Genomic DNA, 461,373 nt, shown 5'->3' with positions numbered 1-461,373 from the left:
CGTTGTGACCGAGACGCTTGCCTACCAAATTCATGTATTGGGGGAGGAAGCAGCATATGCTTAAATGGATTCCAGCTGAGCTTCACACCCATACGCTTCACAGCGACGGAAAGCAGACGCTGGAAGAGCTTGTTCAAAGCGCAGTGGATCTGGGGCTTGAATGCATCGCTATGACGGATCACAACACGCAATCGGCACTTGCGGATCAGGAACAGGTTCAGCGGCAGTTCGGTCTCCCGATCATTTCAGGGATGGAGTGGACGACCTTTTACGGGCATATGCTGACGCTTGGGGTTGACCGCTTTATCGACTGGCGTGTGCTGGGACCAGATGACATCCATGAGGGGATTCGACAGGTGCATGAGCAGGGAGGGATTGTAGGGATTGCCCATCCGTTCAGGATCGGAAGTCCGATCTGTACGGGGTGCTTTTGGGAATACACGATTCAGGATTGGCATGAGGTGGATTATATAGAGGTCTGGTCAACGCTTATGCCATCTATTAAGCGGGATAGCCAGCGGGCGTTTGCCATGTGGACCGATTTGTTGAATCAGGGGTATCGCATCACTGCGGTAAGCGGTCGGGACTGGCATGTATCTAAACCAGATGATGTGCTTCCAGCTGTTACGTATCTGGGGATTCATGATGAAGCAGAAGAGCGAGAAGGCTTAGCAGACCGGGCAGTTGAGGCGATTCGCCACGGTTCAGTATCGGTTACGATGGGACCGCTACTAACGATGTGGGCGCAGATTAAGGGCAGAGAACATCGTTATCACATCGGCGAATGTATAGAGCTGACTGTAGAGGATTCATTATCTGTGACGGTTCAATTGGATGTGGAAGCAAGAGCAGCCCATTACAACCTCAAGCCTCAGAATCTTCGCCTTCTGCTGACAAGTAGTCAAGGCATATGCTCGGAGATTCAGATCCCCGCCCAAACAGGAGAATATACGCTGTCATTGCAGAATCCGCTAGGAAAGGGCTGGATACGAGCGGAGCTTTACGGCTGCATGGAAGACTGTGTGATGATGATTGCTTTTACGAATCCAATTTATATGGCTTAACACAATAGAAAGGCTGGGCTTCGGACGGTGTCAACAAAACAAGAGAACATAAAGCGGCGTATAGAAGAATATATGAAGGTTAATCAAATGGGTCCGGGGGATCGGCTGCCGTCGGAAACTGCACTTTCCCAATCGTTTCGTGTCTCGCGTACGACGCTACGGGGAGCTATTCGCCAACTGGAATCGGAAGGTAAGCTACTAGTAAAACACGGGAGGGGCACATTTGCGACTTGCCCGCTGCCGAGTATTCCAAGCTCCCTCGACCGCCTGTACAGCATCGGGGACATGATTCGTTCGGCAGGGTTACGGGAAGACGAGCAGCTGGAATCCATTCAGAGAATTTCGGTTTGTCCTCCTGATATTGCCGAACAGATGAGATTTTCCGAGCATGAGCCGATGATTGTTCTGGAGCGTACACGCACTGCCAACGGAGAGGCTGTAGCCCACTCTATAAACTGGATGCCTGAGAAATTAGCTAGTCCCATTTTGGAAGGTGACTCTTTTTCAGGCTCGCTTTTTCAGAGTCTTGAGTTCAAGGCGGGGGTACGAATCGTCGGAGCGTATTCCGAGCTTACCGTTCCAAACTATGACGACGCACATATGACGCGTCTGTTGAAGCATCCGCAGGCTACGGTATTACTATTGAAGCAGCTTCACTATGATGAAATGAACAGGCAGGTGCTGTATTCTCTGGATTATGTCCGCAGTGACATTTTCCGTTTCTGGGTGCGTCGTACGCGCTGATTCAATCAGAATGTGGCATCTCCTATTGAATTGTGCTAGTTTTACATATTCCATGGGTTAAAAATCGTCATATCTCGTCAATACTGATCTATATGCACTTCATGATGATACACACATGGCAAGATGCGTATAAGGAGGTAACGGGATATGAGGTGGCTTGGATGGCTGCTTAAAAAAGGAATGACGGTCGTGTTGGTTAGCGCACTAACGCTGGCAGTGACAGGTGTAGTCGTTAATGCTTATGTTCAATCGCTGCTGCGGCAGTTTAACATTCAGCTTGATCATCAGCCCATATGGGGGTTGGGTTGGCTAAAAGGCAGTGCTGGCACTGACCAAAGCACAGACACGGGGAAGAACAAGACGACAGGAAGTGGCTCGGGAAGTGTAACACCGCCTGATGATGCGTTGCCTGTCATGGGACAGGGCTTAGAAGAAAGCGGAAGTGAGGCTGGTGGCGCAGCCAATGGCAAGGTATCTCAGGAGGGGGCCACGTCGGCCGGAACATCAGGCAACGAGTCACGGAAGCAGGCAGAAGGTACAACTACACCCGAAACGAGTATTGAAGGCCATGATTTAGTGATTACGCCCGACCATTTGACGGAGAAGAAGAACAACTTACCGGCTGCACAGAAGCAGGAAATTTTTGCGATTCTGATGAATAAGCTGCCGCCAGAGGAGATGCAGAAAATATCAGCTGCGATGGAAGGCGGTCTCACCGAGCAGGAGCTTCAGGATATTCAGCAGGTGCTTGCAAAGTATTTGACCAAAGAGGAATATAACAAGTTGATGTCTATGCTTAAATGAGTATTTTGCAAAATCCTGAATAATAAACGATGAATTCATGGGCAATGTTTATGCTCAAAATAGGACTGTAGAATCCGCGCCATGCGCGGATTTTTTTGCGTGTCAGGAAGTAATTGGGGTGTAGTTGAATTCTTTGTAAAGGCTATGTTAAAGTAAACAGTGTTGTGAAAAGGTTAAATTTTTGAAACCTTTTACGCAACTATGCAATGGTAGATAGCGACTAATATCATAGATACTTGTGAATACAGGCTAGATTCATAGTGTGAAAGACCAATAATGAACGCATTTATATAGAGATAAGATATGCTGAAAAGGAGAGAGTCATGAAGGTTTTGAAGGAGCAGGATTCACCAGACAGCAGGAATGCAGCTTCCAACGTTGCAGATAAGTCTGCTGTGGAAGCGGGGAAAATAGCAAGGTGGTTGAGCGGTCGGAGAAAATGGCTGAGCTGGACGGCAGGTGGTGTGGTGATTGCAGGCAGTCTTATTTTTGCAAGTAATCAGTATGTCGGGGCTAACACAGTTCCTTATTATAAAGTTTATGTAAAAGGCGTCGAGGTCGGAAATATCTTGAATGAGCAACAACTTAAACAGCTATACGCAACGAAGAGCAAACAGTATAAGGATAAGTATCCCGGCGTGGATATGGTGCTCAATACGAGCGCGGTAACGACAGACATTGAGAAGGCATATAAAGCGGATATCGACAGTGCGGCCACGCTGAAGAAATTGGACGGTATGCTGACAGCGTACGCCAAAGGGGTAGAAGTGAAGATCAACGGTCAGACGGTTGGCATTGTAAAGGACAAAGCGACTGCACAGGCGGCTTTAAAGCAAGTACGGAAGAAGTACATACCTGTGGGTGAGGGAACATCTACAGGCATCAAGGGGCTGGTTCGCAAAACATCCGTAGGCAGCAGCCATGCGAGTGCTAGTACTAAAACCCCCAAAGCATGGCTGGAGTCTGCAAGTATCCGTGAGAAAATCGCGTACGAGCCTGTGAAAGCAGACCCGAACAAGGTGCTGACGGAGGCAGAAGCAGTCAAAGTGTTGACTGAGGGGCGTGAGGCTCCTATCACGTATACAGTGCAAGAGGGCGATTCTCTGTCATCGATTGCAACTAAATTTAATATGACCGCTTGGGAGATTAAGCAGAACAATCCCGGCTTGCGTGAACTGTATTTGCAAATTGGGGACGAATTGAAGCTTACTGCTCCAAAGGCTCCGGTTACGGTGCGGACAGTAGAGAAGGTCGTCGAACAGATTGCCATCGAGCCTGAGGTTGAGATTCGTCAGAGCGATGAACTGAAGGCAGGAGTTACCAAAGTGGTCAGACCGGGACAAGCAGGTCTTAAGGAGATGGACTATCGTTTGACCAAGGAGAACGGTGAGGTCGTGCAAGAGGAATGGCTCGGTCAAAAGGTGCTGCAGCCGTCTATTACTGAGGTCGTTCTAAGAGGAACGAAGGTCGTGGGAGAAGGCTCAGGACAGTTCGCTTGGCCGACTGCGGGTGCTGTAATGACGAGCAGTTTCGGTGGGCGCTGGGGACGTATGCATGAAGGTGTTGATTTGGTTGGCGATCATACCATTCAGGCCTCCGATGAAGGTGTCGTCACATTTGCGGGTCAGCAGAATGGCTACGGTAATGTCATTATGATTGATCATCGCAACGGCTATCAAACCGTCTACGGACATTTGAGCAGTATTGGGGTTCATGTGGGACAGGTTGTTCAGCAGGGTGAAGCCATTGGTATTATGGGAAACACAGGACGCTCAACAGGCACGCATGTTCACTTCGAGATCCGTAAAAATAATTCACCACAAGATCCAATGACCTATTTAAGATAGGTTTGTAGTTTATATTGAAATGTACGTGATTCATGAAGATCAAGGGAAAGGCCATGTTTTTCTGCATGCTTAACAGTAGGTGCAGACATGGTTTTTTTCTGCGTAAAGAAAAGGGTCTAGAGAAGTAATGGAATGGCTCACGGGTATGATAGAATAGAATAAACATCTTATAGGTACTGACAAACGAAAGTTAATTATAGATTATGATCCGTGAGAAGAGGTGAACGCTGTATGCAGGGAACGATTCTGGTAGTGGATGATGAACAGCCCATCGCTGATATTTTGAAATTTAATTTGGAAAAAGAGGGCTACCAGGTGATTTGCGCCTTCGATGGAATCAGCGCGGTGGATATTGCGGTCAAGCAGCAGCCTGACCTGATCCTGCTAGACCTGATGCTGCCGGGCATGGACGGCATGGATGTATGCCGCGAGGTGCGCGGGCATCAGCTCCAGACGCCGATTATTATGCTGACCGCTAAGGACGGCGAAATCGACAAAGTGCTGGGGCTGGAGCTGGGCGCGGACGATTATGTGACAAAGCCGTTCAGCACACGGGAATTGCTGGCACGGGTGAAGGCACAGATGCGCAGACAGCAACGCGGCGGGGCAGGCCAGTCGGAAAGCCGGCCGCAGGAGGATAAGCAGGGGCTGCGCGTGGGCGATCTCTTCTTTGATACGGACATGTATACAGCTTACAAAAACGGAACACCGCTTGACCTGACGCACCGCGAATATGAGCTATTGCACTACATGGCGAAGAATGCCGGAAAAGTCATGACGCGGGAGCATTTACTTCAGGCGGTATGGGGCTTCGAATACTACGGGGATGTGCGGACAGTAGATGTGACCATTCGGAGGTTGCGCGAGAAGATTGAGGAGAACCCGAGCAAACCGGAGACCATCCTGACACGCCGTGGTCTTGGATATATCGTGAGCGGGGGCAAAGGTGGCCTGCGGGCATGAGATGGCTGTCTTTCTTTCGCACCATTCATGCAAAGCTGATTATTATCTATGTGCTGCTGATCTTGGTGGCTATGCAGCTGATTGGGGTCTATTTTGTCAGCTCGATGAAGAACTCCCTCACGAGTAATTTTACGCAGGATTTGCAAGCACGAGCGGAGATGCTGTCCGTGCTGGCGGAGCAGGATCTGAGTGGCAGCGACGGCAAAATGGAAGAGGACAGCGTGGAAAGTCTACGTGCACGCGTGAATAATTTGTTCGATTTCAGCGGCGCGGAAATTCAGGTGCTGGATGCCAGTGGTAAGGTACTAATTACTTCTCAAGGCTCACATGCCGATTATGTTGGACGTAAAAATACGCAGACAGTAGTTAGCCGCGCACTCCAAGGAATCCGAGATAACGAGGAGTATATGGTGGACGAGGACAATGTCCGCAAGAAGGTCGTGGCCAAGCCTGTCATCAGCCAAGGTAAGATTGTCGGCGCGGTATACATCGCCGCTTCAATGACCGAGCTGTACGATACGATGAAACGCATTAACAATGTGTTTCTCTCAGGTATGCTCATTGCGCTGGCGCTAACGGCTGTGCTGGGCGTGGTATTGGCCCATACGATTACGCACCCGATCAAGGTGATGACACGCCATGCAACGGAGGTTGCCGAGGGAAAATTCGACCAGCAGATGCCTGTATTTGGTGAAGATGAGATCGGTAGGCTCAGCGTGGCCTTTAACTATATGACAGGCCGTCTGCGTGAGGCACTGTCCCAAAATGAAGAGGAGAAGGAGAAGCTCTCCTCCATCTTGACCAATATGAGCGACGGTGTGGTCGCTACTGATGACAATGGCCGGGTCATTCTGGTCAACCGTCGGGCCAGCGCCATGCTGGGCGTGAACGAGAACGAAATGACCGGCAGGCATATCGCGGTACTGCTGGGGATCGACCCGGAGGAAACCGAGGCCCTGTATAGCGGTTCTTCGGCCTCCACGCTCTTGCAGCTGGAGCCAGCTGGTCAGGATGAACCCATCGTCATCCGTGTGACATTCACGCCGATTCATCGGCGGGAAATTGGCATTACGGGGACGATTGCCGTGCTCCAGGACGTGACGGAGCAGGAGGAGATGGAGACGACACGGCGGGAATTCGTAGCGAATGTATCCCATGAGCTGCGCACTCCGTTGACGACCATCCGCAGCTACGCTGAAGCGCTGGATGACGGCGCGATGGCTGAACCGCAGCTCGCAGAGCGTTTTGTGGGCGTGATCCGCAACGAGACAGAGCGTATGATCCGGTTGGTTACGGATTTGCTGCATCTGTCACGGCTTGATTCCAATGAGGCGCCTTTGCGGATGCAACCAGCGGATGTGATGGAGATGCTGGACGAAGTCGCAGATCGGTTTTCTTTTCAAATGAAGCAAAAACACATTCGCTCAGGGATGTTCGTAGAGCAGGGAATCGGTAAAGTCGTGATCGACCGGGACCAAATTGAGCAGGTGCTGGACAACCTGATGTCCAATGCGCTGAAATATACGCCAGATGGCGGAAGTATTCGGATCGAAGCTCGCCGCAACAGTGAGGGAATGCTGTCCATTTCGGTACAAGACACCGGAATTGGTATTCCCAAAAAAGACTTGGACCGGATTTTTGAACGGTTTTATCGTGTAGACAAGGCGAGATCGCGCAATATGGGCGGCACGGGACTGGGGCTGTCGATTGCCCGGGAAATTGTAAAGGCGCATGGGGGCCAGATTTTTCTGGAGTCGGAATACGGTCAGGGAACCTGTACGACCTTTACGCTACCCATGTCGAGTGAAGGGAGGGAAGCACAGTGAAGGAACGTTTGAAGTCCTGGACGCTTATTTTGCTGGTTGCTTCCAGCCTGGTACAGACTTATTTTTTAATTTACCGCCTTCCAGGCAGTGATTCTGTACTCACTTCAGAAACGAACTATGTCAAAACCGAAAGCATGGGGCAGGAGGAAAAGATTGAGAACCTTGTGTTTCCTGATAAGATGCTAATTCACCAAGGTGAGAAGAAGCATACCGTTTTTTATCCGGGTGTTACTTTTTACGATTTAATTTATACACGGCTGGAAAGCCGAAGCTTTAACAACTTTCAACGTCGAAGTATTCAATCGGCGGACTGGGCGCAGATTCGCAGCGAAAACGAAGGCATCGAATTATCCTTTTCAGGCGGAGTCCCGGTTTCATTACTGGAGCGGGTTATGCGTCTGACGCCGGATTCGGTGTTTCAGGGAGAGACGATTAACCGCATTTGGATCTATATAGACGAAAAGAATGCCAAGCCACACGCGCTCTTTTTCAGTGCCAGAGGCGATGTGGTGTATGAGGCGAACCAGTTCGATATGACAGTAGAGGACATCCGCCAGCATGTGAATTTCGGTAAAAATGCCCCGTTGTACGAGCTGGTAAATAATCAGTACTACATTCCCGTGGATGATCTGGAAACTACGCAGCCTGTAGTGTATGCTGGATTGTTTACGACAGAGCAAATGCAGCGGAATTTGTTTTTCGATCCGGGGATTACGCGTAATATTCAGGAGAAGGACGGCTCCCAAATTTATACGGATAGCAAACGTAGTCTGCAAATCAAGCAGGAGCAACGTTGGATGAGCTATACCGATCCGAGTGCGCCAGGAGCGGGTGGAAGCAGCCCGATTAGGGATGTGCTGGCCGCAGTTGATTTCGTGAATCAGCATGGCGGTTGGGATGCTTCGTATCAGCTGAAATTGAGAAGCAGTGATGAAAATCGTACATCTGTGATGTTTCAGCAGTATTATGGTGCTTATCCAGTGCTCGACACACCATCGTTCCGCTTTGGTACGATTTCGCTGCAAATCCAGCAGGAAACGGCTTCTGTCTATGAACGTTCGTTGCTGTATCTCAAGGGAGGAGAGCAATCCTCGAAGAAGGTTATGCTGCCGGGCGGCGAGCCCTTGAAGAAGCGACTGGAGACTGTAGGCAAAGGGAAGACGATTCGAGATCTGACTCCCGTATATCAACCGGAGCTGACCAATGATGGATTGAAGCTTGCTCCTGAATGGCGCGTTACGTTCGGTGACGGTTCTGTTGCAGAAATTCTTGCTGTTCCTGTAACGACAGCATCCAACACAACACAAACGAAGCCAGACCGGGAGACAAAGAGGTGACAGGAAGGGGGAACGGGAATGGATTGGAGCCGCGCCAAGAACGTATTGATCTGTACATTTTTGCTGCTCAATGTGGTATTGGGTTACCAATTGTGGCATGATGCGCAGGAAACGGCAGGGCCGAGTCTGGATTTTACTTCATTGGATGAAAATACGCAGCGTTTAATGGAAGAGAAAAGTATTCAGGTGCTGGCTCCGATTCCCGGCGATACCCCGCAGCTGCCTAAACTTTCTTACACATACGTTCATAGTGGAGAAAAGGATGATCGTGTGCAGCTGGTGAAGCCAGTGGATAGCAAACTGGTATTCACCCATGATGCGCTAGTGGAGGCATTGGAGCCACAAATCAAGGATATCGATAACTTTCAGTACGATCCGCTGGATGTTCAGGAGGAATTGGCATCCGGACAAGCAGATGCTTTTGTACTTCATCCGCTGGTTCAGGGCAAATGGCCGCTATTTAATGTGAAGCTGGCTCTGTTTTATAGCAATCAAAAGATTACAGGGTATCGCAAAATTAAGGTCGAGCTCCAGCCTTCGGATGAGGCAAAGAAAATGCTGCCTGCGTCCAAAGCACTGGCAAGGCTGATCGACGGCTATTTGCCGCGTGATACGATTGTGAAGGATATCCGGCTCGGTTATTACGGACAGACCTTTAACTCCGATAGTCAGGTGGCTGCCCCCGTGTGGCGGTTTATGCTGGACAACGGAAAAGGTGTGTATTATGTGCAGATGAACGGAGATGTCATTAGTCCAAAGACAGAACATACAGAAGGGTCTTGAACAGATATGGGGATTTCATTTACCGTGCTGTCGAGCGGTTCGACCGGCAACGCTACCGTTGTGCGGAACGAAGACACGACATTGCTCATCGATGCGGGTCTCAGCGCGAAGCGTATTGACGAATTGCTGAAAGAACGCGAGCTGAGCGGAGAAGAGTTGGATGGTATTTTGGTCACGCATGAGCATTCCGATCATGTTAAAGGACTAGGCGCCATGGCGCGTAAATATAATTTACCTATATATGCTAACGAGAAGACATGGTTTGCCATCAGCAATGCTGTTGGGCAAATTGCAGACGATAACCGTAGAATATTGGAGACAGGCGCAACACGAGAATTTGAGTCATTACGCGTGGAGTCTTTTGGTATATCCCATGATGCGGCCGAGCCTGTAGGATATAGCTTTTATGATGGGGCGGAGAAGCTGAGTGTAGCGACCGATCTTGGCTATGTCAGCGACAAAGTGAAACAGGCGATATCAGATGCGGATGTATTGGTGCTGGAGTCTAATCATGATGTGGAAATGCTGCGTATGGGTCGTTATCCGTGGAACATCAAGCGCCGTATTCTCAGCGATATCGGTCATTTATCTAATGAGATGGCGGGCGCGATTCTTAGCGAGCTGCTGACAGGACGGACGAAGCGAACGTATTTGGCACATTTGAGCCGCGACCACAATATGATGGAACTTGCGAAGCTGACTGTGCGTGGGGCGATGGAAGACCGCGGCTGTTTTTACAAGGACAGTGAGTTTCGATTGTGTGATACGTACTATGATCGTCCTACACCTTGGGATAAGGTAAGTGAGCCATAAAGCTGTCCAGCTCGGCGGCTTTGCGTTCTACCTCTTCACGGGTCACTACGCCTTTGTCCACCAGTAGTTCAATCAATGTACTTAGCGCCAGTGTATTGCGGTAATGCTCGTCTTTCAAATCCGCCAGCTTGGCAGCCATGCGAACTTCATCCATAGCCGAACGATGTGAATTCATCATATATTCCTCCTAAAAAATATTTTAGAAATGGCGTGCAATGAGCTTGGTTCTGCCTGTGGTTTTGCTAAGTGCTGTGATACAATAAAGCTAACAACGGAAAGCTTTCTGAAGGAAGGCTCTCATCGAAAGTATAGGCAGCTTTAAGCGGACGGGAACAGGCCAGAACGTCTCTATGAGACGATCATTTTGTAATAGAATAGAAGACTTGTTACTATTGTAGTCCATTGGTTTGGAAATCATTCCTCTTTTTTCCTCTATTCGGAGTCAGATTCGGCGTGTATGCTAATTTATGAGATTCGGTTGCTTAGGAAGGCACCATTTGTGGTGATTAATAAGTAGGCCGGAACGATTGGTTGCTGGATTCCGATGATAAGGGATATTCAATCCATTTGAGATGTTCAACGGAGCAGGTTCTCTGTAGCATAGGTTGGCGCAAGCCCGAATAGCCCTAATTTTTTAGTGAGTGTCGGTGCATGACAACGAAGGGGAGAGGATTAGCATGGGCTTGTTTGAGGACGATTTTTATTCAACGAAGGTATCCACACGTGCGGCTAAAAAAATGGCATTTAAGGCACGCCGTGGAGGACGGGGACGTTGGCCACACAGGAAGCGTGGAGTAAGTCCGGTGCAAGCTGCTGTCATTAGCGGTGCAGTCAGTGCAGTGATTGCCGTGCTTCTGTTCAGTTTTATTACAGGTCTGCCCTCCACTACAGCGGTAAGCGGAGCCAGTCACTATCCCTTGCGGCAAGCAGCGGGTGACCCGTATGACCGGATTGTGCAGGCGGCAGCCAAGGTGCGCCCAGCCGTCGTTAGCATCGTGAATCTGAAAGATGAAGAGGGTAAAAGTACGGAACAATCCGCGCTTGGATCGGGTGTCATTTTCCGAGTGAGTTCGGGCAAAGCCTTCATTATGACGAATAACCATGTGGTCGAAGGATCAGATGATCTGGATATTGTAACGGTAGACGGTGTCAGAAAAGAGGCAAAGTTGATCGGGAAGGATCGCATTAGTGATATCGCGGTACTGGCAGTTGACGATAAAGGCATTAGCACAGTAGCGGATATCGGCGACTCCAGCAAACTTCGTCTGGGTGAAACGGTCATTGCTATTGGCAACCCGCTTGGCTTGGGAGATACGCTTACCTCCGGTATAGTAAGCTATACGAATCGCATCATTCCGATTTCCATTAATCAGGATGGGGTATATGACTGGGAGCAGCATGTCATCCAGACCGATGCGGCGATTAATGAGGGAAACAGCGGCGGCGCGCTGGTCGATCTGGACGGACGTGTGATTGGCATCAATACGATGAAAATCGCTGATACTGGTGTTGAGGGACTTGGTTTCGCTATTCCCGCCAATGAGGTAATGAAAACGGTGAATGAACTGGTTGAGGACGGCAAGATCACCCGCCCTTATCTGGGGGTATACACGGTCGATCTCAATAATGAATATGCACCGCTGGATGAAACTCAGCGCAAGGAGCTCAAGCTGCCGGACAGCGTGAAGAATGGAGCAGTCGTTCTGGAAGCCCACGGTCCTGCCAAGGAGGCTGGCTTGAAGCTGAACGATGTCATTACAGCGTTTGATAGCGAACCGATTAACTCTACGCTTGATTTGCGTCGCTACTTGTACGATAACAAGAAAATTGGCGATGAGCTGAAAGTTACTTTTTACCGGGCAGGCAAGGAAGAAACGATGACGTTAAAATTAACAGATAAGCCGGAAGGCTAAGGTATGATTATAGGCTTAACTATAAAAAGGCGTTCACCGGCTTAGTTCCGGGAACGCCTTTTTCGATCTTCTGCTGCGCCTTAGATTAAGATGTCGTTCCCGTTACACGGGTTCCGCTCTTAGTGATCTTGTATGTCACCACATCGCCGCTCCAGAAGTGGAACTTCAGCGTGACTTCACCATCTTTTACACTATTAAAAAATTCAGGCAATAGCTTGATCCCATTGGCATCATAGGCAGGGGAAAAGGTATTGCCAAATTCTTTATAAGGTGTCCAATCCTGTGGACCGGCATTACCACCATTCGTATACACGGCTTCCATCGTGGCAAGCTGGCTACCACGGAAGTCTGTTGGAATGGTAAAGGCTTGAGTAGTCCCTTCGACAGCACTTAATTTTGGGGTATCATACACGACGACTCTAAAATTCCAGTCTGCCCCCTTGTTAAACTTAGCGGTAATGGCGGCATTCTCCCCATATTTACCGGAAGTGGTCAGGCTGGTGAGCAAGCTGGCTTTGAAGGTTAATATGTCTCCGCTCAGCGTATAGTCGGTGCCCTGTTTCAGTTGCTTGCTGTTAGCACTGAGTGTGTTCAGCTGATTGCCGTTCAGGTTTAAGGTGACTTTGGTGTCCTGAGCAAAGGTGCCTTTCTTCAAGTGAATGAGGTCACGGTCTGCATTGGAGGAGCGTCCTTTTAGGCTGGACTTAATGACATTAAAGAGTTCAGGGTCAGACCATTTGTACGTTGTGCGATTAAAATGCTGGCCGTTATCCCAGAGTATGCCTGTTATTTTCTTCTCCTTCATATAATAGGTCAAAAACTCGAAGAATTTTAGCTTTTCGCCCTGTTCAATCACGCCTGTATGTTTATCGAAGCCGAGCAGGCCATATTCACCGACAATGACCGGAATCCCCTTGGCTACAAAGGTGTTATAGACGTTATCAAAGGTTTGGATAATATCGTTTTTGGTATCTGTATCAAAAGTAGTATGGCCGGCAATATTTACACTGAAAGGCCAGAAGCCATAATAGTGGACGGTTGCAATCAGGTTGGGATCGTTCAGCTTGGTTATCGTATTGTACAGCTCGTTGATTTTGGCCTGAGCAGGTGCGGTATCCAAGCCAGGCAGAACAAGGGGACGAGTGGCATTTTTACCGCCAGAGGCGCGGACAATTTTGTGGAAGGATACATTCAGTTCCTGGAGCATCTGGTTCATTTTCGCTTCATCCGTAGTCCCTCCTTCGGAGAAACGGGGTTCGTTAATGCTTTCGAACATCAGCTTGTCAGGCTGATCTTTAAAGCGCTGGGCAATTTGTGTCCATAATGCGTTATAGCGAGCCAGCACCTCATCATGTTTGGGCTCCATACTGCTTACCCACGTCCATGAATCATGATGGACATTGATCATGACGTACAGATTGGCCTCCAGTGCCCAGCGAACAACCTCTTCTACACGATCCATGTAGGCAGACTCAACGGTATAGTTCGGTGCTGCTCCAATGTGTTTATCCCAGGTGACGGGGATGCGTATGCTTTTGTACCCTTGGGCAGCAATTTGCTGGATCAACGCCTGGGTAATACGCGGATTGCCCCAGGCTGTCTCATCCGCCCCGACAGCATCCAGAGAATTCCCTAAATTCCATCCAGGCTGCATGGCTTCCACATACGATTGCATGCTGCTCGCAGCCGCAGCTTGCGGTGCTTGTCCGTCAGATTCGGCAGCAGCGGCAACGGATGCGAATGTAGATAACAGTAGAGTGATGGCAAGTGTCAACGACAGCAATGAAATGGGTCTTCGTTTTAACATAACAGGCCCCTTTACAAAGTTATTTTTGAAAGCGCTTTCTAATAAACACTACCACACTATTTGAATATGGAATACCTGTATAATTCATGTAAAAATCATGTATTAATTAGATATTTTAAATTTGTAAGCGTTATTATTGAAAAAATATAGAAATGAGTGTAGAATCTATGGCCCTACCAATTCCTCAATTACAAAAGAAAGAAGGAGATGAATATGAATAAGTGGGACACGGAAGAGGCCATTCGACGCTGGGATATGTATGCAGAAAACTTTACCGCCAAGTACACGGAGGAAGGGGATCGATCTCGCGAAGTCCTGCTGAATCCGGCATTGCAAGCCTGTATGGGACCCCTCGGGGGCAAAAAAGTGCTAGATGCCGGCTGTGGCGAAGGCTATCTAAGCCGTAAAATGGCCAGAGCGGGTGCTTTGGTAGAGGCTGTCGATTACTCGACAGAGATGCTGAGGCTAGCCAAAGAGCGAACGCCGTCAGCGTTGGGAATTACATATCACCACGGCAATCTGGAAAAGCTGGAGATGTTCGGGGACCAGAGCTTTGATCTGATCGTGTCCAATATGGTCATTCAGGACTTGGCTCATTATGAGCGGGCGATTGCCGAAATGCGGCGGTTATTAGTTCCGGGAGGTAGCTTTATTTTTTCTATTCTGCATCCGTGCTTTCTGACGCCGCAGAGTGGATGGGTGAAGGATGAGACAGGGAAAAAGCTGTATTGGAAAGTGGATCAATATTTCAACGAAGGCCCATTGGAGCAAGCCATTCCTTATGATCAGGAGGAAAAGCTTTTGTATTTTCACCGTACGCTGGGCAGCTATGTACAGACCATTGTTGAGGCGGGCTTGTTGTTGGATGGGATGATCGAACCGAAGCCGTCTGCTGACATGCTGGAGAAATATCCCCATTTCCGTGAAGACCTGAACGTCAGTAATTTTCTCATTTTTAAGACCAAACGTCAGGGATAGTGGGCAAGCCCTTTCCTTTCCGCGTCAAGTGTGGTAGAACAAAAGAAGGCAGTTTTGACACACCAACAACACGGAGAGCTTCAAACGGAAAGGGATGCAACTGGAATGTACGTGGTATGTAAAGAGCATGTGGAACTGGCAATTGATATGTTCGTCGATGAATACGAGGATGCACCGGATGTCGTCGATCTCAAGGAAACGAAATTTTCGGATTGGGACCCTCCGGTGAAGTGCAAGGAATGTGAGAACAAAGCCGAGTTTTTGGTCGTCTAAAAAACAAGCACGGGCGTTTCGGGCAGAAACGTCCTTTTTGTATACCAGGATTTATTGCAAAAACACCCCATACATAGAGCTATATTTATTCCCACCACGTGCTGAGACAGGAGTGAACGATGGATGGACCCTTTGCTGCATTCACTATTTCGTCCCCTTCAAGTCAATGGAAGTGATCTCTCCACGTATTATATCGAACAAAAGCCGTCTGCTGCGCTGAAAGCTTATGTAGCTTGCTATTGGGAGTCCGGTCCGGCTAATAGGGTAGTAGAAGAGAATCTAGCAGCTTCGTGCGAAGACACTGCTTTGTTAAGCTTGCCGCAGGAAGAAACCATGGAGCGGGTATTACCTGACGGCTGTACGGATATTCTATTAGAATACGATCCGGTGAATAAGCGTCAGGAACTCTCGTACTGCGGGACATTTACGCAACCGTTTGTGTCTGCCAGACAAGCAGGGTCCGAGACTCGTATTTTTGCGGTGCGATTTTTTCCGGGTGGTGCACATTATTTTCACGGGCTGCCGACTCACTTGTTTACAGGCGGTAATTATCGCTTGGAAGATATATGGCCTGAGAGCATTGGGATCCTAGGTGAGCGTATTTTTGAGGCGCAGGACTTTAATGAACGGGTACGCATAATGGATGAGTATCTTAACCAGCTTCTGCTGCGCCAATACACGAACGATTGTGACCTAATGAAAAACCTGCTGCATAGCATCTTTGTGAGCGGTGGGAGTGTGGGGGTTAAGGAGCTGGCGGAGCGTGAGGCGATCAGTGAAAGGCAGCTTAACCGTAAGTTTGGGCAATGGATCGGAATCAGCCCCAAAAAGTTCAGTGAAGTCGTCCGCTTCCAGAGCGTTCTGCACAGCATCCAAAGCGGCGGGGGGCTGGATTGGACGGAGCTGGCATTGAAGCACAGCTTTTTCGATCAGGCACATTTGATCCGCGATTTTCGCAGATTTTATGGCGATTCCCCGCTTACTGCGGCCAAGGATTTTCGGAAGTTGTCCGATTTTTACAATACACGCCCAGAGGCTTCGGCTATACTCAAAATATGAAGGAGAATGGCAAAGGAGAGATGAAGATATGAGTGGAACGCTGCAAGTTCGCGATCATCTGCTGAGTGAGTTGGAAACCGGAGTACGGACGGGGGAAGCCTTGATCCGTAAAATACGTCCAGAGGATTGGGGCTTTCGCCCACAGGACAATTTCCGCTCGTTGCTAGAGTTAGTGCATCACTTTGTGCTTATTCCTGCTTCGGATCTTGCGATTATGCAGGAGAAGTCTGAGGGTGAAGTGGGAAGCATTGAAGGCAGCCTGTCCGGGGTGGAAGATCCCGAGCGCTTAGCTACGACTTTCAGGCAGAATTTTGAGGCTTATAAGGCTTACATTCTATCGCTTAGCGAAGAAGATTATCTGAATCGCTCGACGAAGGCCTTTTATATGGAGCATGGACATCTACAGGTCCAATGGCAGATCGAGACCGTGACGCATGTGTTCCATCACCGTTCGCAGATCTATAATTATTTGAAGCAATTGGGGCATGAAGTGAGCTTTTTTATGTTGTATGCTTAAGTATTTTTATAAAAGGTTTAGAGGGCACCTGTGAGGTGCTCTTTTTTTGTTTTATTCAAGGCTTTTTAGGGTGGGAATGGCTTAGTCGAACGCGCGTGAAACTTCTTTACTAACTCGTCTGAGAATGCCGATTTGTTCTTCATTCAATCTGCTGGTCAACGCAACAAATTCATCTATTGCCTCTTGCCGAATCATTTCGTCTGTAGTCATATGTTCTTTGGAAAACATCAATTCACTGATAGACACGTTTAAGGCAGTTAACACTTTCTCCAAGGTATCAATCGAAAAGTTTCTTTCGCCACGCTCTAATGCACCAATATATCTATAGTCCAAGCTTGCGATGTCAGCTAGTTTTTGCTGTGTAAGTCCCTTTGCATTTCGAACAGCCCGGATTCTTGTACCGATTTGCTTGCGTAATTCAGCCATATTACCACCTCATAACAAGCTTATGGAAGATGAAGTGTAAAAGTCAGGTAGAAGACAATTATTCAATTCTTTTTTGTTGTAACTCAACTAAACCAACAATATTTTTAGTTATAGTAGTAAGAATTTCGAGCTCTGTTGTTTCTCTTGAATTTATGAGTAACATAAGTTCATTTATGATTTCTTTTCGATCCGAAGTTTCATCGAATTGAAAAAGTTCAAAGGCTGGAACTTTTAATGCTAGAATTATTTTTTCCAACGTCTCCAAGGAAATATTTCGATCTCCACGTTCAACTCCGCCAATATAACTGTAATGAAGTCCTGCTGCTTCTGCCAGTTGTTCCTGTGTCCACCCTTTAGCTTTTCTTAGTTCTCGTATTCGGTTTCCGACACTTTCTGGTAAACTCATGTAATCACCTCCACTTAAGGTTAGAAGAGGAGAGAATATGGTTACAGACTATCTTATACAAAATAAATTTATGTAAAACTGTACTTTTAAGTACTTTTTATATTGACCTCTTTTTCCTCTTTCTATACAATTGGCTGTAAATGGAAAAACGAGGAGGACCTATTCTTGCGAACTTCTATCCTGAAATCACTCAAACCGGACATCATTGTTGAAATGTTAGAAATGGCTGTGGCTTTTGAAAATTGGAAAAAGGTGATGGAGACGGCGGATATTTTGTACCAGTGTGTACAGCGTATCTATGAAGAACGGCAGTATCATAAAGCAATGAAATTACCCATTCCGCATGTCAATTTAGAACGTCCGTTGGTATACTATTTTGGCTTCAGCCACCTGATGTGTGGAATGGCTCACCAGAACCAGGGTGCATATGAGCAGGCAAGGGAGTGCATCTATAAGTATGCTGAGCTGGGGTGGATGGAGGATCTAAAGGAAGAAGACATTCAGGTTGTCGAGGAGTTCAGGTTTTTAGCCAAAACTAATTTATATGCAGTAGATATTTTGTCTGGAAATATAGAACTTGTCGAGGAATACGTAGCCTTTTTGCAGGATAATCTAGAGGAAATATTACCGGGACTGAATACCATATTACAGGCAGCGCTTATGTATCATTTGGATGTAGAGGGTATATTACATACGTTTACAGAGCAGATTGATGAATTTGAGAGTTATGAAGACGCAGAGAACATATCTTACTATTATAGCTACTGCTATCACTTGGCTTTGTACTATCGGAAGTGTGGCAGATTACAGGATGCAGTGGGGATTACTGTACGGGCGATACAACTAGCCGATCAGTCGGATAACGATCGTAATTTCAAGAAATGTACAGCATTGTTCGAATCATTGCGGGAGTCAGCGACAGCAGAACAAATCAGCCAATATCGACAGATGCTAATGCAGTGTCTTGATGATACGAAACGGATAGGCATTTCATTGTGAAGAGCGTAAATGAATGATCCGGTATAACCTGAACAGGGGATGGGCTTGTAATGGAGAGGAAATAGATAGGTAAGAGACGTTTCAGATGCTAAAATAACTATATTAAAGGCATCTTTTCATGTTAGGGAACGTAAATACGATTTTACATTATTATTCGACATAGATAGGGGTATGGAATTTGTTTATTCAGCTTATAGGTGTTGGCAAGTTAAAAGAGAAGTATTTGGTCATGGGAATTCAGGAATACGCTAAACGGCTGGGCCCGTACATTAAGTTTCAAATGATCGAAGTAGCCGATGAAAAGGCTCCTGACACACTGAGCGAAGCGGAAGTCCGACAGGTCAAGGAGCGGGAAGGAGAGCGTATCCTTGCTCATGTGAAAAGCGAAGCACACGTCATTGTACTCGCCATCGACGGCAAACTGTGGAGCTCGGAAGAACTCGCAGAGGAACTGGACAAGCTTGGAACCTACGGTACAAGCCATGTTGTCTTCGTCATTGGCGGTAGCCACGGTCTTTCTGACGAAGTACTCCGTCGTGCCCAGCAGAAGCTGAGCTTCGGAAGAATGACTTTGCCACATCAGCTGATGCGGCTGGTGCTGGTGGAACAGATTTATCGGGCGGTGAAGATTAATCGGGGTGAACCGTATCATAAGTAGAGCGAAATTTACTAAGGGAGACCTCCTGAATTTTAATGAGCAGTAAATAGTAGTGAATGATAAGTAATTAAGAAGTAAATATATAATTAATTTAGGGGCATCCGGTAGGGTGCCTTTATTATTAATTAACATTGGCCGAATAAATTTCTTCATGACAGCGAATTGAATGGATCCGCATGAACCACCGATAGAAGATCTTTGATGGCTTATCCGTTCTGTATCCCATGCTTATTCTGTATTTGGTTAAATAATAAATTCAGGAACGAAGAAGATATGCGAAGATTGATGATTTAGTTGCTGATAAAGGCTACCCGTGGAGTCTTTAAGATATTTTGCCCAAAGTTTATACTGCAGGTGAACATGTTGGATATCTCAATGAAGCTGGTGCCCCATTGATAGAGCCATCAGGCAATCTGCAAGCAGGTATTCCCCTATGTCCTTCAGAAGGCGATACCGGAACAGGCATGATCGCCAAGAATAGTGTCAAAAAGCGTACCGGCAACATTTCCGTAGGCACGTCGATTTTTTCCCTGTTTGTGCTGGAGAGAGATTTATCCAAAGTGTAACTTTACATTCCAATTCCTATACTAATAAAGTCCGACATCCAACAGTTAAGGATGCCGGACTTTATTAGTATAATTGACTTTGAATAGTAGTGGTGTGAATTTGGAATGGGTTTGTATCTGATGTGGTACCCATTAAACAAGAACGTACTGTAAATTCGAGTCCCTTTGCCCTTAACTTCACGGGGCGGCTCGCATGGTGTGGGGAAAATTGCATCGAATACCACTTCCGATCTTCATTTAATCCTTTTTGCGAATTGTGACAAGTAAGAGATCATAAAGCCGCCTGGAAAAGGTGGTTTTTACTTTAAAATATAGATATTGAAAGCCGGAAAGGTTTTTTCGTTAAGAAATCTATGCTCGCCTGTTTCATAGCCCGGCTTGGTTGTCTAGCTGCTATATGTCCATAGGATCATTTACTTTTTACGAAACCAAAAATAGGAGATATGCACTACTAATTTGTTTAATTTTTTCACAAAATCCATATTCAAAGATAGATTTTAGAGGTATTTTCAAAAACAATTCATTATAATGAAATAATAAGATACGTTATAGGGATATCGATTTAAATACATTTGATTTTGAAAATCATAAAGGGAGTAAATTTTATGAGTTTAGGAGCATTGACTGATTTATTAGAATCTATATCTCCAGAAGCAGCAAGAGAATTCGGACTAATGAACCAATTATTCTTTCAAGATAAGGGCAGTGCTGCGGTTAAAGCAAGAACCTTCTTAGAGTTAGTTATTAACAAGGTGCTGGAATTGGAGAAGGACAATATTAATATGCCATCCATAGTATATGCAAAACTTGTAGATAAGATTAGTTATCTCGTGGCAGAAGGATTTGTAGGACAAGATATTCAGCTGGCAATGAACTCCGTCAGAAAGATTGGCAATAAGGCAGCACATGATGGTTCAGATATTACCTACCCTGATGTGTTTTCCGCACACAAAAATGCTCACAGTGTTGGTGTATGGTTCTTAGAGCTATATTCGAAACAGTACTTTGAAGCTCCTAAATATGAAGAACCTAAGCCTCAATCTGATTTGAATGCCTCGGAAATAGAATCGATGGTTAAATCGTATCTGAAAGAGAATGGGCTAATACGAGACCAGAAAACCGAAGCTACCGATAAAGAAATAAACCAAGAAGAGATTTCTATTCTAAATAAAGATCTTCCTAAGGGAGAGAGCTATTTAATCCGGGAGTTAAAGCGCCTTCAGGAGTCTTCGAAAGAAGCTGTAGAATCAGCAGGATCCTTCTCTTATTACAAAGACTATCTTCATGTAAAGCGTGGACCACAAGTACAGGTAGAGAAGATGCTAGAGCGAAAACTTGTTCAGCAGGGTTCCAATTTATTATTTATTTGCGGAAGTGTAGGCGATGGCAAATCCCATCTGCTTGCTTACTTGCGCTCGCATCGTCCTGAGCTGATTAAAGAGTATACGATTATCAACGATGCAACCGAAAGTTATTCTCCAGAAATGAATGCGATGGAGACCTTGGTGAAGGCACTTGAAGGATTTAAAGATCAGAATTTGAGCACATCCAATCAAAAAGTGATACTAGCCATTAATATGGGTGTTCTTCATAATTTTGTATATGATCCAAATAATGCTGAGTTTAAAGAACTAGCTTCTTTTATAGAAAACAGTGGATTATTCACACCAGAGTTGACACCTTACTTTACCTCTGAACATTTCGACTTGGTGAGCTTTGGAGACTACCATCCTTATGAGCTGACTGCAGAAGGTCCAACTTCTGATTTTTACAGTGAATTTATGAATAAGATTTTTATGAAGTCTGAGAAGAATCCTTTCTATCTGGCACACCAGGAGGATCTAGAATCAAGTGTTTATACCATCGCTCACTATAATTATGAGCTTTTACAGAATGAACAAATACAGAAATCGATATTAGAGCTGGTTATTGAGATCATCATTAAGTATAAATTAGTCATTTCGGCACGTACTTACTTGAATTTTATAGTTGATATTATTATGCCGGATCATCCGATGAGCATCGTGAAAATGGATGAATATGATGTACTGGACAATATGACACCTAACTTATTATTCAATCGGGAAGATCGTTCGGTTCTATTGAAATGGTTCCATAAGATTAGTCCTCTTAATCGGATCCGTTCTAAGGAGATTGACGAGTTAATTGTGGCACTTCATTCCCTACATAATAAGCAGGAAGTGATTAAAGAATATATCCATGATGATGTTGCTAATCACTGGTTCCTGAAATTTTGGGAAGGAAATGAACAGGTTGATCACCATGCGTTTAATAAAATCTCTGATGCAATTATCCTGACTGCCCATTTACAAAATAAGGACTTCTATGACAAGACTAGAGATCAGGATTATAAGTTATATACTCATAGACTTTACGGGTTTAATGCAAAACATATGGATTCGATTCGTGAAATTTACAATGAAACTAAAAGTGTAATCTATCAGTGGAAAGGAACACCTAAGGAAGAATATATCTATATTAGTCCTGTTCATGAGAAGTACAGATTGGCACAGCGAATGAAATTAAGCCCAAATATTAAACATATAAAAATGCAGAGCGGCGAAAAACTGGAGATCTTTAAGGATCGGATCAATATCGCTTTTGAAATTGGCGGCTCGGTTCATCATTTAGAGATTGACTACACTCTTTTCCATCTGTTCAGAAGAGTGTTGGATGGTTACCGGCCTAATAGACAAGATGAAGAGGAAATGGTTCACTTTATTGAATTTATTGAAAAATTAATGCGTAGCGGAGAAAAGAAAGATCAGCTTCTAATTCACTATATTACTGATAATAAAATTTTCTACTTGAGCAAAGACGAATTTTCTGGATATTCATTTACCGGAGGGAACATGTAATGCCGATCTTAAAAACGGAAGAGATAAATCATAACCTGACCAAAAAGAAACCACCCTCACACAATGAAGGTGAGATAAAAAAAGTACTTCCCTTTGCTACAACTAAGAAATATGTGAAGGGTAGTTTTCAGCCGCTTCTGGGAGATTATGTTCGTAATATTACGAAGATCAAAACAAAAAAACAAAAAACGAGTTCACTTGATGCTCTTGGAGTAGATCCCTTTACTTATAGAATTGTAAAAAGTATTAATCCGGAGGATCACCTTCAGCACGAACTTGAAAACTTTCTGCAATATTATTTATATGGGGAAAAGGGTGATATTAAATTAATACATCCTTATATATATAACTACCTGCAGGGGTCTGATTCTGACAATTTATTTCGTAAAGTAGCAAAATGTGCTTCTGATGTATTAGTTAATAATGATCAGCGGATCGCGAATATATTTAAAGATACAGAAACAGAGGATGTATTATCTGAGCTAATCATTGGGGCTCTAAATCGTTCAACGGATGGAAGTTTTTCAGAAACTATTTATCAATGTAAGTTGGAATTTTTGAATAATTTGTACTGTGAAGATCTTATTTACATAAGCGGTCATCACGAATACTTTATCAAATCACTACCTACTTTGACTCACTTTTATTTATTTACCTATATATGCCAGTTAATGCTGAAGTTTGAGCAGTTCGATAAAGGTGATTACACCGCGTCCACGCCTCTTTACTATGCGCTTGATTGGGAAGGGGTTATTTCTAAACGAAGAAAGGCAGCTAGTGATGTGGATGGATTCAAAAGAATTAAACAGAGATCTCCGTTTTTGTTTCCTCATATTCATACCATGTCGCAGTTAAGTACGTTCCATGGAAATACAAACGATAGTTTTTTTACTTATCCTGAACTCATAGAATATTTCAGTGGCTCTGAAAAAGAGCAGGAGTATTTGAGTGATGTGAACAATTGGATCGAGCAATATAGAGGGATTTTTGGTGAGAGAGTTACTCTTAAAGAGCAGGCAGGAGATCTTAAAACGGCATTTCGTGTACTGTTCGAAAGTATTAAAGAAGGTATGAATGAAGGAGCACGCATCGGTTATGGCAACAGTATTGAGCATTTCGGATCGGAGTTTTTAAGAACAAGAGGAAGCAGCGGAACGATTTTAATGCTAAATCATGAAATGCTGCTCTTGCTGACTGCCGTCTCTGTTAAGGATAAGCGTATACCTATTAATCAACTGTTTAGTGAATATGAGAAAAGAGGCGTAGCCTTAGATCGGCATTCCAAGAAGGTTGTTCTGGAAACGTTAGATAATTTGAACTTCATTGATAAAAAAAGTGATAGCGGGGATGCGCAATATGTCAAACCAATTCTATAACTATGTATCTAATCTATTGATTCGTTTTTTTAGTGGTATAAACATTCAACCCGGGCAGCGATATTTTCTTCAATTAGAAAATGAAGAGGAAGTCCTTACTTTAGCTGAGTCACTCCGTGACCAATCGATCAGTACGCCGTTTGTATATCAACATAACCAAGGTTCAGCTTATCATTCTTTTAGTATAGATATAAATAATGTGAATTTAGTGATTGCTTATACATCCGATGAAGTTAATCCGGACTTTTTGGTAACGCTGCGAAACCAGGTCGGAGAGCAGCAGGGAATCTGGAAAGATACTGCATTACTAAGTATTGTATTTAAACAGTTAGATTCCATTCAAGGGGGAAGTACAGATTTACAAAAAGAAGGTATGCCCTTACACCCCAAAACATTTGAGGCAGGATTGCAGGAGAAGATCGATAGCAGTGTATTAGATAAGGTAGATCAGACCATCCTTTCAGAGAGAAAGGAGCAGATTTCGTCTGAATCCAGCTTTCAGCAAATTACTTTTTTTGATTTCGAAGAAATATTTACGGCTCTCTCCAAAGGGAAAATAGACCCTGGCGAATACAAGGATTTCGGGTTATTCGAAGACCCAGATCTGGGCACACACAGTAAAAAAGAAATGAAAGAAAGAATATCTAAAAACCGTGAACTGTTTGAGTTTGTCCGTCATATTCATGATTTAGGTTTGGAGAGTGAGGAATTAGAGAAGAAGCTCTCGACCAGCGTTGCTCCAAAACTGAGAAATGTAGAGGAATGGACCAATACTCCTTATACGGATGTAAAGAAAGCATATGAAGAAGCTCAGAAGTCAGGAAAACAAACCGTTGAGCTTAAGCAGATTGATCTAAAAGATCAGCTTTATATGTGGAATAAGCCTAACAAGCAGACAGCTGCTGGAGAGAGAAAACGGCATGTGGTTATCTTCAATCCGGATAAAAAAGCAGAAATTAATTTATCTTTATCCTTTTTAGTGGAAGGAGAAAGTAGAAGCCTGCAGGTCAACCAGTTCAAAGTAAGTACAACAGAAGCGGAAGTCAATTCTCAAGTAGCTAGAACAAACGTTAGCCTCCAATGCAGTTTATCGAACCCGACTCAGCCTGCATTTATTAGGATCACTTATAAACATAACGGAAAAGCGAATTTAGGTTGTGAATTACAGATAGTTGTCCTCCCTCTTTCAGTTCAACAGTGCTCGTTTCTGGAGATTGATTATTTCGTCGATACGAAGAACCGGGCGATCAATATTCAGACGGACCAGGAAACCTATCTGCTTGGAACAGAAGGTTATCCGAAAAGGGAAGTAGAGATCAATGCAGTAGGTGAGCAAATTCATATTAATAATGATGATTTACTAGAGATTTCATTAAATAGTGACCTGTTTAATGAGCAGAACCAATTACCGCTGCAGCTTCATTTTGTTTCTCAGGAAGTTACTGTCCCTGTTCAATTTATAATCGAGGACAAGAGCAATGTCCCTATTACTGCATTCCGCCTTTGGAAACGTAAAAGAGAGGAAAAATTAATCTTTCATAGAGAGGGTAGCAAGTTAAGGGTTGGAAGCTCTGTATTTTATGGAAGTAATGAATTTATAAAATATCTTGAATGGGAAGAGCAGTGGAAGGAAAAAGGATTAAAGAGTGCGGTTTTAGAATCCGACCAACTGCATCCAGTAGATCTGGATCTTAATCCAAAATTATTAGATGCCTATAATCGCTTGATCAATTCGTATGTGACACATAAAACGACTCCAAGCTTAAGCTATATGAACGATGAAATTGATGAACGTGCAAGAGAATACATCAATGAATATATCAAGGGAATTAACTCTTTTGAAGAGGGGAGACCGGCAGGCAAAAGAGGAAGGGATCTCTTTAAATTAGGTGTTATCCACCATAATGAAGATGTATTGTTTACCCCATATCACCCATTAAATATTGCTTATCAGCTGCAGTTAGGGCAAGATGTTCAGGATGAACAAGTAGATGATCGTATTCTTGAGAGACTTCGGCCAGAAAGTTTGTTGCCATTTATATATGAGAATAAAAGAGAAGAATGTCTTTATAAATCCGATACTATTACTGACGCTTATGAGTGGGTCATCTATAAAAACATTAATAAAGTCAGTGTAACAGACGCCAATAAATACTTATCAAGCATTGTCATGCATAAACTCAAACAGTTTGAAGAGCATTTCTCTTATCTGTTCAGCGCTCAGATTAAAGCACCATACAAGATTAATCTGATTAACATTGAGAACGACCATGAAGTTGTAAAAGGAATGCTGCAGTGGTTTATGGAGACCATCAAGAAAAAGGGAGTAGACCATCTTCGTCGACTTCACATTAACCTTTACCGGGAGTATAGTTTGGAAACAGAGTTTGATCAGTTATCCGTTTTAAATACGGCAGAAGAAATATTCGCGTACTTCGGTATTACATGGAAGCACGAAGAAATCGATTCAAGCCATATTCTTAGATTGATCCGGAATTCCATTTCGTACTACAAGAAATATATAGAACCTGCGAAAGATTTAGATTACGCACATATAACATTTTATAGAATGAATATGAAAGAAAGTTATGCTGTTCAACCTATGAATGAGATGCCTGCCGGAATCGCGCTCAATGGTATATACTCTTACCTGCCATCATTCAAATATGAAGAGAACTATCGTTCAGGTTTTGGTACGAAATATTATGTGAATAATCAGGATTCCAACTCATTAATTGATCTTAGTATGGGGTTGAATGAACTTGCGGCTAATCTGAAAAATGATGGAAACGATTCTTTCCATAAAGGAGAGGCCATTACTTCAAGAACTACAACGGCAGATGAACAATTCTTACAAAAGATATTTGATGCATCTCATTGGGTTACCTTTGTGGATTCGCATTTAGATCTTAACTATTTCAATCAGTTAGATGAGAATTTATTTGTTATTCACTATAGTGATCAGTACTCTTCTTCCAATGGATATGATGCAATTACAGTGACCAATAAATCTAATCATTATCTTTCCGTCATTAGTGAGTATCTCGGGTCTCATCAACTAAGTGTTGGAGAAGACAAAGCGATCGATATTATAAAAGCCTTTAACACATTTAATGGTGAATGGCTTCTAAGAATTATAGGAAGTAAAGGGCATTATTCCCGTGAGAAATTTAGTATTATATCCGCTATCAAATTTGCTCTTGCTTATTTCGATCATTCGGATATTTGCTGGGTTCCAATTTCGTTAGAAGAAATTCTAAGGGTCGCAGGCAGTTCAAACCTGAGTAAATCAGACGGAACATTTACGGCCAAGAACTTAGGGGTAAAAGGCGTTCATAGTGATGATATGTTATTGATGGGTATTGAAGAGAGAGAGCAGAAGCTGCTTATTCATTTCTATCCTGTAGAAGTCAAAATAGGCATAAACAGTAATGGTGTTATGGATAAAGCCGCTATTCAGGTTCTGAAAACGAAGAAGATCTTCCAAGATGCACTCAGTAATCTGGAGAAACCGTTTACTTCAAAATTCTATCGGTACTTCTTTGCTCAATTATTTATTGTAAATGCAGCAAAACTTCACTCCAGTGATTTCTGGCCTGAAAAGAACTTTGATATGCCTGATCATATTATTGAGAGGCTAATTCATGATCAAATTGAAATAAGCTTCGATATTGATCGTATAATTGGCGCAGGTGCTGTAATTTCGTTTCAGAAAGATGCTTATCATCGTTCTACCGAATTTACAGATCAGGTGACCTATCTTAATTTAACGGAGTCTGATGGGTTGTATGGTTTGGTCAAATCGATGGAGGAAATGTATGAATGGATGCAGCATAGAGACAACGATTTGACTAAAGATAGTTTACTATCACATCGTTATAATATGAAATCTGATGTTCCTAGCGTTCATTATGCTTCTAGTCCATCTGAGCCTAGCTATGCCAGCATTTCTAATGGGTTTATGCAGGAAACTGCAGCTGCTGGGGAAAGTTCAAAGTTGAGTTCAGATTTGATCAGTAGTGAGGCAGAAGGTCTCGTAGCAGGTAGGAAAAAACCGCTTAAGGAAGAGAAAGTGCAAGAAGAGCCAGTAGAAATAAAGAAGTCTCCTGAACCTGTAGAAATTGAGAAGGAAACGGTTAAACAGAATGACACTCCAACTCATATTGAAAAGGATCAAGAAAATAGTGATACTGCAAATGAGAAAGAACGGAATATAAGGGTTCTTCTTGGTACTGCGGAGAATAGCACAAGAAAAATATACTGGGAGTATGATCATTCTGGTCTGGCTAACAGACATTTGCTCATCTCAGGTAAATCCGGGCAGGGTAAAACCTATTTTATGCAGTGTCTGCTGCTGGAGTTATCTAAACAAAGTATCTCGAGTATTGTTATTGATTATACAGAAGGCTTCTTACCAAATCAGCTTGAACCCGAGTTTGTAGGATTTCTCGGCTCCAAGCTTAATCAAAGAGTTGTATACAATCAAAAAGTGCCTATTAATCCGTTTAAAAGAAACATAAGAGATATAGGCGGGATTACACTCCCTGAATCGGATACCGATATTGCTGAGAGAATTAAGAGTGTGTTTGCTTCCGTTTATAAATCACTTGGAATCCAGCAGTTAAATGCTATTTATGAAGCGGTATTGAAAGGGCTTGAACGCTCTCAGGACGGGATGGATCTTAATGTGATGAGGGAGATGCTGGAGGAGGATACTGGAAGTGCCTCAAAAACAGCATTGTCACAAATCAGGACTTTCATCGACCGGCAAGTATTTATAAATGACCAGAACTTTTCCTGGAGTGATATGATTGACAACAATGGTTCGGTCAATATCATTCAATTAACCGGTTATCCAAATGATGTACAGCGTATTATTACCGAATTTATTTTATGGGATTTATGGAATTACCTATTGAGAAACGGAAGTAAAATTAAGCCTGTACCGTTAATTTTGGATGAAGCACAAAATTTGGACCACCGGGAGCAATCTCCGTCTGCTAAAATCTTGACAGAAGGTCGTAAATTTGGCTGGTCAGGCTGGTTTGCAACCCAGTTTTTAAAATCCCAGTTAGATGCTGATGAATTAGCGAGAATGCAAAACTCAGCACAAAAGATATACTTTGCTCAAACGGATCAAGAGGTATCCTTTGTAGCAAGTTCATTAGCTACGGAATCAAGTAAACGTAAGCAGTGGGAAGAAAGATTAAATAACCTCCGTAAAGGTCAATGTATTGTACAGGGACCTCAATTGATGGATCGTGGTGAACTGACCCCTCCGACGGAAACGGTTGTGAATATTACTCCATTGCAGAACAGGCTTTAATATAAAAGGGCAAATCCAAATTTGGATTGCCCTTTTTCTTAATTCATTGTTAATATTGCAAGTCTTAAGTCGTCAAGCGAGTTTTTTTCCTGTTGTATTTGTTCCAATATTCGAAGTCCTTTTTCAATCTGGTTTAAGATTACATTATTGATTTCTTCGGAACTTAATAATTTTCTAGCTTGGTTAATGATAATGTGTGAGTACATGTTATATTCATCCACATTGAAGAAATCAGGGATTTCCCATCTGTTTCCGTCACTTTGTCTGATGATATCAATATTTCGCTGTGAGGAGAGGCCTTTAGCTAATGCGAGTTTCATTATAAATGGCCGGTCGGCGGAAAGGGCATCGGCAAAGTAATCGAGCAGCATTTTTCCTTCATAACTAAGATGCTTTCTTTTAAAACCTGCCATACTTAGACGCCCCCCTTAGCCTGAAAATATCCTGGTATGATTAGAGTATATTTTCTATTCTGATCATAATCTAACGTGAATTGTTTATAGGTACTGTCCTTAATCTGTTTAATATAATCCTCAGTAATTTCTGTATCCGTTGATAAGATAATGACTTGTTCACTTAACTCTTTATAGTAATGATTAATAAGATATGAGCGGTGATAACTATCCAGTCTTCCCAGCGGCGTATCGATAATCATAGGTAGCGCATAACGGGATGACTTTGTAAGAGCCCAGATCAGAGCAGATGAAATAATCTGCATTTCTCCAGCAGAACGATCATGGACACTAATTTCTTGGTTTCGGTCATTGTATAACCGGATCGTAAAAGAACTCATATCGAATTCAATCTTCCCGAATTCATCTTGTTTACGAAATAATTGGTTAAGCATGAGTTTGAATTGCTCATGTATAAAGTTGGCTTTTAATTTAGTTAATTTTTCGATATAGTCATCGAGAAACTGGATAATCAAAGCGATGGCTTCAAATTGTTCTTGATACTGGTTGTTGTTATCTTCTTTCTTCTCAGTTTGCGTTAGTTTTTTGCTAAGACGAGCTCTTTCTTCGCTTAATGTATTGATTTTCCGGGTAGCTGATTTTAATCTCAGTTCTACTTCACCAAGCATTTTGGTTAAATTATCAATTTTCTCGTTTTCTTCCTCTATATCTACCGATTCAGGGGCTTTTCTAATCTCCGACTCATATTGTTGAATCAAAGTTCTTTCTTTCTCCATTTGATTGTAAATGCTCGTTAAATGTTGAGAAGTCTTTATGGGTAAGTTCATTAATTTTCGGTGCTGTTCTTTATTTAAGTCATGGAGCAGCTCGATTTCCTCAGGTTCTGAATTAATTTTATTTAGTTTGGACCAAATTTTTTCCCCTGATAGCAAAAGATTCTCTTTTTGGGTCGATGTAAGAGGAGGATCTAGTTCAACTTCAAATAAGTTTGATATGAAATTTTGATATGGAACTAGTGAAGCTTCTTTAACTAACTTTTGCTGCATATAGCTTTCTTCTTTCTTTAACTCTTTCTGCAACAGCAGGTATTGATCTCTTAACAGTATGTCAAAAGCAGAATCCATAAACTCTTTAGTGAAGTTAGTTTCAAAACTTTGGAGTTTGGTTTCACTAGCTGTCAGCTTTTTGATATAAACTTCTCTTGATGATGCATTGAGTTTAATTTTATTCTCGCGTTCTTTCTTTAAAGCCTGGATTTGATCCAGCAGCTTCGTCTTTCGATTCTCTTCTTTGTCTTTTCTAGCTTTAGATTCATCTAATGATTTATTCGTTTCTGCGAGCTCATACTTAACTTTATCCTGATTGGTTTCAGGAGACTTACTCGCATTAGCTTTAAAAATCTTGGTGCTCAGAAAAGAAAGAGCATCCGTCAAATCTGTTCTTAGTGCTTTATAAGCTTCCAGACCACTTAATTTTTGTATAGCTTCCTTCATCTCATAACTATTTTGTCTTAAAATGATATCTTTAATTTCTTCTCCATCAAATATAAAAAAGGGCGCAACGTGATACGGAATCGTTCGATCAATAAAGCGATTGTAGGTTTCCATATTATTGATGATCTGTGTACGGCCGATTCGCGCTCCTGGTTTACGGATTGTAATTTCTCTTGTCTCATAGACCTGGATCTTACTATGATCAAATATCCACTTTGTTTTTAATTCCCATTCTTCTTTGTTATTAACTTCGACAGTCAGGACTATGTAGCACTCTCTTCCGCTTTCGTTAAAAAAGGTGTTATTAATTACATTTGAAAAAATACGTTTATACTCCTCAGGAGACATTCCGCGTTTGCCGAATAAACTATAGTGTATGGCTTTTAAAATCGAAGTCTTGCCTGAACCGTTAAGACCGCCAATTAATATAATGTTCTTGTTATCTTGACGTGAGTTGTCAGGGATATCTAGATCTAATTCTTGATGTCCATAAAATGTTTTGTAGTTATTGAGAACTAGTTTCTTAATAATCATGAAGATTATACCTTTCCCTTCGTATGATAACCGACCAAATCAATATAATCGGTGCGTTTTTCAGCTAATGATATGTTTTCGTGCATGTTCTTTTCTGCGGTTCTGACTAGGAGATTAATTAAGTCCGGAGTAAGATTATATAGATCACAGAGATCGTTTAATAGTTTTTTTTCTTGTTGTTTTAGTGTTTCCATGAAATCACCTTTCGATTTATATAGTAATTAGTAACTAGTTAAAGTAGATAATATTACCTAATTAACTATAGCATATATATTGAAGTATTAGGATAAAGAAGGGGGGATGATTTTATAAAGAATAAAAAAAGACCAGGTAGATTGAAATCTGCCTGGTCTTAATGCTTCCTACTTAATATTTCTGAAAATATCTAAATCTGATTTGCTGATATTTGGATTTAAGGTGATTCGAATGGTTTGTCTGACTTCCTCAAGAGGTAGTCCTGCTGAAGTAAGGACATGGCTTGGTTTGCTTGAACTGCAAGCTGAGCCCGAAGAAAGTGCTACGAATGGAGATAACTTTTTGAGTAGAAGTTCATTGTTCACTCCTATAAATTGCAAACTAATAAGGCCGGGAATCTTATTCTCGGTGTCACTGTTAAACGTTATTTTATTACCCAAATTTTCCGAAAGTAGTGCAATCAGGTATTCTTCTAATTCTTTCAGTTTGGCAATATTCTCGTTTAAATGTTTATGGGCAATTTCAGCTGCTTTTCCCAATCCTACAATATTATGAACGGCAAGCGTCCCACTTCGGTAATCATTTTCTTGACCGCCTCCGTGTAATAGGGGAGTTAACTTGGTATAAATCTCTTTGGATTGTTTCCGAATTACAGCTACTCCGATTCCTTTGGGACCGCCTATTTTATGGCCAGACATCGATAAGAAACGAATCCCTGGTAAGTCTTTTAGGTAGAATGGAACTTTACCAATGATTTGTGTAGCATCTGTATGGAAGAATAGATTATTCTTCTCAAATCGTTGAGCAAGATCTGGTATAGGATTTAAGGATCCAATTTCATTATTACCCCAAATAATGGATGTAAGAAGTGGTTGGTGCTTCAGTTCTTCGGTAAGTTCGTTCACATTAACCCTTGCAAAAGAATCGACTTCAAGATACTTCACATTCGTTCCACGTTCCTCCAGATATCGGAAAGATTCTAATACAGAAGGGTGCTCCGTTTGAGATGTGATCATGTAATTTGAGTTTTCAGATATTCTTCCGTAATAGTCTTGTACCCCTTTGATGATCATGTTATTACTCTCCGTTGCACCGCTGGTAAATACAATTTCATCATCATCACACCCAAGTAATAGAGCTACTTGTTCGCGCGCAATTTTTACCGCCTTTTTAGCATTCTCAGCTAATAAATAAAATTTGCTTGAAGGGTTTCCGTACTCTTCCTTCAGATAAGGAAGCATGGTCTCAAGAACCTCTGGATGTAATTTAGTTGTAGCGCTGTTATCTAAATAGATCATATGTTATCCCGGCCCTTTGTGTTAGATTAGCAAGGCACGAATGAATTTTTCAGCATTTCCTGCGCCTTTGTACTCTGCGGCTAAGTCACGTATACCTCTTTCAAGATGGGCATTGAAGTATCCGGGGAAGTAATCTTCATCGGTCAGCTCTTTATTCGCAGCCTGTGTAATCATTGCCCGAAAAATATAATCGAATTCCCCAGTAACTGTATTTCGGTTAAGAACTAAGCCTTCACTGAAGTCTTTGCTGAGAGGGAGGACATCCCCTTTTTTTATAGATAGAGCTACAGCATAACGAATCAGAATATTAGGTGTTATCCCTGTGGAAGCTTGGAGCTGTAACAGGGTTTCTTTTGTATATTTAGACGTTTTGAGAGTGAAATTCATTTTGGGCTTATCTCCTTACTCATATTAAAATATCTGCCCCGAACGATTTCAGCTGTTTCCTGGAATGAGTTGTATTCTAATGTATAGCATATTGAAGTTATATCTTTAATCGTTTCGAAATGTTCAGTTCCAATTTCTGAGTCTGTAGTGAACATTAATACCTGATCCCCGCATTTCGGAATGAAATGTTCAATCAGAGACTTTTTATGGTCTTGATCGAGTCGTCCGAACAATGTGTCAAAAACAAATGGCAGTTTCCACTCAGATACTTTAAACATAGCCCAGATTACTGTCAACATTAACATTTCCTTTTCTCCAGCTGATAAACGTTCCTTAGTAATCTCATGTCTTTGTTTATTGTAAAGTGTAATCTGAAAACTTGATGAATCGATATGAATACGGTCAATATAATCCTTTTTTCGGAATAAGATATTAATCATTTTCGTTGCTTCTTTAGCGACATCGTTCAGTTTCTTTTGCCACTGCCGTTCCCTGAAACGCTGACTTACAGTCAATAACTTCTCAGTCATTGCATAAGAGCTTTCAGATTTATAATACTCGCGTATTCTATCATTAAGTTTAATTAATGCGATTTCTTTATGCTTGATTTGTTCATGTATTTCATTGATTTCATCTTCTTGTTTTTCGGATATCATTTTGATTTGTTCTAATCTTCTATTACTTTCCTCAATTCGCTCAAGAAGTTCTTTGAATTCACTTGAATTATCATTAAGATCAATCGCTTTACGTAATTCCTGAGACTTTTCTAACAAAACAGCATTTTCATCAAACAATTCAACATAATGCTGTGACTTGATTGATTGAACCTTTTTATGCATGGAGTAGACTTCATTCTGTTGTTCAAATGAAGATCTATGGAACACTTCGGTAATTGAAGGTTTAATAAGGTCTAATAGACCACTGTGCAAACTTTCAACTTGTTGATCTGAAAGATTCAAATTCGACGATGGTGTAAGGCTGCTTAGTAATTGTGATAAGTGATCCTTTTTCAAGGTTGTATTTATATACTCAAAAGAGTCATAATCCTTCTCTTTGGCAATCTGATCTGTAACTTTTGCTAACGTTTCACGAGCAATATAGAATGGAAGATAAGATATAGTAAATGCTTTAATCTGATCAGAATTTTGTTTTCTGCGTTGCTCAATTTCATTGACTTGTTGGATTAACTGCTGTCTGTTCTCCTGAATAAGTCCACCATGAATTTCAAAATCCTTCTTATCTTGTCTTATTAAATCTGTAAGTTTAGCAGCTTCATCTTGATGATTAAGCAGATCACTTTGGAGATTTTTCAATTGATTTTGTAGATCATGAATTTCTATTTCAAGTGAATTTTTGATTTCAAATTCCCTAGAAGTGTCAGAGTTTTTCTTTGCATGCTGTTGTCTGTAGTTTTGAAGGTCTTTTTCTAGGTTAACAAATAGGTCTAGGTTAAAGAGGATCTTTCCTGCATCCTGTAAATAATCAGGGATTTTCTCTTCAGATACAATTCTGGATATGTCCTCACCATCAAACAGACAAAGTTCAAATAACCTTGGCGGCATTTCTTCTCTGAGTTTATTTTGAAAATCAGAAATCTCCTGGGCATTAAGATGAGCATTGTTTTTTTTAACAGAAAAATATTCTCTAATCTTATTATCTTTAATACTCCAGCTGCGGATTAAAGAGTAGGTAATAGGTTCGAACTCTTCTGTTGATAGATATTCAAGAACAATTTGGTACTTATCCTGATTATTTTCATGAAGAGCTTTTCGATTAAGCAGGGATCGGATTTTCTTGAAATAAGCTTCATTCTCAGTAATATAACCGTAGGCCATAGAACCAAATAAAGCGATTCGAATGGATTCCAGAATGGTAGTTTTCCCAGCTCCGTTTTTCCCACCAATTAATATTACATTATGGTTAGTGGTTGTTTTAAAGTTAAAGTTGTTAAGATCCCCGTGATAAGCACCAATATTACGAAGGACTAGTTTGTTGATCTGCATTAATTATCTAATCCACCTTTATAAATGTAAGAAATCTTGGTTTAAAGTCTTGTCAAAAGCCTGAATCAGCCCTCTTCGAACTTTCACACCGGAGTAATCCTTTTCTACTGCAATTAGCTTTTTAAGCAGATTCAAGTTTACCCCTTCTTCCTGACAGAGTGTCTCTAAATCAGTAATCTGATCTTCTTTAAATACAGGGCGGTCATCTTTATGCCAATCATAGATTTCTCCGGTTTCCTCTTCAACAATTCGAGGGAGGCGATCTTCCCATTGAAGATCGATATGCCAGTATTTACGGATTTCCTTAAGTTCCTCAAAAGTAATGAGCTCGATATTTGGATCATAAAGTTCCCGAACTTTTTTCTGAGTTCTAAGTAGTTCTCTGAGAATCTCTTCTCGAGCATTTAAGGTGAAAGGGCCCACCCCGAAACGCTTGAAATTTCCATCTTCATCTTCAACAAATACATCAAGTTTTTCAATTGTTGCCAAATTTATATTGTTATCTTCTATAAATTGTTTGATCTCGGATTTTTTGATGCTTTTATATTTATTCGCTCTAATGTCTTCTTCATTAACTCCTCCGAGATTCGTTGTCAGATAAACTTCACCATTCATTCTATGTTTTTGACGTTTAGAACGATCTTCACGAATATTCACGAGGTAATTTCTGAACTCATAGAGTGGAGTTAGCCATTCTACACCGCTATTAATAAATCCACTCAGTGCTTTATCTTCGTTTACAACTGTGCAAGTCCAACATCCAAATCGACTGTTTCCGCATGAACCCGCACTTTCCTTAATTTCTTTATCTACAACCAGTGGGCATTCACTACTGGAATCTTGGTACAATTGCAGCAGTTCATTATTATCATCGCCCCAAGGTGAAGGATATTGGAGCAGGAATTCCCAGATGTCGTCTACATGAAATGATCTGATCGGTGCAAATACAAAGGCATTCCGCAGTGTGGAGTGCCGCATTAAATTTTTCCCTTCTATAGTATGTGACTGCATGACAGCGGCTCGAGTAGAGCTTTCGGAATCTCGGACCCCAAGAAGCATTACAACTTCACCAAATTGATCTACTTTTTCAAGAATGAACCTGTTGGCAGGTTCAATTTTTAGCCGGTCAGTGCACCATCTGAATTTTTGACGTGGAGTTGGATACCCTTTGCCAATAATAGAAGCCCAGAATGTTTGCTCGGCTTTTGGTCTTACTTTTTGGGTTTCAATAGGAAGTCCCATTTCAAGAGCTCTAGTCTGAATTCTTCCTAAGGTTCGGGTAATTTTATCAATAATAAGTGGTGTTTCAACCTGAGTATCCGAAGAAATCACATATACTTTTTTATTTAATTGGTTAGGTGGAAGTTCGCTTAATGCCTGAAATACTATTTGAACCAGAGCAGTGGAATCTTTACCTCCGCTAAAGCCAATTACCCAGGGACGATCATCAGATAGATATACTTCTTTCACCAATTCTCTGGATTCATTAAATTTACTGCCAGTGTTAAAAATATTAAGTTCCAAGAGGAAAGACCTCCTTAAATTTATCTTCTATTTTTTGTTCTTGTTCTGTAAGAGGGAGTCCAATTTTATTCTTAATGAGATTGGCTGTTAGTTGAACAGTCTGATTGTTCTTATTAATACGACCAGTATGGCTGTAGGCACGACCTTGCCAATCTTCTTTATTATCCCTGCGCCAGTCAATATGTTTTAATTTCTCAATATATTTCTGCCACTCATCTGGATGATAGAAATAAAGATAGTGACCTATAATACCTATAGCTTCTAAGAAAACACCATGAGCAACTATAGAATTTGCCCGTAAATCTCTAGGTGATGCTTTCTTCATCAGCACCTGCTGCCATTCATTAATAGTAGCACTTAAAAGAATCCAAAATTCATTTAAGAATTCCTTTTCTTGCTCAGAGATCATCTCGCCTTTCCGCTTGCCTAGAAGTCTGCAATTCGTATTGAATATATGGTTTAATGCAAATAATTTAGGAGAATTCTTTGAAAGGTTCACCTTTTCCCGATCGGTGTATCGATCCAGCAAGGGGATCTCTGAAATTAATCCCTTTGTTATGAGAGACATTTGATCGCGGTGATCATAAAGTATACCGATAGAAGAAGTTGTGTTCACCGCATGTCGATTAAGATCGGAGAACATTTGCTGAGAACGCACAAGCCCTAAATCATGAAAAAAGACTACAGAAATGGTCTCATCTCCGAGTTCTGGAGCAATCTTCAAAGCTTCTTCAATTGACGCTCTCCTGTGTTGACCGTCATTAATTAGAAACTTTGAATCAAGTGAGATCGAGAGATATCCTATATCTTTAAGCTCGCTTGAATGCTCCTGAAAGACTAATTTCCCATCTACAGATGCCGTTAACGAAGAAAATATGTAGTCCTTTGGATTCTCAAGAATATAGTTGGTTATATCCGGAATTCTTGATTTATTCATAAGACGCTGAGCCCGGTGTTCAACGGGAATCTCTTCTTCATCAAACAGAAATATCCTAGGGATCAGCCTGAGCGGGCACATCACTGTATAGAATTCTCTCCCTGCTTGAATTCCACGGAGAGCGGGAAAACTATAACTAAAGTTCATATAGAGCATTCTCCTTTATTACGTACGTAATATTAATGAATGTAGTTTGATTTTACTTCAATACGAACGGATGTTCAATATTTATATTAGAAAATTGATGAAAAAGGGAGATAATAATTAAAATTTCTAAAAGATAAAGGTGATAACACTTCCCAATACATAGTGCATTATCTTAAATCACATCTCTGGCCCGTCCTTGTTCAAGCCATGTATAGTAAGTAACGCTTACACCTGCTTCACTGTGTTATCTGCTTTCGCTTTATGGATGATACGGTGAACCTTATCATAAGTAGGGCGAATTTGTGAAAGACAATAAGAAGCAGTTCTTTGTCTGCACGTGGAAATAGTCTCAAAGAGTTCTTGCTTCATCGGGACTATTCCCATCAGCGTGATCAAAGACCATCTCCGGGCAAATCGGCCTGCTGGCCTTGAATGCAGCCATAGAAGCAGCTAGAGCGGGCGAGCAGGGTCGCGGATTTGCCGTAGTCGCAGACGAAGTCCGCAAGCTTGCGGACCAGTCAGAAGCGGCAACGAAGCAGATCGAAACGCTCATTACCGCCATCCAAAGTGAAACCAGCGAGGTGGTGTCTTGGTGGTACCTTCCTAATTTACAGTTCCATACCATTAATAATGAACAATTGCTTTAAAGCTAAAATTGGTACTTCTTTGGGAATTGGCGGTGCACAATTTTTGCACAAATTACAGGTCGATTAATCGAGTCTATCGGTTGGCGACCAACCTATATGGTATTAGGTATTGCCTGTAGCCGTATTAATTTTACCTTTTATCATTCTCGTCATACGTTCAAAACCAGAACAATTTGGTTATGTTATTCACTGGTCTTTTCGGTTTAGCTTCGACAGTAAGCTTCCAGGTACCAAACTTTGTGCAATCCATTGGATTTACAGCTGCAATGGCAGCTACAGGAGTAACTTGTGTAACCATTGGTCAAACAGGCGGTAAATTCATAATAGGCGCGATCAACGATAAATTCGGTGTTAAAGCGGCTCTATTTACTGGTATTGGTGGTGGTATGCTTGGGGTTGTAGTTTCTGATTCATTTGGTATTGCTATGCTTTATGTTGGTGCATTACTACTTGGTATTGGATTCTCAGGCTCTACTTTACTTCCGCCAGTGGCCGATACGATAAATTTTTCTCGGTATTCGTACCGAAGTTTAAACATCCAAGACATAGAGCGCTTACCTGCGGTCCCGATTTTCCTAATGAAAGTTGTCGCATTTTATTTCATCTCGCAATTATGTAGAGTTTCTTTCCTTACTAACTCTAGCAATTCATGATTAACCTTATAATAACACTATAGTTAATAATTGTAACGTTTAGCATAGGCATTATTCGTTATGTGTTAATAAAGCAGCGCAGTAATCCGATAAAGTAATTACAACAAGTTTCCTTGTATATTCGACATCATTAGACAAACTGGGGGCAGTGGTTTTTATGAGGAATAGTAAAGTATCGGGATTATCCGGGAAGTGGGCACAAATGCGGAGCAGGTTGCCGCATCATCGGAAGAGCTGACAGCCAGCGCGGAACAAACGGGACAAGCTACGGAGCATGTTGCGTCCATTACAGAAAAATTAGCCGAAGGAGCGCAGACGCAAGTGAACAGCATCGAAGCCAGCGTTACGCTTGTTCAGAAGATGGATGGGGAGGCTACGCAAAATTGCTGATCGTTCCATTCATGTCAAGGAATCTGTGGATGTAGCATCGGAGCTGGCTCCAAAGGGAGTCAGGCGATTGAATCTGCAATTCATCAAATGTCCGCTGTTTCAAATAATGTAAGTGAGATTTTAATGGAGGGCGTAATAGATATTTATGCTCTTAACTTGGTTTCTAGCAATTATACGATTTCCGCATAACATTGAGGTTTATAAAGTGGCAAACGATGTCGAATATTATTTCGTGTTACCTCGAGAGGGACTAGATGGGAGTGAGGCATAATGAGAGGTAGGAAGTTCACGATGACGATCAGGAACAAGGTAATTCTAACGATCGTCGTTACTGTAATCACTAGCCTTGTGATCGGAGGCGTTGGGATTTACAATCTGAAGCGGGTACAATCCTCGCTTGAGGAGAGCCTTAGTATTAGGGCGGAAGTCATTGATCTTATTCGTACAGCGGATATCGACCTATATCAGATGCTGTTGGCAGAACGATCGCTGTACAGTTATGAACCAGGGTCGGAACAATTTTTAAAACAGCTAGAGGATTACGGAAAACAAAAGGAGTCGGCAAAGAAGAAGTTTAATGAGTATAAGTCAATTGGAACTATTTTTGATAATGAGGAAAAGTCGATTCAAGACTACGAAGCGACGGTTGCAGCGTATGAATTGGTCTCCAAGAAAGTGATTGACGGATTATCGTCAAAGGATTCAACTGTCCGTGAAAGGGCGAATCTCCTTTCTTATCAGGAGGGCAACGAAAAGTTTGACCAGATGGAAGACGCTTTGGATCACATAGGCGATCTGTACTACGATGATAATCAAATCATGTTGGAGAGCACACAAAAACAATACAGCTTCCTGCGATTGATCAGTATCCTCTTAACATTGGCAGGCTTGATCGCTTCATCATTGCTTGGTTATTTGATCATCCGATCCATCCATCATCCGATCCGTTATTTGCGCGGACGTGTCCGAGAGATTGCGGAGGGCAATCTGGCAGTCGATATACGTACCTTCTCCCAGGATGAGCTTGGGGAATTAACCGCTGATTTTAATATAATGGTATCTCGTATGAAAGAACTCATTTCGACAGTAAGCCAATCGATTGGCCATGTAAACACTTCCGCTCATGAACTTACCTTTATTGCGGAACAAACAACGGCAACCGGCGAGGAAATGACGTCAGGCATTAATGAAATTGCAGTGGGTGCTTCTGAGCAAGCGTCCTTGACAGAGGCAACGAGCCGTGAAACGATGGCGCTATCGGACACGATTGAAAAGGTAAATGTAAGGAACAAAAAAATGACCAGCTTGTCTTCAGAGTCAGAAATCGTCTTAAGAGGCGGCATGGATAAAGTAAAGAAATTACAGGACCACAATCACCAAACGACAGAAGCAAACCAACTGGTCGTACAACATATTGAAGGCCTGGCAGAACAGATGCTTACGATTTCTACAATCGTACAAACGATTAATGAAGTATCGGAGCAAACGAAGCTCCTCGCATTAAATGCGAGCATAGAAGCGGCGCGTGCCGGCGATTCCGGAAAAGGATTTGCAGTCGTCGCCACAGAGATTCGCAAGCTGTCGACCATGACTTATGAATCAACAGAGAGAATTAACACAACTATTGCACGCCTCAAGGCAGAAGTTTCTCAAACGTTGCAGGTCATGAATCAGACAGAGGTGATTATCTCCGAACAATCTCTTATTGTTCAGGAGTCGGGAACGGCATTTGAATCGATTATGGATATGCTAAAAGAAATCATTAGCTCGATTCAAGAGATGGATGGGGATATAGGGCAGATGAATGTTAGCAGGGAACAGGTCATCTCATCCATTATCAAGATATCCGATGTAGCTCGAGACGCAGCTTCTGCCACAGAAGAGGTAAGTTCGGCTTCTAACGATCAGAGTCAAGCGTATTCCCATCTGCATAGTGCAGCTGAACAATTGAAACAATCAAGCCAACAAGTGAGCGAAATGATCAGCAGATTTCGAATTGTACAAGAATAATTCATACTGAGAATAAGAAAAGGAGCTATCCGATTACGGATGGCTCCTTAACCGTTTCACAAATAGTGCGAGAGTGAGTTTTTTGATTTCGCCGTTGAATTCGAAAATAATATTATAGAATGGTTTGAAGGTAAAAAAATTTAAAAATACCGTAATCAGCTCTTGCGTAGCCTGAAATTTCAAATCTCTATGTTTGTCTCCAAAAATTCAAGATATTTTGGGTCGTCTTCCATAAAAATCTCAATACCGGCGCCCATGTAAGCCCGGGTTAACTCGTCAGCCGCCTTTTCAAAGTTTTTCTGTTCATAATATAACTGCCCCAGCCGAAGGTGAATATACGGATTACCCAACCCCTTCGGACACTGTACGGCATTAAAAAAGCACTTGAAGGCCTTATCGTAATTCTTCATACGATAGTGGACATCCCCAATAGCTACATATATCCAGGTAGCGGCCTCCCATTCTTGATGATCTTCAGGCAATAAACGGAGGGCGGCAAAATAATTTTGCTTGGCGGCATCAAGATCGCCTGCCTTCACTAAGTCATCGCCTTGTTTACATAGAGTCCTAATTGCGGAATAAGTGGAATCCTGCAAAGCGATCTCTCCTGTTCTATTCGATTGGATTAGGGAATTTTAGCCAATGATCGTTTGTTGGTTTCATCAAAAATGATGGCGTCTGGTATTGCTGATAAATAGCTTATCGCCCAAATGAAATGATTCGTAAATTCTTCTCCATGATCAGGCGGGAATACGAAGCGAATGCGCTCGGGACAGTCTTTGACTTCAGGCATTCATATGAAGAGTCTACCAAATTTTTAAGCCTATTCATAGATTGAAAGCGCATTCTAGTTTATGTGGGTACTATTTTCAAAAGGCCATGTGTGGCATGTAGTGAAGTCGTATAGCTCTTCGATTCCAGCAGGGATATGACCAGCTTGAAGTATGGCTTCAACAGCGGTATGTCTTTCCTCAATAAGATCGTTGAAAGTAGACGATATGTAAAATTAGTTTAAAAAGAATCTATCTACCACTCCCACTCTCTCGCTTTATTTGTCAAAATTGATTGGGGTTCTCAACAGCTCAAGTGAATGCTGAATAGATCCCTCAGATCAAAAATAAGTAGTTGACAGTCTAAAAATGTTTTGTATAATTAAATTGTGCACAATATTAAATAGGGGTTGACCTCACATGCTGCAACTTAACGAACACCTTTGCTTTTCCTTATATGCTTGCTCCCGAGCCGTTTCTCGGTTGTATCGACCGCTATTAGAGGAGATGGGAATTACCTATCCTCAGTATCTCGTGTTGCTATCCCTCTGGGAAAGTGACGGGCGGACGGTGAAAGAACTGGGAGGACAATTAGACCTCGATTCAGGCACCTTGACGCCGCTGCTGAAACGGATGGAGGCGAACGAACTGATTAGGAGAGTACGATCGACGGAAGATGAGAGGGTCGTCTTGGTCCTGCTCACGGAGAAAGGGTTGGCCCTTAAGGGGGAATCCGATTGTATTCCATCCGCACTCCTCTCAGCCAGCGGAATGTCAATCGAAGATGTCTCGGAACTAAACAAAACTATCAAAGTATTAGCGGACAAAGTCATTCAGACCAGCGGCAAATAATTCATTGGAGGTGTGACCATGCCCACAACGACCTTAACTTCAGCGTTAGAGAAGGTCACTGCAGCAAACCCGTTTGAAGTGCAGGCGATACACCAACGTGTCATCCAGCAACTTCAAGAGGAAGGCAAGGCGACAGGACTACCAGTCGGGGCAAAAGCCAAGGACTTTGAATTGCCAGATTCACTTGGAAACCAAATCAATTTGGCCGATGAATTGGCAAAAGGTCCCGTTGTCCTTACCTTTTACAGAGGAGGATGGTGCCCTTACTGCAATCGACAACTAAGAGCATACCAGGAGATTCTCCCCGATATTCAGGCGCTAGGCGCTCAGCTTATCGCAGTCAGTCCGCAATTGCCGGATTATACGCTGTCTGATCAAGAGAAAGCAGAACTGTCCTTTAAGGTTCTTAGCGACCCTAAGGGAATCGTTGCCACCAAATATAACCTGTTGTATGAAGTGCCCGACTATCTGAAGAGCATGTATTTAAGCCATAATATTGATCTTCACGAGTACAATGGGACGGATCATTGGCTGCTTCCGGTGACGGGAACGTTCATGATTGACGAATACTCCGTTATCCGTTCCGCATACGTGAATCCCGACTTTACCAAGAGAATGGAACCGGAGGATATTCTCTGGGAGCTGCGAAAGTTGTAATCTTTTTTTACCCATAATGGTTGTGCAAAATTAAATTTTTTACAACTAGGATTGGGTATAACCACATTGGACGGCAAAGGCCTGCCATTGATGCAATTTATGATTATCAATGAATGGAATAACAAAGGAGAGAACCCGAAAATGAAAAACAAATTCAAAACATCCGTTGTGGCCATGATGGTGCTCGGCATGACAATTACCGGCGCGGCCGGCGTATATGCAGGAAACAATCAAGAGAAGAACACCACCACTTCTAATAATAAAGTCGTGCTTGAACCGGCAGCTCAGAAGTTTGTCGAGGATACTGCCAACCCTCCTTATTTGTTCGATCTCGGCCCAGTAGAGGGAAGGAAAGCCGTGGATCAAGTACAATCAGGTGACGTGGAAATGCCAGACGTTGATCTTCAGCATTTGACGATTCCAGGCGGACCAAAAGGCAGCATGTCACTTACAATTGTTCGTCCGAAGGGAGTAACGAAAGACCTGCCGGTTATATTGTACACCCATGGAGCAGGTTGGGTATTTGGAGACGAGCTGACACATTCGCGTCTCATTCGTGAGCTAGCCGTCGGTTCCAACTCAGCTGTAGTCTTTACGAATTACGATCTCTCTCCGGAAGCAAAATATCCGGTTGCTATCGAGGAGATTTACACAGCGTTATTATGGGTGGCCAAAGATGGAAGTAATAATGGACTGAATTCACAGAAAATCACAGTAGCTGGAGATAGTGTGGGGGGCAATATGACGGCGGCGGTTACATTGATGGCTAAAGATCGTAAAGGCCCGAAAATTAGCAAGCAGCTTCTTTTCTACCCCGTTACCGATGCCAATTTCGACACGGCCTCCTATCAACAGTTCGCTACGGGCTATTTCCTGCGTCGTGATGGTATGCAATGGTTCTGGGATCAGTATACGACAGATCCGAAACAAAGGAACGAAATCTATGCTTCACCGCTTCGTGCAACGATTGATCAGTTAAAGGGATTGCCGGAAACGCTTGTAATCACTGGTGAGGCGGATGTCCTGCGAGATGAAGGCGAAGCCTATGCAAACAAGCTCAGAGAAGCAGGTGTCCCTGTAACGGCCGTACGCTTTCAAGGCATTATTCATGACTTTGTGATGTTGAATGCATTAAAGGATACAAATGCTGCACGCGGAGCAATGCTGTTGGCCAATTCTTGGCTGTCACAATAATAGAATTGAATTCTTTTACCCATAATGATTTTGCAAAATTTAATTGTCTAAAACTAATATGATATGAGGAGAATGATACACATGACTAAAAAGATTATTCTTGAGCCTGCCGCACAACAATTCGTTGAGGATACTGCGAATCCGCCCTACTTATTCCATCTTGAACCTGAGCAGGGGAGAGCTACGGTAGACGAAGTTCAATCGGGAGATATCAAAAAAAAAGATGTAGACATTGAGGATCTCCACATCCCAGGTGGACCAAGCGGTCAAGTGTCCGTTCGGATCCTGCGTCCGAAGAACACGGCTGGCCAACTGCTTAAAACGGTTTTGTACATACATGGTGCAGGATGGGTGTTCGGTAATGCCCATACCCACGACCGGTTGATTCGCGAGCTAGCGGTCAGAAGCGGATCCGCCATCGTATTTCCTAATTACAGCTTGTCTCCCGAAGTCAAATACCCGACAGCTCTTGAAGAGATCTATGCTACGCTGCAATGGATCGCTTCCTCCGGCAAGGCTTATGGCTTGGATTCGAATCATATCTCCATCGGTGGCGATAGCGTTGGCGGCAACATGACTGCGGCAATCACGTTGATTGCTAAGGAAAGAAAGGGACCTGCGATTAAACGACAGCTGCTGTTCTATCCGGTTACGGATGGGGGAATGGATACGGACTCGTATCATGAATTCGCCGAAGGATACTTCCTTCGCCGTGACGGGATGGCTTGGTTCTGGGAACAGTACATCAACAAACCGGAAGAGTTAAATGAAATCTATACTTCTCCTCTGAGAGCTTCCATCGACCAGCTTCGCGATCTTCCCCCAGCTCTCATCATTACGGCGGAAGCCGACGTTCTTCGAGATGAAGGTGAGGCCTATGGGAATAAGCTTCGGGAGGCTGGTGTAGAGGTCACAACGGTGCGTTATCAAGGAATCATTCATGATTTCGTCATGTTGAATGCTTTGGCGGATACGTTGGCCGCCCGCGGTGCGACTGCATTAGCCAGCGCTTGGCTGAAAGATGGATTTCAATAATGGATCAGGGAGAGAAAGATATTCTCTGCTATCTGAGATGATTAACCCAACATAGAATGCCAAAAACCGGGACGCCTCATCTGGCGAATCCCGGTTTTTGAGTTGCTTAAATTGTCATTTAATTAATGGGTACCTTTAAAATTTGCCGTTAGACCCGTTAAGCTGAACCGTATCATAAGTAGGGCGAAGTTCAGGTGCCTTTACATTTTCCAATCCAAATGCTATCATGCAAACATGACGTTAACGTCATATTATATCTTGGAAAGAGTGATACATCATGAACCGCATGCGCATTGGCGATTTGACAGAACGAGCCGGGGTAACCCAGCGCACGGTTCGTTATTACGAGAGCATTGGATTGCTTCCATCTGGCGAGCGCGAAGGCAATGGTCATCATTACTACACGGAAGAAACGGTTGCTCGTCTGCATAAGATCGATCAATTGAAGAAGATTGGCCTAAGTTTGGAGGAAATTCGGGACGTAATCGAGCTTTACTTTACGGATATGAGCGGGGTGCTGCCGAAACGGAAAGTCCTTGGCATACTGCGCCAGCATCTGGCCGACACGGACCAGAAGCTTGAAGCGCTCGGGCAGTTCCGCAGCGATTTGCAGTCGAATATAGAACGTTTCGAGCGATGGCTCGAGGCCAATGAAAGCGATTAATTTTTTTTGCTTAAAACATGACGTTAACGTCATGTTTAGTATTCTATGGAGGTTAAATTCATGAGAGAAAACATTGGATTTATCGGACTCGGACTGCTTGGTATGCCAGTCGCTGCCAATCTGCTCCAAGCAGGATATGCGTTGACCGTATACAACCGCACCCCAGAAAAAGCGGAACCGCTCGTAGCCCAAGGTGCGCTGCAGGCGGTCCGTCCAGCTGACGCCGTGACAACCGGTGGCATCGTCGTCACCTTGGTATGGGACGATGAAGCATTGGAAGACGTCGTCAAAAGCGAAGATTTCTTAGAACGCCTGGGCAAAGGCGGTATTCATGTATCAATGAGTACGGTGTCGCCGGATACGGGTAAGATGCTGGCGGATCTGCACGCGCGGCACGGTTCCGTCTATGTTGAGGCGCCTATCTTTGGACGGCCGGAGGCAGCCGCTGCCAGACAATTGTGGATTCCAATAGCGGGTCCGCAGGAAGCAAAGGAGCGGGTGCGGCCGCTGCTGGAAGCGATGGGAGCTAAAGGGATTTTTGACTTTGGCGAGGAAGCCGGTTCGGCTGTACTCGTCAAACTGATCGGTAACTTCCTAATCGTCTCCGCCGCACGCTCACTGGAAGAAGCACTAGGAATAGCTGAGCGCGGCGGGGTTGATCCCACAGCAGCGGTCCATATGCTTACCAGCACACTGTTTACCGCCCCAATTTATCAAAACTATGGCAAAATGATAGCCGAGAAGTCATCCATATCCGAAAGTAAAATTCCGCAGAAAGATGTCGGCCTCTTGCTGTCGGCGGCGCAAAATGCACAAGTTCCAGCCCCACTTTCCACCCTGCTGCTTGATATGCTGGAGAACGGAGATCGGAGCAGAACATAAGGCTACGGTCGATGTTATTCGTACTCTTGTATAACCGGTCTGCCTGGTTGCGGTTATAAGTGACATTCGGCTCTCAATTCAATACGCTCAAAGGATAGGCGGCCCCAGGGCCGCATTTCGCCGATAGCCCCGTTACGCTGAACGTATCACAAGTAGGGCGAACAATTTTATTGCGATTTCACTAATAGGTTTGGCTCTGCCCAACTTAAAATATCCACGACAGTAGCTCCATCTCTTCTGTACAATGAGGAAGTTAATCTGAAAGAAAAATGCATAGTACCTTTTTTGGCTACAGGGATCATGGTCGCAGGCGTACAACCTTCGTCATGGACATACGAATATAGCACTGCTATAATGGACGTATGAAAACATATGACAAAATATTGGCAGCTGCTCTTAAGGTACTCGAAGAGGATGGGGGAGCCCAATTTTCGACGCGAGCCGTAACTGCGATCGCGCAGGTTACGGCTCCTACACTCTACCACCATTTTGGAAATGCCGATGGACTTCTAAGTGCAGCTATAGTGGAAGCATTCAAACAGTTATTTGAAAGCAAGATTGCCGCAGTGGAGTCCACCATTCCAGAGATGGCTCTTCGTCAAGGATGGGATGACTATGTCCGCTTCGCGGCAACCCGTCCTCGGATTTATGCGGCGATGATGGGGCGGTTGCTCGAGGGCGCCCATATCGAGGCGGCAGATCATTCGCACCAAGCACTAGTGCAAAATGTTCAGAGAGTCGCCGTCGAAGGCAAACTGGCTGTGCCAGCCCAGGCTGCGGCAGATCTGGTCTGGGCTTCCGCCAATACGGCCTCTTGGCTGTATGTGACGGCCCAGATTCGTAAGGCACCCCCACCCCAACCCGACGTCGTTGATCTCATTCGGGAAAGCGTAATGCAGATCATTTTGATCCAAAGGCCGGACGCCGATTCAAAATGAGGGATTCGATGACAGCGCCTAAAGACTTCAGGCAAAGCCCTAATTTAGAAGAGTAAAAGAAAGATCGCCTATCCAACCTGGCCCTCCAGGAGGATGGCGATCTTTTTTATGTTTGGAGGATGCGAGCATTAGTTCTCTTGGATTTGTGTTGTGTGATAAGTGAAATGTGGTAAGCCGAGAGCATCACGCAACACCCGCTAAAACGATGTTCAGACCGCAGGGCAACATTTTAGAAAATGTATAGCACCGATATAGACACTTTTGTATAGCGCTGATATAATGATGGTATAGCAGTGCTATACCGTGATTCATATCTTATCAAACTTAGGAGGATTACGATGTCATTCAAAACTCAAGAACTGGTCGTCGTCACAGGTACGTCCAGCGGTATCGGCAGGGCTACCGCGGAGCAGCTCGCCGCTGAAGGATTTCTCGTTTTGGCGGGGGTTCGTCGTCAGGAAGACGCCGACAAAATCAGACGCAAAAATATCGAGCCGGTGATCGTCGATGTTACCAATATCGACACACTAAAGACGCTGGCCGAACGGGTGGAGAAAGATCCGCTTGGTCGCCCTTTGCGGGCAGTGGTTAACAATGCCGGTATCGCCGTTAATGCGCCTCTCGAGATGGTTCCGCTTGATGAATTGCGCCGCCAGATCGAAGTCAGTGTGATCGGACAGGTCGCGGTTATTCAGGCACTCACCCCGGCGCTATTGAACAGCGGCGGACGCGTGGTCAATATCGGCTCCGTTGGCGGCAAGGTCTCCATGCCCGGATTCGGAATTTACTCGGCTGCGAAGTATGCGATGGAAGCGATCAATGACAGTCTCCGCAGGGAGATGTCCTCGTTTGGCCTCAAGGTAATCATGATCACTCCGGGTGGCGTCAGCACTGGCCTGTCGGAGCACGGGATTACGACAGCGGAGCGGCTGGCCAAGTTGATGACGCCGGACCAGCACCGACGCCATGATCGTCTTTTTGACGCCGTGAAGGCTCAGGCTGAAACGTGGGCAACGGACGGTATCCGCCCTGAGAAAGTGGCAGCAGTGATTTCACGCGCAATCCACGAAAGAAAGCCACGCACCCGCTATACGGTCGGTCGCGATTCGGCACTGCTGACCCGACTGGTCCGCATTCTCCCAGACAAACTCCTCGACCGGATGCTCCGCAGCCAGATGAAGCTGCAGTAACGGGCAGTTTCACGAATCCTCTTGGACAGAAAGCTAAAATGGGGGAATGAAATATGCCACAAAACAAGTTTGAACATGCCATTATTGTAGGTGGATCTTTAGGTGGTCTAATGATGGGGCTCGCGTTATCTCGTTCTGGTTATACAGTTACCATTCTTGAACGTGTAGATTCATCATTAAGAAATGGTGCTTTTATTCGTTTACACACAAAGCCTTATAGTAATAGTGAAATTGAACGAGAATTAAGACACTTGGCATCCAATGGAAACAACAATGTTGAAGCCTGGTCAGCCATTCAAGAACGTTTGCGCAATGCGGTTGCTAAAGAACCTGGTATTACCCTTCAGTACAATACACGAATTGTTAGTGTTGGGCAAAATGAATCATCTGCTTGGGCTACCAGTGATGAGGAGCAGACGTTTAAAGGTGACTTTTTGATTGGCGCAGATGGATATCGGAGTATTGTCCGCCGCTATTTAAACCCTGACAAACCATTTGCAGATTATGCTGGCTATCTGGTTTGGGTAGGGAAGGTGGACGAAGAACTGCTGCCAAAGAAAGACTGGAAAAAACGGAAACTTTCGAGCGCTTATTTCAACAATAGTGCTGCCGGTACACTGACAACTGCGGTGATGCCAGGTATAGAGGGGGGGACCAATCCTGGCCAGCGATGGATAGGTTTTTGCTGGTTTGATCATTCGCATAATCAATTGCTGTCTGAGTTAGGGGTGTTAAAGGACGGGGTTGCCCAGCATTCCTTATACGGTGGAGATATTCCGGATTCGCTACTGGAAGAACTATCACAAACCAGCCAAGCAAATTGGAATAAAGAAGATGATGCAATTTTGCAAATCGCGATTAAGGACCGCAGTTTAATCGGGGCACCTGTTAATGAATACATCCCTAATATATTGTCAAAAGGAAGAATAGCCATGATCGGCGATGCAGCTCATACCATGTCACCAATGACTGGCGCAGGCTTTAATGACTCACTTGATGATACGGTTGCCATTATGGACTCCATTAAACAGTATCCGAATTCGATAACAAAAGCTTTGGGTGAATACCAAACACGTCGTTTAGATGTGGTTCGTCAAGATGTTCTTGGGGGCCAAGGCTTTAATCGTTCTATTGGACGATTATAACAGCATTAAACTAAGCCATTGATACACTGGAATTTCAAGCATAAACGGGGAATTCCCCCATTTGAGAAAACGGTAAAGCAAAAAAATACGAAGTATTTATAAATTAGGAGGAATTAACATGAACAATACAAAGAACCGTTACGTTACTGTACTCTGGGAGGCGAGAGCTAAGGCAGGGAGAGAAGCCGAGATGAAGGCATTCATGACTGCTGCTGTCACCCCGTCGCGCAACGACCTGGGCAACATTGACTACGAGGCTCACGAGGTAGAAGACCAGCCTGGCACATTCATCATCTACGAGCGCTGGGAAAACCGTGATGCCCTCGATCGACACCTGAGCGCCCCCCGGATGCAGGAACTGGTGCCACAGCTCTTAGAACTGATGGAGGGATCCATTGAGGAAGGGATTCGACTCCTGCAGCCGTTCCGCCCAGCGCAGTAAAATGCAACACCGAGCGGAACTCATTAAGTTCTGCTGGAAAGCGTGAGAGATATTTTCGTGAGCGGTTAAAGACTTTTTAGTGGAGGAGGCAAAACGTTGGCAACGATCGATGATTTTGCAGCACTAGATATCCGTGTCGGAACAATTAAGGAAGCGGAGTTTTTTGAAGAAGCAAAGATCCCTGCGATAAAGCTTAAAATTGATTTTGGACCGGAGATCGGGATGAAATCCTCAAGTGCACAAATAACTAAGCGTTACAAGGTTGAGGAAATTGTAGGGAAGCAAATTATAGGAATCGTCAATTTCCCTCCTCGGCGCATTGCGGGATTCAAATCGGAGGTATTAGTTTTGGGAGGAGTCCCGGAAAAAGGAGATGTTATTCTATTAAAGCCGGATACTGAAATACCTAATGGTACTCCTATTGCGTAAAAATAAGACTCTAAAAGCGGCTCAACCTTAAAATCAGTGCTTGACGATTAGAGCAACAGGCAGTGCCGATTGCATTTCCAGAAGAATGCCGTTTTTGTAGCGGTTACGATTGTAGCCCAACAAGGTGCCCAGACGTTTTCTGCTCTCACCATTTAGTGCATCCGCTGGACGATTTAGCAAAAGATGTTGCGATTTCAAACGAGCTTTCCCCCATGATGATAACGTATGATGAACGTTTTTCGCACTGCCTGCAGGCATTCGATCACATACCCGTTGCCCTTTCATGATGGCTAAGTCATCTACGCCGAGCACTCGTTGCTTTTATCCTCTATCTATGAAAAAAGACCCTCACTCAAAACCAACTCCTACCCACTCTCCCGATTTCTATGCTTTAATAAAATGAGTAGTATCAACAAGAAGCGTTGAAAGTGGGATTCTATGAAGCGACTAACGATTGGCCTGTTCGCCCATGTGGATGCAGGTAAGACAACTTTTGCGGAACAGCTGCTGTACCATACGAACAGTATCCGGTCCCGGGGGCGGGTGGATCATCAGGATGCGTTTCTGGACAGCCACGACATCGAGCGGGCAAGGGGTATTACGGTGTTCGCAGATCAGGCGGTAATAGAATATAAGGGAGATAGCTATTACATAATAGACACGCCCGGACACGTCGATTTCTCCCCGGAGATGGAGCGGGCGATTCAGGTCATTGATTATGCCATCCTGATTGTAAGCGCAGTTGAAGGTGTCCAGGGTCATACGGAGACGGTCTGGCAGCTGCTGCGTAAGCATCGGATTCCGACGTTCTTTTTTATCAACAAGACGGATCGGATCGGCGCGGATGCAGGCAGAACCGAGACGGATATCCGTCAGCAGTTGACGGGGGAAGTATGCTGCATTACACAGAGCTTCGCTGACGGCATAGTCGGTGAGCCGCTGCGGGAGGCCATGGCGGAGCGGGACGAAGCCTTGCTGGAAGCATTCCTGGAGGGGAAAGAGGATTCCAGATTTTGGATGGAGGCTTTGCAGAGGATGATAGCGGCGGGTCTTCTCTTCCCCTGTGCTTACGGCTCTGCGCTTCAGGATACAGGCGTCATTGAATTTCTGGATCAGCTGCATCTGCTGACGACGACTACTTATGACGAGAATGCTTCGTTCCAGGGGCGGATTTATAAAATTCGGCACGATGCAGGCGGAGCGAGACTCACGTTCATTAAGGCGCTGGGTGGTCGGCTGAAGGTGAGAGGACAGCTTAGTTACGAGAGCGGCGGCGTTCAATATGACGAAAAAGTTGCGCGGATCTTCTTGTTTAACGGTCTTAAATCGCAGCCAGTGGAACAAGTGGAGGCCGGCGATTTGTTCGCAGTTGCCGGTTTGTCTGCCGCCGAGGCCGGACAAGGCCTGGGGTCGATATCGGACAAGTTAGCTTACGATTCGGAGCCGACGTTACAATCGAAGGTAGTATTTGACAATTCGATACATGTACAGAAGGTGCTCGGTGCTTTTCGCATGCTGGAGGCGGAGGAGCCGTCTCTGAACGTCGTTTGGGATGAGAAATTGCAGGAGATTTCTATCCGCGTCATGGGATTGATTCAGCTGGAAGTGCTGGAGCAGCTTGTTAGAGAGCGGTTTGGCTTGGCTATCTCTTTTGGACAACCGGAAATCTTGTACAAGGAAACGATTCAATCGGCTGTGAAAGGGTACGGCCACTTCGAACCGCTCAGGCATTATGCGGAAGTGCATTTGCTGATTGAACCGGGAGCAAGGGGCAACGGCATCATGTTCGATAGCAGATGTCATGCCGATGATCTGAATATCAGCTATCAGAATCTGATTCGGAATCATCTCTACGAACGGGAGCATCACGGACTGCTGACCGGCATGCCGGTCACCGACGTGAACATTACACTGCTGAGGGGCCGCGCGCACAAAGAACATACCCATGGCGGCGATTTTCGTGAGGCTGCTTTTCGAGCACTACGGCAGGGTCTGGAGAAGGCGGACAACGTGCTGTTGGAGCCCTATTACGATTTCAAAATCAAGGTCGCTATCGATGAAATGGGCAGGGTGCTGTCCGATATTCAGCGTGCTTCAGGTACTTTTAATCCGCCGCAGACAACCGGAATGCAAGCGGTGGTCACGGGCAGGGTGCCCGTGTCGACTTTCATGAACTACAGTGCCGAATTTGCATCCTTTACGCATGGACGAGGCAGTATCCGCTGCGTGTTCAGCGGCTACGACCGCTGTCATAATACGGAGGAAGTCATAGAGCGGATGGGCTACCGCAAAGAGGCAGACCCATTGTATACATCCTCCTCTATCTTTTGCGCCAAGGGGGCGGGTTACTCGGTGCCATGGGATGAGGCGGAAGCCAAGATGCACCTTGAATTAGAACCTTGAATGAGCATTCGAATGGAGATGAAACTCCGGGTAGGAGAACGAGAACCCCTACCTCAAGTGACAGCAAAAATGTTGTAGTGAATACGAAAGAGTTCAAAAGAAGGCGTCTCAAAGCCGAAAAGTAACGGAGAGACACCCTCTTTTATCATGAGGGAGTGAATCGCGCATATTCCAGGATTCAGGCAAAAGGTAGGTAGATTTAGGGTGAACAATCTTTATAATGGAAATAAGATATAAACCTTTATAGGGCTAAGGGGCGATTGTCATGAAACCGATGCAAGAAATAGAGGCACTGGGGGCAGAGATTGCCGGTGTGGCTAGGACGTCCTTTCGTACTCTTTTTGAAAACGGCGAACGTTACTATTACTGCACGCTATTTACTACTGGAGAGGGACATGCGCCAAGCATCTCCGCCTGGTCATGGGAGGCCTTGGAGAGGGAAGCGGCCAGACAAGGAGAAGAAAGCGGCACGCCGGGATCAACGATTGCGGAACTCATCAAATGGTCCTATGCCGATTCACCCTACTGTTGTTTCAGGGATGAGAACTTCGATGATGTTAAACAATTGTTTATGGAGCGTCCTTCCATTGCGGAGCTTGAGGCTGACGATTGGAATCGTGAATTTGATTCGAGGCTGAAGGCCATGGAGCTGGCGATGAAAATGCTCGATGATGAAGGCGTGTTTGCCTTGAATCAACCGCGAGATTCCGTGTGCGTCCTTGTCGAGGTCATGCCGCCGGATGAGATCAATACCGAAATCGCCCTGCGTTTGAATCGGGCGGAGTCTCCGGCAATGCAAGCATGGCTGGCGGAAGCGGCGAGTGAGGGCATTCGCGTTTCTTGAGGGAGATGTTGTAAAATGCCTACGGAAAATCAAATGAATATTTTAGTTGAGAGAACAGATTGTATTCTTTATTATGCGGGATCGCCTCTATCGAACGAACATAGTGCAGGCTGGATCGGCGGGAATGCACCCGAATTTTTTGATGATCAAGAAGACCTCATCCAAGAAGGTAACCCAAAATATGTTTTTTACTTGAGCCTCGTCCATCCCTTTAAACCTGAGAGCATGATTTCGATCTTCATCCCTGAAGACTATGAGGAGTATTTGGAAAATAACATGTATCCTAATTGCCCGATCAAGGTGATTGAGCATCCCATTTCGACTGAAAGCGTCAAAGATATGTTTACTAACCCGGGTCTTATAAAGCATGTAATTTCAAACGGGGAACTAAGCCATGACGAAAAGTCGATGGATCAGCCTTATTTGATCAAAGTAGGCGGAAACCCGAGACTTATTCAAAATGAAGACTATTATTTTGCGAAGCTGAAGGAGGAGTCATTCTCTTTTTTATTTCAGGTAGATGAAGATGGCTACCTCGAAACGTTGCTTCAGGAGGATTACAATTATCCTTTTGGTTTTGGATCACTATATTTTTTTGCCAAAATGGGGACGACTGAGATACAACATCCAGTAGCGGGTTTTTGGCAATTCTCTTGATATAGCGTGGGGACCCTCGGGAGGACTTGAACGGCGGTGAGCCCGCCAAGCGATTTTTGGCGTGCGTATGTCCTATTCGCACAAGCAGGCAGCCCGCCCCTGGCGTAAACTGAATTATAATCAGTGAGCGAGGTGAACTTCCATGGCACAATCGAAGGAGATGCGTGCACGGGCTAAGAAATTTCAAGGCCGTCCGGTCTGTGTCACCCTGCACAGCGGAGAGACCTACGTCGGCTACATCACCGACGTTAATAGCGGCGGGTTGATACTTGCCAGTGCTGGAGCTCCTCCACGCGCTTCTTCCGGGAGGCAAAATTCCCGATCTCTCAAACGCAGAGCCAGTTCGCATGCCTCGGGCGTCCGTCTCGGCAACCGGAAAAGCGGTGCACGTAAACCGTCTGGCCGTTCGCGCTCCCGCAAGCCGGACGCCAAGGTGTCGGCATTCCTGCCGATGATGGGCTCGCTGTTAGGCGGCCTTGGCGGCTCCACTGCAGGCGCAGGAGGGCTTGGCGGTATGCTCGGCGGCGGCTTGCGGCTGTTCGGCATGATCCAGAAATTTGTCCCGGTCGTGAAGATGGGCTACGGCATGATCAAGTCCATTCGCCCGTTTCTCGGCGCCGTTAAAGGCTTGATGCCCTCGGCCAGTCCGGCCACGCCAGATAACGATTAATCGTATGTCTGTGAACTTTAAGCCCCCTTTGAGTGGTCAAAGGGGGCTAGTCCACAAACCATTATCACTACCACTGTCTAATCCAAATCGGTTTGAACTCGGAATAGCCCATTTCCTTCAGTAATCCCAGGCATGATCCAAAACGTGATTCATTCATATGGATTTTTCCTGTGGTACTCTAGATACATATCATTTTAAAGAGGTACGACCGATAGAAAAAATAATAAAATTGCTGGATAAGCAAACAAAGGAAACCTGGCTATGGTTAACAGGAGGGTTCAAATATGTGGTTTAGGAAGAAAGAAACGCAACTGGATCGAATAAAAAACAAACTGAGTCAAGCCATGCGCAAAGACGCGGATTTCTCGGTGTTTGGAGCATCCTCACATCAATATAGGGTTAAAGAGAAGCTTACAGCAAAAGAGCTGGCGAACTGGCAAACCCACAATCAGGTCACACTTCCTGTGTCTTACGCGCAGTTTTTAACGAACATCGGCAACGGAGGCGCCGGACCTTATTATGGAATGTATTCAATTGGAAAGGCAACTTCCTACACCGAGCGTCAGGCACTCCTTGCAAAATCCGTTCTGCATCCCGGGATGAGCAAAGAGGAATGGAACCATCTAATTGAGCCCCTGACTAAGGACGAGGACATTTCTGATGAGGAATATGACGACACCTGTAATAAGGTGCTGGGCGGCATGTTGTGCATAGGCACCCAAGGCTGCGAATATGACATGTATCTCGTACTTGAAGGGAAGTATAGGGGGAGAATTGTGTACACCTCCGATTTTCATCCCGATCATCCTTTTTTCTTTGTCTATGAAGACAGCTTTCTGGACTGGTACGAGCGTTGGCTGGATGAAATTATTCTGGATTATAATATCGGGTGGTTTGGCAGTCGAATGCCGGGTGATGAGAATGCGCTGATCCAGATTTATCAGAACGCTCCAAACGAAGAAATCCAAGCCAAAGCGCTTGATGGAATGTTTAAGTTTAAGAAAGTCTCTCAGCCAACCCTTGATTTTTTGAAAAATATTGCGGAGCAAAGCCCCCAAAATCGGACCACAGCCATTTGGCTCATCTGCAAAGCTTCTTTTGACACGGGTAGAACATATCTTCTGGAGCTGTTGCAATCGGATGAACATGAGGATTTCCTGCAAGCTTTACAGATTCTGCACGCTTCCAGTAAAACTGAGGATTTAACGGAGTTTATTCCAGTATCTTACAAAGGCTTGGCAGGATTCAAGACCCGGAAACGTTGCGTTATGCAGGGTATATCCTGGAGGATTACGGTGCGATTACTCTCAAGAACTTTGAACCCTTCTTGTGTCACGCCGACCCCAAAATGCAAACCACTGCCATCTATGCCGCGCGCAGTTGCGAAAACAAGCTGGGAAGCTGGCAGATCATTGAACAGATGTTGAGGGAGGGCGGCCCGGAGGTTCTGAATAACTTGTTTTTATACTGGGGCATTATTCCACATGAGAAGCTGCTGCCTTACTATAAGGCGGTATGGCCAGAATATAAAAGCAATCCAAATTTCAGAGAAAAATTTATCGGTTGTTTGCGAGAACTACATTTGCCAGATGATTATTTCGACAAAGACGAATCTTAATGAAGGTGTACATGAATTATCCATAAAATGCAAACCAATAAGGTTTAGAGTATCAGCCTCCAGATGATTGGCACCTGCGAGCTCACCTTGGATTTAATTATGACGTGGCAGAGCCTGAATATTCCGAAATCGGATTTACGAGGAAGCCGAAAAAATGCTAAAACGCTACTGACATCCCGTTGTCAGTAGCGTTTTTGTATATTAGGAGTATGCGAATATCGCAGTGCTTTGAGAGGGGCGACCTTTCTCAAAGATCTTATCGTAGAGGTGGAATTTATTCATGAGCAATATCAAGTGGGAAGTGGATCCGGACCACAGCTCCGTCGAGTTTTCGGTGACGCATTTAATGATTAGTAGAATTAAAGGAGTATTCGAGCATTTCCAAGCGATCTTGAGTTTTGACCCCAACGATTTAAAAACCATGGGTATTCAGGCTTCCATAGATGCAAATAGTATCACAACTCGCCAATCGCAACGAGATGAACACCTGAAGAGTGACGACTTCCTTCATGCAGCCAAGTATCCCACCATTACGTTTCAAAGCACCAGCTGCGTCCTTGCTGGCGAAAGGCAATATGAACTTACGGGCAATCTAACTCTGCATGGAGTAACAAAACCCATCACTTTTCATACCTTTTTTGAAGGACTAAACAAAGACCCTCGCGGCCGGGAACGTGTAGGATTTCATTCAACAGCCAGTATCGACCGCAATGAATTTGGCTTGACATTCAACTCGCCTCTGGAAAAAGGCGGGGTTATCGTCGGAAATGAAGTGAGAATCGAGCTTTATATCGAGGCAATTAGTATAGATTAGCAGTCCTAAAGACCATCCTTTTAGCGGGGTGGTCTTTAAACTTGCCGTTACAGGTAGGGTCGTGAACCGTATCACAAATTAGGGCGAAAATTTTGAAGCAAAATTGTACAGCAACGAACCAAGACTAAGAGCTTACTAATAAGAATGTGGACTAAATGCTATTGCTTCGATAGAATAGCATTCTAGATTGTTGTATTCAGGATTTTATTAGGGCAGATTGGAGATGTGAAATGGGAAATACGGATAAGTTTGAAATGATAGCGAATATATATGACACTTCGGAAAGAATTCAAATTGCAAAGGCATCATCTGATGCCATTCGTGAATATGTAGTTGACGCTAATAGTAAGAATGCTATTGATTTTGGGTGTGGAACAGGTCTTGTCGGAATGAGCTTGTTAAATGATTTTAATTCTATGCTTTTTCTGGATACTTCACAAAACATGATTAATCAAATAAAGCAAAAAATTACTGATCTTCACATTCAGAATGCAGATACATTATGTTTTGATTTTGAAAAGGAAGGTCTAACGGATTTACATGCTGACTATATTTTTATGGCTCAGGTTCTGCTCCATATTCATGATGTTGAATTCGTTTTATCCAGATTATTTGATGTTCTAAATGAAGGAGGACATTTACTAATCGTAGATTATAATAAAAATGAAAAAGTAGTTTCAGATATAGTTCATAACGGGTTTAATCAAGAAGAGCTGGCGGACATTATGACTAAAATAGGGTATAGAGATATTCAATCCAAAACTTTTTATAATGGAAGTAAAATATTCATGGGACAAGATGCATCTATGTTTATTCTTGATTCTCAAAAATAAGAAATGTTTCTGTCCAGGACATTTATACGATTTGTTACGTGTGATTGACAAGGGAAAAATAAGGAACTCCGCAAAATGGTATTTCATGAGGAAAATACATATATTCGTTGGATGGCGTATCGTGTAGATGAATTGTTTTTCCTCATTAGGTTTGCAGACCGTTTTCGCCTTGTGTCATATGACATTATGGCACTGGTAGATTTGACATCAAGAGCCGTAGGATACGACTACTACTTGTAAAGGATGTGGGCTCTTTGATGACAAGAACCGTCGTCAGCTTTATTCAAAATGGCTATTTCCTACTGCTTACTTTCGCTACCGGATTGTTTTACTTTTGCTTTTATCTGGTCGCTCTTACATTAGGCTTGAGTCTTTCGTTTACCGTCGCGGGCGTTCCTCTGATTACTCGCATTTTGCGAACTACAAACACCTTCCTGCAATTTGAACGCACACAGACCAAGATCTATACGGATATTACCACAGAGCTTTACGTTAAACCAATAAACACCGATGCCTCTATCTGGCTTCAGGCAAGGAAGGAGCTGCTAAATCGGCGCAACTGGATCGCTATCGGCTGGCTGATGCTGAAGCTCCCGGTGGGGATCTTAAGCCTCATTAGTGCGGCCTTGCTTTATATGACTCCACTCGCGATGATTTCGGCCCCGCTCCTCTTTCCGTTATTTAATTATTATTTTATGGGTGTGCTTATAGATACTGTGACAAAATCCGTATTGGTTTCGGTCTCAGGAGTTGTATTCACTATGGTGAGCTACAGGCTTGCGAACAGCTTGACGCGCATGCTAGGGGGCTACACCCGTCTTATGATCAAGAGTGTGAACCGTTAGCCGGAATGTCCCGGTCTGGATTTAAAAGTACTGTTGGATGATGGTCTGCTCTATAATAGTTACGTAATGTCATACTGAAAGTTTTTAGGGGTTGATGGTTTTGTTCGATATGGTAAGGCAGTGGTTCTGGTACGACTGGTTCATGCTTATGATCCGCCTGATTTGCAGTACTTCTCTCCTGCTCACTATCATAGAGCGGCAAGCTCATTTCACGCTGCCGCTTTGGGTTCTTGTGTTTTGGCAGCTTATTGCTTTTTCCGTTCCCTGGCTGTGCTTGCAGCTCAATTATAGATACTACCTGCTTACCGAGATCGTGATCCCGGGCGGGCTTTGCTTGTATTTAGTTTCGTTCTTTCCAGAGGCCTACCTCACATTCCTGGTATATGCATTTTTAATTGCCTCTAACAGCAAACAAAGAACATATCTTTGGTCAGGTCCTTTATCGATATTGCTCCTACCCGCTATAATTAAGCTGCTTGCAGAGCAGAGTGATTTTTGGGTTATGACCATTCAATTCGGGACGGCTTATGCATTCGGATTTTCCTTCCATTTATTGATGGTCAATCATCGTCAAAGCGAAATTATACGCGAGCAAAATGCGGTGCTGGAGCAGTACTTGTCCCAAATCGAGCGCATCACGCTGGCCGAAGAGCGGAATCGGCTCTCCAAAGAGCTCCATGATACCGTCGGTCATGCGTACACTTCCCTCATTATGGGATTGGAAACCTTGCGCCCTGAGCTAGAGACGGATACAGGAACGAAACGGCTCGATTCCCTATTGAACCTGGCCCGGCAAAATATGGATGAAGTGAGAGGCTATGTGCATCAAATCGAATCGCCGCATGAAGAACTCCCACTGCTTCAGTCTTTGCGGAAGCTGGCAGAGGAGTTTCAGGAGCATGCTAAGGTGTCGGTTCGTTTCCAGGCCTTCGGGGAGGAATACCCTGTAACGAAGCAAGCGAAGATAGCGCTGTATCGCTGCTTGCAAGAATCATTGACGAATGCCGTGCGTCATGGACACTCGACGGAGATTACGGTTCTGGTGCAATTCGAGCCTCAGCAGACGAGGCTGGAAATTCAAGATAACGGCTACGGGATGGAACATGGACGGGATGGCTTCGGCTTGAACGCCATGAAAGAGCGAGCGATGAATTTGCAAGGTCATGTTGGCGTCTATACCCAACCGGGCGAAGGCACCCTCGTTACCTGCACCCTGCCACGACAAACGGAGCTTAAGGATGAAGTCATCCGTCTGTTGGTCGTCGATGACCAGCCTTTTATCCGTGAAAGTCTGCGGACTCTTCTCGAGGAGCAGCAAGATTTGCAAGTCGTAGGGGTGGCAGAAGATGGCGAGCAAGCCATCGAGCTGTGCAGGCAGGCTCAGCCTCAGCTGGTGCTCATGGATTTGGACATGCCGAACCTGGACGGAATCTCCGCATCCCGTATCATAAAACAAACGTGGCCCCATATCCGCATCTTGATTCTCACTACGTTCGAAGATACTGGGCAGGCTTTGGAAGCGCTGCGAAGCGGAGCGGACGGATACTTATTGAAGTCGATGAAGCCGGTAGAGCTTGCCGAAACAATACGCACGGTCTATCGCGGAGGCACGCTGATCGATCAGGAGATGTCGCACAAATTGTTTGCACAGCTGGAAGCCGCCAAGAAGGGGGACGTTCCGTCGACAACCAAAGTAGCCGCGACCTATGATTTAACTCCACGGGAGCTTGAAATTTTACAGTTCGTGTCGAAAGGACTGCGATATAAAACCATTGCCTCCAAATTGTATTTATCCGATGGTACGGTTAGAAACTATGCGTCATCGTTCTATCTGAAGCTGGGGGTTCGCAACCGGGAGGAAGCAGTGCAAAAGGCCCGGGAGGCAGGGGTTTTGGAATAACCTTACGGCTCGATACGGATTTCCGTTGGATATGGAGAAAACTAAAAAACAAGCGGCAGCATCAGCAGCCGCTTGTTTCTTATTGTACAAGAAAACCCCCAGTTTGATCGGGGGTTCAGGAGATCTTATATAAAGTACCATTATATGAATTGGCAATTACAAAAAGGCAGATACCCCCCTTGTGGGGGAAGCCTGAGACCAATCGCGGTTGGCAGACTTTCGATACGCCTCCTTAGGTGCCTACCGTGCCCTTATCGGGCGGCTTTTGCTTGCCCGTAACATCCCCAAATGGGAAAAAGCGCGAGTCACGGGGAAATCCCCCCTGCACTCGCGTTTTTTTCGTTAATCCTGAAGTAAGCACTGTCCCTTACGGTAGAAAATCTATTTAACCTTTTCGATTAGTGACTGATTGGCAACGTATAGTAATTAAATGCTTGATCTAATAAGGCACTGGCTTCTTGACGCTTCAAGAGCTGTTTGGAGCGGAAGTCTATGGAGCCGTCTAAATTGATCTTGGTATTCGGGTCCAGGATACCTTGGGAAACCAGAGCTGTGACTGCTTTAACTGCCCAAGCATCCGTTTCGCCACTCAATTTAACCTTAATTCCAGGCTCAACCTGTTTCAGGTTCTGGATCATTACCGCCGCCATTTGTCTAGTGATAGGAGAATTAGGCTGATAATTACGTAGTCCGGCTATCATCTGCTTCTTATTCGGTTCAATCATGAAAGGTTGTTTATACCACCCGTGGGCGCGCAGCAGCACTTCTGAGAATTCTCCCTGAGTCATCGTTCCTTTCGGATCAAAGAGGTTGGCAGACTTTCCGCTCATGACTTTCAAAGCATTAAGGTTGTTTATATATGGAATATATTTACTATCCGCAGGTACATCAGAAAATGGTGAATCAATGTTTATTTTTTGCGCATAAGCAACGAGGTCTGGGAGCTGCATGTAATACAAATATGCAATATGGCCTGCTTCATTTTTATTAAACGTCAGTTTATTACCTGATTCATCTTCAAATAATAAAGGGTGGATCATTTTTAGTGTATGTTTGCCTGATGTTCCTGTCTCCATTATTAATTTCCCGTCCGAATACGAAACCTTCGTCCTTAAGGCAGCGATACGCGTGTTTTGGTATAATCCCACGTAGTCTTGGGCCTGCTGTTCACTTATTGTCGCGTAGGTTGACTGTGGAACTTCTGCTTTTCTCGGATAATAATGATTCATAAATTCTTCATACACGTCAAGACTCATCATGGAGTCGTTATTGTAAGACATGTACATCGCTGTATTCTTCTCAGGCAGAATAACAATCAAGGAAGAATGGCCTGTAACATTTCCTCCTTTTAGAATCACATGCTGATTATTCATCTTCTCTTTGAAGTAGCCCTCGAATCCAATTGTTGTAACCGGGAACTCCTTGTCGGGGAATAATTGGTATGTGTGCATTTGCTCTATGCTCTTTGGACTCACCACTTCTTTACCTTTGTACTTGCCTTTGTTCAGGTGCATAATGAGGTACTTCGCCATGTCATCTGCTGTTGAAACGATACCGCCTTCAGGTTTTTCCGTTGGTTTAAACCCATCCAAGGGTATCAGTTCACCTGTTGGCCCATAGTGAGCAGCCATTCGGTTTAACAATTGGGGGGTAAACCGCACATTTGTCGAAGTCATGCCTAACGGTTTGAAAATATTCTTTTCCATATATTTGGAGTATGACATGCCCGTTACGTTTGCTACTGCATATCCCGCTAGCATGAAACCAAAATTGTCATAAGTGTACGCTTCTCCTGGAGGCCTGACAACAGTTGGCATATTTGATGCAATGTACTTCTTCATTGGAAAATATTTGTCCGCGTATTCTGGATGCATTTCCATGAGAATATCTGGTTCATCAAATCCACTTGAATATGTAAGTAGATCAAACATCGTCAGTTTTTTTCCTGTTTTATTCGGAACCTTTATTCCTCCTAAATACTCTTGGATATCGTGTTTTAAGTCCATTTTCCCCTTATCGACCAACTGCATAGCTGCCAATGCAGTGAATGACTTTGTAACAGAGCCGATTTGGAAAACAGTATTTTTATCAACAGGAATTTTTTTGCCCTTGTCGGCATAACCGTAACCTTTGCTTAGCATCACTTTCCCACCTGCGACGACCACAAAATTAGAACCAACTGTATTAAACTTCTTCATCTTGTCCGCAAAAACACCATCTACAAAAGCTTCTAGTTCCTTGGGATCTCGCGGTCCCTCCAAGCTAGCCTTTTCAGATGCAACGGGTACGTTAACGGGTGCGGCAACTGACGCGCCGTTGGGTGCCATACATGCGGTAGTTATCGTAGTAGATAATAGTAGAACCGCGAGAATGGTGTAAATCATTTTTTCCATGAATGGTTTCTCCTTGAAATGTATTTTTGCCTTATAGCGTCCGGCAAAACCAAGTATGGCAAAGGACTTGTCATACCAACAAGATACATTTCGTCACCCACTATACCAAGTCACTCCAAAGTGTCATATGACAATTAGGCTTCTTACAAAGAATATTGAACCCCTTTCACTGCAGCCTCTTCTTTACCGTTTCCCCTTCAATTAATACAGGTTGATAATAGGTGTGGTTGCGTAGATCCTTTTTCCCTTGCAGTTTCTTAATAACCCAATCGGCGGCATCACGTCCCATTTGTTCCTGGGGGTGCGTTAATGTCGTTAGTTTGATGTTTGCATTCTTGGAAATATAGGAATTATCTTGACCAATAATGGATAAGTCTTCGGGCACAGATATCCCAAGTTGTCTGCATACATGTACAACTTCTAATCCAACCTCGTCGTTATAGCAAACAATTGCGGTTAACCCGCCTCTTTGTTCGGTTAGGAATTTTTTTAAGTTGGTGGACAGGTCCTGCTTCGTCTCTGTATAGAATGAGAGCACTTGCTCAGGGTGAAACCGTAACTTGGCTTCTCCAAGCGCTTTAATATATCCCTTCATTCGATGCTTTCCTTGTAAATCATCCATTTTGGCAATGATACCAATGTGTGTGTGTCCGTTAGCAATCAACTCTTTGGTTGCCAGATAGCTGGACTGTACGTCATCGAGACAAAAGAAGGGAACTTCCAATTCTTCATAATAAGCATTAATCATGATGAACGGAACATCCTGCTCCTTGAACGTCAGATAGTAAGAGATATTGGGATTATATAGATTGCTCTTCGTAGGCTCAATGATCAAGCCATCCACACCAAAGGACAACATCATCTCCAAAGCTTTCTTTTCCTGTGCGACATCATTATTTGTACTAGCTAATAGCAATGAATAATTATCTTCATTTAATCTGGCTTCAATCCCGCGAATAATAGAGGGAAAGATGTAATCAGAGATGTAGGTCGTGATGACTCCAATGGTTTTATTACTGGAATTCCCACCGGTTTTTGATCGGAATTGGTTGCTGACATAGGTGCCAGATCCTTTTTCACTTCTTAAAAAACCTTCGTTGGATAGTTCTAAAATAGCCTTTCGAACCGTCTGGCGACTAACTTTATACTTATCCTGCAAAGCCAATTCCGTTGGAATTTGTTCTCCTACGCTGTATGCTCCTGAAAGAATGTTGCTTTTTATATCCTCAAGGATGACCTGATACTTTGGTTTCACTTTATTCCTTCTTTCCAAGTTGTTCTAATACTAATTGATGCATCCATAATATTTGTATGTACATATTTTAGCATAATTATGAGTTTATTATAATCTATTGTCCTAGCTGTATAAATACTAAAGATAAAATAGAGAAATACTCGGTTCATCGTATTATTTGTAGGCATAACTATGTTTTAGTGTTGACAAATGTACGCACAAAAAATATACTAAGGCTGTAAACAAAAGAAAGCGCCTTCTTTCAATTATTGCGATTATAACAGTTGTTCAGAGAGAGGAGTAACGTGAGCATGGATCAAGACATTAAACAAGCGATTACTAAGGGAGAAACCTCACTTGGTATCGAATTTGGATCCACACGTATCAAGGCAGTGCTGATTGATCATCATTTTGAAACCATCGCATCTGGAAGCTATGAGTGGGAAAATCTCTTGGTAGACGGTTATTGGACGTACAACTTAGAGAGTATTATTACGGGTCTGCAAGAGGCTTATAGTGAAATGAAGCAAGAGGTTGAACAAAAATATGGGATCATCCTTCGTACCGTTGGTTCTATAGGATTCTCTGCAATGATGCACGGATATATGGCTTTTGACAGCAAGGGTGAGTTGCTTGTTCCGTTCCGGACTTGGCGGAATGCGACAACTGGTACTGCAGCAAAAGTTTTAACTGATAAATTCCAATTCAACATCCCTGAGCGATGGAGTATTGCTCATCTGTATCAAGCTATATTGAACGAAGAGCAACATGTCCCTCAGGTTGATTTTATGACGACGTTAGCTGGATACATTCACTGGTTGTTGACTGGCGATAAGGCGATTGGCGTCGGGGATGCTTCGGGCATATTCCCAATTGATGAGACTACACATGATTATAACGAATCGATGGTTAAGCAGTTCGATGAACTCATTGCGGCCAAAGGTTACGATTGGAACTTAAAAGACATTCTCCCTAAGGTTTATATTTCAGGCGAGCAGGCAGGTGTATTAACCGCCGCGGGAGCCAAAATCTTAGATAAATCCGAAGATTTACAACCAGGTATTCCGCTTTGTCCTCCAGAAGGTGATGCGGGAACAGGGATGGTCGCTACGAATAGTGTAAGAAAACGGACGGGCAACGTCTCTGTGGGAACCTCGGTTTTTGCCATGCTTGTATTAGAGAAGGATCTTTCAGCGGTATATCCGGAAATTGATCTGGTAACTACACCGAATGGTAATCCGGTCGGAATGGTCCATGCCAACAACTGTTCAAGTGATATCAATGCTTGGCTGGGCTTGTTCCGTGAGTTCTATGAGGCAATGGGGCAAAAGGTGGACCCGAATCATTTATTCAGTGTGTTGCTGAACAAGGCTTTGGAAGCAGACCCAGATGGCGGCGGTTTACTCAGCTATGGCTATTTGTCAGGGGAGAATATTACCGGAATAGAGAAAGGCCGGCCATTGTTTGTCCGCTCTCCTGAAAGCCGTTTCAATTTGGCCAATTTCATGCGGACTCATCTTTTCACTGCGTTTGCTGCTTTGAAAATCGGAATGGATATTTTGACAAAGAAAGAAAATGTCGCAATTGACAGCATTCTGGCTCACGGTGGTTTATTTAAAACCCCTATCGTCGGACAAAAAATTGTTGCGGCTGCCATGAATGTCCCGGTATCAGTGATGTCAACAGCTGGAGAAGGCGGGGCGTGGGGTATTGCTATTCTGGCTTCTTACATGATGAACAAGGATCAACAAGAAAGTCTGGAAGACTTCCTCGACCAAAAAGTATTTAGAGATGCTGAGGGGCAAGAAATTTCTCCCGACAGTTCCGACGTTAAGGGATTTGAGACATTCATGGAACGCTACACACAAGGTCTAGCAATTGAGCAGGCTGCTGTAGATAACCTAGTGGAAAACTGGAGGGATTGACGTGTTAGAGCAACTGAAAGAAGAAGTATTTCAAGCCAATCTGGATTTGCCTAAACATGGACTCGTGAAATACACCTGGGGTAACGTAAGCGCTGTTGATCGTGAGAGTCGCTTATTCGTGATCAAACCTAGTGGTGTTAGTTATGACACGATGAAAGCTAGCGATATGGTGGTTGTCGATTTTGATGGCAATGTTGTTGAAGGAGAAATGAGACCTTCATCAGATACACCGACTCACGCTGTACTTTATAAGCATTACGCAGAGATCGGCGGTATTGTACACACGCATTCGACTTGGGCAACGATTTGGGCTCAAGCAGGCCTGGATGTACCTGTAATGGGGACTACTCATGCAGACACCTTCTATGGTTCTGTTCCTTGCGCCCGTTTCTTGACGCAAGAAGAGATTGATCGTGGTTACGAAGCGGAAACCGGTCGTGTCATCATCGAAACTTTTGAGCAGCGCGGGCTGGATATTTTAGCAGTGCCGGGTGTTCTGCTTAAGGGTCACGCTCCCTTCACCTGGGGCAAAGATGCAAAATCGGCAGTCATGAATAGCGTCGTGTTGGAAGAAGTCTCGAAAATGAATTTATTCGCCCGAGAATTAAATCATTTTGCCGAAGAATTGCCGCAGCGTATTCTAGATAAACATTATTTACGCAAACATGGGAAAGACGCCTACTACGGGCAAAAGTAAGACCAACTAAACTAAAAAATGAAGAAAAGAGGATGAATGATGTCAACAGTAGGTACAAAACAGTTCTGGTTTGTCGTAGGTTCACAACATCTGTATGGAGAAGAAGCATTAGCAGAAGTCAAAGCACACGCACAAGAAATGACCGATGCCCTAAATAAGAGCGGCGTTCTGCCTTATCCGCTTGTATTGCAAGATCTGGCGGTTAGTGCAGACAAAATCACCAGCCTTATGAAAGAAGTCAACTATCGTGATGAGGTTGCTGGTGTCATCACTTGGATGCATACTTTCTCACCTGCAAAAATGTGGATTCGCGGTACTAAATTGCTGCAAAAGCCGCTACTTCATTTGGCCACACAGTACAATGAAAGCATTCCTTGGGCTACAATTGACATGGACTTCATGAACCTCAATCAGGCAGCTCATGGTGACCGTGAATATGGGTTTATCAACGCCCGCTTGAAGAAACAGAATAAAGTGGTTGTAGGTTACTGGGAACGTGCAGAAGTGCAAAAACAAATCGCAGAGTGGATGGATGTAGCGGTTGCTTATAACGAAAGCTTCAATATCAAAGTCGCCCGCTTTGGCGACAATATGCGTAATGTTGGCGTTACGGAAGGTGATAAGGTCGAAGCCCAAATTCAATTTGGATGGACTGTTGACTACTTCGGAATTGGCGACCTCGTTCAGTACGTCAATGCTGTGAAAGAAGAAGAGATTGATGCTTTGTTTGCGGAATACTCTGAACTTTATGAATTCGATTATGGTACTTATAGCAAGGAAGCTTGGGAAGCCAGTGTAAGAGTGCAAGCAAGCTATGAAATTGCTATTAAACGATTCCTGGATCATGGCGGCTATACTGCCTTCACTACGAACTTCGAAGACCTCTATGGTATGAAACAGCTCCCTGGTCTTGCCGTTCAACGTTTGATGGCACAAGGATACGGATTTGCTGGTGAAGGAGACTGGAAGACTGCAGCGCTCGATCGCCTGCTTAAAGTCATGAGCCATAACCAATCCACTGGCTTTATGGAAGACTACACCTATGAATTAGCGGCTGGTCAGGAATCGATCCTTCAATCCCATATGCTTGAAGTTGACCCAACGTTGGCGAGCAACAAGCCTAAAGTCATCGTTTCTCCGTTAGGTATCGGCGATCGTGAAGATCCAGCCCGTCTGGTATTTGACGGCAAGGCAGGAGACGGTGTGGTTGTTTCTATGGCTGACTTTGGCACTCATTATAAACTGCTGATCAATGAGGTTACGGCATTTGAACCGACAGTTCCTGCTCCAAATCTTCCGGTAGCCCGTGTACTGTGGAACGTGAAGCCTAACTTCCAGGATGGAGTTAAGGCATGGATTGAGAACGGTGGCGGTCACCATACTGTGGTTTCCTTGAATCTAACCACAGACCAAATTGTGACTTATGCAAAACTGGTTAACCTGGAATACGTAATTATTAAATAACTAGAAGATAGCCATCTATAAAAGCATTGGGTCAGTCCTTAGGATCCAATGCTTTTTATTGGTTTTCTAAGGATGTCGAGATAAAGGAAAGGTTCCTAAGCTATCTGGCGATATAACGAGATAATTGGATTCTCCTTAAGGTAATCATTTAATTCATAAGGATGTGATACTATGGCGAATGTACCAGCTACGAAAACGAAATTGGTTATCGTCGAAGGCATACCTGGCTCTGGCAAATCCACATTATCTAGATACATACATGACATGTTAAATACACATCAAATAGAATCGGAACTATTTTTAGAAGGAAATTTACGGCATCCCGCTGATTATGAATCGGTTGCATGTATGCCGAACGAAGAACTTGATCGGCTCCGATCAATCTATTCCGAGGTGTTTCATTACATTGATCCGTTCGTATCTTTGAATGGCAACGACTCTTTAATCGCATATGCGCTTGCGCAGCAATCAGCCCAAAATAAAATTCCTTCTAGTTTGTATGAGGAAATCCAGCGTTATGAAATCTACGATGGAGTACCCGTGGAAAAGTACTGCGAATTGATGATCCAACGTTGGAAGTCTTTTGTTAAAGATCAGCGAGAAAAGGAAAAGCTAATCATACTCGAATGCTGTTTTTTACAGAACCCAGGGTGTGCATTACTCGCCCGGCATGATGCTGGAAATGATCGATTTGTTCGGCATGTATTACAGATTGCGGAGCAAATTCAGGAGTTAAATCCAATTTTGTTCTATTTGAAGCAACCTGATGTGCGTGAGACGATTGAGCGAGTAAAAACGATGAGATCTCAAGAATGGTTAGATTTCGCGATTTGGTACCATACAGAGCAAGATTATGGAAAGAAGAAGGGGCTTCATGGGTACGAGGGATATATTCAGTTCCTTGAACATCGACGAGAGCTAGAATTACAAATTATTGAGCAACTTCCTTTTCAATCGTTTGTTATGGATAACTCCGATTATGATTGGGTGAATCAACAACAGACTGTTTCGAATATCATGATGAAGTATTTATAAACCATGAAGCTCATTCGAGGAAACGTTAGTGCAATTAGAAAGGGCCTGTCCCGTAAAGATTGGCCCAAAAACTTGCCGTTACAGGCAGCCCTGTGACTCTCATGTTTTAAAAGTTCAGTAGAGAGAAGGTTATAAGCTATGAGTGATTATGGTCCAGATCTATTTAAAGGTACCGCTTGGTACTACTCTAGGTATCGACCTCCTTATCCTTCGTCGCTTATTCGGTTTTTAGTTAACAAGTTTTCTCTGAATGGGGAAGGTCGCTTGCTTGACTTAGGATGTGGAACGGGTCAGCTAGCTCTAAGATTTAGTGATTGGTTTGAAGAAATAGTAGGTGTAGATACTGAATCAGAAATGCTAGATGAAGCAAACCGTTTGTCCAGTGATAAAAGGTTGGACAATGTTAAATGGGTACAAGGAAGGGCGGAAGAGCGCGTATGTGACTGGGGTGTCTTTCGCCTCGTTATAATTGCGAAAGCATTTCATTGGATGGATAGAGAGTCCATTCTTGACATTCTGTATAACAGTTCTGATACTAATGGTGGCGTAGCTATTATTGATAATACTGGGAAGCAGGAACCCTTACTTTGGCAACTCAAGGTCAACGAAGTAGTGAGACGTTGGCTAGGAGACGCAAGAAGAGCTGGTAATAGCACTTACACTCCCCCAAAGGAGAGGTATGAGGATATTGTAAGAAAATCTGGATTCAAAAATGTCCAAAGACATATTTTACCGAGTTATTCATATACATGGACTGTTGATTCGATCATTGGAAATCTGTACTCTACATCATTTGCTTCAAGACGCCTTTTTGGTGATAATTTAGTACGATTTGAAAATGATTTAACATCTGTTCTACTAGATATGGACTCCACGGGTGTGTTTACCGAAGAATTGTCAGTGTCTGTTATTACTGCTAGTAAGTGAAGCCCCAATAATACAGCGTGTTGAGATTCATTCTTATTATTTTGCAAAGAAAATTCTCACTTTTTAGCAGAAATGATTTATAATTATCAGATAATAGACAATATAATTTTTAAAAGATTATATTTTAGTTATAATAGAGACAGAAAAGATATGTTCCTGAGTGGAGCCTTGCTTCTTGTATCACCTAAGCAGGAGGGCCTGCTCTTTTTTGCAAATATAAGAGATAAGGAAGGTTTTTATGAATAGCATTCAGAAAAATACAGACGTTATCTTAATTGGTGCCGGAGTCATGAGCGCGACTCTGGGATCATTGCTGAAAGAGTTAGCACCAGAATGGGAAATTAAAGTGTTTGAGAAACTCGCAAACGCAGGAGAAGAAAGCTCTAACGAATGGAATAATGCAGGTACAGGCCATGCTGCACTGTGCGAACTGAACTATACATCCGAAAAAGCTGATGGATCTATAGATATTCGTAAAGCTGTAGACATTAATGAGCAGTTTCAGCTTTCAAGACAGTTTTGGTCTTTTCTTGTAAACAGCCATTTGATTCGTAATCCTCAGGACTTTATCAAGCCAATACCTCATATGAGTTTGGTAACAGGAGAGAAAAATGTATCTTTTTTGAAAAAAAGGTTTAAAGCGCTTTCAAATATTTCTCTATTTCAAGGCATGGAATTTTCCGACGACCCTGAAAAGCTGAAGGAATGGATTCCGCTAATTATGGAAGGCCGTACATTGAATGAACCAATCGCGGCAACCAAAATCGACTCTGGAACAGATGTCAACTTTGGTGCTTTAACACGCATGTTGTTTGAGCATTTAAAAAGTAAAAACGTTGAGATCAATTACAAGCATAGTGTAAAGGATATTAAACGTGCGAGCGACGGCTCGTGGAAAGTCAAAGTCCATAATCTGGATAACGGTAAAATCGAATACCATACTGCCAAATTTGTCTTTATCGGTGGTGGGGGTGGAAGTCTACCTTTGCTACAAAGAACCGGTATTCCTGAGTCCAAATATATCGGGGGATTCCCGGTAAGTGGACTATTTATGGTATGTAACAATCCTAAGGTTGTCGCCCAGCATCATGCGAAAGTATACGGTAAAGCTAAGGTTGGTGCTCCTCCCATGTCTGTTCCGCATCTGGATACAAGATATATCGGTAACCAAAAAGCACTGCTATTTGGACCGTTTGCCGGCTTCTCACCGAAGTTCTTGAAAACGGGCTCAAATTTGGATTTGATCGGATCTGTAAAACCCAATAATCTCATCACGATGTTGGCGGCAGGCGCAAAAGAGATGGCATTGACCAAATACCTGATTCAGCAAGTGATGTTATCGAATGAAAAGCGTCTGGAAGAATTACGCGAGTTTATTCCGAACGCCAAAATCGAGGACTGGGGGATCGTGGTAGCGGGTCAACGTGTGCAGGTGATCAAAGATACGGAGGGCGGTAAAGGAACACTTCAATTTGGTACAGAAGTGGTTAGTGCTGCTGATGGTTCGATAGCTGCACTGCTCGGCGCCTCTCCGGGTGCTTCTACTGCTGTTCACGTTATGCTGGAAGTATTGGAAAAATGCTTCCCACAACATATGGAAGAGTGGGAACCAAAAATAAAAGAAATGATTCCTTCTTATGGGGTGTCACTAGCGGAAAACCCAGAGCTTTACCAAGAAATTTATGACTCCACAACGGAGGTGCTCGGTCTGGGCGAAAGGGAACCGCTTCATCGTTAATTTTTACATGGCTAGTAACTCGATCATCCAAATATTTTTAATAAAAAGCACAGTAATCTTACGATATATTGTAGAGTCCAATAAGCAACAACACCAAGCGGTGGGAAGAAAATCCCCACCGCTAAAAATGTTTGTTTAACAAAACAAAGTTTTGCAATCCTTCTGCATTTTCGATGTCACATGGATGAACAGCTTCCATGGTAAAGCTTTATGTATGAATAGATAGGGGCGCACTCACAAGAGGAGGTGCCCCTATCTATTTATGTTATATTTGTGCGGTTGGACGGATCACGATTTCGTTCACATCAATGTCAGCCGGTTGTTCAATTGCGAATCCAATTGCGCGGGCTACCGCGTCTGGTGTCATGGCTAGTTTATCCCGGATGACGGCGAGTTGATCTCTTATAGCCGGGTCTGTTAAACTTTCGGTGAAATTTGTCTGCACAATACCTGGCGAAATGATGGTTACGCGCAGTTTATCACCAGCCTCCTGGCGCAACCCCTCTGAGATGGCGCGTACGGCAAACTTCGTACCAGAGTAGACCGACTGGTTCGGAACGGTCTTGTGTCCTGCAGTAGAAGCAGTGTTCACGAAATGTCCGAAACCCTGTTTGCGAAAGACAGGCAACGCTGCAGCAATGCCATACAAAACGCCTTTAATGTTGACGTCAATCATGTGCTCCCAATCTTCCACGCGCAGATCATCGAGAGGGGATATAGGCATAACGCCAGCGTTGCTGACGAGAACATCCAGCTTCCCGTATCGTTCGCAAGCCAAAGTAACGAGGTTGCATAGATCCTCGCGCCGTCTCACGTCAGTGCGTGCATAGACAGCTTCGCCACCCCTATTCGTAATACGTGTCGCCAGTGCTTCAAGGCGGTCCACCCCGCGCGCGCCAAGCACGACTTTTGCTCCACGCTCGGCAAGCAACAGTGCTGTTGCTTCTCCAATTCCGCTGCTTGCACCTGTAATCACGACGACTTTGTTCTCTATTCTTCCTTCCAAACTCATAGCCCCATCCTTCTTTCTTTGATCTATTTGCCTTAGGCCCTTTGTTGGCCTTGCAAGTAAATTTTAAGTAGAATTCAATTGAGACAGGTAGACCGATCAAGTCCAATTCTTGCCTAATCCTATTCGGCGTGCATATAATTAGCACATCAATATTAGCGTTCAACGGAAAGGAAGGTGAAGCATGAATGGTTTCGTCTCCTCCCCCCTCTGATATTTCTACGAATCTACAAGAACTGATTCGTCTGATTGATCAACGCGCGTCTTCGGACGGTACGTTTGTTTCGTCTGTGCCAGGACTTTATTTCAGACGTGCAAGCCATGTGTCCGAGCTGAATCATACGGTCCATATGCCCTCCCTGTACGTGGTTGCGCAAGGCTCAAAGACAGCAATGCTGGCTGGAGAAAACTATGTGTACGATCCAACAACCTACATGGTCACATCAGTTCAACTTCCCGTAACTGGTAAAATAACTCAAGCCTCGTCGGAGCTTCCTTATCTCAGTCTTCAATTATCCATTAGTCCAGACGCCATCCTGGACATTATCAAGAAGAGTCCTCCTCCATGTAACGTTAAGACTGGACGCGGCATACTGGTGAGCCAATTTGACCCTCTGCTGCTTGATGCGCTGCTTCGGCTTGTCAGACTTTCGGATACGCCTGCGGATATTCAGTTTCTTGCGCCGCTTATCACGCACGAGACCCTTTATCGTGTATTACAAGGTGAGCAGGGAGCTTTAATCAGGCAATTTGCCGTAGTTGGCAGCTATGCACATAGCATCTCCAAAGCGATCCATCTGATTACCCGCGATTACTCTAAGCCTCTTGTGATCGAGGAATTGGCGAAGGAAGTAAACATGAGCCCTTCTTCCTTACACAAGCACTTTAAAAAGGTAACGGCTATAAGTCCTCTGCAGTATCAGAAGGCCATTCGACTGCAGGCTGCACGCCGCTTACTGCTCTCGGAGGGATTGGAGGCCGCCACTGTAGGCTTTCGCGTTGGCTATGAGAGTCCTTCGCAGTTCAGCCGAGAATATGGACGCATGTTTGGACGGCCACCGATGAGTGATGTTAAACATTTGCGTAACTCCCTTAGTGTCTCAGTTGATTGAGAAGTTTATCGGGTGATCCGTGGAGGTTAATATGAAAACTTTCATTTACATGGTGAGACATGGCGAATCACCAAAGACGGAAGGAAATGAAAGAACAAGAGGTTTGACTGATAAAGGTAAGTCAGATGCTTTTCAAATAACTGAGTTATTGAGAGGAGAGGGGATCGAGGTTTTCGTTTCAAGTCCATATCAACGGGCAATCCTAACCATTCAAGAATTAGCTCAATGCTCAGGACAAGAAGTTTTAATACTCGAGGATCTTAAAGAAAGAATTTTTTTGAATGAAGACAACCGAATGCCCGATGATGAATTATTCCCTTTGTTAGATAAGTCATTTTCTGATCCCAACTTTGCTTTAACGGGAGGAGAGTCTAATGCAGTTTGTCAGAATCGAAGTATAACAGTCTTAAAGGAATTGCTAATAATCTACCGAGGACGGAAAGTCGCATTAGGCACTCATGGAGCTGTAATGACTTTAATGATGGGGCATTATGACAAGCAGTACGATTTGAATTTTTTACTACACACATCCAAGCCAGACGTATACAGAATGGAATTCAATGATCAGGAATTAGTTGAGGTGAAAAGATTGTGGAACATGCCGTAATAGTTTGTGAGGAAAAGGTATAAGGACTATTCTCCAAAAAGAGACCACCCCTAAAAAAGGATGGTCTCTCTTCAAAGCTTTTCTTTTATAGCTATTGCGGTGAAGCGTTAAGCAGATCCTCGGCTATTTTTACCAGGTCTTCCTTGGTCAGTGGACTGTCCTGGTTATCAGATATGTTGAAGTGTAACCGTCTTTTTTCATCAAGCCAGCCCAGTCGGTTTTTTCCGGCCTCCAAGGGATTGCTTGTTTTGCTTGCCCTGATGTAATAGGCCTTGGTTCCTTTAATTGTCAGTTGCTCAGCCGAATCCTGTTCATTTTGCATGATGGTTGTCTTTGTGACTTCAGAAGTGTATTTGGTGACGGTAATGTTTACATAGTCGTTTCCTCTCGCATACCGGGCAAAGGAGGTGTCTGACTTGTCCCAGCTCAGCTTTTGAATAAACAGATTTTCACCCTCCGGTGCAGCTTGGGCCTGTTGCATCAGTTTATCGGTTAAAGCTCGATATTCCTTTTTATCCATCATCCTAGGATATGCAGCGCTTGGATAGACGTATCCGAATTCAAACTGATAGCCATCTGGTAGATGAGTGGGGTTGCTGAATAATGGAGCCTCAGTTCGCTTGATTTCATCTTGTAAGCTGTTGAAACTTGAAAGTTCAGCTGGCTTGTACGCAAACAGGGCCGGATTAGATAGGTTGTTCTGATTCATAGAATCGTCCTTGACGTAATAGGCAGCATACTCTCCGGGCTGCAAGCGATCTTTCACTTTTTCGTTCCACTGTGCGTAGGTGGAGGTATACGTTTTCGAGGCGTCCGTTTCGGCAGGTGTTTTGGCGGTATTTAATACAACGTCGCCCTTACTGTTGCGGAATTCAAGATATTGCGAAGCGGCGTATCCGGTCACAGAAGCCCCTAACACAAAAAGTAAGATCATAATGGGAGCGGTAATGCGCGGTTGAAGACGCATTTTTACAATGAACCCCTTTTTGGGCGTCACCTTTTGGTAGACCTGTTCCATCACTTTGTCAGAAACGTCAAAAGCTTGGATTTTTAGGACACTTTCTGGTTCTGTCAGCTTGTCCATGTTTTTTAAGTCTTTGTCTTTTGGATCGGTGTATTTCAGATTTTGTTCCTGATTTCTGCCTTGTAATTCACGCATTTCGGGTCCTCCTTTATGGGTTCCATCATTTTTTTGAGCTTTGTTTTTGTTCTGCCGTATTTTTTCTTGATAGCTTCCTCGCTCTTGTTCATAATTTCCCCGATTTCTCCAAACGTTTTTTCTTCAAAAATGCGCAGCACCAATAGGTTTCGTTCTTCTGCATTCAGTTGGTCTAATGCCCGGCTCAGCGGTTCACTGAAAAGCTGACGTTCCAAAACCTGCGCAGCACTGTCTGAAGTCATATTAGTTGAGGTGAACAGGGTAATCTTAAATTTGCGCTGTAGATTCTTCCTGCAAATCAAGTTCAGGCAGTGATGATAGGCCATTTTATACAGCCAGGAGGAGAAGCCCATTGTCAGTTTGTACATGTTAATTTTTTCAAAAGCTTTGACCAAAATATCCTGTACGGCTTCTTCTGCCTCATGCTCACTTCCTAATAGCCGCCAGCAATACACAAATATCTGACGCTGATACTCCTTCACAATGTAGGCGTAATCCTGGATTTCGCCAGCCTGAACTCGTTTGATTTTGTATTCGATTTCCTCATTCAAAAATTTAGGCACCTCCTCTGATCAAAAAGAAAACTATACCTGTATAACAAATGAAGATGACCGAAAGGGACACCTTTTCTAAATTTTTTTAGTATTAAATCTACTCTCTAAGAGAGTACGATAAAGCAGAACAATAATCACTCACGTAGTTAGTTTTATAGAGTTAAAGGTATATTGTGGAAGTGGGGGGTGTTAAAATGAAATTAAGATATTGATAAGAAGGAGGTCTACGGAATTCTTCATAAAAAGCCTTATGAGGACGCTTTGGGGCCATCTCGTAAATAAATAGGAGAGGATACGGTTTCTAATGAATGTAAGTGCTAAGAAATATAATTTTGATAATGTGATGCTTTACCTTCATGATCAAATGAAGCTGCTGCCTAACCTAGAATCAAAATACATTGGATTAACCATGCCATTTCCTCGACAAGTTGCGCTACGGAATAGGGTGGCTGAGAGTATTGAGACATTAATAGCATACGATGAGGATGTTTGTATTGCTGTTCATTTTAATCAATCTGCTGCTGGAGCTATTGAATATGAGAAAATAATTTTTATAGGAATTGATTACTTGCATCTCAAGAGAATCGCTGATTTTATGAAAAGACAAGATATAAACCTGAATATCAAAGACACCTGCATACTTTATAGAGAATGTACTGCTGACTTGAACATAAATTTGAAAGGCAATCATTCCAGAATAACAAGTTTAAATGACTTATTTGCAGGAGTCGAAATTCATATTGGTCATTTAGAGGCTGGGATGGGATATCAATATGAAAATAAACAAGTGAATGAAGATATTATTCATTACTGCTGTCATAAAGATGATGAGGAAGGTAAGGAGCATGGATACCAATTATTCGTAAAATCGTTAGATTACTTTTCCAGGAAATTGTTAGCTGAAGGATTTGTATTAGGGTACCCTGCTGTAGATTCAAAAATTAAAATGATGAAGGCTTCTTGTTCAATGTGTTTTTATCGGGATTATTATTACATTAGTGGAGCACATATATCACTCAGAACCGCTATGCAGCAAGCGGATTGGCAAATATGCGAACCATTGATGCAGATCCAAATGACCTGTAACAAGCTATATTTTGAAGAGAACTCCTTTTTTAGAGGGGTAGAAAATCGATGTATACTCAAGGACGAAGATGACTATAAGTTATCATTTAAATCTAGACTTTCCTCAATTATCGATATCCTAGAAGAGATGTATGACCATAAAAAAGATGTTTCGGACTTCCATATAGAATTAAACAGCTTTGTGCCAATTGAAGATGATACTCAGTTAACAGAAAAATTTAAAGTGATTTATGATATCGATAAATGGAAAGATGAATTAAACGATCAAGAGGTAAACTCGGCAATCCCGCCCGTTAGCTAACGAAAACTATCGGCTGTACGGGCGGGTTGCCTCACCTTCTTTTATGCAGCATACTTCTACTTATTATTCCCTTTGCGTACCTTTAACAGCTTACCCTTTACGGTTGTATTCTTCATAATCTCAAGCACCAATGGACCCTTGCCATTCAGAATCTCGACATCTGTCACATTATCTAGAATCGTAATGATCCCGATATCATCTGCGTTGACTCCGTCAAGCTTAGCGATGGTCCCCACGAAGTCGACAGCTCTAAGTTTTTTCTTCTTACCGCCGTTAAAGTTCAGCTTCATAATCTGTTGGTTTAATTGCTCGCGCTTATCTTTTTTGAGTGCGGTTTTTACATGCAGTTTTTGCTCAAAATCTTCTCTACGGAGGTCAACAGCCTCTTCTGAGGGAGCCTTTACCTGCGGAATCGCGAATCCAATATATGCTTCGATATCAGCTAATCTTCGGCCATCCTTAGGAGTGATGAGGGAAATGGCCTTCCCCGTTTTGCCAGCACGTCCCGTACGTCCTGTGCGGTGAACATAGCTTTCCTTCTCAAGGGGAATATCGTAGTTAATGACATGGGTGATATTCGTGATATCAATTCCTCGTGCGGCAACATCTGTTGCAATCAAGTAACGAAATTGACCCCTTCTGAATGCATTCATTACCTCAAATCGCTCGTCTTGCTCCATGCCACCATGAATGCGATCACATGGATATTCAAGATCAGCCAATGCCCTGAATAATGTATCTACATTCTCCTGCGTACGACAGAAAATAATGCAGCTGTCAGGATTCTCAACAATGAGCAGATCTTGCAGTAGTGCCAGCTTGTCTGACTCCTTCACCTGAATAAGAGAGTGATCAATTGTAGCGGTCGTTATACCAGTCGCTTTAATCTCAATTCTAACAGGATCTTTCATATATTTACGTGACAGTGTGGCTACGTCCTCAGGGAAGGTAGCGGAGAATAACATGGTAACCCGATCACTAGGCAGCGCTTGAATAATCGACTGAACTTGCTCGATAAAGCCCATATTCAGCATCTCATCAGCTTCATCAATCACGAGATAGGCAATCCGATCTAACGGTAACGTCCCTCGTTCAATATGATCCAGTACACGTCCTGGCGTACCTACAGCCACATGCGTCCTTTGTTTTAACTCAGCCTTTTGGATATGAAAAGGATGTTTCCCATAAAGGGGTGTTGCTTTGATCCGCTTAAAGCGTCCAATATTCGTGATGTCTTCGGTGACCTGTAACGCGAGTTCACGGGTTGGCGTCAGGATTAAAGCTTGGGGCTTATTCTCATTCCAATCTACTAGCTCACAGATTGGAATGCCGTATGCTGCTGTTTTGCCGCTACCTGTTTGCGATTTGGCGACAAGATCCTTCTTTTCAAGCGCCACAGGAATGACTTCCGTCTGAATCTCTGTTGGCGTCTCATAGCCCAAGCTATTCAGCGCTCTTACAATTTCTTCACTTAATGCGTAATCTGTAAAATGCTTCTGACTCATTTTCAACCTCTTCTGTGCTGTATTTAAGTACCATTACATATATCATGTCATCGTGTACCGAACTTATACTCATCTAGTATACTCTATATCCAGGTTCACTCTAATACATATCAGCGATTAACTTGCTGTTTTCCAGTAAGGCAACTATACTTTTTCTGAGACGAAAAAACACAGTCTGGTTGGTAGTCCAGACGCATGGACGACTCTATAATAGCAAGAGTGTCATGTCAGTAACCTTCCCCCTCGGGATGTCCATCGTTTCGATTTAAAATGAGGGGGATTCAAATGAAGCTTACGATTTATCATGATGGACAGTATTGGGTTGGAGTCGTGGAGGAGCAGGACCAAGGGAAATTGAAGACAGCCAGGTACATTTTTGGTACAGAGCCTAAAGACGAAGAGATTCTCCATTTTATTCGTGAGGAAATGTGTGAACTTGTTAGTCGGCTTTCACAAGAGGTGGCTGTAAAGGGGTCTGAGACGAAGAAGATCAATCCAAAGCGGCTAGCAAGGCAGGCAGCGTATGAATTAAGGCGAAAGGGAGTCTCTTCCAACGCACAAGAGGCCTTAAAGTTAGAGTATGAGAAGCGTAAGTTGGAGAAACGTACTTACTCTAAACAGCAAAAGGAATCTATGAAGGCACGGATAAGGGAATTAAAGGAGAAAAAGGCGAAAGAAAAACATCGTGGACATTAATAAAACCTCCATCGTTATCCGCAATTGTAACGAATTGTTTTATATCAGCATATGTAAAAATATGTGTTACGCACAAAGGGCACCCGACTGGGTGCCCTTTAAACTGTCATATAGAGATTGGTATCCGCTAAAATGAATGACTCCAAATTACTTAAGCAGTGTAAGTGTCACCTCTATCGTGTTATTAATAAATGATCGTTCTGGACGAGACTTTATCATTACGGTCAGTCCAATTAACGATACGACTAGCGCCTGTGATACAGCCTTCGCATCGAGCCCGACCTCAAGCTCACCTGATTGTATACCTCGTTCAATGGTTTCTTGAAAAATGACTGCTAGGTACATTTGATGTTCCCTTGTAAGAATTTCAAATTTCTCATCATGAGGTGCAAGTTCAACCATTGTGTTGATGCAAAAGCATCCTTTTCTGGGATTTTCCGCATACTCCTCATCGACCACACCTTCAAAAAAAGTTCGAAGTGCTTCTCTTACAGATGAATCGCTTTGAAGTTTGGTTCGGATCATAGAAGCACGGGACATCATGTATTTGCGCAGCGCAACCTCGAACAATTCTTTTTTGCCTCCAAAAGTGGAATATATACTGGGTCGTTGAATCTCCATTCTGGACGTTAAATCACTTAATGAGGTAGCTTCATATCCCTTCTCCCAAAATATTTGCATAGCTGCATCTAATACTTTATCTTCGTCAAATTCGCGGATTCGTCCCATAATCAATACCTCTCATTGTTCGTAATTTTATTCTTAATTCCATGACTCTGATCATAATTGTTAGGGGTCTTTATTTGCGTACCAGTTAGTATGTTATTATCTTATAATTAGCCCGTTATATTGTCAAATGCAGATTGGTTTATCGCACCAAGGAGATATCAGTATGAGGATAAATCAAAGATTTTTACTATATTTATTGACAGTACTCTTTTTAATGAGTTATATTTACTGGGTAAAATATCATACCGATCGGTATGATATTTTACCGGTATTTAATTAACATACAAAGAAAGCTATTAGAATAGGAGAGATGGACGATGGAGATAGGTATTACTTCGTTTGTAGAAACAAAGCCCGACGTTCAGACAGGTGAAGTGATAAGTCACGCACAGCGATTGCGCGAAGTTGTCGAGGAAATTATCCTTGCTGATCAAGTGGGGCTTGATGTGTTTGGTGTAGGTGAGCATCATCGGAAGGATTATTCTGCATCTTCACCAGCAGTTGTGCTGTCAGCGGCTGCAGCGCAGACGAAACGGATTCGGCTGACCAGTGCAGTGACAGTGCTTTCTTCAGCTGATCCCGTTCGCGTTTTTCAGGATTTTGCTACGCTGGATGGTATTTCGAATGGACGTGCGGAGATTATGGCGGGTCGAGGTTCCTTTATTGAATCTTTTCCACTGTTCGGCTATGACTTGGAAGACTATGATGAGCTGTTTGAACAACATTTGGAATTGCTCCTTAAAATACGGGAGTCCGAAAAAGTAACCTGGAAAGGCGGACATCGGCCAGCAATTAACAATTTGGGTGTGTATCCACGGCCGGTTCAGAATCCTTTACCCATATGGGTTGGCAGCGGGGGCAGGCAGGATTCTGCTATCCGGGCAGGTCTGTTAGGACTGCCCTTGATACTCGCGATCATTGGCGGGAATCCGGTAAATTTTGCACCACTTGTCCAGCTTTATAAGAAGGCAGCAGCGCACGCCGGTCATGAGGAATCAAAGCTTAGGGTTGGGTCGCACTCGATAGGATTTGTCGGAGAGAATAATGAGCAAGCTGCAGATACATATTTCCCTTCTACGATGGCAGGTATGAATAGATTGGGCAGGGAGCGGGGCTGGGCACATTATGATCGTTCTAGCTACGATGCCGCGCGCAGCTTTGAAGGTGCGCTGTATGTCGGCGATCCAGAGACTGTTGCCCAGAAGATCATTCACCTTCGCAAACATGTAGGTGTTACTCGCTTTATGTTGTATGTTCCGTTAAGCACGATGCCGCATGCCGAAGTGATGAGAGCCATTGAGCTGCTAGGAACAGAGGTAGCACCCCGAGTTCGGAAGGAAATAGCCAAGTGGGAAGCGGAGACGGAGAAAAGATTGTAAAAACCAAACATAGGAGTGATTTGCATGGATTTTGAAAATCGTTTATTACCAGAATTAAGGGCAGTAATCGCACAATTTCCTGGTTTTCAACTGGAAGAGAATTTAGAGCTGAGCAGAAGCTATTTGTCTAGTCCTCCTATTGAGCAGTCGGAGCACGTACGCACGACAAGCCGGATGATTCCGAGTGTAGCAGGCGAGATATTAGTCAAAATCTACGAACCTGCTCAGCGAACTGACGTTAGGCTTCCGGCCATGCTGTGGATTCACGGGGGAGGCTATGTGATGGGCCATCCTGATATGGACGATGCTTTGTGCGAACGCTTCGTGCAGGCGGCCAAATGCGTCGTCGTATCGGTCGATTACCGACTTGCTCCTGAGCATCCCTACCCGGCTGCCATCGATGACTGTTATGCCGCTTTGACGTGGATGACCGACAAAGCGGAGCTGCTGGGCATTGACTTAGATCGGGTCGCCATTGCAGGAGCAAGTGGGGGCGGCGGGCTGACCGCAGCACTTGCTTTAATGGCTCGTGACAAAGGTGGGCCAGCCCTCATTTTCCAAATGCCGCTGTATCCGATGATCGATGACCGCAGTATTACGGCGTCAAGTCATGAAATTACGGCCGATAACGCACCATGGAACCGGAAGAACAACTTGGCGGCCTGGAACATGTACTTAGGCAATCGTACCGAAGATAGCGAGGTGTCCCCATATGCGGTGCCGTCGAGAGCAGAAAGCTTGGCTGGCCTGCCGCCGGCTTATACGTGCGTAGGCCAGCTCGATCTATTCCGAGATGAGACGATCGAATATGTGGGACGCCTTGCCCAAGCGGGGGTGGACGTCGAATTCCATCTGTATCCCGGCACATTCCACAATTTTGAGGGAATAGTTCCACAAGCAGAAGTAAGCCAACGTGCTAGCCAAAGTTATGTAGACGCAATTGCAAGAGCCCTTAATCCTTAAACTATTAAATAGGCAGTCTCCAAAGTGATATGTTCCCAAAAGAGTAGGCAGGTTAAAACTTGCTACTGTAAGGGGAGCATATCACTTTTTGCATCAACCTTTTTTTGTCATTTCGGAGTTGTTTGGGATAAAGGAGCACCAGGTTTTCAGTCGCCCCGCAATGATGTAAAGTTTTTCGGGTAAAATCTTTACTTTTACATGTAGCAGATAATAACCTTACATTCTTATAATTGGAAATGTAAGCGATTTATTTAAGAGTAGGAATATTAAAAAACTATACGTATGAGGAGGAGATTGTATGTCGAAATTTAAAGTGGGCAAGTTGGTAAGCAGCTTGGCGTTGGCGGGTGTGTTGTTATCATCAGTTCTGATAAACCCGGCTAGTGCCAGTATGGCGAACGGTGGCAAATTCCTGGGGAATGTCATTGCGGGCAGTGTCCCTCCTAGTTACGGGACATACTGGAATCAAGTGACGCCGGAAAACTCGACTAAGTGGGAATCGGTTGAAGGCAACCGTAACAACATGAACTGGTCACAGGCCGATACCGCCTACAATTATGCCCGTAGCAATGGCTTCCCGTTCAAGTTCCATACGTTGGTATGGGGTGCCCAGGAGCCAGGTTGGGTTAGGGGGCTGTCGGCTGCTGATCAGAAAGCGGAAGTGACTCAGTGGATTAAAGCAGCAGGTCAACGCTATCCGAATGCGGAGTTTGTAGATGTGGTGAATGAGCCGCTGCATCAGAAGCCGTCCTATCGCAATGCCATTGGTGGTGACGGGTCGACCGGATGGGATTGGGTCATATGGTCGTTCCAACAGGCCAGACAAGCCTTCCCCAATGCTAAGCTGCTGATCAATGAATATGGAATTATCAATGATCCTTCGTTAACCGACCAATATGTCAATATTATTAATCAGCTCAAGAGCAGAGGCCTGATTGACGGAATTGGTATCCAATGCCACCAGTTTAGCATGGACACTGTTTCAGTTAACACGATGAACACTGTACTGAACAAGCTAGCGGCAACAGGATTGCCAATCTATGTGTCAGAACTGGATATAACTGGCGACGACAACACCCAGCTTGCCAGATACAAGGAGAAATTTCCGGTACTCTGGCAACATTCCTCAGTGAAGGGAGTTACGCTCTGGGGATATATCCAGGAGCAAACTTGGAAGCCGAACACACATCTGCTGAACTCTAACGGCACGGAACGTCCCGCGCTCCAATGGCTGAGACAATATCTGCAGAGATAAGCTATAGGTGGCACTTAAACCCCAACAGATGCGAACTTTTGCCAAATGTCTGGGCTGGGTAGATGTTTATTTGAAGAAGTCTTGGATGAAATGTTATACGCCCAAGGCTTCTTTTTATTTAGCTTAAACGAGGAGTGCCCTAATGAAGGGAAGGAACCACTTCATTAGGGCACTGGAGATTTACTACCACTATCGATCACTGCCAGTTTGTATGAAAGGACCCTGCTGCATCACTTCGTTCATAAGTATGGGCACCAAAATAATCCCTTTGTGCTTGCAAAAGGTTAGCATTTGAAATGCCTGTCCGGTAACTATCGAAATAAGTAAGTGAAGCACCTAAACATGGAAACGAAATAGCAGAATTAATACCCTCACAGACTACTTTTCGCAATCCCAATTGATATTCTTTAACCTTTTCAGCAAAATACGGGGCGATTAAGAGATTAGCCAAATTCGGCTGTTCTTGATATGTTTCGCTTATTACATTTAAGAATTCGGCACGAATGATGCAACCACCACGGAAAATAAGGGCAATATCCTGTAAAGGTAAATTCCATCCGTAAAGCTCAGAAGTCATTTTATATTGTATAAATCCTTGCGCGTAGGCACAAATTTTACCCATATAAAAAGCTTGTCTAATGTACTCAATCCACACATTTTTATCTAAACTTCGCCGATCAATCTCTGGGCCTGTCAGGATATTTTCTGCATAAACTCGTTCCTCTTTTAAAGAGGAGATGTAACGGGCAAACAATGACTCTGTAATAATGGATGATGGGATTCCATGATCAATTGCTTGAATACTTGTCCATTTACCTGTGCCCTTTTGCCCTGTTTTATCCAGAATCACATCGATCAGAGGTAAGCCTGTTATTTCATCTTTTTTTCGTAAAATCTCTGCGGTAATTTCGATTAAATAACTTTTCAGTTCCCCTTGATTCCATGTTTCAAAGATGTCGGCAATTTCATTAACAGATAAACATAGCCTCTTTCTTAAAAATGTATAGACTTCTGCGATTAATTGCATATCTGCGTACTCAATTCCGTTATGTACCATTTTTACAAAGTGACCGGATCCTTTTGGACCCATATAAACACAGCAAGGATCTCCGCCCACTTGGGCTGCTATTTTTGTTAGAATAGGAGCTGCTTTCTCATATACGTCTTTATCTCCACCAGGCATGATCGAAGGTCCATTTAAAGCCCCAACTTCGCCGCCGGAAATACCGATTCCTAAATAACCGATTCCTTTTGACTTCAATTCATCATATCTACGTTCCGTATCTTTGTAATGGGAGTTACCACCGTCCATGATCACATCGCCTGCTTCAAGGAAGGGTACTAATGTACCTATTACCGAATCGACTGGTTTGCCCGCTGTTACCATAAGGAAAATTTTCCTTGGAGTTTTTAAGGCGTAAACAAAATCTTGAATTTCGTAGTAGGGATGGATGGAGTGACCTTCACTTTTTTTAACAAGATCATCTGTTAAATCCCTCGTATAATTATAGACAGCGACTTTTTCACCTTTGCCAGCCATGTTTAAAGCGATATTACGGCCCATTACCCCTAAACCAATAACACCAATGGTATTGAACATTCTTTTCTGCTCCTTTTATGTGAAATGAATAGGCCGTAGATCCTCACTTATAAACTTAGAAGATCCTAAGAAAAATAAGTGGGGGATCTACCGCCCGGGAATCGTGGTTTATACGAATAAACTTAGTACTAAAATAAATCCTAATCCGGCTACCGAAATGATGGTCTCAAGCAATGTCCATGTTGCAAATGTTTCTTTCATGCTTAAACCAAAATACTCTTTAAACATCCAGAAACCAGCATCGTTAACATGTGAAGCTATTAAACTACCCGCTCCCGTGGCGAGCACAACTAAAGCAAGATTAACGTCGGATTGTCCTAACATCGGTATAACTAAACCAGCGGTTGTTAAAGCTGCAACAGTTGCAGAACCTAAGGAAATACGTAAGATTGCAGCGATGATCCAGGCAAGTAAAATGGGTGATAATGTAGTTCCATTGAATAATTCAGCTACATAGTCGCCTACGCCGCCATTAATCAGTACTTGTTTGAAGGCTCCGCCGCCCCCAATGATTAAGAGCATCATCCCAATATGAGTAATAGCCGTTGTACAAGATGCCATTACATCTTTGATTGGAATTTTTCTTGCTATTCCCATGGTGTAGACAGCTACCAGTAAGGAAATTAACATGGAAGTTGATGCATCACCAATGAAACGGATCGCTGCTAGTAAACTATTATCTTCAAATCCCATTGTTTTTTGAAGCAAAGTAATAATCGTAGCAATAGACATTAAAATGACAGGAAGCATTGCAGTAAATACACTGATTCCAAATCCAGGAGTTTCCTCGGACTTAAATACTTTTTGTTCACCTAAAGAGGCAATATTACCAGTTTTCGTAAATGATGCAGGAACGAGTTTTTTGGCAAGCTTCGTAAATACAGGTCCAGCTAAGATAACGGTTGGAATGGCAATAATGAAACCATAAAGTAAAACCTCACCAAGATTCGCGCCATATTCACGGGCAATAACTGTCGGCCCTGGGTGTGGAGGTAAGAAACCGTGTGTTACGGATAAAGCTGCAATCATCGGAATACCGAGATGTAAGATAGAAACCTTTAATTGTTTTGAAATGGCAAATACGATTGGAATTAATAATACTAATCCTACTTCAAAAAATAGCGCTACACCGATAATGAATGAAGCAGCTACGACCGCCCATTGAATATTTTTTTCACCAAATTTGTCTACGAGGGTCATGGCAATTCGTTGAGCACCACCAGAATCAGCGATCAACTTACCTAACATCGCTCCAAGTCCAAAGATTAACGCTAAGTGACCAAGGGTTCCGCCTAATCCGGCTTCGATGGTTTTAACAATTTCTTCTAAAGGCATTCCAAGTGCTAAAGCGACGCCGAACGATACAATGATTAATGAAATAAAGGTGTTCAATTTGAAGGCCATGATTAAAACGAGTAATGCTAAAATTCCAATCGCTACGATAACTAATGGCATTGTAATTACCCCCTGCTTTTTATCTTTTTAGTGTTTAATTAGGCTTCTTTGATAATTGGAAATACGTGTATAATCTTCTTCTAATACTCTGGATAGGTTAATGAAAATCGGCAGCAATTTTCTGTATTCCTTGGTTGCTTCTTCTTTGGGTGTATGTTTGTTGGTACTGCCAACCATTTCAGAGACGACTTCAAAGGATTGAATTTTTCCGGTGGCATACAAGCCTAAAATACAAGCTCCTAGACAAGAACTTTCGTAGCTTTCTGGAACGACGACTTCAGATGCGAATATATCGGACATCATTTGTCGCCAAACATCTGACCTTGCGAAGCCTCCAGTAGCCTGAATTCGGGTCACGGGACCGTCCATGCATTCAGTTAATGCCAAAAATACGGTGTACAAATTGTAAATGACTCCTTCTAGGGCTGCGCGAATCATATGTTCTTTCTTATGTGACATCGTCAAACCGAAGAATGAGCCACGTACATCTGGATTCCATAATGGGGCACGTTCACCAGCCAGGTATGGATGGAATAACAATCCGTCAGATCCTGGTCTTACACGTTCAGCAATCTTGGTTAGTACATCATATGGATCAATTCCTAGTCTTTTCGCTGTTTCTACTTCTGATGAGGCAAGCTCGTCACGGATCCAGCGAAGGACCATCCCGCCATTGTTCACCGGCCCCCCAATAACCCAGTGTTTTTCCGTTAAGGCATAACAAAATATTCTTCCCTTTTCGTCTGTTTGAGGCTTGTCTATAATGGTTCGAATGGCACCGCTTGTCCCGATTGTGACGGCAACCTCGCCTTTTCGTATCGCATTTACACCTAGATTAGAAAGGACTCCATCGCTAGCTCCAATGACAAACGATGTTTGTGGATCGATCCCCATCTTTTTTGCTAAATCTGAATCACAGTTGGTAAATATCTGGATTGTTGGCACGAGCTCAGATAATTGAGAAGGTGTTATACCCGCAATTTTTAATGCTTCTTCATCCCAATCTAATTTTTCTAGATTCATCATGCCCATGGCAGAAGCCAGGGAATAATCCACTACATATTGATCAAAGAACTTTTTGAAAATATATTCTTTAATTCCGATATACTTTTTAACCTTGACAGCGGTTTCAGGAAGATCATTCACAATCCAAGCTATTTTTGTTAAGGGTGACATGGGGTGAATGGGTGTTCCTGTTCGTTTATAGACTTCATGGCCATTCAACTGATCTTTTATTTTATGTGCCCATGCTTCACTTCGATTGTCTGCCCAAGTGATACAAGACGTAAGTGGGAGGTCATTTTCATCCATCGCAATGACACTATGCATGGCACTGCTAAATGAAACAAACGATAGCTTTTTTTGTGAGTGATGTTTCATGATATTCGAAATGGCCTGTAGGACAGCCTGAAAAATCTCTTCTGGGTTTTGTTCAGCTGTCGCTATGTCCGGTGTATAAAGCGGGTATCCAATATTCTCTTGTTGGATGACTTCGCCTTTTTCGCTAAATAGAACGGCTTTCGTACTTGTGGTCCCGATATCTACACCCAACATATAGTTAGTCATTTTGTTGCACGACTCCTTTAGATAGCATTTGTTGTGACATCCATAGGTCTTCTACTTTACCTTGAACATCATCAAAGTTTTCATGTAAAGACTTGATCATGAGGTCTCTATCTTTTGCTTTGATTGCTTCAATATAAAGTTCGTGATTGTTTATAATGCGTGTAAAATCTTCATACTTTTCTTTGAAACGCATACGCATCGACAAAAGAATGAGACTTTCCATAACAGGCTTCAAATTATTCCAAATCATCAGAATTTGAGAATGATTGACTGCACGAATAATCGTTTCATGGAATAAGACATCTTGATATGAAAACTCATCAGCATCACCATATTTGATGGCGACTTTCATCATTTCGAGTATTTTACTAAGTTCCTTCGCCAAATCATTAGTGTCCATCTTTACAAGACGTTCAAATACGAAGGATTCTATGAGCAGACGGACATCATAAATTTCTTCTATTTCTTTTTCTGATAGGCCAATAACAACGGCTCCCATTCTTTCTAATCGAATGATATTTTCGGATGCCAGTATTTTTAACGCTTCACGAATGGGTGAGCGACTTACAGTGAAATCAGCAGCTAGTTTATTTTCAGATAATATGGTACCGCTTTCAATCCCGCCAGAAATAATGCGCATTCTAAGCTCGGAAGTTACGCGATCACCAGCTGAGGCTTTTAAAAGCCATTTGGAGGGATATAGGAATTCTGATTCGACCATCATTTCACCTTCTCAATTAATCAAGTATACTTGTATACAGGTATTATAATCTTAAATTTTAAATTTGCAAGCGTATTCATTAAGTTTGTTTTGTAAGCCTGTTCGGACTTTTTTGTGCAAATGCACAATCAATTTCGTCTGTTCTTCAATATTTTTCACATACAGCAATCGATATAATGAAAGCGTAATCAAAAATTGCCCGGGGGGTTAGACAGATGGAAGGATTGACGATCAGTTGGATAGGGGCTCTGGCAGGGCTGGCTATTGCAATTATTCTGATATTAAGAAAGCTGAATCCGGTTTATGCTTTATTTTTGGGAGCTATTGTAGGCGCTTTATTGGGCGGAGCCAATCTGGAGCAGACGATCAGCGTGTTAATAAGCGGTACGCAAAGTGTGATGGGGACGGTCATTCGTGTGCTTGCCGCAGGTGTATTGGCAGGCGTAATGATGGAATCCGGGGCGGCGGAGACGATTGCGCAGGCTATTGTAAAGAAATTTGGCGGTAGTAAAGCGATACTCGCACTAGCCTTAGCGACGATGATTATTACGGCGGTAGGTGTATTTATTCCCGTTGCCGTGCTGATTGTGGCACCTATTGCATTGTCGGTCGGTAACAAAATGGGGATTTCCAAGCTGGCGCTCCTGTTGGCTTTGTCTGGAGGCGGAAAAGCGGGGAACATCATCTCTCCCAATCCTAATACGATTGCGGCGGCGCGCGGATTTAATCTGGATTTAAGCCACGTGATGTTGGCGGGCGTGGTTCCTGCGATATGCGGTTTAATCATGACTGTATTGGTGGCATCTATGTTGAAAACCAAAGGTGTGAAGGTGTCCGACCAGGATATTATGGACAGTGATGTCGATACATCGAAATATCCAGCGTTGGGACGGGCGATTGTAGCCCCGCTGGTAGCTGTTATTTTGCTGATGATTAACCCGATTGGTTCCATCTCCGGCATTGAAGCACTTTCGAGTTTCAAGGTGGATGCGATGTACATTTTGCCGATCGCCGGGATTGTGGGTATGCTGGCCATGGGACAAGGGCGCAATATCCTGAAGTATTCGGCCTCCGGTTTAAATAAAATGACAGCGACTGTGCTGATTTTGATCGGTGCAGGCGGGATTGCCGGTCTGATCTCTGCCTCCAACTTGTCTGCACAGGTGGTTGGCCTGATTGAAGCTTCGGGAGTTTCCGGTACATTTTTGGCACCGCTTGCAGGTATTCTGATGGCAGCCGCCACGGCGTCCACCTCGACGGGAGTTATTTTGGCGACAGGCTCGTTTGGGGAAGCCATTCTGAACATGGGGACGGCCCCGCTCGCCGCAGCTGTGATGGTGCATACAGGAGCTACAGTCATTGATTCCTTGCCGCAGGGCAACTATTTTCACGTCACGGCAGACAGCATGAAAATGAGCATTAAACAACGGATGGGATTGATTCCTTACGAAGCTATTGTGGGTGGGACGATGGCAATTGTAGCGACACTCATGTATGGATTTTTACTTTAATATTTACAATGGGGTGAGAAGATGAGAGAGAAAACATTTGTGCTGGCACCAGATTCTTTTAAAGAAAGCATGACGGCTAAAGAAGTGTGTATCGCGATGGAGAATGGACTGCGCAAGGTCTATCCAGCAGCGAATTACGTCCACGTACCGATGGCGGACGGCGGTGAAGGAACGGTGCAGTCACTGGTGGATGCGACAGGCGGACAGGTTCGTTATATTGAGGTGACAGGACCACTTGGAGAACCTGTAACTGCTGCATACGGCTTGCTGGGAGACGGCACCACGGCGGCAATCGAGATGGCATCCGCCAGTGGAATCCATCTGGTTAACAAGGATAACAAGAACCCGTTAAAGACAACCACCTACGGTACAGGGGAGTTAATCCGTGAATGTCTGAACCAGGGAATTCGAAAAATTATCATCGGCATTGGCGGAAGCGCGACGAATGATGGCGGTACAGGCATGGCGGAAGCACTGGGCGCCAGATTTCTGGATGCAACAGGCAATACTCTTCCGCGCGGTGGCGGTAGTCTGGGCGAGCTGGCCAGTGTCGATATTTCATCACTGGATGGCCGGTTGCAGCAGGTACAACTGATTGTAGCCTGTGATGTGACAAATCCGCTGTGCGGAGAGCATGGGGCCTCTCAAGTATTCGGGCCACAAAAAGGGGCAACCCCGGAGATGGTGCAGCAATTGGATGCCAATCTTGCCCATTATGCCGATGTGGTGAAGCAGCAACTAGGCAAGGATGTGCGCGATCTCCCAGGCGCAGGCGCAGCAGGTGGATTGGGTGCGGGCTTATTGATTTTCACTCAAGCGGCGCTGCAAAAAGGCATTGAAATTGTGATTGAATACACCGGTTTAAAACAAAAGCTTGCCACGGCCGATATCGTTTTGACGGGGGAAGGCGGTATTGATTTTCAGACTAAATTCGGTAAAACTCCTTATGGAGTAGCTCAGGCGGCCAAACAGTCTGGCAAAAAGGTTATTGCGGTTGCAGGTTATATCGGGGAAGGGATCGACACGTTGTACAAGGAAGGAATAGATGCGGTGTTCGGCATCGTACCGGGAGCCTCGGAGCTCGGTAAGCTGCTGGCCGAAGGGCCGCAAAACGTAGAGCGTACGTGCGAGAATATCGCAAGAGTACTTCAATTCAGCGAGAAGTGAACCGAATAATACGAGCGCTCGCCTGTAATCCCGAGCTTAGCTAAAGCCGGATTGACTGAGAAATTGGGAGTGCGGCGAGCGGATACATGATATTTCTGGCGTATGGTCAGGGGCGTGAAACAGCTGTTCATTGATACAGTGCCAATAAGCCGTGCGTAAGCTCAAAAAGCTGAAGGAGATTCCGGGGATCTTTACCAGTTAAGGTATGGATGCGCTTCAGGCGGTATTGCAGCGTATTTCGGTGAATGTTTAATTCATCTGCCGTAAAGGAGACACTGCCGTTATGGTTAATAAAGCTTCGCAGCGTATCCAGCAAATCCACGGTATCCTCCAGCTTGCTCACCAGATAGATCGTGTTCGTCAGGTTCGTTTGACTCAATTTGACCAGAAATTCGACTTCCGCAAAAGAAATTTTTTGCACAGGCGGGCGCAAAGCCAGTAAAACATTCATAGCTGACTTGGCTTGCATATAAACATCCGCAATGTTGTGCTCTTGTCTGCTGACCGTAATCAGCACATCGGGATGGCTGCGCACAAGTGGCTCTAGCAGTTTGTCTGTCGGTTCCTGATTTTGTATTAGGACGAGATAACAATCTTCCTCCATACGAAAGGATGGATGCTGCATGAATATATTGGACAACTCGGCTAAATGAGCTGGATCAGCAGGCAGATACTTTACATATACAGCCGAAGTTTTTAGAAGCAAATCAATGTGATATTGAGCTGCTTCTTTTTTTATTTTTTGCGTGTAGGCTCCCTGATGATTCAATAACATTTCCAGCACAGATTTTTTGCGATTGGCTTCATAGGCCAGATGCTCCAATGAGATGCGCTGTTCAATCAGGAGAGATACTGTAGTTTTAACAATATTGCAAAAAGGACGCACTTCATCGGGATTGCCTGAAATACCAATCACGCCAACTAACTCATGATGAATGACAATCGGTTCGTTGGTTCCCCTTTTCTCATAGTGGCCGTCCTGCCACACTTCAATCATTTTCCCGGTTTCGAGCGCCTGAACAGCGCCTTGGTGAATGGTTCCGATTCGTTCACTCTCGCCGCTGCCAATGATGATGCCTCGTTCATTCATTATATTGATATTGTATGGAATATCCTTCATCATTTTGTCTACGATGTCTTGGGCTTGTTTTTCGGAGAGCTGAAACAAATCCGGATTCCTCCTTTATCTATCGTGATATAGTGTACCTTAATGTACTACCTTTATGAAAGGGTTTCCAATTTATTGTGCATCTGAACAATATGATAAGGCAGGTCGCCGAGCATGTCAGTCCATTTTATCATAGATGTGAAGAATCGTTGTACGCAAAAAAACAGGGCTCTAAGGAGCACCTGCTTTTTGTGTCTATCCTTTTTATTGCCAGCCACGCTGACTAATGACGAACCTCGCGGAAGCTATAGATAATGTCGTGTAGTTCTTTCTTTAAACGGCCGTCTTTAGACGCTGGGGCATATCCTAGCACCTGGTAGTAATCCTTTTCGGTCTCAATAATCGCTACATGGGTGATATATTTATCCACATCTTTTTTACCTTTAATCGCGAACTCAAGGGCAGGATATCCATGAATAGTTGTATTAGAGACAGGTCCTACACTGGACAGGTTCCACTCTTTGGTTAAGTTATTTTCAGCTTTCTTACCATACTGTTGGAGAGTTATATTGCCCAATTGCTTTTTCGAGTGGGATAGTACCACAACGGACTTTTGAATGTACGGATTAAATATCGCAATCTCTGCTTTTCCTTCACGGTCCGGATCTGTTGACCAGTCCAGTGGGGCTGTGATTTGAAATCGTCCATCTTTACTCACATAGCTTTGCTCTTTCTTGCTCACTGGAGCTTCAGGAGGCACGTAACTATTTGCCAGTATAAAAATAGCATTTACAAACGAGGCTCCCAAGATCACCATGGCGGTAAAAAATATAAACAGCGAACGTTTCATTGTCTTTTTGCTAATCGGCTCTAAATCCCGTACCTTTACAACATATGTACCTGCAGCTAAATCACCAATTCGTTGTCTAGATGCAGTTACTAACACGCTGATACCAGCAGGTATCCCACCCATTAGCAACGGATTGGTATCGATTAGCCTGAGCAGCGTACGAATGAGTGATTTAAGAAAACCAGGAGGCTTACCTTCCCCGTTAACCACCTTAATACGAAAGACGAACTTACCCAGCGTATAGCCTGTGTAACCTTCCAAAAGCAAATAATAGCTGAAGAAAGCAATAAGCAGAATACAACGGGATGCAATCGCTAAAGGCCAAAACCATCTATCCGTTATTTGAATGACAGAAATAAAGAAACAAATATACCCAAGATAAAAAAATATGCAATCAAAAACTGTTGCTCCCCACCGTCTAAACAGAGTAGAGTTCCCGTATGTTTTTGATAACGCCGCCATCCTGTTTGGATCTACCCCATAATTTTGACCATGCCGAATGTACATCTGTCTTGAAGATTCCTGCGGGTTGTGTGGTACGTGCTGTTCGTCCAAAAAATACACCTCTTCTTAATAATTAAAAACACACTCCTTATATTAACGGTCATTTTACAATCCATGTTTAGGAAAACATTCTATAAACAAAGAAATTATTATAAATATCCCTTCCTCTCATTTACTCTATAATTGGAAGAAGAAAGTAACGATAGACTCGGGAGGTATGGGTATGCAAGAAGAGCTGGCAAAAGCGAACAAGGCAGCAAGAGGTGAGAATGTGAAAGGTGAGTTTCCGGTTATAACGACCGAACGTCTCGTATTACGAAAAATGGTAGCGACGGACAGCAAGGACATGTTGGAATACTTTTCAGATGAGCAGGTTATGAAGTTTTATGGACTGAGCCCGTTTGAGTCTGAACAGGATGTACTGGATGAGATCAGTTGGTATGATCGGATTTTTGAGACAGATCAGGGAATACGCTGGGCTCTTCAAACGAATGAAGGTAAAATCATCGGTTCTTGCGGGTTTCATAACTGGGACCAACGTCATCACCGGGCAGAAATGGGCTATGAATTGTCCAGAGACTATTGGGGCCAAGGGTTAATGTTGGAGGTACTTGCAGCTGTAATCGACTATGGGTTTAATACCCTCTCATTGAACCGCATTCAGGCGCTAGTAGAGCCAGAGAATGCACAATCCTTGCGTTTGCTCGAAAAAGCAGGCTTTCGGCAGGAAGGGCTCCTCTCCCAATATGAATTTACGTCCGGGAAATATGATGATCTTTACATGTGCGCGTTGGTCAAATCAGAGTATATCAATCGTTCTCAGTAATGATAGATGTAGGTGAATCAAGCAGGGGAGCATGGATAGGAAGAAGGTTGATCATTGTACAACATGATCGACCTTCTTTTTGGATAAAGCAATAAAAAACCCCTTAAAGAAGGGGATTGGTGCTGGGTGTTGTAGGGTTACAATTCGTGTCGCTAAGATCAGGATTGGTAGAGAGGTCGCGATAATGGCTGAGCTTATATTTAATAATTTTTTGGGTCTCCATAAGTCTGGAGATTTCTTGTTGAATCTTCTGATTATGTTTTTCAAGTAAGGAGTGTCTAATCGGAATGGTGCTGTTGCCTTGCATCGAAAGTTCTCGATAATGCTTCATTTCCTCTATGGTCATTCCAGTGGCTTTTAATCGGGTTAGAAAGATAATCCCCAGAATCTGATCTCTACTGTAGAACCTGTGTCCGTTAGCCTTTCGTTCTGCATAAGGCAGCAAGCCAATTCGCTCGTAATAGCGTATGGTATCCTCTGTTAAACCTGTTAGTTCTGCAGCTTGACGAATAGAGGTTATCGTCTCCGGAATTTCCTGCAAAGTACCCCACTCCTTCACTGTAACGATTACCAAGGCACTTCTCCATTCGAGTCGAAAAATCCTCCTGACGGCCCGTCATTATTTAAAGCGGCTAAACGTACAACGACAGCAGCAGCCTGTTGTACCGAACCCGGTCCTGTAAAGCCGTTTAAGTCAGTGGCGGTAAAGCCAGGGTCAGCCGAATTAATTTTGAGAGGTGAGTCTTTGAATTCTTTGGCAAGGGTGACGGTGAACATATTAACCGCTGCTTTGCTGCTATTGTAGGCAAGCAAATTAAATTGTGCATGCTCATGTTCAGGATCGCTATTATAGGTTAATGAACCGAGGCCACTCGACAAGTTAACGATTCTACCGCATGGAGATTCTTGCAATAAAGGCAGCATGGCTTGCGTCACGGCGACCAAACCGAAAAAGTTTGTTTCATACGTTTCTCTTAAATCGTCCAAAGAAAACTGACTTGGAGGAGTGGCTCCTCCCAAAGATATACCGGCATTGTTGATGAGTACATCAAGGGAACCGAATTCTTGTTTGATCTGTTGGACTGCGGAATCAATCGTACTGTGATTCGTCACGTCTAACAAAATCAATCGGGCTTTTACTCCCTCATTAGCCAACTTAGCCACCGCTTCCCGGCCGCTCTGCTCATTCCGTGAGCCAATCAGGATTGTATAACCCATACCCCCCAATTGTCTGGCTGTTTCATACCCGATGCCTTTGTTGGCCCCAGTAATAAGAACTGTTTTTCCAATGGTCATGAGTGATTCCTCTTTTCATTATTCTTGAATTTGGCGGCCACCATGCTTTAAATGTACTACTTGGAGTATACTTAAAGTCAACACAAAACCAGCAAAAATATAGCTCGAAATGCCGTGGACATTCTTTAACTTGGAAGATGGGAGAATGGAATGAATAAAAGGCAAATGGAAATTTTACGCATGTTGTTAACTGAACCGGACCGGTTGTGGTTAGCGCAGGATCTGGCGGATCTGACCGACTGCTCTGAAAAGACGATCCGCAACGATCTGAAAGTAATTGAAGATTATATCGTCAAGCATTCTGATGCCAATCTGGTGAGAAGGCCGGGACGCGGCATTTATCTGGAGATGGGTGAAGCGGATCAGAATGAATTGTTCCATCGACTGTATGCGGACGAGAGTACGGCCCAACATGAGTCGGATGAGGAAAGGGTACTGCATCTCGCCTATCGGCTCTTGATGAATGCCAAGCCTGTGACCATCCAGGATCTAGCTTCACAGTATTATGTGAACAAGACGGTAATTCGTAGAGATATGGAGAAGATTGATGGCTGGCTACACAGCTTTGATCTGGCCTTAATTACCAAGCAGCGCGTAGGCTTGACCATCCTAGGCTCTGAGAAAAATAAGCGCATCGCTTTGGCGCGGATGAACCAGCTGATTGACAGTCCTGAGTTAACAGGACAGTTGATGCGCAAACAGTTTGAATCGCACGAGATTACAACCATAAATCATGAATTAAAAGCATTGCAAAAACGCAATGAGCTCAGCTTTACTGACGAAGCTTTCGAAGCTCTAATGCTGCATATCCTCTTAATGGTCAAACGAACCAAGATGGGACAACCCATTTCCCTCTCCAAGCAGGACATTGCCTTTTTGCAGGAGAGACGCGAATTTACATGGGCTATGTCTTTTTTGCAGCAGTTGCAAAAGTTGTTTGCCGTGCCTTTTTCCAAGGAAGAGACAGCGTATTTAACTCTGCACCTGCTTAGCGGGAAGTTCCGTTACCAGCAGGAGGAAAGAACAGGAAAACAAGGTGAGCTGGCAGATAGCCACCCGCTTTTGCCTGAGTTGATTGAGCAGTTAGTCCGGCGGATGTCCGAGCTGAATATGATTGCCTTTTCCAAGGACAAGATGTTGCTGAAAGGATTGAATGTCCATTTATATACGACCCTGAACCGTCTTCAATATGGGTTGACCGTGTCCAATCCTATGCTGGCCGAGATCAAGAAGATGTACCCCTACATGTTCGACCGAGTTATTATTACGCTGGAAGAGGTGGGGAGATGGGTCCGGCTATCATTCCCCGAGGAGGAAGCGGCGTATTTAACGCTGCATTTTCAGGCTTCTGTGGAGCGATTGCACCAGAAAGAGAGTCATCCCCAGAGAGCCATCATCGTGTGTCACATGGGCATTGGTATGTCCCAACTGCTGCGCACCAAGGTGGAACGTAAATTTCCGGCTGTACATGTGGAGACAACCCTTTCCAAAGCGGAAGTCCAGGACTATCTGGCAGCTCAGGAGGTGGATCTCGTCATTACCACTGTAGATCTCCCAGAGATAAACATTCCGCACATTCTCGTCTCTCCCTTGCTGGATGCCAAGGACGAACGTCGACTGGAGCAAGTGATCCGACGACTGGATGAGCCGGAACATAGGGCGGCAGACGAATCTGTATTTTTTAAATATACAACACCTTTTTTGGTCTTTCCCCAGCAGGAAGTGCAGCATCCGGAACAATTGATCTCCAAGCTGGCGCAAATACTGGAGGACAAAGGATATGTGGAGCCCGGTTATGTGGACAGCGTACTGGCGCGTGAGAAAATGTCGGCTACGACGATTGGAGGAGGCATAGCCATCCCGCATGGCGGTTCTGAGTGGATAAGGCAGTCCTCTATTGTAATCGCTACCTTGAAGCAGCCGCTTACCTGGGGGACCGAGAAAGTAGAGCTTGTGTTCTTGCTTGCGGTTAAACAGGATGGGCGGGAAGAGATGCGCCAGTTATTCAAGGAATTGTCCCTGATCAGTGAGCAGCCTGCTTTGGTTCATGCCTTATCTAAGGAGACCGATGCGATGAGATTATTAGGGAGAATGAAGGGATAAACTAAAATCAAAAGCTGTACTCTGGAGCAGGACTTATAGATAAGTCCTGCTTTTTGTCGGTATAATTCCGTTTTTCCGAAAGTTCCGGTAAAAAGTTCGTCCGATAACAGCAAGATAGGCGTTTATACTATCAATGTAAGCGGAAACAACAGAGAGAAGGGGAATGACTATGAAGATATTAGCGATTACCTCATGTCCTAACGGAATTGCACATACGTATATGGCAGCTGAGAATCTGCAAAAGGCAGCAGCAAAGCTGGGCATCGAAATGAAGGTCGAGACGCAAGGCTCCATTGGAGTCGAAAATCAACTGACCGAGCAGGATATCCGTGAGGCAGATGGCATTATTATTGCAGCGGATAAAACGGTGGTTAAAGACCGCTTCGTCGGTAAGAAACTGCTGGTCGTTGGCGTACAGGATGGCATTCGCCGTCCAGAAGAATTGATCCAGCGGGTGATGAAGGGGAATGTACCTGTGCACCAAGCAGAGTCACGTACTGCCGAAGGTAGCTCACAGGAGAACAAACCGAAACAAAATCCCATCTACCGACACTTGATGAACGGTGTGTCCTATATGGTACCCTTCATCGTCATTGGGGGATTGCTCATTGCCATTGCGTTGACGATTGGCGGTGAGAAGACACCAGGCGGTCTGGTTATACCGGACGGTTCATTTTGGAAGACGGTTCAGGATATCGGCTCAGCTTCGTTTACCTTTATGATACCGATCCTCGCCGGATTTATCGCAATGAGTATTGCGGATAGACCGGGGCTTGCACCGGGTATGGTTGGCGGATTCATTGCTGCGAACGGCAGTTTTTATGGAAGTGAGGCGGGGGCCGGATTTATCGGCGGGATTATCGCTGGTTTTCTGGCGGGTTATGTTGCACTGGGTATTCGGAAAATGAAGGTTGGGCGAGCGTTACAGCCGATCATGCCTATTATTATTATCCCTGTATTGGCATCGTTAATTGTTGGATTAATCTTTGTCTTTGTGATTGGTGCTCCAGTCGCACAATTGTTTGAAGCTTTAACGGGCTGGCTTGCAGGTATGCAAGGTACAAGTTCAATTCTACTAGCATTGATTCTAGGTGCGATGATCTCCTTTGATATGGGCGGCCCTGTGAACAAAGTTGCTTTCTTATTCGGTTCGGCCATGATCGGCGAAGGGAATTATGAAATTATGGGGCCAATCGCCGTTGCGATTTGTATTCCGCCGATTGGGATGGGACTTGCAGCGATGATCAACAAACGTAAATTTGCACCTGCGGAACGCGAGGCCGGGAAGGCAACATTCACGATGGGGTTGTTCGGGATTACCGAAGGTGCGATTCCATTCGCGGCGCAAGATCCACTGCGTGTTATTCCCAGTATTATGGTAGGGTCCATGGTCGGTTCTGTCATCGCCATGTTGGGAAATGTAGGTGATAAGGTAGCTCACGGTGGACCGATTGTAGCTGTACTTGGTGCAGTGGACCATGTGCTTATGTTCTTCATTGCCGTTATTGTCGGCGTAGCCGTATCGGTTGTCCTGGTGAGCTTGCTGAAAAAAGATATTGCAGCAACTGTAACTCCGGATGCTGCTGGGGAAGCGATGCCTGGACATTCTACCGCAGGAGCTGGGCAATCTGCGATTACTACAACGACTGCTGCGGCGGAGTCATCTGCATCAACAACTGTCACAAATAACGGGCCAGCAGTGTCTTCGCAAGCCATGCACATTGAGAAACTGACGGATATTGTAACGATGGATCTGATTAATTTGGATCTGGAAGGAACGACACGAGATGCTGTGGTTGATGAAATGATCGGAGCACTTGAGAGAACTGGAGCCGTAAGCTCTGCCAGTGATTTCAAACAGGCGATATTAGCCAGAGAGGAAGAAGGCTCCACAGGCATTGGAATGAATATTGCCATTCCTCATGGCAAATCGGAAGCTGTCCTGAAGCCAAGCGTGGTCTTTGGCATCAAGCAAGGCGGTGTTGACTGGAATAGTGCAGACGGAAGTGAAGCAAAACTGATCTTTATGATTGCCGTACCGCGCAACAGCAAGGAAAATGCGCATCTGAAAGTGCTGCAAATGTTATCGCGTAAGCTGATGGACGATCATTTCAGAGAGGCGCTTCTGGCAGTTACTACGAAGGAAGAAGCATATCAATTGCTGGATCAGGTGCATTAATTCAATGCGATAAGAACCTAAAATAAAGAAAAGAGGCTCCCGAAGTTTCAGCCGGGAGCCTTTTTTTTGAGAAGGTCTTTGCGTGAGTCAGCGGCGTTCACCGCGTGATATAAGTATGATGCCGAGAAATACAAAGCCTGCACCAGCCAGATGAGCAAATGAGAAGGATTCACGGAGGATGATATAGGACAGCAGCAGTGTGCTGACGGGAATACAACCCGTGTATACAGCTGCTGTACTAGCCGGTACTCTTGATACACCCCTAAACCATAATACGTAGCCTAATGCGGTGACAAAGATACCATAATATAAGACTAGCCCAATCTCCCCTACACCAACGTGGTTAAAGTTGAACTGTTGGGCCTCCACAAAGGAACAAGCCAGGAACATGAGGAATGAAAAGAGTGTTATATACATGGTTCCAAGCAGGGAAGAGACATGGCTGGATAGCATCTTGCGTAACACTGTCAGTGCCGCTTCTCCGAACACAGCAGACAGAACAAGCAGCAGGCCAATGAACGAGGTTGCGTTAGGAGCATTGAACCAGAGCGCCGATATGTGAGGTGCTTGTAGTGCCAAAACACCGAGCAGTGAACAGGCAATCCCTAGTCCGGGGCGGAGCGTAATCTTTTCTCTCAGCAGCACATACGAAAGAAGTACAACAATAGCTGGGGTTAAGCTAGTTAAAATTCCGCTTTCGGAAGCAGAGGCGTAGGCCAGCCCGTACAGCATTAGGACACGGAAGAGAAACATGCCGACCAGTGCTTGAATGAACAGGATTAAGGCATCCCGTTTGCTGATCCTTAATGAATACTTCTTGATGAATACAATGGGTACCAAGAACAGAAGGGCAACAGCCAGACTGGCAGATTGCGATAAAAAAACAGGCAGCTGCATCACGACCAGTTTGCCGACTACCACAGAACTGCCGACAATGGAAGTGGCGATCACTAATTCCATGTAAGTCGAAAAGGTTGGTTTGTTCATTTTATCTCACCTCTTGTACAGATATTGATATATACTGTAGCAATAGAAACTGGGCACTTGTAGATCCAGTTGAAGAGGTTTTCGACAGTACCGCTTGGGGGGGAGCTATGTGGTTATCTATCGATAAGAATGTGACAGTTCCGATGCTGCGTCAGGTATATCAAGCAATACGGGACCGTATTTTAGCTGGAGAACTGAATGCAGGGTATAAACTTCCTTCGACCCGGGTGCTGGCCTTACAGTTGAACGTTTCCCGGAATGTTATCCTCGAAGCTTATGAAATGCTGCTAGCCGAAGGCTTAGCCATTGCGCGCTCAGGTTCAGGAACCTATGTAGCCGAAGGGGCCGTCCTTCCAGGTTATGTATCCGCACCGCCTATCGAGGCGTCTGCGTCTGCAGTGGAATCTGCATATTCAAATGAGATGTCGGTAATTTCCTTCCGGACAGGCCTTCCTGCATTGGAATTATTTCCGCGCAAATCATGGGCTGACTTGCTTCAGAGCGTATGCAAAGAGGCTCCTGATCTGGCACTAGGTTATGGCGATCCTGCTGGAGAGCCTGAGTTACGCAGGGAGCTAGCCGACTATTTGAGTCACACCAGAGGAGTGAAAGTCAGCCCGGAACATATTGTAATCACTAGCGGAGCAGTACAAGCGATTCAGCTTGTCACCCGTCTGTTACTGTCAGCTGGAGATGAAGGCCCTGGTAGAGGAACCGACAAATGAAGATTTAAAAAGCATTCTGGCGGCCACAGGAGCCACACTGCGGAGTATGACTGTTGATGATTCGGGAGTTATAACAGCCGATCTGCCGCAAAAGAAACACCCCAAACTGGCATATCTGACACCCTCGCACCAGTTCCCGCTGGGGGGTATCTTGCCGATCCAAAGGCGGATCGAGCTAATTCAGTATGCAGCCCGGACAGGATGTCTTCTGCTCGAAGATGATTATGACAGTGAGTTCCGGTATGACGGGGTGCCCGTCCACTCCTTGCAGAGTCTGGACCCAGAACGGGTGCTATATGTCGGGACGTTTAGCAAAATATTATTCCCCGCGCTGAGGATCGGCTATATTGTTCTTCCCTCGTCACGAGTCGCTGATTTTATCCGTTTAAAGCAACTGGCGGATTACCAGACGGCGAGCCTGGAGCAAATTGTGTTGAGTCGGTATATCAGGAAGCGACTCCTTCATAAACATGTACATAAGATGAAGAAAGTGTATGCCAAGCGTCGTCAAGTCCTGATTGATAGCCTTGAGCAGCATTTTACAGGGCAATATCGGGTGTGTGGCCGATCGGCGGGTTTACATTTGGTAGCAGAGTTTCAGTTCCCGTTCCGAGAGGATTTGCCGAAATGTCTCCATAGTCAAAATGTATTTGCGGCACAGCTTGAAGGGAACCGGCTGCTCATGGGCTATGGGCATCTAAAGGAAAATGAAATTCGTGAAGGGGTTCGCAGAATCAGGAACGCACTGCAACGGTAGTAAACGCGAAAGCAGCCTATCCTTAGGTGAGGATAGGCTGCCCTTTTCATAGCAAGATATTGTGTTCCATCATCACTATTCATACGAGGTTTGAGCCACGCGTACTAGCATATGGGCAAGCGCATGCTGCTGCTCCTTGTCCCCCGCTTTCCACAGCTCCTGGAGGAGCTTCTCCTCGCTGTTTCGAGGTTCTTCTTTGGCTGCCAGATATCCAGCTATCTTCTCAGCTGCTTTTGCGATCAATTCTTCATTTAAACCGATTTTTTGAGCCATTTCAATCTTGTCGCTCAAATAACTTTTGAATGAATCAAAGCTGCCCAGAATGTCATCCTTTTTGCTGTCGTCTATCCGATTTAATACGTCATCTACCTTGTTCAAGGCCACTTCGCCTTCCTTATTCACAACATGATTGTGTTCTGCCATTTCTAATGCCTCCTCAAGATCGTTTTCTAGGATAAGGACTGCTTACGGTACGGTAGTACTTACCCCGGCTAACCAAAATGAAACCGATGAGAAGCGGAGTATTGCGGAGGTAATCGCTACATAAAGTCAAAAAAATAACGAATTACGTGGAAAAAGACGGGTGAGGTGTAGGTCAAACTATCCACCCGGCTTAAATAGCTTTTTTTCAAAGCATCGAACTTATCATCATCGCCGATTAATAAATCCCGCTTCAGCACGGAAACCGTTAAGCTGCCGAAGAAACCGCTCAAGCTGATCAGCATGCCGAAAATAATCCCAAATTTCAGGTCAAACGGCGTCAGATAGGGATAGATGAAATAGGAAGCCGCTATAGTTACGGGAAAAGCGAATGCAAAGCCTTCCCAAGTTATATTGGGATTGGATGTCGGGACGATTTTCCGTTTTCCGAAATAGAGTGATGCTAGATAGTGTACGACATCATTGAGCTGCGTCAGTACCACTAGAAAAAGTACAAGTTTCGCTCCGTATTGCGGCGTAGCAAACTGAAAATAGGCCAGATGACTCAACCCGAAAACCATCAGCATGAGTCCCCACTGGGTCGAGCTGACACTGCGCAGAAATCCAACCGTTCCTTTGTTGATCAATCGCGGGAGCGGTAGCAGTAAGAATACATAGATAGGAATAAAAACAATAAACATTCCGTACCACCCGATATAAATCCAATAAAATTGTACGGGAATCGCCAAGTACGCCCATAGAAACAATCTGCGATCAGCTTTTCTGGATCTAATCATGGAAAAGTATTCTTTTAGCGCAAAAAAGGTGAGTGCCATCAGGGAAAGCAGTGAAACAATCGGATTGAAAAGAGTTGCCAAGCAAAAGATAAAGAACATACCCCACCATGTCTTGATGCGAAGCCCAATCCCTGCATAGTCTTTGTCTGGCTGTGTTTTGACTACTACTATGTAAATCAGATGGATGACCAATAAGGCTGTAAAAATAAGGATTAACGTTAATATCGAACTGTCCATTACCACTCACCAACTTATCGCGAAATAGGGTTCCATTAGGGTTCCTATGTTATTATGAAGGAATAATTCCAACTTGATAAGGGGAAATTTCGTAAATGGTAGCAGATCAATCCGTCTTTATCTTGCTTACGAATACGGGAACGTTTCTTACGAGAGTCATTAAAAGCTATACGAGAGCGCCATACAATCACGCCTCCATTTCCTTCAACCGGGAACTTTCGGAGTTATACAGCTTCGGCAGAAAGACCCCTAATAACCCTCTGGATGGTGGTTTCGTGAAAGAGGATATTAAGACAGGTACATACAGCAGATTTCCGAATACAACATGTGTTATCTACCAGCTTCAAGTAACCGACCGTGAAGTTGAAAAAATGAAGCGAGTTTTACATGTATTTATCCGAAGTCGTCAAAAATATATGTATAACTTACTGGGTTTGATTGGTATTGCACTCAAAGAACCAGTCGAGTTCAGCAATTCTTATTTTTGTTCGCAATTCGTCGCGGAAATTTTACAGCGATCCGGCATAAAAATATGGAACAAACTGCCCGCTCTTGTTACGCCAGACGATTTTCGGCAAAGTGATCGATTCCATTTGATCTACGAGGGGAAATTGAGCGAGTATGATCCTCAAGCTTGAGGACCAGCACCGCATGACCTAGACCCCTTCCGGCACAATTACCTCGATATGACGCGGTAAAATACCAAGCTCGATAGGCAAAGACGGCCCTTCCTCACCATCTACATTCGTACTGACCGGTTCTGCGGAGCTGACACTTACATGCTTTGCAGTAAAGTAAACGATATCACTATGATCCTTCAGGTTGCCTAAAAATAAGGATATGCTGGCCGTCACGGTGTTCAATATATTGAGGTTTTTAAAAATAAAGCAGTGAAGCAGACCATCGTCAACAGTCGCATCGGGTGCCAGTTTCTCGAATCCGCCAACTGAATTGGTTAACGTGGCCAAAAAGAGTGGGGACTTTCCTTCCCAGGTCTTGTCATCATAGCGGACGATAAGTGAGTGGGCTGGATGGCTGATAAGCTCTTTCATGCCTTCTTTGAAGTAGGCAAATGTGCCAAACATGGATTTATCGTCTGACGATACAGCTGATAGCGATTCAGCAAGCGAACCTGTAGCAACAACATTGGCAAACATTCGGCCGTTTAAGAGGCCCATATCTACGTTTTTCACGCGGGCAGAAGTCAGTGTACGGATCGCCAGCTCGGGACTTAGCTGAATTTGCAAGGCACGGGCAAAATCATTGACTGTCCCAAGGGGGATAATCCCCAGTCTTGGACGGTGGTCTTGATCCATGAAACCGTTGATGGTTTCGTGAAGTGTGCCATCTCCACCGATGGAAACGACTAGGTCACAAGCTTCCTCACACGCATTAACGCAAAAACGGGTGGCGTCCAGTTCCTTCTCTGTCTCTTTAACCGTAACAACGTATCCTTGATCACGTAGAGTTTCTTCTACGTTTCTGACATGTTGGAGGGATTCCTCTTTGCCGGAAGAGGGATTTACAATGATCATAGCTTTCTTCATATACATGTTCCTTTCTCTAGGGGAAAGTTTGGGTTACCCACTCTTACCCGCAAAGCAGACCTTTAGACTCTAGATTAGACATGTGTTATATTTTTAGTTACTATATAAAAGTAAATAAAATCTGAATGGAGGATTTCATATGAAAATCGCATTAACAGGAGCAACAGGGCAACTGGGTTCCATCGTGGTAGATACGTTGCTTACATCTGTCTCCGCAAACGATCTTATTGTTAGCGTAAGAAATCCAGAAAAAGCAGAGAACTTACGGTCTCGTGGCGTTGACGTTCGTCACGGTGATTTTGATAAACCGGAGACGCTGGATCAAGCGTTTGCTGGAGTAGATCGACTGCTGATTATATCCGCAGACGGGGATAATGATACTAGAATTCGTCAGCATAAAGCGGCTGTTGATGCTGCTGTGCGTGCTGGAGTAGGCTTCATCGCTTATACTAGCGCTGCCAATGCCGCTGACAGCACTCTATTTCTTGCGCCCGTACATCGCATCACGGAGGAGTTCATTCGCGGGTCAGGTATTCCTTATTCCTTCTTGCGTAATAATTGGTATCTGGAGAATGAGGCAGGCACGATCCGATCCGTACTCGCGGGTGCTCCTTGGCTAACCTCGGCAGGGTCCGGTAAAGTAGGTTGGGCTACCCGCGCAGATTATGCGCAAGCAGCTGCAACTGTTTTGTCTGGTGAAGGACATGAGAATACAATATACGAGCTCTCCGGTAAGCCGATTACCCAAGAAGAGTTTGCAGCGGTACTTGCTGAGGTTCTGGGCAAAAACGTTCCTGTCCAGCAGGTGGATGATGCTACGTATGCCGAGGTTATGCTCGGTGCGGGAGTCCCGGAAGGAGCAATCCCTATTGTGGTTGGTATTCAACAAGCGATTCGTGAAGGAGCCTTGGATGTCGTAAGCAGCGATTTTGAGAAGCTGTTGAAACGCCCCCTTACACCGCTTAGCCAAGGAATTAGTGAACTAATCAAGCAAATCCAAGCATAATAAACGTGCCGTAAAGCGGATGCTGCCTACCTAGGCAACATCCGTTTTTAGTTATATGTTCACCTATGGACATTTTCAGCAGACAGAACGCTTACATATGAGGTGCAACAATACTCAGATTAGTTTCATCCATGAGTGGAATCGTGACGGATTATCCAATATACTTGTAGGGAACTCCAAGGAAGACTTGGAGCAAGCTTGGTCTATCAAGGAAGCTTAGCACAGCAGTAGAATTTGAAAATGAATGGAGTACATAATACCATGTCTAATTTACCAAATTGTCCTGAATGTAATTCAGAGTACACTTATGAGGATCGCAGTCTTTTCATTTGTCCGGAATGCGCTCATGAGTGGTCTACCGAGCCAGAAGCAAGTAGTGAAGACGTAAAGGTCGTCAAAGATGCGAATGGTAACATCCTACAGGATGGTGACTCTGTAACTGTCATTAAAGACCTTAAAGTGAAGGGAAGCTCATCCGTCTTAAAAATTGGCACCAAAGTAAAAAACATCCGTCTGGTGGATGGCGATCACGATATTGACTGCAAAATTGATGGTTTTGGAGCAATGAAGCTAAAATCGGAGTTTGTAAAAAAGAATTAAAATGTAAGAAAGGAGAAGCCGAGGGCTTCTCCTTTTTTTGTTTATAAGGGCGCTAACCATACGGTTCCTGTTCCCCTGTACACATTTACCAGCCCTTCGCCGGAAGCAGCCGAGCCCATTTTGGTTTTTCCAGATTTTTCGACGGTGAACTGTAAGGTATTGGACCACATGAGGGCAAAGTTACCATCCACCTTCAGCACATCATTTTGCAATTCTATAACGACCGCTTCCTCGGAAGGGATTGGCGCTTGAAGTGCCAGAACTCCTTTTCCGCGGGCGCTTAAATTAAATAACCCTTCTCCACCCAGTGCGGCAGAGGAAAGATTACTACGTGCAACGACGGATATGTCCAGCGTCGTGTCACAAGCCAAAAACAAGCCGTCTTCGATGGCAATATCATCATTGTCGACATCAATAAGCCAAATATATTGGTAGGTAGGCTCCAGCATAATGGTACCCGTGCCTTTATAGTGCGGTTTAATGGCACCTGTCCCTGTTACAGCGCCGGACACCAAGTTTCGCATTAAGCCTCCCACGCCTTTTACACCGGTAGTCATTTCCATGCTACCCACAGTATATTGCATGGCTCCCGCCTTCATCATAATCTCACTATTGTTGATTTCGATCATGAGTTGCTTGCGGCGCATGTTACTTTTGCTCATATAGTAATTGTCTTGCGCAGCCGCAACCGAGGTGCAGCTCAAATCTGTTATGTATTCCAGTACCGTAAATCCGCCTAATTGGTCAGTGATAGCAACATTGCTGTTATCCTTTAAATTATTAATAACAAAAGCCATAAATGTAAGTGCCTCCTTGTTGTATTCATGGTGTGGGGATGGGAAACTTCTTTGTTCCATACAATATTCGACAAAGAGACTTCTTTTCCTGCGGCGAATCTTGACACTTCCCTTGGCTGATTTTCAGACTCAGAAAAGGAGAGCTTGAAAAAGATGCGAAAAAGGTTCAATATAAAGATATCGGTTTTTAAAATGATTGGCTTCGAAAGCAGCCGAATGAGAATGAAACATGAAAATAGGGGGTAGAGCAAGTGGAGATAGGGATAAGCACGTTTGTAGAAACAACGCCGGATCCCCAAACGGGGGAGGTTATCAGTCACGCACAACGAATACGTGAAGTGGTCGAGGAGATTGTGCTTGCAGATCAGGTAGGGCTGGATGTGTACGGCGTCGGGGAGCATCATCGTAAAGATTATGCGGCATCTGCACCTGCTGTTATCCTCGCTGCTGCTGCTGCACAGACCCAACGGATTCGGTTAACCAGTGCAGTTACGGTACTTTCATCGGATGATCCCGTACGTGTGTTTCAGGATTTTGCTACACTGGACGGCATTTCGAATGGACGAGCTGAGATTATGGCAGGCCGGGGCTCTTTTATCGAATTGTTCCCGTTATTTGGGTATGATTTGGATAACTACGATGAGTTATTTGATGAAAAACTGGAGCTGTTATTGAAAATCCGAGAATCCGAGAAAGTCACCTGGAAGGGCGGACATCGGCCTGCAATTCACAATTTGAGCGTGTATCCGCGTCCAGTTCAAAATCCGTTGCCCGTATGGATTGGGAGTGGGGGGAATCAGGAATCTGTGGTTCGTGCAGGATTGCTCGGTTTGCCATTGGTTCTGGCGATTATCGGGGGTAGCCCTGTACAGTTTGCCCCGTTGGTGGAACTATATAAAAAAGCCGCGAGGCATGCCGGTCATGATGCATCGCTGCTTCCGGTTGCATCACACTCACATGGTTTTATCGCAGAGACTACTGAGCTGGCAGCGGATAAGTTCTTCCCTTCCACTCAGCAGAGCATGAATGTGCTTGGGCGTGAACGCGGTTGGGGCCCTTACACTCGCTCCAGCTTCGATGCCGCACGCAGCTTTGAAGGAGCGTTATATGTAGGCGATTCCGACATGGTTGCCCAAAAAATCATTCATCTGCGTAAACAGGTAGGCATTACACGTTTTTTGTTACACGTACCCGTCGGGACGATGCCGCATGATGATGTCATGAGAGCTATTGAGCTATTGGGAACAGAGGTAGCACCACGGGTTCGTGAAGAGATATCCAAGTGGGAATCCGAGAGTAAATAGGTGGATTGATCTCAGTAGACAAAGGAGAAAGGGGCAGACCATGAGCGATATGGCCGCTCCTTTCTTAACTCTAAAATAATCTATATATGAGCTGATCAGATCATTTTTTATTTTGTCCGTTTTTTATGCGTGATGCGCTTTTGCAACAGGGTTTTACCTTGTTTTAGTCTCTTAGGTTTAGCAGGGACTCTGCGCAGGATAGGTTTCTCTTGGATTGCCTTGGAAGGCAATGTCATGCGGAGTGTAGATGATGCAGGTTTTCTTTGACTGCTGCTTGTTACAAAGTTGATGGTGTAGTCCAAGACGAATGGACTAACTGCGATTCTCCGCAGTCCCACGCTTCTACAAGTGGTACAACCTGTATCCCAGCACCAATTGAAGGCATTCTCAGGAACTTGAGTGAAATATGAACCCCGCCATTCGCGTCCAAAATCATCTTCAGCGTAATAAAAGAACGTATTCCCTCCTGCGAAGCCGCTCCAAACCTGAATAGTCTGTCCAGGGTTAACACGGTACCAGCCTGCTTTAGAATAGTTAACAGGAGTACAGCTGAAGTCCGGATAGGCAAAGACCACAAAGATAGCCGCATTGGTACTGTTGCGAAAATTGAGACCCATTTGTCGTCACTTCTTTCCTCATATAGTAATCCTACAGAGTATTCTATGAGAGTTTTGAAAGAAGGGAACGGACACGAGTCTCTTAATCGCTAAAATTGAACCATTTGCTGATGTCTATTTTGTTATGTTCATTTATAGATCTCCATTCGTTTGATTCTGGTTGATAGGTATAATCTTTTTGCCAGGTCACGATGTTTTCCACGATTGCCCGTATGGAAGAGGCGATATAGGAGACTTCCTGATTCGTCATCATGGGATGGAGCGACAGACGCACCCAGCCCGGTTTTCGAGATAAGTCTCCTGCATCGATCAGGTCTGTCATTTGTTTAGACGTTTGGGGGTCGATGCCCAGCAAATAATGTCCGTAGGGGCCTGCACAAGAGCAGCCGCCCCGGACCTGAATACCAAACCGGTCATTCAATAGTTTTACGATCAGGTTATAGTGAATAGGACCGACAACGAAAGAAACGATTCCCATTCGTTCTTGGCTGCTTCCTCCTAAAATGTGTAGTCCTGGTATGGTACTCAAGCTTTTTAGTAATAATGATGTCAGTTCCTTTTTTCGCTCCAACATGCGGTTGTATCCCATTTGTTCTTTCAGCCGAATGCAGAGCGCCGTTCGAACGGCCTGTAGAAAGGCAGGGGTTCCTCCATCCTCACGGGCTTCAGTATTATCTTTATACTCGTATCCACCCCAAGGATTGGTCCAGCTAACTGTACCCCCTCCGGGCTGATCCGGAGCACAACTAAGGCATAGTCTCGAATCCATAATTAAAACGCCGCTTGTACCGGGACCCCCAAGAAATTTGTGGGGTGAAAATACAATCCCGTCCAGTTTCTCGAGAGGATCTGTGGGGTGCATGTTAATCTCGGCATAAGGTGCGCTTGCTGAAAAATCAATGAAACAAACGCCGCCATGTTCGTGCATTTTGCGAGATAGCTGGTAAATCGGTACTTCGAACCCTGTAACATTAGAGCAGGCGGTAAAGGCGCCGATTTTGATAGGGCGATGCCGGAATTGAAGCAGCAGTCGTTCGAGATGAGTTGGATCGACAATCCCGCCGGGACCCGGAGGAAGACATACAACGTCTCCAACGGTTTCTGCCCAGGAAATATGATTGGAATGATGCTCCATATGTGTAACGAAAATAACGGGGCGCTCTTTTTTGGCGATGGGGTAGAGGGGCTTTAATTTTTCATGTATTTTCAATCCTAATAGCCGCTGAAGCTTATTCACTGCACCTGTCATACCTGACCCGGCGAACAGGATGATATCATGTTCATTGGCATGAACGTGGCCCTTAATGATTTGTTTCGCTTCTTCATAGGCTTGGGTCATCAGAGTTCCTGTCAAATTAGACTCCGTATGCGTATTCGCCACAAAAGGGCCTAATTCATGAGCTATTTTCGACTCGATGGGTCCATACAGACGGCCACTGGCTGCCCAATCCGCATAAATCAGCTTTTTTTGTCCATATGGAGATTCAAAGGTCTGGTGATATCCGATTGTACTTTCACGATACCTTTGGAAATAAGCCTCGTTAGAAGGCTGATACCTACAATTACTGCTTCCAATTCGAGCCATGAGCATACGGCGCCTCCCAAGTCGTTCTGTCTTCTTAGGGTACGTAAGTAGGTCCGAATGGGTTAAAAAAAATAGGCGAGTGTCATCATTTAGTCACAATAAAAGCCTCATCCAACAGCCGGATAAGGCGCAAGTCTATGCTATATAAACAACTGCATATCGGATTCGAGCGCATCTTTTAGATACGTTTTGGCCTCGATAATTTCCAGTTCAGGTATAAATTCTTCCGGTTTAAAACCCATAATATCCACCGATAGCTTACAGGCATAAAATTTGACGTTTTTCTTCCGGGCACCTTTTAGGAAGTGGATCAGCTTTGGGGCTTCATTGTCTTCCAACATTTCCGTTAGCATCAGTTTGCCCAGACCACTAAAATTCATATGGGACAGCGGTAAGGATTCAGGCCCTTTGGGCGTCATCAAGTCCATGAGTTTCTCGTAAATCGTCTTATCCTCAAGCGTCATCTTCTCGGGATCACGAACCAGTGATAATCCCCAGAACGCAAAAAACATCGTCACATCCACATCCAATTCCCGCGCTGTATTTGCCAGAATCAGTCCAGCCATTGCCTTATCATAATCGCCGCTGAACATAAGCAGATTCATCCTTTTATCCACAATTCCCGCCTCCATTACCAACAGATATATTCAGTATGGATTTGGAAATGAAAACTATGCATGGTTCACTGTGTTGTCTGAAGCCGCAAATTTTTCTCACGGCACACTCGACAACTCAGCAAAAGATATCCTGTCTACAATATCAAAACCGTTTCCCTGTCCTCTTGGCTTCACAACTACAGTACCCAAGTTCGGAATCTCGCCCAAACCAATGCCTTGAGGGAAACTGTGAGCAATGATAACTTTGTTGGTCCCAGAAGGTGGAACTTTCTCTAACACAGAAGTCAGTTCGGCTAATGTACTTTCCTTCTCTGCTGCGGTTACATCACCACTTAGATTGTAAATTCTAACCCAGAAGGGATCTACATGAACATTTTCTGCTCCAAAAGCTAATTCTGCCGTTTCCCTTGTTCGACAAAAGGGACTTGCTATAACTGGGGTTTGAATGGGGATTTGTAAGCTCTTTATCCTTTCCCCAAAAAGTAAGGCTTGTCTTTTACCTTCCTCGGAAAGATTCCTTTGGAGTGAGCAATCGCCTAAGACGAGATTAGGTTGATCTTCTCCTAGCGTTGCTTCACCGTGCCTAACGAACAGAATGTATCCACCCTGACGAAGAGAACTTAGTAACTCTGGTTTAACTGGTCTAGCTTCCGCTGTATTTATAGCTGCTCCCACGATTTGTATCGGAGTCATAAGAAGTAAAGAAAGCATGCATGCATAAACTAACCTTTTCATCTTCGCATCTCTCCCCCTAAGAATACAATTTTGAGATATAGTATATGTATTGAGGGAAGAAAAAAACGGGGAATAGTATAAGTTACTGTTTCCATAGGCTAGGCGGTTGTAACCCTCTAACATTGAGTTTTTTACTATTTAACAATATGCTTCCAATCCTTTTCTGCGCTTTTTCTGCAGTTCCCTACCCAAAACATGACGCTACTTATGCAACGGTTCGCCGTTACCAATGTCATATCTACAAACCGTCCCATTCTGTATAATCTCAAGGGGAATTCAAGACACAAGCCTGAGATCGGGAGGATCATGAGAAAGTGAGTATAGAGAACAAATATAAAGCACTTGAACTGGAAAAGCCGGGCATCTACGAGCTGGAGGGACTGGAAGTCGGGGTCACCTCTAATTGCAACTTCAAGTGTGATTACTGCTGCGCATATCAGCGGAACGATGGGCAATGCATTAGCAGCAAAGAGGTCATTGATATTATTGATGACATTCCAACGTTAAAACGTGTGCGACTGTCCGGGGGAGAAGTGACCCTGAAGTATGAGGATTGTCTGGGCATTGTGGCTCACTGTTCGAGCAAAGGAATCGCTACCCAGCTCAACACCAATGCCAGCTTGCTCAGCCCTGAACGAATTGAGAAACTGCGTGATGCAGGTCTTTCCAACATTCATATCTCCTTCAACTTCACGGATGCTGATAAATATGCAGCATATTATCATGTTCATCCTCGCATGTATGAGAAAATTGTTCAAAATATCCGGTTATGTACCGAGGCCAAGCTGGAAACGGTGTTGGAGACGTTGCTGTTTGCGGAGACACAAAACAACATGCCAGCTATTAGCGAAATGGTATATGATCTCGGTGTGCGCATCCATGAAATCCAAAACAGCATTGTGATGGATCATACCAACTGGAACGCTATTTCCACCAAGGAAGCGCTCGTCCGTTCCGTTCATGACCTGATTGCACATAAAAAAGATGATACTGTATTGTATTTCACCTGTATGGACCGTTTCGCAGAAGCACTGGGTTTCAAGGAACAGCCGGGTGTGTATTTTTCCAATTGTGTTGATGGTAAAAAACAGCTCCATCTGCACGGGAACGGGGACATTCTGATCTGTGAGCTATGCCATCCTGTGGTCATCGGCAATATTTATGATGGAACATCCTTAAAGGATATTTACAAAAATAAACCGAAGCAGCTTCAGGAGTTTCTCGACAAACTGCCTTGTCCTGCATATGATGCGCTTTTTCCTGTAGGAAGCAAGTAGACATGATTTGAAATTGTGAAACTAAAGCATCTACCACCCTAACAGTCAGGGTGGTAGATATCCTTCATGTAACTCCATGAATCCTTTATCAATGATTTTAATGAAAGGGTTTACATGTTAAAATATAAAAATATAATTCTCTTATGAAAGAAGGAGTAGATATGAAATATAGAAATGTAGGCAACAGTGGTCTTAAAATTAGTGAAATCGGCTTGGGGAGCTGGTTGACGTACGGTACAGCCGCCGAGCAGGAAGCAACTCATACCTGTATTGCCAAAGCCTTTGAACTCGGGATTAATTTCTTTGATACCGCGAACGCGTATAACCGGGGAGAAGGCGAAAAGGCTATGGGAGCTGCCTTGAAGTCTTATCGAAGAGATAGCTATGTATTATCTACTAAGGTGTACTTCCCTATGGATTCCGGTCCCAATGACAGGGGACTGTCACGCAAGCACATTATGGAGCAATGTGAAGCGAGTCTGAAGCGTCTGGGTACGGATTATATCGACATGTACTTTTGTCATCGTTATGATCCGGACACTCCTTTAGAAGAGACGCTGCGAGCGCTCGATGACCTTCAGGCTCAGGGTAAGATTCTGTACGCTGCTGTCAGCGAATGGAGTGCTGCCCAGCTCATGGATGCTTATGGGATTGGAAAAAGGCTGAATCTGCGCCCGCTGATTGCCAATCAGCCGATCTATAATATGTTCGAACGTTACATCGAGCATGAGGTACTTCCGGTATCCGGGCAGGTAGGCATCGGCCAAATTGTATTTTCGCCTCTGGCCCAAGGGGTCCTCACGGGGAAATACAAGCCTGGACAACCTTTACCGACGGGTAGCCGCGGGGCTGATGCCTCTGTCAATAATGTCATCAGCAGTTACATGAACGATACCGTTCTGAACTGTGTCCAGGAGCTGGATAAGCTGGCGAAGAATTTGGGTGTTACCCTGTCACAGCTCGCGCTTGCTTGGATTCTGAGAGAACCGGGTATCAGCGCTGCACTTATTGGGGCTACTAAACCGGCACAAATTGAGGAAAATGTAAAAGCAGTCGAAGTGACGCTGCAACCGGAGACATGCGCGGAAATTGAGCGGATTCTTAAGCAAGCAGAGAGTTTTGAACCTTTGCGTTAAGCATTCACACGAGCCTCTGTAGAGGCGAACCATTAACTAGCTCCAAGTATGGCATAAATTCCTGAACCCACACTAAATACAATCCCGCTCACTAGAACGAGGATTTGCTTCTTACTGAGATCCAACGGATCAAAAAAGATGGGTAATAGCCATTTTAGGGTGATGACAGACCATAAGCCCTCCAGTAACCCTAGCATCAACACCTTTTGTCCCCAGTGAAACTTCATTTGCGGTGTTAGCGGACCTGCTAGCATCAAATCACCTGAGGCACGGATATTCCAGAAAACGATAACCATGAATACAACAAGGGTTAACAATGTGGACATAATATAGGCGATATCTTTTTTAGCCTTTTTCGTAAGTTTCGGCGATTTTTTAAACTCAGGCAAGCCAATCAGGAAAAAAACGATTCCCATAAAAATAGCTGCGCCTATAAAGGAACCGAGTATGATATTGGCCACGATGCCGATGCCATTGATGATTAATAATAAAATAAGCTCTCCCCCTTTGGGGTTACGATGATAGTTATTTTATTGTACATGTAGGAACGAAAATGCTCAAATATTTGGAAAAGCCCCAGCACTTTCGCCTGGGGCTTTTTTGCTTTTTGCCGATTATAATGCTGATTTAATGACCTTTTTATAATACAGGATGGATAGTATCCCAAAAATGGAATATAAGGCGGTGTACAGCACCATAACGATAATCATAGGCATCCAAATTTCGGTTCCAAACAAGAACCAGCCGGATTGGACGGCGAAATAGCTATGTGATAGGCCAATCACTAATGGAATGCCGAAGTTAAAGAGCTGTTTTATTTTAATGCCTCGAAGCAGGTCACTTTGGGTGAACCCTAACTTTCTTAACACCGTATAATTGGCTTTTTCATCTTCGCTCTCATCCATTTGCTTAAAGTAAAGGATACAGCCTGATGTAATGAGAAAGGTGAGTCCCAAAAAGCCAACTACAAACATGATCACTCCCATGTTCCGCTTCTGATTGCTGCTCATTTCAAGGCGGGATGTTTGTTGATCATTAAAATTCGCAGCTGCAAAGAGACGATTGGCTTCTTCAATCTGTTCTGCATTTATCATATCAATTCCAATATATAAGGATGATTTCTTTTGAATCTCAGGATTTACATCTTTCTTTAACCGCTCAAAGATGGTTTCGTCTACAATGACAGTGGGTACTCCCCCGGCTGCAAAATAGTAGGGAATGACATAATCCTTTTTTAGACCCACATATTGTTGAGGTATGACTTCTGTTTTCCCCTTCAAATCCAAGGGGCCAAAGTCTTTCAAGGACATGAATTTCTGTAACATATCATTATAGCCCGTTAAAACCGTTTGGCCTGGAGTTACATCCGTACCCTCCACAGATTGGTCGCTTACGACAGGCAGTGTCATGGAATCCGTACCATCATTTAATTGTTCCATAGGAGTCTCCATAATTTGCGCTGTCTTCACACTGACTTGAATCACTTCAATTTTCTTTTCACGATACTTTATATCATGCTCATGAAGTAACGCTTTGAATTTCTCCGCATCCGGTACATTCGTCATGGCAAAATGGGAAGGTACATTGTCCTCAGCTGCTTGATCCGCAGAATAATAGGCGATATAGCTTAAGGAAAGTAAACCGATGGCAAGTGCTGATACTGTCGTAATAATGGTCAACAACAAAGCATTGGACTTCATGCGGAACATAATGGATGAGAGAGATAGCACCTCATTAATGTTCAAATAGCCGCCTTTACTCTTTCTGATGATATTGGAAATAAAGCGGATAGATCCTTTATAAAAAAGGAGTGTTCCGATGATGACAGTGCCCAAAATAAACACCATAGCCATAAACAATTCATTTATGGATGTAAAGTCTCCACCAAATAATTTGGAGGAAACATAGTAACCTAAAGCGATGAGAGAGATGCCAATGATCCCGATGATCATCTCAAAGATCGATATTTTCTTGATTTTCCCTTCGGTGGTTGAGGTCACTCTGAACAAGGACAAAATACTTTGTCTTTTGATAAAAGAATAATTCATGAGCATGATCAGCAGGTAGATGACAACAAAAACGATGAGTGTTTGAGTCAGTGCTTGGTTAGAGAAATATAGAGTGGCAATGGCTTCGACGCCCGTCGTCTTAAATAAAATCATAATCACTAATTTGGAAAAGGAGAATCCAACCCCAATCCCAATGAAGAGGGAACTAAAGTATAAAATTAGGTTTTCAGCACTCAGGATGCGAAAAATTTTACTTTTAGTCATTCCGATCAATTGAAATAGGCCAATTTCTTTGCTTCGTCTTTTTATAAAAATATTATTGGCATACATAAGAAAAATGCAGACAATAGCGACCAGTAAAATGGAAGCTGCCCGTATGGAAGCGGCACCTTTAACAGACCCCTTCACTTCGTCCATGGAGGGATCGTACTGTAGTGTGACAAAAGCGAAATAGAGTGCAACACTGAAAATGAGGGCAAAAACATAAAGGTAATAATTTTTCAGGTTTTTTTTCAAATTTTTTAGAATGAGCAGGTTAATGTTCATATTGGACCCCGCCTAAGACCCCTTGGGTTTTCATGATATCCTGGAAGAAGCTTTGTCTTTCCTGCTCGCCTTTGTGAAGCTGCGTATACATTTGCCCATCCTTAATAAAAATAACCCGACTGCAATGGCTGGCAGCGACAGGATCATGCGTGACCATAATAATGGTTGCTTTGCGTTTTTGGTTCAACTGGCCCAGCTTGTTTAATAAATCGGAAGCCGACTTGGAATCCAGTGCACCCGTAGGTTCATCGGCAAAAATAATACTGGGCTCATGAATAAACGCTCTGGCCGCTGATGTACGCTGTTTCTGTCCACCCGAAATTTCATTGGGATACTTATCTTTCAACTCATAAATCCCCAATTCTGTAGCCACTTCCTGAAATCTTCGGTTGGCTTCTTTCTTAGGCGTTTTGGTGATGGATAACGGTAAGAGGATGTTCTCCTTCACCGTTAGCGTATCCAGCAGATTATACTCCTGAAAAATAAAGCCTAAATGCTCTTTTCGAAATTCAGCCAGTTGCTTTTCTTTCATTTTCGTCATTTCGATATCATTGATTCTAATGGAACCTTGGCTCACTTTATCAATAGAGGAAAGAACATTCAGCAATGTGGTTTTACCTGAACCGGAGGCTCCCATAATACTGACAAATTCCCCTTCTTCAATAAGGATATCTATTCCCTTCAAAACCTCCTGCATATTGAACTTATTACCGTAACTTTTACGGATTTTATGAGCTTCTAAAATGTTCACTTCGATGCACTCCTTATTGTTCTTGTAGCCTTATTATAAAAATAGAGCCGATGTTTTTCCTTTGATTGGGCGAACAATACATAAAAGCATGTGACATCTCTGTCACATGCTTACCACACTCACGAAATCATTTCGTTTGGGAAAAATTAAAGTGAAGGTTGTACCTACGTTCGGTTTGGAGTGCACATCTATATGTATGAGCAAGGTTTGTGCTGCCTTTTTCGTTAAATATAACCCCATACCCGTTGAAGTGTGATCAGAATGTTGGGTTGTGGAGGTAAAACCTTTCTCGAAGATACGCGGTATATCCTTCGGATCAATACCGCGTCCAAAGTCTTGAACCTCAAGCTGTATTCGATCCCTTTGTTCATAGCTGTGAATGATAATATCACTGGCATCGCTATATTTGATGGCATTGGTTAAGAGCTGTCTGATGATAAAAGCCAGCCATTTGGCATCACTCAGCACTTCCATGTGCTCAAGTTGGATGTCAAAACCGATCCCCTTTTGGATGCACCATGACTGTAATGCTTTGATCTCTTTAAAAACCAGAGATTTTAAATCCACTTGCTCGACATACAGATCATTTTCAATAAAAGATATTCGTTTGTGATGGAGCTGCTGATCCAGCAGTAAGTGAATTCGTAGCCATTCATAGGTTAACTGAGCTTTTAGGGACTTGTCGTCCAACCGCTCAATCATCAAATGCATGGTGGTCAAAGGTGTTTTTACCTCATGAATCCAGGATAATAGTTCATCTTTTTCATGTTCAAGTGTCAATTGATTTTGCGAGATGATCTGTTGTAACCGTTCGTTCTGGCCCGTGATTTTTTGTTCAATGATTTGCTCAAACGGACTCTCCGGTTCGCCTATACCCGTTAGTTCAAGAGAACTCTCCCATTTTTCTAGTGTGGTATAGAACTTGGTTTCCTTGGGATAACGAATGATTAAAAAAACCAAGAAAATCATCATAGATAAGAAGACGATATAAAGAATCGGCATTAACGGAATTGCTGCATCCACATAAGCAATGAACAGGATCAGGAATTGCTGACACACAAACAGTAGAATCCAGCTCCGCCTCTCTATAAGGTATTTTTTAATCATAGGCAGGTGCCTCTTCTGTAGCCATGTAGCCTTGCCCGACTTTCGTTTCAATGAAACGGCCCAAATCCAGCTCGTCCAATTTTTTGCGCAGGCGGTTCAAGTTGACGGTCAGGGTATTGTCGCTGACAAAACGTTCATCATCCCAGAGGCTTTTAATTAATTCCTCACGTGCAACAATTTTATTTTTTTGTTCGATCAGCAGCTTCAAAATAAAAATCTCGTTCTTGGTTAATTCGATGGAGCCAGTCTCATTGGCTACTACATTTTTTTCATAGTCGACCGTTGCGCCACACCATGTTTTAAGGGAGACAGGTTCTGTATTGTAATTATATACGCGGCGGAGTGTCGCCTGTAATTTGGCAATGAGTACATCAAAATGAAACGGTTTTTGGATAAAATCATCCGCTCCAAGCTGCATCGACATCACCATATCCGTAGGATGATCCCGTGAAGATAAGAAGAGGATGGGGACGTTAGAGTGGGATCGAATCATTCGACACCAATGAAACCCATCAAATTTCGGCAATTGAATATCTATCACGACCAGATCAGGCTTTATCGTTGTGAATTCCTGAATGACTTTATTAAAGTCCTGGATGCCATACACATCATAGTTCCATTGAGTTAACCGATCCTTCATTTCATGGAACAAAGTTTCATCATCTTCAATTAATAAGATTTTGAACAACGAATTCACCACTTTATATTTTTTTCAGGATTTTGCAAATTCCTCTTTTATAAAGTGTATAGCAAAAATTGTGTATATGCTACATGTGTGAATTCCACTTGATATTGCGATAATCTGCTGTTAATAGTTGAGGTTTATAGTGGGATTTAGATTGACTATCTCATATATATATTAAAGGATGGATGCAATGATGGGGATTCACACGTATTTTCGGTCGCTAAATGAGCTGGAAAGAATCATCCGTTGTCCGGGTAAGTTTAAATTCGAGGAACACAGCGTATCGGCACATTCTTGGAAAGTCGTACAATACGCCAAAACGCTGGCTGATATTGAAGAGAGAAATGGTGTCCGTATTGACTGGAAAAAGCTATACGAGATTACGAGCAGTCACGATTACGGGGAGATTTTTATTGGAGACATCAAAACGCCAGTTAAGCACTCCTCTAAGGAACTACGATTATTAATCCAACAGGTCGAAGAGGGTATGATTGAGTATTTTATTGAAGAGAATATTCCCGAGGATTTTAAGGCTATTTTTCGCAAACAGCTAAGGGAAGGTAAAGATGATTCTGTAGAAGGTTTAATCCTTGAAGTTGCGGACAAGATGGATCAGGTATACGAAGCATTTGCAGAACTTCAGCGGGGAAATACGGAAAAAGAATTTATAGTCATGTACCGTAATGCACTTGTAAAAATCAAGAATATTCAATTACACTGCGTTGAGTATTTTTTGGAAAATATCCTGCCCGATATGGTCAAGGAAGAAACGCCTTCATCCATTGATATCAAGAAGATTACGGAAGAGGCTTTAGCTCTGTAAGTGAATCTCCCTACCGTCCAGAAGCTACCGACCGCTTCTGTTCATACATAATAATTCTCGTTTCAAAACGAGACAATGCTTGACTTCAAGTTAACTTTAAGTAGTAACATACGGAATGTGACGTGGTGCTTAGGAAATACGATGACTATTCTGACAATTTAGGAGTGATAGAAATTGAAAAAGAAACAACTGGGTAACAGTGACCTTCAAGTATCTGCACTGGGTCTGGGCTGCATGGGAATGTCCGAATATTACGGTGAGTTGAATGAGCAGGAGTCGATCAAAACACTTCATCGTGCGCTGGAGCTAGGGATAAACTTTTGGGATACTGCCGATGTCTATGGTGTGGGGGAAAATGAAAAACTGATTAGCCAAGTCCTGCGGAGCCGCCGCGACGAAGTCGTATTAGCCACTAAATTTTCCATTATGCGTGGGGAAGATGGCGCATTTATGGGTGTAAGTGGCCGTCCCGAATACGTAAAAGAGGCATGTGATCGCAGCCTGCAAAGACTGGGTGTAGATGTGATTGATCTGTACTACCAGCATCGTGTTGATCCGAATGTGCCTATCGAGGAAACAGTTGGTGCGATGAGTGACTTGGTTCAAGCGGGAAAAGTCCGCTATTTGGGGCTGTCCGAAGCTTCTCCTGGGCTCATTCGACGCGCTCACAAGGTACATCCGATTACAGCGCTGCAAACGGAATACTCCTTATGGAGCCGAGAAGCAGAAGATGAAGTTATACCGGCGTGTAAGGAACTAGGCATCGAGTTTGTGGCCTACAGTCCACTTGGACGCGGCTTTTTGAGCGGACAAATTCAGAAGTTTGATGATTTTGCAGAAGATGATTTCCGTCGCTCTGTGCCACGTTTTCAACCTGAGAATTTCCAGAAAAATCTGGATCTCGTGCAGCATGTTAAGGACCTTGCCGCCCAAAAAGGGGTCAAACCTTCTCAACTGGCGTTGGCATGGCTGCTTGCGCAAGAGGGAATTGTACCGATTCCAGGAACCAAGCGGGTTAGTTATTTAGAGGAAAATGCAGGATCCGTCGATGTTGTTTTATCCGCACAGGAAATGGAAGCTATTAACGCAATTATTCCAAAAGGAATGGCAGCGGGTCTTCGTTATCCTGCAGAACGGATGCCGAATTGGCAAGCCGAATAATTAAGATAACATGTTAATCCCAAAAGCCGCCCTTAACGCGTATCGACGTGAAAGGCGGCTTTGTGGGTTTACATATACTGCTAAGGATGTGCTTTTAAAATTCCCAAGGGACGTCCTACGGTCAGGAATGTACGACCGAAGTGAGCGTCCTATCTTTATAAAACAGGGGCTTGCAATGCAGTATTGATATTTTGTAGATCCATCGTAAGCTGCTCTTTTACGTTCCATGGGTGATACCAGCCACGTTCGATCATGTATGTTGAAATCTGCTCATGCATATCAATAGCCTCATCCAGTTGCTTCGTAAGAATTGCCTTAATTTCTGGAGTTCCCGCTTCTGTTACGGCCATAGCGTAATTTCTCACACCGCTTTTGGCCGCGTTCAGAAAATCGGCTGCAATGACTTGGTCCGTTAAGGTATGCAGTCCGGTCAAATGCTCCAACAGTGTATTCATGGCTTAACCTCCTGTGAGATGGCTTGATCTAAGAGGGTACCGAGTTCTTGTAATTGGCGGGTCGATAAGTCAACATCCTGCTGTAATATAGCTTTGAGAGTTGGATCAGAGATTAATGCTTGCATGGTTTTAGACTTGGTAAGACACACTGTTTTGAACGCTGACAATTCATGGACTTCAAGTGTTTCGTGCAGGCCATACACCATATGACGTTTACCTCCAATGCTCCAATATATAGTTAAGGTTTAAGTACAACTTTGATGCAATTGTCCTGTCTGGTATCAAAAATTTCATATCCACGTTTGGCGTCGCTTAACGGAATGACGTGTGTAACAACGTCTCCTGGGTCCACCTTTCCTGTATCAATCAGCTCATACATATATGGCATATAGTGAATAACGGGAGCCTGTCCCGTACGTAAATTAACATTTCGCTGAAAAATGTCTCCCAAAGGAAAACCGTTATATCGTCCGCCGTAGACTCCGGTAACTTGAATGGTGCCACCTTTGCGCACAGCCTGTGTAGCTATGACTAGTCCTCCTAAAGCTCCGCCGTGAAGCTTGAGACCGGAAGCGAGAGATTCCAGCGGAGACATTTTACCGCTCATGCCGGAGCAGTCAATAACTACGTCTGCGCCTCCTTTGGTTATCTCTTTGAGGTAGTTGCCGACGTTTTCTTGCGATTCTACATTAACAATTTCCACATGATTTGTACGCTTCGCATGTTGCAGACGATAATCCAGGTAGTCTGCCGCAATGACTCGTTTTGCCCCTTTGAACCAGGCGAACTTCTGGGCTAGCAGACCTACCGGTCCACAGCCAATAACAATGACAGTATCCCCCTTCTTTACTCCGGCATTATCGACGCTCCAAAATGCAGTAGTCATGGCATCAGCAATCAGGCAAAGCTTCTCGTCAGGATGTTCACAACTCTCCGGAATTTTGAAGTGAGTGAAGTTGGCAAAAGGCACACGTAAATATTCAGCTTGTCCACCCGGATATCCACCAGTTGTTCCTGAATAGCCGAAAAAACCGCCCATTTCTCCATGCTCATTAGAATGATCACATTGACTTTCCAATTGGTTTTTACAATAAAAGCATTCACCGCACGCTATGTTGAACGGAATGATCACGCGGTCTCCCTTTTTTAAGTTGGTTACGCCGCTGCCAACTTCCTCTACAACCCCCATCGGCTCATGACCAATTACATAATCTTCCTGTAGATTCGGAATCATTCCATGAATGAGATGCAGATCTGAACCACAAATAGCGGTTGTCGTCAGTCTGACAATCGCATCGTCGGCTTTTTGAATACTTGGGTCCGGAACCTCTTTAACCACAACGTTTTTGATACCTTGGTAGGTCACTGCTTTCATGCCTGGTTTCCTCCCATATGTTCGTCCGGCGTGCGATCAAACATACCCTTGCGGGTGGTATCGTCTGGGAACAGTTTCATTTTACTGATGTCCACCGTCTTGTTGGCTGATAGTTGATCCAATTGATACTGCTTTTGCAGATCATAGGGATGAAACCATTTTTTTCGTACCATAAGATCAGTAATTTCCTGATGAAGAGCGATGCCTTGATGCAGTTGATTGCGCAACAGAGTTCTGGCATCTGGAGAGACGGTTTCCGTCAAGGCTACGGCTGTATTTCGAACTCCTTCCTTGACGCGAATCAGAAAATCCATCGCTAAGGTCGTGTCTGCCATTTCTGGCATGTTTAATGAGTTTTTTGGATCCACATAATCCATTTTAGCGGACTGGGTCTGATCTAATGTCACATCATTCACCTCAATTTAAGATTGGTGTTGGTCGGAATTCTGGAACAGGTGCCTGAAACGGTGCTTTAACATACAATGCTTGCAAATCGGCAATAGCTTGTATAGATTGCTGAACATCTTTTTCCATTAAATCCTTTAGCTCTTGATCGAATACCAAGCCCTGCATTAATTTGGACTTGGCTAAGCATAACGTTTTAAAATTAAGCGCTTCGTGGATTTCTAAGGACTCATGCGCCGCTAATGTAGACTGTTGGTTTATCATCGGATCACCTTTCTCTTATGTTTCTCAAAGGTATGTTATCCAGCCTAACTAGGTTTATTCGAAAGGATCGTGCTATTCGGCTTCAACCTTGCCAAGTGCTTTTTTGGCCGGTCCTTCAATGACTTCGCCTTGATATGAAAAGCGAGAGCCATGACAAGGGCAATCCCATGTTCTTTCCGCTTCATTCCACTCGACTTCGCAACCCATATGGGTGCATGTCGTGTCCACTAGGTGCAATGCTCCTTGTGGGTCTCGGTATGCGCCTGCTCTTTTGCCGTTTACCCGGATGACCGACCCTTCGTCGTGTTCCAGTTCTTCGGCTTTTTTGTAGCTGATGTCTAACTTTCCAGCAATCAAATGTTTAGCCACATTTGCATTTTGAGTTACAAATGTTTTAATGTCGGGGTCCATATGAAACCTTGAAGGGGAGAAAAGATCCTGGTAGGGGCTTTCCTCTCTGGTAATCAGATTCGTATTTAATAAGGCTGCCGCTACACTTGTGGTCATCCCCCATTTTCTATAACCCGTAGCAACGAGGATGTTAGAGGTGTTGGATAGTTCCTGCCCAATATAAGGGAGCTTGTCTAGCGTATACAAGTCTTGGGCCGACCAGCGATAAACGATCTCCTTTAATCCAAATGTTTGCTCCGCGAACTTTTGTAAAGCTTCATAGTACTGGAAAGTACAGATTCCTTGTCCTGTTTTGTGACCTTCCCCACCGACGATAACCATTGGTTCTCCGTTTACCATTACGGAGCGAAGTGAACGTTTTGGGGTTTCTGCACTTAGATACATACCACCTGGATAGATTTTATCGGTTTTGACCGCGAGTACATAAGACCGCTCGGCATGCAATCGCGCAAAATAAAGACCGTTGGGATCATTGAATGGAAAATGTGAGGAGGATACGACATGGTTGCAGGTAATTTTCTTTCCGTCGCTGGTTGTAATGATGGCAGGGTTTCCTTTTTCCACATCTACAACGGTGGTTTGCTCATAAATTTCCCCGCCCTGACGGATGACTTGGTTTGCCAAATATCTTAAGAAAGGTACAGGATTAAACTGGGCCTGGTTTTTCATCTTAATAGCTGCTTTAGTTGAAAACGGCAGAGGCGTTTGTTCGACATAACTTCCCGGGATGCCAAGTTGCTCGTAAGCTTTATATTCGTCGTCGATTTTTCCAACGTACGTATCTTCGCATGTATAAACGTAGGCATCTTCTTCTGTAAATTGACAATCAATATTAAATTCTTCTACCGTTTGTTTGATAAATTGAAGAGCGTTGTGGTTGGCTTCGTAATAGAGCCGGGTTTTTTCCTTGCCAAAATGGGAAATAAACTCGCTGTAGATCAAATCATGCTGTGCGGTAATTTTGGCGGTAGTATGACCGGTTGTCCCATGAAGTATCCGCCCTGCGTCGACGACGGCGACGTTTAATCCTTTTTTAGAAAGTAAATAAGCAGTGGTAATACCGGTAATCCCCGCACCTACAATGGCAACATCCACCTGAATATCCTCACTAAGTTTGGGGAAGTTAGGGATGTCAGTGGAAGCTAACCAATACGATTCGGGAAATTGCGGAAATGCGATACGAGATTTGCCTTGTGTCATTTTTACAAAAACCCCTTTGTATACAATTTATGTATATTGTTATCATTGTGGGGTTTTATATTCACTAAACGACTCTCTTTAGTATTTTTTTGATACAGGAGGGAGTGATGGAAAAGAAACAAAGCCGTCCTTAACGCGGATCGGCGCGAAAGGAGGCTTTGTGGGTTTAAATATGCAGCTAAGGACGTGGTTTAAAAATACCGAAAGGACGTCCTACGGGCAGAAATGTTCGGCCAAAATGTGCATTCAGAACGGCAGCTCCTGTACCGTACAGCGAGAGTAGACCAATGCCCATTTCAGCATAAGCGGCGATGGTATGGAACACCTCTGGGGCAACGCCGAATGCATCGAAGCTAAGGCCGAGGAATAGAAAATCAATCAACACAAAAATAAAAAATAGGACCTTGTGCGTCTCCATGGCTCCAATGGTCATGAAGAGCGTGAAGATGAGATAGCCGGCAAAGGCAAAGCCGAGCTGTTTGCCATCTACAGCAGATGCCAGCTCTGAGCCGAATACGCCCATTTTAATCATCCAGCTACTAGCTACGGCTAACCAGAAGAAGGCGTAAGCACCAAATGCCGTCATGCCAAAGGTATTGTTATGCTTTGCATCCTGAATGCAGGCAAACAGCTGTGCAAAGGCACCAAGGAAAATAGCCCAAGGGATAATAAAGCTCAAGCCTTCAGTGAGACCAAGCTTTTGGGATGAAGCTACAAGTGTTACAATAGCCAAGCCAAACAGGCCGATCGCACTCGGATCGGCCGTTATGATTTTTACGTTAGCATGAGATTCATTTTGCATGAAAAAATAGAAGCCTCCAATAATATTCAAATACGCGTCAATCTGCCGATGCCAGAATCACACTGACATATTGTAACGGAAACCGGCGTGCTCGCATAGTAGGGAATTCATAGATTTTCTATCTATTACGGTTGCCTGTATTAACGTTATTACGACCACCCTCGATACTGACTGAGGTAAAAGGAATACTTTCAGCTAGCTTTAATCCTGTTTTCAGCTTGACCGGGTACAATCAAGGCAATTTTCCCGGAGAGGATGCATAACTAATGAAAACGAAAAAGACCGTTTGGATTCCGGCAATCATCGCAGTTACGGTAGCAGCTCTGCTCGTCATCTACTATTACTACATGCCTTCGGTTTCCGGGGGCGGACCTGGCCTGCGACCGCCGGGAGGAGAGGTAAGCAATGTGGCAGGGCACATGGGCGGACGTCCCGGTGAAAAAGGAGGTGAAGGCAACGGGGAATTATTCAAGACTTTGGGTACTATCTCCGTGTTCCTTGGGGCTGCGACCTTCTCTTGGTTCTGGTTTAAGAAGAAGTTGAGATCGCCATCGATGTTGGTTAGAAAGACTGGGAAATTGTTACACTCCATGCATAAACTGCTGGGTTGGGCGACCTTGATCCTGATTGCCGCTCATGGTATTTATTTTTTGATAACCAAGCTTCAAGATAACAAAACCTATACCGGGATTGCGGGATTTGTCATTCTGCTGGCGATCGCCGGGTATGGCTTCTTCATTAACAAAGTTCGTAACAAGTGGATGCGGACCGTACACCGTTCGCTCGGATTGCTTTGGGTTCCCGTGTTGCTGCTACATGCTGGCGGATCGGCGATTATGGCGGTCATCGCCAGCCTTGCAGTGGGGGTACTTGTCTGGGTACTGGAAAGAATCGTTGAGAAAACGACGAAGCCTGTTCCAGGGGACACTCCCTGATTATCTTGAATGGTGTTACCGCAGGATTTGTGATAATATTTACACCTATATAGAATGAGGAAGTGACATAGTGATTAATATAACAATTCCAACTCCGGATATCACGATTACCAAACAGGTTAACCCTGAGCTCAGCCATATTTACGGGTTTACCGACTTTCACCTGATCCCTAGAGATAAGGCTGGCGTCTTTATGTTCTACAATGCGCAGGAGGAATTGCTGTTCGTTGGTAAAGCGAGAAAGTTAAGACCAAGAATCAAAAAGCATTTTGAAGATAACGTATCGCCGATCAAGGACAAGCGGAATGAGGTTGCGATTATCGAGGTTTGTATTGTAGAAGATGCGGTAGAGCGAGAAATTTATGAAACCTACATTATCAATTCACAAAAGGCTAAATATAACGTTGAAAAAGTATTTTTTAAGTAATGGAGTAACTTCCGCATGAAAAAAAGAGCAATAAGTCGCAGTGACTGTACTGCCCTTATTGCTTTTTTGTATTTCTGCATTTTAGATCCTTCCAGAGAGGGGCCATGGTATGAACAAAACAGATCGTTTGCTAGCAATCTTGCTAGAGTTACAGCGTAAGGATATTTTACGAGCCGAGGATTTGGCGGCTATATTCGAAACGAGTGTGAGAACCATCTATCGGGATATTCAGGCTCTAAGCGAATCGGGCGTACCGATTGTAGGAGCACCGGGCATTGGATATTCCTTGATGGAGGGGTATTTCCTGCCCCCAGTGAGCTTTACTGCAGAAGAGGCTGTGGCGTTGCTAATCGGGACGGATTTTATCGAACAAAAATTTGATACAGACTACGGTATCAAGGCGCAAACCTCCCGCAGGAAGATTGAAGCCATTTTACCAGAGAGCGTCCGCAGGGAAGTTTCCCGGGTGCGTACAACCATGAGATTGCTCGCTGTGGGTGAAGGGGCAAACCATAGAGAGAAAACCTACTTGGAAACGCTGCGTCTTGCTGTATTGGAAAAACGAATGGTACGGTTTGGTTACTCCAAAAGAATGCCAGAGGCTGACGGGAATCGTCAAAGTGTGCGTGTGGTCGCTCCCTATGGTCTGGTATTGCTTCGTGGTTCGTGGGTATTAATCGGGCAATGTGAATTGCGGCAGCAGCTTCGCCATTTCCGTCTGTCACGTATGGACGAGCTTATGGTACTGGAGGACAGGTTTCATTTGCCTGTCGATTTTCATTTGCAGGATTATAAGCAAACCGATGACCGTCATGTGACTGTTCGCATACTAGCACGCTCCGATATCGCAGATAAGGTGAAGGAAGCGAACAACTTTTATATGGAGGCTATAGAGGAGCGTGCAGATGGATTGCATATACTTTTCCGCGTTAGACAGCCGGACGAATTACTGCAATGGATACTTGGATGGGGCGCGGATATGGTTGTGCTGGAGCCTGAGTCGCTCCGGGAGCGGATACGTGCGGAAGTGGAAAAAATGTTGAAATGCTACTGACATAATGCTGTCAGTAGCATTTTTGTATAGTAAAGCTACTTTAATAGAGAGGGGCAGTCACTAATATATGAATACAACCGAAACATTGCAGCGTTTTGAAGAAACGGCACAACACTATCTTCTTGAATTGGACAGCTTTAGCTTGGAGCAATTGCAGTACACACCGCAGGAGGACCAATGGTCGCTTGGACAAATGTATCTTCATTTGGTGAACTCTGCTCTGTATATGCACCTGAAGAACATTGATGTTTGTCTACAGCCTAATGGGGAGACAGGGGTTAAAACGGAGGCGGGTACGGCCGTTTTTAATCTAGGAGGGTTTCCGCCCATACGTATCCAAGTTCCACCATCTCCGCAGTATACTCCCCCACAACCGACGAGCAAAGAAGAAATTGTGGAGGGTTTAAATGCTGTGATCCGTAAAATGAGAGAGATTGAGCCGATCGTTGGGAAATCAACAGGGCTTTCTACCGTCTCTCATCCCAGATTCGGCGCGTTGAATGCTGGAGAGTGGTTTTCGCTCATCGAGATGCATTATCGTCATCATCTTTTGCAGAAGGAGCGCTTGAAGCACGCAATAGCCGATTAATCGTCTCCCGGCGTAGCCCGATAAACTGGCCGATTTCCTCCTGCGTCAGCACGTCCGTTAACGTGGCGGGTGCGATGTAGGAGTGGAACCAGCGTTGAAGCTTCCGAAGCTTTTCGGCAGGTGACACCTCGGTGAGCTGGTCAATTCGTTGCTGCATCATGCGCAACTTATCCTGTAGCTGTAAAGCGATAGCCCGACATTGAGTCGGGTCTTGCTCCAGCGCCTGATACCATTCTTTTTGTGACAGAACCTCAACCTCAGAGGTTACCAGCGCGACTGCTGTACCATAATAAGGATTGGGGCTGATCAGGGAGTGGTGCGGGATGATTTCATCGGGCACAATCACATTAACTAAAATTTGCGAGCCGTCTTCATGGACTCGGACAATTTTTAACAAGCCGCTCTTGAGGTGATATAAAGGGCCAGATTCTCCTTGTCGAAATAAGGTCTCACCTTTGTGTAACATCATGAACGTAATAACCTCCATTCCATGTATTCCAGCTTTTTAGATGAACCCGCCATTGACGCGGATTGTCTGCCCGGTAACCCACTGTGATTTGGCGCTGACCAGAAACTCAATCACATCAGCGATATCTTCCGGTTCGCCGAGCCGACCCATAGCATTCATTTTTTTCATGCCTTCGATTTGCTGCTCGGTTTTTCCAGCTTGGAAAAGCTCGGTGTTCACAGGACCGGGAGCCACGGCGTTGATCGTAATTTGTTTGCTTCCGAATTCCTTGGCTAGCTGACGGGTAAATTGCTCCACTGCGCCCTTGGTACCTGCGTATACGCTATAGGTCGGGAACATTTGTCCGATCACGGATGTAGACAGGTTCACGATTCTTCCGTAGTTCTCCATATATTTCATGGCTTGCTGACAGGCAAAGAAGGTGCCCTTTACATTCAGTGCGAATTGTTTGTCAAAATCAGCTTCGGTTACCTCAGCCAGAGGTTGGGTGATCATCAGCCCAGCGTTGTTAACCAGAATATCCACTTTACCGAATTCAGCAATCGTATTTGTAAATAATGCTTCAATATCACTCATTTTGCCCAGATCAGCGTGAAGTGCTATGGCTTTGCCGCCTTTTTGAATAATCCTCTCCACGACTTTTTGAGCTTTGTCCGGACTGCTGGCATAATTGATGACTACATTAGCGCCCAGATCAGCCAGTTGCTCGGCAATGGCACGTCCAATTCCTCTAGAGGACCCGGTGATAATTGCTGTTTTTCCGTCCAAATGCTTCATATGTGTTTGGACCTTCCTTCCATATCTATTTTAAGTGATTCCTTTTTCTAAAAGCATCCACACATCCGAAAACTCCCGATTAATCACGGGATTCTTCCATTCGTAAGCATGAGCGGGATGATGAAAACGGGCTGTGGCATAGAAAAGGGTACGCGCCAGTTGGGCTGGCTGATCCGATGTGATGTCTCCGCGTATAATGATATCAGCGAGCTGATCCACAATGTGGGCGATATGCTGGTCGATTAAATCAGCCGCTTGCTCGGTGACCCTCGTATACATCTCAAACATTTCCTCGTCGTCGCGGGCATAATACTGCTTAAGTTCGACCAAGGTCTGTATATATCGTTTTAAATGTGGCGTTCCCAGTATAGATGAATTCTGACAGACCTCCGTTAATGGGCCGATAATCTTTTCATTCAGCCATTTTTCGGTCACACCTTCAAGAAGCTCGGCTTTACTTTTAAAGTGTCGGTAAATGGTGCCATGACTTACTCCCAATACTTTGGCAACATCGGTCACGGAGGTTTTGGCTATACCAAAACGCCTAAGTGTGTCTTCTGTAGCGATAAGAATCTGTTCCTTGGTTAGCACATCTGAGGATTTTTCCATAGGGACACGGTCAAGTGCCGTGTGAGTCACCTCCTTAAAGTCAGGATAACATAAAGGGTATCAAATGACAAATATACGTTTTTGTCATTTGATACCCTTTTTTTAAAGAATCCAAAGAAGTGAACAGAAATACTACAATAACGAATCGATGACGGGATCAATGGCCCAGGGCTCCGTTGTTACTTCAAATCTCCCTTGCACATGGCCATCGCGATCGACCAAGAATTTAGAAAAATTCCACTTGATACCGTCGCCAGCGTATATATCCGGATACTTATCCCGCAGGAAATCCTCCATCCATTGACCGTCTTTGGTCTGGATATCGAAGCCTTGAAACGGTGCCTGTTGGGTCAGATATTGAAATAAAGGATGAAGAGATAAGCCTCTTACATCCGTCTTCTCAAATAGTGGGAAGGTTACTCCATGGTTAATTTGGCAAATTCCCTGAACCTCCGAATTGCTACCCGGCTCTTTTTTATTGAATTGGTTACAAGGAAATGCAAGGATTTCAAAACCTTGTTCCCTCCGTTTTTCGTAGAGCTTTTGCAGATCAGTGAATTGACTGGAGAAGCTACACATGCTGGCAGTGTTTACAATAAGGAGAATCTTACCTCTATAGTCTGAGAGTTCAATCGGTTCCCCATTAATTGAGGTTGCTTGAAAATCATAAATAGACATGTTAACGTTCCTCCTCACGTTATTTTTTAATACATCATATATCCAGAATTGTTATTGGTCTAATATATTATTGGAATCAACCTTATAGGTATTTGCAATAATCTTGTCATGTAAAGACACATTGTCCATCTCTCTCTTGAAACCAAAGAAGACTCGACTTGAGAAAGTGGGAGATTTGCCTCTTCATAGCAAACTGTGGCATTCGCCGTTACCAAGATAGAATATAGATGCATATTCATGTAGTGTGTGCAAAAACCCAACAGAATCGAGGGATATTCGTGCCCATTGGAAAGATGATTCAATACAAGGAAATGCGACAACATCCCATTTTACGTACTCACTTGCCCGAAACCCGCTGGATCAGTAATGCAAGGACTTTACGGATGCTGGATACCTATCGCACAGTCTTCATCAAGCCTAATTATGGGAGTGGAGGGACTGGCATCATACGTGCGAAAAAGCTGGGGAGGAAATATGAGGTTCGTTGTGGCTCCAGTCGAAGAATCGTTAGATCCCACGCTGTAAGAAGAGCAGTTAGAACCTATCGGAGACCTCATCGCCGTTATTTGGTACAGCAAGGACTTAAGTTAGCTAAGTACAAAGGTTCGATTTTTGATGCCAGAGTGTATATGCAGAAGCCGGAATCGGAATGGGTCATTTCAGGAATAACCGGCCGTGTCGCTGCACCTCGAAAAGTCGTTACCAACTATCGGAAGGGAGGACATGCGGCGCCGTTGTCCAAAGTGCTTTTAAGGGTCTTTAAAAATGACAGAACAAAAATGAAAGAGATTCTGGACCAGGTCACCGAGCTTTCTAGAATCATTGCCGACACGATAGATAAAAATCATCCGGTTCGCGAGTTGGGCATCGATCTTGCTATTGAGAAGAGCGGCCAAATTTGGATTATCGAGGCCAATCCGCATCCCGGACATATGTTGTTCAGGCAGCTCCCCAATCACAAGATGATTCGCAACATCTTGAGAAACAAACGTCGTATACATCATTAGGATAAAGTTTGTGAAATCATTCATGGATAAGAAAAGGAGGAGAACGCCCAAGCCAAGGTGCGGGAGCGTTCTCCGTTTTTTTTGGTAAATGACTGACAGATTTAGGACGAAGCTTTTATGTTAAAATGTGTCCGCCATCCACATGAAGGACTGTTCCGGTCACAAACTGATTTTGAATCAAATAAAGTACGCCTCGTGCAACATCCTCCGCAAGTCCAACTCGCTTCACAGGGAGCTTATGCGCGACCGTATCATAGAATTGATTGCGTGTATTTTCAGGCATTTTGCTACGGGAAGGTGTGTCAATAATGCCGGGTGAGACGACATTCACGCGGATGGGAGCAAGCTCTAACGCCAAGGTTTGACCAAGATTCGCAACGGCTGCATTCACAGCACCGAGCGCAGAGGAGCCGATCATCGGCTTGTAAGCCACCACTCCTGAAAATAAGGTAATGGAACCCTCGGCTGAGAGTTGGGAAGCCCCGTATTTAGCTGCATAATACTGTCCCCAAAATTTGTTTTCGAATAGCTTGCGGGCTTGATCTGTCTCCGACTGAAGGAATGACCCACCTGATGTTTCTGCCGCGCTAACGATAAGATGATCATAGGGGCCGACTTTTTCGAAGAAAGATTTTACCTGCTGCTCATCTGACGTGTCCAGCACATGTATTACAGCACGAGGGCCCAGCATTTCCTTGGCCTTGTGCAATTTATCCTCCGAGCGGCTGGCGATTACCACTTCCGCTCCAAGCGAAATGACTTGCTTAGCTGTTTCTAAACCAATACCTGAGCTTCCACCAATAATGACAATCTTTTGGTTTTGCAAATGGATTCCCTCCTAGTATTCATCTGGATTTGTTAATCATGTAATACGGCTTGTAGATGTGTATCAAGATCAGCAATAAATTTGGGTATATTTGGATTTTTAATAACATCGTAGCATGCAAAGCTTTTCAAGGGCTTCATACCGAGAAATGTATGCGCAGAATGCAAATGACGGAGTGCAGCTTCTAGACTAGCCCCATTAAAAAATTGAGTTGGATCATTAAAGGCTTTTTCCGGAGCATTCCAAGTTGTGGAGAACATATATTTCTTGTCGGTTAATAAACCTCCGCTCCCATATTCATGAGCACCCGTGAAGAATATACCGTAAGCATAGACTTCATCCATATAAGTCTTTAATAATCCAGGAACGCTGAACCAGTAGATGGGGGTTTGGTAAATGACTACATCCGCCCATAAAAATTTTTCTTGTTCTTCGCTGAGGGTATAGCCGTCTTGAACAGACGTTATTTTGATTTTGTTCTCTTCACTTAAGAGACGCACCATATTGTCTATCAATGTTTGGTTCAATTTCCCTTCAGACGAATCATATTTTTGATGACCGTTAATGATTAGTATATTTTTCATCTCTTCACCTCCTTGTATTAGAGAAAACGTTAGTTGCTACAGCGATATTGTATATGTAGTAGGTTTATTTAGGGAAGTAGTGATATTTAATTCATATAGTTTCCCTAAAGAAACTATTGTGATATCATTGGATTTAACAGATAATTTTTGGGGGAGTTCCTATGCACGACCAAGAACCTATTGAATTGACCAAAGGAATACCCGGCAAGCCGTGCCCTATTGCCCAAACACTTGATTTGATCGGAACGAAATGGACTTTTTTAATCATCCGTGACCTGCTTATCGAAGGAACACTGAGATTCAGCCAACTTCAGAAGTCCATGAAGGGGATTAGTCCCAAAACGCTTTCCCTACGCCTGAAAGAGCTTGAAGATAACGGTCTGTTAGAGAGAAAGGTATATGCCGAGGTTCCCCCGCGTGTTGAATATTCGTTAACGGAAAAAGGGAAGCGACTTGAAGGTGTTTTTATTGAGCTGAAGAGATTTGGCTTAGATTTAAAAGCAGATCGTTGAGGGATATGAACTGCAACATTCCAAGGTATCGTTGAGCTGAACGATGCCTATTTCTTATATTCTAAAAAAGAAAACGTTTGCCAAAAAGTTCACAGAAAGTTCACTTATGTGGAGGTTTCGACTATTTATATAATTACCAAGGTACACAGAAGGGATGATGGAATTGCCAACGACGAAGAAAGAAGATTTTTACTTTGGTTTCATGATGTGCTTGGGGATGGTCGTATTCATGACATTTTATAATCTATATACAAATGACTTGATTGGCACAATCTCTCTAAAAGTAATGGTTTTTCAATTTATTTTATGTTTTATCATTGCTTTCGTATTGGAACTATTTATTGTCGGTCCATTAGCAAAGAAAATAGCCTTCTCATTACCATACGATAAATCCAAAAAGGTATTTGTGATTCTGTCCCTTTCATGCTGTATGGTCATTGGAATGGTTCTCTGTATGTCACTTTATGGATTGGGGACAGCTTACTTTTTTAATGGTCTTTCGGGAGATTCATTATTTAAAAATTACTTATCTTTAGTTTTTAATAATTTTATTTTTGCTTTCCCTCTGCAGCTCTTAATTGTAGGGCCGCTTGTTCGGTACTTATTTGCTAAATTCGTGAAAGGTACACGAATTGCGGTATCTTTAAGCTAAAACGTAGTTTAACGACGGTATACGATAGCTCAAAAGCCGCCTTCTGTCTGAGAAGGCGGCTTGTTTTTACTCAGAATTCCCAGTATCTTTACAGCGTTTGTCCGCTGTCTACCGTAATAATCTGGCCTGTCATGGCTTCCTGTTCCAAAGCAGAGCAGATCATGCTGGCGATATCTTCGGGCGTGGAAATGCGCTGTAGGAGTAAATGAGGAGCCAATGTTTTCATTTGCTCTTCCCTGCCTGACCACCATCTTGTCGCTACAGCTCCCGGCACGATGCAATTGACGCGAATATCCGGCGCAAGTGCCCGTGCTAAAGATTTGGTCAGCCCGTGGACGGCCGCTTTGGATACCGCATAGGGAAGCGAAGAACCTAGCCCTGTTTGCCCTGCTATACTTCCCAGATTGACGATAGCTCCTTGTTTACTACGCTTCATAAAAGGAGCTACGGCTCTGGCACAGTAAAACATGCCTTTTACATTTACATCAAATAGATCATCCCATACCTCTTCCGTGGCTGCCTCCAGATCATCCATCGGAATGTGATGTGTAATGCTAGCGTTATTCACGAGTATATTAATCGTACCGAATTGCTGGACAATCTGGTCAACCATAGTTCGAACTTCCTGATCTCGGGAAACATCTGCCTGTAATGCGATAGCACGTCCGCCCTTTTCAAGGATCATACGTACAGTTTCCTCTGCATCGTTTTTAGAGCGGGAATAGTTTACGACTACCGTAGCTTTTCGATCTGCCAAGGCCATACACACGGCTCTCCCAATTCCTGTACCTCCACCTGTAACCAATGCTACTTTTTGATGTAAATCCATGTAAATTCGCTCCTTCTCCATCCAGTTCATTTGCGTCTGAAAAATAATAAGATCTGATATGTATCATTGTAGAGGAGGTATTGTATTCTGTATAATTGAATTAAATGAATTTACAATTCAATAAAATTGAATCAATTGTTTATACAGGAGTCTGATAATGGACATTAAAACACTCAAAACATTTCAAATGATTGTGAATTACGGAAGTTTTATGCGTGCAGCGGAAGAGTTGAATTATGCACAATCTACCGTGACGATGCAAATACAGAAGCTGGAGTCCGATATGGGAATTCAACTGATCGAACGGGGCAAGAAAATAAAGTTAACTGAAGCGGGCAGGATGTTTTACGAGCAAAGTCTACATATTGTAAAGGATATGGAGCAATTGCAGGAAAATATGGACAATCTGCAAAGAGGGACCGCAGGCGACATTCGTATAGGAGTGACCGAACCGACTGCCAGTTATCGACTACCAGGAATTCTAAAGCGTTTCTTAACCCATTATCCGAACATTCGGGTTTCTGTTGAGTTTGGAAATACCCCTACCTTAAGCGAGCGTATTCTCAAGGGGGATATTGACTTAGCGCTGTGTTCCACACCAGATTTGGGCACAGAGCTATATTTTGAGCCTTTATTTAGGGAGAAATTTGTAGTTTTAATGCCTGAAAATCACTCGCTTGCGGAAAAAGAAAACATTGGGCCGGAGGATTTACAGGGGCAGCGGTTGCTTATTACGTCGGCTACCTGTCCCTATCGTCGCAAACTTGAAATGGTCATGAAGGAATATGGAATAACCACGTTAAATACGATGGAAATTGGCAGCATGACGGCTCTGAAATTTTATGTGGAAAGCGATTTAGGGATTGCACTTGTGCCACAAATTCTGGTCAGTTCTGTCCCGGCAGGAACAACGGTGAGGGAATTAAGCGGCAGCCTGATTGATATGACCTTCGGACTTCTCTGCAAAGCAACAGACTATCCGCTAAAGTCGACAGGTTCAAGGCTATATTCTGTGTTGAAGCAGGAGCTTGGGGGATTGCATGCGACCATTAAGCTAGAGTAACGAGTATCAGGGAATTGTGTTTTCTGTCACCATATGATGTAAATGCAGTACAGCAGAAAACCGACTGCTGTGGGCAATCGGTTCATTGGTTTACTTTTTATTAATCGGAACCCATACCTCGCACCGGTAGTCTTCAGCATGTGAATCTCCTATAGTATACACTTCCAGTTCCGGGCCGCCTGAATGCTCATAATTGCTGGCAGGGAACCATTCCTGGAAAATTCTTTGCCATACCTTTTGGATCGAGTGAGGCATAGGGCCGATGGATGTAAACACTGCCCAGGTTGAAGCCGGAATGGTTCTGGATTCCAGCCCATTCGCGGTCGCTACGTCTTCGCTGCCTTCTGCGGCGATTAAGTAGCTAAACGTCTCCTCTCCATGTTTCATGTCCAAACATATACCGAGTATATCATCGCCTGTTCCCAAGGCATGAATCCGATCCGATGTACCATCCGCATTTAGTTCGTTCCAGAATTTTGGGATTTCTCGAAGATTATCGCCGTTCTTAGTGGTGACTTGAATGGACTTGCCAATGACCGTAAAGGCCGCTTTCTCTACAATTTTGTAATCCATTTCCTGATCTCCCTTCAACGATAGATGGAAGGTGATGCGTGGAAAGGCTTTCAGGTTCACCCCAGGGCTTCTGGCCTCAGAGGGAGAAATACCGTGTATCTTTCGGAACGCTTTAGAAAAAGATTCGGGGGAATCATATCCGTATTTGAACGCTACATCCAGCACCTTGGCGGAAGAAAGACTCAATTCCTGAGCAGCCAAGGTCAATCGACGTTTGCGCACATATTCTGCTACCGTGAAGCCAGTTAGCATATGAAACATTCGCTGAAAATGAAAAGGAGACGAATAGGCTGCCTTTGCAATTTCATCGATATCGAGTGGCTGCTGCATTCTCTCTTCCATCAGATCCAGTGCGTTCTTGATCCGAAGCAACCATTCCAACCGCATCACCTCCTTGGTTGTAATCATATCATTAGGAGTATCTGTAATCCTGTCTTTGCGTGCTCTTGTTGAACAGGAAAAACAATGTGCCTGCCCCCTTGTGTTCATAATTAAAATTTGGGACAATGAAAGAGACGTTTAAATAGCGCAGATTGCTTAAACATGCTATGATGCAATGATCGTTGAGACGAGTCGTGATGGCTAGGGTTTATATATAGAAATACGAATTTGATTGTTTTGAAAAGAGGATCGAACATGAAAAAAGAATCCATTTATGGATTAACGCTAGATCAATTGACAGCATGGCTCATCGAGCATGGGCATAAGAAATCCCGGGCATTGCAGGTATGGGACGCATTGTACCGGAAGCGTGTTACTGATTTTGCAGCGATGGCAGAGGTTCATGAGGATTGTACACGCCTGTTGGCAGAGCACTTTTCCATTGAAACACTTGAAGAACACGTGAAGCAACAGTCAGCAGACGGGACGGTCAAGTTCTTGTTCCGGCTTCAGGATGGTAATTTGATTGAGACGGTATTGATGCGGCATAAGTTTGGCTTATCCGTATGTGTGACTACACAGGTAGGATGTAATATTGGATGTAGCTTCTGTGCGAGCGGATTGTTGAAGAAGAGCCGCGACCTATCCAGTGGTGAGATTGTAGAGCAAATTATGAAGGTCCAGCTGTATCTGGATCAGGAACGCCCGGGCGACCAGGTCAGTCATGTTGTTGTGATGGGAATTGGCGAACCGTTTGATAACTTCGTGAACCTGTCCGATTTCATTCGGGTGATTAAGGATCACAAAGGGCTAGCGATTGGGCCGCGGCATATTACCGTTTCCACAAGCGGATTGGCTGATAAAATCATTGAATTTGCAGATTCAGACCTGCATGTCAATCTGGCGATCTCCCTCCACGCCCCGAATAATGAGATTCGTACTCGCATTATGAAGATCAACCGGGCGATTCCGATTGAGAAACTCATGCAGGCGATTGATTATTATTTGGACAAAACAAATCGTCGAATTACGCTGGAGTACATCTTGCTGAAGGATGTTAATGACGGTAAGGAGCATGCGCTCGAACTGGCTGAGCTGGTGGGCCATCGTCGTAATCTGGCCAATGTCAACCTCATTCCGTACAATCCAGTAGATGAGCATAGCCAATACCAGCGGAGTGAGTCGGAGTCGATTACGGGCTTCTATGATGTGCTGAAGAAACAAGGTATTAGCTGTAGTGTTCGGCTGGAGCATGGAGTCGATATTGACGCAGCCTGCGGACAGCTACGCAGCAAACAAATCCGCAAGGATGCCAAGGGTAGCCGCAATGCGGAGCGCGAAGCCATTAGTTAAATACACAAGCGTACTCTCTAACAGGAGTACGCTTTTTTATATCACGAGCCGTAGGGCGAAACGTTACCCAGAAATGTGAAAATAGTCACGTAATAGTTGCTGCTTTTACGTTATAGTGAGTGGTTAGTGGAGGGGTTATATGGCTAACGTAATTTCGAATGTGGCGCTCGTTCCGGGCATTTATGTGATGAAAATAGAGGGAAAGTTTAAAGGGAACATGGGGCAGTTCTACATGCTGCGCAGCGGGACAGGTTACCCACTGCTACCCAGACCCATCAGCATTTATGATATCGGGGAAGAGAGTATTTCCTTTTTGTATCGGGTTGTTGGAGAGGGGACAAATTTGTTTTCCCAATTACAGCCTGGTCAGGAAATTCAGTTAGAAGGACCTTTCGGAAACGGTTTTCCGCAGGTAGAGGGCAGTTTGGCTTTAATCGGCGGTGGCATGGGTACAGCTCCGTTGCTGTTGGCTGCAAAGTATTACCCGCATGCGCATGTTTATCTAGGGTTTGCACAGCAAGCCTTCGGGGTTGAAGCGTTCGAAGCTGTGGCGGCATCTGTACAGGTCAAGGTAGGGGGAAGTATCGTCGAACAGATCGATCCGACGCTCTATGCAAATATGTTTTCCTGCGGGCCAACTCCGATGTTACAAGCACTCGCTATAAAAACGGTGGATACGTCGTCCCGCTTATATATTTCAACTGAAAGACACATGGCCTGTGGTATTGGCGCATGTTTGGGCTGTACGATGCGTACCCGTGGAGGCAATCGGAGGGTATGTAAAGAAGGGCCTGTATTCCCGGTGGAGGAGGTGGAGTTCGATGATCTCCATGGCGTGTAATATTGCGGGTGTACCGTTCAAGAACCCGATCATCATGGCTTCCGGTACGTTTGGATTCGGACGGGAGTATGCGGAATTTTATTCTCCTGAATTATTGGGCGGCATCGTCGGCAAGGGACTAACCCTGCATCCGAAGGCTGGTAATACGGGATCACGAATACATGAGACAGCATCCGGCATGCTCAATAGTGTGGGGCTGGAGAATCCGGGTGTTGCCGCCTTTTTGAAGGATGAACTGGATGACATGACTCACTGGAACACGGCTGTTATTGCCAACGTGGGCGGTTCCAATCTGGAGGAATATGTTCAGGCCGTAGCGATGATTACGGAAAATGCACAAAAGCGTCGCACGATGAACCGCAGAGGCGTTGATATGCTGGAATTGAACATTTCATGTCCCAACGTGAAGCAGGGTGGAATGCAATTTGGTATCCAGACGGAGGTAGCGCGGGAGGTTGTGCGTCAGGTGCGCAATGTGACGGCACTTCCGTTGGTTGTCAAGCTGTCTCCCAACGCAGAGAATATCACGCAGATGGCGGTTATGTGCGAGGAAGAAGGCGCAGACGGAGTATCTCTGATCAATACATTTTCTGCAATGAAAATAGATATACGCCGTCGTCGCAGTGTCTTCGCCAACACGTACGCAGGTCTTTCCGGCCCTGCAATTAAACCGATTGCTTTGCGCATGGTTCACCAGGTGGCACAGGCGGTGTCGATTCCGGTGATCGGGATGGGTGGCATAAGCTCGGTGGAAGATATTATTGAATTCACTATGGCAGGGGCTGCTGCCATTCAGGTAGGAACGTACAATTTTGTCCATTTACATGCAGGGGCCGAGCTGGTACATGGCCTTGAACAATGGATGCAGCGGGAAAAGGTGCAGTCATTGGATGAGATACGGGGAATTTTGTGAATTTGGAACCTTTTTGCATACACTAATTCATATAAAACCGGCTTGTCTTTAAAAGACAAACCGGTTTTGTTTTTTATTTGACCAAACAGCAAACGCCATTAGTGGTTAATATCGCACTTGTTCAAGATGAACGAAATTTGATTTTCCAGCCGATGAATGGCTTCCTCGGACGCCTGGTCGTTTGCACCTTGTTCCTGAAGCGCAGCGAGTTCCTGCTTGAGCTGATGAAGGTCTTGTCCTGCATTAGCGCAGTTGTAATTGCTTTCGAGATTGTCAATCATCCGTGATCCTCCCTTTCGTTAGGTATACGTCCTTATTATGGAGATTTGATCTTTCCTTATTCAGCATAAAGTTTTATTTCAGGTAAAGGATCATGAGGCGCGTAAAGCTTGCGAAATAAGAAGGAAATTGTCAAACGATGTCGAATAACAAGGGATTATAGGGAAAGAAATAGGCTCTTCTTCCCAATGGAGAGCTTGATATAGAAATTGGGTGATGGGGTTGCGGTCAAAAAGTAAGTCGAAACCGAGACGACAATTCAAAGTTTCGCTACAATTCATGATTATTATTTTGGTTGTTTTAGTTATCATTATTTCCTTAATTATATCCTTGCTTCTCATTCGTAATTTCGTGATTAACAAGCATTTTGATAATACGAAGGAAAAACTTTCGGGTGTTGCCAAGATGGTTGCCAGTGACAACGATGTTATTCGTAATGTGGAGCAGGGAATTCCTGTGAAGCAGATCCAAGACTATTCGCTTGGAGTCATGCATAACGTTAATGTGGATTTTGTTGTCATTCTGAACCACGATTTAATTCGGCTATCTCATCCGAATGCAACGATGGTTGGCAAACCGTTCTCTGATTTGAATGATGCCAGAAGAGCGCTATCCGGTCAGGGACATTTTTCTGAGAATATAGGTATTTTGGGCAAAGGTTACCGATATTTTACGCCGATATTTAATCAACAGCATGAGGTCATTGGGATTGTATGTGTAGGGCTGACCATGAGAACCCTAAATCACGATTTGATGCAGGCGCAGTATACCATTTTTGGGGGGCTGATGCTGGGGCTCTTTAGTGGAGTTCTGGGCGCGATCATTCTGGCTCAGAAAATCAAAACCATTTTATTTGGGCTTGAGCCGCAAGAGATAGCAACACGATTGCGCGAAAAAGAAATTATTGAAAATGAGGTCGCTGAAGGAATTATAGCCATTTCGGCTGACAAGAAAATTATGCTCATGAACAAAGAAGCTCAGGCCAAGTATCAACTGGCAAACCAAGAAATGAAAGCCCCGATTGGCGAGCAGCTAGATACCAACTTTTATAACGTGCTTTTCAAGAGAGTGTTCGATGATAAAAAGAAAATCAAGGATCGCTCATTTTATGTGAATGGTATAGAGGTCATTGCGACAGTAACCCCTATATATATTGAAAATGAATTTTTTGGGGCAGTTGCAACGCTGCGCGACCAATCCGAGATGATCCATCTTAGCAACCAGTTGAGTGGTACAAAATATTATATTAACTCCCTTCGCGGACAGACTCATGAATTTATGAACAAAATGCACGTAATATCCGGGCTAATTGAAATGAGGAAATATGCGGAGGTCAGTCAATATATTCAGCAGCTAAATCACCGGTATCAAGATGAGGTAGGCTTTTTGACTGAGAGAATTAAGGTTCCGGCATTAGCAGGTTTTATTATGGGTAAAATCAACGAAGCACGCGAACAGAATATTTCGGTTCTTCTTGCAGAAAGCTCGGATGTCTCTAATGTGGAGATGCAGGATATCGTTCATGATGTCATACACATCCTGGGCAATTTTTTTGACAACGCCATAGATTCCATCTTACAAAAAAAAGAACCCGGCAAAATTGAAATGAAATTGAACTATGAGAGTGAGGGAAATGTATTCATTTTGGAAGTGAAGGATAATGGGTTGGGGATTGATTTTGAGATGCAAAAAAGAATATTCGAGCATGGTTTTTCAACCAAAGGAGAAGACAGAGGCTACGGCTTGAATCTGGTTAAAACCATGGTGGAAAATCATCAAGGAATCATTGAGCTTGATAGCCAACCGGGTCTGGGAACAAGTATATATGTAGAATTGCCCTGTACATTGGAGGTGACAAACGAATGAAAGTTCTAATTGTTGAGGATGATCCGATGGTTGCTGAGCTCAATCAACAGTTTATCGAGCGCATGGACAATTTGGACGTTGTATGTAAGGCAGATACCGTCAAGAAAGCACAGGACTGCCTTCAAAAATGGTCACCGGATCTGGTATTACTGGACGTTTATTTACCTGGAAAAAGCGGATTAACTTTATTATCACATATGCAGGAGCATCAGTATCATGCTTCCGTTATTTTAATTACGGCTGCAAAAGATATTCAGACGGTGAAGGAAGCTGTTTTTTATGGTGTTGCAGACTATTTAATTAAACCCTTTACATTCGAACGCTTTAGACTGGCTGTTGAGAAAATCCAGCGTCTGGCCACGGTGATGGAGGAAGGGAACGGAATTAATCAAGCTGTTATTGACCATTATTTTAATAAAGAAGAGCATGCGGGTGTGGAAAAGAAAAAACCTGTTGAACTTCCATCACATAATCTATCGAAAAACCTGTCTAAAAATTTGTCCAAACTGACCATGACCACGATACTGAAAAGTATTCAAGAGCTGGGCGGACCCTTCTCGGTTGAAACGTTAGCCAGAGAAGTGGACTTGTCCCGTATCACGGTAAAAAAATATATTCAGTTCCTGGTGGACGATGGCTTTCTCGTTGAATCGATAGAATACCACAAGGTTGGCAGGCCGCTGATGCTCTATCAGTTGAATCCTGATATAAAAGAACCGCCATTTCCATTGTAATCTGGAAATAGCGGTTCTTTTTTTGTCAACAAAGGTGCCGAGCTTCCTAATTATTTATTTCATAGAGAGGACAGGAAGTGGGACCAGGTTATCTGAAGAATGAGTTGTAACGATATCATGGAAGTTGTCGTAGCTAGTTTCAATCATGTTGGATAACGCCGTAACGGTATTCGAGCCAGCATGAGGCGTTACCAAAACTCTTGGATACAGCTCCACAAGCTTCTGGATCGTTGGGTCCGGGAGCATTTGCCATGGTTCAAACGCTTTGAAAAATAGTTCTTCCTCTTTAGGGAAGACATCTGTCCCAAATCCCTCCAAATGATTACTGAGTAAAGCGTCCAGAATGGCTTGATTATCTTGTAATTCTCCACGTGAGGTATTGATGAGGATAGATCCCTTTTTCATTTTTGCTAAAAAGCTGGCATTAATCATTTGGTCGTTCTGTCCCGGCAGATAAGGAACATGCACACTAACGACATCGCTCTCTGCCAGTAGTTCATCCAAGGTTGTGAATGGAATGACTTCCTTGGCTGCGTCGGATGGGTACACATCATAGCCGATAACAGAAGCTCCTAATCCTTTAAACAATTTGGCTTCCGTCAGACCAATGCGACCGACCCCGATAATCCCAACTTTACAATTGTGAATCTCTTTGCTGAATGTATGCTCATCCACAATAAAATTTTTGAAAGAGCTTTTGGTAGTCATATAAGCGGTGTGCCGGAACAGCATCATAGCCAAAGTTAAGGAGAGCTCGGCGATGGCATTCGGAGAGTAGGATGGCACGCGTGCCACCTTCATTCCGAATTCGCTGCAGGCATCCAAATCAATGTGGTTGATTCCGACTGTTCTGGTGAAAACATATCGAATGCCGTATTCATTGAATTTTGTGATATTTTCCCGATTGGCAGCACAGTTTCCTCTTAGCAAAACGGCATCGTGATGCTGCGCCAACTCTGCATTGCTGGAAGTCAGCAGTTCTTCGACCAGCGTTAGTTGGAAGTTATATTTATTGAGCTCCTGGAAATAGGGTTTCTCATAAGAACGGACACCATAGCAAATGATTTTTAACATGTTGTTTTCCCCCTGATTTAGAAAATTCCAATTTTATCAATGACATTGAGCGTAACGATCCACACTGGAATCATGACGACAGAAGTAATAGTTGATAGAAGCGATGCATTGGAGGTTAATATGGCTTCCTTATCAAAACTGATGGCATAGGCTGCGGCTACGGTAGCTGTAGGAGTAGCCATCATGATGACAATAGTAGCTAAAGCGACCGAATCGACTGACAGAATATGAGATACAGTCAACAAAGCCAGCAAGACGATGTTAACAATAGGTACAAGCCAAACCTTAACGATGCTGTAATACCAAGAGGTCTTATCCGTAGCAGCCGTCTTGAAGCTGATCTCCCCTAATGTCGAGCCAATCGATAACCAGGCTAACGGAGAAGCTAGTCCAGCAAGGTAGGTCATGGGCTTGAACAGCCAGACAGCGGTTTGATCAATTCTTAGAAAGGCGAACTGCTGGATGGCCCCATCCTCTGTAGCTACACTCATCTGTGGCAAATAACCTTGAAATAACCAAACAAACAGGCCTAGAAACGTGGCGATAACGATTGGATTCATAAACATGGTTTTGAGATTTTTAAGCTCCATTTTTAAGCCGCTCATCTTGATATAGCCGTAGGAGTATAAGAAAATGCGGTACCCTATATTAAAAATGGAACTGTACATCACTCCGGTAGGACCGTAAATGGCCCCGACAATTGGGATTCCGAAGAAAGTAGTGGAACCGAAAATCGTTAATACCCGCAAAACATCCTGTTTATCCTTGTTGTAACTCAGGAAGAACGGTTTTGAAATAAAGATGAGAATAATATAAATTAGAACTCCCCATATTAAAACATTCATACCTTGTTTTAACATTGTAGGATTAATATCCTGCATGAAAGAATTAAAGGCTAGTGCTGGTAGAGCCACGGTTAAAACAACCTTGGATAGCATCTTTCCTACTGCTGCGTTAAAAATCCCCTTTTTACGGCAAAAGAAACCAAGAAGGATAATAAAAACGGTGGAAGCGATAGAGCTGACAATTTTGTTATCTGTTAAGGTCGCGGTAATCATTTCTAGTAAAGACATAGATAAAACCCTCTCTTGTACCTTTTTTCACATATATACCGATGCAAAATGTGACGATGCAATTCCCTGATCTTTTGGCCAAAGTGTTGGTTTGCACTTTTATAGTAAAATGACTTTGTGAAAAAAAGAACAATATCTAATTAATTTAACTTATGAAACTAATTTAAAAAATTTATACATTACATCAGATGGCAAATGAAACGAGAGGGGACGTCTTCACGGAATGATTATTTCTTGGCTTTGTGAGTGCTCATCAACATTCGTGCTATAATGTAAATCATTAAAACCCACTTGATTAGTGGGTTAAATAGAAAAGACGAGCAGGAGGGGCCACATGAATCCGATACAACATATACTGGACGAATTTCAACTGATCGTGCTGGACGGCGCCATGGCGACCGAGCTGGAGCGTCATGGACATGATCTGAACGATAGCTTATGGTCAGCTAAAATCCTCCATGAGCACCCGGAGTCGATCAAGCGTGTACATAGAGATTATTTTGAGGCAGGGGCAGACTGTGCGATTACTGCGAGCTATCAGGCTACCGTGGAAGGCTATGTTAAACGAGGCCTAAGCGAAAATGAGGCGCTGGAGTTGATTCAATCATCGGTGCGGATTGCTGTGCAGGCACGCGATGAGTTTTGGGCTGACGTGACGGCTACTGCAAGTCAGCGGCATCGTCCCAAGCCGCTAGTCGCGGCTTCTGTTGGCCCTTACGGGGCATTTTTGGCAGATGGATCAGAGTATCGCGGCGATTACAAGCTGAGCGAGGAACAGCTAGTGGAGTTTCACAGGCCGCGTATGAAGGCTCTGATTGAGGCGGGTGCAGATATTTTAGCTTGTGAAACGATACCTTGTCTGGTTGAAGCCAAGGCCATCGCCCGATTGCTGAAGGAATTCCCTGGCACGTATGCCTGGATCAGCTTTAGCGCAAAGGATGGGCAGCATATCAGCAATGGTGAGTCTGCCGCTGCATGTGCTGAGTGGCTGAATGGGCATGAGCAAGTGGCTGCTGTAGGAATCAATTGCACTTTGCCGAAATTCGTTCCATCGCTTATTCACGAAATACGCAGCCACACGGATAAGCCTGTGGTGGTATATCCCAATCTGGGAGAGGAATATGACCCGGTCACCAAGACATGGCACGGCAGCACTTGTACAGAGACGTTCGGACAAAGTGCCCGCCAATGGTATGAAGCGGGAGCTCGTCTGATTGGTGGTTGTTGCCGGACTCAGCCGCAGGATATTGAGGAAATAGCATCATGGACGAGAGATGTATAAACGAGGATAAGCGTAGCGTAGGGATAAAGGTTATCTATAAGAGGGTAACTCGATGACCCGAAAAAACAAGCAGGCTGAACCAAGTGGTGCTCCAGCAATGGAGCAGCTTGGTTCAGCCTGCTTCGTTAACTATCTGCGCCGATCCGGTCAGCTTTCTGCCAAACGTTCCAGCAGTGCGTCTCCATTGCGGCTCACCCGAATATGGGCAAAATGTGCGTTCTGTTCTACAGTACGTCCGGTTCCCTCAGGGATGAAATAATTCTCAATACCGTACACAATACGAGAACCATACGACTGTCCATTTAGAATGACCTCATGACTGGCAAGTTTTTCGCCATCTTGATAGAGGCGGTCTGCGACGTATACTCCTTGGTTATCTGGTGTGAGAACGACTTTGACCTTGCCTCGGCTCCATTCTCCCTCCTGAAGAGAGGTCTTGGAAGGAGGGGTAGATATGTCGTAATTCAGTGCCACATAATCGCCTTGTAGCAGGGAGCGCGGGTCTATAGGAGCCAGTTTGAGCTTAATGGAAGCACCTGTGGCGAGCAGGGTTTCACTTCTCGCCGTCTGATAGCCGATGATCCCCAGCTGTAGCACGATGACAATGGCAATGAGTAGCGGGCTTAAGCGCATAAAGCTAAAGCTGCGGTGGTCGGCATCAAATGCTGCTTTGCCGCTATGGGCCATTCGCCGATCCGCCCACCAGGTAATTCCGAGCGCAATGATCCCCAGTAGCGCCAGCGTAAAAGATTTATACAGTAGCGTCCACAATAAATCATAGTATTTGAAACCGATAAAAATAAACCAGAAGACAACGCTCGTGATGGCCTCCGATTTTTGTTTCAGACGGGCAAAGGCAAAGACCATTCCGGTAACGATAACAAAATAAAAAATGTTAATGAACATATAAGAGTGTGGAACGACATCCTCGAAAAACGTCGCCCAAAACAGGAACAGCAAGCTGAAAAATAATGAGCTATTCCGTAGATGTTCTTTTAACTCCGTCTTGGATATAAAGTAACTTACCCCATATAACACGGCATTGACGATGAAAAGAGAGAAGATGATGAACTTATAGGTCCAGTTCCAACCATCCCACTCCTGATACTGCTGAAATAAAATGGTCGCCAGATTCAGGTTTACAAAAGTATAGGCAAAAAACAACTGCCTTTTCCCCTTGGAGCGAAACCATCCAGCGATGGAAACGATCAGAAATAATACCGAAAGAAGCGACTGATCTGACCATAGAATGGCCGCCAAGCCTGTAATGTAGCTGATGGTCAGCAGGGTATAACGTATGACAGAATCCAGCTTGGATTCCGGTATGACAATCATCAAAATCATAAGCAGCAACGACACAACCAACAGTACATATTCGGTGTGGTTTACATTCGTGCTAATCATAATCAATCCGATGAGAGATATACTACCGATCAGCACTCCAACCACTTTGATTACACGGGATACGGTTTTGCTGATCCATTCACTGCCACGTTCCTCGAGAACGGTCGTCTCCGCATCGGATTTTACGATATCCCCGTTTTCCCCATTGAATATCTCCCCTGTTTCCGGCGGTGTTTTCCCCAAACGATTCAAATAACGGAAAAACCACACGTTACCGGTCAGCAGTAGCGCCACAAAAATCAAACCAAAAACAAAAAACAGAGATGAGTAGTAAGCCTCTGCCAGCTCTATAAATTTAAAGACAGCAAAAGCGGAGAGCGCCAATGCATTCAAGGTCAGTAGCGTTTTATTCAGCCGTACCTTGATAAATATATAAAATCCTAAAGCAATCACAGCGATATGCGGTATATTCATGACCAGGCCATACCCATCAAATGCAAAAGAATTGGTCATCGCCAACATCGCTATATGAAAAACAGTAAAGCTCATATATTGTAGTGGAGCAGAATGTATACGATGAAGGAACGCCAATAGGAACAACAACAGATTGACCAGTGCGAACACTCCGGCAATGGACAACGATTCCAGCTCGCTATAAGATGCACTTTGCATCGTAGGGTAAAAATAAAGCCACAAACCGAGGTGAATTAGTACATAAGACAGCATATAAAAAGGATTGTAGCGAGTAATCCAGCTAAGCAGTAGAGCCGGCACCGACCAAATGAAAAACAACCCGTAGCTGTCGGCATGGGAATTGTAAATTTGACCGAGCAATGCCACAGAAACGCCAAAGGCTATACAGCCAGCCACCAAAAACATATTAGACAGAAAAGCTTGTTGACCGGGAACAGCGCGTATCCGTGCAAATATAAAAGACAAGCCATAGAACAGAACAATAAGCGCAGCAGCCAGTACAATTTTGACTGTCCGATCCAGTCCGCCCCAATTGGAGGCGAAAAAATAAATAATTGCGGCCAGTATCAGAGAGATGCCCAGCAGATAGCCCGTACGTATCGCATTGAATCGCAGCATGGATTTCACGTACCTTTCCTGTTGGTTTGATGCCTATTATAGCGTTGAAAGGGCTCAGAACCAAGTGTAAATTAGGATCAGGTCATAAAAAGAGAGCCACCGTATACGGCGGCTCTCTTTAACGTTACTGGATTCCAGCTAAGCGTTGACGGTACGAATCTCTTGCCGGGACTGATGTCGGAAGCGATACTCACGCGGTGGAATCCCTGCTGTTTTCTTAAATGCCTTGGAAAAGGTGGACATATCCGTGTAGCCGATGGACTGGGCAATGATCGATAAATTGTAAGTCGTTTGCTCCAGCAATCTTTTGGCCTCATCAATTTTGAGGTTTTGCAAATACTTGGCGGGGGAAATCAGGAAGGTGGAATGGAATTTGCGTGAAAAATGCGCACGATCCACACCTACATGCTCGGCAATTTGCTCAATCGTAACACGGTCACAATAATGCATTTCAATGTAATCTTTCCCCTGCTGGAGCCAATAATCAGAGCATACAAAGTTGCGCAGCACGTCAGATGTGTTGCGGGATAACTCCTCGAAGATCTGGTGCAGTGTAATCAAGCGGGCCAGATCGCTGCCCTGTCTGCTGTTGTCGTGTACGATGGAAAACAGGTTGGAGATAAGTCCGAGGATTTCCTCGCTCACTGCGTTAGCCATAAATGGCGTAGAGGGATTAATTCCGATCCGCTCCAGCAATGCGAGGGACTTGGGTCCCTCAAAGGCAATCCATACCTTTTGCAACGGGTGCTCGTGATCGGTGTAATATTCATGGGCAAGATGCGGAAAAAAACAGAATAAATCAGACTTTTGGACACGGTACTTTTGTTGCTTATAAATAAACTCAGCCTGACCTTCAAGTACAAAAATCAAATAAAAATAAGGAACAGCCTTGGGACCGACATGGCAGCTTGTTTTCGAAATATCCATACCTAGTCTGACAGGCCAAACGGCGCTGGATTTTTCCAATTCGGTGGCTGTGAAATAATGGTCTTCCACGATGTCGAAGTGATCTTCATTTTTCGCTCTTTTCATAACTTGTCACCTCTCCTTTGGTGGAGATAAGGGAATTTTGATTTTATTGTATATAAAGGAAAGCGCAATTACAAGTTAATTCATTGGAATTAAGGGTTATATAATTAAAACGAGGTATGCCAAAGACTCCATGGTCGGTTTGAGACAATCCAAGGAGCCTTTTAAGTTCTGTATTATGAGATGAAGATTAGCCTATATTTATACGTTCAGGATTCCCTCTTTTGGAGTAACGTTGAAGGCTTTGGCTAAATCGGCTAATTCCTGATCTGTAATCCGTTGCTGGATATCATGGTGAGCAATGAGCATATAGATTTGTGCTGCTTTTTCAATCGTCTCAATGAGACCAAACGCTTCATCAATGGAGCTGCCCGTTCCGAAAATGCCATGATGAGGCCATAATACAGCGTGATGATCCTTCATTTTTTTAGCCGTTTCGCGGCCGATTTCGCTGGAACCCGGTACCATCCAAGGGATTACACCGATACCGTCTGGAAAGACGACAATACATTCGGTACACATTTCCCACAGCGTTTTGGTGAATTGGTTTTCGTCCAGACTATGAATGAAGGTCATGGCAATAACATGGGTGGCATGATTATGAATCACAACACGATGGTTAGGATCGACCTTCAAGCGCTCAATGTGGCTCATAAAATGGGAAGGTAACTCACTGGTAGGCACTGCGCCATGTTTGAGACCCCACAAGACTTCCAATTGCTCGCCATCCTGGGAAACACGAAGGACTCCTAAGTTAGCTTCTGGATCTGCAATTACGTTTTTGAAATATTTTCCCGATCCGGTGACGATAAAATATTTACCAGCCAGTTCATTCACCGGGAAAGCAGGTTTAATCGTCCGAATGACCTGATGAATATCTATATATTTTGCAACCTCAGTTTCATCCAGAATATAGCTTACATTACCTCCATTGCGTTCATCCCAGCCGAATTTCCACATGTTTTGTGTAATTTCCGCCATCTCGCGGACAAATGGGATATCCAGTCCCGATTTTCGTTCTTTTTGATTCCCCAGTACAGTAGTCATGGATAATCTCTCCCTTTGGATGATATGAATATAAGCATTATCAGTACAGTAGTTAACGTTTCAGCAGTACCTGTTGTTCATAGTCTTTTACTTCGGCCAGCCATTCCTCACGAACAGGAACGCCGTTTTGAGCGCAATAGTAATCCCATATGGCACCAAACGGATACGATTTGAACTCTTCGACTAGAGCAAGACGAGTGGTGAAGTCCCGTTCCTCTTCCGCCTGCTTTAATGCTTCAATCGGTTCGAGCATAGCGCGAAGCAGCGCTTTGATCGTGTTGCGTGTTCCGATGACCCATGCTGCCACATGGTTGATACTGCCATCAAAGAAATCAAGACCGATATGGGTGCGGGAAAGCAATTCACCACGAACCAGCTCACGGGCAATGTCTAGCAATTCGTCGTCCATTGTCACGACATGATCACTGTCCCAGCGAACTGGTCTGCTGACATGGAGCAATAATTGATCGGTGAACATCAGCACAGAGGACAGTTTGTTCGAAATGACTTCGGTTGGATGGAAATGACCAGCATCGAGACAGATAGATTTACCCCGTGTCAGGGCGTAACCCATATAGAATTCATGCGAGCCCACGACATAGCTTTCCGAGCCAATGCCAAACAGCTTGCTTTCAACCGCATCGATGTTGTATTCTTCGCTGATTTTCTCGCTAAAAATCTCGTCCAGCGCATCACGCAGACGTTCTCTTGGAGCCAACCGATCAACCGGAGTATCTTTATAGCCATCCGGCATCCAGTGGTTTGTAACACAAGGCTGACCGAGTTCTTTGCCAAAATGCTCTGCAATCCTGCGTGATTTTTTGCAGTGGGTGATCCAAAAATCACGGATTTCCGAATCCTTATGGCTCAGTGTGAAGCCGTCTTCCGCTTTGGGATGGGAGAACAGGGTTGGATTAAAATCAAGCCCAAGCCCTTGCTGTTTAGCCCAGTCTACCCAGTTCTGAAAATGGCGTGGCTCCAGTTGATCCAGATCCACTTGTTCTGTGGTGTCCGCATAGATCGCATGCAGATTAACCTTGTGTTTACCGGGGATGAGCGATAGAGCCTTTTCTAAATCCTGACGCAACTCATGCGGCGTGCCGGCTCTGCCCGGGTAGCTGCCCGTTACCGCAATGCCCCCACTCAGCTGTTTGTCTTTGAATAGAAATCCCTGAACATCATCTCCTTGCCAGCAGTGCAGTGATATTTTGATTTGTGAAAGCTTCCGTAAGATGTCGTCTACTTGAATACCATGGCGGGCATACAGCTTTTTCGCTTCGTTATAACTGGCTTCAATGGCTTCGTTCATGGCTTTACTCCTTTATTGAGATATGTGAATAGTGGACATCGCTTGTCTCTTAAGGTGCTCCCAGCGATCCAGAAGTTCTTGCATGCCTTCCACCGATTGCGGCTCATATAGCCGAGTCGGAAAGGAGCGGGCGATGGTTCGGCCAGCAGCTTTGAGATCCTCAAGAACACCAGAGCTAATTAATTGCACGACAATATTACCGATGGCCGTAGATTCGGAAGGACCTGCCTGAACCTCAATTCCCAAGAGATCGGCTGTTAGCTGACATAGTAATTCGTTGTTAGCGCCTCCGCCGACAATGTGCAATCTGGTAATTATTTCGTCTGTTAAACATTGCAGTTCGTGTAAGGCATCGCGGTAGCTTAAGGCCAGACTATCAAAAATACAGCGGGCGAGTGAACCCGGCGTCGTGGGGCTGGGCTGGCCTGTTTCTTCACAGAATCGCTGGATTTCAAGGGTCATACTATCCGGGTTTAAGAAGGATGAATGGTTACAGAGGACGAGACTGACAAACGGTGCCTCTGCTGAGGCCAGTTGGGCCAATTCGGCAAAGCTATGTGCACAGCCCCCTTCTCTTCTGACCTCCTGAATCATCCACAATCCCATAATATTTTTCAGAAAACGGTACGTACCGTAAGCGCCCCACTCATTGGTGTAGTTCGCCTGCATGGCTGCCTTCGTATTCAAGGCTTCGGATCGTTCCATTCCCAGTAGTGACCACGTGCCGCTGCTAATATAAGCCCAAGATTCTTCCCGCTGTGACGGAACACCTGCAACGGCCGATGCAGTATCGTGAGTAGGCGCAAGAATGATCTGACAGTCCGGAAGATCGTATTTTTGAACAAGCTCCGGCAAAAGAGAACCCAGAACCCGCCCAGGCTCGGCAAGCTCTGAAAACTGATTGCGTCGCAGTTGGAGCAGGGACAGCAGGTCTTCATCAAACTCTCGGGTGTTCACGTTGAGAAGCTGCATCGTGGACGCATTCGTGATTTCATTGATCATGATGCCTGTCAGGCGATAGTACAGATAATCGGGGACCATCAATATTTTATCCGCCTGGGCAAGCTGTTCCCGATCATGGACGAACAGCTGATACAGGGTATTAAAGTTTAGTTCCTGAATGCCTGTTTTCTCATACACAGCCTCTCGACTGATGAGCTGGTGCAGCTTATCGGGGGTATGGAGAGTGCGTGCATCGCGGTATGCGTACACCTCATGGATGCGATGACCTTCCTTATTAAGTAACACGTAATCTACAGCCCATGTATCAATGCCGAGCGTACAGGATTCAATTCCATTTTGCTTAGCCTTTTGCAGTCCTTGAATGATCTCATCAAATAAATTGTCTATGTTCCAGTAATTGTGCCCGTGCCTCTCAGTAAAGGAGTTGTTGAAACGGTGAAGCTCTTGCAAGTGAATTTGTTCACCTTGTAGAGTTGCACTCACGAGTCTTCCGCTTGAAGCTCCAATATCAACAGCAAGATAGTTGTTCATATCTAATCTCCTTGCATGGTGAAGTCCTGGCAGCCCCAAAGTCTGCCTTTTGTTTCTTAACTAATTCCATACTACTTCCGTTTGTCTGTGCAGTCAACATAAACGGAAATATAATTTTTGGTTTTTCTTTTGAATTTAAAAATAAAAATAAAATTAAATGTTGTTTTGTATGGTTTTGCGTTTTTTAACATTTGCTTTCTACTATATATATACCTCGAACAGGAATCGGTGTGTTGCTGCGATATTCAAATTGTGGAAGGTTCTTCAAATGCCGCTGTTTGTATGAAAAATAGTCTTGAAACCGCCCGCCAGAGGGTGTAGTATACAAGATATCAATTTCATATGACTCGTATAATATTGGGGATATGGCCCAAAAGTTTCTACCGGATGACCACTGTAATCGTCCGACTATGAGTGATAGCGCATCGGCTTTGGATGAATGCGGGCATTTATTTGTGCGCTAATCCGTCAGGGATTACAACCCCAAGGACAGGCTTCACTTGAGAAACAACTCAAGGGAGCCTGTCCTTTTTTGGTTTTGGCAGGTTTTACTGTTCAGGATTTTGTAAAATCCTCACTATTTTAAAGTACAGAAGGAGCGATACTCGCATAATGAAAGCTTTGGAAGAACGTATTCGTCAAGAGGGACAAATTTTATCAGACACCGTATTAAAGGTAGATTCATTTTTGAATCATCAGGTAGATACAGCATTAGCATTGGAGATTGGTAAGGAGTTCGCGCGCCTTTTCGGCAGTGCTCCGATCACCAAGGTGCTTACAATTGAAGCTAGTGGTATTCAATTTGCTATGGCTACTGCTATTGCCTTGGGGGTCCCGTTCATTTATGCGAAGAAAAAGAAGGCAATCACGCTGAATGAGCAGGTATACTTTGCAGAGGTTCATTCGTTCACTCGGCAGGAAACCTATCAGGTGAGCATTTCTCAAAAATATCTCGATGCCAGCGACCAGGTGCTGATCGTAGATGATTTTTTGGCTACTGGCGCAGCATTGGTCGGACTTACGGATATTGTGAAGGAAGCAGGAGCGGAGCTGGCAGGGGTTGGTTGCGTAATTGAAAAGAGCTTTCAGGAAGGCCGTGGACTATTGGAGCAAAGAGGCATTGCCGTACGTTCTCTTGCGCGTATCGCTTCCATGGCACCGGGCGAGGTTCATTTTATAGAGGAAGCTGGCACGGTGATTCCTCCCGTTAAGGAGAATGTGGGATGTTAAGTAAACAAAAATTATTTGCACTGGGCTTTCAGCATGTCATGGCGATGTACGCTGGAGCGATTGCTGTTCCTCTGATTGTAGGGGGAGCATTGCACCTGACGCCAGCCCAGATGGCCTATCTGGTGGCTGCTGATCTGTTCACTTGTGGGATTGCTACGTTATTACAGATTATGGGCACACGTTTTTTCGGTAGTAGACTGCCTGTCATTTTAGGCTGTACGTTTACGGCAGTAGGGCCTATCATCGCGATTGCTTCGACCTCAAATTTAGCAACAGCGTATGGTGCTATTATTTTGTCCGGTATATTCGTGGTGTTAGCGGCACCGTTGTATGGCAAGCTGCTACGCTTTTTCCCAACGGTGGTTACAGGTTCGGTCGTTACGATTATCGGTCTATCCCTTATTCCGGTGGCGATGAACAATGTAGCAGGTGGCCAGGGCAGCGCGGATTTTGGACAGCCGCGTAATTTGCTGCTGGCGCTGGTTACATTATTGGTTATTCTGCTTGTGAATCGGTTGGCAAAGGGCTTTATGCGCTCGATTTCCGTGCTCATCGGTCTGTTTGCAGGCACGGTGGTTGCTTATGCGATGGGAATGGTGCATTTTGCTCCCGTGGCAGATGCGTCATGGGTGAGTGTTGCGCAGCCATTTTATTTTGGTAAGCCAGAGTTTAGCATTATGGCAGTTTGTACGATGATTATCGTCAATATTGTCAGCATGGTCGAGTCTACGGGTGTTTATCTGGCAGTAGGCAAGGCGATTGATCAAAAGGTAGAGCAAAAGCAGATCGTCAATGGACTCCGTTCGGAAGGACTTGCGATTATGCTTGGGGGTATTTTTAACGCGTTTCCTTATACAGCCTTCTCGCAAAATGTGGGTCTGATCTCGCTCACACGCGTCAAATCGCGGAACGTTATTTTTGCTGCGGGCGGTATCATGGTTGTTCTCGGTTTGCTGCCTAAGCTGGCTGCTTTAACGACAGTGATTCCTAACGCTGTGCTGGGCGGGGCGATGATCGTCATGTTTGGCTCGGTCGCTGCATCAGGCATGTCTATTTTGTCAGAAGTGGATCTGCGAAAGGAAAGCAATCTGCTGATCGCAGCATGCAGTATTGCTGTGGGCCTAGGTTCTGCCGTTCTGCCACAAATGTTCGACCAGCTGCCGAGCTTTGCCAAAATGTTGTTGCAAAATGGTATTGTTTCGGGCTCGATTACAGCGATTGTCTTGAACATCGTTTTGACGAGAAAACAAGGGGAATCGGTCAAAAGCGTGACGGTTCAGGAGGTTCCACAGGAGGTTTGATGATTAGAAATAAATAAAGATAGCCGGAGAGAGGACGTATGCCTCTTTTCCGGCTGTTTGGCATGGGGTTATCCAGATAGTAGATCCCCTTGCTGTCTGGGGATATATAGATAAACTGCGGAATGAAATGGGTAGCTCTAATTTGGTGCGTTTTCCAGTTTACTTACTAGAAGAATTTGCTAGAGCAGCGGGCGATATCATGGTATAATTTACCTTATGGATTTTGAATAGTGGTGGATGTTTTCGGACCACGGTGCAGCTTCCCGAAAGGGGGTGAAGCCGATGGTCAACCTTGTGTCGTGCTACGATGTGTTGCGTTGGATGGTTACGTTACTAAGCCTGGCGTTTAGTATTCGTAAACTTTATCGCTGGCTACGTCGAAAATTTCGGAACAAGCGAAAACCCACCGCGTAATTAGGTTGGCCCCTAACGGTGGGTTTCGTTTGCATTGACATTTAGTTATGCAGCGCGCCGTGGTGGTGATCCACAGCCTTTCAAGTCCTAAGAGTCTTTGCCGTTGGCGCGGCGAAGACTCTTTTTAGTATACGGACACGGTGGTTTACTCTATACCTAATTTTAACACTTCAATTGCGTGCACGCAATTGGAGGTTATGTCTTGTTTCTACCTTATCGTTCAAATTTAAATTATTGTGCAGCCTTTATTGACAAGCCTGTGACAACAAAATAAGATCGTAATGAAAAGAAATAAAGGAAGAAAACAGGTGTGAGCCGGACAACTCTATGTATGGGGTTTCGTAGAGACGATGTACATAGTTGTTGAGCATGTTCACTTAAAAGGGAAGTTCGGTTGATTCCGACACGGGCCCGCCACTGTATACAGGCATCAGCAGGATACTGCTGGAGCTTTCAGAACAGCCACTGGAATTGTGAAGAACCGGGAAGGCCTGAAAGATACGCCTGGAGTCAGGAGACCTGCCTGTTTTGACATCACTGTCAGACCCACGGGATGCTGGGGAGGTGGTTAGGCGTGCTGCATACGGAATGTCTGAAACCGATCTGATCCCTTCTATGTTTTTGGAGTTGGCTTCGAGGTGAGTTCTGACATTTTATATTGAAGGCATTTCTGACTGCTAATTAAGTGGTCTGGAATGCTTTTTTCGCGTTTTGCGTTAGGTTTATGCGATTTTACAAGATAGAGGGGGATTCATCGAATGATAAGCAGTCGTAGTAGGCGTTCATGGTTGATATGTACAGGGGTGATGCTGCTGCTGGCAGTTATGGCTCTTTCGGGATGTGCCAGCAATAGGACGTCGGATAGCTCCGGCAAGGGTGAAAACGCGTCAGCACAACAAACAGCGACAGATAAAAAGCTGGTAATGGCGTATACATGGAAACCGTCAGGCGTTGACCCGCATGGAGATAATAGCTGGGATGTGATGCGATCCGGTGCAGGTGAGACACTGGTACGTTTGAATGAAAAGCTGGAGCCTGTGGCTTGGCTGGCAAAGGAGTGGAAGCAGGATAGCCCTACAGTTTGGACGTTCAGCTTGCAGGATAAAGTCACTTTTCATAATGGAAAAAGTATGGGTGCAGCAAGTGTAAAAGCGTCTTTGTTACGCTCTATTGAGAAAAGCCATCTGGCGAAGGATTTACTGAATGTGAAGTCCATTGATGTAAGCGGCCCGCTGGCCTTGAAGATCACGACAAACCAGCCGAATGCGGCGTTGGTGTCTAATCTAGCTGATCCATCGACGATTGTACTGGATGTGGCATCGATGAAAGATGAACAGAGTTACCCAGCGATGACAGGCGCCTTTAAAATCAAAGCGTTCAACAAGGACCAATCGTTGGTCGTGGAGCGTTATGACGGATATTGGGGCGAGAAGGCACGACTGGCTGAAGCGACGATGAAGTTCATTACGGACGGGAATTCGCGCCTGATGGCGCTGCAATCCGGCGAGGTGGACGTAGCGACGGATATTCCGGTTGATAACGCAGAGGTACTGAAAAAGAACGGCAAGCTGCAAGTGCTGTCAGCTCCGTCCTTGCGCACCCATATGATCGTGTACAATATGGAATCGCCAGTATTCAAGGATGTGGCGAACCGTAAGGTGGTGGACAGCCTGATTCCACGCGCATCGATTGTGAGCGCCGTCATGAGGGACTTCGGTACGGAGGCAAGCAGCCCGTTCCCGAGCATTCTTCCCTTCGGTAAAGTTGAGCGTAAAGCGCTGGACGGAACGGCAGAGCAACTGTTGACGAAGGATGGCTGGCAGAAGGACGCCCAAGGGACATGGACTAAGCAAGGCAAGCCGTTCGAGGTTACGCTGCTGACTTTCCCTCAGCGTCCGGAGCTCTCTGTTATGGCTGAGGTCATCCAAAGCCAATTGCTGAAAGAGGGAATCCAGGTCAAGATTCGCAAGGTGGAAAATATCGACGAGGCGTTGACCAAAAACGATTGGGATTTTGCTATGTACAGTATGCTTACTGCTCATACAGGAGAGCCGCAATATTTTATGGACATGTTTTATTCTTCGAAAAGCGAAGCCAATGTAAGCCGTTATAGTTCCAAACCGCTAGAGAGTATTCTGAACAGCTTGAAGCTGGCGAAGGATACAGCGCAGCGTAATGCCATGACACTACAAGCGCTGGATATCATCAATACGGATTTGCCACAGTCGTTCATTGTGCATCCTGATAATGTGTTTGGCGTGAAAAAAGGGGTGGGGGGGTTTACACCGCATCCGATCGAGTATTACTACATTACAGCGCAATCCGATATTGCGGAATAACGAGCTGCGTATCCTATGATTCGTTTTATACTGGAACGTGTGGCGCAGCTGCTTATCATTGTATTCGTGGTGTCCACGCTGACTTTTGTACTGATGCGGCTGGCCCCTGGAGACCCTGCTACCATTTTGCTCACCGCGCATAATATCCCTGCCTCTGAGGAGGCGTTGACGACGCTACGAAAGGAACTGGGCTTAAACGAACCGCTTCATATTCAATATGTGAACTGGCTGCGGGATGTGTTCACAGGGCATTGGGGCACTTCGTATGTATCCAAGGAGTCGGTGCTAGCCGAACTGTGGAACAGACTTCCTGCTACTGTGGAGCTAGCTGCTGCGGGCTTCGCCGTCATGACGGTGCTTACGCTGGGGCTGGGGCTAGCTGCCTCGCTAAAAATCAGCGGCCCACTGGATCGTCTGGGCAGGCTGTTCGCCCTGCTGGGATCGTCGATCCCCTCTTTTTGGTTTGGTTTTCTGTTGATCTATCTATTCTCCGTTCGCTTGGGCTGGCTCCCATCCATGGGAAGGGAGGACTGGACACATCTAGTGCTCCCAGCGCTGACTCTTGGCGCAGGTTTGGGAGCTGTGCAAGCACGCGTACTGCGCGCTCAAATGCTGGAGCTGGGTGACCGGAATTTTGTGAAAGCAGCGAAGGCTCGAGGCTTTTCACGTTTGCATATCCTGTTTTTTGAGATATTTAGGCATGCGGTTCTGCCTATAATTACACTGCTAGGTACCAATCTATCATTTATGCTGGCAGGTAATGTGATTGTAGAGACCATTTTTTCATGGCCGGGGTTGGGCAAGTATTTTATAGATGCGATTACACAGCGAGATTATCCGGTGATTCAGGGGTATGTTATTTTCGCCGTATTTTTAATTGTAGGAGTTCAGTGTTTGGTGGATGTGGTCCAGACGGCGATAGATCCGAGGCTACGTTTGCGTTAAGGAGGAAGCTGAAAATGAAAAAGATACGGCTTTCCTTTCAAGGGAGCTTGCTGGCAGGAGGCGTACTGTTTGGTCTGATCGTGCTGCTTGGGTTATTGGCTCCATGGGTCGCTCCTCATGATCCTCTCCAAGTGGACCTTTTGAACCGTCTGGCACCACCCAGCCGGAAATATCCTTTCGGTACGGATCATCTGGGCCGGGATGTGCTATCACGGCTAATTTACGGGATTCGGATGAGCGTGCTAATCGCATGTGCGATTACTGTAGCTACGTTGTGCTTCAGTCTGCCTATAGGGTTGCTTATTGGTTATGTGCGCGGACGCGTGGACCAGCTGGTTATGCGAGGAATCGACGGGGTACTGGCTTTTCCTGATATTATTTTAACAGTGGCAATTGTCGGTATTTTGGGTCCGGGTTTTGTTAACATGACCCTTGCGATTATTGCGGTACGGTGGGCGGGCTATGTCCGATATATCCGTAGTCTGGTTCAAAAAGCTTGTCAGGAGGACTACGTTCGGTATGCCCGTTTATCCGGCAATTCACACGTACGTATACTGAGCCGTTATGTATTGCCACAAGCGTTGCCGCAATTGTTGGTTTATGCGGTATGGGATATCGGACGCGTGGTGCTGATGATCGCTGGGCTGTCCTTTCTTGGACTGGGGGTACAGCCGCCCAAGCCAGAGTGGGGCGTGATGCTGCATGATGCCACCTCATATTTTCAGGTGGCTCCGCATGTCATGATTTTCCCAGGCTTGGCGATTATGCTATTCGTACTTGCCTGCCAGCTTTTGGGCGACCGCTTTTCGGAAAAGGAGGCGGCCAAATAGTGGAGGATCAAACAGCCCTTGGGGGCAAGGATACGATAGAACAAGTGGCAGGTCGAAAACCGTTGTTACACGTGGAACATTTGGAAATCTGCCGCACAGGCGTAGGAGCAAGCAGAAGTGGGAGCAAACCACTGCTGCGTGATGTGAGCTTTTCCATATATTCAGGGGAGATTGTGGTCCTGACTGGACCGAGCGGATGCGGCAAGAGCCTGACCGCTCACGCAATCGCAGGCATGCTGGAGCCAGGTATCGGTGTTACGCATGGGCGTATCTACTATAACGGGGAAGACATTCTCCCGTTCCAGGAACGGCGCTGGCAAAGGCTGCGCCGAGAGGATATTGCCCTGCTCATTCAACAATCGCTGAGCGGGTTAAACCCGATCCGGACTGTCCGCGCCCAGCTGATGGATACGCTTAGACTGCACGGGCGGCGTTGGATGCCGCATGACCAGATGGAGCCGGAGCACGCTGGTGCTGCATTATCCCACAATGCACCGCAGCAAGTCCACCCACTGGGCGTGCTGCCACGGATACGGCAGATGCTGAGCCGTGTCTCGGAGATAGCCAGAGGAGGCGCTAATCCAGTGCGGGAGGCCTATTTGCGCTCTCTGCTCTGCAAGGTAGGGTTTGAAGATCCTGAGCATATTTTGTCGTCGTATCCTTTTGAACTAAGCGGAGGCATGTGTCAAAGGGTGCTGCTGGCTGCCATGCTAAGCTCCGGTCCGAGCCTCTTTATTGCCGACGAGCCGACTACGGCGCTGGATGTGATCAACCGCGACAAGGTCTTGGCATTGCTGCAACAGTTGAGAGAAGACTTTGATCTCACCATATTGTTGATCTCACATGATCGCCAGGGTATGAGTCGCATAGCAGATCGAGTGTTGGAGATGAGCCCGGAAGGAAGGATGCACCAGTGATGCTGGAATTGAAGAATGTGACAAAAGCATACCCTGTCCGCAAACGGAGAAAAGGTTGGTTCAGCACGCAAGATAGCGAACAGGCCGTGAAGAAGGTGAGTCTGGAGCTACGACAAGGAGAATGTCTTGGACTGGTTGGAGAAAGTGGAAGTGGCAAAAGCACGCTGGCACAATGTATTCTGGGGCTGGAGTCGTTGACCTCAGGAGAGATTTGGCTGGATGAACAGCCCATTCACACCGGAAAGATGAAGGATGTTCAGCTGTACAAGCGAATCCAGTTGGTTGCACAGGATTCGTCCTCCTCGCTACATCCCCGTATGACCATTCGAGATATTTTAATGGAGCCAATCCACAACTATTTCCCTGAGCGAAAAGCGCAGGCGCTGGATATTTGTCTGTCTCTATTGGAATCGGTAGGATTAGAGGCTGACAGTCTGGAAAAATACCCAGCTCAGCTGAGTGGCGGACAAAAGCAGCGGGTATGTATTGCCCGAGCTTTGGCGGTGGAGCCAAATATTATCTTGTTCGATGAATCGATCGCCAATCTGGATACGACAACGCAGTCTTCTGTATTGGACATGCTCAAGAGAATGCAGGTGGAACGTCAGTTGTCCTACCTATTTATCACTCACGATCTCCCATCTACTCGTCAGTTTTGTGACCGCGTTGCCGTCATGGTTCAGGGGGAGATTGTGGAAATATTTAAGGAATGGGATGAAGAATTGCTACAGCATGAGTACACGCGTACTCTATTTCAAACGTTGGCGAATTAAGCCATAAGTTTAGGATTTTTCAAAATCCTCATTTCACAAATTTAAAAGAAATAAGAGGGTTGCTTGTCGAATAGTGTTGACAAAATTGAGCGTGATACCTATTCTAAATATGATTATGATAATCATTATCACATATATAGAAAAGGGGAAATACATTGATGTCCGTTCGACACCGCAAGACTGCTACCCTTATGTTGGTGGCGCTCCTCTTATTATCCGTTGTTTTGGGCTGCGCAAAGCAGGAGAACACACCTGCATCCACCTCTACTGACGGAGCTGCCAATGAAAAGTCGATCACGCTATCGTGGCCGCGTGACATTGGCACGATGAATCCTCATGTATACAATCCTTCCCAACTTTTTGCACAATCCATGGTTTATGAGCCGTTAGTCAGCTACAAGCAAGGAGGCAAGCTGGAACCTGCTTTGGCTGAATCCTGGACTATTTCCAAGGACGGTAAGACATATACGTTTAAGCTGCGCAAAGATGTGAAATTTTCGGATGGTACGCTATTTAATGCGGCCATTGTCAAAAAGAACTTTGACGCTATCATGAAAAATGAGAAGACGCACAGCTGGCTTGGTATAGTAGGCGTTCTCGACAAAACTGAAGCCGTAGATGACAGCACCTTCCGAATGACGCTCAAAGAGCCATACTACCCAGTGCTTCAGGATTTGTCTGTCGTTCGCCCGTTCCGTTTTCTGGGTGAAGCCGGGTTCCCGGATGATGGAGATACGTCCAAAGGAATCAAGAAACCTGTAGGTACAGGACCTTGGATGCTGGATGAATACAAGCAAGATGAGTATGCAACCTTTAAGCGTAATCCGAACTATTGGGGTACTGCACCGAAGGTGGATAAAATTACGGTAAAAATCATTCCCGATGGCGAAACCCGTGTGATGGCCTTTGAAAAAGGCGACCTGGATCTGATTTATGGAGAGGGTGTCATTAGTCTGGATGCCTTCAAACAGCTTCGCGACACGAATCAGTATGTTACCACGCTGTCCGAGCCTGTCGGAACAAGAAGTCTGTTGCTCAACTCGTCCAATCCCAAGCTGGCAGACCTTCGGGTACGTCTGGCGCTCCAGCATGGCTTTAACAAGCAGGCAATGGTGGAAGGTGTGACTTCAGGGCTGGAGGAAAAAGCGGATACGGTTTTATCCAAAAACTATCCGTATACGAATGTAAACCTACAGCCTGTTGGCTATGATGTGGAAAAATCCAAAGCGTTGCTGGATGAGGCTGGCTGGAAGCTGCCCGCAGGCGGTACAGTACGGGAAAAAGACGGACAACAGCTGGATTTTGAGCTGATTTTTGATAAAACCGATCCAATCCAAAAGGCGATGGCTGAAACCATTCAGGCTGAATGGGGAGAACTGGGTGTCAAAGTGAACCTGACCGGACTGGAGCTGACGGTTCAAATTAAGCGCCTTAGATCCAACCAGTTTGATCTGTACTTCTGGTATAACTATGGTGCGCCTTATGATCCGCATTCCTTTATTAACGTCATTGCCAAGAAGAGCTTCGGAATTTCCGAGACGCTGAGCGCCCTTCCGATGAAGAAAGATCTGGATCAGCAAGTACACGAGGCGCTCTCATCGACAGATGAAACCAAGCGCCAAGAGCTGTATGCTTCGATTCTGAAGACGCTTCAGGAGCAATCTGCCATTGTGCCTATTTCGTATATTAAGAAAACGGCAGTGTATCAGAAAAAGATTACGAACTTTGTATTCCCGGCCAACCGGGATGAAAATCCGTTTGGTGGGCTTGAAATCGGGAAGTAGTTAAAACCGAAGGGTAACGTTCGTTTACAGGATAGGAGGACAACTCATGATCAGCTATATCGGGAAGCGAATGGTAGCGGTCATTCCTATTGTTCTCTTTGCCACCCTCGTTACCTTTGCACTGATTCATATTTCACCAGTTGATCCGGCCGAGGCCTATTTGACGGCTGCTCATATTTATCCTACTCCAGAGATTCTGGAGCAGAAAAGACATGAGTTCGGGCTGGATCAGCCTTTGCTGACGCAGTATATGCATACACTTCAAAGAATCAGTCAATTGGACTTTGGTACTTCGTATCTGACCAACAAGCCGGTATGGGATGAGGTCAAAGTTCGGCTGCCCGCCACTTTTGAATTGGCTGTGAGCAGTATGGTGCTATCTATTCTAGTGAGTATCCCGTTGGGCGTGCTAGCGGCGATGCGTAAAAATGGCTGGATCGACATGCTTAGTCGAGGAATTTCATATTTTGGGGCGTCTATTCCCCAGTTCTGGCTGGGATATTTGTTAATCTTCTTTTTCTCTGTCCGATTGGATTGGCTCCCTGTAGAGGGGCGAGGAACGTGGCAGCATCTGGTGCTGCCCACGTTAACCCTGTCGCTGGTTCTGATTGCTTTATATACGCGCCTGCTGCGTTCCAGTGTGTTGGAGCAGCTGCAGGAAACGTATGTGCAGTATGCCAGAACTAGAGGACTCCGTGAGCGGGTGATCATGCTCAAGCATGTACTGAAAATTGCCATTGCTCCACTGATTACAAGTATGGGTATGAACCTGGGCAAACTTTTGACCGGAACGATTATTGTGGAGCAGGTGTTTTCATGGCCCGGGTTTGGCCGTTATTTTGTGGAGGCGATTTTTAACCGGGATATTCCCGTCATACAATGCTATGTGTTTTTGGCGGCATGCCTGTTCATCGTATGCAATTTGCTCGTTGATCTGGTGCATTTGTATATGGACCCCCGAATTTCATCGAAGGGACGAGCAGAGCAGTGATGATAAGATTGCGTACAATGTTCAAAGGTCAAAAGGTAATCGTGGTCTGCTCTGTCGTACTGGCTGCTCTTTTTATTATTATGGCGCTAGCTCCTTGGCTGGCTCCCCATGATCCGGTTAAAGTCAGTTTACTGCACAAGCTGGAGGGACCTTCCAAAGAGTACTGGCTGGGAACCGATCATTTGGGTCGGTGCAATTTATCCCGGTTGCTGTATGGCGCACGGATTTCGCTAGGCTTTGCAACCTTAATTTTCCTGTCCTCGCTTAGCATCGGCGTTGTGGTCGGGTCGCTTGCGGGTTATGTGGGCGGCTGGGTCGATAGTGTGCTGATGCGGTTTTGCGAAGGTATTATGGCGTTTCCGAATTTGGTGCTTGTGCTGGGCATTGTCGGTATTTTTGGACCGGGCCTCATGCAGGTGCTGCTTGCATTAATGATGGTGCAGTGGGTGTATTATGCCAGAATGTGCCGCAATATGGTCGTCAGTCTGAAAGAACGGAATTTTATAGCTGCCGCAAGGATCAGCGGGTCCTCCTCAGGAGCCATTATCCGGCGGCATATTATTCCGAATGTGCTGCGGCCGATTGTGGTCATTGGTACGCTGGAAATGGGCTGGGCGATCATGGATATTTCCGCGTTGTCGTTCCTCGGTTTGGGCATCCAACCGCCGACTCCCGAATGGGGAGCGATGATTCATGAGGGAACGGGATACATCCGCAGCCATCCGGAATTAATGATCTATCCGGGGGTCATGATTCTGGTGGTGGTGATGGCCTTCAATATATTGGGGGAGGCGCTGTCCGACCGATACGGAATTGCCAAACGTCAGTAAAACAGGAGTGAGTTACAACGATGGACGACAGGGCGAAGGTGCTGGAGGTCAGCGACTTACAGGTGAAGCTCAGAACCGATGCAGGGACGGTGTCTCTGCTGGAGCCAACTCATTTTGAGCTGAGAAGGGGACAAGTTCTGGGTCTTGTCGGCGAGAGTGGAAGCGGCAAAACGGTGACTTGTAAAGCGTTGCTCCAATTACTGGATCGCCAGACGATGGACGTGGAAGGAAGTGTCCGTCTGAACGGGCGTGAGCTTAACGGAATGGCGGCTGAGGAGATGCGCCGTATTCGGGGCAAGGAAATCGCGTTTATTATGCAAAATCCGATGAGCGCCTTTACGCCAGTGTATACGATCGGAGCTCAGTTTATGGAAACGGTCCGCACGCACACCGGATTAACTAAACGACAGGCCCTTGATCTTGCCATAACGGCTCTGGAAAATATGAATTTGCCCGATCCAGCCAAGCTGATGAAGCGTTATTCGTTTCAGTTGAGCGGAGGGATGCTGCAACGGGTCATGATCGCCATTTCCATGTGCCTGCGGCCAGCAGTGGTTATTGCCGATGAACCAACGACGGCGCTTGATGTGGTCAATCAGCTACAGGTGCTAAGAGAGCTGGATCGCTTGCGTACGGAATACAATACGTCCATTTTGCTGATCTCGCATGATCTGGGCGTCATTTCCCAATTGGCGGATGAAGTGGCTGTCATGCAGCAGGGTCGTATTGTTGAGCAGGCTGAGGTCCATCAGTTGTTCAATCACCCGCAGGATGAATATACGAAAATGCTGCTGCATGTCAGACCCAAGTTGTCCCTTCGGGGCATGAATCAGGTAGGTGGTTAGTCGCCTGTTCGACGGTCACACTTTCAAAAGGGGAGCGAATGCGCATGCTACAAGTGAAGGAAGTAACCCATAGCTATGGAAGGCGCAAATGGCAGGGCCGCTCTGAACCACGTCCCCCTGTGTTGGCTAACGTTTCGCTTACTATAGAGAGTGGATTTTGCCTGGGCTTACTTGGAACCAGTGGAGCTGGTAAAAGCACGCTGGGCAAGGTTATTCTAGGGCTGGAGAAGCCGCAGGAGGGTCAGGTTCTGTTCCAGGGACAGGACATTTATAATGCGAGTCCCCAGGTCCGCAGGGGACTGCGACGGGATATGCAAGTCGTATTTCAGGACTGCTACTCTGCTGTAAACCCCCGAATGACCGCTGGGCAGATTATTGGGGAGCCTTTGGACAATTACGAACGGTTATCGGTGCAGGAACAAAAAAGAACGGTCGAAAGCCTGCTGGAACGGGTTGGCCTCAAGCCAGAGGATCGGATTAAATATCCGCATCAATTCAGCGGCGGACAATTGCAGCGGATCAACATCGCACGGGCGATTGCGCTCAAACCAAAGCTGATCGTGCTGGATGAGTCCGTCAGCAGTCTGGATATGGTTCACCAGATGCACATTTTATCCCTGCTGGGAGAACTGAAATCTTCGTTTGGATTGTCATATCTGTTCATCACGCATGATATTCGGGCAGCTTATGCTGTCTGCGATGGCATTGCTGTGATGGAGCAGGGGAGATTGATCGAGCGCTGTGATGAGAAGGATCAGATTTTTGAATCTGCTCATCCGGCTGTACGACGGTTGATCTCGTCCATTTTGCCGGAACATCCAGCAGAGCGTTTTCCGCTTCATGGATAACAGTGGACCCGCAAGGGTCCTTTTTTGTGCAACATATAGCTAAATAATCAATATGAAATTTACTTGTTGTATTATTTGAATAACCCGTTATAATATAAAATCATAGTAAATTACTTGGATATTAAAAAGGGGATGTCATAATATGAAGAAATCTGCTTTGGTAGCAGCGATTGGCCTATCTCTTGTGTTATTAACGGGTGCCTTGAGTGGATGTTCCTCGAAGGATGCGGCATCGGGGGATAAGGTCATCTATGTCGGCACACAAAATGACTACCCACCGTTTGCCTTTACGAATGATAAAAATGAGCTGACCGGATACGATGTGGAAGTAGTCAAGGAGATCGACAAGAAGCTGGACGGGTATAAGATTGAATTTGTACCTTCGGGTTGGGATGCGATATTCCTTGCCCTGGATTCGAATAAAGTTCAGATGATCGCAGATGAAGTTGCCAAAAATCCTGAACGTGAGAAGAAGTATTTGTTCTCGGATGAGTCCTATTTCTCGGCTCAGTCTGTTATTATTGTGAAAAAGGGGAGAACGGATATTCATTCCCTCAAGGATTTGGAAGGCAAGAAGGTAGCAGCCTCGGTAGGCGACTCCTACACACAGTTGCTGGAACAGTATAATGCGAAGAACGGGAATAAAATTATTTTAAAATACAATGATACAGGCACTTCGTCCGATAACCTTCAAGACGTGCAAAATGGCCGAGTGGACGCTTATGTGAATGATCCGGTTATGGCGGCGGCAACGATCAAGAAGGAAGGTTTGCAGGTGGAAGCTGTGGGCGAGCCGGTGCAAAGTGATAACATCAACCTGGTGTTTAAAAAGGATAAGCAGGGCGAAGAGCTGAAAGCTAAAATCGACCCGATCATTAAAGAGCTGAAAACGGACGGAACACTGAAAAAATTGTCTGAACAGTGGACAGGTGGAGAATTTATTCCTCAGTAATAACAATGTAAAGGGTAAAGTGGGGTTCCTATGGAAAAGCTGTTTGATCTTGATTATATGTTGAAAAGCCTTCCCCAGATCGTCGAGTATCTCCCCGTGACCTTATGGATTGCGTTTGTGTCCATGCTGCTGGGTGGGATCATCGGGTTAGCTACGGCTTTAATCCGGATATACAAGGTGCCTGTCTTGGCGCCATTGTCTACGTTGTATGTCTCGTACATTCGGGGAACACCGCTCATTGTGCAGCTGTTTCTCGTATATTACGGAATACCCAAGTTTCTGTATTATTTCCAGAGCGAATATGGATTCTTACAGCAATTCAATGTCTATGTCATTCCGCCCGAGCTGTTTGCGTTGCTCTCATTTTCATTGAACCTCGGGGGATATTTGTCGGAGACGTTCCGGGCGGCGATTCATTCCGTCGACCGGGGACAATTTGAGGCTGCCAATTCCATTGGTATGAGCCAAACACAGATTATGCTCAAAATTGTACTGCCGCAGGCGTTGACGGTGGCTTTGCCCAATTTGGGAAACACGCTGATCAGTACAGTGAAGGATACGTCTTTTATTTTTATGATTGGTGTCGTCGATATGATGGGACAGGCTAAAATTATGGGCGCGCGGGCGCTGGCTTTTTTTGAGGTGTATGTTGCGGTGTCTCTGATTTACTGGTTGGTGTGCATTATTATTGAGCGCGGACTTGTCGTGCTGGAGAAGCGTATTCGAATTTACGAAAGAAGTGAGTAAGGGTATGATTCAACTTCATCAAATTCATAAGTATTTTGGACAGCATCACGTGTTGAAGGGCATAGACCTGACGGTGGGCAAGGGAGAAGTCGTGGTGATCCTGGGCCCAAGCGGATCGGGGAAGTCCACGCTGCTGCGCAGCATTAATTTTTTGGAACAGCCGACCAGTGGTGTCATTGAAATTGACGGTGTAAAGGTAGACGCGGCCAAGGCGGGAAAAAAGGACATTCTCGGACTACGGATGGCAACGGCCATGGTATTTCAGCAATATCAGTTGTTTAAAAATTTGAATGCACTCCACAATGTGATGATTGGTCTGACCAGTGTGAAAAAGCTGGATCGTAAGCAGGCGAGGGAGATCAGTGAAGGCATTCTGGAAAAGGTCGGGTTAAAGGATCGTATGACTTATTATCCTGCCCAGCTTTCGGGTGGACAGCAGCAGCGAGTTGCGATTGCCCGTGCTTTGGCACTAAATCCGCAGGTGTTGTTGTTCGATGAACCGACATCTTCACTTGATCCTGAACTGGTAGATGAAGTGCTGTCCGTGATTCAAAAGGTGGCGAGTGAAGGCAATACGATGATTATTGTCACGCATGAGCTTGGTTTTGCGAGAGATGTAGCGGATCGGGTTGTGCTGATGGAGCATGGCGTGATCGTGGAGCAGGGACCCGTGGAGCAGTTTTTCACCAATCCGAAGGAAGAACGGACACGGCAGTTTCTGGGCAAAGCGTTGGTACAGAGAGTGCCACAGGAGCAGCCTGTATCCCCATAAGAAGTACGTGGATGGCTTATAGGTATGTGCAGCGGCGCTGTAGACTTATTGCACCTATGTAAAAAGCACGTTAGACAAGTCGCAGGAGGAAGGAAAGCCCGCGCTTGTTTGTCGTGCTTTTTTGGCCCCTCATATCTCCAATTATTTTCCATTGCAAAGTAGCTTATCACACTTATTCATGATAAATTCTAAGAACAATACAGTGAAGATGTAATCGGGAAGGAACATTGGCATATGAAAAAGGTTTTGTTCATTAATACTGGAGGGACCATTTCTTCCTCCTATCAAGAAAACGGCCTGACACCGACCCAATCGGCTGAAAATATTTTGGCGGAAATCCCGGAGCTGAAGGAGATTTGCGAAATTGATGCCCATAATCTGATGAGCATTGATAGCACCAATACACAACCAGAGGATTGGGCTTCCATCGCCCGTATGGTACATCGTTCGCTCGATCAATACGACGGTATTGTCATTGCACACGGCACGGATACGATGGCTTATACGGCTTCAGCCTTGAGCTTCATGCTGGGAACCGTAGACAAACCCGTCGTCGTGACAGGTTCGCAGGTTTCTATTTTGGCGGAGCACAGCGATTCCAAAAAAAATGTAATCGACTCATTCCTGACCGCATGTGGCGAGGTGGCCGGGGTTTTTGTCGTGTTTAACGGCAAAATTATCAACGGTAGCCGTAGCTCGAAAATCAGAACACGTAGCTATAACGCCTTTGAGAGTATTAACTATCCGTACATTGGCCTCGTGGAGAACGGTAAGGTGGTCTATACGGAGGGCGTATTTGCAAATCGCGGCACCGTTCGTCACCCATACAACGACGGGTATGCTTCGGAGGTATTTCTGCTCAGGCTGATTCCGGGTACGAATCCGGCGATTTTCGATGCCATTCAGGGCTTGGGCTATAAAGGTATCGTCATTGAGGGCTTTGGTATGGGCGGTGTCCCTTTTAAAGAAAGAAGCCTGATCAGCAAAATCGAGGAACTGATGAAGGACGGTATGAGTATTGTCGTGACTACTCAATGTCCCTATGAGGGCGGGGATTTGACGATTTACGAAGTGGGGCAAAAGGTACTGGAGAAGGGCGTTATTCCGGGGTATGACATGACAACGGAAGCGCTGGTGACGAAAATGATGTGGGCGTTGGGGCAGACGACCGACCCGGCCGGGGTAGCCAAGATTATGGCAACGAACTACGCGGACGAAGTTTCTTTGCCTGCGGATACAGCTTCCTTATAGGAAGCTGACTTCCGTAGATAAGAACAGGCATAAGAAAAAATACGGGGTTAACGTTGGACTTGCCCCAGTCTGCTTTTAATCTCAGGGCAGGCATAGATCGACGATATCCACGTCTGGATCCAGCAGAATATCCTCTATATTTTGTGTGACTTCTACGTTTAGCTCCTCTTTCAACTTTTGCAGCTTGGTTTCGTTCCTTCCAAATACCATGATTCTGTTTACCTTGGGATGGTTGTTTAACAGTGAGGCATGATGCGCGCCGAATCCCGTCCCCAATATTCCAATATTCATCATCCATTACACCCCTTTACTTCTATGATACACACCTATTACTGCCAACAGGGTGTCAACAATCTTTGAATCATCTTTTCAATTCGGGTTAACCATCTATTGTGGAGGTATGATTGTGAGACTGCATCGTTTAATCGCGATTTTATTATGTATCGAATCTAGAGGGAGAATGAAGGCCAAGGAATTGGCGTTGGCACTGGAAACCTCTGTACGCTCTATTTACAGGGATATCGACCTCCTGGCTGAAGCCGGCGTTCCGATTGTTACCGCATCCGGCCCGAAGGGCGGAATTTATTTAATGGAGGGTTATACGGCGAACCTGAAACAGTTGAATGGCGGGGATGTCATTCAGTTGTATTTAACAGGGATGGGCATTTATACAGGCGGGCCCACGGAATCGGGTTTGAAGTTAAAAAATGCTCTGCTCAAACTGGAACAGACGATGCCAGACCCGTATCAGTCCGATATTAAGAAAGCCAAAGCGCGGTTTTATTTTGATGATACGCCGTGGTGGACGGAACGTATAGCCATTCCTTGTCTTGAGTCCGTAAGAGCTGCGGTGTGGGGGTCCCATAAAATAAACATTCAATATGAAAAAGCTGACGGAATCTGTTCTTCCCGTCATGTGCATCCCTACGGACTTGTGGTGAAAAAAGGAGATTGGTACCTCATTGCCTTCTGTGAAGTTGGGCAGGAGGTTCGGACCTTTAAGTGTGAGCGAATCAAGGAGGTTCAGCCGTCTGCGGAAGTCTTTGAGGTTCCGGTGGATTTTTCGCTGGAACATCATTGGATGAGACAAGAAACCGCGTTTAAGCAGCTTTGTGCAGAGAAAGAATACTATCCCGTTCTGATCCGAACGAATAAGAAGCAAGCGGAAATCATAGCGAAAAAGATGGAAATCATCCAGTCTGTACAGGAAGACACTCATTTCATTCTAACGGTCAACATGTATAGTTATGAAGCGGCCTGCCGCGATGCTATGGATTGGATTGGCAGGGTTGAAGTTGTGGAGCCTGTACCACTCCGACAGTTTGTGAAGGAAGAAATTAACCGAATCCAGAGGATATATGGATAAATCATAAAAAAACACCTGCCTAGGGCAGATGCTTTTGCTTGTTAAGTCCAGGCCCAGAGGAATCCGTCACGATCCCAGGCGATTCTGCCACCATGAAGCTTGCGAAATGCTTTTTTGATTTCTTTTTCCAGAGATACATGACCATGCTCGCTTATAAACACATACTGCTCTCCATACTCAGAGCGTACATATGCAATTGCATCTTCTTGTTTCAGGGTGCCCACTTCACGGATCTGCGCGACCATCCATTGTGCAATTTCTTGTGCTGTTGTAGGGGTGTTGTCCATTTGTTGTATCCTTTCCTGCGTACCGATTAGGTGTAGCTGTTCGGCTCACCTCCCCGTAGTATACGGCAATTCGGAGAATTATTGAATTTTTTGATATAAATTTACTTGAGCGGTTGGCTAAGCGGGCTTTCTTTTGTATAATTAAGGGAATATTCACGGGAATTTTCTTTTTTTGTATTGTAATCATGCAAGTAATCCCTGGGGGTGCCTGATTTGAAGGAAACAACCACAATTCGCGCAGAGCTGGAGCAGTACATCAGACGAGAAGGAATTACGATTAGTAAGTTTGGGGAGAACACAGGTATTAATGCAGGAACGATCAGTGCCATTATTAACGGTAATCGTCCGATTGCGATGCTGCTGTTGGATCGGATTGGTGCAGGCATGGGGCTTGAAGAAGGGAGCCTCTATGAGTTATACATTGATGAATTTATACGGAATACGGCACCGAATTGGCGACGGGTTCGTCCCTTTTTGCATCGCTGTGCAGAGCTGAACAAACTGGATTGTATTAAGCAAGTCGTGGAGTTTATGATGGACTATCTCATATACGCCCCAGCTTTGTTTGAGACAGCAGAAGAATTATTCAGTGAAGGTAAGTTCGAGGCTGCGGCAATTATTTATAAAAATGTTTCGGAAAGTGAGAAGTACCAACATTCAGAGCGTCTGGCGCTCTGCCAATACCGTTTATTTACGATTGCCGTTGGCGATGACCAGGACGAAAATTTATGGGCAGCCACACATTTCGAAAGCTTTGTGGACCGACTGGGTGAAGCGGACCAACTGGATGCCTTAAGAGACCTGGCTAATACCTATGCCTCCTTGCGGCGTTGGGATAAAGTAGAATGGTTTGCTGAAAAAATGGCTCAAAAAGCCAAGGTACAATACGAGCAAAAATACGGGAATACCAGAAGATCAGAGCGTGGCAAGGAACCCAAGGGTCCTTTGTTTATGTATATTGTATACTCTTACGTGCTGCGTGCCGGGGTGTGGGATGAGCGCGGGGATTATCAGAAGGCGCTGGAGTATGTATCCCTATACTCTGATTTGAGCTGGGTGCAAGAGGATACGGAAGAAGCTCGGCGTTTGAAGGCCCTTTGTAGCAACTGGGCTGAGGCCAACGGGTATTTGTATCAGTTGATGTCAGGTAGCCTGGATGTGATTCCACAATATGTGGATTATTTGGAAAAAAACGAAGGCGAAATTCTGGTGGGGTTGCATAAAATTATGGTAGCTGCCAACCGTTATGACTTTAATGTAGATCATGTACTGTTGCACTTTGAAAAACAAATTGAGGCATTTGCAGATCAGCATGTCAAGGTAGGCACCTATACGGAGCAAATGTCAGCAGATCTTTATGCACGATTTTTGGCAGAGATGGCTTGTTATGATCTCAACAAACACCGTTATACCAAAGGCATGAAATTCTTGCTTGAGAGTCTTTCCTATTCTGTAGTGCTGAATGGTAATCCTGTCACCATTAAATGTGTAGGACTATTTGAAAAGTATCGGCATACTGCCACTTCTGAGGACAAAGAGGAATATAAAAACTTACTTGGAGAGGTAGAGTACATCCATGATAAAAAAGATCGTTTTTTCTCTGCTCGCATTTAATGTTTTTGTCCTATTGAATTTTTCACCCGTTACCCCCCCTATGGAAGATCCTAGCGACGTCCACAGTCATGGGTTGGGGGGATGGGCTTTTTCATCCCTTGAACCATCCGCTTAGAGGATCTAGAAAGCGGCATTCAAAAAGGTATTCTCTTATGAAGAAGAGGATACCTTTTTTTGATGTGAAGTGCATTTGAAGGAGCACTTTTTGCCGTCAAGATTGAGGAGTTGGAAGTTGAGCAGGTGGAAACCAGACATGACGCAGGTCTACCCAGCCCTGACTGTTAAAGGATACACCGCGCACAGAAGGGAGATAGGCCGTCTGAACGGGCTTTTCATATAAAATATGCAGCTGGTGCTCATCCATGAGCCGAGTTTCGATATGCTCAAATTGCTGGGCCCTGACGGTATGGTCGGCTTCCCGCGCAATTTCACGCAGCAGTCTTTCGATATCCACACGGCTATGAGGCTCGACATGCCCAGATACATTGAGATACAAGTCAAACAGGCGTAATTCCTCATCACGGTCACGAAAGAGAGAAAAGATGATTAAGTCTGACTCCATACGGATAGATGAGCTTTTAAATTCATTCATAGATGCGGCCACGATGTTACAGGTATACCCATAGGATTCGAGCTGAGCCGCAACCCGGTCTGCGTCCGCTTTATACTCGGGAATGGTAGCAATTTGCAGCGCCGCCAGTGGTTCATAAGAATCGTTAGATGAATCCACTGCTGGAGGAAGGGAACGATGATCCAGACATGCTACAATGCGGGCACGTATTTCTGGGTTGCGCAGCGGTCCATCCTTGTGTGTATTACATGTGATAAATTTGCGTACCGAAGCCGCCGAGTGAATCTGGCTCCATGCGGTATCCGTATCTCCCGCCGATACGGGATTATGGATAATGTGAAAAGAAGAAGCGGTGTCTTCCGTATCCGACGATTCCAGCTTAGTCGCCCACGGGAGTTGGACAATTTCCACTCGGTCCAGATGAGCCCGGCCTTGAAAATAAGGTGCGAAAGCCTCCAGTGTACATAGGCTTTCGTTCATTTCCGTGACTTTGAATGCCCCTGTACCGACAGGGCGAATGCCAAAGGCGGCTTCACCCACCTGATTTAGCTCACGCGGCACAATCGCAGCCCGGCTGGTACACAGGAAGGATAGAAATAGCTCGTTCGGCTCCTTTAGTACGAAGCGTACCATCGTGGGGCTTAACGCCTGGACGTGCTGAATTTGTCGGACGATAAAATGGTAAAGTCTCCTTCCTGGCGCCCGACTCAGTCGCTCAAAGGTATAGACGACGTCTTCAGCGGTCAGTATTTTTCCGTTATGAAACAGTACTTCTTTACGCAGGAAAAAGGTCCACTGTGTACGAGTGGTGTCCACCTCCCAAGCGTGCGCCAATCCCGGCAAAATCTCGCCGCTTTCGTTCGCCCGGCGGGCCAGACCATCAAAGACGTGGCTGGATACGAAGGACTCGGCGAGCCAGTTCAAGTACAACGGGTCCAGCGTATAAAGTTGCTGGCGAATAGGCAGACGCAGCGTGTCGATCTGCTGCTGATCACTGCGTACCTCTGCGTGATGCCCAAAATAATTTAGCAGCCAGCCTTGCAAATGCTCTTGCATGGTGGAGGAGCGCGAATGAACTCGGATTTCATCCAGCGCGCGTTTGATATCATGGCGGTCTATGGCTTGCATCATGGATTGGACGGCAATGTCTTCCGGCTGAATGAGGAAGCGCAGACTGGAGCGGCGACCTCTGCCTCGGCGGGGAGTCCATTGTATCCAGTCATGCTGCTCCATTTTCTGAATGATCATCAAGGCGTTGCGGTGAGTACAGTCAAAAATAGCCGCCAGCTCATCCAGCGTCGTCTCTATGGTATGATTTTCGTCCTTGTCGTCAGCGGCGTGTGAGTGAAGCCGTAAAAATTGGGCATGGAGTTTCATTCAAGGTTGCTCCGTTTCCCCTATATTTGATTAAAAGCGTGGCCACTTTTATAAAATAGGAAATTTTGTTTGAATTAATTTCTCTTTATCTTCTTATTTTATCATCTACAATAAGGGTTATAAAGCATATTTGTGGAGGTATTTACCATGCATGACAAGATGAATGGAACGTCTTTGCCGAAAACGTCGTTTCTGTCCGCTTTTGCTGGCGCAATTGTGTTGGCGCTGGTTCATCAATATCTGTTCTTCGGACATGGGCTGGGCGTGTCTGTGCCAATTTTTGTTATTGGGTTTTACGCCTATATGTATGCCTTTAATCGAGACCGTTTCCAGTTGGGATCATGGATAGGGCGCTTGCTGTTTGTGATCATTTTCATGCTGGCATTGACATACGCGCTGTTCAATAACCCGATCTTCTATGTGTTGAATGCCCTGGCTATACCTGCTCTGATTAGCGTACATATGGTGCTGCTGTTCGGGGAAAAAAGGCATGGCTGGTCGGAAGTCGGTATTATCGGTCAGGCGCTAAGCCATTGGTTTTATCAAAATTTTCGCCATATCGTGACTCCGTTTCGAATGTTTAAGACGGCAGCCTTTCGGAATGTAAAGGATGAGCGTAAGCGTGTATTGGGTAAAGTGATAATCGGTCTACTTATTGCCTTGCCGCTACTGTTCATTATCATATCTTTGCTGGCTTCGGCGGATGGGATGTTCGAAAAGTTGTTAGCTGGGGTACCCGAATGGATCGGAACCCTGTCCTTTGGGAGTGGTTTGCCGCGGCTGATCTGGACCTGCTTTTTTACCTTCTGTTTCTTCTGTTATTTGTGGGGATTTGTACAGCCTGCTCCGCGTAATACGCAGAGAGAAACTCAGTCATCAACAGTACCTTACCACGAGCCGGTGGCGATCAAGTTTGATCCTGTAATTACCGCTACGGTGCTGATTGTCATGAATTTGGTGTATGTTGTGTTCGTCGTGTTGCAGTTCGGATATTTGTTTGGTGCATGGGAAGGTGCTCTGCCCGAAGGAACCTCGTATGCCGAATATGCGAGAAGAGGATTCGGGGAGCTGGTTATGGTAACAGGTATCAACTTTGTGCTGATGATCAGTGTATTGAAGTGGACTGAATTTGGCTCAGGTATAGTGCAAAAAATGAACAGCGGCCTGCTGTACATACTCGTGGGTTGTTCGGGTGTGATGCTGTATTCGGGATATACCCGGCTGGTTATGTACGAAGAAGCATACGGCTATACGTACACCCGCTATTTGGTACACGCGTTTATGATTTTTCTGGGCTTGCTACTGCTTATTGCAGCAATGCGCATTTATTTCCGTCAACTGCCGTTGGCGAAATATTATATTGTACTCGCTCTGGTCGCCTATGTCGTCGTGAACTATGTGGGCATTGATATACGGATTGCTGAAAATAATCTCGAACGGTATCGCACGACATCGGTGATAGATAAGGAATATTTGAGTGAGCTATCGGCGGACGCGATTCCGCTGCTGATTGACTTTAGCCGTAAGGAACATGGAGCGCTGGATGAGTTTTTACAAGCCCGTTTGACGAGCATGACGAGAGAAGAATCGGCTTGGTCTGAATTCAATTGGGCAAAGTATCGAGCGCAACGAGAATTGCACAACTATATTTTGGAATGAGAGGTGTTTGGGAATGATCGGAACAGATACAGTGGAGGGTATGGTATTGGAGCTACAGGATGAGATGTCACAGTATCAGCATCAATTTGGTGTAAGACGAAACCATTTTCTTGCGGAGGCGATGTCCTACGGAATGAGTGAGGAGGAAGCTCGGTCTTATGCTATCCAGAGTATCGGTCCGGTCGTTCCCGTCGCCTATATGCCTACGTTGGCCCCGGGTAAAACCCGACCGCTCAGTCCGATGCTGGCAGCGCGGTACCGATATGCGGGGGATTGGAAGGACATCGACGAGCACCTGCTCCTGCCGGATGAGGTGCTGCGGATCGCAGGTACAGAGCAGTTCCGCAGCTGGATCAGCGATATGCGGAATTACTGGGTGGAATCGGCTCCATACCGATTCGGGGATGATCGTCTTTCACTGCTGTCGGTTGCGAGTGAGGAAGAAGGTCACTTTTCCATGCTCGTTTGGAAGGAGCCCGGCGAAGAGCCAGAAGTATGGACGTATGCTTTGCAGCATGAATACCGATTCAGTCATCTGCTCCATTGGTTCAAGTGGTTGAACGGGCGGAGTGAAGAATGAGAGGTACAGATGATAAAAAAGAATCGTAATTGGATCGTGCTATTTATCGGCATTGCTCTGATGGTGGGGGCAGCAGACTATTTAACACAAGCTAAGCCTGCGACTACTCCTGAGCTTATCGTTCCAACCGTAATCAGTGAAGAAAGCCTTCAGTTAAGTGATGATTAACGAGAAAGGCGTTTTATTTTCTCAACCTAATGGATCAGAAGGCCGTGCCATCACTGTAGATGGAATTTAAATTTAAATAGAAAATAAAAATAAGTTAATTTTCCGTGGTATTGCGTTGTTAAGGTAAGCCGGAAATCACCCTAATAGTTGAGAGGGAATGGAGGCCAACATCAATTGAATGTGGAGCCATTCAGATGTTCAAGCGACTCCGTTCATTTCCTCTACAACTTATATTCAGGGGGAATTTCAATGGCTAGAAGTGCAAGTACTTACGCATCTGTAATTGACGGTTTTAAGGTAGAAACGAACAAGAAGTATTCGCCAGTAGGTGGAACGAAATGTAATATTTTCGCTCAAGACGTGATGTCTGCGATGTCGGCACCCTTGCCAAGCGGCTTAGCCAATCAAATGGCTGATGCTTTACTGAATAAAAAAGCGCCGGGCTGGTACTCTGTAACCTTTCAGGATGCTCAAAAAAGAGCCAATCTCGGGTATCCTACGATCGGGATCAAAAAAGAGGATGGACATGGTCATGTAGTCGTTGTCAGACCGAAGGGTTCATCGATTACGATTTTGAAAGAAGTACAGGTTGCTCAGGCGGGGACCAAGAATTATAACAGTAACACCATTAACTATTCGTGGGTGGCAGCAGATCTGCCTGGAGTGAAATTCTACACACACGACTAATTATATTCGATATATTGGAAATTTAATGACCCCGGAAGCAGATCACTCGATCTGTTTCCGGGGTCGTCTTTTTTATTTTGAAACGGAATGTTTAGATACAATGAAAGCTTTGCCTGGCTTGATAAAAGCAACAGCATAGCCATTGGAGAAGGAGGAGGATTCCGCTCTGTACTCAAGTTTAGTCAGCAGTTGCCCTTGACGATTGATGTAGCCAAATTTGCCGTCTGAGACGGATGATTGTGTTTGTTTACCGACTAAAGCAAAGCCTTCTTTGAACGGAGAGGTAACATCATATTTATGTTGATATTTAATGACCAGCGTTCCGTTTTTATCAATAAATCCGACTTCGTTTTTTACATTTTTCACACTCGCCAGGCCTTCACTAAAGTTCTGAGCATCCGTAAATTTAAAGGGAATCACGACTTTCCCCTGTTTATTAATGAATCCCCATTTCCCCTTGGTATTTTGCACCGGGGCCAATCCCTCCGAGAAGTCTCCGCCAGATTTATATTGAAGAGGAATGACTTCTTTCCCTGCTGTATTGATATACCCGTAGAGCTCTTTGCTATTTTGAACAATAGCCAAGCCATCCGAGAAACCACGGCTGTATTTGTATTTATAAGGAATCGCTAGTTGACCAGAAGCATTCACAAAACCGATCTTGCCAGTGTTGGGGGCGTAGGCAAGAGCCAGACCGTCCGTAAATATATATTCTGAATCCACATTTTCTTTAAAATGAGAAAGGATTTTTCCCGTTCGATCTATAATTGCATTTTCTTTGGTGTCTGCTATGGTAACCTTGGCTTTTCCTTCGGAAAAGAAATTGGCTTCGGTATATTGGCAAGGGATGACCAGTGTCCCTTTGGTGTTAATGTATCCATAGAGATTGGTCTTTGTATTTTTGACTACGGCTCGCTGCTCATGAAAATCACCAATGGGTTTAAGCTCGGCGGGAAGTGAGAAAGCTTTCTCTCCTTTGGTATTGTAATACACGAGGTTTCCAGCAGATGTTTCAGCAGCCAATAAGCCATCATGAAAAGCACCATCGCTCAGCGGGCGAGCAACGTTGTAATCCAGAGCAGTTTTAGAAACTTCAATGGTTGTTGTGCCGGATGCGGCCCAGCCTGTTCCAATAACAGAGAGGCTAGTAACCAGAATCAATGCAGCTAATCCTAACTTTTTTAACATGCATAAGCTCCTTTGTGAGTTGATTTTTTAACTTCGGGCTTCGAAAAATCTTACCTTCATACGTAAGGTATTCCATAATATAGACGATAAAAATGTAGGAATGTTTCTTAATATTCTAAATTTTTCTAATTTCCATCTCGATAACCAGAAAGGGAGCAAGCTAATCGCTTGCCCCCTCTACACCTAAACCTGCCCTATATCTTTCGTATGCTTAACAGAGAGTTGCCGTTACGCATAAACTCATACGGAACCTTGGCCTCTGTCACCCGTAAGCCTTCTGCCTCCAGCCCAAGAATCAAACGATCTAGCAGATCGTAACGAGTTCCCGTTAAATCGGTCAGAGGAAAAATGCGGACTTCCTCTGAAGCCACTCGCAGCAGTTCGTGTACCGTATTCTTATGAAACTCATAGTCGAGTCGATCACTATACATAAACAGAAAATGGGCAGACAGCACGATATTAAACTGTTCATCTTCAAAGGGAAGCTCCGGCAGTACCGCAGCAACGTAGCGTTCTGGGTGCTTCCTCATATCCTGCGTGCAATCCTGCAGTGCTTGATGGCGCTGCTCGCTAAGCCCTTGCACATCTCCATAACAGCTCCAAACATAATTATCTTTTGCACGTTCTAGCGTTTCCATTGCATGCTCAATATCCAATAGGCCTTTGCGTTTCAGATCATCAATCTTGTGGTCGTAGGCGATATCACTTGCGGTGATATCCAGCGAGGCTTTGGTGCCCAGAGCGGTGAAGGAACATGCTCCCGCAGGACAGTCCAAAATCTTTTTGCCTACAAGTTCAGGAATGTGCAAATTGAACATTTGGACGTATTCCTCAAACGTGCGGCCGATGAACACGACCCGGTCTAACTCTTGCTTGGTTTTACTTTGACTCTTCTCATCTCTACTCATCTCTTCTCACCTCAGCTATTCTTTGGCTACGGAGGAGCAACCAAGTTTACTCCGTAAGCTCATGTTAACATTTTACAGAATCGAATAACATATCATTTGGCAGAACCTCTTATTGTGAAAATCGATTCTATTGAGAGATTAAAGATAAGAGATCACGTTCATTTTCAAGAAAAAAAGTGGAGAAGTCGTGTCATTTTAAAAAAAGTCTATACATATAACCTAAATGTATAGACAAATCAAAAGACTGGATTTATAATTACGCTGTAAACGTTTTCTAGTACTTAACATCCAATAATACCTTGAAGGGAAGGAATAATCATGAAAAAAATTTTACTGGCGTGCAGCTCAGGTATGTCTACAAGTTTGCTGGTTACTAAGATGCAGGAATATGCTAAGTCCATTGGGGACGAGGCTGAAATTTGGGCAGTAGGTCAAGATCAGGCGGCAGAAGACATGGCTAAGGCTGACGCGGTATTGATTGGACCACAAATGAGTTTTCTGAAAGGACAACTGGAAAAGGAAGCAGCTCCATATGGTATTCACGTAGAAGTGATCGACATGATGGCCTACGGAATGGTTGACGGTAAGAAAGCCTATGAACAGGCCGTGAAGCTGGTGGAACGCAAAAATGGATAAAGTCAATATAGCTGAACTGACGGAAGAACAGATTAGTTTCCAACTTATTCTTCATAGTGGAAGCGCTCGCAGTAAAGTAATTCAGGCGCTGACCGAATACCGAAATGAGAATGTAGAAGGTGCGGACGAACTGCTCAAACAAGCCAAGCAGGATTTACGTGCTGCACATGATATCCATTTTCAAATGGTTAAGAAGGAAGCGGGAGGTACCCAAACTCCCTTCTCGCTCCTTCTGATGCATGCCGAGGATCATCTGATGTCCACGGTTACCATGAAAGACCTGGTTCTAGAATTGCTGGAGCTGTTCAAATCCAGAAATTTATAACGAAACATATAAGTATGTGAAATTGAGGACATGAAAAGCTTGCAACCCTATTGATGCAAGTCACTTCGCGGGGAGGAATAGGCTTTGTTTGAGAAATTAAGCCGGATACTGATACCTATTGCCGGTAAACTGAACAACAACCGCTATCTTACTGTACTACGTGATGCATTTATGTTGTCATTTCCATTAACAGTTTTTGGCTCCATCATCGTCGTTATTATCAATCTGCCGTTTCTAAAAGGGTGGATGGGCGACGGCAACTATACAACTTTTAACAGTCTGCTGAACATTGCGCCGAGTGCCACACTGAACATCATGACCTTATTCGTGGTTGTCGGGATCGGCTATTATTTATCCCGAAGTTATAAGGTCGAGCCCATATTCGGCGGCATGATCGCGTTGGTCAGCTTCTTGATGCTCACCCCGTTTGTGCTGACACAAGAAAGCGGTGCCACGATTGCTGGTGTCATTCCGTTGGATCGGATTGGGGCCAAAGGCATGTTCCTTGGCATGATCGTTGCTTTTATAGCTGGTGAAATTTACCGAAGAGTGACACAGCGGAACATTATTATCAAAATGCCTCCAGGCGTTCCGCCGGCAGTTGCCAAGTCATTTGCCGCTTTGCTTCCGGCATGTATTACATTGGGCATATTTTTGATCATTAATGTTGTAGTTACACTGACCCTTCATAATAACCTGCATGATCTGATTTATCATGCCGTACAGGCACCGCTGGTACATTTGGGCAGTGGCATTATCCCTACATTGATTGCTATTTTCTTTGTTCAGCTTTTATGGTTCTTTGGTCTTCATGGTCAAATCATTATCAACTCGGTTATGGAGCCGATCTGGAATACGCTGGCACTTGAAAACTATGAAGCATACTCCAAAGGAGCGGAACTGCCGCATATTATCACCAAGCAGTTTGTGGATATTTATACCGTAGGTATCGGTGGTACAGGTATGACACTGGCAGTCGTGCTCACGATTCTGATCTTCCTGAAGAGCAAGCAATTGAAGCAGGTCAGTAAGTTGGCCATTGGACCAGGTCTGTTCAATGTCAATGAACCCGTCATTTTCGGTTTGCCGATTGTGATGAATCCGCTTATTTTTGTCCCATGGGTCATTGCTCCAATGATCGTTACGCTGATTACTTACTTCGCGATGTCCACCGGGCTTGTACCACCGCCTAACGGAATACAGGTCCCTTGGACGATGCCGTTGTTCTTTAGTGGAATGATGGCTACGGGATCTCTAATGGGAGGCGTACTGCAGTTGTTTAATATGGCTGTCGTTTTTGTCATTTGGTTCCCATTCCTGAAATTTATTGATCGGATGAACGTTCGTAAAGAGCAGGAAGAGGAGCTTAACCAAGCAGCCATTGCAGGTAAGGATCAAACTGTTGGAATGTAATGTGAATAAGCTGCTGGATTAGCAGCTTATTCATGCAAAAGAGAGAGGAGTAGAGCTGTGAATCATACCGAAATGAAAGATATCGAGCAGCAAACCATTCAATACCGTTTTCCATCCGACTTCTGGTGGGGCTCATCGGCCTCGGCTACCCAGACAGAAGGAACCATGGAGGGAGACGGCAAAGGACCGAACATTTGGGATTATTGGTTTGAGCAGGAGCCGAACCGTTTTTATGACGGGGTTGGACCTGGCGAAACGTCCCGTTTCTATACCCGTTACAAAGAAGATATTGCACTCATGAAAGAGCTTGGTCACAACTCCTTCCGGTTCTCTATTTCCTGGTCGCGTCTGTTTCCAGCGGGAAGGGGTGCGATGAACCAGAAGGCGGTTGATTTCTATAATGCCGTCATTGCAGAGTTGCATCAGGCGGGGATTGAGCCATTTGTGAGTTTGTATCATTTTGATTTGCCGATGGCTTTACAGGAAAAAGGAGGATGGGTGAACCGGGAGACGGTCGAAGCTTACGTAGATTACGCTAACACTTGCTTTGGGCTATTCGGAGATCGTGTGGCCAAATGGTTTACGCATAATGAGCCGATTGTCCCAGTGGAAGGCGGCTATCTGTACGATTTCCATTATCCGAATGAAGTGGATTTCGGTAAAGCTGTACAGGTGGGATACCATACCCTGTTATCGAGCGCGAGTGCCATTAAGGCATACAAAGAGGGAGGCTACAAGGGCAAAATCGGAATTATTTTGAACCTGACGCCGACCTATCCGCGTAGTCAGCACCCGGCAGACGTGCAGGCTGCTGAAATATGCGATGCGTTCTTTAACCGTTCCTTTTTAGACCCATCTGTGACGGGAGAATTTAACCCTTTGCTCGTGGAACTGTTGCGCCAAGAGGGCTTTGTACCGCTGATGGAAGACGGGGACCGGGAGATTATACGTCAAGGCACGGTGGGCCTGCTGGGGATTAACTATTATCAGCCTCGCAGAGTCAAGGCCCGCGAAAGTCTGCCGAATCCAGATGCGCCTTTTGTGCCGGAACGATTCTTCGATTATTACGCTATGCCTGGCCGTAAGATGAATGAGATGCGGGGCTGGGAGATTTATGAGAAGGGCATTTACGACATTCTGACCAATGTCAGACTGAATTACGGCAACATTGAATGCTTCATTTCAGAAAATGGGATGGGTGTTCAAGGCGAGGAAAAATTCAGGGATGAGCACGGCATGATCCATGATGACTATCGCATTGATTTTATCCGTGAGCATCTCAAATGGGTTCAACGGGCCATCTTGGAGGGCTCCAATGTGAAAGGCTATCACTTATGGACGTTTATGGACAACTGGTCCTGGACGAATGCTTATAAGAATCGCTATGGTTTTGTGTCTGTCGATCTTCAGGACGGCGGCAAAAGATCCGTTAAACAGAGTGGGCACTGGTTCAAACAAGTGATCGAAAATAACGGATTCTAAGGTGGTGGGTGGTCCTCTGGACCGCCTTTTTTTTATCACCGTGCCAAGTTACTCTGTATACTGCTGGTGAGAAAGTATATTGTTCGGTATACTTACTTATACCGTAATACCTCGATGTCCCCGCCTGCAGAACCAAAAGAACCAGCGCTACCGATGTTTTTGGTAAAATGCTGACATAAAACAAATTTTAGTACAGGTGGTAGACAGATGAATAAATACGAACGGATTGCACAAGAGGTCAAGAAGCGTATTATAGATAAGACCTATAGCAGTGATGATCCGATTCCCGATGAAATTTCACTGGCCAGTGAGTTCCGGGTAAGTCGGATGACGATTAAGCGGGCATTGGATACGTTGGTGTCGGAAGGGCTGTTGAATCGTAAAAGAGGACACGGAACCTTTATCGTCAAATCGGTCTACAATGTCCCGGTTAATGTCGTTGTGAATGAAATGCTGGGGCTGACAAACGTACTGCGCGGGAAAGAAATCAAAAGTAAAATCATAGCGTTTGACGTTCAATTTCCATCTGAAGAGGTAGCGGCGCATCTATTTATTGATGCCAATTCTCCTGTGTATCATGTCGTCCGTCTGCGTATTGTAGAGGGCGAGCCCTATGTGATAGAGCGCACATACATGCCTACCAAGCTGATCAGCGGTATTACCGAGCAGGTGTTGCACGGCTCAGTGTACAAACATATTAAGGAGGAGCTGGGCCTTAATATTGTCAGTTCACATCGTACCATCCGCGCGTCCAAGTCGACTGAGCTAGATTGGGAGTATTTGGACTGTGGTGTGGATGATCCGGTTTTAGAAATTGAGCAGGTAGGTTATCTGGATACGGGTATACCGTTTGAATACTCATTCTCACGGCATCGGTATGATAAATTTGTGTTTACCACAGTAAATCGGATACGTTGAGCGAATGAGTACGAAACAGGTGGTAAAGCAAGCATGGCAGAAGAAGCCTATTTGAAATGGGATTCTCCTGTCATGTTCTTTTTAATGAAGCAAGTTAATGGCCAAGCAATCTGACTTCATGCACTGTCGGGGTATACCAGTTGTTCGGATTATTGAATAGCACTGCATTTACAAGGTTGATTCGCACGTAGCGAGCTTGAAAATTGACTTTGTCACTGGTAAAACCATATGTGGTATTACCTGTGCGATCAATCGTGGAGTAGTTGACTCCATCCATGCTGTATTCAATTTTGTATTTATAATACGCTTCAGATCCTTTGTACATAAACCATGAAATACCCACTTCGCGGATGGTCTTGGAACTGCCCAAATCGACCTGCCACCATGCAGGCCAGGATGCGGAAGTAGCCTTCCACGAGGTTTGGGCGTTGCCATCGTTCGCCAGTGAAGCTGGAGAACCGGATGCGGCTGAGCTAGCAGTCGCTGTTTTGCCCTGTGCATGATTCACAAGGGACGGTAGAATTACTGTGCCTGTGGCAGCATCCAGATCCCAGCTACTGTACCAGTTCAGGGTTGCTGTTTTGTTGGCGTCATTCAGAGTTAGTGGCAACCAGATGAATTTGTGGTCGCTCAGATTGAGCGGGTTCCAGCGGTCGCCCATATAGATGTAGCTGGTTCCCGCGCTACCCGTAATCGTGGCGATGGAGTGGATTTGCGATCCATAAGCCGCCGGATCACCGAAGGGCGATAGAGCAGACCAGCTTCCCGTCATGGAACTGGCGGTTGCGTAAGCGCCCTGATTCGGATACCAGCCGGATGCCTGCGAGGTGAACAGGTAGTAGGTGTTGTTCTTTTTCACAACAGCTGGAGCTTCGCGATAGCCATTTTCAAAAATCCAGCCAACAAACGACTGCACGCCTGTATAATCGGCTGTCAGCTTGAAGATCGCCATCGTATCGTTGGCGCCGCCATTTTTACGGGAAGCTGTAATAAGGTAGCCGCTACCGTCAGTATCCGTGAACACCGTCATATCACGAGATTCGTAATTCAGCGGGCGGAAGCTGCCTTGGTAGGCAAAGTTTCCGTCGGGTGTATCGCTGGTAGCGACGGCTACACGACCTAGGGAGTAGTCCGTGCCATTTTCATAGTGCGCCCATAGTACATATTTTCCGGTGGTTTTGTTGTAGATGACTTTGGGACGTTCGATTTTGCTCGAGTTTAGCTCAGGGGCGGAACCTTTGGTGAGAATAGTGCTGCGGAAGGACCAATTTTTCAAATCGGTTGAGGTATACACATTCACTTTTTCAAATTTCCAGTTTTCGGCGTGCTCGCCGTACCAATAATAAGTGGAACCTACTTTTAGGATATTACCGCTGTTCGCCTGAATGGGGTTACCTGCGGTGTCTTTCCAATCCGTTCCGTTCGTAATGGCCGTGCTTGCTGTTGCGCTCAGGGATAGTTCGGCATTGGCGACGTCCAAACCATTCAGCGCCTGGTTCACTTCGGTCCCGTAGGTTGCTTGCGTAACTCCTGTTGTATGGGCATGGGCTGCGTCGGGTTGAAGACCCGCACTGGACACTGCGAACAGGATACAAATCCATGCGGCTAACCATTTGCTGCTGTGGATCCACTTCACGATATCATCTGCCTCCTTTAACACGGATAGGATGGGCCGGAACGGCTTGTCCGGCACCTCATCTTCGATTTTATCCCAATTGGAAGCGTTTACAAGTGGAATAAATTGAAGTCTTTAGAATGGTGAAACTGTTGTTAGGGGAAAGTACGTTCGTTATATCGGAATTGTTTTTAAATGTGCGTTTTGTCATTGACATTTTCGGATAATTCAAATTTAAAGTGACTAGAATCACATAAACGGTTACTTTAGTTGGGTATACTTGCTTTAAATTGAGGATTAACAAATGGGGCATATGTTGATACATCCTTTGTTGATCTAATTTTGGAGAGAAGAGGGATACAAAGATGCTAAGTGAGCAAACCATTGCAACGATCAAATCGACTGTACCTGTTTTGGAGGTACATGGCACTACAATCACCAAGCGTTTTTACCAGATGATGTTTGAGGCCCATCCCGAGCTTCTCAATATATTCAATCACGCGAATCAGAAGCAAGGACGTCAACAAGGGGCGCTGGCCAATGCTGTATACGCAGCTGCACAGCACATTGACCGTCTGGAGGAAATTATTCCGGTGGTACGTCAGATTGCACATAAGCATCGCAGTTTGGGAATTAAGCCCGAGCATTATCCAATTGTCGGAAAATATCTGCTCGCTGCGATCAAAGACGTACTGGGAGATGCGGCTACAGACGAGATCATTGCCGCATGGGCTGAGGCCTATGGTGTGATCGCTAATGTATTTATAGACATGGAAGCTGAAATGTACAAGGAGGCTGGACAGCAGCAGGGAGGCTGGTCAGACTTTAAGAGCTTTGTTGTGCAGAAAAAGGTTAAGGAAAGCGACCAAATTACGTCCTTTTATTTGGTGCCGCAGGATGGACAGGTGCTGCCTGAATTCGAGCCTGGGCAATATATCAGCTTAAAAATGGAAATTCCGGGCGAACATAATACCCATATTCGTCAATACAGCCTTTCGGATGCACCGGGCCAATCCCACTACCGGATATCTGTAAAGCGCGAGGATGCCGTAGAGTCACGTCCGGCAGGTAAAGTATCCGTATATCTGCATGAGCAGGTACAAGAGGGCGATGTGCTTCAGGTATCTGCACCGGCGGGTGATTTTACGCTGGATCGTTCAGATCGCAGACCTGTCGTGCTGATCAGCGGCGGGGTCGGGCTAACCCCAATGGTCAGTATGCTGGCTTCCTTGGTGAAATCTGCTCCGCATCGGCCTGTCACCTTTGTCCACGCAGCAGTCAACGGAGATAACCATGCTCTGCGCAATGAGGTGGAAAAGCTGGTCGCCACACATGCACAGGCTGCAGTTCGTTGGTGTTACAGCAGACCAACGAAGCAAGATCGGCTGGCACAGGCTTTTCACAAGGAAGGTCGTTTGGATCTGGCCTGGTTGCAATCCGTGATACCGGAACGTAACGCACAATATTACTTTTGCGGCCCTGAGGGATTCATGCAATCGGTATACGGCCTGTTGAAGGAGTGGAATATCCCTGCTTCGGATATCCACTATGAATTCTTTGGCCCTGCCAGCGCTTGGGAAGCAGAAGCACAATGACACAATGAAACATCAAAAAGACGAAGGATATTTGTCCTTCGTCTTTTTTGCGATGATACAATGGGAAATCCTGCTCATGGGGTACTACTTTTCAAAGTGCACTCCTGTTTTCATAACAAGGGAGTACGCAAAAATTCCATACCTCGCGGCATATATGGACGTAAAGCCTCCGGAATACGGATCGAACCGTCCTCTTGCTGGTGATGCTCCAGCAACGGAATCAAAATCCGGGGCGAAGCAACCGCTGTGTTGTTGAGCGTGTAACAATATCGCAGCTTGCCGTCCGCATTACGGTAGCGGATGTTGGAACGACGCGCCTGAAAATCAAGCAGTTGCGACGACGAATGTGTCTCGCCGTAAGCTTGACGGCTGGGCATCCATGTCTCAATGTCCACCTGCTTGTAGGTTTTTTGCGCCATGTCGCCTGTACAGACAGCCATCTTACGGTAGGGCAGTTCCAGCAGTTGAAGCAGGTCCTCCGCATTGCGCGTAATCTCCTGAAACATCTGCTCTGAAGCGTCCAGACTGGCTTCACAGATGATGACCTGCTCGACCTTGGCAAACTGGTGCACACGATACAGTCCGTGCACATCCCTTCCGGCCGAGCCGACCTCATTGCGGAAGCATACGGACACGGCTGCCAGCCGAATCGGGTCCGTAACATCCACGATCTCACCGCTGTAATACGAGACCAGCGGCACTTCCGAAGTGCCTACAAGCCACTGATCCTCTCCTGTGATGCGGTACGTCTGATCCAGTCCGAGCGGGAAGAAACCAGTGCTGCGCATCGCCTCTGCACGTACCATCAGTGGAACGTCCAGCAACTGGAATCCGCGTTCAGTCAGCAGATCCACCGCAAGCTGCTGCACAGCCCGATGCAATGCAACCCCTGCTCCCGTCAGATAGTAGTTACGGGTACCGGCTGTTTTGACACCCCGAGGGACGTCGATAAGCTTGTGAAGCTCACCAAGCGCCATATGATCCTTTGGCTCAAATCCGAAGTTCGGAACCGTTCCAACCCTCTCCAGCTCTACATTATCCTCATCTGATCTCCCCCGTGGTGTATCTGGCGATACGATATTAGGCATCAGAAGCAAAAGCTGTTGAAACTGTTCCTCTACTTCCTGTTGCGGGGCTTCCAGAAGATCTAGCTGTCCGTTAATTTCTTTGACCTGATGCTTTGCTCCTTCGGCCTGCTCACTCTTACCAGCATGGATTAGCGCACCAATATCCTGACTACACTGATTTCGCTTCTGGCGAAGCTGTTCCACTTCCTGAAGCAGCTGTTTTCTCCGCTCATCCAGGGTCAACAGCTTCGCAACCGATACCTGTATTCCTTTGCCGTCTGCTGCCGTCTGAACCTGTTCTTGATGCTCTTTGATCCATTTGATATCCAACATGACACCGCACTCCTTTTCGGATAAAAATACAAAAAGCGCCCTCATCCATATGGGACGAGGAGCGCTTTGATCTCGCGGTGCCACCCAAATTGACCGGACAGCATGACAGATGTCATGACTCTCCAATCCACTTTGCTCCGCTGTAACGGGCGGGTCCGGTTTACTTAGGTACATATCGCCATATCCTACGCTAACGTATGGTCCTTGGCGTAAACGCCTCCGAGTTGGATGCTCTTCATAGGCATAATATCGTTTGCTTTTTTGTTAGTATACGGATTTTCGGCAGGGTAATCAAGCTACAACAACTTTTTAAGCTGGGATATACGGCCTTGTGACACGCCAAGCCATTGTGCATATTCACCCTGCTTGGCATGGGGATGTTCATGCAGAAGTTCCCTTAGGCGTTGGATTAATTTTTTTGATGATTGGTGTACTCTCTTTCCTTTCTGCGCAGGTTTCTTAACCATTGGAGCAGGAGTGCGGCTAACGCCTATATTTTCTTTTAACTCTTGTATACAGGTTTTACATAAAAGTGAATCCCTAAAATAGGTCAGACCTTCGTCAGCATTACATAGGTTACAAGCGACTCCGGTATACTTTCGCATACTCAAAAAACCCGTTTCGATATCCATATAAAATTCTATAGGATCGCCAACATCGATCCCCATAGACATCCGCATTTCTTTAGGAATAACGATTCGTTCTAACGAATCTAAAGAGCGAGTCATACCTGTATTTTTCATATGATTTCCTCCTTCTTCATCTGACTTGGCAAAGCTCATTCCTCCAGTTGGGCACTTGTCTGATCGAACACTTGTTGTATAAGCTGGCTTATGCGAGCTTCTGAGATACCCAATATGCCAGCATATTGCTGTTGTGTAGCATGTGGATGGCTTTCATACAAATCTAAAAGAAGTTGGGACATGATCTCTTTGGGTTGAAAGACTTGTACACGCATAAATACGATCTTGAGCATATAGTGGCAATTTTTACATATCAGAAAGCCTTTAAAATCACTTAATTTTTCGGTAGAGAGACAAAAATGACAAGACTGACCGTAGTGTCTTTGTAGTAATAGCGTGCCCGTCTTTTCATCTGCAAAAAATTCAATAGAATGACCGTGAAAAATACCGCACGTATACAGGATTTCCTTGGGAATGACTAAGCGCCCTGTAGGGTCTAAGTTTTTTGTCATTTTTACATGAGGCATTTCCAAAAGACCTCCTATTACCAAGATGAAAAGCAATAAAATAGAAGTATTTATTGTTATTGCAAAAGGTGGTATTATCAGGATAGTCAAAACTTTTATTATATTATAAGTTTCCAAAATATATTTTTTTAAAAAATTTGTATCGTATTATAGTTCACGCTGAAAGGGTGGTTTATTCATGGAAATCACACCTACGATTAGAGCAGAATTAGAAAGATACCTAAAACAAGAAGGCTTGAGTATGACCGAGTTTGGACACATTGCTGGCATGAATCCGGGTACAGTAAGCGGCATTGTAACAGGCAATCGCTCCATTTCGGTGCACCAATTGGATCGCATTACGTTAGGAATGAATTTACCAACAGACCATTTCTATGAAAGATATGTGGAAGAATGCACTATAGATGCGCCGCTAAACTGGCGAAGAATTAGTCCATTCTTGTATCGGTGTGTGCAGTTTCAGCGTGTAGACTGTTTGAAAAAAGTAGTAAGTGTGCTGCTGGATAATCCGGGTTATCTTCCTCACCTTTTTGAGTTAGCCGAGAATTGCTTTGAACAAGGTTATCGGGAAGCGGCGGCTTATCTTTATGAAAACGTCGCCGAGGGCGAAAAACAGCAGCATTCGGAACGACTTGCACTCTGCCACTATCGCTTGTTCACTATTGCGATAGGAAAAGACCAGAATCTCAATTTCGACGCAGCGGCCAAATTTGAATCATTCGTCCATCGTTTGCATGAAGTCGATCAACTGGATGCGCTGAAAGATTTGGCGAATGTATACAGAGCATTGAGCCAGTGGGACAAGGTATATAAGTATGCAAAACAGATGGGACAGCTAGGTGGAATACACTATGACATGGTTCATAACTCTGAGCGCAAGGAAAAAGAACCACAAAAGAAGCTAAGCAGGCCGCTGTTTGTATACATAGCTTACGCCGAATTGATGTGTGCTCATGCCTGTGATGCGAAGGGAAATCATGAGCAGGCATTAGCACATCTTCGGGGCTATGCTGATCTAAGCTGGGTCAAGGAAAATGACCCGGATACGCTCCATTGGTTGGGTCAATTTCAGCGATGGGCGAAAATTAATACTTATGTGAACAAGCTGATGTCGGGAGATGTGAGTGTCCTGCCGGATTACGTAGAATATATAGCTGGTGAGAAACATATTTTTAACGAGCTCTTAAACGTCATTGAAGCAGCCAATCGCTATCATATTGATGTGGATCATATCCTCCAGCGTTTTGAATCTAAAATTTGGGCGTATCAGGAACCATCTTCTGTTGATCCATTTTTATTGCAACAGCGTGCACGGTTTTGGTACAAGATGGCTAAGTACAGTCTAAATAAAGGAAGATATTTATATGGTTTCAAATGTTTATTAGACGCTTTAGAAAAAGCTGGTACAATTAATCATGTACTACTTATTGCCAATTGTGCAGGTTTATTTGACTGCTTCAGGGCATACGCCGCTCCTGAAATATTGGCTCAGTTTCATACTACTTACCAGGAGGTGTGGAAAGAAAATGATCAGAAAGATGGCTTTGCTCTTGGTAGCAGCTAGCTTTGTACTGGTACTCGTACTACCAGTTCAAGCTAAAGATCCTACCCTTGGCACATTCAAACCGCAAGACCACGTTGGCACAGCTTGATCCGAGCACTAATTCATTACTATTGACCAGCCTAGACGCTGGTCTTTTTTTGTTATATTATGCTGACTTTTTGATTGCTAAAATAGCGATCCATATTTCCACATTCCAACCTAAAATGAGATTCATTAGGAGGGAATGCGCTATGAATCCAGATGAAACGTTAAACCAACAGTTGGAAGATGCCCGTCAACGATTGCATGAGCTTTATGAACTATATGGTTTCGGACATGCCTGTGTGCTGGAGCAGTCTATGTTTTTGGATGAACTGATTAATCAGTACAACCGTATGTTCCAGACCAGGAAGCAGACCCAACTGGTGTAACCTGACCACATCATACTTTCAGAGACATTGTATGCAAAACTATTCCTCCTCTCATCTAACTAATATAATCATTCTATATAATGGCTTTTTTAAGAGAAAAATACATTAACATGTCATGAAATGTAATAAATTTTGAGGTATAGGTAAGAATTGATGCATATATTAATTTCAAAAACCAACCAATGACCAGTAAAATCTATCCTTTGACCTAAAGGAAATGGAAATTCCATCTTGTTAAAAGCTTTGGAAGGTTAGCTATCTAGGAGAGGGGACTCATTTATAGGGGATTATTGAATTTTATGGTAGGAAAATAGAAGTTTTGTGATACAATCATTATTGTAAATATTTACTTTAATTAAAATTTATAATAATAATTCAATATTTTTGTATATATGGTTTCTCATGCAAATTTCTTCACTCTACTTTTTGCTCGATTATATAACATTACATACTCACATATTTATTAGCGTTGTTAGTCACTTTTTTTGTAAGTTTCTATGCAAAAAAAGTTTCTATAAAATAATATTATTGGAGGGATTACTTTGAAAAAGAAAAGTATTGCGTTGTTTGCTCTATCATTAGCTCTTATTTCTGTTCCGGTTGTATCTGTTGCAAATGCTGAGGTAACTAATTCTAATATTGCTGTTAGTGAGTCAGCTACTTCACAGCCCGAAGTAGTTAAAGCCTACATAACTACAGAGAATGGTTTGGAAGAAATCTCGTTAAATGAGTATCAAAAGCTCCTTTCTCAAGAACAGCCACAGACAGTCACAGCTCAAGTTTATGATAGCGGAAATAGGATTAGTCCAATGGCTGATACTGGTCTTGACTTTGTTTTTAAGCGTAAATTAATTCAATCCGCATATTATCCTCAACAATTACAAGTAGATCAGAAAACCGATATAACTGACTATATTAAAAATTCAAGTAAAACCACCACATTAACGCAAATGGTAGGTTGGTCAAAAAGTTTTTCGTGGAGTGCGAATATGACCATTTCCGTTAAATGGAATGACGCAGTAACTCAAGTTCTAGGAGGTGGCTGGTCGACTACTGAAACCCATCTTTATAATAGTTCTCTAACTGTTCAGCCTGGATATCAAGCGAAACTACAATTCACCCCTATTTATAAAGTAGTTAGAGGGGACCTGGTTGGTTATAATTATGTGGGCACGGTATTAGAGCGTCTCAAAAATGTTACCATTAAAACCCCTGTTAAACTTGCGGGTGGTAAAGTACAAGGTGTAGTCACAGTAGTAGAAAGAAGGCTCTAGTAATTAAGTTATAATGTAAAAGAAGAAGGCCTAGGCCTTCTTCTTTTTTTTCAAATATCCATATTCACTTATAATTAAGTAAGCTACTCCAATAATCAAAGCCATTACGGCAAAAACTTTTAAAGAACCAAACGGAGCATAAAAAGGATTTAACTGCCCGGCTCCTGTAATTGCTGCACAAAGATAATAAGAAGAATACAACATAGCAGATATAAAACAAAATATTGTTCCTGTCGCAGCCCTATTCATTGTCATCACCCTTTATAATTTTATGTAATAAATCCAAAAAATATAAACATGATTATTATAATCCAAAAGGTTGCGCACATCAACTTTTGGAGATTATCAATATTCATCACTTCTTTTACCCCTCTCAGTCATCCTGACAGAATCAAAACGAAGGATGAATTATTTGTAAAGAAACTTCAGTCAAAATGAAGTGGTTTACAATGTTCCAGAGGCTACAGATAAAACCAAAGTAATTATTGCATATGACGTACTTATGTTAAGGAAGAATAACAATCGTTAAAATTTAAACTCATTACAAAAAATAAGAAAGCTAATTTTAAGTGACATGCAGAAAGCTCTAAAGTCTGTGACGACTTTCATGAAAAAGTATTAATTTTGTGTAAGGAAGAATCCTACGGGGTTCTTCCTTTTTTCATCGTGATCTTTCCAATAAAAATAAATACACAGCGTAATTAAATAAGTGGAAATAAGTAAAAGGCATCATTATAGCCTACAGAGTGGCTGACTCTCAAATCGTATAAAATCCAAAACATGGACATGCTTGCTATCAAAGCTATAGTGCCGCTTATTGAATACATGTATATCTCCTTTCAATTTGGGTTTCATGTTTGCGAAGGGAAAAGGTAGGCTTTATTTCTTATGTATATCCGTCCTGCTTTTTCTGTGATGATGAAACTGGAAGAAAATTTAAGTAAAAGCCCCAATTTAACGCTCAAAATAGGCTATAGTCTCTATAATGCCTTTTTAATTTCATGTAAAATGTAATGATTACCAAAATGGACAGCGATGGAGGAGAACATGGAGGATTTTAAAGATCGTTTACATACGATCCGCCAAGAACAGAACAAGCTGCTCAAGGAGTATCAAACATTAATCGCAGACTATGAAGCCTCAGATATCATTTTGGAGAATGAGGTTCTGCGAAAAAAGTTCGAGGATTATCAGGCTCGCTGCATTCACTTGGAAGAGCGAGTACGACATATTGAGCAGGAAAATGGAAAATTGCGCACTGCGCTGACGGAGCAAATGCTGAGCGAAAAGGCGAATATGATTCGCATTTCGCGTGAAAAGCTGGAGACCTATTTTGCTTCCAGAACCACAGAAGGGGAAAATCGGCTGACATCCTTTGAATATGGGGCTAAAAACCGAGTGGACCAGCTTATTCAGCAAACTACGCATGAGCTTAAAGAAGATCAGGACGAGATCGTCGCCCGATTACGACTGTTCTCAGAGGAGATTCGAGACCGAATCATGGAGCAACGCAGGCGGTTTCAGGAGGCCGAGCGCAAATTGCTTCATCAGACGGCAAGCGAGTTCCAGCAGTTCGGAGAAGAAGAGATCAGCGAAGAAACGATGCAGAAGCGCATGAAGCAAAATCAGTTTGAAATGAAGTTAGGCTTGAACTGGATCAACAAGCTGGGGATTTTGCTCATTATATTGGGTGTGGGAGCCGCATTTAAATACTCATACTCGAACTGGTTTACAGGAAATATGAAGGGCGTTGCCTTCTTTCTGCTAGGAGCGCTGATGCTGGGCGGCGGCGAATGGCTGTACCGCAAGCAGAAGCAGACCTTTGCGCTCGGTATTTTGGGCGGCGGTATTTCTGTACTGTACGGATCGATTTTTTACAGCTACTTTTTGTTAGAAATCATAGGAATGTATACAGGCATAGGCTTGTCCGTACTCGTTACAGTGACCGCTGTGCTACTGTCATTAAGGTATGAATCCCGAACGATATGCTCTTTTGGTTTAGTAGGGGGATATCTTCCGCTCTTTTCCTATATGGCAGCGAACGGGCTGGAAGGGAACGCCGTGTATATCGCCATGGGCTATTTGTTCCTGTTAAACTTGCTGATTCTGCTTGTATCCTTCCGCAAACGGTGGGTCGTCGTGCAATATATCAGCTTTTTGCTTAATACGCCCTTGATGATTGTGCTGGCGTGGTTATCGGAAAGCGCCGTAGCGAGCATGCTGTATGCAGTCATTACATTTGCGATGTACCTCGGGATGACACTGTGGGTGCCGTTCCGTTTAAAAACAAAACTGTCATGGCTGGATTTCTCCCTATTGGCTCTGAATACAGTCGTGAGCTGTTCCGTTCTGTATTCTCTGTTCGGCGATGCAGGCCTGGATGATTATAAAGGCTTGTTGGCTCTCGTCTTTTGCTTGGTGTACGGGGGTCTGGGACAATGGGTCCGTCGATATATTCCAGAGGAGAAACAAACCAAAATATTATTTTATGCGACTTCGTTGACCTTTGCCATCCTTATGATTCCGTTCCAGTTTGGAGTTAGATGGTTATCCATGGGGTGGTTGATCGAAGCGGTTCTTCTTACATTATATGGCCACCGTTACCGGTTGAAGGAATTGGAACGAGCTGGCTGGGGCATTTTATTACTGTGTCTGGGCGCATTCTTTTTCGTCGATTTCCCTATATATCTGTTGTCAGGATTTGAGACGGATTATTTCGGGCTCAAATATACGCTCATTACACTGGGAATGTTGATCGTTACTGTCTTCTATGCGATTGAATTTAGCCGTCCGAATGCTTTCAAAAACAATCGGTTGTACGAAATGCATATCATGCAAGGGTTTAAATATGTAGCTTTGGTGAACGTGTATTTCTACCTTTTGTATGAAGCCGGGCATTGGTATAACATCGTCTTATCCGACGAGTTTGCTCATTACACCTTATACAAAGTATTGTTGTATACCTGCGTATCGCTGGTGTTGGCTTATTTCCTGCCTAAGGTGAGGCTGCTGTATGATCGGGTGATTAAATACTACAGCTTGGCGTTGTACGTCATAGGCTACGCGCTGGCACTGGTGGTCACCGTAACGGTTCCAACTTTGCATGAAAATTATGCGCAAAATACGGCTGCTGATTATGTGGCATTGGTGGTACTCGCAGCCTTTAATGTGCTGGTATTCTTCAGTAGTAGGGATTTCCTGAATGCACTGATGACCCGACATTATAGAAGTAACGAGTTGTATCCGGTCATTATGGGTGTATATTTGCTGGGCATCATAACCGCCTTTCTCGGAGTTCAGTTCCGCCTAGGGGATGCAGGTCTTGTGTTCAGTCTGGTGTATTTGCTGCTGGCCATTTTGTATATTATATACGGCTTCCTCAAGCGAGTGGTCTACATTCGCAGATTTGGATTGGGCTTGACCTTGCTGTCGACAGGTAAGCTGCTGTTGTATGATCTGCACCTGTTAACGACAGGAAGCACGATTGTAGCGTACTTCTCTTTTGGTGTTGTACTGTTGGCGATTTCGTATATTTATCAAAAAGTATCTAATCGCATGGGAGAGACCATAATAAAGAAGGATGTTGAAGAAAATATGTAGTTTTCTGTTGTATTTTGTAGATACCGAACATTATGAAAATAAATCCGGTAATAGTGAAAAATTATGCATGACCTTACATCCTACTTACGCTATAATGAGTAAAAATTATTTATGTACGCATGCTCATGTTTATGCGTAAGTAGAGAGAATGAGGGGGATATAATGAATTTGAGCAAGGGGCAGAACAGCCTGTCTGATAAAAATGAACGCTTCTCGTCTGCTGGATTTATATTGGCGGCGATCGGAAGTGCGGCAGGACTAGGTAATATTTGGAAATTTCCGTATATTACAGGACAATATGGCGGAGCTGCATTTTTCTTATTGTTTATTGTCTGCCTGTTGCTTGTTGGTTTGCCTGTACTTTTAGCAGAGCTTGCGCTTGGTCGTGCAGGTCGAGGAAGTGCTGCTTCTGCAATGGTAAAAGTAGGCGGTCATCCGATTTGGGGCAAGATGAGCATCATGTTTGTTATCGTGCCGTTTGTTATCTTGTCGTTCTATGCCATTGTAGGGGGCTGGACACTGCATTATGCCGTAGAGGCATTTAGCGGAAATCTGTTTTCAAATAATGATTTTGCTGGACAGTTCGCTTCTTTTTCCTCCGGCTATGCGCCGTTGGTTTGGCTGTTAGTTGTTTTTGCATTTACAGCAGTCGTGGTTACTCTTGGGGTATCGAACGGGATTGAAAAGTTCAATAAAATTTTGATTCCTGCCAAGGTCATTCTGCTGCTCGTGTTGATGATTAACGCTCTTATGCTGCCAGGCTCTGGTGCGGGCGTATCCTTCTTTCTGAATCCTGACTTCTCTAAGCTAAGTATAGAGTCTGCATTGGTTGCTTTGGGACATGCCTTCTTCTCACTCTCACTTGGGATGGGGATTATGATCACGTACGGTGCATATGTGGATCGCCGTCAATCCCTGGGTGGAGCCATGCTGGCCGTTGGTGGTGGAGATTTAATCTATGCGTTTATCGCAGGTATGATTATTTTCCCTACAACCTTCTCCTTCGGAATTAATCCAGCTCAAGGACCATCGTTGGTTTTCATTGCTTTACCGGCTGCTTTCTCGGCAATGCCTTTTGGTGCATTCTTCGGCGGTTTGTTCTTCGTACTGCTGGCGGTTGCTGCGTTAGGTTCTATGGTATCCTTGCTGGAAGTTCCAGTAGCCTATGTCATGGAGCGTATGCGTTGGAGCCGGGTTCGCTCGGTTATCGTCGTATCGGTCCTGTGCTTGATGCTGGGTGTCCCTTCTGCATTGTCCATGGGGCTGGTGCCAGAGTTAAAAGTGGGGGATAAATCATTCTTTGATTTCGTAGATTTCACCGCGTCCAACATCTTCTTACCGTTAGGCGGTTTGTTGATTGTTATATTCACAGGTTACTACTGGAAGACTGCGGCTGAGCATGCGAACATCAAACCCTTCTGGTTCAATGTTTGGTTATTCGGTCTTCGGTATGTTGCACCGATCCTGATGTTGTTGGTCTTCCTTCATACCTCAGGTATCATCAAATTTTAAGAGAATAGAATCCGAATAAAGAGGCATTTTCTTCCTAAGGGAAGAGATGCCTTTTTTTGTATATCTATCAGTGGTTACCTAACTGTGGAAAGGAATGATATAATAAAAACATTGTCATTAATTTTAACTTCAATGAAATCATTACGATTATGAAGTTTTATATAATGAATGAAAAGGCTACAAGGCATCGCACAGACGATGTGCAGGAGAGGGAAAGGGCAGAAGAGCATTGAAACAGACAGGGAGCTTGAATTTGCAAGAAGGACGGCGGCTGAAATGAAGTCTAATCGGTTGTCGTCACAACGTCGTTATATGCCAGGTTTGGATGGTTTAAGAGCGCTGGCGGTCATCGCAGTCATTGTGTATCATCTGAATCCGGATTGGTTGCCGGGTGGTTTGTTGGGTGTAGGCGTGTTTTTTACGTTGTCGGGGTATCTGATTACAGATATTTTGGTTAGTCAGTGGGATACATATCATAGTTTTAAAATGAAAGATTTCTGGCTGCGTCGTGCCAGAAGGTTGCTGCCTGCCATGTTGACGGTTGTGGCTGTCATCGTCCTGTGCTCGTTGCTCTTCGATCCGTCACGGCTAACGGCCTTGCGCGGAGATGTTCCTGCAGCATTGGTGTATATGAGTAATTGGTGGTTTATTTTCCATCAGGTTTCGTATTTTGAAAGTTTCGGCCCCCCTTCTCCGCTTGGGCATCTGTGGTCACTGGCGGTGGAGGAGCAGTTTTATATCCTGTGGCCTTTACTGCTGGCGCTCGGGCTAAAATTCATGCCCAAGCGTATTGTGCTCGCAGGCTGGGTGACTTGTCTGGCGTTAATATCTGCGCTCCTGATGGCCGTGATTTACGTACCGGGAAGCGACCCGAGCCGGGTGTATTACGGCACGGATACGCGTGGATTTGCTTTACTAATTGGTGCAGCGTTGGCCTTGGTGTGGCCAAGCGGCAAGCTGAAAGAGCAAGCTTCTGCTAAGGCGCGTATGCTTCTGGACAGCATCGGTGCGATAAGCTTGCTGCTGCTTTGTCACTGGGCGTGGGCCTCGAATGAATACGACCCATCTCTGTACCGGGGCGGCCTGCTGGGCATAGCCTTGGTCACTGCTATTGTGGTCGCAGCGGTGGCTCATCCGGTAAGCCACCTTGGTCGTCTCCTTGGAATCAAGCCGCTACGCTGGATTGGAGCCCGTTCCTACGGTCTGTATCTGTGGCATTTTCCGGTTATTACGCTAACGACGCCTCAAGTAGATACCGATGGCGTACATGTGACGCGTACCATTTTACAATTGCTAGCTACCGTATTGTTGGCGTCTCTCTCGTTTAAATATATCGAGGAGCCGATTCGCCATGGGGGATTCCGCCACTGGATTACAGAAATCCGTTCAGCGGTTCGTAGACAGGCGCGGTGGAGATGGATGCCTACAACTACAGCGGCTGTGCTTTTTGCAGGTATTCTCATGGGTACCGTCCACCTGTACGTGGCTTCTCCTGATGCAACGATTCAGGCGGCATCAAGTGATGAGAAGCCAGTCGCAAAGGCAAAGGCGATGCCGCCACTTCACGGAACGGTATCCGTGGCTTCCAAGGAGCCCCAAGCCACCAAGCTGCAAGGATCCGAGGGCAGCAAGGCGCAGACCCCAGCCCCGTCTCAAGCCCAGACGCCTAAAAACACGGCGGTCCAGGCTGGTACTACGGATGATGTTACGAAACCGTCGGAACCTTCGGACAAACCCAAAGAAGATACGCCTATGACAGGTGATGGGTCGAGTGTGACCGCCATTGGAGACTCTGTCATGTTGGATGTACAGTCGTACCTTCAGGAATCCTTCCCGGGAGCTGTTGTAGATGGGCGGATCGGTCGTCAGATGGCCGAAGCGCCTGCCGTACTGGAGCAGCTAAGACAGAACGGACAGCTAGGTAAGACAGTTATCATTGAGCTGGGCACGAACGGCGCTTTCACCAAGGATCAGTTGGCGAATTTGCTCGCCAGTCTGAAGGATACGAAGCGTATTATACTCGTGAATACCCGTGTGCCTCGGCCATGGGAGAGTATTGTGAACAAGCATCTTGCCGAAGCTGCATCCCAAGACCCACGAATTACAATGATTGACTGGTATGCAGCAAGCTCTGGTAAAAATTCATATTTCGAGCATGACGGAGTACATTTAAAACCTAAAGGTGCTAAAGCTTATGCGTCCTTGTTAGCTCAGGTCCTAACGAAACAATCGTAATAAACTGCAATGATACTCGTAATTATGCAAATGCAAGACAAGAAAGCCACCGGGAGTAGGTTGTCCTCTGGTTGAAGTGCATCCCTAAATTTTCACCGGCTTAAACCTAAGGGTTTTTCCAATGTCCATTCTAAGGTGTGTACATCCACCCTGATCCGGTGGTTTTTCTTATTTTAGTGTGGAGGTACATAAGCTAATGGAAAAGGGCTATTCACATAGTAGAACAAGTGAGCACCGCTTGAAGAGGAACAGAAGAAGGCTGATACTGATTGCTATTATATTATTTGTGGCAGGCTGCATTACTTTCATTGCGATAAAGGTTTCGGATAGTAAGCCACACGCGCCGACCCAGGAGCTTGCTAAAAAAACGGATTCCGGATCATCAAACGTTAAATCCAGCGCAGGGGCAAAGGGTAAAGCGGCCTCTCCAAAAAACGATCCCGATGTAGAAGACGGTGCCTTTGTTGAAAAATATTTAAATCAGCAAATGCTAGGACAAATGCCCGATGGAGCTGATGGTAAAAAAGTGGCCTACTTATCCTTTGATGACGGACCATCCGTGACGGTCACACCTCAGATATTGGATATTCTGAAAAAGCAGAAGGTCAAGGCAACTTTTTTTATTGTAGGTAAAGAAGCCAATGAAAATGAGCATACCAGGAACCTTATCAAAAGAATTGTCAAAGAGGGTCACGCGATAGGAAACCATACGTACTCACATAATTATAAATATTTATATCCGAACAGACGAGTAAATACGGATCATGTTATGCAGGAGATCGAGAAGAACAATCAGGTTCTAAAAAGTATTCTGGGGCCAGAATTCTCCACCAGAATGATCCGCTTCCCTGGGGGGCACATGACATGGAACAGAAGAGATCCACAGGGAATGGCTGCTCTGGATAAGGTTTTAATTCAAAAGGATTACCATCAGGTGGACTGGAATGTATTAACGAAGGATGCAGAGGGAAGATCCAAGAAAGCACCGGCACTAATCAACCAGTTTATAAGGTCAGTCAAAGGTCGAGAAAAAGCAATTATACTCATGCATGACACCTATGGTAAAGAAGAAACAGCCAAAGCATTGCCGCAAATCATAGAATATCTGAAGAAACAGGGATATGAATTTAAAGTTATGAAGTAAGTAAGATAGGCATAAATGAGAAAAGGACGGGGCTGATGGCCACCGTCCTTTTTGCTATTAAGGTATATCGTTCGCGTATTTTAGATGCGTTCTGCTTCACCCATCGCCTGAATGAAAGCTCCGATACCTTTGGGATCGTTGGTTATAATCGGCTCGCTGATATAGTAAGCGAAGGTACCGTCCCGACGATCTTTACCACCCAAACCGCTTACTTGCACCGTTTTGTTCAGATTCACGAGTCCTTCTTCAGTGATCGTGATAAATTCATCGATAATACCCTTACGGATGATTTCTGCCTCTTGACGATATTGCTCTGGCAGATAGCCTTTGCGAACGCCCTTGGCAATAGCATAGAGAATCATGCAGGAAGCTGAAGCCTCCAGATAGTTGCCTTTCACATGGCCCAGGTTGAGCACTTGATAAAAGACTCCACTTTCTTTATCACGCACTTTCAGCAGGGCTTCCAGTGTTTCCGTCAGCATATCGATCAGGACAGGACGGTCTGCATGATCCTCTGGAATATAGTCCAGCACGTCAACGAGTGCCATAACGAACCAACCCATCGAGCGTCCCCAGAAATTTTTGGAACAGCCTGTTTCCGGGTTGCACCAATGCTGCTCACCCTTCTCATCCCAAGCATGGTAGAGCAGACCCGTTTCAGGATCACGCGTATGCTTGTAGCAAAGCTTGAATTGTAGGGTCACATCGTCAAACTCTGACGGATCTCCGAATTCGCGGATAAATTCAGCGTAGAACGGGGCACCCATGTACAAGCCGTCGAGCCAAATTTGATACGGATAAATTTGCTTATGCCAGAATGCGCCCTCGCTTGTGCGTGGGTGTTTTTCCAACTGACTGCGTAATTGGTAGGCTGCCTTTTTGTATCGTTCATCTCCTGTGGCACGATACAGAGAGAAGAGCAGCTTGCCGTTATTCACGTGGTCAATATTGTACTCATCTACTTTATAGCGCTGAATTACGCCATTATCGTCAACAAAATGATCCATATGTTTTTTTATAAATTCCATGTACTTGGGATCGCCTGTCAGTTCGCCAACCCATTCCAGACCTCTGTAAATCACGCCATGGTCATATTCCCATTTTTCGTAAAATTCCGGGCTCCGTTGTAGAACGGAATCGCTCATACGTACAGCCCAAGAATCTGTTTTTGTAGGACTGGTGGTTGGTTGTGATGTTGGATTTGCCATGATACAGTCACCTCTTTAGTAAATGATTAATCTGTAATTGTTATTGTTGTTACATAGATGGAGTGTGTGTCTTAGGGTCAACGGGTTTGTTCTTGAAGCCCACATTATTGTTACCCCAGCACCGATCGTAATGGAAACCTGTCAGCTGCTCGAACACTTTGCGAGCTTCCGGTTTAGCTGATTTCATGGAGCCACCGTTTTTGAGGCGGTCAATTTCGGCGATTAGCTTCTTGTGGCTGTCAATATCCAGCTTCATCACGACAGAAGCAATCATACCGATGATCGCAAGAACGATGGTACCAACCACGAGTACATAAAAGATGGCGTGCTGAGCAGCGACGGGCTGACTATCTGCCCCGGATACAAAGCCAAAATGCTGTAACACCCAGCCGAGAATGAAGACGACAACGGCCCGCACCATTTTTCCGGCAAAAGTCATCATACCTGCATAAATACCTTCCCGGCGACGGCCAGTCAACGCTTCATCCACATCGGCAAGGAACGTGTATTGATTCCATGGGATATAGTAGACGCCACCAGTACCAAGCCCCATGAACAGTGTGATGACATATAGCCATACCATCGTATTAGAGGCTCCCGTCATATAGAGCAGGCCATAACCTGCTACGCTAAAGCAAACGACAACGAGGGCGGCAATGAAAGGCATACGGAACCCTTTACGCACACAGAATTGGATGAAGAAATAGGTAGAAATCAATTGAATGACAGAGTTAAAGCTGTTCAAATTGGATACCATCTCCGAGCTTTGAAACAAGGAGAAGACAATAAAGTACGTAAAAGCAGAAGTAAACAGCCACTCAGCTGAAAAGCCGCCCAGGTACATCCCGAGATGATGTCGGAACGTCTTGACTCGGAAGGTAGAGGAAATATCGACAAACAACTTTTTCATCGAATCGATAAAGGAAAGCGGAGCTTCACCTTCCAGTTCCTTTTGCAGTTCCTCACTTGGACGTTCCCAGGAGTTTTTGTACAAGAATGCCATCGCAATCAGCAAAATAGCTGCAAAAACGAGACCGGTATAAAAGAAAGGCAATGGAGAGTCTTTGCCATACTCAGCAATAAAGCGACCAGGGATAAAGGCAGCGGCAAAATTGGCAATTTTGCCAAACATGGCCTTCCATCCAGTTAATCTGGAGCGTGCGCCGAAGTCGCGGGTCATCTCTGACGCTAGTGCTTCATACGGCACCATGACTGAGGTATACACCAGTTCAAACAGCACGTACGTACTCAGGTAATACCAGAAGCCCAACCCATCTACCCAAAGCATCGGATACACGAGCATCAGCGGGATACCCATCATGATGAAAAAGCGTCGTCTGCCGAATTTACGGCCCAAGCGGGTCCGGTGAAAGTTATCGCTGATAAAGCCCATGACCGGATTGCTGACTGCATCTATGATGCTAGCAACAGAGAAAATGGCCGCGGCCTGAACGGGAGACAGTCCGCAAAAGGTTGTATAAAAGTACATTAACCATGCACCGCTAATCGCAAGTGCGCCACTTCCCAGCATGTTACCGCTTCCATAGGCGAGTGTATGTTTCAGTGTGATTCTTCGTTCCATGATCTGTTCACCTCATATTTTGTCTGGTTATGAGGACAATCACCGGTCGCTATATTATGCAGAATTGTCTAAGTTGGTAGATGGGCCAGGGCGTCCTGATTAAGCGGGGCTTTTAACGTGCCCCTATATTTTTTCCGCTCGGAGTACCCGAGCCGATCAGATCGCTCCCTTTGGCCAGCTTAAGGAAATCACCTAGCTGGATGGAACCGTCTGCACCTCGAGTGATAGAAGGCGTGAGACTAACAAAGTCGTCTGCACTGACTACCAGACCTTTGGCATTCGTCGATTTTTTGTTTTTCCACCAAACGCTAGAGTTGTCTTGATCTGTACCGCTTGTTTTGTCACTGGCGCTTCCCTCAAAGGAAAGATTGTTAATGAACACGTGATCACCCTTGTCAAAAGCAAAATTACTTTGTCCATTGTCCCACGAGGTATTATTGGTCAACGTAATGCTGCCGGGGTTGCTATTGTAGGTGAAGCCGTGTTTTTTGTTCTGGAAAGCAATACTGTTTTTCACAATATGGTTGACTTTGATTTTGTCTCCACCCAGCTTAAAGCCATTGCCGTCGCTGTTCGCGGTAGACGTTCCATCTGCGGTCTGCCCGTTGTGGTGGGCCACACTGTTCAGGATGGTTACCTCACCGATAGGGCCTGTTTCTGTTTTGCTATACAAATCCCAACCATCGTCTACGTTGTACGCAGCCAAGCAGTTATCAAACACATTGCCTGATCCTACAGTCAATTTGGCCGCGAAGCCATCGGCATCCTCACCATTATCGGGATCAGCGTTATCATGAGAGTAAGAATTCAAAATCAAATTATTCGAAGGCCACTCACTAGTGGAAGCGTTAGGAGAGTAACGCCCGAGCTGAAGTCCAGTATCCCGGTTGTGGTGGGTTTCCACGTTTTCGATTCGGTTATTGCTACCGCCGATATAGATACCATTATCTCCGGCACCCTTTACTTCAAGGCCCTTTACCAGCCAAAAGTCTCCGTTAAGCTGAAGTCCACGATTGGCTGAACCAAAGGCTTGAGCAGAGAAATCAAGTACCGGCTTTTCACTACCGTAAGCGACCAACCCTTTGAGTGAGCCGTTATTGCCGCTATTTTCACGCTGAATTGTAATCGTTGAGGAGTAGGTGTAGTTGCCACCGCGCAGGTAAATGGTTTTACCAGGAGCAATTTGTGTAAGAGCTGCTTCGAGTGTGGTAGGACTAGATATGGTGCCCGGATTGGACACGTTACCATTTGGCGCCACATACAAATCTCCTGCCGCTAACGTTGTGGAGACGGTGGTTGAGTCAGTTGTACTAACTGCCTCTTCTGTGAGTGCGGAAGAAGGGGTGTCGTTGGGTAACGTATCTGCGTAAGCGGTTCCAATAATACAAGAAGAGGCGAAAACAAAAGAAACACTGAGTCTTAGAGCGTTAAATCCGTTTTTTGGACGATCATTCCGTTTAAACATGTAAATTCCTCCTCATTTGAGTTCTTATTTTAAAAGAAGATAGCATATATAAAAGTGGCTCATGCTGTCTTACCAGTAAAAACAGGACACCTCCTGGGGTGACAGATTGATCTAACCTATGTCTAATACGCTCTATGAAGTATATGCACAGTGTAATATATGTTAACGTTTGCATCAACAGTTTTTTACTGTTTTTTTAATGTTGTGAAAAAAAGTTCACACTTTTGTTTCAACTAAAAATGCACTTTTGTCAGACTGGGAAAATTTGATTATACTTAAACATTATACATATAATAGGAATGAAGACTGTGGGAAAGGGTGGGTTTAGCGCATGGAGAGTGGAAATCATTTGACAGATTCAACTGTCGAACAATTGCAGGAAAAGCAGCCAAGAGTGAAAAAGGAGATGATCGATTGGCTTAAGGCCATTATTGTAGCCATTGTGCTCGTGTTCATTATACGTTGGCTATTATTTGCGCCATTTATTGTTGAGGGAGCGTCCATGGAACCGAATTTCAAGACAGATGAACGAGTAGTCGTGAACAAGGTGATTTACGATTTTCGTGATCCCAAGCCGAGTGAGGTTGTTGTATTCCATGTGAGAAAGGAACAAAGAGACTTTATTAAGCGTGTTATTGGGGTGGCTGGCGATACGATTCGGTATCAAGGCGACAATCTTTATGTGAACGGTAAGAAAGTAGAGGAGTCATACATTCAGGGAGCTATTCAGGATGCGCACGCCAAGGGAGAACTATATAACAATGTGGACTTTCCAAATGGAACCATAACCGATTCCAAGGTACCTGAGGGGTATATTTTTGTGATGGGCGACCACCGCAATAATAGTAGGGATAGTCGTGCTATTGGCTTTGTTTCTATTAAAGATATTGTTGGCCGTGCGGATGTGATTTTTTGGCCGGTGGATAGCGCGCAATGGGTTAAGCATAAATAAGGCCAGAGTACAGGCATGGACATCACGAAGACAAGAGGACTTGCGTAAAGTTTACGCAAGTCCTCTTTGGGTCATCTGTAAGGGTGTAGTTGAATCAGCCTTTGACGGCTCCGGCAACAACGCCTTTGACAATGTATTTTTGCAGAAAAATAAATACGATAATCGAAGGCAGCACAGCCATTACCATCGCGGTCATGGCGTATTGCCAGTCGGATGTGTACTGTCCGACGAAGGTATAGGCGGCCAGCGTCAGTGTCTTAGTGCTGGGCGAGCCGTTAACCATGAGTAACGGAAGCAGAAAATCGTTCCAAATCCACATCACGTCGATAATGACAATGGTGGCGGTGACTGATTTCAGCAAGGGGAAAATTACGGAAAAGAAAAGCCGGAAGCCCGAGGCCCCATCGATTTTGGCGCTTTCGTCAATCTCGACCGGAATGCCCTTCACAAAGCCGTGATAGATAAACACGGCCAGCGGAGCGCCGAAGCCCCAATACAGCAAGCCAAGTCCCCAAGTGCTGTCTGCCAGATTTAAGTCTTTCGCTAGTCGCAAGACAGTGAGCATGATGGACTGAAACGGGATCAGCATCGGCATAATGCACAGCATGTAAATCACGGAGCTCCATTTGCTCTTGGTTCTTGCCAGCTTGTAGGCCGCGATGGAAGATATCAGTACGATACCTGCCAGTCCGACGACGGTAATAATGGTGTTATTCAGAAATAGGCGTGGATAGTCAATGAATTTCCATACATATACGTAATTATCCAGCGAAAGCTGCTTAGGCAGGGCAATGACGTCGGTCATGACCTCAGCGAAGCTTTTGAACGAATTGTTAATGGCGAGAAACAGCGGGTACAAAAATAACAGTGATAATACAATCATGCCCGCTTCTAGCAAAATACGTCCTGTACGGCTGCGTTGCATCAGGCTTCAACCTCCCTGCGTTTGAAAATAGACAATTGAATAATCGTAATGATCAGGACTGCAACGAATAAAATCAATGCTTTGGCTGTTCCGTAGCCATACAGATTGTTCTGGAACGTGTCCCGGTAAATATCATACGCAATGCTGTATGTCGTACCTCCCGGCCCACCGCCGGTCAGAGATAAAATGACGTCAAACACTTTGATTGAGTTGGTCAGTGCCATGAAGACTGAGATCGTAATGGAAGGTGCAAGCATCGGTAGAATAATACTGAAAAATCTCCGAATCGGCCCCGCGCCATCGACAATGGCAGCTTCTTTTAGATCCTCTGGCACAGATTGCAAGCCTGCAATATAAATGACCATGTAAAAGCCAATGGATTGCCAGATCGATACCGCCAAAATGGAAACAAACGCGAGCCCTTCCTCACCCAGCCAACTGAGCTGGAAGATGCCCCAGCCTGTACTGTGACCCAATGACTCAAAGCCTTGCATGAAGATAAATTTCCATATGAATCCAACAATTACAAGACTGAGGATATAAGGGATAAAGAAGGCCGCTCGCAACCAAGCTGAGCTTTTCAACTTCATATCGAGAACGAGCGCCAGCAAAATGGCCAGCACATTCACCAATACAATGTACAGGATGGCATACTTGACGGTAAACCAGGCTGCATGTGCAAAATTGGCGTCTCCAAGCAAGATTTGCTTGAAGTTATCCAGACCTACAAATTTCGGATGTTTGGATATGCCGTTCCACTTGGTCAGGGAATAGCGTATCGTCATCAAAAACGGAATATAAAATGCAATCGTAATGCACAAGATTACGGGCAGTGTGAATAAACCGAATTCCAGTTTACTGCCCTTGTCGCCCCGGGTTCCCCTTTTTTTCAGCATAACGCACCTCTTTTTCTCAACATTTTCCGCTCTTACGTTCCAAGCTGTTTAAGATATAATGAAAGTATAGGATAGCTCTAGGGCCGGACCAATGGATTTAAGAAAACAGTTGAGGGTAAAAATGTGTACGCTTTCAAAAGGGGCGATTATCATGATGTCAGAGCGTGTAAGAACGTTTCTTCGCTCTATGTGGAGGAGAATCACGCAAAAATTAGTGAACAAGCTCATTCTACTTTTTACCTCGGTGATTATTCTGGTGGTGGGCTCACTCACAATTATTTCCTATCAGATGATTGAAAAGGAGTCGGTTAACCATAGCATCGCCAGCACGACCAATAATCTGCTGCTGGTCAATCAGAATTTGGAGGATTACTTGGAGGGAATGCAGCAGTTGGCTCTTCCGCAGCTACGTTACAACGATATTATGAACGCGATTGCCAATGAGAACTGGGACTATGCTTCGAGAATGGTCATTGAGAATTACTTGCGCAGCATGTTTTATTCGCGTACCGATCTGGAAGCGATCTATCTGTACGTGGCGGACCGACATCAATACTATGTGGTGACCAGGGAGACGTATAACATTACGGTGCGCAAAGGAGTAAATACAGATATTCCCAAGCTTCCTTGGTATAAAGAGGCGATGGCCAGTACCACGAATGAATCATTTCAATCCTTTGTGGGGTCCCGCTCTGATATGGGCTATGTAGCGCCACAAGCCAGCTTTATGGCATACCATCGAGTGCTGAGGTCGATTGCATCCCGTCACCCGCAGGCGGTGCTGTCCTTTTATTACAATACGAGCACCGTGGATGAAATCATGCAGAACATTCCACTGGGCAAAGGGGACCAATTGATGCTAATGAGCCCTAAAGGGGTTCCCTTTTATGTGAACAGCTTTCCGCTATATGAGCGGATGCGTGATTCCGGAGTGTTGGCACAGATTGGCAAGGGAGGAAGCGGGCGAGTAACGTGGTCTGATCGCAGTGGCAATCAGGAGTATTTGGTCGTCTATGATGCTGGCGAAAAGGATGGGTGGCAGCTCATTAAGCCCATCCCATACCGCCAGATTTATGAAGCAGCTACGACAACACGAAACTGGAGCTATGCCATTGGGGCTTTATTTTTAGGTGTGTCTATTATATTAGTAACACTGACCTCGAACGCCATTACCCGACCTTTACATAAGCTGTCCACCCAGATGAAGCGGTTTAGCACCGGAGATTTTGGAGCAACAGCTCCTGTGAAGGGACATGACGAGATTGCATATTTGTCACTGCATTTTAACGAAATGGTTCAAAGAACCGAAGAACTTATTAATGAGCGCTATCGCATGAAGCTGGTCGAAAAGAACGCCATACTCAAGGCGTTGGAGGCTGAAATTAATCCTCATTTTCTGTACAATGCCCTGCAAGCCATATCCACACAGGCATTAAAGCGGGAGATGTTCGATATGGCGGATATGGTGGATGCGTTGGCCCAAACGTTACGGTATTCCATCAACGGCAAGGATATCGTAGCTGCCCGCGAGGAGCTCAAGCATATTGAACGATATATAGGTCTGCAAAAAGCAAGATTCGGGGCGAGACTGCGGGTCGAAGTGGTATGGGAGGAAATGCTGATGGAGCTGCCGATTCCAAGGTTATCTGTGCAGACGTTGGTGGAAAACGCTATCAAGCATGCGTTGGAAAAAGTATCAAGCGATATTCTGATCGTCATTTCAGCCGATTCGAGTTCTACAGATGCAAATGCCACAATTGCAGTCAGGGACAACGGGCCTGGATTTTCAGAGGACAAGCTGAGACTGGTGCTGGATTCATTCCATGAAAAATGGGAAGAACGGGAGAGTGAGCATATTGGTTTGAAAAATCTGAACACACGGTTGAAGCTTTTGTATGGAGATCAGGCAGGATTATTCATCCTTACGGATGAAACGGGAACGGAAATGAGAATGCAAATTCCCCGGGGAGGAAGTAGTCATGTATAACGTATTGATTATTGACGATGAAGAGCCGTTGCGCGAAGCCATTCGTATTATCGGGGACTGGGACCGTCTGGGGATCGAACATATTTATGAAGCGACGAATGGAAGATTGGGACTGGAGCTGCTGTGTCAGCACCCTATAGATGTGGTGATGGTCGATATGAAAATGCCTGAGCTGAACGGTATCGAATTTCTCCGTGCCATCGAGAAGGCATATCCCCATCTGTTGACGATTGTCATTAGCGGCTACAACGACTTTGAATTTACACGGCAGGCGATTCAATCCCGGGTGGTGGATTATCTGCTCAAGCCTATCAATCGTCAGGATCTGAACCAGGCACTGCGCAAAGCAGTGGACATTCTGGAAAGCCGAGAGCAAAGCAAAAACAAGTCCATTAGCCAGAACATTACGCTGAATATGTCACTGCCGAAGCTGAAAGAGAAGCTATATTTGTCCATTTTGGACGGTAGCTTTAAAAGGCAGGCCAATACGGCGTTGCTCCCATTGATCGGAGCGGATCAGCCGGGGAATCGCTTTGGGGTGATCGTGCTGCGGCTGCTGAACAGGGATGAGATTCGCAGGACACGTTTTCATGGCGATGTCGATCTGATGGATTTTGCTGTAACGAATGTATTAGCGCAGACATCAGATGAACGGTTGAGTTGTTTTAGCTTCCCCCATCCGCGACGGGAGCGCGAGGTCATTTCGATCTGTACCCTGGCCCCAGGGCATGAAGAACATATGTCCCTCCTACTGGCACAAGTGGCACAGAAGGCGGTTGTGAACCTGCATGGGCTGTTCTGTATGGTAGTAGCGGCCGGAGTGGGCAAGCTCTGTACAGACGTAGTGGAGCTGGCTTCTGCCTATAGGGATGCCAAAACGCTTATTCACAGCACGGATGTATTGAAGCTGGAAGGGGAATCTATTCTCCATACGGTGCCCCGGCAAATGGCTACGTCAGAGGAAATGTCATGGACGGAGCAACTGTTGGCGATCCAAAAGGATGCTCAGACAGGTCAGGCAAACCGGGCAAAGGTGCTGCTGGGTGATCTGCTGAAACAATTGGCAACAGGTCCTGTTTTCCGTTTACAGGATGCAGATCGATTGATGCGGGAGTTCCATTTTCTACTGAAAGAGGCAGCGATTGAGTTGGGTGCGTCTACGTCAGCGTTGAATCAAGATGGAGCTTTGGAAGAACCGGAGCACGTGGGGGAAAGCGATTTGTCTGCTGATTTTACGAGCTTTGTTCACTACGGTCAGAGATTGAATCGGATGCTGGAGCTTTACATTGCTGGGGTCCAACATGCTCAAGCGGGGAACCAGCCCTTTGATATAACAGACATCAAAAGGCACATCGACCGTTATTATTTTGAGGATATTAAAATTTCGTTCTTTGCTGAAACCTATTTTTTGAGTCGGGAATACTTGATGAAGCTGTTTAAGCAGCAGTTTGGTTACGGTATTCACGAATATGTACAGAAGGTTAGGATGGACAAGGCGAAAGAGCTACTGGGCGATTCTAGCCTGAAAATACAAGAAATCTCGGATATGCTCGGCTACAAAGATAAAAATTATTTCAGTAAGGCTTTTCGTAATTATTATCAGGTATCACCGTCTGAGTATCGTGTGAGCTTGCAATAAACCACTTTTTTACCCTTAATGCTTCACTAATCTGCCTTTTTAAATTGGAGTATATTTTTTAGAATGATCGCATGGACGTTGATCACAAACAAATGGGGGAGTATCCATGTTAAAGAAGATGATGGCGTTATCCGGCAGTTTGCTTTTGACGGTCGGTTTGTTGAGCGGATGTGGAAGCAGCGGCGGCACGGATGCGTCGAAAGAAAGTGCTGGCGGCAAAGAAGATTTGAAAACGGTTACAATAAACATGTTCACAGCCTCACCAGAGTATACCGATGCTTTTAACGCGTATATCGAGGAGTATAAGAAGGTCAAACCTAACGTGAAGATCAATTTGGAGATCATGCAGGCAGACTACAACACGATTCTGAAGTCGAAAATAGCTTCAGGTAGTACACCGGATGTATTCCAAACGACGGCAGGAGGCGACATCGACACGTATGCGGATTATAGCGCCGATCTGACCAATGAGCCGCTAGCAGCAGCCATGACGGATGCTGTTCGAGCGAATATGAGTTCCAGTGACGGCAAAGTGCTCGGACTCCCGGTGAAGGGGAACCTGTTTTCGTTGATTTACAACAAAGATTTGCTTACCAAAGCTGGGATAACCTCCCCGCCAAAGACGATTGCAGAGATGCAGGATGCGGTCACCAAGCTGGAGGCGAAGGGCATTACTCCATTTGCGAACGCATATAAAGAGTGGTGGGTATGGAAGCACATCTTCATGCACTATGTAGATGCTGCTGCACAGGATGCAGGCGTGGAGTCGAAGCAGCTCGTTAGTGATTTTATCGCAGGTAAAGCAAAAATCAAGGACTACCCCGTGCTGTACAACAACTTCTTTAGCTTCATTGATTTGACGGTGAAACATGGCACAGATAAGCCGCTGGAACGGGACAGCAATGCGGGAGTAAGTGATTTTGCATCTGGAAAAGCTGCATTTATGACGGGTAAAGGTGCGTGGGATGAGGAAGCGATCAAGAAAATTAACCCTGATCTCAAGATTGGCATCATGGGGTATCCGGTGAGTGACAAAGCTGATCAATCGGTCATCATTACCGGTGCGGATCAGGCACTGCGTATCAATAAGGATTCCGAAGTATCGAAGGAAACGATTGAATTTTTCAACTGGCTGTACACTTCGGAATACGGTAAGAACTGGTTCTCCCAGGTAGCGAAGGTGATTCCTCCAATTAAGGATGCACCGCTTCCTGATCTGGAAATGCCTAAGGAAATGGAAAGCATTTTGAAAACGTCGAAGTCCGGTGATCTGTCTGTTAACTACTCCTTGGATACATTCCATCAAAAATTTGGCGAGCTGATGCAGGCTTATATCAGTGGTAACATGAACAAGGATCAGGCAGTTGCAGAGATTGAAAAGGCATGGGTCCAATTAGGCTCAGCGCAATAAAACTGGTTTCGCAGGGGCGCCCGTAAGGGCGTCTTTTGTGTTATGGCTAAGAGTTGGGAAAAATGCAGACAAAAAAATATTTAATAATATTTAAATATTTACTTGCAAAAAGTTATTAGGTTGTGGATAATAGATTGTGTGCAATACATCTACAACCTTACGATATACATAATGACTGCACGGTGCAAATACGAGGGATACCCCGGTTGGGGAATCTCTTTATTTCGTTTGGACTGTGCCGATTGTGCTTATAATAGACCGTGTAATTTGAAACGCATTTTTAGTTATGTGGTAGAGATGAAAAAGGAGATGAGCGTTTTGAAGACTTCGTTGTTTACACCGTATACAATCAAAGATTTGGAGTTAAAGAATCGTGTGGTCATGGCACCGATGTGCCAATACTCGGTCACAGCCAAGGATGGGATTCCGAATGATTGGCATCATGTTCACTACCTAAGCCGAGCAATTGGAGGCACGGGGCTGATTATTATAGAAATGACAGACGTGGAACCGGATGGACGGATTACCGATTATGATCTGGGTCTTTGGTCAGATGAACATATTCCGGCTTATAAGAAGCTGGTTGACGGTATTCATGCGCACGGGTCCAAGGTAGGCATTCAGATTGCTCACGCGGGCCGTAAAGCTGAGGATGCAGCAGAGCCGGTCGCTCCCTCGGCCATCGCATACCCGGATGCGAGTTATAAACAGCCGCGCGCACTGACCACAGAGGAAGTCCGTGGCATGGTACAAAAATTCGCAGACGCCGCCCGGCGTGCGGTTCAAGCGGGCGTGGATACGATTGAGCTTCACGGTGCACATGGTTACTTGATTCACCAATTCCATTCGCCGGTTACAAACAAGCGTGATGACGTGTATGGTCAGGAGCTATCCCTTTTCGGCGTTGAAGTCATTCAGGCTGTGCGCAAGGAAATGCCTGCGGGTATGCCGTTAATCTTCCGCATCAGCGCGGTGGAATATGTAGATGGTGGATACGATGTGGATCATGCTATTGAGCTGAGCCGAGCATATCAGGCTGCAGGCGTAGACGTGATCCATGTCAGCTCGGGCGGAGAAGGACCGGCAGGCGCCAGAAAGCCAGGCAGCTATCCGGGCTATCAAGTGCCGTTTGCTCGCCAAATCCGCGAGGCGCTGAACATCCCAGTCATCGCCGTTGGCGCACTGGATGAACCAGCCTTGGCGCAGTCTGTTATCGGCAATGAAGATGCCGATCTGGTCGCTGTGGGACGTGGATTGCTGCGTGATCCATATTGGGCTACTCATGCAGCGGTGGCATTGCGCGGTGAGAAGCCTTCCATACCTGAACAATATCAACGTGGCTACTGAGGCCTAAGTAATCCCACGTTGTTTATATATAAACAAGGCACCTGCAACGAAGTGTACGCTTCGTCAGGTGCCTGTTTTGTTTTTATCGGGATAATGATTGGCAAATGAATAAATGTGATGGTTTTTACATTTTGTGGATGATTCAATCTGTATAATAATTATATTTGGTGTGTATAGGAGGATGAAAGAAATGCAGTATGTTATTGAAACGAAAGGCCTCCGCAAACAGTTCGGGATGTCGGTAGCTGTAGACGATATTTCCTTACACGTGGAGCGTGGCAGTATCTACGGTTTCCTCGGTGAGAATGGGGCTGGCAAAACAACGACCATCCGCATGCTGATGAGGCTGATTGAGCCTACAAGTGGGGAGGTTTTTTTATTTGGCGAGCGGTTGGAGACGAATTATCCATCTATCTTTTCCAAAATTGGAACGATTATTGAAACACCAGGTTTATACGAAAACCTGAGTGCGCGTGATAATCTGAGAATATGCTGTAAGTACATGGGAATGAAGGATGATGGAAGAATAGAACGTACCTTAACCACGGTAGGTTTAGAGCATACCGGTAAAAAGAAGTTCAAAGATTTTTCCCTAGGGATGAAGCAAAGATTGGGGATTGCGAGGGCGCTTGTTCATGACCCTGAGTTGCTCATATTGGATGAGCCAACAAACGGACTGGACCCATCTGGAATTAAGGAAATTCGTCAGCTATTGAAGCGGTTGTGCGAGGAAGACGGGAAAACAATTCTTATTTCCAGTCACATCTTGAGTGAAATTCAGCAGTTAGCTACACACATCGGGATTATACATAATGGAAAACTGTTAGCGGAAGATCGTTTGAGCCGGTTAGAGGAAGGTTTTGAGCAATATACAGATCTTAAGGTAGACGATGCAGGAGCAGTACAAACATTTCTACAAGAGCACATGAAGCAGCTACAATCTCAGGTGCTATCTCCACAACAACTAAGAATTCATAGTCCGATTGAAAATACATCTGCGTTAAATAAACAGTTAATAGATCATCAGTTTTCAGTTTATGAGATACACACCACAAAGCAGACGCTAGAGGAGTACTTTTTGACTCTCATTTCAGGAGAGGGTGGGCGACGTGATTAGAGCAGAGCTCATTAAGCTTAAAGGCTCTAAAGCCTTCTTGTTGAGTTTTATAATATTGCTGGCTGTTGTGTTGCTGGAATTCGTAACAAGCGCCGTTTTTTACCGATATTCAATTGATAAACGGGGTTGGACCTACTATTTTGAAGGCATAGTTCTTTTCGTTAATGTTGCAGCCGGATTTGTCAGTTATTACATTTTAACGGGTCATATTTTTGCGAGAGAGTACCAGGAAAACACGCACCTCTTTATGTTTACTACGCCTGTCACCAAGGCAAAATTTTATTTTAGTAAATTGATCATTATTTATGGATTTATTATTGTGTCGCTATTTATCGTTCTGTTTCTGTCTGCAGTATTAGGCATGCTTATTACAAATCGACCTTTAACGATGGCCATCTGGGTATACCAAATTCAAGTGTTTGCCAAAATGTGTGTGATGCATGCGATGTTAATCCCAATTGCCTCTTTTTTTGCTATACGCTGGAAGAGCATTATGGTGGTTGTACTCGTAGTTTGTACTGTTATATTTTTAAATTTTATGTATAAAAGTGAATGGTATCCGTGGATTGTACCCTATCTTTTGTCGCCCAATGAAGGAAGTGCGACTATACCTACCAATGTTTCAATAGCATGGCTCAGCTTATCCGTGATCTTTCTTCTTGGATTGTTTTTATCCATATGGACATATCAAAGAAGAGCCTAAATGAAGATTTTTTGAAAGGAGGGCTACTATGTTTGACCTGTTTAGAGCAGAGTGCTTGAAGCTGAAAGGAACTAAAATTCTTTTTCTAAGTGTGTTTATTTTAATGGCAACCGTATTTTTGACTTTTAGTACTTACGCCATAAATCCTAAACTTTCCTTGGATCGTGATGGATGGAATGAATACTTTATGGATTTGGTATCCTCCATTAATTTAATAACTGGATATATGAGCTATTACATTTTGACCTGCTATATCTATGCGAGAGAATACCAGGAGAACACTCATATTGCACTGTTTACAAACCCAGTTCGCCGAACTCGGATTTACTTCAGCAAGCTGCTCGTTATCTATATGTACATCGCTGTTAGCCTGCTGTTAGCATTTGTGCTATCTGCGATATTGGGTATGTTTATTACGGCCAGACCGCTAACCTTTGAAATCGTTATATATCAGCTTGGAATCTTCACTAAAATGATTATTATGCACGCTATGCTCATCCCGATCATCACGTTCTTCGCCATTCGCTGGAGAAAATTTGTGCCCGCCATTATGGGGATGTGTACCGTTATGTGTTTAAATTTTGTTTTGGTTAATACACCTGGAAATACCTTTTATCCATGGACCGTGCCGTTATTGTTTTCTCCACATGGCACACTGGGCAGAACATTTACGAATGTTCCTGGAGGGATTATCAGTATTTGCATCATTTTTGTGCTTGGGCTTTTATTGGCGTTAAGAAGCTATACCCATATAGAGACACAGTAGAATGTGTAAGCAGCAAAGGACGATGAGTGTCCATATAAGATTGGCTGGATGAAGCTGTAAAATGTTGTCGCTTAAGGACGGATTTACGTGCTATAATTCCAGTAACAACAGAATGGCTTAGGTGGGCGGTCGGCTAATCTCCCGGAAGGGAGGTGATGCCTGTGGAGGTTAAGGATGCTCTGACATTAATGATGATGTTCGGCACGCTATTAATAGCGTTGATCGGATTAATCGTTACGATTGTTATTGCGTTGAACCAAAACAAAAAGAAATAGACCGCCCTGGAGAGGGGAACACGGTCTATTTCTAATAGCTAGCCCTTTTCAGCCGACCGCTCTTCAAAGCGGCTGTTGCCAAGAGTAGGGATGTTACCAGCATCCTTGCTCTTTTTTAGTATATCCTTCTATCATTTATTTTAGCACATCTGAATAACCAGTGTAACTGAATAACGCTGTTTACTTGGTGAAAATTTTAACTTCCTTTGGAGCGAGAGTCACGGTGATTGAACCATTGTTAATCTGAACGGAGTCGTTGCTTAGCTGGTTGGTCAGGCGGGTTCCGTTGGACAGATTATCGAAGTTGCCAATCGTGCGGGTTTGACTATTCCAGGAGTTGTTGATAAATACGATGGCCTCGTCACCGTTTTTAGAGCGCTGAAAACTGTAAAAGGAGTCGTCCACCCATTTTTCCTTTTGGCTGCCGTTTTGCAGAGCAGGGTGGTTGTTGCGCACATTGTTCAGCTTAGCGATGTACTGATACAGGTCATGGTTGGAGTTGAAAGCCATATTCTCCCGATTGCCGGGATCATCTCCGCCATTAAAGCCTTGCTCAGTACCTTGGTAGATGATTGGAATTCCGCGTGATGTCAGAGTAAAGCCCAAAGCAGTTTTGAGCTGTGGCCATTTGTCATAGTTAGCACCCGGCTTGCCGGAGGCGTCATTCAGGAAACGTTTTACATCATGATTGTCAATAAATACACCGTTGGTCTGGGCATCGCGATAGTAACGATCATCGGAGTAGCGTTCCTTGATTTTTCTCATGGATTGATCGTGTCCGAAGACATCCTTGATTGTATAATACATCGGAAAATCCAATGCGGCATCGAGATACCGGGTGTAATCCCCCACATAAGCAGGGTCGCCATGGAAAATTTCACCCATGGTGAAGGTATTGGCGGCTTGGTCAAAATCCTTTAGAAAACCCTTCGGTACATGCTTGGCGGTATCCAACCGCAGTCCGTCGATGCCTGTCTCATTCAGCAGCCATTTGATCCAGTTTTTAAGCTCATTTGCGGTAGCGGGGTTTTCATGATTTAGGTCATCCAGTCCAGCCACATCACCGTTTTCAATTTTCCATTGGTTGTTAGAGTTGTAGTCCCCACCTGTAATTTCACCATTGTGATGATACCAATCTGTTTTATCAAAAGGAGCCTTGGCGATGCCGTTCCCCGGTTGGAAATCACCTGTGTGATTCACGACGACGTCCAGCATCACAGCGATATTTTTGTCATGTGCCTTACCAACCAGCTCTTTGAACTTGTCCATTGTACCGAGATGCCCGTCTACCGCATAAAAATCATACGTATGATAGCCGTGGTAAGCGTATTCACTCTTTTGCATCGTTACCGGGGTAATCCAGATCGCGGTAAACCCCATATTTTTAATGTAGTCGAGTTTGTTAATAATACCTTGAAAATCGCCACCATGCCACTTGCGTTGATCGCTGTTGTTGGAATTGAAGCCACCGTAGTTATCGTTGGACGGATCTCCGTTGCTAAATCGGTCTGTCATGATAAAATAAATGCTTTGTTCGCTCCAGTCTACGTTGAGGGGAGTGGGCTTGGAAAGGGTACCCGGATCTATAGGAGTGAAGGCGCCTAAAGGCGCCTCCGTTTGAGCAGTTACTTCAACTCCGTTAACATTGGGTGTGTAGGTAGAAGTGCTTACGTTTAAGGTTACACCCGAAAGTTTTTCTGTTGGGATAGGTCCTGCCACTTCGTTGAGGTCGGTTGCGTAGGTAGAAGCCCCTACGCTGAGGACGCCCCCCGAAGGTGCCCCCGTTCGGATAGATCCTGCAGCCCCGTTCAAGCCGGGTGTGTAGGTAGAAGTTCCAGTGCTGAAAAGGTAGTTCTTCGAGTTATTGCTGTCCCAACTGTTATTGCCGTCATTAAAAGCAGCTTCCAATTGGGAGGCAGAACCGATATCAACGGTAATTTTGGCATAGCCGCTAATCTCGGCATCCTGCATTTTCACACCGGGTACGGCAGTCCAGTTTCCGTTAGCTGGGCGGTAGTGAATATAAGGCGAGTTAAAGCCTTTTTTGTAGTATACCGTTACCTTGTTAGTTGTACCGCCGCCATCCCCGGGAATCGTACCCGCTGGAGCGCCAGATGTGATCGTTCCCGCATTGCCGCTGTTACCGGGCGTGTACGTAGAAGTGCCCGTGCTGAAGGAGTAGTTTTTGGTGTTGTTGCTGTCCCAGTTGTTATTGCCGTCATTAAAAGCGGCTTCCAATTGGGAGGCAGAACCGATATCGACGGTAATTTTAGCATAGCCGCTAATTTCGGCATCCTGCATTTTCACACCTGGCGCTGCAGTCCAGCTTCCGCCAGCCGGACGGTAGTGAATGTAAGGTGAGTTAAAGCCTTTTTTGTAGTATATCGTTACTTTGTTGCCTGTACCGCCATTATTGTCAGGCTTGGCTTTGCTGATGATATATTGTTTGAATCCACTCAACTCACCGGTTGGTGAGCCATCATTGTTGACGAGATTGTTGATGCGCAATAACGTAAACCCGTGATAACCGAACTTCGTGATTTTCTCCTCGATTTTTTGGAAGCCGCTGCCGCCTGTCGGAAGTGCATTTTCACCATTCAGGCGAACACCCTTGGCATTCGCGATGGAGGAGACGGTATCAACCAGGGTGGACGGCAACGAATAATTCGGTGCTGAGCCACTGTCAGTCATCTCCAGGCAAGTGAATGTCAGGTCTAGATCGGCATCCTTGAATTTCTGAATGAGACGGTTGTAATCATAATATCCACCCGCTTGTTCTGTGCTGTGCGGCATAGCAGGATTGTTCATTTGCCAGTGCAGACCGGAAACTTTGGCCCCGATCCGGACACCAAACACAGAATCGAAGTTTTTGTGAGCCGCTGCTCCGATGACACCTAGATGCTTCTCAAGTACACTTTGGTACCACGACAGAAAATCCTTTCCATATGTGGAATTATATCCGCCGTTCGTGTAAAATCCGTCCCCATCGGTCGGTGGATTGATTTGGCTAAGGCTGGTAAGTTTGGTGCCCCAAGCAGCATTAATCTTGTCCAATGATCCGTACTTGTCATTCATAGCTGTGCGGAATGCATTTTTGGCTGTTTCAGTATAAGCTTGGAACTTGCCTCGTCCCGGGTAGCTCCACCCTGCTGCTGGATAGTAGGACGGATAGCGCAATTCCCCAGAAGGACCGCCGCTCAAATAAATTTTGGGAATGATACTTTTATATCCGGCAAAGTTTTCAGCGAATGAGGCATACAGCTCGTCATATTGTTTACCGGTTCCGCTCCACAATGGGGAGAGGGCTTCACTATTGGCATAGCCGCTTTCGTCCTTGAACTGCATTTCATCTGCACTGCCCTTGCTCGGCAGCCAGCTTGGCAGTGGGATGTTGCAGTCATCTCCCACATTTCCTCCACACTTATGCGTTGAGATGATAGGAACCCACTTCAGTCCCGCTTCCTTCACGGCGTTTGCATAGGTCTTGTAGTAGCTCCAATCGAACTGGTTATCTCCTGCGCTCTCCACATAGCCCCACCAGACGTCGGTAGTGATGGCATACACGCCATTGTTTTTCAACGTTTGTAGCTGCTTTTTGAAGGCACCCCAGTCATTGATTTTCGCCAGCGGTCCCATAACGGAAGCTTGAAAATCATCTGCAACCGCTGCGCTCGCCGTATTAGAGGGTGAGCCAATGAAGGCGGTCAGAGACAGCACAAGGCTTAGTAGAAGCATACACCCTTTTTTCCATAGACTTCGATACAAGGTCAAACCGATCATCCTCCCCAAAGCATATTCTAATTCGACAACATTTTGTAAACGTCTACAAAAATAGTATAAAGCAAGCGGTTGCATAAAAAGAAGAATTTATTGCGCACTCAAGGTGGACAAATATGACATTTTACGTAAGCAACCGTGTGCTTAAAAGTCTACAGGCAAAAAAATAAGGCATCGGTCTGAGAAAGACGCATGCCTTTTAGTGATGTGCGGATAGCCAAGCCAGTATAGGAGAAAATGAACCTAAGCGTATAAAAGTCTTGTTCCAGTCTGTATGGAAAGTATTGCCGAGACAGCCTGCTTAATAAATAGAGCGATCCTTCTGGTCGGCAATGCCGCTTTTACGGTAGAAATACGTATTGACCCGATCCCGCCATTCTTTGGCATGCTCTGCCTGATGCTCCAGCCGCTCCAGCACCTGCTCATACATGGTATCATTCAGCTGCCCTCGTAGACTAACCCATGTGTCTCGGAGATGGGCCGCACGTTCTGCACCTTCAAAATGGGTATCATAAATGTGCTGTATGACAGTTTGGCCGGAGTGGAGCAAGTGTGTATAAGGGACATGGTGAAAGAATAAGAGCAGCTCATCCGGACAGGTGTCCGTAGATTCGTAGATATCGGCATGGGGAGCAAAATATTGTCCTGCATAGCCGGTCCCGGTTGCGGTCGTGCGATCTACTCCAATCCCTCGGCAATCAGCAAAATGGTAGGTTCCCCACTTGGAATATTCGTACCCGTCTACATCCGGCCCATAGTGGTGATCGGGACTGACCATCCAGCCGACCCCCAGAGGGGCGGTGTAGGATTCGTAGATATTCCATGAATCGAGCAGCATCTGTTTAATGGTAGAGATTAAATCTGTGCCGCCGTCGGTATTCCCTTGTCTGTCAAACGTCAGTCGAACCCACTCATCAGCGATTTCGTCTGCAGACAGCTCCGGGTCCCATGCCAGCCGACCATAGCCATAAAGATTGGACTGGGCGAGCAAATGTCCGGTCCAATTGGTGTCTGCACCAATATTGGATACAGCGGCTATTCCATAGTTGGCATGCTTGGGAGAATGCAGAGCGCCACTCACGATACGCTTGATGGTGGAGCCTTTTCCTAGGGCGTAGGTGTCAAAATCCAATACTTCCTTCCATTGGGGAACAAGGTAACATAGATGCTTCTGTTGGCCGGTGTACTCTTGCGCAATTTGAAATTCCAGCAGTACCTGAGTGGATTCCAGCGCACCGAACAGGGGGGAGACAGGCTCCCGCACCTGAAAATCCATGGGGCCATTTTTGATCTGTAAAATGACATTCTCCCGAAACAGCCCATCCAGTGGTTTAAAATGGTCAAAGGCTGCGCGGGCCCGATCCGTCTTGCGATCGCGCCAGTCCTGCTTGCAATTGTAGACAAAGCAGCGCCAAATCACACGTCCGCCATAGGGCTGCAACGCATCTGCCAGCATATTGGCTCCATCGGCGTGATGGCGCCCGTAGCTGAACGGTCCGGGCCGATTTTCGGAATCGGCTTTGACCACAAAACCACCCAGATCAGGAACGGCGGCGTAAACTTCCTGGGCTTTGGTCTGCCACCATTCAGCTACAGCTGGTTCCAAGGGATCGGCTGTAGTTAACCCGCCGAGCTGAATAGGACTGGCATAGTTAATGCTCAAGTAGATCTGTATGCCATAGGCGCGGAATACCGCAGCTACTTTGGCCACATCCGGTAGGAATTTATCTGTAATCAGCTCGGTTTCTACCTGATGGACATTCACATTGTTAATGGATAGCGCTTGAATGCCTACAGAAGCGAGTAGACGGGCATAGTCTCGCAGGCGCTCCATATTTGCAGTAAAGGCATTATTGTCGTAGAAAATGGACCCACCCGCATACCCGCGTTCAATACTACCATCCATGTTATCCCAGTGGTTGATCATGCGGATGGGATTAGCTGGATTAGACAATAGGTCTAGAAGGGGAGCGTGCAATGATTCCTCGGCGGCGGGTTTCAGTTTGCCGTCTAATCCTCCTTGAAGGTAGCGCAGCAGATGAAAGACTCCATACAATACGCCTTTGGAGGTCTGCCCCGCGACTATAACGTACGGTCCTTTGAACTCATCGTTACCGTGCGAAGCTGAATATGCTGGATCTGGCATCTCTATCCCGCGAATTCGGTAGCCTTCTGCACCCACTTCTGCCTGTTCCTCTGCGCTGAATCGTTCTGCGACCAAAGGATGCGCTGGGAACGTACCCAGCGCAATGAATGGCGCATTCACAGGAACGGCGCTGATCTTCGGCTGCTGTCCAAACATGGAGGTCAATCCGTGCTGAAGCTCACTCGCAGCCGATTGAAGCACTTCATCTGTCTCATGGACCACGATGACCCTGCACCAAGCGGGCAGCTTTTGTACCTTACTATTGCGGCTGTAATGCAGCCAAGCCGCATAGCCGCTTTCTTTTGGCATATCCATAAGCTTGCTCATATTGGAGCCTCCTTTTGGGCAGGTGAAGATGATCCTCAGACATGCTGTTTCTGATCCTGACTCATATGCTCTGGGAGAGTCAGACGGTTGCCGTTGCCTTCATACAGCCACAAAATAGCGGTAACTCCGCGCGGATAATATTTACTGCCATGGGCAATACCGGAGAGTATCTGATCGCTCCAGCACCAATAGGATTCTTCAGGGTGAAGAAGCCATGAGACGTGGGCAGCGTCTGCGGCCTGCCCAGCTTCTTCCCAAGGCAGTTCCAGCAGCTCGCGGGCAATAAACTGTGACAGATAGATTTTGCTCAGCCAGGAGTTGTTACTGGTCGAGGACAGCTTCCAGCCTCCGTCTTCAAACAGACAAACTCCCGGTACCAGTACAGTTTCCAAATGGCGCCGCAGTGCTTGGATATATCCACCGAACCGTCCATCAGGCTTAAGCGCAGCCTCACATCCTGTAAAGTAAGGGAAGATCAGTCCCTCAATGGCAGGAATAATCTGCGAGTCATTACCTTCCTGAATAACTGCTGGAATATAGCCCTTGTCTGTCATATGTGCTGTGATCGCTGCTGCGCATTTGTCTGCCTGTAAGCCAGCCTCCTGTGAAAGGGAGTTAAGCCCTTTTGAGGCAAATATCTTTTCCAGAGCAACATATACAGCCCAGCATTTGCTGCCCAGATAGATGTTGTTGCGGGACTGACCCAGAGATACGTCCAGACTGTCGTAGGTCGTAATTTCCGCGCCTCCCCGGGTTCTAGAGCTGTCCAAGCCCATCAAGCCGTTTCGTTGTGCCGGGTCGGGGTGATCCCGTCGTAGCATGCTTTCGAAGCAGTCACACAAAACAGGTAGCATACGTGTCGTAAATGACTGATCCTGTGTCTGCTCGATATATACCGTGGCGCAGCAAAGCCAGTTCACCAGTTCCTCGTGGCTCATGTAAGAGAAGCAGTCGTCAATCCCTGCCAGCTCATAACAGGAGTATCCCTGCCGGGAGAACACGTTGGCTACGCCCATATCATGGGTAAACGTGATACCACCGGGATAGGTCTGTTCCTCTCCCGGAAAGCGTACCTCATCCCGATAGCTGTACCTTTGGACAAACCACTCCAGCTCGTTGCGTACCGTCCATGGATTCAAAATCAATTCATAATAAAGCTGATCCGCCGTCAGATCGAGGGTATTCATCATCCGATACTCGCCTTCGTTCACAATCCAGATCGGTTCTCCGTCCGCTTGGTGACTCAGCAGTTGAGTACTGCCGTAGTAGCTGTGGATCGCCTGAGCGAGCATAAATTTCTGGTCCGGGCTCAGGTCTGCCGACTCCATCCAGCGATTAGCCTGAACACAGGCTGCAGTCAGGTCTGTAAAATGCTTCAACGCATAGTTTCCCACGTCCTCAATATCCTTGAACAGCTGGGTATAGTAATACGACGCTTCGATGCCTGTTGTCACAATGCCGCCGCGATAGAAGCATATGGCGAAGGCATATGTGCGCTTCTCACCTGCGGGAACGTCCATCAGGAGCGCACCCGTCGTGCCCAGGCCAAAGGATAAATTCTCGGCCATGGTCTCCCCAAGCAGCTTCTCCATTGCAAATCCGCTGGCAGGTACTGCTTCGCTGCTGTTGGTCACAATGGCTGTACTGCGCCCTTGGCCGATGCCTGTGAGTCTTTCCTCCAATGGGGTAGAATCCGTAGTGTCCCTGCGCGGATCTTCTCCTATAATGCGTATGCCGCTATACGGATCACTGCCCTGATAGCCGAAAAAAGCTCTTCGCGCTGCAGTCCCCTGCGTGTTATCGACGGTTAGCTCGGCGAATACCGCCGGAACCAACGCTGCTCGCAGTTCATCCATACCTGCAATTCCCGGCTCGGGTACCGGGCGAACAGGAGAGTACAGCCGGAACGTCAAATCGCCGGCCTGCCATGTATCCGTTCCTACTTTTAGCTCACGGGTAATGTCGGAATCAGCAAAGGCCATAAGCTGCGGTTCCGTTCGTTTACCCTTTTTCTCCACGTCGTAGCGGGCACTTTCATCCTGTGTGGATGCAAAGAAGGGAAGCGCCTCGTATGATTCGCCATCTCTGGATTGCAGCCCGATATATACATTTTCGTCGGCAGGCTTGCCCAGCTCCAAACCAAGTCCGCCGCGATTACCCTTAAACCCAAGTGTAAAGCTGGAAAAAGAACCGATAGGTGCATGCTGTGTGTTATAAAATATATTTTTCGACATATAATGAAACCCCTTTCATGATAAAGTTCAACTTTGATTAACTTCACTTAGAGCCTAGCATGTCATGTGGTGGGGAACCATTGTCAAATCGCTCAACTATTTATCCAAATCGCGCTGAAAGCGATATACTGGGGTATATCCATGTAAGTAAGCCAGGAGGGAAAACATGTCGTCACCACGTTTACCGAAGCGTCCCCATCATCCGGACCTTACAGCTGCCGGAGAGGAATTCTTTTTTCCCGATGTGCGGACCACAGTCAATCTGTTTGCCATTCATACACGAAGTGTGGGAAGAGAGTGGAGCTATCCGCCACACGAGCATCCTCAATATGAAATTAACATCGTGCTTGCGGGAGAACAGATCACGGTTGTGGATGGTCGCAGCTATACCCAGCGACAGGGTGATCTGGTGCTGCTGCGTCCGGGGATTGTTCACTCCAGTCATAGTAACGGAGAGGGATTTACGTATTTTTGTATGCATTTCGACATTGATGATAAGCTGTTTCTCTCGCTGCTGAGTCGTCTGGAGCAGGTGCTGTTTCCAGCTGAAGGCACAGTGGCAGGGCAGATGGGACCAGCGCTGGGCAAGTTGCTCGATCTTTCAACGCCGGAAGACATAGGAATTGGTAGTGATTCGGTGGCAAAGCGAATGCGGATTCAATCTGCTGTGTTTGAACTGTTCGCAACGTTGTGGGAGGCTGTATCCAGCGAAGCCGCTCATCTGCCGGGGCGTGGATATGTGCAGGCAGAGCTTGCCCATCAGATTGCCAGTCGTCTTCAGGGCAGAGTGAATCAGCCCTATGGGCAGGCTGGCTCGGTGGAAAAACAGGATGGGATCGAGGGGATTTCCTCCGAGTTAGGTATTAGCGTATCCCATTGTAATCGTGTATTCCGTAGTGTTTTCGGCGTTTCCCCCCGTGTATATCTATCCGGGCTTGTGCTGCATGAGGCCAAGTTGCTGTTGGCTGATCCGCAATGGTCGGTGCAACAAATTGCCGATATGCTCGGCTATGGGGATATTGCGCATTTTAGCAGACAGTTCAAGCGCTGGTCGGGCCAGTCGCCGACATCCTATCGCAAAAGCTCAGTGCAGGGAAGCCCATCTGAATAAAAATAAGTATTCCTTTAAAATGGTTATGATATAATCCCTATAGGGTAGCTGAGAATAATACGAATTTACATAATCAACGTGCTTAATAATCAAATAGAGGAAGAGGTTTAGGCGTTTTTTGAAAAAGTCGGAGCATTCGACCATCTGTTTACACCGGGGTGGGGTATAATGAGGAAATTGCACATACTGTGTTGTATCTGATGGCGAACAAGCTTACCACCGGAAGCGTGCTGTTCCCGGATGGTGATTATACGTTGATTTAATTCGCAACGAAGTGCATGTTTCATTCTAATCCAATCCGACAGGCAGGAATAAATCATTAAACAAAAACCGGTTCAACATCATACAAAGTGTCGACCGGTTTTTTTTATGATAACAGGCTTGGCCCTCTTGCAACTCTTTAGTTTTGCACATCTAACCTTTTATATTTTCGAAAAATACGTGGATAAATTACTTTAGTCCCGATACATACCATCGCCAGCATGGCGAACAGCAAACCGCTCCACAGCGTCCCCTGGATACCGGCTCTGGCAATAAACCATCCCCCTGCCAGCGAGCCCAGCGAAACCCCCAGGTTAATAAACGAGATGTAAAGACTGTTGGCAAACGCGGGAGCTTCTTTGGCCTCATCAATCACCCAGATCTGGGCGACAATCAGTCCGCTGGTATGAGCGGCCCCCCACACAATAATGATGAAGAGGGTAGGGATGAATGAAGAACTGATCCCGTACAGCAGCAAATAGGTGCCCCCCAAGACTACTGGATGAAAAAGAGCGGTGCGTACCTTATGCAAGCCCATGAGCTTGCCAGCCAATAGATTGCCGAGCATTCCGCCGATGCCGAAAATAATAAGCAGAAAACTGATAACATTGCTGCTCATCCCTGTGTTTTGTCCCAAATATTCGGCAGAATAGCTATACACCGAGAACATGGCTGCAAAAATAAAAGTAGCTGCCCCGATATTGAGCCACAGCGGTATTTTACGCAAAATGCCAAGCTGCTTCCGATAGGAGAACATTTCGGCTTGTGGTGTATCCGGCAGCATGAATAAAATACCAATCCCTGCAATCCCATTCGCTACCGCAGTAAACCAGAAGGAGGCCTCGTATGAAATTTGATTGGCGATATAGGCCGTAATTGGAATACCGAGTACCATTCCCATGCTCGTGCCGAGAAAGGCTTTGGCGGAAGCTTGCGTTGCCTTTTCCGGGGGATACAACGCAGTAGCGGCGACAAAGGCAAGCGAGAAGTACACCGGGTGAAACAGAGCCGGAATGATACGTAAAATCACTAGTAGATAAAAGTTGGATGTATAGGCTGACAGCAAGCTTGTTATGGCAAAAACAAACAACGATATTGTCATGATTCGCTTGCGGTTAAACCTGGACATCAATAGCACCATGAAGGGACCGAACAGCGCGATGATCAATGCAAATGAACTGACAAGAAACCCGGCCTGAGCTGCCGTAATATGAAAACGTTCAATGATGACCGGCAAAATGCCAACCACACCGAACTCAATCGTGTATACACCAAATAGGCCAAGTGCGATGAAAAGCAGAGGCTTACTATATTTCATTAGTTTCATTCCCTCTCCATGTCCTCCTACTTTACGTCCTTGATTTTGCATGCTAATATTTCATTAAATCATAAAATAATAAGTCAATACTCGAAATAACACACAATAATAATTGTATTTTTACAATATTGCCTTGAACTTAAGGAGATGGATTTGATGGACCAAGTGGATCATAAAATTTTGTTGTGTCTACAAAACCAGGCGCGTATCTCCATGACCGAGCTGGGTAAGGAGGTTGGACTTTCCCAGCCTGCCGTAACGGAAAGAGTACGGCGCATGGAGGATAAAGGTATTATCACCGGATATCGTGCCACAGTTTCACATGAGAAAGTTGGAAAACCGATCATGGCTCACGTGCTCGTGCACACGAATCAATGCAATTCATTTGTTGAGTTTTGCCAATCTGCACCTGAAGTCATTGAGTGCCATAGAATCAGCGGCGAGCAAAATTACTTACTGAAAGTCATGGTTGAGTCTATGCTCAAGCTGGAGCAGTTCGGGGATGAGTGTGGAAAGCATGGGCACTCTACCACGTTAATTGTCCTGTCCTCGCCTGTAGACCATAAACATGTAACCCCCACTTTATTAGACCCTATTTGAGCTACCGTAAATGGCTTGGCAAAGCTCAGTTGTAAACGGACCTGACATCCCTTCAAACGCTGTATTGGTAAAGGCGACCACACTGAGTCTTAGTGCGGGATCAACGAACCACGAATGACCATAAGCTCCTCCGAGACGCCACGTTCCGGGTGATTCAGCTGTTCCGCTTTCATCGGGATTTTGGAGTACGGTGAATCCTAATCCAAAACCCCGCCCCGGCCAGCCTGCCAAGGGAAGGTTCCCGGTCTGGATGGTGCCCATTTCGCGGACCCATTCCTCTGAAAGTAACGGATTGCCGCCGTTTCGCAGTGTTTCCAACAGTCGCATGAAATCTTTTGCGCTGCCAATCATACCAGAGCCACCAGAGTGGAAAGCCGTGGGATCAAAGGCTCGCGCGGGCTGAAAACGAAGTCCTGCCGTGCCCTCAAAAACCTGTGCAACCTCAAGCTCACGCATTCGCCGAGGTTCTGATATATCGTTGACATAAGGAGCCGCAAGCCGTCCGGCATCCGCGACCGCGAAACTGGTGTCGTGCATACCGAGAGGTTCGGTAACGAGCTTTTTAACAGCTGCATCAAGGGTTGTGCCACATACACGGCTAATGATAGCGCCGAGCACATCAGTAGCAATCGAATATCCCCATGCTTTACCCGGTGTATATAACAGAGGCACAGAAGCCAAACGTTGCAAGTTCTCCTCCAGCGTAAGATTTGAAAAATCCATGCCATCTGATACGCCTGCACGATGATAGGGACCCCCGCCTTCTTCCTCTAAAAAGCCATAGGTCAACCCGGCAGTATGTGTCAGCAATTGGCGTACTGTAATGGAGGGCTGCTCACCACTGATTAATCGGGGGCGAAAATCGGGCAACCAGCGTTCAATAGATTCATCGAGCTTAATCAATCCTTGGGCTGCCAAAACCAAAGCCGCAGTAGATACAATCGGTTTGGATACAGAAGAAAGCCGAAATAAAGCATCCTCATGCATAGGACGTTGTTCTTCTCGATCAGCCAGCCCCGCCGCTCGGACATACACGGGTGAACCATCCATATATATCATGACGACTGTGCCGATCAGACGCTTTTCGGCAAGGGTTTGATCTATAACTGCATTTACACGTCCGTCCAGACCAGCTTGTATCGCAAAAACTCTATTTTCCAAACTCATAAATATCTCATCCTCTCTATGATCCAGCGGTTACCGCTTGATGGAACTTAGTTTACAGGATGGGAAGACGACATTACATAAGGTAACAAAGGTATTCAGTGAGAATTTACGTTAAAATAAAATTATATTGAAGAGATGGCCTTAGATTTAAATGAATGGGGTTTTACAAGAAGTTATGCTGCGTTTTATAGCATCTTTTTAAGTTGAGATACGTTGAAAATAGGTGGTAAAATTTACAACAAAGGGGGGGGTTATCTATTGAGGATTGTATCGCGTAATAAGTTGGCTTGCTTGGTTGCCCTAGGAGGGGGTTTGACCGTAATTGCTACAGGTTTTGGAGGGGATAAGGAGCCTTATAAACTTCCCGATAAGCCCAAGGAGACTGCTGTCTCGACATTTTCAGAATATATGAACGCTTCTATGAGTCGCGATTACGATAAGATGCTTTCACTGTCTGATTATTATCGCTTTAAAACAGAACGGTCGAGTTTGAGCCTGACAAAGTAGACGACAATTTAGAAGATAATTTCAAGTGATTTTAATTTTTTGATTTTCTAATCAAACGGTCCAAAGCGTATCCAATGAGATACCAGAAAACTAGTGTAGTGAAGTAAACAATGGTTATGGGGATGTCTGCTTCTCGCACAAATCGAAATGATTCATACATCCAAACCAACGGGCTAACGATAGCCAATAGCATATTATAGTCGTCGTTCCCCGTAATATTTACAGTAATAACTAGACACGAGATTAGGACTAGCCAAAAACGAAAAGATTTCATTGCCTATACCTCCAAACCAATATTGTATCAATTTATTACCACGTACCAGCTTAGATTCTGGTCTTTATTAATGTAAGAGGAAAAGAACGCATGCAAAGTCAATTCGATCATTTTTGTTCATCAGGGATATCAAAAAAGAAATTTGTTGGATCAACTGTTTTTTGCCCTGGGTTTATCTCTTTCCCAGTATTGTCAATGAGATTGTAACTGATTTCTCCAACAGCGGCCATGAAATTAAAATGGGTTATTCGCCCTTGAATTGTAGGTTTCTGGCCGTCTTGTTCCACTAATTTATAAGGCAAAAAGGATAGACCACTGCTCTCCCTTTTGGTTGAGTCAAAACGTGCTGTCCATATTAATACACTACAATCGTTGCTGATTTTATAGTATGAAATAACATCCATCTCCTGAATAAAAAACGAATTTGATTTGCCTTCAGGAAAATAATAGTCTGTGTTCAGATTTTCATACCCTTTGGGTGTATATTCTTTTAAATTGCTAACTTTGGGAAGTTTGATTGCTGCTCCTCTGGATACATTAAGCTTATCCGAAGTATATTTGTTTTTTATTTCATTGTTTGCTTTCGCTACATAGGCCGTCTGAGATTTTGGATTCCAGGAGACATACGCATTGGATGAATCAGCAATGAATCGGAGAGGGACCATAATCCGTCCGCTTTTCAATGTAGTGACAACAGGCAAGGTTATATTTTTTGAACCAAGCGTTGCACTTTTCTGCCCAACTTTTAATAGTGTTTTTTCACCGTTACGATCTATTGTGACTGTCTTGGTGCTATTATTCCATGTGATGGATACACCAGGTAAACTTTGAACAGCATTTAATGGGACCATGGTAATCCCATGAGATTGGTAAGTTTCATCAGAGGATACAATTGAATTATTAACGATAATATGTGTCGAAGAAGCTTGTGCTGCTCCCGCACCTAAAGTAAGACCTAAAATAGATATGCAAGCTACTTTTGAGACAGAGCTCATATTCTATACCTCCACAATTTGAGTGACGCTGGATTCTTTCAGACTTTTCGATTTACGATATACTCCCGATATATGATTTGGATGGGATGTTGATGGTTGGATGAATCGTACCCGCAACCTAGGCAAGTTAATTAAAGAGTAGAGTAATGATCAAGTCGAACGAATTAAAGAACAGGATATTTTATCATGAGTGAGCCGTTTGCTACTATGTTTGTATTCGCAGGAAACAACGGAAGTGGTAAGGGAACAATGGGTTAACGTCGTTGATAGTTACTTGCAAACTAAAAATGCTGATCAAGAATAAACCGACAACTGTATGATTCAGTGAATCGGTTTATTCTGTATTTACATCGGATTGTGTCCACAATGTCAATTCGATGTGTATTGCACCTCAAAACGGAACCCGTCAGTAATAAACTGTTATTATTTTTCAACAGACTTTAGCAAGACGATGAACAGCATCCTGATCGTAGCGGCTTCTTCGGATTCTTTTTCTCTACACTTTTTTTACTGGACGTAACACTGCGTATCCGTATCCTTCTGGGAAATGCCGCTGATAATCTTGCTTTGTTTCCTCATCCCATTCATACCCCAGGCTGCTAGGGTCAAAGTTCCAAGCTTTCTCCTCCACCATTCTCATAACGTCTCCATTGTTTTTTAAATAATTGAAGGGTGGGTGGAAAAACACCAGGTAATCTGATTCGGGGATGTCCCGGCACCTCATTCCTGCGGGAATCTCTCCGGCGTAGTCAGCGGCAACCGGTATTCCATAGAGATATCCCTTCTGACCATCCTGATAGAACCAGCCCGCAGTTTGGCCCAATTGTTCGGGAAGCTTGAGATGAGACATGCTTTCCAATGTTCCGCAAATTTCATCACAATTGTGACCGTTTCTCCAGAAATCACCGTAGTTTCGAGAAGAGGTATCCCAGATTCCAATAAATTTGTGTGCTGGTATATGCTCGATTTTGACTTCAGCTTCTTGCAAATGATCCTTAACCATCTTATCCCGCTCCTTCAAATGGTAATGATAAGGAGAGAACACCTCAACGCGAATGGCTAACGGAATAGGTCGGGGCTCCTTCTGGTATACAGCCGGAGTTACCTCGAATGCTTTTACAAATGCCCGTGTAAAAGCCTCCTGTGAAGAAAACCCATACTTTATTGCAACATCGAGGATGCGGACATTGCCATCTCGGAGTTCTAGCGCGGCACGGCTAATCCGGCGCATCCACACATAATCCCTTAACGTTATTCCTGTAAGGGAATGAAACTGTTTTGTACAGTAGTAAGGGGAGTAGCCTAACTGATTGGACATTCTCAACAACGAAGGTGCTGAAGTAAGATTATTATCAATCCAATCGATCATAAGCTGAACCATTTCGTTCCATTCATACACGAGCGTTCCCTCCTTTCGACTCCATCTTAACAGCCGGAATGCAGGAATATTTGACTTGAGTTGCATGTGTTTTTTTCTCTTGTTCTGCTTTACTCCTCTACATAGCGGATATATGGGTGTTGAAAGTACCTTTGATCAGACACGAAATAATATTGTTTGCCTATAACCAGAGGAGGGATCGCGGACTTTGAGGAAATATATAATTCTTTATATCCACCTCCGTTAAAAGTATCTCTCTGTATGACCAAGTAATCATCTGTAGTTTTAACTAGCTTAGCGATTTCTGTCGAGTGATGACCTGAATAATAATAAATCCAGCTGAAAATTAGTGAAAAAAATATAATTTTTAAAATAGTTGCAGCCGTTTTATTTTTTGTAATCAACATTCGCACCAACCTCCCATAATCCATTCTTTCATTTGTAATAAAATATGTATGATTGGTTATTTATCCTGTTTATGTATATTGTAAGGTGTATGATCCGATGTTGAAAGTAACTTTTACACAAAAAGCCTATCTGCCATTCTTCCGGCAGATAGGCTTTTATAACATAAACGTCAACTTACTTTGTGTTTATACGCAGTCTGTGCCTCTTCATAGGATTGCACCGACGGCATAGCTTTATTGTCAATTATTTTTACGTTGGCGTGCGCGAGCCTCGCCGCCTTTGCGGCCTGCTTCTTCCCTACTCATTTTCCCGTCGCTATCACTTTGGTCTGAATTGCCACGGGCTTCGCCGCCCTTGCGTCCGATTTCCTGATAGAATTCCTTGTCATGGTTTTTGGAAGTGGCTTCGCCGCCTTTTTCACCAATTTCCTGGTAGAAGTCCTTGCCATGATTTTTGGAAGTGGCCTCGCCACCTTTTTCGCCAATCTCTTGGTAAAATTCTTTGTCGTGATTTTTAGCAGTAGCTTCTCCACCTAGACGTCCTGCTTCTTCGCGACTCATTTTGCCATTTTGGTTGTTGTTAGCCATGTTCAATCACTCCTCATCGAATTTTAGTAAAGCGGGTACGTGTATCTATTAACCTTTGTGTCAGGAATTAAACATGTCCCTTTTATTTTTCCAAATAGCAGATAACTGGGGATATTCACCTGATTAGTGTTCCCATGCTTCGGTGTGCAGTTGTTGCTGGCGGTTAAATAATGCCGGATAAATGAACAGGCTGAGCAGCACGCTGGTCAAAATAGCAGAGGTCATGGTGGTAAATACGATGAGCAATTGCAAACGCACAGCGGCAATCGGATTGGCACCTGCGATGATTTGTCCGGTCATCATGCCGGGAAGCTGGACAAGCCCCAGTGTTTTCTGCCCCTCAATGGTTGGAATCATACTGGAACGTATGCAATCCTTGAGTATAGGGAAGATGGCTTGTCTAGGCGTGCCGCCTAGTGCCAGAATGAGCATGATTTCAGGCTTGCGCAGCAGGACTTCCGACTTGAGCCGGGATACCAGCAGACTGGACAAAATCATGGAGCTGCCAATGATCATACCGCTAATCGGAATCATATATCGGGCTGTCGCCGGAATAATATGCAGGCCAATGAGGAATGTCTGTGTAACGATTTCCACACACAGCAACGTCAGGAATGACTTCCACATGAGACCGGGGATAAATCGTCCTTTGCGCGCAACATTTTGTGAGGCTACGGTAATCATGAGCAGAATGAATAATACGATAAATCCGTAGCTTTGCATCCCAAAAATCAAATGCAATACATATCCAATCGCCAGCAGTTGAACGGACGCTCTGATCGTGGCGATGATCATGTCTCGGTCCAGACCGAGTTTGAAGGATTTGGACATGACAATGGCGATAAATACAAAACCGAGAGAGAGAATCAAGGCAACAATCGTCATACCCATTCTCCTGCTACAAACTTGCGGGTCTCACTATGCTGCGGAGCATTAAAAAACGTTTCCGTATCCGCTTGTTCTATCAGTCTTCCGTCGATCATCAGCCATGTTTCGTGGCCTATCCGGCGGGCTTGTTCCATATGATGCGTAATCCAGATCATCGTTGTTCCCTCTTCTTTGTTCATTTGTAGCAGCAGTTCCTCAACCTCTTTGACCGAGGCAGGGTCCAGTGCAGAAGTAATCTCATCCAGCAGTAAAATATCCGGGCGGTTCGCAAGCGTCCGCGCCAAGGCCAAGCGTTGTCTTTGTCCGCCAGACAGTTCCTGCGCCTTCTGTTCCAACAGGTCGCGGGTGAGCCCTACGCGTTCCAACAGGCTGGCAGGATCATCCAGCACTGTACCGTGCAGCCGTTCTACGGTTTGGAGATTGTACAGGACAGTTCCCTGAAGCATGGGGGCATCCTGAAAAACCAATGCGACTTTCCGTCTCAGTTCAGGGATCTCCCACTCCGATATAGGTTTGCCGAGGACACGGATTTCCCCTTCATCCGGTGTCATTAGGAGATTACACAGTGAAAGCAACGTGCTTTTACCAGACCCCGATGGACCGACCAACGTGGTGATTTTGCCGGGGGAAACTTTTGCGGTAATCCCGTTCAGAACCGCACGTTGTTGTCCAGACCCGGTGAAATATTTGATGATGTGGTTAAATTCAATAGCTGGAAGTGGTTTGGGTTCCATAGATATAGCTAGCTCCTTTGTAGGGGATCGAGAAAGGTATCAGATCCGTTCTATGATCTTATTTTTTATTATATCAGTAATGACTGCTATGCTCTTCTGTAAAGATTCGATGCAGGTTGGCTGCGGTAAACGGCATTTTCTTTGTATAAACTAACAGGATTAGTTAAAATAGAATCTGGATCGATTCTGTATATGTATAAGGAACCGAATTACATAGAAATTCGATGAAAGGAGGCTGGATGATGTCGCCTAGAAACGGAGTAAAGCTGCAAGATATTCTGCGGGCTGCCGAGGACATTGCCAATGAACAAGGGATGGGGGATGTCACGCTCACCACGCTGGCGCAAAAGTTGCACATTCGCCCTCCGTCCTTGTATAACCACGTGGACGGATTGAACGGACTGCGCCAAGTACTGGCATTGCACAGTCTCGAACAGTTGGAGGAAGCTTTGATGAGCGCAGCAGTTGGTAGAGCGGGCGCAGATGCGCTAACCGCTATGGGGAAGGCGTATATGCGGTATGCTCGCGAGCGACCCGGTTTGTATGAAGCGATGCAGTATGCAACTGATCGAAATGATACCGAAATGAGGCAGGCTGCGGATCGCGTGGCCGAGCTGGTCATTACCGTCCTGTCCAGTGGTTATGGCTTTAAGGAAGAAGATTGCATTCATGCAGCGAGGGGATTCCGTAGCCTGCTTCATGGATTTGCCTCGCTTGAACAAAAGGGCGGGTTTGGTTTGCCTGTGGAGGTGGACCGGAGCATAGAGGTGATGATGGCTACCTTTTTGGCAGGTCTACGTGTGCAGCAAGAACGAGATGGTGAGCTGACCAAAGAAGTCTGATTTCAACCTGATGCAGCTAACATGATTGCGTCGCAGACCCGAAGGGTAAAATACATCTGTATAATGTAGATGAGAGACTCTGAATACAGGGGGGATATGAGTGAACGTACTGGTGATTGGCGCAAATGGAAAAGTAGGCAGACATCTTGTTCGTCTACTGGGGCAAAATAAATCGCATCGTGTAAAGGCGTTGATCCGCCATTCGGATCAGGCTGAAGCGCTTGAACGTTTGGGAGCAGAAACGGTGGTAGCTGACCTCGAAGGGACGGTTGGTGAAATTGCCGAAGCTATAAAAGGTAGCGATGCTATCGTATTCACGGCAGGCTCCGGTGGAAAAACAGGAGCGGATAAAACGCTGCTCATTGACCTGGATGGAGCAGTCAAGGCGATGGAAGCCGCCGAACAAGCAGGTATCCAACGCTTCGTTATGGTCAGCGCCCTACATGCGGAGAAACGGGAGCAGTGGCCCGAATCCATTAAACCGTATTATGTGGCGAAGCATTATGCAGACCGCCTGTTAGAAGCGAGCAACCTAGACTACACGATTCTTCGTCCGGGTGGCCTGACGGATGATGTGGGCACCGGCAAAGTTGCTACTGGTGAGGATCGCACCAGCCACACCATTTCTCGTGAAGATGTGGCGGCAGCGGTCATAGCAGTGCTGGAGGAACAGCAGACGTATCATCGTTCAATTAATTTGGTGTCTGGCAGTACACCTATTGCTGAGGCAATCCGGCTGTAATTACGGTGAAGTTGTTGGATCCATTTCTTTTGGGAATGTTTCTTCAAAAAGCTATGCTTTTTCTCGTATAAGTTATATCAAGGTTCTGCGATGATATCTGGATCTCCTGACATCACGATATCACCATTCCCAAGACTGGGCAAAGGGAGCGTGCAGGAAGATTCGTATCCGAAGTTAATTCTTGCTTTGAGAGGCATCCACGGAGGCAGAGTTCCGGGGATGCTTTTTTGCTGTTTTTCTCAGTGTGATCGTCCCCGTAGTAGTCCCAAGCTCCAACTCCGGCTGAATAGCAGCAAAAACAGTTGCTTAAAACTAATTATATTAATTATAATACTAATATAATTAGTTTGTGATGAAGACAAGGAGATGAGCTGAAATGCGTATTGTTCAGGTACAGCATCTGTATCAATTGACGTTTATGCCCCGGCTGTTCCCGGTGAACTGTTATTTGGTGGAGGAGAAAGAGGGGCTCACCTTAGTAGATGCCGGATTGCCATACAGTACCCGTGGTATAGAGCAGGCTGCGGCGCGGATCGGGCAGCCGATTATTCGAATTGTACTTACCCATGCCCATGGGGATCATGTGGGTGCGTTGGATAAGCTGAAGGCAAGGTATCCTGACGCGCAAGTATTCATTTCAAGGCGTGACGCACCGCTGCTACAGGGCGATGTATCGTTGGAGGCAGGGGAACCGGATACTCTAATTCGGGGCGATGTACCGAAGCATATCCTTACCCAGCCTGACGTTTTACTGGAGGATGGGGATCATGTAGGTTCGCTGTTGGCGATCAGCGCACCAGGACATACGCCGGGTTCGATGGCATTTTTGGATACTCGTACCCGAGCGTTAATTGCAGGCGACGCCATTCAGACCCGAGGAGGTATAGCGGTATCGGGAAGGCTTAAACCGCTGTTTCCTTTTCCGGCACTGGCTACCTGGAACAAGGAAATTTCGCTGAAAAGCGCCAAAAAGCTGGCGAGTTTCGATCCATCTTTATTAGCTGTCGGTCACGGCAACATGCTGAAGCATCCACAATCTCAGCTGGAAAGGGCGATTATGGAGATGGAACGACAATCTTCAGTGTGATGATTCCGTATTCAGCCAACATTCAGCCAGAACTCACAAAGTCCTAAGCTAAGGCAGATACAATATGGGAAAATAGAAACAGAGAGAGGTGCATCGGATTTGAACGTTTGGAAAGCGAACGGTCTGAAATATATACTTCTATTTAGTCTCATATTGTGTGCTGTCGTTAGTGTCGTTTCGTTATGGAGTTATTCAGGTAGCTCCGCGTCCCAGTCTGCGGCTGTTAGACAGGGCCCATCCGGCGGGTTTGGGGGAGGAGGCGGACCTGGCGGAGGTATGAGGGGGCTGGATTCGGTGAATAGCGCTGACAGCAAGGACCAGGGGACGACAGGCCAAACTACCGACTTCTCCACTGAGGGGACATCAACATCGGGTGACCAAGGTACAATGGCTGAAACGGATACGTCTGCATCGGACAGCAGTGGTGCCGCCAGAGACGGTCAGCACAGAGGCCCCGGAGGCATGTCTGGTAATGGATCTGGCATGGGCGGTCCTGGCGGTGGTATGAGTGGTGGAAGAAGTGGGAATTCTTCATTTGCTTATGCTACTCCGCTGGCGATTTTCGCCGCTTTGTTCTTCGGTGCGTTCGTGTTTATCGCGTACCGGTTTCGGGCTCGTGTATGGAAGCTCGGGGAACGTAATCGAGGACTGATGCTGTGGACTGTGCTGGGTGTGGGTTTCTTTTTAAGAATGGCGATCGCCCCATGGATTTCGGGTCACATGGATTTAATGCTATTCCGGAACTGGGCTACGACAGCAGCGGATAGCTTATCGGGCTTTTACACGAACGGATCAAGTGATTATCCGCCGTTCTATATTTATATTTTATATGTGATCGGTCAAATCGGCTCTACGGATGCTTTCAGTCCCTATATGTCCGTGCTGCTGCGGCTTCCAAATATATTAGCCGATATCGTGACAGCGTACATGCTGTACCGGTTGGCAAGCAAACGGGTCGGCTATGGAATAAGCCTTGGATTAGCTATATTTTACGTGTTTAACCCAGCTGTATTTATCAATTCGACCTTCTGGGGGCAGGTAGATTCTTTCTTTACTATGCTGATTGTGGGCATGATTGTGCTGCTTGTGGAAAACCGAGTCGGCTGGTCAGCCGTATTGTTTACGGTAGCCGTATTGATGAAGCCGCAGGGAATTATTTATGGGCCTGTTCTGTTTTTTGAGCTGCTGAGACAACGTAAAATACAGCCTTGGCTGTTGTCCATTGGTGGTGCTGTTGTGACGACCATTCTGGTCATATTGCCATTTTCGTGGGGGCAAGAGCCGTTATGGCTACTTGACCTATACAAGGGAACGGTCGGCGAGTATCCGTATGCTTCGGTGAACGCGTATAATTTCTTTGCACTGATTGGTGGCAATTATACGCAGGACACTACAACGTTGTTCCTGTTCAGTTACCATACGTGGGGGATGATCTGCATTGTGTTGGTGACTCTATTTACGTGGTGGATGTATATCCGCAGTCGCAAACCACAATTTGCAGCGGCAGCTGCACTGGTACTCATTGCAGGTGTATTTACCTTCGCTTCCAGCATGCATGAACGGTACTTGTTCCCTGCGGCGGCGTTAGCTGTACTGGCGTATCTGTATTTGCGAGACCGCAGATTTTTATGGCTTGCAGGTGGATTCAGTCTTACGATTTTCCTGAATACCTTTGATATCTTCTATAGCTCCAATTCTCGGGATCAATACGGTATTATTTTGTGTGTGACATCATTGTTGAATGTGTTGTTGTTTGGGTATTTGGTCAAAGTAGTGTGGGATTGCTCCCAATCGACCACGATTGAGACTGCTCCTTCCACAGACAGAGTTTCGCCAGAAGTTCCTTCAGCGCGGCCTGCATGGGGAGCGTCTTCTCAAGGCGTGAACACGACAATTGATCGTTAGTGGAGTATAAAATACGGTAAAAAAACCGCCTTTTAACGAAATGGAAGTGGTTGATAGATCAACTGCAATCCATAAGTTAAAGAAGCGGTTTTTTTGTTGTCCTCACGTTAGAGTAACATTTGTATCTATGTGTCTCAATCCATATATTCGTTCAGTTTTTGTACATCGCAGATGGTAATCTCTCGTGTACCCTTGCTATGAATAATCCCCAGCTGTTCAAATTTTCCGAATTTACGGCTGATGGTTTCGCGGGTGACACCCACATAATTAGCCATTTCTTCGCGTGAAAGGGGGAGATTTATTTTAATATTGGAGCCATCCGGCTTGCCGTATTTATGTCCAAGCTCAAGAATCATATAGGCGATACGGATTTCCGGGTCTTTGGTAGCTAGGCTTTGAGCCAGATTTTCGGTATGTGCCAAGCGTTTAGTAATGGTTTTGAGCAGCTTCAAAGAGATATCGGGATTGTTGCGAATCAACTGCTCCATATCATCCTTGGTGAGCATACAAATATCAGTATCTTTTAAGGCATACGCACTAAAGTTACTCAGCTCATCGCTGTTAAATATGTTCAACTCGCCAAAAAAATCGCCAGTTGTTAGAATGTGCAGGATTTGCTCCTTACCCTGAGGCGTCATCTTTAGCAGCTTGACATGCCCGCTTTTAATAATGTACAGCGTATCGGATGCTTGTTCCTCGATAATTAGGGCCTCACCCTTCTGATATTTTCGGTGTCGGATCATGGAACTGACCTTACACAAATCTTCGCAGGACAAAGAGGAAAAGATAGGCACTTTGCGGGCACAGGGCTCCTTTTCGCACTGGCAGGGGCAGGATATCTCATTCACATTCATTCACTCCATTCATAAACCGGAAACTACAGGTTATAGCGCATGATTGTTATTCTGTATCATCTATTGGGGCAAAATGGCTTTGGTCCTCACCGCAGACTGGACAAACCCAGTCCTCCGGGAGATCCTCAAACGCTGTACCGGGCATCACGTCTTCATCGGGGTCGCCGATAGCAGGATCATAAATGTATCCACAGGGTTGACATACATATTTTTTCATCTTTAGTTCTCCTTGTCATTCAAAATTTTTGTAAGCTCTGGTGCGTCCGGTTTGAGTCCCTGCATGATAGCTGTTTTGTAGGGTAGTGAAGCAAGAGCATCCCCAAAGCCAATCACGCCGCAGATAGAGCCGTCTTGTATGAACATACGTGTATAAGAAGCTTGATTTTTAGTAATCAGGCTGGTGTCGCAGACTTGTTCATCTACTAGACCGATGGAAAAGAGAGGGGATTCGTAGCAGTTCGAAAGGGTTACAGGGAGGAGACGCTGATAGCTGACGGATGCGCCAGCCATATTGGCGCCTGCTATTTTTCCCTGCTCCATTGCGCTTTCCCATAACCCATCTACTCTACCCTGAAATTCGACTGCATCACCTGCTGCATAGATATTGGTGGAGCTGGTCTCCATCTGCGCGTTCACCAGAATGCCTTGTTCAATATCAAGGCCGATTTGGCGAGCAAGCTCCGTATTAGGTACAATTCCGATAGAGTACACGACATGCTCGCAGGGGATAACAGAGCCGTCCTGTAGTTCCACACCTTCTACGTGATCTGTGCCTTTAATACGCTTTACGCCTTGCCCAAGGTGTACCTGAGTACCCCGTTCGGTTATTCGATCGGTCAAAATAGCGGAGGCCTTTTCATCTAGCTGGCGGGGCATAAGCCGATGCGAAGCTTCCAGTATGATTACAGAATACCCTGCTTGCTGGAAGGACCAGGCGGTTTCCACGCCTTGAATACCGCCGCCGATGATGCATATCCGGTCTCCCTGTCGCAATTCCGCTTTAAGGCTATCTGCATCTTGTCGAAAACGGATATTGTGAACGTTCCTTAGAGAAGCCCCCTCTAGCACAAGCTTACGGTTGTGAGCTCCTGTACACAGTAGCAGCTTGTCATAAGCAACGGTTTGTCCATTTATGGTTTGGATAGTACGATCCTCAGGCTGTATCTCGGTTATCTTGATGCCGGAATACACATGAATTCGTTGATTGGCAAACCATTTTTCCTTTTTGATCAGGATTTTGTCGCTGTGCAAATCAGTGAACAGTCCCTTGGAAAGTTTGACTCTGTTGTACGGAAAGGATGCTTCCTCTCCATAAATAGATATTTCAGCCAGCTCATCATGATCTCTAATCGCCTTTGCTGCGTTGACGGCGGCGACACTGCCTCCGATAATAACGTAATGTGGGTTACCCATTCAGTATCTCTCCTATTCGCTATATGCTACTGTGTTTTAAATAACACTAAGCAGTAGATCTGAGACAAATTCAGCGGCATTTTTAATTTTTTTCACTTTTTCAACATCTGTAGGAGAGAAACGAATACGTACCGGGAATTCCACATGGGTCATACCTGTTGATTTGATTACATCTGAAGTGCTTTGGACCTTCATATTGGTACCGTTCAAGTAATCTTGTACGACTTCAATGGCTTCCCCGCTCCAGCCGTAGGAACCAAACGCAGCAGCCAGCTTGCCTTCCAGATTTATCTTTTGCATTTGTTGCAATAGGTCTTCCAATTTGCCTGTCATATCAGCATATTTGGTAGAGCTACCGACAAAAACAGCATCCGCTGAGGCAATACTATTCAATATCTCCGTTTCATCGGCTTTATCCACGTCCCATAGCTCCACCTTGATTTGGTTCTCCAAAAAGCAGTCTTTCAAGATGTTTGCCATTTTTTTGGTATTATTTTTCAGAGTGGCATAGACTATCGCTACTTTTTTATCCTCCTTGGTTTCGGTACTCATAGAGGCGTACAAATCGATAAACTTGGCAATATCATGCCGGATTGCGAAGCCGTGGGAAGGTGCAATCATCTCAATATCCAGATCGGCAACAGCTTCGATTAATGTGCGCACATATCTGCGATGTGGATGAATAATAGCCTGATAGTATCCGACAAAGTCCTCGGTGATATCAAAACCAGCCTCGTCGGCAAATAGATGCTCTACAGCCACGTGTGTACTGAAAATATCGCAAGGGAACAAGATTTTATCTTCTATGCAGTACGTAATCATGGTTTCTTCCGTATGCAGGTAAGGTGTTTCCTTGAACAGCAGCGTTTTGCCTCCAATGTCCAGTTGATCTCCATCCTTGATGACGAGGAAGTTGCGATGCTGAAGCTTGTACATTTGTTGAATTTCCGGAACGGCAATCTCAGTGCAGACGATCGTAGCGTTTGTTGCCTTGGAGGCGAGTGCCGCCAATCCACCCGAGTGATCTGGTTCCGTGTGATTGACGATAATATATTGAATATCCAATGGATCGATCAATTCGGCAACAGCCTCTGCAAATTCTCTACCGAACGCCATATCTACGGTATCTATAATGGTTGGTTTTCCAGTTTTCAGTAGATATGCATTATAGGTTGTACCCTTTGATAGTAGAAGACGATGAAAGGGTACCTCACGATTATCAATTTTTCCTACCCAATAAATATCCTTTGCCAGTTGGAATCCTGGTTTCATAGGAACAACCTCCTGCTTGTTTTTGTTTGTCTAACACAATTCGATTCTAGTTGGATGTGTCGATGAAAAAGATGATTGAAATCAAATTTTTAAATATTTCAAAAGTATTTTTGACTTTAGGATTTTGCAAAATTCGATTCCAGTCGCCCCAAAGTGCAATATATAGACGAACTAGACCATTTCGATCTATATATTTTGTTCATTGAAAGTCGCTTATTGGATTTTTGCAAAATCCTCCTTAAATTTAGTTTTGTGATTGCAATCACAAGGCGAGCGAAATAATCCAATACAATAAAGGTATAAATCCATCTTAAGCAATTTAATTCCAAACAGGAGCGTGAACCAATATGAAAAAATCAAACCTCATTCAATTTCAGGAATATAAGGAAGCAGCCTTTACAAAACGAATTGTGCATAAGGAAGCCGACAATGTAATTTTTATTCTCAACTTTACTCCTAATGCCGAGCTGCCAACACATAATCACCCGGGAGCGAATGTATATTTGCTTGTTCTTGAAGGCAGCGGCACTGTAACTGTGAACGGCGAAGCAACGGAAGTTGTCCAAGGGGATATCATTCATGTTACGGGCGATGAGCACTTCTCCTATCGTGGCGGTTCAGAGACGAATTCCAGTCTGCATGTAGTGTTGACCCAAACGCCAAGTGAAAGCTATGCACAAAACATATAAAAGAGAACATAGCAGCAAGATGCTCATATAAAAAAAAGAAAATGGTTATTTTTTTTACACTCGTATTGATAATGAATATCATTATCAAATTTTGAGAAGAGGTGTTAATGGCCAATGCAGACAGTAGATTACAATCAGGTGCCAGGGCACTGGGTATTAGCAAGTCTCGGTAAGCGCGTGCTTAGGCCCGGAGGGTTAAAAACGACACGTTGGATGATAGAGGGACTTGACGTAACCGGGCAGGATGAGGTCATTGAGTTTGCCCCCGGATTGGGTATAACTGCCCAAATCACACTACAGCTTAATCCCCGCCGTTATATTGCGATTGAACAGAATGAGAAGGCGGCCTCTATCGTAAAAACGTATGCAAGCGGAGCAAACCGGGAAGTCATTATTGCCGATGCTGAACAAGTTCCGTTGCCGGATGCCTCTGCGACGGTGGTATATGGGGAAGCCATGCTGACGATGCACACAAGGGCCAAGAAAGCGCAGATTATTTCGGAAGCCAGGCGGCTTTTGAAAGTAGGCGGGAAGTTTGCTATCCATGAGATGTGCCTTGCTCCTAGCCATATTGAGCCTGCGCTCAGAAAGCAAATTTACAAGGACTTGGCTGTAGCCATGCGAGTTAACGCGACACCGTTGACGGTGTCAGAGTGGGAACAGTTGCTGAAAGAGGAAGGCTTTAAGGTCGTTAAAATCTATACGGTTCCCATGCACTTATTGCATCTGCCACGTATCATTCAGGACGAGGGCTGGTTGAGACTTGGAAAAATCACCTTTAACCTTATGCGTAACCATGCTGCCCGGACAAGGGTTATGGGTATGCGCAAGCAGTTTGTAAAGTACGCCGACCATCTGCAAGCGGTCAGTATCATCGCTGAGCGATAGCCTGAATTCACGAATAAGAGAATAATAAAGCTTTTTACGCAATAGCAAAAAAAGGAGACGACCCCCCATTCAGGGATTCGTCTCCTTTTTGTATATTTGCTGCTTGGCTTGGCTGCTGGTGTGCGCATGCTTTGCACCCCTCTATTTGTCATATCATAGGTGTGGTGAAAATTTCCAATCCCTGATGTTTTTACATTATCATAGTGACTAAGATCGTTGGAATAGTTAACTAAAATAATAAAATAGGCGTACATCAAAAGGAGGAAGCGTGTTATGAAGCTGCATCGAGCCATTGTGGTAGATGATGAAACCTTTACTCGTAAAGGGCTGCTTCAACTCATGGATTGGCAAGCCTGTGGTTTTGAAATCGTAGGAGAAGCTGATAACGGTGAGGATGCGCTGGAGCTAATCAGCCGTATTCACCCGGACCTGGTCATTACCGATATTCGTATGCCTGTGCTCGACGGATTAGAGCTGATTCGATCTGTGCTCGAACAGAGTACAGAACATCCCGCGTTTATTATCTTAAGCGGCTATAGTGATTTCGCTTATGCGCAGCAGGCAATCCGCTATGGGGTTCATGATTTTATGCTTAAGCCGATTGATGAGGGTGACTTTTCGGCTACATTGCGCAAGCTGAGTGAGAGACTGCATCGTGAACAACAGAATGCGCAACGATATCAGAATCACCATGCAGGTGGGTTGTTAGAGACTGTGATGATGAACCCAGTGGATGATGTAGTGGTGACACAGTGGGAGCAGCAACTACGGCTTGAGGAGGCCACTTCTATGTACTATGTACTCGTCGAGCTGAATGACCAACATCCCTGGCGCTCTGGTGACAATAATATTATGCTATCGCTTTTCCAATTCAGGGAGCTTATAGAGCAAGCACTTCATCGTTTAATGGATGGCAAGTACCCTCTCTATGTCCATGAGCATCGCAACCGGATTGGTCTTATCGTACCGGACTTCTTTTTGAACTATTTTCAAGGCAAGGTCGAAGTCTTTATGAAAGCGCTACAACAGGAGATAGAGGGGATGAAGTCACTAAAAGACCAGCTGGGAAGTCGGGTTTTCATTTATGCAGGAAAGCCTGTGAATCGGTTGCAGGATATCCAGCAGTCCTATGCCTGTGCGAAGGAAGCAGTGCTCCATAAATACATTTATGACCATAGCGGTATTGTTGTATATCTACAGGAGGGAATGCCACCACTCCACTATAAGACCATACATCAGGACGTACTGGATCGCATGACGGAACAAGTCGAGGAACTGCTGTTGGAGGAGCTGCGTGTGGCCGTGGATAATTTATTTAGCAGCTTTCGGGAGGAGTGTTATGCACCTGAGGCTGTGAAAATGAGTTTGCATCAATGCGTACTTAGTATCGTTCGGGTCATTCAAAACATGCAGGGAGATGAGCGCTCACTTCGGTCACTAGAACCGATGATGAACTGGCAGGACATGAACCTGTCCCTGGGTGAACTACAGCGATTGTTTACAGCTTTTGCAGAGGAAAGTGGAAGGTATATTGGGGTTCTGCGCAAGGATTGTCAGCAGGGAGGCATCCAGCACATCCGTGCTTACATTGAGCAGCATGCCGCCGAGAATATAAGCCTGAAAAGTATTGCGGCTCGCTTTTACATGAACCCGGTGTACCTCGGTCAATTGTTCAGAAAAACGTATGGTGTGTACTTTAACGAATTCTTGCTGAAATTGCGCGTTCAGGAGGCAAAACGTTTGTTGCGGCAGACGGATCTGCGGATTTATGAAATTGCGGAGCGCGTGGGCTTTGGCAGTTCAGACTATTTTGTTACCCAGTTTGAAAAGACGGCGCACGCCACGCCTAGTGAATACCGCAACAGCCTGAGTATTGGCGACGAGCCAGAGAGGGCCGGCGAATGAAGATGCTGAGGACGACTCTTGATCATGTGCGATTGCGGGATAAAATGCTGCTGCTTTATTTTCTGTGTGTTTTCGCGCCTGTAGTGTTGACCAATCTGGTTTTTTACCATGTTACCTCACAAAATGTGAAAGAACAGCGTATTCAGGATATTTCGCGTGCACTGGAACAGATTAAAATTGAATTTTACCGTGAATTTGAAGATGCGATGGAAATCTCGTCTATCTTTTATACCGATCATCAGCTCAATGAGGTGTTGGAACAAACATATCCCCACCCTGCTGATTATATTGCTGCCTATGACTCTTATTTACGTCGTATCTTGAACAATAATTACAGTCCTGTATACCATTCCGTAGGTGGAATTACGATCTACACCGATAATTCAACGCTGCTGGATTCCGGGGGAGTCAGTTTTATAGATGAGAGGGTCAGAAGCTTGCCCTGGTATACCAAAATCCCGCCTGGACGCCAGTCCAAGCCTATATTTGTACGTACCGATGACAGTACAGGCGAACAGCTGCACCCTTTCAGCCTGATTCGGCGGATGAACTACTTTTATTCCCAAAATGGTCGTGAAAAAATACTGAAAATAGAACTGCGAATGTCGTCCATTCGTGAGATTTTCAACAACCTGAATTTGCAGGGAAGTCTCTTTCTGCTGAACGAACGAGGGGAAATCGAATATACAACGGATCCCAAAGTTGCTATAAACCACAAAAGTGTGGCCTATAGCACCCTCAAGCTGCCCGAGGACACGATGGAGTTCAAGACGAATTATGTGCTTACGAGCAATCTGAACGGCTGGAGCATTGTGGCAGCGGTATCCAGAGATGAAATGCTGTATGAAATGCAGGAATCCCGCAACTTTGTGCTCTTGTTAACCTGTGTAAATATGCTGTTACCTACATTAATTATTATCTGGATTACACGTTCGCTGAACGTGAGGATTCATCGTATTTTAAAGCACATGAAAAAGGTGAAAAACCAGCATTTTGAGCTGATTCCCGGTACAGAGTCGCGAGATGAAATCGGGCAATTAACAGGTGAGTTTAACCGGATGACGCTGAAAATAAAGCGACTGATTAACGATGTGTATATGGCTGATATTCAACGAAAAAATCTGGAAATTCAGCGCAGACATGCCCAGTTGAATGCACTTCACAGCCAGATCAACCCCCATTTCCTGTTCAATGCGCTGGAGACGATTCGCATGAGGAGCTTGATGAAGCATGAGGATGAGACAGCGCACATTATTCATAACATGGCACGGATATTCCGCAATTCGCTGGTGTGGAACAAGGATCGGGTTACTTTGCGGGAGGAGCTGGAGCTGATCCGTTGTTTTCTGGAAATCCAGCAATATCGCTTTGGTGAGCGAATACAGTACGAAGTGCAGGCGCGCTCTGAAGACTTGGACAATCTGCTTCCCAAAATGGTCGCGCTGACACTGGTTGAAAATGCAAGTATCCACGGCATTGAGCCGCTAAAGCATGGGGGACGCATTGAGATTCATTTTGAGCATGAGGAAGGACAACTGATTCTAACGGTTCGAGATGATGGGGTGGGCATGTCTGAGGAACAGGTACAACGTTTATATGGTTACATGCAAAGGCAGGAAGAAATGGGTGAGCGTATAGGTCTGCAAAATGTCATCTATCGTCTTAAACTTTACTACGGGAGCCGCTTTGAGCTTGCCATACGCAGTGCCCCCGGCGTGGGTACGGAGATACGAATTAGGATTCCTGCGGATCGGGAGTGAGGTGGAGAGCGGTACCTATTTTGCTTTGAAGGACCTTTACCTATAGTTTCCTAAGTAACACCTTTAGATTGGCAGGTGAACGAAATGGACGGCATTTTATAAAATGAAAGTGCTTACAATTTAGGGTGTGCGGGATTCCCAGTGCTTGCGGTACGTCCGCACGATATTCACACACAATCGACAAAAGAGGGCGAAAGGGGAAGGTCTGGCATGACAAGCAAAAGGTTCGGAATCATCGGTCTGGTAATGGTTATGATGGCATCTATGATCACTGCTTGCTCAGGGAGCTCGGGCAAGGAGCCAGCGTCAGGAGATAGCAAGGAGAAAGTCACATTCACGTATTTTAATGCCACTGCGGGCAGGGACATTAATACCAATGAAACGCGGATCGGCAAGATCCTGGAGGATCAGACGGGGGTAAACTGGAAGCTGGAGCATTTGGTGGGTGATTCCAATACGAAGATCGGTACATTTATTGCCAGTAACGATTTCCCGGATGTGATAGTACCGGATGGCACGATCGATAAGCTGCTGGATGCCGGGGCTTTTATTCCCCTGAATGATTTGATCGACAAATACGGACCGAATATTAAGCGTGTATATGGACCGTACTACAACTTGATGAAGGCGGAGGATGGGAACATTTATTTTCTTCCGCTCAGTGCGGTGGTAGGCGATTATTTACCTGCGCCTAACTTGGAGCAAGGAGCCTTTTGGGTGCAACGCAGGGTATTAAAAGAAGCGGGATTTCCAAAAATCAAAACACTTGACGAGTATTTAGCCCTGATTCGTAACTATGCGAAAAAACATGCAGATGAGGGCTTGACTGGGTACCTGGCGTTAACCACGCAGGATAGGTTTTATGCTCTTACGAACGCGCCGATGCATCTGGCAGGCTATCCGAATGATGGCGGCACGATTATTGATATGAAGACACACCGGGCCACGGATTATGGAGATATGGAAATCACAAAGCGGTATCTGAAAGAGCTAAATCAGCTCAATGTAGAGGGCCTATTTGATAAATCGTCCTTTGTGGACAATTACGATCAATATTTGGCGAAGCTGACTTCGGGTAAGGTGCTGGGCTTTTTTGACTACCGCTGGCAGGCGGGGCAGGCCCTGAATAATCTGCAAGAGGCTGCCAAGCAATCGGGCAATGATGATATGGAGTATATAGGGCTGCCTATTGTATACGACCAGAATATAAAGGATCAGTACATTGATCCGTCGTCATTCGTTAATAACCGAGGCATAGGAATTACGGTCAGTGCCAAGGACCCGGTACGTATCATCAAATTTTTTGACAACCTGCTGACGGACGAAAACCAGATATTATCCAACTGGGGAATCAAGGGGGAAACCTATGATGTAGATAAAAAAGGACGCTTTTACCGGACTGAGGAGCAAATTAAGCAGACTGGTCAGGACGCGTTCCGCGAATCATTCGGGTTCAAATATTTTGAATATAGTTGGCCGCGATACGGTAGCGGTTCTACCCTGCCTGACGGTAACTCGGTTGGCCCCGGACGGCAGCCTGAGGTTGCGCGTATGTCCTACACCGAGGGAGATAAAAAGCTACTAAAAGTCTATGGTGTAGAGTCCTTCTCGCAAATGTTTTCCGCACCTGACGAGCGCCCATGGTATCCGGCCTGGAGTATTCCGATTGCTCAAGGCTCAACTGCGCAGCTCTTCCAGCAAAAGAAGGGGGACCTACAGCGCAAATATTTCCCGCGTTTGGTGCTGTCTGCACCGGAACAGTTTGATGCGATTTGGAATGAATACACTACTGAGTTCAACAAGCTGGATGTAAAGGCGTATGAGGAGTTGATCACGAAGGAGGTTGCCAAAAAAATCGAAAATCCCGGTAAAAAATAAAGGAGGAAGCAGCTATGGGCCACTCGTCACCACCACCTGTCACGATCTCCCCGGATCATTTTCCGCCCTCGCGGCGAACCGGCTTTAGGGGATTTATGCACAAGCTGAATCAGCAACGGGCACTAGTATGGATGTCCGTCCCTTTTTTAATCTGGCTGTTCATCTTCAAGTATTTGCCCATCTGGGGCTGGACGATTGCCTTTCAGGATTTTAAGCCTGCCCGCAAGTTGCTCGATCAGCAATGGGTTGGATTAAAGCATTTCCATTTTCTGTTTCAGGATGAACACTTTCTGCGGGTCATGCGCAATACGCTGGCGATGAGCTTTATTAATTTGGTGTTGGGCTTTGTCACCGCTATAACACTAGCAATTTTGCTGAATGAGCTTCGTCAGCTCGTATTTAAGCGGGTGGTACAGACGATCAGCTATCTACCGCATTTTATTTCGTGGGTGGTCGCGGCCAGCATCATTAGTACGGCGCTATCTGCGGATGACGGCATCATCAATGAGGTGCTGATGTGGCTGGGATTGATTAAGGAGCCTATTCTGTGGCTGGGCGAAGGAAGCTATTTCTGGGGCATTCTCGGTGCATCGGAGGTATGGAAAAATGTCGGCTGGAATACCATCATTTATTTGGCCGCGATGACGATGATTGATCCCTCGCAGTATGAAGCGGCTGAGATGGATGGAGCAGGGCGTTTTCAGCGGATTTGGCATGTGACATTACCCGGATTGAAGCCTGTATTTATCATCCTGCTCATTATGAACATCGGCAATCTGCTGGAATCCGGCTTTGAGCCGCAATACTTACTGGGCAACGGTATGAACGTGGATTACTCGGAGAATCTGGATATTTTTGTGCTGAAATATGGTATCCAGATGGGTAATTTCTCGCTTTCCATTGCTGCCGGGATGTTCAAAACGGTGGTCAGCTTCATCTTACTGTTTAGCGCCAATCATATTGCGAAGCGGTTAGGGGAGGAGAGATTGTTCTAAAAAAAGAGTGAGTTTCTGGGGAGGGCTCGTTGTCGCTTCGCGTGCGGATTGTTCTTCCGATCGCTGTTATCCCCGTATTTTCTTATTGGAATAAAGATCATAGGTTAAAATCCGGGGATAAAGGCGAACGCTCCGCTTCTTCAGAACAATTCCGCCCGCTCCGCTGCTACCCGCCGTAAAGTCACTTTTTTGAGAACTGAGGGTAGTGGCAAGGGGGGAGCTTAGGGAAGGCGCGTGACTCGCGCTTCCATGGGTAAATGCGCCATGATGGTTGGCTCAGCTTCGCTTTCGCTTGTTTTTAGGACTGCTAGTGGTGGTGATAACAGAAGGTGCGAGCTCATCCATACTACGGGTGCAGGTCAGTGGATTTTTAACAGGCCGCTTCGCTGACCTCATTAACTGCTTGAAAAATAACTTTTCTAATAACAACTGACATTAACAAAATAATTGACACAAACTACAACTCATATCACAGCACCAACAACGGCTCCAATATCAATGATCCTACCCATCGTATGGATTACATGCCTGGGTGCTTAAGCTATTTTTTAGAAAGGAGCGGAAGTCATGGGTAAAGGAAAGGCCGTACACGGGCGATTTCGGGCCCCCTCGGATCGGATTTTTGATGCGTGCAATATTCTGTTTATGCTCTGCCTGATGGTGTTCACGCTGTATCCGTTCTTGAATACGCTGGCGGTTTCGTTGAATGAAGCGAATGATTCGATACGGGGCGGGATTTATTTGTGGCCACGTGAATTCACGTGGAGTAATTATGAATTTGTGTTCAAGGAAGCAACGATTTTCCATGCTACGCTGATTTCTGTATTACGTACGGTTGCGGGCACGGTGACTTCGGTGTTTTGCTGCGCGATGGTGGCGTACACGATCAGCCGGCCGGAATATGTGCTGCGTAAATTTGTTTCGATTGCTTTTATTTTAACGATGTATTTTAGCGGTGGACTGATTCCGAACTTTCTCCTGATTCGTGAGCTTGGGATGCTGGGGACTTTCTGGGTGTATGTTGTGCCGGGATTGATTGGGGTGTTTAATGTGATTGTTATTCGCTCCTTTATTGAGGGATTGCCGGAAGGGATTTTGGAGTCGGCGCGTATTGACGGGGCTGGGGAGTTTTCCACTTTTATGCGCATCGTTTTACCGCTGTGTGTTCCCGTGCTAGCGACGGTGTCGCTGTTTACAGCAGTCGCGCAATGGAATTCCTGGTTCGATGTGTTTTTGTACAATTCGTCATATGAACAATGGAGCACTCTTCAATATGAGTTGATGAAAATACTGCAAAATTCCAACACGTCTGTTAACACTCAGGACTATGCGAGCCAATTCGCTGGTTCGGAAAATCTAGCGAAGTCGGTCACGCCTACCTCAATTCGGGCCACGATGACGATTGTCGCTTCAGTGCCTATTATTTTAGTTTATCCCTTTTTGCAAAAATACTTTGTGAAGGGTATGACCTTGGGCGGTGTCAAAGGATAGTAAATGAAAACCAATGGTGCCAAATACCAATTCCAAAAAATCGGAGTACGGGAGGGATTGCTTTGCGGTCATGTTGGGTTAAGCCTTTTTGTCTGGTACTGGCTGGAGCGCTGTTGTTATCGCCTGTCGGTTGGTGGGGGGCGTCTGTACTAAAGGCAGCTCCGTCTATAGAACATTCCCCGCCCGTTTCGGATACGGTGCTGTCAGCGGGTAATATCCATAAGACCATTGGAACGTATGGATTTGAGCAAGGAAACAGCGACGGCTGGAAACCCCGGGGAACTTATACCCAAATTGCATCTGTCACGGAAGCAGCATATGGCGGCACGCACAGTCTGAAGGCAACCGCCCGCACAGCGGCTTGGAACGGGGCGGAGCTGGATGTGAAGTCGCTATTGCAGCCGGATGTAGAGTATGAAATTAGTGGCTATGTGAAGCTAGATGGTCATTCTGCGGTTCCGAGCATGGTTAAACTTACAGTGGAGCAGCAGCCGACAGACGGGACTACGACATGGAAGACGGTAGCGCAGACGGAGACGGCGGATACATCGTGGATTAAACTTCAGGGGAAATATACTTTTACCGGGGGGATGGATGCATTGAAGCTGTATGTGGAAAGCTCGAATCCCGCGCAGGCCTACTATGTGGATGAGGTAGAAATAACACAGGTATCGAAGACGCCAACGGAGCCGGCCCATGGTATCGTATCCGGGTTTGAAGAGGGTACGGCTCAAGGATGGGTGTCCCGTATGGGAGCCGAGACCGTGCAGGTTTCGGATGCCGATGCACGAAGCGGCTCATACAGTCTGCTGACAACAGGCAGACAAAAGACATATGCCGGACCGAAGCTGGATGTGACTGCTACGATGCAAAAGGGCAGCCGATATACGGTCAGTGCCTGGGTGAAGCTGGCGCCGGGTGAGCAGCCTGCCAAGGTGAGGCTCAGCGTGCAGCGTGATCACCAAGGGAATAGTTCGTATGAAACTGTTGTAGGCGACACGGCTACTACGACAGGGGGATGGATGCATTTATCTGGTACGTATACGCTCGCGCATGATGCAGACACTGTTTCTATGTATTTGGAAACGGCAGAAGGAACGTCTTCCTTTTATATGGATGATTTCGAACTGTCACTTGTACCACCACTGGCTATTGAAAAGGACATTCCTTCTTTGCATGGATTATATGGGGGACAGTTCAGCATCGGCACGGCGATTGAAGCTTTTCAGACCGAAGGGGCTTACGGAGAGTTGGTACAGAAGCATTTTAACAGCGTCGTTGCAGGGAATGCGATGAAGCCAATCTCCTTACAACCGTCCGAGGGACAGTTCCATTGGGAGGAAGCAGACCAAATTGTGCAGTTTGCTAGACAGCACGGACTAGAGATTCGCTTCCATACCTTGGTGTGGCATAACCAAACTGGGGATTGGATGTTCAAGGATAAGAATGGACAGCCGATGACACCGACTGCTGAAAATAAAAAGCTTTTGCTGGATCGGCTGGAGACGCATATTCGCGCTGTTGCAGCGCGGTATAAAAATGTCATCACCGATTGGGATGTGGTGAATGAGGTCATTGATCCTGATCAGCCGGGTGGCATGCGCCGCAGCAAGTGGTATCAGATTACCGGTACGGATTATATTGAAAAAGCATTCCGTGTCACGAGGGAAGCGGCGGGCCCGAACGCACGACTATTCATTAACGATTACAACACGCATGAGCCGAAGAAACGGGATTTTCTGTACAATTTGGTACGTGATCTGCTCGCTAAAGGTGTACCGATTGACGGGGTAGGCCACCAATCGCATATCCGCCTAGAGTTTCCCGCTATTAGCGAGATTGAGCAGTCCATCGAAAAGTTTGCTTCGCTTGGTCTGGATAATCAGATTACCGAGCTGGATATGGGTCTTTATTCCAATGACACAGATCGCTATGAAACGATTCCAGAATCTATGCTGATCCGGCAGGCTCACCGCTATCGGGCGCTGTTCGATATGTTTTCAAGGCAGCAGGATCATATCAGCAATGTGACGATTTGGGGTACGGATGATGGAAATACGTGGCTCAGCACGTTTCCAATAGCCCGGCTGGATAAGCCGCTATTATTCGACGAACAGTTAAAGGCCAAATATGCCTATTGGGCACTTGCTGATTCGTCCAAAGTCCCGCCGTTGCCAGCAGGGAATAACGAATAAATGGTTTGAATACATGCCGGCCTTTGTTATCTCACCTGAACGCAATGGCGGTTTTACGGAAGTATGGATTGGCATGTATGCTGTATCGAACGTCCGCTTATACAAGCATAAAAGCAGGCTGTCCTTTACATTTCACATGTGAAGGACAGCCTGCTTTGTTATCGTAAAGGAATCGCGGTTTATTCCAAGTTAGCGTGTTGGCCAAACATAGATTCGGAGGTCAGCTTGCGCAGCTCCATCGTTCTGAGTACCAGTGCATCACCGTACAACAGCAGGGTTTGCTCAAACAATGAGCCCATAGGCTGAATCGTCTGGTAATCCTTGTTGGAAGGATCCTTGGGTGCACCGGGCAGCTTGACGATGATATTGGCCAGTTTGCCAATGGTGGAACCGGGGGACGTGGTTAGTAGCGCCAGAGAGGCCCCGAGTTTCTTTGCTTTTTCTGCCATGGAGATCAGGCTTTTGGTTTCACCAGAGCCTGAACCGATAATGAGCAGATCGCCCTCGCCCAAACCGGGAGTTACGGTTTCCCCGACCACGTAGGCTTGAATCCCCATATGCATCAGCCGCATTGCCAGCGAGCGAATCATGAACCCTGAGCGGCCCGCACCTGCCACGAATACCTTATTCGCAGCGGCGATGGAGTGGATCAGCTGTTCCGATTCCGTATCACTGATCAATTGTGGAACCAACTGTAGCTCCTTGAGTACCTCAGATAAATATTGAGAGGTTTCCATTGAGGTTAACCTTGTTTGATGAGCTGTTGCATTTGGGAAGCTACAGCCTTTTTGTCGTCCTCGCCAGTGATACCACCGCCGACGATAACCAGATCTGGTTGAGCCTTCACGACTTCAGCCAATGTGCTCAGCTTAATACCGCCAGCCACAGCAGTTTTGGAGTTTTTCACGACTTTTTTGACGGTTTGCAGTGCTTCGAACGGGCTTTGTCCTTCAGCTTGCAGATCGTAGCCTGTATGCACACAGATGTAGTCAACGCCCAGAGCGTCAATTTCTTTCGCGCGTTGCTCCAGGTTTTTAACACCGATCATATCCACCAGGATTTTTTTGCCGCCTTGTTTTTTCGCTTCTTCTACTGCGCCTTTGATTGTTGCATCTTCAGCTACAGCCAAAATCGTAACGATATCTGCACCAGCCTCGGAAGCTTTTAGCACTTCATAGCCCCCTGCATCCATAACCTTCAGGTCAGCCAGCACTTTCAGATTCGGGAATGCTTCTTTCATTGCTTTTACTGCATGAAGTCCTTCATTGATGACAATCGGCGTACCGATTTCTACGATGTCAATATACGACTCTACTTCTTTTACCAATGCAATCCCTTGCGGGATATCTACTAAGTCTAAAGCCAATTGAAGTTCCATGGTATTAACTTCACTCCTTAAGTGAATTTGTATTTTGATGAACAGGTACATGCTCTGTTGAGTATTACTCTATACTTTAATTTCATGCACAGGTTTGATTGTAAGGCCCAGCTATCCGGTTGAAAAGTACGCACTAATTCGTAACGTAGTTACCCCCACGATACTATAGCATCATAAAAACCATCCATGAGAGAGCCTATACTTTGTCTTTTTTAGTATTATTTCTATAAGGAGAGTCAACTATTCGTAACCGAGGATTTTGCAAAAATCCCATAAGCGACTTCCAATGAACAAGATATAGATCGAAATGGTTTGGTTCGTCTATATCTTGCACTTCGAAGCGACTGGAATCGAATTTTGCAAAATCCATAACCGTACACAGCAATGTAAGGTTGCAAAAAAAAAGAAGATAGCGATGATTGAATTGACTTCAAGTTAGGTTTTGACTATATTTGCAATATACGGTATGCAAAAATGGAGGCTAGCAGCATAACTGCCCTGAAAAATAGCCATTGGGCTAGGGGTAACCGCAATTTTCAGGCTAGGGAGGCGGGGTCTAATGGAAGAGGTCTTGAACCAAAGGGAAGCCATTTATTTGTTGTCGGACAGTCACGAACTCGATAAAGCTTGTGAGTTGTTTAGACTCAGCTACACACATAATGATTGGGATGAAGCGAACAGAGTAGCAGACTTTCTGCATACGTTGGCTGAAAACCTGTATCACACCCAACTGAGAAATGCTGCAGACGGCAAGTATGAGACATTGGACACCAAACACCCGCTAGTGTTTTATTATGCTTACAGTTATCTGGCGAAGTCTATTTACTATCAGAATATGGGCAAGTATGAGGAAGCTAGAAACTATATTATGAAGTATAGCGAAATGGGCTGGTTTATGGGGCTGGATCAGAGCGGTCACGAAGAAGTAGAGAGATTCCGTTTCCTCGCCAAGGCCAATTTATTTACGATTGAGTTACTTTCGGGGAGAAGGGAACTTTTGCCTGAGTACGTTCAATTTCTTCATGACAATGAAGAGGAGTTACTTCCAGGATTGGTTGGTATTGCGGAAGCGGCTAACTTGAATAATTGGAATATAGACGACCTGCTGAACGATTTTGCTGATGATATTAAAATATTTGAAGGTTATGAAGATAGAGCAAACCGCGTATATTATCTAAAACTGGTCAACCAATTGGCCATTTACCATTTCAAGAAGAAGCAGTACTCCGTTGCCTTAAATTATGTTCTTGATTCTCTGCAATTCTCTGCCAATGTAGAAGTGGATGCCAATTTCAGGACATTGGTTGCTCTGTTTGAGACTTATCGAGATTGGGCAACACCATCACAGCAAGAGCAATACCAAACCATTTTATTAAGGGGGCTTCATGCTGAAAAAGGCATTAATCTCGGTAACTATGGCCTTGGCGTCTCTTAGTATTGCTCTTCCGGTGGGAAATATTTGGGAAGGGTTAGACCCTGTGATTCCTTCAAATCATGGTGTTTTTTCTTTTTCTTATCCTGCTTGAGTTTCAGATTTAGATCCTTAAGCCCGATAGGCCTTTTGTACATAAAGGGGAGCACACTTTTACGCATTTTGCGAACCGTGTGCTCTCTTTTTTATGCCAAAATTTATTTTACGACATACGAAGTCAGGCTATTGGCCAGATGTTGCATCGTTTCACTCGCCTTTTGCATACGGTCCATCACTTCAGTGAAAGAGCCTACCAGAGTCGCCTGCTCCTGAGAAGAAGAAACGATTTGCTCAATTTCCTGCTCCATTTGATGAATGGAGTTCTGTACATCCTTAAGGGCCCCTTCAATATCGACCGTCGCCTTTTTGGATTCTACGGATAGCTTGCGCACCTCTTGAGCGACGACACCAAAGCCTGCTCCTGCTTCTCCGACACGCGCGGCCTCAATCGCTGCATTCAATCCAAGCAGGTTGGTTTGATCGGAAATTTCCTTGATGAACACAGCTACCTGATTGATTTTACCCGAGTTTTGCACAGCGATTTGGGTGTTTTTCAAAATTTGTTCACTGGTTGCCTGAAGTTCCTCGGAATGAGCTGCTACATGCTGTACCATATCAATGAGCTGCTCGGTGATGGAGCGGTTCTCGGATACGAATTGATCCAGTTGATTTTTGTTAGTCAAATTATAAGAGGCCGCAAATGCTGCAATGACTTCACCTTTCTCGTCCAATACAGGAATACTGATCATATCCAGAGGAAACCCTAGAATTTCAGCAGGAATGTGGGTCAGGCTGGTCTCACGTCCATTTTTAAGCATGGCAAAATCCTTATAGTCCTCGAGTAGCTCCGAGCCTGTTTCAAAGCCGAGGTCCATACCCTCCGATTGGGTATACATAAGGACATGAGTTCGGTCGAAGAGAGCAAGGGTCACTTTCTCACGCATGATCTGTTGTATGTAGGGAATGGCTGCAATTAATGCATCTATTGTATTCAAATAGATAACCTACCTTTCTTTACTAGGTATATTTTTTATAGTCTCGTATATAGTTGTCGGTCTAAAGATGGATAAAAGTTATAAAGATATTGAATCTTTAAGGAAGTGAAAGCATCAGAAAAAAAGGCATACCGTTTCCATTACGAAACGATATGCCTTCTATTTAATCTGAACGTGTCAGTGCTGCGTATAGGTAGTTCACTTGCCGCGTTGCTCGAACAGTTGTGCGATTTCCACAATAACCTTGGTAGCGAGCACCATGTTGTCCACCGACACATATTCAAACTTACCGTGGTAGTTCTCCCCACCTGTAAAAATATTCGGTGTAGGCAGTCCCATGTAGGATAGCTGTGAACCGTCTGTACCGCCACGGATCGGCTTGATAATGGGTTCGATATTCAGCTTTGTCATTGCTTCATAAGCGACATCGACGATATGCTTGACTGGCTCTATTTTCTCTTTCATGTTGTAATATTGATCTCTCAGCTCCAGCGCAATACGGTTTTCTCCATATGCGGCCTGCAGCTCTTTGACTACATTTGTTAAATAAGCTTTCCGGTTTTCAAAGCTCTCGCGGTCAAAATCACGGATAATATAGTACAGTTTAGCTTGTTCTGCGGTGCCTGTAGAATCCAAGAGATGATAGAAGCCATCATATCCGTCTGTATATTCCGGGGCTTCGTTTGCAGGTAACCGACTGTGCAGCTCCATAGCGATTTTGGCAGCGTGGATCATTTTGTTTTTAGCCGTACCAGGATGCACATTCACACCGTGAATGGTAATATGGGCGGCTGCGGCGTTAAAGCTCTCATACTCCAGTTCTCCGAGCGGTCCGCCGTCTACCGTATAGGCATATTCAGCGCCAAAAGCGGCTACATCAAAGCGTTCCGGTCCTCTCCCAATCTCTTCGTCCGGTGTAAAAGCAACGCGAATTTTGCCATGTTGAATTTCTGGATGGTCAATCAGGTAGTGGATAGCTGTCATGATTTCTGCGATCCCGGCTTTGTTGTCTGCACCGAGCAGGGTGGTACCATCTGTTGTGATCAGGGTGTGGCCTTTATATTGAGTCAGTTCGGGAAACTCACGTGGAGAAAGAACCACACCAAGCGAAGCATTCAGCGTGATATCGCCCCCATCATAGTTTTCCGTCAATTGCGGCTTTACCCCTGCACCAGTCAGTTCGGTAGCCGTATCGAGGTGAGCGAGAAAACCGATGACGGGAACCACTTTATCCGTATTGGAAGGAAGGGTTGCCATCACATAACCATGATCATCAATGGTTACGTCTGTCATACCAATGGCTTTCAATTCGTCCACCAAAAGGTTGCCCAATGTAAGCTGTCCAGGTGTAGTGGGGCAAGTGTGGCTGCTTTCATCAGATTGGGTATCTACCTGAACATAGGTAGTCAGGCGGTCAATCAGTTCCTGTTTCATGTGGATATCCTCCTTGGTGTCATTTCTATTATGGTAGGTATTTTATCATGATTAGGCTTATAATATGAAAAAAATGGTTGAACCTTTTAGGGATAATAGTAAAATAAAAGTAAAAATAGAGTAAAATCTTAAAGGAGTCTGCAATGCCTACGTTAAAAGATATCGCCCAGGAGGCAGAGGTTTCGATATCCACGGTCTCCCGAGTGCTAAATTATGATGAGACACTGTCTGTATCAGAGGAAACGCGGCGCAAAATTTTTGAGGTTGCCGAGCGTATGAAATATACGACTGTTAAACGTAAAAATGGCGGTATTGGTCGTCAGCCCCGCAAGAAGGCGGAGGGACCCATCCGGTTGGGTATGGTGCACTGGTTTAGCGTGTACGAGGAACTGGAAGACCCTTATTATCTGTCTATCCGGTTTGGCGTGGAAAAAGAGTGCCGCCAAAGCGGGGCACAGCTGGAGCGTATTTTCAGAAGAGAGGACCTGACTGCGCTGAAGGCGTCATCCGAAGGGCTGCATGGGCTGATCGTGCTGGGGCATTTTAGCAGCGAAGAGGTAGAACGTATGCTGGAACTGCCCATTCCTTGCGTTTTTCTGGATCATTCGGTAGAGCGCACAGGGGCAGACTATGTGGTCATTGACCTTGCTCGCGCTACAGCTGATGCACTGGATTATTTGATGGGCGCAGGCCATCGTCACATCGGATATGTAGGTATGGGCAAGGATGAGCAGTCCCATGATTTCGAACGAGCGGATCTAGATGCTCGCTATGAGACATTTTTGCGGTATCAGGAACAGCACAGGCTGTGCACGTCGGATGATATTCATGTGTGCGGCGGAACGGCGGCAGACGGCTTCCGTGCGATGGAAGCGGCTATTTTGGCAGGACCAGAAAACCTGCCTACAGCTTTCTTTGTTGCGAGCGATTCGGTGGCTATTGGGGTGTTAAAGGCACTGGAGCGGCATCACCTTGCGGTGCCGGAACGGATCTCCATTGTTGGCTTCAATGATATTCCGACAGCGGAATATTTGACCCCATCTCTGTCAACGGTCAAAACGCATACCGAACTGATGGGAGAAACGGGTGTTCAGTTCTTGCTGCATACGGTACGCAACGGTCCCAACGAGGTAGGGCGCAAGGTCATCATTCCGACCGAGCTAATGATTCGCAACAGCAGTGCGCCGCTACATACCGATGCCCCATAAAATCAACGTTATGGATTTGGACAGCCCTGCCTTCCGGGGCTGTTTTTTTGATTGTAAAAAGATACAAAAATGGATTGACAATTGTCTTGTAAATGCTTACATTTAACATATATTTATTTTACCAAGTTTTACTCGTTATTTTTACTCAAATATTTTACTATGGTATAAGAGTGAAAAATAAAAGGTTGAGGTGACTGCCCATGCGTACCATTTTGCCGTTGAATGACCAATGGTTTTACCTTCCTGAATATGTCGAGAGCGAAGTAAGCGCAGGCATTGATGCGAGTCGGTATGAGCCAGTTCAGCTGCCGCACACGAATGTAGAGCTGCCGTACAATTATTTTGACGACAAGGCATTTCAGTTTATTTCTACGTATAAAAGAGAGCTGGACATTCCGGCAGATGCCAAAGGTAAGCGAGTGTATGTTGATTTTGAAGGAGTCATGACCTATGCCCAGGTATATCTAAACGGGGTAAAGGCGGGGGAGCATAAAGGTGGATATACACCGTTCAGTGTTGAATTGACCGAACTTGCCGAGTATGGTGGCTCCAATGTGCTCACGGTCATTGTCGATTCCACGGAACGGGACGACATCCCTCCCTTTGGGGCAGTCATCGACTATCTGACCTACGGCGGTATTTACCGCGAAGTGCAGCTGCGAATAGTGGAGCCTGTACACCTCGGAACGGTATTCGTTCAGACACCGGAGCCGCTTGCGGCAAATAAGGCGGTGCGCTTAGTCGTGGAGCTGGAGGGCATCGGCGATCAGCAGGACGACTTGACGGTCGCGCTGCAACTGCTGGACGGAGCGAGCGTGAAGGCGGAGACCGAGCTGACAGCGGTGACGGCGGCAGAAGTAACGCTGGAGCTGAAAGAGCTGGGCGACCTGCAGCTTTGGGATATAGATAGTCCCAAGCTATATGAAGCGAAGCTGACGCTGCTACGAGGCGGAGAAGAGTTGGATCAGGTGACCGTGCGCTTTGGCTTCCGCGAGGCCGAATTTCAGCCGGACGGTTTTTACTTGAACGGGCGGAAGATCAAGCTGCTCGGCCTGAACCGTCACCAATCCTATCCGTACGTTGGCTATGCTATGCCCAAAAGAGCGCAGCGTCGTGATGCAGATGTGCTCAAGGAGGAGCTGGGGCTGAATATGGTACGGACATCCCACTACCCTCAGTCCCGTCATTTTCTAGACCGCTGTGATGAGATCGGATTGCTCGTTTTCGAAGAGATTCCGGGTTGGCAGCATATTGGCGGTAAAGCGTGGAAGGACCAGGCGGTGAGGGACGTCGAGGACATGATTATCCGTGATCGTAATCATCCCTCCATCGTCATCTGGGGCGTACGAATTAATGAGTCGCAGGATGATCATGATCTGTACACGCGTACCAATGAGCTGGCACGAAAGCTAGATCCGACCCGTGCTACGGGTGGTGTGCGTTATATTGTAGGCAGTGAGCTGCTGGAAGACGTATATACGATAAATGATTTTGTTCATGATGGTGGGCACAAAAAATATTTGGCGAAGGAAATCCGCAATTTTGATACGTATGACGATACAGAAGGCGTAGATGGCGAAACGACAGGCTTGCGCCAGCCTTCTCTCGTTACAAAGCTGGATCATCCGGTCCCTTATCTGGTAACGGAATATAACGGGCATATGTACCCGACTAAGCGTTTTGACCAGGAGGAACGGGTAATGGAGCATGCACTGCGCCATACGCGGGTCCAAAATGCTTCCTATGCCGATGAGGGCATTGCCGGAGCGATTGGCTGGTGTGCTTTTGACTATAACACGCATGCTGATTTTGGTTCCGGTGATAAAATCTGCTACCACGGTGTCATGGATATGTTCCGCCTGCCTAAATTTGCAGCGAGCGTGTACCGGAGCCAGAAGAACGTCGAACAGGAAGTCGTTATGGAGCCGGTCACTTACTGGTCGCGTGGCGAGCGGAATATCGGAGGCATCGTGCCGCTGGTCGTGTTCACCAATTGCGATGAGGTGGAGTTCATCTACGGTCATGAGCGCAAAGGTGTTTATCGTCCGAACCGAGAGAAGTACCCAGCGCTTCCTCACCCCCCTGTCGTGATCGACGAGTTGACAGGCCACTGGGGCATGAAGTGGGAAGACGCTGTATTCATTGGGTACGTAAATGGGCAAGAAGTAATACGTAGATACTATTCACGTAATCCGGTGCCGACAGAGCTGCGCCTAGCTGCAGATGATACAGTGCTGGAAGCCGGCGATTGGGATGTCACTCGAGTGGTAGTCGATGCTCTGGACGAATACGGCAATGTATTGCCGTTCTATGCAGATCCCGTTTCGGTGGAGGTCGAGGGAGTGGGTGAATTGATCGGTCCTTCGAGCTTATCTCTGATTGGAGGACGTATTGCATTCTGGATTCGGTCGAAGGGGGAGGCTGGACAAATTCGTGTGAAGGTTTCTGCGCCTTCCCGTTTCGGTCCGCAGGAATTGAGCCTTCACGTGCAATAATGAAGCAAAGGCAACATACAATCCTACTAGCCACTTTTTATAACGTTTGAGCCTTCCATTATTTAAAAAAGGAGTTGTCCGCAGATTCTGTAAAGGATCTGAGAGGGCAACTCTTTTTTACATATATAGGGTACGTTAATCTATGAGTCTTTTAAATTGTGTCTTATTACTGAGTCACTTAACGTTACGTTCATAGATTGGAAGCATAGAATACACTATCAAAAGCAAGGGAGGTGAAAACTATGGCGATTCTTTTACCTTCGCAATTCTACAATCTTGCTGCTGGTGTGGGTAAGTCCTTTTTTGAAAACCTGAGAGGCGGTAATAATGCTACAATTACCGTGAATAATACGGGTGCCAATCCGGTTGATCTTGTGGTTACCCGTGTCAATGCTCCTGTGATCACTTATGTTATCCCGGCGGGCAACAGTCTAACGTTAGAAGTTGCTTTGCTGCTGGTAGCTGCTCTTCAGGCGACTCCAGTTGGAGCAGTAACAGGTACAATCCAAATTGCTACATCTGATTTCTAACTTGTAACGACCTGACTCTCTAACTCTAGCTTTGCCGAAAGGCAAGGTTAGAGCTTTTTTTGTTTGAAATTTTCTGAAACTTTTTTCATATTGTGCCGATATATACATATAGCATAGCAAACAACAACATCGAAAAGGAGTACCCTGTATGAGCTTTAGCAATCCGGTTTTACGTGATGACATCTTTTTGCGCGAAGATGAAAGAGAAGCTAGTGAACAACGCATGACCATTGGAGGAACGGTGAACAAAACGTTGCTTCTGCTGGTTCTGCTCATCGTCTCTGGCAGTATTACCTGGTACATGACCTATGAAGGAACTGTAGAGGTGCTATCTTTGCTGACGGCAGGATTTATTGGTATGGCAGGCGTAGCACTTGCGATATCCTTTTTTCCCAAGACGGCTCCGTTACTCTCTCCTGTATATGCGATTCTGAGTGGTTTTGCTTTGGGTGGCGTTTCAGCCTTTATGGAGTATGAGTACCCGGGAATTGTGGCTAATGCCATTTTGCTGACCGTGGGTATTTTGTTCTTGATGCTCTTTATGTATACACAGCGAATCATCAAGGTGACACGCGGCTTTATCTCATTCGTGGTCCTGTGTACGATGGCGATTTTTCTGGTGACGCTGGTTGATTTTATGTTGAACTTTTTCGGTATGAATGTTCCGTATATCCATGAAACAGGTTGGCTGGGCATCGGCATCAGTTTATTTATCGTGATCATTGCGGCTTTAAATCTGCTGGTGGATTTTAATTTCATTGAAGAGCAAGCAGATCAAGGTGCACCCAAATACATGGAGTGGTATGGTGCTTTTGCATTGCTGGTGACTCTAGTATGGCTGTATGTACGGATTTTGGACCTGTTGGCCAAGTTCAGTAAGAGGGACTAAGTGCAGGATGAGAAGAAAGGGATGGCTGAATGCCGTCCTTTTTTGTATTTTAAATAGACGGTTTAAAAATTGCATTTTACGTTAAATACATAGAAGTTGGGTAAAACATTAAGACAGACAGGAGAGGAGTGAGTACATGTATCAAGTAGTGCTGGTTAGGCATGGAGAAAGCGTGTATAACCGACAAAACCTGTTTACGGGCTGGACGGACGTGGACCTGACTGAACAAGGGACTCATGAGGCCATTGAGGCGGGACGTATTCTCAAGGAGGCTGGTTATACGTTTGATTTGGCATTTGCCTCTGTGCTAAAACGATCTATCCGCACGTTGTATCACATCTTGGATGAACTGGATCATCTGTGGATACCTGTGCAGAAGTCATGGAAGCTGAATGAACGCCATTACGGTGCTCTTCAGGGGCTTAGCAAGCTGGATTCTGCCGTTGAATACGGCGAGGAGCAGGTTCATATCTGGCGGCGTAGCCTGACAGTGCGGCCCCCCATGCTGGATGAGAAAGACGAGCGGAGTCCGCATCGGGAAGAGCGTTATCGCAATATTAAGCCAGAAGAGCTGCCGCTTGGGGAAAGTCTGGAGGACACAGTGCATCGGGTCGGCGAGTTTTGGAAGCAGCGGATTGTACCTTTGATTCTCAAAAAGGATCGAGTTATCATTTCTGCACATGGTAACACTTTGCGGGCCTTAATTAAGTATATGGAGAATCTGGACGAAACCGCATTGCTGGATTTGAATATTCCGACAGGCATTCCCCTGGTGTACGAGCTGGATGAGCATATAGATCCCATTCGGCGCTTTTATCTCGGTGATCCGAGTCATGTAGAGGCTAAGAAGCAGGCTGTGGCCAACCAAAGCAAGGTAACGGAGTGATTTTCTATACACAAAGAGGACAGGGCGCCTCCTCGCATCCTGTCCTCTTTGTGTTGGGTATAGATTAAGCGTTCGCTTCTTCTTCTTCTGATTCCTGGCTGTCTTCCTCTGCGGGAAGTGCCCACACCGACACACTGCCGGCACGAACGGGAAATATGCCGTAGCCATCCTGCCCGATCTTTACGATATGATCGTGATGCCCGGTCAAATCTATCCATTCTTCCCCTGCACGTTGTTTACCTACGAACATGCGCTTTTCCCCGTCATTTGCATTGGTGATCACCACAGCACATCCGGAGCCTTCCAGCTCAGGCACGCCTTGACGAACCCATCCAATCGTATGGGGATCATCGAAATAATCTTTTTGCTCACCATAAGCTTTATGGTACCGGGCATATAGTAGCGGGTCTAGCTCAGCTTGCTTGCCTTTCACGGGCGTTTGCCCCTGAATACCGTAGTAATCGCCGTAGAACACGCAGGGATAACCGTCCTTGCGCAGCAAGATAAGTGCATAGGCGCTGGGCTTAAACCAGTCCTCCACCCAGGATTCGAGCGCTTCGTGCGGCTGGGAATCATGATTATCGACAAAAGTAACCGAGTTCAGGGGATGGGTATGAACCAGCGTATCCTCGAAAATGGTGCTTAGATCGAAATCCTTGCCACCCAAGGAAGCGCTATGTAGTTTGTAGTGGAGGGATACGTCAAACAGGTCGATTTTATAATCAATGGTATCCAGGAACTTTTGACATGATTCCAGATCCGGTTTCCAAAACTCGCCTACCATATAAAAATCCTGCCCGCGTTTTTTAATCATTTCTGTAGCAAACTCTCGTACAAATTCATGATTAATATGCTTGATTGCATCCAGACGGAATCCGTTGCATTGCAGAGTGTCCACCAGCCATTTGCCCCAGCGGATCATCTCTTTGCGCACATCCTGATGATTATAGTCAATATTGGCGAACATTAAATAATCATAATTGCCGAATTCATCATCTACATTTTCGCTCCAGCTTTTATTTTTACCTAAAATACGATAGATTCCTGTCCGGTCCTGGCTCGCATCGTAATCGGTTCCGTTAAAATGTTCAAAGTTCCATTGAAATGTGGAATACTTCCCTTGTCGGCCGGGGAATGTAAATTTAGTCCAGCCTTCGATATCAAAGGGCTCGGAAATGACCTCATTGCGGTTATCCGGGTTGACCTCGACGACCTTGAATACTTCGGTTTCATCCGCACCAGCTTTATGGTTCATGACCAGATCGACATAGACGGCCACACCGTGACGAACGCAGGCAGCAACAGCTTCCAGCAGGTCTTCCCTGGTTCCGTATTTGGTGCGCACCGCGCCTTTTTGGTCAAACTCGCCCAGATCGTAAAGGTCATAGACGCCGTATCCCGTATCCTCGGGCGACTGGCCTTTGGTGACAGGTGGAATCCATATCGCGTCAATTCCTTTGGCCTTCAGTTCCGGTGCCAGGCGGGCAAGCTTCTTCCAGTGAGAACCGTCAGCTTCGACATTCCACTCGAAAAATTGCATCATCGTATGGTTCCTTTTCATGTGCGTCCCTCCTTTATATATAACAAGTTACCCACCAAGTGAGGGGGGCTAAACGTCAGACGGTCAATATGATGCTGAATGAAGAACAAGGATCGCTGTATAACGTATGCTAAATCATTAAAATTTGTTATACCTGAGTGTTCATAATGTCTCAATAGCTAGAAAAGGGAACGTGAAAACGGTAAAATGAATCTAACTTAACAATAGTTCGGGTTTTGGGCAAACCGTGGAGCGCGAGCAATAGAAGAAAGGAGGGGTGGACGTGACAGAACCGCAGCAGAATAAGGATGAAACGAGCAAAGCGCTGATAAAAAAATGTACGTATTGTCAGGAGATGAAACCTTTAACGGACTTTCAGCGCAGAACGGGTCGCCGGGCGGGTCCTTATTCCCGGCGTGGTCCTTGCCGTTCCTGCCGGGGGTTGGCCCCGCAAGAACGTGCGGCTACGTCCGCTCCTTACGGCGAGGAAGCGAACCTCTCGGCTGCTCCCGTGACGCAGCATAGCCTTGGAGCAAATACGGCTGTGCACAGCCTGGAGGCGTCACTACCTATGGAGGCACAGCGCCCCCGCAGGAAGCCGGTCACGGATAAAGTGCGTGAGCGCCATCGGCAACGGGTTCGGCATCTGCTTAGTAGGCTGAAGCCTGCGGATACTCGGGCGTTGCGGCTCAATCGTAATGGCATGATTCGGCTAAGAGGTAAAACCGATCAGGGGAGACGCTGGCATCAAGAGATTGAGCTTGATCTAGCCATGACCCTGGTCAGAGAGCGTATGGCGGTGATTGTTAATCCTTACACCGTGCGCAGACTGTATAGCAACAAGGAATTTCGCCAATATGTGCTTAAGCGTGACCGCTATACTTGTTTCTTTTGCGGGGGCTACGGTGACACGATTGATCATTTACTGCCTCGGGCAAAAGGGGGCCACACGACGCCAGTCAATTGTGTATGTGCTTGCAATGAATGCAATCAAGTTAAGGCTGCCCGCGATGTAGATGAGTTCATTGAGTCTGGTGTGCCACAGCCGTCTCCTGATGATTTCGAACCACCTGATATTCCTGATGCTTCTGAAGACACCCTACGTAGGTAGGGCGATTCTGCCAATGCAGCTTGTTCGCCCGACCCACAAGTGGTGATGATCGGGCCTCTGTATGAATATATTTTGGGTTATTTTCATATTATCGAACTGAAACGTACGCTCTCTATTACCCTCCTCTAGTCTAAAATGACCCTTTTTCAAGGGAAACTTGGACAAAAATCGAGCTTATTCTAATTTTTATCTAAAATAACAATAAAAAATTTGCAGTAATTTGTGCAAATTTAAAATTTCTTCGACGATTGTGTTGTGAAAGGTGTAATATAGAGGTATAGGGTTCCGTTTCGGCCTGTTGTAGTCACGAAGGAACGCTTCGTGAGATATTCCGCAGCAGTAACAACAGAATAACGTCTGAGCAATATACAATTGGCATCTGCGATAAATCAGTCTTGCCCTTTAGGGTATAGGCCGGTTTAAGCTGTGCTTCTTGTATGTTTAAGGGCGTGAATTCAATGAACGTTTTATTGCTAGAGTTTATGGATACAGGTTACGAGAGAGGATGGACTTCTATTTTCACAGTAAAGGAGGACGTTCACGCATGTCTGAAAACCAACAAGAGGTGGCAGTAACACAAGAAGCTACCAAAGAGTCTCGGGATGTACTGGACCAATTGATGAAACCGGAGGTTCAGCAATCGCTGACCGTACTGGTAGAGAATCTGCCAAAGTTGACTGAGATGGTTACTTTGATGACCGACGCTTATGATGTAGCTCGCAGTCTGGCAACTGACCCTGTCTTTATCGGAGATATGAAAAACTCCATGGGAGAGTTTGTGAAGCCTGTAACAGAATCGGCTAAAGGATTGGCTTCTGCTGCGATTGAAGCAAATGACCGTGTACAAACTACGGATGGCAGTGTAGGTCTGTTCGGCCTGCTCAAAATGCTTAAAGATCCGAATGTACAAAAAACGCTGCGTTTCAGCCAGGCTTTCCTGGATATTCTGAATGAGCGCCAACGCGAAAGCAAATAATTACCTGATCGAGAACGGAGGATGGACATGTCGAAGCAAATTTTGATCTTGGGCGGCGGATACGGCGGATTGCTGGCCGCTCTTACAGCACGCCAGCATATGGACGCTAGTCAAGCAACCATTACAGTGGTTAACCGCTTTGCGTCGCACCAAATTATTACGGAACTGCACCGTTTAGCGGCAGGTACAATTGCCGAAAAAGCTGTGGCGCTTCCTTTGGGAAAACTGCTGCGTAACAAAGAAATTATCCTGAAAGTGGATACGGTTTCCGAAATTAAGCCTGACGATAAAAAAGTAACCCTGGCCAGTGGTGCTACATTGAGCTATGACGCTCTCGTTATTTCCCTCGGCAGTGAAACGGCTTACTTCGGTATTCCAGGACTGCAAGAGCATAGCTTCACGCTGAAATCCGTGGCAGAAGCCAATCGCATTCGCGCACATGTGGAAGCTCGTCTGGATGCTTACAAGCAATCCGGTAACCAAGCGGACGCTACAATTGTTATCGGTGGTGGCGGTCTGACAGGCGTTGAGCTGGTGGGCGAATATGCTGACAAATTGCCTGCAATTTGTCGCGAAAAAGGTATTAACTACGAAGATATCAACTTGTATTGCGTAGAAGCTGGACCATCTATTTTGGCAGGCTTCCCTCAACCACTGGTTGATCGTGCAGTTACAAGCCTTGAAAAACGTGGCGTTCAAATCGTAGCGGGTGTTCCGATTACAGAAATGAAAGCAGACGAAGTTCTCCTGAAAGATGGACGTTCGATCAAAACGAACACACTGATCTGGACAGGCGGCGTACAAGGTAATGCACTGGTTGGCGCATCCGGTATCGAAGTAAACCGTGGTCGTGCAACTGTGAATGGTGCACTGCAATCGACTTCTCACGAAGACATCTTCCTCGCTGGCGACAGCGCAGTGGTGTTCCCGGCTGAAGGCGAGCGTCCATACCCTCCAACTGCACAGTTGGCTTGGCAAATGGGCGAATTAGTTGGTTACAACATCTTCGCTTATTTCAACGGAGCGAAAATGGAAAGTTTTACACCGGTATTCTCCGGAACACTGGGCAGCTTGGGCAGAACAGACGCGATCGGTACTGTAGGCGCGAATGGCACCCAACTGAAAGGCGCTGTAGCCACCTTGATGAAAGAAGGCAGTAACATCCGTTACTTGTCCCATATCAAAGGACTTTTTGCATTGGCCTATTAATATTTCTTACTTTTATATGCTTTATCCAAAGAGAGTGCAATTCTGTACTCTCTTTTTGTTTTGCAGTTTAATCCATTATAAACCAGTATATGTAAAATGTCATGTTTATTTTTGGATATATGTTGAAAATTATGGTTGATCTGATATTTCTGTGGCAGTACACTAGTAACGAACAATACGAGGAGGGCATTATGAAAATCAGGTTATTAATCAGCCTTATGATTGTATTAAGTTTTGGTGCTACAAACATGAATTTGGTATCTGCTCAAGCTCAAGGACAAACGCCCATACACCTGAAGGTCAATGATCATTACGTTTTATACACCTACCCTGCATCACCTTTTGTGGATAAGAAGGGGAGACTGCTTATACCGCTCCAAGCGGCTGAGGATATACTGGGCGGCAAAGTAAGTTATAATGCAGCGAACAAGACGGCTGCTGTTGATCTGTTGGGGCGTAATGTAACGGCTACGATCGGATCACCCGAAATATCGGTTAACGGCGAACCTATGACAATGGATACAGTCCCCATCATGAAAAGCAACGCGATGTTTTTGCCGGTATCCATTTTGTTGAAGGATACAGATGCGAAGATGGAGTGGGATCCCCAACGTGGCTTATTGAAGCTAAAACATGATAGCTTTACGGAGAGTCCCGTTCTTATGAGGTTTAAGGGACAAGACTTGGCTCAAGTCATTGATGCGAACGCGTTTAATCTTACTTCCTTTGATTGGGATCGAAAAAAAGGCGTATTGGATATTTATGCTACGTACGAGAGCAGCTTATCACCCGACTTCAAGCAAATCGACTTTAATCCCATGATTGTGTACAGCAAAGGGGGCCATAGCGTATATCCTTATTCTAAACCCAGTATGTTTTACAAAGTGAAAACCACCACTCCTGGTAATTTGGTTTATACGAGAAATATCGATACAATCGATGCGGATAAAGACTATATAAAATATATTACTTCTGTAGGCAGATTGATTGAGTAGTGGAATGTATGTTGCTTGTACATCACAAAAAAGCGACAAAGGCTTAAGGGCCTTTGTCGCTTTTTTTATAATTAAAAGTTAGTAATTAGGTTGCGGTTGTCCTTGTTGCGTATAGTTCCATTGATTCTGTCAATGGACTCTCTGTCTTTAAGGAAACTAATGATGCCATCTGTCAGGTTACTTCTTTGCAAACCTGAGAGTTTATTCCAGTCATCCAAACCTACAAACACATCCACGTCAGCTTTACTGCTGTCGCCTCTTACACTGAAATCAAAGCCAACTCCGGCGTAGCTGCTATATCTGTTGAACAAATCACGTTGGATCGTGTTTGCGTCGAAGGATGAAGCTACATCCCTCAGAGTAACATTGCCTCTGCTATTGGTTGTAAAGGTTGCTAATTTATCTCTATTACTGGAGTTCTTAACCGTACCCTCTACCTCGGCATCTTTATACTCTTTCAAAATATCATCCACGATGTCCTCCAGGTAGTCCTCTTTTCTGCTGTCGGATAGGTCAGTCCATCTGGATTTTGTCATTTCGATGGTCACCGTAATATCCTTTTTGTTGCCATCCAGCGTGATATCCGAGTTGGTTTTATAGTCGTCCCTGTGATCATCGTTCAGCTTCTTTTGAAGATCCTTCAAGGAGCTAGAGCTGTTTTTGCTCGCTTCATCTTTCAGCGTTTGATTGTCTTTTTGTAATTGAGCAATGGTAGCGTCCTTCGTCGTGTTTGCTGCTTTTGCTGTGTTGAGCTCTTGAGTCAGCGTCGTAATCTGGTTGTTCAGCGCCGTAACTGTAGATTGATCAATCGGAACGCCGTTATCAGCAATGACTACGCGTTTGTTTGTTCCATCCCATGTTACTTTTTTATCCAAAGCTGTACCTGCCAGTTTCAGCGGGATATACGTCACGCCATCCAGTAGAAATGGTTCTGTTTTAGCATCAGCAGGAACCTCGGTTCCGTTGTAGATAATTTTGATATTGTTATATACTGCTTGGATCGGCTTAGTCACTTGTGCGGCATATGTGGATTGGCTGAAAAGAGCCCCGGATATGGCCAAGGCGGATACGGCAGTGATGATGACAGGTTTTTTGATAGATTTCAGTGATTTCATTCGTTGGTCTACCCCTTTATTTAAGAATTATAGCCTGGTTCATAGACTAGAGTAACATTAATGCCTACAAAATCCAACAGCTTGGAGAGTCATTATGGGTTGTGCTTATATTGGTTAGACGCAACAGCAACCATAAAAGTTGCCCTGTTTGCGCAAAACTTTTTCCAAAAGTATCCGAACAACACAAAACAAGCCCGCTGCACAAGACAGCGAGACTTGTAGGTAAAACAGTGCACCGAAGTTATCCATTCAGGATTATTTGCCGTCCTTCAGTTTGCCTGCTGTTTCCTGAAGATGGCCTTTGGCCTTATCCAGTTTACCTTCGGCTTGAAGGGATTTATTATCGGTAGCGTTTCCGATTTGGTCCTTGATTTCACCTTTGGCTTTGTTCACATTACCTTTGATTTTATCGCTAATTCCGTTATCCTTCATGTTGAAGCCCTCCTTATGTGATCGAACTTTCATTCAGCATGCTGTAGTTAGTCATTACCCGAGCAAGGGTAATACGAAACCAGAGGCTGTATATCACAGACGGGGGTATAATGTTGGATACGGGTTAAATCAGAACGTGAAGTGGGGAGTGAGCGCATGCTCAAAATTTTATTATTTATTCTCGTTATTCAAATTATTTACGTATCGGCGTATACACTGCGCATGATTCTGACGCTGAAAGGACAGAAGTACATTGCTGCGCTCATTAGCACCGTAGAAGTTACGGTCTATGTATTGGGCTTGAATGTTGTGCTTAAGTATCTGGATCAAGTGGCAAGTCTAGCGGTATACGCCATTGGCTATGCATTGGGTATTCTGATTGGAGCATGGATTGAGGAAAAAATAGCGCTTGGTTATGTCACTGTTAAGGTGATCAGCAATGAGATTAATGGAGGAATTGCCAATGCGCTGCGGGACAAAGGATACGGCGTTACAGCCTGGCTGGGCAGTGGGCGTGATGGAGAGCGCCTGGTGATGGAAATTTTGGCTAAACGGAAAAACCAGAATAGGCTGTATCAGTCCATTCTGGAGCTGGACCCTAAGGCTTTTGTCATTACGGTAGAGCCGAAGCAATTTCATGGCGGCTTCTGGACCAAGGCTATCCGTAAATAAACATTTTGGTAAAATGCGCATATTTTTCGGAGCTTGGAGCATATTAATACCCGCACAGGTTGGAATTAACAGTAAGCCGACAGGGGATATTACCCTATAAAAAACCGAGGGGGGATATAGATGTACAGACGCCAGGCCCCGGAAATCATTCCAGAGGAAAATACGGCTATTTGGTCGTGTACAAATGAGGGTTGCAACGGCTGGATGCGAACGGATTTCACCTTTTTGAACGAGCCAGCTTGTCCATTTTGCCAAGCCTCGATGGGGCAGGAAATGCGGATGTTGCCGATTCTCAATCGGGCGGGCAATTCCTTTGTCGCTCAGCGCTCCTAATTCAGGATTGTGCAAAACCCGCAATTAAAAGTGAGTACGATGATCACACTGCAATACTTATTAACGTCAAAAGCCGCTCCAGCGACATGCTGAGCGGCTTTTGGTTGTGGAATATTTGATGATCATGGCCTCTCGATGGGCTGCACGGAGTCACGATATACAATATGACCCTGCACCAGGACCCGACCAAAGCGACTGCCGGGATGGCTTATTTTTTTCATCATCGAATCAATTGCGGTACGTGCCATCTGCTCGATGTCTACTCCGACTGTGGTCAGTTGCGGAACAATAAGAGTGGCGTATACATCATTGTCAAAGCCGACCACAGAGCAGTCTTCAGGTACGCGGTATCCCAGAGCAATGAGCTTGTGCACCAGATTGTGAGCGACCTGATCGCAATTACATACAAAGGCAGTCGGCAGCGGCTGAGGAAGCTCCATTTCAACATAAGAGCCTTCGTCGTCCCGGTCACTGAGCACCCACTCGTTACGGAGAGGCAACCTGTGCTCCAGCAAGGATTTATAGTAGCCGAGGAAACGATCCTGAATACTACTGGTGGAATAGAGGTTGCCCACATATGCAATATCCCGGTGTCCCTGGGCGATCAAATAGTTGGTCAGCTCGTAGGCCCCGTAAAAATTATCCGTCACCACGGAGTCGATATCGGCATGCTCATCATAAAAATCGAGAAACATTTTGGGCAGTTCCATGGTTTGTACAAGCTCAATATATGGCTTGCTCACTTGGCCCAGGAGAATGAAGCCGTCCACCTTACGGTCGTAATAGATACGTGGCAGATTAAGCTGTTCCTCGTCTTCGCGATGGAGGATGTGAAGGATGCCGTAGTAGCCGTATGGCTCCAGTGCCCGTGAAATTTGCTGGTAGATGTGCAGATAAAACGATTGGCCAGGGCCGGTAAAACGTTCGGGAATGACAACACCAATGTTATAGGTGAGGCCCTCCTTCATGGACTTGGCAACGGTATTGAAACGATAACCCATTTCGCCCGCGAGCGTCTTAATACGCTCTTTTAGCTCCTCGCTAACCCCATCCTTGTCATTGAGCGCCTTCGACACGGTCACGCTGCTTACTCCCAGCTTATCTGCAATATCCCGCATCGTTACGTTGCTCTTCATTCCTGTTCCGCCTTCCAATTTTAAAAAGATAAGCATCTTGCCTAAATCCAAAGAATGGATGCAAAATGCTGGGGGAATATATTAGTAGCTTAGCTGCCTGTAAAGATACAAAGACTGGCAGCGTAGCTGCCCATAGAACAACAATTAGCCTGCGGGTAACAGTTGTTCTATGGATAGTATACATGGTTCCGCAAGCAGGATAAAGCCTGCGGCTTATGTCTGCTGAGAAGGACGGGAGTGCGCTTTCAATAGCGCTTCATTGTGATGAATCAGATCACGGCGAACAGCGGCGCTGCTGAGAGAGCGCAGCGGGTCGGATGGTGTATTGAAGGTGTAGTCCTCCAGTCGAGCGATGGTGGTTGTCGCTACGTGGATACGGGTGTCACTGGAAGCGTAGTAGATAAAGACTTCATCTTGCTCGTTAACAACAGCCCCGTTGCAAAAAATAACATTCGAAACGTCGCCCACGCGTTCCTCATCATAAGGAGCTAGAAAGTGCCCACCGGGCTTAGCAATGACGCGCGTAGGGTCTTCCAGACTGGTGGCAAAGGTATACAGCACATACCGCAGCCCGGCGGCCGTATTGCGTACCCCGTGAGCGATATGAATCCAGCCGCGGCTGGTCTTAATCGGGGCAGGCCCCTGTCCGTTCTTGGCTTCGTACACCGTATGATAACGGCGCTCATCAATGACGGTTTCGTGTTCAATCACGGGCTGTGTAATATCTTTGCACAGGCCGAAGGCAATGCCACCGCCCGAGCCGGTGGAAATAAACCCGTCCTGAGGACGAGTATAGAAGGCGTATTGACCGTCCACAAATTCAGGGTGCAGAACAACGTTGCGCTGCTGTGGGGACTGGGTAGTAATGTTGGGAAGCCGGGTCCATGTACGAAGATCACGAGTACGGACCAGTCCGGCCTGAGCGACAGCACTGGAGGTATCGTGAGGTGGCGCGTCAGGATCCTTTTTTTCAGAGCAATAAATACCGTAAATCCAGCCGTCCTCATGCTTCACCAGCCGCATATCGTACATATTTGTTTCTTCTGGGTCGATATCCTCCCATACTAGGGGGGCGTCAATGAATCGAAATTGATCAATGCCGTTATCGCTTTCTGCCAAAGCGAAAAATGATTTTCGATCCAGTCCTTCGGTACGCGAAACAAGAATGTATTTTCCTTCATGATAGATCGCCCCTGGATTCAATGCTGCATTTACACCCAGCCGCTCCATGAAAAAGGGATTAGTTTGCGCATCCAGATCGAACCGCCAGTGAAGTGGAACATGATGGCGTGTGAGCACTGGATAGAGGTAGCGTTCGTAGATACCATTGTAAAAGGTAGTTTTAACCTCATTAGGGCGTGTAATCAGTTCCTCTTGCTGCAATAGTAGCTCATCGTATTTGCTATGAATCATTGGTTTTCCATCCTTTCTAGCATTTCTATGCAAAATCGGCTGTTGTGATAAGGGCACTTCCAGGGTCCTGCAATCTCTCTCGCATCAGGCTTACCATCCGCTTGAACTGACCAGAACCATTCGCCTCCGGGGCGAGGATCTATGATATATTGCCGAGTATAGGCCCACAGATTACGCACAATTTGCAAAAATCGTTCGTCATTTGTACGTTGAAACGCATTGTAAAAACCAACCATCCCCTCGGCCTGCACCCACCAAATACGTGAGGTGTCTACCCGCTCTCCTTCTCGCTCGTTGATGAGCGATCCGTCTGGCTGAACAGCACGCTCTGCTACCGCATTGGCAATATCCATCACCATGTCCAGGTATTCTGACGGGTAATAACCCAGCACATTCATAGCGTCCTCAATCAACCAGCTGGCTTCGATGTCGTGACCATATGAGGTCAGGTCAAGCAGAGAGCGCCATTCACGATCGAAGAATACCCCCAATCGTCGGGCAGAAGCATCGTAAACACGACGATATAAAATATCCAGTACGTTCGTCAGTGCATCTCGAACCTCTTCATTTGGCCAGACGCGCAGCAATTGGGTATACGCTTCCAAAACATGAATATGCGTATTCATGGTGATATGCGCGGTAACTCCATTTTCGCTGAGCAGCTCATTAGGCTGCGTGTTCCACAAGCGGTCATATTGCTCGCCGTATGCCTGCCGGGCGGGATCATATCCTTTTTGCTCCAGCAGGTGGAACAGCTCCATAGCTAGTGGCAATGCATTCGGGTCGTCTGTGGCACGTGCATACTCTGCTAGCGCATAGATCGCGAATGCCTGCGCGTATACATGCTTGCACGTGTCCACGGGTTGCCCGGTGTAGTCCACCATCCAATACATTCCTCCATGTAATGGATCAAGCAGGTGATCTCGCAGGAATGTGAATGCATCTCGTGCGGCTTCTGCATAGGTATCTTCCCCTGTTACACGAGCAGCCGCCGAGAAGGACCAGAGTAGCCGTGCAGTGGCAATCCCGCCTTTGTCGGCTTGGTTATGAGTGTGCAGATCCACATCCACCTCGCCGTAAAACCCACCGTGTGTCTCATCCTTCAGTCCAAGCCAGAATGGGAGTATGTGTTCCTTCCATTCCTGTCTAATTTCGTCCAGTAGTGTTGCCAAGAGACAAAGCCTCCTTCGGGAAAAATATTAGGTTATCGTTAACTTTACAGAATTATCATATCTAGCTGTTTGTAAACTGTCAACCATGCTAAATTGGTGTTTTTTCATAAGATGCGGCCCATTCCATTTCACAAAAAAGAATATTGCAATTGACATAGTAAGCGCTAACATAATAAAATGATTTTGTTACTTTAACGATAACCTTATTAAAAAACAACAGGAGGAGTCGTCTCATGAAGTTGTCCAAGGTTTTGATGTCATTACTATCTGTGGTTTTGTTAGCGGGGCTGTTTACTGGCTGTACCTCAAAGAAGGATGAGCCAGCTGCCAGCTCTGATCCAAAGGCCGTGGAAGGTGAAATTACGGTTATCACACAGCGGACAGATATTGTGGATACGGTATTTCAGGACTACGCCAAGGAATTTAACAAGCTTTATCCGAACGTGAAGGTCAATTTCCAGGCATTGGCCGATTATGATGGTCAAATTAAAATTCGGATGGGGACCAGGGATTACGGGGATGTTTTGCTGATCCCTGGCAGTATTCCAGTTGAAGAGCTGCCCAATTTTTTCGAACCACTGGGTACTTATGAGGAGATGAAAAACAAGTATACCGGCATTGAAGAACGTACGGTGGATCATAACAGCTACGGTATTCCGATTGCGATGGTTTACTCTGGTGTGATTTATAACAAAAAGGTGTTCAAGGACGCAGGAATCACGCAGCTTCCCAAAACACCGGACCAATTCCTGACAGCGTTACAGCAGATTAAGGACAAAACCAAGGCAGTGCCGCTGTTTACGAACTATGCCTCTGGTTGGGCACTGACCCAGTGGGAGTCTAGTCTGGCAACATTGGCGGGTACAAAGGAATACGTGAATGTCACACAACCGAATACAGATGACAATTTCACAAAGGGCCAGCCTCACTATGAACTGTATAAGGTCCTATACGATGCAGCTAAAAAAGGCCTGATTGAAAAAGATCCAACGACTACGGATTGGGAGACCTCCAAGGCAGATCTTGCTCAAGGCAAAATCGGTACGATGGTGCTTGGCTCTTGGGCAATTGACCAGATCAAAAGCACAGCTCCTAACAAGGATGATATCGGTTTTATGCCATTCCCGACGAATGCCTCCAAGGTACTTGTACCGCTAGCTGGTGATTTTAATCTCGGTATTAACGTAAACAGTGAAAATAAACCAGCGGCCCGTGCCTGGGTGGATTGGTTTACCGAAAAGTCCAACTATGCTGTAGAGCAGGCAGGCAGTATTAGTCCGCTGAAGGGTGCTCCAATGCCTAGCATTTTGAAGCAATACGAAGATCAGGGGGTCGTTTTTGAAACACTTACTCCATCTCCAAAAGGACAGGAAGGAATTGTTGATAAAATCGACAAAATGGGCGAAATTGGTTTGTGGCAGCCTGATTTCAAGAAACGCATTATTGAGGCAGCGGTGGGTAACCGCCCGGAATCGTATGACGCCATTATGAAAGATCTGAACGATGCATGGGTGAAGGCGCGTGCTGAAGTGGCTGCTAAGGAAGCAAAATAGCCATCTGAACTGACGAAAAGAAAGGATCGACGTAGCAGTCGATGGACGGATAGCCAGGAGGTGCAGCATGTTAAAATTTTCGAATCTCAGCTACTCCAAACAAAGATTGGCGATTATTGTTGCCTTTTCATTTATTCCGCTAGCGCTGCTGATCACTTTTGCGTACTTGCCAGTGATCAATATGTTTAAGTACAGCTTTTCGGACTGGAACGGCTATAGTAAGCGTCTGGAATATGTGGGTTTTGAAAACTATATCAAAATCTTTACCGATCCCGAGTATTTCTCGGTGTTTAAGGTCAGTCTGTATTACTTTGTAGCCACGTTTGTACAGATGGGTCTAGCCCTTTATTTTGCAAGCATTCTCAGCTTTCAGACATGGTTTAAAAATTTCTTTAAAGGCGTTTTGTTTTTTCCTTCTCTGATGAACGGGGTGGCCATTGGTTTTATTTTTCTATTCTTTTTTAAGCCAGATGGCACGCTCGATACACTGCTTCAGGCAGTAGGGCTGGGTTCGTATGTCAAGCTGTGGCTGGGCAACCCGGAGATTATCAATATTTCACTGGCGGGCACGTCGATCTGGAGATACATGGGCTTTAACTTTATTGTATTTCTAGGTGCGATTTCTTCCATATCCAGTGATCTGTATGAAGCAGCCAATATCGATGGGGCCAACCGCTGGCATCAGTTCCGCTCAATTATTTTGCCGAGCATCAAGCGGATTTTGCAGTTGAACCTCATCTTGGCCATTAGCGGTGCGGTCAGTGCATTCGATATTCCGTATATTATGACCGGTGGCTCCAATGGTAGCGAAACATTCGTCATTCAAACGCTTGATGTGGCATTCAAATACAGCAAGGTCGGTTTGGCCTCGGCGATGGCGGTTATTCTGCTGCTGATCGTAATCGCTGTTACGCTGCTTCAACGGTTGCTAATTCGGGGAGAGGAGGACTAATCATGTATAAGCTGAAAAGAATACTGGCTAGCAGCATCAAGTATGCGGCGCTACTACTAGGTGCGTTCATTGCACTGCTACCGATTGTCGTAATTTTGTTTGCATCTTTGAAGACGAAGACTGAATATGCGGCAACCAGTCCTCTGACTCCCCCCGTGAACTGGCTGAATTGGGCTAACTATACCAAAGCCTTTATTAACGGAAATATGCTGACCGGATTTGTGAACACAGCTTTTATCCTGTTGATTTCGATCATCGGAGCCACGTTAACGGGTTCCATGATCGCGTATATTTTGAACCGTTTTAAATTTAAGGGCAAAAGTCTTATGCTAGGTGCGTTCCTGCTCGCGACCCTCATTCCGGGGGTAACGACACAGGTATCAACATTCCAGATTATTAACAAGCTGGAGCTGTTTAACACGCCTTGGGCGGCGATCTTGCTGTATTTGGGAACGGATATTATTGCGGTGTATATTTTTCTGCAATTTCTGGATTCCATTGCGGTGGCGCTGGATGAATCGGCCATGCTAGATGGGGCCTCCTATCTGACGATCTACTGGCGGATTATCTTGCCCCTGCTGAAGCCTGCCATTGTGACGGTGATCATTATCAAGGGCGTTAATATTTACAACGACTTTTACACCCCGTTCCTGTATATGCCCAAAACAAGCCTTCAGGTCATATCGACGGCGCTGTTCAAGTTTAAAGGCCCCTATGGATCACAATGGGAAGTCATTAGCGCGGGCATTATCATTGCCATTATTCCGACGTTGATTGCCTTTTTATCCTTACAAAAATATATCTATAACGGATTCGCTCAGGGTTCGGTGAAATAGAATAACGACGAAATAAAAAAAGATGAGATCAAGTATCTCGGTGAGAGGAGAATATACGTATGAATAAATTGAATGTGGATTTGGGAGTAAATAGCGTGCGAATCTTGGGAGACAGTCTGCCGGAAATGCCGTGGCAGGATAAGCCAGAGGGCAGTGAGGCTCCGGTATGGAGACATACTGAGAATCCGGTCATTGGGCGGAATCCGGTGCCGGGCATTGCCCGTATTTTCAACAGTGCAGTAGCTCCGTATGAGGGACGGTTTGTAGGGGTATTCCGGGCTGAAACAATTAACGGACGTCCGCATTTGCATCTTGGCTGGAGTGACGACGGGTTGGCTTGGGACATTGAGACAGAACGGTTGCATTTGGTTGATGAGGAAGGGAACGATTACCAACCTAATTATGCTTACGATCCGCGTCTGGTCCGCGTGGAGGATACGTATTATATCATCTGGTGTACAGATTTTTACGGTGCAGCGTTGGGGATAGCCAAAACAAAGGATTTTAAAAGTTTTGTACGATTGGAAAATCCATTCTTGCCGTTTAATCGTAATGGTGTGCTGTTGCCCCGTAAGCTAAACGGAAACTTTATGTTGCTATCCCGTCCGAGTGACAGTGGACATACACCGTTTGGCGACATTTTTCTGAGTGAAAGTCCTGACTTGGTCTACTGGGGCAAGCACCGTCATGTCATGAGTAAGGGCGGACAGGGCTGGTGGCAATCGGTAAAAATTGGCGGCGGACCGGCACCGATTGAGACGACCGAGGGCTGGCTGATGTTCTACCACGGGGTGACAGGCACGTGCAATGGGCTGGTATACAGCATGGGGGTAGCCGTTCTTGATCTGGATGATCCATCTAAGGTTAAATATCGTTCCTCCAACTTCGTGCTGACCCCGGAGGAATGGTATGAGGAGCGGGGCTTTGTGCCGAATGTGGTGTTCCCGTGTGCTACGCTGCATGACGCGGACACTGGAAGAATTGCAATTTATTATGGAGCCGCTGATACGTATGTAGGTATCGCATACACGACAGTATCCGACATTATGAAGTATGTCATCGCAACGGATGAAGTGGTCGGAGACGACCGTGAGTCGGGCCGGATGTAGCATGTAGGAGGGAACGTGAATGCCGGAGGATATGTCTTTACAGCAATTGCAGTCGTACATGGGGAGCAGCCCAAAGCCACCGGATTTTGACGCATACTGGGAACGGGCGCTACTGGAGCTGGAGCAGCAGCCACTGGAATATACACTGGAGCCTGCGGATTTTGTCTCTCCGCTGGTAGAGTGTTACCATCTATATTTTACCGGAGTGGGCGGAGCAAGGGTTCATGGGAAGCTGGCTCGTCCCAAGCACCTTACGGAACAAGGTCCAGCTTTGGCCATGTTTCATGGATATTCCTGCGACAGTGGTGATTGGTTCGACAAGGTAAGCTACGCGGCACACGGATTCACCGTGCTGGCTATGGATTGCCGGGGGCAAGGAGGGCTGTCCGAGGACAATTTGCAGGTTCAAGGAACGACGGTGCGCGGCCATATCATCCGAGGGATTGACGACCCGGACCCGGATCGGTTGTATTACCGCAATGTATTTTTGGATACGGTACAGGCGGTGCGCATTCTGATGTCTATGGAGCAGGTCGACCCTGAACGGATCGGTGCATTTGGCTGTTCCCAGGGAGGGGCCTTAACGGTTGCCTGCGCTGCATTGGAGCCGCGTGTCCGTGTGGCGGTCCCGGTATATCCGTTCCTGTCGGACTATAAAAGAGCTTGGGCGCTGGATGCTACTACATCTGCATATGAAGAACTGGTTTATTATTTTCGTTGGTTTGATCCGAACCATCTGCGCGAGGAGGAACTATTTCACCGACTAGGCTACATCGATATTCAACATTTGGCAGACCGTATTCGTAGTCGTGTGTTGTTTGTGACAGGGCTGTCGGATATCATTTGTCCACCCTCCACGCAGTTTGCGGTGTACAATAAAATCGTATCAGACAAGGAAATACTCCTGTATCACGAATACGGTCATGAGTATCTACCTTATCTGTCGGATCGTGCCATGAGTGAATTTTTGCGGCTGTAGGGGGTTGAACTTAGCCACAGGCTCCTTTATAGTAATAACTATAACCTTCGTGAATGCGTAATAAATGAATGCCCCATTTGTATAACCTCAATAATATGGTTTGAGGGTCTCTACCAGGAACCGATAAATCCTGATTACAAAAAGTGTACGTCTTGTACATTTCTTGTGGTCAGGATTTTTTTGCGTAATACGAGGGAATTTACATGACAGCAAAGGAGCTAATGTAATGAACTTCAAAGTAGTTATTTTAACGATTGCGACCTTTACGGTGGGGTTGGTGGAGCTGATTATCGGTGGCGTGCTGCCCCAAATTGCACAGGATTTGAATGTCTCCGTAAGTACGGCAGGACAGCTTATCATGATCTATGCGCTCGTGTACGCTATTGCTGGGCCAACTTTGTTGGCGTTGACCGCCAAAATCGAACGAAAACGACTGTACCTGTGGTCGATGTTTATCTTTATTCTGGGAAGTCTGCTGGCCTTCTGGAGTCCGAATTATGCAGTCTTGTTTGTATCCCGTATCATTACCGCTGCAAGCGGGTCGCTGATCGTGACATTGTCACTGACCATTGCAGTCAAAGTGGTGTCCAAGGCTTATCAGGCCCGTGTCCTCGGTGTCATCTCCATGGGGGTTAGCTCCTCCATCGTGCTTGGTATTCCAGCCGGGGTGCTGATTGGAAATGCGTTTGGCTGGCGGGTGCTTTTCCTGATTATTGCCTTGTTGACGGTCGTTGCTATGATCGTTATCAACTTGTTTATGGAACGGATTCCGACGGAACATGTTGTGCCTATGCGTGATCAATTGAAATCCTTAAAAAATGTTAAAGTCATCAGTGCTCATCTGGTGACCACGCTGACACTGGCGGGCCACTACACGCTATATGCGTATTTCACTCCGTTTTTAGAAAATATGATGGGTTTAAATGCTTCGTGGGTTAGTGTGGCCTATTTTGTCTTTGGGCTGGCGGCAGTGAGCGGTGGTTTTATTGGCGGTTCTTTGGCAGATAGGTTCGGGACAGCGAAAAGTATTCTAGTCGTCGTAGGCGTGTTTATCGCCGTGATGTTCCTGCTGCCACTCTCAATCCACTCGGTTTATGTATTTGCGCCATTATTGATCATCTGGGGCATACTGAGTTGGGCCTTGTCGCCCCCGATGCAAAGCTATCTTATTGAAAATGCGCCCGAATCGGGTAGTATTCAGCAAAGCTTTAATTTCTCCGCACTCCAGGTCGGGATCGCTCTGGGTTCTGCCCTGGGAGGCGTAGTAATTGAGAATAGTGAATCTGTTGCCACGAACGCTTGGGTGGGTGGGGCATTTGTGATTGTTGCTTTTGTCTGCGGCGTATTTTCGATTACCAGAGTCGGGACATCGCAGGCTGTCAGAGGGCACCACTCTGTTTCATAGTTCGCTGAACCATCGCCCTCTTTTATAATACGAGCAAACATGATATACTACACACAATTATGAAGAAGGAGGTGAGGTAGGTGAATCACGAGATGCTGAACAACCGTATTAGCCAGCTGCCGATTGCTATGGCTGGCATTGTTCATGCTTTTCCATACAACGGGAGAAGTCTGTCCAATTTTAATCATATGGTTGTAAACATCGCGAGAAGACGCCTACCTTAACTCGAACGGATTGCTGTATCTTCCGAAGAGTCGCGGGGTTGCTCCTGCGGCTCTTTTTGTGTTACCCGGGTAAGGGTCTTCCTAAATAAAGGAGAGCCTGAACATGTATATAGTTAACGGTCAACAATTGAAAAAATACCACGCTGCCAATCTGATTTTGGATGGTGCATCGTTTGAAATCCATATGGGAGAAAAGGTGGGACTCATCGGCCGCAACGGAAGCGGTAAAACCACCCTATTACGCCTGATCGCACGTTTGTCCCGCCCGGATGAAGGGCAGCTCGTCATCGCCAAGGATGCGAAAATCGGCTATTTACCGCAAATTCCGGCGGAGTTTGAGAGCTTCACCGTGTACGAAACGCTGGCTTACGCCTATCGTGAGCTGAAGGATTGCCGCAATCAGATGAGCACACTGGAACGGGAAATGTCAGATCCGATTGTGGTAGCGGATACGGGTCTTCTGGAGAAGCTGCTGCAATCGTATGCTTCCCTACAGGAACGGTTTGAGCGCAACGGCGGCTATGAAATGGATGCAAATATTGATCAGGTAGCGGATGGTCTGCGTATTCCCAAAGGAATGTATACGCGCAGCTTCGGCTCGCTGTCTGGTGGAGAGAAAACAAAAATAGCGCTGGCATCACAGCTCATCGGACGACCGGATTTGCTGCTGCTGGATGAGCCGACCAACCATCTGGATTTGAAAGGGCTGGAATGGCTGGAGCAATTTTTGCAGGGCTACACAGGCGCGTGTGTGGTTGTATCTCATGATCGTTATTTTCTGGATCGGGTTGCCGTTAAAATGATTGAGCTTGAGGATGGCGAGGCGTTTACGTATTATACGAACTACAGCGGTTACGTTAAGGAAAAGGAAGAACGATTGCTACTGCAATTTGAAGATTATAAGGAACAGCAAAAGCGAATCAAAAAGATGAAAGAGGCCATTCGGCGTTTTGAAGAGTGGGGTCGCAACGGCGATAACGAAAAGTTTTTCAAAAAAGCAGCCTCCATTCGTAAAGCACTGGAGCGTATGGAGCTGGTGAAACGACCTGTACTGGACCCACAGGGGGCAGAATTTCACTTAAAGCTGGAGGATCGTTCCGGTCGCCGAGTGCTACAGTTTGAAGATATTGTTAAAGCTTATGGAGAGCGTCAGATATTAAGCGGGGCAACGGGCAGCCTGGAATTCGGTGAAAAGGTAGCCTTGTTGGGCGATAACGGCGCAGGTAAAACGACGCTGCTCAAGCTGTTGCTTGGTCAGGAAAGCGTAGATGCAGGCACGGTCCAGTGGGGTACGCGCGTAGAGTACGGATATTTGGCGCAGCAAGAGAGAGAACGGAATAGCCGGGCGACTGTGCTTGCTTACTTCAAGGAAGAAGCAGGGGTGGAAGAAGGCGAGGCACGCGGATTGCTAGCGAAGTATTTATTTTACGGTGCCGATGTGTTTAAACCCGTGAGCATGCTGTCCGGTGGCGAATGGTCCCGCTTGCGGCTGGCGTTGCTGGTCATGAAAAAGCCAAATTTGTTGGTGCTGGATGAGCCGACGAACCACCTGGACATTGACTCACGCGAGGCGTTGGAGGAAGCGCTGGACACCTACACGGGAACGGTGCTGGCGATTTCGCATGACCGCTACTTTGTGAACAAGCTGGTAGGGCGCGTGTGGGAGCTGGAGGCTGGAAAACTGACCTTTTATCTAGGCAGCTTTGATGAGTACCGAGCGAAGAAGCGTGAGCTGGAGAACGCTCGTTTACAGAGCGACGAGGATACCGGGACACGCCCGACATCTGCAAGCAGAGCCGCATCGGGTGGCAGCTCAGGCTCGGGCACAGCTGCACATTCTAGCGCAGCGAGCAATGGCGCGGGGACGGCTGCGCGGGCAGGAGCGACCAGCGGAGCCGATGCGAGCCGTGCTCGCTCCGGGTCGGCTGGTCGCTTGGGGGCACCCGATGCCCGGGGTGGGGCACGCGGAGCGAAGGCCGCGAAGCCAACCCGCTCGCCCGCTGCATCCAGCGAGCGGTTGGAGCGGACCATCGCCGCCAAAGAAGCAGAATTGGCGGCGGCGGATGCCGAGCTGGAGATGCTCGGCACAAGCGGCGACACGATCCACATGGCGGAGCTGTGGGACGCGCGTGAGCAGCTGCAAGCCGAGCTGGACATGTTGCTCGGCGAGTGGGTTGAGCTGGAGTAGGTGACAGGCTGGTTGCTGAAGATAGGCAACGTATATTTTATAAAGGGATAGCCCTGAGGTAGCGCTGCTGAGGGGCTATTTTTATATGGTAAAGACTAATGAGAGCGTGGGAACGGAATAACCATACATTAAAATAAATTGGTGTTAATTATTTTTTGTTATGTATGTTTACATATAAAGTAATAGATTTACATTTTGAAACATGTGATATTGTTTTATTTGTAAGAAGGAAATAATCACTGTTAGATAAATTTTTATAATGTCAACTAAGATCATACATAAGATTTTCCGTATTGTCATATATGGAAATTACTTGAATAACGATCTGGTCAGGGTGTGGTTCTAAAACTTATTTGATCTGGACGTTCAAGTGAATGAAATTTAAGGCTCATTTGAGCTTCAAGACCGCGACCGAGCGAGTACTCGGTATGAAATGATTTCGTCCATCAAGAAAGGATCCATCTACAATAGGTATTTATAATCCCTTACTAGACTTGCTTGTTGCCAGGTTGTAAAGCGGACTTCGCTATATCTTACTCCCAAAGTCGTTTTCGTGTACTTTTAGGACACGCATCAAAGTTGGATCAAGGCCTTTTATGCATCTTGAATATTGAAGTATATCTTCCAATCTTGAATTCATAAAAAATTAGTTACCAAATAGGTTTTAAATAATACATAATTTAACTATATATAATTATGTATTAGTATATATATTTCTTTTTACTCGATACAAGGAGTTTTGATTAGTCATTTGCAGGATTTTTTTCGGCATAATGCCTGAATAAAGTGTCTAACCATATAAAGAAAATGTCATATGGGGATGCTTCAATAGGTGACGATCTGTTGAGATATCTTTCATATAAATTAGCTTCCTAGATTACACAAAATTATTGTATTTATTATTAAAGATGAATATCGAGAGGAGTTTGGGAAAAATGGAAAACAATATTTTTGATTTGGATGTACAAATTAACAAGTCTAAAGGTTCAGTAGAACCTCAAGTAACAAGTTTGGCGTGGCAATGCACCGGAATGTGCGGCGGAACAGCCAACACTTGTGCTGAAACAGCAGGTGTAAAATGTTTTTCTAATATTGGAGCATTGTGTTGAACAGTGTAACCATGGAATTTGAACTCGAATCCTAATCGAATTAGAGTGAAAAATGGAAGGAAGGGGTCTTTTTAGTCCCATCCTTCCCCTCAATTATGATAGATTTGGAAGGAGAAAAAGAATGCCTAATGTTGTTATGGAGGTTCAGCAAATCACTAAAGTGATTGGGAAGCGTCAAGTAACTCACGATTCTTCCTTTCAGCTTGACAAAGGAAAGATATATGGTTTTATTGGTCCAAATGGAGTAGGGAAAACGACGTTGATGCGCATGATGATAGGGTTGATGCATCCTACAAGCGGGCATGAATGCTAGAGAAGTAGAACATCTTTCCGCCAAACGGTAAATAGGTGATGTCCGTAACGAGCTTTTGCAGGGGCGCCTCTGCAAGGAATTGCCGCTTCAGCAGATTTTCTGCTGGATAAGCAGGCTGCAGGCTGCCCAGTGACCTTTCGTTTCTTCATTCTCACGCGGCACTGTAGCCCCTCACGCTGCATCATCCGCTGAACTCGTTTGTGATTCATTCTTTGCTCTGCCCGAAGGAGTGCGGTGATTTTCCGGTAACCATACCGAAACTTATGATGGATGCAAAGCTCCCGGATTTTCTCCACCGTAGCATCTGTGCGCTTTGTCTCCATAGTTGCTTTCCAGCGGTAGTAGGTCGCTCTTGCGATCCCGAGCCATGTACAAGCCTCAGACACCGTCACTTCGTCTCGAATGGATTCGATCCAGGCCACGGCGACTTCTGGTTCCACCTCCTTTCCAGTTCCTTGTACTTTTTTAGCAGGTCCAATTGCTGCTTCAGGAACCGATTCTCCTTTACTTTTTCAAGCTCCGAAGAGTGTTCCGGACCTTTTCTGTAGCTGTATTGTTTACCTACAGGCTGCTCCAGACGATGCACTTCGCCTTTTCGATACCACCTCATCCATGTTTCTAGCTGTGTCTTATTCCGTATTCCCAGTTGCTTCATAACCCCTCTTACCGGAACTCTTGCCAATCTCATTTCAATCGCTTTCATCTTTATTTCTAAGGGATAACTCACTCTCGTTGCCAACGTAAAAACACCTCCAAGGTTATCTCCATATCTTACGACATGGCTTGATTCTCTTGAAGGTGTCTTGATGTGTCTCACGTTATGGGATCAGTCCCCTTTTTTGTATGGTAAAGAGAATGAGAGAGTGGAAATAGAATAACCATATATTAAAATAAATTGGTATTAATGATTTTTTGTTATGTATGTTTACATATAAAGTAATAGATTTACATTTTGCAACATGTGATATTCTTTTATTTGTAAGGAAGATATAAATCATTGTTAGATGAAGTGTTTGTTATCAACAAAGATCATACATACGGTTGTCTACGTGATATATGGCAATATTTCGAGTAGGTGACGATCTGGTCGGGGTGTTGTTCATATAAAATCCTTCTCTTCTATTGCGAGAAGGAAGGCTTTGGCGGGGTAAACATGAACCTCGCTGAAGGCTGATGGTATATCTAAATGAAAGGGGGGAATGCAATGGCTGAAAACTTATTTGATCTGGACGTTCAAGTAAACAAATCTCAAGGTTCTGTAGAGCCTAAAATTTGGAGTATTTGGAATTGCTCTATCGGCTGTGGTGGCGGTAATACATCCCAAACTTGTGTTGAGACATGTTCACCTTGCTTCAGTAATTTAGGAACACTTTGTTAATAAATTTTAGTTGTTTTGCAACTTGCAAAACCTTTATATTGGATAACTATTTAATTTAGCAAAGGAGGAGGGACCTTGAAGTCCCTTCTTCTTCTTTGAGAAAACCTTTGGTTTCCTGGTTGTGAATATCAGAGGCATCCTTATATTTGGATTTAGTAATGGAGGGAAAGTGTAATGTCGGATGTCTTATTGAAAGTTGAAAAAGTATCCAAAAAAATGGGGAAACGGGCTTTATTAAGTGACATTTCCTTCGAGCTTGAAAAGGGGAAAATATATGGTTTCATTGGACCGAATGGAGCCGGGAAAACAACAATGATGCGGATCATGACGGGGTTAATGCATTCAACCAGTGGCTCTGTAAGAATAGCTTCATATGACGTACAGGCGGATCGGGAAAAGGCGCTCTCCAAAGTAGGCGCTATCATTGAGTCCCCGGTCTTTTTTGATTATATGACGGGTAAACAGGTGCTGCGTAATTTGTCTCGGTTGCATCCGAATATTAAATCTTCCGATCGGGAAAAGCATATAGAGGAATTGTTAGAAAGAGTAGGCCTGGATTTGCGTGGAGACGACAGGGTGAAAACTTATTCTTTGGGCATGAAGCAACGCTTGGGCATTGCCCAATCTATGCTGGGTAACCCGGAGCTACTGCTGCTCGATGAGCCTTCCAATGGTCTCGATCCTATGGGAATGAGGGAGTTGAGAGATATTATCCTTCGTTTGCGAAATTCAGAAAATTATGCATTTTTTATCTCCAGCCATCTGCTGGATGAGTTGCAGCAAATGTGTGACGAATTAATTGTGATTAAAGAAGGAACGCTAGTTTGGAAGGGACCCGCAGATCAATTGGTTGAGGAAGGTCAACGGCTAGAGGATGCTTTTATGGAGCTAATGGGATTATGAAGACACTCATTTACAGTGAGTTCGAGAGATTGTATAGCAGAAAATGGTTCTGGCTTCTGATTTTATGTACCCCTGTACTCGCTTATTCCACAGCCAGCTATTTTTTGTATCTCAAGACTTCGGTAGAAGTGTTGTCCAAAGTCTTTGTCATTATAGGCCTGCAAGAAAATTTGTTTTTAATATGCAATATTGCTGTAGCTGCATTAGTAGCGACTCTATATACGGAGCAATTTCGGGGTGGACAGTTGCGTCTAATCTTCATGCGGCGTTTTACTCGGGGACAGATTTTCTGGAGCAAGCTATTGGTTTTACAGGTTTCTGTTCTATTACTCTTACTTATATTGGGTCTGTCTCTTTGGGGTGTCGGAGTATGGCGATTTCCCTATTCTGAAGGCGAAACAAGGCAATATGGAGAGCTTATAATGTATGTATTTCAATATTATGCAAAGGCTTTTGTCTCACTTATGGCTATTGGCTGTCTGTATTCCTATATTGCCATGTGTAGCAAGAGTGTAACCCATGCAATTGGTATTTGTACGACCTATAATCTGTTCTCCTTGCTGTTCGATGGCTTATATCTTAAATTAGCATCTCTATTTTCTCATATTCCCTACATACATGATCTTATAGTCTTTTTATTTATTCCTTATATGCAGTATAGAGGATTGAAGACATCCTTATCCGGAAACCTGTCTGCAAATGGGGCGATTGCCACCGTTGTTATTTTATATCTAATCCTTTTTACATGGGGAGCATATCGTCGTTTTACCAAGGATGATTATTTGTATTAGGAGGATTTTTCTTATGCTAGGAATTTGGCGAAGTGAAATGGAACGAATATGGAATCGAAGATCTACTCTTTTATTATATACAATTTTTCTATTGATGGTTATTGCGAATATTGTCAGTCTTAAAATTAGTGGAACAATGAAATTCCGCTTTGGCGAAGGGATTGCCACTGTTAATAATCTGAACTTGCCGTGGCTTATGATGAGTGAAATTTCCCTATTTCTGATCCTGGCATTGTTGCCTATTTTGTATGTGGATCAGTTAAGCGGGGATATTCACTCCGGGGCGTATCGTTTATATGTACTGCGTCCATACCGTCGCTTTCAATTTTGGCTTGGGAAACTGTTCGCATTATCGGTCACGACGATCGTTTTTACGGGTACAGCCTTGCTCATAGGCATACTGGCTGGTTGGACTATTTTTCCCCGTAGCTTAACCTTTTTTAAATACGGCTCAGCAGAGGCTTCCACCTCATTAGATGCTATGTCATATACACTTGTGTTTTATTTGGTATTAACGTTGGTTTGCCTGGCAAAGCTCATGCTAAGTAGTGCAGTGTGTTTGTTCATATCCAGACCTTTATTCTCGTTTATTTCTATTTTATTTATATCTATGTTTATCTACCCATTTTACAAGCCACTTGTGATGTTAATAGATCCTTTCCAGCAAATTATGCTTGCTTTAAGAGTGGATGGTTCCACCAGATTCTGGATGTGTCTAATCGTGATTATATTGATTTGTTCGACTATTAGCTTTGTTCGTTGGCAAAAGAAAACAATTTAAACGTTTGGCTTAGAACGGAGGTTTAATGGGAATGGAAGAGCATCTTTATAAAACCCTGGATTTTTTTATGCTTCGTACTCCTGTGCTACCTATGGAAGAGTTCGGAAAATGCTTTCTAACCAATGTCGGAGAGACTGAAGGAATCAGACGAGTTGCAATAAATCGTCTTACGGAATTATCTCGTAATCCATTTATTCGTGAAGCGTTAGCTGCCTCCAGCCCTACTCTGCTTGAATCTTTAGTACATATCAGCGATCAGGACAATCCGCGCAAACAGGAACAAGTTATCAAATCCTTTATGCGTTATATCACTAGAATGGCTACACGACCTACGCCGTTCGGATTGTTATCTGGAGTCACTTACGGGAAATTCGGAGAGCAGTCTCAGCTCATTTTACAAGAGCCAGATATGTATCGAAAGCGTGCAAGACCGGACATGGAATGGCTAATGAAAGCCGTTGAAATGGTCACAAGCAGTAAGGAGGTTGTCCGCCAGCTGCGGGTTCAGCGTAATACATTAATTTATCGTCAGGGTAACCGGGCTAAAATCCCCTACACGACAAGATGCGGCAGTATAGTCGGTGGAGAAGATCAGAGTGTGTCCGTTCGTGCGACTCAGGTATTTGATTGTGTGATGGAAGCAAGTTCGACCCTCATACCTTATCAGGAACTGGTCAACCATCTACATAAGACATTTGAAAGAGCTGATATAGAGACAATTGACCGTTATGTATGGCAGCTATTTGAGCAAGAGTTTTTGATATCTGAGCTTATTCCTCCTACCACTACTACCGAACCGCTGGACCATATACGATCCGTCTTGAAATTAGTAACGGGTATTGATGAGTTAAAAGAGAATTTTAATAACATCGCGGATACTATTAATAAATATAATCGTCTCCCTATAGGCCAAGGGGAAGATTCGTTGGAGCATTTAAGACGAAAGATGGGCAAAATGTTCAGTGCAAAATCAAGCTTGCAAATCGACCTTTCCCTGGAGGATCGAGGAGTTGTTCTTCCCCAATGTATCCGTAAGGATGTTGAATGTGTTGCCGAATTACTAACTAAGCTTTCGTCGCGAGAGAATAGACCTTTGGATGAATTTTGTGTGGAATTTTTGGAGAAGTATGGTCCATATCGGGAGGTCCCTTTGCTGGAGCTTCTTGATGAGGATACAGGGATGGGTGCTCCGGCAGGCTACAAACATCCATTGAGTAACCGAACACGGCTTCAAAACATGTCACCGTCCCAGTCGAGATCACATCAGGAGAAGCTTTTATTTCAATGGTTCGTATCTTGCATCCATGAAGGAAAACATGAAGTGGTACTTACAGATGCCATGATAGACGCAATGTTAAAAGGGCAGAAATCAGGCAAATGGTTGGCAGCACCTTCTATGGAATTGTTTTTTCAGTTGGTCGCCCCTGATCAGCAGGCTGTAGATCGCGGTGAGTATATTTTACTTCTGGCACCTAATCAGGGGTCAGACGGGGCGGGAAAGACGTTCGGGAGATTTCTGGATTTGTTTGACGAGCCTTTTACTGATATGTTCTCCAGCATTCAATCGGAAGAGCAACGGTTACAGCCTGAAAAGCTGTTAGCCGGAATATCGTATTTACCCAGTTCGGGAAGATCGGCAAATGTAGTATTAACGAAGCATACTCGCCCCTATGAAATCGCAATAGGAACCAATCATACCCTGCCAAAGGAACAGCAGATACATGTTTCGGACCTTGCTGTTGGGGTACGTAATGATCATTTTTATTTGAAGTCGATAAGTCGCAATCGTGAGGTCATTGCTAGGGCTGGACATATGCTCAATGCTGAATTGACTCCTAACATACATCGTTTTCTTTTGGAGGTCAGTGAGGATGGTTATCGCCATTGGTCATCTATGGAGTGGGGATTCGCCACCCATGCCCCTTTTACCCCACGTCTAAGATATAAGCATGTCATTCTCAATCCGGCTACATGGAGAATGACATGGGATGCGGCAACTAGCCTATCCAAGGATATGATTGATTTGGAGAATTTAGTGTGTCAGTTCCAAAAAGAATGGAATCTACCACGTTATGTATATATGATTGAATTAGATAATCGAATTCTGTTGGATATGAATCATCCCTTGCATGTTGAACAGGTTTGTAGAGATCTTCAATCCAAAGGAAAAGTTACTTTAATCGAACACATAGGTGAAGTCGGAGAAACGCCAGTCTCTCGTCACAGTGGACGCTTGGCGGCTGAATTTGTATTTCCATGTATACGTAAACAGGCTGTAGCAACGAACCATTTTGAGGAGGAAGTTGCTGCGACACTAGATAGAAGGCATGAGGATACAAGTCGCCTTTCCTCAGAGGCAACCTGTACCTATCTTCCTGGTGGTCCTTGGTTCTATGCCAAATTATATGGTATGAACAGTCGCCAAGATGAGTTTATTGGTGGTTATTGGGATGAATTTGTGCGGAAGCATCAAGAGGACGGTAACATCCTTCAGGGGTACTTTATCCGATACGCTGATCCAGATAAACATATTCGTGTCCGGTTTAAGCTACCGGAGTTTCTGGAGGGAAACTTGTTTCTTCCCGTGTTTCATCAATGGACAGAGATGCTTTTAAATGAAGGCATGATATCCAGAGTTGTGATCGATACCTATGAGCCAGAAGTAGAGCGTTACGGTGGAAAGAAGCTCATGATGTGGGCAGAACGAATGTTTTCTTGTGACAGTGAAGTGACAGCCAAATTGGTACGTCTCATTAGATTCAACCAGACTTCTTTACAGAAGGACGTTATAGCTATTTTAAGCGTGATCAATCTTCTCTACCAGTTTGGTTACTATAAGGAAGATGCGTTTCAATTCTTAAATCGTCAATTTGATCTCAAAGACTATTTGAAAGACTTTCGCAAGGAACGGAAGTTCTTTTTACAATGGATGGCATCAGATCAGGAAATGACAGCTTCGACTGCATCCAGTCGCGAATCCATAGAAAATATTTTTTATGCAAGAAAAGAAGCAGTAGAGCAATATAATTATATACTCCATGAGCAGGAACGGGAGGGGGGAGCTACCAATACAAGAGAGGATATTATATACAGTGTGATCCATATGCATTTGAACCGATTAATTGGAATTGACAGGGATCGGGAGCGCAAAATAATGATCATGGCCAGACATGCTATGAACAGCCTGGTTCAATATCGGGGGAATCGCTAATGAGTAGCGTACAAAAAAGTACAGATCGGAGGACTTCTTCCATATGGAAGTCTGTACGTCAAGGGCTTAAGCTTTTTGCCTTAGTATTTAACATGAATAAGGTCTATATGCTTTCTAGCATTTTTTTGCATATCATTCAAGGTGTGATGCCCGTACTTACTTTGGTTATCATGCAAAATTTACTTAATAGTATTGTTTCTTCTAGTCCTCATGATATCTCTATAATTATGCTACAATTTGGTCTCTTTATATTTATTCACGTTTTAAAAAGTCTAGTTACGATGAGTCAGAGTTATGTAGAGGGCGTCCTTGAATCTGTGCTGTCCAAGTCATTAAATATCATGATTGGAGAAAAATCAGGCTACTTGGGACTGGCGGATTATGAAAATTCTCAAATCAACGACCAGCTAAAGCGGGCTTCCCAAGAAGCTTCCTATCGACCTTACCAATTATATACACAAATGGCTGGTATTTTATCTAGTCTAGTTACCATGCTGTCTTCGGCAGTTTTACTTTTCTTATGGAAATGGTGGGTTGTGGTTATTCTATTTGTGATTTCACTGGTGTCGGTTTACTCGATTTTTAAGTTAAACAAAGAACAGTTTGAAATCTATATGAATCGTACCCCGTTATATCGACAGTCATGGTATATGACCTATTTGCTTACAAATGATCGTGCGGTCAAAGAAGTGAAGATTTTTAATTTGGGTCCTTATTTACTAAAAAGATATGAGAATTTACTGCAAAGATTTTTTGTAGAAGACAGGCGTATATTGGGCAAAAGAGTTAGAATTACTTTCCTGTACAGTTTGCTTGAACTTTCTGTTCTGTTATGGATAGTGTGGATGGCAATCCAGGAAACCTTTGTGAAAAAAATATTAATAGGGAACTTATATGGCTATATTCAAGCGATTATGCTAACCCAAAGTCAAATGCAGGCACTAATCCAAGGTATTGTTCAATTTTCACAAAATAATTTGTATATGGAGCAGTTATTTGTATTTCTACAGTTGCCTACATCGGACCCCATTCGGCGTCAAAAGGAACAGGCACTTCTGGATCACCCAAAGAGCAGCACCGGATTTTGTATTGAACAAATTTCAATTGAAGGGGTTTCCTTTACGTACCCGGGTCAATCGAAGGCTTCTATTCAGGACATGCATTTAACAATGACTAAAGGACAAACGATAGCCATTGTAGGGAAAAATGGATCAGGAAAATCGACGCTTATGAAAATCCTGATGCAGCTTTATTCTGATTATAGTGGCGTCATTAAAATTAACGACCGTCCCGTTCAGGATTATGATCTGCAGCAGGTTCAAGACAAAATTGGAGCCGTGTTTCAAGATTTCATGCATTATGAAATGTCAGCACGTCATAACATTGGGTTTGGATCATTAGGGCTTATGGAGCAGGATGAGGAGCTCATCCATGCAGCCCAGTGCGCAGCTATAGACCATATTATAGCCAAACTTCCACAAGGTTTGGACACACAGCTTGGTAAATGGTTTGAGGATGGCTACCAACTCTCAGGAGGCCAATGGCAGCGAATAGCAATCGCACGGGCTTTCCTGCGTAAAGCAGATGTGTATATTTTGGATGAGCCAAGTTCCTTCTTAGATCCTGTGGCAGAACAGGATTTGTTGGTATTATTTTTGGAGTTGATGAAGGATAGCATTGGTATTTTTATTACTCATCGGATTTCATCAGCACGTCTGGCACATAAAATTGTGGTAATGGACAATGGTTTAATTGTGGAGCAGGGAACACATAAGGAGCTGATGTTACTCAATGGGCTATACGCAGAGATGTACAACATTCAGGCCAGCTCATTCGATGAAGAAGCTTCCTTAATTGAAAGCGGAGGGAGGGTGCTAGGATGACGACGACTTCATATATTTGTGATAAATGGATACCCATTAATTTGGATATGAAGGATAAAGTAACTGTAATCTTACAAGAGATTTCCAATCGTTACAAAGACCCCGATCAAGTGCGTATGTATATGAAAAAAACGCCCCCGATAGAGGCTGATGGGATGAAGATGGACCGTTGGTCAGATGGAAGTTTGGGAAGTGGGTTCACGGGCATCTGTTTGTTAATGGGTCAGTTGGATCGACTATACCCTGAGGATGGTTGGGATATTGTAGGACACCAATATTTAGAGCGAATTCGTATGATCGTGGAGCAAAAGGGTGTCCATGACTTATCCCTGTATAGTGGATTATCAGGTATTTTGCTGGCTATTTACTCTTTATCCAGGAAGGGCACACGTTATCAAGGAATGCTTGATTCCCTTGCCTCCTGGTTCGAAGAGGCTGCTTTACATAGCTTGGCCCTATGTCGGGAGGAATGGGGAAGAGGACAATTACAAATGAGCCAGTATGACGCCATATCAGGCTTTACAGGGATCGGACGCATCGCCATGTTATTTTCTGACCGCCCGACTATGCATACCATATGGAACCAGACGATTGAATTGTTTCAGATAATGTGCAGCGACCGTACTTGGAATGGACATCCTGTACCTGGATGGTATATTACCACGGAGAATCAATTTCAAGAGAATGAAAAGAAACAATATCCGCAGGGAAATTTTAATTTAGGGCTTTCGCATGGTATCGCGGGTCCATTAGCTTTTCTGAGCCTGTCTGCTCTTAATGGAGCCGACTCCCTCCCTTTAGTGGGCGATATCAACAGACTGTCACAATTTATACATCATTGGCGTGTTCAGGATACTGAGGGCGTGATTTGGCCTGGGCGTGTTTCCCTTGAGGAATGGGTGGATAACCGTCTGCAGCCTGAAAGCACGCAGTATTATCGTGATTCCTGGTGTTATGGCGTACCAGGCATTGCACGTTCGATCTGGCTGGCGGGACAAGCTCTTCAAAATAAAGATTGGATCGAAACGGGACTACGTGCATACTTGGATATAGAAAAAAGGCTCTATCGTAAAGGAGGACTATCTTCTGCGACATTGTGTCATGGTATTGGGGGATTGTTGCATCTGATCCAGCGTATGTATTCAGATACGGGCCATGAGCAGTTAGGTATGATGCGAGACAGGCTACTAGAAGAAGTGCTGGATATGTTCGATACTAATTCGGCGTTTGGCTTTTATGATCATAGCCTATTGGATGGGAGGCTAGCAGAAGTAGATGAGGCTGGCTTTCTGAATGGAAGTGCTGGAGTTGCCTTGGTGTTGGCTTCATTGATAGGAAATGAAAATCCGGATTGGGACGCTGCTCTTCTAATTCGCTAAGATATGTCATGTTATTCCCTAACCTGAACATAATAAAAGTAAGAAAAGATCCAATCGACCGTTTGAAGGCCGGTTGGATCTTTTTTAACATACTAATTCCTCCTGAGACTCAAGGTATTTTCATTAGCATCCTTCAAGTTGGTTCCACTTACATGGAATCCCAAGGCAGTATTGTTGTACTCCCATTCAATAACCCAATACCTGAACAAAACAGAAAAACAACAGCGAAGATGAGTACCCTTTTACTATATAACCGCCAAACACGGTGTATCGTTTCTTTTCCATAAGGGACGGGTATTAATTGTCTAGTCCCGCATAGATTGACATAGGGGAAAAGGAGGTATGAGCATGTGGAATGGGGTCAAAAAGCTGTCTACACTAGCGGCGATTCTGCTACTAGCGATCATTGTAAGCGCATGCAACAAGGGCGATGATTCAGGTAAGGTGAAAATTGAATTCTTTCAAAACAAGCCGGAGGCCAAGGGTTCTTTTGATAAGCTAATCTCTCAATTCAATCAGGAACATCCCGGTATTGAAGTGACGCAGGTCAACCCGCCAGAGGCAGAGACCGTGTTATTGACCCGGGTTGTCAAAAACGATGTACCTGACATTGTAGGGCTTGGGGCCACCGACACCTACTCCATTTTGGCACAAAGCGGTATTTTTACGGATCTGGCGAATACAGAATTGCCACGTACGATTGATCCGATTTACCTCAAAATGCTTAAGGATGTAACCGGGGTCGATCCCGTGTATGGAATTCCTTATGCTGCGAATGCGAATGGTGTGATGTATAACAAAACGCTTTTTAAGGAAATGGGATTACAGGTGCCCAAAACGTGGGATGAGCTGATTGCAACGGCGCAAAAGATCAAGGCTGCTGGCAAAATTCCTTTCTATTTTACATATAAAGATGATTGGCAAACAAACCTCCCCTTTAATGCGCTGGGCCCGAATCTGGTGGGCATTGATTTTTTCCTGCAACGGCGTGAAAATCAGGTCACTTTTCAGGACAAGTACCGCGAGGTTGCGGAAAAGCAGCTGGAGCTACTGAAATACGGACATGGTGATAATTTTGGCAAAAACTATGCCGACGGTAATCGTGCTTTCGCTAACGGGCAGGGATTGATGTACATTCAGGGCTCGTGGGCCATATCTGAAATTCGCAAAGCCAACCCGAAAGTGGAGCTTGGGTTTTTCCCATTACCGACAGGGAATGACGAAAAGGCGGTCAAGCTGGTGTCCGGTATAGATACACTATTAGCCGTATCGGAGAGCACTCCGCATAAAAAGGAAGCCGAGGAGTTCATTGCCTTCTTATTGAAGCCGGAGAATAGCAAGCAGTACATTACAGAGCAAACGCTGTTTTCGGCGGTGAAGGGAGTTACGCAGGATGATCCGAGTGTGGCGGAGCTGTTGCCGTATTTTAAATCGGGCCGAGTCGTTGATTTTGCCGATCACTATATTCCCAAAGCGGTCCAATTGAATTCTATTGTGCAGGCCTTCCTGCAAAACAGAGACATCGACGCTTATCTGGCCAAGCTCGACCGTGAATGGGATAAGGTAGCTAACCGCCGATAGGAGAGGAGGAGGAGACATGAATAAGCGACTAACGACTTTTTACTGGATGACGGTGCCAGCGGTGCTATTGTTTTTTATATTTTTGACCTTGCCTGCCTTGCAGGGCTTTTATTATTCGCTTACGAACTGGAACGGCTTTGGTCATCAGTATCACTTTGTCGGGTTTAAGAACTATATTAATTTGTTTCAGGACGACAATGTGGGGAACGCATACTGGTTTACTTTCAAATTTGCGATTGTGGTTACCATTGCGACTAATATCCTTAGTTTGCTGATTGCGCTAGGGCTGAATGCTAAAATACGGTTTCGTAACTTTTTCCGGGGTATTTATTTTTTGCCTAATATTTTGAGCGTGTTGATCGTGGGTTACATATTCAATTACTTGTTCTCGAACGTGTTTACGATTTGGGGGCAGAATTTAGGTATTACCTCATTGTCGACGAACATTTTGGGCAGTGAACAACTGGCTTGGGTAGGAGTTGTCATCGTAGCTGTATGGCAGGGAATTGCCTTTAATACGATTCTCTATCTGGCCGGGCTGCAAACCATTCCGACAAGTCTGTATGAGGCGTCCAACCTGGACGGTGCGGGTAAATGGCGCGAATTTTGGAGCATTACCTTTCCGCTAATTGCACCGTTTTTTACGATCAATATGGTATTGGCGATGAAAAATTCTCTGATGGTGTTCGATCAGATCGTGGCTTTGACGAATGGTGGGCCGGGACGGGCCACCCAGTCGATTTCCCACCTGATATACACCGGGGGATTTAGAGGCGGAGAATTTGCTTATCAGTCGGCTAACTCTGTTATTTACTTTATTGTGATCGCGATCATTTCCATCTTACAGCTGCGATTCCTCCAGAGAAGGGAGATGGATAACTGATGAAAACAAGCAGACTTACCAACTGGCCTGTGCTGCTTCTGGTAGCGTTGGGGACAATATTTATCCTGTTTCCCCTCTATATGACGGTGACGATCGCACTTAAAAATCCCGAGCAGATGGCGCATTCCGCCTTTGCCTTTCCGACCGAGCTGCATTGGGAGAATTTTAGTCGTGCAGTAGAAATGACCAACTTCTTCAGCGCTTTTCAAAACAGTGTGATGGTCACGACATCGACGGTCATACTCACTTTGCTAACCAATTCGATGGTCGCTTATGCGATTGCCCGTAATATGCAGCGACGATTTTTTAAGGGATTATATTTTTATTTTGTGAGCGCCATGTTTATACCGTTCCCGATCATCATGCTGCCGATTGTAAAACTGGCCTCGGGCCTTCATATGACTAATTTGTTGGGTCTCATTATGCTGCATACGGTGTATGGTTTGGCGTTTAATGTCTTCGTATATGTGGGTTATATTCGCTCCATTCCGGTGGCATTGGAAGAGGCAGCCACGGTAGATGGTGCGACGACATGGGGGACATTTTGGCGCATTATATTCCCGCTGATGGCACCGATTAGTGCTACGGTGGGAATTCTCACTTGTCTGTCCACCTATAACGACTTCCTGCTGCCGCTCATTATTATCAGCGATGCGGAGCAGTATACACTGCCGCTCGTTCAGTATGTGTTCCAGGGGCAGTTCAATACCGACTTTAATTTGGCCTTTGCCTCGTATCTAATGGCCTTGCTGCCGATGATTATTGTCTATTTGATTGCACAAAAATGGATTATCAATGGCGTTACGCAAGGTTCAGTGAAGTAAGGTAGGGGTACAACAGCTTCAGGCAGACTGTGCTTTACTAGACAAATAAAAAGGGGTTCCCTATACCACGGTTCACACAGGTATAGAGGACCCTCTTTTTATAGCATTGCTATTTGGATGCTTCGCTGTTGCTTGTCAGAGGCTGCAAGGGTACGGTTGTCTCTGCTTCCGGGTCGTCCGTTGTATAGTAGAACATATAGATAGAAGCTTCCTTCCCTTTGAAGTTCTTGTAGACATCCACTGCCTTGTTATTGCCGTCTCCGGCAAAATTGGCTGTGATCGGCTTGCCAATGATCCGTTCTTTACCCAGGCCAATATGCGTCTGGTTAATCCCTCCAAACCGAGCATCTTCGCTCTCTGTTTCCACAAACAAATCTGCCCCTTGTTTGTAGTAAGTCCACTTCACAGGATAGCCACCGATTTGCGTGGTTAGCGTCTGCTTCTGGTCCGAAATATCAGTTAAACGCTGGGGCGTTTTGTCATCCGAATGGATCGTGACTTTATATTTGCCTGTAAAAGTAATAGGAGTGTCCTTGGTAATCACAAGATGGGACGGTCGTTCAAAACGGATCGTATTCAGATCGTGCTCCTGATCAGGTGAAGACCAACGGCTACCCTCTAACGTTGTGCCGTTCACAGAAAGAAAGTACTTTTGATAAGGTAACATGGCGAATTTCTTTTCGCTTCTGATCGTGACACGGATTTGTGTAGGTGTGACAATCATTTGTTCTAATGTAAAATTCGGATTGCCGTTCTCCAACGGGGTATTCAGCACACTTTTAATCGTCCCGCTTTCCATTTTCTTCTTGCTTAGCTGTAGATCAAAGTTTATGGGTTCATGTATACTTTTCTCAGTTTGCGCATATTGCAGTTTGAAAGCAGTCTGTCCTTCTGGTATATCTGCTTTAGAAAAATACTGCTGTGCTGTATACTCCCCGTTATCTCCGGGTTTGCCAAAAGTCCCCCCAGGCTGCGACATCACAGGCTTGTTGCCTTTGTAAGCAACGATTTGTGGATTGTCCCATTTCTTGGGTATGGAGGAATCGAAGGTGATTGCCGAGGACAGCATCAGCTTATCCTTCCCTTGTTGAAATACCTGTACCTTCATATCTTGTAAGCCGTTACGATCCAGCTTGAATGTCTGCATCTGAGGCGATGTGACATCGAGCGGCAATTCCAGTTCCTGAACGCTGGTGAGCTCTATATGATCTACGGTCAGCCGCATGTTCTCTGTTTCTTGCTGCGGTGTCCAGTCACTTTCAAAGTATCCGTTGTACCGTTGATTTTTCGGGTCCCATTGCTGAAAGTTATATTCCCCTGCACTGCTTTCCCCCGCAGCACCTTTTAGCGATACACCTTTGACATTCCAAAACTCGTTGTCTGCCCGTTTTCCGACCTCCAAGCTGTACAGAATCACGGTCCGGTTCTCATCGACAATAGCGGTATGCAGCGTCAGCTTCACTCCGTCTCTGGTTACGGATTGCTCCAAGGGCTGTCCAAGGTCTTGATTTAGTGCCGTCTGAATGCCGCTTCTTCCGTGCAGCAGATTGCCCCAATTATAATGGATGGCGGCATAGACGGGAACGGCAACGAGAAGCGCACTCAGAGAGGCGGCGATAGCTATTTTGCGCCAATTTCTATGTCGGTGCGGAGTGAATGAATCGAAAGTGTCGGTTAGCGTAGGGGCAGTATGCCCTGTCTGTTCCATCCGGTTCCACATCTCATCGAAGTCAGGATAGGCCATTTCCGAATCATTATTTAACTTGCGCTTCAATGCCTTTTCTACGTTGTTCATAGTTCTCTCCTTCCATCTCGGGAATTTCTACACCTGCATCCCGCAGTATTTGCTCCAATAACTTTAGCCCTTTATGAGTCCTCGATTTGACGGTTCCCAGCGGAATTTCCAGCAGTTTTGATATTTCTGCCAGTGTGAAATCATGCATATAGCGGAGGGTCAGCACAGCGCGGATTTTGGCTGGAAGGCGATTCATATAAACGATCCATTCTTCTGTCGATTCGCGTTCTTCCACCAGCTTGTCTACAGGCTTACCTTCCGCCCCGCTAAATAAATAGGGATTAGCCGATACTTTCAAATGCAGGCTTTTCCGGCGTTTAAGGTAATTCAGACAATGATTGACCGTAATTTTCATAATCCAGGCTTTTAGTTGTTCGATCTGTTCACGATTGCTGCGAAACAGGGTGATAAACACTTCCTGCGTTAAATCCTCTGCATCCGATGCGTTATGTACCATGTAGTAGCAGGTTCGGTATACATCTCGTTGATACAAATCAAACAACTCTCGATTACTCTCCAATGATGTGCTCTCCTTTCTTGTGCAGTTTATCTATATAACAACTGAGGCCCTCATAAGGTTCATTTGGTTGCGAAAAGTAAACCGTCTGATTCGATATATTTTGTTTTTCTTCAAATGTATCACACGAAAAAAGAAGCCTGTAAATCTCAAAAGTTCAGATTTACAAGCTTCTTATGTTTTGCAAAGCTAGACCCTACGGAATGAATATTTCCTCACGCAAAACCAGGTTAACAGATAGATTGCCGATATCTTTCTGCTTAGTCAGCCAGTCGTACAAGCGTTCTTCCTTGCGAGCGGGCTGCAAGGATGTCTTCGAGCGCGCTGGGCAGGTCGGCCAATCCGACTTCGCGCTCAACGAGCTGCTCTAGCTGTTCCGGCTTCCATTCGCTGCCAAGTCGCTTCCAGATCGCTACACGGGTGTCGTATGGGCAGAAGACAGAGTCTATGCCCAGCAGACTTACGCCGCGCAAAATAAACGGCAGCACCGTCGTAGGCAGCTTGGTTCCTGCCGTCAGGCCGCTCACGGCAACGGAGCCGTTGTAGGCGATCTGGCTGAGCAGCGAAGCGAGCGGCTTTCCGCCTACAGGATCAACAGCCGCTTGCCAAAGCTGCTTGCTCAGCGGGCGGATGCTCTCCGCGCCGTCGTAGACCTCCTCGCGAGAAATAACCTCGGCTGCTCCGAGCGCCTTGAGGTAATCATGCGCATCGGCCTTGCCACTGCTGGCTACGACATGATAGCCTCTCTTGTTCAGCAAGGCAATAGCTGCCCCGCCTACGCCGCCCGTCGCTCCGGTGACAAGTACCTTCCCCTGCTCCGGAGTAACGCCGTTTTGCTCCAGCCGATATAACGACAGGGCCGCGGTGAATCCGGCTGTCCCGAAAATCATCGCCTCTCTCGGCGTGAGTCCGTCTGGAAGTGGAACCACCCAGTCCGCAGGCACGCGTGCATATTGGCTGAATCCTCCGAATTGAGACACACCCAGCCCGTATCCGGAAACGAGCACCGCTTGTCCTTCGCTAAAGCGGCTATCCTCCGAAGAGACGACGGTTCCTGAGCAATCTATGCCTGGTACGAACGGATAGGATTTGACGATATTGCCATCCTTGCGGGCAGCAAGCCCATCTTTATAGTTGATGCTGGAATAAGCGACACGAATCAATACTTCTCCAGCAGGTAAACTGCTAGCTTCCAGAGAACGCACCTCTGCTTGAACTTCACCGTCCTGCGTCTGATCGACGACAAGGGCTTGAAATGATTGAGTCATCTGTAAAAGCCTCCTTTATTACCTTTTAACCCTATGAATGTCCTATATATTCCCTCTTTAATTCGCGAATTATGCTTAGGAAGCGTACAACAATTTTCACAACCTGTCAGCGGCAATGCTCACAGGCTCGTATTCTATTATACTCTTTAGCTCATAATTGCGTCGATAAGCCCAGATTTGCCGGTATATTCTTGTAATATCCTGTTTCAATAAAGTTCGATAATCAATTATAAAGAGGGTGATAAATGAATTCTTACGCATTTTGCAAATCATTTTACGTAAACGGGATGTATTTTCAGAATGACTATGCTAACATACCTTTTGATTGTTAAATAAATCTATGAAGAAAGGTGAATGAATGACAACCAGAGCACTAAAAAATGGTTCGGTATTGTCCGAAGCCAAGGAACTGAATTTGTTCCGTTTGACATGGCCTATTTTCCTTGAATTATTCCTGTTTATGTTAATGGGAAGCGTCGATACATTCATGCTCAGCTCTGTATCTGATAATGCAGTGTCGGGTGTGGGCGCGTCCAATCAAATTATTTCAATCGCTATCCTTGTACTGGAGGTTATCGGCAACGGCGCTGCTATCGTCGTAGCTCAATATATCGGTTCTAAGAAACTAGTCGAAGCGGCCCAGGTTACAGGTACGGCCATTACGTTGAATTTGATGGTAGGTCTTTTGCTAAGCGTAATTTTTCTTGTGTTTGGTACGCATATGTTGCAATGGTTGAATGTCCAGGGGGACATTCTTACGTATGCGGAATCCTATATGAGCATCGTCGGGGGGGCTATTTTCCTTCAGGCATTGATTAACGCGCTGGCGGCGACCATTCGTACGCACGGTTTTACCAAAGAAACGATGTATGTATCGGTTTTTATGAACGTGATCCACGTGGTCGGCAACTATGTTTTGATTTTGGGGCATTGGGGAATGCCAGCACTCGGTGTAGAAGGTGCTGCTATTTCTACAGTAGGTAGCCGCTTTATTTGTCTCTTGATCTTCTTCTGGCTGATGTACCGGGTCACTGAGGTTCGTGTCGAGTGGAAATATTACGTTCACTTGTCCAAAAAGTTTATCTCTAAAATATTGCGTATTGGTGTACCATCCGCGCTGGAGTCTATCATGTATCAGTCGTGTCAGCTCATATTCACACTGTATGTGACCTATCTGGGCGCAGAAGCGATGGCGACACGTCAATATGCCAATAATATTTCGAGCTATATTTATTTGTTCAGTATGGCCGTCGGTATGGGAACGGCTATCGTAGTGGGAAGGCTCGTGGGAGCCAGAGAGAAGGATACGGCTTATAAACGTGTATTGAACAGTGTGAAATGGGCGCTACTCGTGACTGTGATTATTGATGCGGTGGTTATCTTTTTCCGTGTACCTTTGCTCGGTTTATTTACAGAGAACCCTGAAATCATTCGTTTGGGAGCGCAAGTCATTTTACTTAGCATTCTGCTAGAAACTGGCCGGACGACGAATATCGTCATTATTAACTCGTTGCGTGCTGCTGGAGATGCCAAGTTCCCGGTTTTTATGGGACTAATCTCTATGGTCTGTATGAGCTTGCCGCTGGGTTATCTGCTGGTGTTCAAGCTGGATATGGGGCTCGCCGGTGTGTGGCTGGCGATTGCTGCTGATGAATGGACTCGTGCTGTCATCATGTATGCCCGCTGGAAAAGCCGGTTATGGGAAAAGCATGCGCTGATCGAGCACGATACACCAGATCAGTCTGCAACGCCTGTTCCAGCACACTGATCCGAGTAGTATTTAGGGCCAACTGGAACCTAGCTTTTCGATAGAGTTGTATACGTGGAGGCAGTTCAAGAGAACATCTTGAACTGCCTCTTTTGCTGCCGGGAGAACCATCCTTTTATACAGTGGCACGATAGGCAATTTTGAAGTTCAACTTATATCATAATGGCTTTCATAAATAGAAGTCTGGTAAATTTACTAAAAAAAAGATATACTTTTGTTGCACTAACGCAGTACATGAAAGACAAGGAGTGTACCGATGAAGAAGCCGACGATTGAAGATGTTGCCCAGAAGGCAGGAGTGTCTAAAAGCACTGTCTCGCAATTTCTGAACAAACGATATAAATATATGAGCGACCAGACAAGGGACCGGATTGCCGAAGTTATTCAAGAGCTGAATTATCAGCCTAACGGGCTGGCCCGCAGCTTGAAGCAGAACCGGACGTTTATGGTGGGAGTCATTGTAGCCAACATTGATTATACGCTGTCGATCCAGTCTATCCGTGCGATTGAGGAGGAATTGCAGCTTTTCGGCATTCAGGTGATCATTTGCAACGCCGATGAAAACCCCGACAAGGAAGGCCAGTATATTGAGATGCTCAAGGCCCGTCAAGTGGACGGCTTAATTATCTTCCCGACAGGCAAGCATGCAGACATTTACAATCAGCTCATTCGTGAAAAGTATCCATTGGTGTTTTTGGACCGCTTGGTGGACGGTGTCAATACACGTAGCCTGCTGTTGGATAACGAAATGGCGATTAAGCTGGCGATTCAGGAACTTGTGGCTCACAAGCATGAGCGAATTGCGCTGATTACCTTGCCCCTTGGCTTGAATCGGATTACTCCACGAGTGGAGCGGCTCAGCGGATACAAGAAGGCGTTGGAAGAGCATGGCATGCCATTTCGAGAAGAATATATGCACAGCGTGCCGAGAGAAGAAATCCAGCAGACGCTGAAGGAGCTTTTCCAACTGCCTGAGCCGCCGACTGCGCTGTTGGCCGGGAATGATATCGTGTTGGCTGAGGTGTTGAAGTATGTGAATGCCCGCCGTATACGCATTCCGGCAGAGCTGTCCATTATCGGAATTGACGATGCGGAGTTTGCCCATATTTACAATCCGCCGATTACGACCATTACGCAACCGATTGCGGATATGGGGAAGCAGGCGGCAAAAACGCTGCTGTCCAGTATTGAGGAAGGCGGCGAATCGGTTCCGATTATTTACCGATTTGTGCCGGATATCAATCGGGGAGAATCCGTCAAAACGCTGTAGACGAGCATCATGTCTTATATTATAAAATAGCCCGTATTCCTTTGTACGACCTGAGTATGCGTATGCTGCTCAGGTCACACAAATGCGAATACGGGCTATTGGAAGTTAAGCCGACTTTGGATGCGGCCTTTGTTGAGCTTGCGCTCATAGCAGTGAAGGTTACGCGGGGGATGATCCCGGACTAATTTGTGCTGGCGCTGAGCAAAAAAGATTCCAGTTCGGCTCGCGTCGGATAGCCATCCATGTCTCCGGCTGACATGACAGCCAGCGCACCAAGTGCATTACCGCGTTTGACTGCCTCTGCCAGGGGCAAGCCTTCCAGTAGCGCGCTGATAACACCTGCGGCAAATCCGTCACCCGCACCGACGGTATCCACGACATGATCTACGCGGAAGCGTTTGACATATCCCTCAGCATCTGCGGATTTGTAATATGCGCCTTCGGTTCCCAGCTTGATGATGACCAGTGAGGTACCACGGTCAAGGTAGAACGAAGCAATATCCTCGGGCGAAGTATAGCCCGTCAATATTTTACCTTCATGAATCCCCGGTAGAAGCCAGTCGCATCCCTCAGATGCTTCGTTAATCGCCTCCACCATCGTTTGTGTGTCAGGCCATAATTTGGGTCTTAGGTTAGGGTCGAAGGATACAGTTTTGCCTGCCTTCTTCATGAATTGCCGCGCATGTCGTGCGAATTCGCGGCATTCAGCGGAGAGGGCAACGGAAATACCTGTAAAATGCAGATGGCGAGCCCCGGCAAAGTAAGCTTCGTTAAAATCAGCGATGCTCAGTGTGGAAGCGGCGGAATGCTTGCGGAAGTATTCCACCTCGGGGTCCCCACTTATAACTTTGGATTTAATCAGCATCCCGGTAGAGTGGTCTTTGGTAAACATGACATTCTGGGTGTCGATTCCTTCCTGACGTAGCGCATCGGCAATGAACTTGCCGAACGTATCCTCGCCGAGTTTGGTTACGAGTCCGGCACGTAGCCCCAAACGCGACAAACCTGCCGAAACATTCGTCTCTGCCCCGGCCAACGCTTTGGTGAATGAACGCACCTCATCCAGAGAGCCTGCTTCATTGGCGTAAAACATGGCCATCGGTTCTCCGAAGGTAACAGCATCCAATGTTGCGGTCATTTGAATTCCTCCTTGTGTTTAGTAAACTTAATCTGTAAGCGCATGCACCAACTGAATAAATTGAAATTATCACATAAATCGGTTTTTCACAATGATGAAGTTGATATATTTGCTAAAAACTTTTTGGGTAATATAGATAAAAAAAATGTGGTTTTGTTTATCAAAAGGTAAAAAACGTGTGAAACTTCGTGTGTATTAAGGGTTTTTCTAGGAAAATCGAAGTTTTAGGTTGACACCCCCTTAGATAATTATTACAATTCTAGCTAAGAAGTAGAGTTAGAAACCGCTTTTACAACAATTCCGTTGATAAAAAAGTTTATCTAAACAGGAGGAATGTTTTTATGGAAATGCGTTATTCAACTCATCCCGAACATGCCAAACATTTTACGACTGAAGAGTTGCGTCAGCACTATCTAATCCAGGAACTGTTTGTACCTGAGGAGGTAAAGCTGGTCTATACGCATGAAGATCGTGTCATTATCGGGGGCATTTATCCCGTGAATAAATCTGTTGCACTGGAAGGTAACGATCAAATCAAAGCGGAAACTTTCCTGGAGCGCCGCGAACTGGGCATTTTTAATGTTGGGGGTAGCGGTACGGTCAAGGTGGACGGTGAAACTTACGAGCTGGCCACAAAAGACTGTCTCTACGTAGGTAAAGGTGGCAAGGAGTTGATCTTTGAAAGCGATTCCAGTGAAAAGCCTGCGAAATTTTATATTGTTTCAGCTTTGGCTCATACCACGTATCCGACGACGAAGCAGTCTTTTGCCGATGTACCTTCTGAAAGTCTGGGTTCGCAGGAATCAGCCAACAACCGTACGTTGCGTCGCTTTATCCATGATGAAGGCATTCAAAGTTGCCAATTGGTTATGGGGATGACGACGTTGGAAAACGGCAGTGTATGGAACTCTATGCCAACACATGTTCATGACCGTCGTATGGAAGTATATTTCTACTTTGAACTGGATGAGAACGCGAGAATGTTCCACCTAATGGGTGAACCAAATGAAACGCGCCATCTGGTGATGAAGAATGATGAAGCCGTTATTTCTCCACCTTGGTCTATTCACTGCGGTGCGGCTACGGGTAGCTATACCTTCATTTGGGGCATGGCCGGTGAAAATAAAACATACAAAGACATGGATCAGGTTGCCATGAGCGAGTTGCGTTAATCCGATCAGTGTATTGAAGCGTAAACCTGCAAGCGGCTGAGGTACATGGTCATCCCATTCGTGGAAAGGATCAGGAACATGACGAAAAAGAAAGTTTTGGAACATATCACTTCGGTAGGTGTCGTCGCAGTCATTCGAGGAAACACGGCGGAGGAAGCGTATCTCATGTCTAAAGCCTGCATTGAAGGCGGCTTGGATAATATTGAGCTTACATTTACGACGCCAGATGCGGATCAGGTCATTCGAAGATTGAAAGATGAATTTAAGGATCGGGCAGTGATTGGTGCAGGAACGGTACTGGAATCACTGACGGCGAGAATTGCTATTCTGGCCGGAGCAGAGTTTGTCGTGAGTCCTTCTTTTGAAGAAGAAACAGCGAAGCTATGCAATTTGTACGCGATTCCTTATATGCCTGGCTGTATGACGCTGAATGAGATCAAGGAAGCCATGAAATTGGGTAGCGATGTCGTGAAGTTGTTCCCAGGCAGTGCAATGGGGGCGGACTTTGTGAAGGCCGTTAGAGGTCCAATGCCTCATGTACAGATTATGCCAACGGGTGGTGTTGATCTGGATAATATGGAAACCTGGCTGCGTAACGGATGTGTAGCTGTGGGAATTGGGGGTAATTTGACGGCTCCAGCCAAGGAAGGTCGCTACGACTTGATCACAGAAAATGCAGCACGTTATGTAGCTAAATATAAAGAAGTACGCGCAGCGCTGTAGGCTTCAGGAAATATAGGTTTTTATACTAATTTGTGATGGAGGCGTAGACATGGGTCTGGACCATTTTTCATTGGATTTTTTCAGTCTAAAAGGTAAAACGGCGATTGTAACAGGAGGCAACACTGGTTTGGGTCAAGGGTATTCCGTAGCTTTGGCCAAAGCGGGTGCAGACCTGTTCATTGTAGCTAACAATGATGAGTATGAAGAAACAAGACGTTTGCTGGAGCCAACGGGTGTGAAGGTTGCCTTTTATCAGGCAGATCTGACAGAGAAAGAATCCATTAAAAAAATTGTAGAAGAATGCGTCAATGAATTCGGTAAAATTGATATCCTTGTAAACAATGCAGGTACGATTCGTCGCGCCCCTCTGCTGGAGTATAAAGATGAGGATTGGGACGCTGTCATGGAGATTAACCTGAATGCCGTATATCATCTGAGCCAGGAAGTGGCAAAGGTGATGGTAGAGCAAAAAAGCGGGAAGATTATCAATGTCGCTTCTATGCTTGCTTTTCAGGGCGGCAAATTCGTTCCGCCGTATACAGCGAGCAAGCATGCGGTAGCTGGTTTGACCAAGGCATTTGCGAACGAGCTGGCAGTTCATAACGTTCAGATTAATGCGATTGCGCCGGGTTATATTGCTACGGCAAATACAGCTCCAATCCGTGCGGATGAAAATCGCAATCAAGAAATCCTGTCGCGTATTCCTGCGGGTCGTTGGGGCGATCCGTCTGATTTGATGGGAGTTGTGGTTTTCCTCGCCAGTCAGGGTTCCGACTATATGAACGGTCATATCTTGGCGGTGGACGGCGGCTGGCTGGTACGTTAAGCAGCGCTGGTCGCATCGAAGTTTATGAACTGGAAGCTGCCTCAAAAGGAAACTATCCTTTCAGGCAGCTTTTATTTTTTCAATGAAGCTATATGCTGAACTTGAAGACTTGGGGCGCTGTGTCGATCCGTCCTATGCATATGGCACGAATGCCTTTATAATTTAATGAGATAAAAATTGCTAGGCTCCAGCCGTACACTTGGTTGGAGCCTTTGAGCATAACACAGATAGATTGGAGAATGGAGAGATGAGTTCACAGCAACACCAACGAGCTTTGGTATACAAATCTTTGTGGCATGCCGGTCCTTGGGTGCTTGCCGTAGGGATCATTCTGGTAGGTGCCAATCTGCGCGCCTCGATTACCTCGGTAGGACCTCTTATCGGTTTGATTAAGGATTCTTTGCATATTTCGAATACACTGAGTGGCCTATTAACGACATTGCCGCTGCTGGCTTTTGCCCTGTTGTCGCCTTTTGTAGCCAAACTGTCGCGCCGCTTCGGATCGCCTCTTATTATTTTTGCAGCTTTGCTGCTGTTGACCGCAGGTATTGTAGTGCGCTCAACGTTAGGGGTTACTGCATTATTTGTCGGGACCGCCATGCTGGGACTGGCTATTGCCGTGTGTAATGTGTTGCTGCCCAGCTTGATCAAAGAGGAGTTTCCTCGCAACAGCGGACTGATGACCGGCGTATACTCAGTATCCATGAATGTGGTCGCAGCAACCGCATCTGGCCTGAGTATACCGCTGGCTATAAATGGAGGTATGGGCTGGCGAGGTGCCTTGGGAATATGGGCGATTGTGGGTGTCGTAGGTATTTTACTCTGGGTGCCCCAGCTCCTTAAGGCTCGCAAAACAGCTAATAAAGCAGCAGTATCTGCCCAAACCGTGAATGTGTATAAATCGTCTTTGGCCTGGAAGGTGACGCTGTTTATGGGGCTGCAATCTGCCTTGTTCTATGTTCCTGCCGCCTGGTTTCCTGAAATGATGAGCGGACAGGGAATGGATTCAGAAACTGCGGGCTGGATGCTGTCTGTGATGCAGTTTGCGCAAATGCCATTTACTTTTATTGTGCCTATTTGGGCGGCGCGAGTGAAGGATCAGCGGGTATTGGTTCTGATTATGGCTGCGCTGTATTTTATCGGTCTGGGTGGATTTCTGCTTGGGGCTACACAGTGGAGCGTGATTTGGGTCATATGTATCGGTATAGCGGGTGGTTTTGCTTTCCCGTTAGTGATGATGTTCTTCAATTTGCGGACGCGGACACCGCAGCAGGCAGCAGAGTTGTCGGGTATGGCGCAATCCTTTGGGTATTTGCTGGCAGCGACCGGGCCGACACTGTTCGGTTATTTGCATGATGCGACACAAGGCTGGACCATTCCGCTGTTGCTGCTTTTGTGCCTGAGTGTTCTGCTTATGTTTATAGGGCTGGGTGCAGCCAAGAAACGATATGTCGGAGGCGAGGTGGATGATCAGGCTACAATTTGATGCAGATGGCTACAGTGTGGTTTGTAATGCAGATCGTGTTATGTTGTTGGCTAAAGAATTTGCGCTGTTGCGCTTTCTGTACGATAACCGGAACCAGGTGTTCACCCGTGAACAACTGCTGGATCGGGTGTGGCCGCTGGAGTATCCGGTGGAGCGTACGGTAGATGATCATATCTACAGATTGCGCAAAAAACTTAAGTCATGGGATGGTCTCCGTATTCATACGGTCAGAGGGTATGGCTACAGCTTGACCTTGACTGACGTGCAGCCACAGAATCATCCGTCCTTGCACGATCAGGAGGTGCAAGACGCCGTACATGGACTATTCCGCAAATACCAGCTGTTGGGGCAGGGAAATTCCATCGTAGCGCTGGCTGCCCAGCAGGAGCAGATGGGTTTTGAATTGTCTGTCTTTTATCAAATGTATACCCGTTTTGTACAGGCGGATGTGCCTTGGTTCTTGGAACGGGAGGACTTTGCTCCCGCAGATCGATTGTATTGGATGCTACTGCTATATATGTGCACAGCAGGGGTGACGGATGAGGGGCTTGTCCTATGTGAGCGTGCGCTTTCCAGTGGATTGCTATCTGAAGCGCAGGAGCGGGAATTGCGTATTCTCAACATTCTGGAGGCTTATGTAGAGAACGGACAACCTGAACACGCCCAGGAAGGTCTGCCACTGACCATGATGGTCATGGAACGGGATAATCTCGATAATTTTGTGATGCCTGTTGCGCTGATGGAGATGTATATGCATCTGGTTGCCAATCATATGGAAAAGGCTGCCGAACTGTCTGATCGTCTGGAATGCATGCTGTCGGAGGCCCCGTTTTTGCGCGAGCTGGGCCGTTATCGCATGATGCGCGGGCTTATGCTGTTGCGTACTGGAGATGTGGATAACGCCGAGCGGCTCATGGATGAGGGATTGGATACCCTTGATATGGCTAAACAGGAATTACTAAAAATCAAAGCGGTATGTCAAATTCGCTCGTTCCTGAAGCTTTGCGGTTCCTATCCAGCGCTGGAAGAGAAGTATGCCGCTCAATATGATCAGCTTGACCGGGACAACAGTTTAACACTGCATCGTTCGGCGCTAAGGCGCTGGCTGGAGCAGACAATCTCAATGGCCTGATTTTTTAGCTGTCTGACTTTCCTCTGATATAGACCCGCTAGAATGTTCTTATTGCTAAAAAAAGCTGAAAATGAGAGCAGGGTGAGTAGATAATGAAGGAAAAGAAAGAACTGCAATCCGCGCCTAGCATTTGGCGCAATGGCCGTTTTCGGCGGATGTTTGCGGCACACACGGCTGCTTCCTTTGGCGATTGGTTTGATGCTATCGCCATTCAGGTGCTTGTTGCCTACCGCTGGGAAGCTGACCCTATGCTGATTGCGCTGATTCCGGTAGTGATGGCGCTACCGGGTCTGCTGCTCGGTTCTATCGCGGGCACGTTAGCTGACCGGGTACACAAGGCCCGGCTGATGATCGTCTGCGATGCAGCTATTGCCTTATTGACGCTGGCCATTCTCGCCGTCCCAGGTCCGGTGTGGCTGCTGCCTTTGCTCGGTCTACGCGCGGCGGCTGGCGTATTTCAAATGCCTTCACAGCAAGGCTTGACCCGCACGGTAGTCGCCAGCGACGACCTGTTTCGGGCGACCTCGCTGAATGGGTTGGTCAATCAGGCCTCCAAAGTGGCAGGGCCATTACTGGGCGCTATGACCTTGACTGTGTTGTCTCCCCAGGCATGCATTATTCTCAATGCATTGCTGCGCCTCTGTTCCGGACTGCTGCTGTGGCCGCTGCGCGGAATCGGTCCGGCGCTGGTCAGCGCAGACCAACAAGCTGTTGCAGCCGAGCAGCAAGGAAAGTCGGCTACGCATACAGCGCCTGAGGCTGATGAAGTCCAAATGCGGGAGGAGCATGTTCGCGCATCTCGTTTTTTCAACCAATGGCGTGAGGGCTGGGCGTTCTTATGGCGCAGTCGAATGCTTTTGCATACGCTCATATTCGGACTTTTCGGCTTAATCGCCATTCTCATGATCGACTACCAGTTCCCTACATTGCTGCGAGTGCTCGCTCCGGGTAATGAATCGCTGCTTGGCTGGCTGGTTTCAGCCATTGGTGCTGGCGCCGTCGGTTGCATGCTTGCGCTTAATCGCTTGAATCGCATAAGCGCAGGCTGGGGGCTCGGTGGTGGATATGTGCTGGTTGGCGGAGCAATTGCTGCTTTAGGCTGGGCGCAGCCCGGAACAGGATGGCCAGTCCTACTTATGATCGGGGCTGTGCTGGGCGTGGGCAATGGCCTGTACATTATCACCCAGAACTATATATTACAAGCCAAAACCCCTGCCGATATGGTAGGACGCGTCTTCGGTATCCAAAGTACCGTGATTGGAGCAATCATGGTCGTTTCGCCGCTTGCCGGGGGAGTATTGATCCGAATAGCAGGGGCGGGAACGGCTTTTGTCTGGATCGGGATGACTGTTGGAATCTTGGGCTTGGCAGGCCTGCTGCTTCAATCCGTAATTTGGCGCGAGTCCCTCGCTGATTCTAGCCTGACTACGGAGCAAAATGCAGACCCTGCGTAGTCGAACTTGCGCAATAATTTGCTTTGATTTTCGTCATTCATATTTTTAGCAGGGGAGAGATCATGATGACTCAACAAACTTCAGCCTCAGAGCCTGTGGCACGGTTACTTGAAGGATCACGGGTGTACTTGCGTCCCGTTAACGTAGAGGACACCGAGCTATACTATAATACATTGTTCCATCAGGATGTGCGGAGGCTGACAGGCACACAACGAAGCTTTACCAAGGATCAAATTGCCCGTTATATTGAAGCTAAAGGACAGGATGCCTCAAGCTTGTTGCTGTTGATTGCGCTTCGCGAAGATGATCGTGTCATTGGGGATATAGCCCTGCAGGATATGGACAGCCTGAACCGCAGTGCTAACATCCGTATTGCGATCAATGAGCAGGGAAATCAGGGGAAAGGTTACGGCACTGAAGCGCTTGTACTCATGCTGGGTTACGGATTCGGTATCTGTAATCTGCATCGGATTGAGCTGAATGTATTTGATTTTAATGAACGTGCCATTCGTTGCTATGAAAAAGTAGGCTTTCAGCGCGAAGGTGTGCAGCGGGATGCTTTATTCTACAATTATGAATACCATGATTCGATCCTGATGAGTATGCTGGACCACGAATACCGCAACCGCTATGTGAAAAAAGCAGACAATTGATTCAACACGTTTACACGGGTTTGCAGAAGAGATAAAATTGCTTGTTTGCGCAAATATGACAGACAACATCAAATGAATATATGAATTTACTGAAGGAGCCTGTCACCAAGGCTCCTTTATGTCTTTTTTAGGGGAACCTGCTGCTGATGTTCATTGCTGGACTGGAGACGGATCTGGATCAACTTCGACGTAATTGGAAGCCTGCGGTAGCTGTGGCGGTTGGAGGCATTATTTTACCGCTAATTTGTGGTTTTGGTGTAGGGAAGCCTTTGGATTCTCGGTGCATGAAGGCTGGTTTCTAGGAATTTGGGTGCGCAGTGCTGGATGATGTGCTTGTCGTGGTGCTGCTAGCGGTAGTAATGAATATATTCGGTATGGGTGGAGAAACTTCGCTGGGACTTCTTGTTGGCAAAAGGCTAGTTTTCTTCGTCGTAGCTACGGATTAAATGTTTCCTTTGAGGGAGTAGGGCAGCAGCTCGGATTTGTTGTTGTTTTGACACTGATTGCGTTGGTGACGAAGTTAGTGGGAGGAGGCCTCGGCGCGCGGCTGACGGGCTTCAATAACCGTTCTTCCCTTGCGATTGGCTCCGGTATGATATCACGTGGCGAGGTCGCACTTATTATTGCAGCTACCGGTCTACAGTCGGGTCTGTTGGCACAGCAATATTTTACATCCGTGATCATTGCCGTCATTTTGACAACGTTGGCTGCACCTCCAATTCTCAAGCTGTGTTTTAGCGATAAGAGGGAGACTTCCGCTCACGATACAGAAAAGAAGGCCAGCATTGATAAGTTGTAATGAGAGTATCAACAGGTCATAACAAAAAGACCCTTCGGGTTCAGTTTCTCATAGTGTGCATGGAAAGTCCGATTTTAGAGTAGAGCGGACTTTCCATGCAGCATGAGAACATGGGCGAAGGGTCTTTTTTATGCTAAATGTGCTGCAAGAATAGAGAAATTAGGACTCTGACACCACTGTGAAGCGTTGGTTCAGATGTTGTGGTTTTTCGATTTCGTCCACTACGGCAACCGCATAGTCCTCGTAGCTGACATAGCTTGCACCTTTGGAATTAACCAACAGCGTGTCTTTTCCTACTTGGTAAGAGCCTGTACGTTTACCCAGTGCAAATTCCGCAGAAGGGCTAATAAAGGTCCAGTTCAGGTCGCTGGTACCACGCAAAATTTCCAGGTTTTTTCCTTGGTTGTTGGCTGTTGGATATACGAAATCAGGGAAGCCAGGAGCGTCTTTTACCAAAAGTGTTTGGGATTCGTCAATGAACAAGCTGCCTGCACCACCTACGACAATCAGGCGAGTACCGGATACATTACGCAGGGCTTCGATCAGTACGTTACCTGCATCGACATGCAGATGCTCTTGTCCGAGTGGAGCGGCAAATGCATTAACGACTACGTCAAAACCTTTCAGATCATCTGTTTTCAGATCAAAAACGTCTTTTTGTACCACAGTAGCACGACTTTCTGTTACTTTAGACGAGTCACGGACGATGGCGGTTACTTCATGCCCTCTGTCTAATGCTTCTTTTACGATATTATTTCCTGCTTTACCGGTTGCACCAATAACTGCAATTTTCATAATAGATAGCCTCCTATAGATATGATGTGGATGATTCATTCGTTTGATCGTAAGTGTACTCAGTGCATTTACGAACTTAAATATGTAACTATTATAGTTACAACATAAAATAAAAGTCAAGCTCTTCTGCTGGGCAAACTAAAGTCCTCCGATTGGAAGGAGAGGAACTCGTTTAAATATATAAAGTGAAACTGAATGAGCAAACTTAAGCCATATTGGATATATGTAGACCACAGATAAGAAAGGAAGAGTGAATCGATATGAGTAAAAAAGTACAGCTTGAACCCGCAGCACAGAAATTTGCAGACGATAATGCCAAGCCTCCGTTTCTATATGATTTGGGTCCTGAAAAAGGACGTGAAACGGTCAATGAGGTTCAATCCGGCCCAGCAGACAAACCTGCCGCAGATGTAGAAGATCTAACCATTCCAGGCGGGCCTGGCGGTGAGGTGAAGGTCAGAATTGTTCGCCCACAACAGGTGACAAGCGATCTCCCGGTCATTGTATATATTCACGGAGCAGGCTGGGTATTCGGTAATGCTCATACGCATGATCGCCTGATTCGTGAATTGGCAGTCGGCTCACAGGCAGCAGTTGTATTTCCAGAATACAGCTTGTCCCCTGAAGCTAAATATCCGACGGCGATTGAGGAAATTTACGCGGTCGTTCAATGGGTGGCACAGCACGGACGCGAGCATGGGCTGAAGCCCGATACGCTGACGGTAGCCGGAGACAGTGTGGGCGGTAATATGACGGCGGCCGTAACGCTGCTGGCCAAAGAACGTAGCGGCCCTACCATTCGCCAGCAGTTGCTGTTCTATCCAGTGACGGATGCTTCCTTTGACACAGAATCATATCATGAGTTCGCCACAGGATATTTCCTGAGCCGCGAAGGAATGCAATGGTTTTGGGATCAATATACGACGGATCCCAACGAACGAGCGCAGATCACGGCGTCCCCATTACGTGCCACCACAGAACAGCTCGAAGGGCTACCACGTGCGCTGGTCATTACAGGTGAGGCCGATGTGCTGCGCGATGAAGGCGAGGCCTATGCGGACAAGCTACGTGAAGCGGGGGTGGATGTGACCGCTGCACGCTTTCAGGGCATCATCCACGACTTTGTGATGCTGAACCCATTGTCTGAAACCGCGGCCAAGCGCGGTGCGATCATGCTCGCTACCTCATGGCTGCGCCAAGGGTTTGAGGGCTAGTACACTATAGAGCATTTTAAGGGTGCCGTCGTGTGATTTGATCCAGTTCTTTGAATGATTAGGCTGTCTTCTTCCTGCTGACATCTATTGCAGGGAAGGCAGCCTTTATACATATCTGCAATGAAACCGCTTCACGTTCATCGAACAGAGTGATAATATAAAATTTGAACGAGTTTGACCGACATTCAGCCTAAGGGGGATATCCATGCCATTTCAGGGACAACGCATTTTACCTGCAGCTAAGCATATGAAGCAGCTGGAGGGTATTTTAGACAGCTCTTATGAGTATGCGGTTTTTCTGGATACGCATGTAGCGCAGCTGCGCAACCTGTACCAGATGGCTAGAAGTCGCAGCAAGCAAATGCTCCTGCATGCCGATCTGGTGCAAGGCTTGAAGAATGACGAGTATGCGGCTGAATATTTGTGTCAGGAAATTAAGCCATTTGGGATTATTTCGACCCGGTCCGGGGTGATCGCAACTGCTAAAAAGAAAGGAATTCTTGCTGTACAGCGGGTGTTCCTGCTCGATACGATTGCACTGGAAAAAAGCTACGCGCTGGTAGAAAAAACGCGTCCGGATTATATTGAGGTGCTGCCCGGTGTTGTTCCACCGATGATTAAGGAGGTCAGCGAACGCACTGGCATTCCTATTTTGGCAGGCGGACTTATTCGCACCCCTGAGGATGTGGAAGCAGCGTTGGCCGCGGGAGCTACAGCAGTTACGACCTCCAATAAACAGCTGTTCGAACACTATAAGCAATAGCTTTTATTTGTATCAAGTGGGTAACCATACATAATAAGCAAGGAGGCTGGGAAACGATGGAGCAATACATTCTTGCCTTAGATCAGGGCACAACCAGTTCGCGGGCCATCTTGTTTGATCGGCAGGGAACAGTGGTATACAAGGCACAACGGGAGTTCCCACAGTATTTTCCCCAGCCCGGGTGGGTAGAGCAAAACGCCAATGAAATATGGAGCTCTATTTTGGCCGTCATCGCCTCCTGCTTGTCAGAATCAGGTGTGAAAGACAGCCAAATTGCCGGGATTGGTATTACGAATCAACGGGAAACCGTAGTAGTGTGGGATAAACATACGGGTCTGCCTGTATATCATGCACTGGTATGGCAGTCACGGCAAACAGCCGGGATCTGCGAGGAATTGAAAAGCCGTGGATTTGATCATATTTTTCATAGCAAAACGGGACTACTCATTGATCCCTACTTTTCTGGCACCAAGGTCAAATGGATACTCGACAACGTCGAAGGGGCACGAGCTCAAGCGGAGCGTGGGGATTTGCTGTTTGGTACGATTGATACCTGGCTAATCTGGAGATTGTCTGGTGGTAAAGCACATGTAACAGACTACTCCAATGCGGCCCGCACACTCATGTACAACATTTATGAGCTAAAATGGGATGAGGAGCTGCTGGATATTCTCGGCGTTCCTGCGTCTATGCTACCAGAGGTGAAATCATCTTCTGAGATATATGCGCATACGGTGGATTATCACTTTTTCGGACAGGAAATCCCTATTGCCGGAGCGGCAGGCGATCAACAAGCCGCTCTGTTCGGTCAGGGATGCTTTGACAAAGGTATGATTAAAAATACATACGGTACGGGATGCTTTATGCTGATGAATACCGGAGATGAACCCTGTGACTCGGAACATGGACTGATTACGACCATTGCATGGGGGCTGAATGGTCAGGTGAAGTATGCGCTGGAGGGCAGCATTTTTGTAGCCGGATCTGCTATTCAGTGGCTGCGTGATGGGTTGCGTATGTTCCGCGAAGCCAAAGATAGTGAAGCGTATGCGGCGCGTGTGACCTCCACAGAAGGGGTATATTTTGTCCCGGCCTTTGTGGGTCTGGGCAGCCCGTATTGGGATAGTGACGTGCGCGGTGCGACATTTGGTTTGACGCGGGGAACGACCAAGGAGCATTTTATACGAGCGGTACTGGAATCGCTGGCCTACCAGACTAAAGATGTCCTAACTGCCATGGCGAGCGATTCAGGTGCACCTGTGCGTTCATTGCGTGTAGATGGAGGTGCAGTGATGAACGAGTTCCTGATGCAGTTCCAGAGCGATATTCTCGATCTGCCAGTAGAACGACCTGCTGTGAACGAGACAACTGCACTCGGTGCGGCGTATTTAGCAGGACTGGCAGTTGGGTTCTGGAGCAGTTTGGATGAGGTCCGGGGGTATGCGCAAAGTGATCATACCTTTACTCCGTCCATGAGTGAAGACGTGCGGGCTGATCTTTATGGTGGCTGGAAAAAGGCAGTTCATGCCGCAATGGCGTTCAAGTAGCAGGCAGATTTCCCTTTTCATAGCGTATCGTGTGTGCTACGATATAGATAAGTTAATACTCGTCAGGAGACTTGGAGAGACCATGAACCGCTCGGCATCCGCCGCAGCGATGTTCGTGGTCTTTTTTTGTACCTTATGATGATTCGGTTGGCAGATTGCATCGTGAATATATACAAAGCTGGAGGGATACATGATGGGAGAACAGGGATTTGCTGCGCAGGAGAGAACCGCTGTCTTGGAACGTATGGGACATGAGCATTTTGATATATTAATCATTGGCGGCGGCATTACAGGGGCGGGTATTGCGCTGGATGCGGCGGATCGTGGTTTGAAGACAGCACTGGTGGAGATGCAGGATTTCGCAGCAGGTACGTCCAGCCGCTCGACCAAGCTAGTGCATGGGGGTCTTCGCTATTTGAAGCAGTTGGAAGTTAAGATGGTAGCCGAGGTCGGAAAGGAGCGGGCAATCGTATTCGAAAATGGCCCACATGTGACCATACCGGAGCGTATGCTGCTTCCTTTTCACAAGGGCGGCACGTTTAACGCATTCACCACCTCTGTCGGGCTGCTGGTATATGATTTCCTTGCCGGTGTTAAGCGTAGTGAGCGCCGTCGTATGCTGGACATCCAGGCTACACTAGAGCGCGAGCCTTTGCTGAAGCGTGATGGACTGAAGGGAAGCGGCAGCTATGTGGAGTATCGTACAGATGACGCTCGCCTGACGATTGAGGTCATGAAGGAGGCTGTTACACGAGGGGCGCTGGCGGTGAACTATGCCAAGGCTGACAAGCTGCTGTATGACGAAGGACGAATAAGCGGTGCAAGCGTAACGGACCGGGTAACGGGAAAACCATACGAAATTCGAGCTTCGCTGGTTATTAATGCAGCTGGACCATGGGTAGACACGCTGCGGGAAATGGATCGCTCCAAGGAGGGTAAGGTGCTACGCCTGACGAAAGGTATTCACCTAGTGTTCGATGCTGAGCGCTTTCCGCTCAAACAGGCAGTGTACTTCGATACACCGGATGGACGCATGGTATTTGCCATCCCGCGTGATGGAAAAACTTATGCAGGTACGACTGACACGGTGTATGAGGGGGATACGGCGCATCCCCGGATGACCGTCGAAGATCGGGCGTATGTGCTTCAAGCGATCAACGGAATGTTCCCGGATGTGAAGCTGACTGTTACGGATGTAGAATCCAGTTGGGCAGGGGTACGGCCGCTCATTTATGAAGACGGTAAAAGCCCTTCAGAAATTTCACGTAAGGACGAAATTTGGGAATCCCGTTCAGGTCTGATCACGATTGCAGGCGGCAAGCTGACGGGCTACCGGAAAATGTCCGAACTCGTCGTGGATCGTGCGGTACGGGAGCTGGGGCGCTTGCATGGGCAGAGCTTCCGGGCATGCCGCACCAGACACATCCCGATTTCGGGTGGCAGCGTAGGCGGCTCGGCGGGCTGGGACGCGTACGTAGGTAAGCAAACCGCAGCAGGTGTTGCACTCGGCCTGTCGCCGGATATAGCTAGAGCATGGGCTACCCGCTATGGCTCTAACACAGAGCGGCTGTTTGCGATAGCGGCACGCAGCATGAAGGAGACTACCGAGAAGGAAGCGGCACTGCCTGTGGAAGTGCGTGTCCCGCTCCTGTATGCGATGGAACAGGAAATGACGGTGACACCGTCTGATTTTTTCATACGCCGAACTGGGGCGCTGTTCTTTCAGATTGACGAGGTGAAGCGCTGGAAACAGCCTGCCATCGCATGGATGTCCGAACATGTAGGCTGGAGCGCCGCGCAAGAACGACAATATACGGCTGAGCTGGATGCTTACCTGTATGAAGCTGTAACGCCTTTAGAGGTAGAGGTGAAACAAGGTGACGTTAAAGCCATCTAATAGGAACGAGGATGCGTATCCTTTACCGCTCCGCTTCTCTACCATCGTTTCGTTCTCACCACTGCTTTATGTGGAAAAGGGGCCTACAAAACAAAAACAGCGATTCTCTTGTTATTGGAGAATCGCTGCTTTTTTTGTATGCAGATTGTTTACAGCATCAAGTGGAACAGGAACGGGGCGGCTGCCAAGGTAAAGAGAGCGGCGAGCACCATCGAGATGCTGGATATCGTCCCCGTCAGCAAACTGAACTCGAATGCTTTGGAAGTGCCCGTACCATGAGCACCGGTACCGAGCAGTACCCCACGGGAGACTTCATTTTCGATACGGAACAGTTTTACAATCACTGGACCGATAATAAGACCGCTCAATCCGGTCAGAATAACGAATACAGCTGTGACCGTCGGATTGCCGCCAATCGTTTGCGATACATTCATCGCAATGGGTGTCGTAATGGAGCGAGGAATCAGGCTGCTCAGCAGCGAAGAATTCAGGTGCATCCACTTGGCAAGCGCCATGGAGGACAACACGGCTACAACAGATCCAGACAGCACGCTAAGCACGATTTGGGTAGCGTGTTTTTTTAACACTGGGAAATATCGGTACAAAGGGACAGCAAATGCAATCGTAGCTGGCTGTAGCAGCATGGACAGCAAGTGGGCGCCCGAATTATAAGAACGGTAATTCACACCCGTCAGCGTCAAAATCAAAATGATAACAACAGGTGTAATGAGCAATGGAGACAAATACACCTTGGGCAGTGTGCGGTACATGCGTTTGGCCATCCAGTAAATAGCGAGTGTCAATACAATACATAGAAGACCGATCATGATGATTTATGCTCCTTTCGTTTACCAAGCAGACTGGCGACCATACCTGTGCAGGCCATCACCAGAAAGGTGCCGAGCAACACGACCAGCATAATGCTCATACCATCGTGTTCCAGCATCGGCCAATAATTCATGACGCCGACAGCGGAGGGAATAAAGAATAATAGCAGCTCGGCCAGCAACCAGTTTGCGCCAACTTCAATCCAGCTTAGCCGGACCAAGCCGGTTTGCAGCAGAATAAAAAGGATTAGCATACCAATGATACTACCGGGTATAGGCAGGTGGAGCCAGGAGACTACCGCGTTCAGGATGAGCGAAAAGGCCATCAGGACGGCGATCTGGAGGACACCGCGTATGAAGCTTTTCATATATAATGACTCCTATCTTTGTGATCGGTTATTTTCAAACTGTAATGAAATTTTACATCACAAGCTTTCATGAGTAAAATGCATATAAAGAATATAATCTATTCCGTTTATCTATGGGAGAAGGTGTAGCTTTGGATATCCGACATTTACAATATTTTTTGGAAGTCGCGCGGTTGCGTAGCTTTACAAAGGCAGCCCAGAGCATGTTTATTACCCAGCCGACGATCAGTAAGACGATTAAAAGTCTAGAAGATGAACTGGGGGTCGCTTTGTTCGACCGAATTGGCAAAAGAATCGAATTGACGGACGCGGGAAAGGTCATTGAGCTTCAGGCACAAGCAATTGTAAAGTCCTTTCAGAGCCTGTCCTCGGAGCTGAGTGATTTGATGAACCTGAAAAAGGGACATATCCGTATTGGCCTGCCCCCTATGGTCGGATCGAGCTTTTTTCCGCGTGTCATTGGAGAATTCCATAAGGCATATCCTGATGTGACCATTCAATTATTTGAGGACGGGGCGAAGAAAGTGGAACGGGACGTAGAAGCCGGGGCATTGGATATCGGGGTGATCGTGCTGCCCGCAGTTGGAGATATGTTTGAGACATTTCTGTTTGTGGAGGAAAAGCTGAATTTGCTCGTTCATCCTACGCATGCATTGGCAGAGTGCAAGGAGGTACCGTTATCTGCGTTGGCGGAGGAGGCATTTGTACTGTTTCGTGAGGATTTTACGCTGCATGACCGTATCATTGCGGAATGTGTTCGTGCCGGCTTTCAGCCGCGTGTAGTGTACGAAAGCTCACAATGGGATCTGATTAGCGAAATGGTTGCTGCAAACCTGGGAGTAGCTCTGTTGCCGGAGGCCATTTGCCGAGATCTGGATTCTGAGCGCTTGCGTGTTCTTCCATTGGTAGACCCCGTCATTCCTTGGCATTTGGGGATGATTTGGCGGAACGATCGCTACCTGTCCTTTGCCGCCAGAGAATGGATATCGTTCACACAGCAATTGTTGCGGACGGAATAGGGCGGGAAGTAGTCAGTCCGCGAGAAGGTGAGTACGATGCAGAATAAAAAAGCTGCCCTGAGGGGCAGCGATGTAGCTTGCTTCTATGAGTGTGTTTGGTTTATTGCACGCTTGGTGTGAAGGTACTTGTCCATAATACGGTCAAGTCTGGAGGATTTGTCCAATACACGTTCATCTTTTAATCCGTGTAAGTCAGCCATGCGATTCAGTTCACGGCGTTCTTTTTCCATGAGTTTTTCCAATTGTTCGAGGTTCACAAAGCCCACCCCCCATGTCGATTGTAAGGCATGTCTCCACTAGCGGCAGAAGTTTTTTTGATAACGATGTTATTTCCATTTTACCACTTTTTATTAACAATAATCCAGCTTTCCTGACATTTAGCGACTAATATCTATGGTTTTGCCAGTTCTACCCGATTGCGTCCTGATCGTTTAGCTTCATACAATGCCTCGTCTGCTTTTTCCAATAAACGCCTCGATGCAATAACAGGAGAGCTGCCTGCCCCGATGGATACGGTTAAGGAGAGTATGGTTCCGTCATTCAAGAGAAAACATTCATTTTCCACAGCTTTCCGAATCTTCTCGGCAAAGTTTGCCGCCTTTTCGGTATCACAGTCTCCGAGTAGAATTGCGAATTCCTCTCCGCCCTTACGGGAGGGATATGCTCTTGTTGTAGATTCCCGATTTAACAAAATTCCCAGTTGGCTTAAGACTGCGTCTCCGTTCAAATGGCCGTACGTATCATTAATTTTTTTAAAGTGGTCAATATCTAGCATCACAAGTCCAAAGGGTTTTTTTGTAGTTTTGGAAGCATGAAGTACCTCTTCGAACAGCGCATCAAAAGCACGCGGACTGTATAGCCCGGTTAAATGATCGCGGTTCGCAGCCTCTTCCAGCAGGTGAATAGCCCGTTCTGTTTTTTTGATATGGGACATCATAAAATAAGTGAACAAGCCGCCAAGAATCTTCACGGTTGTGATCATTATTATAGATTCTAAGTTGGGTGGATCATCCACAAAAAAAGCAGATAACAGCGACACAACAACAGCCCCAAGCACGGCTGACATCCATTTGCCGAGGGCTAGCTTTTTTTCTCGAATAAAGATAAGTGAAAGGACTAGTGTCATGAAGCAATTAACCGTAACAGTCAGAGTAATATCCGTCCATCCCCCTGTGATGTAAATACGATACAGGATGACGATCAGGGTGGTCAGCAGACCGGATACCGATCCTCCTATATAAACAGATATGATAATCGCCAATTGGCGGAGATCAACCACAAAGTGCCCACGGATCCATAAACCGGTCATCATTAACAGAATGCTAAACACGCCCAGCATTAAACCGTTTAATATCTGATGAATGAGTGCATGATTTGTCAGGTAACGTTCATATTTCCGGGAAAATAAATTTCCGAAGAATAAGAAGCTCGTTAATAACGCAAAATTGTTAATTAATTCTTTTAACATATCCCTATCCTTTATGCTGTAATGAGAGTTGTAGTATCGTGGGGAATAAAGCAAAAGGCCTCGTTTCTATATTTCGGTAAAAAGTAGGCGTGAGTGAATACCAATCGACCATTAAACGATTCTTCTGTCCCTTACGTTTCGTTTATCTACGTGGTACAGTGAAAGGACTATGACCGGAACGGGTGATCGTATGAAGGAACCAATTCACATATCGGTGCGTCCACTTGTGGAATATGTGCATCGGAGCGGCAGCATTCATAGCGGCTTTCGATCGAATAGCAGTATGCTCGAAGGAACTCGCGTGCATCAGGTTATCCAGAAAGGTTACAAGGAGCATGACCGCAAAGAGGTACATTTACGTACAGAAATTCAGTATAAGGACGAATTGTTTATCATTGAAGGCCGCTGTGACGGACTGATTGAGCTGGATGGCGTATGGACGGTCGATGAAATTAAATCGATCTCTTTGCCTCTCGAAGATATTCAGGGTGACGGTCAACCCGTACACTGGGCGCAAGCATTTCTGTATGCCTATATGATTGCTCGTGAGGAACAACATCATTCCATGCAGGTCCAGCTTACTTATGTGCAGGCACACAGTGAAGACATTCGCCGATTTAGGCGCGAGCTATCCTTTACTGAGATGGAAGCTTTCGCGCAGAAGATGATTGCTGGTTATGCACCGTATGCATTCCTGCTGAGAGCACATGCGGAAAAGCGGGATGCCAGCATTGCTATGTTGAATTTTCCCTTTGACACGTATCGTTCGGGTCAGCGAACGCTCGCGGGTTCGGTGTACAAGACGATTGCCGAAGGGGTTAACCTGTTTGCCAAAGCGCCTACGGGTATCGGTAAAACGGTATCCACTTTGTTTCCCGCGATCAAGGCGATCGGTGAGGGGCAGGTTAGGCGAGTATATTATGTAACGGCTCGTACCACCACTCGGGCAGCAGCCGAAGAAGCTTATGCCAGAATGCAGGCCCAAGGGCTGCACATGCATGTGGTGACTTTGACTGCGAAGGATAAAATTTGCTTTAAGGATGAAAATGATTGTGACGCTGGATCATGCAGCATGTGCGAGGGCTACTACGACCGGATCAACGGTGCGGTATCCGATATTTTGGCGAATGAGACGTTAATGACTCGATCGGTGATTGAGCGTTATGCGCGCAAGCATAAGGTTTGTCCCTTTGAATTTTCGCTGGATGTGGCGTATGCCTCGGATGGTATAATCAGTGATTATAATTATGTTTTCGATCCACGGATTTCTCTGAAAAGATTGCTGGAGGAGCACAAGCGAAAAGGTGTCGTACTGGTGGATGAGGCGCATAATCTGGTAGAACGCGGCCGGGACATGTTTTCGGCGGAAATTTTGAAATCTTCTTTTTTGGAACTGAAACGAGAATTTAAGCTGCTAAGCTCGGAGATTGCTGCGGCTGCGAGTGCAGTGAACGCACATATGATTACGCTGCGCAAGCAATATGCAGACACAGGAAAAGCAGTGGAGACAGTAGCGCCGCAAGAGGTGCTGGAGCTGCTGGTGCCTTTTGTGGAAGCTGCTGAACGTGAACTGGTAACGGGGAGTAGTACAAGTCGCGCAAGCAGTGAAAGTACGGCCTACGCATTGCTTCTGGATACGTATTTTACTGCTCAGAATATGCTGCGGATTGCTGCTTTATATGATGAACGGTACGTTACTTATGTGGAAGCAGGGCGCAGTGAAGTGAGGGTCAAGCTGTTCTGCCTCGATCCTTCTCACTTGCTGGGACAAGCTATTAAGGGCTACCGCTCAGCCATTTATTTTTCCGCGACGTTGACACCGCTTGCTTATTATCGGGACATGCTCGGAGCAAACGAGGAAGATTATACGTTACAGGTTCCTTCCCCTTTCCATCAGGAGCAATGGGATGTACGTCTGCTGCCGCTCTCCATCCGTTATCGGGATCGCGAGCGTTCCAAAGGGGCGATTGCGGATATGCTGGCTGCATTGGTTGTGGAACGGAAAGGAAATATGCTTGTGTTTTTCCCGTCCTATCCATACCTGCGTGAGGTATATGAGGAGTTCATGCTTCGGGACGTGTCCGCAAATACGTTGGTACAAAGTCCGGGGATGACCGAACCAGAGCGGGATCGATTCCTAGAGGCCTTCCAGCCTGGGCAAGAGCACACCTTGCTTGGCTTTGCCGTATTGGGTGGTGTGTTTGCTGAAGGTGTTGATTTACCCGGGGATCGCTTAAATGGGGTAGTCGTCGTCGGCGTTGGCTTGCCGCAAATTGGAGCAGAGCGAGATGTGCTGCGGGATTACTTTTCGGAACAGGGACGGAATGGTTTCAACTATGCGTATGTATATCCAGGGATGAACAAGGTTCTTCAGGCAGGTGGCAGGCTTATCCGCACAGAGCACGACGAAGGATTGTTGGTCCTGGTAGATGATCGTTTTGCCAAGGAACCGTATGCTTCTTTGCTGCCAGATGAATGGAAAAGCTACCGTCTGACGGAACAAGCGGGATTAAGGAAGGAATGGATAGACTATGAACTTTAATTTTCATAATGACTCCATACGCGGGGTGCTGCGTAGCTTTGGACATGAGGATGCCGAAGTAGATAATATAGAGACTTTTGTGACATTTGCGCGCTTGGCTAACGGTATTTTCAGAGAAATGGATACAGATTTGACCAAGTTGGGGGCTTCTCAGGGTCGGATTATCGTGCTTAGCCTGTTGCATTGCCACTCGCCGCATCGCATGACACCATCGGAGTTAGCGGAAAAAGCGGATGTCACGCGTGGGACCATGACGGGACTGATCGACGGATTAGAGCGAGATGGCATGATTGAACGTGTGGCTCATGAGAGTGACGGACGGATGGTGACTGTCGGATTAAAAGAGGCAGGACGAGAGCTATTAAGTAAGATAGTCCCTTATTATACGAAGCTGATTCGGTCGTGTATGTCTGAGTTTACGCCGCAGGATCATCAGATGATGAAGGGTTTGCTGGGGAAAATGAAAGGCGGTTTTGAGCGGTCCTTGCCGAAATGCTGAATTCCTGATATAGGGAATAAGGAATAGGAGAGAGAACATGTTCTTTTATACAGATGAGGTCTATGAAGACCGTGATTTTGGATCAATGGATGCCAGAGAAGGTGAGTGGAAAAATTGCGAGTTTACCCGATGTCGCTTTCGGGGTGTGGAGATGAATGAGTCCCTTGTGGAAGGCTGTACTTTTGTGGACTGTGATTTTACCGGGGCCATTCTGAATGCATCTCACTACAAGGAGTCGGCTTTTACCAATTGTTTGTTCACCAGCGCCAATCTGTTTGTAGTCCGGTTTGATAACTGCAAGCTGGTAGGTTCAGATTTTGCGGGGGCGAATATGGATGGTATCACAATTACGGGCGGAGATTGGTCTTATACGAATTTGCGTCATGCAGATTTAAGAAAACAAGATTTGCGAAGAATACGATTCAAGGAAGCCGACTTATCCGAATGCAATTTGGAAAAAGCAGATTTGCGAGAGGCTGATCTTAGCCGGGTAAGACTGCACAAAGCCCATCTTCAAGGAACAGACCTGCGCGGTGCGAAGATGGATGGCGTGAATTTTAAAGATCTGGACATCACCGGAGCCAAGTTGGATATCGAGCAGGCAGTAGCGGTGGCTCGCTCCTATGGAGCCAAGGTAGAAGGCTAAAAAGCACGGGATACCGATGCTGGTTTTGATCTGGAGTACCCCGTGCGGGTGAAATGGACGGTTGATTCGAAATTGAAGGACTTAATCTTTAGTGGATGCCGGCAGTAGTGGAATTGCTGCTTCCGGGTTCTGGTTTGGCAAATGATCAATTCCCACAGGCTCTAGAGGCTGCTGTGGAACCGTCCAGTTGCGCGCGATATCTACGGCAGTTCGCTGTTCCAGCAAGCGTTTGGCTACTTCATAACATTGATCGACATGCCGATTGCCAATGGTTCGCATAGCAGTAAAGCCAATTGCCGCGGCTAGCCCTTGCCCCAGAAGGGGAACAAACTTGCTAACCTGCTTGGTAGCGATCCGAATGCCCATCTTTTGCAAAATCTGCACGATAACTTCACGGGTGATGAGTCGCCCAATCAGCTTGCTGCCAATCGAAGTGATAAAACCATACACCATGGATTTGGTTTCTGCGTCCAGACCTTCCAGCTGCTTCTCAGATAATCCGAACTTTCCATTAATGGCTGGCAGTAGCTGCATCAAAATGCCAACATCAGCAAGAACGTCAGCCCCTGGAACTGGAACTAATACCGCTCCACCCGAAGCCGCAGCTCTTTTTGTCACCATGGATTTACACTCTTTACGGATCTGCTCCAACTCTTCTATTGTTTGGGCTGTCATATGCATCTCTCCTTCATACGCTTCCGATTAGGACCCATGATTCTACCCTGTTATTACACACATTTCTACCTATCTTAAGCATGGCGCAAGCAAAAAATCCCTGATTCACGCACTATCGCACATTTACTCCTGTGAAGCGATCAGGCATAATGAAGGGTGGTTGCCGATAAGAACAAGCCTGCTTACGGGGATAAAGGAAGGAAGAGACAGATGAGTCAGACAAACGTTTATTTTAATCATGATGGTGGAGTGGATGATCTAGTATCCCTTTTTATGCTGCTTCAGATGGAGCAGGTTCATTTGACCGGAGTATCGGTGATTCCAGCAGATGGTTATCTGGAGCCTGCGACGGATGCCAGCCGTAAAATTATTGATCGTTTTGGACAAAATAAAGGGCCTGTGGAAGTCGCAAAGTCTAATTCACGCGGTAAAAATCCGTTTCCTGCCGCTTGGCGTTTACATTCCTTCTATGTGGATGCATTACCCGTACTGAATGAATCGGGGCGTATGGAAGCACCGCTTTCATCCCTGCCAGCTCATCAGCATCTGATCGAAAAGGTACGCGGAGCTGAAGGTAAGACGCTGTTGCTATTCACTGGACCGCTAACCGATCTGGCGCGAGCGCTGGATGAAGCACCGGATATTGAAGCAAAGATTGAAAAGCTGGTATGGATGGGCGGCACCTTTGAAAAAGGGAATGTGGAAGAGCCGGAGCATGACGGCACAGCAGAGTGGAATGTATTCTGGGACCCAGAAGCGGCATATCGGGTGTGGCAAAGCGGCATCACGATTGATCTGGTAGCGCTGGAAAGCACAAGCAAAGTACCATTAACTCCAGCAGTACGCAATCGTTGGGCTGCCGAGCGCCGATATGAGGGCGTGGATTTCCTAGGCAACTGCTACGCGGGATGTCCGCCGCTCGTCTATAGCGAAACGAACTCAACCTACTACTTGTGGGATGTACTGACCACTGCATCCGTAGGACGCCCGGACATTGTCAAGAAAAAGACGGTGCATTGCAGCGTGATCGCAGAAGGGCCAAGTCAGGGCAGAACGGTGGAACAGGCGGATGGACGTCCTGTGAATCTGGTGTATGATACAGACCCGGAAGCCTTCTTTACGTATATGGCGGATTTGGCCAAGCTGGCTGCTCCCAAACGTTACTAAGTCTGGAAATGTACAGACGTGCGGCATAGGGCGATAATACTGCCTAGTGAGACGTACCCATAACATAAAGCCCGTGAACGTTATGCGTCACGGGCTTCTATTACATGATATACCATATCATCACTAGCTAATTTCAGTTTTAGGCTGACTCCTGGTATGTTTTCAGGGTGAATTGGAGCGTTATCTCCGTCCCGCTACCAGGTTCACTCCTCCCTGTCATCTTACCCTTCATTCGTTTTAATAGATGTTTGGTAATCTGCCAACCCAAGCCTGGATTACCATATGAGGGGGAGTACCCACGGTCATGTTCAAGCCACAATTTCAATTTATTCGGAGATATACCGATTCCAGTATCCTTCACCTTTAATTCCAGTTCAACCTCAGGTGCATCGGTCACAGATCGGGTGTTTGCAGATAAAGTGACGGTTCCTGTGTTTGTAAACTTCACTGCATTATCTACCAAATTAATCAACATACGGCGAATTTTAGCCTCATCCCCGATAAAAATAGGCGAGCTGGTGAGATTCCAGTCAAGCTTCAACTCTAGATTCCGCTGTGCGGCTACCTCTGTATACAGACTCAATACATTTTCCATCATCGTTCTCAGATCAAACGGATCTTCAATATCATCGATCTGCCTGGACTCTATATTGCTGTAATCCAAAATATTACTCAACAACGTCATAAGCGAGCGACTGCTCGACTCCATGATGCTCATATATTGCTGTTGTTCCTCTGTTAACTCTGTCGTCAGCATGAGGTCGGTGGCTCCCCATATTTCGGTTAGCGAAAACCGAATTTTATTACTCAGGGAAGAGATCAAATCCAGCTTGCTCAGGGCAGAGATCTCAGCATCTATCTTTTCTTTCTCCAGTTCCACCACATAACCCAGAAATACAGCCATAGCCTGTAGGGCCTTCAGTTCGGATTCTGTCAAATGTACAGATGGTGCGTCCAAGATACAAATGGTTCCGTAAGCCTGACCATTTTTCATGCGAATAGGGATTCCTGTAAATGAGTGGTTTCCGATAGTTTTAGTCACATCTAAGTCGCATGTGTGCGGGTGAATAGTCGTTTCTGAAATCGTGAGGTGATCCGCAGGATGATCCAACACCAGACTGCAATAGCTAAGCTCAAAAGGGAGCACATCCCCTTTCTTAACGAGTATCTCTTCCCGGTTAAATGAATCAACGATTACATTCGTAATCCCATCATTAGCGGTAATAAAAATGGTGTTTACATGTAAAATATCACTCAACACATCAATGACGTGCGCGGTAGCCTCTTGAATACTATTATAAAAACCTGTAGGTGAAGTAGTCATGTATCTCCAATCCTGATGCAAAGTGGTGGTTATCCAAAAACTTTAGCAGTTTGTGTATCCCATTCTCGATCCTCTGAATGTGCTTTTGGAGCGTATTGTTAATTATACATGATTATTTCATTATAAACCGATCTTTCTACTTCCATTTACCTATTCGCTTGCGCAAACCTTCATTTTTTAGGTCTAATGCTAGCCTTTCTGGGAAGGTTTTTGTTTGTATTATTACACATTCACGAAAATATATGATTATTTTCATTCTATTTTCATAAATTCATATGTAATCTCATGATATGAAAATTGTGTAATAAAATAGGAGGATAGAACCAGTAATATCATGTAAATATTCTATATAATAGGTTCAGAGGTGGAATTATGAATAGACAAGAAGCCCTAGAACACTTCCTTAAGACCTATGCAGAAGATGTATTGAACCAGAAATTACATCAGGCAGCGTCTTTGTATGAACAAAGAAAAGATGAGCTCATCTCTTCTTTTATTCAATCCTTTCAATCGATCTGCCTGCAAGCCCATTCTTCAGAAGTGGCCAAGACAAGGATCGGATACATTACTTATTCTATGAGGCGCACGTATCTGGTGGATCGCAACTATAACTATGTCGTCGAAGCCTATGATAAAAATTGGTTCTTTGATCCTCAACCTTGTTATGGAATCTATGATGCAGGCTGGGCATTCAGCTTTTTAGCAGAATTGGAGGATGAATTGAATCAGCTTCGAAAACCTTATATGAACAAGATTTTTCAGCCTGATGTGGAGCGATTTGTACTCCAGGCTGCAGGGGAATTTCATCAATATATTCTGAAATTAGCGAAAGATGCTATTCAGCAGGTTGTACATTTACCTGAATTCAAGGCCTTGAAATGTGAGGACGATTTGGAAGTAAGAATAGGGGAGTATAAAGGAATCAGTGAGGTGGTGTATTCAAGAGCTTATGGAGTACTACATGATTCAACAGGATAATCGTATTACGGAGTATATGTATCCAGTAGGGACGAATCGCCGGCAGTTATTGGAATGGGCAGAAAGCTCATCATGTGCCGATGAAGAATCTATTTTACAATTTTATGTATCAGGTGATGCGGACTATATTGATTTTATAGAGCATCCGTTACCCATCGTTTCGGAACAACTAAAGGAAATCTTTGATATATATCAAGCCGGATTAAGCTGGAAGTTAGTTGTTTTTGCCGATATGCAGCGAATGCAGCAAACAAGGTATTGGCTGGCAAATCCGCCTAGCCTGATGTGTTTATCACCACGCAGTGAATATCATAGGGACGGTACACTGAAGAAAATCATTTTAGATGAATATGCAGTCGAGAATCATAAAATATTCAGGGTTCAGGGTGCCAATCATCATATCATTGTAGACCTCGATGTGGCTGAATGTATTTTGAAGTTCAATCTGGCAGGCTTGAAATTACAAAAGGTCGATACAGAGGGGCCATCTATACAAAGGAGAGTCTAAGAATGAGTGAGAGCTATGTAGTGGATGGGGCACAGATACATTGCAGCTATGGAAGTCATACAGGAAGATTTAGTGTTTCAGCTAACAGGGGAATTAGTATTGGTGACAAACTACAAGGGAATATTCAGGATTTTCACCCGCAGACGCATATCCCTTCTTTCGGAATGTGTCGTAGTATGCATAATCCTGCAGTCTCTTCTGCTAACAAAGGGAATTCCGGGAAAATCATTCCGCAGTCCTGCAAACCGAGCGTTTCTATGCCTTGGTTGAATGGAAAAAAGGATGTATACGTAGATCAATCTCCGGCTCTGATGAGCTGCTCCACGAACTTATGCATGTGGTGTGGAAAAATCTCGTTCACCACAGACGGGCAGGAATAGTTAACAGATTGTAGGATTTGCATCACATGAAAAGCAACCGGGGGGAGTAAGATGGGACTGGCAGGAACTGTGCTGACTTATGGAAATATTAAAGTAAATGCACCGTATGAGATTATCAGGCTGCTTGATTTTGAATTGACACAGAAGATAAATGAGCACGGCAAGGTGTACATTACTGCTCTCATACCGGATGAGGACCATGCGAAGTATGACGGTTTAGCACATGATGAGGATGTGCTAGAGGTATATGAGATGGATGAAGACCGAGGGACAGTTAGCATCTTTAAAGGAATCGTCACCAATATTAGAATTGCATTCAAAAATGGCGTATATCACATGTACATCGAGGCTGCCTCTTTTACATATCTGATGGATCAACAAAGGAAAAACCGTTCGTTTCAAAACGGCAAATTGACATATTATCAACTATTCCGCGAACTCATAGATGCCTATCCACATGGGGATTTTATTGACCTGACGGACAGCAATCAAAAGTTAGATGGCTTTACTATTCAGTATGGGGAGAGTGACTGGGAGTTTCTGAAAAGAATGGCTTCTCATCTACAAACTGGACTGATTGCCGAGATTACGTCCGTGTTCCCGAGACTATGGTTAGGTGCCTCAAAAGAACAGGTGAAAGGTGAACTGCGCAGCATTAACTTTTCCCTCCAAAAAACAAAGTCAGGCCCCCGGTATACATATGCTGAAGTGGAGGATACGAAGCGTTTTGAACTTGGAGATGTCGTCGTGTTTCGACGAAAGCATTGGGTTATTGATCAAATTCATGCAGAGATGAAGCAAGGTATTATGACATATGACTATGTTCTCGTTCCTGAAGAGGGTATTCCGAGGGAGGTCATACATAATCAGTTTATTAAAGGTACCTCTATTGAAGGGAAAGTTATTGATTTAAATAGTGAAAACGAATCCGTTAAACTTCATCTGTCCGTGGATTCCATGCAGTCCAAAGTTGAAGGGTGCTGGTTTTCTTACCCCACTATGTATACCGGAGATGGGATCGGTTGGCATTGCATGCCTGAGCTGGGGGATCATGTCCATTTGTATTTTCCATCTAACAAAGAAAAGGAGGCTCGTGTAGTTCAATCCCTGCGTAAGAGAGACTACAAAGGAGATGAAATCAGTCAACCGTCAAGAAAGCTATTTCATACCAAAACACAAAAAGTGGCGAGATTCGATGATAAGGAATTAGCCCTCTCCACCCAGAAAGATAAGATACTGGTACGCTTAAACCCTGCATCTGGTATTCATGTGTACAGCCATCACGATCTCACCTTTCACGCCGATACAGACCTAGTGCTGCATGGCAAAAAGGTACAGATGACCGCTACTCGCGAAATATCTCTGACGTGCAAAACTAGCTATATCCGAACCGATGGAGCACTTCATATCAAGGCTAGTAAGTTCATGAAAAATCAGGTACCTGATGCCGAACTGAAAGCTTATAAATCCCTGATTCAAGAATTGAAGGGAAAAGGGTATCCGCAATGGGTGCAGAATTTGCTGCTTCAATTTAAAACGGACTACTACAAAGCCGTGGCAGCCGGGGACAAAAAGGGGGCCAAGGAAGCAGCGGCCAAGGCCAAGCAATTGCGTCAGCAGGTGGCAGAAATAGATCGTATGCCTGCCTGGGCCAGAGCGCAAATGCATGAATACACGTCCCAGTGGTGGGAAGCGCATGGAGCCAACGACAAAGCCAAGCAAAAGCAGATGCATCTTCTCGCGAACCAACTGCGTGACAACGTGCTAATCAACGAGCTGATTCGTGGTCATTCAGCCAAATCCTATCTGGATGCGAATCGGCTGGAGGAGCTGTCCGGACAATACGCAGATGCGGCCCATAAGCTGACCATCGCCGATCAAAGGGCTATTGCTAAGGAAGCGGCTGCCCTGCGTAGTAAGTATGGCGTGAACAGCCTGCTTGCCAGAGATAATTTGAACAAGCTTGCCAAGAAGTATCCAGACAGCTTCTCGTACAAGCTACCAACTACAGGCGATTGGGATAAGGAGCTCAACGCCGCTTTGCATGATTTTGCGAAAAAATACGGCCTGGAAAATAAGGGATATGGTCGTGATGTGCTCGCAGTGTACCTGCATCAAGTAGCCAATGGCATTCTTCCATGGCCTAAGGTTAATAAGGCTGCAACGCCAACAGTTCCAGCAACGACAACAACGAAAACGGAACCGGGCAAGAAGCCGCCGACTACTCCTGAAAAGCCAACGCAGGAGGAACCAAAGCCTACTCCATCCAACAGTTCTGCCGAGGAAAAAAGGAAAGCAATTGTAGAATTCGCTAAGAAGTTTTTAGGCAAGATTCCTTACTGTATGGATACTAAAATTACAACGATGAAGCTGGACCCCAACAATCCACCTATTTATATGGACTGTTCTGATTTTAGTTCCTCGGTGTACTTTACCATATTAAATGTGCGTATAGGCGGTACTACAAGCGATCAAATCCATCGGGGAACAGAGGTTGACTACAAAGCTTTACGATCCAGTGGGGATTATAAAAATTTGAAGTTAGGTGATTTAATCTTATTTGATTGGGGGAGTGGGGGGAAAACCAAATTCAAAGTAGATCATGTAGGAATATATGTGGGAGATGGAAAGTTCATTCACGAGCATGGTAATGCACAAACTCTTGCTGAAATGAAAAAGGACCTCAAGCCATCTCATAATGTAACAATAGATAAATTAAACACAAATTGGGGAAAAGGTTATGGTCTTATATATTCAAACGTTATCGCAATTAGACGTATTATACAAGATGATGGCTCAATAATTAACAAATAAGAAAATAAGAAAATAAGTAGTAGCTTAAAACATCATAATAATATTTGATTCCAAGGTATTCTCAGGAGAAAATAGTGCTGCCCCGTTTAGCAAGGTAGGCTTTATTGAGAACGGAATAGGGAGTGGTAAGAAAGTGAATTTTATAAAAATCATATTGATTGTTACTTTTGTAGCCATTATATCGGCATGTAGTGGGTTTAAAGGAGAGGAAGCTTTCTCGTCTCCTCACCCCCAAGAAATATCATCACACAGGGTCACACAAGATAATAGAAATGTTACTGAAAAAGAAGCACGGTGGCTTTTAAATGGAGAAGAAGACCCATATCCGACTCAATTTTTGACCAATTTAGATGATCCTACAGGGAAGACCTATATACGAATCGATGACTTGGTAGATGCGATGCAAACTAAAGAAGAGCGAATAAAATATCGCGGCTCCCAAGTAACTGTCAGTAGAGTATCAAATGATGGAAGTCGAATGGCGATCGTAAGGACAATCTCTGATGTGGAAGAAGGGGGCGAAAAACACATTCTTGAGGTATATGATCTGAACTCAGGAAAAAAAGAGTCCGAGTTTGAACTGCCTTCAACGTCTTACCCTGTAGTCTCTCCTGATTTAAGTAAATATCTTTATGAGTTGAATGGGCAAGTGTATTTATATGATGCAGTAAAGAGGAAAACGACAAAAATAGACATTGGGAAACGTAAAATAGATTTAGGTATCATTAGTTCAGGATTATTTTCTCCAGATGGCACTAGATTCTGTTTTGAGGAAAATGACCAACCAGGCATCATTATGCTGAATCTGTCCGGTATTAGTGGAATAAAACGTTTACTTACAGGGTCTATGGTTTCGCTTTTGCAATGGGATCAAGAAGATAAATTAATTTATACAATTTCTGAAGAGGACGACAATTACACAAAAGATGTCTATTCATTTGATATAGAGAGCGGAGAAAAAAGGTGGATAACTAAAAGTACGGCACCATTTATACTATCCCCTGATCAAAAATTGGCGCTGTCCGCAGAATACGAAGCATCAAAAATGTATCTGGTTCATCTGAGCGATGGAAGAAAGGAGGATATATCCTCTTTTACTAAAAACCAAGGAATACGCACGGCTCCAATACAGTGGATCGAAGCAAAAACCAATTATATGAAGTATAGCAACAAGGTTAAAGTGAAAAGAATTACTGCCTCTTCTACGCTACCTGATCAGGGTATTCGTTCTTTTAATGTGGACAATTTAACGGATGGAAATTATTCAACCTCTTGGTGTGAAGGAACCAAGGGGGGCGGAGTAGGGGAAACGGTAACTATAGATTTGGGTTCAACTCAAGAGATGAGAGGTATAGATATAACCGATAACTTCATGTGGGTTAATAATAAGTATTTAGACGTAAGTAAAATCAAAAAAATGAAACTTGATTTTTCGAATGGGCAATCTGAAGTGTTTGAGGGCAGTGGGGCACGTTTCAAATTTGATGAACCTATACGGACTTCTTTCGTTAAGATTACCATCCTGGAAGTGAAAAAAGGCGCGGACTTCCCAAATACATGTATAGGTGAGCTGAAGTTATTGTGATGAACAGTAGAAAACGGAAAAAAACTGCAGTATGGATAAGTAAAATTACGTTATTGGTCATGATCTTTTCCATGCTATGCGGGTGTATACAATCGAATGAGGGGCAAAAAGTAGGACAGGAGCGGAATGAAACTTATGCTTCTGTCTCTCAGTCCAAGAAACCTCCTCCAACAAAAAGGGCTGTAAATTGGTTGCTTTTTGAAGCGGAAAATGGAAACATGCCTGTGGATTATCTCGCTGATATGGATGATCCTACAGGCAATACCTATATTGGTTTAGATGACATTATAGGTAAATTACATGCAAGTGAAGGTGAAGCGTATCCTGAAAATGAGTTGTATCTGGCTGGTTTCTCGGATGATGGCAAACATATCGCTTTATGTAGAGAATCGCAGGATTTGGATTATTTAATCATTAAAATCTTTGATCTGTCTACCACAAAGAAAATAACTGAATTTAAGGTGCCGAATAGGGACTACGCCGTTATGTCTCCTGACTTTCGGAAGTGTGTTTACACAGAGGATGCTGCCTATTTTTATTATATAAATCAGATGCAGAAAACGAAAGCATTAGGACATTTAAACGATGGCCACTATCTCGTTCTTCCCGTGTTCTCACCTGACAGTAACCAATTTGCCCTTGTCAATAGTAACCATAATATATTGATCTATGACTTGTCCAAGAACAAGCTAATCCAACAAATCAAGTCAGGATTAGACGGCATACAGATTGAACAGTGGCTTTATAACGATAATTTACTGCTCTCTTCTTACGATCTTGATAAGACGTATTTGCTCAATATCAGAACAGGAGAGAAGAGGTTATTAATGAAAGCCACAAACTCTCCTGTTATAACCTCGGATAATCACAGGGTTGCTTATTTGAACTCGAAGGGTGAAATGCAACAACGAGACATCCCAACAGGTCTGCCTATAAAATACTCCAATGTGTTCCACAGGATAGGCTATAACGTGTCCCCTACACAATGGATACAAACAACAACGGATTTAATGAAATATCGAAAAAGTATCCCGGCACGGAAAATCATTGCCTCTTCTACACTTCCAGACCAAGCAGGAAATTCCTATGCTGCCCAAAACATCATGGACGGAGATGCGAGTACAGCCTGGTGTGAAGGAGTTAAAGGAAACGGGATCGGGGAGTGGATCAAAATTGATTTCGGCTCTATGCAAGAACTGAAGGGGTTTGAGCTTATTAATGGTTTAGCTAAGTCATCCAAAGCTTTCCAAGCAAATAATAGAGTTAAACGAATGAAACTAGAGTTTTCAAACGGGCAGACCATGATGATAGATAATGATTTTATAAGCAACGAATTTCTTGATAAGCCTATTCATACTTCATTCGTGAAAATAACGATTGAGACCGTAGAGCGAGGAACTAAATATCACGATACCTGTATGTCGGAGATACGATTCTTCTAGCATTTCTAACAAAGGAGAAGACATATGAAATGGAAAGAACCAACGTTTGGTGCAACCCCTATGTTGAAAGCTTTAACAACCGCTAATGCGCACAGGAAGGCACAGGCTTTTGATCTTGCAGCAGAACAGAAAAAACAAAAACTAAATTACCCCGACTGGGCCCACACCTGGCTGCGTAAATACAAAGAAGATTGGTATATTGCACAAGCCAATGGTGACGAGGTTGGTATGCGTAAAGCGCAGAAGCTGGCAGAAGGACTTCGTAGCAAGCTCCGCGAAATGGCTACGTTCCCCAAATGGGCTCAAGAGCAAATGCAAAAAGAAACCGTTCGTTGGATGACTGCGGAGGCAAGTGGAGATATCAGGGAAAGGCTGGCTGCTGAGGAGGCGGGACGAGCTATTCGCGAGAAGCTAGGTTTGATCGATACGAGTACTAAAGCATCACCACCATCTGATGATACTAAGAAGAAAGAAGAAGTTAAACCTCCAAATACGCCAAAAACGGACGGGATTGAAACAGGAAAAGGTGATAAAAGCAGTTTTGGATCTGTTGCTGAATTCAAAAAGAAGTATGGTGACGTTATTAAAAAACTAGGAGCAGAGTTAAACGTCGATCCTAACTTACTTGGAGCCGTTATTCTTGTTGAATCAGGAGGCTCAGGTTTTAGAAATGGCAAGTTAGTAATAAGATTTGAAGTGCATCATTTTGTAGAGCATCCAACTTCATTGTTTACATTTTTAGATAAACCAAAAAAACATTGGAAGGAGCATAGATATCGAGAAAGTGTTGAAATGAAGTGGAAAGAAGTGCACACTAATCAGAGCAGTGAATATGCTACTCTGAATTTTGCCATCACTCAGAATGAAAAAAAAGCTTATGCTTCTATAAGTATGGGATTGGGGCAAATATTGGGCTCTAATTATAAAATGGCGGGATACAGTTCTGCTAAAGATATGTTTCTGGCATTCAGTTCTGGGCATGAAGAGCAGATAAAAGGGTTCTCCAGATATATAAAAAACTCTAAAAATCTACTTAGTTCTTTACAAACAAATGATTTAAGACGCTTTGTACGTGGATATAACGGACCAGCAAAAGTAGATGATTACACAAAAAAGCTAAAATCAAATACTGACTTGTATAAGAATAGTTAATATATATGTTTAAATGAAGAGCTCAAGGGGGCAAGTGCATGTATAGAGTGTTTATCTTCATAATTGTTATATCCAGCTTTTTAAATGGGCTTAAGGCTATGGGATTATATTCAGCTATTCCTCAAGAGACTGCAACCTTAACTAAACCGATGCAAAGTTCTATAACGCGTAACAACGTAAATAGTAATATCAAAAAACTAAACACAGATAAGTATACCATTAACGAGGAGCAGTCTTTTCAAACTACTCTTGAGGGCTTTGGGAAAGTACGGTTTGTATCGACTAAAACAAAAAAAGATGAAATTCCTAAAAACTTCTTTTTTCTATTAGATGACCGAGAACGAGTTGTATATTCATTTCCTGATTTATATGGGAATGAATGGTGGTATGCTGATGAAGGCATAGAAGCGGTGGCCTTCAAGGATCTAAATAAGGATGGATTAAAAGACGTTATCATTATCGCTTATTATGAAACGGGGTCTGGACCAGATGGTGCAAAACCATTCCCTATAGCGGACATTTATTTTCAGAAAAAAAATAAAACTTTTACCACAATTCCTGCATTAGATGAGACCCTTAACGATAAGGGACATAATCAAACTATTAACGATGTCATTCAATACGTAAGCAAACAACGGATAAACGTAAACTAACCGACAAAAGGGAGCGGTAACATGGGATATCCAATCATCAAGTATAATGGAACGGTTTTATCTCTTAAAAATCCAAAAGTTAAAGTTGTACAGAAAATGAATGAGCATGTGAAAGTCTTTTTGACAGGTGTGTTAACGGGTGCCCAAATGGAAGAGTACACAGATCATATGGAAGCAGGGGCGAAGTTAGTCGTTTCTTATGTGAATGATGATCAAAAGCAGAGTGTATTATTTAGGGGATTAGTCACGCAGTTCAGAATCAAGTTGGTGTCCAATGTAGCCTATTTGGTCGTCGAGGCCCTCTCCTATACAAGCCAGCTGGATGAAGTGCTTCATAGACAATCCTTTCAAAATGTGAAGATGAAGGTGCAGGCATTACTTGAACATGTACTCAAATCCTATCCCAAAGCCAATTGTACGAGCCGCTTAAAAGATCAGCTTTTACAGGAATTTACGATGCAATACGACGAAACGGACTGGTCGTTTCTAAAACGTATAGCGTCTCGGCTTGGTTGGGGACTAATACCTGATCCGATTGGTGAAAAACCTCAGTTTTATTTTGGATTGCCGGATGGCGTCAATCAGCCTGAGCTCAGGCAGTATAACTACTCCATGACGAGAAAAACCAAACCAGGAGCCAGCAAGGATGACAATCTTTTATATTATAAAGTGCAAACGACAGGGGCTAGAGATGTCCTGCTGCAAATTGGGGGGGAGGTTAAATTTAAAGGGAAAGCATTATACGTCCTGCAATCGGTTGCGTTTATACGACATAGTGCTTTGTGGCATGAATATGTGCTGACTACAGCGGATGGAATGAAACAGGATTTGATTGTAAATGAAAGCATTCGTGGTATCTCGTTAAAATCGAAGGTTATTGGAATCGAGCAGGACCATGTGAAGGTTTTCTTTTATGAAATGGATAAGGTCAAGCCGAATGTCAAGGAAACCTACGCTTTCCCAACGGCTACATTTTATACATCGGAAGGGAATACAGGATGGTACTGCATGCCGGAGCTATTTGATTTTGTAGACATTTACTTTCCGACCGCTAAAGAAAAAGACGCTATTGTGACCCACTCGATCCGAAAGAGATCCAAAGGAGGTGACTTTATTAAGGACCCATCGACGAAAATCTTTATGACCAAGTACCGCAAAGCTATTATTTTTGAGAAAAATGAAATTTTAATCACTGGGAACGACGATGAAGTGGTGATTCGACTGCTGGATGACCATGGCATCGAATTGCGGAGTAAAAAGGACATCCGTGTTAAGGCTGATGGAAATTTGGTATTCAATGCGGGGAACACAATTCAGGTCACCGCGAAGGATGCTATCGGTTTAAAATGTAAAACGAGTCTGGTAGAAATGGATGGTAACATTAAAATGACTGGAGAAAAGATAAAGACGCAGTAAATAAAACTACCAAGAGAAGGGGAAAGCATGGCTAAAGTAACTACAGGAGCAATTGTCAATGAGAAAGCGCCGACCCAGGAAGATATGGTCCAAGAATGGAAACGTAAAATAAGCAAAGGCGAATATCCTTTTATTCATGTAACTCAGCATAGTACCAAAGGTGACGAGCGTTAAATATGTTTAGCAACAAGTAAATAAGGCTCCTAAGGAGCCTTCAGATTGTCGAGAAACCCCGTCATTTTGAGACGTGGGTTTCTTTTTTACATCATAATGCTTTGGTCTCTGGAGAAGCAGGGGGGGTTACCCCTGTTTCTCCAGGCGATCTAGGTGGATCGCCATCTTCTTCATGTTCTGCACGGCTGCCGTCATAAGGGCTTGTTCCCTGACGTTTGGAAGACCGCGCAAACGGCAATAGCGAAACCCATGGAGCTCTTTGGCATCCGCGAAGCTTCGCTCAATCGTCTCTTTTCGTTTGCGGTACAGCTTTTTACCAGATGGGCTCAGCCGGTTGCTCCGTACCCACTCTTTGCTGTCTTCCCAGACATGCCGAGTCACCACTTTGCGGTGGTTTCGAGACTGGGTACACTGACTTAGCAGTGGGCAATGCTGGCACTGAGCTGGGTCAGAGGCATACTGCCGGTATCCCTTACGGTCCGTCGTTCGGTAGGGCAGTTCCTGTTGGGCTGGGCATCTATACGCATTGCGTTTGGCATCGTATTCAAACTTCCATTTCGGAAACAGTCCTTGTCTGGGATGGAATCTTCGGTGAGCAATCACGGCAAAAATCTTTCGGTTCTGCAAACCTCGGCAAATCGGCGTTGTTAAATAACCTGAATCTAGTGCAACAGCTTCTACTTGAAAACCAAAACGTTCTCTTTGGCGATCCAAACGGGACAAATAGGGGACAGAATCATGTACATTCCCTGGTGTCACATGCACGTCCGTAATCAGATTGTACTTCATATCCACCGTGCGGTGGTCCAGATAGAAGAAGCCTTCGGGCTTGCCATCACGGATCATATAGCCGCTGTCCGGGTCTGTTTTGCTCACTTTAATTTCTTTTTCTTCGTTCACTTCCTCTCGGGATTTTAAGGCTTTTTTCCGTGGTTTCTCCGGTCATCCTTCACCGCTTCGTTCAGCTCGTCCATATAGTCTTTAGTATTCTGCAACACTTGTTCTTTGGTGTACTGGTGCCTGTTAGCATTGGCTTTGACGTGTGTGGAATCGGTGACGAGAACACGCCCACCCACCATTCGGTGAGAGATCGCCTGCAGCACAATTTCATCGAAGATATCTTGAAAGATCGTGGTGTCTTTAAAGCGAGTGCGACGATTCCAGCTAATCGTCGTATGGTCCGGAACTTTATCCGTTAAGCCCAACCCCAGAAACCAACGATAAGCTAGGTTCGTCTGAATTTCTCGCTCGAGTTGCCGTTCTGAGCGAATGCCATAGAAATAACCGAGAAAGATCATTTTAAACAATACGGTAGGATCAATGGCAGGACGCCCGTTGTCTGCACAATACAGTGGTCGAACTTTATCATCGATAAACGAAAAATCGATATACTTATCTACTTTGCGGAGCAAGTGATCTTGAGGAACCAGATCTTCGATGGAAACAAATTCGTAGGATTGTTGTTTTTCGCGGTTGGAGCGTAGCATATCAACACCATCCGTTCTACAATAGTTACCTATATTATACAACATTAACGCGGTGTCGTCTTAAACAAAATTAACATAAAATAGGCTGTCGAGACTTTCTCGACAGCCTGAAGGCTCCTAAGGAGCCTTATTTGAGTTTGATGATTATACCCTTTTAGCACTGTTATGTAGCCGTAAAGGTGAATTTTATTAACTACATTTGTCATTGCATACTCTTTAATAGTAAAAATTAAAAATGGTGTTCATCTGTGCAATTTTCCCCTAACATACAGTTACAAAGACCTATTCTACATAAACTATGTACTGTGACCAGATATACTGTATCCAATGACTTTATACTTATTTTTCCTCTCGGCTATATCGCTCGCAAAAAGGATGCACTATAATTATACTACTTCTTAATTTGGGAAAAATTAGACTTTAATATAGATTACAAATATGTTGAGAGTGAAATGCTCGATGAGTATCCCTTTTCAGGAAGAAGGGGTCTTGTATTTGGGGACTTCACTGTCGATAAACCAATCTGGCCCGGAGACGTCAATCACTTCTTTGGTTTTATAATTATAGTAGATGGTAATTTTGTTGTCTTCGTGGCCTTTAATGTACCCATATAGATAGAGCCTGGAGTGGACAGCAGGATCATCCACAGCATAATCCTTTAATATGAAATCGGCATTATAGTGTTCTTTAATAAACTCCACACCGATGGGAGTGGCGACGTCTACTAATTCTTTTTTCTCTTTATCGGACAAGCTGGAACAACCTCCTGAATACATAATAATTAAAATAAGTGCCAGAATCAGTGGGATTTTTCTGTTCAAGTTACAATTCTCCTTTTCTGGTAATCACCTTTTTTCATAACTCTATAATATATTTACACAATAGACAAGGTGGGAATAACTTGACCTACATTAACGATAAAACATACTGGACCATTGCGGATAGAGTTTATGACCGAGAGTTGACTGCCAAAGATTCTAAAAGCAGAATTCTTCCTGACTGGAAGATTGTTGAGCCTGAAGGAGCTATGCTGCATGATACGAACGGTTCTGGATTCGATGCGACTGTATTCCTTAACGAGAAGACCAATCAGGTGATCATCGGTTATAGGGGTACAGAACCTCCAGATCGCCCCAAATGGAGCGTGGCGATGGACTGGGGAACGGATATCAGCGATGTCGTCGGAGGACGCGCGAAAACGTTGGAAGAAGTCCATCAATATTATGAAAATAATAAGGCAGAGGTGGCTAAACTCCCACCACAAGTGCAAAGCGCATTTCTTCAATATGAGGAGAAGTACCAGAATAATCAATTTACACAAGCTGAGAATCTATATGATGTCGTAAAAAAACAGTATCCCTCTGCTGAAATAACGACCACAGGCCATTCTCTAGGAGGAGCGGAGGCAGAATATGTGGCGGTGCGGAACGGACTGACATCAGTCGCTTATAATCCACCAAGCATTGTGCATCTGTTACCGGATGATCTTCAAAGGAAGGTGGAAAATGGCGATTTTCGAAAGACGAATGTCGCTTATGTCAATCCGAAAGATACTATCGGTTCGGGAGCTAATGATGCACAGCCACATGTGGGTACAACCTACTTTATAGACAATGATTATAAGACAGCTAATAGAGCTAAAATCACTATTCCTGTTTCATTACCAGTCGAAAGAGAAAATAAGTGGGCTAACTTTTTTTGGGGGCCCAAATGGTCTCCCATTGTGTATGTCCCGATGACGTTGCCTATGATGCAGCAAGATCCGATTACAAAGTTCTATAATTCGGTAATGGGAGAAGCGACACATAGCATGGATCATTTCACATTTGATGAAAACGGCAATATAATCAATCCACTGTACACGATGGACGGTCAATTGGTGGAAGGCAATCCACGGGTGCAGGCATACGAGCAGATGCTGGCCGCGCGAGCAGAGCTCAAGGAAGTCATGGGCGATCTGGTTGAACGCTATGGTGGACAAATGGGTGCCTTCGGGCAGTTTGCTGCTAATGCCCTAGGTGTGAATTTGATGGGAGCAGGCCAACAAAATGGCCGCGCTAATAGTGGAGCTTATTTTGTAGGCAACAAAAATGGGGGTACAATTCAATTAACACCTGAGGAGCTAAAGCATGCGGCTAATCAGATGCGTTCTAGCTTGCATGGATTTTCCAGTGATACCCGTGCGTCCATTCAGTTATTTCAGGCTCATATCGGGACAAGTGAAAGTCAGTCTTTGACCCCGCTTGCGCATAGTGCTACGGCGACACTGGATCGGATTAATCGCTGGTATCAGGAATCGATTACAGAGATAGCAGAATATATAGATCGTAAGGGCCAGGAATTTACGATGGTGGATCAATAAGAAAGAGCAGCTGGAAGAACACAACGGGAGGCGAAAGAGATGAGCAGAATATCTTTGAGCCTGGGGGATCTGCGTAGGGCTGTTCAGCAATGCGAGCAGCTAAAGCAAAGACTTCAGCATCAGGAGCAGCAGATGAAAAATATATATGGTAGGCTGCATGAATGGCGGGGAGAATCAGCTGCTGAATTAACACGTAAAATGGAGACGTTTCTCCAAGGTACAACTGTACGAATACAGGAATTGGACGATCATAAAGAGCAGTTGAAACGTTATATTCGCAAAATGGAAGAAGCTGATCGGCGTGAGGAGAGACGCAAACGGGCTGCACAATGGTGATACAGGCGGACTGCAATAGTTAGGAGAACATCATGAAAGATCAAAATGCATTTGTCATTTTACTTATATTGAATATCGTTTATGGCTTAACGCTATTTGCCTATCCGGCCATGCTGATGGTGGTCGCATTTCCTTTCGATGCACCAACAGCTGGAGATTATCTCAGCAATTATATTTTTGCCTATGTCATAATGAGCTACCCGATAGGAATATTCATATCATGGAGCTGTTGGTATTTTTATCATCGTTATGCTTTTAAGAGGGCGTATATCATAGCTAACTTTATGCTGCTGTGGCCGGCTACTCTTGTAGAGTCCTCGTGGATTCAATCGGCTTTTTCTTGAAGGGGTTCCCATCTGGCCAGTCAGCTACATAACATAAAAAACCGTACAATCGCTAGGGGACTCCTGCGGGGTACGGTTAAATGCATTTAAGTAAAAGCTACATATATAGTAGAAGGAAAAAAATTTCCTCTGGAATGACGACGATAAAACCCTTGGCCAGAGATTTACCGGAGTCTACTTTAAAATTACCCTGTGGGCGAATATAGCAGCGTTCGGAAGCTTGAAGATGAGTTAAAAAAGGTGTAAAAATGTTGAAAAGCTACAAAGTTCGACATATTGTTCGCTTTTTCGCATCATATGTGTTTGGATTAGGGATTTTTGTTTGCTATTTATCGTATATTTATGTATAATCTATCGTGTTGAAAGATTGATTGTACGTAATATGCTGATGAGGGTGGGTTCATGACGCTGCTCGACAGTAACGAAAGCAAGAAGCGGATGTGCCAGATTTACAATGAAGTTTCAAAGGAACTGTTCGGCTTCGGGACCACGCTGCTGCGGGCCACCGTTGAGAACAACATTGTTACCTTTGTGGCGAAGCACCGGCGTTCTCCACGCTCGGCGGCATTGGAAGTGGAAGCCCCCGGCTTGAAGCTGGAAGTGGATTTCCGAATGTCCATGCTGTACAAGAAGAGACTTCGCGAGAAGCTGATTGAGGATATGGAGCTCGATATAGATGCTTTACTGCGTGATTATGATTCAGCAACGCAGTGGGCTATTACGAACATCATTCTGAAGGAATCCTAATAAAATTGGATATTCGGCTTTTCGCTTCGGATCTATCTGAGGGGAGAACCTGTTATAACGCGCAGCGGGATCAACTTATTCTTTGTTTACGAAGAAAAGTATTCTTGTTTTACAAGAGTACTTTTCTTTTTTGTGTCATAAGGTGTGCATAATAAAAAATAGGGGGAGTTTCATATGAAGAAATGGTTTAAAGGGTTTATGGCTGTGACCTTGGCATCCGTGGTACTGGCAGGTTGCGGCAGTAATGCTACTGGCGGTCAGACAGATGGAAAAGATGGTTCAGCTGATGGGAAAAAGAAACTAGTTATTTCCACATGGGGCTTTTCCGAGGACTTTTTTAACAAAGAAGTGTACGAGCCTTTTGAAAAAGAACATAACGTTGATATCGTGGTCGAAATTGGAAATAACGCGGAACGGTTGAACAAAATCAGTCAAGGCAGCACAGACGTCGATCTGATTTATCTGTCCGATTATTATGCTCAACAAGGAATCCAACAGGGATTGTTTGAGAAGCTGGATCGCAGCAAGGTGCCGAACCTGAACCAAATTTATGATATTGCCAAAGCACCGCTGGGTGAGGAGTATGGTCCTGCTTATACGGTCGGGCGTCTCGGTATTGCCTATAATCCGGAGCTGGTGAAAAAGAATGTGACCTCTTGGGCTGACCTGTGGGGAACTGAGTTCAAAGGAAACGTGACTTTGCCGAATATTACGGCGACTGCCGGACCGATGATGGTAGATGCAGCCTCCAAGGTAGCGGGTAGTAAGGAGTTTAATGAAGACCAAGCCTTCGGAAAACTGAAAGAGCTGAGTCCGAATATCGTTAAGTTTTATAGCAAAACATCTGAGTTTGTGAACATGTTTAGTCAACAAGAAATTGCCGGCGGTCCAATCATGGAAATGTACTTCAAAGATTTGCAGGCGGCTGTGCCAGGAGCGAAATTTGTAGCTCCTAGTGAAGGTGCTTACGCAGTAATGAACACGATTAATGTAGTGAAAGGCTCCGACCAGAAGGAGCTGGCTGAGGAATTTATCAACTGGCAGCTGAGTAAGGAAGTTCAAGAAAAATCCGCCAAGGCGAAGGTTGATTCCCCGGTGAATACGCAGGTGGTACTGTCCGGTGCGGATACAGAGGGAATTACGTACGGTACAGAGGTAGTGAACAAGCTGACCAAGCTGGATATGAAGTTCGTTAACGATCATATCAAGGCATGGACAGATCGCTGGAACCGGGAAGTTGCACAATAATGAAGAAGGTTATATTAGATGTAGATACGGGCATTGATGATGCGTTGGGTATTTTACTAGCCGCCAAAAGTGGTCAACTGGATATCCAAGCGATTACTACGGTATGCGGTAATGTTTCACTTAAACAAGCAACATTGAACACATGCAAAATCCTCGACCTTTTGGATAGACCGGATATTCCGGTTTATCGGGGGGCGGAGGCCCCCTTAATACGTAAAGGCCTGCACGAGCATCGTGTCCATGGAGAAGACGGCATTGGAGGCGCACTGAATGGAGTAGTCCCAGCCATGTCTGCGTCCGAAGGTTTTGCACCGGATATCATTATTGACACCGTGATGGCTCACCCGGGGGAAGTGACGCTCATTTGCACCGGGCCACTCACCAATCTGGCACTGGCGCTGCTGAAGTGTCCCGAACTGACGGATCACGTCGATGAAGTCATTTTTATGGGCGGTGTTATTCACGGGTGCGGCAATATTACACCTGTAGCGGAGTACAACATGTATGCTGACCCTGAAGCCGCACGAATCGTATTTCATGCAGGATTTGGTCGGTTGATACAGGTGGGACTGGATGTAACACGGAAGGCTCTGCTGACTGCGGATCATATTGCTCGTCTGACCCGCCCAGCAATTCGTAATTATGTAGCTGAAAGCACGGCCGTTTATACCAAGCGTTATGAAGAACGCAACGGGGTAAAAGCCTGTGCGCTTCATGACCCGCTTGCCGTGGGTGTCGCATTGAATTCGAGGTTAGTCGATACCTCGTCGTTGTATGTCGACGTGGAAACCTCCAGTCGTATATGTGACGGACAAACGGTGGGCGATGTGCAGAACCGCCTCAATCATAGCCCCAATATGAATGTATGCGAACAGGTGGACAGCGAAGCTTTTCTGGAGCTGTTTATCCAGGTGCTGAATAAGGAATAACATTTTGATAACCGCAAGGAGATACCCATGAAGAAAACATACTTGTATTGGCTGCTGCTGCCAGGTCTGCTCTTTCTGGCGGTGTTCATGGTCATTCCGATTGTGTTGACGATCGGTTCGACCTTCGTACAGAACAGCTCATTCACCCTAGAAGGCTATCTCCATTTCTTCAAGGACCCTTATTTTCTGAAAATATTGCTGACTACGCTGGAAGTCAGTGTCGTAACGACACTCGTGTGCGTATTACTTGGCTTCCCGACGGCTTATTATATTTCGCAAAAGGCCCCGCGTCGTAAAGGGATCCTGCTAGCGCTGGCTATCTTCCCATTATTGACGAGTCCGGTGGTGCGGTCATTCAGCTGGATGGTCATTCTGGGTCGCAAGGGACTGTTAAATAACGTGCTCATCGGTTTAGGACTTGTAGATGAGCCGCTGAATATTTTGTATACTCCGGCAGCGATGATTATTGGTCTGGTTCATTTGTTTTTACCGCTGATGATTATTTCACTGATTGGTGTACTCGAAAATATCGACGGTGATCTTGTTCATGCTGCTCAGAGCCTCGGGGCCTCCAGATTCAGCGCATTTCGTAAAATCGTATTTCCGCTGTCTGTGCCTGGCCTGATCATTGGAAGCATTCTCGTTTTCGTGGGCAGCCTGACTGCATATACGACACCAGCACTACTTGGAGGAAAACAGCGGGTTATCGCTACATTTTTGTATCAGAACGCGATGACGCTAAACGACTGGTTTTTAGCTTCTGTTATTGCAACAATTATGATTGTTATTACATTTATCGTGGTCGGTCTCTTAAATAAGGCGGCCCATAAACTCAATCCGAAGGGGTAGGTGGATATGCGGGAGAAACATTACGGACTAGGCTTCTTTAGCCTGCTGGTCTTCATCTTTCTGCTCGGTCCGCTGTTGATCATATCGGTCACTTCTTTCGAGCCGGGCACGGTATTAAAATTCCCTCCGCAGGGCTTTTCCTTGCGCTGGTATGAAAATATTTTTGAAGTGGATTTGTTTATGTCCACGTTCAAAACGTCCATTGTGGTCTCTCTGCTAGGCAACATCTTGGCACTGCTGATTGGTATGCCTGCCGCCTATGCGCTTAGTCGTTTTTCGTTTCGTGGGAAGGATGCGCTGAATGCTTTGTTCCTTTCTCCGTTGCTCATACCGGGTATTGTGCTTGGTTTTACACTGCTGCGCTATTTGATCATAGTTTACCATTTACCAGTATATGCTGGACTATTGATCGGACATACGGTGATTATGTTGCCGTTCATTATTAGAGTCATTGCATCCAGTTTGTCTAACTTTGATTTTGCGATTGAGGAAGCAGCGCTTAGTTTGGGGGCTGGACGGCTGGAAACCTTTTTCAAAGTGGTTCTGCCCAACATCCGCTCAGGCATTATTGCGGCTATCCTGATTGCCTTTCTGGAATCATTCAACAATGTCGACATTTCCGTCTTTATGACAGGACCGGGCTTCAGCACCCTGCCCATTCAAATGCTGACTTACGTCGAAAATTATTTTGACCCGACGATTGCGGCGATTTCGGTTATGCTGATGATTTTAACCGGTATCCTGATGTTCTTGATTGAACGACTGATGGGATTGTCTTACTTCACTAAAAGGTAATGGAGGCTTCAACCTTATGGCACTGCTTACTCTGGATCGCGTATCGGTCGCTTATGACAACCAACTGATCTTGCAGGATTTCGATTTGCAGCTTGAACGGGGGCAATTGCTCTCGTTGCTCGGACCGAGTGGTTGTGGCAAAACGACCACACTTCGTCTCATTGCAGGATTTCTCGAAGCTAAACAAGGAACATTTTTGTTTGGCGATAAGGATTATACTCGGGTTCCGGTGAATAAACGGAACTTCGGCTTTGTATTTCAAAGTTATGCACTCTTTCCGCATTTGTCTGTTTTTGATAATGTTGCCTTTGGTTTGCGGTTACGCAAAGTAAAGGAAGATGATATAAAGCGCCGCGTTATGAAGATGCTGGGAACGGTTAGCCTGGGGGGATTTGAAAAACGTTTCCCCGGTGAATTATCAGGCGGACAGCGTCAACGTGTTGCGATTGCGCGAGCGCTTGTGATTGAACCCGATCTGCTGTTGTTTGATGAACCTCTGAGTAACTTGGATGCTAACCTGCGTGTAAATATGCGTGTGGAAATCCGCCGTATTCAACAGGAACTGGGCATCACTACCGTGTATGTATCGCATGATCAGGAGGAATGTTTTTCGATTTCTGACCAGGTTGCGATTATGAATAAGGGGAACATCGAACAATTAGATGCTCCATCGACCATTTTTAAATATCCGACGACCGAATTTGTCGCCCGTTTTATTGGGTTTAATAATTTTCTAAGCTTTGACGAGCGTACTGAAGAAGGGGATCGTATTCGACTGAATACAGGTGATCTTTCATTCGGCGTAGCGCGTAATCAGGGTACGGCCCAGCTGGGTGCTCGTCAGGGCGCTATTCGTCCGGATGATTTGGTCATTCGAACAGAAGGCAACGAGACAGGAGAAAATGAGCTCCCCGGTATTATTAAGGTAAGTACTTACCTGGGGCGTAGCTATCAGTATGTGGTAGAAACGGCGAAAGGCAACTTTACGGCTAATCAGGAAATGGATACGCCCTACCTGAGTGGTCAGCGGGTTACCCTGCATTTTCCGGCAGATAAAATGGTGCTGGTCCAATAATCAGCGGGTTCGATGAAGGAGATACATCATGCGTGCAGACAAAATGATTTTACAAGTTAAGGTGTATAACAGTTACTACAAGACGTTCGAAGAAGGTAATGTAGCTATACTTGATGGCAAGTTTATGTATATCGGTCAGCGTGGTCTGGAGTCTTTCGAGGCTGCTGAAATTGTCGAAGGGCACGGGAAATATATGATTCCCGGCCTGATCGACATCCATTTGCATATCGAAAGCACAATGGTGACACCGGCAACCTTTTCCTATGGACTGATTCGCAATGGGATAACGACGATTGTACCAGAACCGCACGAAATGGCGAATGTTTTCGGATTGGAAGGCGTCCAGGAAATGATGGAAGCCAGCAAGGATTGCGTGGCTGATATGTTCTACGGCATCCCAAGCTCTGTCCCGGCAACGCCGCTCGAAACCTCAGGAGGCGAGATCGGTATTCCCGAAATTGATGCGCTGCTGCAAACGGGTGAAATGATCTGCCTGGGTGAAATTATGAACTATGTGGATGTCATTCGTGATCCGGAGAGCAAAACGAATCGCATCTTACGCCATGTTCGTGAGCACTACCCGGAGCTGATCATTGAAGGTCATACGCCACAGTTGCTTGATCTGGACCTGCATCAGTTGATCTATGCGGGGATAGGCTCAGACCATACTCACCAAAGTATTGAAGGTATGAAGGCGCGGATGGCCGCGGGGATGTTTATTGAAATCCAGGAAAAATCCATGACCCCTGAAGTGATGGACTATCTTATTCAGGAAGATGTGGCACAACATTTTTGCTTTGTAACGGATGATGTGATGCCAGACTCTTTCGTAGAGCGAGGGCATCTAAACCATATTGTAAGTAAAGCAATCGGAATGGGCATGAAGCCTGAGGATGCCATTTATGCAGCTACGTTTACTCCTGCTGCACGGATGCGTATGCATGACCGCGGAACCATTGCACCGGGAAAAATAGCTGACTTTGTACTGCTGTCGGATCTTGGTCAATTTGATGTGGAGCAAGTCTATAAGGACGGACTCAAGGTATTCGATAAGTTCGAGGAATACCATCAAGCACCAATAAAATGCCGCTTCCCCGCCCACTTTTATCAAAGTGTGAAGCTCAATCCCCTCACGGAGCAGGATTTTACTGTAAAGATGGATGTAGCTGATGGCACACATCAATGCCGTGTTATGATGGTCAAAGATGGCTCTACTTTTACAAGTGAACGGATTGCACCTGCACAAGTAGAGCAGGGGGAACTGGTATGGGAACATGGTGAACATGGACTGATTGCTACGTTTGAGAGGTATGGAAAGAATGGCAACCGTGCTTACGGTTTGATCGGGGGAGATACGATTAAACGTGGGGCAGTGGCAACCACCTATTCGCACGATAACCATAACTTGCTGGTCGTAGGGCATAACAAGCAAGATATGATACTGGCCGCGAATACGGTTCTTGCCAGCCAAGGCGGTTTTTGCGTAGTTGAAAATGGCAAGGTGCTGTCCCATTTGCCTTTAACCGTAGGCGGGATCTTAACAGAAGGACCGCTGGAAATGGTTGCGGCGCATGTGAAGGAGCTGCGTTCAGCCTTGCTGTCGCTGGGCTATCGCCATTACAATCCAATCATGTCGCTGAGCACGCATTCTTTGCCGGTCAGCCCGGCCTTGAAAATTACCGATCACGGCCTGATTGATGTAAATGCTGGCAAGGTTGTACCTTTAATCGTGGAAACTTCAGAGATGCAAGAATAATAAAAGAGCCGACCCTCTTATGGGCCGGCTCTTTTTTGATGCTTTAGCAGACAAAGTTAACATCTTCTATCCTCCTATTGATGTAACCTATGTATAAAAGATAAACAAGTCTTGATTCTGGGTACCCGATTGCATGTAGAGTTTGCTTTACAATTAGTTCATGTAATCTTCATGATTAAAATCGAATAAGGACTTGAAAAACATCGTCACAGTGTTATAATTAAAACAGGATTTAGATTAAGTCTAAATTAATTGATTAAGATTTATTGGATTGACGCATGGAATTTTGAAGAAAATCAGACACTACTGCTAACGAGCATCCAAGCTTTACACCAACTATATTTGAACGAGAGGGGATTTTAAACATGAGTACATTAAATCATACGAACGCACCTACACAAGAGGCTATTCAAGAATTGCACAAGGCATTGAATCGTCAGGTAGCTACCTGGTCTGTATTGTACACGAAACTGCATTATTTCCACTGGTATGTGAAAGGACCTAAATTCTTCACATTGCATGCTAAATTTGAAGAACTTTATAATGAAGCAACAGCTAATCTAGATACGATTGCTGAACGATTGTTGGCTATTGGTGGCCGTCCGGCTGCGACCTTGAAGGAGCATTTGCAACTTTCAGCTATTCAGGAGTCCGCAGGTGAGCAGACAGCTGAGGATATGGTGAAGTCCGTTGTTGCTGATTTTAAAACCATCACCGTTGAGCTGGCTAATGGGATGGAAGCAGCGGAAGCGGCACAGGATAAAGCGACAGAGGATCTTCTTAACGGCTTAAGAGAAGCAATGGATAAACATATCTGGATGCTGAGTGCGTATTTGGGATAACCCACTGGTATATACTTCCATGTATATGGAGATCAGGTGAACAAGACACACATCCCGTTGGTTCCACTCTGCCACTGGAGTATAATAACGAGAAGGCGTGGAAGACCACAGGCTCTAGAGTCATAGAGATGCCGGGATGGGGTGTGTGTTATGGAAGTGAAACAACAGCTTTTGCATGAAGCGGAGCAGTTTATATATACATGTTATGAGGAGCTGGGCCGAAGCCGCGATGAAGCGGAGGCCCGGCTTCTTAATATTCGTCACGACATAGAGACTACGGGAACGTATGATCATACGTACGAAGAGCTGGAGCACGGGGCACTTATGGCTTGGCGCAATAGCAATCGTTGCATCGGTCGCTTATTTTGGGACAAGCTTTTGGTCAGGGATGCGCGGGGCGCGTCAGATGCAACGGAAGTGGTTCGCGAGCTCTTGGAGCATATACGCATAGGAACGAATGGCGGTAAAATTAAGCCAACGCTTACTGTATTCTGCGCCTCCAAGCCAGGGCAGCCGAATATCCGCATCTGGAACCATCAACTCATTCGTTACGCTGGATATGAAACCGGTCAAGGGGTCATCGGGGACCCGATCTCTGTAGATTTTACCAATGCTTGTAAAGACATGGGCTGGCAAGGAGCGATGACCCCTTTTGATATATTGCCACTGGTTGTGGAAGCAGGCGGGCGGCCTCCCGAGCTATATGATATTCCTGAACATTTGATAATGGAGGTGGCCATTGAGCATCCAGAAATCTCGGGTTTCGCTTCCTTGGGATTACGTTGGTATGCTGTGCCTATGATTTCGGACATGACGCTGGAGATTGGCGGTATTATCTATACAGCGGCTCCCTTTAACGGCTGGTATATGGGAACAGAAATCGGCGCCCGCAATTTTGCGGATACCTTCCGCTATAATATGTTGCCACAGGTGGCTAAGCTGATGGGGCTGGATACGACGAGTGAAACAACGCTTTGGCGTGATCGGGCGCTGGTGGAATTGAATATTGCTGTGCTGCATTCTTTCAAAAAGGCGGGAGTCAGCATTGTCGACCACCATACCGCAGCGGCACAATTCAAGCTGTTTGAGGAACGGGAAGCCAAGGCTGGACGCGCACTGACAGGCAATTGGACATGGCTGATTCCCCCGCTATCCCCGGCGACAACGCATATTTTTCATAATTCCTACGATAATCGGCTTGTGAAGCCGAATTTCGGAGTTCAAGAGAAGTCGTATATGTCGAGACAGGCTAATACAGTATCAGATACAGTGCTTCAGCAGAAACGCCAAGGCTGTCCTTTTCATTCCGGATAACGATGGGAATGACCTGATTGCTGCATTAGGACTCGAGCTTATCCCATGCAACGATAAATAGGGTAGCCAGTGGTCCTATTAATAGGGAGAGAAAAAACCAATTTAGCCCGCTCCGATTTTTGGATTGTGCCAAGCCGGCATTAATCAGGGCAAGTGTTCCCCACCCTACATAATAATCTTCTGACATGGTATTCTCCTTTGTAAAAAGGTATAATATCGTACTGTGTATGGTATGAACACATCCATGATTTCATGAATTTAGAGTAAATATACCTTTATATATTCTGGTTTGAGGAGCGAAGCTAAGTTGGAAAGATATCAGGCAGAGCGCATTGTCGCTGAGCTTTTGGAACGGGCTGCTATAGGTGTGATAGTCAAGCTGGAGAAACGTTTTCCTGGCGGAAGGCTGATTGGGGGTAAATATGCTATGAATGCTCACGCCATTACCATGTATACGGACGTTATCGAAACACAGTGTTTACAGATGTTCGGCAGCATTGATCGAGTTGAGGAGTATTTTACAGTTGTGCTTGCACATGAGATTGGGCACGCCGCCGATACAGAATTAGTGGACCTCTCCGATGCGTTGGAGCAAGAGAGTGGGATAGGGACCCGGCAAAGACTTGCGCTGCAAATTGAAGAAAACGCATGGAATTATGCGCTTGGGTTGGTGCCTGAAATAGATGCAACGTTTATTTCTGCCGTAATAGACGAGTCCTTGCTGGCCTATCGGGTCCCGATTATGGAGCAGTCTGACATTGCGTAACAAAGATGATCCGAGAGCCGTCAGGCTCTTTTTTTGTTGATTAAAACAGACGAGATTGGGTCGGATGATCTAAAGGAGTAGCTTTTTAAGCTGCGACACGCGTCCCTGGGATAGTTCGAGCATTTCGGCTAATTCTTTTTGAGATACATTTGGGTGCTCCTGCATGAGCTGTTTTAGTTTATTCAGGAGATCATTCTGATTTCTGTAACTCCTTCTTTTCTTGGGCTGGACAGGACGTGCTTCACTCAAATGACTAGAAGGATTATCGCTCTTCAGATTTTCAATACAACTTTTACATATCAGATGATCCCTAAAATAGCTCAAATGATCTACGGCACCACAAAAATAGCAAGAAACCCCCGTATACTTGCGAATCATCAGTCCCTCTGGGGTAATAAAAAAATCGAGGGCATCTCCAATATTAATATTCATAGAATTGCGCAGCTCCTTAGGCAGCACAATGCGGCCTAAATGGTCTAATGGTCGTGTCATTCCTGTGTTCTTCATCATTTTTCCCCTTTCCTGAAATGCGCTTATAGTTGTAGGAATTGTATGTATATATGCTGGAAGTACAAAGCGCTTATATTACAGTTTGTTTTGGTATAGCTATGCTGAAAAAAAAGCTCCGGCATGACGAACAATTACGTCTGCCGGAGCATTGTACAGCCAATGAATCTAAGATGTCATGTCGAATTACTGTGGGTTGGTTGTCCAAATACCGGCTACTTTTAATTGAACCCGTGGAGGCAGTTTCAATGTGGCTAATGTCAGATCGGCCAAATCCTGCGGTTGAAGCATGCGATCCTCATCACCAATAGGTAATCCTGCGTTTGCCGCTAGTTCTGTATTGACAGTGCTTGGAGTCAGCGCGGTGACGCGAATGTTAGATTTGCGAACTTCCTGCATCAGTGCTTCTGTGAAGCCCATCAAAGCAAATTTGGATGCGCAATATGCCGAGCCTGTTGCAAAACCTCGTTCTCCTGCCGTCGAGGAAATATTAATAATGTTTCCGCTCTTTTGTGCCAGCATGCTTGGAAGCACAGCATGTGTGACATAATAGGTTCCCATCAGGTTTACGCGAATAATACGTTCCCACTCTTCGGGGTCCATCTCCGCGACTGTGCCAAAGGTAGCAATGCCTGCATTGTTAATCAAAATGTCGACAGCGCCTAGCTCATGTTCTAGTGAAGCTACAGCGGCAGCGGCCTGTGAGCGATCCGATATATCTGCAACAGCACTCACCACTTTCACACCGTATGTACTCCCCAGTGAATCCTGCAGCTTTTGCAGGTCAGTCAATGTGCGTGAAATTAATCCCAGGTTAACGCCTTCCTTAGCTAAAGTTTCGGCAATTGCTTTACCGATTCCTTTACTGGCTCCTGTAATAATAGCTGTTTTATTCTTAAGTTCCATCCAGTCTCCTCCTTATTAATCTATAATGTGGTTGTGCATCTGGGCACATGGTTACATTATACAAGGTTAAACTCATTGAACCAAACTTCGCCTCTGATGAGGCATTCATTTAGAGGTCTCTATTTGGAAATATAAATATCCCCTGAAGTGGTTTCGACCTTAATCACGTTCACACTACCGGGAACAGATTCGGGAGTATTGATACTCCCAGAGTCAGAGCGGACATTATAAACACCTTTAAAATCGGGAGCTTGCTTAATCTTCACGTCACCAGAATCAGCATTCACTTCCAAGTTGGCTACGGCACGTTGCGTAATATTTGTCTCCCCTGAGGTTAGGGAAATAATGCCATTACCGCTATAATCGCGAATGGTAACATCACCTGAAGTAAGCTTTAACTCCATATCTGCTGCAAGCTGACTGGCTGTAAAATTGCCGGATGTTAAATTTGCGATCAGGTGGGTACTTTGGAGGTTTGTAATCTCGGCAGTGCCTGAAGTAGCGGTGATGGAAGTATTCTGCACGGAGGCATCCTGAAGTTTTACATTCCCTGAATGTGCATCTACCTGTAGGTCAGTTAGTGTTTCGCCAGAGGGCATCTCTACGGTAATCGTTTGATCCAAATCAGGAGTGATCGAAAAGAATGACAAGGAAGGGGCCGGCTCCGATTGAATCGTAAGCTTACCGTTCTCAATTCGGGCATTATGAATTTGGTCGGCTACCTTTGTCTGAACTTCTCCACTAATGCGTATCGTACCTTGGTCACCAGAGCCAGGAGTAAACAAAATAGAGACATCATCAGAACTGTCCACCTTCAGCTTCTGTAGCTGACCACGTGTAAACGTCCATTCTTTGTTAATCTTCATGACTTGTTGACTCCATGGGGCACCGTAGGCCACCATTCCGGCTGCACCGATGACAATGCACAGACCTGCTGCAATAAACCACTTTTTATTCATGTTGTTAGTAAGCTCCCCTCAGGGTAGTCAGATTCCATTTCCAGTATCGTACTGTGCCTTTGACCATAAGGAGTAAGAGATAACGTACACCAGGCAGCAGCAATAGACCTATACCCGTCAACGTGATAGAGAAAAAGAATTTGGCCGGGTAAAAGGTGCTGTTTAGCGCATAATCAGTAACAGCGAGAAGAGGGGCTACAATGAAGCTGATCGATACCACAGCCAATGAAGCCCATACTGCCCATAGGGTAGCCATAATCGGGATGGAGATCAGCAAGTTAAGAAACAGTAGCCCTAAGAAAGTAAAAAGATTGCGTGCGAAGCTTCCCTGGCGAAGCGGAGGAGAAGCGTTCCAGGCTGCATTGGGATCATCCAACGCTTCTCGGGCAATATCCTCTGGGTTACCCAGCTCATTGGCAATCTCACTTTCGCTTTTGCCATTAACCAACCCGTAGTCAAAATGCTGGCTCAAATCACTAAGCAGCTCATTGCGTACCTCTGCAGGGAGAGGAGAAAGACGCTGTTCCACCTCTGTAAGAAACTGTTTTCTATTCATCGGAATTTCCTTCCTCCAGTAGGCTTGCGACATTATGGACAAAATCATTCCATTCCCGCGTAAGTATTCTTGTATAATGACTGCCAGTATCGGTCAGCCGATAATATTTGCGAGGAGGCCCCTCGGTCGATTCCTGTAAATACGTTGTGCAGTATCCTTCTGATACCAGACGGCGAAGCAGTGGATATAGGGCTCCCTCGGCTACTTCAATATGACGGGAGACGGCTTGCGCCAACTCGTAGCCATAACGGTCTTTGCGTCCAATTAGAACTAGAACGCACAGTTCCAGTACCCCTTTTTTGAATTGGATGTTCACATTCACGAGCGGTGCTCCCTTCCTGGATGTTATCAATAATTCATAGGTGTCGTTCGGAATAAGGGAAAGAAACGTGTGTTTGTGCATAATTTGTCACGGGTACTAATTATAGAACAGTAGTCAGGTATAATTTAACATCATGTACTGATTAATGCAAGGTACTAAATTTTTAATAATAAAATATTTGTGTCAAAATGGACAAATTTCCTTCCTTGGAGGCTTTATTGAGTAGCGAATGTTGTAGAAAAAAGTATTTTTATTTGGGAATTCATCGAAATATGGCTGGAAGCACAGATAGGATGCCGCTTTAATTTCATTCATTAAAATGATAGATTGTAAAGTATTCAACAGGGTTAAAAATTACTTTTTATGAAGAGGTGGATAAAGAATGGACTGGAAACATTGGTATATGGAACTGGAACAGGATGATGAGTCTTGGGATGTATCTGAGGAGATTGTTCTGCGTGGTGTAGTGCAACTTGATTTTTGCGGGCAGCCCTCGGAAGTAGAAGTCGAATTTATCGTGGGAGCCGATTCCGAAGAACAGGCACAGACTATAGAAGAACCTACACTGTTGCAAAAAAAGACATGGGAGCAGTATATGGAATATTCATCAGCTATTCATCCTCAAGTGTTGGAATCCATACACCATCATTATGCTGGCATCGTGGAAAAGTATCGGAATGCTTACAGTACATGGGGAGAGGACCCGGATGAATATGCGCCTTATGTGGAGCGGCCGGAACAATTGTTGAATCGAATACAGCTTATGTCTATATTGATTTCCGACTCATCGGCAAAGGATGAACTGTATTTGAATTTTAGTTGTTCCTGGGATCGAGAACATGGCTTAGGCGTACATATGAAGCAGATGAAAATGGAGCATATTCAAGGCGCTTATACATTATATGACCTAGAATAAATCCCCTTCCCGGGCTTTTAGCAGAAAGGACCGGAAAGGGGAACAGAATATGTTGAAAATGAAGGCGTGATTCGAAACGATAAAAAATTAGTTGGATACAGCCAATGCAGCCCGGGCTGCTTGAGCGGCTTGTACCATTTGTCGCAAGGCGGCGACAGATTCCTCTTTGGTGCGGGTTTTCAGACCACAATCTGGATTAACCCAGAACAAATCTGATGGCAGTACGCGCAGGGCACGCTGGATCATGCTTAGCATTTCAGATACATCGGGGATGCGCGGACTGTGGATATCGTACACGCCCAGACCGATGCCTTTGTCGTATACCTGATCTTCAAAGCTGACAATCAGTTCTCCGTGGCTTCGCGAAGTTTCAATAGATATAACGTCGGCATCCATGTCGGAGATGGACTGAATCATATGCTGAAATTCGGAATAGCACATATGCGTATGGATTTGGGTCGCAGGTTCAACGGTGGCCGTGGTCACAAGGAAGGCTTGAACTGCCCAATCCAGATAGGCTTGCTGTTGTTCTTTTTTCAGCGGAAGCCCTTCACGAATTGCGGGTTCATCGACCTGAATCATGCTGATGCCCGCTTGTTCCAGTGCCTCTACCTCTGCCCGTAATGCCAGAGCCAATTGTAAAGCAACTTGGCTACGCGGAATATCATTGCGTTCAAAAGACCAGTTCAAAATGGTCACAGGGCCTGTAAGCATTCCCTTAACAGGCTTGGAAGTTAACGATTGAGCGAATGCCGTTTCTTCCACAGTCATGGGCTGATCGAAGGAGACGTCTCCGTATATAATCGGCGGTTTGACACAGCGGGAGCCGTAGGACTGCACCCATCCGTTTTGTGTAAAAGCAAAGCCATTCAGCTTTTCGCCAAAAAATTCAACCATATCGGTCCGCTCAAATTCCCCGTGTACAAGCACGTCAATGCCAATGTCCTCCTGAATATCAATCCATTCCTTGATTTGCTGTTGGATGAACGTCCGGTATTGCTCGGCAGACCATTCTCCTTTGCGATAGTGCAGGCGGGCCTTGCGGATCTCGGCGGTTTGCGGGAAGCTACCAATGGTCGTCGTAGGCAGTGGAGGCAACTTCAGCTTATTTTGCTGAATCTCACGACGCTCGGCGAAAGGAACGCTGCGTGTTAGAGGCTCCTTTGCCAGCAAGTCAGCCAGATCGTCAGCTGTTTGTACGCGTGCCGCTGAGCTGTTGAAACGGGCTACCGCATCTGCACTTTGTCCAAGCTTGGTGAGTGCGGATGGATCGTGTTTGCCAAGTGCAGCCGTCAGGACGGCGATTTCCTCAAGCTTTTCATCGGCAAAAGCCAGCGCTTGCACCAGTTCTCGATCCAGCTTGTGCTCTGCTTCCAGACTGACTGGCACATGCAGCAGACTGCATGATGGCTGTACGATAAGCTGCTCGGCAGTGGTCTGTTCTGCTAACTGACCGAGCAGGGTAGCCACAGCGTTAAGGTCGCTGCGCCATATATTGCGCCCGTCAATGACCCCAGCGCCCAGCGTTTTTCCTTTAGGGAAACCATGCTGCAATATATGCTGGAGATTTTCGCCATCATCATACACAAAATCAAGACCCAGTCCCTGTACCGGAAGTGCGGACAGACGCTCATAATGGTCCAGGCTACCAAAGTAAGTTTGCAGCATTATATTTAAAGAGGGCGCAGCTTGGGCCAAAGCTTCATAGACTTCCTGAATAATGTCCAAATCCTCTACTGGGAATGAGGTGGTCAGGACAGGTTCATCGATTTGGACCCACTGAACACCTTCTGCTGCTAGTTCAGACAGGACACGGGTGTATAAAGGCAGGAAGGTTCTTATAATAGAAGCAAGCTCCTTGCGATCATAGCCTTTGGAAAGGGTAACGAATGAATAGGGGCCGATGAGGACCGGTTTCCCATCAATGCCTAGCTCTTGTTTTGCTTCACGATAAGCCCGTAAAGGTTTATTTTCAGTGAACACCGGGACTGCGTTTGCCAATTCGGGAACGATGTAGTGATAATTGGTGTTCATCCATTTGGTCATTTCACTGGCGGTTGCTCCCTTCTGTCCACGAGCGATCCCGAAATACACGGACAGAGGAATCGGACCTGCGGGACGATGGTTGAACCGTTCGGGTACTAGACCAAACATCACAGATGTATCCAGCATGTGATCATAATAGGAGAAGTCTCCGACAGGAATGCGATCAATCCCCTTGTCACGCTGCTTGCTCAGATGCTCCAACCGTAATCTTTTCATCTCCGTTTGCAGTTCGCTTTCGCTAATACTGCCGTTCCAGAAGCGTTCCAGTGCTTTCTTCCATTCCCGGTTTTCGCCGATACGCGGATATCCCAGATTACTGCTAATTAAGCCGGACAATTCAGGCCATTCAATGACGGACATGTACTTTTCCTCCTAGTGGGTGGCTGTTTTATTTTTACGTACCAAAAAAGGCATTCTTCCCCCCAGAGTTAAAAATAAGTAGGGGAAAGAATGCCTCCGTGATTAAAAAATCAAAAATACGGCGACTGCTCTTAACACCTCCCTATCTTCCGTAGGTACTTGCGATGTTGTTAAAATAGGCAGGTCTCCTGACTTACGGATCATGACTCTCAGCATCCCTTCCCGGTCTGTGGACCAGTGGTTGTATGAACAGCTGGAAGTTCCCCGTTTACAGTGGCGGGACCGTGCCGGATTTGCACCGGCTTCCCTTTTAAGCCTGATCTGAATAGAACAGACACCTATCTCCAAGCTATGCGGTTAAGGTATGACGAATAATTATGCACTCGTATACTTGTTCACCATCATAAGTGAAACTTGCAGGATGCGCAATAGAAACTGCAATGGAATCTGTTAGGGATATGCAAAAAAAAAGACAAGCCTCATCCATGATGGAGACTTGTCCTAGATTAGATATAGCATTTGCCGAGTAACCTTCGCCTTAAGTCAATGAAACGGTGTAACCTGCCTGAATGCTGGCTTTTACATCTACTAGACGCTGATTGCGGCTGCCCCGGAAGGGAAGGGTCAGGTCCTTTTGCTGTTCTACAAAGCGACCATCCACAATCACATCGCACAAAAGTGCTAGCTCTTGTCGCTCCTGATCTGTGAGTAGATCTTCATAAACAAAGCCAGTGTAAGCCCACACGGTTCGGTCGGGACAGGCCGCACGGAAGTCACGCACAAATTGCGAGCATTCTGCTGCTGAGAAAAACGGGTCTCCCCCGCAGAGAGTCAGTCCATCCAACAACGGATTATCCATGATGTCACGAATGACTTCCTGTTGTCGTTGGGGTGTGAATGGCTCACCTGCACGGAAGCTCCACGACGCTGGATTAAAGCATCCGGGACAGGCATGACGGCAACCGCTAATGAACACGACGGTGCGCAGGCCGTATCCTTCGTTCAGAGATTCCGGAATGTAGCCACACAAATTCACTTATGTTTCACCCGATCTCGAACTTCTGCTTGTTTTGCAGCATTAAAGCGAACGGTATAATCCCCTGTCAGATATCCGGTTACCCGACGTAAGCGCTGAAAGTGTGTGTGCTCCTCATCTGTGCCACATTGGGGGCAGCTTGTCCCGATAATCCCTTCATAACCGCATTCCGTACAACGATCCACCGGATGGTTGATGGAGAAGTAGCCGATATTCTGATGCAGCGCGTATTGAACAATTTTAAGAAACGCATCCGGGTTATTCCGCGCATTACCGTCCAGCTCAATGTATGATATCGCACCAGCGTTGCATAGGTTATGGAACGGAGCTTCCAAGCTGATTTTACGAGCAGCCGGGAGCGTGTAATACACGGGAATATGAAAAGAATTCGTGTAATATTCTCGATCATTCACCTCAGGAATAATCCCGAAATCACGTTGATCCAGCAAGGTGAACTTGCCCGACAGACCTTCGGCAGGCGTAGCGAACAATGTAATATTCAAATTGTGATATTCACTCATTCGATCGCAATACACGCGCATAGAAGTGATGATTCGCTGTGCCTCGCGGTATACGAAATCATCCTCCCCGTGGTGTTTCCCGTATAGTGCCTTCATGCACTCAGCCAGTCCGATGAATCCGATCGAAAGCGTACCGTGTTTTAGTATGCTTCCCACCTTATCATCTGGCTCTAGTTGTTCTCCACCTTCCCATACCCCTTCGCGCATCATAAAGTCCGAGGCTTTGGCCGGCTGGCTGGTCTGGATTTGATAGCGATGGATTAAGCCATCCACCGCAATGCGCATAACTTCTTCTAGTCTCGCATCAAAGCGATCACGGTCAGGTGTCAGGCGTTTGCCTGTGCAAATACCATACTCAATGCCAAGCCGCACCAGATTAATGGTATTGAAGGAGAGATTTCCCTTACCACTCTGCCGATTTCTACCGAAACGGTCAGAAATGGTGCGGGTACGGCAACCCATTGTCGCTATAATGGTATCCGGGTCATCAGCACGGTAAAAAGGCAGGTTAAAGGTGGCATCCACATTCACAAAATTGGGATACATCCGTCTGCTAGAGCATTCTACCGCCCGTAAGAACAAATCATAATTGACGTCGCCTTCTGCCTGATTGATTCCCTCTTTGCATTGGAAAATATGCTGTGGAAAAATAGGAGTTTCCCCGCTACCCAAGCCGCGAATCGTGGCCTCCAGCAGCGATTGAGTAACAAGCCGTCCCTCAGCAGACGTGCACATTCCGTAATTCAGTGAAGTGAATGGAATCTGTCCACCTGCGCGACTGCTCATGGTGTTCAGGTTATGAATGAGCGATTCAGCAGCCTGTCGGGTTTCCGTCTCCGTCTCTTCGCGAGCGAATGCGTATGAACGAGGGCAGACTTCTTGCAAATGGGGATTGGCCATATGTAGCTCATCGTCAGTCAGACTGGATTCTATCTCTTCCTCGAACAGCCGAAGTCCCTTGCGCAGATGCTTGCGGAAGGACCGGGCAACGTATGGGGCAAGGTCCCAATCTATTTTATTGGCGGAGACACCTCCGAATTGGCTATTTTGCTGAGACTGGAATATGATGGCAACTAGTGCCATAGCGGACATAATCGTTTGCGGTGTGCGTACAGAGCCATTGCCTGTATTGAATCCGTCTTGTAGTAACCGGCCAAAAGGGATAAAGATACAATTCGTAGTTCCGAGTGCGTATTGGTCCAAATCGTGAACATATACATATCCGTGATCAATCGCGTTCGTCAGTTCGGGCGGAAGTACCCGCAGGCGCGCATACCATTTGGCATACTCGGACCCAAGCTTGCTCATTTTGCCGCTGAACGATTCTCCATTCAAATTTGCATTCTCCCGCAGCATGTCCAGATCTTGTGCCCCAATGACCCGCTCGCCGATGTCGTATAATTGATGTTCCTCCAGCACCTTCATCGTAAAACCCTCCATATAGTAAAATATATATATTTTTCACAAAAACAACATATTGATGATATCTAGTGATAACCAATTGTTTCGATCTATATATTGTATATACGTATACATCGGGAGTATGTGACTATTGTCACATTGGCAAGGGCGGCCGACACGAAAAAGCCAGGTATAGAGTAAGGGGCACATCCGTAGATATGCGCCTTACTCTATACCTGGCAATCGAAGTTGTGACAAAAAAATGAATAGGGTCGTCGGTACATTGTGTATGATTTTGGGATATAGATTTAGAAGGTTTAGAGTAGCTTTTTCAACTGGGACACCCGGCCTTGGGAGATATCGAGCATTTCTGCATACACTTTTTGTGGCAGGTTCGGGTGATCCTGAATTAGCTTGCGAAGCTTTTTTACCATTTCACCTTGCTGCACTCTGGATTGCTTGGGCTGCCACGTTGTGTTGTTTCGGATCGGCTGGGTATGTTCTTGAGCCTGGATAGCATCATTGCTTGTGGCATGCACATTTTCATCGGTCTTTAATAATTGAATGCAATCAGCGCAGATAAAGCTGTCCCGAAAATAAGTTAAGTGATCCACCGCGCCGCAAAATTTGCAGGAGACACCCGTGTATTTTCTTAATACAAATCCTTCTTCATCTACGAAGAATTCAAGCGAATCACCGATATTGATATCCATTGTGGTGCGCATTTCCTTAGGGAGTACAATTCGCCCCAATTGATCCAGGGGCCTTGTCATTCCGGTATTTTTCATCAGCGCTTCCTCCTTCAATGATATATCCTGATTATACCAAAAAATATTATTTTTAGCTTTGTATATTGAAGGTAAAATGCAACTTTTTTTGTCTTTATGCTGCGACTCTCTTTCATCCAGTATAGGATATTTTCGGTATTGTTGCCGGGATACTCCTTTTTAGCTATGATATATAAAACGCTTTCATGTATGCCTTTTCATTATATTCTTAAAATGGGATAAGGAGATGACGGATATGAGTCATGAAACAACGGATATCGAATATTTATATCAAGATCCGAAGATTCATCTGGATGAGCGTGTACGGGATCTCGTGTCGCGACTAACCTTGGAGGAAAAGATCGAATCCATGTTGCAATACCAGCCGGCCATTGACCGATTGGGAGTCGCAGCTTACAAGCACGGTACGGAAGCGGCACACGGGATAGCATGGTTGGGTGAGGCGACTTCATTTCCTCAGCCAGTAGGATTGGCATGTACTTGGGATACGGAGTTAATGCGTCAAATCGGATCTGTTATCGCAGATGAGGCGCGTGTCTACTATCGTCGTGATCCTAAATTAAACGGTCTGACCCTGTGGGCACCTACGGTGGATATGGAGCGTGACCCAAGATGGGGACGCAATGAGGAAGCTTACGGCGAAGATCCGTATTTGACGGGAGAGCTGTCGAAGGAGTTAGTCAAGGGGATACAGGGCGATCATCCGGTATATTTGAAAGCGGTTGCCACTTTAAAACATTTTCTGGGTAACAATAATGAAGTGGATCGGGGAAGTGGCTCCTCCAGTATAGATCCACGAAACCTGCGAGAATATTACCTAAGAGCCTTTGAGAAGCCTTTTATGGAAGGCCGCGCCCAGTCGATGATGACTTCCTACAACCTGATTAATGGAACGCCTGCTACGTTATATCATGGGGTTAACGATATTGTCAGGGACGAATGGGGGATGGACGGCTTTGTCGTAAGTGATGCGGGTGATGTCATGGGGATTGTCAACGATCATCAGTATTACGATTCCCACACGCCAGGTGTGGCCGAATCTATTCGGGCGGGAATTGACAGCATTACAGATGATGCGGAGCTCTCCAAGCGGGCGATTCGAGAAGCTTTGGCGCAAGGATCGCTGCAAGAAGAAGACTTGGATCGGGCATTGTTTCATACGTTCCGTGTCCGTTTTCGGTTGGGGGAATTTGATCCGGCTGCAGACAACCCCTATGCCTCGATCGGAGAGGAAGCTCTCATGACAGAGCAAGCCCGTGAATTGTCGTTGCGTGCGGCGAGGGAGCAGATCGTATTGCTTAAAAATGAGCATGAACTCTTGCCATTGGACCCTGCCCGGTGTGGCAAAGTAGCGGTCATTGGTACGCATGGCAATGAGGTGTACCGCGACTGGTATTCCGGTACGCTGCCCTACCGGGTTACACCGCTGGAGGCGATTCGTACCAAGCTGGAAGGCGAGGACGAGAAGGAACGCGTCGTGTACCGTGATGCCAAGGATCGCGTGACCTTGACGGCGGCGAATGACGGATCGAAGCTCGCAGTTGATTCTTCTGGTGAGATGCGCCTATCCCAGGATGGAGACCCAACGGTATTGACCATGACGGATTGGGGCTATGGCAGTGTGACGTTACATGATGAGCATCTGGGTACTTATGTGACGAGTGATGAAATAACGCTCCGTGTGACAGCTGATGAAGCGTATGGCTGGTATGTCAAAGAGGTCTTTGGGCTGACTCCTGTTGGACAAGGAGAGCATCTGTGGACGACATGGAATGGAAAACCAGTCATTGCCGGAACAGAGGGCTCATTAAAGGTAGTGGAGGCTGAAAAATCCGTACTTAACGCTGTAGAGTGTAACGCCTCGACAGCCTCGACAGTTTCAGGACAGAGCCATACAACATTCCAGGTAGAGACGGTGTCAGATGGTTTAGCGGAAGCGATAGCCGCTGCGCAAGCGGCAGATACAGCCATTGTATTTGTTGGAAATCACCCGCTCATCAATGGAAAGGAAGAGAATGATCGCCCAGGCTTGGAACTGGCAGCTTCCCAGCAACGGCTTATCGAGGAAGTGTATCGCGTCAATCCGAATACGATTGTGGTTCTGACGGGTAGCTATCCATTTGCCATCCCTTGGGTTCAGGAGCATATTCCAGCGATCGTATACACGTCTCATGCGGGACAAGAGCATGGTACGGCAATAGCGGATGTGTTATTTGGAGATTACGCGCCAGCGGGGCGTTTGAACATGACCTGGGTTCAGAGCGAGGATCAATTGGGCGACATCAAAGATTACGATATTATTCGCGGTGGTCGTACCTATCAATATTTTGAAGGTGAATCCTTGTATCCATTTGGCCATGGATTGACGTATTCGCCTTTTGAATATAGTGACCTGCGTACAGATGCCCTGAAGGATAGCGTAACATCTATTGCTGCACTGGATGCAGTGGATACGCTCCAGGTGTGGGTAGAGGTGACGAATCGGGGCGTAGCTGCTGGTGAAGAGGTTGTGCAACTCTATGTACGGCCTGGTGCCTCACGAGTAAAGCGACCATTGAAGACATTGTGCGGTTTTCAACGTATTCGCTTAGAGGCAGGTGAGACGCGAACGGTTTCCTTTACGATTCGGATGAAGGATTGGGCGATCTGGGATGTTACGCGGGATTGCTATTGCGTTGAATCGGGTGAATATACACTGCTGGCGGGTGCTTCCTCAGCGGATATCCGATTGGAGCACCCTGTGTACGTTCGAGGCGAAGTCATTCCACCACGCCAAGCCGGACGAAGTATCCGCGCTGAAAACTTCGATGATTGCTCCGACATCGTACTAGATGAAAGCAAGGAGCAAAAGGAGGCCTGTGTACGTCCGCGCGCACCTCAACGTTCTGGTTGGATTGCCTTTCATGGCGTAGACATGGATACGGTGAGTGTGGCCGAGCTTCAGTGCCGTGTGTCAGGCAACAGCAGTGATGCCACAATTGAGCTGTGTTTGGATGCACCCGATAGTGAAGCCGTGGCACGTGTGAACGTGGGCAATACAGGAGGGGCACAAGCTTGGGTTACACTCTCCGAAGCGGTACATTCAGTCTCTGGCATACGTGATGTATATCTGTTGTTGAGCGGGGAAGTGCGGTTAGCTCATTTTATTTTGGATGATCATGCTACAGAGGATTCCGGCTTTCAGGCTTGAACTTACTTCTGACATCACGTACAATGCATTCAACGAAGTTTCTACAGCTTAGGGGTGTCATCTCATTTGAATAGTGAAAAAAGACTACGCACCGCAACGCCCAGATGGCTTGGGGTGGCGGTAAAGGCGCTTGTCTACTTGGAAAAGCACGGAGAACTCTGTGCCAGCGGTTCTATTGCCCGTTCCATTGACTGCGAAGTCACTTTGGTGCGCAGGGTGCTGACGCGACTTGTACAGGCAGATTTGATTGCAGCACGAGAAGGTCGTGAGGGAGGCTATGTGCTTACCCGTTCGGCCGACCATATTACACTTGCCGATATATACCACGCCATTGAAATATGTGATCCAATTTTCCCGGGTATGATGCATGAACCGGAAACCAATCCTTTTTGTGAGGAGTTGGCGATAGCCGTATCCGAAATTTTAGCCGAGAGCGAACGACGTATGCTGGAAGTATGGGGGGCCCATACGCTGGCTTCGCTTGCCAAGCGTACATCACTCGTGGTGGGGAAATGCAATCATAATGAAGATTCAAAATGATAATAGCCGATACAACTCTCAAAAGAGGGTTGTATCGGCTATTTCTATGAAATGGTCATGCCTCAAATTATATTTCATATGAGCAAACCCGGTTACGTCCTGCATTTTTAGCTTCGTATAGAGCTTTATCTGCCTGCTCCAATAGGGCTGCCCCGGACATATCTTCCCCGGTACCTGGAAAGGTTGTCACGCCGATGGACACGGTGACTTTAAGAATAAACCCGTCCGCTAAAACAAACTCATACTGATTTACTCCGCTAAGAATTTGATTAGCTATGCGAAGTGCTTGCCGAAAAGCGCAATTCGGCAAGAGTACGGTGAATTCTTCTCCCCCGCTGCGGGTGACTACATCATTAGGACGACATTTTTCCATTAAAATCTGTCCAAGCTGGCGCAGCACTGCATCTCCTGCGGCATGTCCGTAGGTATCGTTGACTTCCTTGAAGTGATCAATATCCAACACCAGTACGGATAAATGCTCATGACGTTGGCGAGCTTGAGGGAGCTTCTCTTCCAATGAGAACTCAAGCTGCCTTCTGTTGCTTAAATTAGTGAGATGGTCTGTGTAGGAGGTATGCTCCAGACGAAGTAACAGCTCATTGGATGTGTTGATAGATTCAGCAATGAGGTACAGAAGACATCCGCCGACCATGGAAATGAAGAATTGGAGCGGATACACGTGCAGAACATCATCAAGATTTTTCAAATTAATCATAAGGGGACAGAATATAATGCCCAAAGCAAAAACGTTCATAATCATCAGCTTGGGTAAACGTGACCAGGACAGATGTGACAATAAAGCGCACCCCAGGCCAACGAGTATCATAAAAATAGCGCCTACGATGGCTTGATCGTTAATACCAAACAGCAATAATCTACCTATACATATAAACAGAGTAGCCGTGAGCGCTGCTGGGCCGCCGATGTAAGTGGCGGTAGCTACGATGGCCAGATGACGAAGATCGGCAATCGTATTAAATCCTACTGGAATTGAATAGTACATCATGACAATGCCGTAGCACCCAAAAAGGGCGCCTCCAATCCAATGCATCTTACGCTTCAAGGTGTGCAGACGGATTTTATATCTTTGTGATATGAGGCCGGTTATGTACAAAAAGGTGACAAGGATACAGGTATTTACAAAAAACGTACTGAACAAGATGTTAACCCTCCCGAGAGGCATATTTCTTCATTTTATCAAAAAAACTGACATTAAGCTTGCAAATGAAGAATTTATTGAAATTTATTACGCGGGTACGCTTATAACGTTTCGTTCACGTATTTGGTGCATAACTGGGAATAGATTGAGCATACTCCAAAGATACAAGAATAAGGAAAAATGGGCGGTATCTATTGCTGCCTTACTGGAGATGAGGTTTGCTCATGATTCGCTATCCCTATCGCAAACATAATAAAAAGTCGGGTGCGGGTAAGAACAATGGAAATTCTCCGCGCTATCTAAAAATCGATACTTGTTTGGAAACCAACTTGCAGCAAATTAAGAAATTGACGTCAGATAGCCCAGACTTTCTGATGCGTCGCTTTAAATTGGGGCTGAGGGCGGAGGTTCCCGCCGCTATTGTGTTTCTAGATAGTATGGCTAAAACGGATACGGTGAATGAACTCATCATGAGATCCATGCTTAGCCGCCCATCTGCTGAAGTGGCTGCTGAGGCGGAGAATGCAGAAGCGCTGTACGTAAGAATACAGAGTCATGCGCTTGCACTGGGAGAAGTGAAGGACTGCGATGATTGGAGTTCCATGATGGAACAACTGTTAATGGGGGACACGATCATCTTATTGGAAGGCTGCGAAAAAGCGATTGCGTGCGGCACGCGTGGGGGAGAGACACGCGCAGTCAGCGAGCCAACAACACAGACAGTCGTCAGAGGACCGAAAGAGGGATTTGTAGAATCCCTATTCACGAATATTTCTCTGGTCCGGCGACGGATTAAAAGCTCCGATCTTACACTGGAGATGTTCCAAGTGGGAAGCACGTCTCTCACGAATGTGGCCATGCTGTACATGAAGAACATTGCAAATCCAGGCGTCGTAGATGAGGTTCGTAAACGGATAGAAAACATCAATATTGACGCTATATTTGAGTCCGGCATGGTTGAGGAGATGATACAAGAAAATCATTTCACACCATTCCCAACGATTTTTAACACGGAAAGACCCGACACCATCAGCAGCAATATTATGGAGGGCCGAGTGGCGCTCATCGTAGACGGGACTCCGTTTGTACTGGTGATGCCTACAGTATTTGCCCAATTTTTTCAGAGTTCTTCGGATTATGAAGAGCGTTACGATATGGCGACTGTTGTTCGGCTCATTAGATATATCAGCTTCATTATTCTTATTCTAGGGCCTTCTCTCTACATTGCCTTAACAACATACCATTATGAAATGATACCGACTCCACTACTGATCAGCATATTGGCTCAGCGGGAATCCGTTCCTTTTCCGGCATTTCTAGAGGCGTTTATTTTGGAGATTACCTTTGAGATTTTGCGTGAGGCGGGTATTCGAATGCCGCGTGCGGGTGGTCAAACGGTTTCCGTTATAGGAGCGCTTGTGTTGGGTCAAGCGGCCGTGGAAGCCGGAGTCGTCACCCCGCTGCTCACAATTGTAGTAGCCCTGACGGGAATAGCCAGTTTCGCAATCCCAGCCTATAACATGGCAGTGGCCGGGAGATTGTGCCGGTTTATTTTCATGATACTGTCAGCGTTTATGGGGCTATACGGCATTACATTGGGGTTGATTGCGCTGATTGCTCATATGAACAGTCTGAGTTCTTTCGGGGTGCCCTACATGGCGCCTTTCAGCCCTTTTGTGCTGGAGAGTCAAAAGGATGCCGTATTGCGACTCCCGTTCTGGATGATGAGGAAGCGTCCTAAAAGCATTACATCTAAGAACCAGAAAAGAATGAAGGATGGAAGCGGGATTTCCTCTTCTGATAAAACCACACCGATGCAGGAGGGGGGCAATCAGGGTGTATCAGCGGAAGAGGAATGAACAAAGTGCAGTAACTTTTAAGAGGAGAATAGGGGGGCTGTGTTTGGTTTTACTACTGTTCGCTCCCTTGTTATCCGGTTGCTGGGATTCTGTGGAGTTAAACCAGAGAGCAGTAGTAGCTGGGATAGGAATTGATTTGGTTGGGGAGTCGGATTATGAGGTTTCCCTACAGGTGATCGTAGCAGATGAAATCGCCGGAGCCAAAGCGAGAGGAGATACTCCAGTCGTTTTGTATCGGGAAAAGGGAAAAAATCTGTTTCAAGCGCTCCGCAGAGCCTCACAAAGGGTTCCGCGGATCATTTCTTTGGCGCATACCAAACTGATCGTTATTGGTGAAAAGCTGGCACGGGCTGGAATCGGCGATATGATGGATTCTCTGGAAAGGTCTACAGAAATCCGGCTGCCGGTGAAAATGCTGGTGGCACGCGGTAATACTGGGAAGGATGTACTGGCAATCATGACCGCAATCGGTCGTATTCCCGCCAATGATATTTCAGGAAAGCTGGAAACATCGGAGCGTTTGTATGCCGGGGATTACGCGGTGACTATCGACGATGTGATTCGCAGCATGTCTCATAAGGGTGGCGGTCCTGTGCTGACGGGCATAGGGGTCAATGGGAATTTAGAGCAGGCCTCAAGCAAGAACAATGTGGACAATATTTTACCGAAAGCTATTGTTCATATTAAGGGAATGGGGGTGTTCAAAAAGGATCGGCTTGTCCGCTGGTTGGATGATGATCAGGCCATTGGACTGTCTATGATCAACAACAAGGTGAAAGGTGCCCAAACAACACTGAGCTGCGGTAAGGATAGGGAAACCATTGGCATCGAAACCTTGTTCTCTTCAACCAATATACACACACGGATGGAGCAAGGGGAGCCTGTTTTTGTGATTAACCTAAAACAGACCGGGGCGGTACAGGAAGCCGAGTGCTCGATTAACTTACAAAGTCCGGAGGCGATGAAAAGACTGCAGGAGAAATGGACAGAGGAGACGAAAAAAGTGATCACTTCAACAGTCAGAGAGGTTCAGCGTACCCGTAGCGATGTAATAGGCTTTGGCCTTGCGCTGGAGAGGAGCTATCCCAAACAATGGAAAAGACTCTCTTCCGAATGGAGCCGTAATTTTGCGGAAAGCACCGTCCGTATTCAAGTGACTTCTGTACTGAAACACACTCAGTCGCGGACTAACCCATACTCCAAGGGGGAATCAGACTAGTGAAAATAGAGCAAGGAGGGAAGGCCATGAAAAAAAAGACACGGATAGGTGCAAAAGAGATGATCTCTCTTATGGTGTTGTTTGAGATGGGCACATCCATGATGTCTATTCCCGGAAGGAATGCGGGCAAGGATGCGTGGATCGCCATCCTCATTTCCACGGTTTTGGGGGCAATGCTTTTTGTATGCTATGGCAGCCTTCACCGACGTTTTCCCGACTTGCTAATGACACAGTACTGCAGAACCCTTTTGGGCAAGAAAGCAGGGAGTGCGCTTGCTTTTTTATATATCGTGTTTTTTCTTTACGGCGGAGCACGGGATCTTCGGGACACGGGGATCCTGATTGCCGACCGGACGCTTCAGCATACGCCGTTGACAGTCATTTGTGCCTTAATGATTGGACTTGTCATGTATGTGGTGTATTTGGGAATCGAGGTTGCAGGCCGGACGGCCATTATCATGTTAATTTTGCTGCTACTGCTGGGCCTGGCTACGAATATATTAATTTTGTTGGCAGGCATTGTAGATGTCGGCAATATATTGCCCATAGCCGAGCATGGCTGGCAGCCGATATGGCAAGTTGTTTATTCGCAAGCCGTGATGCTACCGTACGGCGAGATGGTTACGTTTGCGATGATTCTCCCCACATTAAAAAAAGGCTATCGTGCCAATGGGGTAGGGGTCTCTGCTATATTGCTGGGAGGGCTGCTCCTGTCTATTGTTACACTGTCCAATGTGCTTGCACTGGGGGAAGATGTGTTCAAACGGGCGACTTACCCGCTGCTCTCGATGATCAGCAAGGTCGAAATATCTGATTTTATCGACAGAGTCGATGTCATCGGCGTTATGAGCGTTATTATCTTTGATTTTTTTAAAATTTTCATCTTCTATTATGCCGCGGTTAAAGCCGCAGAGGATGTATTGAGAGTGTCTTACCATAAACTGATCCTGCCATTTGGGATTATCATGTTAGTCTCTTGTGTATTGATGGCACTGAGCTATCAAGATCACCTTCAAACAGGCGAGTTAGTGCTGAAATGGCTGTTTCCGATATTTGCCGTGTTTTTTCCTATCTTGCTGCTAATCGTGTCGTGGCTGAGAAAGACCCGGAATAAAAAAGGAGAGGAAAATGTCTCATGAGTCATCGTCTTGCCGACAAAAAATACATCGGTACCGGTCAAATGCTCATTTTGATGTTCCATTTTATTCTGGGAGATGTGGTCATTATTAATATGGATAGTGAATATGAACGGAATACATGGATTGCCACTTTGAATTTGGACGACTGTCCCTCATCTATATTCATCCATTATTTGTTTGCGTTTTCCCTTGTTTATTCTTTCTGATGGCTCTGTTGCGGAGAATCAGAGGAAGAAGTAGGAACTTTGAGGAAACGTGACCATTGTGAGAACAGGAAGCGAAATGCGTTTCCTCTTGGCTTTTTGCCCACATTTATAAAGAACACTATAAGCATTCCTGCCAGGACGACATATTCTGATGGTCGCATAGTGAAAAAAGCCAATGAAATAGGCTCCCAAGGATGATGAACACCAGAAAGCCATTTTATCGATATACTTGTTCCGAGCATTAGCAGCATAAAGAGCGTGAATATCCACACTATCTTCATAAAATATCCCTCCGATTATAAATAAGCTAAGCATGTACTCCTGTATACATTGTGTTGCAAAGCCGTTCAATTTATCCGATACCATTGACTTGAAATAAATTAAGATTTATACTTATTCTAAATTGATCTTTAATATGATTGTAAGTTTGTAATTAATATAATCTGCGTTGGTTAAGGGAGGTGCGGTATGAGAACTTTAAATTTAACTTCGCAGCGCCAAGCGGTATATGATGTGGTTCGTGAAGCTCACGATCATCCTACTGCGGCCGATGTTATGAATCGGTTGATGGAGCGCGGATATAATCTGGCCTATGGAACGGTATATAATTCACTGCGTTATTTGACGGATAAGGAATTAATCCGTGAATTGAAGCTGGGGGAAGCTGCGAGTCGCTATGACGGGCGGATGGACGATCATCAGCATATTATTTGTCAGGTATGCGGCCGAGTAGATGAAGTGATGAGTGAAGTCCCACATGATTGGATTGACACGGTTGCGCATGAAACGGGGTATAATATTGCCCATGCCCATGTCGTATTCGGAGGAGTGTGTAAGGAATGTCAAAGCAAGCGAATCAGATAACAAATCGTTTCAAAGTGGCTGACATGCCTAGACGGGTGAAGGGCAGTTGGACATCGATGTTAGCTGCTCCCTCTACACCTACGGTGCAGACCGTTCCTTCCAATGAGCCCTTGTATTGTCCAACTACACGTCGTATCATTCTGATCAGTTCGGTACCGGGTGTAGTTCACGGGTTGGTGCGTACGCTGTCAGATGCGTGTTTTGATGTGATGGTTTTCCATCGCTGGGAACCTGAAGTGCAGCGTCATCTGGGAAGCGATCTCTTGATTTACGATTTGACCGCTACCGAACCACAGAGTGAATTACTGGATATTCGCAATCGTCTTGAGGTAGAACACATGAAAGACACACCAGTTATGTACGTGGTTCAGGATCGGGTGTCTGTACATGCTCATGAGCTGCTTCCTTCAGAAGAGGTGCTGGTGTGGCCGCTGGCTTCCAATCATATGGTGCATGACATTGAACGGATGATTGTACGCCATCCTGCCACTTCCCGTCAGGCAGCGCAAGCCAGCCGTCGTACGGTATTCAAGGACATCTGGATTGACCGAGATAAAATGCTGGTATATAAAGAAGAGAGTCAATTGAATCTGACTAAAACAGAATACGATTTGCTGCTGAAGCTGATTGATGCTCAAGGCAAAGTGATCTCCCGCGAGCAAATGATGCACGATATCTGGGAGACAGATTTTGTAGGCGGCAGCAACGTTGTAGATGTGCATGTCAAAAGTTTGCGCAAGAAGCTGGATGATCGGCCTGCAGAACCTGAATATATTGCAACCGTAAGAGGTGTAGGATACAGATTGGCAGATTGAGCTGAAAGTTATGAATACCGATGAATTTCCGCCGGATGGAGACATTCGGCGGTTTGTATATGATTCCATGAAGAAACTGACATTAGGTGTGACGGTTGACTTTGTCAGGAGATATACACTACAATCGGTAGTGTGAGGTGCTTCTTATGAAACGACTGAATTTTAAAGCTGGCGAAACCGGGCTTAACCGATTTTTCGGACCTCTGGAAGCCAAAATTATGGATATTTTATGGTCCACTTCGGATCGGAGTATCAAAGAAGTGCAGACCGCGTTGGAGGGGGATCGAGACTTTAACTTCAATACGGTAATGACCGTGATGAACCGTTTAGTGGAAAAGGGAATACTGAGTAAGAGTATACGTGGGAGAACGTCTTTATATCGTCCAGTTTTAAGCAGGGAAGAGTTCATGGATGAGCAATCCAAGGGACTGAGTCACGAATTGGTGGACGAATTTGGTCCGCTTGCTGTCAATCATATGATTGATGCTCTGGAGGTGGCCGATCCGAAGTTGATCGAACGTCTGGAACAAAAAATTAAACAATGGAAAAAGGATATGTAGCGATGTGGAAAACACGTTCTAAATTACTGTTTACAGCAGGCGCCTTGATTTCGGGTTTCGCCCTTATACAGATGGGTATGTACGCCGGGCAGCATGTTTTCGGCTGGAAATTGAATTATAACGTGTTTCAAATTTGCAGAAGTTTGTTACAGCATTACGGAATCGGCTACATGGTGGATGCGCTCAGCGGGCTGGTTTTCGTTACCTTCGCTATCGCCGGAGGAGAAGCAGTCAGACAGTGTATGGCTACCAGGGCAGCTTTTCGCAGACTGCACCGAATGCGTGACCTGCCGCTGACCGAAGCACTGGGTGAACGATATCGTGAACTCGGGACCGATCGGATATGGGTCATTGATTATGCCAAGCCAGCCGCCTTCACCATGGGATTATGGAAGCCACGTATTGTATTGTCCTCTGCACTATTGTCTGTACTGGACAAACACGAAGAAGAAGCTGTCATATACCATGAAGCCTATCATATGAAACATTATGATCCGTTGAAGACCTGGTTGCTGCAAGTATGTGCTAAACAGCTGTTTTACTTGCCGGTGCTACGTCACATTACCCATCATTATAAGACGGCCCGTGAAATTTTGGCTGATAACGAAGCGATTCATCGAGCGGGTTCACCAGTTGGGATTGGGAGCGCATTGCTCAAGCTTCTGAGTATGACGCCTGCCAATACTCGCCTGGTAAACTCCGCCGCTTGTTCCTCGTTTGCAGAAACGTCCATTAACTATCGTATCTCACGTATTTTAGACCCTCAGCAAGAACCTGTCATTCGGATGCCTTGGCGTTCGATTATGTTTTCCAGCTATGTGCTAGTGATGTTGACACTTATGTTTGCACTGGCGCTAATCTAAGTTTGGCAAGATGTTTCCCTACAGGTGGCGCTTTTTGCGCTACCGATTCTCAATGTGTAATACACTACAATGTGTAGTTTGTTGCAGGATTTTTATACAATTTAAAAGGAGATGAGCAAATGAATCAAACGCTTATGAATATTGGATTATTGTTGGTACGGATTTTTACAGGGGTTATTTTTATCGTTCACGGTGCACAAAAGTTTCAGGGACTAGACGGAACCTCCGGCTTCTTCCAAAGTATCGGACTCCCTGGCTGGATGGCTCCTGTGGTCGCTGCGGTTGAACTGGTTGGGGGTATTGCACTGGTTCTGGGAATCGGAACACGACTGGCTGGAGCGGCATTGACCATCGTTATGATCGGTGTATTGCTAACGGCTAAAAAAGGACAGCCTTTTGGCTCGATTGAATTTGATCTGCTGATTCTGTTCACCAGTCTTCAGCAAGCGCTTGTCGGTGGACGTTTTCTGGCAGTGGATCAGTTATTTGGCCGTAAAAAGGCTGAAAACAGTAACATACAGGTCTAAATGTTCATAAAACCGCGTCCTTAGTATCATAGGACGCGGTTTTTGTTTTTCTCCTTTGTGAAATTTCATTGTAAATCATTTGCTACTTTCAACCGATATAACTAACACGGAATGTAATTCAAATATATCGTTTTATAAGCAAAGGGGAAAAAACATGGGAACAACGCGAAAGAAAAAAACTATATGGACACTCAGGAACAAGCTAAGTTTAGGCTTTTTGCTTGTTTTGCTGATTCCGAGCTTAAGTATTTCCAGTGCGACCTATAAATCATCATATAATGCTATGGAAAAACAGCTCCACAGCAGTGCGAATCAGGGGGTAGCGACGGCTAACTCGATTATTGAATATGCAATCGCCAGTAAAATCGAAGATGTGGGATATTTGGCAGAACGACTTGACAGTTCGATGATTGATGGTCGAAATAGCCCCTTGATTCAGCCCAAGCTGATCCAATACAAGGGTTTGCACGGAGATGCGATGGATGTTTTCGTCGGTACACCAGAGGGCTTGATGATCCGGGGGGTGCCCAAGGAGGATGAAGGGACTTTTGATCCTCGCACACGCCCATGGTACATCGAAGCGATGAAGCAGCCCGGTAAGGTTGCAATTACGCCTGTTATCATTAATTCATCGGGTATTCCTGTTGTCGTAGTATCTCAGACGCTTTCCGACAAGTCCGGGGTTATCGGGATTTCTCTAAATCTGGAAAGTGTACGTAAACTGGCCTCCATCAAAGTGGGCCAGGAGGGGTATATCATTATTTTGGATCATACGAAGAAATTTGTAGTCCATCCTACGGCTAAACCGGGCTCATCTCCACAGGAGAAAGTGCTTGATACGTTGTATACTGCGCCGAGCGGGAACTTTAAATATATGCATGAAGGTCACGAAAAATATTTGACCTATGTAACGAATACGGATACTGGTTGGAAAATTGCGGGTACCTTCTATCAATCCGAGATTAGCGATGCCACGGCTGCCATGCGTTATGTAACCATTTTTGTGCTGGCTGGCTCATTGGTGATTGCGCTACTCGCGATTTTCCTGATCACCCGTTCTGTTCTGGTACCAATTCGTAAGCTGCAAAAATCAGCAGAACGAATCAGTGAAGGAGATTTGACGGGCGATTTGGAAACCGGAAAAACGGATGAGGTGGGCGAATTGTCTTCTCACTTCCAAACCATGGTCGACAGTTTGCGTACGATGATTCGAAGCGTACACGAAACGACAGATCGGGTAAGTTCTTCAGCGGAGGAGCTGGCTGCGGGTGCAGATCAGACAACCCAAGCGATTGAGCATGTCACCATTGCTATCCAGGAAGTAGCTGTGGGCAGCGAACGTCAGGTGCAGAGCGTTAAGCACGGTTCTGTAAATATGGAGGAGCTTGCTCAGCAAGCAGCGAACGTATCCGAGCGTATGGTGGGCGTATCTGAACATGTGAAGATGAACGCCGAGTCGGCTCAGGAAGGCAGTAAGGCTGCTACGCAGGCTGTACAGAAGATGCATGACATCGACGAGACCGTTAACGATCTCGGACAGGCCATGGACTCTCTCAATGAGCGTTCCGGTGAAATCGTGAATATTATCAGCGTTATATCCGGTATTGCCAAACAGACCAATCTGTTAGCTCTGAATGCGTCCATTGAGGCTGCACGCGCTGGGGATCATGGTAAGGGATTTGCCGTGGTCGCTACGGAGGTGCGTAAGCTGGCTGAGGAATCAGCAAAGTCGGCTACTTTGATCTCGGAGCGCATTGAAGCGATGCAGGTGGATATGAATCATGCTCTGGGCGCTATGCATCAAGCGCGGACACGGGTGACGGAAGGCATTGATTCGGTAACCACGTCTGAGCAATCCTTTGCGGAAATCAGCCAAGCCGTGGAACGAGCTATGGGGCATATCAATGACATTACGGGAGTGACTCAGGAAATGGCACGAGGGACTGTAGGTGTCGTAGATATTATGAGCGATATTGCCCACATTTCGGACGAGGCAGCGAGCAACACCGAGTCGATCTCAGCAGCAGCTGAGCAACAGCTTGCTTCTATTGAGGAAATTGCTTCATCTACAGCGGACCTGAGCCAAATGGCAGAGGAATTGCGCGAACTAGTTGGACGTTTTCAGGTTGAAGGAAAATCCTAAAATGATAAAAAGCGCCCGGATACAGGAGATTGTACTCTGTATCCAGGCGCTTTTTTAATGTTTTTAGCATAATTTTTGGTTTGCAGAGTTAGAAGTTAACGTTGGAAGGACTTGCGGCGGTCCAGACGGAAACGGACATCCCGTGAGTCGGAAGGACGCAGCGAACTTCTCTGAAACATATTGTTCAGAATCAGTGCGAAAATGACTAACACTGTCCCATATAGTTCAAAACGGCTAATGGCATAACCTTGGAAGTACATGAGTACCAGCGTGGTAATCGGTACAAAGTTAATAAATAGAATTCCGTTCAGTGGAGATAGCTTTCGGATTCCGGCATTCCAGCTAAGCAGGGCCGCTAACCCTGGAAGCAGGATCATAAAGCTCATTTCGTATTTAACTGACCACACAGCCTGCCAGTCCGGCACCACAATCCCGTTGAAAGCAGAGGCAAATGTGACGACTACGAAGGAGACGAGAGTTCCGAGCAGGCAGGTTAGGGTTGAATACCGAAGAGTAGACCATCCTGCAAAATGGCTGCCTCCCATGGAATATACGACCCATCCGACGACGCCTACGAAAATAAGCAGCAGCGGTAGCAAATGTTGTCCGGCAAGTGTGAAAAAGGTCCATTTTCCGTTCGTGATCACCAGTAAAGCCCCGGCCAGCGCAATCACCATGCTGATTAGTGTATATCTCGGAGGCATTTTACGGGTCATGACCCACACCATCGCAATAGAAATCATCGGCATTAGCACTTCCATTATAGAGGCAACCAGAGTGCCTGCTGCCCCCATCGCGTGCTGTCCCTGGAAAACGGCCATATTATAAATGGTGAATCCCATGGTCCCGAAGAATAACAACGTCTTGCCCTTGCCCTCAAAGCGAAATGCAGTCCTTCCCTCTTTGAGCCACAATAGTACGACTAAAATGAGTGTAACCGATAAATAGCGCAAAAATGAAAAGTACAGTGGATTGATGTGTTGTAATGCAATGTGCGAAACCGGAAACATCGCCCCCCAGGACATACTGGCGATTAGGCATAATAAAGATCCGGTCATGATTTGTCTGTTCATGGTGTGCAAAAGCTCCTCCTTGCCGGTCTCAGCGGACATATCTTATGGACAACATCATAAAGGATGGGAAGCTGTTGGTAAAATGATTGAAAATAAACATTATGATCATTTAAAATGATAATAAGTGACAAGGCGCGTCAATTTTGATGGCCCCTTACCCTTCACAATAAGGAGGAGCAGTAGTGGATCTGAACGATTTAAACATTTTCCAGACGGTGGCTGCGCATGGCAGTGTCAGCAAGGCCGCAGCCGAGCTTAGTTATGTCCAGTCCAATGTAACGGCCAGAATCAAGCTGCTCGAAAAGGAACTGCAAACACCTTTATTTAATAGACATAAGCGGGGAATGATCCTCAATGCCGAGGGCAAGCGTCTGCTGCAATATACGAAAAGCATTTTATCGCAATTTGAGGAAATGAAACATGCGTTTCAGAATACCTCTGCACCTTCGGGGGTACTGGAGATTGGCATTGTGGAGACTGTCATTGCCCTCCCGGCCATTTTACATGCTTACTATAGCAAGTACCCGGATGTCGAGTTGTCCCTCAAGGCTGGGGTTACAGAGTCTCTGGTGCAGGAGGTTGCAGAAATGCGGCTGGATGGAGCCTTTGTGACCGGGCCGGTCAAGCATCCGCTCATTGAACAGTTTGATGTATTTCAGGAAAAGCTGGTCCTTGTATCCCAAGGAGATGATTTTTCCGTTGAGGATCTCACGACTCGTCCGCTTCTCTTATATAAAAAAGGCTGCGGCTACCGGGGACGGCTGGAAACCTGGCTCAAAATGGAAGGAATTATTCCCAAACAGATTATGGAGTTTGGGACATTTGAGACGATTATCGGCAGTGTGGCGGCTGGTATTGGAATGACCGTATTTCCCGAATCTTCGATCAGCGGGCTGGTGTCTCAAGGCCTTGTGTGCGGTCATGCAATGCCTGAGCCGTACAATGAAGTAACAACGGTGTTTATCCGACGTAAGGAAGCCTTTGTTACCAGTACCTTGCAGTCTTTTATAGATGAGATTATCACTCAGACAGAGGCGTAGCTTTATCGCTTGGGCTCGGGTACAATGAGAGGGATTTGATCTCATTTTTCTTCCTGAAGGAGGGCTATTATGTTTACAATATATCCGGCGGCTTCCCGATTCAGCTTCGATAAGGGCTGGCTGCGGGGGAGTCACAGCTTTTCATTCGCGGAGTATCAGGATGAGAACAATACAGCGTTTGGTCCTATGCGTGTCTGTAATGACGATGTCATCACACCGGGACGGGGCTTTGGGGCGCATCCGCACAGTGATATGGAGATTGTTTCGATTGTGCTGTATGGGGAACTGCGTCATGAAGACAACCGTGGACATGTAGCAGTGACCCGTTTTGGAGGCATTCAGCGAATGTCAGCGGGCCACGGCATCATTCATACGGAGCACAACGCATCACAAACGGAGGATGTCAGTCTGCTGCAATTGTGGTTTAGCCCGCATACGAGAGGACTGAAACCGTCATATGAGGCCACAGCGTTCAATCCTGAGCGTCTGCACGGTCAGCTTCTGCCTGTCGTTGCCGGAAAACGTGTACCGGGCACAGAGGGTGAAATTGCTGCAATCAACCAGGATTTAACGATTTATTTAAGCAAGCTTCAGCCTGGAGAGCAAGTAGAATTCACACAGGCCGAGGGGCGACGCGTGTTCCTGTTCGTCATTGAAGGCTCACTGCGTGTGAACGGTGAACATATTCTGCAAGGGCGCGATTCAGCTCGTATTGAGCAGGAGCCAAAGCTAGCACTGGAAGCAGAGGAGTCTGCTTTTTATATGTTGATTGATTTGCCCTAAAAGGAGGTGCGCACATGGCGCAGCAGGAAACATGGCTGATCAAGCATGCCGTCACGGGACGTAGCTTTGCTGACAGCCGCAAGCAGGTTTTCGATTGCCGTTTGGAATCGGTGGACGGCGTGTTTCGCTTCACGCTTCAAGGGCTGCCGCGTGGGACGGCGGAGGCGATTGTGCGTTATAGCGGGGAGTTGAACGTATTTCGTTTTGTAACGCCGGTAGATGATGGACCCGTGGTGAAGCATTGGTATTACGTCACTCCGGAAAGCGTGGAATATCATGATCAGACAGATGAGCTTACGTTCAAAGCTGGTTCTGAGATTGAATACCATCCCGAGGAGTATTGGGGAGATTAATCATTCCTTTATCATAAATCTTCAGATATATAATGGATTTTTCGAAGGCCCTGCATCATTGCAGGGTCTTTTTGTTATCCGTTCAACATGTTGAGTTCATTGGATACATAATCCTTTGCAGGCTGGTACATCCTATAGGTCATATTATCTGTTCGGCTCATTCGTAAAGGGGGAATAACGATGAAGAAAGGGCGCTTTCCCAAGTTGCCGAAGCTACCGTGGAGCCGGAGAGCGATTCCAGCCGCAGACCGCAAGACACGAAATTCCAATGTGCCTAAAGGACTGCCTGAGTCTTCGTGGCTGGAACAGCCGCTGCGTAGCAATGTGGAAGACAATTTGATTGCTTTGCGTGACATTTTCAAGGATTGCTCTGATATCGTCTACCGAGAGCTCATGATTTCCCCTGAACGCAAAGGGTTGTTGGCTTATTTTGAAGGTACGGTAAAATCAGAGGATTTGCAGGATCATATCCTGCGGCCTGTCATTCTGGGCATGATGCTCAAGGACCCTGAAGTGAACGGCAAATTGGAGCCGCTGGATGAAACTCGTATCTCGATGTCCCAGACCAAAACGATGGACGAATGGAAGATGGTAGCGGCAGCGATACTGGACGGCAATGCCGCCTTGTTCGTAGATGGTACGCCTCGTGCTTATATTTTTAGCGCCAAGGGTGGTGTCCGCCGTGGCGTAGAGGAACCCCAGACGGAAGCGGTTATTCGTGGGCCGCGTGAGGGCTTCACTGAGACCCTTCGCGTCAATACGGCACTGTTGCGTTTCAAGTTGAAGACCTCCAAGCTCAAGATGTACAGCATGACCATCGGAACAGAAACTCAAACGAGCGTCGTCCTTACCTATATTGAAGGGATCATAGATCCCAAACTGGTGGAGGATGTAAAAAAAAGGCTCAGCGATATTAATATTGATGGTGTTCTGGAGACTGGATATATTGAGGAACTGATTGAGGACCATCCCTTTTCTCCGTTTCCGCAAATGGAATATACTGAACGCCCGGATACCGTCACTGCCCAATTACTGGAAGGACGTTTTGCCATTTTTGTGGACGGAACGCCTTTTGCCCTGATTGGGCCGGTCACGATGTGGCAGATGATGCAAGCAAGCGAGGACTATTACGAACGTTTTTTCATCAGTAATATGGTGCGCTGGATTCGTTTTCTTTTTCTCATCATGGCTCTCTTTCTGCCAGCAATATATGTAGCGGTTACGACCTATCACCATGATATGCTGCCGACGACACTCATATTAAGTATTGCAGCGGCTCGTGAATCTATCCCTTTTCCAGCACTGGTGGAAGCGTTAATGATGGAAATTTCTTTTGAGGCATTACGTGAAGCAGGGATTCGTCTCCCCAAAACGGTCGGTCAGGCCGTTAGTATTCTTGGTGCGCTCGTAATTGGGCAGGCCGCAGTACAGGCAGGGATTGTATCGGCACCCATAGTCATTGTTGTGTCGCTCACAGGTATTGCTTCGTTTACCATTCCACGCTTTAACTTTGCCATCACAGTTCGCCTGCTACGATTTCCAATCATGCTGATGGCGGGTTTATTCGGATTGTTTGGGATCATTATTGCGACAACGCTGATTGCTACGCATCTAACCAAGCTAACATCGTTTGGTGTCCCTTACATGAGCGGATATAGCCCGTACAACCATACGGATCAAAAGGATATCGTCGTCCGTGCACCTTGGTGGAAAATGACTAAACGTCCTTCCTGGATTGGTAAAGACAACAACAAACGAGCGAAGGAAAAGATGAATGGAACGCCTACCACCGAGGAGGGATGGTGATGAAGCCCAAATCGAATACACAAAAAATACGTAAAGCGGCTGTGCTCTGTTGTCTGCTGCTTTGTTCTGTTCTTTTGGGAGGATGCTGGGATCGCCGTGAAGTGAACGATGTGGCCTTTGTGATGGGTACCGGGCTAGACAAGGAAGGCGATCAATACCGGGTAACGATGCAAATTGCTTTGCCTGGACAACTAGGATCTTCGGGCAGCACAGGAGGAGGGGGAGGTACAAGCGGTACGAAGTCCTACTATCTGGAGTCCAAAACAGGTCCAAGCTTTCGAGGAGCAAGTACCGAGGAACAGCGCGGGGTTTCGCGAACACTTAATTACTCCCATCGGCGGGTACTGCTGTTCGGCGAGACGCTGGCACGGGAAGGGATTAGCAAAATGATGGATGTCATTGCACGTATTCCGCAGAACCGTCTGTCTTCCCTGGTTGTTATCACGAAGGGGTCAGCGATGGAAGTGCTTCAGGCAGATGCTCCGATTGAGCAATATCCAGCGGAAATGGTGCGTGAGCTTAACTTTTCCTATATGAAAAAACCTCGTTCCGTTAAACTGCTGATGAATTCCGTCCTGCTGGAAGGCATTGACCCGGTGGTGCCAGTAATGTCTCTGGTGAAGAATGGGCCCGCTAGTCTTAAAGACAAGAAGACGAATATTCAGATCGATGGATTGGCAGTCTTTCGACAAGACAGGTTAACAGGGATTATTGATAACCATCTCAGTCGGTTTCTGCTGTTGGGTATGGAGCAAGCCAAGGAGACAGAGATATTTATCCCCCCTCCCAAGGGTAAAGGTTACATATCTGTGCATCTCATCGAAAATAGAGTCCATATCAAGCCCTTTATTCAGGGGAATGAGATTCGAATGACCGTTCATATGAACTGCAATGGGAATGTGAAGGAAAATGAGACGAATTTCGATATTTCCAACGAGGAAAATTTGAAGTGGCTGGAGCAGCAGACAGCCGAGGAAATCAAGAGGGAGCTGGGAGAGGCTGTCCACGTGATTCAGCAAAAGTATCGTTCAGACGTACTTGGTTTGGGCCGGGCTATTATTACGAGTCACCCGGATGAATGGAAACGGATTAAACCTCAATGGGAGCAACTATATCCCAAGGTGGAGATCACCATAAATCCGGTCGTGCATATTGAGAATATTGGTGCGGTCACCAAACCATTCGGGGTCAAAAAGGAGCAAATCCAGAATGAATAAAGTATTTCTGTTACCTTTGGTGCTGGCTATGCTCTTCATGTATCTGATTGACCGTAAAAATATTAACAATGCACCAGCCATCAATCGTTGGGTCTCTCGAGTATTGTATGTTATTAGCATTGGTATCTGGATTTACGGAACATCAACGAAGAGCACCGTTTATGTGGCTACATGGCTGACCCGTTTTATTGACATGTGGCTCCCCCCTACGTTGTAAATCGTGTATTGGATGCCTGCGGATAAAAGGAGGATGACCTGTATGAAACAGTTCACAACCAGACAAATCGTACTGCTGGGTGTATTGATGGAGGTCGGTATTACCCTTATACATGCTCCGGCGCAGGCAGCGGATCACGCGAATCAGCATGCCTACTGGACCTGTATAATTGCGGCTATCGTGCTATGCTTGCCGATCTGGGCGATGTTGAAACTCAAGCGTCGTTTTCCTGACCAGGATCTAATGCAGGCGATGGTGAGCTCTCATCCTGTGCTGGGACGTATGCTGCTTGCAGTCTACCTTATTTTATTCCTGATCATTTTTGCACGGGATTTGAGAATTATCACAGATTTAGTGGAGGTTGTGCTTTTGCCGCTGACTCCGATTGTGGTCACTTCTCTTATTGTGCTGTTAACTCTGGTATTTATGGCCAAAGGCGGAATAAGCACCATCGTGAATATGGCCGAGATTTTTTTGCCGATGTTGATTTTGACGCTGTTGACCATGCCACTTTTTTTTGGGCGTAATATGGATTTTTCGATGCTGAGACCCTACTTACATCCAGAAGTAGAGGGAGTGATCAAGGGCAGCTGGCGCATGCTGGGATATATGGCCGATATCCTGATGGTTCCCTTTGTGATTTCTGGAAAGAGTTATAATGGACGTAGTGCGTGGTATGGGCATTTGCTCGGAACCGCTTTTCTGATCATGCTGGTGTTGCAGTCGGAGTTGGTTATTGGTGTTCCTATCTTGTCACGGCTGTTCTATCCATCGTATGAACTGGTGCGTCAATTGCAGCTAACGGACTTTCTGGATCGGTTCGACTTGTTCGTGGCAGCACTGACCGTACCCACCTTTCTTACGAAGATCGGAATTGATCTGTACGTTACCAGTTTGGCGGTAAAGCGTATGTTCTCCCATGCCTGGGGGAGTCTGATGGTTTGGCCCGTAGGTTTGTTAGGTTATGTCTGTTCGTTTATGCTGTTCTCCAACATCGTGCAAGTTTTTGATTTCAGCCGGGAGTGGACCGCGGTGATGATCATTTTTTTTGTACTTATGCCCTTGGTACTATGGATGTTGCTCCGACCCAAATCTAAAGGGAAAGGCGGAGATGATAAGGCATCTAACGGAGAGCGGGATAGCAGTAGTCAGCTAGAAAGCCGGCAGGGAGACAGAACAGGACACACCCACTTATAAGATTCCTGTATTCATCGAAAAAGTAATTCTTATTTGTCTTTTACCCCTCTGATTGTATACTTGGTAGAAAGAAATACGACTTCTACTAGGGAGGAAACAGAATGGCACAACGCATGACAGGTAAGAGAGTCGCTCTTGCTGGTCCCCGTAAAGCAGACGAAATGGCGCTGCTAGTTGTGAAGATGGGAGGGGAGCCAGTACATCGTCCGGCCCAGGGCACTGTTTTTCTAGATGATATCGAGCTGCGCAACGCTGTTGTATCGTGGGTAAAGAACCCTCCGGACTGGTACATCTTCACGACAGGCATGGGGCTGGATGCCCTGTTCGATATGGCAGAGGATATGGGTGTGGCTGAGCAGATTATAGAGTTGCTGCAATCTTCCAACATTGCAGCGCGGGGCTACAAGACGGTCAATGGACTCAAAAAGCGTGGCTTTACGCCAGCAGTACGAGACGAGGACGGAAGTTTGATCGGATTGACAGGAGCTTTCGCCCCATACGATCTGAAGGGGAAGGAAGTGCTGTTGCAGCTGCATGGCGATCCAGCCCCACGGTTGGTAAAATGGCTGGACGAGCAGGGGGCAGTGACCCGCCAGGTACTTCCTTATAAGCATATCCCACCCGAGGAAGCAAAATTGCAGGCGTTACTGGAGGATGTTATCCATCGTAATGTTGATGCCGTTACATTCACGAGTGGTCCGCAAATTCGATTTTTGGCCCAATATGCCAGAGAGCAAAATCGAATTGAGGATTTACTGGAAGCTTTTCGTGAGGATGTGATTGCTGTATCCGTAGGGAAGGTGACTGCACAGTCCATTGTGGAAGAAGGGATTGATCGAGTCGTGTTTCCAACCGAAGAGCGCATGGGCGCGATGATGGTGGAGCTGGGCAAATATTTTGAACATAACGATTCGGTGCATGGCTGTGGTCTGAAGATCATGAATGGTCATTGAAATGAGATCAAAATTATAAATGCAGATGCTAAAAAATGAACTTATATTTCGGGATACAGAGTAAAATAAAGATAAGGGCCTACGAGGTCTTTATCTTTTTTTGTTGGACATGCATCGACAAAGATTTTTGTTATAGCGAAAATGTTTATCTAATATAATGAATAAGTTTCGATGCTACTTAGGACAGGAGCTGAGACGTTAATGAATTCTATTTGCGTATTTGCCGGGTCCAGACCTGGACATTTATCGGTATATGTTGAGGCAGCAGGCAAACTGGGAGAAGCCATGGCTCGCCATCATATCCGTCTGATCTATGGCGGCTCTAGCAGGGGGCTAATGGGAGAGGTGGCAGATGGAATGCTGTCGGGTGACGGTCAGGTCACTGGCATTATGCCCACCCTGTTATTTGATGCAGAGATCATTCATCGGGGAGTTACCGAATTTATTGAGGTAGCAAGCATGCATGAGCGTAAAGCGGCAATGAGCGAGATGGCCGATGCTTTTATTGCCCTTCCGGGTGGTTTGGGAACCTTTGAAGAGCTGTTCGAGGTACTATGCTGGGCGCAAATCGGCATTCATCGCAAGCCCATTGGGCTGCTGAATGTGAATGGATATTTTGACCCGTTAGTAGAAATGGTGCGTCATAGTGTGCAAGAGGGGTTTACCGGGAGTGAGCATCCAGCGCTACTGAGCATCTCCGCAGACCCGGACGAATTGCTACATATGTTAAAAAATAAAGCACAGAACTTGAAATAAAGCTTTTTTCGTGCTTGCACAACTGATTGAGGCAAGGTTATGATAAGACCCATAATCAAATAGCGGACAGACAAGGTGCCTTTGCGGTTGAGCAAAGGGTAACAGGGAATCGGGTGCAAATCCCGAGCGGTCCCGCCACTGTAAGGAAGAGGATTTTTTTAATTGGTCACTCGTGAAAAACGGGGAAGACGAAAGAATCCGTTGATGCCAAGCCAGGAGACCTACCTTGATCTGTATGCACCGTTAACCTTCGCGGAGAGGATGGGTGTACGAAATCAGGAAATCAGGCACACGTTGCTTTTTCCATGTTGGCTAGAGGTTTGCGTGGATATGAACGTGCAGCAGCGTTTGAAGCGTAAACAGACAGATGGAAAACAACGGCAGGCTGGAGGAAGACAAATCGTGTCTTCTTACGCTGTTTGTTCGTCTGATGAGAGATACGTACATAGAAACCCCATCCGGGCAGGATGGGGTTTTTTTAAGTTACACGATGTGCATAAATCATTGAAATAGATAGGATAGCTGCCCTGAAAAGGATGAATAGGAGGAGTACGATGAGCCCATTAGGAAAATTGTTGGTGATTGGATTTGGACCAGGAGATATGGAACATATCACAAAACGGGCGCTGGATGCGCTGGACGAAAGTGAGGTCATTATCGGCTACAATACCTACGTTGATTTGATCCGTCCGCTGTTGAACGGACAGGAGATTGTACGCACAGGGATGACAGAGGAAGTGAGCCGTGCGCAGGAGGCGGTTCGCCAAGCAGAGATGGGCAAGAAGGTAGCTGTCATTTCCAGTGGAGATGCGGGAGTCTATGGTATGGCAGGGCTGGTGTACGAAGTGCTGATGCAAAAAGGCTGGCGACGCGAGGACGGGGTTGAGGTAGAAGTCGTACCGGGGATCTCGGCAATTCAGTCCTGTGCTTCGTTGCTGGGGGCGCCGGTTATGCATGATGCTTGCACGATCAGTCTGAGTGATCATCTGACCCCGTGGGAAACGATTGTGAAGCGTGTAGAAGCTGCGGCTTCAGCTGATTTTGTGATTGCATTATACAACCCGCGCAGTGGTCGGCGTACCCGCCAGATTGTGGAGACGCAGTCCATTTTGCTGCGTTACCGCGATCCGCAAACTCCGGTCGGGTTGGTGAAAAGTGCTTATCGTGAGCGTCAGCAAGTTATTGTAACGACGCTGGAAGATATGCTGAACCATGACATCGGGATGCTGACGACTGTAATCATCGGCAATTCCTCGACGACGGTGTATGACGGTTTGATCGTGACTCCGCGCGGATATCAGCGCAAATACACGTTGGATGCGACCGAGCAGGCGCTCAAGCCGCATCAGCGTCTCCGCACGGAAGCGGAGCCGTGGTCGCTGGGAGCGCAAGAGGGTACACCGCAGGCAGGAGCAGCCCCGACTACGCCCGCTGGACCCTCCGCGAGCGGCGCTGCGGTTGCGACGCAGGCACGCCCGCAAGCGATGGCTGCCGTGCAGGCAACGACTGCTGTGCAAACCGACGCAGCCACGGCATCGCTGGCGGCAGAGGCGCTAAGCCGCCTCGCTATCGGCGGTAAGCTGCCTGGCGAAGCCAACGCTCGCTGGAGCGGGCAAGCGCCTACCGCCAAGAGCACCGCCGGAACGTCGGCGGTGGCCGGAGCAGGGGCCGCGGCCGGGATGGCGACAGGCGGCTTTGGCAAGCCTGCGCTGTTTGAGGTGGGCGTTTCCCCGGGTGTGGGAAACAAGAAATTCACCGCTCGCCAGATGGCGCTGCTCGCCGAGGTAGCGGGTGATGATGGCGAGCTGGAATACACGCCAGATCATCAGATCGTGCTGCGCGTGCCGTGTGCAGATCCCGAGGAACTGGTCGGGCGGCTACGGGATGAACGATTCATTGTCATGCCGATTGGCGATGTGTTTAAGGTAAAGGCGTGCGACTTCTGCAATATGGAGAAGGATGACGCTGTGCCTGTGGCTGAGCATTTACAGGTTGTACTTGGTGGATTACAGGCACCCAAGGAAACGAGCATTGCTTTGAACGGATGCGGTATGGCCTGCTATGGAGCCGTACTAGAGGATATCGGAATCGTCTATCGCAAGGGTGGGTACGATCTCTTCCTCGGTGGCAAAAAATTCGGCCGCAATGCTCATGCCGCTCAGCCTGTAGCGGAAGGAATTCCGGGTGATCAGATTACGGACATCGTGGAGCATGTCATCGCTGAATATAAGGAAAAAGGACATCCGAATGAGCGCTTTCATAAATTTTTTAAGCGTGTAGGTGTCGTTGCGGGGTTCCGGCATGAAGATGCACCAGTAACGGTAGAAGTGAATGCGGTTTGTGGTGATTAATGGACTGAAGGCCTGATGAACGGGATACAAGCATATATATAAAATAGGGCGTCATGCAGGCTATCCCTATTAAAGAGGAGGAAACAACAGCAGTGGATGCAATATTGTTGGTTGGACATGGAAGTCGGGACCCGGAGGGGAACCAGGAACTGCTGGAATTTGCACAGGCAGTGGCAGATCGGGTACCGGATATGTGCGTGGAAACCTGTTTCTTGGAGCTGGCACGTCCCAGCATTGCTGATGGGATGCAAACTTGTGTGGAGAAAGGGGCGACGCGTGTCGTTCTTATTCCGATTATTTTGTTCGCAGCGGTACATGCCAAAATTGATATTCCGATGGCTATTGACCGGGCAAAGGCGAAATATCCGCAGGTGGAATTTGTATACGGACGTCCGATTGGTGTTCACGAGAAAATCGTCAGCATTCTGCTAAGCCGCTTGAAAGAGGCCCAGCCGGTTGCAGTTCCAGCGGGGATGATTAGCGCTGTCGAGGCATCTGTCGAGGTACCTGACGAGGAAACGGCGGTACTTGTATTAGGACGCGGAAGTAGCGATCCAGATGCGAACAGTGACTTTTTCAAAATCACCCGTATGCTGTGGGAGAAGCTTTCTTATACATGGGTAGAGAGCAGCTTTATCGGTGTGACGCAGCCTTCCTTTCCCGATGGATTGGAGCGTTGTGTACGATTGGGGGCCAAAAAGATTATCGTGCTTCCCTATTTTCTGTTCACGGGTGTGCTGATTAAACGCATCGGAGAAATGACCCAGGAATTTGCCGAGGCTCACCCTGCATTACAAGTGGAGATGGGCGGATATTTTGGTTTCCATCCTCAATTGGTTGAACTGGTGCTGGAGCGAGCTAAGGAAGGTTTGTTCGGCAAGGTTACAGCCAATTGTGATAACTGCCAGTTCCGCCTGGAGGCGCAGGAGCACCACCATCATCACCACGATCATGACCACGATCATCATCATGAACATGAACATCACCACCACCATCATACACATGAGCACGACCATCATGATCACCATACACACAGCCACGATCACACTCATGAGCATGTCCATGCTCACAGCCATGATGACCATGATCACCATCACGAGCATTCACATACGCCATCTGTAGTGAATGGAAGCGGGCAGGTGAAGGGCTCATGATATTCATGCTATGCGGAACGAGCGATGCTCGGGAATTGGCGCTGCAAATCCGTGACAATGGCTTCAACGTATTGACCTCAGTCGTAACCGAAAGCGCGGCAGCCAGCTTGTCTGAAGCGGGACTAGACGTACGTACAGGCCGAATGACAGCCGATGAAATGGCTGCAATGATTCGGGAGCTTGGAATACAGGCGGTTGTTGATGCCAGTCATCCTTTTGCAGAAGAAGCACATGCGAATGCGATGACAGCCGCTCGCGAGTCCGGGGTTCCTTATATTCGCTATGAGCGGACAGGACTTGTATATGACAATCATCCGTTGCTCCACATCGTGTCTTCCTATGAAGAGGCCGCATTACAAGCGAAGCAACTCAAAGGTTCTGTAATGCTTACGACAGGCAGTAAGACGCTCGGCACGTTCACCAAGCATTTACTCGGAGATCCGGAGATTCGTCTGGTTATACGCATGCTGCCGCGCCTGGACAATATGGAGAAATGCGGCGAACTGGGCATGGAGCAAAAAAATATTATTGCCATGCAGGGACCCTTTTCCCGCGAGATGAACGAAGCATTGTACAAGCACTATGGCACGACCGTGATGGTCACCAAGGAAAGCGGAAGCACGGGAGCAGTGGATGAAAAGGTTCAATCTGCATTGGAGCTGGGGATTCACGTACTTTTGATTTCCAGGCCGGAAGTGGAATTTGGCACAGTATTTGATCATTTCGACGGAGTCATCAACGCACTGCGTACAGCAAAAGAGAAAACTTCAATTTGAGTTGAGCCTTACCCCTGCGAGTCCAGTTCATCAGGAACGACTTCTGGCATGTATTTAAAATATAGTCATCTTAAAACAGGTGTTTTTTAGAGGTATCCATGATTTAGTAGCAATGAATTGTCATTTTCCTAAACTATTTTCTAATTTTCCATAAGGGAGTGGTCTACCATGGATTTCAAAACAGAATTTAAACCGCTAACGGTACAGCCGCAGGAGATTGAAGGCAAAAGCTTCGAGATGATCACAGAAGAATTGGGAGAGCATCCTTTTACAGCAGAGCAATATCCCGTTGTACAGCGTGTCATTCATGCATCTGCTGATTTTGAGCTGGGCCGCAGCATGGTGTTTCATCCAAAAGCGATTGAAGCCGGGATTGCAGCTATTCGCGCAGGCCAGCAGGTAGTGGCAGATGTGCAGATGATTCAAGCGGGGCTGAGTAAGGATCGTATCCGTCAATTTGGCGGGGATGTGCATGTGTACATATCTGACCCTGACGTCATGGAAGAAGCGAAAAGGCTGAATACGACACGCGCCATTATTTCGATGCGCAAAGCGATTCAGGCGAGCGAAGGTGGTATCTATGCGATTGGTAATGCGCCAACAGCGTTGCTGGAGCTGATTCGTCTGGTGAAAGAAGGAGCGGCCAAGCCCGGACTGGTGATTGGCATGCCCGTAGGCTTCGTATCGGCGGCAGAATCCAAGGACGAGCTGCGCAAGCTGGATATTCCGTTCATTACGAATATTGGACGCAAGGGCGGCAGTACAATTGTCGTAGCAGCATTGAATGCGATCTCCTTAATGGCTGTCCGCTAGATGCGGTTGTCCGTTTGCTGTATCATGAAATGAATTGGAACATGATCAGCAGAAGAGGTTAAGGAGGAATTGGCATGGAAAAGGAAGCGGCGTCCGCCGACAAGCCCAAACGGATGAAAAGCGGTGAAGCTCCCGCACCGGACAAGCCAATGCGGTCAGGCTTTACGACAGGAGCTTGTGCGGCTGCAGTAGCCAAAGGAGCGGTACAACTGCTCATCACGGGCATTCCGCCGAAGGAAGCAGTGATATCGCTGCCCGCGGGCTTCGATCAGGCGTTTGAGCTGATTGAGCCTGTGTTGGACGCGGACGAAGCTTCCTGCACGACGATCAAGGACGGTGGCGATGACCCAGATGCCACGCATCAGGCGAGAATTATCGCGTCCGTTAGCTGGCGCGAGGAGCCGGGCATTGAATTGGACGGTGGCATCGGCGTGGGGCGGGTAACGAAGCCCGGTCTGCCTGTGCCTGTCGGAGAAGCAGCGATTAATCCGGTGCCGCGCCGGATGATTACGGAGGCTGTGACAGATGTGCTTGAGGAGCACGGATCGGCCAAAGGTGTCCGTGTCGTCATCAGCGTACCGGATGGTGAAGAAATTGCCAAGAAAACGCTGAACGGTCGGCTTGGCATTCTTGGCGGTATTTCCATACTAGGCACGCGTGGTGTGGTCGTTCCGTTTTCCACGTCAGCTTATAAAGCCAGTGTCGTGCAGGCCATATCAGTTGCGCAAGCGATGAACTGCCAGGAAATCGTCCTGACCACAGGCGGCAGCAGTGAAAAATACGCCATGCAAATGTATGATCAGCTGACGGAAGAGGCCTTTATTCAGATGGGGGACTTTGTTGGCTTTGCTATAAAGCAAGGGAAACGGCTGGGAATGAAAAAGATTATTCTCGTCGGTATGCCCGGTAAGCTGTCCAAGGTCGCTCAAGGTATCATGATGGTTCACTCCAAGAGCGCTCCGGTGGATTTTGGCTTTTTGGCTGAGGTTGCGCGTGAAGCGGGTGTGGATGAGTCGCTTGCAGCGGCAGTGGCAGAGGCAAATACAGCTACGCAGGTGGCGGATATGATGACCGAAGCGAATGCGCTGAGCTTTTTTGAAAAGCTGTGTACCTATGGATGTCAGCATTGTCTGGAGCATGCAGGTGGTGGAATCGTTGTGGAAATGGTACTGATAACGCTGAAAGGGAACGTGTTGGGGAGGGCGAGAGTCGGTGAGTAAAGTGATCCGTGTCATTGGTATCGGTGAAAATGGAGCGGCAGGTCTGTCGCAGGAAACATTGGAGCAAATTGAGCGTGCGGACCTGCTGGTTGGTGGAGAACGCCAGCTAGGATTTTTCAAGGCAGCCGCAGGGGAAAAACGAACATTAAAGAGCGGCTTATCCGCCGTGGTGGAAGAATTGGGACGGTTGCGTGAGGACAAGGATATTGTCGTGCTTGCGTCCGGCGATCCGCTTTTTTTTGGAATTGCAGGTTATTTGTCTGCCAAGCTGGGGGCGGAACATCTGGATATTATGCCGCATCTCAGCTCGGTTCAGCTGGCGTTTGCGCGTCTCGGTGAAAGCTGGCAGGATGCGGTGCTGGAAAGCGTACACGGTCGCCCGATGACCGGACTGGCGCAGCGGATTGACGGACAGAACAAGGTCGCGCTGTTGACGGACGACCGGAATCATCCCGGTGCAGTCGCTGCCTATCTGCTGCATTATGGCATGACGGAATATGATGCTTTTGTCGGCGAGCATTTGGGCGGACCGGATGAGGTGTATCAGCATTATACGCTGGAAGAGATGGCGCAGAGAACGTTCCAACCATTGAATGTGGTTATTTTGCGCCGCCGTAAGGGTGAAAACGTGCCTGCAATTCGGCGGGGATTTGGCTTCGAGGATGCGGAATTTCACCAGCGCAAGCCGGAAAAAGGACTAATCACGAAGCGTGAAGTACGCGTATTCAGCTTGTCTGAGCTGCGTCTGACCGAGCGAAGCATCGTATGGGACATCGGTGCAGGCTCCGGCTCTGTAGCGGTAGAATGTGCGCGACTGGCTAAGTATGGGCAAGTATTTGCCATTGAGAAGAACGAAGGCGACCTGGCTAATGTCGAAGCAAACAAGATCAAATTCCGCACCGATTTCCCGGTTATTCATGCCAAAGCGCCTGCCGGATTGGAAGATCTGCCAGACCCGGATGCGGTGTTTATCGGTGGGAGCGGGGGAGAATTGTCCGAGCTGATTCGTCTGTGCGCTTCCCGTCTGCGTAAGGATGGACGAATTGTAGTGAATGCTGCAACGATTGAGACGCTACATGACGGTATGAAGGCGATGCAAACAGCAGGACTCGATACTTCGGTGACGTTACTGCAAACAGCGCGCAGCAAGCCGATTTTGAATATGACGCGTTTTGACGGACTCAATCCGATATATGTCATTACAGGACAGCCGTCGGTAGACGTGGCTGATGAAGTAGCAGGGGAGTAAGCTGGTTATTCAAGAGGGGGAGAGAGACAGCATGAATACGGCGGCAACAGGAACACTTTACGGCGTAGGAGTGGGGCCGGGTGATCCCGAGCTGATTACAGTCAAGGCGTATCGCATGATTCAGGAATGTGCAGTTGTGGCTTATCCGAAGAAACGCCGGGGGGGCAAATCGTATGCTCACGAGATCGTGGAGTTGTACGTCAACCCGGAGGAAAAGGAGATGCTGGGACTCATTTTTCCAATGACCAAGGACCCGGTTGTACTGGAGCGTGAGTGGAACAAAACGGTGGTTGCTTGCTGGGAGGCGCTGCGTGAAGGCAAGGATGTAGCTTTTGTCACAGAGGGAGACCCCAATCTGTACAGTACCTTTATTCACTTGGCACGACTCATGAAGGATCTCCATCCAGAGGTGCCAATTGTATCCATTCCGGGCATTTCGTCTGTGTTGGGCGCGGCGGCAGCGCTGGAATTGCCTTTGGCAGACGGAGATCAGCAGGTCGGTATTATACCGGCTACGGATGATCGGGAAGCGATGAAGCGGGCGATTGAGAATCACGATACGGTCGTGTTTATTAAGGTTGCCAAGGTGTTAGATTTGATTTTGGATGTGCTCGATGAACTCAATTTGGGGGACCGTGCATCAGTCATTACCAAGGTCACTTCTCCTTATGAAATGGTATGGCGCAACGCACGTGAGCTGCGCGGACAGGAGCTTGAATATTTGAGTTTAATGGTGGTGAGCAAATGACGTTGGAGCCCAAAGTATATATCGTAGGAGCAGGTCCCGGCGATCCGGAGCTGATTACGGTCAAAGGTTCCCGGATTCTACGCACGGCCGATGTGGTATTGTACACGGATTCACTCGTGAACGACGAGTTGATTGCCACGGCCAAACCAGAGGCGCAGGTATTGCAAAGCTCAGGCATGGATCTGGAGCGGCAGGTTGAGATTATGAGCGAGGCTGTGCAGGCTGGACGCAGTGTAGCTCGCGTACATACAGGCGATCCGGCAGTGTACGGAGCTATTTTGGAACAGATGGTGTTGCTGAAGCAGCGCGGATTAGCCTACGAAATCGTACCGGGCGTCAGCTCGGTCTTTGCTTCTGCGGCCGTGCTGGGTGCAGAGCTAACGGTGCCTGATCTGACACAGACCGTCATTCTGACGCGTGCTGAAGGCCGTACACCTGTACCGGATCGGGAAAAGCTGCGTGATCTGGCTTCCCATCACTGCACAGTGGCTTTATTCCTCAGCGCAACGCTGGCGAAGAAGGTGGTCGTTGAGTTTCTGGCGGCAGGCTGGAGCGAGGACACGCCTGTAGCGGTTGTACAGCGTGCGACCTGGCCGGATCAAAAGATCGTGCGCACGACGCTTGCTCAATTACCCGCCGATTTGCGTGCAGCAGGCATAACGATGCATGCCATGATTTTGGCGGGCTGGGCGCTCGACCCAGAGCTGGTGGACAAGGATGCGCATCGTTCCAAGCTGTATGATAAGTCGTTCACCCACGGCTACCGGAAGGGAGTGAAGCCCGGTGAGTAATCCATTTGCCGCTGTGGCGATCACGAAGCATGGAGTGGAAATGGTCCGCAATCTGGGAGCCAGCTTTCCGGGTACGGATGTGTATTACATGTCCAAATTTGAGCGTGGCGACGAGCAGGAGCGTGGCATTCAGTTGTTCGAAGGCTCGGTCAAGCTGATCTTGCCGGATTTATTTAAACAATATAACGGTATTATTTTATTTATATCTCTCGGTGCAGTGGTTCGTATGATTGCACCAATTTTGGTGGATAAAAAGGTAGACCCGGCGGTAGTCGTCATTGATGATCGCGGGGAGCATGTCATTAGCGTGCTGTCCGGTCATTTGGGCGGCGCCAATGAATTGACCCGCCATGTAGCCGCTGTGCTGGGCGCACGTGCGGTAATCACAACTGCATCGGACGTGCAGGGCACAATTCCGGTGGACATGTTGGGTCGAGAATTGGGTTGGGTGGTCGATAGCTTCGACAAGGCCACTCCCGTGAGCGCTGCTGTTGTGAACGAGGAGCCTGTTGCGCTCATACAAGAGACGGGCGAACGGAACTGGTGGCGTTATGACAAGCCTGTACCTGGACATATCAAGGTATATGCTTCGACGGCAGAAGCATTACAAGAACCGTTTAACGCCGCGTTGGTCGTGAGCGACCGTTTATTGGAGCCGGAGGAAGAGGAGCAACTTCTTTCTAATGGCGTGCTGTACCGTCCGAAAAGCTTGGTACTGGGCATTGGCTGCAACCGTGGGACTGCATTAGAGGAGCTGGAAGCGGGTGTGCTGAACACCTTGCAAGAGCTGCGTTTGTCCGTGAAAAGCGTACGGAATATTGCCACCATTGATTTGAAAAAGGACGAAGAGGGCTTACTTGCCCTTTGCGCCAAATACGGTTGGGAACTGGTGACGTATACTCCGTCAGAGCTGAATACGGTGCAGCTTCCCAATCCATCGGAAACCGTCTTTAAATACACTGGTGCATATGGGGTCAGTGAACCTTCAGCCTTGTTGTCCTCCGGTGCAGACCATTGGCTGCTGGAGAAGAAAAAAAGCGGCAATATGACGTTGTCTGTAGCGCGGGTTTCCTATGACTGACGTCATGAAGCAGGCTGTACAGTCTGATCCGTCTGCCGCTACGCGTAGAAGCCGTATTGTTGTTGCCGGAACAGGCAGCGGCGCAGGCAAAACGACTGTTACCCTCGGGCTGATGAAGGCGTTCGCCGACAGCGGCCTGCGAGTGCAGGGGTTTAAATGCGGGCCGGATTATATCGATCCCACCTATCATACGGCCGCGACAGGGACATCTTCCCGTAATCTGGATTCATGGATGACCTCACCGGATACGGTGCGTGAAACCTTTATCCGTGCTTCCGAAGGCGCGGATATTTCCGTGATTGAAGGCGTCATGGGGCTGTATGACGGCAAGGACCCGCTCAGCAATACCGGCTCGACCGCTGAGATCGCCATGCTGACGGACAGCCCTGTATTGCTGGTGATCGACGTGCGCAGTATGGCACGAAGCGCCGCCGCTATTGTGCTCGGCTTTCAGCGATTGGAGCCCAAGCTGCGCATTGTGGGCGTAATTGTGAATCGCTGCGGCAGCCAAGGGCACTATAGCATCGTCAAAAAGGCGATCGAGCAGGAGTGCGGCATCCCTGTGCTCGGCTGGTTAAAGCGTGATGACGGGCTGGATATTCCTGAGCGTCATCTGGGTTTAGTACCCGCTGTGGAACGCGGCGAGCTGGAGCCGCTTTTCCAACGGGCGGCAGAGCTGATCCGTGCGGGTACGGATCTGGATGCACTGCGGGCATTGGCAGATTCGGCTCCGCCGCCCAGCCCGCCCGAGCACCCATTATTTTCCCTGAATCGGCTTCCATCAGCAGGGCATGAAGCTGATACCGGGGAACGTCCCGTCATCGCCGTCGCCAGAGATGCTGCGTTCAATTTTTACTACCCGGAAAATATGGATTTGCTGCGTCAGGCGGGAGCAGAGATTGTCTATTTCAGTCCGCTGGCGGGAGAACGCGTACCTGAGCAGGCAAGCGGCCTATACCTGGGCGGCGGTTTCCCTGAAGAGTTTGCCGCAGATATCGCTGCAAATACGGGTTTTTTGGAAGATATCCGCAACGCGGTGAGCCGGGATATGCCAGTATTCGCCGAATGCGGCGGTTATATGGTACTGGCACGGACTCTTACGGATCGTATGGGGAATGCCCATCACATGGCCGGAGTTATTCCGTCGGACGTCCGCATGCAGGAGAAACGGGCCGCACTGGGATACCGTGAAGCAACAGCTTTGCAGGATTGCTTACTGCTGGAGGCTGGACAGACCATTCGGGGACATGAATTTCATTATTCTGTCATGCACTATGACGAATCATCCGCCCCCTACTCCTACGCCTATCAAACCAAGGGGATGCGTGGTCTTCAGAGCGAAGGCTATGCGAAAGGGAATCTTTTGGCAGCCTACACGCATGTTCATCTCGCTTCTCTTCCCAAAGCGGCAGCACGCTGGGTGGAACAATGCCGGGCTTACAGTCCATAGTTTTGCAAACGAGTCCACCATTTCATATAAACAAAAAGAAGCCGATTCCCTGAAAGGGGCCGGCTTTTCTAAATTTCAATAGATTTAAACCTTACATGGTATGGAAGCGTATACATTACTTTTTTGGTGGTTCACTTACATGAGCTTTTTCAGCTGGGAAATCCTTCCCTGACTCACGCCAAGCATGGAGGCGAGTTGTTTTTGTGAAGATGCTGGATGTTCTTCCATAAGCTCTCTCATTTTCTCCAAAATAACGTCTGTGCGCTGATAAATTTTTTTCATATGCATGTTTTGCTTAAGTGGGGGTGAATGGGTTTCAGTCGCTGTGACCGGAACTAAATCTTCCGTTTTCATCGAGGCCGCACATTCATCGCAGATAAACTGATCTTTAAAATAGGTGTTAGTATCAACCGCACCGCAAAATATACAGTTGGTTGATTTGTACTTACGGAGCATGAGTGTCTGGTCTTCAATAAAAAACTCTAATGGATCGCCGATGTCAATCTCCATCGTCATGCGCAACTCTTTAGGAAGCACAATTCGCCCCAAGCTGTCCAAGGGCCGGGTCATTCCAGTCCTTTTCATTCATGCAACCTCCCCGGTTTTTTAAGATGTATAGAATGTATAAGGTTTGAGGCAATTCTTATCAATTCTATAACCGCAAGCATAAATTTCTTACAAAAAGCGGCCCTTTATTGTTAATCAAGCATGGACGCACTTTTTTTCTTACGAGTATACCATAAAGAGGCCGAATCGCCATCGTTCAGATTTATAAATTTTGAATAAGTTTTAATAAGTTTATTCCGAGCGAACATATATGCTATAATCTTCTGCTAAAGGATTTAATAGGCCGTCTGTAGAATTATTTATATATGCCGTAGCTCGGACAATGATGGCGGTGTTATGGGAAATGAATGAGGGCCAAACAGAATTTTCTGAGCGTTTTGACCCCACAAACAAGAATGAATGACACGGACCCCGCCTTTAAAGTCCTTATATACAAGTCAGGCAAGGAGGATTTATCATGGAAAAAAGAAAAGCATTGTTGTTAGGAGATTATTCGTATCCGGAGTTTCACCCGCTGCAAGGGGTGGACGAAGAGATTAGCCATATTTTACAGGATTGGATGACGGTACAATGCAGTGAAAATCGTAAAATGCTGCTCAAGGAAAATCTAGCCTCATTCGATCTATGCATCTCGTATTGTGATAGCCGTAAGGAGGTTCTGTCTCCTCAACAAACAGCAGGACTGCTGTCCTATGTTAGCGGCGGAGGTGGACTGCTTGTGCTGCATAACGGAATCACATTGCAAGGACGTTATGAAATAGCACAGCTCATGGGAGCACGCTTCCTGCGGCATCCGGCAGCGGAGCAGCTTTCCTTCAAGGTAACAGAGCCGGATCATCCGATTATGGAAGGAATCGAACCGTTCGAGATGCAAGAGGAGCCATATCGTTTTGATTTTGATCCATTCACTGAAAAAACACTACTGATGGAATACGAGTATGAAGGTCAGTGGTGGCCGGCTGCATGGTCACTGTCCTATGGCTTGGGTCGGGTCGTCTACCTGATGCCTGGACATAATCAGCCAAGTTTCCAGCACGAGGGATACCGTAAGCTGCTGCTTCAGGCTGCTAAGTGGGCTGGACGCTTTCCGGGTTAAACATAGATCATTCCATTCATTGAGGAAGGGGAGCTGCGAGCTTTATGCGGCTCCCCTTTTCAGGTTATACTAGTAGGTAATCACAGGTAGGGGAGGATATATTATGAGCGATTTGTTCAAAAAAGCCATCTCATTGGGGTGGGGCCTCACCGTTGTCAGCAAAGAAAAGGTGGAGAAAGCCGTCGAGGATCTTGTAAACCGCGGAGAACTTGCGCCTTCGGAATCCAAAGCACTGGTCGATCGTCTGATCGAACGAGGGGCAGAGGAACAGGGACAATTCAAAACAGTGATACGCGAACAGGTTAGCCGCATTTTGCAGGAGCTGGAAGTACCTACCGAAAATGATGTCACAAGTTTGGAGCAGCGTGTGGCATTGTTGGAAAAACAGGTAGCGGAGCTGGAAAAAGAAAAGGCGGCGCTTACGGGTTCGAGCGACGCTGAAGAAGCGAACCGGCTGGATTAAAATGGCGGTTCGTATGAAGCACGCCGGTCGTTACCGGGAAATTGCCATGGCGCTGGCGCGTCATGGCTTTGGCTATATGGTGGAAGAAATGGGACTGTTCCAGCTACTGTCACTGCCTCGCAAGTGGCTGACGAGAGAAACTCCCGAGTCCAAAACGTTAGGTGAACGGATTCGACTTGTGCTGGAGGATCTGGGGCCTGCATTCATCAAGCTTGGACAGTTGGCAAGCACACGTGCTGACCTGCTGCCGGAGCCTATTATCCGTGAGCTGGTTAAGCTTCAGGATCAGGTACCGCCGTTTTCATCTGAAACGGCGCGTGGCATTCTGGAGCAGGAGCTGGACACGTCATTAGAGGACATACTGGTTCGTTTTGACGATGTTCCGCTGGCCGCTGCTTCGATCGGGCAAGTGCATTTGGGCAAGCTGCACAGCGGCGAAATGGTCGCCATTAAAATCCAGCGTCCTGGCGTTAATCGCATCATTCGGCGAGATTTGGACATTTTGCGGGAACTGACCGCAATGGCAGCCAAGCGCTGGGAATGGGTAGAGCGGTATCAGCTTCGCCAGATGGTAGAGGAGCTGGGGAGATCGCTCATTCAGGAGTTGGATTACAACCACGAAGCCCGTAATACAGAGAAGATTGCGCTCCAATTTGAGCAGGACCCACATATCTATATTCCGAAAATATACTGGGATCATACCTCTTCCCGTATACTGACCATGGAGTTTCTAGACGGAACTCACTTGGGTAGTCGTGAAGAGCTATTACGCCGTGGATATAACTTGAAAGAACTGGCGCAGCGGCTGGTGAACAGCATGTTGCATCAAATTTTTATAGAGGGATTTTTTCATGCCGATCCCCATCCGGGGAATTTACTCGTTCTGAAAAATGGTAGTCTCGCTTATTTGGACTTTGGCATGACGGGAAGGCTGAGCGAAGAGATGAAGAATCATCTCGCTTCCCTCATTATTGCCCTGATGCGCAAAAATACCGATGCCATGGTTCGGTCTATCGCACGTTTGGGGCTGGTCGAACCGGATACCAACCTGAATGCGCTACGTGCCGATCTGGACAAGATACGCGAAGATTACTCAGACGTTCCTTTTTCACAGGTCAGTATTGGTGATGCTTTGAACGACCTGTTTGGCGCAGCGCAGCGCCATCGGATTGGTTTGCCGTCGGACGTCCTGTTGCTAGGCAAGGCGTTGCTGACACTGGAGGGGGTCGTGGAGCATCTGGACCCTGATCTCAGTATTATCGCTTTGGCTGAGCCCTTTGGTAACAGGCTGCTGAAGGAACGCTTCAGCGGTCGTCGTATCCGAGGCAAGCTGCTCGGCGGTGCGACTGAGCTGGTGGAAGCGCTGATGGAACTGCCAGGACAGGCGAGGCATTTAGCCTCGATTATCGGCAAGGGCAAGCTTAAGCTGGAGGTTACTGTGCCGGAGCTGGAAATGCTTCTGCGCAGGCTGGATCAGATCAGCAACCGCCTGTCATTCAGTATCGTGCTGTTAGCGTTCAGCATTATTATGGTCGGACTGATTATCGGTTCATCGCTGAATCATCAGGCGACCATGCTGTGGAATGTACCTGCTATTGAAATCGGCTTTGTTGTCGCTCTCTTAATGGTTGCCTTTTTACTGTATTCCATTTTTAAATCGGGAAGGTTTTAGATACCGACCAGAAAGGAGAGTTATGGATACTCATAAGATGAACACTGCCCTAATGGATGGTCTCCAAATTGCAGAGGTGCCTTGGCACCGCCTGACTACTCCTTATGGTAGAGGCACGGAGTTGCCACAATTGATATCCAATGGGGAGTACGCAGCCATTGCTGATCTGATAGAGCATCAAGGCACACTGTGGCAGGTTACGCCATGGGTGTTACTTTTCTTATTGCGTAATATGCACACGAGAAATTCGGATGATATCACGCCGAGTGAGTTGGAACTGTACCATGCGGTTGTTGGAGCATTGGACATGGAAAATGCACAAGAGGATTCACAGAAGTCTGTTGAATCCCTAACCATGCTGCTGGACGAAAAATATCTATGGTCAGCAGACAGCGATCCAGAAGAAGATGAACTGGAATGGGAAGAGGAGGAAGCACGTGGTTATGATCCGGTAGCTTTTTGGAGTTATTATGACTATAGCTATCGATTATTGAAGCAAGCACTGCCTGACTTTGAGAGTTTACTCCAGCACCATGCAGACTCGGAGATTGCTGAAGCTTTATCGGAGCTTGTACAGGAATTGCGAAAATTTTAAATATAAGAAAACGAATCAAACGAGCTATGAACGGAAACTAATCTTTTGCTAAGGAGTGATTTTAGTGGCAAAAAAATTAACTGATATACATCGAATACGTCTCCTAAGTCTCCTTCGTGATATTGGGTTTGAACCATCAAAAGTTACTATAGAAAATAAACAGGGGGAAACTGAGGTTATTGATTTAGAGTCCCCGTTACCAAAAGGGTTGCAAGCTGTTTTAAATTCTCGAGGCAGTCTAAGTAAGGAGCAATTACTTGAGATCGAAGAGAGTGTTAAACAATCCAGAGAGGATTGGGATTAGATGGGGTATCTATTTGATACGAATGCAGCTATTGCCCTTCATAGACTTGACTCATCTTTGGATAGAGTAATACGACAAGCTGAGAAAGATAAAGAGAATATTTTCTTTTCTGTTATAACTCAGTCCGAGTTTATAGCCGGGTTGCCCACTGATACTGACTTAGATTCGATACCTTTTCTTGGCGGGGAATTTATTGCAGTTAATTCAGAGATCGCAGTTAAAGCGGGGCGTATCAGAAGAGAACAAAAAGATAAGTTTGCAAGAAAGATCAAGACCCCAGATGCATTGATTCTTGCGACAGCTATTATAAACCAATTGGTACTGGTTACGGCGGATCAAGATTTACAGTTCGCGGAGTCTGAGTATGAAGTTAAGGTGATCAACTTTAGCAGGTTAGAATCTTAGGAATTGCGAAAATTTTAAATATAAGAAAACGAATAAGATAAAGAAAATGAGCGATATTCCAAGGGAATAGATGATTTCTTTCTATAAACAGCCTTTTAACTCATTCGTCTCTGCGAACCCCTTACGTTATAATGATGGACTGAATGTAACGGACCGGGTCGTTTGAGAGAGACGAACTGAATGATAGGAGAGCCTTGGCGATTGGCAGCTGGACGGATGCCCGAAACCACACGGGTTGCGAGTCAACACGCTACTCTCTGTAAATATAGGAGGCTGGAACGAGACAGTATGAATCTTAGACAACAATGGTTCGGTAATATCCGGGCCGATATACTTGCGGGCATGACCGTGGCGCTAGCACTAATTCCCGAGGCGATTGCCTTCTCGATCATTGCGGGGGTCAATCCCATGGTCGGACTGTACGCCTCCATCTCGATGGCCATTGTCATCTCTTTTGCAGGTGGACGTCCGGCGATGATCTCGGCAGCAACCGGGGCCGTGGCTGTACTGGTCGTTGGTCTGGTGAAGGATCATGGCGTAGAATATCTGTTTGCAGCTACCATTTTGGCAGGAATTATTCAAGTGCTGCTGGGTGTTTTGAAAATAGGTCGCTTTATAAGCTTTATTTCACAGCCAGTCATGACCGGGTTTGTGAATGCGTTGGCGATCCTCGTCTTTATGGCTCAGCTTACTCATTTTCATGGAGCCAATTGGATCATGTACGCGATGGTAGCAGGTACGCTGCTCATTGTGTATATATTACCGAGATTTGTGAAAAGCATCCCCGCTCCATTGACGGCAATCATCATCATGACGATCATTACGTATATATTTGGATTGAATGTGAAAACGGTAGGAGATATCGGGACGCTGACCAGTTCGCTGCCTTCATTCCACTTGCCGCAAATTGAGTGGTCGTGGCATACTTTGCGGATCTTGCTGCCGTATTCCTTTACGATGGCACTGGTTGGACTGCTGGAATCGCTGCTGACAGCCAGCATTTTGGATGAAATGACCGAAACGAAAAGCAATAAAAACCGGGAAGCCCGTGGGCAAGGGATTGCCAACTTTGTAAATGGCTTTTTTGGGGGTATGGGTGGCTGTGCCATGATCGGACAATCCGTCATTAATGTCAGCTCAGGTGGAAGAGGGCGTTTGTCCACTTTTACGGCAGGGGTATTCTTGGCCTTTCTGCTGCTCGTACTTGGTGGAGTTGTGAAGGAAGTACCCATGGGCGCATTAGTGGGAGTTATGTTCATGGTGTGTATTGGAACTGTGGATTGGAAATCGCTGCGAAACATTGCCAAGGTTCCCAAAGCAGATACGTTGATTATGGTGGTCACGGTGATCATCGTGGTGGCTACGCATGATTTGTCCAAGGGCGTAATCGTGGGCGTACTGCTAAGTGCTCTGCATTTTGGCTGGAAAATGGCTAAAATCCGTATCAGTACGACTGAGGATCATGAAGAAAAGGTGTACCATGTCAGGGGGCCGATGTTTTTCGCCTCAACGTCTCATTTTGTTGATCATTTTGAACCTTCGGATGACCCGGACCGCGTTGTAGTGGACTTTAGCCATTCGCATGTTTGGGATCACTCGGCGGTTACTGCTATTGGCAAGGTGCTTCAAAAATACAGAAACTCAGGTAAAACTATTACCCTACAAGGGTTAAATGAGGAAAGCCGTTTAATTGTAGAGAAGCTCGGCGGTCCTGTAGTTACAGAGCCACTCGTGTGATGAATCGTATAGCATAAATCAAAGCTTGAAATGAAATTTATTCATTTCAAGCTTTTTTATTTATTTCTGAAATAAAACAACACTTTTCTTTCCTAAACCATAGATAAATATGACAAATTTTCATCAAAGTATTGACGTAATAATTGGGCAGGAATACAATCATTGTTATTAAGCAAAGCAAATACATAGGAATAATTGAAAATTGAAAGGTATGCACATATGAACTTAGACTGGGACTTTATTGTAGAGAGCTTGCCGCTATATGGAGAAGCCATGTGGCTGACGTTGAAGATCGCCTTTTTTGCTATTCTGTTTTCACTAGTCGTCGGTTTGCTATGCAGTATAGTACTGTATTACAAGGTGAAGGGAATTAGCGGCATCATTGTTGCCTATATTGAGCTTTCCCGAAATACGCCGCTGCTTGTTCAGTTATATTTTCTGTATTACGGGTTTACGAAAATAGGTCTGCATATGAGCGAAATGACGTGTGCCATTGTGGGCATGACCTTTTTGGGCGGGGGTTATATGGCTGAGGCGTTCCGTGGTGGAATCGAAGCCGTAAGTAAAACGCAAACGGAATCCGGGCTGAGTCTCGGATTGTCCAAGATACAACTGGCGAGATATGTTATTTTGCCACAGGCTTTTACCATCAGTGTTCCGTCTCTGGGAGCGAATGCGATTTTTCTACTCAAGGAGACCTCCATTGTTGGCGCCATTGCTTTATTAGATTTGATGAATGTGGCAAAAGACCTAATCGGTATGTACTACAAAACGACAGAATCGCTAATTCTGCTGGTATTGGCATATCTCGTCCTGCTTTTACCTTTGTCGATACTGCTGACTTGGGTGGAAAGGAAGGTGCGATATGCTGAATTCGGGGATTAATGTGCTCTTTGAAGGTTCCAATTTCGAGCGTCTATTAGGGGGATTACTCGTTACGCTGGAGATTGCGTTACTTTCCATTATTATCGGTACTCTATTAGGCATTCTGATGGGATTGCTGCGCACCTTACAATCAAGACCGATTCGGTTTGTGCTGAGATTATATTTGGAGACATTCCGCATTATTCCGATTTTGGTGTGGTTGTATGTTGTATATTTTGGATTTACGCCTTTGTTAAATGTGAATATCAGCGGAGAATTGACAGCAATTATCGTATTCAGCCTGTGGGGAGCAGCCGAGATTGGTGACCTTGTTCGGGGTGCATTGGAATCACTGCCCAAGCATCAGGTGGAATCCGGGCAGGCACTGGGACTGACATATGGGCAGTTATACCGCCATGTACTCATTCCCCAGGCGGTGCGCCGAATGCTTCCCGGTTCTATTAATTTGGCGACACGGATGATCAAAACCACTTCATTAGTAGTGCTGATCGGTGTAGTAGAAGTGGTCAAGGTCGGACAGCAGATTATTGAGCTTGGTGTAATCAAAGCGCCCTCGGCATCCTTTTGGGTGTATGGCTTTATTTTCATATTATATTTTCTCGTATGCTATCCGTTATCCAGACTTTCCAAAAGATTTGAACGCAGATGGCAAAATTAGCAGGATGGGGTGGGTGTCATGGGAGAGGCTGTGGAGGTTTTACTCGAAATTCGAGGGCTGCACAAAAGCTTCGAAGACCGAAAAGTATTACAACAGATTAATCTGGACGTAACGAAAGGGGAAGTCGTGGTCGTTCTCGGTCCTTCGGGATGTGGAAAAAGCACACTCCTCCGATGTCTCAATGGTCTGGAACCAGTTCAGAGCGGAGATATCCGTTATAGAGGGCAAGACCTGACGGACAAGAAAGTGAATTGGCGTGAGGTGCGTCAGCATATCGGAATGGTGTTCCAGAACTACGAGCTGTTTCCGCATATGACGGTCTTAGAAAATATATTGCTCGGCCCGCTTAAAGTTCAGCGGAGAAATAAGCAGGAGGCACTTGAGCAAGCGGAGCAGCTATTGGAGCGAGTGGGTCTGCTGGATCGCAAAGATGCGTATCCGAGACAATTATCAGGTGGGCAAAAGCAACGGATTGCGATTGTGCGCGCCCTGTGTATGAATCCGGAAATTATGCTCTTTGATGAAGTCACCGCATCCTTGGACCCGGAAATGGTCAGAGAGGTGCTGGATGTCATGCGAGAGCTGGCCCAACAGGGCATGACCATGATTATCGTGACGCATGAAATGGGATTTGCCAAGTCGGTAGGAGATCGTATCGTTTTTATGGATCAAGGACAGATATGCGAAATGACTACGCCGCAGCAATTTTTTACCCAACCGGAAACAGAGCGTGCCCAGCACTTTCTGGATATATTTCAGTACGAAACGATATGAGCATTTTGCATCAATTCCATGAGCGACTTCCAATCACAATATAGAGATCGACATGTTTCTATTGGTCTCTATATTGCACCCAGAAGCGAAAGAAACCGAATGATGCAAAATGCTGACAAACAGGGGGAGGAATACAGATGAGAAAAGAAATGAAGTTCACGACGTTATTACTGGCTTTGAGCTTGCTGCTTGTTGGTTTGGTGGGATGTGCAGGGGCTGGTAATACCAACGGTAGTTCAGGCTCGGCTAAATTTGCTTCGATTGAGGATATTAAAAAGAATGGCAAGATTCGAATCGGTGTATTTGCAGATAAGCCGCCTTTTGGCTACGTGGATTCGGAAGGGAAAAATCAAGGCTTTGACGTCTATATTGCGAAGCGGTTTGCCAAAGATCTCTTGGGTGACGAGTCCAAGGTGGAATTTGTTCTGGTGGATGCTGCCAGCCGGGTTGCCTATTTGGAATCCAACAAGGTAGATATCATCATGGCTAACTTTACGGTGACCGATGAGCGTAAAGAAAAAGTTGATTTTGCCAATCCGTATATGAAATTATCCTTTGGCATTGTGTCACCTGATAGTGCTCCAATCACCACGATTGACCAATTGAAGGGTTCGGATCAAAAGCTGATTGTCGCAAAAGGAACGACGGCTGAAACCTATTTTACGAAAAATTATCCTGACATCAAGCTGCTCAAATTCGATCAATACACAGAGATTTTCTCAGCCCTCAAAGACAAACGCGGCGTTGCCATTGCCAACGATAATACAGAGCTGATCGCCTGGGCAAAGGCCAACCCCGGCTTTACCGTAACCATCCCGGCCTTTGGTGGTCAAGATACGATTGCACCCGCAGTAGCAAAGGGAAATAAGGAGTTGTTAGACTGGATCAACAATGAGTTGGCAACGTTGGGTAAGGAAAATTTTGTCCATCAAGCCTACAAGGACACACTGACCTCCGTTTATGGAGAAGGCTTTACAGATCAATTGGTCGTAGAAGGCGGCAAAGTGGATTAATCTGGGGGAAGGGGGGCAGTGGCGACTCCGTATTAAAGTCGCCACTGCCCCAAAAGCTCTTGCATGCTATTACATTTCATTATATAATCTTAATTGATAATGAGAATCATAATCATCGATAACACTTCTTAGGTGCATGCTCCCAATATGAGCCTAAGTGAATAGGATGGTGATGTGCACATGGCTAAAACAGATGTGGCAACTGCCAGAAGACAGCTCAGCAGTCCGAACAAGGTAACTCGCAGACGAGCTTTGAGAACGATCAAAGCTGCGAAACGGGCTAAGTAGCAGGTTCCAAGTTAACTGCAAATGGCAATACCAGTGTGAAATTTTTCAGTCTCCTCGTTTTGATATTGCACCTGCTTTCCTGATGGTGGTACACAGGAAAGCAGGTGCCTTTTTTTTATTTCTTTTGTGCAAACAGCCATTCAATCATATCCTGATTTTGCAGAGCCGGTACCCAGGAGAAGTGTCCTGTAGGTTTGATAATCCCTGCTTCGTATTCAGTAAAATGAATGAGGTTACCGTTTTGTGCTTTAATGGCAGCTACCATTTCTTGCGAGTTTTTAGGACTAACTGTGGTGTCGTCTGCAGCATGGAAGGCCCAAATAGGAACGTTTTTCAGTACTTCAACGTGTTTAGGATCGACAGGTGCATACATGTTAACGGCTTTTTCATAGTTGGTCAAACCGGCAATGGGTACACCTGCGGCGAACAAGTCAAGATTCTTTTCCAGCAATCTCCACGTACCCATAGCTCCTTGAGAAATACCAACAATATAGATTCGGTCGGTGTCGATTGGGTATTTTAACGCCGTTTCACGTACCAAATCGGCTACAGCGCTGTTGCGTGGTTCATCCGCCCAAATGAATTTATGTTCCAAGTCAATCGGGCTTTGTGGTGCGATTACGAAGGATGGGTGTTTGGCTTGCTGCTCAGGAGAAGCCCAAGTAACAGCTCCGGCGTTTGCCAGCAAATTTACTCCGTTTCCGTCACCACGTTCGCCGTTTCCGTGCAGGAATACAACCAGAGGGTAGGTTTTGCCGGGCTCAACTTTAGGCTCAAACGTAAAGTAGTTCAGCTTGAAGCCTTCTTTATTTTCAAAGATGCTTTTTTGGAAATCGTCTACGATCGGTGTAATTTTATCTGTTGCTTTTACAGTCTGTGCAGAGGCTGGGATGACTGTTTTCTTTGAAGTTGCAATATCTTTCTTTTGACTAATAGTATAATTCAACGTGTTGATGCGGTTAACTGCGCTTGTTGCATCGTAAGTAAGGGTACTTGCATTTTTATCTTGTGTATCCAGCTCAATCACGACATATTTACCATGAGTACTGCGGTTGGTGATGGCTCCAGTATCATTGGTATATACACCGGTCACGGTTCTATCTGTATATACATCATTCAGTACAGATTGAACCTGAAAGCTAGACGTGGATAAGGATGCCCCGTCAATATTGGTGCTGTATTTCAGTACAACAGCAGAAACGACTTCACCCAAAGGCTGTACCTGTGTAAACAGGGTAGCCTGTGGCGCTGGGACATCTGTTGCTGCTGCGGCAGAGCTGGAGGATGGGAAAAAGATCGTTAGCAGGAACACGAAAGATAATAAAACAAGGGCAAAACGTCTTCTTTGCATGAGATTAATCTCCTTTGGTGTCATTTTTTTAAAGCGCTTACTACATGTTCGGGATGGTTAACTGTATGCTGTGGAATCCATACAAATCAAAAAAGGGCAAACTCCGGGTACACAAGTGTACTCGGGTTTTGCCTTTTCAGTAACAATCCCACTTGAAGGATAGCACCTTCATTGGAATCTGACAAGTGAAAGCGCTACATTTTTTGATGTTTTATTAAAAAAGTTTTACTTTCGCAACGGTAATATTATGGTATATAATCTCCTTAACTTAACACTGTTAACTTATATAACGATGTTAAAAAAAGGGGGATGAAATCATGAACCAATATGATGTTATTGTCATCGGTGCAGGATTGGGTGGCTTATCCTGTGCAGCAAGACTCTCTGCGCTCGGTTACCGAACAGCTGTTTTTGAGAGCCATACTCTGCCTGGCGGTTTCGCAACTGAATTTACAAGAAAGGGATACACTTTTGATGTCTCCTTGCATGGTGTCGGCGGACTCGAGGAAGGAAGCTTTGGTCAGATGCTGAAGGCCTGTAATGCGGACCAGCGAATTGTTCCTCTCCGCAAAAAGCACCCTTACTCCATTCGTTGGGAAGGCCAGAACATTGATATTCCGTCCGATGTTCAGGAGTATGTGCAGCTCCTCAAGAACATGTTTCCTACTGAGGTGAAAGCCATTGACAGTCTATTCGCGGGCATTCGTCGTTTTGAAACAGGCTTTTCTGCTTTTTCTACTCTCACTTCCTGGCGCAAGGCGGTTGGCCTGCTCAAAGCTGGGACCTTTTTCCGCTGGACGCAAATGACCACCTGGGAAGCTGTAAGCCAGTTTGGGTTATCTGACCGCTTCACGGAATTTTTCACCGCGCTGTGGGCCTATTACGGATTGCCTCCAAAGCGACTTGCGGCCCTGTATTTTTTTATTCCCTGGATCGGCTACCACATGGAGGGGACTTATTACATTGAGGGAGGCGCACAGGCTTTATCCAATGCACTGGTTGACGCTATTAAGTCAGCGGGAGGAGAAGTTCACCTGCGCAGTCAGGTATCTGAGATTATACTCGAACATGGTAAAGCTGCTGGTGTCCGTCTGAAAAAAGGGGATGTATATAAAGCCAACTGGATTGTGTCTGGTATCAGTCCCCATCATACCTATGGCCGTCTACTGGAAAACCATGATGCTGCCCGTCGTGAGCTGGAAGCTGTCAGCAGTTTGGAGACTGGCACGTCTCTCACCCAGCTATATCTGGGATTATCATGTGAACCTCATGAGCTTGGCATCACCGAAGAAGACTTAATCCTGCGTAATGAGCCGGATTCGGAGACAGATTATGAGGTAATGATGAGCGGCCAGTATACGAAAGGCAACTGGATGCTCACCAATTATAACGCCATGGATCCTAAGCTGAACGAACCGGGAAAGGGTGTCATCGCAATTACATTTTTGGACAGATTGGAGAACTGGCCTGTCGCACGTCCCGAATATAAAGCCAAAAAAGAAGCCGTGACACAGCAGATATTGGGATGCCTTGAACAGCTGTATCCGGGTATTGGTAGCAAAGTGGTGGTGGCCGAGTTGGGTACACCACGCACGATGCAGCGTTATACTGCTAATCCCGACGGGGCCGTTTATGGCTACGCACAAACGGTTCGGCAGTCCGGTATAAAAAGGCTCAAGCACAAATCAGCAGTAAAGCGTCTATCATTGGTAGGGGCCTGGACACAGCCTGGGGGCGGGTTTCAAGGGGTTATGGAATCGGGTATAATGGAAGCTGATCGTATCGCCGCCAAATTGGGGTAGGCAGAAAGGGCAAGTATATCTACTCATGAAACATATCAAACGCCGAGAACGTGAAAGCAATGAGATCCGCCGGAAAATCATTGAGGCCGCCCGATCGCTTTTTCTGAATCAAGGGTATGCTGAAGTCTCCATGCGCAAAATTGCGGATCAGATCGAATATTCACCAACAACTATTTATCATTATTTCGCCAATAAGGAAGCAATTGTAATTGAACTCCTGCTAGAAGGAAATGCCTTGTTTCTGCAGGCTCTTCAGCAACGTGCGGATGAAGCACAGGCAGCGGGATTGAACGCTCTGGACACACTGAAGGCGGTGTCTGATGCGTATGTTCGTTTTGGAACGGCTAACCCGGAATATTACAACATTTTGTTTATCAGCAACCTGGAATCTGTAAGCTTGGTTAGTCTTATAGACAGTGGGAGCCTTAAAGGCTTTGAGCTTCTTGAAGCTGGGCTCAAAGCCGTTATGGAGGAGGGTTCCATCATTCAAGGAGATGAGCGCTTGTTCGCCAGCTCTGTATGGAGTATGCTGCATGGCTTGACTTCTTTGCTCCTGAATTTTGATTTTCCTATGGCACAATCAAATGATGAATTGATTTCATTTACTATAGATACTTTCCTCAAGGGGTTAAGCCGCTGATGTAGCGGCTAACTTTCTTTACCTCACATCACTGTACATGTGAATCCGCATACGACCCATCCGAAAGATTAACGAAGTTCCAAATCTGAAAGCTGCTTAAGCACGGCTTCAATACGACGTTTATCTTTTTTGAGCATCACGAGCTGCAAAGAAGCAAGAAGCAGATCTGAGATATTGGCCCAAGCGTCTGCTTCCAGAGCGGGCAGAAGATCCCGATGAATCATAATATCTAGCGCCTCCGTTGCAATCTTCTGATGAAGCTCACTACTGGATAGCCATTCAATCACCTGCCCAGCTGTAGGACAAGAGTAGGCGAAAAGTACTGCCCAGCCATCGACCGGATGATTGACCTTATCCCGTATCCAGTTAATGACCTGCGGTGAATGAAAATGCTGTAGCTGCCCATTAGCGGTGTATCCTTCTAATTTGCCATCTGCAACCGAATGCTGTAGCAGGTGATTGCAAACACATACCAAGCCTTCCTGCTCGGGTAGGCAGCGGGCGCTCAGATAGGCGCGTGTGGACGCAAATGCACCCTTAGCATGTAGGGGATTGTTTTGAGCTAAAGATGTCCATACTTGCGCGGTTTCCGGTTCCCACAAGGAGCGAACCCAATCAGCAGCCCCACCCCCTGCGGTCTCCCCTACCCAAACGGCCCATGTAGAGAATGGAACCTGGCTATGTTGAATGTTCTGCCAGTGCTGCTCCCAGGCAAGAAAAATATCCTTTGGATCATAGGCTTGAAAAGCCTGCACCACAGCAGGATGATCTACGCCATGCATGCTGGTGTAATGGATCAACGTCTCCAACGACTGCGCGTCCTCCAGCTTCATCGTACAAAACATGTCCAACCAGCGTTGCCACAGTTGTAGTGGTGGACTGTTTAGCTGAATGCCATGCTCGTCTGACACATTAGACCAATCCCACAGCCATAGTCCGTGCAAGGTGAGCATGGTTTCTATATAGGCGGGTAGATTTTCCGCGAGCAGCGTAAACTGATCCAACTCATGATCATAACAGAACACCGCTGGCTCTGTTGCGGATGTCGCCATATCAAGCAGTATCGGATCACCCGCACCATTATAATTAAGGATCAGATATCGTTGCTCGTCCGCTGCTGAGTCGGTATCTTCTCCATAAGATGTAAAATAGCCAATATACTCATGATTCCAGCCAAATTCCCCTGTAATATCGTCTAGGATACTCTGCTCTTGTTTAAGATCATCGCTGTTTTTATATGAACACTCTGGTCCATCGGCTACAATACAGTGTTGGGGCAGACACCATAGCAAATGTAAGCTGCCACACCGCTTTATCAACTCAGACAGGGAGGCAGGCAAAGGCATCTGCAGCCGTTCCTCCAGCTCAGTTAGTTCACTTGTAGAAATCCCCTTCGACCATTGGTATACCACGTCAGACATCCCACCTTGTCTCAGACGATCGGCGATCTGTCCCAGCTTTTCTAAGGTTCGTTCAAAATGTACTGTCATTCGTATTTGTCCTCCTCTTACTCTACAACCCGGCAATGCTCTTTTTGCAAGAATGCTAGAATTTCATCACGAAGTGCTATCGCTGTGGGTTCATAAATGATCGCCACTTCGCGTCCATATGCATAGTTAAAACGCACATATCCGCCTAGAGTCTGAAGAAAAGCCATGCAGATATGCTCGTTTTCAATCCATAGATTTGAGTCAAAATGCTGTTTAAAACGCTGAGCCAATACCTGTATAGATGCTGGATCTATTTGCAAGGCTTGATCGTTCGGATGGGCTGAACAGCAAGCTTCCGCCGTCTCGGGTGGATTAAATAGTAGAAATGTTGCTGCTCTATCCAGACTGACAGGTTCGAAATAACGGGGGAATGGCTCTATTCTTCCGAATTCATCCTGTAGTATATGCTCCAGTGTATCTGTAAATGGAACCTGAACATCTAATGGCTTCTTAGTAATGACCTCCGAATGTCGCGGTAGCCAAAGCAAACCTTCGACCTGAGGGTGCACCGCTAGGAAATCCCCATCTATGGAGCTACCGATGACCACGCACTCGCCTAGCTGTTGCACGGTGATCGGACAGTTATCATCATGCCTCCACAGTTCGTAATCCGCATAGGATTGTAATAGTTGAGCATCAGGCGGTTCAATCACCAGCAGTCCGCAAAAGGTACCAGGCCCATAGCGGGTGAGGAATGCTACATAGGGAGGTGGTAAAGTTAATCCATAGGTATGTTCGAAAGTTGTCAGTTCTTCGGCAGCCACCGTCGTATGTTGTGTGGAAACCCAATACATATGAATACACCTGCTTTCCGGCACTCTATCTATAGGGGTAGAGTCCAAAAGTAAATGAGAGATATGCTATAATCAGGAAATAAAATAGTTATAGATTAGTCTATCTTAATTCCGTAGGAACTACAATTTGTGAGGGGACGAAGGAGGAACACATCTTATGACATCAGGGGTACAAGCCTACATCGGTCCAATTTTTGAGGAGATTGACCAGACATACGCTTCTGAGCAAAAGCGCATCGCCGAATTCCAAATCAAAAGCGTCCTTCACGAAGGGATTCATGAATACTTAAAAGTTACTTGTAAGAAGGATGGGCTGTGGGTGGATACCCACGAACCGTTTGATTGGGATCGTCGTAGACCGGATACGGAAATTTCTGGGTTTACAGATGGGGTAACATTGCAGCAGGTGCAGGACGAATGGATGCCTATGTTCAAGGAAAAGATAGAGGCGCTATTTAATTCGGAAGAATTCAGCTCCATGTTCTTTCGTTATCGACTGGATTTTCATCTGGAAGTGGTCTTGGAGAATAAGGCCAATCATTTTACATTCTCACTCCTAAATGAAGATAAACGGCAGCAACTGTTAGCCACTATCCAACAGTTTGTAGAGCAGAAGCTCAACCCCTCCAGTAAAGCTATCCCGAAGGAAGAGGACGATTTCTTCTTAGTGAGACACTTGCTTGATCCTCATTTGTACCCTGTAAAAGCCCAGCGGATGAATGAGTTGCTGAATCGAATGGATGCCAAAGTGAAGGTCAGCCGCAAGCGTGAGGAAGCATGGAGGTATCAGCTCAGCAGTGGCTTAAAGCATTGGGCTGAGGATGAATTTCTGCTGAAGTATGCGGATCGGGAAAAAAGCTATGGACTGGATTATAAAGTGAAGCCCGATATTCTCCCTTCGGAAATTCCCGCGCCAGCCATGGAGATGTTCCTGCTTACCGCGATGCGGGTGGGCTCGACCGATGCCGATGCACGGCAGAAGTATTTGGAGATTGCTGCACAGTTGGGTTCGGATCAGGCAGCCCAGTGGCTTAAGAACGGATCAGGAAGCATCCCAGCGTTATATACAAGTGAGCGAGTCATCTGCCAAGCCAATGATATTTTGCAAACGCTGGAGGTTCAGATTCGTTCAGAGGAAGAAGAGAGCTATAGAGAAGCACTCGTATATTTATGCGATATTTTAAGAAAGGGCTTTACCAAGGAATATCGGATGAAGTTCAAAAGCAAGGTGAAAAACTACCTGCCTGTACCCAAGTTGGCTAAATCTACGTTGCATCGTTTCTTCGCCAATGCACTTGAATATCCTGCGCTGCATCCGTTGCTGGCTGAATATGCTGAGGTCGTGATGGAAGAGTTCAAGTGGTATAACGATGTAGAGCCCGGTGAAAAGTCGGCAATGCCGGGAACCTATGCGGTGATGGGACTGGGCCTAAAAGGAAAGAACTATTTCCCATTAGTGAATCGTTATATGAAGCTGGTGGACAGTGAACATCAGTCCGTACAGGACGGTTACGCCGCTGTATTTGCTGACGCACACGGACTGACACCGGACACGATACCCGTTTGGACGAGGGTTCTACTGGCAGGCAACGAGTCTGCCAAACCACTGAAGTCATCCGGAATTGAAACCGTAGAGCAGGCACAGGTATTGGTGGAGGAGCTTAAGAAGCTGGAGAACTACGAACAAGAGGTGCTTGTTTATCGTATATGGGGTGGCGCGAAGAAACTAAAAAACAGCCTGAAGCAGGCTGTCCCTGAGGTAAAAGAGCTGCTGGAAACGCTTATTCCATAAAAGCATCATATTCATGATAATATCGCAGTCCTTGCGCAATGCGTTCAATATCCGGCTCGCTTCCGCTGTGGCGTAACACTTCAATGACATCCTGTACAGTCGCCACCTCCAGCCAAGATTGCACCTGATGGTCTGGCAGAGATGCAGGTATACTTTCATCACGATGATTGGTGACGGTGAGACCGGCATCCTCCAGTTCCCACAATTCTTCCTCGGGAATGATGTAATAGGTAGAATTGAGCGGATTACTTTGAACATGTTTCAGATTGGCAAATACCCATTCATTGATTTCTGTTTGGTCAACGGCATGGACCAGTGCTTCAAGGCTGTCAAAAGTTTGTATGCTCATGTATGGAGACTCCTCTCTTAGCCGCTGGCTTATGCTGTAGCTTTTGTAATATCTTTAAGATGGACTGGCGATTCTTCGCATCCTTAATGTACCTGGGAATGGAGTGGGAAGCCGTACGCATCATACCGGATGCAGGCTTTTCTCGCAACTCGGCAGAGATATAGGAGAGCAGGTAATTCAGGTGTATCCGGTTAAGAGCCCAGACAGGTTTCCCCCGATAGTAATCTAGGAAGTACAGCTGGAGCTGGAAAATAGGGTCTTTTCCGTTTTGGATCACGTTCGTATGCCATTCGCGTGATTGCACACGATGCACCGGAACCTGATTGCGTGTCTCACAGTGCGGACAGTTTATATTTGTATTTTTATGGAGTTTCGTTCGGTCATCATGGATTTCGATATTAAAATACCGTTCGCAATGGTTGCATACGCCGCGTGCATAGAATGTATAAGATTCGGGCTGCTGATATGTGTAGTAACAATGAGAACATCGAACGACGTAATAACAGTCTTTTTTGGATATGGAAATAAAAGCTTGGCCCTGACAACGGGGGCAGTGAACAGTTACCTGTTCTCCTCTTCTAATCACGGCGCTAAAGTCATATTTGTATCCATATTCATCTTTGAAGCGTTTTTGCTCCATGTTCGTTCCTCCTTTTCGGAAAGATCGTAAAAACGCACTCTTTATATTTCATATGTTATAATATTCCTTAACAACAGAATGGCTTAGATGGGCGGTCGGCTAGTCTCCTGTGAGGGAGGTGAGGCCTGTGGAGGTTAAAGACACCTTAATGTTGATGATTCAATTCGCAACGTTGGTGATTCTGATTCTTTCCTTCCATAAAAAGAAATAGACCGCCCGTGGTAGGAACCGGTCTATTTCGAATACCGTGAACTTGCAGCCACCGCCCTTAAAAGCGGCTGTTGCCAAAGAGTGAGGATGTTGACGCATCTTCACTCTTTTTTAGAATATACATCTTATTCCCATTTTAACACTTGAAAAAGACCTTTTCAATGTGCCTAAGAGCGAAAAGGTGAATAAAGATGCGCGAAAGGAGAGGGCGAGCATGAGCATTTTTACAGGACTACAGCGTCCGCAATTCCAGGCTTACTATGATGAGGCTTTTCTAATAGAGCATCGTTTTGAAAATGGTATGGGCTTTCCGCCTTCTTATATAGATTATGTCAAAACTCTTGGTTACGGGCGACTATGCGGCTTATGGAACATTCATATTCCTCTTGGCGATCACCCGGATTCATGGCTTCATCGTTATCATGATTGGCGGGCTTGGTTTGATGATTTGCTGGAATCAGAAGAGGTTTTACAAGAAGCGGCGCTGGAGCCAGATGGTTTTCCGGAGCTTTTGGAGCATGCGGTCCCTTTCGCTTCCAGTGAAGAGGATGACTTGCTGATCTGGGATATTCAATCGCCTGATGAACGGGGGGAATTCCCAATCTATGCTTTGAATCTGCGCACATGGGGTAATTTTCGGTATGCAGCCTCGGATTTGTATAGCCTCGTCGAAGCGTTGGTGGATGAAGAGCGCGTGAAGTCGGTATTGGGGACAGAGCGTACATCATTCCCATATACGTTTGAACCCTTTTAACAGGTCAAATAACCACCTTGGCATTCAAACTTCAAGGTGGTTATTTGTGCTGCTATTCTTCCTAGCGGTCATCATATTGGGCTAAATATTGCTGTACCAACTCATATCCAGCCACGCCCATTACCGTATATTGATTATATTCTTCCAGTTCCAGATTGCGTATATATTCATCCCCACAGTATAGATGGCCCGCGCAATTAAAATATTTTAGCTGCTGTTGTTCCTCGGAAAGAGGGCGATGATCGATAATGGGCCATACTCCTTTCGTCAGATTTTGGGTGGCGGTGAATATAACTTCAAATCGGCCGCGATAATTTGTGAACGGAAGATATGTCGTTTCTCCCTCGTACGCTTGATTCTGGCCTATGGATAGAACCCCGAAGGAGAACGCTTTTTTGAATCTACCATACAGTGCGCAGATCACCTGACATACCGCAAATCGGCCGTCATGCAGGGGGATAACAAAAATATCGCCTTCCTGATGTTTGATTCTTTTGAACACCATCGTCAGGCCAGCTCTTCCTGAAGGATCTCTGTTTTTAGACCTTTAGCGCTGGTAATCGTAATGCTGATCGCATCATAGCCGTTCCGCTTCGCATCTTCAAAATCGCATCGTTCGCCATTGATCAGCTCTAACTGCCCATTCTCATCTACATCGTCTGCAAACTCGTCATCCCAATCAACATTATAAAAGGCAGTTACGCTTACCTCGAAAGTATCTTCACCATCTTCGTCCAGATAGGGCAGCAGGGGAGTGCGATTGTTCTGCTGCTCCTTGGTATAAACTTCGCATAGCAGAGCATCGTAACCATGGCGGGTTCCGTCAAAAATCACGATCTGTTCACCTGTGACTGCATCTTCTGCAATAATGAGTTGGGGTGCAAATTCAGTACCAGTGATCAGCTCGTCCATAAGTTCTCCGTAATAAAAAATGTGGAATTTCGTATGTCCTGCCTGTGAACGAAGCGTACCTGTCCACTCCTGCTCGACCCATGCCTCGGGGTTTTCGGGTACAACCCAACCCTCCAAATAAGCCGGTCCCTGCTTAGCATTATGTATTTCTGTCATCATTAGGCCTTCCTTTCTGCTCGTTGAGTCGTTCAATTACCTGATTAAAAAACGTTGTAAAGTCTGTTGCCACCAGATACAAATGTCCGCATTCGTCCTGCTCTGCAATATCATAGTTCAGTTTGTCATCATAAGCATGAAGATGTGTGCGGTCCCAGTAGTACACATACGGGGTGTATTGCTTACATGTCAGAACGTAAAAATTGTCGCCCGCATCTGCACCAATCAACAAAGCGCTCTCGACATGATTGATTTCATCCAGAAATTCATCATTAATCGCTAGAAGGTCATGATTTTTGTTGGATACCTCATATCCGAAAAAACAAGTCAAATCAATGTCTCCGTTATCCACTCGATCGAAGGGCACATTGCAATAAAAAGGGGCGGCTACATAAAATCCGTTATATTGTGAAAGAAAACGTTTATAGCCAGCGGGCAATATACGCTGTATCTGTTCCTCCAATGCTGCGATCTGGGCAGGCAAAAGCCCTGATTCAATTGCGAATGACATCAACAACCAGCCCCCTTGATTCTAGTAAACCATAGATCTCTTTTTTGGAAATGAGACGACGCAGCGGTGCATCACTGTGAAATCATGTCATCGATAAGGTAACGATTTTGTTGTTCTCATCCACATCTACCTTCACATTCACTCCCAGCTTATCCTTAAACAGCTTACTGATATTGATATAGTCATCCTTAACCGGACGGCTTGAATTACCAGTTGTGCGAGTCATCCCAGCGGTGATGATGGAACGGACGTATGTTTTATCGAGCTTGGCTTCGGGATTATAGGTATAAATCATCCGTTCATGCTGATTATAAAAATGGGTTAATTCCGTGTAGTCGTTAGCATTCTCATACTGCTTTTCCTCACGCACATACTCAGGGTGGTCCATGGTGTAGTGGATTCCCCCGTCGAGGAAAGGATTTTCCTTGGAGGTTCGGAGTTCATATTGTCCATAGGCTAGCTGAAACAGATACTCTAAGCCTGAGCCCTCCGCCTGGTAGTAGAGCTGACGACTGTCCCCTCTTTTATCTATAGCGGCATAGCTACTGATTAAAGGCCAGGCATCATACTTTTTATCCTTTACCTCAATGGCAAGCTTGTAATGTACAAGCACCTTTTCATTTTGAAATAATCCAAAGCTGCTCATAATAAAATACGCAGGCACACATATAATTCCGATAATTAATATGAATATAAATATTCTTACACGCATAAGTAGAGTGATTCTCCTTTGGTTGTCGATTATGTGGAAAGCTCCCGTTTGGCAGATACACGGAATTCCTCATGCTCTACTAATTGTTTCAGAGCATGTTGTGCGAAAGGCATGCTTTTATGTGCGCGAAGCAATGCAAAAGCGGCCCCCTTGACTAAGATATATGTATCACTACGGATCAACTCTCATGTCTGTAGCTCGATAAAGCTTCTTCCGGTCCGCCACCCTCCAGCAGCACCATAACCGCATAGGAGATTGTATCAATCCAATCGTCGAGGGTGTTGATCTGCTCTACGGTCAGCAGATGATTTCGCTGCAGCATACCATCAGGATGCAACGCCCATGCCCGTGTATATTGGCAAATCCCCCACAGTGCGGCAATCAACTCTCGTTCTATGGATGGTTTCTCCAACTCATCTGCCAGAACTTCAATGATAGTCATGAGTTCATGAAAATTGTCCTCGATCAGTTCGCCTTGGAAGGGGCGAAGCATCCCTAAAAATCCGCTTCGCATTTTGGGATGCTCCAGATCATCATGGATAAAAGAATGACAGCGCAACAGCTCACGGGCTTCTTGTTTATTCATGAAGTTCCGTAATCTCTGCACGGATGCCTCTGCACAGAAAGCTGCCTGACAGCCCCGACAAGGCATCGATGTCAACGACCATATCAGCCTCTTCATAACGGAAGTCAAGTTGCAAAATGATATTTTCTGTTTCTACAGGGCTTAATACATGCTCTTTAGTTTCCAGAAATGTAAAAGTTACTGCATAGCGTGGGACGTCTTTTGCTGGAGCTTCAGGGATTACAGGTGCCTCAGTTGAAGGCTCCAGATCCGGTGATTTAGGGACAAGCACGCTAGCGTAGGATAGCTCAATCGTCAGCGTAATCTGGTCTTTCGTCATATTAGCAGCTGTAATTCGGTCATAATGAAAGGGAGGGAAATAGCCAAGCTTTTCGACAATGCTGTCTGCACCTTGAATAGAAACAGTTGGAGAGAAAGCCAGCTCCAGTCCGATGGACCCTGCCAGTTGGTCTTCATATTCCGGATTAATACGGACAAGGGCCTGTTCCGGCTCTACTTTCAAAATCGTGCCTATAAAATACTGTTTGCCATGGATCAGAACAATATCATGCGGAACGAACGGCAACGCTCCCCCGGCTTGATAATGAATGAGATATTCGTTCTCTTTTTTTTCAACCTTTTGAACTTGAATTTGCATAAATTGCAGCCTCCTGGGGTTAATAGTATGACGGATTGTTTAAGTGTGTGGTAAAGGGAACGGAGTCCACGATTGAAAAACATACTTCATATCCGGGGTATCCTGTTCGAGCATAAATGGAAGAATATCCATAATGGCGCGTGCTTTACTGCCAGCATAAAAGTTGCGCGAGCTATGTAACATTTTGTTTGCCTTTATCCACTGGCTGAGCTGCATCATAACGTCTTCGACGATTGTTTGGTCGATACGTTCATAAACGTCCTGACGGATCGAAACGAGTATGCCGCAATTATTGGATGATTGGGACATGGGGTCATTGGACAAAAGAATGTACACTTCCGGCGTCGTCCCTTTGTTATAGGACGATTTGATACTAGGCGCCTCTATAACCAGCATCAAAGGAGTCAATTCATCATTGGTTACAATACGAAGCAACTCCTGCTTGTCCCAGCGAATCTTACCGTGTTTGGCTTTCGTGGATTGATAGATAGACACACGGGTATTGCGGATTCCTGATATATTCAGGAACGTTTCAAAACAATCGAACAGGTTAGCAAAGCACTCTTCAGCAAACAAAGTGTGCTTCTCCGACAAGGAACCGGCCATTATAAAATTATAATGCAAGTTGTTAACCACAAGCATCCATCCTTTATTCATGAATTACCAATTCTTATACCATAATATATGACATGAAGATCGAATTCACCTTTTATATAGACTGTGGTCCTGTTCATTAAAATCGTTTGGAAACCAGTTCAACTTCGCGTATACTAGGAAAGTCATATATGGAACGGCCTGAGCCGCCTTGCGGCCGTATGTTGAGTTACATGAACAGATTCAACGATAACGGATATGCTCCCTTCCTGAAAAGGGGAGAATGAGAACCGATACAAAAATGGGAATTCTGAACTATGGAACGATAGATGTCATATGGCACATGAACCTATTTTACGTGACACATATTGAATACAGATAAGGGAAGTGAATACAACTTGAAGAATTTTACAGCATTAGGTGTGGAGCAACATTGGGTAGAAGCCTTGAAAGAGCAGGGTATCTCAGCGCCAACACCTGTACAGCAGGAGTCCATTCCACTGTTGATGGAAGGTCAGGATGTGATTGCCGAGGCACATACGGGGACAGGGAAGACGCTTGCGTTTTTACTGCCGATTTTACAAAAGCTGAATTTGGACAAGCGGCACCCGCAGGCGCTTGTGATTGCACCTACGCGTGAATTGGCACTCCAGATTACAGAGGAAGCTAAATGCTTGGCTGCTGCGGAGCCGAGTTTATCTCTACTAGCTGTTTACGGAGGACAGGACGTGGAGCGTCAGCTTCGTAAACTGAAAGGTGGCGCACAACTGATTATTGGGACACCTGGGCGACTGCTGGATCACCTGAGACGTGGCACGCTGGATCTAGGCGGCATTAAAATGCTGGTCCTGGATGAAGCCGATCAAATGTTACACATGGGCTTTTTGAACGATGTGGAGACGATTCTTCAGGAAGTTCCTTACCGGAGACAGACGATGCTGTTCTCCGCTACGATGCCAGCCGGTATTCGCAAACTGGCTCGTGTATATATGAACGAACCTGTAGATGTCAAAGTGAAATCCGCTTCTTCCGTTCCGGTGAGTCAAATCCGTCAGGTCGTTGTGCAAACAACAGACCGTGGTAAGCAACAGGCATTGGTGGATATGCTGAATACGGATCGTCCGTACTTGGCTGTTATTTTCTGCCGTACGAAGCGCCGGGCTGCCAAACTGAACGAAGAGCTGCAAGAAATGGGCTTTCAGAGCGGTGAGCTTCACGGGGATTTGTCCCAGAACAAGCGGGAGCAAGTGATGAAGGCGTTCCGTGAAGCGAAACTCCAATTGCTCGTAGCGACTGATGTAGCCGCACGCGGCCTGGATGTAGAAGGCGTCACGCATGTCTTCAACTACGACATGCCGCAGGATGCCGAAGGCTACATCCACCGCATCGGGCGTACCGGCCGTGCCGGAGGCAAAGGTGTGGCGGTGACGCTCGCTACGCCAAGGGATATTCCGGAGCTTCGGAACATCCAGAAAGTTGCTGGTGTCACATTCACCAGCAGTGAGGGCGGCGGACAGCGTAGACCTGCTTCCGATACGGCTGATCGGCAGGGTCGAGAACGCCGTTCGGGCAGAAACGACCGCCGTTCCTACGGTGGCAACGACTCCGGCGGTGGACGCCGGGGCAGCGGCCGCGAACAGGCGGGCCGTCGTGACAGTGCAGGCGGCGAACGTCGCTCTAGCCGCGGCAGTAACGAGCGCAGCGGATATGACCGCAGCAGCGGTTCCGCACGAGGAGGCCAAGGTCGCTCGGCGGGACAAAGCAGCGAGCGTGGCGGGTATGACCGTAGTAGCGGCGGTTCTGCACGAGGAGGCCAAGGTCGCTCGGCAGGGCAAAGCAGCGAGCGCGGTGGATATGACCGCAGCAGCGGCGGTTCCGCACGAGGAGGCCAAGGTCGCTCGGCAGGACAAAGCAGCGAGCGCGGTGGGTATGACCGCAGCAGCAGTGGTTCTGCGCGCGGAGGCCAAGGTGGCCGCGGTGGACAAGCCAAAGGCGGCCCGCGTGGTGGTCAAGGACAAGGAGGCCGTCGCGGACGGTCCAGATAGATAAAATAGGAGTATTCTCATAGAATGCTCCACTATGGTTATCATAATAGCCCCGGGGAGGCTCATCTTCCGGGGCTATTGTAATCTTCATCCATACCGCTGAAAGAGCAGCGCCATAAGATAATTCAAAAGATAAATTTGGAGGGGTTATACATCATGCAGGAACAGGATATGGGCAAGCGCGCCATGGTCTCAGCATGGATCAGCCTGATTAGCAACATCCTATTAACCGGCATTAAGATTATTACAGGACTTATGTTCAACAGCAAGGTGCTGGTAGCCGATGGTGTGCATAATGCTGGGGACGTGATTGCCTCTGCAACGGCACTGGGGGCGATGCGCATATCTAGCCAGCCGCCGGATGAGGACCATCCTTATGGTCACGGCAAGGCAGAAGTGATCGGTGCAAGCGTGGTGGCGGTCATATTGTTTGGAGCGGGTATATTCATCGGCTATCATTCGATTGCAGCACTGTTCGAACCGATGCCACAGGAGCATATACTGGCATTGGTGGCCGCCATTATTTCCTTGCTCTGGAAACAGTGGCTGTATATCTACACGATTCGTATCGGGAGAGCGGCCAATAGTCAGGGTCTTATTGCAACGGCAAAAGATCATCTCGCTGATGTGTACGCCTCTGGGGCTGCTGTACTGGGTATCGGATTGGGGCTGATTGGGGAGCACTGGGGCATTTCAATCTTATCTTACGGTGACCCTATTGCGGGATTCGTAGTGGCATTGCTAGTTCTGAAATTGGCGTGGGAAATGGGCCGTGAATCCATAGATGTGCTTATGGAAAAGGCGATTGCAACGGAGGAAATTGAGAGCTACGCCGCAGCCGCACTGAGTGTAGCCGAGGTTCAACGTATTGACCGTATCCGTGCCCGTGAGCACGGCCATTATATTATCGTGGATATCCGCGCTTCAGTGGATGCCTCTTTGACGATTCAGCAGGGACACGATATTATTCGACTGATTAAGGGGGCTGTCATGAAGCGGGAACCGCGGGTTTATGAGGTGCTTGTCCATTTGAATCCATGGTATGCGGACGACCACTAGAACAGACGGCGCGAATTGACAGATAACTTGCAGGAAGGGTATGCTTTTAAAAGCCGAACGATGATGAATAAAAGCGAGGTTACCCGAAAATATGCGAAAATTTTTAAAATGGTTAGGCATTTCTGTGACTGCGGCGGTTCTTTTAGTGGGCGGATATTATACGTATTCTATATATCATTTTACGAATCAAATTTCAGTTGCTTCCGGACAGGATTCGAAATTCAAACCGCAGGCACAAACTCAAACCAATGTACAACCTGTAGAGGTATCGCTCCCACCGGAATGGGATGGGACAGAAAGAGTGAATATTCTGCTGCTAGGCGGCGACTCCCGTGGAGAGGATTCAGGGCGTTCTGACTCCGTTATGGTTGCTTCTATTGATCCGGTTACGAAAAAGGCTACACTGATGTCGATTCTTCGTGATACCTACGTCAATATCCCAGGTCATGGGCAAAGTCGATTGAATGCTGCCTTTTCCTACGGGGGACCGGATTTGACCAGACAGACCGTGAGCGACCTGCTGGGCATACCAATTCAATATTATGTATATACTGATTTCAATGGTTTTATTGCGCTGGTTGATTCTGTGGGTGGTATTGACCTGGATGTCGAAAAAGATATGCATTATACCTCCAAGGCGGATAAACACCAGTTTGATATTGATTTGAAAAAGGGAATGCAGCACATGGACGGTAAAACAGCCTTGCAATATGTACGCTTCCGTCATGATGCGACTTCCGATTTTACGCGTACGGAGCGGCAACGCAAATTCATTACTGAGCTTGGCGGTAAAATTCAGTCAACCTCATCTCTAATCAAACTGCCGAGTATTTTAAATAGCATTTCTCCTTATATTGAAACGAATCTGAGTACTACGGAAATGCTGCAATTGGCTTCATTGGGCTTTAATATCGATGCAACAACAGTAGCGAAGCAGCAAATCCCGCCGAATGAATTGGTGCGCGGGGAAACCATTAAGGGTGCGCAGGTATTGGGTGTAGACGAAAGAAAGCTCAAGCGCTTCATACAGAATCTTTTTGAACAGGAGAACAAACCTGTGACCACGACGGTGGATGCTGCAACCACGATAAATGATACTCCATAACCCTCGAAAGCAAGCGAAGTTCGTACGATGACGTACAACTTTGTTTGCTTTTGTGTTTATTTGGGTATAACCTTGTATATTTTGTTCCAAAAATATATCGTATCTATGAAGAACGTATACTCATTTGTGTAAAGAGAAGGGGAATGTGGTGTGGAAATAACTCCGGCATGGAAAGACCGATTCAAGAAGTTTTTTCTGAACAACAAGTTTGTGTTATTCCTGCTGGTACTGCTGCTGATCGGCTTGAATATCTTGGTGCTTACCAAAATTTCATACATATTCACACCTGTCATGGTGCTGTTAAAAACGATCATTCTCCCTGTCATTTTATCCGGCGTGTTGTACTATCTGTTCAATCCGTTGGTTGATGTACTGGAGCGTAACAAGGTGAAACGAGTATACTCCATTGTTGTATTGTTTTTGCTCATTATAGGAGTTATTGCGATTGTGGTTACATCGGTGGTACCTGTGATCCGTGATCAAATACAGGGTCTTATCCAAAATTTTCCTGACTATAGCGAGCAAGTACAACGACAATTCGAGAAACTGATCGGCAGCGATTTTGTAAACCAGTTCCAGAACACGATTCAAATTAATCCATCAGAGCTGGCCTCCAAAGCTTCTGAAAAGTTATCTAGCTTTATTAATAATGCATGGACGGGTGTGGGCAGCTTTTTGGGCGTGGTTACAGAAACGGTACTTGCGATTGCCACGGTTCCATTTATTCTGTTCTACTTGCTAAAAGATGGACACAAGCTACCACAGTTTATCCTGAAAATGCTCCCGCCTATGTTTCGTAAAGAAACAGATCGCATTATGACCGAGATGAATCATCAGGTCAGTTCCTATATTCGTGGGCAGATTATTGTCAGCTTCTGTATTGGGGCGCTGTTGTATATTGGTTACCTAATCATTGGATTAGACTACTCTTTGACGCTTGCAGTCATTGCATCCTTTACGAGCGTTGTCCCCTACTTAGGTCCCGTCATTGCCATTACACCTGCGTTAATTGTAGCCTTGGTTACCTCACCGATTATGCTGCTCAAGATGGTTATCGTGTGGACAGTCGTACAGCTCATTGAGGGTAAATTAATTTCTCCACAAATTATGGGCAAATCTCTTCGGGTACATCCGATCACGATTATCTTCGTTATTCTGACCGCAGGCAATTTGTTTGGTGTGGTGGGAATTGTACTGGCGGTTCCGGGGTATGCTGTCTTGAAAGTAATCGTTACACATTTGTATAGTTTCTTTAAAAAGCGTTCGCATCTCTATGAGGCGGATAAAGGGAACGCAAGTCTTTACGAAAAATAAACTTTTCCACTATAAAATTGATAGGGGCCCCTCTTGGGTAACTGTGGCTACGCGTGCTATAATTAATGCCTATCCTTATTCCCAAATAGAAAGGTCAGACTTTTATGATAAAACTCAGCATTCTTGACCAATCTCCGGTATCGGAAGGCATGACGCATGCGCAGGCATTACAAAAGACCGCTGAGCTTGCTATAGAGGCGGAACGCTTGGGTTATCATCGCTTTTGGGTATCAGAGCATCATTCTGCAGCAAATCTCGCTGGGTCCAGCCCGGAGGTACTGATTTCACATCTGGCCGCCCGTACTCGGGCCATTCGAGTGGGGTCGGGTGGGGTGATGCTGCCTCATTACAGCGCTTATAAAGTAGCGGAAAACTTTCGTGTGTTGGAGGGATTGTATCCGGGACGCATTGATTTAGGTCTGGGACGGGCGCCTGGAGGAATGCCCATTGCTACCAGAGCCCTGCAAGAAGGCAAAATGCGAGGTGGTGTAGATCTATACCCTGAGCAGTTGGATGACCTGTTAGCTTATTTACATGACAGCACAGGCAATAATCACCGTTTCGGTTCGCTACAGGCGATGCCGCTTATAGAAACTGTACCGGAAATGTGGTTGCTCGGCTCCAGTGGTGATAGCGCAGGTCTGGCAGCCGAGCGTGGCGTGGGCTTTGCGTTTGCGCAGTTCATTAATGGTGAAGGCGGCACAGGGGCTATGAAGGAATACCAGGAAAGCTTCCAGCCTTCCCAGCATAGTGACCAACCACGTTCGCTTGTTGCCGTATTTGCGATCTGTGCGGATACCGAAGAGGAGGCCAATCGCTTGGCTTCCAGCATGGACTTATCTCTTGTACTATTAGAGCAGGGAATGCGCTCCGCTGGAACACCTTCCGTGGAAAAGGCACTGGCGTATCCGTATACGCCGTTTGACCGGATGCGGATACGTGAGAATCGCAAACGTATGGTGGTCGGTTCGCCCGAACAGGTGAAGCGTCAGATTGAGCAATTAAGTAAGGACTATAATGCACAGGAGATCATGGTTGCGAGCATTATTCATGACTTTGATGCCAAAATGAAATCTATACGTCTCATGGCCGAAGCATTTGGACTGTCTTCTGTACAGTCATAATGCAATTCGCCGGATTTGAAAGATCACAGCTTCGAGGAGCTGTGATCTTTTTTTGAATTTTTTGAGGAAATATTGGATGATATGCACTGTATGATATAGGAAATAAACCAGTTAACACTTGATAATGATTATCAATATCTTTATTATATAAAGATAGAATGAAGTTTTGATGAAAGTCGTGCGTTAAGCCCGTGACTATATATATTGGATAAGGGAAAGGGATGATTCCACATGTTTCGTCTGAAAACGGCAAATCTGGATATTGCTTATGAAGATCGATTGATTGTAGAAGATCTGAACGTAGAAATACCGCAAGGGAAAATCACAGCCTTGGTGGGCGCAAATGGTTCTGGCAAGTCCACTATTCTGAAGACGATGGCTCGCATCATGAATCCTAAGGGCGGCAGTGTTCTGCTTGACGGTAAATCCATTCATAAGCAATCCACCCGGGAAGTAGCTAAGCAGCTGGCTATTTTGCCGCAAAATCCGACTGCACCGGAAGGGTTAACCGTGACGGAACTGGTATCTTACGGACGTTTTCCTTATCAAAAAGGTTTTGGTTCCATGAAAGCGGAAGATCGCAAAATGGTAGAGTGGGCCATTCAAGTAACGGGAATGAGCGAGTTCCACGATCGTCCGATTGATCAGCTTTCTGGCGGTCAGCGTCAGCGTGCCTGGATTGCTATGGCACTTGCGCAGGATACGGATATTTTGTTTCTGGATGAGCCGACGACATTTTTAGATATGGCGCATCAACTGGAAGTGCTGCATTTGCTGGAGTATCTAAATACTTCGGAGGAGCGCACCATTGTTATGGTCGTGCATGATTTGAACCATGCGGCCCGGTATGCTCAGCATATGATTGCAATCAAAAAAGGGAAAGCTGAGGCGGTAGGAACTCCAACTGAGGTTATGTCCCCTGATGTGCTGCGTGAAGTGTTCGGGATTGAGGCTGATATTGTAACAGATCCTCGTACAGGTGTACCGCTCTGTCTTCCGTATGCTTTGGCTGGACAGCCTGCGGTAAGCCAAGCCATAAAAGATATGAATGTGGAAGATAAGCAACCTGTGGGTTCTGTTGCTGAGCGACGTGATGCTAGAGCACAAGTAGCGGCAAGAGGTTAAAGGGGACATACCATGAAACCACTGGATTACGATCAGCTTGAGCAACTAGCAAACATAGTGAGAGTCACGCCGGAGGATGCAGTATATTCCGGGCCAGTGGCCGAATGGCTTGAACCAGATAAGATCCGCTCTGTGATGGAGTATTACGGCGATCTTCTGCGTGCTGAAGACGTTTTAACCGCAGCCGTTTATTTTGTGAACCAGTTGCGTGGCCTCGTGTTTGCGCAGCATTTTATGGTATCCCTGTGTGAACGCCGTTGGGACCTGTCCGTTTCTAATCTCAGATTTCATATTTGTTATGAAGGTCAATATCCCTCTATTAGTCTTCAGGTCATCGACTTAACAGAGCTGGACAATACGTGGAACAATGGGGATCACCGTTCTTCCGAACAGGCCCAGCAAGTGTTACGAGACTTTTACAGTTTGCAGATGCGGCCCCTATTGGAAGCAATTGCTACAGTGGGGAGCGCATCTATCGGCCAAATGTGGGGACAGTTTCCGTTGGCATTGCTGTATTTTAAGGATAGAGTACAGCCATCGTTGACTGATCCTCAGGATGTGGAGCGCTTTGAACAAGATTATATGTATGTGACACGTGAACTTGAGGGAGAGATATTCGGGCGTAAAAGAAATCCGTTTACGGTTCGTCTCGTTGAATTGGACAATCCTTACCGCCCTGGTGAAAATACCTACATGAAACCGTCCTGTTGCCAATATTACAAGACAGGTGGAGGTCAGCGGTATTGTTATACTTGCCCCAAAATGTCCGCTTCCGAACGCGAAGAACGCAGACTCGAAGTGGTGGCATCACGGTAAAGTCTCTGTGGATGTTGGCATGTCCGTCACCTTTTGGTTAAAATAGGTTATGTAACCTAAACCAAGTGACACGAAGGAGGATGCTGTATGTCTGTCTATTCACATAATGCCGTAACACCAGCGAATCAGGAGGTTTCTCTGAATACTTACGCTGGTAAGGTGCTGGTTATTGCGAATACCGCCAGTAAATGCGGACTTACCCCGCAATATGGGGATTTGCAAAAGCTTTATGACGAATATAAGGATCGGGGATTAGTTGTATTAGGCTTTCCTTGCAACCAATTTGGCGGTCAGGAGCCGGGCAGCAGCGAGGAAGCGTCTGAATTTTGCCAACTGAATTACGGGGTTAATTTCCCGGTATTCGCCAAAGTGGACGTCAATGGACCGGGTACAGCGCCTCTGTTTGAATATTTGAAAAAGCAACAGCCTGGAGAACAGGAAAATGGGACAATTCAGTGGAATTTTACGAAATTCATTGTGAATCGTGAAGGTGTACCTGTGGGTCGTTTTGAACCGAAGGAGTCACCAGAAGCGATGAAAGCAGCCATTGAGCAATTGCTATAGTAGCTTTGCCTTCATTCCAAAATATATGTTTAAAAAGGTCTGATTTCCGGCATGTCTCCGGGAAGCGGACCTTTTTTTGTTCTCTACATGTGCATTTGTCTAAAGGGGGAGCATCATGTGAAAGTCGATTCCATGGGCATAATCAGGCCGCCTACAGGGGAAACTGAATGGAGCAAAAAAACATTTCAGCAAACAGTTGATCTCGTATATCCTTTCTTTTTTAAATGTGGACAAATTGTGAATATCACAAAAAGCTATTGTAATGTGAAAAATATCACACTATAATAAGTGCATGAAGTGAAATAAATCACAAACACTAACGAGCTGTTTACGTGAAACTATTCACAATTATTATACAGTTTATGCCCACACACCAAGGAGGAATTCAACATGAAAGTAGCAGTTATCGGATGTACACACGCAGGCACAGCAGCTATCGTTAACACAGCTAAATGTTATCCAGATGCAGAAATTACCGTTTACGAGCGTAATGATAATATTTCATTTTTATCTTGTGGTATTGCGCTGTACGTAGGTGGTGTCGTCAAAGATCCGCACGGCCTGTTTTATTCGTCTCCAGATCAACTGTCTGACTTGGGTGTAGTGACCAAGATGCTTCATGAGGTAACGAGTGTGGATACGGCTGGCAAGTCCCTGCATGCCCGTAATCTCCAAACAGGTGAAGAATTTACAGACACATTTGATAAACTAATTGTGACCACGGGATCATGGCCCATTATTCCAAAGCTGGAAGGCATTGAACTTGATCATATTTTGCTCTGTAAAAACTATAATCATTCCAATGATATCATTGAGAAAGCCCAGCACGTACAGAACATTACAGTCGTGGGAGCTGGATACATTGGTGTTGAATTGGTAGAAGCTTTCCAAATGAATGGTAAAAATGTAACGCTGATCGACAGTGCTGATCGTATATTGAATAAGTATTTGGACCATGAGTATACAGACCGGATTGAAAGTTCCCTGAAGGAACATGGCATTAAGCTGGTACTTGGCGAGACGGTGAGTCGTTTTGAGGGTACGAACGGTAAGGTAAGTAAAGTCGTGACCTCTAAAGGAGAATATGAAACAGAGCTTGTTATTCTCTGCATCGGTTTCCGACCTCAAACGGATCTGCTCAAAGGTCAGGTAGATATGTTGCCTAACGGTGCGATCATTGTGGATAACTATATGCAAAGTAGTTGCCCGGACGTGTTTGCAGCAGGCGACAGTTGTGCAATTCGCTATAATCCGACCGGCAAAACGGCTTATATCCCTTTGGCAACCAACGCAGTTCGTATGGGTACGCTGGTGGCACGTAATCTGGTGCAACCAACCATTGCCTACATGGGAACCCAAGGAACTTCGGGTATCAAAATTTACGAAGACAATATCGCAGGAACAGGCATGACGGAAGCTGCGGCAACAGATGAAGGCATGACTGTAGAAGCTGTAACCATTGAGGACAGCTACCGACCTGAATTTATGCCAACCTCCGAAAAAGTGTTACTGAAAGTGGTATATGAACAGGGGACGCGGAGAATTCTGGGTGCTCAAATTATGTCGAAGGTGGATTTGACGCAATCCATTAACACGCTATCCGTAGCCATTCAAAACCATATGACTATTGACCAGTTGGCCTTTGTCGATTTCTTCTTCCAGCCGCATTATAACAAGCCTTGGAATTTCTTGAACGCGGCAGGTTTACAAGCTTTGCCTACAATATCCGAACGGAACCCAGTTACTGTATAATTAGATTTGTCTGTGACATTGTTCATAAGTTTGTCAACAATCTGAGGCGTACGGATGAATCCTTATAGTACAATATAGAGTAGCATAAGGATCAGGGGGGAAGTAGCTTATGGGTTTGTTTTATATCCTTTTTCTTGTAGTCGTGGCGCTGATAGGCCTCGGTGGAGTTCTTTGGTTCTTAAGAGCAATTGAAAAGGAAGAATACAATTAAATGTAAAGCGCGTAGTAGCGCAGTAGATGTAATAATACAGAAAAACAGTCCTTTTTTCAGGGGCTGTTTTTTTTATAGTTACGAAAGTGATTTTTTTCACAAACTTAATCACTGATTTTAAATAAAATATGAAAGAAGAATATTTTAGTGAATAGATATTAAAGGAGCGGGGATATATGGCGAGCTATAAACCGGGGCAAATTGCTGAAAAGACGGTGGAAACAGGAGTGGCCAAGGCGAACAACCCGTGGACTGTGGCGGTGGTACTGGGATTTTTGGCAGGTGCATTTATTGCACTCGGGTTTTTGCTGGATATACGTGTTATTGCAAGTGCGCCTAAAGAATGGGGAAGCATTGCCACCTTTATTGGAGCTGCGGTGTTCCCTATTGGTCTGGTATTAGTTTTGATCGCAGGCGGAGAATTGCTGACCGGCAATATGATGGCGGTCCCTTTGGCGAGATGGGCAGGACGAATTAAGACAGGAGTCATGCTTCGTAATTTGGCGATTATTACGCTCAGTAATTTTGCAGGTGCGTTATTCGTTGCATTTTTCTTTGGGCATGTGCTGGGTTTGACAGAAACGGGCCCTTATCTGGACAAAGTGGTGGATATGGCAGGACATAAGCTACACGAAAGCTTTTTGCAGTCTTTTATATCGGGTATAGGATGTAACTGGCTCGTAGCACTGGCTGTATGGTTGGCATATAGCACAGACTCCATTGGCGGCAAAATTATGGGGATTTGGTTCCCGACCATGGCCTTTGTGGCTATTGGATTTCAGCACGTTGTTGCCAATATGTTTCTCATTCCGGCGGCTATTTTTGCAGGCCACTTTTCATGGGCAGATTATGTTATGAACTTCATTCCGGTCTGGCTGGGGAATTTGGTAGGAGGTAGCCTGTTTGTGGCTGGAGCCTACTGGTTGGCCTATCTGAAAAAGCCTCAAGCCAGCGCACATCCAGTGAATGAATCTCCAACTACTTCTTCGGTTGCACATCCAATCCGTTGATTGATCCTACCTAATCATGGTACTTTAAACAGCAATGAACAAAGCAAATCCGCCATGACAGGCCCGGGGGAACGAAACCTGTCATGGCGGATTTTTTTGGGAGTGGTCCATGATTTGGCATGGAGGATGAGTGTGCGCTCGTCCATGATGCCTTGATCTTTTTTACCCTCAGTAAGATATGCTGAAACAGGATGTTGAAAAAAATTATGATTCTTAAAAAATCCGTTTTGCTCTATGCAGCAGACGGATTTTTTTAATATTTTGGAGAGCGGCTGTGTGGGAAAATCCTTCTCTTGCCATCGGCCAAAGCTGTGGATATGATAAGATCAGTGTAATTTTTGGAAACGGTAACGGAAAGGAGCATCAACACTATGGATCATCGCAATAGCGCGCCTCGTGAGGCCACGCTTCAACAAGACTTACAAGGGGGACAGCGGATGACGGAGCAGCAGGACGGTATTTTTCCGGCTGTATGCCCGTTAGATTGCCCGGATACGTGTGGGCTCCTGCTTCACAAGGAAAAAGGAAAGATAATCAAGGTGACTGGAAACCCAGATCATCCCATTACCAAAGGGGCTATTTGTAACAAAGTTCGCAATATGACGGAGCGGGTATATGATCCTGATCGGGTGCTCTATCCGTTGAAGCGTATAGGCCCCAAAGGAGAAGGGAAGTTTGAACGAATTAGCTGGGAGGAGGCGGTCAATACCATTACAGGTCGGTTCAAGGAGCTGATCCGTACGGACGGACCGGAATCTATTCTCCCCTACAGCTTTTATGGCAATATGGGCGTATTGAGTGTGGATGGAATGGATCGCCGATTTTTTAATGCGCTGGGTTCAAGCCAACTGGATCAGACGATTTGCAGCGTGGCTGGGAATGAAGGCTGGGCGTCCGTTATGGGTTTTAAGGGCGGCACCAGCCCGGAGGACACGGAGGATGCAGACCTCATTATTGTGTGGGGTGGTAATGTCATTAGCACCAACATGCATCAGGTCGTTTTGGCTGAGAAAGCACGTAAAAAAGGTGCTAAGGTGGTCGTTATTGACGTTCATCGTAACCGGACGGCGCAATGGGGGGATTGGTTCATTCCGTTATATCCGGGGACGGATACAGCGCTCGCGCTGGGTGTTATGAATGTACTGTTCGCTCAAGGACTGACGGACGACGAATTTTTACATCGCTACACAGTAGGTCATGAGGAACTGCGCGAGCATGTTAAGACCTATACACCAGAGCGGGTTTCGCGGATTACCGGCGTGCCGGAAGCGGATATTATCCGTTTGGCGGAAATGTACGGAACTGCGAGAGCAGCGTATATCAATATCGGTAATGGGCTTCAGCATCATGATAATGGCGGTATGAACGTACGTGCGGTTACATGCTTGCCTGCGCTCACTGGACAATGGCTGAAGCACGGCGGGGGAGCGTCACGCTCCAACGGCGCTTATGCCAAGATTAACAGCGCCCATCTGGAGCGTCCTGATCTGCGACAGAACCCGGATGCCCGGATGATTAACATGAACCGGATCGGAGAAGCGCTGCTACAGAAGGAACAGCCGATTAAGGCGTTATTCGTATATTGCAGTAATCCGGTAGTTGTAGCCCCCGATTCGGAACGGGTGACTAAAGGATTTGAACGAGAGGATTTGTTCACAGTCGTTCATGACCTATTCCTAACCGATACGGCCCGCTATGCAGATATTGTGCTGCCTGCCGCGTCTTCTTTTGAAGGAACAGATCTATACAAATCGTACTGGCACCACTATATCCAAATGCAGCAGCCCGTCATTGATCCGCTTGGGGAAAGCAAAAGCAATTATGAGCTGTTTAGCCTGCTCGGACGGGCAATGGGCTTTGATGAAGCTGCCTTTACGGAAAGTGAAGAGGAGATGATCGCAGGCGCGCTTGATAATCCAACGAACCCTTATCTCAACGGTGTGACCTTGGAATCCTTAAAGAAGTCACCTTTTGTAAAGCTTGATATGACGCCAAAGGCCACTTATTTGGATCGTTTAACCACGCCTTCAGGCAAGATTGAGCTATATTCGGAAAAAATGAAACAAGCAGGTCTGCCCGCGATGCCTTCTTATGTGCCACTGATTGAAGGGTACGACGGAGAGCACCGACCGCAAGCGGACGAGCGGTATCCATTAATGTTTATTTCACCGCCAAACCATAATTTTCTGAATTCTACTTTCGCTAACTTGCCCAAGCATCAGCGACTGGAGCGGGAGCCCTTGCTACAAATTCACCCGGAGGATGCTCAGACAAGAGGCATCGCGGACGGGGAGCCGGTTACCGTATGGAATGATCGGGGGACGTATGAGCTGAAAGCCAAAGTCACCGATCTGATGCTGCCCGGTACAGTGATTAGTCAGGGATTATGGTGGGAAGGCAAAGGACGCAGACAGCGTGTCAATGTGTTAACCTCTGATCGGCTGTCGGATATGGGACAGGGGGCTACTTTCTTCTCAACGGTGGTGAATGTGAAGCGCCAATGAGATTATGCCTTTTATGGCGTCAGATGCAAAAGGAGAAACAAAAGATATGAAATGGTTGGAGTCTTATCCGAAAGAAGTGAAAGTGTTTCTCATTGCCAGCCTGATTAATTCTGCTGGAAGTTCCCTGATGTGGCCGTTGGTTAGCATGTATGTGTTTGACGAGCTAAACCGTAGTATGGGAGATGCAGGAATTGCGATTTTAGTGCAGTCTCTGGGCGGAATTTTTGGTCAAGTGTTGGGCGGAGCCCTCTATCACCGTATTGGAGCCAAGAAGCTGATTGTTGGCTCACTCGCGATGAACGCGCTGGGACTTCTCGCGCTTCCATTTACCAGCGGTCATTGGGTAGCGTTTGTCATCATGATGGGCTTTATCGGCTTTTTTAATGTCGTATCTGTACCTGCGATTCAGGCGTTTGTAGGTTTTCGTTTCGCTGACCGTCGTGGAGAGCTATTTAATATTATTTATGTCGCTAACAATATTGGGGTTGCAGTGGGTACGGGATTGAGTGGCGTTCTGGCTGACCTTTCCTATCAGCTCAGCTTTGTGATGAACGGAGTGACTTCTGCGGTATTTGCCGGATTCTTCTGGTCTTATCTAAGCAGGGTGGATCGGGAAGAGGGAGAAGTACAGCTCAGCAAGTCCGTGAAAAAAAGAGAGGAAATACCAGCTCGTTTGCTGTTTCGTGATACCAGATTGTATCTCTTTGTGGGGTTAGGCTCGCTTTTTTTATGGTTCGGCAATTCGATCTGGAATACAGGAGTGTCTCCCCATATTATTGAGCAGGGCTTGCCTAAAACGATGTATGGGTTACTATGGACACTGAATGGTATCCTTATTTTTGCCGCACAACCCATTATTTTTTGGATAAAACGACTGTACGCTCATCACGCTTCAGCGCAAATGACATGGGCCGGAGGATTTTATTTGGCGGCTTATATTGTCATGCTGGGCACACAGAACTATACTGGAATGATATTCGCTATGGTTCTGGCGACCCTGGGAGAAATGCTGATTGCACCTGCGGTTCCAGCATTCCTGTCTGATCATGGAGGTCGGGGTGCACCCTTTTACATTGGGCTTGTGGGGGGCATTGGCGCAGCCGGACGGGTAATGGGGCCTTATATTATGGGGAAGTTGTATGATGGTGGTGGGTTACCGCCTACACTTTGGCTGGCATCAGGCGTAGCGGTGTTGTCGATCCTGTTTTTCGTCCTGCATAGCTGGTTGAACCGTTACCGGCATCATTCGGATACTTTGAATACTATGACGTCCAAGGCGGATGTTCCCAGTTCTTAAGTCCTAATAAAAAAGCAGTATTATGCTGTAATTATGGTACAATAAGTGACGGATGATTGTAGTTATTGCTTCAGGAAAGCCTTCACAGGAAGGATTGAAAGGAATTGTTTACAAGTCAACTCTTGACGATACGTCATTCGGAGATGAAGGATGCTCCTGATCTGATTGCGCTGGATGAATTGGTATGGAATGAACGCACGGCTCCCGCCTCGCTGTCCTGGAAGTCGCGCGGGGAGTTTCTGCGTAATACGCCTCCAGGCTCTCAACTGGTCGCCATCGAACAGGAAGTACTCTGCGGGTATATTGGATTTCGTCCTCCAACGCTGTTGGCTAGTAATTGTCATGTACTCGAAATAAATATAGCTGTACATCCAGCTTATCATCGCAAAGGCATTGGGACGGCACTCATGAACTCCATGAAGGATATTGCAGCTGCGGAGGGCATACGTAAGTTGAGTTTGCGTGTACTCTCATGCAACACGGAAGCCCTTATGTTTTATGAAAAAAGTGGTTTCGCGATTGAAGGACGTTTGCATGAGGAGTTTTACATAGCAGGCCAATTCGTAGATGATGTGTTAATGGCCTATTTCTTAAAATAGGCGGGAGGCTACAGACAGCAATTCGGTTGTATGCCCGGCCTAAACCAACAACGCCGCAGACCTGCTCAGGTCTGCGGCGTTGTTGTACAATACAATATTACCGAAGTTGCTTCCATTCATTTTGGAGCATACCGTACACTGCGTGGTTCATGTAGCCGTCGGGCAGCAATTCCGCTTCGCGTACAATGCCTTCGAGCACAAAGCCCAAACGTTCCGGAATACCGCGGCTACGGCGGTTCGTCGTTGCAGAGCGGATTTCGACCCGATGCAAGTCCAGCTCCATCAAAGCATATTCAACGAATACGCGGCAGGCGCTGGTCATTAGACCTTGTCCTTCGTACCCGTGTCCAAGCCAGTATCCGATGCTAACGGAGCGGTGAGTCCAATCGATCTCATGGTAGCTGATGATGCCAGCAAGCTCGTTGTCTATCCAAATTCCGGCGGTCAGACTACCGTTCTCTGCGGCTTGTTTCAAGGCGCCCTGCACGAACTGCTCTGTGTGGCTGATTTCCGTGGTAGAGTCTACCCATGGAAGCCATTGACGCAGGCGGTCACGGGACATTTCGATCAGCTCAAACAGAGGCTGCACATGCTCCTTGGTGAGCGGCCGAAGGACTGTGCGTTCGTCCAACGCATATGTAAACATGATTGATCCCCTCTTTCACTCGGAAAATCGCTAAACCAGCCAGTCTAGCATTTAATCCCATGCTACCTTATTCTGCGAGAGTCGTCAAAAGGGAGAGGAAGCTTCAAATTCAATAGGTCCCACCCGGAACCGTTCATGCTCGTATACATATCTCAGATCCAAATCCCCTACAAATTCGGTTGGGGATACACTGCCAGATACAGTGGCTTGCAGAGGAAGCTGTTCGGCATCATACATTACGACAGAGCTAAAATCGAGATGCTTTGTAAATTGGGCTGGATCATCGTAAAATACTGATGCTTTAGGGTCCATCGTGTGTGTGACACCGTCAATCGTGACAGCAATATGAACCTGGCGGTTGTGGTCACGTGGCTCCACTGAGCTGTGAACGCGCTGGGACACAGCATCTGCTGCCGATTCGACTGCATATTCTTCCATCGTCCGTGCGTTAACAATATGCAACTCCTGCAATTCGACACCCGTTCCCGAGGCACGCGTGAGGACCACGACGGCTTCACGCACACCATCCCCATTCACATCCCTATAATATAATTGTGGTGCGGTGGAGATATCTGCCGAGCCCGACCATCGGAATGTGTGGCGTTGTTGGCCGATTTCCAATACAGCTGAATGGAATAATCCCTGTGACGGACTAACAGCATATAAGCGGACGGATGAGTCTTCTGAAGCGCTGGCTAGTGGACGAGATTGTACAGTTCCGTTCACCGGGTCCGGTGAAGGATGGCCGGAAGTCATGACGGAAGAGGACAAAAGCATAGACAGCAGGATCACAATGAGCAGCTTAAACACGGGTGGGTCTCCTTTTCCGGGCAAAATAAAAGATATATACACTATAACGAATTTATTTGCCGAAAATGTTAACTCTTTTTCATAACTTGTCACTTTTTTTGCTGAAGAGAGCATAAGGATTTTCATTTTATTGAGTTATGCGGTGTGAAAGGGTATATTTAAGGGAACATGTTTTACACAGATTATACGGAAGAAAGGTTGATTAGCGTGGAGAAGCCGATCACTCCCCCCAATTTTATTAAAAATGTTATTGAAGAGGATCTACGTACGGGTAAGGTAAAGGAGGTTGTTACACGATTTCCGCCTGAACCTAACGGATATTTGCATATTGGACATGCCAAAGCTATCTGGATCAATTTCTCGTTGGGAGATGAATTCGGAGGACGCACCAATCTGCGTTTTGACGACACCAATCCGGCGAAGGAAGACACGGAATACGTGAACTCCATTCAGGAGGACGTGAAGTGGCTCGGTTATGAATGGGAGGAAAAACATTTTGCCTCCAATTATTTCGAAGAAATGTACAAGCGTGCCATCCTGCTGATCCAAAAGGGTAAAGCTTATGTGGATGATCAAAGCGCGGACCAAATCCGTGAAACTCGTGGCACACTGACCGAACCGGGGCAAAATAGTCCTTATCGGGATCGCAGTGTGGAAGATAATCTGAAGCTGTTTGAAGAGATGCGTGCAGGCAAATACCAAAATGGTGAAAAGGTGCTGCGTGCCAAAATTGATATGGCTTCGGGAAACATTAATTTACGTGATCCGATTATTTACCGTATTTCACACACAGCACATCACAATACAGGCGACACATGGTGTATCTATCCAATGTACTCCTATGCTCATCCGCTGGAAGATGCGATTGAGGGAGTAACGCACTCGCTCTGTTCGCTGGAATTCGAAGATCAACGCCCGCTGTATGATTGGGTTGTAGCTGAATGTGAAATGGAAAAGGTACCGCACCAATACGAATTTGGACGGCTGAACCTGGCTCAAACCGTAACCAGCAAACGTAAGCTCAAGCTTCTGGTCGATGAAAAGCACGTAGATGGTTGGGATGATCCTCGTATGCCGACGATTTCCGGTTTACGTCGTCGCGGCTATACACCGGAGGCCATCCGCAGCTTCGTATATGAGACAGGTATTTCCAAAGCCTACGGAGTCATTGATTTGCAGGTGCTGGAGCATTTTGTACGTGAGGATTTGAAGCTTAAGGCACCTCGCACCATGGCAGTCATAGATCCGTTGAAGGTGGTTATCACAAACTATCCTGAAGGACAAGTTGAAATGCTGGAGGCGGAAAATAATACGGAAAATCCGGAACTCGGTACACGCCAAATTCCGTTTTCCCGGGAAATTTATATCGAGCGTGAGGACTTCATGGAGAATCCGCCGAGCAAATACTTCCGTTTGTTCCCTGGTAATGAAGTACGTCTCAAGCATGCTTACTTCATTAAATGCAACGATGTGATTAAGGACGCAGACGGAAATGTAACGGAAATCCACTGTACCTATGATGTAGAA

Annotated in this window: 428 protein-coding genes, 7 pseudogenes and 5 riboswitches (2 of these 440 cut by a window edge); of the genes and pseudogenes, 284 read left to right on the top strand and 151 right to left on the bottom strand. The window is 45.8% G+C overall.

Features of this window, described 5'->3' with window-relative positions:
• The 10 genes from MKY75_RS25160 to MKY75_RS25115 all read left to right on the top strand — a co-directional run.
• Window positions 1-64: the final stretch of a hypothetical protein gene (locus MKY75_RS25160; protein WP_340887025.1), read on the top strand. The gene continues 404 nt to the left of window position 1, outside the view; 64 of the gene's 468 nt are visible here — the last part of the coding sequence; the start codon falls outside the window, past its left edge; the stop codon is at window positions 62-64.
• On the top strand, window positions 57-1,064 hold the full coding sequence (locus tag MKY75_RS25155) for a CehA/McbA family metallohydrolase (protein WP_340887024.1): 1,008 nt from the start codon (window positions 57-59) through the stop codon (window positions 1,062-1,064). The genes MKY75_RS25160 and MKY75_RS25155 overlap by 8 nt, the downstream gene beginning before the upstream one ends.
• 27 nt (window positions 1,065-1,091) lie before the next feature.
• Window positions 1,092-1,808: a GntR family transcriptional regulator gene (locus MKY75_RS25150; RefSeq protein WP_340887022.1), complete on the top strand. Its 717-nt coding sequence runs from the start codon at window positions 1,092-1,094 to the stop codon at window positions 1,806-1,808.
• A 147-nt stretch (window positions 1,809-1,955) separates the two neighbouring features.
• Window positions 1,956-2,612 (top strand): hypothetical protein, encoded by a 657-nt coding sequence (locus tag MKY75_RS25145; RefSeq protein WP_340887021.1) that lies wholly within the window; start codon window positions 1,956-1,958, stop codon window positions 2,610-2,612.
• A gap of 323 nt (window positions 2,613-2,935) precedes the next feature.
• Window positions 2,936-4,459, top strand: coding sequence for a M23 family metallopeptidase (locus MKY75_RS25140; protein WP_340887019.1), 1,524 nt, complete (start codon window positions 2,936-2,938; stop codon window positions 4,457-4,459).
• 231 nt (window positions 4,460-4,690) lie between these two features.
• On the top strand, window positions 4,691-5,422 hold the full coding sequence (yycF, locus tag MKY75_RS25135; RefSeq protein ID WP_039272089.1) for a response regulator YycF: 732 nt from the start codon (window positions 4,691-4,693) through the stop codon (window positions 5,420-5,422).
• On the top strand, window positions 5,419-7,248 hold the full coding sequence (gene walK / locus MKY75_RS25130; protein WP_340887018.1) for a cell wall metabolism sensor histidine kinase WalK: 1,830 nt from the start codon (window positions 5,419-5,421) through the stop codon (window positions 7,246-7,248). The genes yycF and walK overlap by 4 nt, the downstream gene beginning before the upstream one ends.
• On the top strand, window positions 7,245-8,585 hold the full coding sequence (locus MKY75_RS25125; protein WP_029518930.1) for a YycH family regulatory protein: 1,341 nt from the start codon (window positions 7,245-7,247) through the stop codon (window positions 8,583-8,585). Before walK ends, MKY75_RS25125 begins: the two co-directional genes overlap by 4 nt.
• An 18-nt stretch (window positions 8,586-8,603) precedes the next feature.
• On the top strand, window positions 8,604-9,368 hold the full coding sequence (gene yycI / locus MKY75_RS25120; RefSeq protein ID WP_029518929.1) for a two-component system regulatory protein YycI: 765 nt from the start codon (window positions 8,604-8,606) through the stop codon (window positions 9,366-9,368).
• A 6-nt stretch (window positions 9,369-9,374) separates the two neighbouring features.
• Window positions 9,375-10,181 (top strand): MBL fold metallo-hydrolase, encoded by an 807-nt coding sequence (locus MKY75_RS25115; RefSeq protein ID WP_029518927.1) that lies wholly within the window; start codon window positions 9,375-9,377, stop codon window positions 10,179-10,181.
• On the opposite strand, the gene MKY75_RS25110 is transcribed toward MKY75_RS25115, so the two are convergent.
• Window positions 10,150-10,356, bottom strand: coding sequence for a hypothetical protein (locus tag MKY75_RS25110; protein ID WP_025723164.1), 207 nt, complete (start codon window positions 10,354-10,356; stop codon window positions 10,150-10,152). The two genes, MKY75_RS25115 and MKY75_RS25110, sit on opposite strands and share 32 nt — an antisense overlap.
• Window positions 10,357-10,858: 502 nt before the next feature.
• Here MKY75_RS25110 and MKY75_RS25105 point away from each other — a divergent pair.
• A complete protein-coding gene (locus tag MKY75_RS25105; RefSeq protein WP_029518925.1) occupies window positions 10,859-12,094 on the top strand; it encodes a S1C family serine protease in 1,236 nt (411 codons plus the stop codon).
• Between the two features lie 85 nt (window positions 12,095-12,179).
• On the opposite strand, the gene MKY75_RS25100 is transcribed toward MKY75_RS25105, so the two are convergent.
• Window positions 12,180-13,901: a cellulase family glycosylhydrolase gene (locus MKY75_RS25100; RefSeq protein WP_340887016.1), complete on the bottom strand. Its 1,722-nt coding sequence runs from the start codon at window positions 13,899-13,901 to the stop codon at window positions 12,180-12,182.
• Window positions 13,902-14,114: 213 nt separating this feature from the next.
• On the opposite strand from MKY75_RS25100, the gene MKY75_RS25095 reads away from it, so the two are divergent.
• The 4 genes from MKY75_RS25095 to MKY75_RS25080 all read left to right on the top strand — a co-directional run bounded on the left by MKY75_RS25095 (window position 14,115) and on the right by MKY75_RS25080 (window position 16,728).
• Window positions 14,115-14,879, top strand: a complete 765-nt coding sequence (locus MKY75_RS25095; protein ID WP_340887015.1) for a class I SAM-dependent methyltransferase — start codon at window positions 14,115-14,117, stop codon at window positions 14,877-14,879.
• Window positions 14,880-14,984: 105 nt separating this feature from the next.
• Window positions 14,985-15,152 carry a CxxH/CxxC protein gene (locus tag MKY75_RS25090; protein ID WP_007433184.1) on the top strand — a complete coding sequence of 56 codons (168 nt, stop codon included), beginning with the start codon at window positions 14,985-14,987 and terminating at the stop codon, window positions 15,150-15,152.
• A 123-nt stretch (window positions 15,153-15,275) separates the two neighbouring features.
• Window positions 15,276-16,211, top strand: a complete 936-nt coding sequence (locus tag MKY75_RS25085) for an AraC family transcriptional regulator (protein ID WP_340887013.1) — start codon at window positions 15,276-15,278, stop codon at window positions 16,209-16,211.
• Between the two features lie 28 nt (window positions 16,212-16,239).
• Complete coding sequence (locus MKY75_RS25080) at window positions 16,240-16,728, top strand: DinB family protein (protein WP_340887011.1); 489 nt, start codon at window positions 16,240-16,242, stop codon at window positions 16,726-16,728.
• 81 nt (window positions 16,729-16,809) lie between these two features.
• Here MKY75_RS25080 and MKY75_RS25075 read toward each other — a convergent pair whose 3' ends face one another.
• Together MKY75_RS25075 and MKY75_RS25070 are read right to left on the bottom strand one after the other, a co-directional pair.
• Window positions 16,810-17,154 (bottom strand): helix-turn-helix domain-containing protein, encoded by a 345-nt coding sequence (locus MKY75_RS25075; RefSeq protein ID WP_340887010.1) that lies wholly within the window; start codon window positions 17,152-17,154, stop codon window positions 16,810-16,812.
• 58 nt (window positions 17,155-17,212) lie between these two features.
• Window positions 17,213-17,560, bottom strand: a complete 348-nt coding sequence (locus MKY75_RS25070) for a helix-turn-helix domain-containing protein (RefSeq protein WP_340887008.1) — start codon at window positions 17,558-17,560, stop codon at window positions 17,213-17,215.
• 165 nt (window positions 17,561-17,725) lie between these two features.
• Between MKY75_RS25070 and MKY75_RS25065 the strand changes: the two genes are divergently transcribed.
• The 6 genes and pseudogenes from MKY75_RS25065 (at window position 17,726) to dptH (ending at window position 29,364) form a co-directional block, all read left to right on the top strand.
• Window positions 17,726-18,559: a DNA-binding protein gene (locus MKY75_RS25065; RefSeq protein ID WP_340887006.1), complete on the top strand. Its 834-nt coding sequence runs from the start codon at window positions 17,726-17,728 to the stop codon at window positions 18,557-18,559.
• A 178-nt stretch (window positions 18,560-18,737) separates the two neighbouring features.
• Window positions 18,738-19,217: a 23S rRNA (pseudouridine(1915)-N(3))-methyltransferase RlmH gene (rlmH, locus tag MKY75_RS25060; RefSeq protein ID WP_013312768.1), complete on the top strand. Its 480-nt coding sequence runs from the start codon at window positions 18,738-18,740 to the stop codon at window positions 19,215-19,217.
• A 290-nt stretch (window positions 19,218-19,507) separates the two neighbouring features.
• Window positions 19,508-19,780, top strand: a pseudogene (locus MKY75_RS25055) (ATPase); the annotation flags it as partial.
• Between the two features lie 608 nt (window positions 19,781-20,388).
• The gene (dptF, locus tag MKY75_RS25050; protein WP_340887004.1) at window positions 20,389-22,662 is read left to right on the top strand and encodes a DNA phosphorothioation-dependent restriction protein DptF; all 2,274 of its coding nucleotides are present in this window, start codon (window positions 20,389-20,391) and stop codon (window positions 22,660-22,662) included.
• Window positions 22,662-24,038 carry a DNA phosphorothioation-dependent restriction protein DptG gene (gene dptG, locus MKY75_RS25045; RefSeq protein WP_340887001.1) on the top strand — a complete coding sequence of 459 codons (1,377 nt, stop codon included), beginning with the start codon at window positions 22,662-22,664 and terminating at the stop codon, window positions 24,036-24,038. The genes dptF and dptG overlap by 1 nt, the downstream gene beginning before the upstream one ends.
• Window positions 24,019-29,364, top strand: coding sequence for a DNA phosphorothioation-dependent restriction protein DptH (dptH, locus tag MKY75_RS25040; protein WP_340886999.1), 5,346 nt, complete (start codon window positions 24,019-24,021; stop codon window positions 29,362-29,364). The genes dptG and dptH overlap by 20 nt, the downstream gene beginning before the upstream one ends.
• A 38-nt stretch (window positions 29,365-29,402) precedes the next feature.
• On the opposite strand, the gene MKY75_RS25035 is transcribed toward dptH, so the two are convergent.
• The 8 genes from MKY75_RS25035 to dndB all read right to left on the bottom strand — a co-directional run bounded on the left by MKY75_RS25035 (window position 29,403) and on the right by dndB (window position 38,295).
• Window positions 29,403-29,777 (bottom strand): hypothetical protein, encoded by a 375-nt coding sequence (locus tag MKY75_RS25035; RefSeq protein ID WP_340886997.1) that lies wholly within the window; start codon window positions 29,775-29,777, stop codon window positions 29,403-29,405.
• Between the two features lie 2 nt (window positions 29,778-29,779).
• Complete coding sequence (gene dndD / locus MKY75_RS25030; RefSeq protein ID WP_340886994.1) at window positions 29,780-31,804, bottom strand: DNA sulfur modification protein DndD; 2,025 nt, start codon at window positions 31,802-31,804, stop codon at window positions 29,780-29,782.
• Window positions 31,805-31,809: 5 nt separating this feature from the next.
• Window positions 31,810-31,998 (bottom strand): DnaD domain protein, encoded by a 189-nt coding sequence (locus tag MKY75_RS25660; RefSeq protein ID WP_069012348.1) that lies wholly within the window; start codon window positions 31,996-31,998, stop codon window positions 31,810-31,812.
• A 168-nt stretch (window positions 31,999-32,166) separates the two neighbouring features.
• Window positions 32,167-33,297, bottom strand: a complete 1,131-nt coding sequence (locus tag MKY75_RS25025; protein WP_340886992.1) for a cysteine desulfurase family protein — start codon at window positions 33,295-33,297, stop codon at window positions 32,167-32,169.
• A 21-nt stretch (window positions 33,298-33,318) separates the two neighbouring features.
• Entirely contained in the window at window positions 33,319-33,684 is a 366-nt protein-coding gene (locus tag MKY75_RS25020) for a DndE family protein (protein WP_069012346.1), read from the bottom strand.
• Window positions 33,681-35,687 carry a DNA sulfur modification protein DndD gene (gene dndD, locus MKY75_RS25015; protein ID WP_340886989.1) on the bottom strand — a complete coding sequence of 669 codons (2,007 nt, stop codon included), beginning with the start codon at window positions 35,685-35,687 and terminating at the stop codon, window positions 33,681-33,683. Before dndD (MKY75_RS25015) ends, MKY75_RS25020 begins: the two co-directional genes overlap by 4 nt.
• Window positions 35,688-35,705: 18 nt before the next feature.
• Window positions 35,706-37,211, bottom strand: a complete 1,506-nt coding sequence (dndC, locus tag MKY75_RS25010) for a DNA phosphorothioation system sulfurtransferase DndC (protein WP_340886987.1) — start codon at window positions 37,209-37,211, stop codon at window positions 35,706-35,708.
• Complete coding sequence (gene dndB, locus MKY75_RS25005; RefSeq protein WP_445671527.1) at window positions 37,201-38,295, bottom strand: DNA sulfur modification protein DndB; 1,095 nt, start codon at window positions 38,293-38,295, stop codon at window positions 37,201-37,203. The genes dndC and dndB overlap by 11 nt, the downstream gene beginning before the upstream one ends.
• A 401-nt stretch (window positions 38,296-38,696) precedes the next feature.
• On the opposite strand from dndB, the pseudogene MKY75_RS25000 reads away from it, so the two are divergent.
• The 4 genes and pseudogenes from MKY75_RS25000 to MKY75_RS24985 form a co-directional block, all read left to right on the top strand.
• Window positions 38,697-38,882 (top strand): annotated as a pseudogene (locus MKY75_RS25000) (methyl-accepting chemotaxis protein); the annotation flags it as partial.
• 326 nt (window positions 38,883-39,208) lie between these two features.
• Window positions 39,209-39,595 carry a hypothetical protein gene (locus tag MKY75_RS24995; protein WP_340886981.1) on the top strand — a complete coding sequence of 129 codons (387 nt, stop codon included), beginning with the start codon at window positions 39,209-39,211 and terminating at the stop codon, window positions 39,593-39,595.
• Window positions 39,596-39,787: 192 nt separating this feature from the next.
• A complete protein-coding gene (locus tag MKY75_RS24990) occupies window positions 39,788-39,985 on the top strand; it encodes a hypothetical protein (RefSeq protein WP_322251665.1) in 198 nt (65 codons plus the stop codon).
• A 291-nt stretch (window positions 39,986-40,276) separates the two neighbouring features.
• A complete protein-coding gene (locus MKY75_RS24985) occupies window positions 40,277-41,995 on the top strand; it encodes a methyl-accepting chemotaxis protein (protein ID WP_340886979.1) in 1,719 nt (572 codons plus the stop codon).
• Window positions 41,996-42,174: 179 nt separating this feature from the next.
• On the opposite strand, the gene MKY75_RS24980 is transcribed toward MKY75_RS24985, so the two are convergent.
• The 3 genes and pseudogenes from MKY75_RS24980 to MKY75_RS24970 all read right to left on the bottom strand — a co-directional run.
• Window positions 42,175-42,597 (bottom strand): tetratricopeptide repeat protein, encoded by a 423-nt coding sequence (locus MKY75_RS24980; RefSeq protein ID WP_340887132.1) that lies wholly within the window; start codon window positions 42,595-42,597, stop codon window positions 42,175-42,177.
• A gap of 23 nt (window positions 42,598-42,620) precedes the next feature.
• The gene (locus tag MKY75_RS24975; RefSeq protein ID WP_340886977.1) at window positions 42,621-42,788 is read right to left on the bottom strand and encodes a hypothetical protein; all 168 of its coding nucleotides are present in this window, start codon (window positions 42,786-42,788) and stop codon (window positions 42,621-42,623) included.
• Between the two features lie 108 nt (window positions 42,789-42,896).
• Window positions 42,897-42,995, bottom strand: a pseudogene (locus tag MKY75_RS24970) (DUF4062 domain-containing protein); the annotation flags it as partial.
• A 190-nt stretch (window positions 42,996-43,185) separates the two neighbouring features.
• Between MKY75_RS24970 and MKY75_RS24965 the strand changes: the two are divergent.
• From MKY75_RS24965 to csaA, 11 genes are all read left to right on the top strand, one after another.
• Window positions 43,186-43,617, top strand: a complete 432-nt coding sequence (locus MKY75_RS24965; protein WP_340886976.1) for a MarR family winged helix-turn-helix transcriptional regulator — start codon at window positions 43,186-43,188, stop codon at window positions 43,615-43,617.
• Between the two features lie 18 nt (window positions 43,618-43,635).
• The gene (locus tag MKY75_RS24960) at window positions 43,636-44,274 is read left to right on the top strand and encodes a peroxiredoxin-like family protein (protein WP_013312749.1); all 639 of its coding nucleotides are present in this window, start codon (window positions 43,636-43,638) and stop codon (window positions 44,272-44,274) included.
• Between the two features lie 90 nt (window positions 44,275-44,364).
• Window positions 44,365-45,468, top strand: coding sequence for an alpha/beta hydrolase (locus MKY75_RS24955; protein WP_340887130.1), 1,104 nt, complete (start codon window positions 44,365-44,367; stop codon window positions 45,466-45,468).
• 81 nt (window positions 45,469-45,549) lie between these two features.
• Window positions 45,550-46,503: an alpha/beta hydrolase gene (locus MKY75_RS24950; protein ID WP_340886973.1), complete on the top strand. Its 954-nt coding sequence runs from the start codon at window positions 45,550-45,552 to the stop codon at window positions 46,501-46,503.
• A gap of 277 nt (window positions 46,504-46,780) precedes the next feature.
• Window positions 46,781-47,167 (top strand): MerR family transcriptional regulator, encoded by a 387-nt coding sequence (locus tag MKY75_RS24945; protein WP_340886970.1) that lies wholly within the window; start codon window positions 46,781-46,783, stop codon window positions 47,165-47,167.
• A gap of 60 nt (window positions 47,168-47,227) precedes the next feature.
• A complete protein-coding gene (locus tag MKY75_RS24940) occupies window positions 47,228-48,049 on the top strand; it encodes an NAD(P)-dependent oxidoreductase (protein WP_340886968.1) in 822 nt (273 codons plus the stop codon).
• A gap of 362 nt (window positions 48,050-48,411) precedes the next feature.
• The gene (locus MKY75_RS24935; protein ID WP_340886966.1) at window positions 48,412-48,987 is read left to right on the top strand and encodes a TetR/AcrR family transcriptional regulator; all 576 of its coding nucleotides are present in this window, start codon (window positions 48,412-48,414) and stop codon (window positions 48,985-48,987) included.
• A 338-nt stretch (window positions 48,988-49,325) separates the two neighbouring features.
• Window positions 49,326-50,177, top strand: coding sequence for an SDR family oxidoreductase (locus tag MKY75_RS24930; protein WP_340886963.1), 852 nt, complete (start codon window positions 49,326-49,328; stop codon window positions 50,175-50,177).
• Between the two features lie 53 nt (window positions 50,178-50,230).
• Window positions 50,231-51,322, top strand: a complete 1,092-nt coding sequence (locus MKY75_RS24925) for an FAD-dependent monooxygenase (RefSeq protein ID WP_340886961.1) — start codon at window positions 50,231-50,233, stop codon at window positions 51,320-51,322.
• A 118-nt stretch (window positions 51,323-51,440) separates the two neighbouring features.
• Window positions 51,441-51,764 (top strand): putative quinol monooxygenase, encoded by a 324-nt coding sequence (locus MKY75_RS24920; protein WP_340886958.1) that lies wholly within the window; start codon window positions 51,441-51,443, stop codon window positions 51,762-51,764.
• 96 nt (window positions 51,765-51,860) lie between these two features.
• Window positions 51,861-52,193, top strand: coding sequence for a chaperone CsaA (gene csaA / locus MKY75_RS24915; protein ID WP_063211748.1), 333 nt, complete (start codon window positions 51,861-51,863; stop codon window positions 52,191-52,193).
• 33 nt (window positions 52,194-52,226) lie between these two features.
• Here the strand turns inward: csaA and MKY75_RS24910 are convergent, their stop codons facing one another.
• Window positions 52,227-52,391: a hypothetical protein gene (locus MKY75_RS24910; RefSeq protein ID WP_340886955.1), complete on the bottom strand. Its 165-nt coding sequence runs from the start codon at window positions 52,389-52,391 to the stop codon at window positions 52,227-52,229.
• A 240-nt stretch (window positions 52,392-52,631) separates the two neighbouring features.
• Here MKY75_RS24910 and MKY75_RS24905 point away from each other — a divergent pair, with 240 nt between their 5' ends.
• The 9 genes and pseudogenes from MKY75_RS24905 (at window position 52,632) to MKY75_RS24865 (ending at window position 62,777) form a co-directional block, all read left to right on the top strand.
• A complete protein-coding gene (locus tag MKY75_RS24905) occupies window positions 52,632-54,596 on the top strand; it encodes a translation factor GTPase family protein (RefSeq protein ID WP_340886952.1) in 1,965 nt (654 codons plus the stop codon).
• Between the two features lie 313 nt (window positions 54,597-54,909).
• Complete coding sequence (locus tag MKY75_RS24900; protein WP_340886950.1) at window positions 54,910-55,440, top strand: DUF4303 domain-containing protein; 531 nt, start codon at window positions 54,910-54,912, stop codon at window positions 55,438-55,440.
• A 15-nt stretch (window positions 55,441-55,455) separates the two neighbouring features.
• On the top strand, window positions 55,456-56,097 hold the full coding sequence (locus MKY75_RS24895; RefSeq protein ID WP_340886949.1) for a hypothetical protein: 642 nt from the start codon (window positions 55,456-55,458) through the stop codon (window positions 56,095-56,097).
• Between the two features lie 142 nt (window positions 56,098-56,239).
• Window positions 56,240-56,767: a hypothetical protein gene (locus MKY75_RS24890; protein ID WP_340886946.1), complete on the top strand. Its 528-nt coding sequence runs from the start codon at window positions 56,240-56,242 to the stop codon at window positions 56,765-56,767.
• A 284-nt stretch (window positions 56,768-57,051) separates the two neighbouring features.
• A pseudogene (locus tag MKY75_RS24885) lies at window positions 57,052-58,385 on the top strand (SMI1/KNR4 family protein).
• Between the two features lie 280 nt (window positions 58,386-58,665).
• A complete protein-coding gene (locus tag MKY75_RS24880; RefSeq protein WP_340886943.1) occupies window positions 58,666-59,199 on the top strand; it encodes a YceI family protein in 534 nt (177 codons plus the stop codon).
• 230 nt (window positions 59,200-59,429) lie between these two features.
• Entirely contained in the window at window positions 59,430-60,032 is a 603-nt protein-coding gene (locus MKY75_RS24875) for a class I SAM-dependent methyltransferase (RefSeq protein WP_340886942.1), read from the top strand.
• A gap of 257 nt (window positions 60,033-60,289) precedes the next feature.
• Complete coding sequence (locus tag MKY75_RS24870) at window positions 60,290-60,877, top strand: sensor domain-containing protein (protein WP_340887129.1); 588 nt, start codon at window positions 60,290-60,292, stop codon at window positions 60,875-60,877.
• Window positions 60,878-60,977: 100 nt separating this feature from the next.
• Window positions 60,978-62,777, top strand: a complete 1,800-nt coding sequence (locus MKY75_RS24865; RefSeq protein WP_340886939.1) for a hybrid sensor histidine kinase/response regulator transcription factor — start codon at window positions 60,978-60,980, stop codon at window positions 62,775-62,777.
• Window positions 62,778-63,175: 398 nt separating this feature from the next.
• Here MKY75_RS24865 and MKY75_RS24860 read toward each other — a convergent pair whose 3' ends face one another.
• Together MKY75_RS24860 and MKY75_RS24855 are read right to left on the bottom strand one after the other, a co-directional pair.
• On the bottom strand, window positions 63,176-65,170 hold the full coding sequence (locus tag MKY75_RS24860; protein ID WP_340886937.1) for a serine hydrolase: 1,995 nt from the start codon (window positions 65,168-65,170) through the stop codon (window positions 63,176-63,178).
• 166 nt (window positions 65,171-65,336) lie between these two features.
• Window positions 65,337-66,425: a GntR family transcriptional regulator gene (locus MKY75_RS24855; protein WP_340886935.1), complete on the bottom strand. Its 1,089-nt coding sequence runs from the start codon at window positions 66,423-66,425 to the stop codon at window positions 65,337-65,339.
• A 290-nt stretch (window positions 66,426-66,715) separates the two neighbouring features.
• Here MKY75_RS24855 and MKY75_RS24850 point away from each other — a divergent pair, with 290 nt between their 5' ends.
• From MKY75_RS24850 to MKY75_RS24825, 6 genes are all read left to right on the top strand, one after another.
• Entirely contained in the window at window positions 66,716-68,329 is a 1,614-nt protein-coding gene (locus MKY75_RS24850) for a xylulokinase (RefSeq protein WP_340886933.1), read from the top strand.
• Between the two features lies 1 nt (window position 68,330).
• The gene (locus tag MKY75_RS24845) at window positions 68,331-69,026 is read left to right on the top strand and encodes an L-ribulose-5-phosphate 4-epimerase (RefSeq protein WP_104497505.1); all 696 of its coding nucleotides are present in this window, start codon (window positions 68,331-68,333) and stop codon (window positions 69,024-69,026) included.
• A gap of 39 nt (window positions 69,027-69,065) precedes the next feature.
• Window positions 69,066-70,490 carry an L-arabinose isomerase gene (gene araA / locus MKY75_RS24840; protein WP_029518894.1) on the top strand — a complete coding sequence of 475 codons (1,425 nt, stop codon included), beginning with the start codon at window positions 69,066-69,068 and terminating at the stop codon, window positions 70,488-70,490.
• A gap of 171 nt (window positions 70,491-70,661) precedes the next feature.
• On the top strand, window positions 70,662-71,525 hold the full coding sequence (locus tag MKY75_RS24835) for a hypothetical protein (RefSeq protein WP_340886932.1): 864 nt from the start codon (window positions 70,662-70,664) through the stop codon (window positions 71,523-71,525).
• 138 nt (window positions 71,526-71,663) lie between these two features.
• Window positions 71,664-72,452 carry a class I SAM-dependent methyltransferase gene (locus MKY75_RS24830; RefSeq protein ID WP_029518892.1) on the top strand — a complete coding sequence of 263 codons (789 nt, stop codon included), beginning with the start codon at window positions 71,664-71,666 and terminating at the stop codon, window positions 72,450-72,452.
• Between the two features lie 238 nt (window positions 72,453-72,690).
• The gene (locus MKY75_RS24825) at window positions 72,691-74,190 is read left to right on the top strand and encodes a malate:quinone oxidoreductase (RefSeq protein ID WP_340886931.1); all 1,500 of its coding nucleotides are present in this window, start codon (window positions 72,691-72,693) and stop codon (window positions 74,188-74,190) included.
• Between the two features lie 265 nt (window positions 74,191-74,455).
• Here the strand turns inward: MKY75_RS24825 and MKY75_RS24820 are convergent, their stop codons facing one another.
• Window positions 74,456-75,202 carry an SDR family oxidoreductase gene (locus MKY75_RS24820; RefSeq protein ID WP_049817054.1) on the bottom strand — a complete coding sequence of 249 codons (747 nt, stop codon included), beginning with the start codon at window positions 75,200-75,202 and terminating at the stop codon, window positions 74,456-74,458.
• Between the two features lie 185 nt (window positions 75,203-75,387).
• Here MKY75_RS24820 and MKY75_RS24815 point away from each other — a divergent pair, with 185 nt between their 5' ends.
• Both MKY75_RS24815 and MKY75_RS24810 read left to right on the top strand, forming a co-directional pair.
• Window positions 75,388-76,311, top strand: a complete 924-nt coding sequence (locus MKY75_RS24815) for an AraC family transcriptional regulator (protein ID WP_340886929.1) — start codon at window positions 75,388-75,390, stop codon at window positions 76,309-76,311.
• Between the two features lie 31 nt (window positions 76,312-76,342).
• Window positions 76,343-76,918, top strand: coding sequence for a histidine phosphatase family protein (locus tag MKY75_RS24810; RefSeq protein WP_209950103.1), 576 nt, complete (start codon window positions 76,343-76,345; stop codon window positions 76,916-76,918).
• Window positions 76,919-77,009: 91 nt separating this feature from the next.
• Here MKY75_RS24810 and MKY75_RS24805 read toward each other — a convergent pair whose 3' ends face one another.
• On the bottom strand, window positions 77,010-78,077 hold the full coding sequence (locus MKY75_RS24805) for a DUF4367 domain-containing protein (RefSeq protein ID WP_029518887.1): 1,068 nt from the start codon (window positions 78,075-78,077) through the stop codon (window positions 77,010-77,012).
• Complete coding sequence (locus MKY75_RS24800; RefSeq protein WP_340886927.1) at window positions 78,038-78,628, bottom strand: RNA polymerase sigma factor; 591 nt, start codon at window positions 78,626-78,628, stop codon at window positions 78,038-78,040. The genes MKY75_RS24805 and MKY75_RS24800 overlap by 40 nt, the downstream gene beginning before the upstream one ends.
• Before the next feature lie 307 nt (window positions 78,629-78,935).
• On the opposite strand from MKY75_RS24800, the gene MKY75_RS24795 reads away from it, so the two are divergent.
• Window positions 78,936-80,018, top strand: coding sequence for an elongation factor G (locus MKY75_RS24795; RefSeq protein WP_239645252.1), 1,083 nt, complete (start codon window positions 78,936-78,938; stop codon window positions 80,016-80,018).
• Window positions 80,019-80,074: 56 nt separating this feature from the next.
• Here the strand turns inward: MKY75_RS24795 and MKY75_RS24790 are convergent, their stop codons facing one another.
• Window positions 80,075-81,523: a DEAD/DEAH box helicase gene (locus MKY75_RS24790; protein WP_029518884.1), complete on the bottom strand. Its 1,449-nt coding sequence runs from the start codon at window positions 81,521-81,523 to the stop codon at window positions 80,075-80,077.
• A 285-nt stretch (window positions 81,524-81,808) separates the two neighbouring features.
• Here MKY75_RS24790 and MKY75_RS24785 point away from each other — a divergent pair, with 285 nt between their 5' ends.
• Window positions 81,809-82,219, top strand: a complete 411-nt coding sequence (locus MKY75_RS24785) for a YjdF family protein (protein ID WP_340886923.1) — start codon at window positions 81,809-81,811, stop codon at window positions 82,217-82,219.
• A 147-nt stretch (window positions 82,220-82,366) separates the two neighbouring features.
• On the opposite strand, the gene MKY75_RS24780 is transcribed toward MKY75_RS24785, so the two are convergent.
• The gene (locus MKY75_RS24780; protein WP_340886920.1) at window positions 82,367-82,948 is read right to left on the bottom strand and encodes a TetR/AcrR family transcriptional regulator; all 582 of its coding nucleotides are present in this window, start codon (window positions 82,946-82,948) and stop codon (window positions 82,367-82,369) included.
• A gap of 317 nt (window positions 82,949-83,265) precedes the next feature.
• On the opposite strand from MKY75_RS24780, the gene MKY75_RS24775 reads away from it, so the two are divergent.
• The 3 genes from MKY75_RS24775 to MKY75_RS24765 all read left to right on the top strand — a co-directional run bounded on the left by MKY75_RS24775 (window position 83,266) and on the right by MKY75_RS24765 (window position 86,545).
• Window positions 83,266-84,327 carry an LLM class flavin-dependent oxidoreductase gene (locus MKY75_RS24775; protein ID WP_029518881.1) on the top strand — a complete coding sequence of 354 codons (1,062 nt, stop codon included), beginning with the start codon at window positions 83,266-83,268 and terminating at the stop codon, window positions 84,325-84,327.
• A 24-nt stretch (window positions 84,328-84,351) separates the two neighbouring features.
• Window positions 84,352-85,290, top strand: coding sequence for an alpha/beta hydrolase (locus MKY75_RS24770; RefSeq protein ID WP_340887127.1), 939 nt, complete (start codon window positions 84,352-84,354; stop codon window positions 85,288-85,290).
• A gap of 298 nt (window positions 85,291-85,588) precedes the next feature.
• Window positions 85,589-86,545, top strand: a complete 957-nt coding sequence (locus tag MKY75_RS24765) for an endo-1,4-beta-xylanase (RefSeq protein ID WP_340886918.1) — start codon at window positions 85,589-85,591, stop codon at window positions 86,543-86,545.
• Between the two features lie 196 nt (window positions 86,546-86,741).
• Here the strand turns inward: MKY75_RS24765 and gnd are convergent, their stop codons facing one another.
• From gnd to MKY75_RS24745, 4 genes are all read right to left on the bottom strand, one after another.
• The gene (gene gnd, locus MKY75_RS24760; protein ID WP_340886916.1) at window positions 86,742-88,145 is read right to left on the bottom strand and encodes a decarboxylating NADP(+)-dependent phosphogluconate dehydrogenase; all 1,404 of its coding nucleotides are present in this window, start codon (window positions 88,143-88,145) and stop codon (window positions 86,742-86,744) included.
• Between the two features lie 108 nt (window positions 88,146-88,253).
• The gene (locus MKY75_RS24755; protein WP_340886914.1) at window positions 88,254-89,600 is read right to left on the bottom strand and encodes a GntP family permease; all 1,347 of its coding nucleotides are present in this window, start codon (window positions 89,598-89,600) and stop codon (window positions 88,254-88,256) included.
• 27 nt (window positions 89,601-89,627) lie between these two features.
• Window positions 89,628-91,166 carry a gluconokinase gene (gene gntK / locus MKY75_RS24750; RefSeq protein ID WP_340886912.1) on the bottom strand — a complete coding sequence of 513 codons (1,539 nt, stop codon included), beginning with the start codon at window positions 91,164-91,166 and terminating at the stop codon, window positions 89,628-89,630.
• Window positions 91,159-91,890, bottom strand: a complete 732-nt coding sequence (locus tag MKY75_RS24745) for a GntR family transcriptional regulator (RefSeq protein ID WP_250241068.1) — start codon at window positions 91,888-91,890, stop codon at window positions 91,159-91,161. The genes gntK and MKY75_RS24745 overlap by 8 nt, the downstream gene beginning before the upstream one ends.
• Before the next feature lie 212 nt (window positions 91,891-92,102).
• Between MKY75_RS24745 and MKY75_RS24740 the strand changes: the two genes are divergently transcribed.
• Both MKY75_RS24740 and MKY75_RS24735 read left to right on the top strand, forming a co-directional pair.
• Window positions 92,103-93,398, top strand: coding sequence for a GntP family permease (locus MKY75_RS24740; protein ID WP_025719225.1), 1,296 nt, complete (start codon window positions 92,103-92,105; stop codon window positions 93,396-93,398).
• Between the two features lie 21 nt (window positions 93,399-93,419).
• A complete protein-coding gene (locus MKY75_RS24735) occupies window positions 93,420-94,565 on the top strand; it encodes a glycerate kinase family protein (protein ID WP_340886911.1) in 1,146 nt (381 codons plus the stop codon).
• 127 nt (window positions 94,566-94,692) lie between these two features.
• Here the strand turns inward: MKY75_RS24735 and MKY75_RS24730 are convergent, their stop codons facing one another.
• Window positions 94,693-95,733, bottom strand: coding sequence for a CdaR family transcriptional regulator (locus MKY75_RS24730; protein ID WP_209950091.1), 1,041 nt, complete (start codon window positions 95,731-95,733; stop codon window positions 94,693-94,695).
• Between the two features lie 223 nt (window positions 95,734-95,956).
• Window positions 95,957-97,087, bottom strand: a complete 1,131-nt coding sequence (locus MKY75_RS24725; protein ID WP_256026111.1) for an RDD family protein — start codon at window positions 97,085-97,087, stop codon at window positions 95,957-95,959.
• Window positions 97,088-97,298: 211 nt separating this feature from the next.
• On the opposite strand from MKY75_RS24725, the gene MKY75_RS24720 reads away from it, so the two are divergent.
• Entirely contained in the window at window positions 97,299-97,853 is a 555-nt protein-coding gene (locus tag MKY75_RS24720; RefSeq protein WP_340887125.1) for a GNAT family N-acetyltransferase, read from the top strand.
• A gap of 103 nt (window positions 97,854-97,956) precedes the next feature.
• On the opposite strand, the gene MKY75_RS24715 is transcribed toward MKY75_RS24720, so the two are convergent.
• Together MKY75_RS24715 and MKY75_RS24710 are read right to left on the bottom strand one after the other, a co-directional pair.
• Complete coding sequence (locus tag MKY75_RS24715; protein WP_239645250.1) at window positions 97,957-98,427, bottom strand: MerR family transcriptional regulator; 471 nt, start codon at window positions 98,425-98,427, stop codon at window positions 97,957-97,959.
• Window positions 98,421-99,149 carry an SDR family oxidoreductase gene (locus MKY75_RS24710; RefSeq protein WP_029518869.1) on the bottom strand — a complete coding sequence of 243 codons (729 nt, stop codon included), beginning with the start codon at window positions 99,147-99,149 and terminating at the stop codon, window positions 98,421-98,423. Before MKY75_RS24710 ends, MKY75_RS24715 begins: the two co-directional genes overlap by 7 nt.
• 150 nt (window positions 99,150-99,299) lie before the next feature.
• Between MKY75_RS24710 and MKY75_RS24705 the strand changes: the two genes are divergently transcribed.
• Together MKY75_RS24705 and MKY75_RS24700 are read left to right on the top strand one after the other, a co-directional pair.
• A complete protein-coding gene (locus MKY75_RS24705) occupies window positions 99,300-101,252 on the top strand; it encodes a BglG family transcription antiterminator (RefSeq protein WP_340886908.1) in 1,953 nt (650 codons plus the stop codon).
• A gap of 169 nt (window positions 101,253-101,421) precedes the next feature.
• Complete coding sequence (locus MKY75_RS24700; RefSeq protein ID WP_340886907.1) at window positions 101,422-103,431, top strand: PTS fructose transporter subunit IIABC; 2,010 nt, start codon at window positions 101,422-101,424, stop codon at window positions 103,429-103,431.
• Window positions 103,432-103,518: 87 nt separating this feature from the next.
• Here MKY75_RS24700 and MKY75_RS24695 read toward each other — a convergent pair whose 3' ends face one another.
• Window positions 103,519-104,418, bottom strand: a complete 900-nt coding sequence (locus tag MKY75_RS24695) for a DMT family transporter (protein WP_029518866.1) — start codon at window positions 104,416-104,418, stop codon at window positions 103,519-103,521.
• Between the two features lie 107 nt (window positions 104,419-104,525).
• Between MKY75_RS24695 and MKY75_RS24690 the strand changes: the two genes are divergently transcribed.
• Both MKY75_RS24690 and MKY75_RS24685 read left to right on the top strand, forming a co-directional pair.
• Complete coding sequence (locus MKY75_RS24690; RefSeq protein WP_340886906.1) at window positions 104,526-105,143, top strand: aminotransferase-like domain-containing protein; 618 nt, start codon at window positions 104,526-104,528, stop codon at window positions 105,141-105,143.
• Complete coding sequence (locus MKY75_RS24685; protein ID WP_340886903.1) at window positions 105,082-105,900, top strand: aminotransferase-like domain-containing protein; 819 nt, start codon at window positions 105,082-105,084, stop codon at window positions 105,898-105,900. Before MKY75_RS24690 ends, MKY75_RS24685 begins: the two co-directional genes overlap by 62 nt.
• Before the next feature lie 75 nt (window positions 105,901-105,975).
• Here MKY75_RS24685 and MKY75_RS24680 read toward each other — a convergent pair whose 3' ends face one another.
• Together MKY75_RS24680 and MKY75_RS24675 are read right to left on the bottom strand one after the other, a co-directional pair.
• Window positions 105,976-106,323 carry a DUF3243 domain-containing protein gene (locus MKY75_RS24680; protein WP_340886901.1) on the bottom strand — a complete coding sequence of 116 codons (348 nt, stop codon included), beginning with the start codon at window positions 106,321-106,323 and terminating at the stop codon, window positions 105,976-105,978.
• Window positions 106,324-106,439: 116 nt separating this feature from the next.
• Window positions 106,440-107,354, bottom strand: coding sequence for a phosphatidate cytidylyltransferase (locus tag MKY75_RS24675; protein WP_165145549.1), 915 nt, complete (start codon window positions 107,352-107,354; stop codon window positions 106,440-106,442).
• Window positions 107,355-107,449: 95 nt separating this feature from the next.
• Between MKY75_RS24675 and MKY75_RS24670 the strand changes: the two genes are divergently transcribed.
• Entirely contained in the window at window positions 107,450-107,992 is a 543-nt protein-coding gene (locus MKY75_RS24670) for a hypothetical protein (RefSeq protein ID WP_039271982.1), read from the top strand.
• An 18-nt stretch (window positions 107,993-108,010) separates the two neighbouring features.
• Here the strand turns inward: MKY75_RS24670 and MKY75_RS24665 are convergent, their stop codons facing one another.
• On the bottom strand, window positions 108,011-108,901 hold the full coding sequence (locus MKY75_RS24665; RefSeq protein ID WP_340886897.1) for a diacylglycerol/lipid kinase family protein: 891 nt from the start codon (window positions 108,899-108,901) through the stop codon (window positions 108,011-108,013).
• Window positions 108,902-109,040: 139 nt separating this feature from the next.
• Between MKY75_RS24665 and MKY75_RS24660 the strand changes: the two genes are divergently transcribed.
• Both MKY75_RS24660 and MKY75_RS24655 read left to right on the top strand, forming a co-directional pair.
• Window positions 109,041-109,907, top strand: coding sequence for an SDR family oxidoreductase (locus tag MKY75_RS24660; protein ID WP_340886894.1), 867 nt, complete (start codon window positions 109,041-109,043; stop codon window positions 109,905-109,907).
• 261 nt (window positions 109,908-110,168) lie between these two features.
• A complete protein-coding gene (locus MKY75_RS24655; protein WP_069012300.1) occupies window positions 110,169-110,507 on the top strand; it encodes a zinc ribbon domain-containing protein YjdM in 339 nt (112 codons plus the stop codon).
• 41 nt (window positions 110,508-110,548) lie between these two features.
• Here MKY75_RS24655 and MKY75_RS24650 read toward each other — a convergent pair whose 3' ends face one another.
• On the bottom strand, window positions 110,549-111,304 hold the full coding sequence (locus MKY75_RS24650) for an AIM24 family protein (RefSeq protein WP_029518860.1): 756 nt from the start codon (window positions 111,302-111,304) through the stop codon (window positions 110,549-110,551).
• A 251-nt stretch (window positions 111,305-111,555) separates the two neighbouring features.
• Here MKY75_RS24650 and MKY75_RS24645 point away from each other — a divergent pair, with 251 nt between their 5' ends.
• A complete protein-coding gene (locus MKY75_RS24645; RefSeq protein WP_340886891.1) occupies window positions 111,556-112,608 on the top strand; it encodes an LLM class flavin-dependent oxidoreductase in 1,053 nt (350 codons plus the stop codon).
• A 107-nt stretch (window positions 112,609-112,715) separates the two neighbouring features.
• Here the strand turns inward: MKY75_RS24645 and MKY75_RS24640 are convergent, their stop codons facing one another.
• The 4 genes from MKY75_RS24640 to MKY75_RS24625 all read right to left on the bottom strand — a co-directional run bounded on the left by MKY75_RS24640 (window position 112,716) and on the right by MKY75_RS24625 (window position 116,162).
• Window positions 112,716-113,225 carry a DUF1036 domain-containing protein gene (locus tag MKY75_RS24640; protein WP_029518858.1) on the bottom strand — a complete coding sequence of 170 codons (510 nt, stop codon included), beginning with the start codon at window positions 113,223-113,225 and terminating at the stop codon, window positions 112,716-112,718.
• An 82-nt stretch (window positions 113,226-113,307) separates the two neighbouring features.
• The gene (locus MKY75_RS24635) at window positions 113,308-114,816 is read right to left on the bottom strand and encodes an aminotransferase class V-fold PLP-dependent enzyme (protein ID WP_069012298.1); all 1,509 of its coding nucleotides are present in this window, start codon (window positions 114,814-114,816) and stop codon (window positions 113,308-113,310) included.
• Window positions 114,817-114,950: 134 nt separating this feature from the next.
• Entirely contained in the window at window positions 114,951-115,427 is a 477-nt protein-coding gene (locus tag MKY75_RS24630; RefSeq protein ID WP_029518856.1) for a DsrE/DsrF/DrsH-like family protein, read from the bottom strand.
• Window positions 115,428-115,523: 96 nt separating this feature from the next.
• Window positions 115,524-116,162 (bottom strand): histidine phosphatase family protein, encoded by a 639-nt coding sequence (locus tag MKY75_RS24625; protein ID WP_340886888.1) that lies wholly within the window; start codon window positions 116,160-116,162, stop codon window positions 115,524-115,526.
• Window positions 116,163-116,476: 314 nt separating this feature from the next.
• Between MKY75_RS24625 and MKY75_RS24620 the strand changes: the two genes are divergently transcribed.
• Both MKY75_RS24620 and MKY75_RS24615 read left to right on the top strand, forming a co-directional pair.
• Window positions 116,477-117,439 carry a radical SAM protein gene (locus MKY75_RS24620; protein WP_340886886.1) on the top strand — a complete coding sequence of 321 codons (963 nt, stop codon included), beginning with the start codon at window positions 116,477-116,479 and terminating at the stop codon, window positions 117,437-117,439.
• A gap of 161 nt (window positions 117,440-117,600) precedes the next feature.
• A complete protein-coding gene (locus MKY75_RS24615; protein WP_340886883.1) occupies window positions 117,601-118,575 on the top strand; it encodes an aldo/keto reductase family protein in 975 nt (324 codons plus the stop codon).
• 32 nt (window positions 118,576-118,607) lie between these two features.
• Here MKY75_RS24615 and MKY75_RS24610 read toward each other — a convergent pair whose 3' ends face one another.
• The 5 genes from MKY75_RS24610 to MKY75_RS24590 all read right to left on the bottom strand — a co-directional run bounded on the left by MKY75_RS24610 (window position 118,608) and on the right by MKY75_RS24590 (window position 123,676).
• Complete coding sequence (locus tag MKY75_RS24610) at window positions 118,608-119,036, bottom strand: hypothetical protein (RefSeq protein ID WP_340886881.1); 429 nt, start codon at window positions 119,034-119,036, stop codon at window positions 118,608-118,610.
• Between the two features lie 153 nt (window positions 119,037-119,189).
• Window positions 119,190-121,130 carry an ABC transporter permease gene (locus MKY75_RS24605; RefSeq protein WP_029518851.1) on the bottom strand — a complete coding sequence of 647 codons (1,941 nt, stop codon included), beginning with the start codon at window positions 121,128-121,130 and terminating at the stop codon, window positions 119,190-119,192.
• A complete protein-coding gene (locus MKY75_RS24600; protein ID WP_069012292.1) occupies window positions 121,120-121,881 on the bottom strand; it encodes an ABC transporter ATP-binding protein in 762 nt (253 codons plus the stop codon). The genes MKY75_RS24605 and MKY75_RS24600 overlap by 11 nt, the downstream gene beginning before the upstream one ends.
• 102 nt (window positions 121,882-121,983) lie before the next feature.
• Window positions 121,984-122,988 (bottom strand): sensor histidine kinase, encoded by a 1,005-nt coding sequence (locus tag MKY75_RS24595; protein ID WP_029518849.1) that lies wholly within the window; start codon window positions 122,986-122,988, stop codon window positions 121,984-121,986.
• Window positions 122,981-123,676: a response regulator transcription factor gene (locus MKY75_RS24590; protein WP_029518848.1), complete on the bottom strand. Its 696-nt coding sequence runs from the start codon at window positions 123,674-123,676 to the stop codon at window positions 122,981-122,983. Before MKY75_RS24590 ends, MKY75_RS24595 begins: the two co-directional genes overlap by 8 nt.
• A gap of 190 nt (window positions 123,677-123,866) precedes the next feature.
• On the opposite strand from MKY75_RS24590, the gene MKY75_RS24585 reads away from it, so the two are divergent.
• Both MKY75_RS24585 and MKY75_RS24580 read left to right on the top strand, forming a co-directional pair.
• Complete coding sequence (locus tag MKY75_RS24585; RefSeq protein ID WP_029518847.1) at window positions 123,867-124,496, top strand: YfbR-like 5'-deoxynucleotidase; 630 nt, start codon at window positions 123,867-123,869, stop codon at window positions 124,494-124,496.
• Between the two features lie 174 nt (window positions 124,497-124,670).
• Window positions 124,671-125,657, top strand: a complete 987-nt coding sequence (locus MKY75_RS24580; protein ID WP_340886879.1) for an aldo/keto reductase — start codon at window positions 124,671-124,673, stop codon at window positions 125,655-125,657.
• Between the two features lie 155 nt (window positions 125,658-125,812).
• On the opposite strand, the gene MKY75_RS24575 is transcribed toward MKY75_RS24580, so the two are convergent.
• From MKY75_RS24575 to MKY75_RS24545, 7 genes are all read right to left on the bottom strand, one after another.
• Complete coding sequence (locus MKY75_RS24575; RefSeq protein WP_029518845.1) at window positions 125,813-126,112, bottom strand: spore coat protein; 300 nt, start codon at window positions 126,110-126,112, stop codon at window positions 125,813-125,815.
• A complete protein-coding gene (locus tag MKY75_RS24570) occupies window positions 126,109-126,318 on the bottom strand; it encodes a hypothetical protein (protein ID WP_029518844.1) in 210 nt (69 codons plus the stop codon). Before MKY75_RS24570 ends, MKY75_RS24575 begins: the two co-directional genes overlap by 4 nt.
• 32 nt (window positions 126,319-126,350) lie before the next feature.
• Window positions 126,351-127,487 (bottom strand): zinc-dependent alcohol dehydrogenase, encoded by a 1,137-nt coding sequence (locus tag MKY75_RS24565; RefSeq protein ID WP_029518843.1) that lies wholly within the window; start codon window positions 127,485-127,487, stop codon window positions 126,351-126,353.
• Window positions 127,484-127,864 (bottom strand): spore coat protein, encoded by a 381-nt coding sequence (locus MKY75_RS24560; protein ID WP_039272188.1) that lies wholly within the window; start codon window positions 127,862-127,864, stop codon window positions 127,484-127,486. The genes MKY75_RS24565 and MKY75_RS24560 overlap by 4 nt, the downstream gene beginning before the upstream one ends.
• Before the next feature lie 40 nt (window positions 127,865-127,904).
• On the bottom strand, window positions 127,905-128,156 hold the full coding sequence (locus MKY75_RS24555; RefSeq protein ID WP_039271973.1) for a hypothetical protein: 252 nt from the start codon (window positions 128,154-128,156) through the stop codon (window positions 127,905-127,907).
• Window positions 128,157-128,228: 72 nt separating this feature from the next.
• Window positions 128,229-129,767 carry an FAD-dependent oxidoreductase gene (locus MKY75_RS24550; protein ID WP_165145585.1) on the bottom strand — a complete coding sequence of 513 codons (1,539 nt, stop codon included), beginning with the start codon at window positions 129,765-129,767 and terminating at the stop codon, window positions 128,229-128,231.
• Window positions 129,768-129,945: 178 nt separating this feature from the next.
• On the bottom strand, window positions 129,946-130,569 hold the full coding sequence (locus MKY75_RS24545; protein ID WP_274483251.1) for an acetate uptake transporter: 624 nt from the start codon (window positions 130,567-130,569) through the stop codon (window positions 129,946-129,948).
• A gap of 266 nt (window positions 130,570-130,835) precedes the next feature.
• On the opposite strand from MKY75_RS24545, the gene MKY75_RS24540 reads away from it, so the two are divergent.
• The 4 genes from MKY75_RS24540 to MKY75_RS24525 all read left to right on the top strand — a co-directional run bounded on the left by MKY75_RS24540 (window position 130,836) and on the right by MKY75_RS24525 (window position 133,574).
• Window positions 130,836-131,504 (top strand): hypothetical protein, encoded by a 669-nt coding sequence (locus MKY75_RS24540; RefSeq protein WP_340886876.1) that lies wholly within the window; start codon window positions 130,836-130,838, stop codon window positions 131,502-131,504.
• 70 nt (window positions 131,505-131,574) lie between these two features.
• The gene (locus tag MKY75_RS24535; protein WP_039271971.1) at window positions 131,575-131,931 is read left to right on the top strand and encodes a nucleotide excision repair endonuclease; all 357 of its coding nucleotides are present in this window, start codon (window positions 131,575-131,577) and stop codon (window positions 131,929-131,931) included.
• Between the two features lie 109 nt (window positions 131,932-132,040).
• Window positions 132,041-132,985: a helix-turn-helix transcriptional regulator gene (locus tag MKY75_RS24530; protein ID WP_340886874.1), complete on the top strand. Its 945-nt coding sequence runs from the start codon at window positions 132,041-132,043 to the stop codon at window positions 132,983-132,985.
• Between the two features lie 67 nt (window positions 132,986-133,052).
• Window positions 133,053-133,574: a DinB family protein gene (locus tag MKY75_RS24525; protein WP_080658672.1), complete on the top strand. Its 522-nt coding sequence runs from the start codon at window positions 133,053-133,055 to the stop codon at window positions 133,572-133,574.
• Here MKY75_RS24525 and MKY75_RS24520 read toward each other — a convergent pair.
• The 4 genes from MKY75_RS24520 to MKY75_RS24505 form a co-directional block, all read right to left on the bottom strand.
• Entirely contained in the window at window positions 133,507-134,043 is a 537-nt protein-coding gene (locus tag MKY75_RS24520) for a Crp/Fnr family transcriptional regulator (protein ID WP_029518835.1), read from the bottom strand. The two genes, MKY75_RS24525 and MKY75_RS24520, sit on opposite strands and share 68 nt — an antisense overlap.
• Before the next feature lie 36 nt (window positions 134,044-134,079).
• A complete protein-coding gene (locus MKY75_RS24515) occupies window positions 134,080-134,820 on the bottom strand; it encodes an SDR family oxidoreductase (RefSeq protein ID WP_029518834.1) in 741 nt (246 codons plus the stop codon).
• Window positions 134,821-134,850: 30 nt separating this feature from the next.
• Entirely contained in the window at window positions 134,851-135,429 is a 579-nt protein-coding gene (locus MKY75_RS24510) for a TetR/AcrR family transcriptional regulator (protein ID WP_029518833.1), read from the bottom strand.
• Between the two features lie 132 nt (window positions 135,430-135,561).
• Window positions 135,562-136,107, bottom strand: a complete 546-nt coding sequence (locus MKY75_RS24505; RefSeq protein ID WP_340886872.1) for a glutathione peroxidase — start codon at window positions 136,105-136,107, stop codon at window positions 135,562-135,564.
• A gap of 278 nt (window positions 136,108-136,385) precedes the next feature.
• Between MKY75_RS24505 and MKY75_RS24500 the strand changes: the two genes are divergently transcribed.
• The gene (locus MKY75_RS24500) at window positions 136,386-137,114 is read left to right on the top strand and encodes a YheC/YheD family protein (protein ID WP_340886869.1); all 729 of its coding nucleotides are present in this window, start codon (window positions 136,386-136,388) and stop codon (window positions 137,112-137,114) included.
• Window positions 137,115-137,229: 115 nt separating this feature from the next.
• On the opposite strand, the gene MKY75_RS24495 is transcribed toward MKY75_RS24500, so the two are convergent.
• Entirely contained in the window at window positions 137,230-137,940 is a 711-nt protein-coding gene (locus MKY75_RS24495) for an SDR family oxidoreductase (RefSeq protein WP_340886868.1), read from the bottom strand.
• 32 nt (window positions 137,941-137,972) lie between these two features.
• Window positions 137,973-138,524 carry an NAD(P)H-dependent oxidoreductase gene (locus MKY75_RS24490; RefSeq protein ID WP_069012287.1) on the bottom strand — a complete coding sequence of 184 codons (552 nt, stop codon included), beginning with the start codon at window positions 138,522-138,524 and terminating at the stop codon, window positions 137,973-137,975.
• Between the two features lie 161 nt (window positions 138,525-138,685).
• Between MKY75_RS24490 and MKY75_RS24485 the strand changes: the two genes are divergently transcribed.
• Both MKY75_RS24485 and MKY75_RS24480 read left to right on the top strand, forming a co-directional pair.
• Window positions 138,686-139,036 (top strand): winged helix-turn-helix transcriptional regulator, encoded by a 351-nt coding sequence (locus MKY75_RS24485; RefSeq protein WP_340886866.1) that lies wholly within the window; start codon window positions 138,686-138,688, stop codon window positions 139,034-139,036.
• 163 nt (window positions 139,037-139,199) lie between these two features.
• The gene (locus MKY75_RS24480; RefSeq protein ID WP_340887124.1) at window positions 139,200-139,688 is read left to right on the top strand and encodes a hypothetical protein; all 489 of its coding nucleotides are present in this window, start codon (window positions 139,200-139,202) and stop codon (window positions 139,686-139,688) included.
• Between the two features lie 88 nt (window positions 139,689-139,776).
• Here MKY75_RS24480 and MKY75_RS24475 read toward each other — a convergent pair whose 3' ends face one another.
• Window positions 139,777-140,517 carry an SDR family NAD(P)-dependent oxidoreductase gene (locus tag MKY75_RS24475; protein ID WP_029518825.1) on the bottom strand — a complete coding sequence of 247 codons (741 nt, stop codon included), beginning with the start codon at window positions 140,515-140,517 and terminating at the stop codon, window positions 139,777-139,779.
• 157 nt (window positions 140,518-140,674) lie between these two features.
• On the opposite strand from MKY75_RS24475, the gene MKY75_RS24470 reads away from it, so the two are divergent.
• Window positions 140,675-141,580 carry a LysR family transcriptional regulator gene (locus tag MKY75_RS24470; RefSeq protein ID WP_069012286.1) on the top strand — a complete coding sequence of 302 codons (906 nt, stop codon included), beginning with the start codon at window positions 140,675-140,677 and terminating at the stop codon, window positions 141,578-141,580.
• A 90-nt stretch (window positions 141,581-141,670) separates the two neighbouring features.
• On the opposite strand, the gene MKY75_RS24465 is transcribed toward MKY75_RS24470, so the two are convergent.
• Window positions 141,671-142,540, bottom strand: a complete 870-nt coding sequence (locus MKY75_RS24465; RefSeq protein ID WP_340887123.1) for an AraC family transcriptional regulator — start codon at window positions 142,538-142,540, stop codon at window positions 141,671-141,673.
• 249 nt (window positions 142,541-142,789) lie between these two features.
• On the opposite strand from MKY75_RS24465, the gene rlmN reads away from it, so the two are divergent.
• The 3 genes from rlmN (at window position 142,790) to MKY75_RS24450 (ending at window position 145,641) form a co-directional block, all read left to right on the top strand.
• Window positions 142,790-143,887 (top strand): 23S rRNA (adenine(2503)-C(2))-methyltransferase RlmN, encoded by a 1,098-nt coding sequence (gene rlmN, locus MKY75_RS24460; RefSeq protein ID WP_023991003.1) that lies wholly within the window; start codon window positions 142,790-142,792, stop codon window positions 143,885-143,887.
• A 139-nt stretch (window positions 143,888-144,026) separates the two neighbouring features.
• Window positions 144,027-144,728, top strand: a complete 702-nt coding sequence (locus tag MKY75_RS24455) for a dihydroorotate dehydrogenase electron transfer subunit (protein WP_029518821.1) — start codon at window positions 144,027-144,029, stop codon at window positions 144,726-144,728.
• Window positions 144,709-145,641: a dihydroorotate dehydrogenase gene (locus MKY75_RS24450; protein ID WP_025719854.1), complete on the top strand. Its 933-nt coding sequence runs from the start codon at window positions 144,709-144,711 to the stop codon at window positions 145,639-145,641. Before MKY75_RS24455 ends, MKY75_RS24450 begins: the two co-directional genes overlap by 20 nt.
• Before the next feature lie 98 nt (window positions 145,642-145,739).
• Here MKY75_RS24450 and MKY75_RS24445 read toward each other — a convergent pair whose 3' ends face one another.
• The gene (locus MKY75_RS24445) at window positions 145,740-145,922 is read right to left on the bottom strand and encodes a hypothetical protein (protein WP_013312637.1); all 183 of its coding nucleotides are present in this window, start codon (window positions 145,920-145,922) and stop codon (window positions 145,740-145,742) included.
• Between the two features lie 277 nt (window positions 145,923-146,199).
• On the opposite strand from MKY75_RS24445, the gene MKY75_RS24440 reads away from it, so the two are divergent.
• Window positions 146,200-147,786, top strand: coding sequence for an ATP-binding protein (locus MKY75_RS24440; protein ID WP_340886864.1), 1,587 nt, complete (start codon window positions 146,200-146,202; stop codon window positions 147,784-147,786).
• Entirely contained in the window at window positions 147,783-148,520 is a 738-nt protein-coding gene (locus tag MKY75_RS24435) for a response regulator (protein ID WP_340886861.1), read from the top strand. The genes MKY75_RS24440 and MKY75_RS24435 overlap by 4 nt, the downstream gene beginning before the upstream one ends.
• Before the next feature lie 54 nt (window positions 148,521-148,574).
• Here MKY75_RS24435 and MKY75_RS24430 read toward each other — a convergent pair whose 3' ends face one another.
• Window positions 148,575-149,594 (bottom strand): 2-hydroxyacid dehydrogenase, encoded by a 1,020-nt coding sequence (locus MKY75_RS24430; protein WP_340886857.1) that lies wholly within the window; start codon window positions 149,592-149,594, stop codon window positions 148,575-148,577.
• Between the two features lie 17 nt (window positions 149,595-149,611).
• Entirely contained in the window at window positions 149,612-150,667 is a 1,056-nt protein-coding gene (locus MKY75_RS24425; RefSeq protein ID WP_340886856.1) for an AEC family transporter, read from the bottom strand.
• A gap of 334 nt (window positions 150,668-151,001) precedes the next feature.
• Here MKY75_RS24425 and mmuM point away from each other — a divergent pair, with 334 nt between their 5' ends.
• Window positions 151,002-151,949, top strand: coding sequence for a homocysteine S-methyltransferase (mmuM, locus tag MKY75_RS24420; protein WP_328801268.1), 948 nt, complete (start codon window positions 151,002-151,004; stop codon window positions 151,947-151,949).
• 147 nt (window positions 151,950-152,096) lie between these two features.
• On the opposite strand, the gene MKY75_RS24415 is transcribed toward mmuM, so the two are convergent.
• The 5 genes from MKY75_RS24415 to rhaB all read right to left on the bottom strand — a co-directional run bounded on the left by MKY75_RS24415 (window position 152,097) and on the right by rhaB (window position 159,264).
• Window positions 152,097-154,385, bottom strand: coding sequence for a GDYXXLXY domain-containing protein (locus tag MKY75_RS24415; RefSeq protein ID WP_340887122.1), 2,289 nt, complete (start codon window positions 154,383-154,385; stop codon window positions 152,097-152,099).
• A gap of 138 nt (window positions 154,386-154,523) precedes the next feature.
• Window positions 154,524-155,417: an AraC family transcriptional regulator gene (locus MKY75_RS24410; RefSeq protein WP_340886854.1), complete on the bottom strand. Its 894-nt coding sequence runs from the start codon at window positions 155,415-155,417 to the stop codon at window positions 154,524-154,526.
• A gap of 198 nt (window positions 155,418-155,615) precedes the next feature.
• Window positions 155,616-156,461, bottom strand: a complete 846-nt coding sequence (gene rhaD / locus MKY75_RS24405; RefSeq protein WP_340886852.1) for a rhamnulose-1-phosphate aldolase — start codon at window positions 156,459-156,461, stop codon at window positions 155,616-155,618.
• Window positions 156,462-156,513: 52 nt separating this feature from the next.
• Window positions 156,514-157,770, bottom strand: a complete 1,257-nt coding sequence (gene rhaA, locus MKY75_RS24400; protein ID WP_318627754.1) for an L-rhamnose isomerase — start codon at window positions 157,768-157,770, stop codon at window positions 156,514-156,516.
• A gap of 12 nt (window positions 157,771-157,782) precedes the next feature.
• Window positions 157,783-159,264, bottom strand: a complete 1,482-nt coding sequence (gene rhaB / locus MKY75_RS24395) for a rhamnulokinase (protein WP_340886851.1) — start codon at window positions 159,262-159,264, stop codon at window positions 157,783-157,785.
• Window positions 159,265-159,591: 327 nt separating this feature from the next.
• Window positions 159,592-159,695, top strand: a riboswitch (purine riboswitch).
• A 181-nt stretch (window positions 159,696-159,876) separates the two neighbouring features.
• Between rhaB and MKY75_RS24390 the strand changes: the two genes are divergently transcribed.
• The 16 genes from MKY75_RS24390 to MKY75_RS24315 all read left to right on the top strand — a co-directional run bounded on the left by MKY75_RS24390 (window position 159,877) and on the right by MKY75_RS24315 (window position 177,033).
• Window positions 159,877-160,494: a xanthine phosphoribosyltransferase gene (locus tag MKY75_RS24390; RefSeq protein ID WP_340886848.1), complete on the top strand. Its 618-nt coding sequence runs from the start codon at window positions 159,877-159,879 to the stop codon at window positions 160,492-160,494.
• A complete protein-coding gene (locus MKY75_RS24385; protein ID WP_340886847.1) occupies window positions 160,488-161,795 on the top strand; it encodes a nucleobase:cation symporter-2 family protein in 1,308 nt (435 codons plus the stop codon). Before MKY75_RS24390 ends, MKY75_RS24385 begins: the two co-directional genes overlap by 7 nt.
• 757 nt (window positions 161,796-162,552) lie before the next feature.
• A riboswitch (cobalamin riboswitch) is annotated at window positions 162,553-162,750 on the top strand.
• A 217-nt stretch (window positions 162,751-162,967) separates the two neighbouring features.
• Window positions 162,968-164,548 (top strand): ABC transporter substrate-binding protein, encoded by a 1,581-nt coding sequence (locus MKY75_RS24380; RefSeq protein ID WP_340886845.1) that lies wholly within the window; start codon window positions 162,968-162,970, stop codon window positions 164,546-164,548.
• Between the two features lie 15 nt (window positions 164,549-164,563).
• The gene (gene nikB / locus MKY75_RS24375; RefSeq protein WP_165145644.1) at window positions 164,564-165,493 is read left to right on the top strand and encodes a nickel ABC transporter permease; all 930 of its coding nucleotides are present in this window, start codon (window positions 164,564-164,566) and stop codon (window positions 165,491-165,493) included.
• Window positions 165,494-165,507: 14 nt separating this feature from the next.
• Complete coding sequence (locus MKY75_RS24370; RefSeq protein ID WP_340886842.1) at window positions 165,508-166,323, top strand: ABC transporter permease; 816 nt, start codon at window positions 165,508-165,510, stop codon at window positions 166,321-166,323.
• Complete coding sequence (locus MKY75_RS24365; protein ID WP_340886840.1) at window positions 166,323-167,240, top strand: ATP-binding cassette domain-containing protein; 918 nt, start codon at window positions 166,323-166,325, stop codon at window positions 167,238-167,240. The genes MKY75_RS24370 and MKY75_RS24365 overlap by 1 nt, the downstream gene beginning before the upstream one ends.
• A complete protein-coding gene (locus MKY75_RS24360; protein WP_340886838.1) occupies window positions 167,237-168,013 on the top strand; it encodes an ABC transporter ATP-binding protein in 777 nt (258 codons plus the stop codon). The genes MKY75_RS24365 and MKY75_RS24360 overlap by 4 nt, the downstream gene beginning before the upstream one ends.
• Before the next feature lie 158 nt (window positions 168,014-168,171).
• On the top strand, window positions 168,172-169,797 hold the full coding sequence (gene nikA / locus MKY75_RS24355; protein WP_069012270.1) for a nickel ABC transporter substrate-binding protein: 1,626 nt from the start codon (window positions 168,172-168,174) through the stop codon (window positions 169,795-169,797).
• 46 nt (window positions 169,798-169,843) lie between these two features.
• A complete protein-coding gene (gene nikB / locus MKY75_RS24350; protein WP_069012269.1) occupies window positions 169,844-170,788 on the top strand; it encodes a nickel ABC transporter permease subunit NikB in 945 nt (314 codons plus the stop codon).
• Window positions 170,788-171,618, top strand: a complete 831-nt coding sequence (gene nikC / locus MKY75_RS24345; RefSeq protein WP_080658671.1) for a nickel ABC transporter permease subunit NikC — start codon at window positions 170,788-170,790, stop codon at window positions 171,616-171,618. Before nikB (MKY75_RS24350) ends, nikC begins: the two co-directional genes overlap by 1 nt.
• A gap of 20 nt (window positions 171,619-171,638) precedes the next feature.
• Window positions 171,639-172,463 carry an ABC transporter ATP-binding protein gene (locus MKY75_RS24340; protein WP_340886837.1) on the top strand — a complete coding sequence of 275 codons (825 nt, stop codon included), beginning with the start codon at window positions 171,639-171,641 and terminating at the stop codon, window positions 172,461-172,463.
• 38 nt (window positions 172,464-172,501) lie between these two features.
• Window positions 172,502-173,311, top strand: coding sequence for a nickel import ATP-binding protein NikE (gene nikE / locus MKY75_RS24335; protein ID WP_340886835.1), 810 nt, complete (start codon window positions 172,502-172,504; stop codon window positions 173,309-173,311).
• A gap of 142 nt (window positions 173,312-173,453) precedes the next feature.
• Window positions 173,454-174,263 carry a transporter substrate-binding domain-containing protein gene (locus tag MKY75_RS24330; protein WP_165145665.1) on the top strand — a complete coding sequence of 270 codons (810 nt, stop codon included), beginning with the start codon at window positions 173,454-173,456 and terminating at the stop codon, window positions 174,261-174,263.
• 30 nt (window positions 174,264-174,293) lie between these two features.
• Window positions 174,294-175,010: an amino acid ABC transporter permease gene (locus tag MKY75_RS24325; protein WP_013312615.1), complete on the top strand. Its 717-nt coding sequence runs from the start codon at window positions 174,294-174,296 to the stop codon at window positions 175,008-175,010.
• A gap of 4 nt (window positions 175,011-175,014) precedes the next feature.
• Window positions 175,015-175,782, top strand: coding sequence for an amino acid ABC transporter ATP-binding protein (locus tag MKY75_RS24320; protein ID WP_340886833.1), 768 nt, complete (start codon window positions 175,015-175,017; stop codon window positions 175,780-175,782).
• A 234-nt stretch (window positions 175,783-176,016) separates the two neighbouring features.
• Window positions 176,017-177,033, top strand: coding sequence for an asparaginase (locus MKY75_RS24315; RefSeq protein ID WP_340886830.1), 1,017 nt, complete (start codon window positions 176,017-176,019; stop codon window positions 177,031-177,033).
• A gap of 84 nt (window positions 177,034-177,117) precedes the next feature.
• Here the strand turns inward: MKY75_RS24315 and MKY75_RS24310 are convergent.
• Window positions 177,118-177,327: pseudogene (locus MKY75_RS24310) on the bottom strand (Gfo/Idh/MocA family oxidoreductase); the annotation flags it as partial.
• 112 nt (window positions 177,328-177,439) lie between these two features.
• Here MKY75_RS24310 and MKY75_RS24305 point away from each other — a divergent pair.
• Window positions 177,440-178,399 (top strand): helix-turn-helix transcriptional regulator, encoded by a 960-nt coding sequence (locus MKY75_RS24305; RefSeq protein ID WP_340886829.1) that lies wholly within the window; start codon window positions 177,440-177,442, stop codon window positions 178,397-178,399.
• Between the two features lie 41 nt (window positions 178,400-178,440).
• Here the strand turns inward: MKY75_RS24305 and MKY75_RS24300 are convergent, their stop codons facing one another.
• Window positions 178,441-178,686 (bottom strand): DUF6953 family protein, encoded by a 246-nt coding sequence (locus MKY75_RS24300; RefSeq protein WP_340886827.1) that lies wholly within the window; start codon window positions 178,684-178,686, stop codon window positions 178,441-178,443.
• Window positions 178,687-178,899: 213 nt separating this feature from the next.
• On the opposite strand from MKY75_RS24300, the gene MKY75_RS24295 reads away from it, so the two are divergent.
• Window positions 178,900-180,300: a transcriptional regulator gene (locus MKY75_RS24295; RefSeq protein WP_340886825.1), complete on the top strand. Its 1,401-nt coding sequence runs from the start codon at window positions 178,900-178,902 to the stop codon at window positions 180,298-180,300.
• Between the two features lie 211 nt (window positions 180,301-180,511).
• On the opposite strand, the gene MKY75_RS24290 is transcribed toward MKY75_RS24295, so the two are convergent.
• On the bottom strand, window positions 180,512-182,248 hold the full coding sequence (locus MKY75_RS24290) for an ABC transporter substrate-binding protein (protein WP_340886823.1): 1,737 nt from the start codon (window positions 182,246-182,248) through the stop codon (window positions 180,512-180,514).
• A 147-nt stretch (window positions 182,249-182,395) separates the two neighbouring features.
• On the opposite strand from MKY75_RS24290, the gene MKY75_RS24285 reads away from it, so the two are divergent.
• The 4 genes from MKY75_RS24285 (at window position 182,396) to MKY75_RS24270 (ending at window position 185,342) form a co-directional block, all read left to right on the top strand.
• Window positions 182,396-183,907, top strand: a complete 1,512-nt coding sequence (locus MKY75_RS24285) for a DUF4153 domain-containing protein (protein ID WP_340886820.1) — start codon at window positions 182,396-182,398, stop codon at window positions 183,905-183,907.
• Between the two features lie 13 nt (window positions 183,908-183,920).
• A complete protein-coding gene (locus MKY75_RS24280) occupies window positions 183,921-184,487 on the top strand; it encodes a hypothetical protein (protein ID WP_029518788.1) in 567 nt (188 codons plus the stop codon).
• A 9-nt stretch (window positions 184,488-184,496) separates the two neighbouring features.
• The gene (locus MKY75_RS24275) at window positions 184,497-184,655 is read left to right on the top strand and encodes a hypothetical protein (protein ID WP_340886818.1); all 159 of its coding nucleotides are present in this window, start codon (window positions 184,497-184,499) and stop codon (window positions 184,653-184,655) included.
• Window positions 184,656-184,904: 249 nt separating this feature from the next.
• Window positions 184,905-185,342 carry a hypothetical protein gene (locus MKY75_RS24270; RefSeq protein ID WP_165145680.1) on the top strand — a complete coding sequence of 146 codons (438 nt, stop codon included), beginning with the start codon at window positions 184,905-184,907 and terminating at the stop codon, window positions 185,340-185,342.
• A 72-nt stretch (window positions 185,343-185,414) separates the two neighbouring features.
• On the opposite strand, the gene MKY75_RS24265 is transcribed toward MKY75_RS24270, so the two are convergent.
• Together MKY75_RS24265 and MKY75_RS24260 are read right to left on the bottom strand one after the other, a co-directional pair.
• A complete protein-coding gene (locus MKY75_RS24265; RefSeq protein WP_340886817.1) occupies window positions 185,415-186,530 on the bottom strand; it encodes a WG repeat-containing protein in 1,116 nt (371 codons plus the stop codon).
• A gap of 194 nt (window positions 186,531-186,724) precedes the next feature.
• Entirely contained in the window at window positions 186,725-187,438 is a 714-nt protein-coding gene (locus MKY75_RS24260) for an SAM-dependent methyltransferase (RefSeq protein WP_340886814.1), read from the bottom strand.
• A gap of 318 nt (window positions 187,439-187,756) precedes the next feature.
• On the opposite strand from MKY75_RS24260, the gene MKY75_RS24255 reads away from it, so the two are divergent.
• The 5 genes from MKY75_RS24255 to MKY75_RS24235 all read left to right on the top strand — a co-directional run bounded on the left by MKY75_RS24255 (window position 187,757) and on the right by MKY75_RS24235 (window position 192,212).
• Complete coding sequence (locus MKY75_RS24255) at window positions 187,757-188,074, top strand: PTS sugar transporter subunit IIB (protein WP_029518773.1); 318 nt, start codon at window positions 187,757-187,759, stop codon at window positions 188,072-188,074.
• A complete protein-coding gene (locus MKY75_RS24250) occupies window positions 188,067-188,399 on the top strand; it encodes a PTS lactose/cellobiose transporter subunit IIA (protein ID WP_013312602.1) in 333 nt (110 codons plus the stop codon). The genes MKY75_RS24255 and MKY75_RS24250 overlap by 8 nt, the downstream gene beginning before the upstream one ends.
• Window positions 188,400-188,483: 84 nt before the next feature.
• Window positions 188,484-189,812, top strand: a complete 1,329-nt coding sequence (celB, locus tag MKY75_RS24245; RefSeq protein WP_340886811.1) for a PTS cellobiose transporter subunit IIC — start codon at window positions 188,484-188,486, stop codon at window positions 189,810-189,812.
• Between the two features lie 72 nt (window positions 189,813-189,884).
• Complete coding sequence (locus tag MKY75_RS24240) at window positions 189,885-191,294, top strand: glycoside hydrolase family 1 protein (RefSeq protein ID WP_049817047.1); 1,410 nt, start codon at window positions 189,885-189,887, stop codon at window positions 191,292-191,294.
• A gap of 207 nt (window positions 191,295-191,501) precedes the next feature.
• Complete coding sequence (locus tag MKY75_RS24235) at window positions 191,502-192,212, top strand: GntR family transcriptional regulator (RefSeq protein ID WP_029518770.1); 711 nt, start codon at window positions 191,502-191,504, stop codon at window positions 192,210-192,212.
• A gap of 94 nt (window positions 192,213-192,306) precedes the next feature.
• On the opposite strand, the gene MKY75_RS24230 is transcribed toward MKY75_RS24235, so the two are convergent.
• The gene (locus MKY75_RS24230; protein WP_340886810.1) at window positions 192,307-193,848 is read right to left on the bottom strand and encodes a family 43 glycosylhydrolase; all 1,542 of its coding nucleotides are present in this window, start codon (window positions 193,846-193,848) and stop codon (window positions 192,307-192,309) included.
• Window positions 193,849-194,192: 344 nt separating this feature from the next.
• Here MKY75_RS24230 and hmpA point away from each other — a divergent pair, with 344 nt between their 5' ends.
• Window positions 194,193-195,422, top strand: coding sequence for an NO-inducible flavohemoprotein (gene hmpA, locus MKY75_RS24225; RefSeq protein WP_340886808.1), 1,230 nt, complete (start codon window positions 194,193-194,195; stop codon window positions 195,420-195,422).
• Between the two features lie 110 nt (window positions 195,423-195,532).
• Here the strand turns inward: hmpA and serS are convergent, their stop codons facing one another.
• From serS to MKY75_RS24210, 3 genes are all read right to left on the bottom strand, one after another.
• Window positions 195,533-196,822, bottom strand: coding sequence for a serine--tRNA ligase (serS, locus tag MKY75_RS24220; RefSeq protein WP_340886806.1), 1,290 nt, complete (start codon window positions 196,820-196,822; stop codon window positions 195,533-195,535).
• A gap of 296 nt (window positions 196,823-197,118) precedes the next feature.
• A complete protein-coding gene (locus MKY75_RS24215) occupies window positions 197,119-197,565 on the bottom strand; it encodes an AbrB/MazE/SpoVT family DNA-binding domain-containing protein (protein WP_165145702.1) in 447 nt (148 codons plus the stop codon).
• 35 nt (window positions 197,566-197,600) lie between these two features.
• Entirely contained in the window at window positions 197,601-198,032 is a 432-nt protein-coding gene (locus MKY75_RS24210; RefSeq protein WP_185156343.1) for an AbrB/MazE/SpoVT family DNA-binding domain-containing protein, read from the bottom strand.
• Window positions 198,033-198,210: 178 nt separating this feature from the next.
• Here MKY75_RS24210 and MKY75_RS24205 point away from each other — a divergent pair, with 178 nt between their 5' ends.
• The 3 genes from MKY75_RS24205 (at window position 198,211) to MKY75_RS24195 (ending at window position 201,280) form a co-directional block, all read left to right on the top strand.
• The gene (locus MKY75_RS24205; protein WP_165145705.1) at window positions 198,211-199,596 is read left to right on the top strand and encodes a helix-turn-helix domain-containing protein; all 1,386 of its coding nucleotides are present in this window, start codon (window positions 198,211-198,213) and stop codon (window positions 199,594-199,596) included.
• Between the two features lie 230 nt (window positions 199,597-199,826).
• A complete protein-coding gene (locus MKY75_RS24200; protein WP_165145708.1) occupies window positions 199,827-200,006 on the top strand; it encodes an aspartyl-phosphate phosphatase Spo0E family protein in 180 nt (59 codons plus the stop codon).
• A 542-nt stretch (window positions 200,007-200,548) separates the two neighbouring features.
• Window positions 200,549-201,280 (top strand): hypothetical protein, encoded by a 732-nt coding sequence (locus MKY75_RS24195; protein ID WP_165145711.1) that lies wholly within the window; start codon window positions 200,549-200,551, stop codon window positions 201,278-201,280.
• A 30-nt stretch (window positions 201,281-201,310) separates the two neighbouring features.
• Here MKY75_RS24195 and MKY75_RS24190 read toward each other — a convergent pair whose 3' ends face one another.
• Window positions 201,311-201,529, bottom strand: coding sequence for a hypothetical protein (locus MKY75_RS24190; RefSeq protein WP_061829527.1), 219 nt, complete (start codon window positions 201,527-201,529; stop codon window positions 201,311-201,313).
• Window positions 201,530-202,327: 798 nt separating this feature from the next.
• Here MKY75_RS24190 and MKY75_RS24185 point away from each other — a divergent pair.
• The 4 genes from MKY75_RS24185 (at window position 202,328) to MKY75_RS24170 (ending at window position 209,771) form a co-directional block, all read left to right on the top strand.
• On the top strand, window positions 202,328-204,880 hold the full coding sequence (locus MKY75_RS24185; protein ID WP_340886804.1) for a DUF2339 domain-containing protein: 2,553 nt from the start codon (window positions 202,328-202,330) through the stop codon (window positions 204,878-204,880).
• 162 nt (window positions 204,881-205,042) lie between these two features.
• The gene (locus MKY75_RS24180; RefSeq protein WP_013312591.1) at window positions 205,043-206,392 is read left to right on the top strand and encodes a sodium-dependent transporter; all 1,350 of its coding nucleotides are present in this window, start codon (window positions 205,043-205,045) and stop codon (window positions 206,390-206,392) included.
• A 168-nt stretch (window positions 206,393-206,560) separates the two neighbouring features.
• The gene (locus MKY75_RS24175; RefSeq protein WP_165145716.1) at window positions 206,561-208,627 is read left to right on the top strand and encodes an acyltransferase family protein; all 2,067 of its coding nucleotides are present in this window, start codon (window positions 206,561-206,563) and stop codon (window positions 208,625-208,627) included.
• A 196-nt stretch (window positions 208,628-208,823) separates the two neighbouring features.
• Window positions 208,824-209,771 (top strand): polysaccharide deacetylase family protein, encoded by a 948-nt coding sequence (locus MKY75_RS24170; protein WP_029518762.1) that lies wholly within the window; start codon window positions 208,824-208,826, stop codon window positions 209,769-209,771.
• Between the two features lie 80 nt (window positions 209,772-209,851).
• Here MKY75_RS24170 and MKY75_RS24165 read toward each other — a convergent pair whose 3' ends face one another.
• The 3 genes from MKY75_RS24165 to MKY75_RS24155 all read right to left on the bottom strand — a co-directional run bounded on the left by MKY75_RS24165 (window position 209,852) and on the right by MKY75_RS24155 (window position 214,026).
• Window positions 209,852-210,979: a glycoside hydrolase family 88/105 protein gene (locus tag MKY75_RS24165; RefSeq protein ID WP_340886802.1), complete on the bottom strand. Its 1,128-nt coding sequence runs from the start codon at window positions 210,977-210,979 to the stop codon at window positions 209,852-209,854.
• A 49-nt stretch (window positions 210,980-211,028) separates the two neighbouring features.
• On the bottom strand, window positions 211,029-212,561 hold the full coding sequence (locus MKY75_RS24160; RefSeq protein WP_340886800.1) for an MFS transporter: 1,533 nt from the start codon (window positions 212,559-212,561) through the stop codon (window positions 211,029-211,031).
• 112 nt (window positions 212,562-212,673) lie between these two features.
• Window positions 212,674-214,026 (bottom strand): right-handed parallel beta-helix repeat-containing protein, encoded by a 1,353-nt coding sequence (locus MKY75_RS24155; RefSeq protein WP_165145725.1) that lies wholly within the window; start codon window positions 214,024-214,026, stop codon window positions 212,674-212,676.
• Window positions 214,027-214,357: 331 nt separating this feature from the next.
• Here MKY75_RS24155 and lepB point away from each other — a divergent pair, with 331 nt between their 5' ends.
• Window positions 214,358-214,978: a signal peptidase I gene (gene lepB / locus MKY75_RS24150; protein ID WP_029518758.1), complete on the top strand. Its 621-nt coding sequence runs from the start codon at window positions 214,358-214,360 to the stop codon at window positions 214,976-214,978.
• Window positions 214,979-215,072: 94 nt separating this feature from the next.
• Here lepB and MKY75_RS24145 read toward each other — a convergent pair whose 3' ends face one another.
• Window positions 215,073-215,903 carry a carbohydrate ABC transporter permease gene (locus MKY75_RS24145; RefSeq protein WP_039271872.1) on the bottom strand — a complete coding sequence of 277 codons (831 nt, stop codon included), beginning with the start codon at window positions 215,901-215,903 and terminating at the stop codon, window positions 215,073-215,075.
• A complete protein-coding gene (locus MKY75_RS24140; protein WP_029518756.1) occupies window positions 215,903-216,799 on the bottom strand; it encodes a carbohydrate ABC transporter permease in 897 nt (298 codons plus the stop codon). The genes MKY75_RS24145 and MKY75_RS24140 overlap by 1 nt, the downstream gene beginning before the upstream one ends.
• 121 nt (window positions 216,800-216,920) lie before the next feature.
• On the opposite strand from MKY75_RS24140, the gene MKY75_RS24135 reads away from it, so the two are divergent.
• From MKY75_RS24135 to MKY75_RS24100, 8 genes are all read left to right on the top strand, one after another.
• The gene (locus MKY75_RS24135) at window positions 216,921-218,786 is read left to right on the top strand and encodes a cache domain-containing sensor histidine kinase (RefSeq protein WP_029518755.1); all 1,866 of its coding nucleotides are present in this window, start codon (window positions 216,921-216,923) and stop codon (window positions 218,784-218,786) included.
• Window positions 218,779-220,425 (top strand): response regulator, encoded by a 1,647-nt coding sequence (locus tag MKY75_RS24130; protein ID WP_165145731.1) that lies wholly within the window; start codon window positions 218,779-218,781, stop codon window positions 220,423-220,425. Before MKY75_RS24135 ends, MKY75_RS24130 begins: the two co-directional genes overlap by 8 nt.
• A gap of 106 nt (window positions 220,426-220,531) precedes the next feature.
• Window positions 220,532-221,836 (top strand): ABC transporter substrate-binding protein, encoded by a 1,305-nt coding sequence (locus tag MKY75_RS24125; protein WP_039271867.1) that lies wholly within the window; start codon window positions 220,532-220,534, stop codon window positions 221,834-221,836.
• Between the two features lie 318 nt (window positions 221,837-222,154).
• Window positions 222,155-223,183 (top strand): NADH:flavin oxidoreductase/NADH oxidase, encoded by a 1,029-nt coding sequence (locus MKY75_RS24120; protein ID WP_340886798.1) that lies wholly within the window; start codon window positions 222,155-222,157, stop codon window positions 223,181-223,183.
• A gap of 190 nt (window positions 223,184-223,373) precedes the next feature.
• On the top strand, window positions 223,374-224,300 hold the full coding sequence (locus tag MKY75_RS24115) for an ABC transporter ATP-binding protein (protein WP_165145734.1): 927 nt from the start codon (window positions 223,374-223,376) through the stop codon (window positions 224,298-224,300).
• On the top strand, window positions 224,293-225,003 hold the full coding sequence (locus tag MKY75_RS24110) for an ABC transporter permease (RefSeq protein ID WP_165145737.1): 711 nt from the start codon (window positions 224,293-224,295) through the stop codon (window positions 225,001-225,003). The genes MKY75_RS24115 and MKY75_RS24110 overlap by 8 nt, the downstream gene beginning before the upstream one ends.
• Window positions 225,004-225,031: 28 nt before the next feature.
• Window positions 225,032-225,769 (top strand): ABC transporter permease, encoded by a 738-nt coding sequence (locus MKY75_RS24105; protein ID WP_165145740.1) that lies wholly within the window; start codon window positions 225,032-225,034, stop codon window positions 225,767-225,769.
• 161 nt (window positions 225,770-225,930) lie between these two features.
• Window positions 225,931-226,044: a putative holin-like toxin gene (locus tag MKY75_RS24100; protein ID WP_016822651.1), complete on the top strand. Its 114-nt coding sequence runs from the start codon at window positions 225,931-225,933 to the stop codon at window positions 226,042-226,044.
• Window positions 226,045-226,224: 180 nt separating this feature from the next.
• On the opposite strand, the gene MKY75_RS24095 is transcribed toward MKY75_RS24100, so the two are convergent.
• The 3 genes from MKY75_RS24095 to MKY75_RS24085 all read right to left on the bottom strand — a co-directional run bounded on the left by MKY75_RS24095 (window position 226,225) and on the right by MKY75_RS24085 (window position 234,528).
• A complete protein-coding gene (locus MKY75_RS24095; RefSeq protein WP_340886797.1) occupies window positions 226,225-229,815 on the bottom strand; it encodes a family 14 glycosylhydrolase in 3,591 nt (1,196 codons plus the stop codon).
• A gap of 307 nt (window positions 229,816-230,122) precedes the next feature.
• Complete coding sequence (locus MKY75_RS24090; protein ID WP_340886794.1) at window positions 230,123-232,294, bottom strand: alpha-glucuronidase family glycosyl hydrolase; 2,172 nt, start codon at window positions 232,292-232,294, stop codon at window positions 230,123-230,125.
• A 35-nt stretch (window positions 232,295-232,329) separates the two neighbouring features.
• Window positions 232,330-234,528, bottom strand: coding sequence for a glycoside hydrolase family 52 protein (locus MKY75_RS24085; protein WP_340886792.1), 2,199 nt, complete (start codon window positions 234,526-234,528; stop codon window positions 232,330-232,332).
• A 166-nt stretch (window positions 234,529-234,694) separates the two neighbouring features.
• Between MKY75_RS24085 and MKY75_RS24080 the strand changes: the two genes are divergently transcribed.
• Both MKY75_RS24080 and MKY75_RS24075 read left to right on the top strand, forming a co-directional pair.
• The gene (locus MKY75_RS24080; protein ID WP_340886790.1) at window positions 234,695-235,639 is read left to right on the top strand and encodes an AraC family transcriptional regulator; all 945 of its coding nucleotides are present in this window, start codon (window positions 234,695-234,697) and stop codon (window positions 235,637-235,639) included.
• A gap of 158 nt (window positions 235,640-235,797) precedes the next feature.
• Window positions 235,798-235,902 (top strand): annotated as a pseudogene (locus MKY75_RS24075) (SDR family oxidoreductase); the annotation flags it as partial.
• Window positions 235,903-236,039: 137 nt separating this feature from the next.
• Here the strand turns inward: MKY75_RS24075 and MKY75_RS24070 are convergent.
• Window positions 236,040-237,227: an MFS transporter gene (locus MKY75_RS24070; RefSeq protein WP_340886787.1), complete on the bottom strand. Its 1,188-nt coding sequence runs from the start codon at window positions 237,225-237,227 to the stop codon at window positions 236,040-236,042.
• Window positions 237,228-237,374: 147 nt separating this feature from the next.
• Between MKY75_RS24070 and MKY75_RS24065 the strand changes: the two genes are divergently transcribed.
• Complete coding sequence (locus tag MKY75_RS24065) at window positions 237,375-237,818, top strand: Lrp/AsnC family transcriptional regulator (RefSeq protein ID WP_029518733.1); 444 nt, start codon at window positions 237,375-237,377, stop codon at window positions 237,816-237,818.
• On the opposite strand, the gene MKY75_RS24060 is transcribed toward MKY75_RS24065, so the two are convergent.
• Complete coding sequence (locus MKY75_RS24060) at window positions 237,804-238,985, bottom strand: serine hydrolase domain-containing protein (RefSeq protein ID WP_318627729.1); 1,182 nt, start codon at window positions 238,983-238,985, stop codon at window positions 237,804-237,806. The two genes, MKY75_RS24065 and MKY75_RS24060, sit on opposite strands and share 15 nt — an antisense overlap.
• 258 nt (window positions 238,986-239,243) lie before the next feature.
• Between MKY75_RS24060 and MKY75_RS24055 the strand changes: the two genes are divergently transcribed.
• A complete protein-coding gene (locus MKY75_RS24055) occupies window positions 239,244-239,492 on the top strand; it encodes a hypothetical protein (RefSeq protein ID WP_340886785.1) in 249 nt (82 codons plus the stop codon).
• 381 nt (window positions 239,493-239,873) lie between these two features.
• Here the strand turns inward: MKY75_RS24055 and MKY75_RS24050 are convergent, their stop codons facing one another.
• From MKY75_RS24050 to MKY75_RS24025, 6 genes are all read right to left on the bottom strand, one after another.
• Window positions 239,874-240,761: a copper amine oxidase N-terminal domain-containing protein gene (locus MKY75_RS24050; protein WP_340886783.1), complete on the bottom strand. Its 888-nt coding sequence runs from the start codon at window positions 240,759-240,761 to the stop codon at window positions 239,874-239,876.
• Window positions 240,762-241,257: 496 nt separating this feature from the next.
• Complete coding sequence (locus MKY75_RS24045; RefSeq protein WP_029518728.1) at window positions 241,258-242,160, bottom strand: AraC family transcriptional regulator; 903 nt, start codon at window positions 242,158-242,160, stop codon at window positions 241,258-241,260.
• 89 nt (window positions 242,161-242,249) lie between these two features.
• A complete protein-coding gene (locus MKY75_RS24040) occupies window positions 242,250-242,546 on the bottom strand; it encodes a hypothetical protein (RefSeq protein WP_029518727.1) in 297 nt (98 codons plus the stop codon).
• 240 nt (window positions 242,547-242,786) lie between these two features.
• Entirely contained in the window at window positions 242,787-243,134 is a 348-nt protein-coding gene (locus MKY75_RS24035) for a KGG domain-containing protein (RefSeq protein WP_029518726.1), read from the bottom strand.
• A gap of 123 nt (window positions 243,135-243,257) precedes the next feature.
• On the bottom strand, window positions 243,258-244,019 hold the full coding sequence (locus tag MKY75_RS24030; RefSeq protein ID WP_165145758.1) for an ABC transporter permease: 762 nt from the start codon (window positions 244,017-244,019) through the stop codon (window positions 243,258-243,260).
• Entirely contained in the window at window positions 244,016-244,756 is a 741-nt protein-coding gene (locus tag MKY75_RS24025) for an ABC transporter ATP-binding protein (protein ID WP_165145761.1), read from the bottom strand. Before MKY75_RS24025 ends, MKY75_RS24030 begins: the two co-directional genes overlap by 4 nt.
• Before the next feature lie 242 nt (window positions 244,757-244,998).
• Between MKY75_RS24025 and MKY75_RS24020 the strand changes: the two genes are divergently transcribed.
• The 4 genes from MKY75_RS24020 (at window position 244,999) to MKY75_RS24005 (ending at window position 249,332) form a co-directional block, all read left to right on the top strand.
• Window positions 244,999-245,598: a TetR/AcrR family transcriptional regulator gene (locus MKY75_RS24020; protein WP_165145764.1), complete on the top strand. Its 600-nt coding sequence runs from the start codon at window positions 244,999-245,001 to the stop codon at window positions 245,596-245,598.
• Between the two features lie 100 nt (window positions 245,599-245,698).
• The gene (locus tag MKY75_RS24015) at window positions 245,699-246,340 is read left to right on the top strand and encodes an SDR family oxidoreductase (protein WP_069012224.1); all 642 of its coding nucleotides are present in this window, start codon (window positions 245,699-245,701) and stop codon (window positions 246,338-246,340) included.
• A gap of 376 nt (window positions 246,341-246,716) precedes the next feature.
• On the top strand, window positions 246,717-247,427 hold the full coding sequence (locus MKY75_RS24010) for an MBL fold metallo-hydrolase (RefSeq protein WP_165145770.1): 711 nt from the start codon (window positions 246,717-246,719) through the stop codon (window positions 247,425-247,427).
• A 99-nt stretch (window positions 247,428-247,526) separates the two neighbouring features.
• On the top strand, window positions 247,527-249,332 hold the full coding sequence (locus MKY75_RS24005; protein WP_340886782.1) for a glycosyltransferase 87 family protein: 1,806 nt from the start codon (window positions 247,527-247,529) through the stop codon (window positions 249,330-249,332).
• 134 nt (window positions 249,333-249,466) lie between these two features.
• Here MKY75_RS24005 and MKY75_RS24000 read toward each other — a convergent pair whose 3' ends face one another.
• The 4 genes from MKY75_RS24000 to MKY75_RS23985 are packed head-to-tail and all read right to left on the bottom strand — an operon-like array spanning window position 249,467 to window position 252,871.
• Window positions 249,467-250,186, bottom strand: a complete 720-nt coding sequence (locus MKY75_RS24000; RefSeq protein ID WP_307350976.1) for a Crp/Fnr family transcriptional regulator — start codon at window positions 250,184-250,186, stop codon at window positions 249,467-249,469.
• Window positions 250,187-250,232: 46 nt separating this feature from the next.
• Window positions 250,233-250,403 (bottom strand): rubredoxin, encoded by a 171-nt coding sequence (gene rd, locus MKY75_RS23995; RefSeq protein ID WP_007432984.1) that lies wholly within the window; start codon window positions 250,401-250,403, stop codon window positions 250,233-250,235.
• A 2-nt stretch (window positions 250,404-250,405) separates the two neighbouring features.
• Entirely contained in the window at window positions 250,406-251,599 is a 1,194-nt protein-coding gene (locus MKY75_RS23990) for an NAD(P)/FAD-dependent oxidoreductase (RefSeq protein ID WP_340886780.1), read from the bottom strand.
• A 36-nt stretch (window positions 251,600-251,635) separates the two neighbouring features.
• Entirely contained in the window at window positions 251,636-252,871 is a 1,236-nt protein-coding gene (locus MKY75_RS23985; RefSeq protein WP_340886778.1) for an FprA family A-type flavoprotein, read from the bottom strand.
• Window positions 252,872-253,218: 347 nt separating this feature from the next.
• Here MKY75_RS23985 and MKY75_RS23980 point away from each other — a divergent pair, with 347 nt between their 5' ends.
• The 8 genes from MKY75_RS23980 (at window position 253,219) to MKY75_RS23945 (ending at window position 264,672) form a co-directional block, all read left to right on the top strand.
• Window positions 253,219-253,560 carry a cupin domain-containing protein gene (locus tag MKY75_RS23980; protein ID WP_069012219.1) on the top strand — a complete coding sequence of 114 codons (342 nt, stop codon included), beginning with the start codon at window positions 253,219-253,221 and terminating at the stop codon, window positions 253,558-253,560.
• A 114-nt stretch (window positions 253,561-253,674) separates the two neighbouring features.
• Window positions 253,675-254,448, top strand: coding sequence for a class I SAM-dependent methyltransferase (locus MKY75_RS23975; protein WP_029518715.1), 774 nt, complete (start codon window positions 253,675-253,677; stop codon window positions 254,446-254,448).
• A 273-nt stretch (window positions 254,449-254,721) separates the two neighbouring features.
• A complete protein-coding gene (locus MKY75_RS23970) occupies window positions 254,722-256,353 on the top strand; it encodes a response regulator (RefSeq protein WP_340886776.1) in 1,632 nt (543 codons plus the stop codon).
• Complete coding sequence (locus tag MKY75_RS23965; RefSeq protein WP_029518713.1) at window positions 256,350-258,113, top strand: sensor histidine kinase; 1,764 nt, start codon at window positions 256,350-256,352, stop codon at window positions 258,111-258,113. Before MKY75_RS23970 ends, MKY75_RS23965 begins: the two co-directional genes overlap by 4 nt.
• A gap of 210 nt (window positions 258,114-258,323) precedes the next feature.
• Complete coding sequence (locus MKY75_RS23960; protein WP_029518712.1) at window positions 258,324-259,991, top strand: ABC transporter substrate-binding protein; 1,668 nt, start codon at window positions 258,324-258,326, stop codon at window positions 259,989-259,991.
• Window positions 259,992-260,005: 14 nt separating this feature from the next.
• Window positions 260,006-260,986 (top strand): ABC transporter permease, encoded by a 981-nt coding sequence (locus tag MKY75_RS23955; RefSeq protein ID WP_340886774.1) that lies wholly within the window; start codon window positions 260,006-260,008, stop codon window positions 260,984-260,986.
• A 567-nt stretch (window positions 260,987-261,553) separates the two neighbouring features.
• Entirely contained in the window at window positions 261,554-262,477 is a 924-nt protein-coding gene (locus MKY75_RS23950; RefSeq protein ID WP_029518710.1) for a carbohydrate ABC transporter permease, read from the top strand.
• Window positions 262,478-262,539: 62 nt separating this feature from the next.
• Window positions 262,540-264,672, top strand: a complete 2,133-nt coding sequence (locus tag MKY75_RS23945) for an endo-1,4-beta-xylanase (RefSeq protein WP_165145779.1) — start codon at window positions 262,540-262,542, stop codon at window positions 264,670-264,672.
• A 179-nt stretch (window positions 264,673-264,851) separates the two neighbouring features.
• On the opposite strand, the gene hxlB is transcribed toward MKY75_RS23945, so the two are convergent.
• On the bottom strand, window positions 264,852-265,409 hold the full coding sequence (hxlB, locus tag MKY75_RS23940) for a 6-phospho-3-hexuloisomerase (protein ID WP_340886772.1): 558 nt from the start codon (window positions 265,407-265,409) through the stop codon (window positions 264,852-264,854).
• A 5-nt stretch (window positions 265,410-265,414) separates the two neighbouring features.
• A complete protein-coding gene (gene hxlA / locus MKY75_RS23935; RefSeq protein ID WP_013312540.1) occupies window positions 265,415-266,050 on the bottom strand; it encodes a 3-hexulose-6-phosphate synthase in 636 nt (211 codons plus the stop codon).
• Between the two features lie 559 nt (window positions 266,051-266,609).
• Here hxlA and MKY75_RS23930 point away from each other — a divergent pair.
• Window positions 266,610-267,485 carry a DNA-binding protein gene (locus MKY75_RS23930; RefSeq protein WP_165145785.1) on the top strand — a complete coding sequence of 292 codons (876 nt, stop codon included), beginning with the start codon at window positions 266,610-266,612 and terminating at the stop codon, window positions 267,483-267,485.
• Window positions 267,486-267,679: 194 nt separating this feature from the next.
• Here MKY75_RS23930 and MKY75_RS23925 read toward each other — a convergent pair whose 3' ends face one another.
• Together MKY75_RS23925 and pepT are read right to left on the bottom strand one after the other, a co-directional pair.
• Window positions 267,680-268,516: a methyl-accepting chemotaxis protein gene (locus MKY75_RS23925; protein WP_340886770.1), complete on the bottom strand. Its 837-nt coding sequence runs from the start codon at window positions 268,514-268,516 to the stop codon at window positions 267,680-267,682.
• A 198-nt stretch (window positions 268,517-268,714) separates the two neighbouring features.
• Entirely contained in the window at window positions 268,715-269,950 is a 1,236-nt protein-coding gene (gene pepT / locus MKY75_RS23920) for a peptidase T (protein ID WP_029518703.1), read from the bottom strand.
• Between the two features lie 143 nt (window positions 269,951-270,093).
• On the opposite strand from pepT, the gene MKY75_RS23915 reads away from it, so the two are divergent.
• The 5 genes from MKY75_RS23915 (at window position 270,094) to gpmA (ending at window position 275,958) form a co-directional block, all read left to right on the top strand.
• The gene (locus tag MKY75_RS23915) at window positions 270,094-271,158 is read left to right on the top strand and encodes a LacI family DNA-binding transcriptional regulator (RefSeq protein WP_340886767.1); all 1,065 of its coding nucleotides are present in this window, start codon (window positions 270,094-270,096) and stop codon (window positions 271,156-271,158) included.
• A gap of 200 nt (window positions 271,159-271,358) precedes the next feature.
• Window positions 271,359-273,653, top strand: coding sequence for a glycoside hydrolase family 2 protein (locus MKY75_RS23910; protein WP_340886764.1), 2,295 nt, complete (start codon window positions 271,359-271,361; stop codon window positions 273,651-273,653).
• A gap of 242 nt (window positions 273,654-273,895) precedes the next feature.
• On the top strand, window positions 273,896-274,183 hold the full coding sequence (locus tag MKY75_RS23905; RefSeq protein ID WP_029518700.1) for a hypothetical protein: 288 nt from the start codon (window positions 273,896-273,898) through the stop codon (window positions 274,181-274,183).
• A 148-nt stretch (window positions 274,184-274,331) separates the two neighbouring features.
• Window positions 274,332-275,072, top strand: a complete 741-nt coding sequence (locus tag MKY75_RS23900; protein WP_029518699.1) for a Bax inhibitor-1/YccA family protein — start codon at window positions 274,332-274,334, stop codon at window positions 275,070-275,072.
• 136 nt (window positions 275,073-275,208) lie between these two features.
• Window positions 275,209-275,958, top strand: a complete 750-nt coding sequence (gpmA, locus tag MKY75_RS23895; protein ID WP_029518698.1) for a 2,3-diphosphoglycerate-dependent phosphoglycerate mutase — start codon at window positions 275,209-275,211, stop codon at window positions 275,956-275,958.
• A gap of 64 nt (window positions 275,959-276,022) precedes the next feature.
• On the opposite strand, the gene MKY75_RS23890 is transcribed toward gpmA, so the two are convergent.
• Window positions 276,023-277,519 (bottom strand): alpha-amylase, encoded by a 1,497-nt coding sequence (locus MKY75_RS23890; RefSeq protein ID WP_029518697.1) that lies wholly within the window; start codon window positions 277,517-277,519, stop codon window positions 276,023-276,025.
• 262 nt (window positions 277,520-277,781) lie between these two features.
• On the opposite strand from MKY75_RS23890, the gene MKY75_RS23885 reads away from it, so the two are divergent.
• From MKY75_RS23885 to MKY75_RS23870, 4 genes are all read left to right on the top strand, one after another.
• Window positions 277,782-278,609, top strand: a complete 828-nt coding sequence (locus tag MKY75_RS23885; protein WP_340886761.1) for an HNH endonuclease — start codon at window positions 277,782-277,784, stop codon at window positions 278,607-278,609.
• Between the two features lie 544 nt (window positions 278,610-279,153).
• On the top strand, window positions 279,154-279,585 hold the full coding sequence (locus MKY75_RS23880; RefSeq protein WP_029518696.1) for a DUF1641 domain-containing protein: 432 nt from the start codon (window positions 279,154-279,156) through the stop codon (window positions 279,583-279,585).
• Window positions 279,586-279,612: 27 nt separating this feature from the next.
• Window positions 279,613-280,794 carry an NAD(P)/FAD-dependent oxidoreductase gene (locus MKY75_RS23875; protein WP_340886758.1) on the top strand — a complete coding sequence of 394 codons (1,182 nt, stop codon included), beginning with the start codon at window positions 279,613-279,615 and terminating at the stop codon, window positions 280,792-280,794.
• Between the two features lie 191 nt (window positions 280,795-280,985).
• Window positions 280,986-281,789 carry a copper amine oxidase N-terminal domain-containing protein gene (locus tag MKY75_RS23870; RefSeq protein WP_340886756.1) on the top strand — a complete coding sequence of 268 codons (804 nt, stop codon included), beginning with the start codon at window positions 280,986-280,988 and terminating at the stop codon, window positions 281,787-281,789.
• Between the two features lie 71 nt (window positions 281,790-281,860).
• Here MKY75_RS23870 and MKY75_RS23865 read toward each other — a convergent pair whose 3' ends face one another.
• Window positions 281,861-282,904: a stalk domain-containing protein gene (locus MKY75_RS23865; protein ID WP_340886754.1), complete on the bottom strand. Its 1,044-nt coding sequence runs from the start codon at window positions 282,902-282,904 to the stop codon at window positions 281,861-281,863.
• A 255-nt stretch (window positions 282,905-283,159) separates the two neighbouring features.
• Window positions 283,160-283,336, bottom strand: coding sequence for a CsbD family protein (locus MKY75_RS23860; protein WP_068939077.1), 177 nt, complete (start codon window positions 283,334-283,336; stop codon window positions 283,160-283,162).
• A gap of 156 nt (window positions 283,337-283,492) precedes the next feature.
• Between MKY75_RS23860 and MKY75_RS23855 the strand changes: the two genes are divergently transcribed.
• Together MKY75_RS23855 and MKY75_RS23850 are read left to right on the top strand one after the other, a co-directional pair.
• Complete coding sequence (locus MKY75_RS23855) at window positions 283,493-284,008, top strand: DUF2179 domain-containing protein (RefSeq protein ID WP_013312523.1); 516 nt, start codon at window positions 283,493-283,495, stop codon at window positions 284,006-284,008.
• Between the two features lie 120 nt (window positions 284,009-284,128).
• Window positions 284,129-284,341 (top strand): cold-shock protein, encoded by a 213-nt coding sequence (locus MKY75_RS23850; RefSeq protein ID WP_025721956.1) that lies wholly within the window; start codon window positions 284,129-284,131, stop codon window positions 284,339-284,341.
• A 122-nt stretch (window positions 284,342-284,463) separates the two neighbouring features.
• On the opposite strand, the gene MKY75_RS23845 is transcribed toward MKY75_RS23850, so the two are convergent.
• The 3 genes from MKY75_RS23845 to MKY75_RS23835 form a co-directional block, all read right to left on the bottom strand.
• Window positions 284,464-285,477 carry a substrate-binding domain-containing protein gene (locus MKY75_RS23845; protein WP_029518692.1) on the bottom strand — a complete coding sequence of 338 codons (1,014 nt, stop codon included), beginning with the start codon at window positions 285,475-285,477 and terminating at the stop codon, window positions 284,464-284,466.
• A gap of 213 nt (window positions 285,478-285,690) precedes the next feature.
• Window positions 285,691-286,890 carry a glycoside hydrolase family 130 protein gene (locus MKY75_RS23840; RefSeq protein ID WP_318627716.1) on the bottom strand — a complete coding sequence of 400 codons (1,200 nt, stop codon included), beginning with the start codon at window positions 286,888-286,890 and terminating at the stop codon, window positions 285,691-285,693.
• Window positions 286,887-288,062, bottom strand: a complete 1,176-nt coding sequence (locus tag MKY75_RS23835) for an AGE family epimerase/isomerase (protein WP_165145809.1) — start codon at window positions 288,060-288,062, stop codon at window positions 286,887-286,889. The genes MKY75_RS23840 and MKY75_RS23835 overlap by 4 nt, the downstream gene beginning before the upstream one ends.
• Window positions 288,063-288,295: 233 nt before the next feature.
• Here MKY75_RS23835 and MKY75_RS23830 point away from each other — a divergent pair, with 233 nt between their 5' ends.
• From MKY75_RS23830 to MKY75_RS23785, 10 genes are all read left to right on the top strand, one after another.
• The gene (locus MKY75_RS23830) at window positions 288,296-289,615 is read left to right on the top strand and encodes an ABC transporter substrate-binding protein (RefSeq protein ID WP_029518689.1); all 1,320 of its coding nucleotides are present in this window, start codon (window positions 288,296-288,298) and stop codon (window positions 289,613-289,615) included.
• Between the two features lie 67 nt (window positions 289,616-289,682).
• Window positions 289,683-290,567 carry a carbohydrate ABC transporter permease gene (locus tag MKY75_RS23825; protein ID WP_340886753.1) on the top strand — a complete coding sequence of 295 codons (885 nt, stop codon included), beginning with the start codon at window positions 289,683-289,685 and terminating at the stop codon, window positions 290,565-290,567.
• Between the two features lie 2 nt (window positions 290,568-290,569).
• The gene (locus MKY75_RS23820; protein ID WP_023990883.1) at window positions 290,570-291,403 is read left to right on the top strand and encodes a carbohydrate ABC transporter permease; all 834 of its coding nucleotides are present in this window, start codon (window positions 290,570-290,572) and stop codon (window positions 291,401-291,403) included.
• Window positions 291,404-291,462: 59 nt separating this feature from the next.
• On the top strand, window positions 291,463-292,512 hold the full coding sequence (locus MKY75_RS23815; RefSeq protein WP_318627715.1) for a glycoside hydrolase family 130 protein: 1,050 nt from the start codon (window positions 291,463-291,465) through the stop codon (window positions 292,510-292,512).
• A gap of 19 nt (window positions 292,513-292,531) precedes the next feature.
• Window positions 292,532-293,491, top strand: coding sequence for an acetylxylan esterase (locus tag MKY75_RS23810; RefSeq protein ID WP_340886750.1), 960 nt, complete (start codon window positions 292,532-292,534; stop codon window positions 293,489-293,491).
• A gap of 57 nt (window positions 293,492-293,548) precedes the next feature.
• A riboswitch (purine riboswitch) is annotated at window positions 293,549-293,648 on the top strand.
• Window positions 293,649-293,717: 69 nt separating this feature from the next.
• Window positions 293,718-294,896: an MFS transporter gene (locus MKY75_RS23805; protein WP_209947677.1), complete on the top strand. Its 1,179-nt coding sequence runs from the start codon at window positions 293,718-293,720 to the stop codon at window positions 294,894-294,896.
• 80 nt (window positions 294,897-294,976) lie between these two features.
• Complete coding sequence (locus MKY75_RS23800) at window positions 294,977-295,120, top strand: RAxF-45 family protein (protein ID WP_165145821.1); 144 nt, start codon at window positions 294,977-294,979, stop codon at window positions 295,118-295,120.
• Between the two features lie 103 nt (window positions 295,121-295,223).
• Window positions 295,224-297,308, top strand: a complete 2,085-nt coding sequence (gene abc-f, locus MKY75_RS23795) for a ribosomal protection-like ABC-F family protein (RefSeq protein WP_340886748.1) — start codon at window positions 295,224-295,226, stop codon at window positions 297,306-297,308.
• A 935-nt stretch (window positions 297,309-298,243) separates the two neighbouring features.
• Window positions 298,244-298,417, top strand: coding sequence for an FDLD family class I lanthipeptide (locus MKY75_RS23790; RefSeq protein ID WP_155271705.1), 174 nt, complete (start codon window positions 298,244-298,246; stop codon window positions 298,415-298,417).
• A gap of 121 nt (window positions 298,418-298,538) precedes the next feature.
• Window positions 298,539-298,730: an ATP-binding cassette domain-containing protein gene (locus tag MKY75_RS23785; protein WP_165145843.1), complete on the top strand. Its 192-nt coding sequence runs from the start codon at window positions 298,539-298,541 to the stop codon at window positions 298,728-298,730.
• Here the strand turns inward: MKY75_RS23785 and MKY75_RS23780 are convergent.
• Both MKY75_RS23780 and MKY75_RS23775 read right to left on the bottom strand, forming a co-directional pair.
• Complete coding sequence (locus tag MKY75_RS23780) at window positions 298,727-299,152, bottom strand: IS3 family transposase (protein ID WP_203055935.1); 426 nt, start codon at window positions 299,150-299,152, stop codon at window positions 298,727-298,729. The two genes, MKY75_RS23785 and MKY75_RS23780, sit on opposite strands and share 4 nt — an antisense overlap.
• On the bottom strand, window positions 299,119-299,469 hold the full coding sequence (locus tag MKY75_RS23775; protein WP_165145865.1) for a hypothetical protein: 351 nt from the start codon (window positions 299,467-299,469) through the stop codon (window positions 299,119-299,121). Before MKY75_RS23775 ends, MKY75_RS23780 begins: the two co-directional genes overlap by 34 nt.
• Before the next feature lie 465 nt (window positions 299,470-299,934).
• On the opposite strand from MKY75_RS23775, the gene MKY75_RS23770 reads away from it, so the two are divergent.
• From MKY75_RS23770 to MKY75_RS23725, 10 genes are all read left to right on the top strand, one after another.
• Window positions 299,935-300,108, top strand: a complete 174-nt coding sequence (locus MKY75_RS23770) for an FDLD family class I lanthipeptide (RefSeq protein ID WP_194362209.1) — start codon at window positions 299,935-299,937, stop codon at window positions 300,106-300,108.
• 174 nt (window positions 300,109-300,282) lie between these two features.
• Window positions 300,283-301,011, top strand: coding sequence for an ABC transporter ATP-binding protein (locus tag MKY75_RS23765; protein WP_029518680.1), 729 nt, complete (start codon window positions 300,283-300,285; stop codon window positions 301,009-301,011).
• Complete coding sequence (locus MKY75_RS23760; RefSeq protein ID WP_029518679.1) at window positions 301,008-301,802, top strand: ABC transporter permease; 795 nt, start codon at window positions 301,008-301,010, stop codon at window positions 301,800-301,802. The genes MKY75_RS23765 and MKY75_RS23760 overlap by 4 nt, the downstream gene beginning before the upstream one ends.
• Before the next feature lie 13 nt (window positions 301,803-301,815).
• The gene (locus MKY75_RS23755) at window positions 301,816-302,583 is read left to right on the top strand and encodes an ABC transporter permease (RefSeq protein WP_165145868.1); all 768 of its coding nucleotides are present in this window, start codon (window positions 301,816-301,818) and stop codon (window positions 302,581-302,583) included.
• A gap of 67 nt (window positions 302,584-302,650) precedes the next feature.
• The gene (locus tag MKY75_RS23750; RefSeq protein WP_340886747.1) at window positions 302,651-305,794 is read left to right on the top strand and encodes a lantibiotic dehydratase; all 3,144 of its coding nucleotides are present in this window, start codon (window positions 302,651-302,653) and stop codon (window positions 305,792-305,794) included.
• Window positions 305,795-306,075: 281 nt separating this feature from the next.
• On the top strand, window positions 306,076-307,677 hold the full coding sequence (locus MKY75_RS23745) for an ABC transporter ATP-binding protein (RefSeq protein ID WP_340886744.1): 1,602 nt from the start codon (window positions 306,076-306,078) through the stop codon (window positions 307,675-307,677).
• Entirely contained in the window at window positions 307,674-309,056 is a 1,383-nt protein-coding gene (locus tag MKY75_RS23740; protein WP_039271784.1) for a lanthionine synthetase C family protein, read from the top strand. The genes MKY75_RS23745 and MKY75_RS23740 overlap by 4 nt, the downstream gene beginning before the upstream one ends.
• 348 nt (window positions 309,057-309,404) lie before the next feature.
• Complete coding sequence (locus MKY75_RS23735; RefSeq protein WP_165146388.1) at window positions 309,405-310,637, top strand: ABC transporter substrate-binding protein; 1,233 nt, start codon at window positions 309,405-309,407, stop codon at window positions 310,635-310,637.
• A 16-nt stretch (window positions 310,638-310,653) separates the two neighbouring features.
• A complete protein-coding gene (locus MKY75_RS23730; protein WP_165145877.1) occupies window positions 310,654-311,520 on the top strand; it encodes a carbohydrate ABC transporter permease in 867 nt (288 codons plus the stop codon).
• Window positions 311,520-312,344, top strand: coding sequence for a carbohydrate ABC transporter permease (locus tag MKY75_RS23725; RefSeq protein ID WP_165145880.1), 825 nt, complete (start codon window positions 311,520-311,522; stop codon window positions 312,342-312,344). Before MKY75_RS23730 ends, MKY75_RS23725 begins: the two co-directional genes overlap by 1 nt.
• A gap of 109 nt (window positions 312,345-312,453) precedes the next feature.
• On the opposite strand, the gene MKY75_RS23720 is transcribed toward MKY75_RS23725, so the two are convergent.
• The 3 genes from MKY75_RS23720 to MKY75_RS23710 form a co-directional block, all read right to left on the bottom strand.
• Window positions 312,454-314,139 carry a DUF4179 domain-containing protein gene (locus tag MKY75_RS23720; RefSeq protein WP_340886741.1) on the bottom strand — a complete coding sequence of 562 codons (1,686 nt, stop codon included), beginning with the start codon at window positions 314,137-314,139 and terminating at the stop codon, window positions 312,454-312,456.
• Window positions 314,099-314,659, bottom strand: a complete 561-nt coding sequence (locus tag MKY75_RS23715) for an RNA polymerase sigma factor (protein WP_029518671.1) — start codon at window positions 314,657-314,659, stop codon at window positions 314,099-314,101. Before MKY75_RS23715 ends, MKY75_RS23720 begins: the two co-directional genes overlap by 41 nt.
• Before the next feature lie 257 nt (window positions 314,660-314,916).
• Window positions 314,917-315,924, bottom strand: coding sequence for an acrylyl-CoA reductase family protein (locus MKY75_RS23710; protein ID WP_029518670.1), 1,008 nt, complete (start codon window positions 315,922-315,924; stop codon window positions 314,917-314,919).
• Window positions 315,925-316,282: 358 nt separating this feature from the next.
• Here MKY75_RS23710 and MKY75_RS23705 point away from each other — a divergent pair, with 358 nt between their 5' ends.
• Complete coding sequence (locus MKY75_RS23705) at window positions 316,283-317,692, top strand: MATE family efflux transporter (RefSeq protein ID WP_029518669.1); 1,410 nt, start codon at window positions 316,283-316,285, stop codon at window positions 317,690-317,692.
• Window positions 317,693-317,948: 256 nt separating this feature from the next.
• Window positions 317,949-318,962 (top strand): LacI family DNA-binding transcriptional regulator, encoded by a 1,014-nt coding sequence (locus tag MKY75_RS23700; protein ID WP_029518668.1) that lies wholly within the window; start codon window positions 317,949-317,951, stop codon window positions 318,960-318,962.
• A 181-nt stretch (window positions 318,963-319,143) separates the two neighbouring features.
• On the opposite strand, the gene MKY75_RS23695 is transcribed toward MKY75_RS23700, so the two are convergent.
• Window positions 319,144-320,100: a sugar kinase gene (locus MKY75_RS23695; RefSeq protein ID WP_039271772.1), complete on the bottom strand. Its 957-nt coding sequence runs from the start codon at window positions 320,098-320,100 to the stop codon at window positions 319,144-319,146.
• 341 nt (window positions 320,101-320,441) lie between these two features.
• On the opposite strand from MKY75_RS23695, the gene kduI reads away from it, so the two are divergent.
• From kduI to MKY75_RS23655, 8 genes and pseudogenes are all read left to right on the top strand, one after another.
• A complete protein-coding gene (kduI, locus tag MKY75_RS23690; protein ID WP_209947685.1) occupies window positions 320,442-321,272 on the top strand; it encodes a 5-dehydro-4-deoxy-D-glucuronate isomerase in 831 nt (276 codons plus the stop codon).
• A gap of 78 nt (window positions 321,273-321,350) precedes the next feature.
• The gene (locus tag MKY75_RS23685; RefSeq protein ID WP_029518665.1) at window positions 321,351-321,995 is read left to right on the top strand and encodes a bifunctional 2-keto-4-hydroxyglutarate aldolase/2-keto-3-deoxy-6-phosphogluconate aldolase; all 645 of its coding nucleotides are present in this window, start codon (window positions 321,351-321,353) and stop codon (window positions 321,993-321,995) included.
• Window positions 321,996-322,044: 49 nt separating this feature from the next.
• Window positions 322,045-322,821, top strand: coding sequence for a 2-dehydro-3-deoxy-D-gluconate 5-dehydrogenase KduD (kduD, locus tag MKY75_RS23680; RefSeq protein ID WP_069010990.1), 777 nt, complete (start codon window positions 322,045-322,047; stop codon window positions 322,819-322,821).
• A 247-nt stretch (window positions 322,822-323,068) separates the two neighbouring features.
• Window positions 323,069-324,307 (top strand): CynX/NimT family MFS transporter, encoded by a 1,239-nt coding sequence (locus tag MKY75_RS23675; protein ID WP_039271770.1) that lies wholly within the window; start codon window positions 323,069-323,071, stop codon window positions 324,305-324,307.
• Entirely contained in the window at window positions 324,288-325,439 is a 1,152-nt protein-coding gene (locus tag MKY75_RS23670; RefSeq protein WP_165145895.1) for a winged helix-turn-helix domain-containing protein, read from the top strand. Before MKY75_RS23675 ends, MKY75_RS23670 begins: the two co-directional genes overlap by 20 nt.
• A gap of 92 nt (window positions 325,440-325,531) precedes the next feature.
• A complete protein-coding gene (locus MKY75_RS23665; protein WP_165145898.1) occupies window positions 325,532-326,893 on the top strand; it encodes an MFS transporter in 1,362 nt (453 codons plus the stop codon).
• A gap of 62 nt (window positions 326,894-326,955) precedes the next feature.
• Window positions 326,956-327,546, top strand: coding sequence for a GNAT family N-acetyltransferase (locus MKY75_RS23660; RefSeq protein ID WP_165145901.1), 591 nt, complete (start codon window positions 326,956-326,958; stop codon window positions 327,544-327,546).
• A 131-nt stretch (window positions 327,547-327,677) separates the two neighbouring features.
• Window positions 327,678-328,345 (top strand): annotated as a pseudogene (locus tag MKY75_RS23655) (cation:proton antiporter); the annotation flags it as partial.
• Window positions 328,346-328,504: 159 nt separating this feature from the next.
• On the opposite strand, the gene MKY75_RS23650 reads toward MKY75_RS23655, so the two are convergent.
• Window positions 328,505-329,140 (bottom strand): NAD(P)-dependent oxidoreductase, encoded by a 636-nt coding sequence (locus tag MKY75_RS23650; RefSeq protein WP_340886738.1) that lies wholly within the window; start codon window positions 329,138-329,140, stop codon window positions 328,505-328,507.
• Between the two features lie 260 nt (window positions 329,141-329,400).
• Here MKY75_RS23650 and MKY75_RS23645 point away from each other — a divergent pair, with 260 nt between their 5' ends.
• The 4 genes from MKY75_RS23645 (at window position 329,401) to MKY75_RS23630 (ending at window position 334,561) form a co-directional block, all read left to right on the top strand.
• Complete coding sequence (locus MKY75_RS23645) at window positions 329,401-330,354, top strand: alpha/beta hydrolase (RefSeq protein ID WP_029518657.1); 954 nt, start codon at window positions 329,401-329,403, stop codon at window positions 330,352-330,354.
• Window positions 330,355-330,559: 205 nt separating this feature from the next.
• The gene (locus tag MKY75_RS23640) at window positions 330,560-331,117 is read left to right on the top strand and encodes a glycerol-3-phosphate responsive antiterminator (protein WP_023990856.1); all 558 of its coding nucleotides are present in this window, start codon (window positions 330,560-330,562) and stop codon (window positions 331,115-331,117) included.
• Window positions 331,118-331,173: 56 nt separating this feature from the next.
• Window positions 331,174-332,664: a glycerol kinase GlpK gene (glpK, locus tag MKY75_RS23635; RefSeq protein ID WP_340886736.1), complete on the top strand. Its 1,491-nt coding sequence runs from the start codon at window positions 331,174-331,176 to the stop codon at window positions 332,662-332,664.
• Between the two features lie 193 nt (window positions 332,665-332,857).
• On the top strand, window positions 332,858-334,561 hold the full coding sequence (locus MKY75_RS23630) for a glycerol-3-phosphate dehydrogenase/oxidase (protein WP_340887121.1): 1,704 nt from the start codon (window positions 332,858-332,860) through the stop codon (window positions 334,559-334,561).
• Window positions 334,562-334,710: 149 nt separating this feature from the next.
• Here MKY75_RS23630 and MKY75_RS23625 read toward each other — a convergent pair whose 3' ends face one another.
• Both MKY75_RS23625 and MKY75_RS23620 read right to left on the bottom strand, forming a co-directional pair.
• A complete protein-coding gene (locus MKY75_RS23625; protein WP_029518653.1) occupies window positions 334,711-335,388 on the bottom strand; it encodes a CidB/LrgB family autolysis modulator in 678 nt (225 codons plus the stop codon).
• A complete protein-coding gene (locus MKY75_RS23620) occupies window positions 335,385-335,756 on the bottom strand; it encodes a CidA/LrgA family protein (RefSeq protein ID WP_029518652.1) in 372 nt (123 codons plus the stop codon). Before MKY75_RS23620 ends, MKY75_RS23625 begins: the two co-directional genes overlap by 4 nt.
• Before the next feature lie 131 nt (window positions 335,757-335,887).
• Here MKY75_RS23620 and cidR point away from each other — a divergent pair, with 131 nt between their 5' ends.
• Entirely contained in the window at window positions 335,888-336,775 is an 888-nt protein-coding gene (gene cidR, locus MKY75_RS23615) for a cidABC operon transcriptional activator CidR (RefSeq protein ID WP_328801165.1), read from the top strand.
• An 83-nt stretch (window positions 336,776-336,858) separates the two neighbouring features.
• Here the strand turns inward: cidR and MKY75_RS23610 are convergent, their stop codons facing one another.
• The gene (locus MKY75_RS23610) at window positions 336,859-337,032 is read right to left on the bottom strand and encodes an aspartyl-phosphate phosphatase Spo0E family protein (protein ID WP_013312483.1); all 174 of its coding nucleotides are present in this window, start codon (window positions 337,030-337,032) and stop codon (window positions 336,859-336,861) included.
• 134 nt (window positions 337,033-337,166) lie between these two features.
• Window positions 337,167-338,243, bottom strand: coding sequence for a GGDEF domain-containing protein (locus MKY75_RS23605; RefSeq protein WP_029518651.1), 1,077 nt, complete (start codon window positions 338,241-338,243; stop codon window positions 337,167-337,169).
• Window positions 338,244-338,412: 169 nt separating this feature from the next.
• On the opposite strand from MKY75_RS23605, the gene MKY75_RS23600 reads away from it, so the two are divergent.
• From MKY75_RS23600 to MKY75_RS23590, 3 genes are read left to right on the top strand one after another with little or no spacing between them, the layout of a single operon-like run.
• Window positions 338,413-340,785: an ATP-dependent DNA helicase gene (locus MKY75_RS23600; protein ID WP_340886734.1), complete on the top strand. Its 2,373-nt coding sequence runs from the start codon at window positions 338,413-338,415 to the stop codon at window positions 340,783-340,785.
• Complete coding sequence (locus tag MKY75_RS23595; protein ID WP_029518649.1) at window positions 340,775-341,284, top strand: MarR family winged helix-turn-helix transcriptional regulator; 510 nt, start codon at window positions 340,775-340,777, stop codon at window positions 341,282-341,284. The genes MKY75_RS23600 and MKY75_RS23595 overlap by 11 nt, the downstream gene beginning before the upstream one ends.
• A gap of 37 nt (window positions 341,285-341,321) precedes the next feature.
• A complete protein-coding gene (locus MKY75_RS23590) occupies window positions 341,322-341,930 on the top strand; it encodes a pentapeptide repeat-containing protein (protein ID WP_340886731.1) in 609 nt (202 codons plus the stop codon).
• Window positions 341,931-342,011: 81 nt separating this feature from the next.
• Here MKY75_RS23590 and MKY75_RS23585 read toward each other — a convergent pair whose 3' ends face one another.
• Window positions 342,012-342,605, bottom strand: coding sequence for a hypothetical protein (locus MKY75_RS23585; RefSeq protein WP_165145925.1), 594 nt, complete (start codon window positions 342,603-342,605; stop codon window positions 342,012-342,014).
• 210 nt (window positions 342,606-342,815) lie between these two features.
• On the opposite strand from MKY75_RS23585, the gene MKY75_RS23580 reads away from it, so the two are divergent.
• Window positions 342,816-343,772, top strand: coding sequence for a nucleoside hydrolase (locus MKY75_RS23580; protein WP_013312477.1), 957 nt, complete (start codon window positions 342,816-342,818; stop codon window positions 343,770-343,772).
• A 139-nt stretch (window positions 343,773-343,911) separates the two neighbouring features.
• Here the strand turns inward: MKY75_RS23580 and MKY75_RS23575 are convergent, their stop codons facing one another.
• Window positions 343,912-345,096: a GAF domain-containing sensor histidine kinase gene (locus MKY75_RS23575; RefSeq protein ID WP_029518646.1), complete on the bottom strand. Its 1,185-nt coding sequence runs from the start codon at window positions 345,094-345,096 to the stop codon at window positions 343,912-343,914.
• A gap of 372 nt (window positions 345,097-345,468) precedes the next feature.
• On the opposite strand from MKY75_RS23575, the gene MKY75_RS23570 reads away from it, so the two are divergent.
• The 10 genes from MKY75_RS23570 to MKY75_RS23525 all read left to right on the top strand — a co-directional run bounded on the left by MKY75_RS23570 (window position 345,469) and on the right by MKY75_RS23525 (window position 356,198).
• Window positions 345,469-346,074, top strand: coding sequence for a hypothetical protein (locus tag MKY75_RS23570; protein ID WP_029518645.1), 606 nt, complete (start codon window positions 345,469-345,471; stop codon window positions 346,072-346,074).
• Window positions 346,058-346,582 carry a hypothetical protein gene (locus tag MKY75_RS23565; protein ID WP_165145931.1) on the top strand — a complete coding sequence of 175 codons (525 nt, stop codon included), beginning with the start codon at window positions 346,058-346,060 and terminating at the stop codon, window positions 346,580-346,582. Before MKY75_RS23570 ends, MKY75_RS23565 begins: the two co-directional genes overlap by 17 nt.
• Window positions 346,583-346,584: 2 nt before the next feature.
• Window positions 346,585-346,962 carry a DUF4280 domain-containing protein gene (locus MKY75_RS23560; RefSeq protein ID WP_029518643.1) on the top strand — a complete coding sequence of 126 codons (378 nt, stop codon included), beginning with the start codon at window positions 346,585-346,587 and terminating at the stop codon, window positions 346,960-346,962.
• A 51-nt stretch (window positions 346,963-347,013) separates the two neighbouring features.
• Window positions 347,014-349,776 (top strand): NlpC/P60 family protein, encoded by a 2,763-nt coding sequence (locus MKY75_RS23555; RefSeq protein ID WP_340886729.1) that lies wholly within the window; start codon window positions 347,014-347,016, stop codon window positions 349,774-349,776.
• A 133-nt stretch (window positions 349,777-349,909) separates the two neighbouring features.
• Complete coding sequence (locus MKY75_RS23550; protein WP_340886726.1) at window positions 349,910-351,361, top strand: NADase-type glycan-binding domain-containing protein; 1,452 nt, start codon at window positions 349,910-349,912, stop codon at window positions 351,359-351,361.
• A gap of 59 nt (window positions 351,362-351,420) precedes the next feature.
• Complete coding sequence (locus tag MKY75_RS23545; protein ID WP_340886723.1) at window positions 351,421-352,803, top strand: NADase-type glycan-binding domain-containing protein; 1,383 nt, start codon at window positions 351,421-351,423, stop codon at window positions 352,801-352,803.
• Between the two features lie 24 nt (window positions 352,804-352,827).
• Window positions 352,828-353,955 (top strand): N-acetylmuramidase domain-containing protein, encoded by a 1,128-nt coding sequence (locus MKY75_RS23540; protein ID WP_340886721.1) that lies wholly within the window; start codon window positions 352,828-352,830, stop codon window positions 353,953-353,955.
• Window positions 353,956-353,993: 38 nt separating this feature from the next.
• Window positions 353,994-354,608: a hypothetical protein gene (locus tag MKY75_RS23535; RefSeq protein WP_340886718.1), complete on the top strand. Its 615-nt coding sequence runs from the start codon at window positions 353,994-353,996 to the stop codon at window positions 354,606-354,608.
• A gap of 21 nt (window positions 354,609-354,629) precedes the next feature.
• Window positions 354,630-356,024: a contractile injection system protein, VgrG/Pvc8 family gene (locus MKY75_RS23530; RefSeq protein WP_340886716.1), complete on the top strand. Its 1,395-nt coding sequence runs from the start codon at window positions 354,630-354,632 to the stop codon at window positions 356,022-356,024.
• Window positions 356,025-356,051: 27 nt separating this feature from the next.
• Window positions 356,052-356,198 (top strand): hypothetical protein, encoded by a 147-nt coding sequence (locus MKY75_RS23525; protein WP_318627688.1) that lies wholly within the window; start codon window positions 356,052-356,054, stop codon window positions 356,196-356,198.
• 126 nt (window positions 356,199-356,324) lie between these two features.
• Here MKY75_RS23525 and MKY75_RS23520 read toward each other — a convergent pair.
• Together MKY75_RS23520 and MKY75_RS23515 are read right to left on the bottom strand one after the other, a co-directional pair.
• A protein-coding gene (locus tag MKY75_RS23520; RefSeq protein ID WP_241113430.1) for an IS1182 family transposase occupies window positions 356,325-357,685 on the bottom strand; the annotation gives its coding sequence in 2 pieces (ribosomal slippage) (window positions 356,325-357,118 and window positions 357,118-357,685; 1,362 coding nt in all).
• A 473-nt stretch (window positions 357,686-358,158) separates the two neighbouring features.
• Window positions 358,159-358,506 carry a hypothetical protein gene (locus MKY75_RS23515; protein ID WP_318627980.1) on the bottom strand — a complete coding sequence of 116 codons (348 nt, stop codon included), beginning with the start codon at window positions 358,504-358,506 and terminating at the stop codon, window positions 358,159-358,161.
• 80 nt (window positions 358,507-358,586) lie between these two features.
• Between MKY75_RS23515 and MKY75_RS23510 the strand changes: the two genes are divergently transcribed.
• From MKY75_RS23510 to MKY75_RS23455, 12 genes are all read left to right on the top strand, one after another.
• Complete coding sequence (locus MKY75_RS23510) at window positions 358,587-360,047, top strand: lipase family protein (protein ID WP_340886713.1); 1,461 nt, start codon at window positions 358,587-358,589, stop codon at window positions 360,045-360,047.
• Between the two features lie 39 nt (window positions 360,048-360,086).
• On the top strand, window positions 360,087-360,383 hold the full coding sequence (locus tag MKY75_RS23505) for a WXG100 family type VII secretion target (protein ID WP_340886712.1): 297 nt from the start codon (window positions 360,087-360,089) through the stop codon (window positions 360,381-360,383).
• Window positions 360,384-360,415: 32 nt separating this feature from the next.
• Entirely contained in the window at window positions 360,416-360,727 is a 312-nt protein-coding gene (locus MKY75_RS23500) for a hypothetical protein (protein ID WP_340886710.1), read from the top strand.
• A 402-nt stretch (window positions 360,728-361,129) separates the two neighbouring features.
• On the top strand, window positions 361,130-361,474 hold the full coding sequence (locus MKY75_RS23495; RefSeq protein WP_029518631.1) for a hypothetical protein: 345 nt from the start codon (window positions 361,130-361,132) through the stop codon (window positions 361,472-361,474).
• 174 nt (window positions 361,475-361,648) lie between these two features.
• Window positions 361,649-362,722 (top strand): ABC transporter substrate-binding protein, encoded by a 1,074-nt coding sequence (locus MKY75_RS23490; protein ID WP_029518630.1) that lies wholly within the window; start codon window positions 361,649-361,651, stop codon window positions 362,720-362,722.
• Window positions 362,722-363,651 (top strand): nucleoside hydrolase, encoded by a 930-nt coding sequence (locus MKY75_RS23485; protein WP_029518629.1) that lies wholly within the window; start codon window positions 362,722-362,724, stop codon window positions 363,649-363,651. The genes MKY75_RS23490 and MKY75_RS23485 overlap by 1 nt, the downstream gene beginning before the upstream one ends.
• Before the next feature lie 27 nt (window positions 363,652-363,678).
• The gene (locus MKY75_RS23480) at window positions 363,679-364,500 is read left to right on the top strand and encodes an ABC transporter permease (protein WP_013312457.1); all 822 of its coding nucleotides are present in this window, start codon (window positions 363,679-363,681) and stop codon (window positions 364,498-364,500) included.
• Between the two features lie 6 nt (window positions 364,501-364,506).
• A complete protein-coding gene (locus MKY75_RS23475; RefSeq protein ID WP_013312456.1) occupies window positions 364,507-365,295 on the top strand; it encodes an ABC transporter permease in 789 nt (262 codons plus the stop codon).
• A 16-nt stretch (window positions 365,296-365,311) separates the two neighbouring features.
• The gene (locus MKY75_RS23470; RefSeq protein WP_209947717.1) at window positions 365,312-366,370 is read left to right on the top strand and encodes an ABC transporter ATP-binding protein; all 1,059 of its coding nucleotides are present in this window, start codon (window positions 365,312-365,314) and stop codon (window positions 366,368-366,370) included.
• A gap of 28 nt (window positions 366,371-366,398) precedes the next feature.
• Window positions 366,399-368,126, top strand: a complete 1,728-nt coding sequence (locus MKY75_RS23465) for an adenine deaminase C-terminal domain-containing protein (protein ID WP_029518626.1) — start codon at window positions 366,399-366,401, stop codon at window positions 368,124-368,126.
• A gap of 365 nt (window positions 368,127-368,491) precedes the next feature.
• Window positions 368,492-368,968 carry a Dps family protein gene (locus tag MKY75_RS23460; protein WP_039271713.1) on the top strand — a complete coding sequence of 159 codons (477 nt, stop codon included), beginning with the start codon at window positions 368,492-368,494 and terminating at the stop codon, window positions 368,966-368,968.
• A 150-nt stretch (window positions 368,969-369,118) separates the two neighbouring features.
• Window positions 369,119-370,282, top strand: a complete 1,164-nt coding sequence (locus MKY75_RS23455) for a nitric oxide synthase oxygenase (RefSeq protein WP_340886707.1) — start codon at window positions 369,119-369,121, stop codon at window positions 370,280-370,282.
• Between the two features lie 25 nt (window positions 370,283-370,307).
• Here the strand turns inward: MKY75_RS23455 and MKY75_RS23450 are convergent, their stop codons facing one another.
• The gene (locus MKY75_RS23450) at window positions 370,308-370,469 is read right to left on the bottom strand and encodes a hypothetical protein (RefSeq protein ID WP_176715742.1); all 162 of its coding nucleotides are present in this window, start codon (window positions 370,467-370,469) and stop codon (window positions 370,308-370,310) included.
• A gap of 120 nt (window positions 370,470-370,589) precedes the next feature.
• Here MKY75_RS23450 and MKY75_RS23445 point away from each other — a divergent pair, with 120 nt between their 5' ends.
• Window positions 370,590-371,048 carry a hypothetical protein gene (locus tag MKY75_RS23445; protein ID WP_069012080.1) on the top strand — a complete coding sequence of 153 codons (459 nt, stop codon included), beginning with the start codon at window positions 370,590-370,592 and terminating at the stop codon, window positions 371,046-371,048.
• A gap of 69 nt (window positions 371,049-371,117) precedes the next feature.
• Here MKY75_RS23445 and MKY75_RS23440 read toward each other — a convergent pair whose 3' ends face one another.
• From MKY75_RS23440 to MKY75_RS23420, 5 genes are all read right to left on the bottom strand, one after another.
• Window positions 371,118-371,555, bottom strand: coding sequence for an AbrB/MazE/SpoVT family DNA-binding domain-containing protein (locus tag MKY75_RS23440; protein WP_029518622.1), 438 nt, complete (start codon window positions 371,553-371,555; stop codon window positions 371,118-371,120).
• Between the two features lie 186 nt (window positions 371,556-371,741).
• Window positions 371,742-372,461, bottom strand: coding sequence for a 3-ketoacyl-ACP reductase (locus tag MKY75_RS23435; protein WP_039271709.1), 720 nt, complete (start codon window positions 372,459-372,461; stop codon window positions 371,742-371,744).
• Window positions 372,462-372,580: 119 nt separating this feature from the next.
• Window positions 372,581-373,420, bottom strand: coding sequence for a DUF4097 family beta strand repeat-containing protein (locus tag MKY75_RS23430; protein WP_340886706.1), 840 nt, complete (start codon window positions 373,418-373,420; stop codon window positions 372,581-372,583).
• A gap of 4 nt (window positions 373,421-373,424) precedes the next feature.
• Window positions 373,425-373,976 (bottom strand): DUF1700 domain-containing protein, encoded by a 552-nt coding sequence (locus MKY75_RS23425; RefSeq protein ID WP_318627973.1) that lies wholly within the window; start codon window positions 373,974-373,976, stop codon window positions 373,425-373,427.
• Window positions 373,969-374,298, bottom strand: a complete 330-nt coding sequence (locus tag MKY75_RS23420) for a PadR family transcriptional regulator (RefSeq protein ID WP_029518618.1) — start codon at window positions 374,296-374,298, stop codon at window positions 373,969-373,971. Before MKY75_RS23420 ends, MKY75_RS23425 begins: the two co-directional genes overlap by 8 nt.
• A 382-nt stretch (window positions 374,299-374,680) precedes the next feature.
• Here MKY75_RS23420 and MKY75_RS23415 point away from each other — a divergent pair, with 382 nt between their 5' ends.
• Window positions 374,681-375,214 carry a DUF6985 domain-containing protein gene (locus tag MKY75_RS23415; protein ID WP_039271702.1) on the top strand — a complete coding sequence of 178 codons (534 nt, stop codon included), beginning with the start codon at window positions 374,681-374,683 and terminating at the stop codon, window positions 375,212-375,214.
• Window positions 375,215-375,301: 87 nt separating this feature from the next.
• Here the strand turns inward: MKY75_RS23415 and metE are convergent, their stop codons facing one another.
• From metE to MKY75_RS23395, 4 genes are all read right to left on the bottom strand, one after another.
• Complete coding sequence (gene metE, locus MKY75_RS23410) at window positions 375,302-377,620, bottom strand: 5-methyltetrahydropteroyltriglutamate--homocysteine S-methyltransferase (protein WP_340886704.1); 2,319 nt, start codon at window positions 377,618-377,620, stop codon at window positions 375,302-375,304.
• Window positions 377,621-377,781: 161 nt separating this feature from the next.
• Window positions 377,782-377,977, bottom strand: a riboswitch (cobalamin riboswitch).
• Window positions 377,978-378,158: 181 nt separating this feature from the next.
• On the bottom strand, window positions 378,159-378,656 hold the full coding sequence (gene nrdG / locus MKY75_RS23405) for an anaerobic ribonucleoside-triphosphate reductase activating protein (RefSeq protein WP_039271699.1): 498 nt from the start codon (window positions 378,654-378,656) through the stop codon (window positions 378,159-378,161).
• Window positions 378,653-380,602, bottom strand: a complete 1,950-nt coding sequence (locus tag MKY75_RS23400) for an anaerobic ribonucleoside triphosphate reductase (protein ID WP_340886703.1) — start codon at window positions 380,600-380,602, stop codon at window positions 378,653-378,655. The genes nrdG and MKY75_RS23400 overlap by 4 nt, the downstream gene beginning before the upstream one ends.
• 293 nt (window positions 380,603-380,895) lie before the next feature.
• A complete protein-coding gene (locus MKY75_RS23395) occupies window positions 380,896-381,366 on the bottom strand; it encodes an AbrB/MazE/SpoVT family DNA-binding domain-containing protein (protein WP_029518613.1) in 471 nt (156 codons plus the stop codon).
• A 235-nt stretch (window positions 381,367-381,601) separates the two neighbouring features.
• On the opposite strand from MKY75_RS23395, the gene MKY75_RS23390 reads away from it, so the two are divergent.
• Both MKY75_RS23390 and MKY75_RS23385 read left to right on the top strand, forming a co-directional pair.
• Entirely contained in the window at window positions 381,602-384,556 is a 2,955-nt protein-coding gene (locus MKY75_RS23390) for a glycoside hydrolase family 3 C-terminal domain-containing protein (protein WP_340886701.1), read from the top strand.
• A gap of 66 nt (window positions 384,557-384,622) precedes the next feature.
• Window positions 384,623-385,096 carry an Rrf2 family transcriptional regulator gene (locus MKY75_RS23385; protein ID WP_029518611.1) on the top strand — a complete coding sequence of 158 codons (474 nt, stop codon included), beginning with the start codon at window positions 384,623-384,625 and terminating at the stop codon, window positions 385,094-385,096.
• 67 nt (window positions 385,097-385,163) lie between these two features.
• Here MKY75_RS23385 and MKY75_RS23380 read toward each other — a convergent pair whose 3' ends face one another.
• Window positions 385,164-386,255 (bottom strand): GGDEF domain-containing protein, encoded by a 1,092-nt coding sequence (locus MKY75_RS23380; protein WP_209947722.1) that lies wholly within the window; start codon window positions 386,253-386,255, stop codon window positions 385,164-385,166.
• A 224-nt stretch (window positions 386,256-386,479) separates the two neighbouring features.
• On the opposite strand from MKY75_RS23380, the gene MKY75_RS23375 reads away from it, so the two are divergent.
• From MKY75_RS23375 to MKY75_RS23360, 4 genes are read left to right on the top strand one after another with little or no spacing between them, the layout of a single operon-like run.
• Window positions 386,480-388,114 (top strand): spore germination protein, encoded by a 1,635-nt coding sequence (locus MKY75_RS23375; protein ID WP_029518609.1) that lies wholly within the window; start codon window positions 386,480-386,482, stop codon window positions 388,112-388,114.
• 43 nt (window positions 388,115-388,157) lie between these two features.
• Window positions 388,158-389,333 carry a Ger(x)C family spore germination protein gene (locus MKY75_RS23370; RefSeq protein ID WP_245248899.1) on the top strand — a complete coding sequence of 392 codons (1,176 nt, stop codon included), beginning with the start codon at window positions 388,158-388,160 and terminating at the stop codon, window positions 389,331-389,333.
• A 26-nt stretch (window positions 389,334-389,359) separates the two neighbouring features.
• Window positions 389,360-390,472 carry a GerAB/ArcD/ProY family transporter gene (locus MKY75_RS23365; RefSeq protein WP_029518607.1) on the top strand — a complete coding sequence of 371 codons (1,113 nt, stop codon included), beginning with the start codon at window positions 389,360-389,362 and terminating at the stop codon, window positions 390,470-390,472.
• Window positions 390,469-390,678, top strand: coding sequence for a hypothetical protein (locus MKY75_RS23360; protein WP_029518606.1), 210 nt, complete (start codon window positions 390,469-390,471; stop codon window positions 390,676-390,678). Before MKY75_RS23365 ends, MKY75_RS23360 begins: the two co-directional genes overlap by 4 nt.
• Here MKY75_RS23360 and MKY75_RS23355 read toward each other — a convergent pair.
• Window positions 390,666-390,959, bottom strand: coding sequence for a hypothetical protein (locus MKY75_RS23355; RefSeq protein ID WP_049817035.1), 294 nt, complete (start codon window positions 390,957-390,959; stop codon window positions 390,666-390,668). The genes MKY75_RS23360 and MKY75_RS23355 overlap by 13 nt on opposite strands.
• 187 nt (window positions 390,960-391,146) lie before the next feature.
• On the opposite strand from MKY75_RS23355, the gene MKY75_RS23350 reads away from it, so the two are divergent.
• The 6 genes from MKY75_RS23350 to MKY75_RS23325 all read left to right on the top strand — a co-directional run bounded on the left by MKY75_RS23350 (window position 391,147) and on the right by MKY75_RS23325 (window position 396,450).
• A complete protein-coding gene (locus MKY75_RS23350; RefSeq protein ID WP_023990809.1) occupies window positions 391,147-391,542 on the top strand; it encodes a Fur family transcriptional regulator in 396 nt (131 codons plus the stop codon).
• Entirely contained in the window at window positions 391,518-392,357 is an 840-nt protein-coding gene (locus tag MKY75_RS23345; RefSeq protein WP_025720336.1) for a response regulator transcription factor, read from the top strand. The genes MKY75_RS23350 and MKY75_RS23345 overlap by 25 nt, the downstream gene beginning before the upstream one ends.
• A 146-nt stretch (window positions 392,358-392,503) precedes the next feature.
• Window positions 392,504-392,917 carry a BlaI/MecI/CopY family transcriptional regulator gene (locus tag MKY75_RS23340; protein ID WP_013312429.1) on the top strand — a complete coding sequence of 138 codons (414 nt, stop codon included), beginning with the start codon at window positions 392,504-392,506 and terminating at the stop codon, window positions 392,915-392,917.
• A 2-nt stretch (window positions 392,918-392,919) separates the two neighbouring features.
• Window positions 392,920-393,780, top strand: a complete 861-nt coding sequence (locus tag MKY75_RS23335; protein ID WP_340886697.1) for a M56 family metallopeptidase — start codon at window positions 392,920-392,922, stop codon at window positions 393,778-393,780.
• 119 nt (window positions 393,781-393,899) lie between these two features.
• Window positions 393,900-394,307, top strand: a complete 408-nt coding sequence (locus MKY75_RS23330; protein WP_340886695.1) for a DoxX family protein — start codon at window positions 393,900-393,902, stop codon at window positions 394,305-394,307.
• 154 nt (window positions 394,308-394,461) lie between these two features.
• Entirely contained in the window at window positions 394,462-396,450 is a 1,989-nt protein-coding gene (locus tag MKY75_RS23325; protein WP_340886691.1) for a methyl-accepting chemotaxis protein, read from the top strand.
• A gap of 95 nt (window positions 396,451-396,545) precedes the next feature.
• Here the strand turns inward: MKY75_RS23325 and MKY75_RS23320 are convergent, their stop codons facing one another.
• Window positions 396,546-397,523, bottom strand: coding sequence for a DMT family transporter (locus MKY75_RS23320; protein WP_245248900.1), 978 nt, complete (start codon window positions 397,521-397,523; stop codon window positions 396,546-396,548).
• 182 nt (window positions 397,524-397,705) lie between these two features.
• Between MKY75_RS23320 and MKY75_RS23315 the strand changes: the two genes are divergently transcribed.
• From MKY75_RS23315 to MKY75_RS23225, 19 genes are all read left to right on the top strand, one after another.
• Window positions 397,706-398,563: a LysR family transcriptional regulator gene (locus tag MKY75_RS23315; RefSeq protein WP_039271679.1), complete on the top strand. Its 858-nt coding sequence runs from the start codon at window positions 397,706-397,708 to the stop codon at window positions 398,561-398,563.
• A gap of 69 nt (window positions 398,564-398,632) precedes the next feature.
• The gene (locus MKY75_RS23310) at window positions 398,633-399,346 is read left to right on the top strand and encodes a pirin family protein (protein ID WP_069012100.1); all 714 of its coding nucleotides are present in this window, start codon (window positions 398,633-398,635) and stop codon (window positions 399,344-399,346) included.
• 14 nt (window positions 399,347-399,360) lie between these two features.
• Complete coding sequence (locus MKY75_RS23305; protein ID WP_069012102.1) at window positions 399,361-399,699, top strand: hypothetical protein; 339 nt, start codon at window positions 399,361-399,363, stop codon at window positions 399,697-399,699.
• A gap of 180 nt (window positions 399,700-399,879) precedes the next feature.
• Window positions 399,880-401,505, top strand: coding sequence for a spore germination protein (locus MKY75_RS23300; RefSeq protein ID WP_069012104.1), 1,626 nt, complete (start codon window positions 399,880-399,882; stop codon window positions 401,503-401,505).
• Window positions 401,505-402,722, top strand: a complete 1,218-nt coding sequence (locus MKY75_RS23295) for a Ger(x)C family spore germination protein (protein ID WP_069012107.1) — start codon at window positions 401,505-401,507, stop codon at window positions 402,720-402,722. The genes MKY75_RS23300 and MKY75_RS23295 overlap by 1 nt, the downstream gene beginning before the upstream one ends.
• On the top strand, window positions 402,715-402,939 hold the full coding sequence (locus MKY75_RS23290) for a hypothetical protein (protein ID WP_029518596.1): 225 nt from the start codon (window positions 402,715-402,717) through the stop codon (window positions 402,937-402,939). Before MKY75_RS23295 ends, MKY75_RS23290 begins: the two co-directional genes overlap by 8 nt.
• 42 nt (window positions 402,940-402,981) lie before the next feature.
• The gene (locus tag MKY75_RS23285) at window positions 402,982-404,136 is read left to right on the top strand and encodes a GerAB/ArcD/ProY family transporter (protein WP_069012109.1); all 1,155 of its coding nucleotides are present in this window, start codon (window positions 402,982-402,984) and stop codon (window positions 404,134-404,136) included.
• A gap of 101 nt (window positions 404,137-404,237) precedes the next feature.
• Entirely contained in the window at window positions 404,238-405,089 is an 852-nt protein-coding gene (locus MKY75_RS23280) for a uroporphyrinogen-III synthase (protein WP_340886687.1), read from the top strand.
• Between the two features lie 201 nt (window positions 405,090-405,290).
• Window positions 405,291-405,845 carry an LOG family protein gene (locus tag MKY75_RS23275; RefSeq protein ID WP_340886685.1) on the top strand — a complete coding sequence of 185 codons (555 nt, stop codon included), beginning with the start codon at window positions 405,291-405,293 and terminating at the stop codon, window positions 405,843-405,845.
• Between the two features lie 57 nt (window positions 405,846-405,902).
• A riboswitch (cobalamin riboswitch) is annotated at window positions 405,903-406,088 on the top strand.
• Window positions 406,089-406,399: 311 nt separating this feature from the next.
• Window positions 406,400-408,196, top strand: coding sequence for a precorrin-3B C(17)-methyltransferase (cobJ, locus tag MKY75_RS23270; protein ID WP_340886683.1), 1,797 nt, complete (start codon window positions 406,400-406,402; stop codon window positions 408,194-408,196).
• Window positions 408,197-408,288: 92 nt separating this feature from the next.
• A complete protein-coding gene (locus tag MKY75_RS23265) occupies window positions 408,289-409,350 on the top strand; it encodes a sirohydrochlorin chelatase (protein ID WP_340886680.1) in 1,062 nt (353 codons plus the stop codon).
• Window positions 409,347-410,126, top strand: a complete 780-nt coding sequence (cobK, locus tag MKY75_RS23260; protein ID WP_209947751.1) for a precorrin-6A reductase — start codon at window positions 409,347-409,349, stop codon at window positions 410,124-410,126. Before MKY75_RS23265 ends, cobK begins: the two co-directional genes overlap by 4 nt.
• Window positions 410,127-410,294: 168 nt before the next feature.
• Window positions 410,295-410,939, top strand: coding sequence for a precorrin-8X methylmutase (locus MKY75_RS23255; protein ID WP_069012857.1), 645 nt, complete (start codon window positions 410,295-410,297; stop codon window positions 410,937-410,939).
• A 74-nt stretch (window positions 410,940-411,013) separates the two neighbouring features.
• Complete coding sequence (locus MKY75_RS23250; protein WP_340886677.1) at window positions 411,014-412,159, top strand: cobalt-precorrin-5B (C(1))-methyltransferase; 1,146 nt, start codon at window positions 411,014-411,016, stop codon at window positions 412,157-412,159.
• Window positions 412,152-413,408: a precorrin-6y C5,15-methyltransferase (decarboxylating) subunit CbiE gene (cbiE, locus tag MKY75_RS23245; protein WP_340886675.1), complete on the top strand. Its 1,257-nt coding sequence runs from the start codon at window positions 412,152-412,154 to the stop codon at window positions 413,406-413,408. The genes MKY75_RS23250 and cbiE overlap by 8 nt, the downstream gene beginning before the upstream one ends.
• A 31-nt stretch (window positions 413,409-413,439) precedes the next feature.
• Window positions 413,440-414,156, top strand: a complete 717-nt coding sequence (cobI, locus tag MKY75_RS23240; RefSeq protein WP_318627960.1) for a precorrin-2 C(20)-methyltransferase — start codon at window positions 413,440-413,442, stop codon at window positions 414,154-414,156.
• Window positions 414,153-414,947 carry a precorrin-4 C(11)-methyltransferase gene (gene cobM, locus MKY75_RS23235; protein WP_318627959.1) on the top strand — a complete coding sequence of 265 codons (795 nt, stop codon included), beginning with the start codon at window positions 414,153-414,155 and terminating at the stop codon, window positions 414,945-414,947. Before cobI ends, cobM begins: the two co-directional genes overlap by 4 nt.
• Window positions 414,940-416,028, top strand: coding sequence for a cobalt-precorrin 5A hydrolase (locus MKY75_RS23230; RefSeq protein WP_069010063.1), 1,089 nt, complete (start codon window positions 414,940-414,942; stop codon window positions 416,026-416,028). The genes cobM and MKY75_RS23230 overlap by 8 nt, the downstream gene beginning before the upstream one ends.
• Window positions 416,021-417,478: a cobyrinate a,c-diamide synthase gene (locus MKY75_RS23225; RefSeq protein WP_340886674.1), complete on the top strand. Its 1,458-nt coding sequence runs from the start codon at window positions 416,021-416,023 to the stop codon at window positions 417,476-417,478. Before MKY75_RS23230 ends, MKY75_RS23225 begins: the two co-directional genes overlap by 8 nt.
• A 135-nt stretch (window positions 417,479-417,613) precedes the next feature.
• Here MKY75_RS23225 and MKY75_RS23220 read toward each other — a convergent pair whose 3' ends face one another.
• The gene (locus MKY75_RS23220; protein ID WP_025721620.1) at window positions 417,614-418,063 is read right to left on the bottom strand and encodes an AbrB/MazE/SpoVT family DNA-binding domain-containing protein; all 450 of its coding nucleotides are present in this window, start codon (window positions 418,061-418,063) and stop codon (window positions 417,614-417,616) included.
• Between the two features lie 439 nt (window positions 418,064-418,502).
• On the opposite strand from MKY75_RS23220, the gene MKY75_RS23215 reads away from it, so the two are divergent.
• From MKY75_RS23215 to MKY75_RS23160, 12 genes are all read left to right on the top strand, one after another.
• A complete protein-coding gene (locus tag MKY75_RS23215; RefSeq protein ID WP_165146049.1) occupies window positions 418,503-419,141 on the top strand; it encodes a ThuA domain-containing protein in 639 nt (212 codons plus the stop codon).
• 103 nt (window positions 419,142-419,244) lie between these two features.
• Window positions 419,245-419,604, top strand: coding sequence for a phasin family protein (locus MKY75_RS23210; protein WP_013312404.1), 360 nt, complete (start codon window positions 419,245-419,247; stop codon window positions 419,602-419,604).
• Between the two features lies 1 nt (window position 419,605).
• Complete coding sequence (locus MKY75_RS23205; RefSeq protein ID WP_069010059.1) at window positions 419,606-421,276, top strand: ABC1 kinase family protein; 1,671 nt, start codon at window positions 419,606-419,608, stop codon at window positions 421,274-421,276.
• A gap of 22 nt (window positions 421,277-421,298) precedes the next feature.
• Entirely contained in the window at window positions 421,299-421,871 is a 573-nt protein-coding gene (locus MKY75_RS23200) for a hypothetical protein (protein ID WP_340886671.1), read from the top strand.
• Between the two features lie 64 nt (window positions 421,872-421,935).
• On the top strand, window positions 421,936-422,175 hold the full coding sequence (locus tag MKY75_RS23195) for a hypothetical protein (protein WP_016822811.1): 240 nt from the start codon (window positions 421,936-421,938) through the stop codon (window positions 422,173-422,175).
• Window positions 422,176-422,580: a PIN domain-containing protein gene (locus tag MKY75_RS23190; protein WP_340886668.1), complete on the top strand. Its 405-nt coding sequence runs from the start codon at window positions 422,176-422,178 to the stop codon at window positions 422,578-422,580.
• Between the two features lie 288 nt (window positions 422,581-422,868).
• Complete coding sequence (locus tag MKY75_RS23185) at window positions 422,869-424,317, top strand: SulP family inorganic anion transporter (RefSeq protein ID WP_340886665.1); 1,449 nt, start codon at window positions 422,869-422,871, stop codon at window positions 424,315-424,317.
• Window positions 424,318-424,536: 219 nt separating this feature from the next.
• A complete protein-coding gene (locus MKY75_RS23180; RefSeq protein WP_029518576.1) occupies window positions 424,537-425,202 on the top strand; it encodes an amino acid ABC transporter permease in 666 nt (221 codons plus the stop codon).
• Window positions 425,183-425,860 carry an amino acid ABC transporter permease gene (locus MKY75_RS23175; protein WP_029518575.1) on the top strand — a complete coding sequence of 226 codons (678 nt, stop codon included), beginning with the start codon at window positions 425,183-425,185 and terminating at the stop codon, window positions 425,858-425,860. Before MKY75_RS23180 ends, MKY75_RS23175 begins: the two co-directional genes overlap by 20 nt.
• A gap of 18 nt (window positions 425,861-425,878) precedes the next feature.
• Window positions 425,879-426,634, top strand: a complete 756-nt coding sequence (locus MKY75_RS23170; protein WP_029518574.1) for an amino acid ABC transporter ATP-binding protein — start codon at window positions 425,879-425,881, stop codon at window positions 426,632-426,634.
• A gap of 137 nt (window positions 426,635-426,771) precedes the next feature.
• Entirely contained in the window at window positions 426,772-427,647 is an 876-nt protein-coding gene (locus tag MKY75_RS23165) for a cysteine ABC transporter substrate-binding protein (protein WP_340886663.1), read from the top strand.
• 180 nt (window positions 427,648-427,827) lie between these two features.
• Window positions 427,828-427,935 carry a putative metal homeostasis protein gene (locus tag MKY75_RS23160; protein WP_016822819.1) on the top strand — a complete coding sequence of 36 codons (108 nt, stop codon included), beginning with the start codon at window positions 427,828-427,830 and terminating at the stop codon, window positions 427,933-427,935.
• Between the two features lie 115 nt (window positions 427,936-428,050).
• Here the strand turns inward: MKY75_RS23160 and MKY75_RS23155 are convergent, their stop codons facing one another.
• Entirely contained in the window at window positions 428,051-429,286 is a 1,236-nt protein-coding gene (locus tag MKY75_RS23155; RefSeq protein WP_340886660.1) for a PHB depolymerase family esterase, read from the bottom strand.
• Between the two features lie 317 nt (window positions 429,287-429,603).
• Between MKY75_RS23155 and MKY75_RS23150 the strand changes: the two genes are divergently transcribed.
• Window positions 429,604-431,088: a phytoene desaturase family protein gene (locus MKY75_RS23150; protein WP_340886659.1), complete on the top strand. Its 1,485-nt coding sequence runs from the start codon at window positions 429,604-429,606 to the stop codon at window positions 431,086-431,088.
• Between the two features lie 25 nt (window positions 431,089-431,113).
• Window positions 431,114-431,728: a TetR/AcrR family transcriptional regulator gene (locus MKY75_RS23145; protein WP_340886656.1), complete on the top strand. Its 615-nt coding sequence runs from the start codon at window positions 431,114-431,116 to the stop codon at window positions 431,726-431,728.
• Between the two features lie 68 nt (window positions 431,729-431,796).
• Here MKY75_RS23145 and MKY75_RS23140 read toward each other — a convergent pair whose 3' ends face one another.
• Together MKY75_RS23140 and MKY75_RS23135 are read right to left on the bottom strand one after the other, a co-directional pair.
• Window positions 431,797-433,218 (bottom strand): SMI1/KNR4 family protein, encoded by a 1,422-nt coding sequence (locus tag MKY75_RS23140; protein WP_340886654.1) that lies wholly within the window; start codon window positions 433,216-433,218, stop codon window positions 431,797-431,799.
• 17 nt (window positions 433,219-433,235) lie between these two features.
• Window positions 433,236-434,012: an SMI1/KNR4 family protein gene (locus MKY75_RS23135; protein ID WP_340886651.1), complete on the bottom strand. Its 777-nt coding sequence runs from the start codon at window positions 434,010-434,012 to the stop codon at window positions 433,236-433,238.
• Window positions 434,013-434,169: 157 nt separating this feature from the next.
• Here MKY75_RS23135 and MKY75_RS23130 point away from each other — a divergent pair, with 157 nt between their 5' ends.
• Entirely contained in the window at window positions 434,170-435,804 is a 1,635-nt protein-coding gene (locus MKY75_RS23130) for a DUF6138 family protein (RefSeq protein WP_340886649.1), read from the top strand.
• Here the strand turns inward: MKY75_RS23130 and MKY75_RS23125 are convergent.
• The gene (locus tag MKY75_RS23125) at window positions 435,794-436,153 is read right to left on the bottom strand and encodes a DUF7716 domain-containing protein (RefSeq protein ID WP_176715670.1); all 360 of its coding nucleotides are present in this window, start codon (window positions 436,151-436,153) and stop codon (window positions 435,794-435,796) included. The genes MKY75_RS23130 and MKY75_RS23125 overlap by 11 nt on opposite strands.
• On the bottom strand, window positions 436,134-436,793 hold the full coding sequence (locus MKY75_RS23120; RefSeq protein ID WP_069010047.1) for a DNA gyrase inhibitor YacG: 660 nt from the start codon (window positions 436,791-436,793) through the stop codon (window positions 436,134-436,136). Before MKY75_RS23120 ends, MKY75_RS23125 begins: the two co-directional genes overlap by 20 nt.
• A 109-nt stretch (window positions 436,794-436,902) precedes the next feature.
• Here MKY75_RS23120 and MKY75_RS25655 point away from each other — a divergent pair, with 109 nt between their 5' ends.
• Together MKY75_RS25655 and MKY75_RS23115 are read left to right on the top strand one after the other, a co-directional pair.
• Window positions 436,903-437,004 carry a putative holin-like toxin gene (locus MKY75_RS25655; RefSeq protein ID WP_219728090.1) on the top strand — a complete coding sequence of 34 codons (102 nt, stop codon included), beginning with the start codon at window positions 436,903-436,905 and terminating at the stop codon, window positions 437,002-437,004.
• 213 nt (window positions 437,005-437,217) lie between these two features.
• Window positions 437,218-437,757, top strand: a complete 540-nt coding sequence (locus MKY75_RS23115; RefSeq protein ID WP_029518560.1) for a hypothetical protein — start codon at window positions 437,218-437,220, stop codon at window positions 437,755-437,757.
• A gap of 61 nt (window positions 437,758-437,818) precedes the next feature.
• On the opposite strand, the gene MKY75_RS23110 is transcribed toward MKY75_RS23115, so the two are convergent.
• From MKY75_RS23110 to MKY75_RS23080, 7 genes are all read right to left on the bottom strand, one after another.
• Window positions 437,819-438,262, bottom strand: coding sequence for an immunity 26/phosphotriesterase HocA family protein (locus tag MKY75_RS23110; protein WP_069010046.1), 444 nt, complete (start codon window positions 438,260-438,262; stop codon window positions 437,819-437,821).
• A gap of 2 nt (window positions 438,263-438,264) precedes the next feature.
• Entirely contained in the window at window positions 438,265-438,825 is a 561-nt protein-coding gene (locus tag MKY75_RS23105; RefSeq protein ID WP_069010045.1) for a hypothetical protein, read from the bottom strand.
• Window positions 438,809-439,336 (bottom strand): SMI1/KNR4 family protein, encoded by a 528-nt coding sequence (locus MKY75_RS23100; protein WP_081317503.1) that lies wholly within the window; start codon window positions 439,334-439,336, stop codon window positions 438,809-438,811. Before MKY75_RS23100 ends, MKY75_RS23105 begins: the two co-directional genes overlap by 17 nt.
• Before the next feature lie 82 nt (window positions 439,337-439,418).
• Entirely contained in the window at window positions 439,419-440,048 is a 630-nt protein-coding gene (locus MKY75_RS23095; protein ID WP_069010044.1) for a hypothetical protein, read from the bottom strand.
• A gap of 178 nt (window positions 440,049-440,226) precedes the next feature.
• Entirely contained in the window at window positions 440,227-440,634 is a 408-nt protein-coding gene (locus MKY75_RS23090) for a hypothetical protein (protein ID WP_069010043.1), read from the bottom strand.
• A complete protein-coding gene (locus MKY75_RS23085; protein ID WP_441913987.1) occupies window positions 440,627-441,136 on the bottom strand; it encodes an immunity 50 family protein in 510 nt (169 codons plus the stop codon). The genes MKY75_RS23090 and MKY75_RS23085 overlap by 8 nt, the downstream gene beginning before the upstream one ends.
• A gap of 174 nt (window positions 441,137-441,310) precedes the next feature.
• A complete protein-coding gene (locus tag MKY75_RS23080) occupies window positions 441,311-441,928 on the bottom strand; it encodes a hypothetical protein (RefSeq protein ID WP_165146085.1) in 618 nt (205 codons plus the stop codon).
• A 335-nt stretch (window positions 441,929-442,263) separates the two neighbouring features.
• On the opposite strand from MKY75_RS23080, the gene MKY75_RS23075 reads away from it, so the two are divergent.
• The 13 genes from MKY75_RS23075 (at window position 442,264) to MKY75_RS23015 (ending at window position 458,390) form a co-directional block, all read left to right on the top strand.
• The gene (locus tag MKY75_RS23075) at window positions 442,264-443,910 is read left to right on the top strand and encodes a DEAD/DEAH box helicase (RefSeq protein ID WP_165146088.1); all 1,647 of its coding nucleotides are present in this window, start codon (window positions 442,264-442,266) and stop codon (window positions 443,908-443,910) included.
• Window positions 443,911-444,066: 156 nt separating this feature from the next.
• A complete protein-coding gene (locus tag MKY75_RS23070; RefSeq protein ID WP_029518550.1) occupies window positions 444,067-444,969 on the top strand; it encodes a cation diffusion facilitator family transporter in 903 nt (300 codons plus the stop codon).
• Window positions 444,970-445,060: 91 nt separating this feature from the next.
• Complete coding sequence (locus MKY75_RS23065; RefSeq protein ID WP_013312376.1) at window positions 445,061-446,074, top strand: LCP family protein; 1,014 nt, start codon at window positions 445,061-445,063, stop codon at window positions 446,072-446,074.
• 150 nt (window positions 446,075-446,224) lie between these two features.
• Window positions 446,225-447,388, top strand: a complete 1,164-nt coding sequence (locus tag MKY75_RS23060; RefSeq protein WP_250266841.1) for an AI-2E family transporter — start codon at window positions 446,225-446,227, stop codon at window positions 447,386-447,388.
• Between the two features lie 104 nt (window positions 447,389-447,492).
• On the top strand, window positions 447,493-448,512 hold the full coding sequence (locus MKY75_RS23055) for an LLM class flavin-dependent oxidoreductase (RefSeq protein WP_029518548.1): 1,020 nt from the start codon (window positions 447,493-447,495) through the stop codon (window positions 448,510-448,512).
• Window positions 448,513-448,743: 231 nt separating this feature from the next.
• Entirely contained in the window at window positions 448,744-449,637 is an 894-nt protein-coding gene (locus tag MKY75_RS23050; RefSeq protein ID WP_165146097.1) for an ABC transporter ATP-binding protein, read from the top strand.
• A 12-nt stretch (window positions 449,638-449,649) separates the two neighbouring features.
• Window positions 449,650-450,453 (top strand): (2Fe-2S)-binding protein, encoded by an 804-nt coding sequence (locus tag MKY75_RS23045; protein WP_165146100.1) that lies wholly within the window; start codon window positions 449,650-449,652, stop codon window positions 450,451-450,453.
• Window positions 450,454-450,540: 87 nt separating this feature from the next.
• Entirely contained in the window at window positions 450,541-451,017 is a 477-nt protein-coding gene (locus MKY75_RS23040) for a glutathione peroxidase (RefSeq protein WP_165146103.1), read from the top strand.
• A 390-nt stretch (window positions 451,018-451,407) separates the two neighbouring features.
• Window positions 451,408-452,769: an FAD-dependent oxidoreductase gene (locus MKY75_RS23035; protein WP_069010035.1), complete on the top strand. Its 1,362-nt coding sequence runs from the start codon at window positions 451,408-451,410 to the stop codon at window positions 452,767-452,769.
• A 387-nt stretch (window positions 452,770-453,156) separates the two neighbouring features.
• Window positions 453,157-453,990, top strand: coding sequence for a formate/nitrite transporter family protein (locus MKY75_RS23030; protein ID WP_340886645.1), 834 nt, complete (start codon window positions 453,157-453,159; stop codon window positions 453,988-453,990).
• Window positions 453,991-454,361: 371 nt separating this feature from the next.
• On the top strand, window positions 454,362-456,494 hold the full coding sequence (locus MKY75_RS23025; protein ID WP_069010033.1) for a molybdopterin-containing oxidoreductase family protein: 2,133 nt from the start codon (window positions 454,362-454,364) through the stop codon (window positions 456,492-456,494).
• A 46-nt stretch (window positions 456,495-456,540) separates the two neighbouring features.
• A complete protein-coding gene (locus tag MKY75_RS23020; RefSeq protein ID WP_165146112.1) occupies window positions 456,541-457,791 on the top strand; it encodes an MFS transporter in 1,251 nt (416 codons plus the stop codon).
• Window positions 457,792-457,895: 104 nt separating this feature from the next.
• Complete coding sequence (locus MKY75_RS23015; RefSeq protein WP_069010031.1) at window positions 457,896-458,390, top strand: GNAT family N-acetyltransferase; 495 nt, start codon at window positions 457,896-457,898, stop codon at window positions 458,388-458,390.
• A gap of 97 nt (window positions 458,391-458,487) precedes the next feature.
• On the opposite strand, the gene MKY75_RS23010 is transcribed toward MKY75_RS23015, so the two are convergent.
• The gene (locus MKY75_RS23010) at window positions 458,488-459,036 is read right to left on the bottom strand and encodes a GNAT family N-acetyltransferase (protein ID WP_340886642.1); all 549 of its coding nucleotides are present in this window, start codon (window positions 459,034-459,036) and stop codon (window positions 458,488-458,490) included.
• A gap of 84 nt (window positions 459,037-459,120) precedes the next feature.
• The gene (locus MKY75_RS23005) at window positions 459,121-459,846 is read right to left on the bottom strand and encodes a copper amine oxidase (RefSeq protein ID WP_069010030.1); all 726 of its coding nucleotides are present in this window, start codon (window positions 459,844-459,846) and stop codon (window positions 459,121-459,123) included.
• Window positions 459,847-460,014: 168 nt separating this feature from the next.
• Here MKY75_RS23005 and MKY75_RS23000 point away from each other — a divergent pair, with 168 nt between their 5' ends.
• On the top strand, window positions 460,015-461,373 hold the 5' portion of the coding sequence (locus tag MKY75_RS23000) for a glutamine--tRNA ligase/YqeY domain fusion protein (RefSeq protein WP_340886640.1). 360 nt of this gene lie beyond the right edge of the window; only the first 1,359 of its 1,719 coding nucleotides appear in the window; it begins with the start codon at window positions 460,015-460,017; the stop codon falls past the right edge of the window.

The organism is Paenibacillus sp. FSL L8-0663 (assembly GCF_038008125.1).
GTDB classification, from domain to species: Bacteria; Bacillota; Bacilli; order Paenibacillales; family Paenibacillaceae; genus Paenibacillus; species Paenibacillus polymyxa_D.
The sequence above is the reverse complement of the archived record's forward strand: the minus strand, read 5'-3'. Positions and strand labels throughout refer to the sequence as shown.

Coding starts and splice junctions, on each gene's coding strand:
- MKY75_RS25155 (WP_340887024.1), top strand. CDS start 57: ATGCTTAAATGGATTCCAGCTGAGCTTCACACCCATACGCTTCACAGC.
- MKY75_RS25145 (WP_340887021.1), top strand. CDS start 1,956: ATGAGGTGGCTTGGATGGCTGCTTAAAAAAGGAATGACGGTCGTGTTG.
- MKY75_RS25140 (WP_340887019.1), top strand. CDS start 2,936: ATGAAGGTTTTGAAGGAGCAGGATTCACCAGACAGCAGGAATGCAGCT.
- yycF (WP_039272089.1), top strand. CDS start 4,691: ATGCAGGGAACGATTCTGGTAGTGGATGATGAACAGCCCATCGCTGAT.
- walK (WP_340887018.1), top strand. CDS start 5,419: ATGAGATGGCTGTCTTTCTTTCGCACCATTCATGCAAAGCTGATTATT.
- yycI (WP_029518929.1), top strand. CDS start 8,604: ATGGATTGGAGCCGCGCCAAGAACGTATTGATCTGTACATTTTTGCTG.
- MKY75_RS25115 (WP_029518927.1), top strand. CDS start 9,375: ATGGGGATTTCATTTACCGTGCTGTCGAGCGGTTCGACCGGCAACGCT.
- MKY75_RS25110 (WP_025723164.1), bottom strand. CDS start 10,356: ATGAATTCACATCGTTCGGCTATGGATGAAGTTCGCATGGCTGCCAAG.
- MKY75_RS25105 (WP_029518925.1), top strand. CDS start 10,859: ATGGGCTTGTTTGAGGACGATTTTTATTCAACGAAGGTATCCACACGT.
- MKY75_RS25100 (WP_340887016.1), bottom strand. CDS start 13,901: ATGTTAAAACGAAGACCCATTTCATTGCTGTCGTTGACACTTGCCATC.
- MKY75_RS25095 (WP_340887015.1), top strand. CDS start 14,115: ATGAATAAGTGGGACACGGAAGAGGCCATTCGACGCTGGGATATGTAT.
- MKY75_RS25090 (WP_007433184.1), top strand. CDS start 14,985: ATGTACGTGGTATGTAAAGAGCATGTGGAACTGGCAATTGATATGTTC.
- MKY75_RS25085 (WP_340887013.1), top strand. CDS start 15,276: ATGGACCCTTTGCTGCATTCACTATTTCGTCCCCTTCAAGTCAATGGA.
- MKY75_RS25080 (WP_340887011.1), top strand. CDS start 16,240: ATGAGTGGAACGCTGCAAGTTCGCGATCATCTGCTGAGTGAGTTGGAA.
- MKY75_RS25075 (WP_340887010.1), bottom strand. CDS start 17,154: ATGGCTGAATTACGCAAGCAAATCGGTACAAGAATCCGGGCTGTTCGA.
- MKY75_RS25070 (WP_340887008.1), bottom strand. CDS start 17,560: ATGAGTTTACCAGAAAGTGTCGGAAACCGAATACGAGAACTAAGAAAA.
- dptF (WP_340887004.1), top strand. CDS start 20,389: ATGAGTTTAGGAGCATTGACTGATTTATTAGAATCTATATCTCCAGAA.
- dptG (WP_340887001.1), top strand. CDS start 22,662: ATGCCGATCTTAAAAACGGAAGAGATAAATCATAACCTGACCAAAAAG.
- dptH (WP_340886999.1), top strand. CDS start 24,019: ATGTCAAACCAATTCTATAACTATGTATCTAATCTATTGATTCGTTTT.
- MKY75_RS25035 (WP_340886997.1), bottom strand. CDS start 29,777: ATGGCAGGTTTTAAAAGAAAGCATCTTAGTTATGAAGGAAAAATGCTG.
- dndD (WP_340886994.1), bottom strand. CDS start 31,804: ATGATTATTAAGAAACTAGTTCTCAATAACTACAAAACATTTTATGGA.
- MKY75_RS25660 (WP_069012348.1), bottom strand. CDS start 31,998: ATGGAAACACTAAAACAACAAGAAAAAAAACTATTAAACGATCTCTGT.
- MKY75_RS25025 (WP_340886992.1), bottom strand. CDS start 33,297: ATGATCTATTTAGATAACAGCGCTACAACTAAATTACATCCAGAGGTT.
- MKY75_RS25020 (WP_069012346.1), bottom strand. CDS start 33,684: ATGAATTTCACTCTCAAAACGTCTAAATATACAAAAGAAACCCTGTTA.
- dndD (WP_340886989.1), bottom strand. CDS start 35,687: ATGCAGATCAACAAACTAGTCCTTCGTAATATTGGTGCTTATCACGGG.
- dndB (WP_445671527.1), bottom strand. CDS start 38,295: ATGAACTTTAGTTATAGTTTTCCCGCTCTCCGTGGAATTCAAGCAGGG.
- MKY75_RS24995 (WP_340886981.1), top strand. CDS start 39,209: ATGGCAGCTACAGGAGTAACTTGTGTAACCATTGGTCAAACAGGCGGT.
- MKY75_RS24985 (WP_340886979.1), top strand. CDS start 40,277: ATGACGATCAGGAACAAGGTAATTCTAACGATCGTCGTTACTGTAATC.
- MKY75_RS24975 (WP_340886977.1), bottom strand. CDS start 42,788: ATGCCTGAAGTCAAAGACTGTCCCGAGCGCATTCGCTTCGTATTCCCG.
- MKY75_RS24965 (WP_340886976.1), top strand. CDS start 43,186: ATGCTGCAACTTAACGAACACCTTTGCTTTTCCTTATATGCTTGCTCC.
- MKY75_RS24960 (WP_013312749.1), top strand. CDS start 43,636: ATGCCCACAACGACCTTAACTTCAGCGTTAGAGAAGGTCACTGCAGCA.
- MKY75_RS24955 (WP_340887130.1), top strand. CDS start 44,365: ATGCAATTTATGATTATCAATGAATGGAATAACAAAGGAGAGAACCCG.
- MKY75_RS24950 (WP_340886973.1), top strand. CDS start 45,550: ATGACTAAAAAGATTATTCTTGAGCCTGCCGCACAACAATTCGTTGAG.
- MKY75_RS24945 (WP_340886970.1), top strand. CDS start 46,781: ATGAACCGCATGCGCATTGGCGATTTGACAGAACGAGCCGGGGTAACC.
- MKY75_RS24940 (WP_340886968.1), top strand. CDS start 47,228: ATGAGAGAAAACATTGGATTTATCGGACTCGGACTGCTTGGTATGCCA.
- MKY75_RS24935 (WP_340886966.1), top strand. CDS start 48,412: ATGAAAACATATGACAAAATATTGGCAGCTGCTCTTAAGGTACTCGAA.
- MKY75_RS24930 (WP_340886963.1), top strand. CDS start 49,326: ATGTCATTCAAAACTCAAGAACTGGTCGTCGTCACAGGTACGTCCAGC.
- MKY75_RS24925 (WP_340886961.1), top strand. CDS start 50,231: ATGCCACAAAACAAGTTTGAACATGCCATTATTGTAGGTGGATCTTTA.
- MKY75_RS24920 (WP_340886958.1), top strand. CDS start 51,441: ATGAACAATACAAAGAACCGTTACGTTACTGTACTCTGGGAGGCGAGA.
- MKY75_RS24905 (WP_340886952.1), top strand. CDS start 52,632: ATGAAGCGACTAACGATTGGCCTGTTCGCCCATGTGGATGCAGGTAAG.
- MKY75_RS24895 (WP_340886949.1), top strand. CDS start 55,456: ATGCCTACGGAAAATCAAATGAATATTTTAGTTGAGAGAACAGATTGT.
- MKY75_RS24890 (WP_340886946.1), top strand. CDS start 56,240: ATGGCACAATCGAAGGAGATGCGTGCACGGGCTAAGAAATTTCAAGGC.
- MKY75_RS24880 (WP_340886943.1), top strand. CDS start 58,666: ATGAGCAATATCAAGTGGGAAGTGGATCCGGACCACAGCTCCGTCGAG.
- MKY75_RS24875 (WP_340886942.1), top strand. CDS start 59,430: ATGGGAAATACGGATAAGTTTGAAATGATAGCGAATATATATGACACT.
- MKY75_RS24870 (WP_340887129.1), top strand. CDS start 60,290: ATGACAAGAACCGTCGTCAGCTTTATTCAAAATGGCTATTTCCTACTG.
- MKY75_RS24860 (WP_340886937.1), bottom strand. CDS start 65,170: ATGGAAAAAATGATTTACACCATTCTCGCGGTTCTACTATTATCTACT.
- MKY75_RS24850 (WP_340886933.1), top strand. CDS start 66,716: ATGGATCAAGACATTAAACAAGCGATTACTAAGGGAGAAACCTCACTT.
- araA (WP_029518894.1), top strand. CDS start 69,066: ATGTCAACAGTAGGTACAAAACAGTTCTGGTTTGTCGTAGGTTCACAA.
- MKY75_RS24835 (WP_340886932.1), top strand. CDS start 70,662: ATGGCGAATGTACCAGCTACGAAAACGAAATTGGTTATCGTCGAAGGC.
- MKY75_RS24830 (WP_029518892.1), top strand. CDS start 71,664: ATGAGTGATTATGGTCCAGATCTATTTAAAGGTACCGCTTGGTACTAC.
- MKY75_RS24825 (WP_340886931.1), top strand. CDS start 72,691: ATGAATAGCATTCAGAAAAATACAGACGTTATCTTAATTGGTGCCGGA.
- MKY75_RS24820 (WP_049817054.1), bottom strand. CDS start 75,202: ATGAGTTTGGAAGGAAGAATAGAGAACAAAGTCGTCGTGATTACAGGT.
- MKY75_RS24815 (WP_340886929.1), top strand. CDS start 75,388: ATGGTTTCGTCTCCTCCCCCCTCTGATATTTCTACGAATCTACAAGAA.
- MKY75_RS24810 (WP_209950103.1), top strand. CDS start 76,343: ATGAAAACTTTCATTTACATGGTGAGACATGGCGAATCACCAAAGACG.
- MKY75_RS24805 (WP_029518887.1), bottom strand. CDS start 78,077: ATGCGTGAATTACAAGGCAGAAATCAGGAACAAAATCTGAAATACACC.
- MKY75_RS24795 (WP_239645252.1), top strand. CDS start 78,936: ATGAATGTAAGTGCTAAGAAATATAATTTTGATAATGTGATGCTTTAC.
- MKY75_RS24790 (WP_029518884.1), bottom strand. CDS start 81,523: ATGAGTCAGAAGCATTTTACAGATTACGCATTAAGTGAAGAAATTGTA.
- MKY75_RS24785 (WP_340886923.1), top strand. CDS start 81,809: ATGAAGCTTACGATTTATCATGATGGACAGTATTGGGTTGGAGTCGTG.
- MKY75_RS24780 (WP_340886920.1), bottom strand. CDS start 82,948: ATGGGACGAATCCGCGAATTTGACGAAGATAAAGTATTAGATGCAGCT.
- MKY75_RS24775 (WP_029518881.1), top strand. CDS start 83,266: ATGGAGATAGGTATTACTTCGTTTGTAGAAACAAAGCCCGACGTTCAG.
- MKY75_RS24770 (WP_340887127.1), top strand. CDS start 84,352: ATGGATTTTGAAAATCGTTTATTACCAGAATTAAGGGCAGTAATCGCA.
- MKY75_RS24765 (WP_340886918.1), top strand. CDS start 85,589: ATGTCGAAATTTAAAGTGGGCAAGTTGGTAAGCAGCTTGGCGTTGGCG.
- gnd (WP_340886916.1), bottom strand. CDS start 88,145: ATGTTCAATACCATTGGTGTTATTGGTTTAGGGGTAATGGGCCGTAAT.
- MKY75_RS24755 (WP_340886914.1), bottom strand. CDS start 89,600: ATGCCATTAGTTATCGTAGCGATTGGAATTTTAGCATTACTCGTTTTA.
- gntK (WP_340886912.1), bottom strand. CDS start 91,166: ATGACTAACTATATGTTGGGTGTAGATATCGGGACCACAAGTACGAAA.
- MKY75_RS24745 (WP_250241068.1), bottom strand. CDS start 91,890: ATGATGGTCGAATCAGAATTCCTATATCCCTCCAAATGGCTTTTAAAA.
- MKY75_RS24740 (WP_025719225.1), top strand. CDS start 92,103: ATGGAAGGATTGACGATCAGTTGGATAGGGGCTCTGGCAGGGCTGGCT.
- MKY75_RS24735 (WP_340886911.1), top strand. CDS start 93,420: ATGAGAGAGAAAACATTTGTGCTGGCACCAGATTCTTTTAAAGAAAGC.
- MKY75_RS24710 (WP_029518869.1), bottom strand. CDS start 99,149: ATGACCATTGGAAAAACAGTTCTTATTACTGGGGCCAACAAAGGCATC.
- MKY75_RS24705 (WP_340886908.1), top strand. CDS start 99,300: ATGAATAAAAGGCAAATGGAAATTTTACGCATGTTGTTAACTGAACCG.
- MKY75_RS24700 (WP_340886907.1), top strand. CDS start 101,422: ATGAAGATATTAGCGATTACCTCATGTCCTAACGGAATTGCACATACG.
- MKY75_RS24695 (WP_029518866.1), bottom strand. CDS start 104,418: ATGAACAAACCAACCTTTTCGACTTACATGGAATTAGTGATCGCCACT.
- MKY75_RS24690 (WP_340886906.1), top strand. CDS start 104,526: ATGTGGTTATCTATCGATAAGAATGTGACAGTTCCGATGCTGCGTCAG.
- MKY75_RS24680 (WP_340886901.1), bottom strand. CDS start 106,323: ATGGCAGAACACAATCATGTTGTGAATAAGGAAGGCGAAGTGGCCTTG.
- MKY75_RS24675 (WP_165145549.1), bottom strand. CDS start 107,354: ATGGACAGTTCGATATTAACGTTAATCCTTATTTTTACAGCCTTATTG.
- MKY75_RS24670 (WP_039271982.1), top strand. CDS start 107,450: ATGGTAGCAGATCAATCCGTCTTTATCTTGCTTACGAATACGGGAACG.
- MKY75_RS24665 (WP_340886897.1), bottom strand. CDS start 108,901: ATGAAGAAAGCTATGATCATTGTAAATCCCTCTTCCGGCAAAGAGGAA.
- MKY75_RS24660 (WP_340886894.1), top strand. CDS start 109,041: ATGAAAATCGCATTAACAGGAGCAACAGGGCAACTGGGTTCCATCGTG.
- MKY75_RS24655 (WP_069012300.1), top strand. CDS start 110,169: ATGTCTAATTTACCAAATTGTCCTGAATGTAATTCAGAGTACACTTAT.
- MKY75_RS24650 (WP_029518860.1), bottom strand. CDS start 111,304: ATGGCTTTTGTTATTAATAATTTAAAGGATAACAGCAATGTTGCTATC.
- MKY75_RS24640 (WP_029518858.1), bottom strand. CDS start 113,225: ATGGGTCTCAATTTTCGCAACAGTACCAATGCGGCTATCTTTGTGGTC.
- MKY75_RS24635 (WP_069012298.1), bottom strand. CDS start 114,816: ATGCTCATGGCTCGAATTGGAAGCAGTAATTGTAGGTATCAGCCTTCT.
- MKY75_RS24625 (WP_340886888.1), bottom strand. CDS start 116,162: ATGAAAAGGTTAGTTTATGCATGCATGCTTTCTTTACTTCTTATGACT.
- MKY75_RS24615 (WP_340886883.1), top strand. CDS start 117,601: ATGAAATATAGAAATGTAGGCAACAGTGGTCTTAAAATTAGTGAAATC.
- MKY75_RS24605 (WP_029518851.1), bottom strand. CDS start 121,130: ATGAACATTAACCTGCTCATTCTAAAAAATTTGAAAAAAAACCTGAAA.
- MKY75_RS24595 (WP_029518849.1), bottom strand. CDS start 122,988: ATGATTAAAAAATACCTTATAGAGAGGCGGAGCTGGATTCTACTGTTT.
- MKY75_RS24585 (WP_029518847.1), top strand. CDS start 123,867: ATGGGGATTCACACGTATTTTCGGTCGCTAAATGAGCTGGAAAGAATC.
- MKY75_RS24575 (WP_029518845.1), bottom strand. CDS start 126,112: ATGAATACACTGTTGGAGCATTTGACCGGACTGCATACCTTAACGGAC.
- MKY75_RS24570 (WP_029518844.1), bottom strand. CDS start 126,318: ATGGTGTATGGCCTGCACGAAACACTTGAAGTCCATGAATTGTCAGCG.
- MKY75_RS24565 (WP_029518843.1), bottom strand. CDS start 127,487: ATGAAAGCAGTGACCTACCAAGGTATCAAAAACGTTGTGGTTAAAGAG.
- MKY75_RS24560 (WP_039272188.1), bottom strand. CDS start 127,864: ATGGATTATGTGGATCCAAAAAACTCATTAAACATGCCAGAAATGGCA.
- MKY75_RS24555 (WP_039271973.1), bottom strand. CDS start 128,156: ATGATAAACCAACAGTCTACATTAGCGGCGCATGAGTCCTTAGAAATC.
- MKY75_RS24550 (WP_165145585.1), bottom strand. CDS start 129,767: ATGACACAAGGCAAATCTCGTATCGCATTTCCGCAATTTCCCGAATCG.
- MKY75_RS24545 (WP_274483251.1), bottom strand. CDS start 130,569: ATGCAAAATGAATCTCATGCTAACGTAAAAATCATAACGGCCGATCCG.
- MKY75_RS24540 (WP_340886876.1), top strand. CDS start 130,836: ATGAAAACGAAAAAGACCGTTTGGATTCCGGCAATCATCGCAGTTACG.
- MKY75_RS24530 (WP_340886874.1), top strand. CDS start 132,041: ATGAACAAAACAGATCGTTTGCTAGCAATCTTGCTAGAGTTACAGCGT.
- MKY75_RS24525 (WP_080658672.1), top strand. CDS start 133,053: ATGAATACAACCGAAACATTGCAGCGTTTTGAAGAAACGGCACAACAC.
- MKY75_RS24520 (WP_029518835.1), bottom strand. CDS start 134,043: ATGATGTTACACAAAGGTGAGACCTTATTTCGACAAGGAGAATCTGGC.
- MKY75_RS24515 (WP_029518834.1), bottom strand. CDS start 134,820: ATGAAGCATTTGGACGGAAAAACAGCAATTATCACCGGGTCCTCTAGA.
- MKY75_RS24510 (WP_029518833.1), bottom strand. CDS start 135,429: ATGGAAAAATCCTCAGATGTGCTAACCAAGGAACAGATTCTTATCGCT.
- MKY75_RS24505 (WP_340886872.1), bottom strand. CDS start 136,107: ATGTCTATTTATGATTTTCAAGCAACCTCAATTAATGGGGAACCGATT.
- MKY75_RS24490 (WP_069012287.1), bottom strand. CDS start 138,524: ATGAAAAATATACTAATCATTAACGGTCATCAAAAATATGATTCGTCT.
- MKY75_RS24485 (WP_340886866.1), top strand. CDS start 138,686: ATGCACGACCAAGAACCTATTGAATTGACCAAAGGAATACCCGGCAAG.
- MKY75_RS24475 (WP_029518825.1), bottom strand. CDS start 140,517: ATGGATTTACATCAAAAAGTAGCATTGGTTACAGGTGGAGGTACAGGA.
- MKY75_RS24470 (WP_069012286.1), top strand. CDS start 140,675: ATGGACATTAAAACACTCAAAACATTTCAAATGATTGTGAATTACGGA.
- MKY75_RS24465 (WP_340887123.1), bottom strand. CDS start 142,540: ATGCGGTTGGAATGGTTGCTTCGGATCAAGAACGCACTGGATCTGATG.
- rlmN (WP_023991003.1), top strand. CDS start 142,790: ATGAAAAAAGAATCCATTTATGGATTAACGCTAGATCAATTGACAGCA.
- MKY75_RS24455 (WP_029518821.1), top strand. CDS start 144,027: ATGGCTAACGTAATTTCGAATGTGGCGCTCGTTCCGGGCATTTATGTG.
- MKY75_RS24450 (WP_025719854.1), top strand. CDS start 144,709: ATGATCTCCATGGCGTGTAATATTGCGGGTGTACCGTTCAAGAACCCG.
- MKY75_RS24445 (WP_013312637.1), bottom strand. CDS start 145,922: ATGATTGACAATCTCGAAAGCAATTACAACTGCGCTAATGCAGGACAA.
- MKY75_RS24440 (WP_340886864.1), top strand. CDS start 146,200: ATGATTATTATTTTGGTTGTTTTAGTTATCATTATTTCCTTAATTATA.
- MKY75_RS24435 (WP_340886861.1), top strand. CDS start 147,783: ATGAAAGTTCTAATTGTTGAGGATGATCCGATGGTTGCTGAGCTCAAT.
- MKY75_RS24430 (WP_340886857.1), bottom strand. CDS start 149,594: ATGTTAAAAATCATTTGCTATGGTGTCCGTTCTTATGAGAAACCCTAT.
- MKY75_RS24425 (WP_340886856.1), bottom strand. CDS start 150,667: ATGTCTTTACTAGAAATGATTACCGCGACCTTAACAGATAACAAAATT.
- mmuM (WP_328801268.1), top strand. CDS start 151,002: ATGAATCCGATACAACATATACTGGACGAATTTCAACTGATCGTGCTG.
- MKY75_RS24415 (WP_340887122.1), bottom strand. CDS start 154,385: ATGCTGCGATTCAATGCGATACGTACGGGCTATCTGCTGGGCATCTCT.
- MKY75_RS24410 (WP_340886854.1), bottom strand. CDS start 155,417: ATGAAAAGAGCGAAAAATGAAGATCACTTCGACATCGTGGAAGACCAT.
- rhaD (WP_340886852.1), bottom strand. CDS start 156,461: ATGACTACTGTACTGGGGAATCAAAAAGAACGAAAATCGGGACTGGAT.
- rhaA (WP_318627754.1), bottom strand. CDS start 157,770: ATGAACGAAGCCATTGAAGCCAGTTATAACGAAGCGAAAAAGCTGTAT.
- rhaB (WP_340886851.1), bottom strand. CDS start 159,264: ATGAACAACTATCTTGCTGTTGATATTGGAGCTTCAAGCGGAAGACTC.
- MKY75_RS24390 (WP_340886848.1), top strand. CDS start 159,877: ATGAAAGCTTTGGAAGAACGTATTCGTCAAGAGGGACAAATTTTATCA.
- MKY75_RS24385 (WP_340886847.1), top strand. CDS start 160,488: ATGTTAAGTAAACAAAAATTATTTGCACTGGGCTTTCAGCATGTCATG.
- MKY75_RS24380 (WP_340886845.1), top strand. CDS start 162,968: ATGATAAGCAGTCGTAGTAGGCGTTCATGGTTGATATGTACAGGGGTG.
- nikB (WP_165145644.1), top strand. CDS start 164,564: ATGATTCGTTTTATACTGGAACGTGTGGCGCAGCTGCTTATCATTGTA.
- MKY75_RS24370 (WP_340886842.1), top strand. CDS start 165,508: ATGAAAAAGATACGGCTTTCCTTTCAAGGGAGCTTGCTGGCAGGAGGC.
- nikA (WP_069012270.1), top strand. CDS start 168,172: ATGTCCGTTCGACACCGCAAGACTGCTACCCTTATGTTGGTGGCGCTC.
- nikB (WP_069012269.1), top strand. CDS start 169,844: ATGATCAGCTATATCGGGAAGCGAATGGTAGCGGTCATTCCTATTGTT.
- nikC (WP_080658671.1), top strand. CDS start 170,788: ATGATAAGATTGCGTACAATGTTCAAAGGTCAAAAGGTAATCGTGGTC.
- MKY75_RS24340 (WP_340886837.1), top strand. CDS start 171,639: ATGGACGACAGGGCGAAGGTGCTGGAGGTCAGCGACTTACAGGTGAAG.
- nikE (WP_340886835.1), top strand. CDS start 172,502: ATGCGCATGCTACAAGTGAAGGAAGTAACCCATAGCTATGGAAGGCGC.
- MKY75_RS24330 (WP_165145665.1), top strand. CDS start 173,454: ATGAAGAAATCTGCTTTGGTAGCAGCGATTGGCCTATCTCTTGTGTTA.
- MKY75_RS24325 (WP_013312615.1), top strand. CDS start 174,294: ATGGAAAAGCTGTTTGATCTTGATTATATGTTGAAAAGCCTTCCCCAG.
- MKY75_RS24320 (WP_340886833.1), top strand. CDS start 175,015: ATGATTCAACTTCATCAAATTCATAAGTATTTTGGACAGCATCACGTG.
- MKY75_RS24315 (WP_340886830.1), top strand. CDS start 176,017: ATGAAAAAGGTTTTGTTCATTAATACTGGAGGGACCATTTCTTCCTCC.
- MKY75_RS24300 (WP_340886827.1), bottom strand. CDS start 178,686: ATGGACAACACCCCTACAACAGCACAAGAAATTGCACAATGGATGGTC.
- MKY75_RS24290 (WP_340886823.1), bottom strand. CDS start 182,248: ATGAAACTCCATGCCCAATTTTTACGGCTTCACTCACACGCCGCTGAC.
- MKY75_RS24285 (WP_340886820.1), top strand. CDS start 182,396: ATGCATGACAAGATGAATGGAACGTCTTTGCCGAAAACGTCGTTTCTG.
- MKY75_RS24280 (WP_029518788.1), top strand. CDS start 183,921: ATGATCGGAACAGATACAGTGGAGGGTATGGTATTGGAGCTACAGGAT.
- MKY75_RS24275 (WP_340886818.1), top strand. CDS start 184,497: ATGATAAAAAAGAATCGTAATTGGATCGTGCTATTTATCGGCATTGCT.
- MKY75_RS24270 (WP_165145680.1), top strand. CDS start 184,905: ATGGCTAGAAGTGCAAGTACTTACGCATCTGTAATTGACGGTTTTAAG.
- MKY75_RS24265 (WP_340886817.1), bottom strand. CDS start 186,530: ATGTTAAAAAAGTTAGGATTAGCTGCATTGATTCTGGTTACTAGCCTC.
- MKY75_RS24260 (WP_340886814.1), bottom strand. CDS start 187,438: ATGAGTAGAGATGAGAAGAGTCAAAGTAAAACCAAGCAAGAGTTAGAC.
- MKY75_RS24255 (WP_029518773.1), top strand. CDS start 187,757: ATGAAAAAAATTTTACTGGCGTGCAGCTCAGGTATGTCTACAAGTTTG.
- MKY75_RS24250 (WP_013312602.1), top strand. CDS start 188,067: ATGGATAAAGTCAATATAGCTGAACTGACGGAAGAACAGATTAGTTTC.
- MKY75_RS24240 (WP_049817047.1), top strand. CDS start 189,885: ATGAAAGATATCGAGCAGCAAACCATTCAATACCGTTTTCCATCCGAC.
- MKY75_RS24235 (WP_029518770.1), top strand. CDS start 191,502: ATGAATAAATACGAACGGATTGCACAAGAGGTCAAGAAGCGTATTATA.
- hmpA (WP_340886808.1), top strand. CDS start 194,193: ATGCTAAGTGAGCAAACCATTGCAACGATCAAATCGACTGTACCTGTT.
- serS (WP_340886806.1), bottom strand. CDS start 196,822: ATGTTGGATATCAAATGGATCAAAGAGCATCAAGAACAGGTTCAGACG.
- MKY75_RS24215 (WP_165145702.1), bottom strand. CDS start 197,565: ATGAAAAATACAGGTATGACTCGCTCTTTAGATTCGTTAGAACGAATC.
- MKY75_RS24210 (WP_185156343.1), bottom strand. CDS start 198,032: ATGCCTCATGTAAAAATGACAAAAAACTTAGACCCTACAGGGCGCTTA.
- MKY75_RS24205 (WP_165145705.1), top strand. CDS start 198,211: ATGGAAATCACACCTACGATTAGAGCAGAATTAGAAAGATACCTAAAA.
- MKY75_RS24200 (WP_165145708.1), top strand. CDS start 199,827: ATGAATCCAGATGAAACGTTAAACCAACAGTTGGAAGATGCCCGTCAA.
- MKY75_RS24190 (WP_061829527.1), bottom strand. CDS start 201,529: ATGAATAGGGCTGCGACAGGAACAATATTTTGTTTTATATCTGCTATG.
- MKY75_RS24185 (WP_340886804.1), top strand. CDS start 202,328: ATGGAGGATTTTAAAGATCGTTTACATACGATCCGCCAAGAACAGAAC.
- MKY75_RS24180 (WP_013312591.1), top strand. CDS start 205,043: ATGAATTTGAGCAAGGGGCAGAACAGCCTGTCTGATAAAAATGAACGC.
- MKY75_RS24175 (WP_165145716.1), top strand. CDS start 206,561: ATGAAAAGGCTACAAGGCATCGCACAGACGATGTGCAGGAGAGGGAAA.
- MKY75_RS24170 (WP_029518762.1), top strand. CDS start 208,824: ATGGAAAAGGGCTATTCACATAGTAGAACAAGTGAGCACCGCTTGAAG.
- MKY75_RS24165 (WP_340886802.1), bottom strand. CDS start 210,979: ATGGCAAATCCAACATCACAACCAACCACCAGTCCTACAAAAACAGAT.
- MKY75_RS24160 (WP_340886800.1), bottom strand. CDS start 212,561: ATGGAACGAAGAATCACACTGAAACATACACTCGCCTATGGAAGCGGT.
- MKY75_RS24155 (WP_165145725.1), bottom strand. CDS start 214,026: ATGTTTAAACGGAATGATCGTCCAAAAAACGGATTTAACGCTCTAAGA.
- lepB (WP_029518758.1), top strand. CDS start 214,358: ATGGAGAGTGGAAATCATTTGACAGATTCAACTGTCGAACAATTGCAG.
- MKY75_RS24145 (WP_039271872.1), bottom strand. CDS start 215,903: ATGCAACGCAGCCGTACAGGACGTATTTTGCTAGAAGCGGGCATGATT.
- MKY75_RS24140 (WP_029518756.1), bottom strand. CDS start 216,799: ATGCTGAAAAAAAGGGGAACCCGGGGCGACAAGGGCAGTAAACTGGAA.
- MKY75_RS24135 (WP_029518755.1), top strand. CDS start 216,921: ATGTGTACGCTTTCAAAAGGGGCGATTATCATGATGTCAGAGCGTGTA.
- MKY75_RS24130 (WP_165145731.1), top strand. CDS start 218,779: ATGTATAACGTATTGATTATTGACGATGAAGAGCCGTTGCGCGAAGCC.
- MKY75_RS24125 (WP_039271867.1), top strand. CDS start 220,532: ATGTTAAAGAAGATGATGGCGTTATCCGGCAGTTTGCTTTTGACGGTC.
- MKY75_RS24115 (WP_165145734.1), top strand. CDS start 223,374: ATGCAGTATGTTATTGAAACGAAAGGCCTCCGCAAACAGTTCGGGATG.
- MKY75_RS24105 (WP_165145740.1), top strand. CDS start 225,032: ATGTTTGACCTGTTTAGAGCAGAGTGCTTGAAGCTGAAAGGAACTAAA.
- MKY75_RS24090 (WP_340886794.1), bottom strand. CDS start 232,294: ATGAGCAAGCTTATGGATATGCCAAAAGAAAGCGGCTATGCGGCTTGG.
- MKY75_RS24085 (WP_340886792.1), bottom strand. CDS start 234,528: ATGTCGAAAAATATATTTTATAACACACAGCATGCACCTATCGGTTCT.
- MKY75_RS24080 (WP_340886790.1), top strand. CDS start 234,695: ATGTCGTCACCACGTTTACCGAAGCGTCCCCATCATCCGGACCTTACA.
- MKY75_RS24070 (WP_340886787.1), bottom strand. CDS start 237,227: ATGAAACTAATGAAATATAGTAAGCCTCTGCTTTTCATCGCACTTGGC.
- MKY75_RS24065 (WP_029518733.1), top strand. CDS start 237,375: ATGGACCAAGTGGATCATAAAATTTTGTTGTGTCTACAAAACCAGGCG.
- MKY75_RS24060 (WP_318627729.1), bottom strand. CDS start 238,985: ATGAGTTTGGAAAATAGAGTTTTTGCGATACAAGCTGGTCTGGACGGA.
- MKY75_RS24050 (WP_340886783.1), bottom strand. CDS start 240,761: ATGAGCTCTGTCTCAAAAGTAGCTTGCATATCTATTTTAGGTCTTACT.
- MKY75_RS24040 (WP_029518727.1), bottom strand. CDS start 242,546: ATGTTGATTACAAAAAATAAAACGGCTGCAACTATTTTAAAAATTATA.
- MKY75_RS24035 (WP_029518726.1), bottom strand. CDS start 243,134: ATGGCTAACAACAACCAAAATGGCAAAATGAGTCGCGAAGAAGCAGGA.
- MKY75_RS24030 (WP_165145758.1), bottom strand. CDS start 244,019: ATGACGATTGTTGCCTTGATTCTCTCTCTCGGTTTTGTATTTATCGCC.
- MKY75_RS24025 (WP_165145761.1), bottom strand. CDS start 244,756: ATGGAACCCAAACCACTTCCAGCTATTGAATTTAACCACATCATCAAA.
- MKY75_RS24020 (WP_165145764.1), top strand. CDS start 244,999: ATGTCGCCTAGAAACGGAGTAAAGCTGCAAGATATTCTGCGGGCTGCC.
- MKY75_RS24010 (WP_165145770.1), top strand. CDS start 246,717: ATGCGTATTGTTCAGGTACAGCATCTGTATCAATTGACGTTTATGCCC.
- MKY75_RS24000 (WP_307350976.1), bottom strand. CDS start 250,186: ATGAATGTGAATGAGATATCCTGCCCCTGCCAGTGCGAAAAGGAGCCC.
- rd (WP_007432984.1), bottom strand. CDS start 250,403: ATGAAAAAATATGTATGTCAACCCTGTGGATACATTTATGATCCTGCT.
- MKY75_RS23990 (WP_340886780.1), bottom strand. CDS start 251,599: ATGGGTAACCCACATTACGTTATTATCGGAGGCAGTGTCGCCGCCGTC.
- MKY75_RS23985 (WP_340886778.1), bottom strand. CDS start 252,871: ATGAAACCAGGATTCCAACTGGCAAAGGATATTTATTGGGTAGGAAAA.
- MKY75_RS23980 (WP_069012219.1), top strand. CDS start 253,219: ATGAAAAAATCAAACCTCATTCAATTTCAGGAATATAAGGAAGCAGCC.
- MKY75_RS23975 (WP_029518715.1), top strand. CDS start 253,675: ATGCAGACAGTAGATTACAATCAGGTGCCAGGGCACTGGGTATTAGCA.
- MKY75_RS23970 (WP_340886776.1), top strand. CDS start 254,722: ATGAAGCTGCATCGAGCCATTGTGGTAGATGATGAAACCTTTACTCGT.
- MKY75_RS23965 (WP_029518713.1), top strand. CDS start 256,350: ATGAAGATGCTGAGGACGACTCTTGATCATGTGCGATTGCGGGATAAA.
- MKY75_RS23960 (WP_029518712.1), top strand. CDS start 258,324: ATGACAAGCAAAAGGTTCGGAATCATCGGTCTGGTAATGGTTATGATG.
- MKY75_RS23955 (WP_340886774.1), top strand. CDS start 260,006: ATGGGCCACTCGTCACCACCACCTGTCACGATCTCCCCGGATCATTTT.
- MKY75_RS23950 (WP_029518710.1), top strand. CDS start 261,554: ATGGGTAAAGGAAAGGCCGTACACGGGCGATTTCGGGCCCCCTCGGAT.
- hxlB (WP_340886772.1), bottom strand. CDS start 265,409: ATGGAAACCTCTCAATATTTATCTGAGGTACTCAAGGAGCTACAGTTG.
- hxlA (WP_013312540.1), bottom strand. CDS start 266,050: ATGGAACTTCAATTGGCTTTAGACTTAGTAGATATCCCGCAAGGGATT.
- MKY75_RS23930 (WP_165145785.1), top strand. CDS start 266,610: ATGGAAGAGGTCTTGAACCAAAGGGAAGCCATTTATTTGTTGTCGGAC.
- pepT (WP_029518703.1), bottom strand. CDS start 269,950: ATGAAACAGGAACTGATTGACCGCCTGACTACCTATGTTCAGGTAGAT.
- MKY75_RS23915 (WP_340886767.1), top strand. CDS start 270,094: ATGCCTACGTTAAAAGATATCGCCCAGGAGGCAGAGGTTTCGATATCC.
- MKY75_RS23910 (WP_340886764.1), top strand. CDS start 271,359: ATGCGTACCATTTTGCCGTTGAATGACCAATGGTTTTACCTTCCTGAA.
- MKY75_RS23905 (WP_029518700.1), top strand. CDS start 273,896: ATGGCGATTCTTTTACCTTCGCAATTCTACAATCTTGCTGCTGGTGTG.
- MKY75_RS23900 (WP_029518699.1), top strand. CDS start 274,332: ATGAGCTTTAGCAATCCGGTTTTACGTGATGACATCTTTTTGCGCGAA.
- gpmA (WP_029518698.1), top strand. CDS start 275,209: ATGTATCAAGTAGTGCTGGTTAGGCATGGAGAAAGCGTGTATAACCGA.
- MKY75_RS23890 (WP_029518697.1), bottom strand. CDS start 277,519: ATGAAAAGGAACCATACGATGATGCAATTTTTCGAGTGGAATGTCGAA.
- MKY75_RS23880 (WP_029518696.1), top strand. CDS start 279,154: ATGTCTGAAAACCAACAAGAGGTGGCAGTAACACAAGAAGCTACCAAA.
- MKY75_RS23875 (WP_340886758.1), top strand. CDS start 279,613: ATGTCGAAGCAAATTTTGATCTTGGGCGGCGGATACGGCGGATTGCTG.
- MKY75_RS23870 (WP_340886756.1), top strand. CDS start 280,986: ATGAAAATCAGGTTATTAATCAGCCTTATGATTGTATTAAGTTTTGGT.
- MKY75_RS23865 (WP_340886754.1), bottom strand. CDS start 282,904: ATGAAATCACTGAAATCTATCAAAAAACCTGTCATCATCACTGCCGTA.
- MKY75_RS23860 (WP_068939077.1), bottom strand. CDS start 283,336: ATGAAGGATAACGGAATTAGCGATAAAATCAAAGGTAATGTGAACAAA.
- MKY75_RS23855 (WP_013312523.1), top strand. CDS start 283,493: ATGCTCAAAATTTTATTATTTATTCTCGTTATTCAAATTATTTACGTA.
- MKY75_RS23850 (WP_025721956.1), top strand. CDS start 284,129: ATGTACAGACGCCAGGCCCCGGAAATCATTCCAGAGGAAAATACGGCT.
- MKY75_RS23845 (WP_029518692.1), bottom strand. CDS start 285,477: ATGAAGAGCAACGTAACGATGCGGGATATTGCAGATAAGCTGGGAGTA.
- MKY75_RS23840 (WP_318627716.1), bottom strand. CDS start 286,890: ATGATTCATAGCAAATACGATGAGCTACTATTGCAGCAAGAGGAACTG.
- MKY75_RS23830 (WP_029518689.1), top strand. CDS start 288,296: ATGAAGTTGTCCAAGGTTTTGATGTCATTACTATCTGTGGTTTTGTTA.
- MKY75_RS23825 (WP_340886753.1), top strand. CDS start 289,683: ATGTTAAAATTTTCGAATCTCAGCTACTCCAAACAAAGATTGGCGATT.
- MKY75_RS23820 (WP_023990883.1), top strand. CDS start 290,570: ATGTATAAGCTGAAAAGAATACTGGCTAGCAGCATCAAGTATGCGGCG.
- MKY75_RS23815 (WP_318627715.1), top strand. CDS start 291,463: ATGAATAAATTGAATGTGGATTTGGGAGTAAATAGCGTGCGAATCTTG.
- MKY75_RS23810 (WP_340886750.1), top strand. CDS start 292,532: ATGCCGGAGGATATGTCTTTACAGCAATTGCAGTCGTACATGGGGAGC.
- MKY75_RS23805 (WP_209947677.1), top strand. CDS start 293,718: ATGAACTTCAAAGTAGTTATTTTAACGATTGCGACCTTTACGGTGGGG.
- abc-f (WP_340886748.1), top strand. CDS start 295,224: ATGTATATAGTTAACGGTCAACAATTGAAAAAATACCACGCTGCCAAT.
- MKY75_RS23790 (WP_155271705.1), top strand. CDS start 298,244: ATGGAAAACAATATTTTTGATTTGGATGTACAAATTAACAAGTCTAAA.
- MKY75_RS23785 (WP_165145843.1), top strand. CDS start 298,539: ATGCCTAATGTTGTTATGGAGGTTCAGCAAATCACTAAAGTGATTGGG.
- MKY75_RS23770 (WP_194362209.1), top strand. CDS start 299,935: ATGGCTGAAAACTTATTTGATCTGGACGTTCAAGTAAACAAATCTCAA.
- MKY75_RS23765 (WP_029518680.1), top strand. CDS start 300,283: ATGTCGGATGTCTTATTGAAAGTTGAAAAAGTATCCAAAAAAATGGGG.
- MKY75_RS23760 (WP_029518679.1), top strand. CDS start 301,008: ATGAAGACACTCATTTACAGTGAGTTCGAGAGATTGTATAGCAGAAAA.
- MKY75_RS23755 (WP_165145868.1), top strand. CDS start 301,816: ATGCTAGGAATTTGGCGAAGTGAAATGGAACGAATATGGAATCGAAGA.
- MKY75_RS23750 (WP_340886747.1), top strand. CDS start 302,651: ATGCTTCGTACTCCTGTGCTACCTATGGAAGAGTTCGGAAAATGCTTT.
- MKY75_RS23745 (WP_340886744.1), top strand. CDS start 306,076: ATGAGTCAGAGTTATGTAGAGGGCGTCCTTGAATCTGTGCTGTCCAAG.
- MKY75_RS23740 (WP_039271784.1), top strand. CDS start 307,674: ATGACGACGACTTCATATATTTGTGATAAATGGATACCCATTAATTTG.
- MKY75_RS23735 (WP_165146388.1), top strand. CDS start 309,405: ATGTGGAATGGGGTCAAAAAGCTGTCTACACTAGCGGCGATTCTGCTA.
- MKY75_RS23730 (WP_165145877.1), top strand. CDS start 310,654: ATGAATAAGCGACTAACGACTTTTTACTGGATGACGGTGCCAGCGGTG.
- MKY75_RS23725 (WP_165145880.1), top strand. CDS start 311,520: ATGAAAACAAGCAGACTTACCAACTGGCCTGTGCTGCTTCTGGTAGCG.
- MKY75_RS23720 (WP_340886741.1), bottom strand. CDS start 314,139: ATGAACAACGTAGAAAAGGCATTGAAGCGCAAGTTAAATAATGATTCG.
- MKY75_RS23710 (WP_029518670.1), bottom strand. CDS start 315,924: ATGACTCAATCATTTCAAGCCCTTGTCGTCGATCAGACGCAGGACGGT.
- MKY75_RS23705 (WP_029518669.1), top strand. CDS start 316,283: ATGACAACCAGAGCACTAAAAAATGGTTCGGTATTGTCCGAAGCCAAG.
- MKY75_RS23700 (WP_029518668.1), top strand. CDS start 317,949: ATGAAGAAGCCGACGATTGAAGATGTTGCCCAGAAGGCAGGAGTGTCT.
- MKY75_RS23695 (WP_039271772.1), bottom strand. CDS start 320,100: ATGACCGCAACATTGGATGCTGTTACCTTCGGAGAACCGATGGCCATG.
- kduI (WP_209947685.1), top strand. CDS start 320,442: ATGGAAATGCGTTATTCAACTCATCCCGAACATGCCAAACATTTTACG.
- MKY75_RS23685 (WP_029518665.1), top strand. CDS start 321,351: ATGACGAAAAAGAAAGTTTTGGAACATATCACTTCGGTAGGTGTCGTC.
- kduD (WP_069010990.1), top strand. CDS start 322,045: ATGGGTCTGGACCATTTTTCATTGGATTTTTTCAGTCTAAAAGGTAAA.
- MKY75_RS23675 (WP_039271770.1), top strand. CDS start 323,069: ATGAGTTCACAGCAACACCAACGAGCTTTGGTATACAAATCTTTGTGG.
- MKY75_RS23670 (WP_165145895.1), top strand. CDS start 324,288: ATGATCAGGCTACAATTTGATGCAGATGGCTACAGTGTGGTTTGTAAT.
- MKY75_RS23665 (WP_165145898.1), top strand. CDS start 325,532: ATGAAGGAAAAGAAAGAACTGCAATCCGCGCCTAGCATTTGGCGCAAT.
- MKY75_RS23660 (WP_165145901.1), top strand. CDS start 326,956: ATGATGACTCAACAAACTTCAGCCTCAGAGCCTGTGGCACGGTTACTT.
- MKY75_RS23650 (WP_340886738.1), bottom strand. CDS start 329,140: ATGAAAATTGCAGTTATTGGTGCAACCGGTAAAGCAGGAAATAATATC.
- MKY75_RS23645 (WP_029518657.1), top strand. CDS start 329,401: ATGAGTAAAAAAGTACAGCTTGAACCCGCAGCACAGAAATTTGCAGAC.
- MKY75_RS23640 (WP_023990856.1), top strand. CDS start 330,560: ATGCCATTTCAGGGACAACGCATTTTACCTGCAGCTAAGCATATGAAG.
- glpK (WP_340886736.1), top strand. CDS start 331,174: ATGGAGCAATACATTCTTGCCTTAGATCAGGGCACAACCAGTTCGCGG.
- MKY75_RS23630 (WP_340887121.1), top strand. CDS start 332,858: ATGGGAGAACAGGGATTTGCTGCGCAGGAGAGAACCGCTGTCTTGGAA.
- MKY75_RS23625 (WP_029518653.1), bottom strand. CDS start 335,388: ATGATCGGTCTTCTATGTATTGTATTGACACTCGCTATTTACTGGATG.
- MKY75_RS23620 (WP_029518652.1), bottom strand. CDS start 335,756: ATGAAAAGCTTCATACGCGGTGTCCTCCAGATCGCCGTCCTGATGGCC.
- MKY75_RS23605 (WP_029518651.1), bottom strand. CDS start 338,243: ATGTTAAAAGAATTAATTAACAATTTTGCGTTATTAACGAGCTTCTTA.
- MKY75_RS23600 (WP_340886734.1), top strand. CDS start 338,413: ATGACCGGAACGGGTGATCGTATGAAGGAACCAATTCACATATCGGTG.
- MKY75_RS23595 (WP_029518649.1), top strand. CDS start 340,775: ATGAACTTTAATTTTCATAATGACTCCATACGCGGGGTGCTGCGTAGC.
- MKY75_RS23590 (WP_340886731.1), top strand. CDS start 341,322: ATGTTCTTTTATACAGATGAGGTCTATGAAGACCGTGATTTTGGATCA.
- MKY75_RS23585 (WP_165145925.1), bottom strand. CDS start 342,605: ATGACAGCCCAAACAATAGAAGAGTTGGAGCAGATCCGTAAAGAGTGT.
- MKY75_RS23580 (WP_013312477.1), top strand. CDS start 342,816: ATGAGTCAGACAAACGTTTATTTTAATCATGATGGTGGAGTGGATGAT.
- MKY75_RS23575 (WP_029518646.1), bottom strand. CDS start 345,096: ATGACTACTTCACCTACAGGTTTTTATAATAGTATTCAAGAGGCTACC.
- MKY75_RS23570 (WP_029518645.1), top strand. CDS start 345,469: ATGAATAGACAAGAAGCCCTAGAACACTTCCTTAAGACCTATGCAGAA.
- MKY75_RS23565 (WP_165145931.1), top strand. CDS start 346,058: ATGATTCAACAGGATAATCGTATTACGGAGTATATGTATCCAGTAGGG.
- MKY75_RS23560 (WP_029518643.1), top strand. CDS start 346,585: ATGAGTGAGAGCTATGTAGTGGATGGGGCACAGATACATTGCAGCTAT.
- MKY75_RS23555 (WP_340886729.1), top strand. CDS start 347,014: ATGGGACTGGCAGGAACTGTGCTGACTTATGGAAATATTAAAGTAAAT.
- MKY75_RS23545 (WP_340886723.1), top strand. CDS start 351,421: ATGATCTTTTCCATGCTATGCGGGTGTATACAATCGAATGAGGGGCAA.
- MKY75_RS23540 (WP_340886721.1), top strand. CDS start 352,828: ATGAAATGGAAAGAACCAACGTTTGGTGCAACCCCTATGTTGAAAGCT.
- MKY75_RS23535 (WP_340886718.1), top strand. CDS start 353,994: ATGTATAGAGTGTTTATCTTCATAATTGTTATATCCAGCTTTTTAAAT.
- MKY75_RS23530 (WP_340886716.1), top strand. CDS start 354,630: ATGGGATATCCAATCATCAAGTATAATGGAACGGTTTTATCTCTTAAA.
- MKY75_RS23525 (WP_318627688.1), top strand. CDS start 356,052: ATGGCTAAAGTAACTACAGGAGCAATTGTCAATGAGAAAGCGCCGACC.
- MKY75_RS23505 (WP_340886712.1), top strand. CDS start 360,087: ATGAGCAGAATATCTTTGAGCCTGGGGGATCTGCGTAGGGCTGTTCAG.
- MKY75_RS23500 (WP_340886710.1), top strand. CDS start 360,416: ATGAAAGATCAAAATGCATTTGTCATTTTACTTATATTGAATATCGTT.
- MKY75_RS23495 (WP_029518631.1), top strand. CDS start 361,130: ATGACGCTGCTCGACAGTAACGAAAGCAAGAAGCGGATGTGCCAGATT.
- MKY75_RS23490 (WP_029518630.1), top strand. CDS start 361,649: ATGAAGAAATGGTTTAAAGGGTTTATGGCTGTGACCTTGGCATCCGTG.
- MKY75_RS23485 (WP_029518629.1), top strand. CDS start 362,722: ATGAAGAAGGTTATATTAGATGTAGATACGGGCATTGATGATGCGTTG.
- MKY75_RS23480 (WP_013312457.1), top strand. CDS start 363,679: ATGAAGAAAACATACTTGTATTGGCTGCTGCTGCCAGGTCTGCTCTTT.
- MKY75_RS23475 (WP_013312456.1), top strand. CDS start 364,507: ATGCGGGAGAAACATTACGGACTAGGCTTCTTTAGCCTGCTGGTCTTC.
- MKY75_RS23470 (WP_209947717.1), top strand. CDS start 365,312: ATGGCACTGCTTACTCTGGATCGCGTATCGGTCGCTTATGACAACCAA.
- MKY75_RS23465 (WP_029518626.1), top strand. CDS start 366,399: ATGCGTGCAGACAAAATGATTTTACAAGTTAAGGTGTATAACAGTTAC.
- MKY75_RS23460 (WP_039271713.1), top strand. CDS start 368,492: ATGAGTACATTAAATCATACGAACGCACCTACACAAGAGGCTATTCAA.
- MKY75_RS23455 (WP_340886707.1), top strand. CDS start 369,119: ATGGAAGTGAAACAACAGCTTTTGCATGAAGCGGAGCAGTTTATATAT.
- MKY75_RS23450 (WP_176715742.1), bottom strand. CDS start 370,469: ATGTCAGAAGATTATTATGTAGGGTGGGGAACACTTGCCCTGATTAAT.
- MKY75_RS23440 (WP_029518622.1), bottom strand. CDS start 371,555: ATGAAGAACACAGGAATGACACGACCATTAGACCATTTAGGCCGCATT.
- MKY75_RS23435 (WP_039271709.1), bottom strand. CDS start 372,461: ATGGAACTTAAGAATAAAACAGCTATTATTACAGGAGCCAGTAAAGGA.
- MKY75_RS23430 (WP_340886706.1), bottom strand. CDS start 373,420: ATGAATAAAAAGTGGTTTATTGCAGCAGGTCTGTGCATTGTCATCGGT.
- MKY75_RS23425 (WP_318627973.1), bottom strand. CDS start 373,976: ATGAATAGAAAACAGTTTCTTACAGAGGTGGAACAGCGTCTTTCTCCT.
- MKY75_RS23415 (WP_039271702.1), top strand. CDS start 374,681: ATGGACTGGAAACATTGGTATATGGAACTGGAACAGGATGATGAGTCT.
- metE (WP_340886704.1), bottom strand. CDS start 377,620: ATGTCCGTCATTGAATGGCCTGAATTGTCCGGCTTAATTAGCAGTAAT.
- MKY75_RS23400 (WP_340886703.1), bottom strand. CDS start 380,602: ATGAAGGTGCTGGAGGAACATCAATTATACGACATCGGCGAGCGGGTC.
- MKY75_RS23395 (WP_029518613.1), bottom strand. CDS start 381,366: ATGAAAAATACCGGAATGACAAGGCCCCTGGATCAATTGGGGCGAATT.
- MKY75_RS23390 (WP_340886701.1), top strand. CDS start 381,602: ATGAGTCATGAAACAACGGATATCGAATATTTATATCAAGATCCGAAG.
- MKY75_RS23375 (WP_029518609.1), top strand. CDS start 386,480: ATGATTCGCTATCCCTATCGCAAACATAATAAAAAGTCGGGTGCGGGT.
- MKY75_RS23365 (WP_029518607.1), top strand. CDS start 389,360: ATGAAAAAAAAGACACGGATAGGTGCAAAAGAGATGATCTCTCTTATG.
- MKY75_RS23360 (WP_029518606.1), top strand. CDS start 390,469: ATGAGTCATCGTCTTGCCGACAAAAAATACATCGGTACCGGTCAAATG.
- MKY75_RS23355 (WP_049817035.1), bottom strand. CDS start 390,959: ATGAAGATAGTGTGGATATTCACGCTCTTTATGCTGCTAATGCTCGGA.
- MKY75_RS23350 (WP_023990809.1), top strand. CDS start 391,147: ATGAGAACTTTAAATTTAACTTCGCAGCGCCAAGCGGTATATGATGTG.
- MKY75_RS23345 (WP_025720336.1), top strand. CDS start 391,518: ATGTCAAAGCAAGCGAATCAGATAACAAATCGTTTCAAAGTGGCTGAC.
- MKY75_RS23340 (WP_013312429.1), top strand. CDS start 392,504: ATGAAACGACTGAATTTTAAAGCTGGCGAAACCGGGCTTAACCGATTT.
- MKY75_RS23335 (WP_340886697.1), top strand. CDS start 392,920: ATGTGGAAAACACGTTCTAAATTACTGTTTACAGCAGGCGCCTTGATT.
- MKY75_RS23330 (WP_340886695.1), top strand. CDS start 393,900: ATGAATCAAACGCTTATGAATATTGGATTATTGTTGGTACGGATTTTT.
- MKY75_RS23325 (WP_340886691.1), top strand. CDS start 394,462: ATGGGAACAACGCGAAAGAAAAAAACTATATGGACACTCAGGAACAAG.
- MKY75_RS23320 (WP_245248900.1), bottom strand. CDS start 397,523: ATGAACAGACAAATCATGACCGGATCTTTATTATGCCTAATCGCCAGT.
- MKY75_RS23310 (WP_069012100.1), top strand. CDS start 398,633: ATGTTTACAATATATCCGGCGGCTTCCCGATTCAGCTTCGATAAGGGC.
- MKY75_RS23305 (WP_069012102.1), top strand. CDS start 399,361: ATGGCGCAGCAGGAAACATGGCTGATCAAGCATGCCGTCACGGGACGT.
- MKY75_RS23300 (WP_069012104.1), top strand. CDS start 399,880: ATGAAGAAAGGGCGCTTTCCCAAGTTGCCGAAGCTACCGTGGAGCCGG.
- MKY75_RS23295 (WP_069012107.1), top strand. CDS start 401,505: ATGAAGCCCAAATCGAATACACAAAAAATACGTAAAGCGGCTGTGCTC.
- MKY75_RS23290 (WP_029518596.1), top strand. CDS start 402,715: ATGAATAAAGTATTTCTGTTACCTTTGGTGCTGGCTATGCTCTTCATG.
- MKY75_RS23285 (WP_069012109.1), top strand. CDS start 402,982: ATGAAACAGTTCACAACCAGACAAATCGTACTGCTGGGTGTATTGATG.
- MKY75_RS23280 (WP_340886687.1), top strand. CDS start 404,238: ATGGCACAACGCATGACAGGTAAGAGAGTCGCTCTTGCTGGTCCCCGT.
- MKY75_RS23275 (WP_340886685.1), top strand. CDS start 405,291: ATGAATTCTATTTGCGTATTTGCCGGGTCCAGACCTGGACATTTATCG.
- cobJ (WP_340886683.1), top strand. CDS start 406,400: ATGAGCCCATTAGGAAAATTGTTGGTGATTGGATTTGGACCAGGAGAT.
- cobK (WP_209947751.1), top strand. CDS start 409,347: ATGATATTCATGCTATGCGGAACGAGCGATGCTCGGGAATTGGCGCTG.
- MKY75_RS23255 (WP_069012857.1), top strand. CDS start 410,295: ATGGATTTCAAAACAGAATTTAAACCGCTAACGGTACAGCCGCAGGAG.
- MKY75_RS23250 (WP_340886677.1), top strand. CDS start 411,014: ATGGAAAAGGAAGCGGCGTCCGCCGACAAGCCCAAACGGATGAAAAGC.
- cobI (WP_318627960.1), top strand. CDS start 413,440: ATGAATACGGCGGCAACAGGAACACTTTACGGCGTAGGAGTGGGGCCG.
- cobM (WP_318627959.1), top strand. CDS start 414,153: ATGACGTTGGAGCCCAAAGTATATATCGTAGGAGCAGGTCCCGGCGAT.
- MKY75_RS23225 (WP_340886674.1), top strand. CDS start 416,021: ATGACTGACGTCATGAAGCAGGCTGTACAGTCTGATCCGTCTGCCGCT.
- MKY75_RS23220 (WP_025721620.1), bottom strand. CDS start 418,063: ATGAAAAGGACTGGAATGACCCGGCCCTTGGACAGCTTGGGGCGAATT.
- MKY75_RS23215 (WP_165146049.1), top strand. CDS start 418,503: ATGGAAAAAAGAAAAGCATTGTTGTTAGGAGATTATTCGTATCCGGAG.
- MKY75_RS23210 (WP_013312404.1), top strand. CDS start 419,245: ATGAGCGATTTGTTCAAAAAAGCCATCTCATTGGGGTGGGGCCTCACC.
- MKY75_RS23205 (WP_069010059.1), top strand. CDS start 419,606: ATGGCGGTTCGTATGAAGCACGCCGGTCGTTACCGGGAAATTGCCATG.
- MKY75_RS23200 (WP_340886671.1), top strand. CDS start 421,299: ATGGATACTCATAAGATGAACACTGCCCTAATGGATGGTCTCCAAATT.
- MKY75_RS23190 (WP_340886668.1), top strand. CDS start 422,176: ATGGGGTATCTATTTGATACGAATGCAGCTATTGCCCTTCATAGACTT.
- MKY75_RS23185 (WP_340886665.1), top strand. CDS start 422,869: ATGAATCTTAGACAACAATGGTTCGGTAATATCCGGGCCGATATACTT.
- MKY75_RS23180 (WP_029518576.1), top strand. CDS start 424,537: ATGAACTTAGACTGGGACTTTATTGTAGAGAGCTTGCCGCTATATGGA.
- MKY75_RS23175 (WP_029518575.1), top strand. CDS start 425,183: ATGCTGAATTCGGGGATTAATGTGCTCTTTGAAGGTTCCAATTTCGAG.
- MKY75_RS23170 (WP_029518574.1), top strand. CDS start 425,879: ATGGGAGAGGCTGTGGAGGTTTTACTCGAAATTCGAGGGCTGCACAAA.
- MKY75_RS23165 (WP_340886663.1), top strand. CDS start 426,772: ATGAGAAAAGAAATGAAGTTCACGACGTTATTACTGGCTTTGAGCTTG.
- MKY75_RS23160 (WP_016822819.1), top strand. CDS start 427,828: ATGGCTAAAACAGATGTGGCAACTGCCAGAAGACAGCTCAGCAGTCCG.
- MKY75_RS23155 (WP_340886660.1), bottom strand. CDS start 429,286: ATGCAAAGAAGACGTTTTGCCCTTGTTTTATTATCTTTCGTGTTCCTG.
- MKY75_RS23150 (WP_340886659.1), top strand. CDS start 429,604: ATGAACCAATATGATGTTATTGTCATCGGTGCAGGATTGGGTGGCTTA.
- MKY75_RS23145 (WP_340886656.1), top strand. CDS start 431,114: ATGAAACATATCAAACGCCGAGAACGTGAAAGCAATGAGATCCGCCGG.
- MKY75_RS23140 (WP_340886654.1), bottom strand. CDS start 433,218: ATGACAGTACATTTTGAACGAACCTTAGAAAAGCTGGGACAGATCGCC.
- MKY75_RS23135 (WP_340886651.1), bottom strand. CDS start 434,012: ATGTATTGGGTTTCCACACAACATACGACGGTGGCTGCCGAAGAACTG.
- MKY75_RS23130 (WP_340886649.1), top strand. CDS start 434,170: ATGACATCAGGGGTACAAGCCTACATCGGTCCAATTTTTGAGGAGATT.
- MKY75_RS23125 (WP_176715670.1), bottom strand. CDS start 436,153: ATGAGCATACAAACTTTTGACAGCCTTGAAGCACTGGTCCATGCCGTT.
- MKY75_RS23120 (WP_069010047.1), bottom strand. CDS start 436,793: ATGGAGCAAAAACGCTTCAAAGATGAATATGGATACAAATATGACTTT.
- MKY75_RS23115 (WP_029518560.1), top strand. CDS start 437,218: ATGAGCATTTTTACAGGACTACAGCGTCCGCAATTCCAGGCTTACTAT.
- MKY75_RS23110 (WP_069010046.1), bottom strand. CDS start 438,262: ATGGTGTTCAAAAGAATCAAACATCAGGAAGGCGATATTTTTGTTATC.
- MKY75_RS23105 (WP_069010045.1), bottom strand. CDS start 438,825: ATGACAGAAATACATAATGCTAAGCAGGGACCGGCTTATTTGGAGGGT.
- MKY75_RS23100 (WP_081317503.1), bottom strand. CDS start 439,336: ATGTCATTCGCAATTGAATCAGGGCTTTTGCCTGCCCAGATCGCAGCA.
- MKY75_RS23095 (WP_069010044.1), bottom strand. CDS start 440,048: ATGCGTGTAAGAATATTTATATTCATATTAATTATCGGAATTATATGT.
- MKY75_RS23090 (WP_069010043.1), bottom strand. CDS start 440,634: ATGAATAAACAAGAAGCCCGTGAGCTGTTGCGCTGTCATTCTTTTATC.
- MKY75_RS23080 (WP_165146085.1), bottom strand. CDS start 441,928: ATGAATAAAGGATGGATGCTTGTGGTTAACAACTTGCATTATAATTTT.
- MKY75_RS23070 (WP_029518550.1), top strand. CDS start 444,067: ATGCAGGAACAGGATATGGGCAAGCGCGCCATGGTCTCAGCATGGATC.
- MKY75_RS23065 (WP_013312376.1), top strand. CDS start 445,061: ATGCGAAAATTTTTAAAATGGTTAGGCATTTCTGTGACTGCGGCGGTT.
- MKY75_RS23055 (WP_029518548.1), top strand. CDS start 447,493: ATGATAAAACTCAGCATTCTTGACCAATCTCCGGTATCGGAAGGCATG.
- MKY75_RS23050 (WP_165146097.1), top strand. CDS start 448,744: ATGTTTCGTCTGAAAACGGCAAATCTGGATATTGCTTATGAAGATCGA.
- MKY75_RS23045 (WP_165146100.1), top strand. CDS start 449,650: ATGAAACCACTGGATTACGATCAGCTTGAGCAACTAGCAAACATAGTG.
- MKY75_RS23040 (WP_165146103.1), top strand. CDS start 450,541: ATGTCTGTCTATTCACATAATGCCGTAACACCAGCGAATCAGGAGGTT.
- MKY75_RS23035 (WP_069010035.1), top strand. CDS start 451,408: ATGAAAGTAGCAGTTATCGGATGTACACACGCAGGCACAGCAGCTATC.
- MKY75_RS23030 (WP_340886645.1), top strand. CDS start 453,157: ATGGCGAGCTATAAACCGGGGCAAATTGCTGAAAAGACGGTGGAAACA.
- MKY75_RS23025 (WP_069010033.1), top strand. CDS start 454,362: ATGGATCATCGCAATAGCGCGCCTCGTGAGGCCACGCTTCAACAAGAC.
- MKY75_RS23020 (WP_165146112.1), top strand. CDS start 456,541: ATGAAATGGTTGGAGTCTTATCCGAAAGAAGTGAAAGTGTTTCTCATT.
- MKY75_RS23010 (WP_340886642.1), bottom strand. CDS start 459,036: ATGTTTACATATGCGTTGGACGAACGCACAGTCCTTCGGCCGCTCACC.